A 328300-nucleotide genomic window follows, 5' to 3' on the forward strand; every position below is an offset into this window, starting at 1 on the left:
AGCCGCTGTTTCGCCGTCAGCAGAATCTCCCGAGCGAACGCGTTGATCGCTTCGTGGCACTCGATGCGCCCGAACTTCGCATTGCTAAACCTTGATAACCAAAGCAGGCGACCAGGGTCCACTTCAGCGCTCCCGACCGTCCGTCGAATTCCGCCAGTCGGTCCTCGTCGGGGTCGTCCCGTTCCTTCTCGCGACGGATGGCTGCCTTGATCTCGTCGCGGGCGTCGATGATCGGCTGGAGGACGTCGACGAGGTAGTCCCGGGCGTCGCAAATCGAGTATCCGAGGCCGGGGACGTCGTCGCGGTCGCTGTGACAGCTACACCGGATACCGTCCGGCGAGACGTTCCGGGTACAGATGATGTTCGGATACAACGAGGAGAAGTCGAGTTCGTGGACGTTCCCGTGGAGGCCGACCTCGGGCGCGGAAATGAAGCCGCCGGGGTCGGCGTCGTGGAGCGTCCCCATCGGCTTGTAGAACTCGTGACGCCAGGAGTTCCACGGCACGAGAACGCCGCGGTCGTTGGCCTCGCAGATTTGGATCGCCGTGAGCACGTTCCCGATCGACGCCCACGCAAGCTCCTGGATGGGCTTTTTCGAGCGCGACACGAGATCAAGGACGCCGTCGATTAGGAGTCTGCACGCCGCATCTTTCGGCGTCTCTGCGAAGCAGGCGATATCGATGTGGGGGGCGACCACGAGTACTTGAAGCCACACGGCGCTCGTCGTGGCGCCGGGGAAGTCCTCTATCGGTTGAAGGGGCTGGCCGCTGCCCAGCGTGCGCTCCGCCACCAGGACTCCACGACGACCTCGGAGATGTACAGCCACGGCCAGTGAGCCACCATCATGAGCGACGCCTTCGAGAGGTCGACAACTGATCCCTTGTGTTGTCTGGTCCAGACAACTAAACAACAGAGAATGGGGCGATCTACTAGGTATCTAGGAAATCCTATATTAATATACGAAATTCGACGGCGCGCCCCGAGTGTTCGGGGGAAACACTCACGGCGCTGGGCGTAGAGGCGACCGTATGGAGTCCTCCACGCAGGTGACGCGTGTCGCGGACACGCGCTGTGAGACGGGCGAAGGACCGATCTGGCATCCCGACGAGGGCGTGCTCTTCTGGTGTGACATCCCGAGCGGTCGACTCCTCCGGTACGACCCGAAGCGAGACCGACACGAATGCGTGCTCGACGGCGACGACGCGCTGAGCGGAGTCACGATACAGGAGGACGGCGCGTTGCTCTTGTTCCGTGCGGGCGGTCGCGTCGAGCGCTTCGACGGCGGCTCCCCCTCGACCGTCGCGACGGTCGGCGACGCCGCGGGCACCCGGTTCAACGACGTCGTCGCGGACCCGAAGGGCCGGGTGTTCGCGGGCACCATGCCGACCGGCGATCGCCTCGGGCGGCTGTACCGATTCGACACCGACGGTTCGATCGAGCGCGTCGAGGGGGCGTACGACATCCCGAACGGGATGGGGTACACCACGGCGCGTGACGCGATGTACGTGACCGAGTCGAACGCGAAGACCGTCTACCGGTTCGACTACGACCCGGAGACCGGGGCGCTCACGCGGCGTCGGACCTTCTTGGACGTGCGCGGCGAGGCGGGGATCCCGGACGGGATGGCCGTGGACGCGGACGGTGACGTCTGGTCCGCCCGGTGGAACGGGTCGGCGGTCGTCCGCTACGACGCGTCCGCGACCGAGCGCGAGCGCGTTCGGTTTCCCGCGGCGAAGGTCTCGAGCGTCGCCTTCGGCGGACCGGACTATCGAGACGTCTACGTCACGACCGCCGGCGGCGACGACCGCGCGAGCGAGGGCGACGGTGCGGGCGCGCTCTTCCGGTTCCCGGCGCCGTCTGGCGTTCGCGGGACGGCGCCGTTCCGATCGGCGTTCCCGACGGACTGACGCTGTCACCGAGAGCGCGCGGTCCCCGTGATTTATGCTGATCGTCCGTGATACGACAGACGATGGCGACGTATTCCCTCTTGGAGCGCGACAGTCGGGAGTGGCAGACCGTCCACGACGGCACCGTTCGCTTCGCCCTCGTCGGCGTCGGATGGTGGACGCAGGAGTTCGTCCTTCCCGCGATCGAGGCGTCCGAGCTATGCACGACGACGGCGGTCGTCACGAGTTCGGCGGCGAAAGCGGAGCGCGTCCGCGAGTCGTACGACTCGATCGATCACGGCCTGACGTACGACGAGTTCGCGGACGGGACGGCCGCCGAGGCCTACGACGCGGTGTACGTCTGCACGCCGAACGCGACGCACCTCGAACACGTCGGGTCGGCCGTCGACCTCGGGAAGGACGTTCTCTGCGAGAAGCCCATGGAGGCGACGCGGGAACGCGCGGAGGCCGTCGTTGAGGCCGCGTCGGGCACTGACGTGACGCTCATGGTCGCCTACCGGATGCACACCGAACCCGCGGTCCGCCACGCGCGGGACCTCATCCGAGACGGGGTCATCGGCGAGCCGACGGTGCTCAACGGTGAGAACTCGCAGCCGCTCTTGGACATGATTCCCGACGCCGATCAATGGCGTCTGGCCCCCGACCTCACCGGGTACGGAGCTTCGGTGATGGATCTCGGGATCTATCCGCTGAACACGGCACGCTTCCTCCTCGATGCCGATCCGGTCGCCGTGCAGTCGATGATGTGCTCGGCGCGCGAGGAGTTCGAGGACGTCCCCGATGAACACGCCGCGTTCTCCGTCGAGTACGACGACGGGACGCTCGGATCGTTCACGTCGAGTCAGAACGGGAGCGACGAGACCCGCCTCGAAGTCGTGGGGACCGAGGGACGCATCGAACTACACCCCGCGTTCCACATGGAAACCGGGCTGACAGTCGCTCGGGACGGAACGACCGTCAGCGTCGAGACCGAGCAGGTCGATCAGATGGAGTACGAGTTCGATTACTTCGCGAACCAGGTGCTCGCTGGCGAACCGGTCTACGCGGATGGCGAGCACGGTCTCGTCGACATGTACGCGCTCGAAGCGATCTACGAGGCCGCCGAGACGGGGCAAACGACGTCGGTTCGGCGTCCATAGTTCATCGACGTCGCAGAGCGCCGTCCCACCGTTTCACACCGGGACGTCGTCTTCTGCGTCGCTCGTCGATCCAGCCACCGAAACGGAATCCGGGTCCGACGAACGCACCTCACTCGGAACTTCGGAGACGTCGAAGACCGGGGTGGTCGTCCGAGCGTCGAGGTCCTCGGCGCGGACGAGTGGCGAGTCGTAGCGCGGGGACGGTCATCAGTCGTTCTGAAATCCAGAATGTTTATTCATGTGAGTACGTAGTCGAACGTATGGGAGCGAAACACACGGTTCGGACGACCGCGAAGACGCTCACCCTCGTGGAGGAGCTCCGCAACAGGGGCGCCTGTGGCGTGACCGAGCTGGCCGACGAACTCGACATGGGAAAGAGCGCGGTACACAACCACTTGACGACGCTCAAGGAACACGGCTACGTCCTCCAAGACGGCGACGAGTACCGACTCGGACTGAAATTTCTCGAGATCGGTGGCCACACCAGGAAGTCGATGGACTTCTACCGCATCGCCGAACCCGAAGTGAAGTCGCTCGCGGACGAGACCGGCGAGCTCGCTAACCTCCTCGTCGAGGAGCGCGGCGTCGGCGTCTACCTCATGCGCTCGAAGGGAGAGGACGCCGTCGATCTCGACACCTATGCGGGCCGCCGGACGTATCTTCACACGACCGGACTGGGAAAGGCGATCCTCGCACACCTCCCTGAGGCACGCGTCGACGAGATCGTCGAGCGCCACGGACTCGAACGCCGGACAGCGCGGAGCATCGGGACTCGAGGAGAACTCGACGAGGCGCTCGACGAGGTTCGCGAGCGCGGGTACGCGATCGACGACGGGGAACGCCTCGAAGGCCTCCGGTGTATCGCGGCCCCGGTCACGCAGTCCACCGGCGACGTCGTCGGGGCCATCAGCCTCTCCGCCCCCGCGAGCCGGGTCAGCGACGAGGAGTTGGAGGGGCGACTCGCCGAGCGCGTGCTGAGCGCGGCGAACGTGATCGAACTCAACCTCAACTACTAGCGTCGAAAATAGAGAACAGTTCGGACCCCGTTTCGCCGTCGCACAGATAGTGTTTACACTAGTATTATCGTAAACCATCGGTCCAGCGTCCGCGTGGGCCGTTCTCTCCTTCAGAACGGTCCGGTGGGTCGGCCGACATCGCGGAGTACACGCGTGTTATCGACGCCCTCCGCGGTGTGAACGCGATCGCGCGAGCGATCCGTCGTCGTCGGTCCCACGGCGTATCGACCCGCCGACCGAGCCGTTCCGCTCGCGGCGGTACTATTTTATCACCCTCGGTGTATCGTACCCGTATGCGATACTACCGCCTCCCACGCACAGCGCAGAGTACCGCAACGGCCTCTCTCGTTGCCGTCGACACGTCGGGCGACGCCCACGACCTCACGACGGCGTCGCCCGACCTGGGCTCGTTCACCGAGCTCGCTCGGGCGGCCAACGCGAGCGACCGATCGATCGACGCCATCGCGCGGGATCGACTCGGTGACGCCGACCCGCTCGATCCGACGACCCTCCGCGGTGAGTCCCTTCGGCCGGTCGTGCCGGACGAGGTGTGGGCGGCGGGCGTCACGTATCAGATCAGCGAGGAGGCGCGAAAGGCGGAGAGCGGAAAGCCGGAGGTCTACATCGACGTCTACGAGAGCGAGCGGCCGGAAGTCTTCTTCAAGGCGACGCCGTCGCGGACCGTCGGCCCGAACGACGCGATCGGCGTCCGCGCGGACTCCGCGTGGGACGTCCCCGAACCCGAACTCGGGGTCGTGCTCCACCGGGGAAGCGTCGTCGGATATACGGTCGGAAACGACGTTTCGAGCCGGGAGATCGAGGGTGAGAACCCGCTCTACCTCCCGCAGGCGAAGGTGTACGACCGGTGTTGTTCGATCGGCCCGTGCGTCGCGACCGGTGAAACTGTCGAGGACCCCCACGACCTCACGATGACGCTCGCGATCGAACGCGACGGCGATCGAGTGTACGAGGGGTCGACGTCGACGAGCGAGATGGCGACGACGTGTGAAACGCTCGTCGAGTACCTCAGCCGGCACAACGACCTCCCCGAGACCGTGGTGCTCCTCACGGGGACGGCGCTCGTGCCGCCGGACGGGTTCACACTCACAGAGGGCGACGAAGTGCGTATCGACATCGAGAACATCGGACAGTTGGTCAACCGAACGATCTCCGTCTGAACTCGCGGTTCCGACGGGCTCCACGGCCCGGCGAAAAGGCCGTGCTGAGACGCCCGAAGAGGGAGCGAAGCGAGACACCGATTTCAGCCCGCTGCCGGCGAGGTTTGAGAAGTGAGCAGGTCGATGCGTGTATCGTCCAAAGATGTGCGCAGACTCGTCCACTTCTCAAACTGACTCAACTAGGCAGTGTCCGTGAAGACTATCTGTCGGGAGTGGAATGTGTCGCGCATGGAAGTCGACCTCGACAGCTTCAGCGGACGTGACTGGGAGACGCCCACTGACGCCGCTCCGGTCCGGTTCGCCATGGTCGGGCTCGGGTGGTGGACGCGCGAGCAGTCGATCCCTGCCGTCGAAAACGCGGAGCACTGCACGACGACCGCTCTGGTCAGTTCCAGCACGGAGAAGGCCGAGGACGTCGCGGCCGACCTGGAGGGTATCGAAGCGACACTCACGTACGACGAGTACGCCGACGGCGTGGCGAGCGACGCGTACGATGCGGTGTATGTCTGCACGCCGAACGGCTTCCACCGCGAGCACGTCGAGGCCGCGGCCGCACACGGCAAGGCGGTCCTCTGCGAGAAACCCTTAGAGGCGACCGTCGAGGACGCGCAGGCGACCGTCGATGCTTGCCGCGAGGCAGGCGTCCCGTTGATGGTCGCGTACCGGCTCCAGACCGAGCCGGTGGCTCGCCGCGCCCGGGAGCTGATTCGGGACGGCGCCATCGGGGACGTCGTCTCGATAGTCGGGCACATGTCGGACACGATTCTCGACTCCGTCGACGAGACTAGTTGGCGGTTCGACCGCGACTTGGCGGGCGGGACGACGCTCAACGACATCGGGATCTACCCGCTGAACACGATCCGGTTCATCCTGGAGGAGGATCCACAGGCGGTGTACGCACGGACGGAGTCCGAGCAACCCGCCTACGATGGGACTGACGAACACGGGGCCTTCCAACTCGAGTTCCCCGACGGCAAGCTCGCCTCGTGTACGATCTCCCACAGCGCGACGGTGACGTCGAGCCTCCGGTTCGTCGGTACCGAGGGCGAGCTGAGCATCGAGGGACTGTTCTTCCCGAACACCCAGAAAGTGCTCCGGGTATCCGGGCCGGACATCGGGGGCGAGTTCCGTCCGGAACCGGTCGACCAGATGCGCGAGGAGTTCGACTACTTCGCCAATCGCCTCCAGCGCGGCCTCGACCCCGAACCCGACGGCGAACACGGTATGGTCGACATGCGCGCCATCCGTGCCCTTTACGAGTCCGCCGAGAGCGGGCGGCGCGTCGAACTCGACCCGTAACCGAGACGCCGGGCACTAGCTTTCGACACGGCCGCAGCGGGGTGCCGACGTACGGGCGGGATTCGAGACGAGTGAGCCGTGGTCTCGCTCAACGTCGCCGCTGCACTGGGGACACGTCCAACGCACGCCACGTTTTCTTTCGGCAATCAGCTAAATGCTCGTCGGTCGTCAGTCTAGGACGAGCGGGTCGTGGAACGACACCGACTCGTCGTATCCGACGGCCTCGTAGGTGGTGGTCGGCCACCGGCCGGTCGTTGTGGCGACCTCGATGCCGCGCTCGGTGACCAGCGCCGTATCCTCGCATTTCGCGCCCTGCACGGTCGGGTTCCACGCGAACGGCATCGGGAGCGCTACGCGGTTCTCGGCGTCCGGCGTCGCAATCCACTCCCGGGTCGCATACCCGATGGCGCCGCCCTGATGGTGGGCGCGCCACTCGCTTTCGAACCCGACCGCCGCGTACGCATCCGAGAGTGCGTCGAAGACCTCGCCGGCCGACCCGACGGACGAACCGACCTCCCGCGTCGCCGCGAACGCTGTCGCCGCGACCCGACCGGCGGCGTCGTGGCGCTCCTGGAGCCACGCCGGTGCGTCGAAGGCGACCGTCCGCGTCACGGCGACGTCGTGGCCGCCCCGTTCCGCTACGACCGTCAGGTGGGCGAAGTCGCCGAGGGGCGCGCCGCTGGGCGTGTAGTGGCGGTATCGCTGCGAGCGGTCGCCGCCGCCGACCAGCACGACCGGGGTGCGGAAGCCGCGTTCGAACAGCGCCTGCGAGAGCGCACCGGCGGCCGCCCGCTCGGTCGTCTCGCTGGTGAGGTCTCGGGCGACGGCCTCGACGGCTGCGGTCGTCTCTTCGCAGGCATCCCGGTACCGGTCGCGCTCCACGGGCGGCATCGGCGAACGTACGCGCGTCGGGTCGAGCTCCTCGACGCCCGCGATGGCCACGTCCGCGGCGGCCACGCCGTTGTGGTGTGAGGCGACGGCCTCCCGGAGCGAGGCGTCGTGCCACTCGAACTCCGTCACCTCGGGAGCGGTGTCCGCGGCGTCGAGTCCGGGAAGCTCCTCGTCGAGGAGGCGGCCGCGTTCGTTGTTCGGCGCGAGCACGCGCACGCCGTCGTGCCCGACGCCGACCGCCCCGACACCCACGTCGCTGGTCATGTCGACGACCGGGTCGCCACCGGTCAGCCACCCGTAGTTCGCTGGCCGACAGAGCCACAGCTCGTCAAGATCGCGCTCGGCGAGTACAGCTCGAAGTCGTTCGAGCTTCGTCGTGGTCGCGTACGCCATAGGTCACCATGCGCACGCTGGCGACTAAAACATACGGCCTTCTTCCAACGAACTACCCCGGTTCCGGTGTGTGCGCCGCACACATCGAAACCGGTGGCGGAGGACGCGTGACTCGACGGATGGTAGCGAGTGTTGCGCTCGTGTCGCTAGTCAGAGCTTGTTCAGTTTCAGTGGCCGCTCGGCGTACTGAATCTGGGTCAGCGTCTCGTTCATCGCGGTCGACGTCATTTCGAGGAGGTGTTTGCCATTTGGCGACGGGAGAATCGGAGTCGTCCACCCGACGAAGATTCGGCCGCCGAGTTCGCCCGATGTCCGGAACGACAGCGGCGCCTCGACGGCTGTCCAGTCCCCACTTCCGTCGAGGTTCGTGTTGGCAAGGACGACCTCGCCGTTCCCCTCTGCGGGTTGATGGTTCTCGTCAACCAACTGTTTGCCGGAGACCAGTACCGTCCCGTCCGGGCCGCCCCGCGGCGTCCACGTGACGTACGGACCGTTGACTAACCGTCGACCGTCGGCGGTAACGACCTGCTGGCCGAGGTCGGTCGGGTCACCCCAATCGCGGCCGTTCGGGGATGTCTTCACACGTATCTCACCGTTCACCTCGTTGGAGCCGACGACCTCGTAGGCAATCATATAGGTACCGTCCGGGAGTTCGACGACGACCGGCATGCCGGGCCGGTCGACCCCGTTCGGCACCGCGGCCACGAACTGCTCGTCGCCCCACGTCTGCCCGCCGTCCGCGGACGCCTTGAGTCCAACGAGCTGATTGTAGTCGTCGTCGCTGCCTTGCCGCTCGTCCGCGAAGTAACAGATGAGATGGCCGTCCGCGTCGAGCTGGAGCTCCGGTTCCCAGACTGGGCTGTTGCCAGCCTGTGGAACTGCCGTCCCGCTGGTGACGACAGTGCTGACGTACTCCCATGACTCGCCGTGATCAGTGCTGGCGTAGAGGTCGATACTGGAGTCGCCGAGCGTCCCGATTTCGCCCTCTGGGATGTCGCTAGGGTCGTCGAGAATCGGAATCGAATTCCCAGCGGCGAGTACGGTTCCCGCCGGCCACGGCCCGACCTCCTCGGGAAGTTCGTAGAGGGTGGGCTGATACCGCATCCCCCAGTCCTTTCCGCTCTGGTCGTAAATCTCGGAGAACTTCGACCACGTCTGGCCACCGTTCGTGCTCCGGTATACCGGGAAGAACGGCTCCGCGCCGCCGCTCATCGACGGGTAGTACTCGAAGGTCGCTAGCAGCGTGTCGTTGCCGCCGGGTGCGTGTTCAAGGCGCTCGACGCGGGGGTACATCGCGCCGGGCGCCGGTGCGCCCTCGGGCGGTGCGTACAGCGTCTCCCCACTGTGTTTGGTGCCGGGGTCGGTGGTCGCCGCATGAACGGATCCCGTCGCGCCGACGCTGGCAGCGCCGAGGAGCCCGAGTACCCGGAGGTAGTCTCTACGTGTCGCGCCGTCGCCGAGAGTGGGTTTATTCATGCATTCATCACCGCAACACTATCGTCGGCAGGAAATTGTAACAATCTTTCGCAAGTGTTATCGGTGTGATCGCCGCTCCGTGGGAAGCGTGCTCACGTCGATTCTCGGGCGCGGTTGACGACTAGCTGTCTGAGCACCTTAACGTGCAGGCTGACCGCGGCAATCTCGAACGAACCACGAAAAACGGAGTCGTCGCGTGGGAAGAGTCGTAGGACGACTCGTTACTCGACGGAGATGCCGGCGACCGTCGACGGCGCGAGGTCCACGGTCAGCACGTCGCCGTCCACGTCCACGCCGAGGTCGTCGGCCGCGAACTCGTCGGCGTTCGACGCGCCGGCTTCGAGGCCCGGGTCCTGCCCCTCGAACAGCACTTGTGCGGCCACGTCGGCGTCGCCGGCGTCCGCACCCTCGATGGCGACCTCGACGGTATGGCCGTCGCGGCAGTCCAGATTCGTGACTGTCACGTACGTCTCGCCGTCCTCGGCGACCGAGGCGGACGCGCCGACGAACGGCAGGTCGTCGTCCCCGTGCTCGACCTCGCGGGACGGCGTGTCCACGGTCGTCGTGAGCGCGTCGTTGCCCTTGTGGGGCGCGTAGAGGTCGAACACGCGGTAGGTCGGGCGCGCCCACGCCTCGTCGCCGTCGGTCTCCACGAGACACTGGAGGACGTTGACCGTCTGCGCGATGTTCGACATCGTCATCACGTCGCTGTGATGGTTGAAGATGTCGAGGACTGCGGCCGCCGACAGCGCGTCGATGACGGTGCCGGGCTGTTCGAGGCCGTTCTCCGCGACCGCCTCGGTGTGCCACGCGCCCCACTCGTCGATGATGACGCCGATGTCCCGCGTCGTCGCCACGGCGTTGATGGCCGAGGCGATGCGCTCGATGTGGTAGTCCATTTCGAGGGCCTCCACGAGGAACTGATCGTACTTCTCCTCGCCGGCCTCCGCGATGGACATCGTGCGGCCGTAGTAGTGGTGCAGCGTGAGGTGATCAAGCGGGAACTCGACGCCCCAGTTCGTGTTCCCGATCTCCTCCATGAAACGGTGGTTCCACTCGTGGTTCTCGAACCCGCAGGCGATGAGCTCGAGATCGTGGTCGAGCATCAGGTTGTCCATCGACCCGACGTAGGTAGCGAACCGGCGGTACTCGCGGGCGTACTGTTCGGGGGTCATCTGGCCGCCGCATCCCCAGTTCTCGTTTCCGAGCCCCCAGTACTTGACGCCGTAGGGTTCCTCGTGGCCGTTCGCGCGGCGGCGGTCGGCGAGCTCGGTGTCGCCGTCGTAGTTACAGTACTCGACCCAGTCGGCGGCCTCCTGCGGGTCGCCCGAGCCGACGTTCGCGGCGAGATACGGCTCGGTGCCGACGCGCTCGCAGAACTCCAAGAACTCGTCGGTTCCGAAGGCGTTCGACTCCTCGGGCACGTCCTCGCGGCCCTGCGCCCAGAAGAGATTGCGCCGACGGGGGCGGTCCTCCCGCGAGCCGACGCCGTCCTCCCAGTGGTAGTCGTCGGCGAAACAGCCGCCCGGCCACCGGAGAACGGGGATTTCGAGATCGGCGAGCAGTCCGAGGACGTCCTCGCGGAACCCGTCCTCGTCGGCGGTGTCGTCGGTCCACAGGCCGTCGTAGACGCAGCGGCCGAGGTGTTCGGAGAAGTGGCCGTGGAGTTCCGGTTCGATGCGGTCGATACGCGCCTCTGGGTGGACGGTAACGCGGGCGTTTGCCATGCAACTGCATGGTTGTAGTATCGATGATTATAAATCAATGGGTTGACCCGACAGCCGACGACACCCGCGGCACCGACGGCGCCGTCCGACGGTTAGGGGAGCCGAACGCTACCAGAACTTCACGTTGACCTCGACGACGTTGGCGGTCCGCAACACGAGGTCGGGAATCCCCGCTTTGAAGCGCTCGTCGAGAATATCGTGTATCTTCTCGTCGGAGAACTCCACGAGAATCGCCTTCCTCGCGGAGGTCGTCGAGAGGTTGACGTGCTCGCCGACCTGGTGGGCCATCTTCTAAATCTCGGGCTCGACCACGTCGTAGGTGGGATCTCGCTTCCGGGCGTACCCGCCGATTTCGAGAATCGTGTACCTACGCGGTAGCTGTCGTCGTCGCTAGTCACGAACTCCTCGTCTTCCAGCGTCCGGTGGTGGTCGAACACCGTACTCGTGGGCAGGTCCACGTGCTCGGTGAGCGCTGAGACGCCAGTTTGATGTGCTCTTGGAGCACCTCGACGACGCGCCGAACGTCGACCGCGAACCGTAACCGGACTGCCGAGCTCCCCCGTCGCTCCCTGCTGGGACAATGTTTATGGGTGACTGCGTTCAGGTGACGGTATGGCGTTCGATACCATACTGGTAGGCATCGGACCGGGCGACTGGGACCGAACGACCCGCGTCGCGGCCGAGACCATCACGGTCGCAGAACCGACCGACGCCACGGTCGTGTTGCTGCACGTGTTCTCCGAGGACGAGTTTGAGGACACCGCTCGGAAGTTGGAGTTCGACCCGTCGAGGGAGGACGTCGACCCGGGCACCGTTGCGCGCCGGGACATGGTGATTCACGATCTCGTGGACGCGTTTGAGGACGCCGGCGTCGAGTACGCGATTCGCGGCGCAATCGGCGACCCGGCGGAGGAGATCGTCCGAGTCGCGGAGGCGGAGGGCGCCGACCGGGTGTTCGTTGGCGGGCGGAGCCGTAGCCCCACCGGGAAGGCGGTCTTCGGGAGCATCGCCCAGTCGGTACTGCTGTCGTCGCCGTGTCCGGTCACGTTCGTCCGCCGCGAGACCGACACGTGACGACGCACTCTTCACGTGAGACTGCCGACACGCCGCTCATCGAGAACGCGTCGGTCACGTCGCGTGTCGGCCGACGACGGCGACGTGGAAGGTGAACAGCAGGAACGGGAAGACCAGACAGACGGTGACGGTGAGCAGGGCGCTGACGGCGAACAGTCCGAGGCTGACGAACCCGACGAGCACCGTGTCGAAGGGACGGGAGACGGTCCACGAGTACCCGCCGGTGACCGCCTCGTACACCGATGCGCCCTCGGAGAGGCGGACGAACGCGACGACGAGGACGACGGCGAGGTGCGCGGTCACGTAGCCCACGACGACGGCGAGCGCGCCGGCTTGAACGCCGCCAGTCTGGAAGTACTGGGTTGCGTAGGCGACGGTGACGACGGTGAACGCGACGAACACGCCGCTGAGGAGCGCCGCGTTGTGCCAGTTGGCGGCCAGCGCCTCGCGGACCTCGCTGCGGTCGACGCGGCCGTGCTCGCGCAGCGACTGGATGGCGGCGTACGCGGCGAGCGTCGCCGGACCGACGGTGACGACCGGGAGTGACGCCACGAACCACCCGAGACTGACGACGACCGCGGCGACGCTGTGGTGGTACGCCGACCGAAACGCGTCGCCGAGGCCGGCGTGGACCGATCGCACGTCGTCTGCCGTGTTCATCGCGTCACCCGCGTCGGCTGGTCGGTGCGCGGCGCACCGTCGGAGTCGCGTCGAGCGTGCATGTTGTCAACACGCGTGTTGGTCGTAATGAGTGTTGTCCCCGACGTGGGCGGCGGGAAGTGGGGATCGGGGGGTTACCCGGTGGTGCCGGTGCCCTGAATCTGGACGGCGCGGACGATCTCACCTTGGAAGAAGAGGTAAACGATGAACAGAGGCAGCGACGCCAGCACCGTCACGGCCATGTGGAGGCCGGGCGTCGTGATGTTGCCCTGATAGAGGTTCACGAGCCCGATGGGGAGCGTGTACGCCGCTTGGTCCGAGAGGACGATGAGCGGCCACAGGAACGCGTTCCAGTTGTAGACGAACATGAACAGCGCCAGCGACGCCAGAATCGGACGCGCGAGCGGCAGGACGATGCGCGAGTAAATCTGGAACGTCGAGAACCCGTCAAGGCGCGCGGCTTCCTCGTACTCGTCGGGGATGTCCCTGAAGAACTGGTAGAGGAGGAACACGCCAAGCGGGCTCGCCACCGCGGGCAGAATCACCCCCCAGTAGGAGTTCACCAGCCCGAGGTCCGAGACGACCGTGTACAGCGGGACGATGTTCATGTAGTACGGGACCATGAAGCTCGCGAGGATGACGCCCATCACGACGGACTGGCCGGGCCAGTCCAGCCGCGTCAGTGAGAACGCGATCATCGAGTCGATGACGAGAATGATGAGCGTCGCGCCGCCGGCGATGATGAACGTGTTTATCGTCCACTGCACGAACAGCGACTGCGTGAGGATGTGTCGGTAGTACTCGAAGGTGATCTCGGGCGGAATCCAGAACGGCTTCGGACTCGTCAGGAACCGCCGCGGCTGGAACGACCGCGAGATCGTGTACAGGTACGGGACCGCCATGAGGATGGCAGTGCCGTACAGCACCGCGTGGGTCCCCAGTGAGCGCAGCGACACGTCGTCGAGCAGGCCGGACCGCTCGTGTTCGGCGTCAGTCATTGGTTCCGATCACCTTGAAGTTGATGACCGCGATGAGCACCAGAATCATCACGAGCACGTACCCGATTGCCGCGCCGTAGCCGTACTGCTGTTGGGAGAACGCGCTCCGGTAGAGGTAGTACACCAGCGTGTCAGTCGAGTCTCGGGGGCCGCCACCCGTCAGGACGTACGGCTGGGCGAACACTTGGAACTGGAGGATGAACTGAATGATGACTACGAACAGGATGGAGTTGCGCATCTGCGGTAGCGTGACGTCCTTGAACGCGCGCCACGTGCTCGCGCCGTCGAGGCGTGCGGCCTCGTAGAGGCGCTCGGGAATGCCCTGTCGGGCCGCGAGGAAGATGACGAAGTTGAACCCCACGAGCCACCACACCGTCATGAACGCCAGCGCCGGCATCGCTAAGTCCGTCGACGTCAGCCAGCCGGGCGGACTGTCCATGACGTACCCGAGGTAGTAGTTGATGAGGCCGTATCCCTCGGAGTACACCTCCGACCAGATGAGCGTGACGACGGCGACGGTGAGGATGTACGGGCTGAAGTAGATGGCCCGCAAGATGCGCTTGCCCTTCACGTTCTTGTTGACGCCGAGCGCCAGTCCGAGCCCGACGAGTACGAGTAACGGGACCGAGAGCGCGACGAAGTACACCGTCCCCTGCATCGCGTTCCAGAACACGGGGTCGTGTAACAGCTGGACGTAGTTCTGGACGCCGATGAACTCCGACTGCGAGGGAACGAACGGGTCCCAGTCGAAGAGGCTCATGTACATCCCCTTCAGCGCCGGCCAGACGAGGAACACCGAGAACACCGCCAGATACGGGAGCGACCATGCCACGCCCTCGACGGTCTCCTTGCGGACGCCGAAGACGGTCTGGCGGGCGTGGTCAGATTCCTTGGTGAAGCGGTTTCGTAGTCCCATCTCTCACTCTTTGATGCCGTTACTGATGGTCGAGACGCCGTCTTCGAGAGCCGCCTGCGGATTCTCGTAGTTGTGGCCCCATAGGTCGCGCAGCCACTGGTACCAGTCTTGAGAGGTCGGGTCGCCGTTGGGTACCTTCGGTTGGTAGAAGTACACGTCGTTCTCGGCCATTTCGAGGTACTTCGAGAGGGTCTTGTCGTAGAACGGGGAGTTCTGGAACACCTCGGATTCGCGGATGTCGGCGGCGGCGGGCAGGTGGCCGGCGCGCGCTCCCCACTCGGGGTTTTCGGTGGTCATCCAGTGGGCGGCCTTCGCGGCGAGCTCAGATTTGCGCTGGCCGCGACTCTGACTCCGGGGGAGGACGACCGTGTGGCCGTCCGCCCAGACCGCCTCTTGGCTCCGGTTCGGCGCGACGTTCGGCTTGAAGAACCCCCAGTTGAGGTCCTCGACATCCGATAGCGAGGCGACGTACCACGTGCCGTTCATCGTCATCCCGAGGTTCCCGTTCGAGAATGCGTTGGTGCCCCAGTCGGCCTCGGTCGTTTGCGGCGACCAGCCCATGTCGCCGGTCATGTCCCAGAACAACTGAGAGGTGTTCTGGCCGGCCTGGTTGTTGAACGACGGGTTCCAGTCGCTGTCGAAGAGGGTACCACCCTGCTGTTTGACGAGGCTGCTCCACGTCCGCCACGAGCCGAACCCATCGTTGGCCGGGGATTGGCTGAATGCCGCGTTGTCAGTCTGGTCGACGATGGCGTTACCGGCGGTCTGGAACTCCTCCCAGTTGGTCGGCGGCGATTCGGGATCGAGACCCGCGGACTCGAAGACGTCCTTGTTGTAGTAGCCGCCGAGCGGGTGGAGATCCATCGGGAGGGCGCGCGTCTCGCCCTCGACGGTGACGAGGTCCCAGTGGTTGTCGAGGTAGTCACTCTCGATGTCGCTCGTCTCGAGATAGTCCCCGATGGGGTCGATGACGTTGTTCCACGAGCGCAGGTACGCCGCGTGCATGATGGCCATGTCGGGCCCGCTACCGCTGGTCAGCGCAGTGTAGAGTTTGTTGTAGTACTGAGCCCACGGCGTGCGTTGGCGGTTGATCGTTACCTCCTCCTCGACGTCGAGGGGCTGTTCGTCGTTGAACTTCTGGACGATGTCCTTCATCACGGGGCCCTCGCCGCCGCTGAACAGTTCCCAGAACGTGATCGTGTACGAGTCGGATCCGCCACCGCCGCCCGAGGACCCGCCACCGCCCATGCAGCCGGCGAGTGCGATGCTCCCGGTCACTCCGGTAGCGGCGATGAATCTACGGCGCGTACTCGTGGATAGTCGGTCGCCAGTCATGATTGTCCCGGTTAATCATGGCCGACTGCACCATGATAAATGTTAGGTAGGGAACTGCTCAAAACCGCGCCTGCGGATCGAACTCCGCGTTCGCGGTCTGGGCGTAGGTCTCCCGAGTGGACGACACGGCGACCGAGCAGCGTCGTCGGGGGCCACAGACCATCCGAAGAACTATTATACAGTGTTAATAATCACTTCCCATGAGTCGCGTTAGCATCGAGAACGTATCGAAGCTTTACGACGGCAGCGGTGACGGCGAGGGGAAAATCGTCGCCGTAGATGGGGTCACCCTCGACATCGAGGACGGCGAGTTCCTCACCATCGTCGGTCCCTCGGGGTCGGGGAAATCGACGCTCCTGCGGATGGTCGCGGGGTTGGAGGACATCAGCTCCGGGACGATTCGCATCGGCGACCGCGTCGTCAACGACATCCAGCCCCAAGATCGGGGCGTGGCGATGGTGTTCCAGAACTACGCGCTGTACCCTCACATGTCCACGCGGAAGAACATGGCCTACGGCCTGAAGCTGACCTCCGACCTCTCGGACGACGAGGTCCAACAGCGCGTCGAGGAGGCCGCCGAGATGATGGGCATCGAGGACCAACTCGGCAAGAAGCCGGGAAGCCTCTCGGGCGGCCAACAGCAGCGCGTGGCGACGGGTCGCGCCATCGTCCGCGACCCCGAGGTCTTCCTGATGGACGAGCCGCTCTCGAATCTCGACGCGAAGCTCCGAGCGCACATGCGCACGGAGATTCAACGCATCCACGAGGAACTCGGCACCACGTTCATCTACGTGACGCACGACCAAGAGGAGGCGATGACGATGTCCGACCGCGTCGCCATCCTCAACCACGGCGAAGTCCAACAGATCGGAACGCCCGACGAGATATACAACGAGCCGAAGAATCTCTTCGTCGCGGACTTCGTGGGCAGTCCGGCGATGAACACCTTCGACGTGACTTTCGACGGGACGACGCTGACGGCTACGGACTTCGAGTACGAGGTCTCGTCGACGCGCGCCGAGCGGGTGCGCGAGCGCGCCGGCGACGACGCGTCGCTCGTGCTCGGGATTCGACCGGAGGATATTCACATCGCCGAGGCGGACGCCGAGAACGCCATCGAGACGATACTCGACGTCCGGGAGCCCGTCGGGTCCGACAACTACCTCTACCTCGAAATGGAGGGCGTCGAGGAGTGTCGGGTGCGCGTCCCCGGTGACGTGAAGCCCCGCGAGGGCGAGGCCCTCACCGTCTCCTTCGACGAGGACGACATCCACCTCTTTCGGGCGTCCGACGGCGAGAACATCCTCGCCGAGGAACGCGGCCAGCACGAAGTCACCGCGTGAACGGCACTCGGCGGTAACGGGTCGTGAACGGATGCTCGCGCGGTCGACGCTGCGCCCTACATAGAAGTCGAACAGGCATGCGTTCGTTCGCGGACCACGACTTGCGGGAGACTACCGACGGCGCGCTGCGGCCCGCGCTCGTCTGTCTCGGGTGAGGGGCCATCGACGTCGGCGTCGCGGATCGCGCGTTCTACTCGGAGCGGTCGTCAGTCGTTCTGAAATATAGAATCTTTATTCATTCGGGTACGTAGACAAACGTAGGGGAGCGAAACACACGGTACGGACGACCGCGAAAGACGGGACCGGCGAACTCGCTACCCTCCTCGCCAAGGAGTGCGGCGAACATGATCGAGGTCGACCCCAACCAGTAGCGTCGAAAATAGAGAACAGCGTGGACCCCGTTTCGCCGTCGTACAGAGGTATTTTACATTAATATCTTTGTAAGCCTTCGGCCCAACATCCGTGTGATTTGTTCTGTATTTCAGAACGGATCGGTGAGTCGGCCGTCACCGCGGGTGCAGGCGTGCCATCGCCGCCCTGTACGGTGTGAACGCAATCGCACGATCGATCCGCCGTCGTCGGCCCCATAGCGTATCGGCCCGCCACCCGACCGTCCTGCCCGCGGTGATATTATCTTGTCATCCTCAGTGTATTATACGCACATGATACCACTACCGCCCACGAACGGCCTAGAGTACCGTAGCGACGTCTCCTGATGCCGTCGACGCGTCGGACGACGCCTATGACCTCACGACGACGCGCGACGGTAGACGGGTGTACGAGAGGACGGCGTCAACGAGTGAGATGACAACATGATTGGAGATACTCGTCGGGTGCCTCGACCAGCACAACGACCTCCAGAGAGTGGTGTTGCTCAGGGGGACGGGGGCTCGTACCGTCAGACAGTTTCACGCTCACCGGGGATGACGAGGTCAGAATCGACATCAAGAACATGGGACGCCTGGTCAGTTGGATGGTCGCAGTCTAACGCGGTCCGGACGCGACGCGCCAGCGGGCTGGCCAGCGACGTATCCCCCAAGATCGAGAGATATGACACCACAAGTACTATATGCGTCTACCGAGGCGAATGTAACGAACGATGGCGAACGACATCCCATCCACCGATTTCATTACGAACAGGCGCAAAGTTATGGCCAGTCTCGGTGCGCTCGGCGCGAGCGCGCTCGCCGGTTGCGGCGGGAGTTCCGGCGGCGGCGAAAACAATAGTGGCGGGTCCAGTAGTCAGAGTAGTGGATCAGAATCATCCGGCGGAACCCTCGAAGTTCTCCACGGGTGGACCGGGGGAGACGGTAGCAACGCGATCGAGGCGCTCAAGCAAGAATTCAAAAACACGCACCCCGAGGTCAAGACCAATATCAAGGCGGTCGGCGGGAGCGCGAACGTCAGCCTGAACGCAACGGTGACGCGCCGGCTCGCGAATAACAATCCGATGAGTTCCTTCGCCAACTGGCCGGGGAAGAACCTCCAGCGGTACGAGGGCGCACTCATGGACCTCGAAGAAGACGTCTGGGACGCAAACGGTCTGAAGGACAAGATATTCGACCCGGCGGTCGAGAAATGTAAGTTCAACGGGATAATGCCGACGGTTCCCATCGGCTCCCACCGGCTGAACAACCTCTTCTACAACGTCCACGTCTTCGAGGAGGCGGGCGTGAACGCCGAAGACCTCACAGACCCCTCATCGCTCGTTGACGCGCTCGAAAAGATCCAGAAGAACACGGACGCCGTCGGGATGGCACAGGCGATGAAGGCGCCATTCACGAACCTTCAGCTGTTCACGGAGATTCTCATGGGGCAGGCCGGCGTGAAGTCGTATATGAACTTCATCAACGGGAACCCCAACCGGAGCGATATCGCCGACGCCCTCGAGACTGAAAAGACCATCCTAGAGAACTACATCAACAACGACTCTTCCTCGATCAACTACACCACGGCGAACTCGAAGGTGATGTCCGGGAAGGCGGGCTGTATTCACGAGGGGAACTGGATGTACGGGATGTACCGCGCCGACGAGAGTTTCAAGTACAAAGAGGACTGGGACTGGATCCCTTTCCCCGGGACGGAGGGGTTGTACGTCTTCCACCTCGACTCCTTCATCGCGACGGCGAACAACCCGTCCCCGGACACGACGAAAACGTGGGAGAAGTTCGTCGGGTCGAAGAAGGCCCAAGTGACGTTCAACAACCCGAAGGGGTCGGTACCGCCGCGCAACGATATCGACCCGGAGAAGCTCACGCCGTTCCTGAAGATGACCTACAAGGACCTCCTCTCGGCGGACCAGCTCCCGCCGACGACGGCTCACGGACTCGCTGTCTCCCCGAAGACGCTCGGCGACCTCAAGAGCGCGTTCGGGAACGACTTCATGGGACCATTCCACGTCGACAAGACGGCGGACGCGCTCGTCTCCGCGGTGAGCAGCTGAGACCTTTCTCCCACGACAATACATGGTTACACAGAACCCGACCGATCACGCGGGCCGGACGGATGAGAGGCCGTTCTCGGAGCGGCTCCAGCACTTCGTCAACGGGACGTTCGTCCGATCACTCCCGTTCTGGGGGATCCCGTTCCTGCTCATGGGGAGCGCCGTCTACGCCGGAATCGGGTGGAACGTCCTCATCTCGCTGACCGACTACGAGGGGTTGGCGTCCGCGAGCTACTCCCAGCTCGACTTCGAGATGTACGCGCGGGCCTTCGGCAGCTCGACCTTCTGGACGGCCGCGCAGAACACGTTCGTCCTGCTCGTCGCGTTCACTGTCATCTGCCTTGTCCTCGGGCTAGCGCTGGCGGTGCTCCTCGACCGGAACATCCGGTACTCCGAGTCCGTCCAGACGATATACGTCCTCCCGATGGCGCTCTCGTTCGTCATCACCGCCCAGCTCTGGCTGTGGATGTACAACCCGGATAGCGGCCTCGTGAACCTCGCCATCAAGACGCTCGGGCTCTCTTCGATCGACTTCCTCGGAAATCCAAAGTTCGCCCTCGCTGCGGTGATCTTCGCCCTCGTCTGGCAGTTCAGCGGATACGCGATGGTCGTCTACCTCGCGGGACTCCGATCCATCCCTACGTCTCAGTTCGAGGCCGGGAAGATAGACGGCGCGAGCACCGCGCGGATCTATCTCCGGATCATCATCCCACAACTTCGCGCGTCCTCGGTCAGCGCCGCGGTAGTGCTGATGGTGTTCGCGCTGAAGGCGTTCACCTTCCTCTATTCGCTCACGGGCGTGTTCCGGCCACCGAACGGGACTGACATCCTCGCGACGCTGATGGTGCGACGTGCGTTCAAGTACACGGAGTGGGCGTACGGCGCGGCCATCGCCACGATGTTGCTGTTGTTGGCGCTCGGCGTCATCGCACCGTACCTCTACTACCAGCACAAACACGGGAGTCTCTGAGATGTCCGTTTCCACACCAACGACAGACGACCTCGCCGACTGGTACACCGATCTGACGTGGACACGCGCGGCGCTATACGCGCTCGTCCTGCTCGGGGTCGTGTTCTTCCTCGCACCGCTCGAGACGGGGCTGATGACGGCGTTCAAGTCGAACGCCGCAGTCATCCGCACGCTCCCGTTCCTGCCGCCGTTCGGGGATGGGTTCACGCTCGACAACGCGCAGTTCGCGTGGAACCATCTCAGCGGTCCACTCCTCAACTCGCTCGTGATGTCCATCCCGGCGACGCTGTTCACCGTGCTGTTCGCGAGTATGGCAGCGTACGGGCTGACGATGGTGGACTGGCGCGGCCAACTCGCCGTGCTCAGCCTGTTCTTGGTCGGCGTGTTCGTCCCCTATCAGGCCGTGCTCGTGCCGCTCGCGCGGTTCTGGAACAACATCTTGCCGCTCGGGAAAATGGTCGCGCCGTACGTCGCAGCGCTCCCGTACTTCACGGAGAACCATGCGGTGCTCGTGCCGCTGATCATCACGCACGTCGCGTACGGCATCCCGATCATCACGGTGCTGTTCCGGTCGTACATGCAGACGCTCCCGACATCGCTCGTTGAATCCGCGATGATAGACGGTGCGAGCGTGACGAAGATCTACTACCGCATTATCGTCCCGCTCTGCAAGCCGATGTTCGCCGTCGTCTTCATCTACCAGTTCACGCAGATTTACAACGAGTTCTTATTCTCTCTGACGCTTATCGGGAACGCGTCGAGTTCAGCGGCGACGGTGACGCTCGTCCTACCGAGTCTCGGGGCGTCCGTTAGCGGGATGGACTTCGGGGTTCGGATGTCGGCGTCGCTCCTCGCAGCGATTCCGACGCTCATCATCTACGTCGCGTTCGCCGAACAGTTCGCCAAAGGACTCGCAACGGAAGCCTGAAACCATGGGAGAGATCAACCTATCCAACCTGACGAAACGATTCGGCGACGTTGTCGCCGTGAACGACCTCGATCTGGAAATCGAGGACGGGGAGTTCCTCGTCCTCGTCGGCCCGTCCGGCTGCGGGAAGTCCACGACGCTCCGCTGTGTCGCAGGGCTGGAGACACCGTCCAGTGGCCAGATCCGATTCGACGAGACGGACGTCACCTACCGCGTCCCACAGAACCGGGACGTGGCGATGGTCTTCCAGGACTACGCGCTCTACCCGCACATGACTGTACGGGAGAACATGAAGTTCGGCTTGGAGGAGGAGCCCGATTACACGGACGAGGAGCGCGAGGAGCGCGTCGAGTCCGTCGCGGACTTACTCGACATTCCCGACCTGCTCGACCGGAAACCCGGCGAACTCTCGGGGGGCCAACAGCAACGGGTCGCACTCGGTCGTGCTATCGTCCGCGACCCCTCGGTGTTCCTGATGGACGAGCCGCTCTCGAATCTCGACGCGAAGCTCCGCGCGACAATGCGGATGGAGCTCCAACACCTGCAGGAGGACCTCGGTGTCACCACCGTCTACGTCACGCACGACCAGACCGAGGCGATGACGATGAGCGACCGGATGGCTGTGATGAACGACGGGGAACTCCAGCAGGTCGGCGAACCTCTGGATCTCTATCACGCCCCCGCGAACCTGTTCGTCGCCGAGTTTCTCGGCGAACCGAACATGAACCACCTCAACGGGACGGTCGACGACGGCCGGTTCGTCGCCGACAGCTTCACCTACCCGTTTGACGACTCGGTGCTCGACGACGTCGAGGACGCGGATGACGTCGTCCTCGGCGTCCGCCCGGAGTCGGTCGAGATCCTCGACGACGACCCGGAAGCGGTGTCACTCGGCGATCGCGAGTTCGAGATGACAGTGGATGTCGTCGAACCGATGGGGAATGAGCACGTCGTTCACCTCGATTTCGCCGCCGACGCGTCGGAGTCGCTCACCGCAATCGCCGACGGAATGCGTCGCATCGAGGAGGGCGAGTCCGTTATCGTCCACTTGCCACACGACGCCGCCCATGTGTTCGATGCGAGAACCGGCGTGGCCCTCCACAACCGGCGGGTCTCGTTCGATGGTTCGAGCGACCAGCTTGACGAGCCGCGCGTCTGAGTAGGCGATCGCCGCGGGACTCCGATGCGTCCCGGGATGCGATTTTAATTTCTCGCAGTCGCTACGACACGTATACGACGACTCGATCGGCCGGACACGTACCTTGACGTCCGCGGCCTCGCGACCGTCTGGTTCGCCCGGCCGAACGGGTTCGCCTGTCTGATCCGCGAAGAACTGTGCGTGCTGACGGCGAACATCAAGGCCGACCGGCTCGCGGAGGGGGAGATCCCAGCTGACGCCGTCGTCGATCACTATCCATGGCACGAGACGGACCTCGTGGACGCGCTCACTGATCGGGATCCGACGCCGACTCAGTGGACGCCGACGTGTCTCGGTTCGAGCGCGGCCGAAGCGGCGCTCACGGGCCAACTGGCCGAGCGCGACGTTCGTGGGCCGGTGGTCCTTGTCGGCGGTGCCGAGAGCGCGGTACGCCACCGCCACTTCACGCCAACAGACACCGAACTTGGCGCGTACGCGCTGGTGTCGGTGACGGCCTCCCGCGGCGGCTTCTTCAAGTGCGGAAATTAGAGTACTTTCGAGGGAGAAGGTCCGGACCTTTCGGACAGTTTCGATCGCGGGCGTCGAAATCGCGTACATGGTCCTCTGGATGCTCGGTCTGGTCGTCCTCTTCGGCCTTCTCCTCCAACGGACCCGATGCGGACACCACGTCTACGCGACGGGTGACGACGAGTCAGCCGCGAACCGGAGCGGGATCGACACCGACCGCATCAAGATCACGAACTTCGTCATCACCGGAGTCGTCACGGCCGTCGCTGGCGTCCCGTCGATCACGTACTTCGGGTCGATGTTCGGCTCCGCGGGACGAGGGTTCGAGCTGTTGATCATCGCCGCGGTCGTCATCGGCGGCACGAATCTCTTCGGCGGCGAGGGCAGTATCTCCGGCATGTTCCTCGGTTCGCTCGTCATCGCCGTCATCCCCGTTCTCCTGGTTCTGAACGGGATGTCGGTCGCGTTTCAGGAGACGTTGACCGGCGCGGTTATCATCGGTGCGGTCATGATCGATATCTTCCTCCGCGACTGAGCCATCCCTCCGCTTTCGATCCGCACCCCCGGAATCGACGGACTTCCCGTCGATCCATCGGACGGCGCGCTCCCGCTACGCAGACGGCGGCGAACGACTCGCCACGCGCCGATGCCGCCATCGGTATCGATAACGACTCCGCCACGCTCCCGGTCGATCGGGTGGGGCGATCGACGCGATGGTCGGAACGGGTGTCCCACTAGGGTGAACAGACATAAGTGGGTATGCGTAGAAGACCCGGAGCATGGGAACACAGAACTCGACGGTTCAGGCGACCCGGACGAGCATCGCGATCGTAGAGGCGCTCGTTCGACTGGACGGTGCGGGCGTTACCGAGCTCGCGACCGAACTCGACCTCCCGAAGAGCACGGTTCACAACCACCTCGATACGCTCCGTGACATCGAGTACGTCGTGAAGGCGGACGGGGAGTACAACGTGGGCCTGCGGTTCTTGAAGCTGGGCGAGTACTCCCGTAACCGCCTCAAGATCTACGACATCGTGCGGCCGGAGATCGACGCGCTCGCGGAGCAGACCGGCGAGTTGGTCAACCTCTCGGTCGAGGAGTACGGCCGCGGCGTCTATCTGTACCTCGCGCGGGGCGACGAGGCGGTTCATCTCGACACGCACGCCGGGATGCAGGTGCACCTCCACTGCACGGCGCTCGGGAAGGCGATCCTCGCACACACGCCGGAGGAGCGCGTCGAGCAGATCCTCGACATGATGGGGATGCCCTCGCGCACCGAGCAGACGGTCACGGACCGCGGGGAGCTGTACGAGGAACTCGAGACGATCCGAGAACGGGGGTACGCGTACGACCGACAGGAGCGACTAGACGGCCTCCGCTGCGTCGCGGCGCCGATCACGACGTCGGAGCAAGAGATCGTCGGCGCGATCAGCGTGTCCGGGCCGACCAGCCGGATGCAGGGTGAGCGCTTCGATACCGAGATCCCGGACGCGCTTCGCGACACCGCCAACGTGGTCGAGCTCAACATGACTTACTCGTAGACGCGGCCGACGCGCCCGCCGTCAACACGGTCGTTCAGACAGAGTGAACGGGAGTCGACGGCGAATTGCCCCCGGTTCGGAACACGCGCTCGCCCGCCTTCACTCACGGTGACGCGAAACGGCGTGGTGGGTCAGTCGTAGACGTGACGGCTGCCGGTACTGTTCGCTTCGATGTAGTCCCAGTCGTACGCGACGCCGAGCCCCGGCCCATCCGGGACGGGAACGGTTCCGTCGTCGTCGACCGTCTCGAACTGATCCTCGTAGCCGTCGGCGTAGATCGGCGGGGTCGTGTTCGCCGCGTCGGGGTGGACGAGCGCCATCTCGTAGTAGTTGGCGTTGCGGGTGGCCGCGATGCAGTGACGCTGTGCGGGGCCGGGCGCGTGGAACTCCGTGTCGATCCCGAACCCTTCGGCGACGCGTGCCACCTTCATCGCGCCCGTGATGCCGCCGTCGTACTCGGGATCCGCGCGAAGGAAGTCGGTCGACTCCGAGGCGGCGAAGTCGGACTTGATCTCGAGCCCGCGAATGTGTTCGGTCTGGAGGATCGGCGTGTCGAGCTTCTGCCGGAGCTTCCGATGGGCGTGTTGGCTGATCCCCGCGTCCCGGAAGGGATCTTCGTACCAGAAGAACCCCTCCTCGTCGAGCGCGCGCCCGAGTTTCAGCGCGTCCGCGAACGTCTCCAGTTCGCAGGCCGGGTCGTGCATCAAGTCCATCTCGTCGCCGACGGCGTCCCCGACCGCGTGGACCGCGTCGATCTCGCGCGAGAGGTCGCGCGCGGCGTCGCCGCCGCCCCAGCCGTGGATCTTGAACCCCGCGTACCCCTGTTCGCGCGCCTCCTCGGCGAACTCGGCGAACGCCGCGGGCGAGTCGAGGCCGCCGTGCTCGTCGCCGTGATACGTGGAGGCGTACGCGGGGATTCGCTCCCGATAGGTCCCGAGGAGTTCGTGAATCGGTGCGTCGTAATACTTCCCGGCGAAGTCCCACAGCGCGATGTCGACGGGACCGATTCCCATTCGATCGTACTTCCGGAGGGCGCGTTTGATCTCGCTCCAGTGTTTCTCCCGTTCGAGGGGGTTCTCGCCGATCAGATAGTCGGCGAACATGTTCACCTGCGCCGCTCCCGGGGAGTTCCCCCCGACGTACTCGCCGGTGATTCCGGTGTCCGTGTGCACACGGAGCGCGAACAGTTTGCGCGTCGTCGTCGACCCGGGTTCGTAGACGAGATTGAACCCGTGTTCGTCCGTCCCCACGTCCGCCAGCTCGTACGCGAATTCGGTGCTGTCGATTCGGGTGATCTCGGGTGCCATACGTGAGACACCCACGGCGGCGCGATAAAGCTTGGTGGCCGAGACCCGATCCGGCCCCAGCGCCCGGCCCGTAGTCCGATCGAACGGGCGACGGCAACTGGATCCGTATCCGAGACGTCTCTCAGCAACACAAGAGCTAAGACCGGGACCGAACATGTACCCAGCATGCGTTACCAGCAGCTAATGCGAGGTTCCGAGAGTCACCTCGTCGCCGAAACCGACGGGGCTTACTACGACCTCACAGCCGCCAAGCCCGAACTCGAGGGGTTCCGTGATCTCGCTCGCTCCGCGTCGGTCGCCGACGCCTCGATCGACGCCCTCGCGGCCGATGTGCTCGACGACGCACCCGAGATCGACGCCGGCGACGTCGCGTCCGATCGCGACCTCCCCGTCGTCCCCGAAGAGGTGTGGGCGGCGGGCGTCACGTACCAGATCAGCGAGCAGGCGCGGCAAGCGGAGAGCGACACGCCCGACATGTACGTCGACGTCTACGACGCCGAGCGGCCGGAGGTGTTCTTCAAAGCGACGCCGTCACGGACCGTCGGCCCGAACGAGGATGTCGGCGTCCGCGCGGACTCCGAGTGGAACGTCCCCGAACCCGAACTGGGGATCGTCCTCTACCGGGGCGACGTCGTCGGATACACGATCGGCAACGACGTCTCCAGCCGCGACATCGAGGGTGAGAACCCGCTCTACCTCCCGCAGGCGAAGGTATACGACCGGTGTTGTTCGATCGGTCCCTGTATCGTCAGCACCGGCGACATCCCCGATCCACACGATCTCTCGATGTCCATGTCGGTCACGCGCGACGGTGTGGAGATCTACGCGGACGAGACGTCGACGATCGAGATGGTCCGCACCTGCGAGGAGCTCGCCGACTACTACACGCGGCACAACGCGATTCCCGAACTCGCCGTCCTCCTCACCGGGACGTCGATCGTGCCGGACGAGGGCTTCGACCTCACCGCGGGCGACGTCGTGTCGATCGACATCGAGGGAATCGGCACGCTCACGAACGGCGTCCGCACGGTCTGAAGGTCCGTTCGAGCGGCCGTCGGGTCCCTCGGGGTTCGGGACGGCACGTGGTCTCTCTCACGACGCGCTTACGACGCGCGTCACGGGACGCGTCCACGGGCCAGCGCGTCCTTCGGCGGATTCAGTCGTAGAGCTCGGAGACGTCGAAGACGGGTTTGACCGTCTGGCCGTCGACGAACGCGTCGAAGGCCTCGTCGGCGTCGAGCAGCGAGAAGCGGTCGTCGATGAACGTCTGTGCATCCACCTCCCGACTCCTGATCATGCGTAGCGCGCGTTCGAAGTCCTCGTACATCGACGCGTACGAGCACTGGAGGTCGATCTCGGAGCGGACGAGCGGCGAGTACGGCATCGTCGTCTCGCCGGTCTGGCCGACGAGCACGATCTGGCCGCCCTTCCGGACTTGCTCGACGGCGGTCGTCAGGCCGGAGGGGTGCCCGGTCGTGTCGAAGACGACGTCGTAGCCGACGCCGTCGGTGACTTCTGCGCGCTTCTCGGCCATGTCCTCGCCGACGGTCACCGTCTCGAACCCGAGTTCGCACGCGAGCGGGAGTCGATAGTCGGTGTCCGGGCCGACGCCGGAGACGACGACGTCCCCGCCCTGCGCGCGCGCGACCTGCGCGGTCAACTGCCCGATGGGACCCGGGCCCTCGACGAGCACGCGGTCACCGGGGCCGACGCGCGAGTTCTCGATGACGGCGCGCGCGGCGATGCTCGTCGGTTCGACGACGGCGGCGTGTTTCGACCGCACGTCGTCCGGGACGGGGTGGAGGGCGTCTTCGGGGACGGCGATGTAGCGTTCGTACGCGCCGTCGTGGTCGACGCCGGTGATGACCGCGTCCTGGCAGACGTTCGACTCGCCGATGCGACACTGATAACACTCGCCACAGCCCCGGATCGGCCGCTCGACGACGCGGTCGCCGGCGGCGAACTCGGTGACGTCTTCACCGGTCTCGACGACGGTGCCGCAGTACTCGTGCCCGATGACGTTCGGGAGGTCCATGCGCTCGAACGCCGACTCGAACTCGTAAATACCGGCGTCGCTCCCGCAGAGACCGGCGTACTCCACCTCGACGAGCGCCTCGTCGGCGGCGGGCGTGGGACGCTCGCGGTCGATGAGCTCTAGCGCGCCAGCTGTCCGCTCTACTTTCGCCAATCCTCGCATACAGACAGGTCAGTAACCATCGACCATAACTCTATAGGATACGCGTCAATCTTCGGGATTCCACAACGATAATGTAGTACGTTTCCGCAGCACTGGTATGGTCGAGTACGAGCACACACCGGTGAGTGTCGCCGACAAGCGCGCGGTCGTCGTGGGCGGGACGAGCGGGATCGGACAGGCGATCGCGCTCGGCTTTGCGAGCGAGGGCGCGGACGTCGTCGCGACGAGTCGGAGCGAGGAGAAAGTCGCGGAGACGAGCGACGCGATCGAGGCGCGCGGAGCCGAGACGGTCCGCGTCACCTGTGACGTCACCGACTCGGAGTCGCTCGCCGACGTCCGCGAGGCCGCCGTCGAAGCCCTCGGCGGGATCGACATCGTCGTCGCCTCACAGGGCGCGATCTCTCGGGAGACCGTGCTCGGCATCGACGACGCGGACTGGGACTTCGTGACCGACGTCGCGCTCGACGGCGTCCGCCGCGTCACGCAGGCGTTCGCGCCCGCGATCGACGACGGCGGGAGCATCGTCAACATCTCGTCGCTGGCGGCTCGGCTCTCGATGGCGAACCTCCCGGCGTACGCGGCGGCGAAGGGCGGCGTCGAGGCGTTCACGCGTGCGGCCGCGAAGGAGCTCGGTCCCGACGTCCGCGTCAACGCCATCGCACCCGGGTTCGTCATCACGCCGCAGAACGCGGAGACGTACGCCGAGGGGACGGAGAAGCGCGAACGCATCGACGAACGCGCGATACTCGGTCGCGTCGCCCGCCGCGACGAGATCGTCGGTGCGGCGGTCTATCTCGCGAGCGACGCGTCGTCGTACGTCACCGGCGAAGTCATCACCGTCGACGGCGGCTTCGCGGACAGCGCGTTCTAACGGGGCGGCCTCGCGCGTTCGGCTCCGCGACGATCGGGACGACGAAACGTCGAGGCGACGCGCGAGGTCGGTCGTTCGGTAAAAATCGAGAGAAACGGACGATGGGGGCGTCGAGAGGGGCGCCTCAGTAGTTCTCGTAGACGGTCTTCGAGATCGTGTAGAAATCGAGCCCGGCGTCGCCCTGTTCGCGCCACGTCTCGCTCGAGGAGTTCTTGAAGCCACCGAAGGGCACGTGGAGTTCGAGACCGGTCGTCGCCTCGTTGATCTTCACGACGCCGGCCTCGACGTCGCGCGTGAAGCGGTTGATCTCGGAGTGGTCGTTCGATACGATGCTGGCGGCCAGCCCGTACTCGACGTCGTTACAGACCTCCAGGGCCTCCTCGTAGCTCGAAACGGAGATCACGGCGAGCACGGGACCGAAGACCTCCTCCTGGGCGATCCGCATGTCGCGATCGACGTCGGTGAAGACCGTCGGCTCGACGTAGTAGCCGTCGCCGAAGCGATCGCCGGTGGGCTGACTACCGCCCGCGGCGAGTTCGGCGCCCTCGTCGGCGGCGATGTCGATGTATTCGAGCGTCCCCTCGAGCTCGGACTCGGAGACCTGCGGGCCCATCTCGTACTCGTTGCCGGGGCCGATCTCGATGCTCTCGGCGCGCTCGACGATGGCGTCGACGAAGTCGTCGTAGACGTCCTCGTGGACGATGGCGCGCGACGTGGCCGTGCACGCCTGCCCGGTCACGCCGAACGCGCCGCCGGCGACGATGTCGGCGGCGTCGGCGACGTCGGCGCTGTCCATGACGAGGGTGGGGTTCTTGCCACCCATCTCCATCTGCACGCGCTTCTGGTCGTCCGTCGCCTGCTCGTAGACCGTGTTCCCGACCTGGCTACTCCCGGTGAAGGAGACGGCGTCGACGCGGTCGTGCGTGGCGAGCTCGGTCCCGACTTCGCTTCCGGGACCCGTGACGAGGTTGACCGCGCCGTCGGCGATGCCGGCCTCGTCGAGCGCCTCGACGATGGCGTGTGCCGGCCCGGGGGCGACGGACGCGGGCTTGATGACGACGGCGTTCCCGGCGGCGAGCGCGGGCGCCATCTTCCACGCGGGGATCGCGATAGGGTAGTTCCACGGCGTGATGAGGGAGACGACGCCGACCGGCTCGTCGACCGTGTACAGGTTCGTCCCCGTCCCGCTCGCGGACTTGACGTCGCCGCCCATGTCGCGCGTCTTGCCGGCGTAGTAGTGGAAGATGTCGATCGCCCGCTGGACCTCGCCGCCGGCCTCGGCGTGCGTCTTCCCCTCCTCGGCGGTGAGGAGTTCGGTCAGCTCTTCCTTGCGGTCGGCGAGGATGTCGCCGGCCCGTCGGAGGACGTCGCCGCGCTGGGGCGCGGGCGTAGCTTCCCACTCGTCCGCGGCGGCGGCCGCGGCGTCGACGGCGTCGGCGGCGTCGGCGGCGCTCGACTGCTGGTAGGTGTTGACGACGTCGCTCGGGTTCGCGGGATCGGTCACGTCGACGGTGTCTCCCGTGCTCGCTGCGACCCACTCCCCTCCGACGTAATTCTGGCGTGTATCTACCATACGATATCCCATTGGACGTCATTACAAAGGGGTCTTTCGGTCTCGGCATGCGTCGCCCTGCCACGAAAACCGTTCACTCAGTATGAACGAGATGTCGGTCAGACGGGATACGAGTGAGGATAGTGTCGAGTGGGGGTAGCGACGTGTTCGCGCCGTCGTGCGACGACGCGGCCAGTCCATCGCAGCGCCGGTGATCCGTAGACGGTGAACGCGCCGTCTCCCGAACGGGCGGAAATCGCCCGGTCTTACGTGTATACTCCCGTCAATAACTCAGCGGACGAGAGACGACGGGGTTCACTCCAGTCGAACGATCGAGCCGCAACGTGACGGGGCGCGGGAGAGGCGGTCCGCGCACGCGGTAACGGACGTGCGAGTACGATCGGCGTGCCGGGAGTGCGGGGACGCCCGCGATAGGCGATCGTCGGACGCTCGGAGACGACGCGGGATCGCCGGCACGCCACCGGCCGACGGACTCGTAGTGTAAAAGGCGGCGTCGGTGGAGGGACGAGCGGCGTCAGCAAAGAGGGGGCGAACGGCCGTCAGGCGAGCGGGAGAATCGTGGAGTAGACGAGGACGATGATCAGGGCGGCCACGGAGAGGATCGAGGTGACCGCGGTCCACGTCTTGAACGTCTCGGACTGCGTCAGACCGCCGATCTCCTTGACGATCCAGAAGCCGGAGTCGTTGTACCACGACGTCGTGATCCCGCCGGCGCCGATGGCCATGACGAGGTAGGCGGGGTGGACGGTGAGCTCGGGCACCAGCGGTGCCATGATCCCGCCGGTCGTGATCATCGCGACGGTGGCCGAACCCTGCGCGATGCGGACGATGGCGGCGATGAGCCACGCCGTAATGAGCAGGCCGATACCGAGGCCACTGAGCGCGTTCGCGATCACCATCCCGATGCCGGAGGCCGCGAGCATCGCACCGAACGCACCGCCGGCCGCGGTGATCGCGGCGATGTTCCCACCGTTCTGGAGCGCCTCGGTGAGCTCGTCCTGCCAGATCTGGCGCGGGAAGTCGTCCATGCGGAGGTAGGTGATGGCGGCGACCATCGCCGCGACGGTGAGTGCGAAGTTCGCGTCCCCGATGAAGTTCGTGAGCGGATCGAGGGCCTGAAGCGACGGGTAGCTACCGGAGAAGGTATCGACGAAGGTCCCGGCGGCGATGAAGAGGACGGCGACGAGGATCGGGAGCAGGGACTCGAAGAAGCCCGGCAGGCTCTCGATCGGTTTCTGGGCCTGGTTCTCGAGGTCCTCTGCGGTCGTGCCCATGGACTCTCGAAGCGGAATGTCCACGCGCTCGTTAATGAAGCGACCGTACGCGACGCCGGCGATGAGTGCAGCGGGGATGGCGGTCGCGAGACCGACCACGATCGTCATGCCGAGGATCGACTCTCCCGCGCCGAGCTTTTGTGCGACGGCGAGCGGGCCAGGAGTCGGGGGGATGAACGCGTGCGCGGCCGTGCCACCGCCGCCGACGACGGCGATGTAGAGGGCGTAGTTATCCCCGATGCGCGCACGCATCGAGCGTGCGAGCGGCGCCATGAGGTAGAACACGTTGTCGAAGAACACCGGGATGGCCAGCACGGTGCTGCTTCCCCAGAGGGCGAAGTCGGCGTTGTCATCGGAGACCAGCGACTGGAACGAGCGAACGACGCGGTTCGCCGCCCCGGATTCGGTCATCGATTTCCCGATGATCGCGGCCATCAGGATGGGGATACCGATTCCGGCCATGTTGTTCCCGAACGCGGTCGCGACGTCGCCGGGTATGGATCCGAACGCGACGTCGGGCATGAGGAGAGCGTTCACCAGTCCGACGGTGAACGCCGAGATGACGAGGCCGACGAACGCCGGGAGATCCAAGACGACGAGTAGCAATACGACGACTATGACACCAATAGCCAACGCCGTGAGGGCGGGGAGTGCTGCTGGCATGGGAGTTCTACATCATCCACAATAATGAGGGTGGTATAAAAACACTATGGATATGGTAGTACGTCTTCCCCCGGCGACGGGAACACACTTATCAACCACGAAAATGATGGTGAGGGTATGCAGCGAGGACTGATCGTCGTCGAAGAGACGCCCGCACACGCGGATCTCCTCCGCGAGGCCGAAGAGCACGCACGTGGTGCCGACGCACCGCTCACAGTGATGACGTTCGCCACCGAGCGGGACGTGGGCGAGGGTGTCGAGAAGTTCGAAGCCCTCGGCGGCGTCGAAGGCATCACCTACGACGACGAGGAGGAGTTCATCGACGCCGCGGAGGACGCCCTCTCCGAGTACGTCGAACGAGTCTTGGGTGACACCGAGATCTCGTACGACGTCGTCGTCGAAGTCATCGACGGCGGCTACGGGACGGCGACACTCGCCGCCGCCGACGACCACGGCGCCGACCACGTCTTCATCACCGGCCGGCGTCGCTCCCCGACGGGGAAGGCGATCTTCGGCGATTGGATCCAGCGCGTCCTCCTCGGCTTCGGCGGGTTCGTCACCGTTCAGACGCGCGAGAAGGAGGAAACGTAACGCCGCGATCGCCGAGCTCGTTTTCGATCGCGGACGCGAGTACAGCGATTCTGCCGGCCCCGCTCCCTGCGCCGACCCCGAGGACGAGGCGTGTCGGGTAGTCGATGAGGTACCGTTTCGCTACGCCTCGTCGAGTTGGGCGACGCGAGGCATCGCTTGCCCGGCGAGTCGGGTCACTCCTCGTCGAATAGCGTCTCACCGGCGACCATGTGCTCCTCGACGACGTCGAGGTCGAGGGTGAGGCCGAGTCCGGGTTCTTCGGGGACCTCCATGCGTCCCTCCTCGATGAGGTTCGACTCCTCGACGAGGTCCTCCCACCAGCCGAGTTCGTAGGAGTGGTACTCCAGAGCGAGCGAGTTCGGGATGGCGGCGGCGACCTGCGCGGACGCCATCGTCCCGATCGGCGAGGAGACGTTGTGCATCGCGACCGGGATGTAGTACATGTCCGCGATGTCCGCGATCTTGCGGGTCTCGCGCATCCCCCCGACGCGGGGCAGGTCGGGCGCGACGATGTCGACCGCCTGCGGTTCGAGAAGCGTCCGCTGGCCGAACTTCCGGTAGACGTTCTCGCCGACGGCGATCGGCGTCGACGTCGAATCCGTTACTTTCTGCTGGACGTCGTGGTTCTCCGGCGGGACGGGGTCTTCGAGCCACCAGACGTCGTACGGTTCGAGCTCGCGCGCGAGTCGCTTCGCGCTGCCCGCGGTGAACGACCAGTGACAGTCGAAGGCGACGTCCGCCCGGTCACCGACGGCCTCCGTCGTCGCCTCCACGATCTCGACTTTGTGGTCGATCTCGGGGTTGCGGAGGTGGCGGTTCGCGCGGTCCTTCCCGTGGCCGCTCGGGACGTCGAGATCGAACTTGATCGCGTCGTAGCCGAGGTCCTCGACGACGCGCTCGGCCTCCGCGGCGCAGGCCTGCGGGTCGGCTTCGTTCTCCGTGTGGAGGTCGCAGTAGACGCGGACCTCGTCGCGGTATTTCCCACCGACGAGCTGGTAGGCGGGGACGTCGAGGAGCTTCCCGGCGACGTCGTGGAGGGCGATCTCGATCCCGGAGATCGCCGAGATCACCTTTCCGGAGATGGATCCCTCGCCGCTCATCTTCTGGACGAGGTGTTCGTAGAGTCGGTCGATGTCGAGGGGGTTCTCACCCTCGAGGAAGGGCGCCATCCGTTCGATGATCTCGGCATCACCCCCACCCCAGTACGACTCGCCGGTCCCGACGACGCCCGCGTCCGTGTACACCCGAACGAGGATCCAAGGGTAGTTGCCGTCCACCATCGTCGTCTGCACGTCCGTGATCTCGACGTCCCGGACCCCACCTCGGTCGTTCGTCACGCCCATCGTCTCCGCGGAGAGATCCCGCATCGTGTACTCCGCGTTCGGGTCGCTTAGCTGGTTGTAGTCGACCATTGCATCTACCCAGTCAGTAACGGTCATGGTAAATCTTCTGCATTGGACACCGACGCCCCATCGGGCTCCCGACGGTCCGCGCGTAGACGGACGGACATCGATCGAACGCGAGGCCGCCGTGTCGCCACCCGCAACGAGCGGGCGCGGGACGTCAACCCACGAAACTCGCGTTCAGTATGAAGGGACGAATGACCGACTCCCCGTCGATCGCTGCCCCACAGTGGACGTGCCGAGGAGCCGAGTGAGCATCTGCTACACTCTCGAACCCATTCGATTACGAAGATATAGATGTAAACCAATAGTGTTCATCTTGGGTGAACGAAGCGTCGATCGAGCGTGGTCGGGGTCGGTGGCCCGGTCGGATCATGCGTGCTGCGACGCGGATCGATTTGTGAACCGAGACGGCTATCGGACGCCCCCATTCGTCCCGTACCGCCACCGATTCGTGTCGGTGCGTACTCGGGGAGCGGCTCTGGGCCAGCGACGGCTCGACATCCGACTCACCACGCCGGTTCAAACAGATTAAATATATGCTAGCTGTACTGTTGTTTATCGTAGATGAGCGCTCGACTGGAGTCGCGTGGGGCGAGTGAAACGACGGCCCACCACCAGGCGACTTCGGGCAGCCCCGTGGTCGGACCGGGAGTCTCGAGATCGACGACAATCGGTGCTAAACGACGCGTGCGGCCCCGTCAAACCGATCGTTCGTCAGCTTCGGGATCCGATCGACGGCGTCACTCGGTGGATCGACGCTGATCACGGTACAGGCGTCGATGCACTCGACCGATACAAAATCATAAATATAAGAATGAGTCGTCTAAACGGTTAGATGGAGAATTATGTGTGGTTGACAAAATCGGGCGACGGACTGTGGGACCTCGTCCGTCGCTTCGGCGTCGCGTGTGCGCGCCGCTCGCGTGCAATGCACGCTCGCTTCGCTTGATGCGGTCCGACGTCGCCCGTCGAGTCGACGCCGTCCCCCACCCCGTGCTGTCCGCTGTAGTGTCGTCCGCGAGGACCTCACCGTGGTCACGTGCATCCGAACGTCTCGCGTCCTGACGTGGACGTCTGTCGGGGCGTCACCGACTATCTCGTCGCACTCGGACGGTGACCGCCAGTTGGGTCGCGGCTACGACCGGACAGCGAATCGTGTATCTCACGGGCGACTCACCAGTGCGTCAGCGACCGCCAGATGCACTTGAATGGTTTCCCGCAGCTCTGGCAGATGATCGTCCGAGTGCGACTCGTCTTGACGAGATCGACGCTCCAGTCCTCGTCCGTCGGGATGCACTCGTCGACTTGGGTCTGCGGGATGTTTCCGGCCGCCTGGTCCTCCCTGTGGGCCCCGCAATGCGGACACCGTAACACACCCTTCACTCGCTTGTCGTCGCTACCTCGCTCGACTCCTCCCATGGGTAATGACTCTCCAGTGTTCGCAAAAAGCTTTGTGAATTTATAAATAGTGGATTGGGGAATCCTCCTGTTCAAGCCTCGAAACCCACGCTACCGTGGTTCTATCGACTCGACACCCCAGATACCTTTCATACGTTATTCCACAAATTGTGGTTGTGTCGGCCGGGTCCACTCCGGGGGTCGTAACGGTCGTCGAGACGGACGGGTACCATCAGGGCGGGGGCCGTGAGTCGCGGGCCGCGGATTCTATCGGAGCAGTTTCTCGCGCTCGGGGTCGAAGAGTGGGCCGGAGCGAACTGTGGCGTCGTAACGCTCGCCCTCGTACTCGATCTCGACGGACCGGCCGACATCGGTGTACTCGGTTGGGAGGTAGGCGTACGCGATGCCGGCGTCGATGCTGTAGCCGTAGTCGGCGCGGCAGGCGTACGCGACGACCTCGTCGTCGACGAGTATCGGGTGGCCGGCGTCGATGACCGTCCCTTCCTCGTCGAGCGTGATGGGGACGATCTGCTCCTCGATACCGTCCTCGCGGGCGTCGAGGAGTGCGTCCTTCCCGACGAAATCGGTGTCGAGGTCGACCGCGAAGCCGATGCCGGCCTCGTAGGGATTGTACTCGGGCGTGATGTCCGTCCCCCAGAGCCGGAAGCCCTTCTCCATGCTCGTCGAGTCGAGCGCTTCCCACCCGACCGGCGCGATGTCGTAGGCTTCGCCCGCGTCGGCGATGGCCTCCCAGAGCCGACCCCCGTACTCGGTCGGCGCGTAGATCTCCCAGCCGAGCTCGCCCGCGTACGAGAGGCGCAGCATCGTCACCGGGATGCTCCCGAGGTAGGTCTCCTGGGCGGAGTAGAACGGGAACGCGTCGTTCGAGAGGTCCGCTTCCACGAGGTCCACGAGCACGTTCCGCGAGTCGGGCCCGAAGACCCCGATGCCGGTCCGACTCGAGTCGTGGACGGTGACGTCGACCGAGCCGTCGTCGGGGGCGTGCTCGGTGATCCACCGCGAGTGGAGGGTGGCGGAGCTCCCGCCGCCGGTGAACAGCACGTAGCGGTCGTCCGCGAAGCGCGCGACCGTCAGGTCCGCGAGCACGCCGCCGTCCTCGTCGAGCATCGCGGAGTAGCGCATCCGCCCCGACGTGACGTCGACGTCGTTCGTCAGGAGGCCCTGGAGGAAGGCTTCGGCACCTGACCCCTCGACCTCGATGGGGGTGAACGTCGTCATGTCCACCATTCCGACCTTCTCGCGGAGGTGCTGGTGCTCGGCGCCGTGAGCCTTCGACCAGTTGCGTGCGAGCCACTCCGGGCGGTCCGGGACGTCGTACTCCCCGAGTAACCCCTCGTTCACTTCGTACCACTGCGGCACCTCCCAGCCGTCGCTGTCGTAGAACTCCGCCCCCAACTCCGCTTGCCGGTGGTAGAACGGGCCCCGGCGGAGGTCGCGCTGGCTCCGTGGCTGCTCGCGCGGGTGGATGAGCTGGTAGACCTCCTGGTACTGCTGGGCGCCACGGCCGTAGGTGTACTCGTGGCTCCCGGTGTGTGGCTGGAAGCGCGAGATGTGCGCGCCGGTCGCGTCGACGGCGTCGCCGTCGAGACGCGGGGTGCCGTGCTCCATCCATTCAGCGACGATGCTGCCGGCGCCGCCCGACTGGGTGACCCAGATGGCGAGCGCCCACCAGAGCCCGTCGGTGCCCTCGTCGGGCCCGAGGATGGGCATCCCGTCGGGCGTGAAGGAGAACATCCCGTTTATCTGCGAGGTCCACTCGCAGTCACCGAGCGCGGGGACGAGTTCGCTCGCGGCGTCGTACGCCGTCCGGTCGTGGTCGGGGTGGGTGTTCTCGTAGAAGTGCTCCTCGGTGAACTCCCGGAGGGAGGGGTACTCGAGGCCGAGGTCGTCGAGTCTCTCCGGGCCGTAGATGTCCTCGGGTTCGACGAGGAGCGGCGCGTGGTTGTACGAACCGATGCCGTAGCGTTCGCCGTGCTGGCGGAAGTAGAGCGAGTGGTCCTGGTGGCGCAGCAGGGGCTGTTCGACCTCGCGCTCGGCGCCTTCGAGCGCATCGATCTCGTCGGAGACGAGGTACTGGTGGGCGCAGGGGACGAGCGGGATGTCGGTGTCGACCACGTCGCCGAGGAGCGGCCCCCAGATGTTGGTGGCGACGAGCACGTCGTCGGCCTCGATGCGGCCGTTCTCGGTCGCGACCGCGTCCACGCTCCCGCCCGACGTCTCGATGTCCGTGACCTCGGTGTTGCCGTAGAACTCGACGCCCCGGTCCCGCGCGTACTCGGCCATGGAGGCGGAGGCGCTGATGGCGTCCGCCTTCCCGTCCGAGGGGAGGTAGTACCCGCCGAGGATCGCGTCCTCGTCGACCTGCGGGACTTCCGCGACGACCTCCTCGGCGGAGAGGAGCTCGCCGCCTTCGAGGCCGAAGGAGCGCCCCCACTCGCGCTTGCGCTTGAGGAATGCCCAGCGGTCCTCCGTATAGGCGACTTCGACGCCGCCGCAGGTGCGAAAGTCACCGAAGCTGTCGTAGAGGTCGCGCGTGTAGGACGCCATGTTCGCCATGAGCTTGTTCCCGGTGGTCTGGAAGACAAGCCCGGGCGCGTGCGAGGTCGACCCGCCGGTCTCGAAGAGCGGCCCGCGGTCGACGACGACGACGTCCTCGCGCCCCATCTCTGCGAGGTGGTAGGCGGCGCTACAGCCGACGCATCCGGCGCCGACGATGACCGTGTCGGCGCGCTCCGGGAGCGTAGACCCTGTGTTCATGTACCATGCAGACGAGGGTCGTCTCCGGGTATATCTTTCCGGGTGTATAATCTGTGCCCTATACGTACCCCGAGCAACATCCGGGGCCCGCGAGTGGTAGAACAGAATATTCGGTGAGGTATTGGGGCTCATTCGGATAGTCTTTCGGCACAATCGTTTTACGAATGCTGTCTGAAACGCCCACGTAGCCGAGTATGTACGACGAGATGCTAATTCCGTACGACGGGAGCGACGAGGGGGAGATGGGCGCGCGACACGGTATCGAGCTCGCCGCCGAGCTCGGCTCGACCGTCCACGCGCTCTACGTCGTCGACCTCCCCGGCGTCCCGCGTTCGCTCTCCCTCCGGGAGGACGAGGAGGCGCTCCGCGAGGAGTACCGCAAGCACGGCGCCGACACGCTCGCCGAGGTCGAGGCGTTGGCCGCCGAGCACGGCGTCGACTGCGTGACCGAGATGCGCAGCGGCTCGGTCAGCGACAAGATCATCTCCTATGCCGAGGACGAGGAGATGGACGTCATCGTGATGGGGTCGGCCTACCGCGGGAAACTCGGGAACGTCCTCGGCGGCACGACCGACAAGGTCGTGCGCTCGACGACGATTCCCGTCGTCTCGAAGCGGATGGACGCCGACGCGCGCTAGTGCACGCACCGAGCTGGACTGATGATGACGCCGTCTCCCGGAGTCGAGTCCGCGCTCAGAGGCGCGATTCGCGCAGGTAGATGAGGACGCTCGCGCCGAGGAAGCTGAGCCCGGCGAACGGGAACTGTTCTCGCGTCATCAGTACGAGTCCGGCGCCGAAGAGCGCGACGACGACGGCGAGCGCGCCGGCGCGGAGGACGGTTACTGTATCGGTCATGTCGGAGCGCGGAATGATAGGTACTGCGGTGATAGTCGAGTACGGGCGCCGCGTGGCGACCCGCGTCGATGCCTGTCTGGTGCGGTCAGTCGTCGCTGACGTCGGCGCCGGTGTCGCGGATGTCCGTCACCACCTCCGTGCCGGAGGTGTTGATGTCGAACTCCTCGTCGGTCATCTCGTCGATGCGCTCCTTGAACTCCTCGGAGGCGAGGACGTCGTACTCGTTCTTGAGGCCGAGGTAGACGGTGTAGCACATCACGACGAGGATGATGGCGAACGGGAAGCCGGTGGCGATGGCGGCGGTCTGGAGGGCGTTGAGGCTCGCCTCCCCGCCGCCGTAGAGCAGGAGCGCGGCGACGCCGCCCTCGGTCATCGCCCAGAAGATGCGCTGGGCGCGCGGGACGTCGTGCTTCCCGCCGGAGGTGAGGTGGTCGACGACGAGCGACCCCGAGTCCGAGGACGTCACGAAGAACGTCACGACGAGCAGGACCGCGACCAGTCCCGATATCGCGCCGATCGGGAACTGGTCCAGCATCGCGAACATCGCGACCGTCTGCCCGACGTCATTGTACGTCGCGAGCACGGAGCCGTTCCCCATCAGGGTGTTGAAGAGGCCGCTGCCGCCGAACGCGGCGAGCCAGATGGTGGAGAACAGCGATGGGAGGACGAGCACGCCGAGGACGAACTCGCGGATCGTCCGCCCCTTCGAGATGCGCGCGACGAACATCCCGACGAACGGCGACCACGCGATCCACCACGCCCAGTAGAACACCGTCCAGGCGTGGACGGTCGTTGCGCCCTCGCCGAGCGCGCCCGTGAAGAAGGAGAGCGTGAGGAGGTCTCCGAAGTACGCGCCGAGGCCCTGCACCCACGTGCTGAAGATGAAGATTGTCGGGCCGACGATGAGGAGGAAGCCGAGCAGCGTGAACATCAGGTAGACGTTCAGCGTGCTCAGACGTCTGACACCGGCGTCGAGACCGGCGGCGACGGACGCGGTGGCGATGAGCGTGATCGCGACGATGAGCAGTATCTGTGGGATGGTTCCGGTCGGGACGTTCGCGACCCCGAGCATGCTGCTCCCGAGGATGTAGGAGAGACCGGTGTTGATCTGGGCGACGCCGAGGCCGAGCGAGGTCGCGAGGCCGAACAGCGTCGCGAACACCGAGACGAGGTCGATGACGTGGCCGGGCCAGCCGTAGATGCGTTCGCCGAGGAGCGGCCAGAAGATCGAGCGGAACGTCAGCGGGAGCCCGCGGTTGAACGAGAAGAACGCGAGGCCGAGCCCGACGAGGCCGTATATCGCCCACGGGTGGAATCCCCAGTGGAAGAACGTCTGCGTCACCGCGGCGATGCCGGCTTCGCCGGTGCCGGCTTCGGCGCTGTAGAAGCCGGGGACGTTCGAGACGTAGTAGAGCGGTTCGGAGACGCTGTAGAACATCAGTCCGATACCCATGCCGGCGCTGAACAGCATGGCCATCCACGAAAACGTGCTGAACTCCGTCTCGGCTTCGACGCCGCCGAGTCGGATCTTCCCGTACTTGCTGACGGCGAAGAAGAGGAGCGTGACGATGAAGATGTTCACCGAGAGGAGGTAGAACCACCCGAAGTTCCCCTCGAAGAAGCCGCGAATGTCGGAGTAGACGGTCGCAGCTTGCTGTCCGAGCACGAGCGTCACGACGACGAACAGCCCGATGATGAGGAGCGCGGCCGGGAAAACGACGGGGTGAACATCGAAGCCCCACTTCTGGATGTTCCCGTCGCCGGGTTCGCGCTCGGTCTCCGGGTGGAAGAGGTCCACCTGTAGTCCCTTCGAGACGCCGTCGCTCGCGTCGTCGCTGTTCGACATCGTTACGCCCTCCGCTCTTGGTCGTCGCTGTCTGCTGACTGTATCATGGGTTCGTCCCTCGTCGTGTTCACTGAGTCGTCCGGCGTGTCTCGGCGGCACTCCGTCTCGATCGAATCGTACGTGTCGGTGTCACGCGTACGGAACGCAGGTCGGTAGCATGACACATAACCCTTTGGCAGAAGATGCGAGGGTGTTTATGACATAGTGGGACAGAAAGGGACCAAATTGGATTCTAGCGTCCTAGATTGGTTGGTATATGTGGTATCTATGGACGATCAGTCGAATCTGTCGAGCGAGAACATGTCGATGTCGTGGTCGCTCTCGCCGTCGACGGCGAGGTCGGCGAGCACCTCGCCGATGGCGCTCGCGAACTTGAAGCCGTGCCCGGAGAACCCCGCGCCGACCGCGACCTGCGGGTGGTCGGGGAGCGTATCGAGGATGAAGTGCTCGTCGGGCGAGTTCGTGAACATGCACGTCGAGAGGCGCATCGTCGGTCCCGCCGCGCTCGGGAAGTACTTCTCCGTGACGTCGCGGAGCACGGCCTCGTCCGCCCGATTCGGCTCCCGATCGAAGTCGTCCGGGTCCACGGTCTCCTCGCGGTGGTGGTACTTCCCGAGTTTGAACCCGGGGACGTCGTGGATGGGGAAGCCGTAGAAGCGCCCCTCGGGGACGCTGAGGTTCCACACCGGGAACGACTCCGGCCGGTAGTCATCGAGCGCGTCCCCGTCCGGCTGGAACCACGCGAGCGCCTGGCGCTCGGGCACCGCGAGCCCGTCGAGGGCGTCCGCGAGCGTGTGGGTCCACGCGCCCGCGGCGAGCACGAGCGAGTCCGCGACGTAGACGCCGCGGTCCGTCCGGACGCGGACGCCCCCGTCGTTCGTCTCCGCCCAATCCTCGACGCGCTCGCGGGCGCGTATCTCCGCGCCGCGCGCCTGGGCGGCCTCCGTGTGGCCGACGATCGCCTGCTCGGGGACGACGAACCCGCCGTCCGCCTGGTACACGGCTCGGTAGTCCTCCGGGAGGTCGTAGCCGGGGAAGCGCTCGTTCACCGCCGCGCCCGACAACACCTCGTGTGGGATGTCATGCTCCTCGCAGGAGCGCTTCGAGCCCGCGAACACCTGATCGTCCGCGGGTCCGGCGTCGATCGAGCCCGTCCGGTGGATGACGTCGCGGCCGGTCTCCGCCGCGAGCTCGTCCCAGAGGTCGTACGCGCGCTCGACGAGCGGCACGTACGAGGGGTGTTCGTAGTAGGCGCGCCGGATGATCCGCGTGATCCCGTGCGAGGAGCCCTTCGTGTGCGGGACATCGTAGCGTTCGAGGCCGAGGACATCGAGGCCGCGCTCGGCGAGGTGGTAGGCGCTCGCGCTCCCCATGCCGCCGACGCCGACGACGATCGCGTCGTATCGGTCTGTCGCAGTCATCGTCTCCCGCCTTTCGATGGCGTCCGACTTGATTGTTCACCCTGCACTCTGAACTCCTTATCCGTCCACCGAGAGAGGCGTCTCGGAGCCCGTTCGGTGGTCGTTCCGACCAATACTTATACGGGTGACGTATTCCCGGCGAACCATTTTTACGTCGTGTGTGCTCCATTCGCCCATGACACGGTGGAACGACGGCCACGACGAGATCGGCGCGGTCAGCGCTGACATCACCGAAGAGACGAACGCGCTCCCGGCGCAGTACTTCACCGACCCCGACGTCCACGAGATGGAGAAGGAGAAGGTCTTCGGGCGCTACTGGGTCTACGCGGGCCACGCGAACCGCATCCCCGAGCGCGGCGACTACTTCACGCGGACGATCGGCGACAGACAGATCATCGTCACGCGGGACGACGAGGGCGGCGTCCGGGCGTTCTACAACGTCTGTGCGCACCGCGGCTCGAAGATGCTCGACGACACCCCGATGACGGATCCGGGGAGTCTCAGCCGCATCACCTGCCCCTACCACCTGTGGGCGTACGAGCTCGACGGCGACCTCGCGAGCACGCCGAAGAGCTTCGAGGAGGCCAGCCTCAACCCCGACCTCGACGACGACGCCGTCCGCGAACTCGACCCCGCGGAGAACGGCCTCATGGAGGTGAACCTGGACTCGATCGGCCCGCTCGTCTTCGTCAACTTCCAGGACGACCCCGACCTCACGCTCGCCGAGCAGGCCGGCTCGATGAAGGACGAACTCGAAGCCCTCCCGCTCGGGGAGTACGAGCACGCGCGGCGCTACGTCTCCGAGGTCGAGTGCAACTGGAAGACCTTCAGCGGGAACTACTCCGAGTGCGATCACTGTCAGGCGAACCACCAGGATTGGGTGCGCGGCCTCGAACTCATGGAGTCCGAACTCGAAGTCAACGACTACCACTGGATCCTCCACTACCAGCATAAGGAGGACGTCGACGACGAAATGCGCATCCACGAGGAACACGAGGCGAAGTTCTACTACTTCTGGCCGAACTTCACTGTAAACATGTACGGCACCGCCGACGGGTACGGGACGTACATCATCGATCCGATCGATGAGGGTCGCTTCCAGCTCGTCGCCGACTACTACTTCCGTGACTCCGAACTCACCGACGAGGAGGAGAAGTTCGTCCAGACGAGCCGTCAGCTCCAAGAAGAGGACTTCGAGCTGGTCGAGCGCCAGTACGAGGGGCTGCGCTCGGGCGCGCTCGCGCAGGCCCAACTCGGCCCGAACGAGCACACCGTCCACAAGCTCCACCGGCTCGCGCAGGAAGCCTACGAGGCCTGACAATGGCGTCGACGACGGACGCCGAGCGGCCACACGCCGGCACGATCACGTGTGCGACCTGCGACTTCCACGCCGTCATCACGGAGCCGAACGACGCGATCGAGCGTTATCGACGCCACCGTAGCGTCACCGGGCACGACATCAAGTGGGAGCGGACGGCACTCGACGCCGGACTCGACACTGACGACGTCGAGAGCGCGCTCGACGCGCTCGGCGACGAGTATCCCGACGGCGTCCCCCTCGGCGTCCTCACGGCGGCGCTCTCCGAGCAGGAGGTCACCATTGAGGCGACGCTCGATGCGATCTACGACCTCCGGATGGCGGGTGCGATCTACGAGCCGCGGGACGACCACGTCCTCGTGGTCTAAGCGACACCGCTCCTATTCTTCGAGCAACGTCGATTCGACGAGCTGGGCGGTGCCGCGGCGGATCCGCCCGCTGACGGCGGTCGAGGAGATGTCGAGGACCGCCGCGAGGTCTGCGAGCGAGGCCTCGCGCGGCTCCTCGAAGTACCCCTCGTCGTACGCGGTGACGAGCGCGTCGCGCTGTGCGTCGGTGAGCGTGCTCGGCTCGCCGTGTTCCCAGCCGTCCTGTCGGAAGGTCCGCTTGAGCGTGAAGTCGATCCCCTCGGACTCGCAGTACTCCCAGAGCCCGGAGAGCGACTCGCGACCGGTGAGGAGGAGACGCACCGTCCAGCCGCGCTCGCTGCCCTTCGCCTCGAGCATCAGCCCGCCCAGGGAGGTGACCATCGGCGACAGGAGGATGGTGTCGTCCGTGTGGCCGATCCGATAGATGCGCGTGTTCTTCTCCTCGGCGATGCGCGTCCACTCGCTAACGGTGTGGTCGGCGTCGAGCGCTTCCTCAAAGTCGCCATTGATCCCCTTCACGAGGAAGAAGAACTGGCCCGTCTCGGGGTCGGTCGCGGACTGCGAGACGACCTTGAGCTCGTCGCTCGCGTGGGACTCGATGGTCGGCGTCAACGCCAGATCGTCGTGTCTGATGTCCGCAACGGTGACGAGGCTCACCGTTCCTCCCGACGGCCGCGGCGACGCGTCCCGCGCGACGGCGACCCGAGACGATCCGCGGGCTTCCGTTCAGAAATACCCCTCTTCTCCGAACAATATTGTCTATACCCACTCACTATAGGAACGAATCGGGCGGATATATTTATAATTTAGCCCTAACGTATTATTCTGTCGTATAAACCCTCTCACTATTCCACACCGCGTTTCAGGGACGCCGGATCCGTGGTCACGACCAGTATGTCTGTGGGAGACTCACTGCAACGGATTGGGTGTTTCCTTGAGAAATGCGAACAGCGGTCGAGCATCGACGTCCGTGGCGCGGACGTCACGATCACGGACGACGAAGCGCGCGTCGACGCCGACATCGCGCTCGCGACCGACGACGGGACGCCAACGGCCGCTGTCGACGTCCGAGACGCCTCCCTCGACGCCGACGGCTCGCTCGCGGTCACGCTCGCGTTGAGCGGTCCGCTCGTTCCCTCCCACGCCGACGCCATCGATGTCGCGGTGCGTGACGTCTCCCTCACCCCCACTCCGACCACCGTCGTCACGGCGCGAACGCCCGTCAGATCGGGATCGTCGGCGGGCAACGCACCGACGGCGACGACGCCCACGCCCGACGACGCACAGGGCGGTGGCGACGCCGACGTACCGCCGTTCCGGGACGCCGATCGGCTCGCCGAGATCTACGCGTCGTGCGAGACGTTCGCCGAGATGGCGGACGTCATCGAGATGGACGTCTCCGCGGAGACGGTCCGGCGCTACATGATCCGGAACGGGATCCACGAACCGGACAGCTACGACACGGGGAACGCGGACGACGCCACGACACCGGAGACCGCGCCCGCCGCGCAGTCGCCGTCCACGACACCGGACGCCCACGACGATACCGCGCCGCCGATCCGGACGGACGGGATGGGCCTCCCGGAGTCGGTGACGGTCGACGACCTCGTGGTGGCCGTGAACGATGCCGAGACGATCCGCGAGGTCGGGCGGTGTCTCGGCATCGAGCGCATGGACGCCTTCGAGTTGCTCACCGATCTCGACCTCCTCGAGTTCGTGATGGGGCGTCTCACCCGCGACGACGACGGCCAGGTCGGCCGAGAACAGATCCTCGCTCGCCTCCGGGAGACCGCGGTCCAGTCGTGATAGCCCCCTAGCCCCCGCAGCACAGTCGCAACCGTCGCGTAGCCCCCGCGATCCGGCACCGAACGCGTCACCGTCTTGGCGGCGGTCGATCGTCCGACCGGGGCCGCCTCCGGGCGTTCAGCCGGCGTCGGCGACGACCTCGATCTCGACGGCGGCGCCCTTCGGGACGTCGGCGACGCCGACCGCGCTCCGCGCCGGCGGCTCGTCGTCGAAGAAGTCGCTGTACGCCGCGTCGAACGCGTCGAAGTCGTCGATGTCGTCGAGGAACACCGTCGTCTTCAGGACGTCGCTTGCGTCGAGTCCCTCCGCGGCGAGGACGGCCTCGACGTTCCGGAGGCACTGTGCGGTCTGCTCGTCGACCGGCGCGTCGTCGAGGAGGTCGCCGTCCGCCGTCAACGGGAGTTGCCCGGCGGTGAAGAGGAGATCGCCGTTCGTCGTCGCCTGACTGTACGCTCCGACTGCCGCTGCCGCACCGTCTGTACTGATAATTCGCGTCACACGCATTCGGTCTACCCGATCGATAGTAAAACCGCTCGACGCGGGGGGAACCACGACCACTCGGATTACTTAGGTGCCCCGGGTGACGTCGTCGACGGTGTATCCGGCGCCTTCGATCGTGGTAACGATCGAGGCGGCGTGCTCGGCGCCGTTCGTCTCCACGCGGAAGAGGAGATACGCCTCCCCGACGTCGAGCGACTCGTCGGCGCGGACGTGCCGGACATCGTGGATGTTCGCGTCGCGCTCGGCGATGAGCCCAGCGAGACGCTCCATCTCGCCGGGACGGTCGTCGATTTGCACGCGCAACCGGAGCGTCTGCTGGCGGTCGGTGAGCGCGTGTACGAGCACGGTCTGGAGCATCGTCATGTCGAGGTTCCCTCCGCAGAGCAGCGGCATCACGGTCTCGCCCGCGACGTCGAGGTCGTCGCCGAGGAGCGCCGCGACGGACGCCGCGCCCGCGCCCTCGACGACCTGCTTCGCGCGTTCGAGAAGGAGGAGGATCGCGCGCGTGATCTCGTCGTCGGTGACGGTCACGACCTCGTCGACGTGGGCGTCGATGGTGCGCAGCGTCAGCTCAGAGATGCCGCCGGTCGCGATACCGTCGGCGATCGTGTCCGTCTCGTCGAGCGTCACGGGCGCGCCCTTATCGAGGCTCGCGTGGACAGTTTCGGCACCGCGGGCCTGCACCCCGACGACACGAACGCTCGGATCGTGGTGTTTGATCGCGGTCGCGATCCCCGAGATGAGCCCCCCGCCGCCGATCGGGACGACGACGGTGTCCATCTCGGGGAGGTCCTCGTACATGTCGATGCCGAGGGTCCCCTGGCCGGCGACGATGTCTGGATCGTCGTAGGCGTGGACAAACTCGGCGTCGGCGCCCTCGACGAGCGACTGCGCGTGTGCCATCGTCTCTTGGAAGTCCTCGCCGACGAGCTCGACACTCGCACCGTAGTCGCGCGTCGCGTCGACCTTCGCCTGCGGTGCGGTCTCGGGCATCACGACCGTAGAGTCCGCGCCGCACTCGGTCGCGGCGAGCGCGACGCCCTGGGCGTGGTTGCCGGCGCTCGCCGCCACGAACTCGTCGACGCCGTCGGCGACGTCCTGGCTGATCTTGTTGAACGCGCCCCGCGTCTTGAACGAGCCCGTCCACTGGAGGTGTTCCATCTTCAGGTGGACGTCCGCGTCGACGAGCTCGCCGATCGACGTGCTGCGCTCGACCGGCGTGCGTTTGACGACGTCGTCGCGGAGGCGCTCGCGCGCGCGCTCGATGTCGCTGTACTGGATCGGGTGGTGGGGTGCGTCGGTCATCGTGTTTTCCTCGTCGCCCGTGCGGGCGCGACTCGCCCGCGTCGTCGCGATAGGCGGCCATGACAGCGACGGAGTATATAGCTATCGTCGCCCCGCGATCGACGCGTCGCCACGAACCGCCGACTGGAACGACGAGGGAGACGAATAGCAGTGAGACAGCCGGTATCGATGCGCGTTGGCGGATCGGCGATCTGCTCGTCGAGCGACGTCCGCGACGCGAAACACACGTCAACTCTATTGGTACACTATCCGAAATATTGTGTTCTTGCGGTGCGGCGGGCGGGGGACGGCGAAGGCCTATACGGGAGTCCCGTGACGTGCGCACGATGACGTACGAGACGGTCCGACAGATCGACCCAGCAGTGGCGTCGGCACTGACGAGCGAACGCGAGCGGCAGAACGAGACGCTGGCGATGATCGCGAGCGAGAACCACGTCAGTCAGGCGGTCATGGAGGCACAGAGCTCCGAGCTGACGAACAACTACGCGGAGGGCTACCCCGGCGGGCGCTACTACGGCGGCTGCGAGTACGCCGACGACGTCGAGCAGCTCGCGATCGAGCGCGCGAAGGAGCTCTGGGGGGCCGAGCACGTCAACGTCCAGCCCCACTCCGGGTCGCAGGCGAACATGGCGGTCCTCATGTCCGTCCTCGATCCGGGCGATACGATCCTCTCGCTCGACCTGATGCACGGCGGGCACCTCTCGCACGGCCATCCCGCGAACGCCGCCGGCAAGCTCTACGACGTCGTGCAGTACGAGGTCGACAGCGAGACCGGACGCCTCGACTACGCGGGCCTCGACGAGCTCGCTCGCGACGTCGAACCCGACCTCGTCATCTCCGGCTTCTCCGCGTACCCCCGCGAGGTCGACTGGGAGGCGATCCAGGAGAGCGCCGATTCGGTGGGCGCCTACCACCTCGCCGACATCGCGCACATCACGGGGCTGGTCGCGGCGGGCGAGCATCCGAGTCCGGTCGGCATCGCGGACTTCGTCACCGGGAGCACGCACAAGACGATCCGCTCAGGTCGCGGCGGCCTCATCATGTGTCGCGAGGAGTACGCCGACGACGTCGACGCCGCCGTCTTCCCCGGGATACAGGGCGGTCCCCTCATGCACAACGTCGCGGGCAAGGCCGTCGGCTTCGGCGAGGCCCTTGACCCCGAGTTCGACGCGTACGCCGCGCAGGTCGTAAAGAACGCCGAGGCGCTCGCGGAGACCTTCGAACTGCGCGGGCTCTCGCTCGTCTCCGGCGGGACGGATACCCACCTCGTCCTCGCCGACCTCCGGCCGTCGCATCCGGAGACGGCCGGGAAGGACGTCGAAGCGGCCCTGGAGGAGGCGGGGATCGTCCTCAACGCCAACACGGTGCCGGGGGAGTCGCGCTCGGCGTTCAACCCCTCGGGTATCCGTGTGGGGACGCCCGCGCTCACGACGCGCGGCTTTGAGGAGGCGGAGATGCGCCAGGTCGGCAACCTCATCGCGGACGTCGTCGACGCCCCGAATGACGACGACGTGATCGAGGGCGTCAGCGCACAGGTCGACGAACTGACCGACGCGTACCCGCTCTACGACTGATCGGGCGAACGCTCGTGGTCGCGCACCGAGGCAGCGTCGTGCTCCCGGCACCCGTGGCCGACGGCGTCGGATCCCGCCGACCGAAACACATCAGTATGTGTATGTGTTGTGGTTGGATCCGTCTGTCCTCGGCACGTACTACTAAGTGCCGTACTCGACTATCAGCGTACGTCATGAGCGAGACGATCACGCTGACTGAAGCGACGGATCTGATCGAGAAAGCCGAGGCAGCCGCCGCTGAGATGGATCTGGAGATGGTGATCACAGTGGCGAACCCGGCGGGGAACCTCGTCGCCCAGCACCGAATGGACGACGCGTGGCTGGCGAGCGTCTCCATCTCGCGTAACAAGGCATATACCGCGGCGGCACTCCAGATGCCCACACACGACCTCGCGGAGGCGTCGACGCCCGGGGAGTCCCTCTGGGGGCTCCAGACCACCGACGAGAACCGGCTGGTCGTCTTCGGTGGCGGCTATCCGATCGTACGCGACGGCGACACCATCGGCACCATCGGTGTCAGCGGCGGCGAAGTCTCGCAGGACATGGCCGTCGCCGAAGCCGCGCTCGACGCGTTCGGGGAGCACACCGCGTAAAATGGCGTTCGCCGAGTCAGACGCCCGGATCGCCCAGCGCCGCACGTTCCACGCGTATCCGGAGCCGTCGTGGTGCGAGTTCCTGACGACGAGTCGGCTCGTCGACGCCGTCGAAGCGATCGGCGTCGATCGCCTGCACGTCGGCTCATCGGCGCTCGACGCGGACGAGCGCGTTGGGGTGCCGGACGTCGACACGCTCGACCGGTGGCGCGAGCGCGCGGCCGACCGGGGCGCGCGCGTGGACGTCCTCGACGCGACCGCGGGAGGGACGACCGGGCTCGTCGCGGTGCTCGATCGCGGACCCGGCCCCATCGTCGGCCTCCGGGTTGACATCGACGCGCTCCCCGTAACAGAGGCGGACGACGACGAGCACCAGCCCGCGGCAGAGAAGTTCCGTTCGGAGAACGCGGGCGTCATGCACGCCTGCGGGCACGACGCCCACATGACGATCGGCCTCGGCGTCCTCGAGGCCGTGAAGGCGAGCGACTTCGCGGGAACCTTCAAGCTCTTCTTCCAGCCGGCGGAGGAGGTACTCGGTGGCGGTCGTCCGATGGCCGAGAGCGGGCACGCCGACGACATCGATGCCCTCTTCGCGGTGCACGTCGGCTTCGATCACCCGACGGGCGAAATCGTCTCCGGCGTCGAGAAACCGCTCGCGATCCGCCAGACGCACGCCCGCTTCACCGGCGAGAGCGCACACGCCGGCGCGGCACCACACGAGGGGCGAAACGCCGTCCAGGCCATGGCCACGACGGTGCAGAACGTCTACGGGATCGCGCGGCACGCTGACGCGCTCACTCGCGTGAACGTCGGACGCGTCGAGGCCGGCACCGCGTCGAACGTCGTCGCGGACGACGCCGTCCTCGAACTCGAGGCACGTGCTGGGACGAACGATGTCCTCGACTACCTCACGGATCGCGTCGACCGCGTCCTCGAGCATGCGGGCGCGATGCACGACTGTACCCTCTCGACGGAGACCGTCGGACGGGCGCCGCGCGTCGACAGCGACGACGGCCTCGCGGACATCGTCGGCGCCGTCGCCACCAACGTTCCAGCCGTCGAGTCCGTTCGCCCGAGCGCGCCGTTCGGCGCGAGTGAGGACGCCACGTACCTGATGCGTCGGGTACAAGAGCGCGGCGGCGAAGCGACGTACGTCATCGTCGGCACCGACCACCCGACCGGTCACCACACGCCCACGTTCGACATCGACGAAGCCAGTATCGATATCGGAATAGACGTGCTCACGCGCGCTATCCGGCGGACTCTCGGCGACGACGCATAGATCGCGACCACCGTTCGCCCCGCGGTGGACCGCGGGCCGTCTCGATGGCTCCCGTCGACACCGGACCCGGAGCGTCGCGTGGCGCGTCCTCGGCACTCCGCGAATTCCTCGACGCCGTACGGGCCGACGGCTGGCACCGACTCGGGGAGCGCGGCGTCGTCGCAGCCCACCGCCGTCCGGGTGCCTCACACAACATATTACACTAATAGGTGTGTAAATGTAATGTTAGCCGATTTAGGACGCTGATCGGGGGGCGTACGCACCCGGGGTCGTTCTCCCGAATCCGGTCAGGGCAACACCAGAGTCGCGATACACACGACGGAAAAGACACAGACACACACATAATACATAGATAAGGTATATTCACTCTCGCCTCAACTGCTCCAGTTCGATACACACCGTCAGCGTGCGTCAGCAACCGCTTCTGACGAGCGCCTACCGTCCCTATATCCGGCATTAGTCTACGAATGTGGCCTCCATGTCGGCTTTCGCATCCGCAGGTGTCGTTGTCTCTTTAGACTTATTCTTGGATAATATCGTATCGAGTCACTGTATAATTAAGCTATTTTGAGGAATGAACAGGACATTGAGTAGCTGACCAGAGATGCTTGCATACCTGCTCAGCGAATGCTATGATGGGGATTTAGGCATCGTCTGGTGCTGCACCTCCTGCGCTGGCGTCTTTCCGTCAAGAGATTGATTCGGTCAATGGCAGTTGTAGTAGTACATGGATTGTTCAATCTATTTGCGTGTACTTGACCGACTTCCCACCCACGAATTATGAAAGCGGTCGATGCGCGTTTTAAGGGTATGAAATCACTTCTCGATGAAGTCTCGCTCGGTGTAGTTGACCCGACCGCCCATTCTAATCAAGCAATGGTAGTCCGACAGCCGAACTGATCCACGAGAAATACGGTGTCGGAGAGATCCTATTTCTCGTCGAGTCGATAGAGAAGCGCAACCGCTGGATCAGTACCATGCCGACCAAACAGCTCGACGTCGAGGATCAGTGTTGTCTCAATGTTTATTGCAGCGTACAACCAAGGTCACCTACTATGGGGTCTCGCCGTCGTCGGCAACGACTTCCCGCGAACAAGCGTCGTCACCATCTCGCCTGTCATCTCGCGCCCCTCGTACCATGGCGGCGATCGCGACCGGGGTGCCGTCGCTGTCGCGGCCGGTGATTGCGGGGCTCGTGAACACGCTCCCGCCGCGTGGGATCGGTACGGAGATGCTCGGGGCGTTGCTCGCGTACGCCGAGCACGGCCAGCCGGTGATCGTCTCCTCGTTCACGATGCCGGGCGCGTCGGGGCCGCGCTCGTTCGCCGCGTCGCTCGCGCAGGCGAACGCAGAGACGCTGTTCGGGATCACGCTCGCGCAGCTCTGCAATCCGGGGACGCCGGTGGTGTACGGCCTCCCGCTGGCGCGCGTGGACGACCGGCACGAATCCCTCTCGATCGGCGGCCCGGCGTCCGGGCTGTTCGCGTCTGTGACGGCCCAGCTCGGCCGCTACTACGGGGTGCCGACGCGCGCGGGCGGTGGAGTGACGGACGCGGTGACGGTCGGCCACCAGAGCGGCGCGGAGTCGGCGCTCGCGCAGGCGGTGACAGCGCTCGCCGGCGTCGACTTCGTCCTGCACGCGGCCGGTGTCTTGGACTCGTACGCGGCGGTTTCATGGGAGAAGTTCGTGCTGGACTGTGAGACACTGCGCGCCTTGGAATGGTTCCGTGAGGGTATCTCGGTCCCGGAGGAGGGGATCGACGTCGAACGGATCGCATCGGTCGACCCGGCCGGCCACTACTTGGGCGCGGCGGGGTCGGACGACGACACGGGGTTCCGGCCGCGGATCGCGGAGCGTCGGCCGCATCGCGCGTGGGCGGACGGGACGAGCGACTCGACGTTCGAGCGGGCACACGAGTACGTCGAGGACCGGTTGGCTGCGTACGAGCGCCCCCCGATGGACGACGCAGTCGAGCGCCGCCTGCGCTCGTACGTCGAGGCGAATCTGCCGTGACGCGTGCCCGCTCCGGCCACCAGTTATAAAAATGTTGTTTATACAACGCCATTGTTCATGATTTTTGTGTGTGTAGAGGACATGGATCATGACACGAGGGGGCGCGCTTCGTCGGCTGGGACGGTTCCTCGAGAAGTGCGAGCGACGGGACGACGCGGGCGTCGAGCTGTCCGACCCCCGTATCGAAGTGACGGAGACGGAAGCGCGCGCGACCGTCACGTACCATGTCGGCCCGAACGCTGAGGATATCGGGGAGATTGCGCTCGCCGACGCGACGCTCGACGACGAGTCGCTCACACTCACACTCGACGCGAACCTCCCCACCATCCCGACCGACGACCGACTCGACGTCACGCCGACGTTCCTCACCATCGAAGACGGCGCGCTCTCCGTCCTTCTCACCGTCACCGCCGACGATGTCGACACGACGAGCGACACCGCTGGCGCCGCCGAGCGCGACGCGACCGCGACGGGAACTGACCGATCGGAGCGCACCGACCGTGACGTCCCCCCGTTCGAGGACACTGAACTCCTCGCCGACATCTACGACTCCTGCGAGACGTTCGCCGAGATGGCGGACGTCATCGAGATGGACGTCACCGCGGAGACCGTGCGGCGCTACATGATCCAGCACGGGATTCACGAACCGAACTCCTACGACACGGCGCGGACGAACGCCGAAGAGACGGGCAATGATACCGGTACTCCCTCGCCTGCGCCCGACGCGGACGCCCCGACGTCCGAAGTCGTGACGGACGGGATGGGTCTCTCCGAGTCCGTCACGATTGACGACATCGTCGACGCCGTGGACGCCGCAAACACCATCCACGAGGTCGGCCGCGCCATCGGGGTCGAACGTATGGACGCCTTCGAGCTCCTCCAAGAGTTCGACCTGCTCGAGTGCGTCATGGGCAAACTCTCCACCGAGGCCGACCGCGAGGTCGACCGCGACGAGATACTTGACCGGATCCGCCGGGCCGCGAACGCGCGCTGACGGCGTCCGCGCCGTCTCACCCCACCTCGAACCGTCTCGGCCAATCTCGCCCTGAATCCGAGTTCAAGCGCCGCGGTCCCGGGCGCCTACTCGACCGTCGCGATCGCCTCGATTTCGACGGCGGGGCCCTTCGAGACGTCGCCCGCTCCGACCGCACTCCGAGCGGGCGGCGCCGTCTCGAAGAACCCGCTGTACGCCGCGTCGAAGTCGTCGATGTCGTCGAGGAAGACAGTCGTCTTGAGGACATCCTCGAGCGACCTGTCCTCCGATTTGAGGATCGCCTCGACGTTCCGGAGACACTGGCACGTCTGCTCGGCGACGAAGGCGTCGTCGAGCAACCCGCCGTCAGCCGTGAGCGGGAGTTGCCCGGCCGTGATAGTATCTCGCCGTTCGTTGTCGCCTGATTGTACGCGCCCACCGCCGCCGGTACGTCGTCCGTGCTGATGGCCCGCTTCATCGCTTGCCTAGAGCGACTCTCGGCGCTTAACTCTCGGCCGCGCGGCCGTCTGCCACGACCAGTCGGTGACCTTATCAGTCGTGGTGTGACGTCGAGCGCGTCACGTGAGCGCACCAGGGCGCGATGCGCGTGCGGTAGTGTTCTCCACGACTCGCCCCCCACATCGTGGCCTCGTCGACGAGCGGGAGTTTCTCCGCGACTTCCTCGGGCGAGAGGACCGTCCTCCTTGAACGGGTGCGGTATTCCGCGCCATCGACTATCCAGGTGTCCCGGGTCCCATGCGAACGACGGCACTGGGCGGCGAGCGACCCACGCGTACGGAGACAACTATGACTAGGACGATCGACTGGAACGCGATCGCGGACGGAATCAGGAGGGAACTCGAGTCGTGCGTCGGGACGTTGGCGGACGCGGGTGTGACGCCCCGGGCTCGCGACCGTCCTGATGAGTGAGGACGACACGAGTGAGACGTACGTCTCGATGAAGCAGCGCGCCTGCGCGGAGGTCGGGGGATTGAGGGATCCACGTCGAGATCGACCCCGAGTCACCCGCAGCGGCACTCTACGAGACGATCGACGAGCTGAACGCCGACCCGGACGTCCACGGCATCCTCGTCCAGCACCCCCTCGCGGAGCACGTCGAAGAGTCGACGGTGATTCGCCGGGTCGACCCGGCGAAGGACGTGGACGGCTTCCACCCGGAGAACGTCGGCCGCCTCGTCTCCGGCGACGCCCGCTTCAAGCCCTGCACCCCACACGGCGTCGAGAAGATACTCGAAGCGGAAGACATCGACCCCGCGGGGTCGGACGTGGTAGTGGTAGAGCGCTGGGAAATCGTCGGGAAGCCGCTCGCGAACCTCCTCTTGCAGCGCGATGACGGCGGAAACGCTACCATCACCATCTGCCACTCCCGTACCGACGACCTCGGAGCGCACACGCGACATGCGGACATCGTCGTCACCGCCGCCGGCGTCCCCGAACTCGTGGACAGCTCCATGCTCTCCGAGGGAACGACGGTGATCGACGTCGGCGTCAACCGCGTGGAGGCGGACACGGAGAAGGGCTACGAGCTCGTCGGGGACGTCGAGTTCGAGACGCATCGGCGAAGGCGGACGCCATCACGTCCGTTCCGGGCGGCGTCGGTCCGCTGACCATCGCGATGCTTCTCTACAACACTGTGAAGGCCGCCGGCGACCAGGCGGGCGTCGCCGTCGACCTCCCCTGAAACGCACCACCAATTAGCCATCTGCCCGTTTGCGGTTGCAGTTCCGAGACGCGTCGAACGCGGCGTCAGGACTGATCGACGGAGTTTTTGCGGCGATATACGCCACGCACATGTGCGAAGCGATACATGGCATTGAGACGCCGGATGAGTGCTTCGAAACGCTCGCTGACGGCGACACGAGCGGTTCCGCGACGGCCACCGTCACGGCCCCGACCGGCGTTGAGCAATCGTGCCGCGGCGCCCCGTATTAAAAGAAGACCACATCTACACATACACGCTTTTCAACTGAAGCGGCGTCGATTACGATGATCACACAATGAGTGGTTCTGTCAGCGAGAGGCGAGTCGTATGAGTGACGGACTAACCGAGATCACAGTCGTCGGAGAGGACGACTCGGGGATCGTTGCGGAGATCACCTCGGTCCTCTTCGAGCGCAACGTCAACATCGAGGACATCGATCAAGCCGTCCGCGAGGGGACGTTTCGGATGACGATGCGCGTGGACACCGACGACATGGTGACCACGCACGAGACGCTCCGTCACGACCTCGCCGAACTCGGTGAGAAGACCGGCGTCGACGTCGACATCCGGTATCCCGGGAGCGAGGACCGCTCGATCGCCGTCCTCGTGACGAAGGAGAGCCACTGCTTGGAGGCGCTCATCGACGCGTGGGAGAACGACGAACTCGGAACGGAAATCGCGGTCGTCGTCGGCAACCACAGCGACCTCGAACCGCTCGCCGCCGAGCACGACATTCCGTTCTACGACATCGGTGACGAGAACGGCGTCCCGGACGAGGACGAACTCCTCGACGTCCTCGACGACCACGACACCGACCTGATCGCGCTCGCGCGCTACATCCGCATCCTCTCCCCGAAGGTCGTCTTCCGCTATCAACACCGGATCATCAACGTCCATCCGAGCCTCCTTCCCGCCTTTCCCGGCGCGTCCGCCTACATGCAGGCCATCGAGGCCGGCGCGCGCGTCGCCGGCGTCACTGCACACTACGTCACCACGGACCTCGATCAGGGCCCGATCATCGCCCAACGAGCGTTCAACGTCCCCGACGACGCCACCGAGGACGAACTTCGAGCGGTGGGCCAACCCCTCGAAGCGGAAGTGCTCGTAGAGGCGATCCACCTCCATCTGAACGACGACCTCTACATCCACCGCGGTCGCACGCAACTCCGGAATCCGGACGCCTCGAACGCCCGACTCGGTCTCCCGAACGGTCTCAACCGACAGCTCCCCGACGACCCCGTGGACTCACACGACGAGATCGTAGAACGCGAGTCCGAACGCGAGACCGCGTCCGCCGAGAGCGACTGACGCTTCGCCCCCGTCTTACGTCTCCGGCGCGCCCCGGCCCGCGCGGCGCGCACGGGTGTTCGCACCCGTCGAGCGTTCGGCATCGCCCGGGATCGCTCTGAGATGGCTCGAAACGCTTCCCATCGGCCGATTCGGGGGAAATCGTTTTACGAGCACTGGGTGAATGGCCGATGGTGTCGAGCATGTACGATGAGATGTTGATTCCGTACGACGGGAGCGACGAGGGAGAGATGGGGGCGCGACACGGCGTAGAGCTCGCGGCCGAGCTCGGATCGGCTGTTCACGCGCTTTACGTGGTAGATCTACCGGGAGTACCGCGCGCGCTCTCCATCCGCGACAATGAGGAGAAAATACGCGAGGAGTACCGCGAGCACGGGACGCAGACCCTCGCCGATGTCGAGGAGATGGCGGCCGAGCACGGGGTCGACTGTGTCACCGCGTTGCGCAGCGGCTCGGTTAGCGAGAAAATACTCTCCTACGCGGAAGATGAGGAGATGGACGCAATCGTGCTCGGGTCGGCTTATTACGGCAAACTCGGCAACGTCCTCGGTGGTACGACGAACAAGATCATTCGATCGACGACGATTCCCGTCATCTCGAAGCGAATGGACGCCGACGCGCGGTGACGCCGCGCGTCGCGTCATTCAGAGTCGCGATTCGCGCAGATAGATGAGGATGCTCGCGCCGAGGAAGCTGAGTCCGGCGAACATCAGCTGGCCGCGCGACATCAGCACGAGGCCGACCCCGAAGAGCGCGACGACGATGGCGGCGGTACCGGCTCGGAACGGGGTGTTGATCATCTTGGGAGGGAGGTACGGGTCGCAGTCGCCGTCGCGGACGACCGATGCGGGACGGCGTGAGTGCGTCCGAACCACAGTGCGGCGGCGTCAGTCATCGCCGCCGGTGGTCCGTTCGCGGATGTCCGTCACCACCTCCGTTCCCGTCGTGTTGATGTTGAAGTCCTCGTCGGTTATCTCGTCGATACGTTCTTTGAACTCCTCGGACGCGAGGACTTGATACTCGTTCCTGAGTCCGAGATAGACGGTATAGCACATCACGAGCAGGACGATGGCGAACGGGAAGCCGGTGGCGATGGCGGCGGTCTGGAGGGCGTTGAGGCTCGCGCTCCCGCCGCCGTAGAGGAGGAGCGCGGCGACACCGCCCTCGGTGACCGCCCAGAAGATGCGCTGGACGCGCGGGACGTCGTGCTTCCCGCCGGAGGTAAGGTGATCGACGACGAGCGACCCGGAGTCGGAGGACGTCACGAAGAACGTCACGACGAGCAGCGTCGCGAGCAGACCCGAGACCGCGCCGAGCGGGAACTGATCGAGCATCGCGAACATCGCGACTGTCTGTCCGACCTCGTTGTACGTCGCGAGGACGGAGCCGTTCCCCATGAGGGTGTTGAAGAGACCGCTGCCACCGAAGGCCGCGAGCCAGACCGTAGAGAACAGCGACGGCAGGACGAGCACGCCGATGACGAACTCCCGGACGGTGCGGCCCTTCGAGATGCGCGCGACGAACATCCCGACGAACGGCGACCACGCGATCCACCACGCCCAGTAGAACACCGTCCAGGCGTGGACGGTCGACGAGCCGTCACCGAGCGCGCCCGTGAAGAAGGAGAGCGTGAGGAGGTCACCGAAGTACGCGCCGAGGCCCTGCACCCAAGCGCCGAAGATGAAGAGCGTCGGCCCAATGATGAGGAGGAAGACGAGCAGCGCGGACATGAGGTAGACGTTCAGCGTGCTGAGGCGCTTGATGCCGCCGTCGAGGCCGGCCGCGACGGAGAGCGTTGCGATCAGCGTGATCGTGGCGATGAGGATTATCTGCGGGACGGTCCCGGTCGGGACGTTCGCGACCCCGAGCATGCTGCTTCCGAGAATGTAGGAGAGGCCGGTGTTGATCTGGGCGACGCCAAGGCCCAGCGACGTTGCGAGGCCGAACAGCGTTGCGAACACTGACACGAGATCAATGACGTGGCCGGGCCAACCGTAGATGCGTTCGCCGAGGAGTGGCCAGAAGATCGAGCGGAACGTCAGCGGGAGCCCGCGGTTGAACGAGAAGAACGCGAGGCCCAATCCCACCAGGCCGTAGATCGCCCACGGGTGGAAGCCCCAGTGGAAGAACGTCTGTGTCAGCGCGGCGATGCCGGCTTCGCCGGTGCCGGCTTCGGCGCTGTAGAAGCCGGGAACGTTCGAGACGTAGTAGAGCGGTTCCGAGACGCTGTAGAACATCAGCCCGATGCCCATGCCGGCGCTGAACAGCATCGCCATCCACGAGAACGTGCTGAACTCTGTCTCGGCCTCGACGCCGCCGATCCGGATCTTCCCGTACTTGCTGATGGCGAAGAAGAGGAGGACGACGATGAAGACGTTCACCGAGAGGAGGTAGAACCAACCGAAGTTCCCCTCGAAGAAGCCGCGGACGCTGGAGTAGATGCTCGCGGCCTCCGGGCCGAGGATGAGCGTCGCGGCGACGAAGATGGCGATTATCAGGAGCGCGGCGGGAAAGACGACGGGGTGAATGTCGAAGCCCCACCGTTCGATGTTCCCGTCGCCCGGCTCGCGTTCGGTCTCCGGGTGGAAGAGGTCCACCTGGAGTCCGTGCGTCTCGCCGTCGTCGCCGTCACTGCTCGCCATACCACACCCCCGCAATCTGAGCGTGCCGAGTGTGTGCTGTCCGTCGGGGGTCGTCTCCGCCGTTCCCCGTCGACCGTTGTCTCCCTACGCGCCTCCACCAGCCTGGATCGTATAATGCCATCTCTTAGCACACCTCGTGGTGCGGAGAAGTAATAGGTGTTATTCATCATAATAGTTCGGCTTTGGTACGGACAGTCTTTATAGCGGTACTGGCCGACCGGCGAGGATACCGGAACCGCGACATCCGACCCGGCGTGCACACGACCCGTTCGATCGCTTAAAAAATGATCAGGTGTGCGTGGCCAGTTCGACCTCGTATCCCGCGCCCTCGATGCCGTCGAGGATGGACGCCGTGTGCTCCTCGCCGCTCGCCTCCACGGTGAACACGAGGTAGGCCTCCCCGACGTCTAAGTCCACCACGGACCGGTCGTGGCGGACGTCGTGGATGTTCGCGCCGTACTCCGCGATGATGCCCGACAGCTCTGACATCGTCCCGGGGCGGTCGTCGATGCGCACGCGCAGGCGGAGGATCTGCCGGCGCTCCGTGAGCGCGTGGATCAGGAGCGTCCGCAGCATCGTCATGTCGAGGTTTCCCCCGCAGAGCAGCGGCATTACCGTTTCTCCGGAGACGTCCAGGTCATCGCTCAATATCGCCGCGACGGACGCCGCGCCCGCGCCCTCGACCACCTGCTTCGCGCGCTCCAAGAGCAGGAGGAGCGCTTGTGCGATCTGCGCGTCCGAGACCGTCACCACCTCGTCGACGTTCTCTCGGATGATCGACAGCGTCGTCTCCGAGATGCCGCCCGTCGCGATGCCGTCCGCGATGGTGTCCACCTCGTCGAGCGTCACCGGCGCGCCCTTATCGAGGCTCTCGTGGACCGTCTCCGCGCCCGTCGCCTGCACGCCCACGACGCGGACGTCCGGCGAGAGGTGCTTCAGCGCCGTCGAGACGCCGCTGATGAGGCCGCCGCCGATGGGGACGACGACCGTGTCCAGGTTCGGGTGATCGTGGTACATCTCGATCCCGAGCGTCCCCTGTCCGGCGATGATGTCCGCGTCGTCGTACGCGTGGACGAACGAGGCGTCCTCGTCGTCCGCGGCGAGCGACTGGGCGTGCGCCATCGTCTCCTGGAAGTCGTCCCCGACCAGTTCGACCGTCGCGCCGTAGCCCCTGGTCGCGTCGATCTTCGCCTGCGGGGCGTTCGTCGGCATGCAGATGGTCGAGTCCGCCCCGCACTTCGTCGCCGCGAGCGCGACGCCCTGCGCGTGGTTGCCGGCGCTCGCGGCGATGAACTTCTGTGCGCCCGCCGCGACGTCCTGGCTGATCTTGTTGTACGCGCCGCGAGTCTTGAACGACCCCGTCCACTGGAGGTGCTCCATCTTCAGGTAGACGTCCGCGTCCACGAACTCGCCGAGGGACCGACTGTACTCGACCGGCGTCTGCTTGACCACCGTCTCGTCGTCGATCCGCTCGCGCGCCTGTTCGATGTCGCCGTACGTCACCGGGAGTTCGACTGCGTCGCTCATTCGTTGTCTGTCTCCTATCTGATGATCTTCTCTCGCCCGGGATCGAACAACGGTTCCTCGCGAACTGTCGCGTCGTACGTCTCGCCCTCGCACGCGACTCGGATGTCGGTGCCGGGGTCGGCGTGCTCGCTCGGGACGTACGTGTACGCGATCGACTCCCCGACGGAGTATCCGTAGTCGCCCGCCTGCACGTAGCCGAGCGTCTCCTCGCCCTCGGCGTCGAGCACGGGCCGGCCGCTCAGCGCGATGTCCGTCGAGTCGTCGAGCGTCACCGGGACGATATGGCTGTCGATGCCGTCCTCGCGCGCCCGTTCGAGGGCGTCGCGGCCGACGAAGTCGGTGTCCATGTCGACGGCGAACCCGAGGCCGGCCTCGAAGGGGTTGGCGTCCGTGTCGATGTCCGTCCCCCAGAGCCGGAACCCCTTCTCTAAGCGCATCGATTCGAGCGCGCCGCCGCCCATCGGCCGCACGTCCAGGTCCTCGCCGGCGTCCTCCAAGACCTCCCAGAGCCGCCGGCCGTACTCGGTCGGCGTCCACAGCTCCCAGCCGAGTTCGCCGACGTAGGAGACGCGCATCGCCATCACCGGGACCTCGCCGACGTAGATGCGCTTCGCGCTGAAGTACGGGAAGCCGTCGTTCGAGACGTCCGCGTCCGTGACGCGCTGGAGGAGCAACCGGGACTTCGGCCCCCAGAGGCCGATGGTCGACCGCCCGCCCTCATCGACGTTCACCGAGACCGTCTCGGGCGCGTGCTCGTCGAGCCACGACCCGTGGATGCCGGGGGAGTTCCCGCCGCCGGTCGTGACGACGTACTCCTCGTCGCCGAGGCGCGCGACGGTGACGTCCGCCAAAACGCCGCCGCCCTCGTTGCAGAGCAGCGAGTACGTCACGTCCCCGACGTCCATCTCGACGTCGTTCGTGCAGACGCGCTGCAGGAACGCCTCGGCGTCGGCGCCCGAGACGTCCACGGCGCTGAACGACGTCATGTCGAACATCGAGACGTGCTCGCGCGTGTGCAGGTGCTCCGCGCCCTCGATCGGCGAGCGGTTGATCCCTCGCCAGCCCTCCTGTTCGGGGATCTCGTCGGCGTAGCGCTCCGCGAGGTCCGCGTTCGACTCGTAGTACTGCGGGGACTCCCAGCCGCCGCCCTGGTAGAACTCCGCGCCGAGTTCGCGCTGGCGCTCGTGGAACGGGCTGGTGCGGAGGCCGCGGTGATCGTCCGGCTGCCAGCGCGGTTCGACGATACTGTACACCTGCCGGTAGCGCGTCGCGCCCCGATCCACGAAGTAGTCCTTCTCGCCGGCGTGCGGTTCGAAGCGCCGGACGTGGATGCCGCCGACGGGAACCGGGCCGGACGGGAGGCGCGGGACGCCGTTCTCCATCCACTCCGCGAGGATGCGCCCGTAGCCGCCCGAGTGCGTCCACCAGACGGCGAGCGCGGTCCAGAGGCCGTCCACCTGCGCCGTCTCGCCGACGGCGGGCATCCCGTCGGGCGTGAAGACGAAGATGCCGTTCTCCGTCGTCTCGTAGTCGGCGTCCGCGGTCGCGGGCAGGAGGCCGTCGAACGCCTCCTTCGCGGACGTGTCCCGGTCGGGGTGGGTCGCGCGCTCCCAGTGCTCGCGGGAGAACCCCCTGACCGAGGCCTGGTGCTCCTCTGTGTTCTTCCCCATCGCGTCCGGGTCGACGGAGAGCGTCTCGTGGTTGTACGATCCCATGCCGACGGCGTCGCCGTGCGTGCGGAAGTAGAGCGAGTGGTCCTGGTCGCGGCCGACCGGTCGGTTCGGCCCCTCGCTCATCTGCTCGGCGACGTCGCGCTGGCCGGGGACGTCGAGGCCGGTCGTGTTCTCGCCGACGTCGCTGTCCTCCTCCGCGAGTTCGTCGAGCGGTTCGGTGACGACGTACTGGTGTTCGACGGGCGCGATGGGGAGGTCGACGCCCGCCATCTGCCCGGTCTGGTAGCCCCAGTTGTTCGTCGCGACGACCGCGCGATCGCAGTCGATGCGGCCCCTGTCGGTCTCCACGGCGGTTATCTCGCCGCCCTCGACGTCGAGGTCGGTGACTTCGGTGTTCCCGACGAACGTCGCGGGCGTCTCCTCCATGTACCACTGGAGCGCGGCGATGCCGTCGACGCGGCCGTCGGTGGGCGAGTAGTAGCCGCCGAGGATCTCGTCCTCGTCCACGAGCGGCAGGTGTTCGCCGACCTCCTCGGGGGAGAGCAACTGCGGTTCGGGGAGCCCGTAGGAGGTCGCCCACTCGACGCGCCGCCGGAGGAAGTCCATGCGCTCCTCGGAGCGCGCGACCTCGATGCCGCCGACCTCGTCGTAGACGCCGGCGTCCTTCAGCAGTCTGGTCGTGTAGTGGGCGGCCTTCGTCTGCGTCTTCGACGGCGACGTCTGGAAGACGATGCCGGGCGCGTGGACGGACGATCCGCCGGTGACCGGGAGCGGTCCCTGGTCGACGACGACGATGTCCTCCGCGCCGAGTTCGGCGAGGTGGTAGGCGACGCTACAGCCGACCGCGCCGGCGCCGACGACGACGGTCTCCGCTTGCGAGGGTGGCTCCGTGCTCATGTGTCTCGTGGTAGAGTGCACGAGAGCGTCTGATAAGTGCAACGGTGGGTGCAGCGAGCGGAACGCGGAGATACGGCGTGGAGAAGATTTATAGCGGCTATTCAGGGGTTCTCGACGGACGCCCCGCGCGGCGGCGCGTTCGCCGCGAAACCACAAAACGTAAGAAATATTATGTCTCTCGTCACCGGCCTAGAGGAGCGGTTCCTCGCGAACCGTCGCGTCCACCAACTCCCCCTCGTAGCGCACCTGCACGTCCGTACCCGGTTCCGCGTACGCGGGCGGGAGGTAGGTGTAGGCGACCCGCACGTCGACCGTGTAGCCGTACTCAGCGCTGTGGACGTAGCCCAGCGACTCGCCCGTCTCCGGGTCGAGTACCGGCCGGTCCGCCATCACCATCGCCGCCGGGTCGTCCAGCGTCAGACACACGACGAGGTGCTCGCGCTCCGAATCGTCACGCGCGGCCGCCTCCGCGACGGCGACCCTCCCGACGAAGTCGGTGTCGAGGTCCACCGCCCACCCGAGCCCCGCTTCGTACGGATCGTGCTCGGTGTGCAGGTCCTCGCCCCACAGCCGGAACCCCTTCTCGATGCGGAGCGCGTCCAGCGCGCCGTTCCCGTACGGCCGGATGCCGTACTCCTCGCCCGCCTCCAGCAGGAGCTCCCAGAGGCGCTCGCCGTACTCGCTTGGCGTGTAGAGCTCCCAGCCGAGTTCGCCCGCGTAGGAGACACGGAGCGCCGTGACGGGGGACGTTCTTCACGAAGAACTGCTGGCTCGTGAAGAACGGGAACGCCGAATCACTGAGGTCGGCGTCGGCGACCTCGGAGAGGACGTCGCGGCGCGCGTGGACGCACTGACGGACGAGCACCAGCTCTACGGCTGACGTCGCGGCCGGTCGTCACCTCGGATCGACACCGATGACATAAACAGGGGGCGATATCAACACGTTCTTTTATTCGGGTTTGTCGGCTTGGTCCACAAGCATGTCCGGTGAGGAAGACCACCCCAACCATCCGAGTATAGATCAGTCAGACCGCACCCTCCCACGGAACCTCCGGCAGACCGGCGACCCCGGGATCGAGATGCTCGTCTCGACTCGCGTCCGCAAGTCCCCGTTCTTCGATAAGTCCTTCAACGAGAACGGCGCGTGGCGCGCGACTGTCTACAACCGCCTCTATCACCCGCGCGGCCTCGTCGAACCCGAGGACGGCGGTGCGATGGTGGAGTACGACGCCCTCGTCAACAAGGTGACGCTGTGGGATGTCGCCGTCGAGCGGCAGATCCGCGTGAAGGGCCCAGATGCCGAGGCACTCACGAACTACGTCATCACGCGCGACGCCACGGAGATCGAGTCGATGAAGGGCAAGTACGTCATCCTCTGCAACGAGGACGGTGGCATCCTGAACGACCCGATCCTGCTCCGGGTCGAGGACGACGAGTTCTGGTTCTCCATCTCCGACAGCACCCTGATGCAGTGGCTCCAGGGAATCAACGTCAACGGCGACTACGACGTCGAAATCGACGAGATCGACGTCGCGCCGATGCAGATCCAGGGCCCGCTCTCCGAGGACGTCATGGTCGACGTCGTCGGCGAAGAAGTCAGCAAGATCCCCTACTACGGCCTGATGGAGGCTGATATCGACGGATGTGAGGTCCTCGTCAGTCAGACCGGGTTCTCCGGCGAGAAAGGCTTCGAGATATACGTGAAGGAGGCCTCGAAGTACGGCGAGCGCGTCTGGGACCCCGTGATGGAGAGCGTCGAGGACCACGGCGGGATGCAGATCGCGCCCGGCCACCACCGCCGCATCGCGGCCGGCATCCTCTCCTGGGGCCAAGACATGGACCACGAGACATCGCCATTCCAGGTGAACCTCGGCTACCAGGTTCCTGACGACAAGGACGCCGACTACGTCGGGAAAGAAGCCCTCGAGACGCAGCAGGCACAGATCGAGGACGACGAATACCCGTTCAACCTGAAGATGGTCGGCCTGAAGATGGCCGGCGAGCCGATCCGCGATTACGCCTCCGACTTCTGGATCATCAGTGATCCAGAGACGGGCGAGGAATGTGGCTACGTCACATCGCCGTGGTGGAGTCCCGACCTCGAGACGAACATCGCGCTCGGCTTCGTCCCGGCGGAGAAACTCGAAGCCCCGCTCGACGACCGCGTCTACGACGCGGACCTCGACACCGAGTTCCAGGTCCACGTCCCCGACGAGTACACCGAGGACGGCGAGCCGGTGTTCGCGACTATCGCGGAGGTCCCGTTCAAGGAGTCGGTCAATCCGAGCGCGCGCGAGCAAGCAAAGCTCAACGCGAAAAAGGAAGTGCAGGACGACTGAGCGCGTTCCAGCGGACGCGAGGTAACTGAGAGCGCCCGCCTCGCTGTCGTAAACGCGCGTAAGCGCGTACTCGTCCGCACATCTCACTCGGCTCCGTCACGTCCGGCGGGCCGGCGGCGCGCGACCCCGGACGCGGACCATGACGGTGAGGTACCGCGTCGCGTTCGGGTTCTACGTATCGCTGCTCTCGGAGAGCGTCGCGGAGAGGAGGTTCCGCATCCCGCGACGGAGGCGGCCACTCGTCGCGGTCGAGGAGAGCCCGAGTTCGTCCGCGATCTCGGTGAGCGAGGCGTCGCGCGGCTCGTTGAAGTAGCCACGATCGTACGCGACCCGTAACGCGGTGAGCTGTGCGTCGGTCAGGCCGTAGGTCTGCTCGCCGCTCGCGTCGCTCCCGTAGATTTCGATGATGTCCACGTCCATCCCGTGCTCGTTCGCGTATGTCCAGACGGTGTCGAGCGCCTCACGATTGGGGAGGAGGAGACGGACAATCCAGCCGGAGTCGTTCGTCTCGGTATCGATTAGATAGCCGTTCACGTCCATTACTGCGGGACTGATTAGTTCGGTTTCGGGCGTGTGGGAAATGTAGTAGATGCCCGTCCCCTCGGAGTAGTCGACGATGTCGTAGCTCGCGACCGTCGTGTCGTCCGTGAGCGCGGCCTCGAGTTCTGCCCGGTCGTCGTACTCGATGAGATACGGGAAGGTATCCACCCCAGGTGCGGTGTTCCCGTGTGAGATGACGCGCATGTCGACGCCGTTGAGCCGCCGGAGCGTCGGTGTAAGGGCGAGGCGATCGTTCTCGATTCGGAGTTTCGTCGTGATGGACATGATGGGGACCGGCGTGACTGCTAGGGAATACCGCCGAAATGGCATAGCTGTTCGGGTGGTCGCGGACGAGCCGACGGGGTTCGCGGGGGGCTGGCGGGCACAACTGGTCGTGAAGGTGATCAGATGAAGTGCGCGACGGACCTCTGCGAGTCGATCGGGAGCGCGAGTGCAGACGGGGATCGACGTCTGACGGTTGCTCCGCCATCGTTTCGTCCGGTTCGACGGTTTCGTGGTTACGTTGGTCTACGGGAATTTTGAGGCGACGAACTTGAACGTAGGGGACGATAGCACTGCATGCTGGGAGCCGTCGCGGATACCGGGGTCGGCAGGGCCGGCACAACAATCGGTTCGTCGCCCAGTACTTGCGTGGAGAAGTGACCGCCCATAACGAACTGACAGGTAGACAATTGTTGACAACAATATTAGTGTCAAACACGTCAGGCGCGTCGGACGTCGCGAGACACACGTCAACCGCCTGATCGGGTTTCTGCGTAATACATACCAAGAGCTAGGTGCCAGTATAATAATTTGATCCGTTAGCTGTTTCAGCACGGGTCGCTCGCGTTCCCGTTCCACGCGCTATAAGCGTGAAACCGGTGGTACGGTTTGTCGATACCCGTGAGGGGCGGGGCACACAAATCCCCACCCCATACGATGACCAGCAGGTGGCGCCTGACGGTGGTTACAAGCATCTCCGTCGCGTTGACTACGAGAGTGAATACGGGCAAGTCCCCCGACCGAATGTCCGACTATCTGAGTAGGTGAACCGCTCTAACCAACGCACTTACGCAGAGAGCGAGTCGGTTGGTTAAAGGAGCGAACGGCGTATTCGGAGCCCACGCGGCCACGGACTCTCTCTTGAACAATTCATGCATTACTGCAACTGCCAAAGACTGCATCAAGCTCTCGATGGAAAGACGCCAACGCAGGAGGTCCAGAACTAGACAGTGTCTGATCGGAAGGCATATCTATACGGGACCAAGATGAAAGTTTTGTCTATTATATCGAAAGTTGAATGTATGTTTACTCTTGGAGTGCGTAAATGTTCGGTGACGGAAACACATCGAGGACGGTCAAGCGATCGATCTGACCGCGAAGCTTGTAGCCGCGTTTCTGCACTCTCCGAGTTAACGTGTTCAAAAATGATACTGATTGGGTAGGTAGTTTTTCTCATTCTCTCGTGTATACTTTCTAAATCAATGCAGTTTCTGTAGCGAGCAGTCTGAAATCGGAGCCCCAATTATTAGAGTGGGCGAGGGCTGGATTTCAGCGTTATTGGCGAGAAGCATGGCTTTGACGAGCGTGGTGTAGATCGGATTCACATCTCCAATAGACCGTAGATCTACCTTTGTGCCCAGCCGTACACGGCATTCTACAGCCGTATATTCTCAAAATATAAATTGCTATAACAGTTTAGTAAGTAAATAACATTGGTTCGTAAGGCCAAATGTTAAACACGACCCGGACTGGCGTGCGAAGACTGGTGAGTGCCTCGCCGGCCAGCGGAGTTTCCACGGCACCGCGATCGGGGTGGGAGTTCGGACGAGCCGACGGTGATCTCGCACTGACTCGTCGAGGTCGAACTCGACATCGGGAACGACCTCGACGGCGAGATTGCGGACAGGGACGGTGTCGAGCGGGACAACGTCATCAGAACACACTCGTCACGAAACAACCGCCGCCTTTCGAGAACGTGGACGAAATCGGAACGAGGTACGAGAGACAATAGAATCGCCACCACTGGGCGCGACGAGCCCACACACAGTAACGGGAACGACATCGAGCCGACCAGCCGCGTGGTTTTCAGAGTACGCCGGTGCGTCGGTCAGACGCCGAGATGCGACGCGCCTTGCGTGACGAGTCGTTCAGTCGAGGTCGTCGAGCGCGGCGCGGAAGAAGAGGCCGAGCGCGAGGTGTTGTTCCATCGCCGCCGTGATGCGTTCGACGAGCGCGTCGGTGTGTGCGACCTGGTACTCCTTGGTGCGGACGAGTTCCTGGACGTCGAGGTACCCGTCGGATTCGAGGTCGTGGAGACGCGGATAGACGGTCCCGGGACTGAGGTGCGTGTCGAAGACGGTGACGAGGTCCGTCATCAGCCCCTTCCCGTGGGTGTCGGCGGAGCGGTGGGCGACGAGGAGGAGGAGTATCTCGTCGAGGTTCTGTTTGACGAGGGACTCGCGGAACTGGAAGGCCTCGTCGTCGAACAGCACCGATTGGACCCGCGAGAGGAGCACTTCCGAGCGCTGTTCCGGCGTGAGTCGAACGTTCAACTCGGCGTCCGGGAGCGTGGCCTGTATCTCGGAGTATAGTTGATCTATTGTTACTCTATCAGTCCTGTTCTCTGATGGTTTTTCTGACGTGGCGGTACCTACACGCGTCGTAACGTCGCTAATCGTTCTCTCCCCCGTAGAGTTCGATTCTTTCGGTCTCATACGATAACAATATAGTCTCTTTGTCTTATAACCCCGTGTCGTTTTCCGCGTTGAATCGTCTTAGGTATCTATAATTGACTATCCTATCACTCCATCTCCTTATGTAAAATGTTGCCGCCCGACGGATCACCGACCTCCGGGGTCGACCGCGAGGTCGAGCGACGCGTTCGAGAGCAGAACGGCGAGCGCGACCTCCGGTGGCTCGTCGGGCGCGACGCGCCCCGCGTACCACCGGAGGAACGACTCGAACGCTCTCGACACGTCGTTCGTCTCCACCCGCAGCGCGTCCTCTCCCGTTTCCGTTCGGGCGTGCGCACACAGCGCGTGCGCGCCATCGAGGTCGTCGAGCGGGTTCGTTCCGTCGGACGTGGACTCGCGCGACTCGCGCACCGCGTCCGTCCCCGCGTCTGCGTCGTCGTCCACGCGGACGACGTAGCGGTCGTCGTCGAGGCGACGGACCCGGTCGTCGGCCAGTTCGAGGTCCGCGGGCCGGACCGGATCGCTAGCGGCGCGCCCGGCGTCGTCGCTCATAGCCGATCGCGTCGGGCAGTCGTTGTCGGTCGATGCGAGTCGCACGGATGGCTTCAGACCTTCACGTAGCTCCCGGTGAGGACGTCGGGGACGTTGACCCCGTACGTGGTGGTGGCGCCGGACTGATCGACGATGTCCAGCGACGCGCTCGACCCCTCGTCGAGGCCGTTCGTTTCGAGGGCCGACGTGCTGATCTCGATTTCGACGCGCTCGCTGGTGTTCGAGAGCACCGTCGTCGGGCCGCCCCCGACCTGGTTGGTGGTGAACGTGGTGTCGTCGGCACCGGACGAGCCGTACGACAGCGTCGCCGACGTGTTCGCGCTCGTGTACTGGATGGTGGCCTCCGAGAGATCGATGGCCTTGGAGCCCGGCGACTTCTTCGCGACCAGCGTCACGGTGTCGAGGGCGTCGTCGTCGTTCGTGTCCTCGCCCGTCGCGGAGACGACGTCGATCTGGTTCGAGACCTGCGCCTGGGCGTCAGTGCCCGTGTCGGAGGCGCGCGTCTGGAGCTGGTCGGCGGTGGTGACGAGGACGCCGGCGGCGACGGCGGCGACGAGCACCAACGCGATGAAGATGATGAGCGTACCGATCCCGACCTGTCCGCGGTCAGTCCGTTCGGGGAGTATGTCGTCGAACATGGTTCAGACCTTCACGTAGCTTCCGGTGAGGACGTCGGGGACGTTGACCCCGTACGTGGTGGTGGCACCGGACTGATCGACGATGTCCAGCGACGCACTCGCGCCCTCGGAGAGCGCAGTCGGTGGCGTGACGACGATCTGCTTGCGGTCGCTCGTGTCGTCGAGCACCGTATCGCTCGCCGACGTGCCGTCCGTGTTCTGTACGGTCAGATTGGTGAACGTCTGGGAGTCGCTGTCGCTCGTGTACTGGATGGTGGCTTCGGAGAGGTCGATGGACTCGGAGCCCGGCGACTTCTTCACGACGAGCGTCACGGTGTCGACCTCGTTCGAGTTCACCGCTCCGGTCGCGGAGACGACGTCGATCTGGTTCGAGACCTGCGCCTGGGCGTCGGTGCCCGTGTCGGAGGCGCGCGTCTGGAGCTGGTCGGCGGTGGTGACGAGGACGCCGGCGGCGACGGCGGCGACGAGCACCAACGCGATGAAGATGATGAGCGTGCCGATGCCGACCTGTCCGCGGTCGGCCTTCTCGGGTAGTTGGAGTTTCATGGTGTCGGGTACCCCCTCGTGGCGAGGGCGGGGGGCTTCCCACTCCGCTATCGGTGAGCCCCGTTCATAATACGAAAAACGGCTTCGAGGGCGGACTCGCCGCGCGAATCGGAGCCGGCGTCGCGTGCGGATTCGTCGCGCGAATCGAGCCTCGAAACTCCCCGTGAATCCGGGCGCCGACCTATGTGTCCGCCGCCGGTAGCGTGACGCGAACACTACGAATCGCTATGTTCCAGCGCATCAAACACCTGTTCGGGACATCGGACGCCGACACCGAGGCCGACGGTGACGCTGACGCTGACGACCCCTCGCCGTTCGCCGACCCGCCGCCGCTCGATGACCTGTCGGAGGGCGACGCTCGCGACGCGGACGGCGACGCGGCGGGATCGCCGGCGGGGAGCGACGCGGACGACCGGGAAACGCTCGCGACGCGCGTCGACGACCTCGAAGAGGACCTCGAATCGACGGCGGCGTCGCTGCGCGGCGTCGAGGGCGCCCAGTCCGACCTCGAGGACTCCGTGGACGAGATGCACCAGACCGTCCGCCGACTCGCCGGCGTCTACGACCGCGTCGCCGCCGCGGAGAACCCCTTCGTGGACGGCTCGCTCGAACGCACGCCCGGTGACACCGACGCCCCGGATGCCGTCGATACGGCCGCGGGCACGGGCGTGGACATCGCTTCCGACGCCGAACGCGGCGTCACGGCCGACGGCGCCGGCGACTCCGTCGTCTCCTTCGACGACCTCCGCGACGACGCCGGAGACGCCGACGACGGCACTGCGGACACCGACGTCGGTGACGGGGTCGCGTCTCCGTCGTTCGGCGGGCCGGACGATCCCGGTGCGGACGCGCACGCGGGCACGTCCAGAGGAGAGACGCGGACTCACGACGTCGCCGGGGGGGAGACGCGAGCCCGTGGCGTTGGCGAGGACGAGATGCCGGTGGTGTCGTCGCTCCCGGGCGGCTACGCGGGCGACGTCCTCGTGATGGAGTGGCTCTCCGTGCTCATGGAGCGCTCCGGGCCGGCGGGCGCGCTGCGCGCCATCAGCCACTACGAGGCGGTCGGCTGGATCTCCGCGGACGTCGAGGCGACGCTCCTCGATATCGTCGGTGGCCCCGGTCTCGACGTGTTCGTCGATCCGACGCGGCCGCGCGAGCCGTCCGCGGACGAGCACGCCCTCTCCTACGACTACCTCCGAGCGCTGCGCCACCTCCGGGAGAACTGATGGGGTTCAGTGTCAGCGGCGCGAGCGCGATCCTCCTCGTCGGCCTCCTGCTCAGCGCCGGCGCCCTCTATCCCGTGCTCGAACGCACCGCCGAGGAGCGCGCGGACGCGGTGACAGCGCGGGACGACCGGACGCTCCGCCAGCAGAACACGGCCGTCGGCGACCCCGGCGCGACGTACGACGCGGCGAGCGATCGCCTGACCGTCACCGTCCGCAACGCCGGGACGAGCACGCTCTCCGTGGCCGCGACCGACCTCGTCGTCGACGGCCGCTACGCGTCCGTCCCGCCCGCGAACACGAGCGTCGCGGGGCGCCCGGAGAGCGACGTCTGGGCGTCGAACGAGACGCTGACGCTGACCGTCTCCCGGGCGAGCGCACCCGAACGCGTCGTCGTCGTCACCGGGCCCGGCGTCGCCGCGAGCGCGCGGGTGGTGGTCTGAGTGGCGAGCGCGTCAGTCTCCGAGCTCGTCCTCTTCATCGCCGCGCTCAGCGTCGCCGCGGCCGTCGCGGGCACGATGGTGACGACGGTGGGCGGTATCGCGGCGTCGCTCGACGACCACGGCGCGGACGTCGCGGCGCAGATCGACACCGACGTCGAGATAATCAGCGACCCCGCGAGCGGCGCGATGTACGACGCCGACGCGGGCACCGTCCGCGTCCTCGTGAAGAACACGGGCGAGCGCACCCTCGCTACCGACGGCACCGGCGTCGAACTGCTCGTCGACGGTCGCTACGTCCCGCGCGACGACTACGACGTCACCGTCCTCGACGGATCGGAGTGGCGCGACGGCGCCGTCGTACGCGTCCTCGCGAACGACTCGCTCACCGCGGGCGACCACACCGTCACCGTCGTCGTCACCGGCGACCGGGACACCGAACGCTTCCACACGTGAACTACCGCTCCATCGGCCTCGAAGACCGCGATCGCGTCAACCACGCCATCGGCGGCGGCTTCCCCGAGGGGAGCCTCGTCCTCCTCGAAGGCGGGACGGGCGCCGGGAAGTCCGCCCTCGCCTCCCGCGTCGTCTACGGCCTCTGCGAGGAGGGATCGCGGGTCGCGCTCGCGTCCACTGAGGGGGACGTCGGGTCGTACCTCGAGCAGATGCACTCGCTCTCCTACGACGTCCTCGACCACCTGCTCGCCGGCCGCCTGCGCTACTTCCACGTCCCGCTGGAGCGCGAGCGCGCGCTCGTCGAGCGCTTCCTCCGGCCGGGCGCGCTCTGGGACGCGGACGTCGTCGTCGCCGACGGTTTCGGTGCGCTCTGTCGCAACGACCCGGCGTTCGCGGCCGCGCTCGGGACGCCCGCCGCCGACCGCGCGATGGAGCGCGTCGTCGCGCGCCTCGACGCGCCGCTCGACGCCGGACGCGTCGTCCTCCTCACCGTCGACCCGGCCGCGCTCTCCGAGGCCGCGCTCCGTCCGCTTCACGCGGCCGCGGACGTCTACCTCTCGCTTCAGACCGACGTCGTCGGCCAAGACGTCCGCAAGAAGGCGGTGGTGCGACGCTTCACGGGCATGCGACGGCCCGTCGACGACACCATCGGTTTCTCCGTCAAGCAGGGCCGCGGCCTCGTCATCGAATCCCGGACCATCGCCTGAGATACCATGCCCGACACGCCAGACTCCCTGCGCGCCGTCGCCGCAGAACACGACCACGTCGCCGCTCACCTCGACGCGTTCGTCGCGCGCACCGGGACGCGCCCGACGCTCGTCACAGACCCGAGCGACGAGCACGCCGACGGGAAGCCGAACGTCCTCTACCCGGCCGACCCGCCGATCTACGTCCACGTCCACGGCCGCCCGGGCGCGGACACGACCTACTACTGTCTGGAGCCGACGCTGCGCGACGGCGAGCACGACCTCTACGAGCGCGTGCGCACGGAGGTGCTCGATCGCTCGGTATCGAAGCCCGCGCCCGCGGAGGACGACGACTTCCTCGCGCACCTCGGCGATCTCCTCGACGAGATACTGACCGTTCGGAGCGGTCGCGGGTCGCTCGGCGCGCGCGTCCGCGAGTCGCTGCTCGGTGACCGCTTCGTCGTCTCCGCCGAGACGGCGGCGCGCATCCGCTACGTCCTCGAACGCGACGTCGTCGGTCTCGGCCCGCTCGAACCCGTGATGAGCGACCCGCACAACGAGGACGTCCACGTCATCGGCCCGCACGCCTGCTACGTCGACCACGGCGTCTTCGGGATGGTGGAGACGACGGTGGACTTCGGCGATCCAGACGAGTTCGGGAACTGGATCCGGAACATGGGCGAGCGGATGAACACGCCCGTCTCGGACTCCGATCCCGTCATCGACGCGACGCTCCCTGACGGCTCGCGCATCAACGTCATCTACTCGGACGACGTCTCGATCAAGGGCCCCTCGCTCACCATCCGGCAGGGCGAGGACGTCCCGCTCTCCGTCTTCCAGATCACGAAGTGGGGGACGCTCTCCCCGGAGCTCGCGGCGTACCTCTGGCTCTGCATGGAGAACGAACAGACGGTGTTCGTCGTCGGCGAGACGGCGTCAGGGAAGACGACGACGCTGAACTCGATGTTCTCGTTCATCCCGCGCGACCACAAGATCTACACCGCCGAAGACACCGCCGAAGTGAGACCGCCCCACGACAACTGGCAGCAGCTCCTCACCCGCGAGGGCGGCGACGCCGGCTCCGCCGTCGACATGTTCGACCTCGTCGCGGCCGCTCTGCGCTCGCGCCCGGACTACATCGTCGTCGGCGAGGTGCGCGGCGCCGAAGCGCAGATGGCGTTCCAGGCCGCCCAGACGGGCCACCCCGTCCTCCTCACCTTCCACGCGAGCGACATCGTCTCGATGATACAGCGTTTCACCTCCAACCCCATCAACGTCCCCGAGACGTTCATGGACAACTGTGACGTCGCGCTCTTCCAGAACCGCGTGAAGCGCGGCGACGACGTCCTGCGGCGCGTGACGAGCGTTCAAGAGATCGAGGGCTACTCGGAGCACGAGGGCGGCGTCGTCACCCGCGAGGCCTTCTCGTGGGACCCCCGCGAGGACGACGTGGCGTTCAAGGGGCGGAACAACAGCCACGTCCTCGAGAACCAGATCGCGACCCTGCTCGGCTACGACGACACCCGCCGCATCTACGACGAACTCGACCGCCGCGCCGAGCTCGTCCGCCGGTTCATCGACGCGGACGTCGTCGGCTACCACGAGGTGAACGACGCCATCCGGACCGTCCAGCGCGACGGCGTGGGCGCGCTCTCGATAGACGTCACCGGCCTCACCGAGGGGCGTCCGTAGATGGCGGGCGACGGCGACGCGGACGGCTTCGAGGTGGACGTGCGGGCGTTCGTCCGCTCGTTCGTGCGCGCGTATCGATACATGGACATCTCGGCGCGCCGCTACGCGCTCCTCGTCCTCCTGCCGAGCGCCGCGCTCACCCTCGGCGTCGCGGCCGCGGTCGTCGCGCTCGCGCCCCCGCTCTCCATCGCCCTCCCCGGCGTCCTGCTCGGCGTCCTGCCCGCGCTCGGCGCGCTCGCCTACCCGAAGATCGCCGCCGACCGCAAGCGACGCGAGGTCCGCGAGCAGTTCCACCTCTTCCTGACGCACATCACCGTCCTCTCGATGACGAACATCGACCGCGTCGAGATATTCCGCACGCTCGCGCAGGTCGAGGAGTACGGGGCGCTCGCCGAGGAGATGGGACGCATCACCGCGCTCGTGGACACGTGGAACCAGTCGCTCGACGACGCGTGCCGGCGCCGCGCGAAACGCGTCCCCTCAGACCTGCTCGCGGACTTCCTGGAGCGACTCGCCTACACGGTCGGCGCAGGGCAGGCGCTCGACGACTTCCTCCTCGACGAGCAGGAGTCCATCATCCGCGAGTTCGTCATCCGCTACGAGTCCGCGCTCGCCAAGCTCGACGTCCTGAAGGAACTCTACCTCTCGATGATGCTCTCGACGACGTTCATCCTCGTCTTCGCGACGGTCGTGCCCATCCTCCTCGACGTGCCTCCGACGCTCCTCATCACCGCCGTCATCGTGATGTTCGCGCTCGTCCAACTCGCCTTCGTCGTCGTCGTCCACACCGTCGCGCCCCGCGATCCCGTCTGGCTGACGCCGGAGACGCACCACTCCCCGGCACACCGGGTGCGACCCGCGCTCTACGCGGGCGTCGGTCTCTCGTTGCTCGCCGTCGTGGGCGTCCTCGTCGTCGGCCTCGACTACACGCCGCTCGATCCCGGGCGGATCCCCTATCCGATCTCGCTCGCGATCCCGACGACGCCGCTCCTCCTCCCCGGCCTCGCGATGCGCCGCGAGGAGCGCGCGGTGGGCGAGCGCGACGCGGGCTTCCCGTCGTTCATCCGCGCGCTTGGCGGCGTCGAATCCGTGAAGCAGACGTCGAGCGCGAACGTCCTCGAATCGCTTCGCCGTAAGGACTTCGGGGCGCTCACGGCGAACGTCGACGACCTCTACAAGCGCCTGCGAACCCGCATCGATACCGAGGAGGCGTGGGTGTTCTTCGCCGCCGAGACCGGGTCGTACCTCATCCACAAGTTCGGAAGCATGTACGTCGTCGGTCGCCGGATGGGCGGCGAACCGCGGCGTCTCGGCCAGGTCATCTCCGCCAACTTCAACGAGGTGCTCCGGGTACGCGAGCAGCGCCAGCAGGCGACGACGACGCTCATCGGCGTCATCTACGGCATCACGGCGGCCTCCATGTTCTCCTCGTTCCTCGGTCTGGGCATCGCCGAGCAGATGCTCGACATCACCTCGCGCATCGCCGGTCAGAACGACGCCTTCATCCAGTCGCTCTTCTCGACGGGGAGCTACGACATCGCGACGATGACCGTCCTCCTCCTGCTCGTCGTGCTGTTGAACGCGCTGCTCTCCGCGCTGATGATACGCATCACCGACCGCGGGCACTTCGTGAGCGCGCTCACGCACTTCACGCTGCTGACGTGGACGGGCGCCCTCGTCGCCGTCGCCACCCAGCGGGTCGTCAGCGGACTCATCGGCTGACTCGCGTCCCGATTCGAGCCCACGTTTTTAGCCGGGGAACGCCGTCGCCTGAGTCATGACGGACGCCTCGACCGAACGGCCGTACCTCGACACGCCGATCCCGGGCGACGCAACGCCGACGCTCCTCCAGTGGGCGAAATACCTCGGACGGACGTTCGGCGCGGGCGGCGCGCTCTGCGCGCTGCGCCATTACGAGCGCCTCTCGTGGCTTTCTCCGGGCGCGAGACGCGACGTCGAGCGACGCCTACAGGGCCTCTCAATCGAGGAGATCCACTCGAAGAAGTACGACGAGCCCACGAGTCTCACCGGACCGCTCGCGTCGCTCTCCGGAACGCCGTTCGGCGCGCACGCGAAGTCCCTCGAGTTCATCGCGCGCCTCACCGACGACGACCTCGAAAGCGAACTCCTCCGCGCGCGCCTCGCGAAGCACCGCGCCGGCGTCGCGGACGTCGATCCGAGCGACGACGCCACGTCCTCGCCGTCCTGACCGTATCGGAGATGGCGAGAGCGGGCGATGATCGAGGACGCCGCGCGAGCACCGCGAGGGGCGGACGGCTCCGTCTGGGCGGCGGCCGAAATGAGTGTATCTAACACTGTAACGCGAGCCGACAGGTAGTCAGATACCATCGAGCGTCGTAATCGGTCGCCCACCCGACTACCCGCGATGTACCGCACAGAGAATCGGATCTCAGAGACCAGACGGCACATCGTATACCTTCTAGGATGTGAAACTGACCGCGACTATCAATCGATCTATCATGTCTGGATACCGCGATCGAGCGTGCGCCGGAAGGGTATCTGTGGAGGACACGTACCGCCGAGCTGAGTCCGGCATCACGGTGTCTCTACTCACTGTCGCCGGCGTCGCGGTAGCCGTGTTCGTCGGGTTCAACATCGGTGGCTCGTCGACCGGCGTGACGGTCGGTCCGGCGGTCGGTTCGCGCCTCGTCCGCGAGGCGACTGCGGGGGTCCTCTTCGTCGGTTTCGGCTTCCTCGGGGCGTGGACCGCGGCCGGAACGTCATCGCGACGATGGGCAGTATCGTGCCGGTGATCCGGTTCACGCCGGCGACGAGCGGAGCCTCTTCGACCCGGGCGCGGCCAGACGGACCGTCGCGATGTGGGTGTTGACGCCGTCGTTGGCAGTCGCCGCCTCCTACCCGGTGTTCGTAGTGCTGCTGTGAGCAGGCGTCGGTCGGTGGCCCGCGGCCAAAGTGCGCCCTGCAGCGCACGCCGGCCACCGCGAGATCGGCTGACTCGTCGATTTCGGCACCGGAGTGAACGGTATCATACACGCCCCTCTCGTGTATGTGCGTGTTGAGGTGTCATGTCGAGACGGCGGACGGCACCGATCTGCGGGGCTGGAGGAGATCCGGCGAGCCGTACGGCGAGTACGGCGGCGACGCCCACGCCGACGTCGTGAACGCAGTGATCGAGGCGGACGTCCCGGGAGACCCGAGGCGAGATCGTTCGACCCGCCACCGGCGGCGGACCGCGCCGGGCGGTTCGCGGCCGGTCGCGTCAGTCGTCGGCGAGTTCGGGGTTCCGCGAGGCGTGCAGGCTGGCGCAAACGCCGCCCTGACCGCCCATATTCGTCTTTGCCAACCGGGACGCGCGGCGCGCTCGCGGGACATCCGCGGGAGAGAGCGTCTCCTCGTCTCGCGATGCGAAGAGCCGATCGTCGTCGTCCGTGACGAGGTCAACAGCGCGCGCCTTCTCGAGGTATCGTTCGAGGGGGCGCGCGTCGAGTTCGACGTAGAGACCGTCGAGATCGATCGTCACCCGGTCCTCCTCGACGGTAAGGTCGCCGCGGCGGAGACGTGCGAGCTGTCGGTCGTCGACTCCGGCGTCGTCGAGGGCTTCCATCGCGTCATACTGGCGAGCGAGTCGGGCCTTCCGGTCGAGGGTCGCACGGGTCGATGCCACCTCGCCGTCGGCGGTGTCAAAGGCCGTCTCGAAGGAGAGGTCCTCGTTCACGCCGCGCGTCACCTCCTCAGCGTGCATGTGGTCGCGGAGTTCGATCCGGACGTCGGCGACGCCGTCGAGCGCGCTGGCGGCGTCGCGGGCATCGGCGGCCATCATCCACGCGAATGTCGGGGAACACCACGCGGTCGGGAGCACAAACGCGAGGTGGACGTCGCCGTCATCACTCACGTCGAGCGTCTCGATGTAGTCAAGGTCGGTGATGGGCTGGTCAAGTTCAGGATCGGTAACGTCATCGAGGGCATCGCGGACCGCATCGGCAGTGACGGGCATTCTCAGTCGGCCGCCCCCTCGTACTGCGCGCCGGTGTCGAATTCGGCGGATAGGTCGTCGTCGCGAAGCGCGGCCTTGCGTTCCTCGATGTCGATGTCATAGAGGTCGGCAGCGTTCTCACCGAGGACTTTCTTCTTCGTCTCCATGTCGAACTCGAGGCCGTACTCCGCCTTTTCCTCCTCAGTGAACTCGGTGTTAACGACGGCATCGAGCACCCAGTCGGGCTCCCAGATGCCGTAGTCGCTCCCGAAAAGGATCTTATCGTCGCCGAGCCAGTAGAGGAGTTCGCCGAGGATCTCGCGGAACTTCTGGGGGCGATCGCGCGCCATCGGTGCGGCGACGGCGAGGCCGCCGTATACGTTGGGTTCCTGAGTGCCGATCCAGCAGAAGTCGTCGAGGCGGGGGAGCCCGACGTGTTCGACGACGAAGTTGAGTTCGGGGAAGCTACTGGCGGCGTCGTCGACGTCGGCGACGTCGAAGGCGTCGCGGTTGAGCGGCCGGATGGTCGGACCCTTGTGAGCGTGGACGTTCTCGATACCGAGGTCCGCGCACTTCTGGAGGAACTCGAAGGAGTCCTCGGAATCAAGTCGCCACCCCTTCGAGTCGCCGCGCCACTCAGCGGTGTACACCTTGACGCCCTGGATGTCGTACTCGCGGGCCTGTCGTTCGAGGTCCTCGAGGCCGGCCTCGCCCTCTCGTGGATCGAAGCGCCCGTTCGTGATGAGCCGGTCGCCATACTCGTCGGCCAGCGCGCCGCAGTCGTCGATCGTGTTGAATCCGTCCTCGTAAAACTCCTTGAGGTACGTCGGTTGGAAGATGCCAACGTCAACGTCACCGGTGCCGAAGACATCCGAGAGGAACTTCTCGTCGCTGTACGTTCGGAACTCTTCCAGAGTCCACTGACGCTCCTCGGGAGTGAATCCGGTGTGATAATCGTAGAAGCACTTGATGAACTGCTCACCGCCCTCATGGATGATGTTCTCTTTTGTCGCGTCCCACGCATGCAGGTGACCGTCGATGACGAAGATGTCCTCACCTTGATGCTGAAGCATTGCGACTCGACAAAGGAAATGTGTGATAATAATTGTTAGGGTTAGACCGAGTTCGTGGCGTAGTATGAGTGTTTAATTCACGATCGATCCCACATACCAAACGGTCTTTCGTGACAAATTTTGCCCGTATGGCGGTCTTTAGTATCGTTTCCTGTCCGCGTTGAATCGAACGATGCGCGCAGCACGACTCCACGAGTACACGGACGACATGAACGATGCTCTCACCGTCGAGGAGGTCGAGCGGCCGGAGATCGAGGCGTCGGACCAGATCGTCGTCGAGGTCGAAGGAGCGGGATGGTGCCAGACGGACAACCACATCATCGAGGGGATGTGGGAGTCCTACGCCGATCAGGACCTCCCGATGACGCTCGGCCACGAGAACGCCGGGACTGTCGTTGAGGTCGGCGAAGAAGTGACGACCGTCGACGTCGGCGACGCCGTGCTCTGTCACCCGCTTCGCACCTGTGGAAAGTGTCGTTCCTGCCGCCTCGGAAACGACATGTACTGCGAGAACGCCGCCTTCTCCGGGCTCGATACGGACGGCGGGTTCGCCGAGTATCTCCTCACTTCCGAGCGCGCCGCGATCAAACTCGACACGGTCGATCCCGTCGACATCGCGCCCCACGCGGACGCAGGGATCACGGCCTACCACGCCACGAAGAAAGCCGTCGATGTCCTCGTTCCCGGCGAGTACTGCGTGCTCTTCGGGATCGGGGGGCTCGGACACATCGGCCTGCAGGCCGTGGAGGCGATGAGCGCTGCACAGACGATCGCCGTCGACGTCAAGGACGACGCCCTCGCGCTCGCCGACCGCCTCGGTGCCGACTACACCGTCAACTCCGCCGACGAGGACGTCACGGACGCCATCGTTGGAATCACCGACGGCGCGGGCGCACGGGAGGTACTCGACTTCGTCGGCGCCGACGTCACAACCGACCTCGCACCCGAGATCGTCTCGCCCGGCGGTGATCACCACATCATCGGCTACGGTGGCCACATTCATCGCCCCGCACAGGACCTCGTCGACGGTGAGTTCGACTATCGCGGCAACCTCGTCGGCACCTACACCGAACTCCAAGAACTCGTCGCGCTCGTCGAACAGGGCGAGATCCACCTCACCACGAGTGAATACGGACTCGACGAGATCAACGAGGTCGCCGAGCGGCTCGAACACAACGAAATCGAGGGCCGAGCCGTCATCCGCCTGTAGCGCTCGTTCAACAGTAGTGAAGTGACGGTACGGCCGGTACCACCTACTTTTACGAAAATATAGTTGTCAAGTAGTGGGTCGGATTCGCTCGTCGCTGGCTCATGACCCCGTCCAACGCGGTCGACGACCGGGCACCGCTCAGTACCCTTGCATCTCCAGCTCAATGAGGTTCGCGGCGTCCGAAACTCGCGGCGCGAGCGCTTCCAGTCGCTCGTCACTCATACGACTCGTCGGGCCCGCGATGCTGATCGCGCCGACCCTCCGATCCGCCCCAGCATCGCCACGGTTCTCCACGGCGGCGGCGACGCAGCACAACCCCTCTAGTTGTTCCTCCCGATCGAACGCGACCCCCCGTTCGCGGATGGTGTCGATCTCCGCTTTGAGCGTGGAGCGGTCGGTGATCGTGTGCGGTGTCGTCTCCGGGAGGCCGCGCTCGTCCAAGATCTCGTTGACGCGTTCCGGCGGAAGTTGTGCGAGGACCGCCTTCCCGAGCGCGTTGTCGTGGAGATGCTTGCGTCGACCGACCGTGTCGAAACGGACGGCATCGTCGCCGTGAGCGTCGTAGACGTAGTATCCGTAGCCGTTCTCCTCGATCATCAGGATACTCAGCTCTCCCGTCTGCCGCGATAGCTCGTCGACTTTGGCCTTGCCGACTCGGTAGACGTCGAGGTTTTCGACCGCTCGGTGTCCCATGTTCAAAAGGCGCATCCCGAGGCGATACTGTCCATCTATCTCAACGACGTACGACTGATGTGCGAGCGTTTTGAGGTGGTAGTGCATCGTGTTCCTGGCAAGGTCGAGGTGGTCCGCGATTTCGGACGCCGTCGCCGGGCCGAGGACGGCGAGTGCGCCGAGGATGGTGAGCGATCGTTCGCTCGATTGAATCCGTTTTTGTTCGTCGACCATACATCGCTATCCATTCTCCAGGTTGATCAATGTTCATCACGATTGAACGAAGGGGCTGCTCCGGGTGATCAATGAGTGGATCGTGACGATCACCCGAGGGACGACTCGTCGTGGGGACCGTCCGACGATCGACCGGGTTCCGCGACGTCGGTCACGGCCGTCGAAGCGATTATCGAATTTACCTCACGTAGCTACCGTAGGTGGCTTAGCTGAGGTTTCTGACGTGGCTCTCCGTCATCGGTGTCGACGGTCTCCGTTCGAGTTTGACTAGGGTATATCGACAGTGAGACGATCGCGTCGATCCGTCGCGTACTATTAAGTATGGCCCGCTCGTATCTGTGAACGTCGTGAGCGAATCAATCACGCTGTCGACGGCGAAGGAACTGATCGATGCGGCGGAAGAGGCGGCCGAGGAGATCGGAGTATCGATGGTCATCACGGTGGCGAATCCGGCGGGGAACCTCGTCGCCCAACACCGGATGGACGACGCGTGGCTGGCGAGCGTCTCCATCTCGCGCAACAAGGCCTACACCGCGGCGGCCCTCCAGATGCCGACGCACGAGCTCGCGGACCCCACCCAGCCCGGCGAATCACTCTGGGGACTCCAGACCACCGACGAGAACCGGCTGGTCGTCTTCGGCGGCGGCTATCCGCTCGAAGTCGACGGCGAGATCGTCGGGACCATCGGCGTCAGCGGCGGCGAGGTCGCCCAGGACATGACCGTCGCCGAAGCCGGCGTCGAGCGCTTCGACGAGCTTACGGCGTAGCCCGGTACCCGGCACCGTACGACGGGCACACCGGCTATCGGTGCGGTACCTCCGTTCGACGTTTCGACGGGGACTCACGGTGCGCTCGCCGTGACGGTCGGCGCACCGCGGCTCACCGGTGGCCGCACGCGGCAGTCGATCCGGTGACCGCCGGTTCGACGCGAGACGCACGAGAGACGATGCGCGACCGAACGGCCGCGGGACGAAACGACTCGCCGACCGGGTGGTGATTCGCCGTCGCGCACCGATGCGCGCCGCGAACTGCCACCGTGTGCTTTACATACATATACTTGTAAACAAATCTGGGTCGAGCGCGAGTCGACGTCCGGAACCGGACAGGACACCGGCACCACTCCCGCGAGCACCGAACGCTCCCACCCGTCCACCGCATCGGCAGACCGACTGTTTCCGCACATCTCGATCGAGCCACGGCCGGGCCATACGACCCGAGGAGAGGCTTGAACGTTCTTCGTAGCGGAACAGTATGGAGAGTTCCACACTATCTTTCGGTATTCGCGCCTCTGCCTGCGAGATAGATAATCGCGGCGTCGCTCTTGTTCCGTGTGGACGAATGTTTTTGCGATGATCGTGTGCAGGGGAGCGGACAGTGTCCGGAGAAGTCTGAGGAGCACGACGTGTCGGACAATACCGATATATATGGTACACGATCACAACCACCGAACGCCTTATATGCGTTCACGGGAGAGGAACAGTCGCACATGACGTCCGAAGGTGAGACGAGCACGTCGGTGTTGACGACCGGTCACTTCCGGGGCGTGCGCGATCGGCGCCCGAGGCGGAAGCGTGATGCTTTACCGGACGGCGAGAAAGATGAACTATGACCGACCACGAGTCGTCCGGGGTGTTGCAGACGACGGCGATATCGCTCCGGCTCGTCGACGTCCTCTTGGAGCGAGAGGGAGCGAGCCTCACCGAGCTAGCCGAGGCGACCGGCCTCGCGAAGAGCACCGTCTACAGCCACCTCACCACGCTCGCCGAGTACGGGTACGTCGTCAGCGACGCGAACCGGTACCAACTCGGGGCGAAGTTCTGCCACCTCGGAGACTACGTCCGAACCCGAAAGGAGTACTACCAGATCGCCGAGGAGGTCGTCGGGTGGCTCGCCGACGAGTCGACGATGGAAGTGGACTTCGCCGTCGAGGAACACGGTCGCGTCATCTCGCTCTACGGGAACCTCGAGTTCGCCAACACGCCGAGGTTCCTCATCGACGGCAGCCCGTTTCACGTGCACACGACCGCGTCGGGAAAAGCGATCGTCGCGGAGTACCCGGAGAGCCGGATCCACGAGATCCTCGACCGCTGGGGGCTCCCGGCGGCGACCGACGAGTCGATCACGACGGAGGACGCATTCTTCGCGGAGCTCGAGCGCGTCCGCGAGCAGGGGTACGCCGAGAACCGCGGCGAGGCGGTCGAAGGGTTCTGGGCGGTCGGCAAGGCGGTGAAGTCCCCGCGCGGCGGCGTCTACGGATCGCTGAACCTGAGCGGGCCGGAGTACTTCGCCGACGCGGACACCAAGGCGACTCAGGTCGATCTCCTCGAACGCGCCGCGGCCGACTTCGAGCGGAAGATGGCCGACAGATATCGGTCGTCTCGACCGGACCGGGACGTCACGGAGGATTCGTAGCCGAGACGCCCGTTCGCGTCACGACCGCTCCTCGCGAGTACACAGGATCCGTTGACAGTACACTCAGTAACCGAAATAATTATTGTTGATGGTTCGCGATGTCGTGGCGTGCGGCACCACGAGGCTCGATACGGCCCACGGCAAAGAATATGATGCGTTCCACGACACTACACTCAGACGGCTTCCGTCGTAGCGCTCGGCACGAACGCCCGTTCCGGCCCGACCCCGGTATCGACTCGGCGATCGACGATCGCGTCCGGGACGCGGACAACCGGGTGAGCGGTCGGTGAGCGGCGCCGACGGACCGCTCTCGACGTTCCGCGACGAGATCGAGCCCGTCATCTTCACCTTCGGCGCGCTCATCACGTTGTTGTTCGTCGGCGCGTTCAGTCTCCGGCCGGACGCCGCCTACGACGTCGTCCTCGGGATCCGCAACTGGATCCTCTCGCAGTTCAACTGGTTCTTCCTCCTCGTCATGCTGGCCTTCGTGTTGTTCCTCGGGTTCGTCATCTTCGGGCCGTGGGGTCGCCTGACGCTCGGCGACGAGGACCCGGAGTACAGTTACCTCTCCTACTTCGCGATGATGTACTCCGCGGGACTCGCGGCGGGAATCGTCTTCTGGGGGCCGGCCGAAGCGCTGTTCCACTACTCGACGGTCCCGCCGCTCTTCGATGGCGTACAGGCGGAAACCGCCGCGGCCATGCCGACCGCCGTGCAGTACGCCATCTTCCACTGGAGTCTCACGCAGTGGTCGTGTTTCACCGTGATGGGGCTCGCCATCGGGTACTTCGTCTACAACTACGACGCGCCGCTTCGCGTCTCCGCGGTCCTCACGCCGTTCGTGGGAGCGGAGAACGTCGACGGTCCGCTCGGACAGGCGGTGGACGTCCTCGCGGTGTTCGCCACCCTCGGCGGCGTCGCGACCTCGCTCGGGTTCATCGGCCAGCAGTTCATCACGGGGCTGAACTTCCAGTGGGGGATCGAGCTCGGCGATCTGGGGACGATCGCGGTTATCACGGGGATGGTCGTCATCTTCACCGTCTCGTTGGTGCTCGGCGTCGACAAGGGGATCCGCCGTCTCTCGAACTTCAACATGACCCTGTTCGCGTTCCTCATGGTCGCCACGCTCGTGCTCGGACCGACGTTCCGGATCCTCGAACTCGGGACGCAGGCCGTCGGCGGGTTCGTCGGCGACTTCTTCCAGATGAGTCTGTACACGCAGGTCGCGGCGGACAGCGCCGAGAAGTGGGTGAACGTCTGGACCGTCTTCTACTGGCTCTGGCCGCTCGCGTGGTCGCCGTTCGCCGGCCTCTTCATCGCCCGTATCTCGCGCGGTCGGAGCGTACGGGAGGTCGCGTTCGCGGGGATCGGTGCGACGGCGATGGCGACGATCCCGTGGTTCGTCATCGTCGGTGGCACCGGCGTTCTGATGCAGTTCTCGGACATGGCGGACGTCCTCGGGCCGGTCTCGCAGTACGGCGAGGCGGTGTCGGGGTACGTGCTCTTCGGGAACCTCCCGGTCCTCGGATCGGTCCTCCTGTTCGCGTTCCTCGTCCTGGTGACGACGTTCTTCGTCACGTCGGCGGACTCCTCGACGCTCGCGGTGTCGATGATGACGACCGGCGGGAAAGAGGATCCGTCCGCCGTCAGCCGCATCTTCTGGGCCGTCCTGCAGGGGGTCGTCGCGTCCATCCTGATGGTCGTCGGTGGCGTTCGCGCCCTCCAGTCGGCGGCCATCATCACCGGCGCGCCGTTCGCGATCGTCTGCCTGTTCGCAATGATCGGGCTCGTCCGGACCTTCCGCGACGACTTCGGGCCGCTCCTCCTCAGGGAGGAGACGTCGCTCGTCGGGAGACCGGGCGCGAGCGACGGCTCGTCGGTGGACGCGGCCTCCGCCGTTGACGACGACTAACCCGCCGTCGTCCGCCCCTTTCGTCCACCCTCTCGTCCGCCGCTGACCGCTCTCCGTCGCGTTCGGGGACGCATCACCGAACCTATAACAAGTTTTAATGTACACTATCAACGTTTGCTGTGTATGGATAGGGATACCGCGGAGCCCGATACCGCAGCGTTTCCCGGGCCGAACGCCGAGCGGTGGATCGATTTTCACTCCCGGCACGCGGCGCCGAGCGAGTACTCCCACGAGTTCGTCTGGGACGTCACGGCGGAGGCTGACGGGCCGTTCGTGACCGACGTCGACGGGAACGTTCTCCTCGACTTCACGTGTCACATCGGCGCGGCACCGCTCGGCTACAACAACGAGAAGGTGCTCTCGAAGCTCCGCGAGTTCGACCTCGTCGAGCCGATGAAGATCGCGGGACAGGACATGTACTTCGGCGCCGGCCCCGATCCCGAGACGGCCGAATTCCCGGGAGCGAGTTACCTGATGGAGGCGCTCGTCGACGTCTCCGATCAGTACGGGATGGACACCGTTTTCCTCTCGAACTCGGGTGCCGAGGCGGTCGAGAACGCGATGAAGATCTGCCACGACTACAAACCGCCGGCGAAGTACGCCTACGCCTTCGAGAACAGCTTCCACGGGCGGACCGTCGGGACGCTCTCGCTCACGAAGTCCAAGGAGGTCTACACCCGCCACTACCCCGAGGTCGGCGGCGTGCAGACGATCCCGTTCTGCGACTGCGAGAGCCGGGCGGCCTGCGACTGTGGCTTCTTCGCCGGCGGGAGCTCGCGCCTCCGGGACGCGCTCGCCCCCGAGGGCGGCCACGTCAACCCCGAGGAGGTCGCGTTCCTCGTCCTCGAACCCGTGCAGGGCGTCGGCGGCTACCGGTTCCCGAACGAGGCGTTCATGGCCGAAGTCGGCGACGTCTGCGACGCGTACGACATCCCGCTCGTCGTCGACGAGATCCAGTCCGGCGTCGGGCGGACGGGCGAGATGTGGGCGGCGGATCACTACCCCGTCGAGCCGGACGTCATCGCCGCCGCGAAGGGGCTCCGCGTGGGCGCGACGATCTCCCGCTCCGAGGTCTTCCCCGCGGAGAAGAACCGCCTCGGGTCGACGTTCGGCGGCGGCGACCTCCTCGCGTCCATGCAGGGTGCGCTCACCCTGGAGGCGATCGACGAGCACGACCTCCTCGAGAACGCCACCGAACGCGGCCGGCAGGCGAGAGAGATCCTCCGCGACGGCGCGCCCGACCACGCCGTCGACGTGCGCGGCGAGGGGCTGATGCTCGCCGTCGAGTTCGACACCGGGGATCGCCGGGACGCCGTCGTCGCGGCGGCGCTCGATCGCGGTCTCCTCACCCTCGGGTGCGGGAAGAAGACGATCCGCCTCCTCCCGCCGCTCGATAGCACCGAGCGCGAGATCGAACTGGGCGCGGAGCTCTTCTGTGACGCCATGAACGCCGTCACGGCGGACGCCGTGGCGTAGCGCCGCGTCGGTGCCGTGCACGTCCGGCGGTCGGCGACGCGTGGTGGCGCCTCGCTCGACGGCGTACCGGCGCCGCCCGAAAGATCCGCACTGATCGAGACGCGGCGATCGTCAGGGCCAGAGTCCGCGCATCTCCTTCGCGTCGCCGATGCGCGAGAGCGCCACCGCGATTGCCGCGTCCCGCCACGTCATCTCCGATCCCTCGTACTCGGCGCGGACGGCGTTCCACGCCTTCAACATCTCCGCTTCGAGCTCCTCGTGGACGCGTTCGAGCGACCACTGCCGGCGGTTGATGTCCTGGAGCCACTCGAAGTAGCTCACCGTCACGCCGCCGGCGTTGGCGAGGATGTCCGGGATCACCGGCACGTCGCGCTCTTCGAGGATCGCGTCCGCCGCGAACGACGTCGGGCCGTTCGCGCCCTCGACGATCATGTCGGCGCGCACGTCGTCGACGTTCTCCGCCGTCACCACGTTGCCGACGGCCGAGGGGATCAGGACGTCGACGTCGAGTTCGAGCAGAGCGGCGTTGGACATCGACTCGGGGGCGTCGTATCCCGAGACCATGCCGGGTCGCTCGTCGTGCCCCTCGACGTTCGCCGTGTCGAGGCCGCTCGGATCGTAAATCGCGCCGTCGACGTCCGAGACCGCGACGACATCGGCACCCCACTCGTCGAGCAGGCGCGCGGCGTTCGCGCCGACGCTCCCGAAGCCCTGGACGGCGATCGTCGCGTCCTCCAGGTCCCGGTCGTAGTGGTCGATCGCCGCGCGCGTGACGATGGCGACGCTCCGGCCGGGCGCTTCCTCGCGGCCGTACGAGCCGCCGATGACGGTTGGCTTCCCGGTGACGACGCCGGGGGTCGTCTCGCCCTGTTGCATCGAGTAGGCGTCCATGAACCACGCCATCTCCCGCGGGCCGGTCCCCATGTCCGGCGCGGGGACGTCTCGTTTCGGCCCGACGACATCGCGGATTTCCTCCGCGAAGCGCCGCGTGAGCCGCTCGGTCTCGTCCTCGGAGAGCGTCTTGGGGTCCACGGCGATGCCGCCCTTTCCCCCGCCGAAAGGCAGGTCCATCACGGCGCACTTCCACGTCATCCACATCGAGAGGCCGATACACTCCTCAGCGTCGACGTCGGGGTGATAACGAATTCCGCCCTTGTACGGCCCGCGGACGTCGTCGTGCTGTGCGCGATATCCCGTGAACACGTCGAGCGTCCCGTCGTCGCGGCGGAGCGGCACCGACACCTGCTGGAGCTTCGTCGGGTGTCTCAAGCGTTCGACGACGCCGCGATCGACGTCGACGTGGGCCGCCGCTCGCCCCAACTGTCGGCGGGCCGTCGCCACCGCGGATTCGCCCGCGACATCCCCGGCGTCGGTGTTCGGTGACGATTCGGCTGCGCCGCTACTCGGCGTTCCGGTCGGGTCTGAGGCGGTCATCGGTCTCTGGATCGCGTCCGCGCGTCGGTCACGAGCGACGCGACGCCGAACGGAGCGACGTCCTCACCGCGGCGCCGGGCGCGGCGGCCGTCGAGGCCGCGGTCGTGACTCGCGTCGACTCGTCGGGTGTTCGTGCGTCCGGTGCGTCGGTCGCGTCCGTCGCCGCTGGGGGTGGTCCTGGCCATACGAGCGACGCGTGGAGGATCGGCGACGAACTGTAAATAACTTTCGTGAATGTCAGATACGGTATCTGTGTACACCGGTCACGAGCGGGTCGGCGACGAGTCAAGAGCGGACGCGACGGGACGTCACAGCGGGCCAGTGTCCGTCTTTCGAGGGGTCACACGGACCCGACGAAGAAGAAACGGATACTGTGTACACCATGCACGGAAACGTTATGTGGTCGGCCATGCAAGCGAGGATCACGTGTCATGCAGACGGTGAACCCGACGACAGAGGCGGAGTTGGAGACGTACGCACACCACGACGGGGAGGCGATCGAGGAGGCGCTCGACGCCGCGTCGACGGCCTTCGAGGAGTGGAGCGCGCGCGACGTCACGGAGCGACAGACGCTCGTCGGCTCGATCGCCGGCGGCCTCCGGGAGAACCTGGAGGAGTACGCCGCGTTGATGACCGACGAGATGGGAAAGCCGCTCGATCAGAGCCGCGGCGAACTCGAGAAGTGCGCGTGGGTCTGTGAGTACTACGCGGAGAACGCCGCGGAGTTCCTCCAAGACGAGCGCGTCGGCGTCCACCCCAAGGTGAAGACGAAGGTGTCCTACGAACCGCTGGGGCCGCTGGTCGCGGTCATGCCGTGGAACTACCCCTTCTGGCAGGTGCTTCGCGTCGCCGCGCCGACGCTCGCCGCCGGGAACACGATGCTCCTCAAACACGCCCCGAACGTCACGGGCTGTGCGACGGCCATCGAAGACCTCCTCCACGACGTCGGCATTCCCGAGGGGACCTTCCAGACGCTCGTCGTCGGACCCGACGCCGTCCACGACGCGATCGCCGACGACCGCGTCGCCGCCGTCACCCTCACCGGGAGCACTCGCGCCGGCAGCGCCGTCGCCGAGACCGCCGGAAAACACCTCAAACCCTCCGTCCTCGAACTCGGCGGGAGCGACCCCTTCGTCGTCCTCGACGACGCCCCGATCGAGCGCGCCGCGAGCGTCGGCGTCGACGCTCGCACCAAGAACAACGGCCAGGCCTGCATCGCCGCCAAGCGCTTCATCGTCGTCGACGACGTCTACGAGGCGTTCAAAGAGCGCTTCGTCGCCGAGATGAACGACCTCGTCGTGGGCGACCCGACGGAGTCCGAGACGGACGTCGGCCCGCTGGCGCGCGACGACCTCCGCGACACCCTCGACGAGCAGGTCCGGGCGACCGTCGACGCCGGCGCAGACGTCCTGCTCGGCGGCGAACCGCTCGATCGCGAGGGCTACTTCTACGCGCCGACGGTCCTGGAGAACGTCCCCGAGGGGACGCCGGCGGCCCGCGACGAGCTGTTCGGGCCGGTCGCCAGCCTCTTTCGCGTTCCCGACGAGGCGGCCGCAGTCGAGCTGGCCAACGACACCGACTACGGGCTCGGCGCGAGCGTGTGGACGAGCGATCTGGACCGGGCCGAGCGGCTCACCGGCGAGATCGAGGCCGGTGCGGTCTTCGCGAACGAGCTCGTCTCCTCCGATCCCAGACTCCCCTTCGGCGGCGTGAAGAGCTCCGGGTACGGCCGGGAGCTCTCCTCGCAGGGGATCCGGGAGTTCACCAACGAGAAGACCGTCTGGCTCTCCCCGCCCGACGGTCTCGAATAGGCTGTCAACGATTTCTGAGTACTCTCGGCCCCGAGACCCCGCGTCGTGAGCGACGGTCGCCCCGACGCGGGGATGGGAGCGCGTCGTTCGCCTCCGAGAGCGCCGTTTGCACAAACGTTAAACACGTCTGTATACGCAATCTGTGTATGGGAGAACACGACCCGACCGAAGACGAGAGCCGGCCGCGGGGTATTCTGACGCCGAGCGACCGGGAGTTCCTGCTCGGACACAAGACGGACTACACGGACCACTCGAAGAAGCAGAAGCGAAACCGGATCCGACGACGGCTCCGGAACGCGATCCTGGATTTCTCGATCCTCTTCGAGCACCTCGAAGAGCGCGACCGGGAGACGGTGTTCGACCCGGACGACGAGGCCCGCGAGGCGTACACGCGGGGCATCACGAACATGCTCGGCTTCCTCCATCTGGGGACGATCGGCTACTACGTGCCGTTCAAGCACATGCTCGCGGAAGGCGTGAACAAGGCCGAACAACAGCTCGCGGACTCCGATTATCGGATGGTGAACGTCGAGTTCAACGTCGATCCCGTCGGCCGGATCGACGTCGACGACGTCGTCGATAAGATCGAGAACGACGAGTTCGAACAGCTCACCGACGAGGAGCTCCGGGCGTTCGTCCGTCTGCTCACCGAGAGCGACGACTTCTCGCCGGACGCCGCCCGCGAGAACCTGCACGCACAGATGGAGGATTACGTCGGAAAGGTCGAGTCGGCGGCGCAGCGACGCGAGCAGAAGGTCGAAGAGCTGAGCGAGTAAGCGCCCATTTCCCGCCTCGCGCGGTGGGCCGTGTTTTCGACGCCCCGTAACGAGGCGAGGATCGACGAGCAAGTGCTCGGGGTCGACGATCGCGGGCGACGCCGAGCCGGGTCGCGGGCGTCGAATATCGACGACGCTGCGAACGGCATCGGACAGCGACGCGTGAAATACACGGAATTCGTAGACGATACCTACGGTATCCGTAAGACTTATGATATCGTCTAGCATGGTTCGCGCTGTGATTGAAGATGACAGCGAAGTGGCGGCGAATAGTATCGACACCGAACACAGTGACGCGAAATGAGTGACCAAAGACCGACTTCGACCGTGAGACGGCGGACGGTTCTCGGATCGATCGGTGCCGGTGCGATCGCCGGTCTCGCGGGGTGCGGTTCGAGTAGCGGTGACGGCGACGAGGGCGGCACGACCGGCGGGACGGCGTCGAGTTCGACCGGCACGGCGTCGGGCGTGAAGGACTTCGGCGGGACCGAGATATCCGTCCTCCTCAACGGCGGGCCGATCCAGGAGGGGTTCCGGCAGATCGTCATCCCGCACGTCGAGGAGAAGTACAACATGACGATCAACAGCTCGGTCGCGTTCACGAGCGAGCAGATGTCGCAGGCGCGTTCGAATCCGAACAACCCTCCGGACGCGTTCAACATGGACGTCATCGGCGTCGCCGCGGGGAACCGCGAGGGGTGGCTCGAAGACCTCTCGGCACACGCCGACGCGCTCGCGAACTGGGACAGCATCCACCCGAAGCTCCGCCACGAGGACTACGGGCACGCCGGCGTCTCGTGGCAGATCGGTGAAGTCGGCCCCGTGCTCAACACCGGCACGGGCGTCTGGGACGCGGGGTCGCTTCCCGCCACGCAGGACGCGATCTTCCGGAACTGTCGAGACGTCTCGATGACGCCGTTCTCGTGGACGAACGGACCGTACACGCTCCTGCTCGCGTCCACCATCGCCACGGACAACGGCAAGGAGTACTTCCAATCGAGCGACGTCGACGTCGAGGCGGGGTTCGAGTACCTCCGAGAGACGCTCGCGCGGAAGAACACGACGACCATCACCGGCGAGTCACAGCTCCGGAACATGATCGGCTCCGGGAACGCCGACACCATCCCCAGCATCTACATGTTCGGGATGATCGACGTCTGGCAGAACGTCGACGACGTCACCTTCGCGCGGAACCTCGACCCGCTCTCCATCCCCATCGCGGAGTCGCTCGGCGTCGCCGCCGAGAGCGACAACAAGGAGGCCGCGCTCGCGTACGTCAACGAGGCGTTCGATCCCGAGATCCAGCGCCGGCTCTCGCAGTTCATGGGCACCGGTACGGCCGTCGAGGGGGTCGAGAACCAGCCGAAGGCCCGGGAGTTCGGCGCGCCGACCCCGGACGAGTTCGACAACCTCGTCTGGCCGGACTTCGACTACGTCTCGGAGAACCGCTCGCAGTGGAGCAACCGCTGGTCACAGATCTTCGGGTGAACGCATGAGCACCGACAGCCAGGGCCGCGTCGAGTACGCGGACGTCGTGAAGGAGTACGGCGACGTCACCGCGGTGAAGGAGGCGAGTTTCACCGTCGAGCCCGGCGAGTTCGTCGCGCTCCTCGGGCCCTCGGGCGCGGGCAAGACGACGCTCCTGCGGATCCTCGCCGGCTTCGAGGAGACGAGCGGCGGTCGCCTCACGCTCGACGGGCGCGACGTCGACGCCGTCCCGCCACACGAGCGCAACACGGGAATGGTGTTCCAGTCGTACGCGCTCTTCCCGCACATGACGGTCCGAGAGAACATCGAGTTCGGCCTGAAGCGCAACGGCTTCGACGGCGACGAGATCGACGAGCGCGTCGAGACCGTGCTCTCGATGGTCGACCTAGCGGGGTACGGCGACCGGAAGCCCGCGAACCTCTCCGGCGGCCAGCAACAGCGCGTCGCGACGGCGCGCGCCGTCGCCATCGAGCCGAGGGTCCTACTGATGGACGAACCGCTCGGCGCGCTCGACAAGAAGCTCCGCGATCAGCTCCAAGTGGAGTTGACGGACCTCCAGAGCGACCTCGGCATCACGACCCTGTACGTCACGCACAACCAGTCCGAGGCGCTGACGATGGCGGATCGAATCGTCGTGATGAGTCAGGGGCGCATCGAGCAGATCGGCACGCCGACGGAGATCTACGACGCCCCCGCGACGCGGTTCGTCGCGGAGTTCATCGGCGACGCGAACTTCTTCGAGGGCGACCTCGACGCCGACGGCGAGTCGTTCACGACCGCCGGCGGGACGACGCTCGACGTGACGTACGATTCGGCACCGGCGGGGACGCCGTGCGCGTTCGTTCGTCCCGAGCGGATGGATCTCGCCCCTCGCGGGGAGGGGGACGGCGCGAACGTCGTCGCCGGCACCGTCGAGAACGTCCGCTTCGTCGGATCAACGACGCAGTACTACGTGTCGACGGTCGACGGCCGACTCCTCGTCGAGCGGCAGAACCAACGCGTCGACGCGGCGTTCGCCGAGGGCGACGCCGTCGACGTGACGTGGGCGCTCGCGGACACGCGTGTCGTCACGGACGATCCGGCGGACGGAGCGTGAGCGCGGATGTCGATCATGAGTAAACGGTTCCGCGAGGGCGTCTCGAAGCGCCTCACGACGATGCTCGGTACGTACGGGGGGTCGCGCCACGCGAAGTGGCTCCTCCTCGCCCCGGCGCTGCTCGTGCTCGTCGGCCTGCTCTACGCGCCGACCGCGTTCATCCTCCAGGAGAGCGTCCGCGTCGGTTCGCACCTCGGTCTCACGCACTACGCGAGCGTCGTCGTGAGCGGCTACTACCGGTCGGTCGCCCTCCGCACGCTCGGGATCGGACTGCTCGTCACGCTCCTCACGTTCGCCCTCGGTTTCCCGCTCGCGTACGCGGCGGTCCGCGGGGGCCGCCTCCTCGGCGGCGCCATCGTCGTCGCGACGCTCGCGCCGCTCTCCGTCGACCTCGTCATCCGCACGTACGGGTGGTACATCCTGCTGGGGCAGGGTGGACCCGTGCCGAAGCTCCTCGTCGCGCTCAGAGTTGGCACGGTCGAGAGCCCGCCGCAACTGCTCTTCAACACCGCCGGTATCGTCGTCGGCCTCACGCACGTCCTCCTCCCGTTCATGGTGTTCCCGATCATGACCGTCCTCCACACGATCCCGAGGGAGTACGAGGAGGCCGCGCGCAACCTCGGCGCGAACCGCCTCGGGGTGTTCGCGCACGTCCTCCTTCCGCTCGCGCTCCCGGGGATCGCCGCGGGGATGCTCCTCGTCTTCACGAACAGCATCGCCGCGTACGTCACCCCGGCCATCCTCGGCGGGAGCACGCAGACGCTGGCGACCGAGATCACGTCGATCTTCACGACGACGAACGACTGGGGGCTGGGCTCCGCGCTCGCGGTGTTGCTGGTCGTCGTTGCCGTCTGCATCATCGTCGGCTATCAGCGGGCGATGGAGGCCGCGGGCGGCGCGATCGGCGGGACCGGGGGTGAGCGCTGATGGCGACCGCGAGCGAGGAGAGCGACGGCAGTCGACTGTCGGCCGGCGTCGGCGCGGTCGCCGACTGGGCGTACCGGCTGCTCGTCTACGGCGTCCTCCTGTTCACGGTCGCACCGCTCGTCGTCGTCGTCCTGCTCTCTTTCCGACCGAACCCCTACGGGAACTCGGTCTTCTCGGCCGGGTGGCCGTCAACGACGTGGTACGCGAACCTCCCGGACCTCCTCGCCTCGCTCGGGTTCGCGAGCTCGCTGATCGCGAGCCTCAAGATCGCGGTCGTCACGACGATCCTGTCGCTCCTCATCGGCGGGCTGGCGGCGTACGCGATCGTACGCAAGGAGTTCAGCTACTCCTCGCTGCTCGAAACCGTGCTGATCTCGCCGCTCGTCTACCCGTGGCTCCTGATGTCGCTCGCCATCCTGATGACGGCGTCCTACCTGAGCGGGGCGTTCGACGTCCGGATCTCGATGTCGTTCTCGACGCTGCTCGCCGGACACGTCCTCTTCACGTTCCCCTATCCGATCCGCACCATCGGGGCGGGACTCCAGAACTACGACGACGAACTCGACGAGGCCGCGCGCAACCTCGGTGCGACGCGCCTCGACACCGTCTGGAACGTCACCCTCCCGCTACTCCGCCCCGGGATCATCAGCGGCGCGGCGTTCGTCTTCATCCTCTCGTTCAATCAGTACATCATCTCGCTGTTCCTCTCCGGGACGAGCATCCAGACGGTGCCGCTCCTCATGTTCAACCTCATCAAGGCACAGAGTCCGCCGCAGATAGCCGTACTCGGGACGATGCTCATGGCCGGCATGGTCGCGTTGACGATCGTCGTCGAGTACGTCGCCGGAATGAGCCGCTACATATGACAGAGAGACGCACACTCGCCACGGCTGACGCACCGGACACGGACACCCCCTACTCGCAGGGCGTGCGAGCCGGCGACTTCGCCTTCGTCTCCGGCTTCGGTCCCGTCGACCCGGAGACGATGGACGACGTCGAGGGCGACGTCGCCGCGCAGACGCACCGCTGTCTCGACAACGTCGAGGCGGTGCTCGCGGACGCGGGCGGGGGCCTCGCCGACGCGGTGAAACTCACCGTCTATCTCGACGACATGGGCGACTACGACGCGGTCAACGAGGCGTACGCGGCGCGCGTCCCGAACGACGTCCCGCCCGCGCGCGTCTGCGTCGAGACGGCCCGCCTGCCGGGCGACGTCGCGGTCGAGATCGACGCCGTCGCCTACCTCCCCGGGGGCGACGGCGAGTAAGCTCGCTCGCGGGGTCACCGCCGGCCGATACACGGACGGCGACGCGGTCTCTTTCGTTCGACGGGCGACGCGAACCGCCACGGAGGGTCCGGGGGGATGGGTGCGGTGCGGGACGAGCGGAGAGCGACGCAGGATAGAAAACGCCCGCCGGATGGGACTGACGGCGAGGGAGAGTGCAGATCAGGACGGCGGAGAGAGAAGGGGACGGCGAGAGCGGCCGAGAGGTCGGGGCGCTCAGGCGGTGGCGCCACGCTCGGCCGTGACGTGGTCGATGGCCTCGCAGATGACGTCGAGTGCGGTGTCGGCCTGCGCCTCGGTGAGCACGAGCGGCGGGAGGAGGCGGAGGACGTTCCCGTGCGGGCCGGCCTTCCAGACGAGGACGCCGCGCTCGTAGCAGTACCGTTGGACGGCCTTCACGGCGTCCGCGGCGGGCGTTCCGTCTGGATTCGTGAACTCGGCGCCGACGAACAGCCCCTTCCCGCGGACGTCGCCGACGAGCGGGGCGTTCACGTCGCGCAGGCGCTCGCGGACGTGGGCTCCGAGGTCGCGGGCGTGCGCGAGCAGGTCGTGTGCCTCGATGTACTCGATGGCGCGCGAGCCGGCGCGCATGGCGACGACGTGTCCCCGGTAGGTGCCGGCGTGATCGCCGGGGCCCCACGTGTCGAGGTCCTCGTGGTAGATCGTCGCGGAGAGGGGGAAGCCGACGCCGCCGAGCGCCTTCGCGGTGGTGACGATGTCGGGCGTCACGTCGTAGTGGTCGCTCGCCCACCACTGTCCCGTGCGGCCGAGGCCGGCCTGGATCTCGTCGACGACGAGCGGGAGGTCGTTGTCGTCGGCGATCTCGCGGAGGCCGGCGAGGAACCCCTCGGGGGGCGTGACGACGCCGCCCTCGCCCTGGATGGGCTCGACGAAGATGCCCGCGGGGTTCGTGAGGCCGCTGTACGGGTCCTCGACGATGGCGCGCACCTCTTCGAGCGAGCGCGCGACGGCCTCCTCGGGGGGCCGGTCCTGCGCGTAGGGATGGGGGTAGGGTGCGAACTCGACGTCACCGAGGAGCGGGGCGTAGGGCTCCTTGAAGTCCTTCTTGCCGGTGATGCTCATCGCGCCGCTGGTCGCGCCGTGGTAGGAGCCGCGGAAGGCGATGAGACCGTGGCCGCCGGTGTTGTACTTGGCGAGCTTGATCGCGGCCTCGATCGCGTCGCTCCCGGTGGGACCGCCGAAGACGACCTTGCTGTTGCCGGCGAGGTCGCCGGGCGCGCGCGCCTCGAGCTTCTCGATGAGGTCGAGACGCGGCTCGCTCGGGAAGTCGACGGTGTGGACGAGCTTGTCGGCCTGCTCGTGGACCGCCTCCATCACGTAGGGGTTGGCGTGGCCGACGTTCAGCACGCCGATACCGGCGAACATGTCGAGGAAGACGTTGCCGTCGACGTCCTTGATCGTCGCGCCCTTCGCCGCGTCGGGGACGAGCGGGATGTGGTCGGGGTAGGCGACCGCGTTCGAGTCGATCGCCTCCTGACGTTCGAGCAGGTCGCGTCCCTTCGGGCCGGGGAACTCCCCAACGTGCGGTGCGTCGTCGAAGTGGATGTCCTCGATCGGTGGTCCGACCATACGCGTTGTCACGCGGTACGACACCAAATAACTTATCCACAGATTCGAGAGACATCATACACAGATTCTGCGTACATACTTCGCACAGAGAGAGTCCCGTACACGAAAAGCGATTCGAAGAGACACGCAAAATGTTTAATAGCGGGATCGTCGAAGTGGAGACGAACGATACCGCATGGCACGAACCCCGTTCTCGCAGACAGAGTACGATCGGCGTCTCGAACGTACGCAGGAGCGACTCCGCGAGGAGGGCCTCGATGCGCTCGTCGTCGCCGATCCGGCGAACATGAACTACCTCTCAGGCTACGACGGATGGTCGTTCTACGTTCATCAGTGTCTCATCGTCACGCCGGAGCGCGATCCCGTCTGGATCGGCCGCGGACAGGACGCGAACGGCGCGCGGGCCACCGTCTGGCTCGACGACGACGACATCCTCGCGTACTCCGACGACCACGTCCACTCGCCGGTCGACAAGCACCCGATGGATTTCGTCGCGTCGGTGTTGGAGGAGATGGGACTCGCGGACGCGACGATCGGACTGGAGATGGACGCCTACTACTTCACCGCGAAGTCCTACACGCGCCTCCAGTCGAACCTCCCGGCGGCGACGTTCGAGGATCACACCCTCCTCGTCAACTGGGTGCGGGTGAGGAAGTCCGACGCCGAGATCGAGTACATCGAGCAGGCGACGGACATCTCGGCGGCCGCGATGGACGCCGCGATGGACACGATCGCCGAGGGCGTCCCCGAGTCCGAAGTCGCCGCCGAGATCTACGAGACGCTCGTCGCCGGGACCGAGGCCCACGGCGGCGACTACCCCGCGATCGTTCCGCTGATGCCCTCCGGCGATCACACCGATACGCCACACCTCACGTGGACGGACCGGGAGTTCGAGGACGGCGACCCGGTCATCGTCGAACTCTCGGGCTGTCGACACCGCTATCACTCGCCGCTCGCGCGAACCGCGTTCGTCGGCGACCCGCCCGAGATCCTCACCGAGACGGCGGACATCGTCGTCGAGGGGCTGAACGCCGCGCTCGACGCCGCCGAGCCCGGCGTGACCGCCGAGTCCGTGGAGAAGGCGTGGCGGGACGTCATCGAACGCCACGGGATCGAGAAGACGTCCCGGATCGGCTACTCGATGGGGCTGGGCTATCCGCCGGACTGGGGCGAGCACACCGCGAGCCTCCGTCCGAAGGACGAGACGGTGTTGGAGGCGGGCATGACGTTCCACCTCATTCCCGGCATCTGGACGTCCGACGTCGGCTTCGAGCTCTCCGAGACCTTTCACGTCACGAAGAACGGCGCCGAGCGCTTCTCGACGTACCCGCAGCGGCTCTTCGAGCGCTGAGGATCAGTCCGAACCGCGAACGAGGTTCGTCAGGTCGTCGACCGAGCCGCCTCGATCGAGGTGGCGGACGTTCTCGGCGACGATGTCGGCGAGACGCGTCCAGTGTTTCGGCGTGTGACCGCCGGTGTGGGGCGTGATGAGCGCGTTTTCGAGCGTCCAGAGCACGTGGTCCTCGGGGAGCGGCTCGGGGTCGGTGACGTCGAGGGCGACGCCGCGGAGCGCTTCGGTCTGGAGGGCGGAGACGAGCGCGTTCGTGTCGACGAGGCCGCCGCGCGCGGCGTTCACGATCACGGCGCTCGGGTCGAGCGTGGCGAGTTCCGCCTCGCCGATGAGGCCCCGAGTCGTCTCGGTGAGCGGACAGGCGAGCACGAGGTAGTCCGTGCGCGCGAGCGCGGCGTGGAAGTCGCGCTCGTCGAAGCCGATGACCTCGTCGGTCGGCCCGCCCTTCGCGGGCGTGTAGCGCACGCCGACGGTGTCGACGCCGAACCCCCGGAGGCGCTCGACGACGCACTGGCCGATCGCCCCGAGGCCGACGACGGTGACGGTCTTGTCGGTGAGTTCGTCCGATTGGAAGTGGCGCCACTCGCGCCGTGCCTTGCGCCGCCAGGCCTCGTGGAGGCGGCGGTCGAAGGTGAGGATGTGCCCGATGGCTTGCTCGGCGATCCCGGGCGCGTGGATGCCGCCGGCGTTCGTGACGGCGACACCCCGCGAGACGAGGTCGTCGACGGGGACGTGATCGGTGCCGGCGAAGGTGCACGCGAAGAGATCGAAGGAGCCCGCGGCGTCGAGGACGCCGTCGTCGACGGTGATACCGGTGATGACGTCCGCGTCGGCGGCGAGATCGCGTTCCTCGTGCGGGGTGCGGGCGTGCCCGATATCGTGGTCGGGGAGACGCTCGCGGAGTTCGTCGGCGTAGTCGGCCATCGAGAGCCCCTCGGTGCCTTCGCGGAGGACGAGTACGTCGCTCATCGTGTCGTCGGTACCGACTGTCACGAACGTCTTAAGCCTTTCTCGTAGATGGCGAATACGGTTTCCGTGTACATTTATTTGGGTCGACGCCGTTGGACACGCCGATGACGAGCGAGCACGTTCGCGGCCGGCTGAGCGAGGTCCGCCGGGCGTTCCACCGACACCCCGAGCCCGCGTGGTGTGAGTTCCGAACCACGTGTCGGCTCGTCGAGGAACTGCGGGGGATCGGCGTCGACGAACTGCACGTCGGGCGCGACGCGATCGCCGAGGACGAGCGCATGGCCGTCCCGGACGCCGACACGCTCGATCGGTGGTACGAGCGGGCGCGGGAGGCCGGTGTCGATCCGGGCGTCCTCGAACGACTCGTCGGCGGCTACACGGGCGCCGTCGCGGTGCTGGAGCGCGGCGAGGGACCGACGATCGGGCTCCGCGTCGATATCGACGGCCTCCACATCGAGGAAGCGGCGGGCGAGTCGCACGCGCCCGCGGCCGAGGGGTTCCGGTCGGAGACCGACGGAACGATGCACGCTTGCGGGCACGACGCCCACGTGACCGTCGGTCTCGGCGTCCTCGAAGCCGTGAAGGCGAGCGAGTTCGCGGGGACCTTCAAGGTGTTCTTCCAGCCCGCGGAGGAGGAGTCCGGCGGCGGGAAGGCGATGGCGGAGAGCGAGCACATGGACGACGTGGACTGCCTCTTCGCGGTCCACGTCGGTCTCGGACACCCGACGGGCGAGGTCGTCGCGGGCATCGTCGAACCGCTGGCGATGGCGCACATCACCGCGACGTTCCACGGCGAGGCCGCACACGCCGGCAACGCGCCACAGGAGGGGCGAAACACGATCCAGGCCGCGTCGCGCGCGGTGGGTGACCTCTACGGCATCCCGCGGCACGCCGACGGGGCGACGCGCGTGAACGTCGGGCGTATCGAGGGCGGGAGCGCGAGCAACGTCGTCGCGGACGAGACGACCGTCTGGGGCGAGGTGCGCGGCGAGACGACCGCGCTAATGCGCTACATGCAGGACGCCTTCACGCGGCGCGTCGAGGCGGCCGCCGCGGCCCACGGCTGTACGGTCGACGTCGACGTCGTGAGCGAGTCACCGCGCGCCGACAGCGACCCCGACCTGGCCGCGCTCGTCGGCGACGCCGCCCGCGGTCGCGCCGACGTCGACACCGTCCACGAGAGCGCGCCGTTCGGCGCGAGCGAGGACGCGACCTTCCTGATGCGACACGTGCAGGAGGCGGGCGGGCTCGCGACGTACGCCGTCGTCGGCACCGACCACCCGGGGGACCACCACACGCCCACCTTCGACGTGGACGAACGAACGCTCGATACGGGTGTCGGCGTGCTCAGCGACGCCGTCCTCGCGGCGGCGGAGGATCACCGATGAGCGAGCACGGGGACGGCGACCGCACCGCGGACGGCGTCGTCACGCTCGCGGACATCGAGGACGCACGCGAGCGCATCGACGACGTGATCAACGACACGCCGCTCGACACCTCGCGGACGCTCGCGGAGCGGTCGGGAGCCGCCGCGGTCGGCCTCAAGCTGGAGAACATGCAGCGTACGGGCTCGTTCAAGATCCGCGGCGCGTACAACACGATGGCCCAGCTCCCCGAGTCGGCGCGCGAACGCGGCGTCGTCACGTCGAGCGCGGGGAATCACGCACAGGGCGTCGCTCACGCCGGGGAGCACCTCGGGATCGACACGACCATCGTCGTCCCGGAGGTGACGCCCGCGGCGAAGATCGACGCCACGCGGGGATACGGTGCCGACGTCGTGGTCCACGGCGACATCTACGAGCGCTCCTACGAGCGCGCGCTCGCGCTCGCCGAAGAACACGGATACGCGTTCGTTCACCCGTTCGACGACGGCGACGTCATCGCTGGGCAGGGAACGATCGGCCTCGAACTCCGCGAGGAGTTCGGCGACATCGACACCGTCCTCGTCTCGATCGGCGGGGGCGGACTCATCGCCGGTATCGCCACCGCACTGACCGCCCACGACGACGACATCCGCGTCGTCGGCGTCCAACCCGAGGGCGCTGCCCACGTGCCTCCGTCACTCGAAGCCGGCGAGATCCGCGAACTCGGCGGCGTCGATACGGTCGCGGAGGGGATCGCCGACACCCGTCTCCTCGAACGTACGTGGGCGGTCGTCTCGGAGCGCGTCGACGACGTCGTCACGGTCAGCGACGCCGAGATCACGTGCGCGCTCGCGGTGCTCGCGGAGCGCGTGAAGACCGTCGCGGAAGCGGCGGGCGCCGCGCCCGTGGCGGCGCTCCTCGGCGACGACCTCGACATCACGGGAGAGCGCGTCGCCGCCGTCGTCTCGGGCGGGAACACCGACCTCACCGAACACGGCGAGCTCGTTCGGACGGGCCTGATGCGTCTCGGCCGCTACGCCGAGGCGCGCGTCGCCGTGGCCGACTGGCCGCACGGTCTCGACGCGCTCACCGACGTGATCGCCGACGCCGGCGCCGAGCTCGACGAAGTCGCCCGCCGGCGGCTGACGAGTGCGGACCACCCGAACCGGACTCCGGTCGCCGTCTCGCTCGCGGGGAGCGGACCCGCGCACCTCCGCGAGACCGTCGCGGCCGTCGATGCGACCGACGGGCTCGCAGTCGTCGAGCACTCGATCGGTGCCGGCGGCGAGACCGGAGCGGGCGACGGCGGATGAAAGGGCGGTCGTCTCGCGTGGGAGCTACTTGGCCTGCAATAGCCACTTTATCTACGTTATGTACCGTAACTACCGTGAGTATCGTAACTACCTTAGCTAACTTAGGTAGCTTAGTTATACTAGAGGCGGCAGCGAACCGTCTCCGGGCTCGCTACACAGAGCGGGAAACCCGTTCCCGGGCGCGGAGGTCGTCCCCGCGCCGTCGGACACCGGCGTCCCGAACGGCGAGTCCGTGGGCGAACCTTTTAGCGCGGCCGCCGTGTACGACGTTCGTGATGACGGGTCCCATTCCGGTGACGATCGTGAGCGGCACCCTCGGCGCGGGAAAGACGACGCTGGTCAATCACGTCCTCGCAAATCAGCAGGGGTACGAGGTGGCGGTGATCGTCAACGACATGGGCGACGTCAACGTCGACGCCGAGCTCGTCGCCGACCGCGACGAGGAACGCGGCGTCGTCGACCTCTCCAACGGCTGTATCTGCTGTCGACTCCAAGACGACCTGCTCACCGAGGCCCAACGGCTCGCCGACGAACGCGACTTCGACTACCTCCTCGTCGAGTCCTCGGGCATCAGCGAACCCGTCCCCGTCGCGCGGGTCTTCCTCGAGGGCACCGACGAGAGCGACGTCGATCCCGCCGAGCACTTCGAGCTCGACACGATGGTGACGGTGCTCGACAGCTACGGGTTCTGGAAGGAATTCGACGCCGGCGCGACTCTCCCCGCTGGCGCGGACGCCGGCGACGACGAGCGCCCGCTCAGCGAGGTGCTCGTCGAATCCGTGGAGTTCTGCGACGTCCTCCTGCTCAACAAGTGCGACATGGTGCCCGGCGATACCCTCGACGAGATCGAGGCGGTCGTCCGCGAGCTCCAACCGCGCGCCGAGGTCGTACGCACCACGCACTCGGAGATCGATCCGGGCCGAGTCCTCGACACGGGGCGTTTCGACTACGCCGAGGTGTCACGCTCGCAGGGGTGGAAACGACACGCCGCCGGTGAGGGCGGACACGCGCACGACGGCGAGAGCGCTGCCGAGCACCACGGCGTCTCCTCGTTCGTCTACCGGAGCGAGCGCCCGTTTCACCCCGATCGTCTCGCCGCCTGGCTCGACGATCCCGACCCCGAAGTGATTCGCGCGAAGGGATTCTGCCACGTCGCCGGCTCCGAGGACGTCCTCGGCGTTAGTCAGGCCGGCACCGCGGTACAGGCCGGCCCGCTCGGCGCGTGGGACGACGACGAGCGCGAGACGCGACTCGTCTTCATCGGCCGTGAGCTGGACGAACGTCGCCTCCGGGCAGAGCTCGATGAGGCGCTGTGCGCGGACGACGAATCCCCCGTGACGTATCCGTTCCCGTTGTAAGCGCTGGTACGACCCGCGTCGTGGACATCCCGTCGAGACGGCTCGTCTCTAAACGTCGAGTTCCTCGCGCAGGTCGTCCCAGGACTCCTGAAAGCCGTGCGTCGACGTCGACTCGCCGACCATCGCCTCCTGGTAGAGGTCGTCGTACTCGAGTAACTGTCCCCACCCCCCGTCGTAGACGGCGCCACAGTAGATGCACATGCCTCCGTATACGCGGCGTACTAACTTAAACTCTCGCGGCACGGCGGAACCCGCAGAAGGGTCGGGCGTGTCGAGGCGAGGAGATGGGCGTCGACCGGTCGGAGTCGAGTGATCAGTCGTCCTCGAACTTCCGGCGGCGCGCGTCGAGGATCTTCTCGACGATCAAGTCGGTGACGTCGGGAATAGTCCGGGCGATCGCGTCGTCGAGCTCGCGATCGGTGACGTCTTTCACGCCGTGGTCGCGGAGCTTCCGCTTGATGACGAGCCACGCCGCACACCGCGCGAGGACCGGACCGCGCCACGCTCGATCGGCGCCACTCGCGGACATGGGCTCGTCCTCGGCGACAGTCTTGTTAGGTAAAAGCATTTCTACCGCGAGCGATCGATCCAACGGACCGACGGCTACGGCTCGGCTCGATTCGACAAGCGAGTCGACGATCCCGTGCCGTATACGGCCGGCAAAGTCGGTATACTCGCCCGATCGTCGCCGTGTTCCGTCGATATATCGGCGTCCGGAATCGAGTCGGCCGAGACGAGCAGTTCGAGACCGAAATCGACGTATCTGGCTATTTAGGGCAATAATCGGTCGTCTGGGTGGTCGGTCGAGGACGGTGCAACTGCGCGACGGAGATCGATATCGGACCGATTAGTATTGTTTCATATTTGCAATTCTTTCTGGTGGGTGGTCATTCCGTCGGCGACATCTGCGACCGACCGGATCCGGGTCGAGACGGAGCCGGGAGATCGGCGTGTCGACCAGTCGCCCGGACTGCTCGACGCACGGACGTGACGAGCGACCCAAGCTGTCGGCATCCCGGACGTCATCGATCGAGGTCGGCGACTGTATCGACATCGGCGTGGATTCCGGGGTCGTCGACGGCCACCCGAGCGACGGTCGAGGAGTCGAAGAGGGACCGGCCGCCGACATCGCCGCTGAGCGCGTCGAACGAGCGGAGGGCGCGCGCGTCGAAGACGACCGGATTCCCGCGCCGTCCGTCGGTGACTGGGACGGTGATGGGCGCGTCGGTGTCCGTGGCGGCGTCGAGGAGACGGGCGTACGTCGGGGACTCGACCCACGGCATGTCGCCGAGCGCGAACAGGGCGCGTTCGCACTCGCGGTCGAGCGCGACGCGGGCACCGCGACGTGCGGAAGTGCTCTGGCCGACGTGGTACCGCTCGTTCCGGACGATCGTCACGTGATCGGTGACCGGCTCGAGCGCCGCACGCACTCGCTCGGCGTCGTGGCCGAGGACGACGACGGTCTCGTCGACCGGCGAGGCACGGAGACGGCGGGCGGCCCGTCGGACGATCGGCTCGCCGGCGACCGTCCGGCGGAGCTTGTTTCCGTCCTCGAAGCGTGAGCCGGTGCCGGCCGCGAGGAGGACGCCGATCGCGCTCACGTGATCTCGGGGCGCTCGTGGATCGGACCAGGGCGCTCGACGAGCCGGCCACCACTGCGGTCGTTGTGGACGGCGAGGAGTTCGCTGACGATGCTGAAGCCGATCGCAGTCGGCTCGTCGCCACCGAGATCGAGCCCACAGGGCGCGGCGATCCGCGCTTCGTCGGCCGCGGTAAGCGACCGATCCATCGCCTCACGGAGTTCACGGAAGCGCGAGCGCGGCCCGAGCACGCCGACGTAGGGGACGTCGGTGTCGAGGAGGGCGTCGAGTGCGAGTCGATCGTCAAGAGCGTTGTGTGACATGAGGACGGCGTACGTGTGTTCGGGCACGTCGACGACGGCATCGAGGTCGGCGGGCCGCGTCGAGACGACGTCGTCCGCGCTTGGGAATCGATCGGCGTCGGCCCACGCGCCGCGGGCGGTCGCGACTCGGACGCGGAAACCGGTGCGGGCGGCGAGCGACGTGACGGGGTTCACGTCTGGCTGGCCGCCGAAGACGAGCAGTTCGGGCGCGGGTAGCAGGCGGTTCGCGAAGACGCGAGCCGTGCCGGCTGCCGTCTCGACGTCGGTAGTGACCGCCACGTCCTCGGTCGCGTCGTCGAGACGTGACGCGACGGGTTCGACGACGGTGTCGGGAAGCGGGTCGCGGGCCGTCGATACGGTATCGTGGCCGACGATATGCCGGTCGCCGACGGCGAGTGCAGGATCGGAAGACGCGACCACGGTGAATACCGTCACGGGACGGTTGGCGTCGAGTGCGTCGAGTACGGGCGTGAAGCTCGTGTCGAGCGGCTCAACGAGGACGTCGACGACCCCGTTACAGCCGAGCCCGAGGCCCCAGATATCGGCATCGTCGTCGCGGAGGTCGTAGGTGTGGAGACGGGAGCGTCCGTCGTCGATCGTCCGGCGGGCGGCGTCGACGACGGAGTCCTCGAGGCAGCCGGCCGTGACGGCGCCGTGACTGTCGCCGTCCGGGTCGACGACCATCCGCGCGCCCGGGCGCCGGTATCCGGAGCCCTCGACGTGGACGACGGTCGCGACGGCGGCGTCCGCAGCCGCGTCGACGTGCTCGCGCATCGACGTCCGAATGGTGCGCTGCGTCGCACTCCACGGATCGGTCGCTGGTCCCGTCATCGCTCACGGACCCCCACCGCGTCTTCGAGTGCCCGACGACAGTACGAGCGGACGAGGCGGCGCCGATAGCGCCCGGCGGCCGCGTCGTCGACGACGAGCGACGCGGGATCGACGTCCGCAAGCGCGGCGTCAGCTGCATCCGCCGCGGGGAGATCGTGCAGGGGCGCACCGACGAGGCGCGCCTCGACCGCGGAGAGACGGATCGGATACGCTCTCGCACCGTTCGCCGCGACGCGGGCGGACATCACGGTGCCGTCCGCGACGTCGAGCGCGACGGCGACGCTCACGACCGCGTACCCGGAGTACTCGGAGGTGCGGATGTAGCCGCTCCGATCGGCGTCGGGGAGCACGACCTCGGTGGCGAGTTCGTCGTCGTCGAGCGCCGTGTGCCCCGAATCGCGGAACCAGTCGTCCGCGTCGATCGTCCGTGTCCCGTCGAGACTGCGGGCGGTGATGCGGCCGCCGAGCGCGAGGAACGCCGCGGGTGCGTCGTACTTCTGGTCGGCGAACACGAGGTTCCCGGCGATCGTCCCCTGGTGTTTCGCCTGGCGATCTCCGACCGAAGACGTGGCGAGCGCGAGCGCGCGAGCGTGTGTGCGGACCGCCGCCGAATCCGCGATTTCGGCATGCGTCGTCAGCGCGCCGACGCGCGTCTCGTCGTCGCCACGCGTGATCCCGGACAGTTCGTCGAGTCCCGCGATATCGACGAGCCGATCCGGCGACTCGACGCCGTCTTTCAACTCGGGGAGGAGGCTGTAGCCGCCCGCGATCACGCTCGCGTCGCGGGTAGCGGCGAGGAGGTCGAGCGCTTCCGCGACCGAGGTCGCGCGGACGCGTTCACCAGCGTAGCGTGCAGGCATCTAGGGCTCCCCCTCCATGCCGGCCCAGACCTTCGCGGGCGTGACTGGGAGGTCGTCGATTCGGACGCCGACGGCGTCGCGGACGGCGTTCGCGATCGCGGGTGCGGGTCCGAGGACGGAGACCTCGCCGACGCTCTTCGCGCCGAACGGCCCCGTGGGCTCGTGCGTCTCGACCAACTCGACGTCGAGATCGGGGAGGTCGGGCGCGTGAATCACCTCGTAGTCGCGGAGGCCGCGGTGCTCGGGGACGCCTTCCGCGTCGACCGAGAGCTCCTCGGAGACGGCTTGACCGAGCCCCATGACGGCGCCGCCGATCACCTGTCCGCGCGCGCCTTCGGGGTTGATCGCGGTGCCGCAGTCGACGGCGTTCGCGAGACGGACGACCTCGAATTCGCCGGTCTCGGTGTCGACGTCGACGACGGCGAGCTGCGCGGCGAACGGCTTCGGCGAGAGCGCGGTGAAGTGCCGGCCGCTCGCGGTGAGCCGACGCTTCGGACCCCCCTCCCCGATGAACGCTTCCTCTGCGAACTGGCCGAGCGACAGCGACTCACCACTCGGGAGTCGGAGGTCGCCCTCGACGAGCTCGATAGCGTCCGCGGGAACGTCGAAGCGCTCGGCGGCGAGGTCGCGGACCTGCACTGCGAGGTCGCGTGCGGCCTTCTCGGTGGCGTTCCCGCTCACGTACGTGGTGCTGCTCGCGTACGCACCGTTGTCCCACGGCGTCGCGTCGGTGTCGTCGGCCGTCACGTGGACGGAGTCGACATCGAGGCCGAAGACGCCGGCGGCGATCTGGGCCATCACGGTCTCCGAGCCCTGGCCGGTGTCGCCGATGCCGACGCGGACGGTGAGCGTGCCGTCCGTCTCGAGCGTGACGTGCGCGCGGGCGAACTCGCTGCTCGGCACGCCCGACTTCGCCATGGAGAGCGCGACGCCGTAGCCGCGCTGGTAGCGCTCATCGTCGGGCTCGTCGGGGCCGTCGTCCCAGTCGACGGCGTCGCAGACGCGATCGAGGCAATCGCCGACGCCGACGGACTCGAGGCGGCGTTTGCTCTCGCTGAACTCCGGCTCGAAGCTCTCGTCGCCCGCCTGAACGAGGTTGTGCCGCCTGAGCTCGACGGGGTCCATCCCGATCGCGTCGGCGACCTCGTCCACGTGGCTCTCGATGCCGAACGTCCCCTGGACGGCGCCGTAGCCGCGCATCGCACCGCCGGGCGTGACGTTCGTGTAGACCGCACGTCCGGTGAACAGCCGGTTCTCGCAGGGGTAGAGCGACATCGGCTCGTGCGCGGCGTTCGAGAGCACTGCGAAGCCGTGACAGCCGTACGCGCCCGTGTTCGAGGTGACGTCGACGTGCATCGCGGTGATCGTGCCGTCGTCGCGGACACCGGTCTTGACTGTGACGTCCTGGGCGTGGCGGGTCTGGGAGGCGTGGAGGTCCTCCGAACGCTCGTTTCGGAGGCGGACCTTCTCGCCGGTCTCGAGCGCGAGCGCGGCCGCGAGGAACTGGACCGGGAGGACGTCCTGTCTGACGCCGAACCCGCCGCCGACGCGGGGCTTGATGACGCGGACGTCCGTCCGGTTCAGGTCGAAGGCACGCGCGATGGTGTCTCGACAGATGTGCGAGACCTGCGTCGTCGTCCGAAGAGTGAGACGTTCGCGTTCGTCGATCCACGCGATCGCCGTGTTCACCTCGAGCGGGAGGTGTTGGACGACCTGCGTCTCGTACTCTCGTTCGACGACGGCGTCCGCCTCCTCGAAGCCGGCCTCGAGGTCCCCTTCCTCGTGGCGGGCCGCGCAGACGACGTTCCGCTCGGGGTCCGCGCCGTCCTGCTCGTTCTCGTACTCGTCAGGGTGAATCGTCGGTGCGTCCGGCTCCATCGCGGCGTCCGCGTCGAAGACGGCCTTACGGACGTCGTACTCGACGTCGATGGCGTCGACGGCGCGCTCGGCGGCTTCGGGGGTCCGCGCGGCCACGGCGGCGACGGGCTCACCGACGAAGCGCACCGTCTCGTTCAACACGCGTTCGTCGAACGGCGCGGGCGCCGGATAGGGGAAGCCGGTACGCGTGAATCGCCCCGCCGGGACGTCCTCGTGAGTGAGGACGGCCCGCACGCCCGGGATAGCTTCCGCGGTATCGGTGTCGATCGACTCGATACGGGCGTGGGCGTGCGGGCTACGGAGGACGTGTCCCGCGAGCGCGTTCTCGGTCGGGACGTCGTCGGTGTAGCGCGCGTTCCCGGTGACGAGCCCCCAGCCGTCGACCTTCTCGACGCTCTCGCCGACGGGAGCGTGGGCGTCGGCCGCGTTGTCGGGTGACGTCACCGTTCGACCTCCATCGGCTCCGCCCGGTCGAGTCGGGTGGCCGCATCACGGATCGCCTCGATCTGCTGGGCGTAGCCCGTGCAGCGACAGACGTTCCCGCTCAGGGCGTCAGCGATCTCGGCGTCGCTCGGATCGGTAGTCCGCTGGAGGAGGTGATAGGCGGCGACGAGGACGCCGGGAATACAGAAACCACACTGGGCCGCGCCGTGTTCGAGGAACTCCTCTTGGAGCGCGTGGAGGCCGTTATCGTCGTCGAGGAGCCCCTTCACCGTCGTGACGTCCGCGCCGTCGCAGCGCGACGCCGGTGTGAGACACGCACGCGTTAACTCCCCGTCGCAGAGGACGTTGCACGACCCGCAGACACCCTCGTCGCAGCCGTTCTTCACCTCGTAGTGGCCGGCGTTCCGCAGGCTCTCGATGAGCGTCTCACCGCGCTCGGCGGCGAGAGTCACCGGTTCACCGTTGACTCGAACCGAAACGGTGCCGGCCGAACCGTCGTTTCCATCCATGACTCCTCATGCGTGGAGCTAGATCGGATTAAAACTTTGGATAAAAGACAAGATATCGAATAGACGAAAACGTTCAGACAACGAATTACCGCAGAGCATTCGATATCGGTCACGGGACGGTTCGAGCAGTAGAAAAGGCGATGCCGAGGTATCGAGAGGCTAACGGTCGCGTTCCCCCGAGCGCGATCAGGTGTTCGCAATGCACGAACGCGACGCTGTCCCGCGTATTCGCGGCGAGCGTCGGTGGAGATATCGTCCGCTGTTGTGTCACTAGCTCTCACGGTCGGTGTGATACGGTGGGTTTACACAGATATATTTGTAATAGAGTCCGGACACCAGCCGCGTCGAGCCGTTCGGACATTGCAAACGGTTCTCAGGCGTGGCTATTCATGTTCAGACTGACCTCGATGACGTTCACGGCGCGGGTGATGCGCTCCGGGAGGTCCTCGTGAAAGCGCTCGTCGCGCATGAAGCTCGCTGGACCGGAGACACTGAGCGACCCGAGCACCTCCCCTTTCGGGTTGCGGATCGGCGCACCGATCGCGCGGAACCCCTCGATTTCTTCACCGTCGTTGTACGCGTAGCCGCGCTCGCGGATCGCCTCGAGTTCCGCGAACAGGTCGTCGGGGTTCGTAATAGTGTTGTCCGTGCGCGCGGGAAGGCCGTGGCTCTCGACGATCTCCTCGACACGATCGCGGGGGAGGTAGGCGAGGATCGCCTTCCCGGACGCCGTATAGTGGAGGTGGTCGCGGTGCTGGGGCTTCTCGGACTGGTAGTCGTCGCTGATGCTCGTCTCCCCCTTCACCTGATAGAGGTTGATCCCGAAGCCGTTCTCCTCGGTGACGATGTGCGTGTACTGGCCGGTTTCCTCGGCGAGTTCGTCTACCTCGGGCTTCCCGTAGCGGTAGAGCGGACTCCGGTGACGGGCGTACTCACCGATCACGAAGAACTTGAACGCGATCTCGTACTCGCCGTCGCGCTGGACGAGAAAGCCGTTCTTCTCGAGTGTCTTGAGGTGGATGTAGGCCGTGCTCTTCGAGAGATCGAGGAGATCAGCCAGTTCCGTGACGCCGACGCTCCCGTGCTCGCGCACGGCCTCGACGACGTCCGCTGCCACTGAGACGGTCTTCAGCGTTCGTGGGCTGTCATCCGTATCACCCGCGGTCATATTCCACTCGAACGCCTCTACCCACATCAATGTTCGGCTATTTCAACCGTATCTCAATGAGTTCGAAACAAACAGGCGGTTATCTGGAGTGTTAGAAAAACACCTCGAAGTAGAATGGGGTCCAGACGCAGAGTCATCAGCGGTCCGCTCTTCGGTCCGAGATATGTGAACGGTGACGTGTTCAGGGGGACAGTCGAGCGCGTGATCCGCAGTATACGAGAGACGGATTCTCCGATCGGGAACCGGGTGACTACACAGCCAGGAGAGTGGGGGGACAGACGCTGCGTAAGACTTTTCAACTATTGGTAGAAAGTGGTCTAATGTGTTCAGAACGAAGTCAATCGTCGAAGTATTTGGGCATAATGATGAACAATCCGCATCTGATACGCGGACAGCTGCACCGATCGGAATAGTGGGGACGGAGAGATGAGCGGCGGTAGAGACGGCGGCCGGATCGATCCGCGCGACCTGACGTCGCGGGGCTCGCGGCGTGACTTCCTCGCCGGGCTCGGTGCGGTCGGTGCCGCCGGCCTCGCGGGCTGTTCGAGCGACGCCGAGGACACGTCGTCCGACACCGCGACTGGCGACGGAACGACGACGTCGCAGAGCGGCTCGACGCTCACGGCGAACATCTCCCAGCGCCTCGGCACCATCGACCCCGCGAAGGGCACGGACTACGTGCAGGCGATGGCGCTCGTCAACCTCTACGACCCGCTCGTGTTCCCGGACAGCGAAGGGGAGATCCAGCCGCACCTCGCGAGCGACTGGTCGGTCTCAGAGGACGGCACGACGTACACGTTCACGCTCCGCGACGACGCCACCTTCCACAGCGGGAACCCGGTCAGCGCCGAGGACGTGAAGTTCACCGTCGAGCGCTTCATGGACCTCGGCCAGGGCTACTCCTCGCTCCTGACCGGCGTGCTCGCGCCGGAGAACATCACCGTCGAGGACGAGCGAACCATCACGTTCGAGCTCGACCGGCCGTACACGCCGTTCCTCTCCATCCTCGTCCTCGTCTTCGTTGTCGACGAGGAGCTCGTGATGAACAACCTCGAAGACGGTGACTACGGCGAGCGCGGCGACTACGGACAGGCGTTCATCAACGACAACGACGCCGGGTCCGGCGCGTACGCGCTCAAGGACTTCACGCGCGGCACTGGCATCACCTTCTCCAGGTACGACGACCACTTCGAGAGCTTCCCCGACGGGGCGTTCGAGACGGTGGACGTCGAGATCATCACCGAGAACTCGACCGTCCTCACCCGGATGAAGAACGGGACGCTGGACATGACCGGCCAGTATCAGAGCTCCCAGACGTACGGCGCCATCGAGGAGATGGACCACGCCCGCGTCGAGAAGATTCCGACGTTCGGCCTGCTCTACAACAAGATCAACACGCAGAAGCCGCCGACGGACGACCCGGCCGTCCGCGAGGCCATCGCGTGGGGCTTCGACTACGAGCAGGTCGTCAAGGATATCCGCCCCGACATGCAGAAAGCGCAGGGGCCGCTCCCACCGACGTGGGGCGCGCACAAGGAGGACGTCCTCCAGCCGTCCTACGACCCCGAGCGCGCGAAGCGGGTGCTCGAGGACGCCGGCTACACCGAGGGCGACATCACGATCACGAACACGTTCACGTCCTCCTACGCCTTCCAGGAGCGCATCGCGCTCCTCTTCAAGGACAACATGGCGGACATCGGCATCGACGTCGAGTTGAACCCGCAGACGTGGGGGACGATCACCGAGCTCGCGACGACGCCGGAGAAGACGCCCCACACCAGTCAGGTGTTCTACGTCCCGACGTACCCCTCGGCGGACTCGATGTTTTACAACCAGTTCCACTCGGAGGCCGCGAACACGTGGATGAGCATGGAGCACCTCGACAACGAGCAGGTGAATTCGCTCATCGAGGAGGCGCGCCGGACGCCGAACCGCGAGGAGCGCGTCGAGATCTACGGGGAGCTCCAGAGCGTTCTCGCCGAGCTCTACTGTGACATGCACCTCTACCACACGGTGAAGACCATCGGTTTCCAGAACGACGTCGAGGGGCTCACGCTCCGCCCGGCACAGGGCTTCGAGTACACCTTCCGTGACCTCCACGCGACCGAATGATCGACCCGAAGCAGGTCGCACAACGCCTCTCGGGGATGGTCGTCAGCCTGCTCGGGCTGTCCGTCCTCATCTTCGTCATCTCGCGCGTCTTACCGGGGAACCCCGCGCGGATGGCGCTCGGCGCGATGGCGAGCGAGGAGCAGGTCCAGCGCCTCGCCGCCGAGATGGGGCTGAACGAGCCCCTGCCCCTCCAGTACGCCGACTACATGCGCCGCCTGCTCGTCGGCGACCTCGGGCAGAGCCTCCAGACGAAGAACCCCGTCGTGCAGGACCTCATGTTCAAGCTCCCGGCGACGCTCGAACTCATCACCGTCGCGTTCGCGCTCATGGTGGGTCTCGGCGTGCCGCTCGGCGTGCTCGCCGCCGTCAACCACGGCGGACGCCTCGACAACCTCACGCGCGTGTTCGCGTTCTCGACGGTGAGCGTGCCGAGCTTCTTCATCGGCATCCTCTTCCAGCTCGCCTTCGGCTACTTCCTCCAGTGGTTCCCGATCACGGGCCGCGTCTCCTCGGCGGCCGCCGCCGAGTTCACGCGCGTCACGGGCTTCTACCTGCTCGACACCCTGCTCGCCGGCGCGTTCGCGGCACACGTCGACGTCTGGGGTCACCTGCTGCTACCCGCGCTCGCGCTGTCGTTCAGCGGGATGGGGCAGGTCATCCGCATCACGCGCTCGAGCATGATCGACGTCGAGGGCAAGGACTACATCGTGGCCTCGCGCGGCTTCGGACTGCCGTCGTGGATGGTGACGCACAAGTACACGCTGAAGAACGCGTTCGTGCCGACGCTGACGATCCTCGGACTCCAGTACGCGTGGCTCCTCAGCGGCGCGTTCATCATCGAAATCGTCTACTCGTGGCCGGGCGTCGCGAAGTACGGCGTCCAGTCCGTCCTCACCTCGGACGTGAACGCCGTCGTCGGCGTGACGATGCTCATCGGCGTCGCGTTCGTCACCGTGAACTTCCTCGTCGACGTCGTCATGGCTGTCCTCGACCCCCGCATCGACCTCACGGGTGATACGACATGAGCACTGACACCGACCACTCACACGCCCTCGACCGGCTTGTTTCCCCGGCGAGACGCGAACTCTGGTACCGGTCGTATCGCCGCTTCGCGAACCAGCCGATGAGCATGGTCGGGCTCGGCATCGTCACCGTCGTCGTGCTCGCCGCTGTCTTCGCGCCGTACGTCGCGCCCTACCCGGCACAGGTCGGCTCCTTCACCGACTTCGCGAACGCCTACCAGCCCCCGACGGTCGCTCACCCGTTCGGGACGGACAGCGCCGGCCGCGACATCCTCACGCGCGTCATCTACGGCTACCGCATCTCGCTGCTACTCGTCGCGGTCGTGCTCGGAATCGGCGTCCCCGTCGGCGTGCTGCTCGGCCTCGTCGCCGGCTACACCGGCGGCTGGGTCGACACGGTGATCATGCGCGTGACGGACACCTTCCTCGCGCTCCCGCCGCTCGTGCTCGCGCTCGCCATCGCGTCGGCGTTCGAGCCGACGCTCGAAGTCGCGATGTTCGCGGTCGCGTCGCTCTGGTGGACGTGGTACGCCCGCCTCGCGCGCGGACTCGCGGCTGGCCAACGCGACGAGGAGTACGTGCAGGCCGCGGAGCTCGCGGGCGCGGGCACGCCCCACGTGCTCTTTCGCGAGATACTCCCGAACTGCCTCTCGCCGATCCTCGTGAAGGTGACGCTGGACGCCGGCATCGTCATCCTCACGGGCGCGTCGCTCTCGTTCATCGGGCTCGGCGTCCAGCCGCCACAGCCCGGTCTCGGGACGATGGTCGCGAACGGGACGCAGTACCTGCCGGGCAAATGGTGGATCAGCGTCTTCCCCGGGTTCGCCATCTTCGTCCTCGTGATCGGGTTCAACATGCTCGGGGACGGCTTGCGTGACCTCTTCGACGTGGAGGTGGAACAGTGAGCGACGACGCCCTCCTCGACGTCAGCGGCCTCTCCGTGGGCTTCGAGGGGTTCGACGGCTACGCGGACGTCGTCGGCGACGTCGACCTCCACGTCGAGCGCGGCGAGGTCGTGACGATAGTCGGTGAGACCGGCTGCGGGAAGTCGGTGACGACGAAGGCCATCACCGGCCTGCTCGACGAGCCGCCCGCGCACGTCGAGGGCGACGTCGAGTTCGACGGAATGGACTTGCGCGAGCTCTCCGAGGCGGAGCGCGAGGACCTGAACGGCGACCGCCTCGGGATGGTCTCGCAGAACCCGCTCTCGAGTCTGAACCCCGTCTTCACCGTCGGTGAGCAGCTCACGGACACCGCGCAGTTCGGTGGGAGCGACGACGCGGGGCTGCTCTCCTACCTCCGCCGGCGGCACTCGGGCTCGGAGCGGGCGGCGGCGCGTGAGCGCGTTCTCGAGATGCTCCGCGAGGTGCAGATGCCCGACCCGGAGGCCGTCATCGACAGCTATCCGTCGGAGCTCTCCGGCGGGATGCGCCAGCGTGCGCTCATCGCGCAGGCGCTCCTCAACGAGCCGGACCTCCTCATCGCCGACGAGCCCGGTTCCGCGCTCGACGTCACCGTCCACGACAGAATCCTCTCGCTCCTCACGGACGTCATCGCCGAGCGCGACATGAGCGTCCTGATGATCACGCACAACCTCGGCGTCGCGCGCCAGATCAGCGACCGGATATACATCATGTACGGCGGCCGCATCGTCGAGTCGGCGCCGACAGAGGAGATATTCACCGAGGCCCGCCATCCGTACACGCAGGGCCTCATCGCGTCCATCCCCCGGCTCTCCGGCGAGCCGATGGCGGGCGGAATCGACGGCTCGGTGCCCGAGTACACCGACCCGCCCTCGGGGTGTCGCTTCCACCCGCGCTGTCCGTACGCGGACGACGACTGCCGGAGCGCGGCGCCGCCGCGTACCGACTTCGGTGAGGAAGCGCACGCGGTCTGCGTGCGCCACGTCGACGGCGGCCCGACGCCGACGATCGCGGAGACGAAGCGCCGACTGATGGCGGACGACGAGCGCGCGGAGTCGGAGGTGGAGCGATGAGCGCGCCCGTCCTCGAAGTGAAGAACCTGAAGAAGCACTTCGCGTCGGACGGCTGGCTCACGGACGAGCCGCCGGCGAAGGCGGTCGACGGCGTCTCGTTCAGCATCGACGAGGGCGAGACGCTCGCGCTCATCGGCGAGTCCGGGAGCGGGAAGTCGACGGTCGCGAAGACCATCATCGACATCCACGAGACCACGGACGGCCTCATCCGCTATCAGGGCGAGGACATCACGAACCCGATCCGCCGGCAGGTGGAGACGATTCGCTCGGAGATCCAGCTCGTCTTCCAGGACCCGACGTCGTGTCTGAACCCGCGGCGGACGATTCGGAAGACGCTGCTCGTCCCGCTGAAGGCGACGGGCGTCCCGCGCGAGGAGCGCGAGGCGCGCGTGAGCGAGATGCTCGAACGCGTCGGCCTCACGGACGAGTACCTCCGCAAGTACCCCCACGAGCTGAGCGGCGGCCAGAAGCAGCGCGTGAACATCGCGCGAGCGCTCGCCGTCGAGCCACAGCTCCTGTTGCTCGACGAGCCGACGAGCGCGCTCGACGTCTCGGTGCAGGCGAAGATCGTCGACCTGCTCGCGGACCTGCAAGAGGAACTCGGCCTCACCTACCTCTTCATCACGCACGACCTCTCGCTCGTCCGGAACTTCGCGGACGAGACGGCCGTGATGTACCTCGGGGAGATCCAAGAGCAAGGGCCGACCGAAGAACTCTTCGAGTCCCCCCGCCATCCCTATACGCGTGCGCTCCTCTCCTCGATTCCCGTGACGTCGGCGGCCGACGAAGCGTACAGACCGGAGAGCGAACCGCTGCGCGGCGAGGTGCCGAGCCCACGGGACGTCCCGTCGGGCTGTCGCCTCCACCCGCGCTGTCCACACGCCACCGAGGACTGCTCGATGCGCCAGCCAGACACACGACACGTGAACGACGTAGCGGTCAACTGCATCGCGTACGACGACGACACCGACGGCTTCGACGCGTTGCTCGACGCCGCGAACACCACGCCGGGGGACGCGTCGTGAGCGTCGACCTGACCGTCGTCGGCGGGACGCTCGCGACGGTGGATGGCCTCCGCGAGGCGGGGTTCGCGGTCGACGACGGAACCATCGTCGCGGTCGGTGACCCGGACCGACTCCCGGCGGCCGAGCGGACGCTCGACGTCGACGGCCGCCTCGTCATGCCGGGCGTCGTCGACCCGCACGTCCACGTCGACGGCTTCAACTCCATCGACAGCTACGAGACGGGGACGGCCGCCGCGGCGCGCGGTGGCGTCACCACCGTCATCAACTTCGCGTGGCAGACGTGGACGGGCGAGCGCGAGTACGGCGCGGACGGCTCCGTCTGGGCGGACGAGGGGTCGCTACTCGACGCCATCGAGCGCCAGAAGCGCAAGGCCGGCGGCGCGTACGTCGATTACGGCCTCCACGCGACCGTGACGGCCGAGGACGAGTCCGTGTTCGAGGAGTTCGATGCCCTCATCGAGGCCGGCGTCCCGACGGTCAAGTTCTTCACCGCCTACGACATCGGCGTCTCGAACGGCTTCCTCCGGCTCGCGTTCGAGGAGCTCGCCGACCGCGACGCGGTCGCCGTCCTCCACACCGAGGACGCCGCCGTCTGCGAGGCCCTCAGGGAAGAGCGGCGCCGCGAGGGGCGGGGCGACCCGGTGGACTACCCGGGCGCGCGCCCCGACTACGCGGAGGCGATGGCGCTCGCGGACGCGGTCACGCTCGCCGACGCGACCGGCTGCAAGTACTACGGCATCCACACGTCCTCGCGCGCGGCCGCGGCGGAGCTCGCGGCCGTCCGAGAGGACGGCAGTCAGTTCCGTGGGGAGACCTGCACGCACTACGCGACGCTCACCGAGGACGCGTACGCCGAGCGGGGGACGCTCGCGCTCCAGTCGCCGCCGCTTCGACGCGCCGACGACGTCGACGCGATGTTCGAGTACCTCCGCGAGGGGACGCTCGACGTCGTCTCGACGGACCACGTCGCCTCGACGCGCGAGGAGAAGACCGTCGATGACTGGTGGGAGTGCTCGTTCGGCGTGAACGGCCTCCAAGCGAGTCTCCCGGTCTTCCACGACGAGGCCGTCAACGAGCGCGGGCACTCCTACGGGTTTCTCGTGCGCGCGATGTGCGCGAAGCCGGCGGCGACGTTCGGCCTCCCGAAGAAGGGTCGGCTCGCCGTCGGCGCGGACGCGGACTTCGTCGTCTTCGACCCCGACGAGTCGTACACCATCACGGCCGAGGAGAACGCCTCGAAGGCAGATTACTCGATCTACGAGGGCCGCGAGGTCACCGGGCGCGTGACGGCGACGTACGTTCGGGGCGAACGCGTCGCCGACGAGTCCGGCGTCACGGTCGACCCCGGCTACGGCGAGTTCCGCGCACGGGACGTCCCGGAGTGGGGCGCGCGGGGAGGGAACACGTGAACGTCGAGAGCGCCGTCGACGGCGACGCGCTCCGGCGCGACGTGGAGCGAACCGCCGCGTTCGGTGCGGTCGAGTCCGAGGCGGGACGCGGCCGAACGGCGCTCCCCGCGGACGCGGCGAACGCGCAGGCGCGCGACTACTTCGTCGAGCGACTGGAGGCCGCCGGCCTCGACGTGCGCGTGGACGCCGTCGGGAACATCGCGGGGCGCTGGACACCGCCGAGCGCGGACCCGGACGCTGCGCCCGTCGCCGCCGGCAGCCACCTCGACTCGGTGCCGCGCGGCGGCGTCTTCGACGGCGTCCTCGGCGTCTACGCCGCCCTCGAGGCCGTGCGCTCGCTCCAGCGCCGCGCGGTCGCACCGTCGCGACCACTCGACGTCGTCTGCTTCACGGGCGAGGAGGGAACGCGCTTCGCGGACGGCGTCCTCGGCTCGACGGTCGCGAGCGGGAAGCGCGGCGTCGAGGAGACGCTCGCGCTCTCGGACGGTGACGTCACGCTCGACGCCGCGCTCTCGGAGGCCGGCTACCGGGGGACCGGCCGACTCGACGCGGGCGCGTGGGACTCGTGGCTCGAGCTCCACATCGAGCAGACCACGCGCCTCCGCGACGCGGGCGTGCCGCTCGGCGTCGTCACCGACATCACGGGGACGGCGCGCTGCCACGTCACCATCGAGGGCGAGGCCGACCACTCGGGGACGACGGGGATGGGCGAGCGCCGAGACGCGCTCGCGGCGGCGAGCGAGCTCGTACTCGCGGTCGAGGAGCGTGCGACGGACGCCGCCGCGGACGGGAGCGGCACCGCCGTCGGCACCGTCGGCCGCCTCGACGTCGAGCCGAACACCGTCAACGTCGTCCCCGGTGCGGTCTCGCTCCGCCTCGACCTCCGGTCGGTCGAGCGCCCGGAGATACGGACGCAGCTCGACGCCGTGAAGCGCGCACTCGAGGACATCGAAGCCGAGCGCGGCGTCGGGACGACGTTCGACTGCGACTACGACGTCCCGCCGACCACGCTCTCCGAACGCTGCCGGCGGACCGTCGCGGACGCGGCGCGCGCACGCGGCGTCGAGACGGCGGCCGTCCACTCCGGCGCCGGCCACGACACGATGCAGGTCGCCGACGTCACCGACGCGGCGCTCCTGTTCGTCGCGTCCGAGAACGGCCACTCGCACTCGCCGAAGGAGCGCGCGGACTGGGCGGACTGCACCACCGCGACGGCCGTGCTCGCGGACGCGCTCGCGGACCTCGCAACGAACACTGACCACTGAGAGAACACAATGTTAGAGATAGAGATAGACGACACGACGTTGACAGCCGAACTGCACGAAGACCGAGCCCCGGAGTCCGTCGCCGCGGTCCGGGAGTTCCTCCCGCTGGAGTCGGAGCTGATGCACGTCCGCTGGAGCGGAATTGCGACGTGGATCAACATCGACGAGATCGAGCTGCCAGAGATTCCACGGGAGAACCACACGGTCTACCCCTCGCGGGGCGACCTCCTGCTCTACCCGGGCTACCGGAACGAACAGGAGATCCTCGTCCCTTGCGGGCCGACCTGTTTCAAGAGCCCGGCCGGGGAACTCGCCGGCAACCACTTCGCGACCATCGACGCCACCCCCAAGGAGCTGAAGGCCATCGAGGAGCGTACCCTCCGCGACGGCATGCTCGAGGTCACAATTCGGGAGGTGGAGGGATGACGGACGTGGTCGTCCTGCGGCAGAAGATCCACGGGCTCGATCCGGCGGATTACGCCGAGGCGATCCGCGAGCGCCTCCCCGAGGCGGACGTTGCGCTCGCGGGCACGCCGAGCGAGGAGCGCGAGCTCCTGATGGAGGCGACGGTGGCGACCGGCTTCCGGATCGACCCGGAGGTCGTCGCGGCGTCCGACAGCCTCGACCTCTTCGTCTGCACGTTCGCCGGTACCGACCACCTCCCGCTCGACGCGCTGGAGGAGGCGGGCGTGACGGTCGCGAACGCCTCGGGCGTCCACGGGCCGAACATCGCCGAGCAGGTGCTCGGGTACGTCCTCGCGGACGTCCGGAACCTCCGTCGGGGGTGGGCTCAACACGAGCGCGGCGAGTGGAACCACTATCAGGGCGGCGAGCTCGCGGGCTCGACCGCGACGGTCGTCGGGATGGGCCCCATCGGCGAGACGATCATCGACCGCTTCGGGGCCTTCGACGTCGAGACGATCGGCGTGCGCTACACGCCCGCGAAGGGCGGGAACGCAGACGACGTCATCGGCTTCGAGGAGACGGCGCTCCTCGACGCCTTCGCGCGCAGCGACTACCTCGTGCTCGCCTGCCCGCTCACCGACACCACCGAGGGGCTCGTCGACGAGGAGGCCTTCCTCACGCTCCCCACGGACGCGATGGTCGTCAACGTCGCACGCGGGCCCGTCATCGACACGGACGCGCTCGTGAGCGCGCTGCGCGGCAACGACATCGGGAGCGCCGCCCTCGACGTCACCGACCCCGAACCCCTCCCCGCTGACCACCCCCTCTGGACGATGCGGAACTGCCTCGTCACGCCGCATAACGCCGGACACACCCCCGAGTACTGGAACCGCTGCGCCGACATCCTCCTCGACGCCGCGAGCGACACCGCGCTCGCGGACGACTGACCAGCCACGCGGGTGGCCTCGGCGTCAGTCTGACGGACAGGCGTGACAGACGTCACACGATCGCCAAGATGTCGGAGGTGATCTATGGTTCCGCTTATTCTACAGATTACTGGACGTACCCTCTCATAAGGGAAAATTTTATGCACTTCCTTTGAATTGTAGTCGATGAAGGTTGACACACAATGACTACGGAATCCGCACGGACCAAACCGCTGCTCGCGATCGTCGGGGCGGCGGTGGCGTTGCTTGCGCTCGGATACGCAGTGATCATGCTCCCGGTGAGCGGGATGAAGGTAGTCGACTCGACGACGGCGCTCGCGGTCGTCGGTGTCCTGTTCATCCTCAGCGGTATCTGGGTGTTCAGAAACGCCCGGAGCACGGAATGAACGAGCGTGTCGATAGCCCATGCCAGCAATAGAACTCGACGGCCTCACGTTCCAGTACCGGGGCGAGAGCGAACCCGCAATCGACGACGTCTCGCTCACCGTCGAGCGCGGGGAGTTCCTCGGTATCGCCGGTGAGACCGGAGTGGGAAAGACGACGCTGCTCAAGTCGATCTGTGGCATCATTCCCTTCCAGGAGGCTGGAACGCGTGAGGGGTCCGTCGTCGTCGACAGCAAGCGCGTCATCGACGCCGAGTCGGTCGATCAGCTCGCCCCGACGGTCTCGATGATCCTGCAGAACCCGGAGAGCCAGCTGTTCAACCTCCGCGTGTTCGACGAGATCATCTGGGGGCCCGAGAACCTCGAGATGGACCGCGAGGAGATCGTCCGCCGCGGTGAGGAGGCCATGGAGTTGTTCGGGTTGGAGGGGTTCGGTGACCGAATCACGTACAACCTCTCCGGGGGGGAGAAACAGAAGGTCGCGATTGCGTCAGTCTACGCGATGAACCCGGACATCATCCTGCTCGACGAGCCGACGAGTCAGCTCGACCCTATCGGGACCGAAATGGTCTTCGACGCGATCGACCGACTCGTCGATGAGGGTGTGACCATCGTCATGGTCGAGCACAAGATCGAGGAGCTCGCGGAGTACGCCGATCGCATCGCCCTGCTCGAGGACGGGTCGGTGACACGTCTCGACGAGACGCGCTCGTTCTTCACCGATACGACCGTCGAGCACGCCAGACCCCAGGTCACGCAGCTCGGAATGCAGTTGAACGAGACCGGCGTCGCGGACGTCGATGTCCCGCTGACGCAGGACGAAGCGGTCGTCGAGTACGACGCGCTACTCGGAGAGCCATGAGCGACTCACGACCGATAATCGAAATCGACAGTGTCGAGTTCGGATACGACCCCGGAACGACGGTCCTGCGAGGCGTCGACCTCACATTCGACCGCGGCGAGTTCGTCACGGTCATCGGGCAGAACGGCTCGGGGAAGTCGACGCTCGTGAAACACCTCACCGGACTGCTCGAACCGGATGAGGGGTCGGTGACGCTGTACGACGGGACGGGCGAGTCGTACGATACGCGGCGGGACTCGATAACCGATCTCTCCGCACACATCGGCTACGTCTTTCAGAATCCCGACGACCAGATCTTCCACACGCGAATCGACGAGGAGATCGAGTACGGACTGAAGAACATCGGCGTGCCACCCGACGAGCGCGAGGAGCGGATCGAATCGGTACTCGAAGCCACGCAGCTCGAGGAACACCGATACGGGAATCCGTTCAGTCTCAGTATCGGGGAACGCCAGCGCCTCGCGATCGCGTCGGTCTTGGCGATGGAACCCGACGTGATCTGCGTCGACGAGCCGACGACCGGACAGGACCACGCGGAAGCGCGGAAGATCATGGACATCCTCCAAGACTACAACGACCGCGGGCACACCGTCGTCGCGGTGACGCACGACATGGGTCTCGCCGCCGAATACACCGACCGCGTCGTCGTCGTGAAGGACGGTGATGTCATCGATGATGGTCCGCCCGAAGAAGTGTTCCTCCGCGGAGAGGTCTTAGAGGAGTCGAACATTCGCCCACCACAGATTACGCAGGTCGGCATTCAACTCGAGGAGGAATCACCGGCGGACGTCCTCGAGGAGATGTGGCTCACCGTGGAGGACGCCTACGACGATATCGAGTCGTTTCACCGCCGAGAGCCGGCACCGACGGGAGTAGCGGAGCGGGGACTCGGTTCGGTCGACGACTAGGCGACGACGCCCTCTCCACGATCGTATACAATCAACCATATCGACTCTAATTTAGACATTCATCGCTATATTCACCAGATCTGCTACCATATGAGGTTATCTAGATCGTATTAGTATCCAAAACCCTTAATTGACTCGCGTCGAAAAGGCGTGTTGTGAGACGGTTTCAATGAGCGAAATGAGCACCACGACTGACGCCGTACATCGAGAACAGAACACCGCGCCGGGACCGCTTCCAGATCGGCTGTTCGGCCAGATGCCGGACTGGAACTACATGCTTTGGCCGAAGTCGACTCAGGTCATCATGTCCTCGTTGTTCTTGGCACTGGGACTGATCGTCTCCCTCCAGGTCGCCGAGCGGCTCGACACGATCATGTTCGGCGGCGTCGCCCCGATATGGGGGACGATCCTCTTCACGCCATGGCTGATAGCAGCTGGTATCTTCTATGGACTGACCGGGGGGCTGATCGTCGCGAACATCAATCCGATCGTCTCGAACCTCACCGCGTCTAGCCCGCTCGCGCCGCTGTTCTTCCCGGCGAACACCCTCTACGCGGTGACGATCGCCCTCTTCGCGTGGTACTTCAAGACGCCCGGCGAGGGGCTGCGGTTCCGCGAGGTGTTCGTCGCGAACGCGATCGCCGGCCTCCTCAATGTCGTTCCGTACATCCTCTACCAGACGATCGTCCTCAAGCTCCCGCTCCGCGTGAGTCTCGGGATCGAGACCATCCAGTTCGTCGCGTTTATCTTGAGCCTCGGCATCGCGTACCCCTTCTGTAAGAAACTCCTCGAGGCCGGCGTAGTCCAAGTCAGGTAGTCGATCGATGAAATCGTTATTCCTCTTCTCGGATCAGGACTCGTTCCTGCATCGTCTCGATCCACGGCCGAAGTTCCTCGTCGTCATCGCTACCCTCACGTACGTCATGCTGTTCGAGCAGCCAGCCTACATGTTCGCGGCGCTCGGCATCATCGTCGCGCTCATCTGGGGGCTGGGTGGTCTCTCCCCGGCGAAGTACTGGCGTGTCCTCCTATTCCTCGTGCCGATGATCGTCGTCGTCTCGCTCATCCAATCGCTGACGTACCATCCGCCCGGGACGACCTATCTCGCCATGGTCGGCCCATTCCGGGTCGCGACGGACGGCCTCGTCCGCGGCGCAGGTGTCGGCGGCCGACTCGGGACCATGGCTCTGTCGTTCATGCTGTTCTCCATGACGACGACGCCGAAGGAAGTCGGGCTGGCACTCAACAGGACCGGCGTCCCGTACAAGTACGCGTATCTGGCGACGATGGGACTCCGTTTCCTCCCACTCATGCAGGAGGACCTGAGCCGACTGCAGAACGCGCGCGCGGCGCGCGGCGACCCGAACGTCGGGTCCCGGAACGTCTTCCGGCGGATAATAAGCCTCCAGAAGTCGCTCTTCCCGTTGGCCGCGACGTCGCTCCGGCAGAGCAACGAGATCGCGACCGCGCTCGAGCTTCGCGGATACGGCGCCAGTGAGAACCGGACGACTGTCGACCGTCTGACCATCGCGTCGTACGACTACGCCGTCACTGCCCTCGCGATCGTGAGTATCGCTGCGATCGTCTACGCACGGTTCGCTCTGCATCTCGGGACGCTGGCGAGCTGACACTCCCTCCCAGCAGCTTCGCCGCGGTAGGGCGCGGACGGGCGAAACCGGACTGTGGCGACGCGAGACGGCGCGCGACTCGCGGGCGCGTCGATTCTCTTAATCGAACATCGTCCACTTTTCCATGATTTCTATTTTCAACTTTCCCCTAACTACGCCAGACACGGACCATATGAATACATAATAGGTGCGTAAGGGGAAGATTGAAAAGGAATAATACACTCAGAGTGAGCGTGAGTGGATCAGAAGCCACCGGATCGGAGAGCGACTCCGTCGTGTTGTACGACATCGAAGACAAGCCACCACTGGGGGAGGCGATTCCGCTCGGCATCCAGCACGTGCTCGCGATGTTCCTCGGGAACGTCGCGCCACCGCTTATCCTCGCGGGCGCCGTCGGCGGCGTTACCGGCCAGACGACGTTCCTCGTGCAGATGGCTCTCATCGTCGCTGGCGTCGCGACGCTCGTGCAGGTGTTCCCCATCGGCCCCGTCGGCGCGAAACTCCCCATCGTCATGGGGACGAGCTTCGCGTTCCTCGGACCGCTCATCGGCATCGGGAACCAGTTCGGCATCGCCGCCGTCTTCGGCGCGTCACTGCTCGCCGCGCCCGTCGAGATGGCGATGGGGCTCACGCTCGATCGCTTCCGTAACTACTTCCCGCCGCTCGTCACCGGTATCGTCGTGATGCTCATCGGCCTCACGCTGATTCCGACCGGGATGAACTACGCCGCGGGGGCGTCCGCCGGTCCCGGCGCGGCGGGCTACGGCTCGCTCGCCAACCTCGGGCTCGCCGGCCTCGTCCTCGTCGTCACCGTCGTCCTCAATCAGTTCTTCGAGGGGTTCCTCCGCGTCATCAGTGTCTTCGTCGGCATCGTCGTCGGCTACGTCGTCGCGATCGCGATGGGGATGGTGGACTTCGCCGCCGTCGCGTCCGCCGGCTGGCTCACCGTCCCGACGCCCCTCCGGTACGGCCTCGCGTTCCCACCGAGCGCCGTCCTCACCGTCGCCTTCCTCTACGTCATCACGGGCATGGAGACCATCGGTGACATCTCCGGCACCGTCTCCGCGACCGGGCGCGACCCCTCGCGCGAGGAGCTCCGCGGCGGCCTCATCGCGGACGGCGTCATGAGCGCGTTCGGCGCGGTCTTCAACGCGCTCCCGAACACGTCCTTCTCGCAGAACGTCGGCCTCGTGAACTTCACGGGCGTCGCGAGCCGCTACGTCGTCGGCATCGGCGGCGTCGTCCTCATCCTCCTCGGGCTCGTGCCGAAGGTCGGCGCGGTCGTCTCCGCGATGCCGGACGCCGTCCTCGGCGGCGGCGCGCTCATTCTCTTCGCGATGATCTTCTCGTCGGGCGCGCGCATCATCACGCAGAACGTCACGCTCGACCACCGGAACTCGACGATCCTCGCGCTCTCGATGGCGCTCGGTCTCGGTGTCGCGTTCCGCCCGGAGATCCTCCAGAACCTCCCGACGGAGGTACAGACGCTCTTCGGGTCCGCGCTCGTGACCGGCGGCATCGCCGCGCTCGTCCTCAACGTCGTCATCCCCGGCGGCGGCGTCGGCACCGGCCCGACCGAGTACACGGACGGCCTCGCGCCCGAGACCCCGACGAACATGCAGGAGGACATCCCGGACTCTGGGACGTCACCGACGCCCATCGACGACGACTGAGATGCGCGCTCGCACGCATCCCAACGTATGAGCGGGGATGCCGACCCCGTCGACCTCCTCGTCCGCGGGACGGTCGTGAACGTCACGACGGGAACGCTACGCGACGGCGCGGTCGCGGTCGACGACGGCGAGATCGTCGCGCTCGCGGAGCGCCCCGCCGAGCGCGTCGTCGAGGGCGCGTACGTCGCGCCCGGCCTCATCGACGCGCACATGCACGTCGAGTCCTCGATGGTGACGCTCCCGCGCTACGGCGAGGCGGTCGTGCCGCGCGGCGTGACGAGCGTCGTCCACGACCCCCACGAGGTCGCGAACGTCCTCGGGGAAGCGGGGGTTCGCGGCGTCATCGCCGACGCCGCGCGCACGCCGCTGAAGGCGCGCTTCACCGTGCCGTCCTCGGTGCCCGCGTCCGACCTACAGGACGGCGGCGCGACCCTCGACGCGGACGCGGTCGCGGAACTGCTCGACGCCGAGCGCGTCGTCGCGCTCGGTGAGGTGATGAACGTCCCGGGCGTTCTCAACGGCGACGCGGAGGTGCACGCGAAGATCGAGGCGGCGCGCGAACGCGGCCTCCCCGTCGACGGCCACGCGCCGCGCCTCGGCGGCGACGACCTCCACGAGGTCGCGCGCCACCTCGACACCGACCACGAGAGCATCGCGCTCCCCGAGGCCCGCGAGAAGGCGCGAGCGGGACTGCGCGTCTACCTCCGCGAGGGCTCCTCGAGCCGGAACCTCGTGGACCTCGCGCCACTCGTCGACGCGGTGGACGCGCGCCGGCTCTCGCTCTGCACGGACGACCGCGAGGTGACGGACCTCCTCGCGGAGGGCGGCGTCGACAACGCGCTCCGCGAGCTCGTCGACTGCGGCGTCGACCCCGTGACCGCGGTGCAGATGGCGACGTGCAACACCGCGGACGCGTACGACCTCCCGTTCGGCCGCATCGAACCCGGCACGCCCGCGGACCTCGTCGTCCTCTCCGACCTCGCGTCGTGGGACGTCGAGCACGTCGTCGTTGACGGCGTCCTCGACCCGACCGCGGACGCGGCGGACCCGCCCCCGACACAGCTCGCGATCGACACGGTCGAGTTCCCCGCGCTCGACGCCGCCGACCTGGCGCTCGCGCATCCGGGCGAAGAGACGGCGACGGTCCGCGTCGTCGACGCCGTCGGCGGCTTACAGACGGGACGGATGACCGCGACGGTGCCGGTCGGCTCGCTCGCGGACGCCGACGATGCGGAGAGCGTCCTCCACGCTGACGTGTCGAGCGACGTCCTGCCGCTGGCGGTGATCGAGCGCCACGGCGGCGACGGGAGTGTCGGCCGCGGGTTCGTGCACGGTCTCGGCTTGGAGCGTGGCGCGGTCGGGTCGACGGTCGCGCACGACGCGCACAACTGCGTCGTCGCGGGCGCCTCCCACGACGCGATGGCGCGCGTCGCGAACCACCTCCGCGAGGTCGGGGGCGGCGTCGCCGCCTACGACCCCGAGAGCGAGTCGGTCGAGTCGCTCGCGCTCCCGGTCGCGGGACTGATGTCGGACGCGCCGCTGGCCGACGTCCGCGCGGGCTTCGAGGCCGTAGAGGCGGCGGCGCGCGACCTCGGCCTCCGGGGCGAGGCGGGACTGATGGAGCTCTCCTTCCTCGCGCTCGAAGTCATCCCCGAGTACCGCCTGACGAACAACGGCCTCGTAGACGTCGAGGCGTTCGACTACGTCAACGTGGTCGTCGACTGACGCACTCGTGCCGTCGAATTCGATATCCCGAACGCGTGTCCGCGTTTCGCTCGATTCGGTTGCGGGTACCAGAAGTTCTAACCCGATAGGGGCGACACGTGCACTCGAATGAGTGTTGATACGGTAATCGCGGGCGGGACGCTCGTCACCGCCTCCGGAACGCGCGAGGGCGCGCTCGCCATCGACGGCGGCGAGATCGTCGGCGTGGGCGACGAAGCGGCGCTCCCCGACGCCGACGAGCGCGTCGACGCGACCGACCGCCTCGTCATGCCGGGCGTCGTCGACCCGCACGTCCACATCGGTGACCACGTCTCCATCGACAGCTACGAGACCGCGACGCGCGCGGCCGCGCTCGGCGGCGTCACGACCGTCGTCGACTTCGCGTGGCAGGCGTACGCGGGCGCGGAGAGCCCGTGGGACGAGCCCGCGCCCCTGCTCGACGGCGTCGAGGAGAAGCGCGCGAACGCCGCGGAGGCGCTCGTCGACTTCGGCCTCCACGGCGGGATCCTCCGCGAGGACGACGACCTCTTCGCGGAGCTGGAGGACGTCGTCGAGGCGGGCGTGACGTCGTTCAAGATGTACACCGCGTACGACTACGGCCTCTCGCACGGCTTCATGGAGCGCGTGTTCGAGCGCCTCGCGGAGCACGGCGCGGTCGGCCTCGTCCACAGCGAGGACGACTCGGTCTGCGAGGCGCGCACGGAGCGCCTGCGTGCGGCCGGCCGGGACGAGCCCGAGGCGTACCCGGAGTCGCGCCCCGATTACGCGGAGGCGATGGCCGCCGAGGACGCGGTGCGTCTCGCCCGCGAGGCGGGCGCGAAGTACTACGGCATCCACACGACCGCGCGGGCGTCCGCGGAGGTGATGGAGCGCTTCCGCGAGGACGGCTCGCGGGTCCGCGCGGAGACGTGCGTCCACTACGCGACGCTCGACGACTCCGTCTACGCGGAGCTGGGGACCCTCCCGAAGATCGCGCCGCCGATCCGCGCGCCGGACGACGTCGAGGCGATGTTCGAGTACCTCCGGCGGGGCGTGCTGAGCGTCGTCTCGACGGACCACGTCGCCGCGGCGCGCGCCGACAAGGAGGACCGGCCGTGGTGGGAGGGGCCGTTCGGCGCGAACGGCGTCCAGCGCAGTCTCCCCGTCTTCCACGACGAGGCCGTGAACGAGCGAAGCTTCTCCTATCCCTTCCTCGTGCGCGTCATGTGCGCGAACCCTGCGGAGACGTTCGGGATGCCCGAGAAGGGGACGCTCGACCCCGGGACGGACGCCGACGTCGTCGTCTTCGACCCCGACGCGACGCACACCGTGACGGCCGAGGAGAACGCCTCGAAGGCGGACTACTCGATCTACGAGGGCCGCGAGGTGGCGGGTCGCGTGCGAAAGACGTTCGTGCGCGGCGAGCTCGTCGCGGACGACGGCGACGTCGTCGCGGAGCCCGGCCACGGCGAGTTCCTCGAGCGCGAGATACCGGAGTGGGGGACGTAGATGGCGGCGCGAGCGACGCGGACGACGCGAGCGAGTCCGAGCAGCGAGTCGACGACCACCGACGGATTCAGTACGCGATGAACGAACACACGACGACGCTGGCGGCGGTGAACGACGCGGACGAGGAGCGCTTCGTCGACCTGCTCGGTGGCGTCTACGAGGAGTCACCGTGGGTGGCCGCGCGGACGCACGCGAAGCGGCCGTTCGGCTCGGTCGAGGAGCTGGCGGCCGCGATGGCCGAGACGGTCGCGGACGCCTCGCGCGAGCGGAAGCTCGAGTTGCTCCGCGCGCACCCCGACCTCGGTGAGCAGACGGAGATGACGGACGCCTCCGAGCGCGAGCAGGCGTCGGCCGGCCTCGACGAGTTGAGCCGCGAGCAGTACGAGGCGTTCGAGGAACTGAATGCGCGCTACCGCGAGAAGTTCGGGTTCCCGTTCGTCATGGCGGTGACGGGCGCGTCGCCGGACGATATTCGGGCGGCGATGGAGGAGCGCGTCGAGCACGCCGAGGCCGAGGAGTTCCGGACCGCGCTCGAAGAAGTGCACGAGATCGCGCGCCTCCGCCTCGAGGAGCGCGTGCGCGCGAGCGAGTGAGTGTGTAGAGGCGTTCGTCCACTAAGTATCCACTTCGGCTCTCGTTGTGCAGTCCCGACGCGAAGTTTTTTGTACGTAGGTGAGAAGATATCGGATGAGCGATGACGACTCGCAAACCCCTAGCGGACAGTGACGACACGGGCGACTCGGAACGCGCGATGAACTACGGGAAGGAGCAGGTCGCGGTCTACCGGACGTACGCGACGCCGCTCGAGGGCGTCCGGACGATCCCGGAGTCGGACTTCGACGGCCGCGAGAACACGCTCTTCGGGCTGGACGTCCGCGTGCAGGTCGAGGGCGAGGAGTTCCTCCCGTCGTTCAGCGAGGGCGACAACAGCATGGTGGTGGCGACGGACTCGATGAAGAACTTCATCCTCCACCACGCGGGCGAGTACGACGGCGCGACGCTCGAGGGCTTCCTCGAGTACGTCGGGTCGCGCTTCCTCGACACCTACGACCAGATGGAGGCCGTCACGGTGTCCGCGGACGAGATCCCGTTCGACGAGCGCCCCGTGCCCGCGGAGGACAGCGAGGGCTTCGAGGCGAGCGACCTCGTCTTCGGGGTCTCCGACGACGAGTCCGGCTACGGCGAGATCGCGCTCGAGCGCGACGGCGACGACACCGCCATCACCGGCCAGACGAGCGGCGTCACCGACCTCGAGTTCGTGAAGGTGTCCGGGAGCTCGTTCACCGACTACGTGCAGGACGAGTACACGACGCTCCCGGAACGCGAGGATCGCACGCTCTACATCTCTCTCGACGTCTTCTGGACGTATGACGACGCGACGGACGCGCTCGGTGACGACCCCGAGCGCTACGTCCCGGCCGAGCAGGTGCGCGACATCGCGGGCGTCGTCTTCGACGAGTACGACTCGAACTCGATTCAGGACCTCATCTACCGGATCGGCCTGCGCGTCCTCGAGCGCTACCCGCAGCTCGAGTCGGTGAGCTTCGAGGCGAACAACCGCACGTGGATCGAGGTGCGCGACGACCCGGAGGGCGACGCGACGGTGCTGCGCGAGCCCGCGCGGCCGACCGGCTTCCAGCAGTTCTCGATGGACCGCGGCGACCTGGAGGGCGAGTGATGAGCGCCGGCCTCACCACGCACGTCCTCGACACGAGCCGCGAGGGGCCGGCGGAGGGCGTGGACGTGACTCTGGAACTCATCGACGACGCGGGCGACGCGACGATGCTCGCGGACGCGACGACGAACGCGGACGGCCGCGTCGACGACCCGCTCCTCTCCGCCGACGAGATGGAGACCGGCACCTATCGCCTCCGCTTCGAGGTGGGTGCGTACTACCGCGGCCTCGACGCCGAGCCCTCCTTCCTCGAGACGGTACCGGTGCGCTTCGTCATCGACGACGTCGAGGAGCACTACCACGTCCCCCTCCTCCTCTCACCCGGCGGCTACACGACGTACCGCGGGAGCTGATCCGCTCCCGGGCTCGCTGGCCGTGTGGCACTACTGACGCAGTCGGGTCCGTCGGGACACTCCGAGTCCGTTCGGTCGAGCGTCACCGCATCGGCCGACGAGGGAGAGCGGGGGTGTCGCGAGCGGGTTACTCGATGCCGACGCGCTCGACGACATCCGCGCCGACGGCGGCGGCGTCGCGCAGAATCGCGGCCGTGTCGTCGAACGTGGTGACCTCGCGCTCCTCCATCACGATATCGCCCGCACAGAGGACGGTCTCGACCTCGAAGCCCTGCGCGGCGTAGACGAGCGCGTGGACGGGGTCGGGGCACGGCGTGAGGTGGGGGTGGTCGAGGTCGACTATCGCGACGTCCGCGAGCTTCCCGGCTTCGAGCGACCCGAGGTCGTCCGCGCGGCCGATGGCGCGCGCACCGTCGATCGTCACCATGTCGAAGGCGGTCTGCGCGGGGATGACACCGGGGTCGCGGTGGTAACCCTTGTGCGCGCTCGCGACGGCGCGCAGGTCCGAGAGCGGATTGACGGTGTCGTTCAGGTTCGCGTTGTCGGTGCCGAGGCCGACGGTAACGCCGGCGTCGAGCAGCTCGACGACGGGCGCGAACCCGGTGGCGAGTCGCATGTTCGCCATGAAGTTGTGCGCGACGCTCGTCCCGCTCTTCGCGAGCAAGCGGACGTCCCCGGCGTCGATCTGGACGCAGTGCCCGAGGAGGGTGCGCTCGCCGAGGTAGCCGGCGTTCCGGAGGTACTCGATGCTGGAGAGGCCGGCGTCCGCCTCCTCGACCTCGGCCTCGGCGATGTGCATGGTCGTCCGGACATCGTGCTCCTCGGCGAGCCGAGAGGCCTCCCGAAGGCCGCGCGTAGAGGAGGATGCGAGGACGATCGGGGTCGGCCAGATCGACTGGCGGCCGTCGGCGCTCCCGTGGTGGCGCTCGATGAGGCGCTCGGTCTCGCGGACCGCCCGATCGGTGTCGATCGCGAAGTGGTCGGCGGGCGGGTGCTCGACCCCCGAATCGCGGAGCTGGTAGTCCGCCAGGAGCGCCTCGAACGCCTCGTCGGGCGGGCTGTCCGCGAAGCCCGCGCCGTAGACGTTCCGGACGCCCGCGGTGTCGTAGACGTCGAGTTTCGCCTCGATGGTCTCCGGGGCGTCCCAGACGACCTCGGTGTCGTTCTCGACGAACGTCGTGACACCCGCTCGAATCGCCTCGAGACAGTAGAGCGCGGCGGCGACGGCGTGCTCGTCGGGCGTCATCGCGACGGACGCGGGGCGCTTGACGTTGTAGAGCCAGTCGTAGAGCCCGCGGTCGGCAGCGAACGCGCCGCCGCGGAGGACGACGTCGGAGACGTGCGTGTGGGCGTTGATGAGCCCGGGAATCACCGCACCGCCGTCGGCGTCGACGACGCGATCGGCGTCGTAGTCGGCCACGATGTCCGCGGTGGGACCGACCGCCTCGATGCGCTCGTCGGTGATCGCGAGCGCGCCGTCCGCGACGACGTCCCGCTCGGCGTTCTGCGTGACGACGCGGCCGTTGGTGACGAGGAGGTCACTCACCAGTGCTCACCCGCGAGTAGTCGGCGAGACAGGAGTTGACGATATCGTACTCTGATTCGTCTAGTCACCATATTCCCTGTGAATATATGTAGATAAATAAGCGTTCGTCTACCGATAGTCGAGGATGTGGACAGCGAAGCGAGGCGGGTTCGAGACGTCAATTACAGACATACACATGTAAATTCACGTAGTTTACACAAGCGGGAGGTTGGGGAAGAAGTGTCGGAGGCGGCTGTGTGGCGAACAAGAACGATAAATTATCGTCAGTTTGGCTCTGACAGCCTTCGGTCTGGAATCCCCGGCGGCGCGCGACGCCTCACTCGACGGTGTACTTGTGGACGTCCGTCTCGCGGTCGGTCTCGAGGAAATAATCGACGCTCTCGACGTCATCGAGGCCGCGAACGGTGTTCAACAGGTCGGTAGCGTCCTCGACGCCGGCGGCGGTCGCGACTGCGTGGACGTCGATAGACCCGAAGCCACGACAGACCAGCCAGAAGTCGAGTTCGCTCAGTCGCTCGTAGACGGCGTCGGCCGCGGCGGTACCGCCACGGACCGTCACGTCGACACGGAGGACCTGCCAGTCGTGGCCCTGGGGGGCCGTGAGGAGGAGGATCGAGGACTCGTCGAGGAGGTCGGTGACGCGGTGTCGGACACCCTCGGCGCTCATCTCGTAGCCCGCTTCCTCGAGTCGGCTGGCGATCCGCGAGTACGGCATCCGTGGGTCCTCGCTGAGCGTCTGGAGGATCTCCCGATCGATCTCGTCTACGCTGTCACGTACCATACGGTGCCCGTCTCGACGAGCCGACTTAAATCCTCCACGGCGCCATGCGACCGGACGGGACACCGTGTCGTCGACGCTATCGGGGACACGTGAGGGGAGACGGAGCCTACGGGAGGTGAACGGTTCGACGAGGCGAAGCGCGGCGAACGGGGGTTCCGAGCGGGACGGTCGGAACGCGCGGCGTCGAGTCAAGGGAGGCGTGATGCGAGCGGGTCGTGTGCCCCCGAGAGCGGGCGACCGACCGTTCAGTCGTCCTCGAACTTCCGGCGTCGCGCCTCGAGGACGTTCTCGACGATCAGGTCGGTGACGTCGGGAATGGTCCGGGCGATCGCGTCGTCGAGCTCGCGGCCGGTGACGTCTTTCACGCCGTGGTCGCGGAGTTTCCGCTTGACCTCGAAGTCGAGGGCGGCCTCGCGTGCGTCCCACGAGTCGGGACGCGGATAGACGGCCTTCTGCCGGACGGCGTCGAACTCGAAGGCCGGCCCCGAGTCGGCGGGGTCGACGGTCGGGGCGACCGCGTCATCGGTCGCGGTGGTGTCGGCGTCGCCCGTCGACTCGGATGCCTCTTCCCCGGGAGCCTCGTCGTCCGCCGTCGGCTCGGCTACGTCTTCCGCGGAGGACGCGTCGGAGGGGTCGTCGCGGCCGTCGTCCGGTGCCGCGTCCCCGTCCGTGTCCGCGTCCGCGTCGTCCACGCCGATGTTGGCGAAGCGGTTGTCGTCAGGCATCGACGGCACCCCGCTCGACGATGTCGGCGAGCTCGTCCAACCGCGGGAGCTGGTCGTTCTCGGAGTCGTAGGCCGCGAGCGGCTTCCCCTCGCGGTACGCGCGACCGAACGCGACGCGCTTTCGGAGGCCGGGGCCGGGCGATGCGTCGAACTGCGCGGAGCGCGCGAACGCCGGGAGGCGATCCGCCCACGGGGAGTCCTCGATGTCCCGGATGATGCGTTTCTCCTCGCCGTCGCCTTCGAGGATGTTCGGGACGATCGCGAGGACGCGGACGTCGATCCCACCCTCGTCGCGCAGCGGGCGGAGCTGTTGTTCGACCATCCGCTGGAACCCGGAGATCGAGGCCTCGCGCATCTTCAGGGGGACGATGACGTTCTGCGTCCCGACGAGCGCCGAGTCGGAGAGCGGGCCGATGCTCGGCGGGCTATCGACGACGATGTAGTCGTACTCGTCGCCGAGCAGCGGATCGACGACGTAGTTGCGGATCCGCGTGACGCCGTACGCGCTCGTGCGGAGTTGGTTCTCGACCTCGTCGAGGTCGCGGTGGCTCGGCACGACGTCCATCCACTCGGTCTCGCGGATGAGATCGTGGATGTCGACGTCCGAGTCGGCGTCCCAGACGTCGCCGAGGGTGTGCTCGGCCTCGTAGCAGTGCGCGAGGCCGACGCCCTCGGTGGCGTTCCCCTGTTGGTCGAGGTCGACGAGGAGCACGTCGTGGCCGCGTGCGTCGAGTCGTTCCGCGACGTTGATTGCGACGGTGGTCTTCCCCACCCCGCCCTTCTGCAGGGCGACGGTCACCGCGCGCGGTTCCGGGTCGTCGGTCATGGGCTACCTACCGTGCCCACCATAGTAAAACTACCCACGGTGACAAAGTGGTGCAAGCTACCTACCGTAGCTACCTTAGCTAAGGTAGATATAGAGTGGCGGGTGAGCCCCGCACGGACCAGTCGCGTTCCCCCACCAGATTATAAGTGTTTTCCCGGTCATCGACACCTCAGGAGGGTGGTTTCGTCGGACGATCCGAAAACGAGTGCCGCGGTCCGCTCCGCGTCGGGTTCGTGTGCGAACGGGGTTACTCCTCGAACTGGTAGACGTCCGGGTACCCGCGGATGCGCTTCGGTTCCGGCGAGCGGTACGTCAACACCTTGCTCGTCGTCTTCCCGAGTTGCACGAGGCTCTCCGCGTGGACGGCGGCGGCGCCGACGCTGTCGATAACCGGCACGGGAAGCTCGGCCTCCAGTTCGACGTCGAGTTTCCCCATGCCCGCACAGCCCAGACAGATAACCTCCGCGCCGTCCTCCTCGATCGCGCGCTCGCTCGCCTCCAACAGCGCGCCCACCGCGGCGTCGCGGGCCGTCTCCGTCTCGACGACCGTGAGTTCCGTGCAGCGGACGGACGCGTACTTCTCGGCGAGTCCCGTCTTCCTGACCGTCTCCTCGAAAGTCCTTCGCGCGCGGGAGGATCGTCGCGACCGAGAAGGACGCGCCGAGGCTGTTCACGACGTACATCGACGCCTCCGCGATGCCGACGACCGGTTTCTCCGTGACTTCGCGGCACGCGTCGAGGCCGGGATCGCCCCAACACGCGTTGATGAACGCGTCGTACTCGTCCGCGTCCCGCCGGATCTCCTCTAGGAGGCCGGGAACCGCAAGGTAGTCGTCGTAGTAGGACTCGATGCTGATCGGGCCCTTCTCAGGGGAGACGGCGACGACATCGGTGTCGTCGCGCGTGTAGCGATCGGCGACGTCGCCGATGTTCTCCGTCATCTCAAGCGTCGTGTTCGGATTGATGGCTTTGATTCGCATGATCGTGTCGTATCGTCTCAGTCGTCGTCGAGCGCCTGGCGGCGCTCGCGCGTCGCGGCCTCGTCTACGGACCCGTCGTCGGTCAGGATGACACCGTAGATCTCGCGCGCACGCTCGCGACTCACGAGGTCGTCAAGGACGTCGGCGCGGACCTTCTCGGGGTCGCGTTCCGTCGGATCGCCCCACCCGCCGGCGCCCGGGCCGACGAGTCGGAGCCGCTGTCCGGCCGCCATCGGGCGGTTTTCGAGCTTCGAGGGGAGCGACTCCTCGTTCTCGTCGCCCGCGTTCCGGACGATCGCGCCCGTCGTCCCCTCGTTCCCCCCGGCGAACCCCCACGGCGGATACTCGTTGCCGTCGCCCTCGATGGAGACGCGGCCGGGCGAGGTGAACTCGATCTCTCGGATCGTCCCGGCCCCGCCGCGGTTTCGTCCCGCGCCCTCCGCGTCTTCGCGGAGTTCGTACGTGCTCACGCGGAGCGGGTAGTGACTCTCGATGTCCTCGATGGGGTTGTTCCGGGTGTTCGCGTACAGCGTGTCGACGGCGTCGATGCCGTCCTTCCCCGGCCGCCCGCCGTAGCTCCCGGACGTGATGTCCATGTAGACCCAGTACTCGTCGTCCGTCACGCCACTGAACGTGGAGATCTTGAGGTTCCCGGTGCCGGCGCAGGTCTGCTCGGGGACGACCTCCGCGAGCGCCTTCAGCGTCAGGTCGGCGATACGATTGCCGGGGCAAAAGCGGGCGATGGTCGGCGCCGGGAAGCGGGGGTTCACGATCGAGCCCTTCGGCGCGTGGACCGAGACCGGCCGCGTGATGCCGTGGTTCTGCGGGATCAGGTCGTGCTCCTCCGTGTCCAACAGCGTCGAGCGGAGCACTAACAGCACCGCGGGGACGACCGTCCCCTCGAACGGCATGTTGATCGGGCGGTTGTCGAGTTGATCGTCGCAGCGCGAAAGGTCGACGTCGACGGACGATCCCTCAACGGTGAGATCGACGGCGAGGAAGACGTCCTTCTCGTCCGGGTCGGTCGACTCCGGGAAGCCGTCGAGATAGCCCTCGGCCGAGTACGTCCCGTCGGGGAGGGACTCAATCCGCCGCCGGAGGTGTTCCTCGGAATAGTTCATCGCGTCCTGTCCGGCGTACTTCACCGTCTCGTGGCCGTGCTCCTCGAAGAGGTCGACCATCCGCTCGGCGCCGGCGCGGGCGGCCGAGATCTGGGCTTCGACGTCGCCCATCACCATGGCCGGCGTCCGGATGTTGTCGGCGATCAGTTGCCACGCGGTCTTGTTGCGCTCGCCCCCCTCGACGATCTTCAGCGCGTCCAGCCGGATCGACTCGCTGTACGCGTCGATCGTCTCGATGATACACGTCCCGGGCTTGTCCGCACCGACGTCCAAGTGGTGCGCCGTCGTGACTGAGAACCCGGTCAGCTCGTCCTCGTAGAACACCGGGACGACGACGGCGAAGTCGGGGGCGTGCGTCGCGCCGTGGTACGGGTCGTTGTGGAGGACGACGTCGCCGGGCTCGAAACGCTGGCCGCGCTCCGCGAAGAGGTCGATGACGCCCCGGACGTACGCGGGGATCGGCCCCATCTGGAGGGGCGTGCTGTCGGTCTCGCAGAGCTGTCGGGCGCGCTCGTCGAGCAGCGCGCAGCCGAAGTCCTCCGATTCGCGGATGATGCTCGAGTAGCTCGTCCGCATGAGCTTGTGCCCCATCTCGTCGCAGATGTTCGTGAGACTCCCGGCGACGACGCGGCTCGTCACCGGGTCGATCCGGTCGCCCGGGTCGTCCACGTCGAGCAGCGGCGCGGTCTGTTCTCTGACGGTCGCGGCGGTGTCGGCTGTGTCTGTCATGATGTTATCGGGTCAGTTCGATGTCGCCGTGCTGGAGGACGGAGACGTCGAAGTCGGGCGGGACGATGATGGTCGAATCCTTCTCGGCGATGATGGCGGGTCCGGAGAGCGAGTGGCCCGCGCGGAGGTCGGTGCGGTCGACGAACGGTGTCACGTACGCCTCGATCTCGCCGTCGACGTCGAAGTAGACGTCGTCCTTGAACAGGACGTGCTCCTCTACCATACTCGTCGCCTCGGGGATCGTGACGAGATCCGCGGTGGGGAGCCGGCCGTACGCGGTCACGCGCTCGTTGACGAGTTCGACTGCGTTCCCGTCGAAGCCGTGGCCGAACTCGGATTCGTGGGCGGCGTCGAACGCCGCGTCGATGCGCTCGATCGGGCGAACGCGGCGGCCGTCGCTGACGGGGACGGTGAGTTCGTACCCCTGTCCCTCGTAGCGACAGTCCGCGCTCAGTTCGAGATCGAGGCGTTCGTCGGCGACGCCGTCGCGGTGAAGGCGATCCTCGACGTCCGCGACGAGGGCGTCGTAGTCGGACTGGAGGCGCTCGCGGTCGAGGTCGCTCAGCGTCTCGAAGGTCGTGTGTATCTGATCGAACTGCAGATCGGTCGTCGAGAGCCCGACCGCAGAGAGGACGCCAGGGCTCGCCGGGATGAGCGTGCGCGATACGTCCAGTTCGCGTGCGACGTCCGCGGCGTGCATCGGACCGGCACCGCCGAACGCGACGAGCGTGAAGTTCTCCGGATCGCGGCCCTTCTGCACCGTCTTCGACCGGATGGCGTTCGCCATACCGTTGTTCACGATCCGGAGCACGCCGGCGGCCGCCTCCATCTCGTCCATGCCGAGCGGATCGGCGAGCCGCTCGCGGATAGTCTCGCGTGGCGCGTCGACGAGCAGGTCCATCTCGCCGCCGAGGAAAAACTCGGGGCGGATACGGCCGAGCGCGACGTGCGCGTCCGTGACCGTCGGGTCGGTGCCGCCCCGGTCGTACGCGATCGGCCCCGGCATTGCGCCCGCGGATTTCGGACCGACGCGGAACGCCCCCGTATCGTCGAGGTAGGCGATGCTCCCGCCGCCGGCCCCGATGGTCTCGATGTCGATCATCGGGATCATCACCGGATAGCCGCCGACCTGCGTCTCACGGACGTTCGCCTTGACGATCTCGTCATCGGCGACGATGCCGATGTCAGCGCTCGTCCCACCCATGTCGAGCGTGATCGCGTTCGTCGCCTCCGAGTCGGGCGTGTCGACGTCCGTCCGTCGTTTGCCGCCGAGGATGCCCGCGGCCGGCCCGGAGAGCAGCAGTGTCACCGCACGCTCGGTCACCATCTCCTCGGTCGCGATGCCGCCGTTCGACTGCATGACGTGGAGGTCGGCCGTCACACCGAGCGACCGGAGTTCCCGCTCGAACGTCTCGATGTATTCGACGACGGTCGGCCCGATGGCCGCGTTCATCGCGGTCGTCGTGAACCGCTCGAACTCGCGGAACTGCGGATACACCTCGCTCGACGTGGTGACGTACACGTCGGGGGAGACGTCCTCGATGATCTCTTTCGCCCGCGCCTCGTGTTCGTCGTTCAAGTAGGAGAAGAGAAAGGCGACGGCGATCGAATCGACGCCGGCGTCATCGAGGGCACGTGCCGCCTCAGCGACGGCGTCTTCGTCGAGCGGCGTGCGGACGGTCCCGTCCGCGTCGATCCGCTCCGGAACCGTCATGCGGTGGCGACGCTTCGTGAGCGGGTGCTGTTGCCACGGGACGTCCTGCTGGATAGAGTAGTTCTGTGGTCGCTTGTGACGGCCGATGTGGATGATATCGCGGTACCCCGCCGTCGTGATCATCCCGACCTCGACGCCCTCGTGTTTGAGGACGGCGTTCGTCGCGATGGTCGTCCCGTGGAAGACGTAGTCGAGTTCGCCCGGAGGGGTGTCGGTCATCTCGCAGACCTCGTGGACACCGCGGAGCGCGCCCTCCGAGGGATCGTCCGGCGTCGTGCTCACCTTGTGAACCGTCTGTTCGTTCACGTCGTCGTCGGTGAGATAGACATCGGTAAACGTCCCACCGATATCTATTCCCAATATTTTCATCTATAGGCCTACACTGAGCCAATCGGTCAAAAATATTGTGACGTGTTCGGCATGTGAACGAGATGTTCGAGATGCGATTTACTATCGACAGTGAGCGTCGGGGGTTCCACACGAGTGGCAGGTCGGGCGGAGTGCGGTAGGGGTCGTTCGAGCACGAGAGAGGGCAGATAGCGCGCGGACACGGATCTAGCATCTAGCCTTCCGAAAGAACCTAACGGGCGGGTTCGGTACCACATGACAATGTCTTCCAAAGTGGTGGTCCTCGGGACGGGCGGTACCATCGCGAGCACGGACGGTGACGACGGCGCGACACCGAGCCGGAGCGGCACCGAGCTCGTCGATGCCGTTCCGGGTATCGAGACCCACGCGGACCTCGACGTTCGGGAAGTCGTCCAGACGCCGAGTTTCGACATCGATCCGGACGACATCGCCGCGGTCGCACGCGGTGCCCGCGACGCCGCCGCCGAGGGAGCGACCGGTGTCGTCGTCACGCACGGGACGGACACGATGGAGGAGAGCGCCTACTACCTCGATCTGGTGCTCGATCTCCCCATCCCGGTCGTCCTCACCGGCGCACAGCGGCGTCCCGACGAGGTGAGCCCGGACGGCCCGAGCAACCTCCTCACTGCGGTTCGCGCCGCGACGAGCGAGCACCTCGCCGGGGCGGGCGGGGTCTACGTCGCGTTCGACGAGGAACTCCACGCCGCCCGCGACGTCACGAAAGCGCACACGAGCGCGCTCTCGACGTTCGTCTCGCCCGACGCGTGTCCGATCGTCCGCTTCACCCGCGAGGGGGAACGCGTCCTCCGCGCCCCCGGAAGTCGCTCCGTCACGCTCGACGTGACCGAAACGTCGGCGGACGTCGAGATGGTGAAAACGGGCGTCGGCGTCGGTGCGCGACAGCTCCGCGCCGCCCTCGACGCGGGTGTCGACGGGATCGTCGTCGAGGGGACCGGCCTCGGCAACACGACCGGCGCGCTCGGTGACGCGATCGCCGACGCCGTCGACGCCGGGACCCCCGTCGTTCTCACCTCGCGCTGTCACGCCGGCGCCGTCGCTCCGGTCTATGGGACGTCGGGCGGCGGGGAGACCCTCCACCGCCACGGCGTCATCAGCGGCGACGACCTCCCCGCGCACAAGGCGCGCGTGAAGCTCATGCTCGCGCTCGCGGCTTCGGACGGCGACGGTGGGACCGTCCGCGACGCGTTCGCGTAGGCGGCGCTCGTTCTCCGCCGGCGCTCTCTCTCACACGCCCTCGGCTTTCGCGGCCGCGACCGCGTCGATGACGTCCTCCATGTTGTCCGTCAGCGGATAGACGACCGGTTCGGTACAGCCGGCCTCGCAGTAGTCGCCGAGCCGCTCGATGACGTCCTCGCGCGTCCCCGTCGCAACGATGTTCCGCACGACCTCGTCGGGGACGTGCTCGGACGCGCGCTCGATGTCGGCAGCGGTCGCCGGCCAGTCGAGTTCCGCCTCGACGCGTTCGGCGTTCGCGTCCGAGATGCCCGACGCCTTCGTGATGTGTGGCTGCTGGCCGATGTACTGAGTGGCGAGTCCGCGTGCTTCGTCGAGTGCGACGTCCACGTCCTCGTCCATCGAGACGGCGATGAGTTGCGGACGATCGACGTCCGCCATCGATCCGCCCTGTTTCTCGACGCCGGCCTCGAGCCGCTCGAGACCGCGCTCGACGTGCTCCGGCGGGATGAAGTAGTTCATGAAGATCCCGTCGACGATCCCCTTGCCGACGAGCTCGCCGGTCATCTGGTGCATCGTCTCGCCCGTCGCACCGATATAGATGGGGACGTCGCGGGGCTCCGCGTCGGCGCGTACGAGGTCGAGCTCGATGTCCTCGACCTGTATCTCGTCGCCGTCGTAGGTGACGTTTTCGAGGTCGAGGAGTTTCCGCGTGACCGTGCAGTACTCCCACATGTGGCGTAGGGGGTTCCCGCGGTCGATCCCGACCTTGCTGGCGAGCGGATCCCACCACGCGCCGATACCGAGTTTCGTCCGGCCGCCCGAGAGCTCGTGAAGCGTCGAGAACGTCTGCGCCATCAGCGCCACGTTCCGCGTGTAGCAGTTCGTTACCCCGGGTGCGATGTCGATCTCGTCGGTGACTTGCGTGTACGCACCCATGACGGTCATGGCGTCGCGGACGAGCCGGGATTCGCCCTGCCAGACGGAGTCGAGTCCCGCCTCCTCGGCGTACTGCGCGTAGTGCAGTTCGTCGGTGATGTCGGGCTTCTCCCAGTTCCAGATACCGGCGCGGGTGAACTCGCGGTCGGAATCCATTAGGATGCCCCCGTCGGTGTCGTGGTCGTGACGCTATCGCGCTTCGGGAATGTCGTCCCACTCATACCTCACGATCTACTTCGAAGATAGGTAATAAATGTATGGGTGGTCAGTAGAGCGCGTTTCAGTAATTAGTACTGAGTATCGAACGCTGAAACGCGATCGTACGTCAAAATTCGAATTTTGTGGAACGGATCGCTCAGTGACCTCTCTCGCGACGGTTCACGCTAGACGTATTCACCCTCGGCCTCGTAGACCGTCGGGTCGTCGTCGTATTTCTCCGCGACCGTCTCCAACGAGGTGAACGAGGCGTTCTCGTGCTCTTTCACGTAGCCGATGAAGTCCTCGAGGTGCGTGATCATGTGCGGGAGTCCGTGGATGTCCGGGTGGATGGTGAGCGTGTAGACCCCGGCACCGCGACGGTTGTAGAGGAAATCGAACTGGCGCTTGTAGTACTGTTCGTACATCATCTTCGGGTCCTTGTAGCCCGCGTGGTAGTTCGGCTGCTTGATGAACTGCATCGCGGGAATGTCGTCGCGGAACCAACTGATCGGGATCTCGACGACGTCCGTCTCCTCGCCCTTCTCGTACGGCGTCATCCACGTCTCGGCGGGCTGGTCGTACTGGATCTTCTCCCAGCTGTCGCCCTTGCGCATGTAGCCGGGGTCGAACTCGCTCTCCATCAGGCTGCTGTCGTAGAGGAAGCCGTACTTCTCCACGAGATCCGGCGTGTTCTCGCTGTACTCCCACCAGCTCGCCCGGTGACCGACCGGCTTCTCGCCGGTGAGGTCCTGGATGAGGTCGATCGATTCGCCGATGATGAAGTCCTCCTGCTCGCGCGAGAGGTCGGTCGGGTTCTCGTGCGAGTAGCCGTGAACACCGATCTCGTGGCCGGCGTCGGCGACGGCCCCGACCTCCTCCTCGAACGTCTCGATGGTGTGGCCGGGAACGTACCACGACGTGTCGATGTCCTCGTCTTCGAAGAGTTGGAGCATCCGCGGGATCCCCTCCTCGCCCGCACACAGCCCGCGAGAGAGGTCGGCGAGCGAATCCTCGCCGCCGTACGATCCGAGCCAACCCGCGACACAGTCCGCGTCGACGCCGATTGCGATGTCTACATCTCCCATTGTTCGCGTTTACCGATCCACTACCGACTGTCTTATCGGTATTTTATCCGGCAATTATTCACTCTTCTGTCTTTATATTAGTCATGCGTTCTCCAGTCTGTGGTCAGAGGCCGTCAGTGCATCGCGTCACCACCGTCCGGACTCAGCGTCTGGCCGGTGTAGTACGCACCGGCGTCGGAAGCGAGAAAGACCGCCGTCGGCGCGACGTCCTCAACGCGGCCGAACCGCCGCATCGGGATCTCCGCCGCTTTATCGCTCTGCCACTCCTCGCTGATGTCGCCGAGGAGCGGTGTTTCGACGGGGCCGGGTGCGATGGCGTTCACCGTCACCGTCGGCGAGACCTCCCTCGCGAGCGCACGCGTCATCCCGATGACGCCGGCTTTGGCGGCCGAGTAGTGGACGAGCTCGGCGCCGCCCTTGATGCCGAGCTGCGAGGCGACGTTGACGATCGTCCCCGATCCCCGTTCGAGCATCCCCGGGAGAACGAAACGCGTCGTCAGGAAGACGCCGCGGAGATCGACGGCCATCGTCTCGTCCCACATCTCGACCGGCATCTCCGCCAGCGGCGACTGCGTGAGGATCCCGGCGTTGTTGATCAGCGCGTCCGGCGTCCCGTATGCCGATTCGATATCGTCTACCATGGCACGCACGCTCGCCTCGTCGCCCACGTCGGCGGCGAGCGCGACCGCGTCGCCGCCGTTGGCCTCGATATCGGCGACGACGGCGTCGGCCCGCTCGCGCTCGTCAGGCGTCGGCGGGTGGTTCACCGCGACGGTCGCGCCGGCTTCGGCGAGTGCGCGCGCGATACCGGCTCCGATACCGCTGCTCGCGCCCGTGACGAGCGCGAGGGTGTCGTCTAATCGAAACATCGGTTCCAACGAGGAAGGCGTGGTAGTAAAAGCTACCCCGAAACTGGCGTTCTATCCCACATTGTTTCTCTTATTTCGCCTATTAGCATATGTACATACACGTTTTAGATTCAGAAGACCCCAAACGTTATCCTCGTGTGTGTCCGACTCGGAACCGATGAGTACGGAAACGATTCGGGTAGAGTCCCTGTCAAAGCGCTTCTCGCGCGAACGGGTCTTGGACGGTATCGACCTCACCGTCGACGAGGGGGAGTTTTGCGTCGTCGTCGGACCGAGCGGCTGCGGGAAGAGCACGCTGTTGAAGTGCATCGCCGGGCTCGAGGAGTTCGAGGACGGCGACGTCTACCTACGCACTCGACCCGCGGCTGAACTCCCCGTCGAAGAGCGGGATATCGGATTCGTCTTCCAGGAGTTCGAGGAGACTTTGTTCCCGCACAAGACCGTCGCGGAGAACGTCGCCTTCGGCCTCGAACAGCAGGCGACCGACTACGACGACGCCGAGGTAGAAGGGCGCATCGACGATATGCTCGAACTGCTGTCCATCGAGGAAACGAGAGACAGCCGCCCGAGCGAACTCAGCGGCGGGCAACAACAGCGCGTCGAGGTCGCCCGACAGTTCGTCCGGGAGTGCGACATCATGCTCCTCGACGACCCGCTGGCGGACCTCGATTACAAGCTTCAAAAGCGCATGGAGCTGGAGATCCGCCGGCTCCACGAGCGTCTCGGGAGCACGTTCATATACGTGACCCACAACCAAGAGCAGGCGCTGACGCTCGCGGACACGCTCGTCGTGATGAACCGCGGCGTCATCGAGCAGGTCGGATCGCCGGCTGACGTGTACTCGAACCCCGAGACGGCGTTCGTCGGGCGCTTCGTCGGCGACTCGAACCCCTTCGTTGCGACGGTCGAATCGACCGGTGACGACGAACTCGACGTCGACACCGACGTCGGGACGATGCGCGCGACCGCCGTCGGTGACGCCGGCGTCGGCGACGAGTCGCTCGTTCTCGTCCGCCCGGAGGCCATCACCATCGACGACGAGCGCCGGGACAACACGTACACCGGGACGATCGTCGGGACGACCTACACGGGCGAGGAGACCGAGACCAGCGTCGCGATCGACGGCCTCGACCGGACCGTACAGGTCGTCCAGGCCGACCGCGCCGACGTCGGGGAAGAGGGAGACGACGTGCTCGTCGGGTGGGACGCCGACGACGCCCGCTTCTTCGATCGACTCAGCGAAGACGAGGAGGAGACCATCGAGGAACTCTTGGAGGTGTGACTCATGTCTAAAACCAACGCGACGACCGGCGACGCGAGACGGGACGCCGTACTCGACGTCTCGGAGCTGACGAAGATCTACCCCGACGGCACGCTCGCCGTCGACGGCATCAGCTTCGACGTACAGGCGGGCGACTTCTGCGTCATCATCGGGCCGAGCGGTTGTGGGAAGTCGACGACGCTCCACTCGCTGGTCGGAACGATCGAAGCCACCGATGGGACGATCACGCTCGACGGGGCGGATATCACGGACGCGCCGACGTACGAGCGCGACATCGGTTTGGTGTTTCAGGACTTCCAACTCTTCCCCCACCTCTCCGTCGCGGAGAACGCCGCGTACGGGCTCGAACGCATCGGCGCCGAGGACGACGAGATCGAGGAGCGCGTCGACGACGTCCTCGAGATGATGAACCTCGCGGATCTCGCCGACCGCCAGCCGACGGAGCTCTCGGCCGGGCAGAAGCAGCGCGTCGCGCTCTCGCGCTCGCTCGTCCTCGAACCCACGCTCCTGCTGCTCGACGAGCCGCTGGGGGACATGGATTACAAGCTCCAGAAACAGATGGAGCGCGAGCTCCTTCGGATCCACCACGAGCTCGACATTACGTTCGTGTACGTGACACACGATCAGGTGCAGGCGATGCGGCTGGCCGACCAGATCGTCGTGATGAACGACGGCCAGATCGAGCAGTCCGGGAGCGTCGACGAGGTGTATAACTCGCCCGCGACGGCGTTCGTCTCAACGTTCGTCGGGGACTCGAACACGTTCTACGGGACGATCACCGATATCTACGACGACGGCGCTCTCGTGACGCTCGATACGGTGTTCGGGGAGTTCCGTGCGAGCACGTCAAACCTCTACTCGTCGCCGGCCGATCTCCGCGGGGAGGAGATCCCGTTCGCGGTCCGTCCGCAGTCGGTGACGCTGGGCGACGGGAAACCGAACACCCTCGACTGCACCGTCATGGACGTCCTACACAACCCCGGGTCGGGCTCGCAGGTCATTCTCGAAGCGACGGGGCGCGACGGGCTGGCGAAGGAGGTCCAGGCGAAGACGCGGGACAGCGGCGTCGACGTCGCCGGCGAGACGACGGTCTCGTGGGACCCCGCGGACACGATCCTGCTGGAGAAGACGAGCGTCGTCGACGGCATCGACCTGAGCGAAGACATCCTCGGGGAGTAGTCGTCCCCGGACCCTCACTGCGCCGTCCAGCCGCCGTCGACGCTCAGCACGTGGCCGGTGATGAAGTCGCTCTCGCTGCTCGCGAGGAAGACGGCGGCGTCCGCGACGTCCTCCGGTTCGCCGAATCCCGGCCACGGAGTCAGCGTCTCCCACTCGCTGATGATCTCGGGGTTGTTCGCGCGCCACTCGGCGTTCTGCGCGGTCTTGATGATGCCGGGTGCGAGCGCGTTCACGTTGACGCGGTCGTCGGCGTAATCGATGGCCATCTGTCGCGTGAGGTTGGCGACACCGCCTTTGGAGGCGCAGTAGGCGGCGCTGTTCGATCCGCCGACGAGGCCGTAGATCGAGGCGAGGTTGATCACCTTGCCGTGCTCGCTGGCCGCGAGATGTGGCAATGCGGCCTTCGATCCGAGGTACACGCCGCGGAGGTTCACGTCGACGATGGCGTCCCACGCGTCCGTCGGCGTCTCGTGGACGGGGTACTGCTGGTAGATCCCGGCGTTGTTCACGAGGACGTCGAGTCCGCCGAACTCATCGATAGCCGTTTCGACGGCGGTCTCGACGGCCGCTTCGTCGCTGACGTCCGTCTCGACGTAGGCGTAGTCGGCGTCCACGTCGTCGAGTCGGTCGAAGACCGACCGTTCGTCGTCGAGCTTCGGCTCTCGGCGGACGTCGGCGATCACGACCGACGCCTCTTCACGTCCGAAGGCGGCCGCGATCGCGTTCCCGATGCCGGAGCTCGCGCCCGTGATGAGGGCGACACGATCTGCGAGTCGTTCCATGGAGGCGAGTCACGCTCCGACGCCATATACGCATCGACGAACGATCCACGATAACGGGGTTTCGTTAATCGTGTTTGGCACTAGGATCGTATTTTGGTAGACAAATATCTACCAATTGGCTACAGAATGCAATTTTTAGAAAGCTTTATGTTTCTATGTGGTTCGGTTGGTAGTGTAACGCATGACCACGGGTATGAAGAGACGGAACTTCGTGAAATACGCCGGCGTCGGCGCCGCCGCGGGATTGGCTGGCTGCTCCGGTGGCGGCGGTGGCGACGGCGGTGAATCGGACTCAGACGGGACGACGTCGGGATCGAGCGACACGCTCGACTCGGGCTCGCGGCCTCTGCAGTGGATCGGTCCGGCGTGGGCCGCCCGCAGCGGTCAGTCTGATAAGTTCACTGAGATGACTGGTATCGACCTCGAGATCACGACCGCGACCAACTCGACGACGCAACAACGCGTGTTGAGCGGCGGGCAGAGTAGCCTGGACGCGGTGAGTTGCGATACGAGCGCCATCGGCGCGATCGCGACCGACAACGACGCGACCTACGCGCTTCCGACCTCGGACTTCTCGAACTGGACGCCGGACGCGGTGGCGGACCTGTTCACCGACCCGGGCAGCGCGCTGGAGGGCCTCGGACAGCAGGTCGAGACGTACAACGAGATCCTGTGGGACGACCCCGGAGAGCAGACGGAGTTCAAGTTCCCGCCGACCATCTGTAACTTCGACGCCATCGGGTCGAACCCGAAGTACGTCGACGAGGTGTCGAAGTGGGGGGCTCTGTTCGACGACCAGTACGAGGGGCAGGTGGCGATGGGCGGGACCGCCGCCATCACCATCCCGGAGGCCATCATGTACCTCCTCGACAACGACATGATCGACGGTGATATCGGGACGCTGAACAACCCCACGGAGGGGCAGATAGACACCGCCGTCGACTTCCTCATCGACCAGAAACAGAGCGGGCAGTTCCGCTCGACGTGGACGGCGTACGGAAACTCGGTCAACCTCATGTCGAGCGAAGAGGCCGTCATCGGAGACATCTGGCAGCCGGCCTGCCTCGACGTCCGTCGCTCCGGGACGCCCTGTAACTACGCTACGATGAGCGAGGGCATCCAAGGCTACCGCTACTGGTACGGCGGGGTCGCCCCGCTCAAGCCGGGCGCGCAGGACCGCAACAACATGGCCGAAGTCCAGTCGCTCATCAACGACGTCCACTGGGGTGCGTGGTTCCCCGGCTACATCCAGAACTGGGGGTACTCGGTCCCGCACTACCCGAACACGGACCTCGTCCGCGACGGTTCGGACGACTCGGGACAGGGTATGGGCCCCGAGTACTACGACTGGGCGTACAACGGCACCGGGACCTACCAGTCCGTCGAGAACGACGCGCTGTTCGACCCGCAGTCGTACGAGTGGTCCATGGAGGAGGGCGAACCCGCCGACGACGGCTGCGTCCGCGACAGCGGCCCGATCTCCGAGCGCATCGATCGCATCGGCTTCTTCCAGATCTGGCCGGACAACTCCTCGCACATGCTCGAGCGCTGGCGTGAGTTCACGAGCGCCTGAGCACAGTACACATGGCAACAGAACCAACACAGTCGTCTCGCGTTCGCCGCTGGCTGCCCACACGCTGGGAGTTCGGCGAAGTCCACGTCCTCGCCGGTCCGTCGATCGCGTGGTTCCTGGCCTTCCTCGCCGTCCCGCTGGCCATAATCCTCTACTACAGTTTCCTCACCTACGGGAGTTTCAGCGTCGTCCACGAGATCACGCTCGACGCGTGGCAGAACACGGTGTTCACGCAGAACGCCCTCGAAGTGTTCGCGCGGACGCTCGTCATCGGCGTCGTCGTGACGGCGATAACGCTCGTCTTCGGCTACCCGCTCGCCTACTTCCTCCGGTTCTACACGTCGACCGTCGGGGGGACGCTCCTCCTGCTGTTCTTCGTCATCCCGTTCTGGACGTCGGGCGTCATCCGGACGATCGGTTGGCTCCCCATCCTCGGGAAGACCGGCGTCATCAACCAACTGCTCGTCATGGCCGGCTTCATCGACCAGCCGATAGCGTGGCTGTTGTACTCGCCGTTCTCACAGATCGTCGGCTACCTCCAGAACTACGTCGTGTTCATGGCGGCACCGATCTACATCTCGCTCTCGCAGATCGACGAGGGGCTCCTCGACGCCTCCGAGACGCTTCGGGGCGACCACATCGCGACGTTCCGTAACGTCACGTGGCCGCTGAGCCTCCCCGGCGTCGCCATCGGGTCGATCTTCGTCTTCGTCCTTTCCATCGGGAACTTCACCGTCCCGCAGTTCCTCAGCGGGGGCGAAGCCACCATCACGACGCTCATCTACCTCACCGTCAACAACGGTTTGAACTACCCGGCGGCGTCGGCGCTCTCCATCGCGCTCCTCCTCGTCATCTTCGCCGTCGTCCTCCTCCTGCTCCGGCGGGTGGACATCAGCGAGATCGCGCAGAGCTAACACGCACCGCGATCTCCGCGGTTTCTTCGACGCACGATTCCGTGAACTCGTTCCGGCGTCACGGGAGCGGAGCAATCGGAGACGGCGGTGAGCCGCGTGTGCTCACGCGTCCGTGAGGGAGTCCATGTGCTGTTCTGCGGCCTCGTCGTAGATGGCGTCCCCGGGGTCGGGCGCGTCCTCGTCCACCTCGGCGTCGATGGCATCGTCGACGCGGAGGATGAGCGACGAGACCGCGGTCGCCGTCCGGTAGCTCTCCGTGCGCCGCGTGACGGGATCGAGGACGCCGGCCTTGGCGGTGTCGCCGATCTCCGCGGCCGGGAGAACGAACCCCTGCCACGGGTCCGTCCGGTTCGCGGCGCGCAGGTCCGCCACCGTCTCGACCGGGTCGACACCGGCGTTGCGCGCGAGCGTGAACGGGAGCCGTTCGAGCGCGTCGGCGAACGCGGTCGTGGCGAGTGCGGCCCGCGATCCGTCGGCGCGTGCGGCGTCCCGGACGGCGGCGGCGGCGTGCGCTTCGGCCGCACCGCCACCGGGAACGACGCCGGGGTGCGAACCGCGTTCGCCGCGCGCGAGCGCGACCGCGGCGGCGGCCTGTCGAATCGACGTCGCCGCACGCTCGCCGAGATCGGCCGGGACGCCCTGCACGAGGACGCAGACGGAGTCCGGGGTCGCACAGTCCTCGAAGACGGTCATGCGGCGGGGGCGCGCGCGTGACTCGGCGCGCTCGATGCGGCGTTCCGCGACGACGCCGGCGTGGCCGAGGTCGTCGGCGGAGACGTCGTGGAGGTCCTTGACGACGGTCGCACCGGTCGCGCGCGCGACGTGCGAGAGCTTGAGGCGGTTGACGGCGCGGATGCCGACGACGTCGTGTTCGGCGAGGCGTTCGAGGAAGCCGTCGTCGATACCGAGTTCGGCGACGACGACGTCGACGCCGGCGCCGTGGATGGTCTCCCAGACGTCCGTGCGCCACGCGTCGAAGACCGCGTCGAGGTCGGCAACGTCGGTCTCCTCGTCGACGCTGGCGGTGTAGTCGTCCGGGAGGTCGGGCGTCCGGAGGCCACCGCGGTCGTGGCCGCCGAGGACGAGCACGGAGGCGTCCTCGACGCGGTCGGGCATCGAGTCGAGGACGCGCGCGCTCCGATCGAGGACGGTCCCGCGGACGAGGCGCGAGTCACCGAGGGAACCGTCGCGGATCGTGCGGACGGGGAGCGTCTTCGCGGTCGGATAGCCGACGCGTCCAGCGGCGTCACAGGCCAGCTTTGCCCACGTCTCGGCGAGTCCGCCGACGTCGTTTCCGGTCATGGCCGTGCGTGCGACGGACCGTGCGGCGGCGTCGGGATCGTCGAAGTCGTCGAGCGGGCGGGCGAGGTCGGCGAGCGCCTCGGTCGCCACGTCGTTCGCGCGCCGGTATCCGCGGATCAGGTCGATCGGATGAACGCCGTCATCGACGAGCGATTCGGCCTCGCGCAGGAGAGCGGCGGCCAACGAGACGCTGGTAGTGACACCGTCGAAGACGTCCTCGCCCTCGACGTCGGTGTCACCGGGCCGTTCGGGGCCGACCATCCGGCGGACGACCGGCGCGACGGGGTGTTCGAGCGGGAGCGATTCGAGGATCGTCGCGCCGTCGCTGGTCGTGACGTAGTCGTCGACGGCGACCTGCCCCGGAGCGGGGTCTTGGCGCGATTCGAGAGCGTTGATCACGAGCTTGTCGCGGGACGCGGGCCCGTAGGTGGTGTCGAGCACGTCGGCGATGGCGCGGACCGCGACGACGTTCGCGTGTGGGAAGATCGGTGGGTCGACCCGCACGTCCTCGGCGTCGCTCTGACGTCCGGCGATTTCGGTCGGCGGAGACATCTACGGGATACACTCTGTCGCACGGGTAAAAGCCTATTCCCGAGAGCGGGACAAAATATCCGATACGACCACCGGTACGTTTATAGTATATTCTCATGTAACACAGTCTGAATGGCTACGAGTCAACAGTCGTCCAGTAAATATGGTAATAATACGACGGTAGTGTCGCAGTGGATTCAACGGATCCACATCGGAACGGTACTGAAGGTATACGCGTTCCTCATCGGAGTGTACGTCTTCCTCCCGCTCCTCTCGGTCATCGGGTTCTCGTTCAACTCCGGAGGGTTGACGTTCCCGTTCTTGGAGTTCACGACGCGGTGGTACACGGAGCTGTTGAACAGCCCGGAGATGATCGCCGCCATCGTCCGATCGCTCCAGCTCGCGCTCGTCGTGACCGTTATCACGACCGTCATCAGCACCGCGACGGCGCTCGCCTACCGGCGCGACTTCTGGGGGCAGAAAGCCCTCCTCTACGTGCTCCTCGTCGGTATCATCACTCCGGGAATCACGTACGGCGTCGGGGCGACGCTCCTGTTCAATCAGACGCTCGGGCTCTCGAAACAACTCTGGCTCGCCGTCCCCGTTCACGTCGTCTGGACGGTCCCGTTCGCGGTCATCGTGCTCCTCGCCGGCTTCCCGCCGCACCTCGCGCAGAACGAGCGCGCCGCGAAGATGATGGGCGCGAGTCGCCTCACCCGTTTCCGCGAGGTGACGCTCCCGCAAATCATGCCGACCGTGCTCGGGGCGGCCGTCTTCGCCTTCACTCTCTCGTACAACGAGGCGACCCGCGGGCTCTTGCTCATCGGGCAGGATATGACCATGCCGATCCGCATCTTCTCCATCGCGTCCTCACGGCGCGCGACGCCGGAGCTCTTCGCACTCGGGAGTCTCACGACCATCGTGTCCGTCCTGCTTCTCGTCGGCGCGGGCGCGCTCGTCGTCTACGGCTCGAAGCGCTAAGTACAGATGATCGTCTGCGGTTCTTCGCGCTATTCCAATCACGTGAGCGTGTTTTTCCGACGCAAACATTCATGTGGTCACTTATCGACAGAGCGTACGTATGAGTTTCACCCTCGATAGGGATCGACTAGTCGAGACGATGCGGGAGCAGGCGGACATCGGTGGCACGGAGAACGGCGGCCTCCATCGCCTCGCGCTCTCCGATGCCGACAAGGCGGTCCGGGACTGGTTCGACGAACGCCTCACGGAACTCGGCCTCGACGTTCGGGTCGACGAGTTCGGCAACATGTTCGCGCGCCGCGAGGGCGCCGACCCGGACGCGGATCCGCTCCTGCTCGGCTCGCACCTCGACTCACAACCGTACGGTGGCATTTACGACGGCGCGCTCGGCGTCGTCGCGGCCATGGAGTTCGTCCACGAGCTCGAAGCGCGCGACATCGAAACCGAACGCCCGGTCGAGGTCGTGAACTGGACGAACGAGGAGGGGTCGCGCTTCCAGCCCGCGATGCAGGGAAGCGGCGTCTGGGCCGGCGAACTCGACCTCGAAGAGGAGTACGCGAAGACCGGCGCGGACGGTAATACGGTCGAGGAGGAACTCGAACGCATCGGCTACAAAGGCGACGAACCGGCGGCGCCGCGAGGCGACTACGACGCCTACCTCGAACTGCACATAGAGCAGGGGCCGTTCCTCGAGGAGAACGACAGCGACGTCGGCGTCGTCACCGGTATCGTCGGCTTCACCTGGGGTGCGACGACGTACTACGGCGAGGCCGACCACACCGGATCGACACCGATGCAGTATCGCTCGGACGCGCTCGTCGCCGCGGCAGACGTCGTGACACAGGTCCGTCGGATCCCGAGCACGCTCGGCGACCGGACGGTCGGGACGGTCGGTTCGATCGAGGCGGAGCCGGACTCGATCAACATCATCCCCGGCGAGGTGACGTTCACGTGGGGGTTCCGCGATCCGAAACGCGAGGTCATCGACGAGGCGAAAGAGCGCGTCCTCGACGAGATCGATGCCGCGGCCGAACGCGAGGGCGTCGACTACGAGTGGGAAGAGCGCATGGACGTCGATCCCGTGCATTTCGCCGAGCGCTGTACGAGCGCGGTCGCCGACGCGGCCGACGCGCTCGGCTACGACGCGATGGAGGTGTTCAGCGGCGCCGGCCACGACGCGACGTACGCGAATCAGGTCTGCGATACCGCGATGGTGTTCGCCGTGAGCGAGGGCGGAAAGAGCCACACCGAGGAGGAGTACACGAGCTGGGACGACTGTTACGCGGCCGCGAACACGTACGCGCGCGCCGCCCTGACGCTCGCGGGACGAGCGAACTGAAAACGAACGAAGCGGTGCGCTTTCGCGGCGAACCGGGACGCGGCGATCGTGTCAGGGCGACCAGTCAGGGATGTCGCGTTCGAGGAAGGCACCGTGGCCGGGATCGCCGACGACGTCGCCGTCGTCGGCGACGAGTTCACCGCGGACGTAGGTCCGTTTCACGCGGCCGGTGACTTCGCGGCCCTCGTAGATGGAGAAGTCGGCGACCGACTCGTTGTCGTCGGCGGTGATCGTGTACGACTCCTCGGGATCGAAGACGACGATATCGGCGTCCGTACCGGGATCGAGGGTCCCCTTCCCGGACAGCCCGAACGTCTCCGCCGGTCGGGTGCACATCGCGCGGACGAGGAATGGGTAGGAGAAGCCGCGTTCGTTGATGGCCTCGTCATGGAAGACCGGGAGACTGGTCTGGAGGGCGTTCGCGCCGAAGGTGCTGTCCCACCAGTTCTCGACGGTCTTGCTTTCGAGCGTGTAGCCGCAGTGATCGGTGGAGACGACGTCGATCGTGGCCTCGGAGAGGTGCTCGAACATCGCCTCGATATCGTCGGGCGTGCGGATGGGCGGGGCGATCATGGCCTGGTTCCCGACTTCCTCGTAGACGGTGTCGTCGAGGGTCGTGTAGTGCGTGCACGTCTCCGTACGGACCATGCTCCCGTCGTCGCGGAACGCCGCGAGCACCTCGGCGGACTTCCGACAGGAGGTGTGGACGCCGTAGTACTTCGCGCCGGCCTCGGTGGCCATTCGAACGGCGTCCTCGGCGGCCATCGCTTCCGCATAGTCCGGCCGGGATTGCGGGTAGTCCTCGGGGTCGCCGCGCCCAGCTTCCCGGAAGCGCTCGGTGAGCATCTGACAGACGGAATCGTCCTCGGTGTGGACGGCGGCGACCGCGTCGAGCTCCGCGAGCCGTTCCAGAACGCGCTGCATGAAGCCGTTCTGGAGTCCGTGGTCGTACGTGCTGAACATCTTGATCGAGGTGACGCCGTCCGCGACGACGTCATCGAGGTCGTCGAGCACCGCTGGGTCGTCCGCCGTGATCGCGCCGTGGAGCGAGAAGTCGATGAGCGCGTCCTCGCCCCGTTCCTTCGCGGCGTCGATCGCCTCCGGAAGCGTGTCATCGCCGTCGATGACGCCCATCTCCCCCGCCCAGCGCTGGAAGGCGAACCCGATCAGAGTGGTCGTGCCGCCGACGGCGGCGGCGCGCGATGCGGTCTCGTAGCTATCGGCGGAGAAGGGGTCGTCGACGTGGACGTGCGGGTCGACGATCCCGGGAAGGACGAGTCGGCCGGTCGCGTCAACGACGTCGTCGGCGTCCGGGAACGAGTCCCGTTCTCCGACAGCGTGGATCTTCTCGCCATCGATGGCGACGTCGGCATCGTAGGTGCCGTTCGCCGTCACGACAGTGCCACCTCGAATAACGGTATCGATTGTCACAACCATTCGGTTGCACCGCGAGTAGATAAAAATTCGGTGAGGTATGATGAATTTGAGTCTGTATACAACGCATATATCGAGGTATAGTGGCTGTATAGGCAGTAGAGTGGGACGGTCGTATCTGCCCCGATCGCCGCGCCAGTAAGTATTCAGTGTTTGTCCCGGAATGACTACGTATCGAAGAACAATGATCTACGCTCTGCTCACTCACTGAACGTGTTTCTGACTTTTTCGGGTTTACAGATACATAGTTGCATCTGATCCTATTACGTCCTTATGGATTTTATTACACCGATATTGCCGTAAACCATTCGGGTCGTCGGCAGGCCGTCGGGGCTCAGCCGAGCGACGTAGACGCGGCCAATCGGTCGGCGGGGGATTTATCTACTGACCCGACGAGTCTCCGGTACTGTGTTCGATACGGTGTTGATCGCGAACCGCGGCGAAGTCGCAGTGCGCGTCATGCAGGCGTGTGGGGAACTGGGGATCGAGACGGCGGCCGTGTACAGCGACGCGGACGAGAACGCCAAACACGTTCGGTTCGCCGACGAGGCGTATCACGTCGGCGCGTCGAAAGCGAAGGCGAGCTATCTCGATCAAGACGCCCTCCTCGACGCCGCTCGGGACGCCGACGCCGACGCCATCCACCCGGGTTACGGCTTCCTCGCGGAGAACGTCTCCTTCGCGGCCAACGTGGAGGACAGCGAGTTCGTCTGGATCGGTCCACCGAGCGACGTGATGGCCGATTTCGGCGAGAAGACGACGGCGCGTGCGATCATGGCGGACGCCGATGTCCCGGTTGTTCCGGGAACGGCAGAGCCCGTCGACGACGCCGACGCGGTGCGCGCGTTCGGTGAGGAGCACGGCTACCCCGTCGCGATCAAGGCCGACGGTGGCGGCGGTGGACGCGGCTTCCGTGTCGTCCACGGACCCGACGAGGCGGCCTCGCAGTTCGACGACGCGGTCCGCGAGGCGGACGCGTATTTCGACAACCCGAACGTCTACCTCGAACGGTTTCTGGAGGACCCGAAACACATCGAGGTGCAGATCATCGCGGACGAACACGGGAACGTCCGCCACCTCGGGGAGCGCGACTGCAGTATTCAACGCCGACAGCAGAAACTCGTCGAGGAGTCCCCCTCACCCGTTCTCGACGAAGCGACCCGTGAGCGACTGTGCGCGGCCGCCTGTCGTGGGGCCGCCGCCGCCGGCTACGTCAACGCCGGGACCGTCGAGTTCCTCTACGAGGGCGGCGAGATCTACTTCATCGAGACGAACGCCCGGATTCAGGTCGAACACCCCGTCTCGGAGAGCAGGACGGGTATCGACCTCGTCAAGTGGCAACTCCGCGTCGCGGCCGGCGAAGAACTCGACTTCGCGCAGGCCGACGTCGATCCGCGTGGGACGGCGATGGAGTTTCGCATCAACGCCGAGGACCCGTCGAACGACTTCACGCCGCTCCCCGGGACGCTCTCGACGTACCGGCCGCCGCGCGGTATCGGCGTCCGCGTCGACGACGGCGTCGACGAGGGCGACGCAATCGCGCCGTTCTATGACTCCATGTTCGCCAAGGTCGTCGTCTCCGGGACCGACCGCGAGGAGGTGCTGGCGCGCGCCCGCCGCGTGCTCACGGAGATCGAGATCGAGGGCGTGCCGACGACCGTCCCGTTCCACCGTGAGCTCCTCGAAGACGAGACGTTCATCGAGAACGAACACACGACCAAATACGTCGACCGGGCGTACGGCGGCGACTGAGCGCTCAGGCGATCTCGTCGAGGGACGCGAGCTCGATGTCGTGTTCCTCGATGCGGGCGTGGATCGCGCGGAGCAACTCGACGGCCTCCGGGTTGTCGCCGTGGATGCAGATGCTCTCCGCGGGCACGTCGATCTCCTCGCCGTTCGCGGTCTCCACGACGCCGTCGGTAGCGATGGAGACGAAGCGGTCGGCGACGAGTTCGGGGTCCTTGTCCGCGACGGACTGCTCGACGATGAGCGAGCGATCCGCTCGGTAGTCGATATCGACGTACCCCTCGAAGACCGCGCGGAGCCCCTCGACATCCCGTGCGACCTCGTAGATGTGCATGTCGGTCGCGAGGTAGATGAGGTCCTCGTCGACGTCGAGGATCCCCTCCATCGCGGCGCGCGCGTGCTCCGAACTCTCCGAGAGCATCGAATACATCGCTCCGTGTGGCTTGACGTGCTGGAGTCGCACGCCGCGCTGGCGGGCGAACGCGTCGAGCGCACCGAGCTGGTAGGTGACGTAGTCACGGACTTCCGCGGGCGTCGCGTCCATCCGCCGGCGTCCGAACCCCATCTTGTCCGGCAGTCCGGGATGGACGCCGATGCCGACGTCGTGATCGGTGGCCATCTCGACGGTGTCGCGCATCACGTGCGGGTCGCCCGCGTGGTAGCCGGCGGCGATGTTCGCCGACGTAATGTACGGCATCACGTCCTCGTCGCGCCCCATCCGCCAGTTCCCGAAGCTCTCGCCCATGTCACAGTTTATGTCAATTTGTACCATGTCGTGTGGTTACGGACGGCCTCGCATATAGCTTGGGTCGCGAAGGTGGCAGGCGTCGCGCCGCGTGACGGACGGCGGACGCCCCGGCCGTCACTCCAGTTCGACCAGCGGCTGGTCGGCCGTGATTTCGTCCTCGTTCTCCACGAGGAACGCCGCGACGGTTCCGGCGTGATCGGCTTCGATTTCGTGGAAGTTCTTCATCACTTCGACGAGGCCAACGGGGTCGCCTACGTCGACGCTGTCACCGACCTCGACGAACGGTGGGTCCTCGGGGTCGGGGCGACGGTAGAAGACGCCCGGCATCGGTGCGTTGATGGTCGTTTTCTCGGACATGCGTGGGCTATCTCTCGAATTTCGTGCCGGTCATATATCCTTTCGGGTGTCCTCGACGGCGCTCCGGAGACCGCTCACTCGACGGCGGCGCGCGCCGCATCGAGTCGCTCGGCTCTCGTCTCGCGTGCGTCGAGCGCGGTATCGACGTCGACCTCCTCGAAGTAGACCGAATCGTGCGTCTGGCGCTGGGCGAGGCGCTCACGGTCAGCGCTGATGACCGTCCCGACGGTCGCGTAGCCGCCGCCCGTGACCGCGTCCTGCATGAGGACGATCGGTTTCTGCGGGACCTGAATCGACCCGACCGGATAGCCGAGGTCGACGACGTTCGACGGATCCGTCCCCGCACCGAAGGGCTGATCGCGCTCCTCGAACTCGACGTCCGGCCCGTCGAGTCGGTAGCCGACGCGGTCGGCCTCGGGGGTGACGGTCCACTCGGCGGAGCAGAGTTCCGCACGGCTCTCGGCGGTCAGTCGGTGATCGTTCATTCCGAGGACGACGCGAACGGTCTCCTCGTCGGCGTATTCGGGGACGTACTCGTCGGGCACCGTCGCGCCGACGGCCGGACGCTCTGTCGGTGTCGCCCCGACCGGCAGTTCGTCGCCCGCTTCGAGTCCACGACCCTCGTGGCCGCCGATTCCGACGAGCGTGTACGTCGAGCGACTGTCCATCACTTCGGGGACGTCGAGACCGCCGGCCACGGCGAGATACGCGCGCGCGCCGCTCGTCGCGAACCCCATATCGAGTTCGTCGCCGGCCTCGACGGCCACGCTCTCCCAAGTGCCGATCGGTTCGCCCTCGATCGTCGGGGACATATTGGCCCCCGTGACCGCGATGACCGCGTCCTCGGTGAACGTCGCCGTGATCCCCTGGTACGTCATCTCTATCGTCGCCGCGCTCTCCTCGTTGCCGACGAGGTGGTTCGCGAGCGCGTGCGCGTAGGAATCCATCGCCCCCGAAGGGGGCACGCCGATGTGGTAGTGGCCGGTCCGCCCGTCGTCCTGTACCGTGCTCGCCACGCCGCCGGCTTCGATCTCGATCATGCGACCGCCTCCAAGAGCTGCGCGTTATACTCGTTCGGTGCCTCGAAGAACTCCTCGGGTGAGAACGTCACGTCGGCCATATCGTACTCGTACGTTCCGGCTTCGACCTCGTCTCGAATCGCGTCGTATTCGTCCCGGTCGATCCGCCGGTAGTTGATGATGTCGCCCGGGTTCGGAAGCACCATCGAGTCCTCGAAGGCGGGCAGTTCCTGATCGACGTCGAGCACCTCGACCGGCGTGCGCCCGTAGAGCTGGTAGCCCCCGGCGCCCGCGACGGGGTAGACGACGGAGAACGCGCCGCCGAAGCCGACGGCGCGGCTCGGCGTCGCGGTTCGCGGCTCGACGTATTTCGGGACCTCCAGCTGGCGTTCGCGGGGCACCATCTGGAAGCACCACGGGAGACCCGGGACGAACCCGACCATCGTCACCATGTGCGGGGCGCCGACGAAGGCGTCGATGAACGACTCGACGTCGTCGTAGCCGTTGAGCTCCGCCGAATATTCGAGGTCGGTCGCGTCCGGGTCCTGGTGGCGGTCCCGGAAGTCCATCAACGTCTCGTGCGTCCATGGGTCCTCGAAGAGGACGGGAACGTCGATAACGCGGGACTCCCACGCGTATTCCGCGACGTCGATCGACGCTTCGATGTCCTTCAGCTCGGCGATGACATCGTCGGGATGGACGACGTCGGGGTCGATCCGGAGCATGTACGATGCGTTCCCCGGGCAGTTCTCGACGACACCGTCGATGTCGCGCTCGGCGACCCGCTGGGTGATCGCCATCGCTTTGAAATTGGCGGTGAAGCTCATCTCCTCCGCGAGATCGACGAACACGTGATCGTCCCCGCCGTACTCGTATCGTGGATCGGGGAGATCGACCGGTGTGATCCGTTCGCTTGCCATGCTATGAGGTAGCAACGTCGGTTCGGTATGTATAGATATGGGTCGGGCCCCGAACCGTTCGGAGGCGAGGCGGTCGATACCGGGTCACGACCGCGGGCCGGTCGATGCGCATGCCCGTTTGAGGGGACGGGGAGTACCGGGATCGCCGTCATCCACGTCCGACGTGGTTACGCGTCCGGCCAGCGCTCGATGTACACCGTCTCGTCCGTGTAGAAGCGAACGACGTCCTCGGACTGCGCGTGCAGGTCGCCGAAGAACGAGTCCTTCTGGCCGCCGAAGTGGAAGAACGCCATCGGTGCGGCCGTACCCGCGTTGACCGCGAGATTGCCCGCCTCCGCGCGGTGACGGAACGTGCGCGCGTCAGCCCCGCTGTCGGTGAAGAGGCTGGCCGCGTTCCCGAAGTCGGACTCGTTGAGGACGTCGATGGCCGCGTCGACATCGGGGGCGGGCATGAGGCCGAGGACGGGGCCGAAGATCTCCTCACGCGCGATGGACATGTCCGGCGTCACGTCGCGGAAGACGCAGGGGCCGAGGAAGTTGCCGTCCTCGTAGCCCGCGACCTCGACGTCGCGGCCATCGGCGACGAGTTCCGCGCCCTCGTCGATCCCCGCTTCGACGTAGTCACGGACGCGCCGCTCGTGTTCGGCCGTGATGAGCGCGCCGATGGTCGTCTCCTCGTCGAGGCCGTCGCCGACGACTTGCGCCTCGGCCTCCGCGACGACGCGATCGACGAACTCCTCGTAGACCGATTCCTCGACGAGGACGACGTCGTTGGCGAGACAGCGCTCGCCCCCGCACGCGAACGCCGAGGAGACCGTCTTCTCGGCCGCGAACGCCAAGTCCGCCGACTCGGCGACGATAACGTGGTTCTTCGCACCGCCCTGCGCCTGGACGCGCTTCCCGTTCGCTGCGGCCTTCTCGTAGATGGTCTCCGCGACGGGCGTGCTCCCGACGAAGGAGACGCCCTCGATGCCGTCGTGTTCGAGGACGGCGTTCACGGTGTCGGCGCCGCCGTGGACGAGGTTGACGACGCCGTCCGGAAAGCCGGCCTCGTCGACGAGTTCGAAGAGCTTCACGGCGGTGAGCGGATCGCGCTCGCTCGGCTTCAGGATGAAGGCGTTACCGGAGGCGACGGCGTACGGGAGGAACCAGAGCGGGATCATCCCGGGGAAGTTGAACGGCGTGATCGCGGCGAACACCCCGAGGGGCTGACGGACCGCGGTCTCGTCGATGTCCGGGGCGGCGTTCGAAACGTGGCCGGCCTGCATGAGCCGCGGCATCCCGCAGGCGACCTCAACGTTCTCGATGCCGCGGCGGAGTTCGCCCTTCGCCTCAGCGAACGTCTTCCCGTGTTCTTCGACCAGCGTCTCCGCGATGTCGTCGAGGTTCGCCTCGAGGAGTTCCTTGAACCTGAAGAGTGGCTGGATTCGCTCCTCGACGGGTGCCGCCCGCCACGTCTCGAACGCCGCCTGCCCCGCGGCGACGGTCTCGTCGACGTCGTCCGCGGAGCTGAACGCGACGTGTGAGAGGGGGTCCCCCGTCGCCGGGTTCAGGACGTCTTGACTCTCGTCACCGGTTGGCTCGGTCCACTCGCCGTTCACGTAGTTCCGGACCGCGTCGTAATCGCTCACGGCACTGTGTGACGACCCCACCGATATAAGCGTTCCGAGAATCTGAACAATGTATGGATAGTATGGCGTTTTCAAAATTTTCTTTGCCCGATGATCGGATAGAGCAGAGTATTGTATTCCTACACTCCGTATCGGTAGAAAGTTTAATGTTGTCATGATGGAGAGATGGAGACACCGATGTCGGATAGACGAGCGCTCAACGATATCGAACAGCTCGACAAGAGACACGTGTTCGGAACGTGGGCATATCAGAGTCAGGTCCAGCCGCGTCAGATCACCGAGAGCGACGGGGTCCGCTTCACCGACGCGAGCGGACACGAGTTCCTCGATTTTTCCGGCCAGCTCATGTGTTCGAATCTCGGTCACTCGGCATCGGGCGTCGCGGACGCGATCGCCGAGCAGGCCGCCGAGGGCGCGTACTTCGCCCCCGGATTCACGACGGAGGTGCGCGCGAAGCTCGGCGCGAAGCTCGCAGAGGTCACTCCGGGTGATCTCTCGAAGACCTTCTTTTCGACCAGCGGGACGGAGGCCGTCGAGGCCGCCATCAAGATCGCGAAGTTCTACACCGGGAAGGACAAGATCGTCTCGCGCTACCGCTCCTACCACGGCGCGACCGCCGGATCGATCAGCGTCACGGGCGATCCGAGGCGTCTCGCCGCCGAGCCCGGCGTTCCGGGGGCGATAAAGGCACCCGACCCGTACGCGTACGGATCGACGCTCGATCCGATGCAGAGCCTCGACTACATCGACGAGATGCTGATGCTCGAGGGCGACACCGTCGCGGCGGTGCTCGTCGAGCCCATCGTCGGCTCGAACGGCATCCTCGTGCCGCCCGACGAGTACCTCCCGCGGCTCAAGGAGATCGCACACGAGCACGGCGCACTGCTCATCTGCGACGAGGTCATGGCCGGCTTCGGCCGTACCGGCGAGTGGTTCGGCTGCGACGTCTTCGACGTCACGCCCGACATCATGACGATGGCGAAGGGGCTCACGGGCGCCTACCAGCCCCTCGGCGCGACCATCGTCACCCCGGAGATCGCCGACTACTTCGAGGACACCATGCTCACGCACGGGCACACGTACGCCGGCCACCCCGTGGCGTGCGCGGCCGGCCTCGCGGCTATCGAGACTTACCAGGAAGAGGGGCTCATCGAGCGCGCCGGTGCGATCGGTGACTACCTCGAAGCACGAATCGATGACCTCGCCGAGGCCCACCCGAGCGTGGGTGACACGCGTGGTGTCGGGCTCTTCCGCGGGATCGAGCTGACGCGAGATGCGGAGCGGCGCGTTCCGTTCGGTGACCGTGAGGACAAGCTCTCGAAGGACTCGAACGTCGTCGACGAGGTGGCCGACGCCGCCTTCGCGGAGGGAACGTACGTGGCGAACATGATCAACACCCTCATCGTCGCGCCCCCGCTCACGATAACCGAGGACGAGATCGACGAGGCGATTACCGCCCTCGACGTCGCACTCGATATCTCCGACGACGCGATGGACTGATCTCTCGACAGATCCATGTACGCCCGTTCAGTTAATTCCTGTACTACCGGCCTACATTTAGAATGGCGAGGCTGTGTTGAAATCCTATTGGTTCGACACCTTTCCAGCTGAAACAGCCGTTAGTTAGAATTGCGCATCTCATAGTATTCATCCCCACCCCTTGCAGAGGAATCGCGTATCACGGGGGGGGACGTTCTGCTGGGACGCACTGAAGCATTGTTTTGTATCTCGAGTAGAAATACGTCGCTCATGGTCCCCAATATCAGCGAAGTGTTATTCAACGAGCCACAAGGCCGTCGAATCGGACTTTTCCAGTTCGGCCTGTCGCTTACCTTCTTGTGTATGTTCGCGTATGCCTGGAGTGTCGGCGACGCTGGCGAAACCCGATGGTTACTATTTATGATCGTCGGAACTGCGCTGTCGGGAATCGCCGAATCTCTCCCAGAGACCCAGCTACAGGCGGTAGGCGTACTCCGTTTTACGGCGGGTCTCGTATTGCTGTGCGTCGTCGCTGCCCCGTTCCTCGGTCTCGGATTTATTATCGGAGGATAACCGCTGGTGTTGACGTTCTCTATATCTAATGTTCAGAGTGCCTTGTCGATGTTGTGAGTGAGACAGACGACAACGAGTTCCCGGAACTGCTTCCACCAGTGACGTGAATGGACGAATGCGCCGTATTTCCGTTTGAGGCGAGAGTTCACCGTTTCGTTCTGACTGCGCTGACCGTAGAGATCGGCATCCAACCGAGCATTCCACGCTTCGTGAAGAGACGAGAACTCGCGGTGCTTGATAAGCGGACGTGTCGTCGTTACGTGTACGTCGAAAATCGCGTTTGACCTTGTGTCCACGAGGAGCGTGACTTTCAACTGCTGAATCGTCAACTTCGTTCGCTTCATGTAGTGCTTCGAGGCGTGACTTCGGTCGAACACAGCGGCATCGATCTCGACGACACCGTTAGTCGGAAGAAGCGTGACTGAGAGATTGAGAAGAACCCGCCAAACAGCCATGTCAAGGCGGTTGAACGCCTTACACAACGTCGAAGGAGACGGAATTTCCTGAAGATTGAGGGCGCTCCGAACCCGAGGCATCTCAATAAGTTCGTCAAGGAGCGTCCTGTACGTCGTATTCTTCCGCACCTTGAGACAGAGGAGGACGATGTGTTGATGAAGTGTGTATCGCCGTTTCGAGAATTTCGATGAGTAGCGAGCGACAGTTCGCTGAGCCAAGTGATATGCTCGCTCAACAAACCGGAGTAACTGTGACTTCGGGAGGGCTTCCATCCGGTCAGACTACCGGACGAACCTGTAACCCTCTGAGGATTTCAACAGAGCCAATGGCGACGGAATTATAAGTAGAATGAGTGAGACGGAGGGGTGTGTCCAAACAGACGACGGGTGACGTCGATCTCGACGAGACGGATCTCGAACTCCTCGAGTACATCGAATCCGACTTCGACGTGAGCCTCGAGACGCTCTCCGATCACCTCGAGTTATCGAAGTCCGCGATCCACTATCGACTCAATAAGCTTCGGGAGGACGGCGTCGTCACCGGAACGACCGCCGACCTCGACCCGCTCGCCTTCGGTCTCGACATGGTCGCGCTCACGCAGGTGACGGTCGTCCACGAGAGCGGCTACTCGGATGCCTTGGGAGCGCGGCTCAGCGCGGTCAGCGGAGTCGAGCAAGTCTACTATACGATGGGAGACGTCGATTTCGTGCTCGTGGTTCGCGTACAGGACCGCGAGCAGATGAACGACGTCATCGAGGAAGTCATCGCCATCGACGGCGTCAATCAGACGTCCTCGCGCTTCGTTATGGACGAGATCCGCGGCGACGAGGGAACCGTCGAGAATCTCCGCGAAGACGCACTCGAGGCTCTACGGGGTGGGGACTGAACGGCGGCCGCGGCGTCGAGACGCGTGGCCCCTTCGAACTGAGTCAGGCTGGACGGCGCCGGACGGGGAGACGGACACGACACGAGACGGGTGCGGACGCGATCGCGAAACGCGCGACGATCACAGAGCTCCGAGACACCACACATCATGCTAGAGATCGAAATCGACGACACGACGTTCACGGCCGAACTGCACGAGGACGACGCCCCGGCGTCCGTCGCCGCGGTCCGGGAGTTCCTCCCCCTCGAATCGGAGTTGATGCACGTCCGTTGGAGCGGAATCGCGACGTGAATCAACATCGACGAGATCGATCTGCCCGAAGTCCCCCGGGAGAATCACACCGTCTACCCGTCGCGGGGCGACCTCCTGCTGTATCCGGGATATCGGAACGAACAGGAGATCCTCGTCCCCTGCGGGCCGACCTGTTTCAAGAGCCCGGCCGGGGAACTCGCCGGAAACCACTTCGCGTCCGTGGACGCGAGTGCCGAGGAGCTCAAGGCGATCGAGGAACGGACGCTGCGCGACGGCGTCCTCGGTGTGACGGTCCGGGAGAGAGACGAATAACGACGGCACCGATTTCTGCGACGCTGCGCGACGGCGTCGATCACGCAGACCGCGCGGCGACGATCGAGACTCGTCGGAATCCGCTGGGTGGCGGTCGCCGCACGGGGTTTCGGTGAGGCAGTGACCGACGTACCGTATCCACTGGAGTGGACCTGCCCCCGATCGCAAATTGAGCTACGCCACCTAAGGTAGGTGACGTAGCTACGGTATTCGAGGAGGGCGTTCCGGGAGAACCGAGACGTGTCACGCGGCGTCTATCGGGGACGGAATCGGACCCACCGCGCTTTCGTCGATTCGATCCACTCTCGTGTCTCCGTCGCCCGCATCCACTCGGTAGAAGGGGGTCCGACGCTCCGACGTCGCTCGTCGAGGGAGGAGACGTACCCTCGTAATTCCGGGTGAACGAGTTCGACGCCGAGGCCACGGAGGAGCACCACCCTCGACGAACCGAGCAGGGTGAGCACAGTATATCGAGAGAGGAGATAGTGACGACTCACTCACAACATACCCACACCCCACGTTGTAAGTGTTTCTCCGCGAGAGCGGGCGTGACGGGGGGGACGGTGGAACACCGAAGCGACGATCCACCGGCACCCGACCATGACCCCCCGTGTTGTAAGTGTTTTCGGGACCGTCAGACGCTGAACTCGCTTTGCACGTGGGATCGAGTGGAGTCCTCGAACGACCCGAGGAGGCTGTCAACGGAGGAGGGAAATCCCTGTTCGAGACGCTCGTCCTCGCGGAACGTCTCGACGATGATCCGGGGTTCATCGACGAGCGAGTAGATGTACGATCGGCCGCCACGCCGACCGAGGTTGTGCTCGCCCTTCTCGAGGAGGCCGAACATCTCGAGCGTGTCGAGGTGATCACGCACGCGGCTCTCCGAGAGCGTGTCCGCGTCGACGCGATCGCAGAGGTCTTTGTACAGCGAGTAGATCGTCTTCACCTTCGCCTCGCCGTCGGGATCGATCACCAAGAGCGTCGTCGCCATCAGGACGAGTTGCATCTGACTGGTCAACCGTTCGGTGATGATGTCGCGCGTGTTCGCGCGGTCGACCTCACTGCGAGCGATGCGGACGTGGTCCTCGAGGACGCGGGTATCGCCCTCGTGGCGCGCGATATCCCCCGCGGTTTCGAGGAGGTCGAGTGCCATCCGGGCGTCGCCCGAGTCCTGTGCGGTGAGCGCCGCCGTGAGCGGGATGACGTCCTCCGAGAGGACGCCGTCGCGGAACGTCAGATCGGCGTAGTAGGAGAGGATCGAGCGGAGTTCGTTCGCGTCGTACGGCGAGAACTGGATCTCTTTCTCACAGAGCGTGGATTTGACTCGCTGAGAGAGGTTCTCGCGGAACTTGAAGTTGTTACTGATCCCGACGATACCGACCTCGGCGTTCTCGAGTTCGCCGATGGCCTTCGCACGCGGGAAGTCGTAAAGGAGCTCTTCGTCCTCGCCGAGCTTGTCGATCTCGTCGAGGATCACGATGACGTAGCCGCCGATCTCGTCGAGCGCGTCGTAAATCCGATCCCAGAGGGTGTCGGGATGCGTTCCCTGTTTGAAGTGTTCCTCGGGGTAGAGTTCGTTGGCGAGATACTGGAGTACCTTGTACGTGGACGTGCGCTTGTTACAGTTGACGGTGAGCGTCGTGAGCGCGACGTCGGCGTCGTCGGCTTCCGCTTCGAGGAACTCGATGACCTTCTGTGTCGTCGCGGTCTTCCCCACACCGGTCTGTCCGTAGATGAAGACGTTGGGCGCGCCGAATCCGTCGGGAATGTCCTGGAGCGCGGCCGCGTACTCCTGGATCTCCTCCCCGCGTTCGAGGATTTCGTCCGGAGTGTACCCCTCCTTGAATGGTTCCTTATCACGAAAGACGTGATTCGATCCCTTGAACGGCGAATCCATACCCAACCCGTTACGCTCCATCCATATCAACCCTACCCTGCAAGTGTTCTAACTGTTCTAAGTGTTCCCAAAAACCCGGGAACACACCCCCTCCAGATTGTAAGTGTTCTCCCACTCAGGAAGGCGTGGGGGAGAGACGGGCGGAGATAGTACACGAGACGAGGGCGCACGTGATGAGTAACGAACAGTAGAAGCGACCGGTCCTACGACACTACTACTAGCTAGCCTAGTTGCTAGTATAGTAGTATTAATCCTTGTGGTGCAGTCAAATATCTCTAAAGGCGTTTATCCTACTATACAGCGTCTTAGACGCGTTTAAACACTTACAATCTGGGGTGTCTGGTCGTATCTAATCGTCCTTCTTTATATTCTATCGAGGATTCTACCCACCCACCCCCTCCTCGCTGTCCACCCGAGAACACTTACAATCCGGGGGGAGGGTGTGATCACCTGCCGCCGAAACTCAAGCTGCAGAGGTTCGGATTTTGACCGATCTACAAACGAGTGAGCGAGATTATCAGGGTGATTCGGGCGAGAGTTCTTAGGGCATGACCCGGCTATGGAGTGGGATCTGCTCTCGGAAACAACTTTGAGGAACCCGCGAGAAGAAATAGCCGATAGTCGCTGCTGTAGGGTTTTCGGCACTGTCTAGTTTAGCACCTCCTCAATCGGCGTGTTTCCGTCGAGAGCTTGATGCGGTCTCTGATGATTGTAGTAATGCACAAACTATCAACCGAGACATAAATTAGAGTTCTGCCGTATAGTCGGAGATTACGGTCTCGAAGAGATTGCTACAGCACTCCCAGAGGAGTTTCGGAGGAGACTCTGCTTCGAACACGGCCCCTTCGTAGCGTGGCGTCTCCATTGAGGCCGTCTGGTACTGAAAGTGCGCTACGCCGAGATCGTCGTGATCTTCATCTTGGTGCCAGCCGCAATGGAACTCCAAGTTTGGATCGGCGTAGTCGATTCTGAATTCGTCGTGGGGCGGCGTCAGTTTCCAGTGGACCTCGAGCTGTGGTGACTCAGGCCCGGTCGGTGGAACGACTCGCTGTGGGTCGATCTCAGCGGCGAGGTACCGTTTCTGGATCGCGTCTGGCTCGAACCTGACGGAGATGACTTCGACTTGTCGTTCCAGTACGTCCTTGAGCGTCCGATAGAGAGCCGGGTTTTCCGCTCCAGGATTCATGCGGAGGCGGAGCGCCGCTCACCGGGGAAGCGGTCGTAGAGCCGGAGCGCGTCTTCGACGAGACGACGGCGCGTTTTGAGGTGGTCCCACTCGCGGGCCGCCTGACGACGTTCACGCTCGTCCGTAACGTCTTCTGTCCTCCCGAGGCTCGCGCGTAATTCGTTGGGGGTTTCGACGTCGTATTTGGCCTTCCATGCTCGAATCTGTTCGTTCATCTCTTCGAGACTCGCGGCGAGGTCGTCAGGCGAGTGTTCTTCGTAGAGCTCGCGCATCTCGATGAGGTACTGACCGACGGGGTCAGGCTCATACGTGGTCTGCTGGCCGCGTGTATCCGCGTTCAGCTTGCCGTCGTCTGTGAGACGTTTGAGGTACTTGGTCGCCGTCTCGTGGGCTACCTCGGCCTCTGCGGCGATCCAGTTGGCCGTTCGGGGTTCACTGACGGCGAGTGCGATTGCTTCGACGCGCTCGGCCGCCGACAGACCGTCAGTCCAGCTTTGGTTCGGTTCGTCGTTCATGACTCCGTCTACGTCCTCAATGAAGAAATAATTTGATGTGGTTCAGAATATATCGAAGGGTAAGTCCCGCTTAGAAATCGTTGAGGACCTCCTAGATTCGGCTGAGGAGATGGTCTACGTTGATAACGTGCTGATGGACCGGGAGTTCGATAGTCAGATGTTCTGGAGATGATCAGCCAGCGTGGGCTCTCCTACGTCGTGCCAAAGGGGATGCAGACGAGTGAGAAAGCACAAGCCAAACGCCTGCTCCAGCAGGATCAAGACCGTTACGAAACCGACCGGAAAATCTATCTCGGGAAGAACGAATGGCACGAGACAACCCTGATATACCGACGGAAAGAAGACGCTGAGCATGATGATCACCGGCAGTACTCGGTGTTCATGACGAATCGAGGGAGCGGACACCTCGTGGAGTACGGCTAGCGCTGGGAGATCGAGAGCGCCTACAGGTCTATCAAGCGGTTTAAGGCCGCCACCACGTCGGAGGATTTCGGGTTGCGATTCTTATATTTCGCGTTCGCCTGCCTGCTGTACTCGATTTGGCGAGCAGTGGACCTGCTCGTGCAGGTCGAATTGAGGGGTGGATATGAACATTCACCGATCGTGATGGCAGACAATACGCCCACGCTGCTGAAGAAGGAAACCGGAATTGGGGAGAGAGACACTCGGCCTGAGTTAGCGCGGTGGCTGAGTGGCTACACTACCAGACGTCTTCGAAAGTTGACGATATAGTTGGTAATACAACACGAAAGCACGATTGAGAGCCAATCTGGAGCCGTACTCGATTACTTATTTGGCCGAAACCACACACCACAAACCGCTAAACCCGCTGTAGTCTCAACCTCCAAACTACACGAATATGTATAGCTATCAGTGATTTACTAGCAACACGATTGAACCGTATTAGCGTTTGTCCAAAACGTGTGGATGATCGTACTGTGGCATCCACACCCCCGTCGGAACTTTCGGACGGACGGTGGTATCGACTCGGTTAGTGAGTCGACGTACGAGACGCTGATGCCTTTCTTTGTCCGGGATGTTGTGTGGACACGTGATCGACGTCGTCGTCGGGCGGTCGCCGAATGGTCGCTACTCCCCTTTTCGGAGGCGTTCGTCTAAGAGCTCGCCGCGTGCGTGCCACGTCCGGGGACGGTAGGCGACGACGAGCGCGGCGGCGAAGAACGCCGCGACGAGGCCGACGACGACGGGGCCGGGGACCATCCCGACGGCCGCCGTCCGGAGCCAGTACTCGGGTGAAAAGGCGGTGATCCGGACGAACCACGCGACGTGTAGGACCGCGAGGAGCGGGAGGTAGATGCGCCGGAGTCGATGTGCGAGGGCCTCTTCGGTGGTGATCTTGAGCACGGGCTTTCGGTAGTCGGTACCGAGCTTCTCGCGCCACGCGGGGTCGCTGACGTCCCGCGTGGGGTCGAGGCCGACGGACCAGACGTTCTCTTGGAGGACGCGGACGCGCGAGCGCCAGATGTCGTAGCCGCGATAGCGTCGCGCCTCGATACCGAGGAAGACGCCGAGCGTCGCGATACCGACGAGGACGATGTAGTGGGGGTTGCTCGGACTGGAGAACGCCCACGTGAGGATGGCGGCCATGACGACGACCGCCCAATCCGTGGTCTTATCGAGGCGTTCGCGCCAGTACGTCATCCGGTGGACTTCGCCGCGGTAGAGGTGCGCGAGCGCGCCGCTCGGCCCCATGTCTTCGTCGAGGAGGCCCTTCCCGACGTCGCGGAACGCCTCGTCCGTCGGATCGTCCGGGTGCTCGTCGGTCATCGGTGGCCCCGGTTCACACGAGGAGTTGGATGTCGGCCTCGGCCATGTCCTGGATGGCGGTGGCGGCGCCGACGCCGGTCGTGACGCCGTCGTAGAAGTCGGCCTCGTCGTACCCCATGAGGTCGATCGTCATCTGACAGGCCTGGAACTCGACGCCCATGTCGAGGCCGGTGCCGAGGAGTTCCTCGACAGTCGCGGTGTCGTTGTCCGCGATGCGTTTCTCCATCATGCGCGTCGTGAGGCGGTCCATTCCGGGGAGCGCGCCGAGCAGGTTCGGGAGGGGCATGTTCGGGTTACCGACGGCGCTCAGCTTCAGGTCCTTCGAGCGCTCCTCGTGGAGGATGTCGAGCCCCCAGAAGGTGTGAAAGACGGTCACCTCGTAGCCGAACGCCGCGGCCGTCGAGGCGAGGATGAGCGGCGGGTAGGCCATGTCGAGCGTGCCCTTCGTGGCGATGATCGACATCTTCGGCGGCCCGTCGTCCTCGTCCGTCGCGGCGTCGAGCTCCGCGACGTGGGCTTCGAGCTCCGCGACCCGTGCCTCCAGTTCCGCGCGACTCGGCGCCGCGCCGTCGTCCGCGGATGGGGTATCGGTGCTCATTCGGTCTTACGGACGTAGTGCGTGTAGCGCCCGTCGGCCTCGTCTGCATCCTGATCGAGGAGCTCGACGCCGTCGGTGGTCTCGGCCCAACCGCCGAGGTCGCTCACGCTCCCCGGGTCCGTCGCGAGCACTTCGAGGACCGCGCCCGCATCCAGCTCGTCGACGGCCTGCTTCGTCTTCACGACCGGCATCGGGCAGTTCTGTCCCGTCACGTCGAGCGTCTCGGTGATCTCGTAGTCTTCCATGGTATTGACCTCACAACCCAATACCGTATCAGATATGAAAAGCGTATCGGTAGGCGTGGACGAACGGGGCAATACCGATGGCGGTATAGCCACACTTACTACCGCGTTCGAATCTCAATAGGGGAAAGTGAGATTCAGTATTGTGTATATAGTGTATTTCTATGCAAAGCCTTATTTTCGACTGGACGGTAGTGCGGGGTGTGATGAGCGACGACGCGACCGCGGCGACGGACGACACGGTCGGGACGGTCACGGCCGAGCGGCTGAAAGAACGCGTAGACGCCGGGGAGGCGGTCTTCCTCCTCGACGTCCGGAGTGAGGACGACTACGCGGAGTGGCACATCGACGGCGCGACCGTCGAGAGCGTCAACTACCCGTACTTCGAGCTCCTCGATGGCGTTCCCGACGACCTCCGCGACGCCCTCCCGGACGGTCGGCGAGTCACGGTCGTCTGCGCGAAGGGCGGCTCCAGCGAGATGGTCGCCGAGACGCTCGCCAACGAGGGGTACGACGTCGACCACCTCGAACGCGGGATGAAGGGGTGGGCGCGCCTCTACGAGTACGACGAGCTCGACGTCCGCGCGACGATCCCCGAGAGTCGCGGAACGGCGAGCGGCCACCGCGGAGCCGCGAGCGACGTCACGATCGCGCAGTACCGGCGCCCCTCCTCGGGCTGTCTCGCGTACCTCGTCGTCTCGGACGGCGAAGCCGCCGTGATCGACCCGCTGCGCGCGTTCGCCGAGGCGTACGTCCAAGACGCCCGCGCGCTCGGTGCCGACCTCGTCTACGCGATAGACACGCACGTCCACGCCGACCACGTCTCCGGGATCCGCACGCTCGCCAACCGCGGAACCGCGGGCGGTGCCGACGGGACCCGGAACGGCGCGACGCCCGTCCTCCCCGCGGCCGCCGCCGCGCGCGGCGTCGACTACGATGTCGACTACGAGACGGTCGCGGACGGCGACACCCTGACAGTCGGTGACGTCGAGATCGAGGCGATCCACACGCCCGGCCACACGACCGGCATGACGACCTATCGCGTCGGGCGTGTGCTCTTCACCGGCGACGGCCTCTTCACGGAGAGCGTCGCGCGTCCGGACCTCGAAGACCCCGAGGCCGCCCGGAACGCCGCGCGCACCCTCCACGCGAGCCTCCGCGCCCTGATCGAGCGCTTCGGCGACGACGTGAACGTGATCGTCGCGCCCGCGCACTACTCGGACGCCGCGACGCCGAACGCCGACGGCACCTACACCGCCGCCCTCGGCGATCTCGTCGCGTCGATGGACGCGCTCTCCATGGACGAGGACGCGTTCGTCGACTACGTCGTGCGCGACATGCCGCCTCGTCCGGCGAACCACGAGTCGATCATCGCGACGAACCTCGGCCGCGAGTCCCACGACGACGAGTCGGCGTTCGAACTCGAACTCGGGCCGAACAACTGCGCCGCGAGCGAGGACGCGATGACGGGTGAGTGACGTGTCGGCGCTCGCATCGCCCCTCGGCGTCTTCGAGCCGATCTCTCGACTCGTAGCGGCGTCGCCCGTGTTCCCGTCGGTCCTCGGTGCTTTCGAGTCGACGCCGTTCCCCGACGGCGTCACGCACTACGCCGTCGGCGGCACGCTCGTCGGCTTGGGCGTGGCGATCGTCTATCTCGCCACCGCCATCACCGCCGGGAACTCGACGTTCTTGGAGACGACGCTCTCCTACGTCTCCGACCTCCCGCGGTTCAACCAGGCGAAGTACGTCGCGTCGCGTGACTGGCGCGTCGTCCTCGCGCTCAGCACGGTCGCGGGGGCGGGGCTCTACACGTTCCTCCTTGGGAGCGCGTGGACGACCGACGTCGGGCTGTGGCGCCTCGCCATCGGCGGCTTCCTCGTCGGCGTCGGTACGCGCGTCGGGAAGGGCTGTACGATGGGCCACGGCGTCTGCGGCCTCGGGTCGGGGTCGCGCGTCTCGGTGGTGAACGTCGCCGTCTTCGTCGGCGTCGCCACCGTCACCGCGCTCGCCGTCGCCGCCGCGGGGGTGAGTCCGTGATGGCGGATCGCCACCCCCTCTTCTACCCCGTGATCGTCCTCGGCGGCCTCGTCGAGGGGTTCGGCCTCGCGTACAGCCAGATGGCGAAGCCCGAGGTCGTCCTCGGCTTCCTCCAACTCGACGACTTCGGTCTCCTGCTCGTGATGGTCGCCGCCGCCGTCGTCATCGGCGCCGCGATCTTCGCGGGCGTCGCATTCCTCGGCGAGGCGCCCCTCACGGGGACGCCCTACCGTCGTCGCCTGACGTCCATGGATCGGAACGTCCTCGTCGGCGGCGCGATCTTCGGCGTCGGCTGGGGGCTCTCCGGCATCTGTCCCGGCGCGGGCTACGCGAGCGTCGGCATCGGGAACTATCCGATCCTCGTCGCCATCGCCGCGATGTTCCTCGGCGCGTACGCCCAGGGGTACTGGCGCGCGCGCACCGCGGACGACGCCGCCGGCGCGCCGGACGCGGTGGAGTGACCCTCGACGCCGCGATCCCGGCGGTTCAATATTGCATCCTCCACGCAAATACTTTTGAGCGTACGGCGCGTATCGGACACGATGCCTGATTCGATGAGCGAGATGCTCCAACAGGACATGGAGTGCGAGGGCCTCTTGGAGTGTTTCCACGGGCTGAAAGCGCTCGACGAGGACATCTTCCGCGTGCTGTGTGAGCGCGAGGAACCGCTCACGGTCGACGAGATCGCCGACGCGGTCGACCGGGAGCGCTCGACCGCCTACCGGTCGGTGCAGCGCCTCCTCCAAGCGGGGTTCATTCAGAAGGAGCAGGTGAATTACGAGCAGGGCGGCTACTACCACGTCTATCGGCCGCGTGACGGCGAGGCAATCGCCCAGGAGCTCCAGCGGACGCTCAACGACTGGTACGCGAAGATGGGCCAGCTCATCGGCGAGTTCGAGCGAAAGTACGGCGACGAACCGGAGCCCGCGGCCGCCGAGAGCTGACGGCCCGGTCGGCTAGCGCCCACTCACGCCGTCGCCGCGGAGAGCGAGCTGAGGACGCGCTCGAAGCGCTCGCGAACCTCGGTGGCGATCCCGCCGAGTGCCGGATCGTTGACGGGTTCGAGGAGTGCCTCGGGATCGGCGGCGCGCACGGCGACGCTCCCGTTGTCGGCCTCGTAGACGATGTTTCACGGGAGGAGCGAACCGAAGCCGGGCTCTGCCGTCGGCCCTCGTATGCGAGCGGCGGGTCGCAGGCGCCGAGGATACGGTACTTCCGGAAATCGACGTCGAGATTCGCTGCGAACGTCGCTTCCACGTCGGTATCGCAGAGGACACCACCCCCCTCGGCGAGCGCGTCTTCGGTCCGCGCGACGACGTCCTCGAACGATCCGTCGACCTCCGCGTCCAGAGTATAGGACACAACTCACAATACTACTCTGCTCGACTTAATCTTCGTGTCGCGCCGCTGTAGAGCGGCGTCGCGCCCACTTCGAGCCGTCGGTAGTGACCGTTCCCGATCCGACGGCCGCCATGAACAGCCCTGTGTCGTTTTATCGGTGGACCGCGAACGAGGTGACGTGCACTCAGGCGTCTCGGTAGCGTCGGACGAAGGCGAGCGCGACGCGTTCCTCGACGACATCGGTACTGAATCGACGTACAGTGGGGAAAGCAACGGTGCGTGACCTCTCGGGGCTGTTCGAACCGGATCGCGTCGCCGTCGTCGGTGCGACCGAGCGGCCGGGGTCGGTCGGTCGAGCGCTCTTCGAGAACCTCGCGGATTTCGACGGCGACGTCGTGCCCGTCAACCCGAGCCGTGACTCGGTGTTCGGCCACGCGTGTTACGCGTCGATCGGTGACGTCCCACGTCCGGCGACGGTCGATCTCGCGGTCGTCGCGGTCCCGGCCGCGACCGTGGTCGACGCCGTCGGACAGCTCGGCGAGGCGGGCGTCGAAAACGTCGTCGTCGTCACCGCCGGGTTCCGCGAGGCGGGCGAACGCGGCGGCCGCTTGGAGCGCGACCTCCGCGAGACGGCGCTGACCCACGACATCAACCTCGTCGGCCCGAACTGCGTCGGAATCATCAGCACGCCCGCGGGACTGAACGCGACGTTCCTCAGGGGTACGCCGCCGGCGGGATCGATCTCGCTGCTCAGTCAGTCCGGCGCGTTCATCGCCGCCGCCATCGGTTGGGCCGCGCGTAACGACGTCGGGCTGAAGGACGTCGTCTCGCTCGGGAACGAGGCGGTGCTCGACGAGACCGATTTTATCGCGGAGTGGGCCGCGGACCCGGAGACGGACGTCGTCCTCGCGTACCTCGAGGACGTCGACGACGGCCGACGCTTCATCGAGACGGCGCGCTCGGTCTCGGCAGAGACGCCCATCGTCGCGCTCAAGGCCGGTCGAACGGACGCGGGCGGTGCCGCCGCGGCCTCGCACACGGGGGCGATGGCCGGGAGCGACGAGGCGTATCAGGCGGCCTTCGCGCAGTCGGGCGTCGTCCGCGCGATGGACGTCGAGTCCGCCTTCGATTTCGCCCGCGCGCTCACGGGGCTCCCGGTCCCCGACCACGACGATGTCGCCATCGTCACGAACGGCGGCGGGCCGGGCGTCTTAGCGACCGATGCCGTGGGCGACTCTCGGCTCTCACTCGCCGACTTCGACGCGTCGACCCGCGAGGCGCTGGCGGACGTCCTCCCTACGCCGATCGCGGCGGCGAACCCGCTCGACGTCCGTGGCGACGCCGACGTCGATCGGTTCCGCGAGGCGCTCGACGTCGTCGCGGCCGCCGACGAGGTCGGTGGGGTGATCGTCCTCTGCGTTCCGACGGGCCCGCTCGCGTTCGACGATCTCGGTGCGGTCATCGGCGGTGTGCGCTCGCGCGTCGACAAACCCGTCGTCACCGCGCTCATGGGCGGCGCGGAGGTCGCGGCCGCCGAGTCCGTCCTCGGATCCCACGGCGTCCCGAACTACTTCGACCCGGCGCGTGCGGTCGAGAGCCTCGCGGTGCTCGCCGACTACCGGGACGGTGCAGTCCGCGAGCACGCGGCGACGACCGCGTTCGACGTCGATACCGAGCGCGCCGAGCGGATCGTCATACGCGCGCTCGATCGCGGCGTCGATCACCTCGGCGTCGAGGCGATGGAGCTCCTCGACGCGTACGGGATTCCGACGCCAGCGGGCGGTCTCGCGGAGAGCGAGGAGGGCGCCGCTCGGATCGCGGCGTCGATCGAGGGGCCGGTCGTGCTGAAACTCGCCAGTCCCGACGTCGTTCACAAATCCGATGTCGGCGGGGTCGAAGTCGGAGTTCCGACCGAGGACGTCCGCGAGACGTACCGCGCGATCGTCGAGCGTGCGCGCGATCACGACCCGGACGCGACCGTCCTCGGCGTTCGCGTCGAGGCGACGGTCACGCCCGCAGCGGGCGTCGAGACGATCGTCGGAGCGAAACGTGATCCGCAGTTCGGTCACCTCGTGATGTTCGGCCTCGGCGGGATCTTCGTGCAGGTCTTCGAGGACGCCGCCTTCCGCGTCGCGCCCGTGAGCGAGCGCGACGCGCGCGAGATGACGCGCGAGATCCAGGCGGCCCCGATGCTCCGCGGCGCGCGCGGCCGAGAGCCGGCCGACGTCGACGCCGTGGTCGAGACGATCCGGCGCGTCTCACAGCTGGTCTCGGACCTCCCCGCGATCACCGAGCTCGACATCAACCCGCTCGTGGTCTCACCCGAGGGGGTCTGCGCGCTCGACTTCCGCGCGCGCCTCGACGCCGCGGCCCGTCCGGGGGACGACTGCCCGAACTCCGACCCGCCCGAGTACTACTCGGACAGCTCCTCCGGGTCGAACATGTCCTCGATCGCGCAATCGAAATAGGCCGTGAGTTTGAACGCGAGTTCCAGTGAGGGGTCGTAGCGCTCTCGTTCGATAGCGTTGATGGTCTGGCGGGTAACGCCGACGGCTTCGGCGAGATCTCCCTGACTCAACTCCGCCGCTCGTCGTCGTTTCGGGAGGTCGTTCTGCATTCTCGTTACGCGCTCCGCTGGACGATCGCGAAGCAGACGCCGTACAGGAGGAAGAGCGCCGAGAGGACCGCGATCGCCCCACCGATCGCCCCCGATATCTCGACGTAGCCGCCGGCGTCGAGAACGTACAGAGCCGGAATGATGCTGATGCCCAGAATCGTCGCGATGCCCATCGTTAGACCGCTCGCGCGGTTATGGAGGTCGTAGTCGCGTTCGTCTTGTAGTGTCGTGTCGCTCCACCACGGTGCGAGGAAGGCGATACCGGCCCCGAGCCAGGCACCACACAGGTAGACGACCGTTCCGAGGAGTCGTTCGTCGAGTACGATTCCGGCGAGCAATCCGATGACACCGACGGCGATGATTCCGTAGACGAGCCGTCTGTACGTTCGCCGCGTGAGGGCCGGTCCGCTTCGTTTCGATCCCATGGTGGAAAGCTCACTTTACAGTAAAGTTATCTTTACACCACATATTAAATCTTGTCAAATACATCTGATACTTGTCGCACCCCCTTCCGATGGTGACGTCCTTTCACTCTCGATCCCCTCTCTCGGGAGATCCTGATCAAATCGCTCTCACGGTCGGCCGGCTCGCGTCGGTCACCCTCGCCCTCCGTCTCTCCTTCCTTCTCCCGATCGCCTACGCGCTCCCGTCGGTCACCGGCGCCGCCGGACGGGTCCACGCGAGCGACTATCCGTCCGGGTGGTACGACGCCGCGGCGCTCGTCGAGAGCGGCGGCGAGAGCCGATCACCCCCGTCTGATCGACTGAGACGTCTTCGGTGCCGATCTCGGTCCTCGTCTCCGGTGTCGGCGCAACAAACCACCGTATCTACCTCAGCTACCTCAGCTACCTCAGCTACCGTATCCGATGTGGGTAGCGAAGCCGTCGTACGTCTCGCGGATCGGTTGGTTACGCTCAGCGGACGGTGCGGTCCCGTCGCCGCTACGCCTTTGCGTCGGCGGACCGAACCGTAACGTCTGTTCACGACGCCGTGTTCGGCGTCTTCGGGGCGCTCGAAGTGCTCGTGCCGCGACGCGTGGTCGACTTCTGGTTCGCGCTCGCCACGGCGGAGAGCGAGGACGGCGACGTCGAGCTCGCCGACCGGGTGTACACGGCCGCTCGCATCGAGGAGGTCGTCATCCTCGCGTGGCTGCTCGCTCGCCGCCGCAATCGAGCGGCCGCCGAATGAATCGTCGCGCGTCGTCGTGTTCCGACGGGTCACGGGCCGGGGAGTCTGCGATGGTTCGATCCGGGTGACGTCCGCTTCCGGCCGAGCGTGCGGACGGCCTCCGCTCGACTACGTCGTCCGCCCGCCGGCGTCGATTGCGCCGCTGTCGAGGTCGTTCTCGACGTTCCGTGCCGCACGAACCATGTTCTCTATCTTGCTTCGGGCGACCTCGCGTGGGAGGAGCTTGACGCCGCAGTCGGGACTGACGGTGAGATTCTCGGGGGGGACGACTCGCAGGCCCTCGCGGATGTTCGCCTCGATCTCGGTGACGGACTCGACGTCGGTCGTGTGGACGTCGACGACGCCGAGACCGAGGTCGGGTTCGAAGTCGTCGCCGGTGAAGACGTCGAGTTGGTCGTAGTCGCCGTTGGCGAGTTCGACGTCGAACTCGTCGATGGGGTAGTCGTTGAGCTCGGGGTAGATCCGCGAGTAGTCGCCGTAGCAGACGTGGAGGCCGATCCGGACGCCGTCGGGGAGTCCGGTGACGATCCGTTCGAGACACTCGCCGACGACGGCGTGGTCGTCGGGGGTCGTGGCGAGCGCGGGCTCGTCGATCTGGATGTAGCGCGCACCGGCCGCGACGAGGCCGGCGATCTCCTCGTTGACGAGGTCGGCGAGCTCGTAGGCGAGCGTCTCATCGCTCCCGTACGCCTCGTCGAAGCTCCACGACGCGAGGGTGTAGGGGCCGGTGATCGGGACTTTGACCGGGCGCTCGGCGACGTCGGCGGTGAACTCGTACTCCTCGCGGAGCCACGGTTCGTCGTACGTGACCTCGGAGACGACGCTGGGCTTGTCGAAGTAGTTGTGCCCCCATACCTTCACGGGACCGTTGAACTCGTAGCCGCCGATGCGTCGAGCGAAGAACTCGACCATCTCCTCGCGGCGCATCTCGCCGTCGCAGACGACGTCGAGGCCGGCGCGCTCGTGTTCGCCCGTGATGAGCCGGCTCGCGTCGTCGACGGCTTCGTCCCACGCCTCGTCGTCGAACGCGGACGAGTCGTCGTGCAGGTCGCGCGCGCGATTCAGCCACGTGGGCTTCGGGTAGGAGCCGACGACCGTGGTGAGGAGGAAGTGGTCGTTCGGGTGGTCGGCGGGCCGGAACCGCTCACGGTCGCCCGTCATCGCGCACCCTCCGTGGCCGCGGCGAGCGCGTCGAGCTTCGCCTCGAACTTGCCGACGGGTAAATGGAACAGCCCCGTGTTCGGAGTTAGGTACGCGGCGTCGACGTCCGTCGTCGCGCACTTCGCGAAGCGGTCGGCTCGATCGTTGATCGTCTGCCGCGACTCGACGCGCGTGTTCTGCCCGTCGACGACGCCGAGGAGTACTCGCGGTGGCGTGCCGTGCTCTGCGGCGAGGGTCGTCGCGGCCTCCGGGTCGGTGACGAGGTCGTAGCCGAGTCCGTCCGTGTCGGTGTCGAGGAGGCGACGGTAGAGGCCGTCGTCGGGCGCGCCCCAGTACGTGTGGACGAGCACGTCCGCGTCGGTCGCGGCCGCGACGGTGTCGATCGCGTCACCGATCCGTTCGGACGCCTCTGCGTCCGGTGGCTCCGTTGCAAATCCCGGTTCGAGGAGCGTGAGCGTCTCGACGGCGTCCGGGAAGGCGGCGACTTCGCCCGCGAGGAACTCCGCGACCCCGTCGAGGAACGCCGCGGACGAGCCGTAGTGTTCGTCGCGTGCGAGGCCGGCGAGCGAGTACGGTCCCGGGAGCACCGCCCCGAGGTCGTCACAGCGCTCCGCCGCGGCCGACAACTCCGACGGGACGTCCCCGCTCGGCGTCAGCTCGTCGGTCACGATTGGCTCGCGATAGAAGTTATTGTTGTCGTAGTAGCGGACGATTCCGCCGGTCCGGACGTTCTCGTGGACGCAGAGCGGATGAGCGAGGAGGTCGTCCCACCGTCCCTGTCCTTCGACGAGCCGATCGAGGCCTGCCTCGCGCTGTCGGTCGATGTAGTGACGACGAGTCGCTGCGTACGCGTCGCGCGTCGCCCGTGCCTCGTTGCCATCGATGAGATCTGATTTCTGGTGGCCCTTCAGCTCGGCGAGCCGCTCGCGCTGCCCGTCGGGAAGCGGAAAGAGGCCGACCGTCGTCGCAAGTCTATCCATGTACATCTACCGATGGGACGCCATTTGATAATAATTTCTCCGTTGCCTATGCCTAGCAGTTATTTATATCTCGAGCCAGCTAGCCGAGGACGTGAACCGACGCAGACAACGGAGCGGCGCGATACCGATCGCCGACGCGATCGGTCCACAGGCCGTCCGGAGGTGGCGCGGGTGAGCGACGCCACCGGATCGATCGGCGTGGAACTGACGCCAGACGTCCCGGCCGACGCCGTCGGCTCGCTCGCGGCCGACACCGAACGCGCCGGCTTCGACCGCGTCTTCGTCTCCGCGCACTACAACAACCGCGACCCCTTCCTCGCGCTCTCGCGCGCCGCGGCCGCGACGGAGACGATTCGCCTCGGGCCGGGGATCGTCAACCCGTACGAAACGCACCCCGTGACGCTGGCGTCGCGGATGGCGACGCTCGCGGAGCGAAGCGACGGACGTGCGCTCTTCGGACTCGGTGCCGGTGACGCGTCCACGCTCTCGGCCCTCGGTATCGAACGCGAGCGCCCCCTCCGACGCGTTCTCGAAACCACGCGTGTCGCACGCGCGCTCTGGAACGGCGAGCGCGTCGATCACGACGGAACGTTTCGCGCCGTCGACGCGGCGCTCGACTACGACGTCAGCCCGCCGCCGGTCTACGTCGGGGCGCAGGGTCCGGACATGCTCCGGATGAGCGCCGCGCACGCCGACGGGGTGTTGGTAAACGCCGCCCACCCCGACGACCTCGCCGCCGCGGCAGCGCGGATCGACGAGGGACGCACCGATCGCGCGTCGGCGCGCGGTCCCCTCGATACCGTCGCGTTCGCCGGCGTCAGCGTCGCCCGCGATGCCGACGCCGCGCGCCGCGCCGCCCGGCCACCCGTCGCGTTCGTCACCGCGGGTGCGCCCCGAGACATCCTCGATCGACACGGCCTCGACCCCGAGCGGGCGGCGGCCATCGGCGACGCGCTCAGCGCCGGGGCGTACGACGACGCCTTCGCGGCCGTGTCGCCCGCGATGATCGACGCGTTCTGCATCGCCGGCGATCCCGCGGACGTCGAGGCCCGCCTCCGCTCGGCGTTCGAGCACGTCGATAGCGTCGTCGCCGCCGCCCCCCTCGGCCCGGACCGCTCGACGGCGATCGATCTCCTGGGAACCGTCTTCGAGCGGGTGCGTGCGCCGTGACGCACGGGATCGCAGACGACGCCCAACTCGCCCTCCTCCTCGAACTGGCCGCCACACCGAAACCGGGCAACGTCGACCGCGAACGCGACCATCCCGATCTCCGCTTCGAGCAGTTCCTCGCCGGCGCCGTCGGCGCTCGCCCCGGTCTCGACGCCGCGGCCGCTGGCGCCCCGGTCGGTACCGCGTTCGAGACCGCCGTCGCCGGCATGGCGGCGCGGGCGCGGGACAACACGCAGTTCGGCGCGCTCCTCCTGCTCACGCCGCTCGTCAGCGCGGTCGCGGTCGCCGGCGAGGCGACGCGTGCGGCCGCCGCGGACGTACTCGAGGCGACGACCGTCGACGACGCCGCTCGGTTCTACCGCGCGTTCGAACACACCGACGTTCGCGTCGCCGATCCCCCCGACGACTTCGCCGGACTCGACGTCAGACGGGGGGCCGACGCGATCCCGACCCTCCGATCACGGGGGCTCACCCTCTCGGAGGTCGTCGTGGCGAGCGCCCCCGCCGACGGCGTCGCCCGCGAGTGGGCCACCGATTTCGAGCGGACGTTCGACGCCGCCGACTCGCTGCGGACGGGGACGGCGCCGCTCCCGGCGCGCATCTCGGAGACCTTCCTCCGACTGCTCGCGGACACTCCTGACGCACTCGTCGCCGCACGACACGGACATGACGTCGCGGAACGCGTCAGCGACCGCGCCGCGGAGCTCGTGGACGCCGATCGCGCGGACGTCGAGGCGTGGGCCGACCGCCTCGTCGAGGCGGGGATCAATCCGGGCACGACCGCCGACGTCGTCGCCGCGGCGCTGTTCGTCGCGCTCTCTCGGGGGCTCCGTCGATGACCGAGTGGCCCGTTTCCCTCCGCGGCGTGACGGAGAGCGTCGTCGCCACGGAGGGCCCGAACGATCGGTGGAACGTCGCCGCGCTCGGACTCCACGCGGGCGACGTCGTCACCGCGGAGACGTGGGGACGCACGCGCACGCGTCGCAACTTCGAGCGGACCGGCGTCGGCAACGTGTGTTTCACCCGGGACCCCCGCTTCTTCGTCGAGGCCGCACTCGCCGTCTGCGAGACCGACGAACCGACGTTCCCGGAAGCCGATGCCCGGGTCCGCGTCGACGTGACGCGCCGCGAGGCCGCCGAGCGCGACGGGACGCCGTGGGCGTCGTGGGCGCTCGAACCGACCGCCGTCACGGTCAGCGAGGAGCGCGTCCCGCTCACGAACCGCGGGTTCGCGGCCGTGATCGAGGCGACGGTCGCCGCCTCGCGCCTCGGCGTCGACGCCTACGACGACGCCGTCCTCCGCCGCCGGCTGGAACACGCGACCGCGGTCGCTCGCCGGTGTGGGGGGCCGGCGGAACGCGACGCGATCGACCGCGTGCACGACCTCGTGGAGCGCCCGTGATGGCCGACACCGAGCGCGCGTCCGTCTCCGCCGGGGCGCGCCTCCACTTCGGGTTCACGACCCTCTCGACCGAACACGACCGCCTATACGGCAGTCTCGGCGTCGCACTCGCCGATCCCCGCGTGACGGTGACGGCGACGCCCGCCGACGCGGTCGTCTGCCCCGACGTCGTCGCCGACTCCGTTCGCCGCACCGTCGACGCCCTCGGCGTGTCTGGCGCACGCGTCGAACTGACCGAGACCCTCCCCCGACACGTCGGGCTCGGGAGCGGCACCGCGACCGCCCTCGCGACGACGGCGGCCATCGCTCGCGTGTACGACCGGCGTCCGCGCGTCCGCGAGCGCGCCCCGGTCCTCGACCGCGGCCGCCGAAGCGGTATCGGCGTCGCGGCCTTCGAGGGCGGCGGCTTCGTCCTCGACGCCGGCCGGTCGACCGATACCTGTGGGACCCCCTCTCGGACGCCACCGTCGGACGGGTCGTGGACGGTCCCGCCGGTCGTCGCCCGCTACCCCGTCCCGCCGGCGTGGCGGTTCGTGCTCGTCGTCCCGGACGCCGACCCCGGCCGCTGCGGCGACGCGGAGGCGACGAGCATGCAGACGGCGATCGCCGATGCCGACCCGGAGACGGGTGAGCGGATCGCCGGGCTCGTCACCAGTCGCGTCCTCCCGGCGATCGTCGCGGGCGACGCCGCCGCGTTCGGCGCCGCCGTGACCGAGATCGGTCGGCTCAACGGAACGTGGTACGCCGACGAGCAGGACGGCGTCTATCGCCCGCCGGTCGACGCGCTCGTTGACACCCTCCTCGCCGACGACGCGATCACCGGGGCCGGACAGTCCTCCTGGGGACCGGTCGCGTACGGCGTGACGACCACTGCCGAGCGCGATGCGGCCCGGGCGGCCGGCGAGCGCGCGCTCGATCGTGCCGGCGTCACCGGCGACGTCCAACTCGTCGCGCCACAGAACTGTGGCGCTCTCCGGTGACGGGAGTCCACCGCCCGATCCTGACCGGGGTACAGGCGTCCTCGCCCCGATTCTCTCAGTGTCTCGTCGGGTCGCGTACGACTCAAATGCGTGGAGGCCGTACGATCAGCCGTGACTGCACGACTCGCGCTCCCGACGGGCGAAACGGTGACGCCCGAGGACGTCTTCTGCTACGGCGGCTATCCCTATCGGTTCCGGCCGCTCCCCGGCGACGAGTACGCCTTCGCGCTCTCCCCGCTCTACTGGGGGGAGAGCGATATGGACGTGCCGTTCCCGGACGAAGCGGCACTCGAAGCGCGGTGGGAGGGCTCCCGCGGCGTCCTCTCCGACGACGAGTGGCGTGCGTGGCTCGCCGACGCGCGCGACGACGAGCGCTTCGGCGACGACGAACTCGACGCGATCGCCGTCGAACTCGGTCTCGCGGACGACTCCGACGCGGCCCCCGCGAGCCCCGCCTCGCTCACCGATCGCGTGCGGGACACGCTCGGGCTCTAGACCTGCCCGCCGCACGCTGTCGAGGGCGCCACTCTCCTCGCGCCATTCGGGCGATCACCGGAGAACCGCGCGGACGTCAGTCCCGCCGCCCGTCCACGTCGAAGGCGAACCGCGCGCCACCGTCGTCCCCGTCCGCCACGGAGACCGCCCAGTCGTGCGCGTCCGCGATCTCCTTCACGATCGTGAGTCCGAGGCCGGAGCCGGACGCGTCCGTCGTGTACCCGGAGTCGAAGATCCGATCTCGCTCCGCCGGCTCGATCCCGTCTCCGGTGTCCTCGACCGCGAACCCCTCGTCGGTCGGCGTGACGATGACGGTGAGGTCCGCTCCGCCGTGCGTGATCGCGTTCGTGAAGAGGTTTTCGAGGAGCTGCTGGAGCCGGTTTCGGTCCGCCTGGAGCTCGCGCGACCCGTCCACGCGCAGGTCGGCGTCGCCCGTGGCGACCTGTTCCCAGGCCGCTCTCGCGGTCTCCCCGAGGTCGACCGTCGTGAGCGCGCCGATCTCCTCGCCCTGTCGCGCGAGCGTCGACAGCTCGTCCAACAGCTGCTCCATTCGGTCGAGCGCGCTCTCGACGCGCTCGAACGCGTCCTCGTCGCCGCCGCGGCCGAGGTCGAGATAGCCCTGTGCGACCGCGAGCGGGTTGCGGAGGTCGTGGGAGATGACGCTGGCGAACCGCTCTAGACGTTCGTTCTTCTCCTCGAGTTGCGCCTCGCGCTCCGCGCGCTCCAGCGCCGCTTCGACGTTCGCCGCCAAGATCTTCGCCAGCGAGTAGTCCGCGTCGTCGAACGCGTCGGTCGCCGTCGATCCGATCACCAACACGCCCCACTCGTCGATCGCTAAGAGCAACTCGCTCCCGATCGGCGACGTCGGATCGGACGCCGTCGAGCGGATTTCGAGGTCCCGAACGAGCTCGGACTTTCCCGTCTCGAAGACGGTCCACGCGACCGCCTCCCCGCGCGGGATCGGTCGCGGGTCGGACAACGCCTCCTCGTCCGTCGCGTACGATTCGGGGACGAGGCGATCGGCCGCCTCGTCGTACCGGTAGACACCGACGAAATCGAAGCGGAAGATCTCCGTCGTCGCGTCGACGGCCATCTCGACAACCTCGCTCGTCGAATCGGCACCCATGAGGTCGCGTGTCGTCTCGTGTAGCAAGGTAAGCTGCTCACTATACCGGTGTTCCTCGGAGATATCGGTGTAGACGGCGTAGCCGTCGGTCACCGTCGTCTCCGCCGTCAACGGGATCGACTGCACGCGGAACACCCGCAGCTCGCCGGTCGCCGTCCGGCGAAACACCTCCGACTCCTCGAACTGTTCGGCGGCGCGGGCCCGCTGGCTGATCTCGGCCGCACGCGCCCGAGCGGCGGGCGGCGCGATCAGCTCGTCGATCGACTCGCCCGTCACCGCCTCCTCGTCGTACCCGAACGTCCGCTCGAACGCCGGATTGACCGACTTGATGATCGGGCTCCGATCGACGAACTCGATCTCGGCGATGCAGTCGGAGGTGTTCGTGAACAGGGCGGATATCTTGGTGTTCTCGACTTGCACCTGTCGGCGGTGATGGCGACGCCGGCTATCGTAGACGCCGACGCCGAGGCCGACCAGAGTGGCCACCGTGACCGTGTGTGCGAAGAGGAGCGACGGCTTGAAGACGCCTTCGAGGAGTTGTAGCGTGTACACCCAGCCGAGGAGAACAGAGACGGAGACCGCGCTGAGAACGCTCCAGCGGGCGATCACGTACGTGGATTGTGCCGAGAGTCGACGGCACGTGATGAGCACGACGCCCGCGCCGACGAGCGCGAGGTTCAAGACGATCGGAAGCGAGTTCTCGAGGAGGGTCAGATACAGCGGGACGCCCTCGTCGATCACGTCGGCGGGGATGTCGTAGATCGCGAGCGCGAGAAAAGTGAGACCCAACAGCAAGACCGACCCGCCACAGGAGAGACGTTTCCAGCGACTCCGATACACGAAGCATAGATGCGCCTACCTGACTCAAAAAGTTTCGATCGGCCGCCGACGTCGTGCTCAGACGCCTCGGGTGTCTCGCGGTCCCGGTGTTCCTCGAAGGCGATCGTTCGGCTCGGCGGACGAACGCACGGCGCGTGCACCGGAATGGAGACGGCCGGAAGCGGATCTGCGGTCCGTAACTCGATGGCTCTCGTGTAAGTCCTATCGGTCTCCGAGACGCGTGCCGACGCCCGGAGCTACAACTCGGGCGGTATCGAAACGTGGCGTATGGAGTACACGACGCTCGGGTCGACCGGGACGGAAGTCAGTCAGATCTGTCTGGGCTGTATGAGCTTCGGGTCGGGCCGCGAGTGGATGATCGACCGCGACGCCGGTGAGGACCTCATCGAACGCGCTATCGAGCTCGGCGTGAACTTCTTCGATACGGCGAACACGTACTCGAACGGGGAGAGCGAGGAGATCCTCGGCGACGTCCTCGCGGAGTACGACCGCGACGAGCAGGTCGTCGCGACGAAGGTGTTCTTCCCGCCCGAGGACGACCCGCATCCGAACGCCACGGGTCTCTCCCGGAAGACGATCGAGCAGGAACTGGAGAACTCCCTCGATCGACTCGGGATGGAGACGATCGATCTCTACCAGATCCACCGCTGGGACCCCGAGACGCCCATCGAGCAGACGCTCCGGGCGCTCGACGACGCCGTTCGCCGCGGGCAGGTCCGCCACTTGGGCGCCTCCTCGATGTGGGCTCATCAGTTCGCGGACGCCCTCCACACCAGCGATCGCCTCGGACTGGAGCGCTTCGCGACGATGCAGAACCACTACAACCCGCTCTACCGGGAGGAAGAACGCGAGATGCTCCCCCTCTGCGAACGAGAGGGCGTCGGCGTGATACCGTGGTCGCCCCTCGCCCGCGGCGTCGCCGCGCGTCCCCACGAGGAGTTCGGTGCGACGACGCGCGGGGAGACGGACTCGTACCTCCACGACATGCCCTACCTCCGGGGCGGCGGCGAGGAGGTCAACGAACGCATCGAGGAGCTCGCCGACGAGAAGGGCGTGAAGATGGCCCAGATCAGCCTCGCCTGGCTCCTCCACCAGGACGCCGTCGACGCGCCGATCGTCGGCACGACGAGCGTCGAACACCTCGAAGACGCCGTCGAGGCCACCGAAATCGACCTTTCCGACTCCGACGTCGAGTACATCGAGGAGCCCTACGAGCCGCTCCCGATCGCCGGCCACGAGTGACCGACAGCGCGTGCAGATCGCGCCGCTCCGACGTGTCGTCGCCTCGAAAACGGAAGAATATCGATCGTCGCTGCGTGCGACGGGTGCGTCGTCTTACTGTCGGACGACGTTCGACGCGCGAGGCCCCTTGGGGGAGGACTCGATGTCGAACTCGACCTCGGTACCCTCGGTGAGGTCTTCGCCGCCGACGTCCTCCATGTGGAAGAAGACGTCTTCGTCGTCGTCGAGGTCGCCGTCGTCAGTCGAGATGAAACCGTAACCGCCAGTGTCGTTGAAGAAATCAACCTTACCGTGTGCCATTACGACCAAACGAAGGGCCACGTAAGGGATAACACTTCCGAGGGGCGAGGTACCACGCCCCTCTACGCTACGCCCGCCGAGGAACCACCGTGACGCCCCCTCCCCGACCTGCCGTCTCAGGAGTAGGCGACGGCGACCCTGTGCGACCCTCGACCGTTCCGGCGCGCGCCGACGCGACGTGCTGGTCGGGAACGCGGGTCTGACTCGTCGGACGGCGGTTCGCAGGGAGTCGTGCTAGCGTCTCTGGATCTCTCCATAGCGATTCGGGCGGCTATAATGCACTCATAGCAACCGCTTTCTTCGGAGACGCGTCCCCTCCACGTGATGGTGTCGACACGACGGAAGTTCATCGGGACCGCTTCCGCCGCCGCCCTGGCGAGCCTCGCCGGTTGTAACACGACCGCCTCCACTGACCAGTCCGCCGCTGGAACCGGGAGCGGCGGATCGGAGACGTACGACGTCGGCTACGGGGACTCACGGACGACGGTCGAGGCCTCGGCGTTCCCCGACACGCTGTACTTCTACTGCGTGCAGTCGGGGTGGATGAACTGGCCGTCGCTGATGCAGTCCTTCGAGGACTCCTACGGCGTCGCGGTCCACGACGACGACCGCTCGTCGGGCGAAGCCCTCCAGCACATGCGTTCGCACGCGAACAACACGACGCACTCGGGCTACAACGGCGGCTACACGTACGGCATCGTCGCCCACAACGACGGCTTCACGCAGGCGTACAAGCCGACGGGCTGGGACAAAGTGCCGGAGTCGCTGAAGACGAGCGACGGGCACGTGACCGCGACGCGGCGGGTGACGACGGCCGTCACGTATCGGAAGGACCTCTACGAGGAGCGCGGCCTCGAGAAGCCGACGACGTGGGCGGACCTGCTGCAGCCCGAGATCACGCAGGACCTCGCGCTCCAGACACCGCAGGCCGCCGTCGGGCTCGCGGCGGCGCTCTCTATCAACAACGCCCGCGGCGGGACGATGGACGACTTCCAGCCGGTCATCGACTACTACAACCGGATACAGGAGGGCGGCGCGGAGTTCACCGACAACTTCCTCGCGCAGTTCTCCCGCGGCGAGTACGCGACGTTCATCCGCTACGACTACTCCGGCCTCGACCTGAAGTACAACAACTCGGAAGTGCCGGAGGAGGACGTCGGCGTCGCCCTCCTCGGCGGCGAAAACGGGAACAAGGGCGCGCTCAACATGCCCTACGGCTACGCGCTCCTGAAGAACGCCCCGAACCCGGGTGCGGCGAAGCTCTTCATGGACTACGTGCTCTCCCTCGAGGGCCAGCGGCAGTTCCTCGACGCGTACGTCCGGCCGATTCGCTCCTCGGAGCTCGAGCTCCCCGACGAGTTCATCGCCCCCGAGGAGTACGAGCGCACCGAGTTCCAAGTGGACTACGGCCAGCTCGTCGAGCGACAGGAGTCGATCATCCAGGAGATCACGCGCGGCGCGAACATCTGAGGATGACGGACGGACACGCCAGCACAGACGCCCCCTCGGCGGGACGCAGGCTGGGTGCCGGCGTCGCCGACGTCCTCGGCGCGCTCTACGACCCCGTCACCGAGCGCGACCGGGAGTATCGACGTATCGCGGCGCTCTGCGCGCCGTTCGCCGTTCTGGTGCTCCTCGCCGGACTCTACCCGCTCGCGGAGGTCGTGCGGATCAGCGTCTCCACCGCCCAGTATCGGTCGCTCGGCGTCTCGTTCGAGGCGTACGCGACGCTGTTCGGCGACCCCTACTATCGGTCGGTCGCGTTCAACTCCCTCTGGCTCGCCGCCGGGACGACCGCCGTCTCGGTCGCGCTCGCGGTTCCCATCGCGCACGCGCTGGAGAAGTACGACCTCCCGGGCGAGGACCTGCTCGTGACGCTCGTCTCCTTCCCCATCAGCCTCCCCGGCATCGTCGCCGCGTTCATGATCCTCGTGCTCTTCGGGAACAACGGCCTCGTCACGGCCGTCGTCGCCGCGATCACGGGTGGCCGGCCGCTCGACGTCGCGTTCGCCGTGAGCGTGCCCGGGCTGTTCGTCGCGTTCGTCTACTCGATGGTGCCGCGCGCGACGCTCATCCTGCGCGGGACGTACGCGGAAGTCGACGAGGCCGCCGAGGAGGCCGCCCAGTCGCTGGGCGCGACGCCGTTCGAGACCTTCCGCCACGTGACCCTCCCGCAGATCCGCCCGGGGATCACCGGCGCGATCATCCTCACGTTCCGGACCGCGCTCGCGATATTCGGGACGCTTATCGTCATCCAGACGCTCGTCGTCTGGACGCTCCAGATCTCGCGCGAACTCGGGAACGGCTGGAACATCCAGGTCGCGGGCGCGATGGCGACCGTCTACTTCCTCTTCACGTTCCTGTTCACGGTACTGGGACTGCGGTACACGAGCGCGGAGGTCGGTCTCTGATGGTCGCGGTCTCCCGGCGCGTCGGCCGGCCGGTCGTGACGGCGCTCCTCCTCGCGACGGTCGCGTTCCTCATCGGCCCCATCGTCCTCACGGTCATCGCGTCGTTCGCCAGCAGTTGGACGGGCGTCCTCCCCTCGGGGTTCGTCACGCTCCAGAACTGGCGGGAGGTGCTCGGGCTCGCGGAGACCTTCGGCTCGCAGCGGAGCATGGGCTGGGACCCGCTCGTCACCCTCCCGATCGGCGGTGGAACGACGGTGATGGTCCCCGCCGAGCTGGCGTTCAGCGTCGGCCTCGCGCTCGGTGGCGTGCTGATCAATCTCGTCGTCGGGGTGCCCATCGCATACGCGGTCTCGCGATATGACTTCCGCGGGCGGGAGTGGGTGAACGCGGTGTCGATCCTCCCCCTCGTCCCGGGCGTGATCCTCGGCGTCGCGTTCCTCCGCGCGTATCCCGAGCTGTCAGGGACGAGCGTCGGCCTCATCGTCGGCTATTCGCTGCTGAAAGCGCCGTTCATGGTGATGGCCGTGCAGAGCGAGTTCGAGTCGATGCCGCTGCGCCGACTCGAGGAGTCCGCGCGCTCGCTGGGCGCGTCGTGGCCGCGCACGTTCCTGACGGTGATCGTCCCGAACGCGAGCTCCGGGATCATCTCGGGCTTGATCATCTGCTGGGCGCTCGCCGCGGCGGAGTTCAACTTCTCCTACATCGTCTGGGCGAAGGGCACACAGCCGCTCGCGCTCTTCCTCCAGCGCCACATCTCGAACAGCTCGTTCACGAAGGCCGCCGCAGCGGTCTCGATGTTCTTCTGCATCATCGCCGCAGTGACGCTCCTCCTCCAGCAGCTGGGGCGGCGGGGCTTCGAGACGAGAGGACACTGACATCATGGCACGCGTCACACTTGACTCGGTACGCAAGGAGTACGGCGACACGACCGCGATGGACGGCGTCTCGTTCACCGTCGACGACGGCGAAGTGGTGGGCGTGCTCGGCCCGTCCGGGTGCGGGAAGACGACGACGCTGCGAAGCATCGCGGGGTTCGAGACGCCGACCGCGGGCGCGGTGCGTTTCGACGACGCCGACGTCACGAACGTCCCCCCGGAGAACCGGAACGTCGGCCTCGTCTTTCAGGAGTACGCCCTCTTCGACAACATGACGGTCGCGGAGAACGTCGCGTTCGGCCTGAAGATGCGGGGCGTCGAGAAGGCGACCCGGCGCGAGCGCGCGGCCGACCTCCTCGAGATGCTCGGCATCGGCGGGTTCGAGGACCGGGACCCGACGACGCTCTCCGGCGGTCAACAACAGCGCGTCGGCCTCGCGCGCGCGCTCGCCATCGAGCCGAGCATTCTGCTCTTGGACGAGCCGATGACCGGATTGGACGCGAAGCTGAAGACGCGCCTCCAGACCGAAGTCGGGGACCTCCTCGCCGAGTTGGACGTCACCGGCCTCTACGTGACGCACGATCAAGAGGAGGCGATGGTGATGTGCGATCGGGTCGCGGTCATGAACGACGGCCGCGTCGAACAGATCGGCACCCCGCGCGAGATCTACGAGAACCCCGTGAGCGACTTCGTCGCCGAGTTCGTCTCCCTCGATCCCCCGGCTCTCCCGTTCGTCGAGTGGTGATCTCCGGACGCCGGCGGCGACGGCGACGCGTCCACACTGCGCGCGTCTCCGCACGCGAACCCGGGTCGTCGAGCAGTGCGCGAACACGCCGGAGCGACCGTTCGCCCCGGCTTCGCACGGCACGCACCGCGTCCGCTCACTCGAACGTCGTCTCGGTCACGCGGAGCGTGCCGTTCGCTTCGTAGAGGTACCCGCGGCTCAGCAGTCGCTCGACGGCGTACTCGCTGTCGCTGTGCTCCGGCGAGAACGTCTCGGCCGCATCGAGGAGCGCGTACGCCTCCCCGTAGGTGAACTCCGCCCGTGGCCCGTCGGCGGCGTCGACGAGGATCCGGTAGGCCTCCTGCACCCACTCCGGGAGTGGCGGTCGTGGATCAGTTGGATCAGAGAATGGCGACATTGGGACTCGAAGGTCGTGTACGGGTGTACGGCCTGTGCGCTTGTGAACCTTCCCACCGACACGGACCGCGGTCGTCGCCTCCCCCTTCGTTCTCCCCCGAACCGGTGCGTCGCGCGACGGGGGACGACGCTCGCGACGGCGACCGACGCGTCGGCGTTTAATCCCCGGCGGCCGATGGGCGTGTATGAACACGAGCGCGGAGAGCGCGGCGTTCCGATTCGACTATCGACCGGCGGCGATCCGTGGGCTGTGCTCCGCCCGTACACCGGAGTCTGTTGGGGATGACGGATACAGTAGCCCGCGAGGGAACTACTGCGAGTTGGTCACTGTCTCGACGAGTTCCCGCAAGTCCGAGAACTCGTAGGTCGGTTCGACGTCAAGAGCGGCATCCCGCACGTGCTCACGGCGGAGGAACGCCGAGTCAAGACCGGCACGATGGGCCGCGATGACGTCCGTTTCCGAATCACCGACGTACAGCGCGGTAGCGGCGCCGAGGTCCGCAAGCGCGTTCTTGAGGTAGTGCGCTTCCGGTTTGCGACGAGCAGCCCCGGCGAGCGTCGGCTGTCGACCGTACACGGTTTCGAAGTAATCAAGACCGTGATGGGCGAGCAGGAATTCGACGGTCGCATGCTGATTGTTGCTCACTAATCCCAGCGGAACGTCCAGCGCAGCGAGTGCGTCGACGTCCTCGTAGACGGCTTTTCCGCCATCACGGGTATGTGCCTGCTGGAACAGGCTCGCAGTGAGCTCACGCTGGTGCCAGAACGCCTCCGGATCTAGGTCGTGTTTCTGCAGGAGCTCACGTGGAACCGGGTCGTCACCGATCGAGGCCTCGACCTCGTTCGGATCAACTGTCACGTCGAACGCCGCAAACGCGTCTACGACGGCGTCGAGGAGCACGTCGGAGTCGCTGGGTTCGACGATCACGCCGTCGTTGTCGAAGACGACGGCGTCGTACTCAGTCATCGCCCACCACGTCCGGCCGGGGTGGTGTTGCTTCGACGCCGACGCAGGTCGCGACGTCCGCGACGGCCTTCATCTCGAAGACGAAACACTCCGCGGGGATTGCTTCGACCAGCGAGCGATACTCTGAGAGGGGCCCGTGCTGGTCGGCCGTCCCGTCGTTGTCGTGGAGGTGACAGACGCGGATGCGGTCGCCGAACCGGTCGACGAACGTCCGCCAGTCCCCCCCGTTGACCTTCGCGTGCCCCACGTCCAGCGTGACGCCGAGATACTTCTCGGGAACGTCGACGGCGTCGAGCATCTCCGCGAGCGCCGTCGGCGTCGTCGTATGTCGCCGTTTCTCCGTATCGAGCGGCTGGTTCTCCAAGCAGAGCGGCACGTCGACGAGTTGGGCGTACTCCGCGCATTCGGCGAGCGACACCACGGCGTTCTCGCGGGCGCGTTCGCGGACCCACTCGGGGTAGCGTTCGGGAACCGACCCCCCGTGGACGACGACGGCTTCCGCGCCAGCAGTAGCGGCGTCGTCAAGCGTTCGTTTCACGCGTTCGACGGAGTCCTGTCGAACCGTCTCGTCGTAACTCCCGACGTTCCAGTCACGGAACGGCGCGTGATAGGTGACGCTCACGTCGAATCGCTCGGCTAGCTCGCGGACTGCGTCCGGATCCGGCGTGTTCGGATGGCCGGCGAGATACTCGCGTTTGAACTCCACGTGGTCCAGCCCGACGTCGGTGACGTACCGCATGAACTCCTCGACGGTCACCCCGAACCGGACGTCCATCGCCGCTCCGAGCCGTGGACTCATCGCTCCCCCCGTTCGGCACGGTAGACGGGCTGGCCCGCGATGATCGCGCGAGCGACCGTCGGTGTCGGCTCCCGGTCGACGACGATGAGGTCCGCGCGCACCCCCGGTTCGATGCGCCCCCGGTCCTTGAGACCGACGGCGTTAGCGGGATTCGCGGTGACACGGTTCACACGCGTCGGGAGGGGTTCGCCGGTATCGACGAAGGCACCCGCCAGCAGGGAGGGCGGATGGTAGTCGGCGACGAGCGCGTCGACGACACCCGCGTCGATTGCCTGCGCCGTCGCGAGGTTCCCCCACTGGCTCTCACCCCGGACCAGATTCGGCGCGCCCATCACCGTCGTCATCTCGACTTCCGCGGCACGCGCCGCTGTCTCCAGCGTGATCGGGTACTCTGAGATGTCCACACCGGTCGCGGCGAGGCGTTCGACCTCCGTGGGATCCTCGTCGTCGTGGGAGGCAGTCACCGCGTCGGCGGTGTGAGCGGCCTCGACGACACGGTCGATACGCTCGCGGAGCGTCGCCATCGAGATGTCGGTCCGGTGTTCGATCATCTCCTCGGCCTCGTCGGCGGTGTGGTCGGAGGCGTTCTCGTAGTACTCTTTGAACGCCTCAACGTCCCGGAACTGGCCCTTCCCGGGAACGTGACTCATCACCGAGACGAGGTCAGCGTCCCCGCGTTCGACGACATCTAGGACGGCCTCGACACAGCGCTCTTGGGTGACCTCACAGCGCGCGTGCAGACGGTGGTCAGCGAGTAACTCGCGGGTTCCCGTGATCGCGTCGGTGAGATCGGCGGCGAGTTCCGGCGACCGGTTTGCCTCCTCGTCGATCTCGAAAGAGATGGCGTGGAACTTCGTCGTGACCCCCGCTGCGACGTTCGCGCGGTCGGCGGACGCGAGCGCCATCGGCAACGCCATCTGCGCCCCCGAACGCGGATGGAGGTGGTGTTCGATGTCGTCGCCGTGGAGGTCGATCAGGCCCGGCAGCACGAGGCGGCCGTCGGCGTCGATGACGACCTCGGCGTCGGTGTCGACGGTCCCGATTTCGACGATTCGATCCTCCTCGATACGGACGCCGCCGTCGACGACCGAGTCGGGAGTGACGACGCGCCCGCCGACGATGGCGACGGATTCGTCGGCCGTCTGGGCCGTCGAACTCATTCGACGACCACCTCGCCATCGTACTCGTCGACGGGCACGACCCGGTCGAGGCGGCCGTCGTCCAGCACGACGACACGATCCGCGACGGCCTCGACGACGTTCGTATCATGGAAGACGCCGATCACGGTGGTCTCGCCGTCGAGGTACGTCGAGAGCAAGTCGATCGCTGCGCGGCGGGTTTCGGGGTCGAGTGCGCTCGTCGGTTCGTCCAGGAGGAGTACCGCCGGTCGCGGTGCGATCGCTTGCGCGAGGTTGACGCGCTGGCGCTCCCCGCCCGAGAACGTCGCGGGATACGCCTCCCAGAGTTCTCGGGGAACGGAGAGCGCAGTGAGGAGGTCACGGGCCGTTTCACGGGCATCGTCGCGACTGTGGCCCTGCTCGACGAGGGGGCGGGCGACGACGTCGACCGCCGGGACACGCGGGATCTCGTCGAGGAACTGGGACGTGTAGCCGATCACGTCCCGCCGCAAGCCGATGACCGTTCGGGCGGGACACGACGCCAGGTCCACGTCCCGCGTCGGCCCGTGGTAGACGACGCGGCCCGAATTCGGCTCGTACGTCCGGTAGAGGCATTTCAACAGCGAGGATTTCCCGCTCCCGGATTCACCGACGATGGCGAGGAACTCGCCCGTCTGGACGTCGAACGATACGTCGTCGAGCCCGACGACCTGGGTGTCGCCGAGCACGTGCATGTCGAACGTCTTCGAGAGACCGTCGATCGACAGGATCGTCATATGGCTGAGTTGATGAGGGTCTGCGTGTATTCGTGGTGCGGGTCCTCGAGAACGCGGTCGGTGAGGCCGGACTCGATAACGCGGCCGTGACGCATCACGAGCGTCCGATCGGCGAGTAAGCGGACGACGCCGAGGTCGTGGGACACGACGATTGCCGCCACGTCCTCCTCTCGTTGGATCCGTCGGAACATATCGAGCACGCGGGCTTGCACGCTCACGTCGAGACCTGTCGTCGGTTCGTCGAGCACGACGATCTCGGGGTTGATCGCGAGCGCGCGAGCGATCTGGACGCGGCGCTGCATCCCGCCCGAGTACGTGTGGGTGGGGTCGTCCATGCGCTCGACCGGGATCTCGGTTTCCTCGAAGAGACTAGCGACGCGCTCGCGGACGTCCTCGTAGTTCCGCCAGCCGGACGCGAGGAGTTTCTCCGCGACGTTCCCGCCGCCGCTGAAGTCGAGATCGAGGCCGTCCCGGATGTGCTGGTGAACGAGGCTGATGTGGCCGTTCCGAAGCGCGTGTCTGGTTTCGTAGTCGACGTCGAGGAGATTGCCAGGGTGGTTGGCGTACTCGACGCTCCCGTGGACGTGGCCGTCCTGATTCGGTTCGAGGGCGAGCAGTTCGGCGAGGCTCGACTTCCCGCTGCCGGACTCTCCGACGATCCCGAGGACCTCCCTTGGCTGGAGGTCGAGATCGACGTCCGCGCACGCGACAACGCTTCCGCAGGCCGGACACTGGTTCGTGCCGGCCGCATCGCCCGTTCGGTCACGGCACGCCTCACAGCCCGATCCGTAGATGCGGGTCACACCGTCCGCGCTGAGAAGGCTCACGTGCCGTCACCTCCCGTCGCGTCGGCGCCCTCGGACGGTGTCCCCGGGCCCCACGAGACGTCGCGCTCGCGGTGATGGTCTTTCGCGAGTTCCGGGTCGTCTTGGCGTTTCTCGCAGAACGAGGTGTCGTTACACACGTACCGGGTCTCGCCGTCGTCGCCCTCGATCTCCACGAGGTACGTGTCGTCTGAGCCACAGAACTGACAGGTGGCGTCGCCGAAGCGCTCGACTTGGAACTCGCGATCCTCGAACGCGAGCGGCTCGACGTCCGTATTTGGCGGGACGGCGTAGAGACGAGCTTCTCGACCAGCGGCGAACACGAACAGGTTGTCGGCGTCGTCGAGTTTCGGGACGTCCCACCGCGGAATCGGCGAGGGATCCATCAGGTAGCGGCCCGCCACCATCGTCGGATACCGCGACGCGATGTTGATCTCCCCCCACTCGACGACGTTCTCGTAGAGGTGCACCCACATCTTCCCGTAGTTCTTGTGTGCGTGCCGACGCCGGTTGGCCGCGTCACTCGGGTCGACCTTCCGGAGCGCGTCAGTCACGGGGACCTGCAAGACGAGAATCTGGTCCTCGCTGAGTGCCTCTTCGGGAATCCGATGGCGGGTCTGGATGACGTCCGAGTCCGTCGTGTCCGTCGTCGTCTCGACGGCCGCCGTGTCCCGAGCGAGCCGTCGGATGTTCGCCGCGTTCACCGACTCGTCCGACCCCTGGTCGATGACCTTGAACGTGTCCGTGGGCCCGAGGATGGAGAGCGACGCCTGGATGCCGCCGGTTCCCCACCCCCGCGCGAGCGGCATGGGTCGGGACGCGTACGGCACCTGGTGGCCGGGAATCGCGACCGCCTTCAAGATAGAGCGGCGGACCTCGCGTTTCGTGTGTTCGTCCAAGTAGGCGTAGCTGTACCCGTCGAGTCCCTCGTCGTCGAGCGAGTCGAGGACCGCGTCGACCGACTCGTACGACGTCTCCGCTCGTGGTGTTTCCGTATCAGTCATCAGAGGCCTCCGCGAGTTGCTCGTCCGCGTCGCGACTCGATTCGTCAGCCGTCCCCGCCCCGACACTCTCGTTCTCGCGGATCGCACGAATGCGGTCCAGAATCGACTGGAACGTGACGTAATGCGGGAGTTTGAGGTGTTCGATGAACCCGAACGAGTCCAGCCCGTCGACCGTGTTGAGGACGAACTCGGGGTTCTCTGCGGGTTCGTCTTCGGTGTCGAGTTGGATCGAGGCGTCGAGGATCGTCATGGCGATCACTTTCCGCTCGTTCCGACCGAACGTCAACCCGTATCCGAAGGCGAACTGGGGGTCGTCGCGTTTCGCGTACACGGGGACGACCGCCTCGCTCTCGCTGACCTCGACCGACGTGACGGTCGCCTCCACACCCGTGTACGGGTGTTCGATCTTCACCGGGAGTCGGCCCACTCGGACTTCGGCGAGCGTCGGGTGTACCTGCCCGTACCCGCGGAGCGCCGAGTAGCCGAGCGCGGTCACTGCGCCGGTCTCACCGCGCGCGAGCGCCTGTAGAACGGCATCCCTGCCGGCCGGATACGTCACGGGATCACGTGTGATGTCGGCTGGGTCGTCGTCAGTCGGTCCGTCGGGCTCGTGAACGAGACCCTGATCACGCAGGACGTCCATCACGTTGTCGAGCGTGTCGGGCGGTTCTTCTCCCCCGATGTCCCACTCCTGCGTCGGGTCTTCGGGGTCGTCCTCGCCGTCCAAGTCGAAATCGAGGAGTCGCTGGGTGTAGTCCTTCGTCGGCCCGAGGATCTGCCCGCCCGGGATGTCCTTGTACGCGGGCGAGACGCGGCGTGTCGTGACCATCTCCGCGGGATCGACGACGGTGGTTTCGTCCCACCGTTCGAGCGTCGACCGGTACGCTCGGAGCAGGAAGGACGCCTCGACGGTGTCGCCCTGGGCTTGTTTAACCGCAAGCGCGGCGAGTCGCGGGGCGTACAGGCCCCCTTCGCTCATCGCCTGTGCGCTCAATCGGCCGAGCTGCTCGTCGAGCTGATCGACGCTCACCGGGTCGGTCTCTCCCTCAAGGCGCTGCTTCTCGAAGAGCTCCTCGGCGCGCTCGATCAGTTCTTCGCCGGCTTTGACGGCGACGTACCCCACGTCACACCACCTCCACGGTGACCGACCGCGGGAGTGCACTGATCCGGTCCGCGGCGGCGAACACGACGTCGACCCCACGCGGGTACACCGACTGTGCGTCGGCGATCGCATCGACCTCAGTTGGCGGAAGGGAGACCCGAAGCGTGCGTTCGTCCGGGACGCCGGGACCCGTGAGTCGGAGGGTCGTCGCGGTGGCGTCCGGTCCGAGTGCGTCGACGCGGTAGATGACGGTCGCGCCGGCGCTCGGTTCGACGAGCGTCCCGCTGCGGACGTCACGAACGTCCCACGTGGGGCTCCCGTTTGTGTGGACGATATCCGCCGTCTCCGGGGTCGCCGAATCGAAGCGGCCGTGGGACTCCAGTGCGCGCCGCACCGCCTCGTCGAACGTATGCGTCGTGACCTCGTGATCGACGAGAGTCGTGACGACGGCGTGATCACTTCGTTCGGCCGGAGTTTGCTGGACGGTCCCGGGGCGACTCATCGCGTCTACGAGCGCGCGAAACGTTTCTCTCGTGTCGTGAATCGGATCGACACTGAGGGCCCTCACAGGTCGTCCTCCATGGTCTCGAAGTCGACCGCTGTGTACTGGCTTTCCGCCCACTCGTGGTTTCGATCCGACCGGCGGCGTTCGGCGGCGGCCGCGAGTTCCTCGCGGATACGGCCCGTGACTGGATGCCCGGCGTCGACGGCTGCGTCCACGATGGCGCCGGAGAGCGCCGCCCGTTCGGCCTTTCCGGGATACATCGCAAATCCGCGACCACCGTTGACTTCGACTTCGGCGGGTGTGACGACGACTTCGCCGAGGTTGAACGGTCGGTGCTCGACCGGTTCGCGGACGCGCTGCATGAGTAGCTGTGGGTTCGGTTCTTGGAGTACCGTGAACGACGGGTCGCTCGCGAGCACGTCGTCGGCGAGATCGCCGAGCACGTCCGCCTCCGTCGAGGCGATTCGCTCGAAGCGTTCCGTCCGGTCGTCAGCCGTGTCCATACGCTCTTCAAATGCGAGAACACGCGCATAAGGCTGAGCTGGGTACTCTCTATGCCACGTTCGAGTGTGCGGCCCGACACCGCGCCCGCGCGTTCCCGTCCGGACTAGTCTATACCCGTCCGGACGCTGCTCGATCGGGCACCACTTCCCCCGGGCCCGAGATTTCGGTTGTTGACCTACTGTACTCTACGGAGAGAAGGATTATTCTCTCATCCGGGAACATCTGTAACGATGTCAGACGCACCTGTCGACGGTCGAACTGCCGCCATCGAAACGTCGACTCGTATGCTTTCCACGACGAGTCGCCGCGGCTTCCTCGCTGCTGGGGGCGCGGCGACCCTCACCGGGCTCGCCGGCTGTTCGGGCGTCCTCGGTTCGAGTAGTGGCGGTGCTGAGGAGATCACGATGCTCCTCACACCCGGGACGCCCGCCGACGCCCGACGCCGGTACAAACCGGTGCAGAACCTCCTCAACGGCGAGGTCGACGGCGTGGACGTGAAGATGAAGGTCCCGCAGGACTACTCGGCGATCCGCCCCGCGCTCAAGAGCGAGCAGGCGGAGATCGGGATGGACGACGTCACCCTGCTCTCCGACCCGAGCCTCATGGACGTCTACGGGACGACCGTGACCGGCGGGTCCGCGTTCTACTTCTCCGTGATGCTCGTCCCGCTCGACTCGGACATCGACGAGCGCACGGACGTGAAGGGGAAGACGTGGGCGTTCGCGGACCGGCTCTCGACGAGCGGGTCGATCTTCGCGCTCTACACGCTCCAGCAGGCCGGTCTCGACATCGGGGACGCGCCGAAGGGCGACCCCGTGGACTTCGACGGGAGCTGGACGAACCACGACGTCGCGCTGGAGAAACTCGGGAACGGCGAGGCGGATGGCGCGACGACGTGGGGCGGGAACGGTATCCCGCACATCCCGGAGAAGTACGAGTCCGACTTCCCGGACCGCGTGCAGAACAAGAGCTCCTTCCTCGACACGCTCGGGACCGAGGAGCCCCACTTCAAGCCGATCTGGTGGTCGTTCCCCATCCCGAAGCAGCCGATGTACGCCCGGAAGAGCTGGGACTCCGAGAAGAAGTCGGAGATCGGCGACGCGCTCCTGAACTCCGACGAGGAGACGATCCAGCAGTACTATCCGGACGACTACAACGAGGACGAGCTCCCGTTCACGACGCTGGTCGACACCTCCGTCGAGGACTATCAGCCGGTGATCAAGCGCATGAACGCGGTCGGTATCGATCCCGGCGCGTAAGCCACCATCGTCTCTTCTCACTATGAGCACACTCAAAGTAGACGGTCTGTCGAAGACGTACGGCGATGTCGTCGCGCTCCGGGACGTCTCGTTCGAGATCGAGGACGAGTTCGTCGTGTTACTCGGCGAGTCCGGCGCCGGGAAGTCGACGATGCTGCGCTGTATCAACGGCCTCACAGAGCCGACGAGCGGATCCGTCACGCTCAACGGCGAGCCGCTCGCCGGGACGCGCTCAGAGGTGGGGATGATCTTCCAGCAGCACAACCTCGTGGAGGGCGTCTCGGCGTACCTAAACGCGCTCAACGGCTCGCTCAACCGGACCTCAACCCTTCGGAGTCTGCTGCAGTGGCAGGATCGCAGCGAGAAGCGCCGCGCTCTCGAGTCCCTCGAGACGGTCGGATTGCTCGACGAGGCCCACCAGCGCGCCTCGCAGATGAGCGGCGGCCAGCAACAGCGCGTCGGCATCGCTCGGGCGCTCGTCCAAGATCCGTCGCTGCTACTTGCCGATGAACCGGTCGCGAGCCTCGATCCGTCGAGCGCCGAGACGGTGATGGCGTATCTGAAGAAGGCCGCGCAGACGCACGACATCACCGGGCTCGTCAGCCTCCACCAGGTCAACATCGCCGCGCACTTCGGCGACCGATTTATCGGCCTGCGCGACGGCGAACTGTACTTCGACGTCGAGAACGGCGAACTGACGCCCGATCTCATTGACGGCCTCTACGGGAACGTCGAGACGGTCGGGCTCGCGGAACGAACCGACGAGCAACCCGACGAATCGAACGACGAAACGGTCCCCCCTCTCGCGGCGAACGAACAGGTGTCGGTATGAGTTCGGACTCCACACGCAAGGGCGTTCGCGAGTACTTCGGGCTCACTGAGCTCGGGGATACGCCGGTCGATCAGAAGCTGACCGACATCAAGCGCCGGAAGACGATCCGACGCATCTACACGCTCGTCGGGGTCGTCGTCGCGGGTGCTCTCTTCTACGCGAGCCTCGTCGTCATCGGGTTCTCGATCACCGAACTGATCAACCAGATTCCGCAGTTCCTCGAGGCACTCACGGAGTACTTCCCGCCGACTACCTACTACGGCATCCCGTTCATCGACGTGATGCAGTACTGGGAGTTCATGGTCGCAGAGAACCTCTTCGCGGCGTCGGCGACGACGATGGCCATCGCGTTCGCCGGGACCGTCCTCGGCCTCCCCGCCGCACTCTTCTTCGGTGTGATGGCGAGCGAGCGTGTCGTCCCGTACCCGTTCAATTTCGCCTTCCGGGGGACGATGAGCTTCATCCGCGCGATCCCCGCGCTCGTATGGGTGCTCATCCTGATCCCGCTCGGCGGCGTCGGACCGTTCACCGCTGCGCTCGCGATCATGATCGACACCACGGGCTACCTCGGTCGTCTCTTCACCGACGAACTCGAGGAGATCGGCGACGGGCCCATCGAGGGAATCGAGAGCACTGGCGCGAACAAGACACAGACCATCTCCTTTGGGATGTTGAGCCAGGTCTTCCGCCAGTTCATCGCGTGGATCGCGTTCGACCTCGAACACAACGTCCGATCCGCCATCGGACTCGGCCTCATCGGTGCCGGCGGACTCGGCCTCGAGTTGAACATCCAACGCAAGACGTTCCACTACACGGAGATGATGGCCTGCATCATCCTCGTCATCCTCATGGCCGGGTCGGTCGAACTCCTGAGCCAACGCGTCCGGGCCTACCTCCGCGACGAGGACGAGGTCGAACAAACCGGCTTTATCGAGGCGTTCCTCACTGCTCCGAGGAAAATCATCGAGTCGACCGCGGGGCGACGCTAGATGTACTACGAGTCCTACGGCGATGACAACGACGTCACTCTGGACGAAGAACCAACGATCCATGATCCGGTCGTTATCACGGAGAGTGAACTCGGCCCGTGGACGGAGGTCGGTTCGCAGTGTCGGCTCAACGACTCCGAGGTCGGCGCGTACTCCTATCTAATGCGGCGCGTCCAGCTCGATCACGCCGGTGTCGGGAAGTTTTCAAGTATCGCGTCCGACGTACGACTCGGCCCGCCCAATCACACGATTGAGCGTCCGACCGCCCATCACGTGACGTACCGTGCGGCGCAGTATGGGCTCGGTGACGACGACGAACGGGTATTTGAGTGGCGCGCCGGCCAACCAGTTACTGTCGGCCACGACGTCTGGATCGGGCACGGGGCGACTGTTCTCCCCGGAGTCACCATCGGGAACGGAGCCGTCGTTGGCGCGGGCGCCGTCGTCACCCATGATGTCGACCCCTACACCGTTGTCGGCGGCACACCTGCGACACCGATTCGCCGGCGTTTCGATACGGAGACCGCGGCGCGCATCGAAGCGACCGAGTGGTGGGACTGGAGCCACGAGACGCTCCGCGAACGTCTGCCTACGCTACGGGACACCGACACATTCCTCGCTGAGCACGCGCCCGAACGAGCCTAAGACTGGTTACCGCTCGATTTTCTCCGCGCCACCGAGCGACCGACGGCCGTCCCCCGCGTCGCTCCCATCCCAAATGCGGGAGGAGTCTGCTTCCAACTAGACAATCACGTGGTCAGGCTGCAGTCCCGTGTGAAGGCGAACAGCGATTTCCGCTGAGTGCACCCAGTAGTAGATAGCTCGCTCGAGCGCTCGTGTGACGGAGACGAGATAGCCGTACGTGCTGTGATCGTAGGCGCTGATGAGTTCGAACAACTCGTTGAGGTCGCGGTGGACGCGTTCTTCCTGCGTCAACAGGGTCTCGTACGCATCGGCATCGCCCTCGAACACGATACGCTCGAAGAGGTCGTCGATCTCCGCACCGGTAGTGAAGATGTCCGCGACGCGGTCTTCGACGATGCCGGTCGTCGTGACGTCGTTGCTCTCGACGACGTCGGCGACGAAGCACGCCCGATCGCCGATGATCTCGAGGTTCGTCGCGATGGTTGCCAGATCGGATGCGATTCGATTCCCTGGCCATCCGGTCGTGAGCGTGTATGATTTGAGTTCGTTGAGGACGTGGGAGTACCGCTCGTTCGCAAGCGATTCGAAGGCGCTCGCGGGGCGCTCCGGGGTGTTACCGAGAAACACACTTTGTGCTGCCGCGTACTGCTCCGTCGTGACGTCGCTCAATCGCTGTAACGGCTCGCGGATCGAGGCGTCCCGATCCGTCTCGTCGCCCGGGGATGCAGCGAGAGCATTCGGACCGTCGACCTGACCGACGACAGGAGAGATCTTGGTCGCCTGGGCGTACGCCGTGTCTTCATCGACCACGTACGCTTTTTTCACCACGCCACTTCGCTTGAGGTGTTGGAGAAGCTCGGAAAGATACTGCTCTGAGATACCGATCTCATCGGCGAGGTCGGCTTTCGTCTCCGGCGCGCTGTGGTCGATCACCTCGATTAGTTGTACGAGCGTCGCGTTTCGGCCCTGTGGTGTGAAGTCGTGAGGCCGGTACCAGCGGCGCTTGGACATACTTGTGGATGCCGTGATGAGAAAATAACCGTACCGTCCTTACTATCCGGACGGGTACGGAGAGTCCGGACTCGAGGTGGATGGTGGGCGAGAGAGCGAAGTCGCCGTCGATCCATATACCTGTATAGCTCTCAATACTAGGTTAGTATCCACATACCAATAATCAGGTGGAGTGCGTCCCCACCGTCGCGTATATGGAGACACGGAAAGTCCAGTTGTCCGGAGGGACTACGTACACCGTCTCGTTACCCAAAACGTGGGCGGAAGAGCACGGTATCGAGGCGGGGTCGGTGCTCCGGATGCATACTGGCGACGATGGGTCATTGCTCGTTGAGGCTTCCGGTAACGCGGGCCAGTCGGAACGCGCCGTCGAACTCACCGTGTCGAACGACGACGATACGATCCGACGACAACTCCCGGCCGCATATAGCGTCGGGGTCGACGCCGTCACACTTATCGATCAGTCACGGAACCCGAGCGAACGCCGTCCGGTCGTCGAAGATTCTGTCCGGGGGCTCTCCGGGTTCGAAGTCCTCGAAACGACCGAGAGCCGAATTCGCCTCACAAACCTCATCGACGCCGAGAACGTCGACGTCCGAAAGAGCACCCTTCGCCTCCGTCTCGTCGTCCTCGCGATGCATCGGGACGCATTGACCGCGGTCTGTAAGGGCGACGAGGCACTCGCCCGCCAAGTGATCCACCGCGACGACGAGGCGGATAAGCTGTTCTCGATGATCACGCGCCACTTCCGGCGCTCGCTCACGAACCTTCGCGAAGTCCGGAAGCTCGGATACAGCCGAGACGAACTCTTCGAGTATTACTACGCTGCCCGGCAGTTCGAGCGGATCGGGGACCACGCGGAGAAGATCGCAACTCTCTCTCTCGAACCCGACCTTTCACTCTCTGCGGCATACATCGATCGCCTCTCCACAGTCGGTGACGCCGTGCGCGATGTCGTCGACGATACGGCGACACTCCTCCTCGAAAGCACCGACCTCGACGAGATCCTCGCGGTCACTCACGATGCCGATCGCGTCCTTGACGACGTGGACGCATTTGACCGCGAACTATACGACACCGACAACCCGGGCGAAGCCTATATGCTCGGATTGTTACTCGACAGTCTTCGACGAACCGTCGAGTACGGTGGGAACATCGCCGATATCGCCCTCCAACAGCGGATCCGAACCGCGGTCGAGTAACGGTCGTTTCTGCCCCGTAGCTCTCGTCACCGCGGCCACAACGGCTATCGATGCTCTCCGTTCACCCGTTTTCCAGTGGCGTCTCGTGTGCTGCGTGGACGACGCTCGCGACGGCGACCGACGCGTCGGCGTTTAATCCCCGGCGGTCGATGGGCGTGTATGAACACGAGCGCGGAGAGCGCGGCGTTCCGATTCGACTATCGACCGGCGGCGATCCGATACGGCGCGGGCGAGATAGCCCACTTGGGCGCGGAGCTCGCCGCGTGCGGCGTCGAGCGCGCGCTCGTCGTCGCGGGAACGACGACCGGGACGACGCCGGCCGTGATCGACCCGGTGACGGACGGGGCGGGCGGGCGCTCGGCGGACGTGTTCGCGGAGACGACGTCGGAGAAGCGACTCGACACGGCACTCGCCGGCGCCGAGCGGTACGAGGCGCTCGACGCGGACGGCGTCGTCGCGCTCGGCGGGGGATCGAGCCTCGACGTGGCGAGGGCGATCCGGGCGCTCGTCGCTCACGACGAACGCGACGCCGCGGTCGCGTCGTTCGCGGAGACGGGCGCGCTCCCGGTTCCGGACGACCTCCCGCCGTTCGTCGTGGTGCCGACGACGCTCGCGGGCGCGGATCTCTCGCTCGTCGGCGGTCTGATGGCGACGCCGGCGAACGGGCACGTCGACGAGGCCGTCGCGGGCGGGGTCTCTGCACCGGCGCTCATGCCCGACGCGGCGGTCTACGACCCCGACCTCGTGGCGACGACGCCGAGCGACGTCCTCCGCGCGTCCGCGATGAACGGCTTCGATAAGGGCGTCGAGTCGCTGTACGCGCGGACGGCGACGCCCGTGACGGACGGGACGGCGGCGCGCGGCCTCCGCGTCCTGCGCGAGTCGCTCCCCACCCTCGGCGGCGACGACCCGGCGTACGGCGCGGCGGTGCGGGGGACGATCCTCGTCCAGTACGGGATCGCGCGCCCGGACGCGACGACGCTCGCGCTGATCCACGCGTTCGGCCACGGCCTGACCACGCACTCGGCGGTCCAGCAGGGCGCGGCGCACGCGATCGTCGCCCCGCACGTCCTCGACTACCTCTTCGAGCGCGGCGACTGCCGGCGGGACCTGCTCGCGGACGCGCTCGCCGTCCCGTCGGACGCGGACCCCGCCGCGGGCGTCGTCGAGGCCGTGACTGCCGTCCGCGATGGCCTCGACCTCCCGACGCGACTCCGCGACCTCGATGACGTCGCGGAGGCGGACCTCCCGGCGATCGCGGCGACGACCGCGGCGGACGATCTGATCGAGAACGTCCCCGCGGGGATCGACGTCACTGACGACGCGCTGACGGCGGTGCTCCGGGCTGCGTGGTGAGGGTGGACGCGGTACATGGCGGGTACAGTGACGACTCGGCGTCCGATCCCTATCATGTAGAACTATCTGACTTATATATAGTATATAAGAGAGAACAAATCCTAAGGTAACGGAGCGGGCCCGATCGTGAACTACGTCTGTAGGATTGTTAGTGGCACGCCGCGAACGGATCAGTGTGCGGGTCACATCTCCCATGTACTGCTTCTAAGCAAGAAGCGCGGGGGGGATTATAGTGCTCTCTCTGTATACTCGACATATGGACGAGGATGCTGACGAGTTCCTCGCGCTGCTCGACGACGAGTACGCGCGGGCCATCCTCAGCGAACTCACCACCGAACCGATGTCCGTCTCCGAGCTCTGCACGGCCTGCGAGATGCCCGAACCGATCGCCGATCGGCTCCTCAACCGAATAGAGGCGGTTGATCGCGTGACCGAAACGTAGGTTCTCGATCCGGACGGCCATCACTACAAGCGCTATCAGGACCACCGTCGAAGAAGTGTCCGCCTACTTTGAGGATGGTGAGTATATCATCTCAGTTATTCGTATTAGTACGAACCCGTCCGATCGGTTCACGGATCTCTTCGAGGGGTTATCCTGAGATGTTCATCGTGCTCCTCCAACTCCGCACTACCGGTGCCGAGCCTGCGTCGGGATCGCCGTGCTGGCTCTTTCACTGCTCTCTATCACCCTCCTGACGACCGGCGTCGTGTTACTCGCGCGCGGTGTCATCACGGTCCTCGGCCTCTGCACCGTCCTCTACGCCCTCGTCTACGACCGATGAATCGGCGTCAGTCTCTCGCCGCGAGCGGCGACGGATGGCGGATCGTTCGACGGCCCACTCGTTTCGGACAACACTTATCACGCCCCGCGGCCCAGATCCGGGCGTGAATCGCTCGCGCCGCGCCCTCCTCGGGAGTCTCGCCGCGGTCACGCTCGGCGGCTGTCTCGACGACGTGACCAGCCGATCGACCACGACGACGATGTCCGATCGGGACGGCGACGGCGTGCCGGATCGCGGCGACGACTACCCCGACGACCCGGACCGGGCGTTTCGGTCGTTCCACGCCGACAGCGGTGGAGCGACGACGCTCGAACCGGGTGACTTCCGGGCGTTCGCGCTCACGAACTCGCCGGAGGCGAGCGGCGACGTCCTCCACTACGAGGCGTCCGTCGCCGGCGACACGCCGATCGACTGCCTCGTCTTCGAGCGCGACGCCTACGACCGCTACGAACGCGGGGCTCGCGACGTCCCGATCGCCGAGTCGTATAGCCGCACTGCGGTCACGGAGACGTCCCTCACGGCACGACTCGACCGGGGAGCGTACGTCTTCGCCGTGGATTACACCGATCAGACGACGCCCACCGGGACCGGTCCCGTCGACGTGACGTACACGCTCGACCTCGCGGAACCACGGGCCGAACCGACCTCGACTGGACGCTCGACCGCCCCCGAGTGAGGCGAGACGTGACGGTCGGGACGGACCGGGACGCGACGACCCCGGCTGACGGGGCAACACTCCGCTGTCCGTTCGGAGAGAGACCGTCGAGCGGCGTGCGACCGTCCCGGTCTCTGATCACGCGGTGCGTCCCGAGCGCCGTCTCGCCGACCGACGGTACAACCGGCGTTTGAGCGAGGCCTATTACTACACGTCCGTCTCCCGTCAGTGTCACGCGGAGCCGCGGGTACGCGACAGTGGTTTACACGGATACTGTTGTAACCCTCCCCAGGTCGGCCGAGCTGTCGGCGCTCTCGTCCGGTGCGGCCGATCGACAACTACGCGCTGGCGCGTCAGCGGCCGTCCTCCGCCACCCGCTCGCGGCTCACTCTCCCGTCGTCGCGTCACTTGACCGCCACCGAGTGAGTCGTTCGTCGACGCGCAGTCGGCCGTCACGCACGCGTGCGTACCCCACCAGTAACAGCCCGCCCACGACGGCGAAGACGACCTGTAGGACCCCGGTCTCTCCGATCCAGAACGAGCGCCCGGAGCGGGCGAGGTGGACGAGCTCGGGCGTCCGCTGGGAGACCCCGAGGCCGAACACCACGCTCATCGTGAAGTCGTAGAACGCGTGAAAGCCGACGGAGAGCGCCAGCTCGCCGGTCACGACGTACGCGCCGCCGAGGACGAGGCCGGCGACGAGATAGTAGCCGTACTGGCCGACGTGCGCGACCTTCCCGCTGTGCATGTACGCGAAGACGAGCGAGCTACAGACGACCGCGACGCCGACCGCGGCTCGCCGCGGGAGGTAGCCGCCCGCGCCCTCCGCGAGGTTCGTCAACATCGCACCGCGGAAGGCGAACTCCTCGAAGGCTCCGTTGACGATCACGATATAGGTGAACACGACGAGTGCGGCGGTCGGGAAGGAAAGCGCGTCGCCGGAGTTCACGGCGAACCCGCTGACGCGCACCCAGCCGGCGGCGAGGGAGACGAGCAGCGTCCCCCCGTTGACGACGGTGGCAGCGAGCGCGCCGGCCGCGAACGACCGCCACCACTCGCGATCGAACGACAGACCGTAATCGCGCACGGGCCGCCGGTCGAGCAGTCGCGCACTGGCGGGGACGACGACCGCGAGGACGAGCGCGAAGCCGAGCGCAGTGGCGACGATCCCGGTCGGGCCGTCGAACCGGCGTTGCGCGAGCGACTGGACGAGCGCGAACCCGAGGAACGTCACGACGAGCGGGAGCAGGGCCCGGATCGGCGCGCGGACGCGTCCGGTGTCGAGGTTCCAGACCGGCCAGGCGACGATGCGTGCGATGCGTCGGAGTGACTCGAAACCGTCTCGGATCGGTCGGGATTCGGTGTCCACGGTGGACGGTGAGGCCGTACGACCGTAACCGCCGAAGACGGGCTTCTCGACCGGAAGCGTGACCCACCCGTCCGACTTCCTCGATGTCGCGGTTCCGTCCACACAGAACGACGGGCGTGCTGACACCGAGGGGCGGCCCCCACCGTGGGCTCGTTCGCCACAGACACAAACGCTTTAGTCGTCGGTTTGCACACCATCGAGTAGTCCCCGATGGTACCTCGTACACGGCGACGCGTCCTCCACGTAGCCGCCGCCGCTCTCGGCGGATTGGCCGGCTGCAACGAATTGACTGCGGGATCCGCACGGACCTCGGGCTCGGCCTCCGAGGGGGAGCGATCGAGCGGCGATATGGCCGACACCGCGACGGATCCGCCGATGGTGTTGCGCCGGACCGAGTCGGCGGTCCCACCGATCCGCCCGCCCGGTTTCGAGCGGGAGCAGTCGGCTTCGCTCGACCGCGACTCGCTCTCGTTCAGGGCGGAACACGCCGTCCTCGACTCGGCGTCGGAGGCGACGGGGCTCACCGCCGACGACGGGGCGGCGGTCTCCGCGTTCGTCTCGGGGACGGACTTCGATCGGGAGACGCTCTTCTTGGAGACGGCGCTGGTCGGGGAGTGCTACCGCCTTCGGCTCTGCTCGGTCTCCTGGGGGCCCGAGGAGATCGAGACGGAGTACGCCCGCCTGCTGCGGCCGTACGACGAACGGTGCGAGGCCGATCGCTCGGTGTTCGAGTCCCGGCTGATCCGACTCCCGGTCTCGCTCGACGCCGATGCGGTCAACGCCTTCGGATCGAGCATCGGGAGCGGGACGTGCGACTCGCGCGTGGCTCGCGCCGAAGCGACCAGTAAGGGCGATACGTCGACGAACGCGACGAGCGACGGGGAGGGAGGGGCCCGAGAATGACCGAGCAGTCCACCCCGACGCGACGGGGGTTCCTCGCGGCGGTCGGTGTGAGCGCGCTCGCCGGCTGTAGCGGTCTCGACGGCTCACGCGACGGCTCCGAGACGACCGTCCCGATGTACCACCTCCGCGACGTGACCGAGGACGGCGAGTCCGACCCGATCGTCGTCGAGTCCGTCCCCGTCCCGATCGAGCAGTCCCTGCTCGACGAACGACTGCGCCGTGTGAGCGCCCTCCTCCAGCGCGTTCCCACGCCCCTCGACCGGGAGCGAATCCCGAACGGCGTGATCCGCGAGCGCCTCCTTCGCGCCGCCGACGACGCGTCGACGTCCAGCCAACGCGCGCGTTCGGCACGGACGCGGCTCTCGGCCCTCCAAGCGCTCTCGCGAGCCCGCGAGCGGGCCCGATACGCCGCCGCCGGCTGGGCGTACGCCGCGGGGAACCGACGCGTCTCGGAACTGCAGGCGGCACGTCGCCGCGCGGTCGACGACGCTCGCGCGCTCCGGTCGACGCTCGCGTACCGCGGCGACGATCCGATCCGCGCGGCGCTCGTCTACGCCCGCCTCGAACGGAACCTCGACGTCGCACTCGACGACCCGACACCCCACGCCAACGAGTCGAGTCCGCTGTTGACCGTCGCCGCGTGGGGCGAACACGCCGAAACAGCGCGTGCGCTCGCCGACGATACCCGCTATCTGCACGACCGGTACACCGACTCCCTCTCGGGCGACGCGCCCGACGTCGAGGACACGCTCGCCGCGGCGGCCGAAACGCTGGCGACGCGACTCCGAGACCGGCGTGCGGAACTCCCGCCCGAACCGACCGAGTCCGGCGACGGACTCGGGGGGCGATTGCGCTATCGGCTCCGGGACGACGCGGAGTCGAGCGTGCAACGAGTCAGCGAGCCGGACGGTCCAGCTCGGGCCGTCGTCGCCGCCGTCGCCGCCATCTCGAACTTCGAAGCGTACGACCAGGTCCGCACCCGACTGGCGGAGGACGGCGCGGACGCCTATCGCATCGCCGACGCGTCCGAGGTCCGCGAACGGCGTGCCCGGGCACTGCGCGCGATTCGACGCGCCCTCGACGAGAGCCCGCGTCCGGCGCTCGTCCGGCCGGCGCTCGCGGACGCCGCGATGGCCGTCTCGCTCGCCGACGAATCGCTCGCCCGACACAGCGGCGACGTGCGCGCGTCGCGCCTCGACGACCCCGTTCGCCGCTACGTCGCCGCGGCCGCACGAGCCCGGAACGCTCCGGCCGCGTGTCGAGCGGTCATCGAGGCGGTAGGGGCGTGACCCGCGACTCGCTCGGCCCGCCCCCGCTCCGTCGCCCGTTCGACATCGGACTCGGCACGGGCTCACGCCGATCAGTTCCGGAAGTGCGCGCGTCGCGCCTCGACGACCCCGTTCGCCGCTAGCGTGATGCGGCGCGATCAGCGGTGCGGACGGCGGCGGTCGCGCCCTCGACTGTGGTCCGCCCTCGGGGGTACGACGACCGCACGCTCGCGGCCGTCCGCACCGTCGTCGAGCGGGGCACCCGACTGCCGAGCGTGAGACCGGTCGTTCCCGACGGCTCGGAACGAGCAGTGGGCTTTTCAGACGAGACCGACGAGCCTCGCACATGGAGATCCCGGTGAACCGTCTCGGCGCGCTCGGCGTGCTCGGCGTGCTCGGCGTGTGGACGAACGAGCCCGCGCTCTACGCGCTGTTCGCCCTCTTCGGACTGTTCGCCAGTGACCGAACGCTCTCCTTCGGTGAGGAAGACTCTCGGTCGGGGCGCTCGTAGCGCAGTGCACGCGCTCGCCGCGTGGCCCGCACACCGGTAGACACGGATGAGCGGGGAACCGTCGGCCGCGCTCAGTCCCCGGATGCTGTGCGCCGTCGATCCGCAGGCTCTCCGGCCTCGCGCTGTGCGTCCAGCGTCGAGGGTGTCGCGCGTGATCGAAACCGACGGACGGGGCGAGCGACGGCGCTCACGACGGTCGATCGACGTAGAGGCCGTAGCGGAAGAGCCCGCCGTCGTACCAGAGCAGTCGGCCGTTTTCGGACTCGCGTTCGAGACCGAGCGCCGTCAACAGCGCCTCGAACGCGTCCGGGAGCGGTTCGGTGGCATCGCTGGTCTCCGTCCTGATGGTTCGTTCGAGGAGCTGACGTGCGTCCGACGAGAGGTCGCTCGGGGAGAGCTCGGCGTCGATGCGGGCGCCGAAGACGACGTCGCGGAAGCTCGCACGCGAGTCCGCGACCTCGACGGCGAAGGCCGTATAGCGGGTTTCGAGGATCCGCGTCCGCGTGACGTCGAGTCGATACGCCCAGGACCCGTCCGGGGTCATCGTCACGACGCGCCCGTCGAGGTCACCGTCGACGAGGCGGCTCTCCAGTTCCGCGGGCCGTCGCAGGACGTACGCATCGCCGCGGAGGAGGTCCGAGGTACTGCCGCTCTGTTCGTGCGTGTGGAGGATCTTGACGACGCGCGCACTCGGTCGATCGAGTGCGTCGACGACCACGGCATCGTCGGGCACGTCCTCTCTCGGGACGGGCGTGGCGCGGACGAGCGGTCGATCCACCCGTTCGCGACCGGTGACGACGTACTTCGTCTGATAGTAGGTACCGTCGCGTTCGACGTACGCATCGCGCGGGAGCGGGCGATAGCCGTACGTCGTGTGTCTCCCGTCCGGCAGGACGTCGGCGAGCGCGGTTCGCTCCGGGTCGCCGAAGAGCGAGTCCGCGTCGGGTTCGTAGAGCGCGTGCTCGACGGGGGACTGATCGATCCGCTGGATCGAGAGCGCGTAGGTCCGCTCGGCGGGCGTGCTCGCGCACCCGGCGAACGCGGCGGCCGTCGCCGCGCCCGCCGCGTGCAGCAGGCGGCGTCTGGAGGGCATCGTGGTGATCACTCTCCTCGCGGCACTTGGGCGTGCTGGAAACGCGAGTCGAACGGATCGCCCCCTGCGCGATCGGGACGCGTCGTCTGGCGGGACTGCCGAGACGCCGAGCTAAGGGCCCCCGAGAGCGCGGCGGTCGCTAGTCGACGCACGCGGTGTCCCGTCATCACGGGAACGGGCGCGTTCCGACTGCGGACCGGTCGCCCCGGAAATTGGCGTCGCATCTGAATGTTCCCATCGAAGTATAAATTATCGACTATCGATATTCAGTGATTTTGACGAGGGGTATTGAAAGGCCATAGAGTCGCTTCAGTATGATGTTTAATCTGGTATCGGTTTGTACTTTCCAACGCCATATTTAACTAAGTATATGCATTCACATGTGGCCGGTCTGTGGTGAGAGATCGACTCACTCGAAGGCCCGACACCAACGGCGAAGTCTCGACCCTGATCGTTACAGACTCCCCTCCGCTCGCGCGGAGAAACTCCGGGACCCGAGCGGTTACGCACGGGCGTTCCGACTGGCTGGTGACGACGTGGACGGCATAGCCGTCCGATACCCGACTCGCACCGATTCCGTCGACGGCTCCGCCCTCCCGCTTAGCTGAACTCGACGCCGGTGACTTCGAATCGTGCTCCACCCTCGGAGCCATCGGTCACGCGAACGTCCCAGCCGTGGGCGTCGGCCACCTGTTTGACGATGCTCATCCCGAAGCCGGTCCCCCCTTCGTTCGTCGAATACCCCATCTCGAACAACCGCTCGTGCTTCTCCGTCGGGATGCCCGGGCCGTCGTCTTCGACGTAGAAGCCGTCGTCGAGTCCGCCGACGGTGATGGTCACGTCGTCGCCGCCGTGTTCGACCGCGTTGCCGAGCAGGTTCTCGAGGAGCTGGGACAGCCGATCGGAATCGGCTCGGATCGTCCGCAGTCCGCCCTCGTCGTCCGCGTATCGTAGCTCGGCGCCGTCCGCGGACTCCGAGACGAGGTTCCACGCCGACTCGACGGCGCTCCGAAGCGCCACGGGCTCCGTCGAACCGATGTCGCGGCCCTCGCGCGCCAACCAGAGCACGTCCTCGAGGATGCGGGTCATCCGGTCGAGCGCGGTATCGATCTGGTCGAGGTGCTCGCTATCGCACTCCTCGCGGGCCAGTTCCACGCGCCCCTCGACGACGTTCAGCGGCGTTTGGAGGTCGTGGCTGACGATGCTGGCGAACTCGTTGAGCCGCTCGTTTCGCTCTTGGAGCTCCCGCTCGCGCTCTTTTCGCGCTTGGATGTCCCGGCCGATTCCGGTCACGCCGACGAGCTCGCCGTTCGCGTCCTTCAGCGGCCCGCCGGTGAACTCGTAGGGGAGTCGCTCACCGTCCTTCGTCCGGATCGCGGATTCGAACGTGACCGACGCCTCGTCTTCGAGCACCCGCTGGAACTTCTCCGCCACCGTCTCCGCTTCGTCCGCGGGTACGAAGTCGGTCACGGACATCCCGCGGATGTCGTCGCCGGTGTAGCCGGTGATCTCCTCCAGTCGCACGTTCCACCGAATCGGATCGCCCTCCGTGTCGAACGCGTAGAGGGGGTCGGGGAGCGCGTTATAGATGCTCTGAACGAACTGCTGTTCGTCACGAAGCTCCTGTTCGCGGTGCTTTTGCTCGGTGATGTCTTGGACGGCACCCCGAAGCGCCACGACCTCGCCGCCGTCCAGCGTCGGCTCGCCGCGAATCCTGAACCGACGGACGCCCCCGTCACGTCGCTGAAACCGCGCCTCGACGTCGACCGAATCCCCCGCCTCGATGGCGTCCCGGACGGCGTTCTCGACGCGCGCTCGATCGTCCTCGACGTAGACGTCGAGGGCTTCCCCCAGCGGGGGCTCCTCGTCGTCGTCCCATCCCAGCATCTCGAAGAGGTGGTCGGACCAGAACACGTCTTCCGTTTCGGGGTCGATTTCCCAGCCGCCGACGTCGGCGATCTGCTCGGTGTGATCGAGCAGGTCGAGGAGGCGGTCGTACTCCTGTTCGCGTTCCTTCCGGTCGGTGATGTCCGACGTGATACCGACGATCCGATAGACCTCCCCCGCGTCGTTCTCGATCGGGACGGCTCGATCGTTGACCCAGCGGACCTCCCCGTCCGGGCGCCTGACCCGATACTCCTCCTCATAGGTGCCGGTCGCTTGCGTATCGAGTGCGTCCTTGATACGGTCGCGGTCGTCGGGGTGGACGGCGTCGAGAAACGACCGCGGGCTCTCGTACAGCCCTTCGGCCGATCGCCCCCAGATCTCCTCGTAGGCGCGATTCACGTAGATCAGTTCTTCTTTCTCGGGGTCGGTCATCCAGACGATCTCCTGGAGGTTCTCGGCCATCTGTCGGAAGCGCCGTTCGCGCTCGCGGAGGTCCTCCTCCATGCGAACCCGATCCGAGATGTCCCGAAGCACGCCGACGAACCGGCGCTCGTCGTCCTCCTCGAACTCGTTGAACGAGACCGAGAGCGGGATCTCGTGCCCGTCTCGATGCCGACCGGGGAACTCGACCGCTTTCCAATCGATCGTCCGCTCGCCGGTTTCCAGATACCGCTCCATGGCGTCGAGGTGGGCCTCACGGTGACGCGGTGGGACGAGCGTGGTCAGCGGCTCACCGACGATGGAGTCCCGCTCGTAGCCGAACAGCTCCTCCGCGGCTCGATTCACGAACTGGATGGTGCTCTCGGCGTCGATGGTGAGGATGGCGTCGTTCGAGTTCGCGGTGATCGCCTCGAGGCGAGTCCTGATTCGCTCGGCCTCTCGTTCCGTGTGCCACTTCTCGACGACGTTTCGAATCCGGTTCGCCAGGACGGTGTACTGGTGGGTGCCACCCCCCTTCTGGAGGTAGTCCGTGACGCCGGCGGAGATCGCCTCGCTGGCCACCTCCTCGCTTCCCTTCCCGGTGAACAGGATGAACGGCAGGTCGGGATGGTCGTCGCGGACGGCTTCGAGGAACTCGATCCCGTTCTGCCCCGGCATGTCGTGGTCGGAGACGATACAGTCGAACTCGGCGTCGGCGAGTCGATCGAGGCCGTCGCTGGCGTTCGCCGCTAACTCGACCTCGAACCGGTCGTCCTCTCGCTGGAGATAGGTCGCGACTAAATCCGCAAACCCCGGTTCGTCATCCACGTGGAGGATGCGGATCGGGGACGGTTGCTCACTCATTACTGGGTCTTACCAGCTACTACGGATGCCGAGCCGAATAAGTGCCAGCATAGGGCTGAGCGGTCCGCGTGCGCCGGCCGCTTGTAGTGTCAGCCGAGCCCACTCTCAGGGCGCCGACGGACTTCGCGTTTGCGCCCGGTAGACGTTCGATGCTCAGTCCTCGCTCGCGGGGGTGAGACGGGAGAGGCGCATCGCGTTCCCGGTGACGCCGAGCGTCATACCGGCGTCGCCGACGAGGACGGCCGCCCAGATCGAGACGAGGCCGAACGGGACGGCGAGCGCGAGGGCGGCCTTCGCGCCGAGGCTCACCCAGATGTTCTGCCGGATGACGCCGTTCGCGCCGTGCGAGAGCTCGTAGAGGTAGGGGAGCCGCGAGAGGTCGTCGCTCATCAGCGCGATGTCCGCGGTTTCGAGGGCGGTGTCGGTACCCGCGGCGCCCATCGCGACGCCGACCGTGGCGGTGGCGAGCGCGGGGGCGTCGTTCACGCCGTCGCCGACCATCGCCACGCTCCCGTAGGCCTCGTCGAGCTCGCGGATGGCCGCGACCTTCTCGTCGGGGAGGAGCTCGGCGCGGAAGTCGTCCACGCCGACCGTCTCGGCGATGGCGCGCGCGGTGCGTTCGTTGTCCCCGGTGAGCATCACGACGTGCTCGACGCCGAGGTCGTGGAGGCGCGCCACGGCGCGCGCCGCCTCGGGGCGCACGTCGTCCGCGACGGCGATGAGACCCTCGAGCTCGTCCTCGGTCCCGACGAGGACGACCGTCTTCCCCTCCGACTGGAGGGCGGGAATGGTGTCGTCGAGGAGGTCGAGACAGTCGTTTCGCTCACAGAGCCGCCGCGACGTCCGCGTCACGACGCCCCCATCGGTGACGGCGTGGACGTGCGAGAGGTCGAAACCGAGGTCCTGGAAGAACGCGGGCTTCCCGGCGTAATGCGCCTCGCCGCCGAGGTCCGCGCGCACGCCCTTCCCGGTGATGCTCTCGAAGTCGGCGACCGATCGCGTCCCGACGTCCCGGTCGGCGGCGTGCTCGACGATGGCCTCGCCGATCGGGTGTTCCGAGCGGGATTCGAGGCCGCGCGCGCACCGCAGGACGTCCGCCTCGGTGTTCCCGTTGAGCGCGATCACGTCGGTGACGGTGAGTTCGCCCTTCGTGAGCGTCCCGGTCTTATCGACGGCGATGGCGTCGACCGCGCCCATCGCTTCGAGGTGGTTCCCGCCCTTGATCAGGACGCCGTTCTTCGCGGCGCTCGTGATGCCCGACACCACGGAGACGGGCGTGGAGATGACGAACGCACAGGGACAGGCGAGCACGAGCAGCGTCAGGCCGTAGACGATGGCCCGCTCCCACGCGACGCCGAGCGCGAACGGGGTTCCGAGCGTGACGAGCACGGCGAACGCGACGACGGCGGGCGTGTAGTAGCCGGCGAAGCGCTCGACGAACTGCTCGCGCTCGGTCTTGTTCGCCTGGGCGTCCTCGACCATCTCGACGATCCGCGAGAGCGTGTCGTCGCCCGCCGCCGAGGTGACCCGCACTTCGAGGTATCCCTCCTCGTTGATCGTCCCGGCGTACACCTCGTCGCCCGTCGTCTTGTCCACGGGGACGGATTCGCCCGTGATGGGCGCCTGATTGACCGCGCTCTTGCCGGCCGTGACCGCGCCGTCCATCGGGATCTTCTCGCCGGGCGTGACGACGACGATGTCGCCGACGCGCACGTCCTCGACGGGTACGGTGATCGCCTCGCCGTCGCGTTTGACGGTCGCCTCGTCCGGCGAGAGGTCCATCAGCTCTCGGAGGGAGTTCCGGGCCTTGTCCATCGAGTAGCGCTCTAAGAGCTCGGCGACGCTGAAGAGGACGGCGAGCGTCGCGGCCTCCATGTAGAGGCCTTCGCCGAAGACGAGGCTCACGACGATCGCCCCCGAGATGGCGATGGTCATCAGGAGATCGATGTCGAGGTTCCGGTTCCGCAGCGAGTAGTAGCCGTTCCGGACGATCTCCTGACCGCCGACCGCGACCGCGAGCAAGAAGAGCGCGTCCGCGAGCGTGATCGTGATCGGCCCCGTGAGGACGCGCGCGTTCAGGCCATTGAGGGGGAACTCGACGAGGAGGCCGAGCGCGGCGATCCCGCCGCTGAGTAGCGTCTTCTTCGCGCGCGCGCTCCGCCAGACGCTCTGCGCTTCCGCGACGTCGGGCCCGCCCGAGTCGCCCGACGCCGTGGCGTCGGCGACCTCGTAGCCGGCGTTCTCGACGGCCCGCGTGACCTCGTCGGTCGTGACGCGGGATTGGTCGTAGGTGACGGTCACCGTTCCCGTCGTCGGCCGCGTCTGGTACGTGACGACGCCGTCGACGGCGTCGAGGGCGTTCTCGACCTTTCCCGCACACGACGCGCAGTCCATCTCCGGCACGCCGAACGTCTCCGTCGTCTCCTCGACGCCGGACGCGACGGTATAGCCGGCGCTCTCGACGCGTTCGGCGACGTCCGCCGGGGTCGCACCGTCCGGGTCGTAGGTGACCGTGAGCGTCCCCGTCGTCACCTGCGGGTCCACCGTCTCCACGGCGCCGAGCGACTGCACGCTGTTTCGGACCGTTCTTGCACACGACGCGCAGTCCATCTCCGGCACCGACAGTTGGAGCGTCGTCTCCGAACCGAGATCGGTCGCGGGTGCGCCCGACCGATCGTGGTCGTGATCGTGACCGTGGTCGTCGCTGTGGGCGTGACCGTGGTCGCCGTCCGGGGGGTGCGACCGATTCGTCATTAGCTCATCGAAGGATCCGCAGAGTTATTAATTCGACTGTTACGACACGCCGTCGAAATGCCGTCTATTGCCAAATATTGGTATGTAGTTATTAAAACGAGCGTCTGGCGCGGGCGGGCCGGTCCGTAACTCGCGTCGTGGCCGGTATCCCCGTCGGCGTGCGTCAGAGCGGGAGTCTTCGCCCCGCCGCTCGCCGGGCGTGCGGTGGGGCGGGGGCCGACGGGCTCTTTATCGAGCCACCGAAACGATCGCATATGGAGACTGTGACCGTCGCCCGTGACGTCTCGGCGTCGCCCGAGCGAGTCCGCGACGCCATCTCCGACGTCGAGTCGTTCATGTTGGCCGCCGGGTTCGACGAGGTGGACGTCGAGGGGGACGCCCTCCGGATCGCCAACCACGTCGGCCTGTTCGAAATCGAACTCGACCTCGTCGTCGAGGATCGCGCGGACGCCGCGCTCGCGTACCACCAGCGCGACGGCATCTTCCGCGAGATGGAGACCGTCTACACGGTCGAGGAAACGGCGGACGGCACCCACGTCGAGGCGACGACCGAGTACGCGCTCGCCGCGAAGATCGTCGGTCCGGTCTTCGACGGCACCGTGGTGAAACGCCAGCGTCGCAAGGAGCTGAACGCCCAGTTCGACTTCCTCGATGCGCTCTGACGGAGAGCCGGCCCGTCTCGGGGCGACGCGCCCCGCTCTCGACGGCGCGCTCAGTCCGCGAGCAGGTCGGCGCGCTCCGCGAACTCGGTGATCACCGCCGCTTCCGCGCGGTGGAGCGTCTCGCTGCACGTCGATTTCGCGATCCCCAGCTCGTCGGCGACGTCGGTGAGCGTCGCGTCGCGCGGCGTCTCGTAGTAGCCGACGGCGACCGCGGTCGCGAGGACGTCGCGCTGGCGCTCGGTGAGCGGGGCGTCGCGCTCGTATCGCTCGTCGCCGATGCGTTCGAGCGTGAAGTCGATGCCGAACGCGCTGAACTGATCGCGGAGCGCGCCGAGGCGCTCGCTCGGTGCACGTAGCGTCCACGTCGCCGCGCCGTCCCGTATCTCGAAGGGGAATTCGAGGGGGACGCCGGACTCCCGGAGCGGGAGCAAGAGCACCGGATCCGCGGTCTCGAACTGCAACAACACGTCCTCGTCGCCGTCGTAGAGCGTCGTCACGCCTCGGATCGTCTCGTGGGCGGTCATCGCGTCGCGGATCGCGTCCGGGTCGCCGCCCTCGTCGAGTTCGAGGAGGCCGACGCCCGTCTCCTCGTCCGCGAACGCGGTGAGCACGCGGAACGTGTCCGCGGCGAATCGACGCGAGACGTCGCCGATCCAGATGCCCTCGGGAACGGTGACGGTGAGTTCGGCGCGCGGCATATCGCTCGGTTTGCGTGCGGGCCCTAAGTGGCTAGCGCTCGTTCCAGCGTGCCGGGAGCGCTCACGGTCCGCGAGCCATCGTGAGGCTCTCCACGGTCTTCGCGGTGAAGAACACGATCGTCCCCCCGACGACACCGGCGTCGAGGTCCGCGAACACGCAGGCGGCCGCGAACGCGACGACGCCGACGGCGACGGGGAGGCGGTTGCGAGCGACGCGGCGGACCCGAGCGGCAGTAGCGGTCATCGGTTCTTATTCGGCGCGCCGCGCCGAGAGGCGTTTTCCCGAACGCGTTCGGGACGGCGCGTAGGTGCCGGGCGCTCGAAGACGTGCGCATGCTCCCCGGGAACCCCGACGTCGACACCGACGTCCAACCGCCGATGCGGCTGCCGCTCGGCCACTTCGTCGTCGCGCTCGGCGCGCTCTGCGTCGCGGTACTCGTCGGCCTGCTGCGCGGTGATACGCTGTTCGCGCCCGCCGCCGGCCTCGCGCACGTCCACCTCGTGCTCGTCGGCTGGGTCTGCCTCACCATCGCCGGCGCGATGACGCAGTTCGTCCCGGTCTGGTCGGGCGTCCGCCTCCACTCGACGCGTCTCGCCGGCGTCCAGCTCGCCCTGCTCGCGGGCGGTCTCGCGGGCTTCGCGGCCGCGCTCCTCGCCGGCGCGTTCGCGCCCCTCCCGGCGTTCGCGGCGGCGATGCTCCTCGGGTTCTGGATCTTCGTCTACAACATCGCACGGACGCTCGCCCGCGCCCGCCCGTTCGACGTCACCGAACGCCACTTCGCGTACGCGCTCGCGTCCTTCCTCGCCGTCTCCGCGCTCGGCGTCTCGCTCGCCGCCGGCTTCACTCGTCCCGATTTCCTCCCCGTGAGCCGCGTGGCGCTCCGGGGTTCGCACGTCGCGCTCGCGCTCTTCGGCGCCGTCCTCTGCACCGTGTTCGGCGCGCTCTACCAGCTCGTCCCGATGTTCGCCCAGTCGGACCTCGACGCGTTCGACCGGCGCCTCCAGCGCCTCGAAGAGACCGTCTACCCGCTCGGCGTCGCCCTGCTCGCGATGGGGCGCCTCGTCGGGATCGCACCGCTCGCCCGCCTCGGCGGCCTGCTCGTCGTCGGTGGCGTGCTCGCCGTCGCCGTCGTGCTCGCGCGTCGCCTCGCGGACGCCACCGTCTCGTGGGGGCCGATGCTCCGCCGATACGCCGTCCTCCCGGTCGCGATGGGCGCGTGGGCGGCGTGGACGCTCCCCGTCTGGCTCGCCCGCCCGCTCGCCTACGACGCCGCCGTCGGCGCGCCGGGGTCGTTCTCCCTGCTCGTCCTCGGCGTCGTCGGCTTCGTCGTCCTCGGCACGCTCTACCACGTCGTCCCGTTCATCGTCTGGGTGCACCGCTACAGCGACCGCCTCGGCTTCGAGGCCGTGCCGACCATCGACGACCTCTACGTCGCGCGCGTCGCCCACGTCGACTTCGCGCTCCTCCTCGCCGGCACGGCGCTCCTCGTCCTCGTCACGGGCGGCGTCGCGCTCCCCGCACCCCTCAGCCGTGCGGGCGACGCGCTCGTCGCGGGCGGCGTCGCACTCGCCGCCGCGAACCTCTTGCTCGTCGTCTGCCGACACGCCGTCGCGCCCGCCGTGAGCGCTCGATTCGGGTCGCTCGCGAGCGAGTAATGGCCGCACTCCATCGAAACGACCGCTCGCTCTCGTCTCATTCAGTGCTCTCGCACCTATCGTACCAGCGGCCGTCGTCGCGCGTACACGCTGTCCGCCCGCGGTGCCGACGTCGTGCTCACCGTCCGTCCGCCGCTCCCGACGCCGGCAGTGCGACTCTGTCACTGACTGGAAGGGGAGGGGAACGGGTTCTCAGCAGGTTGGAACCGGGGGAAATAATTTGTTAACTGAACAAAAACAACTCCCTATGACGGACGACTCACCGATCGATCGCGTCGCACTCGGCGGCGCAATCGCGCTCGTCTGGGCCGGCTACGTCGGCCTCGTGGGGGTGTTGGCCCGTCTCGGATGGGGGGAACGATGGCGCTCGCTCCTCTCGGACGTCTACGTCGGATTCGACGAGACGACCAGCGGTATCGCGGTCGGGATCGGGTGGGCCGCGATCGACGGGTTCCTCGCGGGCTGGACGGTCGCGAGCGCCTACGACGCCCTCACCCCCGACAGCACACCCCCCGACGGGGCGGAGAGTTGACAGCCGGAACACCACCGAGTGCCCCCGACTCGCCGGTGGGACGGCGTGGGAGACGCGGCGGGCACTTGACCCCGGGTTCGCCACCGCGGGTGCCGTCGAAACCCCGACGGATCCCCCCGCCAGTGGCCATCACGCGCATGACGAGTGAACCGTCGACGGCCCACGGGACCACACTGACGAGCGGTGCCGGAACGCGTTCGACAGCGACAGCATGACCGAATCCAAACTCGGCGTTCGGGAGGCGGTCTCGTTCGCGCTCGGGGGCATCATCGGCGGGGGTATCTTCGCCGTTCTCGGCGTCGTCGCCGCCGTCGCCGGGACGACAGCGTGGATCGCCTATCTGCTCGCCGGAATCGTCGTGATGGCGACCGGCTATTCCTACGTCGAACTCAACGCTCTCAGCTCGCGAACCGACGGATCGGGCGGAGCGGTCACCTTCATCGACGAATTTCTCGACCGGCCGAAGATCGCGGGAATGGTCGGCTGGACGTTGCTCGTCGGATACGTCGGCACGCTCGCGATGTACGCCTACGCCTTTGGCACCTACTTCGGCGCCATCTTCGGGGTCTCCGAACTGCCCGTCGTCGGGCTGCCGGCGCGCCCCGTGATTTCGGCGCTCGTCGTCGTCGGGTTCATCGCGCTCAATCTCGTCGGCGTCCGCGAATCCGGCCTCGTCGAAGACGCGCTGGTCGGCCTCAAGCTCCTCGTCATCGTCCTGTTCAGCGCGATCGGCATCTGGTATGGACACTCACACGACACGCTCTCCTTCGGCATCGCACAGTCGCTCGCACATCCCGTCGGGCCGTTCATCGCCGCGGGGGTCGCGTTCGTCTCCTTCGAGGGCTGGCAGCTCCTCTTCTACGACCAAGAGAGCATCACGAACCCTGAGCGAACGCTTCGAAAGGCGGTCTCCGTGTCGATTCCGGTGTCGACGCTCGCCTACGTGCTGGTCGCGTTCGTCACGCTCAGCCTGGTCAGCCAGCAGGAGGTCGCCGCTCACCCCGATCTCGCGCTCGCCATCGCGGCCGATCAGTTCGCCGGTACGGTCGGGTACGTCGCTATCGGCGTGGCGGCCGTCGCGTCGACCGCGAGCGCGATCAACGCGACGCTGTTCAGCGCGGCCCTGTTCGCGAAGGGGTTGCGCTCCGATGCGTTGATCCCCGACCAGATCGCCTCAGCCCGCGAACGGGGCGTGCCCACGAACGCCCTGCTCCTGATCGGTGGCTTCACCGTCGTGTTCACCGTCTACGGCGATCTGGAAGCGATCACGGAGTTCGCCTCGATGTCGTTCATCGTCGTGTTCGGAACGGTCAACGCAGTCGCGCTCGTGCAAGACTCCGTCCCGAACCGGTGGATCTCGCTCGTCGGATTCGTCGGAACGCTCCTGTTTCTCCCGCTCTTCGCGTGGCACCTCTACACGGTGGAGTTCCACGTGTTCGTGCTCGTCGTCGTGATCGCCGCCGCGCTGCTCCTCGTCGAGGGAGTGTACTTCGAGCGGACGGAGATCGAATCGGGGTTCAGATCGGTGGAGAAACGCCTCTGACGGCGGGCTGTGCGTCTCCGAGTAGCGTCGAAGAGAACGCGTTAACTCCGCGTACCAACGTGACGGATCATCCTGTCCGCCCCCTCTCGCGAGCGGGCGCGTCGCTGCTCGAAGACACCCGAATCCCGCGTCGGCGCCTACTCTTCGGCTTCGAGGAAGGCGCGCATCCGCTCGATGTCGGCGTCGTCGGCCTCCTCGACGGCGCGCTCGGGCGCTTCGAGCAAGCCCTCGACGAGGCGGTCGGCGAGGTCGTCGAGGACGCGCGCCCGCTCGGGCGTGAGGGCGTCCCGGGCCTCCAGTCGCGAGTAGGCGCGCTCGAGTTGTTCGCTCCGCACCGCCTCGGCGCGCGCTTCGAGGGCGCGCCGCGTCGCCTCGCGGGCGTCGGTCGTCCCCGCGTCACCGACGTCGCTCGACGCCGCCTCGCTCATAGCTCCACCTCCGCCGGCGACTGATCCGGCATCGGGCCGTCGTACCCCTCGGGCTCGTACGCGCAGAGCGGATCGCTCGCGAGCGGGTCGCCCGCCGTCGCGTAAGCGCGAGAGCGACTGCCGCCGCAGACGTGGCGGAACTCGCAGGCCCCGCACTTCCCCGTGAGCGCGTCGGGGTCGCGCAGCGACTCGAAGAGATCCGAGTCCCGGTAGACGTCGACGAGCGACTCCTCGCGGACGTTCCCCGCCGATTCGGGGAGGAAGCCCGAGGGGTAGACGTCGCCGACGTGGCTGACGAACGCGAAGCCGTCGCCCGCCGTGACGCCGCTCCGCCGGCCGATACCGTCGCGGGCGGGCGACGCGGTGCCGCCCTCGGCGCGTTTCTGCTGGAGGGCGACGCGCCGATAGTGCGGCGCTTCGGTCGTCTTCACGCCGAACGGCGCGTCGTCGGCCACCTCGACGAGCCACTCCATGACGCCCTCGGCGCGCTCGGGGTCGATGGGGTCGAGGACGTGCCCCCGGCCCACGGGAACGAGGAAGAAGACCGACCAGAGCACCGCGCCGAGGTCGGCGACGAGGTCGCGGATGGCGGGGAGGTCCCCGATCGTCTGCGCGCAGACGGTCGTGTTGATCTGAAGCGGGAGGCTGGCGTCGCGGGCGGCGCGCGCGGCCTCGACGGTGGAGTCGAAGCTCCCCGCTTCGCCGCGAAACGCGTCGTGAGTCGCCGCGCTCGCGCCGTCGAGGCTGAGCGCCATCCGCCGGAGGCCGGCGTCCGCGAGGTCGTCGATCCGCTCGCGGGTGAGCGACCCGGTACCGCTCGGCGTCATCGTCATCTGCAGGCCGTTCTCGACGCCGTACTCGACGAGGTCGACGGTGTCGTCGCGCGCGAGCGGGTCGCCCCCGGAGAGCACGACGAGTTGGCCGTCGCCGAACGCGCGGGCGTCGTCGAGGAGCGCCTTCCCCTCGGCGGTGGTGAGCTCGTCCGGGTGACGCGCCGGTTGGGCGTCCGCCCGACAGTGCTCGCAGGCGAGCTCGCACGCCTGCGTGACCTCCCAGATGCAGACGAACGGCCGCTGGCTCGTGTCGACGTCGCTCGGTCGCATACTCGTGGGATGGGCGTCCGTCCCCGAGTAGCCCGTCCCGAACGCGTTCGGGGATACGGTTTGCCCTCCGGAGTCGGTTATCGTAGATATGGTCGACGCGACCGCAGTCGACGACGCCGTCAGCGAGACCGACGCGCCCGCGGACCGGCCGCGTGAACGCCTCGACGCCCGCGAGCTCCCGCCGCCCGAGCCGCTCACGGAGACGCTCGAACGACTCGCCGACTTCGACGACGAGCGCGTCCTCGTGCAGGTGAACGACCGCGCGCCCCAACACCTCTACCCGAAACTCGACGACCGCGGGTGGGCGTACGAGACCGTCGAGACCGACGACGCCGTCGTGACGGTCGTCTGGCGGTCCTGACGCCGATCGGTGGAGCGTCCCCACCCTGCGCCACTCGGGACCGTCCCCCGTACGCGAACACATTCGGGGAGACGGTGAACGGGTTGGGGCGCGTTCGCCGACGTATGTCCGACGTCCAAACCGAAACGCTCGCAGATCTGAGCGGGGAACCGCACGCCACCGTCTTCGCGGACGGCCCCCGGACCGTTCGGCTCTCGCTCGCCGCCGGCGAGTCGCTCCCCGAGCACGACCACCCGGGCGTGGACGTCCTGCTCGTCGGCCTCGGCGGCCACCTCACCGTCGAACTTGACGGGGAGCCCCACGACCTCCGGGACGGCGACGTCCTCCGCGTCGCGGGCGAGCACCGGATCGAACCGCGCGCCCGCGAAGACAGCACCGCGCTCGTGGTCCTCGCGCCGCGGGAGGGCGACGATGCGTAGTTTCTTCGGTAGCGGGGGCGCGGACGAGGCCTTCGACGACCGCGGGTCGTTCGTCCCCGCGCACCTCCCCGAGCCCGGACCGTTCCTCGCCGACGCCGAGGTGCTGACGGGCGACGATCACGCCGCCGTCCACGAGACCGCGCGCGAGTGCTTCGAGGAGCGCGGCGTCTACGACGTGACGTTCGGCTACAACCTCGCGCGCCTCAACCTCGATCAGCGCCACCCGAACGCGGGGTTCCGGTACGGCGTGGACGGCGACGACCTGCGCGCGGAGTTCACGCCGACGACCGAGTTCTGCCCGCAGAGCGACACCCTCACCGTCGGCGCGTTCCGCGCGTGGAACGGCCTCGAAGAGCGCCACGACTACGAGCTCGTTCGCGTCCGCGTCGCGCCCAGCCACCAGCGCGCCGACGCCGTCAACGACCGCCTCGCCGCCCTCGAAGAGGCGTACGTCGAGACGGGCGAACTCCCCGACGCCGAGACCCCGGACCCGAACGGGGGCGCGGGCGACGACGCGCTCCCGTTCTGAGCCGCGCTGCTGAGAGCTTCGTCAGGAGATCGGGTCTGTTCCCGGTTGCGGTCGATACGGTCAATTCACTGCACGATGTCCGGGTCAATCTCGCGGACGAATCGGTCGAAGAACGCTTCCATCACGTCCCAGCGCGACTCTCCGAGATGTCGACCTGGGTCTGTATACAACGCATTGAGGCGTTCACGCGCCCACTCGCGCAGGAGATCGATATCCGGCAACTCGGAGGCGTCATCAGTAAGTGTCGCTGCGTCATCGATGACGGCGTACTGTTCGCCGATACGTCCGGAGCGTTCACCGACGATACAAGCGAGGCGAACAAACCCGACCGCGCCGGCTGCGTCGAGTTTGTCGGCATCGAAGAGCAACTGTGCCTCGGTCGTTTCGGGCTCGGGCGAATTTGCCCGGATGCTGTGCGTACGCAGGCAGTGTTCGACCGCCGCGATCCGGTCCGACGCTACGCCTTCTGCTGCGAGGAGGCTCGTGGCTTCGTCGGCTGCCCAGTCGCCGTGGTCATCGATGTCCCCGACGCGTTCAAGTGGCCGCCCGATATCGTGAAACCAGGCCGCCGCGGCTAGAACGTCTCGGTCGACGCTGTCTGGATGTTGGGTTGCGAGCTGGAGCGCGACGTCATGCACGCGTTTCGCGTGGAAGATATCGTGTGCAGGGAAGGCGTCCTCGTAGTACGGACGAGACAGATCGCGGGACAGAGAGTCTACGTTGGAGGGCATCACTGCGGGAACGTCGTCGAGAGACTTTTATCTATCGTGAGACGAGCACGCGCTACCTGACGGCTGTTCCAGCGGCGGGGGTATCGAACAAATCGGGGTTTTCAACAGAGCCTTCTGAGCGGGACGCGCGTCGCACTCCGCTCACTCGACGCGCACGCGGACGACGTGCCCGCCGCAGCCGCACTGCTCGACGTACTCGTAGTCGACGGCGTCGCCGAACGCCTCCTCGAGCGCGTCGTAGAGGTACGTCTCCGGGTGGCCCTGTTCGGCGTGCGTCACGAGGTTCACGTGGTAGCCCAAGGCGGTCTGCCGGACGGCGTCGCGGGCGTCGGCGAGGAGATGCTCGCGGTCCGACTCGTACTCGGGGTGTTCGAGGTTCGCCGACCACGAGTTCCGATGCGTCTCGTCGGTGACGGCCTCGGCGTCGTGCGAGTGGCTCATGCGTGTCGTGGGAGGCACGCAGGAGAGAAGAGCGGCGTCCCGAACGGGTTCGGGACGGTTAGTCGTCGTCGGATTCGGCGCCGGCGCTCTCGTCGAAGATGCGCCGCGAGATGACCGTGCCGTCGGACGAGGCGGCCGTCGGGTCGCGGCGGACGAAGCGCTTCTTCAGGACGTCGTAGGAGAAGAGCGCGGTCCCGAGGATGAGGAGGACGTCACCGGGGAGGCGCGCCCAGAAGAGCGTCTGGACGAAGTCGCGGCTGTAGAAGGCGAGCGAGCGCGCGGCGTCGTAGTTCCCCGTGAAGACGGTCTCGAGCTGGAGGAAGCCGACGGGGACGTCGCCGACGAACACCATCCACGCGAGGCCGATGTTCCACAGCCAGAACGCGCGCCGGAGGTTCGTGCCGTCCCACTTGCCGCGCTTCGTGGTGAACTGCAGGACGTAGACGGCGAGGCCGAGCGCGAGGAAGCCGAACGCGCCGAACATCGACGCGTGGGCGTGCCCGACCGTGAGGAAGGTGCCGTGCTCGTAGTAGTTGACGAGCGGGAGGTTGATGAAGAAGCCGAGGACGCCCGCGCCGACGAAGTTCCAGACGCCCGAGGCGACGATGAACATGAACGGGAGCGTGTAGGGGAAGGACTCGCCGGCGTCGCGCATCGCGCGGTACTCGCCGATGGCCTCGAAGAGGATGAAGACGAGCGGGACGAATTCGAGCGTGGAGAAGACGCTCCCGATGGGCACCCAGTAGTCGGGGAGGCCGATCCACCAGTAGTGGTGGGAGACGCCGATGACGCCCGCGCCCATCACGAGGAGGGCTTCGAGCATGACGGCCTTCTCGGCGCTCCGGCGCGAGAGGAGGTTCATCGCGACGAGCGCGACGGCGACGACGGCGACGACGAAGAACTCGAAGGCGCCCTCGACCCACATGTGGACGACCCACCAGCGCCAGAACTCCGTCACGACCATCGTCGTCTGCGGCGTGTAGAACATGCTCGCCGCGAACAGCAGGCCGATGGAGCCGCCGGCGTAGATGATCATGTGCGCGAGGCCGAAGCGCGATTCCCGCTTCAGGAGGGGCTTGAAGCCGCGCGCGACGAGCGCCGTCCAGAGCGCGAAGCCGACGAGGAGGCCGACCTGCCAGAGGCGCCCGACCTCCAGGTACTCGAGGCCCTCGTTCCCGAGGATCCACCAGAGCGCGCCCTCGATGTAGCCCTGCGCGCCGAGCCAGATGCCGAGGAGGCCGCCGACCACGACGACGAAGAGCGCGCCCAGCAGGACGTGGACGTAGCGCTTCTGGTTCGCGGGTTCGCGGCCGGTGAGCAGCGGCGGGAGGAAGAGCCCGATGCCGAGCCAGAGCGTCGCGATCCAGAGGATCGCGAGGTCGATGTGCCACGCCTTCGTGAGGGCGAACGGGAGCGCCGAGAGCGCGTCGATCCCGAGCGCGTTCGCGAGCCCGTAGAAGCCGCCGCGCTCGATGTAGTAGTGCGCCATCAACCCTCCGAGGAGCGTCTGCGCGAGGAAGAGGACGGCGGCGACCGGGACGAAGCGCGCGGCCGCGAACTGACTCGGCGTGAGCGTGACGTCGGCGGGGTCGGGGACGTCGACGCCCGCCGCGTCCGGCTCGGGGAGCTCGACGGCGCTGTAGAGCCAGATGCCGAGGCCGCCCCCGCCGACGAGGAGCACCATCGCGACGACGCTCCACGTCAGCGCGCTCACGGGCGCGTCGTTACCCGCGCCGGGGGCGTACGGCCAGTCGTTCGTGTAGGAGTGCGCGGTCCCGGGGCGGTCGATCGAGGAGAACATCGCCGTCCAGAGCGCGAAGTCCGCGAAGCGCCGGGCGTCCTCGGGCGTCGAGACGAAGTTGGCGGGGATGCCGGCCTCGCGATCGCCGCCGTTGTAGCGCTCGACGTACGCCTCGCGGACCTCACCGTAGGCGTACGCCTCGGCGGGAGTGAGTTCGAGCGTCTTGCCGAACTCGCCCGCCGAGAGCTGGCGCTCGACGACGTCGTTCACGGCCGCCTGCTCGGACTCGTCGAGCGCGTCGTACGACGACGCGCCGTAGCGTTCGCGCGCGACGTACTCACGCATGTTCGTGGTGAGCCTGTCGAGCGCGTCGGCGGTGTAGTCCGAGCCGAAGTACGCCCCGTTCCCGAGGATCGAGCCGTGATTCATGAGGCTGTTCTGCTGGAAGACCGCCTTCCCGGCGGCGATGTCGTCGTTCGTCGCGAGGACGTCACCGTCGGGGCCGACGACTTCCGCGGGCCGCTGTGGCGACTGTTCGTACGCGAGGTACGCCCCCGCGCCCATCACGACCAAGTTGAAGACGAACGCCACCACGAGGGCCTTCGCCAACGTCTCTCTGCGTATGCGCATCTCGTTCGGCGGTTCGTCGCCCCCGCATTACTTCGTGGTGACGAACACGTTCGGGAGAAGCGACACGCCCCACGTGTCCGTAGCACACGACGATGCCCCCGACGGAACGCGTCCTCGACGTCCGCGAGCACGACGGCGAACCGTTCGACACGATCACCGCGGCGCTCGACGACCTCTCCGACGAGGACTCGCTCCGCCTCGTCAACAGCTTCGAGCCGGTGCCGCTCTACGGCGTCCTCGAGTCGCGCGGGTTCACGCACGAGACGGAGCAAGTGGGCGAGGACGAGTGGCACGTGCGTATCGAGCACGAGGTGTGAGGCGAACACGTTCGGGAGAAGGGCAACCTCGGTGCCGGGCCGAGTACGACACGCATGAGCGAGACGACACTCGACGTCCGGGACGTTCCGCCGTCCGAGCGCCACCCGAAGATCCACGACGCCTTCGAGGAGCTGGACGCCGGCGACGTCCTGACTATCGTCAACGACCACGAGCCGAAACCGCTTTTCTACGAGTTCCAGGCGGAAGTCGAGTCCTTCGACGCCGACGGCTACGCCGTCGAGGAGCGCGGGCCGGGCGAGTTCGCCGCGCACTTCCCGAAGGAGTAGCCGCCACACACCCCACCCGTTCTTTTCGTCCCCGATAGCGACGTGGAGCGCCGCGTCAGTGCTCCAGCACCGCGTCGAGGACCTTGCGCTGTGCCGCCGCGAGGTGCTCGGTGAACGTCGAGGGGCTGATGTCGAGCGCGTCCGCGACGTCGTTCGCGTTCGCGCCCTTCGGGTGCTCGAAGTACCCCAGCTCGTGCGCCGTCCGCAGGACCTCGCGCTGGCGCTCGGTCAGCCGGCTCCGGTCGACGAAGACGGGATCGCTCGACTCGCCGCCCTCCGAGCGCACGAGCTTGCGGAGGCGCACGCCGCCGAACTCGTCACGCAACTCCGCGACGACGTTCTGGACGGTGTCGAGCGACGCCGTGTGAAAGGAGAGCGAGAGCGTCCCCGCCGCCGCGCGCACGTCCACGACCGGGGTGCCGAACGACTCGACGCGGTCGCAGACACAGCCCCGGTCGCGCGCACGGCGGATGCGATAGACGTGGCCGGTGTCGTGTTCGGCGACCTCGGTCGCGTCCCCCGGTTCGGGGAGGGCGTGCTCGGCGGTGAACTCCTCGGCGATGCGGCCCTCGTCGTCCGTCACGGACGCGCGCGTCACGGACGAGATGGCGGTGGCGTCCGTGGAGGCGTCCGCGACCGGGCACGCGCCCGGATCGCCGACGTCGAGTTCGACCCAGAGTTCCGCGCTCATACGTGGGCCTTCTGCGTCGCCCGGGATGGGCCCAGTCCCGAACGTGTTCGCCTCCGGGCGCTACGGGTGGACGGTGCGCGCGAGCCACGTCTCGGGGTTCTGCCGGCGCACCTCGAAGCGCTCGGGCGCGTCGCCGTCCGCGAGGTCGCCGAGGAACGCCCGGACGGGCGTCGGGTCGCGGTCGCTCGCGACGACGAACTCCTCGCCGGCCTCGAGGGCCCCGAACGCGTCCGCGACCGCGTCGCGGCGCTCGTCGGCCGGAACGCCGCGAAGGTCGACGCCGCTCTCGGGGAGGTCGACCGACCAGACCGCGTCGTAGCGCTCCTCGACGGCGGCCGCGAGGTCGGCGACGGGGTCCGGTATCGCGGTCGGCGTCGGCGTCTCCTGGAGCGCGGGCGTGAACGGGAGGCGCGCGAGCGCCGTCGTGTCGAGGCGCTCGGCGGGCGGGGTGTCGCCCGCGAAGAGGTCGTGGTCGTGGTCGCAGCGCTCGCAGGTGAACCCCGCCATGTTGACGGCCGTCCCGAGCACCGGAACGTCGTTCTCGCGGAGGAGCTCGACCGTCTTCTCGGTGTCCGAGAGCGCGGAGTGGAACGGCGTCGTGACGACGACGGCGCCGTCGAGCGACACCTCCTGTAGCGTCGTGAGCACCACGTCGCCCGTCCCCGGCGGGAGATCGACGACGAGCGTGTCGGTGTTCGTCCACGCGGTGTCCGCGAAGAGGTCGCTGACCGCGTCGTGCGCCATCGCGCCGCGCCACGCGAGCGGCGCCCCGTCTGAGAGCAGGCCGACACTCATCACCTCCAGGCCCTCGGAGCGGACGGGGCGCGGGGCGCCGTCCTCGGTGGCGTGGACCGGCCCGGAGACGTCGAGCAGCGCGGGGACGTTCGGCCCGTGGATGTCCGCGTCGAAGAGCGCGACGTCATCGCCGTTGGCGGCGAGCGCGCAGGCGAGCTGCGTCGCGACGGTCGACTTCCCGACGCCGCCCTTCGCGCTCGCGACGGCGATGACGCGCTCGAACGCGTCGGTCCCCGTCGCCCCCGGGTCGCTCGTCGGCGCCGCCCGGCGGACGGTGACCGAGTCGACAGCGGGGACGTCGCGGACGGCGCTATCGACGGCGGTCGTGACCTCCCTGATGGTTCCCGCGTCGAGCGTCGCGGCGTCAAGGCCGACGCACGCGACGCCGCCGTCGAGCGTGGCGCGCTGGACGAGGCCGGCGTCGATGACGTCCACGTCGGCGTTCGGTTCGCGCACCTGCCGGAGTGCGGGTTCGAGGCGGTCGTCGACGGCGGTCGCGTCGTCGCGCGTGGTGTCGTCTGGGGTCATAGGTTCGGGCGTCGGTTGAGTCGGTCGTCGCTGGTCGTATCGTCGGTGTCGCGCTCGCTCGACTGGACGAACTGCCGGCGGAACCGGCCGGCGTCGACGTCGAGCGCGTTCGCGGCGGTCTTCGCGACGACGCCGACGTCGTCGCGGGCGAGGTCCTCGAGCGCGTCGGTGGCGCGCTCGTCGTCGATGCCGCCGAGGAGGTGGGCGACCCACTCGCGGACGCGCTCGCTGTCGTCGGCGGCGGCGTCGAGGAGCGCGGGGAGCGCGGCCTCGCCGCGGAGCTTGAACAGCGAGACGAGCGCGTTGCGCCGGACGGCGTGGTGGGGGTCGTCGAGCGCGGCCTCGAGGCGCTCCGCGTTCGCCGCGCGGTCCACGTGGTCGAGCGCGACGAGCGCCTCGGCGCGGACCCACGGGTCGTCGTCGTCGGCCGCGTCCCGCGCGACGGCGTGCGCCGTCTCGCCGCCGAGTTCGCCGAGCGCTTCGACGGCGAACTGCCGGACGTCGGCGTCCGAGTCGTCGCGGGCGGCGTCGGCCAGCGCCGCGACCGCAGCGGCATCGAACGACCGGTCGGCGAGCGCGAGCGCGGCGCGACGCCGCTCCGTCTTCGTGCCCTCGCGGAGGTCCGCGACGAGTCCGTCGTGGCCGGCGTCGGCGACCGGGTCGGTGTCGGCGGCCGTGAGCTCCCCGGGGTCGGCCGTGCCGATGGTGACGTCGTCGCGGCTGACCTCGATGTCCTCGAGCGCCTCGATCTCGGTGTCGAGGCCGGGGCTCCGCTCGGGGTCGAGCTGCGGGTCGGCGGGGCCGTCCGGGTTCGGGTCGGCGAGCCCGGCGTCGTGCTCGTGGTCGTGGCCGCCGCAGCCACAGTCCCCGCCGCAGTCGTCGCTCATGTCGCCTCACCTCCGAGGAGGAGGGCGACCCCGAGCGCGGCGGCGAGCGCGCGCGACACCGTCACGGGGACGGCGGCGACGCAGAGCAGGAGCGCGCCGCACGCGGGGACGAGCGCGCGATGGCGGGCGGTGGCGACGGTCGCCGCCGCGAGGCCGCCGAGCCCCGCCGAGAGCGTGCCGAGGGAGGCACCGACCGCGCCGCCGCCGACGAGCGCGATTGCGCCGGCGACGTAGGGCATGCTCGCGCCGGCGGCGTGAACGACGCCCGCGAGCGCGATGCCGAGCGCCCAGTCGAGCGCGCGGGCGTCCGCTGCGAGGCCGGCCGCGACCGCCGCCGCGAGCGTGAGGAGCGTCCCGACCTGTCGGCCGGCGGGCGACGCGACGCCGACGCTCGCGGCGAGCGCGACGATGAGCGCGGCGACGGCGAGGGCCGCGAGGAGCGGGCGGCCGAGGAGCGGGACGACGCGCGTCGGGCGAGCGCGAGCGAGGCGGCGCCACGCGACGATGGCACCGGAGAGCACGACGCCGGCGGCCGCCGGAGCGTACGTGGCGTCCGCGACGAGCGCGAGCGGCGCGAACACCGCGAGACCGAGGAAGGCGACGCGCTCGACGCGGTCCGTCGCCGCGAGCGCGAACCCGAGCGCGGCGAGCGCGGGGCCGAGCGTGCCGACGACGACGGCCGCCTCGTGGCCGCCGGCGAGCGACGCGAGCGGCGACCCGGGGATGTTGCGCGCGACGCGGAGAGCGAACGGGACGGCGGCCGCGAGGAGCGCGACGACCGCGAGCGCGGGCCGCCACGCCTCGTGCGTGCCGTCCGTCCGCTCCAGCGCGGCGGCGAACCGCGTGGGCACGGCGGCGCGACTCACGGGACCTCACCCCGCTCGCGGCGCTCGCCCAGTTCGGCGGCGTCGGCGGCGACGAGCGCGTCGAGGAAGCGCCCGAGCGTCCCGTAGACGCCGGTGTCGTACTCCGCGTCGAGCGCGTCCGCGACCCCTTCGGCGAGGACGCCGAGGTGGCGGTCGAGGAAGTCGAGGCGGGCGCCCGCCGCGCCCTCGTCGGGGTCGAGCGCCGCGCGTCGCGCGAGGTAGCCCGCGAACGCGAGTTCGAGGCGGAGGTTGTCGTGGTTGTCGCGCGCGTCCTCGTCGACGGAGAGCCCGTAGTAGTCGTAGGCGCGCGCGAGGTCGACGTTCACGTCGCCCCACGAGACGTCCGAGCGGTACTCGACCTCGTAGAGGGGGACGGGCGGGCCGCTCGTGGCGAGCGAGCCGTCCGTGCGGTCCTCGTACTCGGCGAACCCGACGGCGAAGAGGTCGTTGTAGCGCGCGGCGAGCGCCTCGTAGTCCTCGTTCGTCGTGAGCTCGGGGACGTCGACGTCGAGCGCCGTCCGGTCGAGGAGGCGGCGACACGTCACCTCGAACGTCCCGTCGCGGAGGTCGCGGTGGAGGGGTTCGTCCGGGTGCTCGAACGCCCGCGCGAGCAGGCGGTAGAGCTCGCCGCGCGCGGCGGCGTCCGCGTCGAGGTCGGCGGGGTCGATACGGTCGGCTGCGTCCGTCGTGGTGGTGGCGTCGGTGGATGTCATCGGTCTCAGTTTCCTCCGTCGTCGTCTCTGGCTCGCCGGACGCCCTCGATCGTCGTCGCGACGACGAGGACGACCGCGAGACCCGCGATTCCCCACAGGATGGCCTCGTAGGGCGGACCGCCGTCGTCGGGCGCGAACGGCAGGTAGTACCACTCGCTGACGGCCTTGTGGCCGCCGCGCTCCATGTTCGCGCCGTCCCAGGCGGCGAACGCGACGTTCAGGTCGTTCTCGAGCGCGACGTCGGTCCGGTTCTCGTTACTCGCGTGCAGGTCGCGGTGGAAGACGACGGCCCAGTGGCCGTCCTCGTGGGTCGCGTTCGCCGCGACCGTCGCGTTCGCGAAGCGCGTCGTTGTTCCGGGGCCGCCCGCGAGCAGTTCTTCCGTCCCCCCGGTCGCGCTCCACACCCAGACGTTCACGGGCGTGCCCGTCGACCCCATCGAGATGGGCGGGCGAGCGCTCGCGTTCACCGGGAGCTCGATCGCGGCCTTGTCGGGGAACTGCCGCGGGCCGGCGGCCGAGCGGTTCGCCGTCGGGTCCGCCCACTCGAGGCGGACGTAGAGTTCGCTCTCGGTGCGGACGACGCGGACGTTCGCGCGCTCGGCGGTGACGTCCGAGGCGTTCGGCGCGCCGCTCGGCGCGCTCGCCAGCGGCACCTCGACGCTGGAGGTGTTCAGCCACGCGTCCGCCCCGGGGTCGGCGAAGCGCGCGCCGTCGTCGGCCTCGCGCACCGGGATCTCGTAGGCCGGGCGGCTCGCGACCACGGCCGGCCCGACCGCCATCGCGACGAGCAGGGCGGCGACGACCACCGCGACCGCCTGACGGCGGCGCTCAGTCGGCACGGCCCTCCCCCCCCTCGAAGACGTCGAGGCGGTACTGTCGCGCCGGGTTCTGGTCCTGGAGTATCTCCATGAGCTCGCTCTCTCCACCGTTCTCGACGCGCGTGCGGTGGCGCTCGATGGTGTCGAGGGCGTCGTGGACCTGCTCGCCGAAGAGGTCCTCGAGGTAGTTGCGCGGGATGCGCTCGACGTCTATCGTCTCGCCGTCCTCGGAGTGCTGGGGCGGCGCGAACGGCGGGATGTAGTAGACGTTCGGCTGCGTCCGGAACTCCGGGTGGAGGCGGAGCGCGACGCCGTACTCCTCGACGAGCTTGTAGATGGGCCCCTTCGGGTCGTCGAGGAAGCCGACGAGGCGGAGCTGGGTCGGACACTGCTCCGCACACGCCGGCGCGTGCGTCTCGCCGTCCGGACCCTCGCCCTCGACGCGCGGGTAGCAGAAGAGGCACTTCTCCGACTTCTTGCGCTGGGCGTTGTAGTAGATCTTCTTGTACGGACAGCCCTCGACGCAGTAGCGATAGCCCCGACAGCGGTCCTGGTCGACGAGGACGATGCCGTCCTCGGCGCGCTTGTACACCGCGCTGCGCGGGCACGCCTCGACGCAGGAGGGGTGCGTGCAGTGGTTGCAGATGCGCGGGAGGTAGAAGTGATAGGAGTTCGGGTACTCGCCGGCGCCCTGGTCCTCCTCCCAGTTCGGCCCCCACTGCGGGTCCTGCTCTGGTTCGACGTGCTCGCTCTCGCCGGTGAAGAGCGTGCTCTCGTAGTCGAACTCCCACGGCTCGCCGTAGTCCTCGCCGCCGGGAATCTCGCCGACCTGCCGGTCGGTGTGGTCGTCGGACTGCCAGCCGCCGCCGAGCTCCTCCCAGCCGCGCGGGTAGCCCTCGCCGGGCTTCGTCTCGACGTTGTTCCAGTACATGTACTCGCGGCCGCCGGAGTCCGTCCAGAGGTTCTTGCAGGCGATGGTGCAGGTCTGACAGCCGACGCACTTGTTCAGGTCCATCACCATCGCGACCTGGTGGTCGATGCCGTCCGCGATGTCGACGCCGTCGGGCGTCTCCGAAGCCTCCTCGGCGCTCACTGGCCCTCACCTCCCTTCTTGCGGACGTCGATGCGGACGTCGCTGTTCACGCCCGTCGGTCCCCAGTAGTTCGGGGAGAAGGAGAGGTGTTCGCCCGAGTCCGCCGGATACTGGACGAGTTGGGTGGGCTTCATGTACATCGGAACGAGCGCGTTGAAGTTCTGGTGGTCGGGGAACTGGTACATCTCCCACGCGTGGTACATCGTCGCCGACCCCTCCGGGCTCGCCGGGTAGATCTTCGCGACGGCCTCGACCTCCGCGAGGTCGTTGAAGAGGACGACGTCGTCGCCGTCCTCGATGCCGCGCTCCTCGGCGTCGCTCGGGTTGAGGTAGACGACGGGTTCGCCCCGGTTGAGCCGGAGCATCTGCGGGTGGTCGCGCCACGTCGAGTGGATCGACCACCGGCCGTGGGGCGTGTTGTACTGGAGCGGGTAGTCGTCCTGCATCGTCTCCGGGGACTTGTGCGTCGGGAGCTCCTCGCCGAGGTCGAGGAACCAGTCGTGGTCGATGTAGTACTGCTGGCGCCCGGAGAAGGTCGGCCACGGCTCCTTGTCCTGCACGAAGTCCTGCCACGGCGCGTACGCCTCGCCCTCGTCGAGGTCCGACGTCCAGTGGCCGCCGGCCGCCTCGAAGCGCTGGGGCTGCTCGACGATGTCGTCCACCGTGACGTGGTTCTCGCTCTCCTCGGGGTTCGTCTCCTCGGAGTGCTCAAGGACGAAGTCCACGGCCGCGCGGTCCTCGGCGAGCGCGCCGGGCTCGCCGCTGATCCAGTCGCGGACGTAGTCGTCGTGGACGGACTGGAGGTCGATCTCGCGGTCGAACTCGCGGTCGTCGATGGGCTCGACACCGCGCTCGGTGGCGACCTCCTGTATCTTCGCGGCGAGCTCGCGGAAGATCTGCCAGTCCGTCTTCGCCTCGCCGAGCGGCTCGATGGCGGGCGTGAACGGGTGCACGTAGGAGTGCATGTCCGTCATCGAGAGGTCGTACTTCTCGTAGTGGCTCGCCGCCGGGAGGACGATGTCCGAGTAGAGCGCCGTCGAGTCCATGCGGAAGTTGATGTCGACGACGAGGTCGAGCTTCGGCCAGAGCGTCTCCTCGACGGCGACGTTCCCCTTGGACTGGTTGAAGTAGTTCCCCCGCCAGACGAACATCGTCGAGGGGTCGGGGCGCGTGCCGTCCGGGCGCTCGGCGGGGTACATCGGCATCCAGTCCTTCTCGAGGGCCTCCTCGACGCGCGCGACCGTCTCCGGGTCGGTGTTGTCGAGGACGCCAGCGTGGTAGTACGTCCAGAGCGTCGTCGGGACGCCGCGAACGTCGCCGGTGGGGAAGGAGAGGCTCTTCCAGCCGTGCGTCGTCCAGATCTTCTCCTGGCCGACGTAGTGGTCGAAGCCGGTGCCGTTCTCGCCGATGTTCCCGGTGAGCGTGCAGAGGAGCTGGATGGCGCGGTTCCCGAGGTCGTTGTGGTACCAGTCGTTGACGCCCTTGCCGTGGATGATCTTCGCCTTCTCGGCGTCCGCGAACTCGCGGGCGATGCGCTGGAGCGTCTCCGTGCCGACGCGCGTCTCCTCGTGGACCGCCTCGGGGGTGTACTCGGCGAGGCGGTCGGTGAGCTTGTTCCACACCGTCGTCACGGGGATGCCCTCGACGCTGAACTCGGCGTCGAGGCGCGGGTCGAAGTCGAGCGTGATGCTCGAGTCGGCGTCGTACTTGCCGTCGCGGTCGCCGAGCGACCCGGGCGCGACCCGGACGTCGCCCCCCTGATCGCACATGAGGAGCGTCTTGTCGTTCCCCATCCCGACGTCGCTCGCGCGGAGGTACTTCCCGGTGTCCTCGCGGACGAGCAGCGGCATGTCCGACTGCTCTTTCAGGTGCGCCTCGTCGTAGCGGCCCTCCGAGACGATGGTGTGTGCCATCCCGAGCGCGAGCGCGGCGTCCGTCCCCGCCTTCGGACTGAGCCACTCGTCGGTGTGGATGGCGGTCTGGGAGTAGTCCGTGAAGATCCCGACGCGCTTCGTGCCGTCGTAGCCGGCGTCGAGGAAGTACTTCGCGTCCGGGATGCGCGTGACGTTCACGTTCGACCCCCACGCGATGAGGTAGTCGGCGTTGTACCAGTCGGCGGCCTCCGCGTTGTCCGTCTGGTGGCCGTACGTGAGCGGCTCTCCCGGCGGCAGGTCCGAGTACCAGTCGTAGAAGGAGTGACTGACGCCGCCGAGGAGGTTGACGAGCCGACTCCCCGAGGCGAAGGAGACCGGGCTCATCGCCGGGATGGGCGTGAAGCCGCTGATGCAGTCGTAGCGCCCGGCCTCGACCTCGTCGACGACGTGCTCGGCGATCTCCGTGAGCGCCTCCTCCCACGTGATGCGCTTCCACTTCCCCTCGCCGCGCGCGCCGGTGCGCTTTAGCGGGTGCTTGATGCGCTGCTCGGCGTTCACGTAGTCCGAGTAGCACGCGCCCTTGTTGCACCCGCGCGGGTTCGGGTCCGGGAGGTCCTCGTCGAACGTCGGGTAGTCGGCGGCCTGCTCCTCGCGCCAGACCTGCCCGTTCTTCACGTAGACGTCCCACGAGCAACTGCCCGTGCAGTTGACGCTGTGCGTCGAGCGCGAGATCGAGTCCCAGTCCCACTTCTCCCGGTAGAAGTCCTCCCAGTCCCGATAGGGGTAGTCCCCGATGGGGTCGGAGACGACTTCGAGGCCGGTCAGTCCCTCCTCGCGAGCGGCGGAGAGGCCGCTGATGCCGAGCGCGGCGGCCGTCCCCGCGCCGGTGAGGAAGCTCCGGCGCGAGAGGCCGCCGCCGTCGTCGGTCGTGTCACGATCCGTCCGTGGTGCGTCGTTGGTCTCACTCATTGTCGTATCAGTCGTCGGCAGGTCGTTCGTCGACGGTTCGGTCGGCGGGGTCGTCGCCGCGGAGCGCGTAGTAGGTCGCGAGCGCGCCCGCGGTCGGCCAGACGAAGATGGCGATGGTCAGCGCGGTGTTGACGGGGCCGGTGCCAACCCCGAGCAGGTTCGCGAGCAGGTTGTTCATCCCCGCGATGGAGGCGATCATGACCATGAGGACGCCCGCGACGCCGACCGCCGTCGCGACCGGGCGCGCGAGCGGGTCCGCAGTGAAGTGGACGCTCCGCTCCTGGGGCCGGACGAACGGCCACGCGAACACCGCGAGGAACACCAGCCCCGAGAGGCCGACGCCGGCGAGGAACTCCGGGGAGAAGTGGAGGCCGGCGACGCTGAAGTTCAGCCACGTCGGCCAGAGCTTCAGGAAGCCGTAGACCCACATGAGGAACCAGTCCGGCATGATGACCGCCGGGGTGCTCGCGGGGTCGTGCGGGCCGTACTCGGCGACGTTGTGCACGGGGAGGAACCCCGCGAGGAGCGACGTCGTCGCGACGGTGAGGAAGAAGACGACCGCGCTCACCGCCGTCTGGTTCGGGACCGCAGGGAGGCCGATGACGACGTCGCCGTCGTCGCGCTCGACCGTCCCGCGGCTCGTCTCGACGTCGTCCTCGCGCGCCGCCTCGGTGTGCTTCTGGTGGACGAGGATCGCCATGTGGAGCGCGATGAAGCCCGCGATGAGCAGCGGGACGACGAAGACGTGCAGGAAGTAGAGGCGCGGAATCGAGGTGTTCGTCGGGTAGTCCCCACCGAAGACGAGCTGCGCGAGGAAGTCCCCGAGGAGCGGGATGGAGCTCGCGAGGTTGAACCCGATGGACGTCGCGGTGGTCGCGAACTCGTCGAAGGGCAGCGAGTAGCCCGTGTAGGCGGCGAGCATCGCGAGCGCCGCGAGCACGACGCCGACCGCCCAGTTCGCCTCCCGGGGCTTCCGGTACGCGCCCGTGAAGAAGACGCGGAGCATGTGGAGCGCGATGGAGGCGACGAAGATGTGGGCGGCCCAGTGGTGGAAGCGCCGCACGAACATCCCGAACGGGACGTCGTAGGTGAGTTGCAGGACGGAGGCGAACGCCCCGGGGAGCTCCTGTCCCTGGTACCGGACGACGCTCCCGTGGTAGGTGACGGACTCGATCGACGGGATGTAGAAGAGCCCGAGGTACGTCCCCGTGAGGACGAGGACGACGAAGCTGAAGAGCGCGACTTCGCCGAGGAGGAAGGAGTCCTCCGCCGGGAACGACTTCCCGAGGTAGGGCTCGAACACCTCCGTCTCGAAGCGCTCGCCGACCCACGCGGTGAGGCGGTCCATCGTCACTCACCCCCGGCGCCGACCGGCGCCTCGAAGTCGCCGATCGCGATGAGTTCGCCGTTCTCCGTCTGCGTGATGGGGAGCTGGGGGAGCGGACGCGGCGGCGGCCCGCCGACGACAGCCGCCCCCTGCGTCGGGTCGTACTTCCCGAAGTGGCAGGGACAGACGAGCGGGTTCTCGTCCTCGCCCCCGACCATACAGCCGGCGTGCGTGCAGACCTTCGAGTAGGCGGCGTAGCCCTCGACGACGGAGTCCATCCGCGTCTCGCCGCCGTACTCGCTCTCCTCGTAGCGCACGAGCACCGTCGGTGCCTTCGCGATCCCGGGGTGCGTCGCGGGGTAGACCGTCATCCCCTCGCCGTAGTCGAGCGCCTCGGTCGTCACGCGGTTCCCGTCGCCGTCGACGAGGTGGACGCCCTCCGAGTAGATCGGCCCCGTGTACTCCTGCTCGAAGACCTCCGTGAGGCTCGCGACCGGCGCCGCGAGGCTCCCGACGGCCGTGAGGCCGCCGACGGTCGCGAGCGCCTGCGCGTAGCGCCGCCGCGGGAGCGATCGCCACGCCGCCGTGAAGATGCTCGGCGACACGCTCTCGCCCCCGTCGTCGTGCGGGCACGACTCGCAGGCGTCCGATTCGTCGTGGTCGTCGTGGTCATGGTCGTGATCTGATCGGGTCATGCGCGATGGCTCCGTTCCTCCGCGACCTCGACGTGCGGCATGAACCACGCGTAGTAGGCGATCGTCGACCCCGCGAGCGAGAGGAACATCCCCGCGAGGTAGACGCCGAAGAACTGCGTTCGCGCGATCGTGAGGTACTCGCTCGTGAACAGCGCCGCGAAGACGATCGCGAGGACGGTCAGCCCGCCCATCGCGACGAGTCCGGTGACGTCCTCGCTCGGCGCGTGGTACGCCGCGATCCATCGGTTCTCCGTCTCGATCCAGGGGAACGTCGTCCCCTCGTCCGGCGGCGTCGACGACTCGCCGTCGGCCGGCCGGACGAGCCGGTCCATGAACCGGTGGGTGGCGACGAGCGCGACGACCAATCCGAACAGCGCGATCCAGACGACGACGCCGACCTCGCTCGGCATGAGCTCGTTCGGCGTCGCGACGAACCCCGAGAGGGGGCGGATGCGGGAGACGGACTGGTCGATGGCGATCTCCTCGACGTGGCCGTAGTCGTTGAGCGCGACCACCCACATCGGGACGAGGACCGAGGCGACGAACCCCGATACGATCCCGAGCCGTGTCTTTCGTCTCATGTATTGCTCTCGTTCATCTGCCGCAGTCGCGTCTCGACACAGGAGGAAGTCGACGCGAAACGAGGATAGAGAGGGTCCCCGTATGCGATGGTGTTTTAAGTACCGGGGTGGGGTGATCCGGGGGTCACGATGTCGATGAGGACCCAGACAGCCGGGCGAAATCCGCCTCCGAGAGCGACGCCCCGCAGAGGACGCACCCGGCGGCGAGGAGGTCGTCGCGCATGGCCGCGTCGACCGCGAACGACTCCGCGCACGACGGACAGCGGACCCGGTATTCGGCCTCGGCCATCGGTGCAGGCGGGTACCGGCGTCCGACGCATAGTCGCTCGCCCCCGATATGGCGGGCCACTTTACGGGCCGTGAAAGCCCCCGATACCGTGGTCGGGTCGTGAAGGGCGGACGACGCGTCGATACGCGTGATGTCCATCGCAGACAGCGTCACCGACCTCGTCGGAGAGACGCCGCTCGTCCGCCTCGACTCCGTCCCCGGGACGGTCGTCGGGAAGCTCGAGTCGACGAACCCGACGCACTCCGTGAAGGACCGCATCGCCGTCGCGATGCTCGAGGCCGCCGAGGAGCGCGGGCGCCTCGACGACGGGACGACGATCATCGAGCCGACGAGCGGCAACACCGGCGTCGGCCTCGCGGCCGCCGCCGCGGCGAAGGGGTACGACCTCGTGCTCACGATGCCCGAGTCGATGAGCGAGGAGCGACGCCGCCTCCTCGCCGCGTTCGGCGCGGACCTCGTGCTCACGCCGAGCGCGGGCGGCATGGACGGCGCCGTCGAGCGCGCGCACGACCTCGCGGCCGACGCCGAGGACGCGTTCGTCCCCCAGCAGTTCGAGAACCCCGCGAACCCGCGCGTCCACCGCGAGACGACCGGCCCCGAGATCTGGGAGGCGACCGACGGCGACGTCGACGTCGTCGTCGCGGGCGTCGGGACCGGCGGCACGATCACCGGCGTCGCCGAGCACCTCGTCGAGGAGCGCGGGGCGGACGTCACGGTCGTCGGCGTCGAGCCCGCCGGCTCCCCGGTCCTCTCCGGCGGTGACCCCGGGTCGCACGGCATTCAGGGGATCGGCGCCGGCTTCGTCCCGGACGTCCTCCGCACGGACCTCCTCGACGACGTCGTCACCGTCGAGGGGGCGGCGGCCGAGGAGCGAACCCGCCAGCTCGCGACCGAGGAGGGGATCCTCGCCGGCGTCTCCTCGGGCGCCGCGCTCGACGCGGTCGCACGCGTCGCCGCGCGCCCCGAGCACGAGGACGACCTCGTCGTCGTCGTGCTCCCGGACACCGGCGAGCGCTACCTCTCGACGGACCTCTTCGTCCGCGAGTGACCGAGCGTGACGACGGGACGGATGGCGTCGATCGAGCGGTCCGGACGACCGAACGCGAGGCGATGGCCGCGGCCCTCGACGAGTAGCGCCACGGCCTCGGCCGTTCGGCGGCGGAGCTGACACACGACGCGACCGGCGTCCCAAAGACCCATGCGGCGATGCGTCGAATCGGGAGACGATGAACGCGTGGCAGGACGCGGACGGGCACGTCGCCTACGTGAGTATGGAGGTCGCGATCGAGAACGACGCGAACACGTACGCGGGCGGTCTCGGGGTGCTCGCGGGCGACACGCTCCGCGCGTTCGCCGACGCCGACGTCCCCGCGGTGGGCGTCACGCCGCTGAACGACGCCGGCCTTGGCGAACAACACCTCGAAGACGGTACGCAGACCTACGAGGCCGCCGACTGGGACCCCTCCGCGTTCTTCGACCCCCTCGACGTGAGCGCGACCGTCCGCCTCGGCGACGATACCGTGACCGTCGGCGCGTGGCGGTACGAGGTCGAGACGGCGGACGGATCGGTGCCGCTCGTCGCGCTCGACACCGACCGCCCCGAGAACCCCGGGTGGGCGCGCTCGCTCACCCGATCCGTCTACGGCGTCGGCCTCGACCGCGACGACGCGCTCGCACAGGAGGCCGTCCTCGGTATCGGCGCCGTGCGCGTCCTCGACGCCCTCGACTACGACGTCCACACCTATCACCTCAACGAGGGCCACGCCAGTCCGCTCGTCCTCGAACTCCTGCGACGAACCGGGATCGATCCCGACGCCGTGCGCGAGCGCTGCGTCTTCACCACGCACACGCCGGTCGCGGCCGCCCACGAGGCGTACGACTACGACCGCCTCGACGCGCTCCTCGATCTCTCCGAGGCGCTCGCATGCGTCCGCGAGCGGACGAGCGCGGAGGCCTACCACACCACGCGCGTCGCGCTCGCCTTCTCCCGGTACGCGAACGCGGTCTCGAAACGCCACCAGTGGGTGACGCATGACCTCTTCCCCGACTACCGCGAGCACATCGACGCCGTCACGAACGGCGTCCACGTCCCGACGTGGCTCGGGGAACACGTCGCGGACTGCCTCGACGCCTACATCGACGGCTACCGACGGGCGCCCTCGCGGCTCCGACACGCCACGCTCGTCGGCGACGACGACCTCTGGGCGGCCCACCAGGCGCAAAAGCGCGATCTCCTCGAACTCGTCGCCGAGCGCACCGGCGTCGACCTCGACCCGGACGTCCTCACGCTCGGGTTCGCGCGCCGCGCCGTCCCCTACAAGCGCCCGACGCTCCTCTTCGAGGACACCGACCGACTCCGCCGGATCGCCGCGCACGTCAACGGCCTCCAAATCGTCTTCGCCGGGAAGGGCTTCCCCGGCGACGACGCGGGCGACGCGCTCGTCAGTGAGATCCATGATCACATCGACGCCCTCGCCGGCGACGTGCCGATGGCGTACCTCCCCGACTACGACCTCGAGATCGGCCGGCGAATGACGGCCGGCGCGGACGTCTGGCTCAACACGCCGCGCCGCCCCCGCGAGGCCTGCGGGACGTCCGGGATGAAGGCCGCGCTCAACGGTGTCCCCCACCTCAGCACGCTCGACGGCTGGTGGGTCGAGGGACACGTCGCGGACGCCACCGGCTGGCGCATCGGTCCCCCGCCCTTCGACCCGGAGACGCAGGCGCTCTCCGACGACGAGGAGGACGCCGTCGACGCGACCGCGCTCTACGATCGCCTCGCCGACGACGTCCTTCCGGCCTACTACGCGGACCGCGACCGCTGGCTCGACGTCATGCGGAACTGCATCGCGCTCAACGGCGCTCACTACCACGCGCGGCGCATGGTCGGTGAGTACTGCGCGAGCGCCTACGCGAGTTCGTCATCGGCGTGACCCGCAATGTCGTCCGACGAAGCGCTCGGAGAGCGACGGGGTGCTATCGGGGGGAGGAGCCGTCGAGCGGAGCGCTCGCCGCCTCCGATCACAGCCACGAGAGACCGGCGTTGAGTTGGTCGAGGAACGCGTCTCGGACGCGCGCATCCGCGGGGAGTGCGACGCGTTCGCCCGCTCGTTCGCCGATGGTCTCCACGAGGAAGGGGTGTGCGGGGTCGAACGAGGGACTCGTCCGGATCCGATAGTCGCTGGCGATGGTGAAGAGCGCGGCGTCGAACGCGCGGTGGTGGAGCGCGTTCAACACGCGGACGTTCTCGGGGTGTTCGGCGAGGGCGGGGCGTTGGCCCCGCGGGAGGACGTGTGCGAGATCGAGGAGCGACGCCTCGCGGATCCCGGTGATCGCACACGCGCCACCGTACCGTTCGAACGTCGCGTCGCGGAACGCGTCGCTCACCACGGTGTCCCTCGTCTCGTAGCGACGGACCCGCCCCTGCGCGTCGAGGGGGTCGCCGGTCGGCCACTGTGCGAGTTCGCCGGTCTGGACCCAGCGTCGCCAGACGTCCGGTGCGCGGCTGTCGTCGTTCTGCCGGGCGCGCTCGTGCAGCCACGTGACCGGGACGGATGCCGGTGTGGTCGTCGCGGACGACGGTCACGTAGTCGGCCACCGGATAGATATTCTATCGATATTACTTTGGGTGCCCTCAGAGAACACGACATCGTGTCTCTCGAACAGCAACCCGCGTCATCACTCGCCGACGCCGGGGAACGAACCCTCCACATCGGCGGCGAGCGGCCCATCCGGATCAGCACCGGCCATCGACTCCTCCATCACGACGGGAAGTGCAGTCGGCCCCACGGCCACAACTACGAGCTCTCCGTCGAAGTGACCGGCAGGCTCTCCTCGGACGGCTGGGTCGTCGACAAGGGCGACGTCACGGACGTCATCGACGAGTGGGATCATCGCTTCCTCGTCGAGGCCGGCGACCCGCTCGTCGAGGCCTTCGAGGCCAGCGACGACGCCGACGGTCTCGTCGTCCTCGAACACCCCCCGACGGCCGAAGTGATGGGCATTCTGTTGGAGGAGAAGCTCTACGACGCCCTCCCGGATCGCGTCTCCGATATTTCTGTTTCCGTCCGGGAAACGGCTGAGCTCTGCGCCGGGGGGTACTGATGCCGGTCAACTCGACCGCCGACTCCGAACCGTCGAGCGCGGAGACGTCTGACGGCGCGACGCTCCCGATCAACGAGTGCTTCTACTCGCTCCAGGGGGAAGGCACACTCGCGGGCGTTCCGAGCGTCTTCGTGCGCACGAGCGGGTGCAACCTCCGGTGTTGGTTCTGCGACTCCTACCACACCTCGTGGGAGCCCACGCATGGCCAGTTGGGCATCGACGACGTCGTCGCGGAAGTCGAGTCTCACGAGGAGGCCGACCACGTCGTTCTCACCGGTGGTGAGCCGCTCATCCACGAGCAGTCGGTCGACCTCCTCGAACGCCTCGACGAGTTGGGCTACCACACGACCGTCGAGACGAACGGCACCGTCTATCGCGATGCACCCATCGACCTCGCGAGCATCAGCCCGAAGCTCGCCTCCAGCACGCCTACCGAGACGCGGGATCCGAAGGGCGACGGCGAGTGGGCCGAGCGCCACGACGAACGTCGGATCGATATCGATACGCTCGCGGATCTCGTCGACGCCTACGACTCACAGTTGAAGTTCGTCGTCACCGGCGAAGACGACCTCCCGGAGATCGAGAATCTGCTCGATCGCGTCCGGAACGCCACTTCGACGACGGTTCGCGACTCGGCCGTCCTCCTGATGCCCGAGGGAGTGACGCGCGAGCAGTTAGACGTCTCGCGGAACGCGGTCGCCGAGCTCGCGATGGAGTACGGCTACCGCTACACGCCCCGCCTCCACGTCGACCTCTGGAACGACGCCCCCGGTACCTGAGACGATGACCGACCACTCACAGCTCACGCAGTCCGACCACGAGAGTATCGACCGGGAGAAGGCCCGGCGCGCGACGCGCCTCCTCCTCGAAGCGCTCGGCGAGGACCCCGACCGGCCCGGCCTCGAAGACACCTGGGAGCGTCGCGTTCCCGACGCCTTTGCGACGCTCACCGACGGCAATCGCGCCGAGGCGAAACCGACGATGCGCACCTTCGACGCCGACTCCGAGGACCTCGTCGTGAAGACCGGCATCCCGTTCTACTCGCTCTGCGAGCACCACCTCCTCCCTTTCCACGGGACGGCCCACATCGCCTATCGGCCCGGCGAGGAAGTCGTCGGCCTCTCGAAACTCGCGCGGTACGTCCGCTGGCAGTCTCGCCAACTCACCATGCAGGAGCGCCTCACCAACGACATCGCGTCCGGCCTCGCAGACGAACTGGATGCGCCCACGGTACTTGTCGAAATGAACGCCACTCACCTCTGCGAAGCGATGCGCGGTATCGAGACTGAGAGCACGACCACGACACGGACGACGGTCGGCGACCCGACCGACGTCGAGCGCGAGCAGTTCCACGCAGCGGTTGCTCGCGCGGAGGGCCAGCAATGAGCGACGCGACACGCGCCGTCGTCCTCGCCTCCGGGGGGATGGACTCGGCGACGGCCGCCGCTGTCGCCCAAGAACGGGGGTACGACCTCTACCTGCTTCACACGAGCTACGGCCAACGTACCGAGAACAAGGAGTACGAGTGCGCGAAGGCGCAGGCTGAGCACTTCGACGCGGCGGACTTCCTCCACCTCACCACCGACCATCTCTCGAAGATCGGTGGCTCCTCGCTCACGGACGCGGAGATGGACGTCGAGGAAGCGGACTTGGAGAGCGACGAAGTTCCGACCTCGTACGTGCCGTTCCGGAACGCGAACCTCCTCTCGATGGCGACTTCCTACGCCGAAGCGAACGACTGCGACGCCGTCTTCATGGGCGCGCACTCCGAGGACTTCTCGGGGTATCCGGACTGCCGCCCCGAATTCTTCGACGCCTTCCAGCAGGTCGTCGACGTCGGCACCAAGGACGACACCCAGATCAACGTCGAGGCTCCCTTTACCGAGTGGTCGAAGACCGATATCGCCCGGAAGGGAACCGAACTCGACGTCCCCTACGAACTCACGTGGAGTTGCTACCGCGACGACGAACCCGCGTGTGGCACCTGCGATGCCTGCGCCTTCCGCCTCCAGGCCTTCCAGAATATCGGCGTCCGTGACCCAATCGAGTACGCCGAGAGACCTGATTATACTGAGGGGTAACGGTAACGCCCTTGACGGCCGGTGTGACCGGCGAGGGAGTACTTACAGGCCGTACTGCTCGCGCACGAGCCCATCGATCCCGCGGTCGGCGAGGAGTTCCATCGGGACGAGCATGTCGAGTTGGACGACGCCGGGGAGGCGGCCGATCTGAACGCCGCCGGTGAACGTACATCGGGCGCGGATCTCGCCCTCTCTCATGTCGAGCAGCGTGGACGCGCGGTCGAAGGCGTTCTGCGTGGCGGCGTTCACCGTCGCGCCGGAGCCGACCACCTGAAGCGGCCCCATCTCGGTCGTCACGTCGACATCGTGCTCGGCGCCGAGATCGAGTCCCGCCTCGCGCTCCGCGTCGCCGTACGGCTTACTGATGAAGGGGAGGTCCGCCTCGTTGGGGAGGACGATCGGCCCGTCGAGTTCGAGCCCCTCGATTACCTCCACGTCCATCGTGACGGTCCCGCTGACGTCGGTCGTGTGCAACGAGAGCTCGCCGTCACCCTGGTTCGCGTGCAGGTCGCCGACGTAGAGCCCCGCACCGTCGACGTCCACCGGGCAGATGAGCGTCGCTCCCGCACGGACTTCCGGGATGTCCATGTGACCATCGGTGCGCTCCTCGAGATCCGCCTCGGTGTTCACGCCGTAGTCGTGCTCCGCCCCGATGAGGTTCTGTCCGAAGTCGCCAGCGTTGTGCGAGTCGGGCATCGTGACCGACGGCGTCGTACCGATGTTGCCGATAAACGGTCGGAGGCGCCCTAGCGTCCCCGGCATCCCGTCCGGTTCGTACAACAGGATCGGATGCTGTCGGGCGTTCTCGGGGATGTCCATCACCTCCGCGGCGTTCAACGCGAGCTCGTGAGCCCCGTCCGCGTCGAGCGTGATGCCGACGGCGTTCTCGTGGTCGAACGCGACGGTGTAGCCGTACTCGAAGCCGAACGAGGAGGCGTTGGCGCCGCACTCCGCACACCGGATCGCGTCCTCACCCGTCCCCTCGACGATCGAGTCGGGCCACGCGGTGCCACACTCCGGACAGCGGTGGTCGACGAACGGGTCGTCCTGGAACGCGCCCGCGCGCTCGGCCATCGAACCCGTGCTCGTCGCCATGCTCGTCACCTCGACGTCGCGGACGTGGACCGCGACGGCGTCGCCGACTTCGGCACCCTCGACGCGGATCGGACGCGTCACCTCGTGGCCGCCGCGAAAGGAGGGCGTGATCATCGGGCCCCAACAGCCCGGCGGCGTGTACGTGGTGATCGTCCCGCCGTCGGTGACCGTCCCCGCCCACTCCTGATCCGGTCCGACGAGACCCAGCGTGTACTGATCGACGTAGAGCTCTTCGCGCGGCTCGTGCTGAGACATCTCATACCAACCTTCGTCGCAGTTTCGCATAAAGACGCCGCCCGCCGTGAGCGAGAACTCGCCCTCCGCGACGTCCGTCACACGCCCGTAGCGGCGTCGGCGAGCGCCGTACCGGCACCGAACGCCGAGAGGACGGCGAGGAGGCCGAGGCTGAGGAGCGCGTAGTTCGCGATCGGGTTCGCGGCCGTCACGATATCGTACGTGTAGCGCCGACCGTTCCACGGGGCGAAGGGGCGAACGCCGGCGGGCGTGAGCGCGTCGGCGGCGATGTGTGCGAAGATCGAACTCGCGGCGACGACGAACCCGAAGCTCCCGAGGCCGACCGCGGCCGGCACACTCCACCGGGCTCCGACGACGACCCCGACGAGGAGGCCGACGCTCCCGACGACGGCGGCAAACCAGACGGTGTGCGTCGGCCCACGATGCGTGACGGTGGGGATCCGCTGATCGTAATCCGGGACCGTCGTCAGGGCGAGCGTGGCGAGCGCGCCGACGAACACGAGCGTCTCGAACCCGAGCGCCGCCACGGCGAACGCGATCGGCGCGTACGCGAGGAGCGCGGCGCCGTAGTGACCGTACCGGTACACGGTGGTTCGATCAACGCGCCACCGCCGGATAACGGTCCGGGCCGGGCCGCTCGCCGAGGACGCGACGGCGGTGTGCGATCGATGACTCCGCACCCGACGCACCCGGTGCTCTCGGCGTCGATTCGACCCGCCGGTGCTCGAAGCACCCCGATCCGGCCGCCAGCGCCCCTGTCACGACACGACGGGGCGGGAGACGATCCAGAGCGAGAGGACGGTGTAGGCGACCATCAGCGCGACGAGCGGACCGTGTGCCCGCCACGCTCGCGTTCGGTCGTCGTACCGCCGCAGCGTCGCGTAGTGGGCGGCGACGACCGCGACGACGTGACCGACGACGATGATGACGACCTCGAACCCCCAGTAGGTCGGGACGGAGAGCCACGCGAGCGGCGCGAAGGCGACATCGAGGCCGATCCCGGCGAGCGCCAACTCGGCGACGCGTGCCGCCGACGTGACGACGGCCGTGCTGTAGTGTGCGACCTCGTAGACGACGACGATCGGGAGGACGCTGGGCGCGATGCGCCGCGCGGTCGCGACGACGTCGTGACCGCCGCCGAGTCGGTCGACGAGGACGGCGGTGAGCGCGAACGCCGCGAGGAAGCCAGTGAAGCCGGCGAGGTAGAGTGCGATCTCGGTGGCCGTGTACGAGATGCCGAGCAGTCCGTGCGCTCCGACGAGCAGCGCTTGGAACTGCGGGGTGCTGGTGAAGCCGTCGAAGCTGATCGTGTAGACGGTGGCGACGACGAACGCGACGCGGCCGAGCGATGCCACCGGCCGCGCGCAGGCCGCCCACGGCGCGCGGAGCGTCGCCCCGAGTCGGGAGTCGCGTCGGTGCACGGCGATCGGTGCGACGCGACCGAGGAGGGCGAGGAAGACCCCGACCGGGTCGGCGTGCTCGCGCCACGTCGGACCGACGACGAGGAGGCCGGCGAGCATCCAGAGGGTGTAGGCCGCGAGGAGCGCCGCCGTCTTCGACGGCGACTCCGGGACCACGGTGAGGTTCTCCAGCACGCCGACGAGCAGGAGGAATCCGGCGAGCGCGGGCCAGCCGCCGAGCCACGCGACGTCCCGCTCACGGAGCGCCACCGCTCGCCCTTCGAGCCGGCAGAGCCAGTCGTAGAGGGCGTTCCACGGCGCGAGGACGCGCCACGGCGAGCCGACGAGCGCCGCGACGAGCGCGAGCCCGTGGACGGCGAGCACCCACGTCACGAGCGTGGCGACGTTCGCGGCGCGGATCTGGCGGCCGACGAACCCCCGATAGAGCACGACCGCGAACCCCGCGACCGCGAGCAGTTGGACGCCCGCGACGAGCGCACGCGTCGCCCGCCGCCCGAGCACGGCGTGCGTCCGCTCGTCCGCGGTCGGATCCGAGACGAGGCGCGCGGACGCCGCGGCGGTCACGAGGACCGTCACGCCCGCACCCGCGTAGAGATAGCCGAGCGGGATCGGCGCTGCGAACCGCGACGCCTGGATCTGGTGCGCGCTCACCGTCCCGGCAGTCACGAGGAGGGACACGACCGCCCAGACGGCCCGGCGGAGTGCGCGTCCCCTCATACGTCGAAGGCGTCCTCGGCGAGTCGGGCGAAGCGGCCGCCGCGTCGGTCGGCGACGCGCGACGTGATCCGGGCGCGTTGGTCAGTCATCGCGGATCCCCCCAGAGTGTGCACCGTCATCTCACTCCCCCGTTCGGGGATCGTCTACTAATGTGGTCTCATCATCGACCGTGGTCCGCCCGACCGTCCGTGTGCCGTCGACGGCGGCGTGCTCGCGGCGCTCGTCGTGCGGGCGAGCTACGAGGTGTCGGTGTCGTCGGAGAGCGCGACGACGCGACCGTCACCGTACATCACGAGGATCTCGTCGCGGCCGTCGCCGTCGATGTCGAAGAGCGTCGGCTCCGCCCAGACGGCGACGTCCCGGCTGTACGACGCTTGTACGTCCCCCGTTCGCGGGGACAGCACGTAGACGGTGCCGCCGTTGGTGACGGCGACGATCTCCGATGCGCCGTCGCCGTCCACGTCGCCCGCGACGGGCGGCGGCAGCACGTCCGCGTCCGTCGAGAGCGTCGTTCGCCACTCGGTCGCACCCGTGCTGACGTTCAACGCGGCGACGACGTCGCCGCCGCCGCCGACGTAGACTTCGGGCGTTCCGTCGCCGTCCCCGTCCTCGACGTGACCGAGTGACGGCCGCGTCCAGTTCGTGCGCTGCCAGCGTCGAGCGCCGTCCGCGTCGAACGCGGTGATCGTCGACCCGCCGGACGCGACGACGACGCTCTGTCCGTCGAGGCGGCCGGCGGCGAGCCACGTCCCGCGGGTCGGTCGCTGCCAGACGACGCGACCGGTCGCGTCGAAGACGGTGAGGTTCTCGTTCGATCCGACGGCGATAGTCGGCCCGGAGACGCTCGGGACGTCGATCCGCTTCGGCGTGGCGAGAACGGTCTCGTCGATGTCGTATCGCCACGCGACGCTCCCGTTCGCGGTGGTCGCGAACACCGACCCCCGGAAGTCGGGCTGGACGACGAGACGCCGCGGTTCGGTGAGGACGACGGGGCCGGCGTACCCGAACGACGTGAGGTTCTGCGTCCACTGGGTCTCCCCGGTGTCGGCGTCGTAGACGTACAGGCGTTCCTCGGTCGTCGGCACGAGCACGTCCGCGCGCCCGTCGCCGGTCGCGTCGGCGACCACCGGATCGCCGATCCCGTGGATCGCGCACCGATCCGGATCGATCGCGCGCTGCCAGCGGATCCCGCCGCTCGCGTTCAGCATCGTCACCGCACAGCGCGCGTCCTCCCCCGCGACGGAACTCACCGGTGCGACGACGTCGACGCGGTCGTCGGCCGCGGCGGCGGTGACCGGATGGTGGTTCACCTGATTCGACCGCGGCGTATCCGAGACCCAGTCGACGGACAGCCCGCCGGAAGAGCCCGTGAAGAGGCCGACGCCGACGACGCCACCGAGGGCGAGTAACACCACGACGGCGGCGACGGCCGTCCGAGTTCGCATCACTGGCACTTCGATCGAACACCGTTAAACGCTGTCGGGAGCGCGGCGCGTTCGATCCGCGGACCACGTCACGTGTCCGCCCCGACGACCGCCGCACGGGGCGATCGAGCGCGCGGTTCGACTTAGAGGAGGTCGTCGAGTATCTTCGACTGCGCCGCGACGAGATGCTCGCTGAACGTCGTCGGTCCGATTCCGAGCGCCGCCGCGACCTCGGTCGCGTTCGCGCGCCGCGGCCGCTCGAAATACCCCATCTCGTAGGCGGTTTCGAGGACTTCGAGTTGCCGGTCGGTCAGCCGACCCGCGTCGACGAAGACGTCGTCGCCGGACGTGCTCTCGGCGGGCGAGCGGACGAACCGCTCGATGTCCATGCTGGGGAACCGCTCGCGGAGGTCGGCGACGACGTCCCGGAGCCGGTCGTAATCCTCGGCGTAGAACGTGAGTCTCGGCACGCCCGCGCGGACCTCGTGGCGGACGACCGGGCAGCCGAGTTCGCAGAGCCGCCGCCGGGGACAGTCCACGTCGGCGTCGACGTCGAGCCGGTAGCGAATCGTCTCACCGTGTTCGAAGATCGGCACCGGCACCGGGTCCGGGTCCGCGTTTGGGGCGTCAGCGAGCGAGTCCGGCGCCGTTCCCGTAGAGAACTCGAGCACGCGTACGCGAGACGGGGGATCGGTGTCGGCTCGCCGCTCGGCCACCGCGATCGAGGAGAGGGTCGCCGCGGCTCGATTCGAGAGCGTGCCGAGCGGACAGACGTCCGCGTCGAGGAACGAGACGGTAGTCCGGATCCCGGACGGCATAGCCGTGGGCGACCCTTCGACGCGGGGGTACTTGAACGTGAAGCACCCGACCCGGCGCGGGCGGGGTCGACGGCGCTCAGTGATCGCGCTCGACGATGATCTCGCGGCCGGAGAGGGTCTCCGCGACGAGTCGGTAGAGGTTGATGTCGAGATCGCGCTTCTCCTCGCCCCAGATCTCGAAGAGCGGGCGTTTGGCCTCGCCGTACTGTTCGATGTGCTCGACGGAGAGGTCGTCTCGATCGATCTCCTGAAGCTGGCCCTGTGCGACGACGCTCCGGTACGTATCCGCCTCCTCCTCGTAGACGACGAGGCGTGCCGCCGGGGCGGACGCGAGGAACTGACGCTTCTCGCTCTCCGGAGAGGAGACCAAGCGGAGGTAGAAGGTTCGCTCGTCCGGGTCGTAGCCGTACGAGATCGGGATCGCGTAGGGATCGTCGTCGCGGGCGAGGGAGATCACGCCGGTCTCGTGACGCCCCAATATCGCGTCCGTCTCGTCGGGTGATAGTTCGGTCTGCGTGTTCAGGGCCATCGGCTCGTATCCGGTCAAAGCACGAGGTGCAATGAATATTACTCTGTCCATCCGTCTCGGCACGCGCCGAACGGTGACAGGGCGCGTCCCGACGGTACAGGGGAGACTATGCGAACGCCGAGCGAGAGACGGACGCACCGCAGATAACACACCCTCTGTCGAGGAGCGCGTCCTTCATCGAGGCGTTCACGTCGAGCGACTCGCCGCACTCGGGACAGACGAAGGTGTATTCGGCTTCCTCTTCGCTACCCATCGTAGAGAGTGGATCGTCGTATCACAATAAATATCCCCCTCTTATTTCGACAGCGCGAGAACGGCGCGCGACGGGGCGGGTCCGGCGCCGTATATAAACCACCCCACTATTGGGACTGTCAATTGTTTCTCCTCCCGTCGATACGTCTGAGTATGATTCAGCTCTCGGAGACGGTGTCGCGCGCGGGTGGGGAATCCGACGACGGCGCGACGGTCGTCGACTGCCCGGAGACGGTGCAATCACTCCTCGCGGCGCTCAACGCCGACGACGGGCACGCGATCCTCGACGCGACCGACGAGCGCGCTCGCTCGGCGAGCGAGATCTCGGAGGCGTGCGACATCCCGCTCTCGACGACCTATCGGAAGCTCAGTCTCTTCACGGAGGCCGGACTGCTGGAGGAGCGGACTCGGGCGCGATGCGGACGCAAGCCGGTCAACGAATACCGACGGTTAGTGGACGACATCGAACTCGACATCGAAGCGGACGGGGAGATCCGAGTTCGCGTCTCACACCGTGAGCGCTCGGAGGGCGGGGCGCCCGTCGAACCGGTGCCGCGCTGACGCGCGTCGGATACGGCGGGCTCAGGCGTGGCCGGTCGAAGCGCGCTTCTCGGGGATGAAACACCGGTAGAGGAGCCCCGCGATGAGGGCGACGTTGAGGAACGTGAGCACGACGACCGGATCGGGGTTTTTCGCGAGATAGACCGCGGTGGGGACGAACGCCAACAGCACCAGTGCGGTCAGCCAGTGGAGCGGAACGTCGGCCATAGACGTCAGTCCCTCGCCGATCGGGTAAGGGCTGTCGGGTGTTCCAATCAGGATAGAAACTCCCGATGGGATAAGTGGGCGGTCATCTGACTCGCACACATGGGAGCGTCACGACCGCTCGCCGCGACGGCGACGTCACCGAGACAGGGGTCGCCACCGACCCGTGAGCACGGTGTCTGACCGACGGTACAGCCGGCGGCGGTTCCTCCGCGACACGACCGCCGTCGCCGCGGCCCTGAGCGCGAGCACCGGGGTTTCGGCGGCCGCGTCCAGCCCGAGCTACGACGGATGGTTCACGGGCGACGCGAGAGGCGCCGAAACGAAAAACTACGACGGAACGACGGTCGACAAGACCGGTCAGGATTCGGTCACGATCGAGGTCGGCGCACAGGGCAACGGCGGCTCCTACGCCTACGCCCCGCCCGCCGTCCGGATCTCGCCGGGCACTGAAGTGACCTTCGAGTGGGTGTCGAACACCCACGACATCCAGATCGAGTCGGCCCCCTCGGGGGCGAGCTGGGAGGGCGTCGACTCCATCGAGAACGAGGGGTACACCCACTCGCACACCTTCGAGACCGCCGGCGTCTACAAGTACTACTGCACGCCTCACCTCTCGCTCGGGATGAAGGGTGCCATCGTCGTCGGTGGGAGCGGCGGCGGTGGCAGTAGCGGCGGTCGCAACGCGAGCGCGGATTGGGGCGACTGGTTCACCGACTCCGCGAGGGGCGGCGCCGTCGGGAACTACGACGGGACGACGGTCGACAAGACCGGTCAGGATTCGGTTACGGTCGAAGTCGGCGCACAGGGCAACGGGGGCTCCTACGCTTACGCCCCGCCGGCGCTGAAGATATCGCCGGGCACCGAGGTAACCTTCGAGTGGGTGTCGAACACCCACGACATCCAGATCGAGTCGGCCCCCTCGGGGGCGAGCTGGGAGGGCGTCGACTCCATCAAGAACGAGGGGTACACTCACTCGCACACCTTCGAGACGAGCGGGACGTACACGTACTACTGTACGCCCCACCTCTCGATGGGGATGAAGGGTGGGATCTTCGTCACCGGCAACAGCGGTGGCGGCGGTGGCGGTGGTGGCGGCGGCGTCATCCCGGACCTCAACTGGTGGAACATCGCGTGGATCGCCGGTCCCTCGGCCGTCGCGATCCCGTCCATCGTCGCGTACCTCCTCTGGGACTACCACCGCGCCGGCGCGTTCGACGGCGTCCTCGATCGCGGACCGTCGGAAGCGCCCCCGGAGACCACGGAGGCACCGCCGGCGTCGCCCGAGCGCGAGCTCGATCACGACGAGTACGATCCGTGGGGGACGGCGACGTTGCTCGGCGTCTACTTCGTCATCATCTCGGTCGCGTGGGCGCTGATGTACTTCGTCGAATTCCTCGGAAACGGCCCACACATCTTCGGCTAACACAATGGAGATACACCGCCTCGAAAAGATCTGGCTCGCCGTATCGCTCGTGTTCATCGTCGCGCTCGTCGCCTCTATCGTCTACGGCGTCGCCGGCATGGGCGTCGGCACCGTCGGCGACACCGGACAGCAACTCGACCCGAACGGGCTCGATCAGACGCGGTTCGCCGACCCCGGCGGCCACTGGGTGGACGACGATCACTACGTCGTGAACGTCGTCGCCCGCCAGTTCCTCTTCCAGCCGGGCACCCAGGAGCCGATCATGGTGCCCGCGAACACCACCGTGACGTTCTACGTCACGAGCCCCGACGTCGTCCACGGGTTCGACGTCGTCGGCACGCATCTGAACGCCATGGTCATCCCCGGACAGGAAACCAAACTCACCACCGAGTTCGACGAGCCGAAGTCGTACGGGATCGTCTGTCACGAGTACTGCGGCGCCGGCCACCAGAGCATGGCCGGCCAGCTCATCGTCGTCCCGGCCGACGAGCTCCCGAAGAACGGGAGCGCCGCGTCGGGGAACGCCACGGCGACCAACGCGACCGCCGACGCGGCGAACGCGAGCGCGGCCGTCGCGGCACCGGAGGTGTCGGCATGAACGCCGTCCGCGCCGCCCGGCAGAGTCGCGTGCGCTCGGGGGGTGAGCGCGCGTGACGTACATCGACGACTTCCCCGGTGAGGCGCGCGTCGTCCGCGCGGCGTTCGCCATCGCCTTCGCCTCCATCGGGCTCGGCGGGGCGCTCGGCGTCCTGCAGGCGCTCTTCCGCACGGGCTACAGTCGCTCGCTCTTCTCGGCGGTCGACTACTACTCCATCCTCACCGCACACGGGGTGTTGATGGCTCTCGTCTTCACGACGTTCTTCATCGTCGGACTCTTCACGTGGGGCGTCACGCGCAGCCTCGATACGGGCTTTCGCGATCTGCGCTTCACGTGGGGCTGGCTCGGCCTCATGACGCTCGGCACCGTGCTGGCGTTCGTCTCGGTCCTCGGCGGGATCGTCGGCTGGATCCCGACGCACGCCGCCGTCCTCTACACGTTCTACGCGCCCCTGGAGGCGAGCCCGACGTTCTACCTCGGCCTCGCGCTCCTCATCGTCGGCTCGTGGGGCGCGGGCGTCGACTACGTCCTCGCACTCCGCGAGTGGCGCGCGGACAACCCCGACGAGCGCATCCCCTTACAGACGTTCATGGCTGTGGCGACGATGCTGCTCTGGTTCGTCTGCACGCTCGGCGTCGCCGTCGAGGTCGTCGTCTTCCTCCTGCCGTGGTCGCTCGGGCTCATCCCCCGCGTCGACCCGCTCCTGACGCGGACGCTCTTCTGGTACTTCGGGCACGCCGTCGTCTACTTCTGGCTGCTGCCCGCGTACTTCGTCTGGTACACCATCTTCCCGAAGCTCTCGGGCGGCCGGCTCTTCAGTGACCCGCTCGCGCGCGTCGTCTTCGTGCTCTTCCTCGTGTTGAGCACGCCGGTCGGCGTCCACCACCAGTACGGTGACCCCGGCCTCTCGCAGGGCCTGAAGTTCGTGCAGATGACGAGCACGTACTTCATCCTCCTGCCGAGCCTCCTCACCGCGTTCACGGTCGTCGCGAGCATGGAGCACGGCGCCCGCCAGCGCGGCGGCAAAGGCCTCGTCAAGTGGCTGCGCGCGCTCCCGTGGGAGAAGCCGTCCTTCTCGGGCATCGCGCTCGCCGGCCTCGCGTTCGCCGCGAGCGGGTTCGGGGGGATGGTGAACGCCGGGCTGAACGTGAACGCCCTCGTCCACAACACGATGTGGGTGCCCGGCCACTTCCACCTCACCGTCGGGACCGCCGTCGCGCTGACGTTCATGGCGATCACCTACTGGCTGCTCCCGCAGCTCAGCGGCAAGCGTCTGCGGCTGCGGACGCTCGCCGCCGTCCAGCCCTACCTCTGGTTCGTCGGCATGGTGTTCATGTCGAACGCGATGCACCGCGTCGGCCTCGCGGGCGTCCCGCGGCGCACCTCCGAACCACAGTACGAGCAGGTGATCTTCAACACGCCGATCGCGACCATCGGCGAGCTCCACTTGCAGACCGTCGGCGGGGCCTTCCTCCTGTTCGCCTCGCTGCTGTGTTTCCTCGCGGTCGTCGTCTCGACGTGGCTCGGCGACCGCGGCGCCGAACCCCTCGCCGTCAACGGGCACATTCCCGAGGCCCTCTCCGGCCCGGAGCACGGCCCGAGCATCCTCGATAACTTCCGCGTCTGGGTCGTCCTCACGTTCCTGCTGTTGCTCATCGCGTACGGCCCGCCGCTCGCGGCGATGGTACAGAACGGCCTGTTCGCACCCGGAAGCGCCCCCATCCCAGCCTAACCCATGACGGAACACGCATCCACCCCGAGCGACGACGCGGACGACGCCGAGACGGAGAGCGACGTCTGGAGTCGCCGCTCGTTCGTCCGCTACTTCGCACCGATCAGCATCGCCATCCCGATCGTCGTCGAGACGGAGACCCTCGTCGGTCTCCTGCAGAACGACTTCGGCGAGGACAGCTCGTGGACGCAACCGACCGGCGTCTCGGTGGGTATCGGCGGCGACCTCCGCCCCGACCTCGACACGCGGCAGAAGCTGCAGAACGCGGTGCTCGAATCGGTCGAAGACGGCCGCCGCCTCCGGCTCGTGGTCGCCGTCCGCAACACCGCCGACGCGCCCTACCGCCTCGAACTCGGCGCCGTCACCACCGAGGGCGGCGACACCGTCGAGGGCGGCTACACCACCGACCCCGTCGCACCGGACGAGACGGCGACCTTCACCGCAGAGTACGCCCTCCCGGCGGACGCGTCGCCCGCGAGCGTCGAGACCACCGTCACGATCGGCAACCAGCCCTCGCGGAAGACCGTCCAGCTCGCGCCCGTCCCGACCCAGTAATCCCCGATGTCCGACCAGACGCACTGCACGCTCTGCGACCTCCCGACGCCCGACCCCCCCGTCACCGCCGACGGCGTCGAGGGTGCGTTCTGTTGTCGGGGCTGCCTCGAAGTCGCGCGCACTCTCGACGACGCGGCCGTCGCGGACGCGGATCCCGAGGACGTCCGCGCGGCGGTCCGCGAGAGCGCGAACGACGACGACGCGGCGAGCGAGGTCCCCGACGGCGCCGAGACGGCCTATTTCTCGGTTGAGGGCATGCACTGCGCGACGTGCGAGGCGTTCCTCGAAAGCCGCGCGGCCGACGCCGACGGCGTCCACGAGGCCGCCGCGAGCTACGCGAACGACGCGCTGAAGGTCGTCTACGACCCCGAGGCGAGCGAGCGCGAGGAGATCGCGGACGCGTTCTCGGGTTACGGGTACCGGGTCGCCGATCCCGACGCCGACGCCGAGCGGACGGAGACGCTCACCACGGGCGTGCGCCTGCTCGCCGGCGGCTTCTTCGGCATGATGGTGATGCTCTGGTACGTCGTCTTCCTCTACCCGCTCTACCTCGGCGGCGACCCGCTCGTTCCATTCTTCGACCCGCGCGGCGTCGGCGGCCAGTACCTCTTCTGGAACGTCGCCGTCCTCTCGGGTGCCGCGACGGCGTTCGCGGGCTATCCCATCTTCCGCGGGGCGCTCGTCAGCCTGCGCGCACGCCGTCCGAACATGGACCTCCTCGTCGCCCTCGCCGCGGGCGCCGCCTTCGTCTACAGCCTCGCGGTGCTCGTCCTCGGCGGCGTCGAGGTGTACTTCGACATCCCGGTGGTCATCACCCTCGCCGTCACCGCGGGCGAACACTGGGAGACGAAGGTGAAATCGCGGGCGAGCGCGGGCCTCGCCGAGCTGACGGCCGACAGCGTCGACACCGCCACGGTCGTCACCGCGGACGGGACCGAGGAGCGCGCGCTCGACGACGTCGAAGTCGGCGACCGCGTCGTCGTGTCGACGGGCGAGCGAGTGCCGCTCGACGGGACGATCGCGGACGGCGACGGCGCGGTCGACGAGTCGCTCCTCACCGGGGAGTCGAACCCCCGCGAGGTCGACCCCGGTGACGACGTCGTCGGCGGGAGCGTCCTCGTCGCCGGTGGGGTGACCGTCGCGGTCACGGAGACGGAGAGCACGATGGACCGCATCGTCGCGACCCTCTGGGAGGCACAGAGCACGCACGGCGGCGTTCAACACCTCGCCGACCGAATCGCGGGCGTCTTCGTGCCCGCGGTCCTCGCGCTCGCCGGCCTCGCGTTCGTCGCGTACCTCGTCCTCGGCTCCGCCGTCGACACCGCCGTCCTCACCGCGCTCACCGTCCTCGTCGTCTCCTGTCCGTGCGCGCTCGGGCTCGCGACGCCGCTCGCCGTCTCCAACGGGATCCGAAGCGCCCTCGCGCGCGGCGTGGTCGTCACGGGCCCCACGGTGTTCGAGCGGGGCGGCGACGTCGACGTCGTCGCCTTCGACAAGACGGGGACGCTCACTACCGGGGACATGCGCGTTCGCGACGTCGTCGGTGACGAGGAGGCCCTCGACGCGGCGGCGGCGCTCGAACGGTACGCCGACCACCCGGTCGCCGGCGCCGTCTGCGCGTACGCGGACACGGCGGACGACCACACCGTCGCGGACGTCGAACGCCACGCAACGGGGGTCAGCGGGACGGTCGACGGCGAGCGCGTCCTCGTCGGCCGACCGGCGCTCTTCGAGTCCGAGGGGTGGACGCTTCCGAACGCCCTCGCCGCCCGCGCGACCCGCGGTGACGCGAACGGACTCGTGCCGATCGTCGTCGGGACGGGGGGCGTCGCACGCGCCATCGCCGTCGCGGGCGACGAGCCCCGAACGGAGTGGACGGCGGTCGTCGACGACCTCGCGGCGACGCACCGCGTCATCGTCCTCACGGGCGACGAGAGCGCCGCCGCGGATCGGTTCCGCGACCATCCGGGAGTCGACGAGGTGTTCGCTGGCGTCCCCCCGGAGGGGAAGACCTCGGTCGTCGATCGCCTGCGAACGGACGGGACGGTGGCGATGGTCGGCGACGGGACGAACGACGCGCCCGCGCTCGCCGCCGCCGACCTCGGCGTGGCGATCGGGGACGGCACCGCGATGGCCGTCGACGCCGCGGACGCCGTCATCACGAGCGACAGCCTCGACGCCCTCCCCGCCCTCTTCGGCGTGGCGCGCGCGACGCGCCGGCGGACCCGCGAAAACCTCGCGTGGGCGTTCTGCTACAACGCGCTCGCGGTGCCGCTCGCGCTCGTCGGACTGCTCAATCCGCTCGTCGCCGCGGCCGCGATGGGAACGAGCAGCCTCCTCGTCGTCGCAAACAGCGCGCGCGCCCTCTCCACGGAGTCCAGGAGCGTGGGCGACACGCTGCGCGGCCGCGTGAAGGCGGCACTCGCCCGCGTCGGCGGGGCGACGACGCCCCCGTCCTGACGCTTCGTCTCGCTCGCGGCTACGGACGGTACACTCGCCTCGCCCGCTGCTCCCGTCACCCGCATCGTGGCGAATCGAACTGTGCCGTCTGGAGCGTCGGAAACACGCCCGAGTCATCCTGAGAAGGTTTATACGGCAGGGAGTGGTACAGTGTGTCATGAATCTGGATGGGTTCGCTCTCGCTGCAACAACGAACGACCTCAGTCGGGAGGCCGACGCGCGGGCGGTAGCGGACGTACTCGAGTTCCGAATGGACAGCGCCGAGGACCCGATCGGCCAACTGTCCGATTACGACGGCGACCTCCCGATCCTCGCGACGAACCGGGCGAAGTGGTTCGGCGGCGAAGCGACCGACACGGGCCGACTCGATCGGCTGTCGGCGGCGTCCCGATTCGAGTCCGTCGAGCTCGTCGACATCGAGTTGGAGACCGCGCGCGGAACGGGCTGGGTCCTCGACGAGTTCAGGGAGAACGACGTCGACCTCGTCGTCTCACACCACGACTTCGATGCGACGCCGGAGCAGGACGTCCTCGACGCGATCATCGAACAGTGCGCGCAGTACGGGGACATCGCCAAGGTCGCGACGTACCCGCAGCGTAACGACGACGTCCTGCGTCTCCTGAAGGCGATCAACGACGCGTCGAACGACGGGCGAGACGTCGCTGGCATCTCGATGGGCGGACTGGGCAGTCACAGTCGCGTCGTCGCCCCGCTCTACGGCTCGAAACTCGGCTACGCGCCGCTCGCGGAGGACACGAGCGAGTACGCACCGGGACAGATCCCCGTTCGGAAACTCGCGGCCCTCATCGAGGCGCTCCAGATCGCACGCGAGGACGTCACGGAACTGGACTCGCTCACCGAGAAGCTCGCCGAACGGGAGACGCCCGCGTGACCGCTCTCCCGAAGCGGTAACCGCTCGGCGTCAGGAAACGCCGCGAGCCGGCCTGTCGACGCCGATAGATCCGCATCGGACACCGGGGCGCTTAAGCCAGTCCCTCCGTATCAGCCCACAATGCCTGATCGCCTCTGCCAGACGGTGAGCGCCGATGAGTGAGACCCGCGAGCCGACCACGTACACGATCCGGCTCGAACTGGTCGACGAACCCGGCGAGCTCCTCCGGGCGCTCCGGCCCATCGGCGAGAAGGGTGGGAACCTCCTCTCGATCTTCCACGAGCGCGGCGACAAGACCCCGCGCGGGCACATCCCCGTCGAGGTCGACCTCGAAGCCACGCCCGAGCGCTACGAGGCGATCGTCGACGAACTCCGAACCGAGGGCATCAACGTCATCCAGGCCGGGACGGAACGCTACAGCGAGTCCCTCACCGTTCTCCTCTCCGGCGACTTGGTCGACACCGGTCTCTCGGAGACGCTCACGCGGATCCGCGAGAACACGAACAGCACCATCTCCGACTTCGAACTCTCCGCCCCGCAGGGATCGAGCGACATCTCCAGCGGCCGCCTCCGCCTCGGGATCGAGGAGGGCGAGACGGGGCACACGCTCTCGGTGATCCGGGAGATCGCGGACGAGAAGGACCTGCAAGTCGTCGAGCCGCTCTACGAGGGCGGCGTATGAGGCTCGCGATCGTCGGCACCGGCGCGGTCGGTGCGTCGGTCGCGGAGCTGGCCGCCGAGTACGGCCACACCGTCACCGCGCTGGCGGATTCGCGCAGCGCGGTCACGGACGCCGCCGGTATCGACGTCGAGTCCGCCCTCGCCCGCAAGCGCGACGAGGGACGCGTCGGGAGCGGCGATCCGGAGGACGCCCTGAACGGAGCGTACGACTGTCTCGTGGAGGCGACGCCGACGACGCTCGGCGACGCGCGACCCGCGTACGACCACGTTCGCGCCGCCTTCGAGCGCGACCGGGACGTCGTCCTCGCGAACAAGGGACCGGTCGCGGAACGCTACGCGGACGTCCGGGCGCTGGAGCGCGAGAGCGAGGGGCGCCTCCGCTTCGAGGCCACGGTCGGCGGTGCGATGCCGGTCCTCTCGACGATCGAGGACTGCGGCCCGGCGCACGTGACCGGCATCCGGGGCGTGCTGAACGGGACGGCGAACTTCGTGCTCTCGCGGATGGCCGTCGAGGGCCTCGACTACGAGCACGTCCTCGCGGAGGCGCAGGACCTCGGCGTCGCGGAGGCAGACCCGTCCTTCGACGTGGAGGGGACCGACGCGGCGCTGAAGTGCGTCATCGTCGCGAACGTACTCGCGCGGGGCGAACGCGAGTACACGCTCGCGGACGCGGACGTGGAGGGAATCGTCGACGTATCGAGTAACGCGCTTCGGCTGGCGAGCGGAGACGGTCGGACGGTGCGCCTCATCGGCGAGGTCGTGGACGGGTCGGTCCGCGTCGCCCCGCGGACCGTCCCGACGAACTCCCCGCTCGCCGTCTCGGGCACCGAGAACGTCGTCCAGATCGGGACGACGGACGCCGGCCGACTGAACGTCTCGGGTCGCGGCACCGGCGGCCCGGAGACCGCGTCCGCAGTGCTCGCCGACGTTCGCCGACTCGAGTCGACCGCCCGCGACTGACGCTCCACGCGAGGGGCGTCGACGCCACGTCGAGCCCGCAGCGGAGGGTTTTCGCTACTCAGCTGGGAGCCGTGATAGACGTCCGTTGCGGACGGGGCGCCAACCGGCACCATGGACTAGTCATCGAAATAAACACTTTTTACTGATTAATTCACACGTAGACACATGGCAGTTCATAACAATCGAGGAAAGAGCGGATGTTCCGCCACGCTTCCCGATGTCGTCCCATTTGAACTGTCTCATCTGACCCGACAGAGTTGGGAGTTGGGCACGTCCTCCATTCGAGATGAGCAAGCGACGCGTCTCGGCAGATGGCGCTCTCAAGATGAGCAGTGGCGGTTGTCGATCTTCGAGGTTACGAGCGAGACCTCACTGATCCGCGTCCAGACACCGGTCGGCCGCGAACAATTTTACGGTGCACTTCAGTCGGAGCTCCAATCCGCCGTTCGAACCCTCGATACACACCCCTCTTGGGAACGGATTAAGTGAGCATACATATAGGCATTCGACAGAGCTGCCCTCTACCCGCCATTGATCTTGATAACGGTCTCGTCAACCGCGATCTTTGACGGCTTCGCCTAGACATCAAAACTAACGACCTGCTCATTTCTCAAATTGGCTTAGCCAGACAGTGCCGTTTGGCGCCGTTGACAGAATCTTAACAGTGATGAATATTGTGAGAATACAACAATATACTTTGGTGTGTAGCTGAGTCGTATCGGTGTGTTGTCCAGACACGATGGCACCGATCTGACGGCTTGATTCCGTGAGATACGGCGATAAACGCGATTACGGGGCAACTGGGGGGGCGGTGTTTAGTTAAGGCTGAAAAGTGAGGCGTGGTGATTTTGTGCTGGTCTATGGCAGAAATCACCCGCCTCAGCGGTCGTAGCGACTGGATCGAGTTGGATTTTGTGGAGCGAGAGCGGACACCGAGTGAGCTGATGGAGCTCAGTATTCGACTCCATCTGTCGGGACTCTCACTTTCGAATACCGTCTCAGAACTTGAGAAGTTCGGTGTCGAACGGTCACGGAAGGCCGTGCACGACTGGGTGCAGAAGGCCGATCTACAGCCCGCCAGCGACGCGAGTCCGGATCACGTCGCGCTCGACGAGACGGTGATCCGAATCAACGGCCAGCAGTTCTGGCTGTACGCCGCTGTCGATCCCGAAACAAACAGATTCCTGCATATACGGCTGTTTACGACGACTACGACGGCATTAACGCAGCAGTTCCTTCGGGAGGTTCGTGAGAAACACGACGTCTCCGACACCGTATTTCTCGTCGATCACGCCCAGCATCTAGCGGCTGCACTGCATCGAGCTGAACTCCGATTTCAAACCGTTCGTCATGGAAATCGGAACGCCATCGAACGTATATTTCGAGAAATAAAACGACGTACTTCATCGTTTAGCAATAGTTTCAGCCACGTCGATCCGGAGACCGCCGAAACGTGGTTGCAAGCCTTCGCCGTCTGGTGGAATTCGCTTAACTAAACACGATGCCAACAATATTGAATAGCTTTAACATTACTATAATAACCGAACATCTGACCAATAGATTGATAAAACCACACTCATCAAGGAGACGCTAAACGAGTAGTCCCCGGAATAGCTATGTTCTACGCTCCGAGCATAGCGATGTGTCATGGTGATACGGACGATAAGGCGGCTACGCCACGGAAGACAGGGTATCTGCACTGGCGGAACGGCTTTGTAGTATCGCACCAAGATAGAGCACTTAAGCGGTCTATGGTCAGCCGCCGTCGATAGTTAGGACCAACACTGAGAACTACACTATGTCTGTCTCGAACCCTATATGACTACATAGTACCATAATTCCCCAGAAATATATTAAAGCTCCCATTTATGACTTTTTCTTGATTTCGTTATTATACCACACTATCAGGTCTTTCGGTCGCCGACGTAGACCGTCCCATCCTCAACAACGGTGTTCCACGTGGGGAGGATGATGTCACTATCCGCGAGGTGCTCACCGCTGTCGAGGTCGTACGACCATCCGTGCCACGGGCACGAGACGATGCACTCCTCATCGGTATAGGATTTGTCAACGCGCTTGCCGGGTTCCTCGAACTCACCGACGAGTTTACGTTGCGTCTCGCCTTCGCAGACCGGTCCGCCGTCGTGCATGCAGTAGTTCCGGAGCGCGTAGTACTCGCCCTCGACGTGGAGCACACCGACCTCGACACCGTCCACATCGACGAACGCTCGGTCTCCGTCCTCGAACTCGTCTGCGGAGCCGACTTCCACCAAGTCGCTGCTCACAGGCCGAACACCTCCACCGCGTTCCCGGAGAGGATCTGCTTTTTCTCGTCCTCGTCCAGGAACGGCAGGTCGAGCACGGTGGTCGGTCGGTCGTAGTCCCAGTGCGGGTAGTCCGAGGCGAACATCAGGCTGTCCGCGCCCACCATCTCCACGCACTTCCCGAGGTATTCGGGATCAGCCGAGACCTCGAGGGGCTGGGTGCCGTAGTAGAAGTCCGTGATGTACTCGCCAGGCTTCTTCTCGAGGAGTGGCGCCTCCTCCGGGCGCTTGAGGTACTCCTCGTCGAGGCGAGTGATGAGCCCCGGGAGGTAGGTGACGCCGGATTCCATAAACGTGATATCGAGGTCGGGAAACTTTTCGGGAACACCCTGACAGACGAGGCTGACGATCTGGGACATATTCGATTCGAGGAAGCCGAGCGTGTGCGTTTCGATCATCTCCTCGTAGCCTCCACGCACGTACTCGTCGAGGCCGGCGCCGCCCGTGTGGAAGACGGCGGCGAGATCCATGTCCTCGCAGCGCTCGTAGAGCGGATCGTACTTGCGGTTGCCGAGCGGCGGGGTCGCGCCCGCGGTGACGAAGCACGCGCCGACGTACTCCTCGCGGTCCTCGATCATGTCGAAGATTTCGAGCGAGGCGTCGACGTCGTAGTACGGAATGGGGGCGAGGCCGTGAATCCCGTCGTCAGGGTCGAGGACTTCCTCGCTCATGTACTCGACGTACGCCTTCGCGAAGGCGGCCTGTCGCTCGTCGTCGGCGGTGGTGCCGGCGCCGGCGAGGATGAGGTGGGAGATGAGGAGGGTGTCGTCGACGCCGATGGACGCCATCCCCTCGCGGATGCGCTCCGGCGTCTCCGGGTCGTCGGGGTAGGAGGAGTGTTCGCGCGTGATCTTCCCGTAGGCTTGCCGGTCGCCCGTGGAGAACGGGAAGAAGGAGCTGAGGTTCTGCTTCGCGCCCTTCTCGTCGAAGTTCGAGCCCTCGAAGCGCGTCTTCCACGGCTCTTCGAAGTACTCGGCGACGTTCTCGAAGGACTCCATGTAGTGACAGTCGCAGTCGACCACGTGGTACTCCGCGAGTTCGTCCAGGCGCCTCGACTCGCTGTCTACCTGTGACATACCCAGTCATCTATCATTGTAGATAATAAAACCTCGTATTACCGGCCGAAAGAGCATATACCGGCCGATTAGCCGGGACGTTCGCCATCACGGGATAGACGATAGCGGGCCGGATTCGGACCTCAGCTGTCGTTTTACGTCGATATGTCCGTAAATACGGAGACGGCTGCCACCCGTCCATCCCGCTACGCGGAACGAAGTTCGGGAGTCGTCTTATCCGTCGTCTTGATCGGTGAGCGCGCGTTCGACTCGCCTGACCGCCGCCGCGAGCGCGTCAACGAGTTCGTCATGCTCCGCGTTCAGAATAGACGGGGACGCGCTCGCGAGCGACAGCCCCCCGCGAACGCTCCTGTCCACGATAACCGGCATCCCGAGCGCGTAGATTCCCGAGATATGGCCCTCGCGATTGACCGCGTACCCGCGGTCGCGAGTGGTCGTGACGCTCGCGCGTATCGTCTTCCGAACCGCGTCGCCGCTCTCTGCTGCCCGCGTCTCGACGAATCGCTCGATTCGCGGCTCCGGGAGGTGCGCGAGTATCGCCTTCCCGGCTGCCGTCTCGTCGAGGTCAGCCCAGTCACCCACGAGCAACTCCGGGCTCGGCGTCGGATTCGACCCCGCGCCGTCTACGAACATCAGCCGCCCGTCCTCCTCGATCGCGCTCCACGTGGTGTGGCCGGTCTCCGCCGAGAGCGTGCGGATCTCGTCTCGCGCCGCCCGATAGAACGCCCCCCGAAAGCGAACGCGCGTCCCGAGTCGGAACCACGCGTGCGAGAGGCGATACCGGCCGTCCTCGTTCACCGCGAACCCGCACGCGGCGAGCGTCTGGAGGTGCCGATGCACCGTGCTCTTGCTCAGGGATAGCTGCTCCGCCAACTCGGTCACGCCCGCGTCACCGGCTGCGTCCAGCCCCTCCACGATTCGAAAGAGCGTCTCGTCCGACCCCACGCGCCGTTCGCTCATACGCCACACCTCGCACTCCTGGGTTAAAAATTCGTGCCGCACGGGCGCGTCGGCGCCCATGCGAATCGTCTCCCGCGGTTAGAACGGGAAGTCGCGGGGCTCGTGCTGGAGAGAGAGCCACTGCTTCTCGGTTATCTCACGGAGGAACGCCTCGCCGTTGTACGTCCCGACGCCGGACGCCCCGATGCCACCGAACGGGACGTGCGCCTCGTCGTTCACCGGCTGGTCGTTCACGTGGACGTGCCCCGTCTCCATCCGCCGCGCGATGCGCGCACCGGCCCCCACGTCGCCGGCGTGGACGCTCCCGGAGAGCCCGTACTCGGTGTCGTTCGCCATCTCGATCGCTTCGTCGACGTCGGAGAACGGTATGACGGGCGCGATCGGGCCGAAGTGCTCGTTACACGCCGTCGGCATCTCGTTCGTCACCCCGGAGAGGATGGTCGGCTCCACGACCAGCGAATCCTCGACGCCGTCGAGTTCGTGGATGCCGCCGCCGGTTTCGAGGGTCGCGCCAGCGTCGACCGTGTCCTCGACGTAGGAGAGCATCTTCCCGCGCTGGCGCTCGTCGATGATCGGCCCGACCACCGTCGAGGGGTCGTGCGCGCTCCCCCGCGGGAGGTCCTCGGCGCGCTCGGTAAGGCGTTCGACGTACTCGTCGTAGACGGCCTCGTGGACGATGTGGCGGTTGATGCTGATACAGACCTGTCCCTGATGGACGAACGACCCGAAGACGCCCGCGTCGATCGCTGCGTCGAGGTCGGCGCCGTCAGTGACGACGTGCGCGTTGTTCCCGCCGAGTTCGAGGGCGGCCTCCGCGAGGTTCTTACCCGCGGCCGCACCCACCCGCCGACCGACCTCGGTGGAGCCGGTGAACGCGACGACGTCGCTCTCGGGATGGCCGGCGACGCGGTCACCGATCTCGGACCCGCGCCCGGTGACGACGTTGAGGACGCCCGGCGGCAGGTCGGTTTCCTCGAAGAGCTTCGCGAACAACAGTCCGCCCGTGATCGGCGTGTTGGTGGCGGGTTTGAGGACGACGCTGTTGCCGGCGGCGATGGCGGGGGCGACGGCGCGCATTGAGAGGTTCAGCGGGAAGTTCCACGGCGAAATCACCGTCACCACGCCCGCGGGCGTTCGTCGGACCAGGTGTTCCTTGTCGGGGATGTTCGACTCGGCATGCTCGCCCTTCATGCGACGGGGGAGCGTCGCTGCCTCGCTCGCCTGATCCGAGGCGAGTTGGACGGACGTCTCCGCCATCACGCGCGTCCCGCCCGCCTCCGCGACGAGCAGGTCGATGACATCCTCGCGATAGTCCTGGAGTGTCCGGAGGACCTGCTGGACGACCTGCTCGCGCGCGGCGGGTGGGTGGGCGGCCCACGCCTGCCGGGCGTCGGCGGCGGCCTCGTAGGCGGCGTTGACGTCGGCCTCGGTCCCGGCGGGGACCTGCGTGATCACCTCGCGCGTCGAGGGGTCCTCGACGTCGATCGTCTCTCCGCTCTCGCTCTCCCGCCACTCCCCGTCCACGTAGAGCGCGTTCCAGTCCGCGCTTGGTGAGAGGTCTGCTGTCATACACCATCCTCACTCGGCTCGTGAAATATAAAATGATAGGAGATAATATGAAGGTGACATATCTCGACGCGTCGCTGTTCACGAGCAAACGCCGCTGTCCGACCTGGCCCGTTCAGCCGAGGTTGACGTTGATGGCTTTCATCTGCGTGTACTCGTCGAGTGCCTCCCGGCCGTTCTCTCGGCCGAGGCCGGACTGCTTGTAGCCGCCGAACGGCTGGCCGGCCGACACGTCGTTGTAGTGGTTGATCCAGACGACGCCCGCGTCCAGGTCGCGCGCCGTGCGCAGCGCGCGCGTGATGTCGTCCGTGATGATGCCCGCCGCGAGCCCGTACTCGACGTCGTTCGCCCGCGCGACGACCTTGTCCTCGTCGCTCCACGAGAACGTCTCCTCAACCGGGCCGAAGATCTCCTCCTGGACCGAACGGTGATCGTGGTCGAGGCCGTCGATGATCGTCGGCTCGTAGAACGCGCCGTCCGCAAGTGCGTCCTCGTCGGGACGTTCCCCGCCAGCGAGGACCGTCGCGCCGCTCTCGCGCGCCGCTTCAACGTACGACGCCGTCCGCTCTACCTGCCCCTGCGAGACCTTCGGCCCGAGATCCGTCTCCTCCAGAAGCGGGTCGCCGATCTGCATCCCGCTCGCGGCCTCCGCGAACGCGCCGAGGAACTCCTCCTCGATGTCCTCGTGGACGAAGAGCCGCGAGCCGGCCGCACAGCACTCGCCCTTGTTGAAGAAGATCGCCATCATCGCCGTTTCGACGGCCATCTCGACGTCCGCGTCCGGATAGACGATGAGCGGGCTCTTCCCGCCGAGCTCCAGCGTCGTCTTCTTCACGTCCTCGACGGCCGTCCGCATGATCTCCTTGCCGACGTCGGTCGAGCCCGTGAACGAGATCTTGTCCACGTCGTCGTGGCTGGACAGCGGTGCGCCCGCGTCCTCGCCGTAGCCCGTGACGACGTTGACGACGCCGTCCGGCACCACGTCGTCCACGAGTTCCATGAGCTTCAGAATGGAGAGCGGGGTCTCCTCGGAGGGTTTGAGGACGATGGTGTTGCCGGCGGCGAGCGCGGGTCCGAGCTTCCAGATGGCGATGAGGAGGGGGAAGTTCCACGGGACGATACCGCCAACGACGCCGTACGGTTCGCGGAGCGTGAACACCTGCTTGTCGCGGTCGAAGAGGTCGTCGGTCGGGACTGTCTCGCCGGTCACGGACCGCGCCAACGCTGCGTTGTACGTGAGGTGGTCGACGACGAGGCCCATGTCGCCCATCGCCTCCGTGACGGTCTTGCCGGTGTCGAGCGTCTCCAGTTTCGCGAGCGTCTCCTGGTTCTCCTCCACCCGGCGCGCGATATCGGCGAGTACGCGCTGGCGATCACCCGGCGAGTAGCCCGACCACACCTCCTCATAGGCGTTCCGGGCGGCCTTGACGGCGCGGTCGATGTCGGCGGCCGTGCCGGCGGGGACGTCCGCTAGCACCTCGCCCGTGGTCGGGTCCCGCGTCGCGAACGTCTCGCCCGACGCGCTCTCCACCCACTCACCGCCGACGTAGAGCCGATGGTGTTCGGGAAGGACGTCCGCGGCGACGTCGCGGTGGCGTCGCTTGATCTCGTCACTCTCTCCACTGGTCGGTTCCGATCCTGCGCTCATAGTTCGAACGAAGCTATCGAACCCTACTGATTTAAAATTATTGATTATTGCGCTCTGCCGGATCGGTGCGCGTGCGGTCGTGGACCGCTGACGCGTCGCCGACGGTCAGGCCGACTCGTCCGCGGGGTTCGCGTGGTTTCGTGCACCACAGGGGGACCGAGACGGTGAGGAGTCGCGCGTGGGTGACCGCCAACAACGCGGAATAGCCGCCCCTGGTCCCACGGATCACGCCGCGGACACTCGGACTCCTCCGTCTGGGACGACTGTCCGACTATCGCGCCCATTCCTCCAGGAGATAGCTTTATCATCCGATGTTCCGCAATGGACCTATGCTAGCATGACTGGAAGCTCCGAGTGGGTGCCGATGGGCGACATCGCCGACGAGTACGAGAAGAACCAGATGCCGGCGACCGACTCGCTGTCCGGGTCGTCGTACACGCTCAACTTCAAGGACGGGCGCGTCGTGGAGTACGAGCTCCGCGATCCCGAAACGCTCGAGTGGACGGTAACGGCCGGATCGGACGAGGGCGTGGGCGGTCAAGCGGCCTACACTGCGACGAAGCCACGCGACGACATCTACTTCGTGGATCACATGCGAGACGACGCGCCTCGAACCTCCACGTCGCTGGTCCTCGACCTCAACCGGGGAATCGCCACGTCCGTCACCGCAAGCATTCCCGCGTCCAAATCGGAGATGCCCCAGTTGCTACTCGAGAACGCGAACGAGGGCAAATCGCTGTCCGCCGGTGACGTGGCGTTCGACTGCGCGACGATTGGTCAGCCGTTTACCGAAGGGTCGGCGGTACACGAACGCACGGACGACCTTACGGGAAAGCGTATGCGGTACACCTACAGCGATAACAGCGTCTACGAGCACATCTACCTGAACGAAGAGCGCTACGTCTGGCACTGCTTGCGTGGCGAAGAACGCGGCCTCGCGGAAGCGTCTCCGTGCAGTTACTACGAAATCGCGGATGGTCTCTACATGATCGTCTGGGAGGAGGTCGTCCTTCCCGTCATCGGCGTCGTCCTGATCGACTTCCACGCGATGAAGACCACCGGGAAGATGCTTTGCGACGACAAGAACGACTTCGAGGGCGTCGTTAACATCCCGATGGGCGCCCACGCGGAGCAACTCAACGTAACCCCTACCCTCGACTGACCACCACGCGACAACCGTCGAAGCCGCCCGACACGCTACTGGCCCATGAACGGGCATACGATGTCCGCACGCCCCACCGGGACGACGCAGCCGACGCACTGCCGTCCAGCGATCCCGCAGAGTAGCACGACCGATGGTCAGATCAGTGTCACTCTTCCGGCGTCATCGCGCATCCTCGATAAAGGACGCGGCGCGCTCCGCTATCGCGATCGTGGGGGCGTTCGTGTTCCCGCCGACGATCTCGGGCATGATCGAGGCATCAGTGACGCGTAGCCCTTCGACGCCGTGGACGCGAAGTCGGTCGTCGACGACGCCGTCGCCCTCGGCCCCCATCCGGCACGTTCCCACTGGGTGGTAGACGGTCGTCGCGTGCTCCCGGACGAACGCCTCGATCTCCTCGTCGGACGTGACCGACTCACCCGGATGCACCTCCGCGCCGCGATAGTCGTCGAGCGGCGAGGTCTCGACGATCTCTCGGACCAGTTTGACCCCTTCGACGAGGGGCTCGATGTCGCCGTCCTCGGTGAGGTACTGCGGGTCGATGACGGGGGACTCGTGCGGGTCGTTTGACGCGAGGCGCACGGTCCCAGTGCTCTCCGGACGGATCTGGGTCGGCATCATCGTGAAGTACTTCCGACCGTCGTCCGGGGCATCGAGGCCGTGCTCGAGGAGGTAGACCGGGGCGTTGTGCAACTGCAAGTCGGGTGCCGGGGCGTCGGGGTCGGTCCGAACGAACGCGCCGGTCTCGATCACGTTCGAGGAGGGCGCGGGGTTCGCCGGCCCGGCGGTCCGCTCGTACACGACGCCGAGTTTGAGGTGGTCCTGGAGGTTCCGACCGACCTGCGGGAGGTCGACGCGTACATCGATTCCGTGCTTGGAGAGGTGCTCGGCCGGCCCGATGCCGGAGAGCATCAGGAGCTGTGGCGAGTTGATCGCGCCCGCCGACAGCAGCACCTCGCGCTCGGCGCGAGCCTCGTGAGCGGTCCCGTCGCGCTCGTACGCGACGCCGGTCGCGCGGTCGCCGTCGAAGGTGACGCGGGTCGCCTGCGCGTTCGTTTCGACGGCGAGAGTCGACCGGTCGAGCGCCGGCTTCACGAACGCCGCCGCGGAGCTACAGCGTTCGCCGTCCGACTGCGTGAGGTCGTAGAATCCGGATCCAGCCTGCGTCGGGCCGTTGAAGTCCGGGTTGTGTTTGACACCGGCCGCGTCCATCGCGTCGACGAACGCCTCGGAGACCGGGTGCGGGTCCAGCGGTTCCGCGACGTTCAGCGGGCCGCCGGTGGCGTGGTAGTCGTCCGCGCCGCGCTCGTGGTTCTCGGAGCACTTGAACTGTTCGAGCATCGCGTCGTAGCTCCAGGCGTCGCCGCCGCGCTCCGCCCACCGGTCGTAGTCGTACGGGTGGCCGCGGACGTAGATCATGGCGTTCATGGAACTCGACCCGCCGAGCGTGCGGCCGCGCGGGTGGTAGAGCTGTCGGTCGTTCAGCTCCGGTTGTGGGACGCTCCGATAGTTCCAGTCGGCGTCCGTCTCGAAGAGCTCCGGGAACCGCGCGGGCGTGTGAATCGCGTCGTCGTCGTCGGGCGCGCCGGCCTCCAAGAGGAGGACGTCAGCGTCTCCGCTCGACAGGCGGTTCGCGAGCACGCAGCCCGCCGAACCAGCGCCGACGACGACGTAGTCGTAGGTGGAGTCACCCATATCCCTATTATTACGATAAAATATTATAAATCTATCTCCCGACAATATGCGGCGTCTCTCGAAAACCGAGTGAGAGGAGGTTTCGCCGGCTCAAATAGCGGTTTCGAATCGAATAGCCGACGCGCTGGACGCGCCACCCCCACCCGAATAGTTTTTTGACGTTTTCCAGCGGGGGGCGGCCATGGTGATTCGATGCGAGGCCGGGACGCGTCCGGAGTTCGTTCGCTCTCGCGGGACTCCGACTCGCGGCCAGGTGACGGCGCGGCTGTCCCCGGGGAATCGGGTGCGCGCCATGTCGGCACGCGGAACGTCTGTTCCGCCAGTCGGGACGGCGTGGCGGACGTCGACGCTGAACCGCGGCCCGCCGCGACGAAACGCCCCGGGAACCGGTAGAATGTCTGTTCCGTTGATTCTTGTTTCGGGCGGCGAGTCGACTCGGAGTTCAGTCGCTCGGCGTGGCCTTCGCGTCCCGTCTCGCCTTGAGTTGCGTGAGGCCCACGGCGACCACGGAGAGCGCGACCAGGATTCCGAGCGTCGTCACCAGGACCGAGTTCCCCGAGTAGAACAACGCGATCAAGAGACCGACGATGCCGACCACCGCGACGATCGGCGTCGAGTCGGGGCCGCCCGCGTAGAACGGGCGCTCGGCGTCCGGATACTTGTAGCGGAGCGCGATGACGCTCGCCAGAATCGTGATGTAGACCACGATGAACAGGTCGGCCGCGGCGTTGACAAGGACAGTCGGGACGGACACGACCCACAGGAGGACGAGAATAATACCGCCCGTGAGTACGAGTGCAGCATCCGGCGTCTGGAAGCGAGGGTTGATGTGGCCGAGGACCGCCGGTAGGTAGCCCTCGCGGCCGAGGTTCCAGAGCTGCCGGGATGTCCCGGCGAGTACGGCGTTGAACGTCGCGCCCGTCGCAACGAAGCTGATGATCGCCATGATCCACTTGCCGGTGGCGCCGAAGAACACCTCGAACGCGGTCACCTGCGGGAACGGCGAGGAGGCGAGCGCCTGCGAGGCGACCGATCCGTCCATTGCGATGATGAACGGGATGCGAACGACGAAGACGAGCGCGAGCACGGTGAACATCGCCTTCGGGAGGACGTTCTTCGCGTCTTCGACCTCCTCGGCGAGCGGCCCGAGGACCTCCCAGCCGACGAGCAACCAGATAGCGAACGGAATGTACGCCAGGATGGGCGTCCACCCACCGGGCGACCACGAGAGCTGCGACGGTTCAAACGGCGAGACACCGAACCCGCCGATCTGGAGCAGCGACATGACTACGATGGCACCCGCGAGTGCGATCAAGAGAACGGCGGCGGTTTTGCCGACCCAGTCGATGCCGAGGATGTTGATTCCGACGAACCCGACCACCAGTATCGTTCCCCAAATCTGCCACGAGAGTACGTTTGGGAACACGAAGTTTAAAATGTGGCCGACGATGTTCGCCTCCGAGGCCAGCGCAATGAACACCAGCCAGTAGACGAGCCCGATAACGACGCCCGCGCTCGATCCGAAACTCCGTTTCGCGTACGTCGTGAAGCTTCCCGCGACGGGAAACATCGTGGCGACCTCGGAGAGTCCAAATGCCGTGAGAATCATCAGTACGAACGCGATGGCCATGCTGATAATCAACCCAGAGCCGATCTGGCTGACTGCGCTCCCTGCGACGTACAGCGTCGTCGAAGAGGTGACGAGACCGAAGCCGATCGCGACCGCGGTCCAATACCCTAGCTGGCCGGTTTTAAGCTCCGTATTCTTGCCTCCCATAGGTATGACAATAGCCACCAGCCACCAGGCAAGCATAAAATTTTGGATGAAGTCAACCTTTTCGGCGAACATGTTACCCCGTGTTGGCAGTTCGACCGATGGACGTCGTCATCCCGGTGATTTCGAGAACCCGGTCGCCGGCGGAGGACTGTTATCTCAGTGACTTCTCTCGCCGGTCACCGTGCCGTCGAGACTCCCCCCCGAGGTGCGTCCTCCGTCAGCACCCGAGGACTACTCAGATTCCGACGGGCGGATCGCCGACACCGGCTATCCGATGTCGGAGGAGATCACGACCTATCGGCCGGTAGCAGCGTTGTGGGGGACCGATCGCGACACCGGCGACGGAACTCGTCCACCGATACCGGTGCCCGCCCGCTAGCTCCCCCCCAAGAGGCGGTACGCTTCCAGACATCCCCGGCAGCAGAACGTTCCCTCGACGTCCGATGCCGTCACAGGCGACCCCGATAGCGACGCACCGCAGTGCGTGCAGCCGCTCATGGCAAAAGAAGGGGATGGTAGAACGGTAGATGGACGGTTGGAACGGCGATACCGAGCATCGAGAGGCCGTGCGAGAGCGGGATGTAGCCCATTACGAGAAACACCGCCCCGAGCGCGCGTCTCGAAAGCATGCCGTGGCGACCGTTGAGTGACCCGGCCGTCGTGCCGACCGCGAGCATCGTCGGCGTCGTCGAGATCCCGAGCACGCCGAGCGCGACGGCTCCTGACACCGGATCTGCTTGCGTGAACGCGTAGAGGTACGCGGGGAAGAGCAGCGGACACGGGAGCACGCTGTGCGTCGCGCCGAGCACGAGCACGCGCGGCGGGACGACCCAACCGTCCAGCGCCGACGAGACCGACCGATGGAGCCGACCGAACGCTCGTCCGCCGAGCCGTCCACCGGGAACGCGGTCCAGTACGCTCCCCATCCGACCGGACAGCCGATAGAGACCAACGCTAACGATGAACGTGCCGACGACGACACCGAATAGGGCCCGAACGAGCGTCCCATATCGACTCACGGCCGCTGCGCCGTAGAGGACCGTCCCTAACAGACCGAACGTGAAGCCGAGCGCGATGTATCCGGCCGTTCGTCCGAGATTGAACGTGAGCTGCTGGCGGACGAGTGTCGAGCGTTCGATGCCGCCCCGCCGGTCGTCGTAGCGCTCCGCGTAGAGCGACGCGAGCGGCCCGCACATCCCGATGCAGTGCGCGCCGCCGAGGAGTCCGACGAGCGCAAACACTCCCAGTTCGACCGTTGTCTTTTCGACGACAGCGCTCACGCACCACCACCTCGCCCGATCCGTTTCGGCGCGGTCAGCCGCCGGTCCTCGCGCGAACACGCCCCGAGTCGAGAGCGTGACGGGCGATCGGGCAGTAGTCGTAACGCGGTCCGTTCGAGTCTGTGTACGTACTGGGGCATCGATCGCTATCGTCCGCTGTCGCGTGCAGTCGTCAGTCGTCAGTCTGGCTCACCGCGTCGGGATCATCGTACTTCTCCGCCCGGCGCTGCTGGACGTCCTTGATGGCGTGTTCGGGAGGGACGTCTATCGAGGGATTCTCGTCGAAGAAGTTCACCGGTTCGAGCTTGAAGCTCGCGATATGTACTGGGAGGATCGGCCAGTCCTCCGGGCGCGTGATGTGGTTAACGCCGAGCGTATACCAGAGCACGATGTCCTCGCCGTCGAGCGAGCGGTCAGCCTCGGTCCACTCGGGAAGACCCTCACTGCCGGGGTTCTGGTTCGGGTACTCGCCGGCGGGGAACCGCTCGTCGTCGCGGTGTGGAGTCGCCCAGATGTGGTTATCGATGAATGACGCGCGCGCTTGCACGCTTGAGCCGGGCTGCGCGCACGCTTCGACGTTCTCGCCGGGCGCGAGCTTGTATCCGGCCGGCTCGTCGACGCAGTTCGTCTTGTTCGGATTGACGACCTGCCAGTAGCGGCCCTTGTGCGGGTCGGTGAGTTCCTGGGCTTCCTGTTCGGATTCGAGCTGGGTTTTCTCAGCGTAGAACGCCTGCCCAGCCGGATTCATCTGTTCGGGGTCGCCAGGCCAGTCGTTCTGCACGCCGTTCGGTCCCGCAGGGACAGCCTGGTTCTGGACGCGGTAGAGCTCGTTCTCTGCGCCATCGATGTCGACATCGAGGCGGAAATTGAAGAAGTGTTGGTGGATCATCCCCTTCACCTGTGGGGCGAGTTCCTCGGCGAACCCACCAGGGTCCTCGTCGGGAGCCATGAGGCCGACGCTGTCGATACCGGTGAGTCGCACCTGCCCCTCAATGGAGCCGTCCTGGTAGAGGTACCAGTTGAACTGGTAGTCGTAATTCCCAACGGTGGCGACGAAGGAGATGACGAGTCGGCGGTTTCGGCGCACTTCGGTGTTCTCGGTGCGCCAGTCGGTGTGCTTCCAGAGGGTACCGTAGTCCTCCTCGTGGAGGCAGATGGCGTTCGGAATGACGTTGACATCGCCACTGCTATCGCACATGACGCCGTCGAAGTAGTGCATGTAGCCGAGACAGTCACAGCCTTCTGTGAGCGGATTGGCGAGACTGCCGATGTTGTACTCACCGACGTCGAAGGCGTTCTTCCAGTTTTCGTTGGGGTCGCGGCTCCCGTACGGGACGGACATCTCGGCGCAGGACGCGCGATTGAGGACGGAGCGAATCTCACCGTCGTCCTCGTAGCCGACATTGTGGAGGACGAGTCCCTCGCGCTGCGTCCAGCCGACGCGCAAGTGCCAGTTCTGCCACTCAACTTTCCGGCCGTCGATGTCCCAGCTCGGCCCCTCGGGCTGATCGACGTTGTACGGCTTCAGGTCGGTGCGAAGGTCTCGGTGCTCCTCGCGGTACTGCGCGTCTTCGAGTTCGTCGATGACGTTCGACTCGCTGACGCCGGTGTCGAGTACCTTGACCACCTCCATGTCGTCCAGATCGACCCAGGCGTGGACGCCGTCGAGCGGGCGGGCGTATCCGTTGTCGTCTTCGCTGGTCCGGATGAAGGACATCGCGTGCGAGAGGCGACGGTCGGTGTCGATGTCGTCGGGGACGAGGTGGTGGCCGGCGGACCAGGGGTCAACAATAGCGAGGTCGAAGTTCTCGACGCCGCGTTTCGCGACGGCCTGCCGCCACTCTTCGTTCGCTTTTACGGTCTCTTCGCAACGATCGAACTCCTCGAGTGTGATGGACGGCTGGACCCCTTCGATGTGTTCCCAAGACGTGAGTTCGCCGTCGGTGAGGGAGATGTACGCCTCGTACGTCGCCTTCTCGATCGGGTCACGGAGTATGACGAACGCCTTGCGGGATGGCACGGTGCCGTTCTTTTCGTAGTCGCGGAGAGCGTCCTTCGAAGGCTCGTCGAGGACGATTTTCACGTAGCGAGTCGCGGAGTCAATGTCCCGTTCGCTTTCGAGGATGTCGCGTGCAGCCTCGATCTCGCTCCGTGTGAGGGGATCGACTGGATGATCGATAGTCTGATCGACCGCCGATTCTGGCTCTGTCGCCATGACAGGCAATGTCTTTCGAATCAAGCCTAATAAATGCTTCTGTGATCAAGGTCTGATGCTGTTCGATGCGTCCGCTGGTCGAACGGTTTCGTTCGATAGTCCCTGTATACAGGGTTGACGACCATATTTTTACACCAATATCGTCGTAATAGGTTGCTGGATACACTCTACTATTTATGCAGAAATTCCCGCTTCGCCCGACTGGAACAGCGAAACATAGCGTGATAATACACACTATGGTATATTTTCTCTTCTGACAAAAGTATGATGCACATTTTGAGATGAAAATTGAATGATCTATATGCCCTGAACTATATCAATTCCACCATATTGAGAGTTGCCACTCGGCACCTGAGGAGGATAGAGATGATACTCCATATATACGTATTCAAATTCGATACGTCTCTCTCAGCGACCGGTGTGGCACATCACTGGGGTACTAGTCCACGCGGGGTAACGGTTATGTTCCCATGCTAGTATTGTAACCGCATGCCAGACAGAACTGATCGAATTGTACAGACGACAGCGAGATCTTTGGATATCATCAACGTCGTGGAGGCTATGAATGGTGCGACGATGTCCGAACTCCGCGAGCAGATCGACATGGCGGAAAGCACGCTCTACAAGCACCTAAACGTGCTACTGGAGCACGGCTACCTGATGAAACGAGACGGCCAATACGAGCTCGGCTTCGAGCTGTTCCATCTCGGTGAGTACGTCAAGAAGACTGTCGAACCCTACCAGCTCATCAACCGCACGATCACGGAACTGCGAGAAGAGATCCCGGAGCAAGTCGAGTACGGCGTCGAATCGAACGGACTGCTCGTTGGATACATCCCCTCCACTGACTATAATTCGAGCTTATTCTACGACCTAACAGAAGATCCGAGGTGCGACGTCGTAGACTACGCTGGGAGCAAGGCGCATCTCCACACGAACGCGATCGGAAAAGCGATGCTCGCTGAAATGTCCGATCGGCGAGTCAGAGAGATAGCGGATCGATACGGTCTGGCGAAGCAAGCGAAAAACACGATAACATCCATCGACGCGCTGCTCGATGAGCTCACGACGATCCGCAGGAACGGGTACGCGACGACGGACGAAGAGTGGGACGACGGCCTTCGAGAGATCGGAATGGTCGTCGCGCCGTACGACGATGCTATCGGCGGATTCAACGCTTTCGGGCCGTTATATCAGGTCAGTGATGAGCGACTCTACGAGGAGCTGCCCGAGATACTAGCCGACACCGTCGAGAGCTTGGAGGCGGAGATCCGCGCCAGAGACAAGGACGAGAACACCGGCTGAGTCGGGTCAGGAGAGGGGTGGATAGTTGTCCGCCCACGGACGCCGGCGTTCGACCGCGCCGCTCGCCGCCAGCACGGTGTCCTCTGCGAACCGGGACCCGACGAGTTGTGCCCCGATCGGAAGCCCCTCACTGGAGAGTCCCGCGGGGAGGGACGCGGCTGGATGTCCAGTGAGGTTGAACGGCCACGTGAGGAAGGCCTCCTTGTCCGTCGACACCGGCGTGCCGTCGATCGCACCTGGGGCTCGCTCCCCCTTCTCGAACGGCGGTGTGGCGAGCGTTGGTGTGAGCAAGAGGTCGTACTCATCGAGAACGTCCGCAATGGATTCGTACGCGCGAGATCGAAGCACGTTCGCCTGGTGGTACTCCACCGCGCTGTACTCGCGCCCCCGCTCGACGTATTCGACGATATGGGGCGAGAGTTCGTCGCGGTGGTCGGCCATCAGATCGATGTTCATTCCTCGTTTGAGGCTCTCGAAACTCGACGCCATGCTGGACTCAATGAGCGTGTCATAGCTGCGCAAGAGTACTTCGAGCGAGAGCCCCAACTCGACGTCGATCGGCTCGACGGTCGCTCCAGCGGCTGTGAGTGTGTCTGCGACACCTTCGACGATGTCCACAACCGCAGACTCGACCTCGAAGACACCGAGGTCGCTGCTGAACGCGATAGAGAGCTCATCGATCGGGCGTTCGACTGCGTTCAGGTAGTCGATCCCGCCGTCGGGGACGCTGAGCGGATCGCGGGAGTGTTCGCCGGCTATCGTCGCCAGGAGGAGGGCGGTATCCTCGACCGTCCGCGTCAGGCCGCCGTACGAGACGAACGGAGCGACGTCGCGGAACAGGTCCGGCAGCGAGGCGTTCGGGACGGTTCCCGGCGTCGGTTTCAACCCGTACACACCGCACGCGCTCGCGGGAATCCGAAGCGAGCCCGCGACGTCTGAACCGAGCGCAATCGGGATCATCTGGGATCCCACGGCTGACGCGCTGCCGCCGGACGAGCCTCCGGCCGTCTTGCTGGAATCGAACGGATTGCCCGTCGAACCGAACATCGGGTTCGTTGTGTCGCCGGACGCCCCGAACTCGGGGCTGTTCGTCGAGCCCACCACAATCGCGCCCGCGTCTTGGAGTCGCTGGACGATGACTGATGTCGCATCGGGCAGAAGTTCACCGATCGGAGCCACCCCGCCGAGTGTGTACGGCATCCCTTCGACGTGTGAGTCGAGGTCTTTGAGCGCGACGGGGACCCCGTGGAGCGGTCCGACCGGCTCTCCATCGTCAAGCGCGCGTTCCGCATCGGCGGCCTCCTCGCGCGCAGCGTCTTCGCGGAGGTGGACGAACGCGTTGAGTTCGTCGTTGCGTTGCCCGATTCGATCGAACGTTTTATCAGTTTCCTCAACGGGTGAACGACGACCGTGGCGGATGTCGAACGCCAGTTCTACCGCGGACCGCGTCACATTTGCCATGCGTCGCCTGTGTGATGGTATAATATTAACGTTTCGCCGGTGTGGGTATCGGTGTTCGATGTGCCCAGTCGCCGCGCCGGATAGTGGCAGAAGGCGCTCGATCCACATATGAGAGAGCTTTCTAGCGTTCACCGGATTCATGGATGGTAGATACAACGGTACGCTCGCTCCGGTCCGGGGATCTCTCTCTCGTTTTCGGGCGGGCACCCCACCGCTTAGCGTTTGAACCTCCCTCACGAGGGAGCACCCCTCCTATAATGGAGATAACCACAAGAAGAATTACATATATATTGTCGTAATATTAAAAATGGTCTCCACTATTGAGGGAGCGAAGCGGCTCACTGTGCAGTCGCGCGCGTAATCGGGGGGGGGGAGGTTCGTCGGATCCTGACCGTACCAACGTGTTACGGCGAAAGAACTATATTACCACGGTTGAGATTACCACCCATGGTTCGGATGCTGCCAGATAGAGGAGGAGACGGCGCATGAACCGTAACGAAATGCTCGGTGAGGTCGTATTCTCGGGTATCATGTCGTTCTTCATAGGAATGGTTGCATCCACTGTGTTAGTGATCGTCTTCAGCGGTCTCGGCCCGGGGTTCGTGATGCGATGGCTCACGTCCGTCGTGCTCGCGTTTATCATTGCGTGGCCGACGGCCGTCGTTTGTACGCCGCTCGCCGTCCGAATCCAGAACCGCCTCCCGGTACCCAACAATCAGGCCGTATCGTAGGTTCTGGTCGTGTTTAGTTAAGGCTGAAAAGTGAGGCGGGATTGATTCTCGCTATCAATGGCTGAAATCACCCACCTCAGCGGTCGTAGCGACTGGATCAACTTGGAGTTTGTGGAGCGAGAGCGGACACCGAGCGAGCTGATGGAACTGGGTATTCGACTTCATTTGTCGGGACTCTCACTTTCGAATACCATCTTGGAACTTGAGAAGTTCGGTGTCGAACGGTCGCGGAAAGCGGTTCACGACTGGGTACAGAAAGCCGATCTACAGCCAGCCAGCGATGCGAGTCCAGATCACATCGCGCTCGACGAAACGGTGATCCGAATCAACGGACAGCAGTTCTGGCTGTACGCCGCCGTCGATCCCGGAACGAACAAATTCCTCCATGTTCGGCTGTTTACGATGGCTACGATAGCATTGACGCAGTAGTTTCTGCGGGAGCTTCGTGAGAAGCACGACGTCTCCGACGCTGTGTTTTTCGTCGATCACGCCCAGCACCTAGCGGCTGCACTCCATCGAGCAGGACTCCGATTTCAAACCGTTCGTCATGGGAATCGGAACGCTGTCGAATATATCTTCCAAGAAATAAAGCGACGCACTTCATCGTTCAGAAATAGTTTCAGCCACGTTGATCCCGAGACCACAGAAACGTGGTTACAAGCCTTCGCTGTCTGGTGGAACTCGCTTATCTAAACACGATGGATTGACTGACGGGTAGGCTTATTATACCTCGTTGCATATGATCGGACAGTGTCCGAGAAATCGAAACAAGGAATAAACGTTTGCATCAGTCTGCATCCTGATAGCGATGAGCGTGTCTTCCGGTTGGAAGCAGCGGACGACATCGCCCGGATTCTCGTTGACGCACACGACTCGGAATTCACGATTCGCGACCTCGTCAACGAGACGGGGTACAGCCGATCCACGGTTTGGCGTGCCGTCGACTTCTTAGCGAACATTGGCATCGCACACGTTCGTGAGACACCACAGCGAAACTACGTCAAAATCGATCCCGAACACCTCCAGAAGGACGACCCAATCCTCGCGATTGCGCAGTCTGAGTACCGCGAGCCGATCCGAGCGTTCATTCGACGCGTTCGGTCCACACTTGCGGATGAACCTGCCGTCGACGATCTCCTCGGAATTCTCGTCTTCGGGAGCGTCGCACGCGGTGAGGCTGACCGGAAGAGTGACATCGACATCTTCGTTATCATTGATGGCGACCGCACCACTGCTCGACGCCGTATCTCCCAAGTTGCGGCTAATCTCGAGGAGCAACCATTTGACGGGGACCGATATACGTTCGAACCGTTCGTTGAAACGCCCGAGAGCGCCACACGTGCCGGTGAAAAGCTCTATGAGATATTCCGTGGCGGAATCACGGTGTACGGCACGGAGCGGTTCCACGAGGTCCGAAAGAAGGTGATGGCGAGTGAGCGGTAGTCGAATCGAGTCACTCGTCGATGAAGTGCAGGCCGCGTTCGATCGACGACCGGAGGACGTTGAGGCTGGTCTTGAGACGAATGAAGCGGACGTCCTTCAGCTGCGGAAATCGTGTCGCCTTCTTCGCGGTGCGGACCTCCTTCTCGAGGAAGGATTCTACACGCTCGTAATCGAGGCATCGTTCGTCGCGATAGAGCGTGTGATCGAGTTTCGATTGCTCGAGAGTGGAGTCGAGCCACGAGACCTCCCCGGCACGCATCCTGGTGCCTACACCGAAGCAGCCCAGCGTGGCATCCTCTCAGAATACAGCGCGATGGACATCCAAGAGCTGTGGCGCGATCACCGCGCGAAAACCTACTATCAGGACGGTCTTGCAGCCCGTCAACGAGCTGAAATCCTCTATGAGCTTGCGACCGAGACACACGAGTTCATCGTGAATCAGTCGTCCAAACGTCACGAGTGTCTCTGCACGTAGTCCTACAACTCGTGTTACATCTCCTCAGAGGTGCTCCTCGAAGATGTCTGCCAACTCCTCTTGGACGAGTTCTCGCATTGCGTCGGCGCGGGCTTGGCGACGCGTCTGCTCGTCGAGGTAGTTGCGTTCCGACACCGACGCGTCCCGCGACCCCTGTGAGGCGGCGACGGCGGCGGTCCCCGCTTCGATGGTCGGGCGCTGTTGACGGTAGAGGCGGTACCACGTCCGCCGTCCCATCTTCGGGAGGGGACGCTCGCCGTCGATCGTGACGTCGGCGCGCTCGCCGAGGTCACGGAGCCAGCGCCGTGCTGTCTGCGTGGAGATCGGCTGCTCGATCGACTGACCGGGGAGGAGGTAGCCGGTCCACTCCCCATCTTCGGCGAGCACGTCGATGCGTTCGGTGATGGCGTCGACACCGACGAGGATCTCGACCGTATTGCGCGTGCGGCGGGCGTTCTTGCGTTGGCCGGCCTCGAAGGCGATGTAGGGGACGTCGCCCTCACCGGGGTCGAGTTCGAGTTGGTCGACGTGCAACTCGCAGGCTTCGATGGGTCGGAGACCCCAGCCGGCGAGCGCCAGCAGCAGGAAGCGCTCCTCGTCGGTCGCGACGTCGAGGAGCGCGACAAGGTCGTTCCGAGAGAGGGCGGGATGGTCGTAGACGGGGTCTTCGTCCCAGCCGAAGCGATTCAGCAGACTCTCGGCGGGGTTGTAGAGGCCGCGTCCCATCTCGACGAGGAACGTGTACCAGTTTTTGACGGCGGAGACGTACTTCTTCTTCGAGGCGAGCGTCCCGAGCTCGTCGTCGAGGACGCGGAAGGTGTCCCGGACGCGGGCGATCTCGTCCGGCTTCTCGGTCTCGTCGAGGAGCGGCGAGAGCAGGTCACTCGTGTCGTTCACTTCCCGGTAGGTCGTGACGTACGTCTTCAGTCGGGAGCGACGCGGCCCCACCGTCGTCGGGGCGCGCCCGCGGTCGCGCTCAAGCTCCTCAAGGTAGTCCTCCAGGCCGTGCACCGTGGGCTCGTGGTCGATTCCCCACTCGTCGTTCTTCTCGGGGTTCGGCGGGAGTCCGACTTCGTCGTAGAACTCGCCCGGCGAGAGGTCGTAGTCGCGTCGCAGGCGTTCGACGAACCCCGAATAGTTGCCCTTCAGCCACGCGTAGGTCGGCGTCCCCCGGTCGGGGTCGATATCGACGTCCGGGTCGGCGCGGAGCGCGGGCGCGATCTCCGCCTCGTAGAACTGGGCGAAGTCGTCGAGGTCGTCGAAGCGGGCGTACGTCGCTTCCATGGCTATTCCGGCCGGGAGGGGTCGCTCGCAGCATCCGGTCGGTAGACGTCGGCAGCGGCGTCGATGTCGAGTTCGCGGCAGGTACGGGTGGGAATGCTCGCTCGCTTCCCCGAAACCGTGCGTTCCGAACCGCCGCTCTCACTCACGCTCGCGACGAGGAGCGCGACGCGCATAAGCCTAGTGTGTGACCACACGACTAGCGCCGCCGTCGAGGTGATGGCGCGCCGTACGACGGTTCTGTCCCCGGACTGGTGGCGGGAGTCAGTGCCGCGGCGCCACGAGCCAGCCGACTGCCCGACGTGGGTCGTGGTTCAGTTAGCGACGCTCGTCTCCTCCAGTTCCTGTACGTACTCACGCAAGCGCTCGTCGTCGAGAACGTCGAGGAGGAGCTCGTCGTCCAGACGCTCCGCCCACCGCCGTTTAGCGCGCTCCTCCCGTCGTTGGGCTTCCTCGCGATCCATGTACGACGACTTCATCCGTTCGACGTCCTGCTCCTGGATCTCCCTGAGGTGTTCCGGGTCGATGTCGTGGTCTTCGGGCACACGGTGGGTTCGGAACCGTTCGTTCCACGCCTCCTCATCGTCCCACTCGTGATCCACGGTCGACCGGGGCCAGTTCCAAGACCGGTAGGCCGCGACCTTCTCCCAGTACCCCTGATCGCGGCGAACGTCGACGACGACAGCCATTCCGACTTCCATCCCGTTCCCCGCCGCAGTGAGCGCCTGCGTCCCTCGACCCACTTGTGCGCCGGCAACGTACAGCCCGTCGACAGGTGCCCGTCCCTCCTCGTCAACGTAGTCCAGTGATACGTGTTCGTGCACGTCCCCGTCTCCGTGCTGGTGGGACTCGAACATCTCGTCCTCGTCGTCCAGTCCCTCGAGGTAGTCGCGGTCGTACGTCGTCGCCGCGACGACGCGGTCCGTATCGACGGTCCGACCCTCCTGTGTCTCGACGCGGAACCCACCCGTTTCGCGCTCGTCGACCGAGAGAACCATATCCGAGACGACGGCGCCGCCCGCTTCCTCGACGTGTTCATGTATCAACTCGTAGAACGTCTGGATGTCGACGCCCCACGGGAACCCGAGGTAGTTCTCTAGGTATGCACACTGGCTGAGTGCCGACCTCCCGCGGTCGAACACGACGGTATCGAGGCCGTACTGGGCGGTGTATAGGGCAGCGGCGGATCCCGCCGGACCGCCACCGACGACGACGACGTCGACGTTGTCGTTACTCATACTCGTTTCACCCTCCTCATTATTCTCTCCTGCCATACTTTTAGGCTAGCCTAAAAAATAATAAGCGTATCGGTTCAGGTGACCAAATCACGTGAGTGTCGCGTTAGGCGGCGGGGCGCCCGAACGTCCTCTTCTCGAATCGGAATCTCGAACACGAGACGCACGAAGCGCGATACCGTCCGGGTCTATCACCCGTCGAAACCCGTCTCCGCGACACGGGCTCCGGCGACGGCACGCGACGATTACCGCTCCGTGATCACGCTCGCGAGTCTATCGCGGTCGAATATTTGCTCATCCGCAAACCGGTCCGGATAGTAGAGGCCGGCGTACCGTTCGAGCATGAACAGATTGTGGAGCGGGCCGCAGAAGATCGGCCCGCCACGGAAGATCTGATCGTTCTGCACCGCGGATAGCTGGCCGCCGACCTCGTGCTCGCGGATGTGTGATACGATCGACTCCTCGAACGCCTCACGGGTTCGCGCTTTGCCGCGATACCGAAGCAGGAGCGAGTCAGGATCGATTTCGAGAAGCGTCTCGTAGTCAATACTACCGCTATCGCTGGTCGAGAATCCGCTGACGTCGGTGTCAGCGAACGCATCGGCGATGCCCAGCGTGTGGAAGTGTTCCTTGTTCGCGCCCTCCCCCGAGAGGCGGTACGGGTAGAACTCCTCGGGGTCGTCTGGGGCATAGAGGAGCAGTGCGTCGGGCCGCTGGTCCGCCGCCGGGAGTTCCGCTTCGATAGTCGCGACCGTCTCCTCGTGTATCGATCGGATGGCCTCGAACCGCTCGCGCTCCCGGACCACCGCCGCGACCTTCTCGAACGCCTCGTACAGCGTGTAGTATCGGTAGTCGTGCCACGGGTCGGTCCGTCGGAAGATGACGTTCCCGAGGAAGGGCGCAACTCCCTCCGCGATCTCCTCGACGTCTGCGTTCGACCAGCTGTCGAGAATCCGCGTCAGCCAGTGTGGGTCCATGAGGTGAAAGTCCGCGTCCATCTCGTAGAAGACCTCCTTCGAAACACCGCCGTTCTTGCTTGCGAGCTGAGTCAGGCTGCTCGAATCGATCGACACGCCGTCGAGTTCGTCGTAGTGGGTCGTTAGGTACTGGCGGCGGGTTCGGATGGACTCGACCGCATCGCCGTGACCCAGCGCGACCAGCATGTCGATGTACGTGGGATCACACCCCGCGATCGTCTCGGGGACGCGATCGAACGCGACGGTACCGGTCGGTTCCATGGTGACCGCGTACGCCCCGTCCGATGTGGCGTTCGTCGCGGGCTCAGTCGCCGTGCGCCTCGGATCCGACCCGTGGTCCACACAGCCGGCCAGAAGCGACCCAGCGACGACTGCACTTCCGTACTTCATGTACTCTCGTCGAGTCGATGCTTCTGCCGCACTCGCGTTGGTGTTCTCGTTGCTCATTTTAGATTTCCCCGCTAACGATGTCGACGACGGCTTGTCGGTCGAACAGCTGTTCACTCTCCGAAATCTCGGGATACAGCTTACCGGAGCCGTATCCCGGCCACTCTCCGAACTGATCGGGGTAGAGCTGCTTGGCCGTCATCTCCAGATTGAAGAGGCTCATGATCGGACCCTGCATCCCGTACCCGGACGGGTAGTAGCGCTCGTCTCGAAGCGCCGGAATGTCGTCCGCGAGTGGGTTGTCGAGGACCGCTTCGCGACCCTGAATGAACGTCTCGCCGAGGGCGACCCCCCAATACCGAAGCATCACGTCCGGTTGTGCCTCGACGAGCGCCTCGAAGTCGTAGGATCCGTCGGCCTCCGGACCGCCCTCGATCGTCTCGAACGCGTTCTTGATACCCATCGGACGAACATGCGCCCAGATGTAGCCGTCCTGCGTGAAGTCGTACGGCCAGAATGTGCCACCGCTGTAGGCGACGATAGCGACTGACGGCCGTTCGGATTCCGGCGGGAGGTTCGCCTGAATCCGAGCGACGAGGTCATCACGGATCGATTTGAACGCCTGGTAGCGTTCCTCTTCCCGGAGAACGGCGGCGATCTTTTCGATGTACTCCCAGAGCGTGTAGTACTCGTAGCCATCGCGGTAGGCGTCGGGCGGATCGGCGTTTGTTCGGCTGTAGTAGTTCCCGAACCACGGCCCGACGTCCTCCGCAATCGCATCGATGTCCTCCTCGCTCCACCCGAACGATGAACTTCGCAGGAGCGCGGGATCGAGGAAGTGAACGTCGCTATCGAGCTCGTAGAACGCTTCCATATCCAACGCCCCCGGGTCGTCAGCCGACGTGACTCGGCCGAGGTCTTCCCACTCGAAGGTGACCGATTCGAGGCGGTCGTAGTAGTAGGAGACCGTGTTGCCGAACAGCTGTTTGTCGTATCCGATGGCGTTGATCGACTCACCGTGGCCGAGCGCGACGGCAGTACCCGCCGACAGCGGGTAGTACGTCAGGAAATCGGATGGAACGCTGTCGAACTCCACGTCCCCGACCGGCGATAGCGTAACCGCGTAGGACCCGGTTGCCGTCGTGGCGGTGTCGGTACTCGCGTCGCTCGTCGCGGCTGTGTTAGTCGGTTCGTTACTCGTTGTACCGACACACCCGGCGAGCAGTCCCCCACCGACGATCGCGCCGCCGCCCTTGAGGACGTCTCTGCGCGTCGACACCTCCTCCGTCGTCGTATCACGTGAGGTCATGCTTCGAACTCCCCGTTGATGATGTCCGCGACGCGTCGTCGATCGAAGAGCTGCTCGTCCGCCGGGAACTCGGGGTACGGACCGCCAGTATAGTCGGGCCACGCGCCGAACCGGTCGGGGTAGAGCTCCTTGGCGACCATCTCCAGCTGGAAGAAGTTCATAATCGGGCCGCCGTACCGGGCGCTAAGGGGATAGACGCGGTTGTTCTTCACCGCGGAAATCTCGCTGGCGACCGGGTCGTCGCGGAGGTTCTGCTTCTGCGCCCGCCAATCGTTCGCCCGAGCGAACGCGTTCTCGATGAGGATGACCTCCGGGTCGGCCTCGACGAGCGCCTCCAAGCCGATCGTATCGCTCTCCGGGATGTCCGCGAGCACGTCGTCGACGCCGAACGGACGCGTGTGCGAACGGATGAACCCGGGACCGTCCATGTGGAAGACCCAGATCGAGTCCAGGTCCGGAGACATCATCACACGGGCTGTTCGCGGACGCTCGTCGTTCGACGGAACGTTCGCCGCGATCGTCGCGTCGAGGTCGGCTTTGACTTCCGAGAGCGCGTCGTACCGCGCCCGCTCCTGAAACACCTCCGCGACCTGCTCGAATATCTCCCAGAGCGTGTAGTACTGGTACTGGTCCGCCCAGTCCGCCGGCGGTTCGCTGTGGTTCCGACTCAGCGCGTTTCCGAACCACGGCGCGACCCCCGTTCGGACTTCCTCGACGTCCGCGGTATCCCACGCGTCCATCGTTGAGACGTACGCCGGATCGGCCAGGTGAACGTCGCTGTCGAGCTCGTAGACGATCTCTTTGTCCGGATTCCACGAGTTGTAGAGGTCCGCCCAATCGACAGACACCCCGTCGAGACGTTCGAGGATCTTGTCGTAGTTGCCCTCGAAGTTGGCGGGACTGTACATCGCGTTGAGCGCGTCGCCGTGACCGAGTGCGACGACCATATCGGTGTGATGGACGAGGATCGTGAACACGCTCTCCGGCGGCTGGTCGAACTCGACGGTGCCTGCCGGCGCCAGCGTCACCGAGTATGGTTCGTCCTCCTGCGTCGTCGTGGTCGTCGAATCAGGCGCTGGGGTCGTCGTCGACTCGCCGGCGCTGCCGGTACACCCGGCGAGCAAGCCGCCACCCGCGACCGCGCCGCCGTACGTCAGGTAGTCACGCCGCGTTGGTGCCTCGTATCGAGTGGTGTCGTGGTTCATTGTTAGATGTCTCCGTTGATGATGTCCGCCACGCGCTGGCGGTCGAACAACTGCTCCCCCTCGGGAATGTCCGGGTACGGCTCACCGTCGACGTAGCCCGGCCACTCGCCGAACGCGTCGGGAAAGAGCTGTTTCGCCGTCATCTCCAGCTGAAAGAGGTTCATGATCGGCCCCTGCCCGCCGACTCCAGAGGCGTAGACGCGGTCGTTTCGAACGGCGGTCAACTCTTGACCAACGGGGTGGGATTCCAGTGCTGCCTGCATCTTTGCCATGTTGGTGTCAGGGGTGATTCCCCAGAACTGGAGGATCACATCAGGGTCGAGATCCAGCATCCCTTCGAAATCGAGCCAACCGGAGTTCTCCTCGAGGCCACCCGCCTCGGCGAACACGTCTGTGGCCCCGAACGGTCGGGTGAACGAACGCGCGTACCCGGGATCGTTGAGGAAGTACACGCGGAACTCCTCCTCGTTGTGCATGGTGAGCGCGACGCTCGGTCGCTCCCCCGGTAGCTTCGAGGCGATCTCACTCATCAAATCGGCGTGGACCGCCGCGAGCGCGTCGTAGCGCGCCCCCTCTCGAAGCACCTGCGCGACCTTCTCGACGATCTCCCAGAGCTCGTAGTACTCGTACGACCCCGCGTAGGCGTCCGGCGGGGAGCCGTTGAGCCTGCTGTAGTAATTTCCGAACCACGGACCGACGTTTTCGATGATCTCGTCCACGTCCGCCTGACTCCACCCGAACGACGAACTCTGAGCCCACGTCGGATCCATGAAATGGACGTCCGAGTCGAGTTCGTAGAGGATCTCCTTGTCGAGGCCGTCGTTGTAGATCTGCGGGAGCGACTCCCAGTCGGGCGAGACGACGTCGAGGGAGTCGAGGTAGAAGTCGAGGATGTCGCCGTACCACGAGAAGCCGAGGGAGTTGACGGCGTCGCCGTGGCCGAGCGCGACCGCGGCGTCCGCGTACAGTTGACTGTACACCATGGCGCTCTCCGGAACGCTTTCGAAAGAGACCTCGCCCACCGGCGACATCGTTACCGAGTACGATTCACCGTCGGGCGTCTCTGTTTGCCCCCGCGTCAATTCTCCGTTCGACGGTGCGTCATTTTGACGCCCGAAACAGCCCGCGAGGAGTCCGCCACCGACTACCGCCCCGCCGTACGTCACGTACTCCCTACGTGTCGGTGCCTCCGTCGTACCCGTCTCGTCGTTGTTACTCATGTTTAAATGCCTCCGTTGATGACGTTCGCAACCCGCTGTCGGTCAAATAACTGCTCGCTCTCGGCGATCTCGGGATACGATCCACCCGTGTAGGTCGGCCAGTCGCCGAAGATATCGGGATAGAGTTGTTTCGCGGTCATCTCTAGCTGGAAGAGGTTCATGACTGGCCCCTGAAGTGGGTTCCCGCCAGCGTAGACGCAGCCGTTCCGAATGGCCGAGAGCTGTTGGCCGACCGCGTGGTTCGACAGTTCCTTGCGGAGGGACTCGACGTCGTAGTAGGAGTATCCGTAGCGATGCAGAATGACGTCCGGGTCGATTTCGACCATCGTCTCGAAATCGTAGGACGACTCGTAGCTGATGTCACCTCCGGCGAACGCGTCCGTCGCGCCCAACGGCCGAGTGTGTGCGTTCGCGAACCCGGGCGTGTTGATTTTCGCGGGGTAAAACGTCTCATCCATGTAGATCACCGACCCGACGGTCGGCCGCTCACCCTCCGGGGGATGGTTTGACCGGATCGTTGCGAGCAGATCGTCGTGTATTGACGCGAGCGCTTGGTATCGCTGCTGTGCCCGGAAGACCTTCGCTACCTTCTCCGAGATTTCCCAGAGTGTGTAGTACTCGTAGTCATCTCGGTAGGGTTTGGGTGGTTCGGCGTTCCGGCGGCTATAGTTGTTCCCGAAGAACGGTGCGATGTTCTCCGTGATCTCCTCGACGTCGTCGACGCTCCAGCCGTCAAAGGAAGCGACGAGCGAGGGATCGACGAGGTGGAGGTCGGAGTCCAATTCGTAAAACACCTCCATATCGACGGTGAGATTCCCCGATCCAGTGTTGAGCTGCGTGAGGCTCTCGTAATCGAAGGAGACACCATCGAGGTGCGCGTAGAACGCATCGAGCGCGCTCCCGACATCCGTGCTGAATCCGAGGGAGTTCACCGCGTCCCCGTAGCCGTATGCGACGGCCATGTCCGCGTACAGGAGGTTGTACACCATTACGCTCGTCGGCGGCTCTTCGAGCTTGACGGTTCCCGCCGGTGCCATCGTCACCGAATACCTCTCGCCCTCCTGCGTCGACGTGTCTGTCTCGTTCTCATCTCTTTCGTTCGGTGTCGCCCCGGACTCGGACTGGCCTGCACATCCGGCGAGCAGGCCGCCGCCGATGACCGCGCCGCCGTACTTCAGGTAGTCGCGCCGCGTCGGTGCCGCTGTCGTGTTCGCGTCGTCGTCGGTCATCGTCAGATGTCACCGTTGGTGATGTTCGCGACCCGCTCGTGATCGAACAACTGCTCGTCGGGACCGAACGCCGGATAGGAGTCGCCGTTCTCGTAGTCAGGCCACGCACCGAACTGCTCGGGGCAGAGCTGCTTGGCGGTCATCTCGAGCTGGAAGAGGTTCATCAGTGGCCCCTGCCAGCGCGTCCCCTGCACGTACACCCGGTCGTTCTGCACGGCGGCCAACTCGCTTCCCACGGGGTCGTCTCGCAGATTCTGCTCCATCTGTTCGAAATCGACCTCTTCCGTGACCGTCCAGAGTGTGAGAATCGCGTCCGGGTCGGCGTCCAGCAGCGCCTCCGTGTCGAGTCGCTTGAACGGACCCTCCAACTCCGCACCGCCGAACACGTCGATCGCGCCGAGCGGCCGGGTGTGGGCGTTCCAGTAGCCGGGCGCGTTCAGTCGGAGCCGGTAGATGTCGGCCAGGTCCTCCCTGAGGGAAAGGTACGCGACGGTCGGCCGTTCCGACTCCGGCGGCAGCCTGTCTTCGATGGTCCCGAGCAGGTCGTCGTGGACGGACGCGAGCGCTTCGTACCGTTCTCGCTCCCCGTACAGCGTCGCGACGCGATCGAACAACTCCCACAGCGAGTAGTACTCGTACCCGTCGGCCCACTCCTCCGGCGGCGTGGCGTGGTAGTTGCTGTAGTAGTTGCCGAGCCACGGCCCGACGTTGTTCGACACTTCGTCGATGTCGCTTCGGTTCCAATTGTCCTCCGTCGTTACCCACGCGGGGTCCACGAGGTGGAGATCGCTGTCGAGTTCGTACAGCTGCTCCTTCGCGAAGCCGTACTCCCCCGCCTTGTCCGCCCACTCGATCTCGAAGTCGTCGAATCCGGCGGTGAAGTACTCGAGACCCGCGACGGTCCCGTCCCACCAGAGGTAGTTGATGGTCTCACCCCGACCGAGCGCACTGGCCATGTCCGGGAACCACGGGAAGTGGGTGAACACGTTCGTCGGGGGTTCCTCCAGCGAGACCGTGCCGACGGGCGATAGGTCGACCGTGTAATCAGACTCCGTCGTCGAGGTCGTCTCGCTCCCCTGCTCGGTCGCCTGAGTCGTCTCCGCTGTCTGCGTCGATTCACCCGTCGGTTGGCTGGAACATCCCGCGAACAGTCCCCCACCTACGACCGCGCCGCCGTATTTCACGTACTCCCGTCGAGTCCGTTCGATTCGCCCACTTCCTCGACGACGTCCCGCTCGCTGGCGCTCGCTCGAAGCACGCCGCATCGGCGTTTCAGTCGTCTTCTCGTCGTCGTCACCCACGGTCAGATCTCTCCGTTAACGATGTCCGCGACCCGCTCGCGGTCGAATAGCTGCTCACTCTCGGGAATCTCGGGGTAGTCTTCACCGTCGACGTACCCGGGCCACTCGCCGAGTTGTTCGGGGTAGAGCTGCTTGGCAGTCATCTCCGTCTGGAAGAGGTTCACTATTGGTCCCTGGTATCTGACGCCCTGTGCGTAGATGCGGTCGTTCTTCGCGGCCGAAATCGTCTGCCCGACCGGGTCGTCCCGGAACCGCTCTTTCGTCTCCGCGATACTGTAGCTTGAGGAGAGTCGGAACAGCGCGAGGACGACGTCCGGGTCCGCTTCTGCCATCGCCTCCATATCGACCTGGGCGTTCCGCTCGAAGTCCATGTCGGCGAATGCATCGACCGCACCGAGCGGACGGGTGTTTGCGGCGAGGAACCCGGGCGCGTTCAGATGGAAGACGCCGACGTGGTCTTCGACTGGGAAGGTGAGCGCGACGGTCGGTTGCTCGTCCTTCGGCGGGCGTTTTTCTTCCACCGTCGAAAGCAGCTGCTGGCGTTCCTCGTAGAGGGCCTGATAGTGCTCTTTCGCCTGAAAAACTTCGGCCACCTTCTCGAAGATCTCCCACAACGAGTAGTACTGGTACCCGTCTGCCCACTGCGTCGGTGGCGTCGAATGCGTGTTGCTGTAGTAGTTCCCGAACCACGGCGCGATCTGTTCGCGGATCTCTTCGATGTCCGCCTGATCGAGAGAGTCCAACGTCGTGGCGTAGGCCGGGTCGGTCAAGTGAACGTCGCTGTCGAGCTCGTAGAATCCCTCCTTCCCGAGCCCCCACGTGTCTTCGAGGTTCTTCCAGTCGAGCGAGACGCCGTCCAGCCGCTCGTAGAAGTGGTTCAGTAACGTGCCGTGGTACTCGGGGAAGTAGATTGAGTTGATGGCGTCCGCTTTCCCGGCCGCGATCGCCATGTCAGCCGTGTTCGGCAGCCCGGTGTACACGGCCTCTGGAACAGAGTCGAAGCTGACCTCGCCCATCGGCGCCATCGCCACCGAGTAAGACTGCCCGCTCTGCGAACTCGTTTCGGATGTCGTCGTGGATTCTGTCTCGTCCGCCGTCGTTGCCCCTGAGGTCGTTGAACTGGGGTCACCGCCGGAACAGCCAGCGAGCAGCCCCCCGCCGATGACCGCCCCACCGTACGTCACATAATCTCGTCGCGTCGGTGCTTCTGTTGTATTCGTGTCGGTGTTGTCACTCATATTCAGAACTCTCCCTTGATGATGTCCGCGACGCGTTGGTGGTCGAACAGCTGGTCCTCCTTGGAAAAGTCGGGGTATGCTCCACCGTCGTACGCCGGCCATTCGCCGAACTGCTCGGGATAGAGCTCCTTGGCGCCCATCTCGAGCTGGAAGAGGTTCATAATGGGGCCACCGAACCGAACGCCGAGTGGATAGATGCGGTCGTTCTTGACGGCCGGTATCTGTTGGGCGACCGAGTCGGTACGGAGTTCGGTCTTGACCTGTGTCCAGTTCGCCCCCGGTGAGACGCCACCCGTTCGCAGAATGACGTCCGGGTCGGCTTCGACGAGTGCTTCGAGGTCGATTTGCGCGCCGACCCGCATATCGGCGAACGCGTCTTCGACACCCAGGGCCCGCGTGTGCGCCCGATAGAATCCCGGGCCGTTCATACTGTACGCCCAGATTCCCTCACTCACACCGGACGGGGAGATGAGCACCCGTCCCGTTCGGGGTCGTTCGTCCGCGGGCGGGAGGTTCGACCGAATCGTCGATAGCAGGTCCTCGTGGACCGCTGCGAGGGCTTGATATCGCTCTTCCTCCTGGAAGACCCGGGCGACGCGCTCGAAGATCTCCCAGAGGTCGTAGTACTCGTAGTCATCCGCCCATTCAGCGGGGGGCTCACCGTGCTGGCCACTGAACGAATTTCCGAACCACGGTGCGACGTTCTCGTGGACTTCGTCGATGTCTGCGGTAGTCCAGCTGTCCATCGTCGCGACCTTCGCAGGATCGGCGAGATGAACGTCGCTGTCCAGTTCGTAGAGTTGCTCCTTTCCCGGATTCCACGATCCGTACAGGTCCGCCCACTGGACGGAAACGCCATCGAGCCCGTTCAGGAACCGATTGTAGAGTCCCTCGAACAGGCTGGGATTGAAGATGGCGTTAACGTCATCACCGTGCCCGAGCGCGAGCGCCATGTCGGCGTGATGAGCGAGGATGGTGAATGCCGCCTGCGGCGATTCAGTGAACTCGACGTCACCCATCGGCGCCATCGTCACCGAGTACGACGAATCGCTCGGAGTCGTCGCCTCTGTGGTCGTGTCTCCACCCACAGTCGTGGTCGTCTCGTCCATCCCGCCGCCGCCCGAACAGCCGGCGAGCAGGCCGCCGCCGACGACCGCCCCGCCGTACGTCACGTACTCCCTCCGCGTCGGTGCTTCGTGTTCCGCGTCGTCGTCTGCCATGCGTTTTAGGCTCGCCTAAAGAACTATATTTGCTTCGGTTCTTAGGTCAGCCAAAACCTACCTCGGCCGGTGGACTTCACTCGTCTCGAAGAGTCACTCTATCCGCCCTCCGAAGACGCTTACAGACCAGCTACTGCCATCTCTCGTCGTGCCTACTGCGTCCGACGAATCCACCGTCGTCGCTGACGAGCGCCGTATCCGCGGCCCGACCCGTCGAGAGAGGACGGGCACCCACCCGTCACGAGCCTAAGGCGATGAGTAGCGCGAACGCGCCGGCGAGGAGCGCCGCGAGCGCCCACACGGACCCCTGACCGAGTGTCCGCACGAACACGGCGTAGCCGATCGTCGCTCCGGCGGTGAAGACGACGATACTACTAACCGCGTGGACGAGTTCGATCCGGATGGTAGCAGAGGGGTCACTGACCTCGGCGGCGATCCCCAGTGCGGTCCGTCCGACGTCCCACGCGATCACCGTGAGGACCGCCGCGATCAGTACGAGACTCGGGGCCATCCCCGCGAGACCCGCGAACATGAGTCCGCCGACGAACGCCGCTCCTCCGCCATCGACGAGCAGTCGTGACTGCCGAAAGAAGCCGGCCGCGAGGAGACAGACGCCGAGGACGCCACCGACGAGCGTCGGAATCGAGACCGCGATCACGACGAGAGCACCGAGTCCGGTGATCAGGGAGACCCCAGCGCTCACCCGCGGCACTCGCCCCCATCGACGCCGGGTCACGATGATTCTCCCCTCCGCGTTGGTTCGAGCGTGTCCGCCGTCCGGACGTGAATCCCGGCGCTTCGAAGGGTCTTGATACGGACCCCCCGCATCAACACCGCGTATCCCTCTCCAGCCGACAGCGACGCGGACTCCTCGGCCGGGAAGGGGGAGTGTACGGAGACGGCGTAGCCGTGCGCGTCGAGCGACCGGACGAGCTGAACGGCCTGATCGTCGAGGAGCGGAGAGACGACCACGATCTGCGTCGCGGTCTGCGTCTGCCGCGTGATCACTCTCAGCGCGTGCTCCGCGTCGAAGTCGGCCGTGGGCGGCGTCCAGTCGAAGGCGTCGTCCTCCGTGAGCAGCGTCCGGATCCGAGCGCGGTGGGTCGCCCCTGCTTGCGGCGCGAGCCAGCACGAGCGCGGGGACACCGCCACTAGTCCGACCGGGATCTGCTCGTCGAGGAGCGCCATCGAGACGTCGTGCGCTGCCGCGATGCTCGCGCGAGCGAGGGGCGTATCTGCGTCACGCCCCACCGTCCGATACGTCTCACGACGGGTATCGACGGCGACGAGCACGCGCGTGAGCCGGGATTCGTCGAAATCGATCGTGGTGAACTCGCCCGTCTTTGCTCGCTGCTTCCAGTGCACGCGCGAGAGCGGGTCGCCCCGTCGGTACTCGCGGACGGAGTGGAATTCGACGCCCGCACCCGCGGCATTCGAGCGCGACGCACCCGGGAGCGGCGTCGTGCGACGGCGATGGCCCGCTATCGCGGCGGGCCGGCGAGGCCGGTGGCAGGTGAGTGTCGTCGGGGCGGGTTCGACGAGGGACTCGCGGCGGTGGAGTCCGGTGACGTCGCGCGTGATGGCGAGCATCGGCTCGAACGCGTGGTGCCCGGGCACGGCCTCGACGCAGTAGGTGAACGTGGCCTTCTTTCCGGGGCGTAAGGCGGTCGTGAATCGCGGCGACCCCTCGGTGACGCGAAGTCCGGGCGGGACGCCGTCGATGACGCGGAGGTCAGCGAGCGTCTCCGAACCCGTGTTCTCGATACCGATCGTGACTGTGACTTCCGTCCCCGGGGCGGGTGTCTCGATGTCGAGCGCGCGGGAGACGCTGACCGATTCCGTTGGCGGGGTGGCGACGCGGGCGTAGCCGGCGACGATCACGCCGAAGGTCGTGAGCAAGAGCAGCGAGGGCGTCAGCGTGAGGATGCCGAGGCCGCCGAGCGCCAGCGCGGCGACGACGACGTCGCTCGCCCGACTCGCCCGCCGCTCTCGCGCCGTCTCATCGTTCGGCCCCCAGTACTCTCGTACCGAAACCGGTGGTGGCGACTGCCCAGGCGTCGTTCCTTCACGGAGGGCGGGGACAACGGGTGTGTTCGTGGTGCGGTTCGCGAGGGCGGCGACGGCGTGTCGCGCGCGACGCGCGAACACCGCCTCCGGCGACCACAGGGAGCGAAGCCGCTGCCGGATGGAGAGTTCCGGGACGATGTCGCCGGTGAAGAAGGCCGCCGCATCCGAGTCTGCGGTCCAGGTACCCGTATCGAGGCGGGATTCGATCTCGTTGCGCGATCGGTGGTCGCTGTCGGTGAGCGCCCGTCTCGCCATCTCTCGCAGATCGTCACGAAGACGGATACGGGCCGTGGGCGCCGCTTCGCGGCGGTCCGTCCAAGAGATGCCGTCGAGGCGGCGGGCGAAGGACTCGCCGAGCGATTCGTAGTGGGGACGGCGCTCGGGTGTCGGCGTCTCCGGGGGCTGCGTCTCCGCGTCGTCTCCCTGGTCAGTGGACGACGAGAGAACGTCTGTGAGGAAGTAGACGCCGGCGAGGAGGAGGACGACGACGCCACCGAGTGCGAACGGTGCTGTGCGGCCGACCCCGGTCGGAGTGAATCCGCTCCCGAGTGTGGGTGCGACGAGGAGGCAGACGCCGAGAAGGCTCGCGACGAGCCCGACGACGAGGAGTGGGCGGCGTGACCCCGTCATTTGCCCGGTCGTTCGGGGTCGTCGTCGGTCTCGCCCCGGTTGTCGGCGTGTCGTATCGTGTGGAGGGCGCGCCGGGCGTCGCGTTCTCGGTCTGGAGTCGGGGGCGCGTCGCCGTAGCGGACGGTTCGGAAGAGGCGTGTGATGGTTCGAACGGCGGACGCGGGGAGGCCAGCGTCGACGGCGGCGTCCGCGAGTTCGCGCGGCGTCTTGTGGCGGCTGTCATCCGGGCGGGCGATCGCGACCATCGTCTGCCACGCTCGATAGACGTCGTTATCTGCGGGGACGTGCGTCGCCTCGGGCGACCGGGTGTGCTCGGTCGGGTCGTCGGAGTAGTCGGTGGGCGTCGCGGTCGGTTCGACGGGCGCGGACCCATCGTCACCGGTGAGCCACCAGAGGACGAGGGCCCCACCGACGAGGAGGAGAAGCGCGGCGATTGCGAGACGGGCGAACGCACTCGTTGCGTGGGTCGAACCGGTCGCGAGCCCGGACGGGACGCTGAGGTCCGGAAGGAGGTAGTGGCCTGCTGACTGCGTGCCGGTCGGAGTCTCCGCGTTCGAGGGCGTCCCGTTCGAGCCACTCGTCCCCGGCGATCCAGAAGGGCTCGAAGCGGCGGTCTGGGCGGGGTGCGCCGCGTGCAGCGTACCGGCTGCGGCTCCGAGGACGGCGAGCCCGAACACGGTAACGAGGAGGGCTGCGAGGTGGGAACGATTCATGTCTGGCGGCGTACGTGGACTCGTTTAGTGACGCGCCGTAATAAGGGTTGGACCGTTCCGGGTTCGCCGCCACTCGTACCCGATGTGGGGATGCATCAGTCGTGGGCGATTCGGAGAGCGTGTTCGCCATCTCTTTCGCGCAGTCACGTTCCACGATCAGAGTAGCCCGGGGATCTGGAGTAGGAGAAACCCCACGACACCCGAAACCACGGCCCAGAACCCGACGTCGCCGATCTCGAAGTCGGACGGGGAGCCGGTGAACAGCTCGTATATGGACGCAAGTACCATCCCGACACCGGCGATGCTACCCGAGATGAGTGGGAGGCTCGCGCTTCCATTGACGAGAGTGAGGATTGCCCCCGTTGCGAAGACTGTACCGTAGATCGCCATGCATGTGTAAAATACGTAGAACCGTTCCATGGCGTCGTAGTCGCACAGGACCACCATAAACGTGGGGAGCCGGTCCCGCGACTGAGGGGATACACCTATCTTCTGTGAGAGGGAAGACGCGTCCATGGCCCTCCCGGACTGATTCGAGCAGGCGGGGATCGTCGTCGGCTCTACGATACTGCTTTCACTCCCGATGAGTGAGCTGAGCGCCGCGCTCGTCGGGTACAGCGTCCAGCCGACGTGGCTGTTCGTCGTCTCGCTCGTCCCCGGAGCCATCGTCGGGCTGTTACTCGCCACCGGCCATCTCCCCGTCTCGTACTCGCAGGTGTGGGCCTTCTCACTCACCGGGTGGCTCCTCGCGTACGTCGGTTGGGCTCTCGCAGGACTTCCCGTCCCACCGACCGATCAGACCCTCGGAGTTCTCATCTGGGTCGTCGCACTCTGTCTCGCCGGCGGCCTCGTCTGGCTGCGCCCCATTTCGCTCGCCCGAAAACGACTTGGCCACACCTGAGACGGATATCCCCCTCTCGATGGCGTACACGTCACGCCATCAGTCGGACATCTTCGCTCAGTTCGCTGCCCACCCTCCCAACCGTCTCCTCGACTGCACCGCCGCGACTGGAGCACGAAACCGCGCGGTAGCGGTTACCGCGGTCGTTTCCTCACGCGGGCTCTTCGATAGTCGGGACGACGAGTCCATCTACGATGTCGGCGATGATGCGGTGTCTATCGACGTTTTCGACGGTGGCCTGCGAGGTGAGGACGAGACGGTGCGCGAGAACCGACTGAGCGACGCGTTTGACGTCGGTGGGCGTCACGAAGTCGTGTCCCCCGATGATGGCACGCGCGCGACTGACCTCGAGAAGCCGCTGGGTTCCACGGGGAGACACGCCAGCGTGGACGCGGTGGTCGTCGCGGGTCGCGCGGGCGAGGTCCGCGATGTACTCGACGACGTCGTCACCGACGCGGACGGTCTCACAGGCTGCTCGGAGAGCACGGACCCCGTCGGGTGAGAGGAGCGCGTCGAGGTCGGGAGTCTGTGCCGTGCGCCCGAGCCGCCGGTCGAGAATCTCGACCTCCCCGTCGCGATCGGGGTAGCCGAGAGCGGTTTTGATCGTGAAGCGGTCCACCTGCGCTTCCGGGAGCTCGAACGTGCCCTCCTGTTCGACCGGGTTCTGGGTGGCGAGCACGAAGAACGGTTCAGGGAGGGGGTGGGTATCGCCCTCGACGGTCACCTGCTCTTCCTCCATCGCCTCTAAGAGGGCGGCTTGCGTTTTGGGCGGTGCGCGATTGATCTCGTCGGCGAGCACGACGTTCGCGAAGATCGGGCCTCGGCGGAAGTCGAAGGACTGCTCGTGTTCGTCGTAGACGTAAGTGCCGGTGATGTCGCTGGGAAGGAGGTCCGGGGTGAACTGGATGCGGGCGAAGTCGAGACCGAGCGTCGTGGCGAGGCTGCGGGCGGTCAGAGTCTTTCCGGTCCCGGGGACGTCTTCGAGTAGGACGTGCCCTCCGGCGAGCACGCCGACGAGGACGTCTTCGAGGACCGCTTCGTCGGCGACGACCGACTGTTGAAGGTGTGAGAGCACAGCGTTACACCGCTTACTCGCCTCACCGATGTCCATAGAGAAGTGTCTCCGCCCGTATGTATGAAATTTGGGTCCTGTCTAGTTACGCCGACGCTGCTGGGTTCGACTGTTTGCGGTGATCAGTGAGAACCAGGTACGGCTGGCATGGTGAGTCCACGGTTCGGTGCCTCACAGAGCCCTCGTCGGCAGTGCCCTCCGCGGCGTGGTTGAGGGCTGGGAAGTCACGACGTCGGTCAGGGCGTGATGTGGCGCCGAACAATCAGCCAGTACGCGACCGGCAGGCACGCGACGAACGCGACCGGCCAGAACAGCATCTGCGAGACAGGATCGGGTGGAAGCACTACGGCGGAGACCAGAAAGCCCCCCACGCCAGCGACGGCGACGACTGCCGCATACTGCTCTCGTCGGGACGGCGACCGTTCCCGGTCGTGTTTGCGGCGCCACCAGCCGACGTAGTAGAGGAGGAGGACGCCGGAGAGTGGTGCGAAGACGGCCCAGAAGAGCGGGTGTGGATTTCCGCGAGCGCGGGCATCGAGGGCGACCCACACGCTGACGGCGATGAACACGATCAAGAGGAGTATCGTACCGAGGGTGGTGATGAGAGGGAACGCGGGGAACATGGGTTACCGAGGGATCGTGTCGATTGTAGGTCTTTCCGGTCCGGATACACAGACGATGACGTCGGTCATCGACGGCGGTCGAACACCCCGGAGTAGAGCGGGTAGACTACGCGTCGTTTCCGCTCGGCATACGATCGGCGGTGCCATCCGTGGCGCCAGTTCGTCGCAACCGATAGCCGAGTGGCAGTACGAAACCGACTACCGTGAGGACCTTCTTCGGGGTCACCCCCATTCGGAACGACCGTGTGCGCGTTCAATACGTGTGCCGACTTTGCCGTCTTGGGACGGTGAGATGGTCGCGTTCTGAACGCCTCTTGAACCGACCGCTGGCGAGTTTGCGCGAATCGCTTCCCAGTCCGTAACCATCGTCACAGTGCCGTTCGCCAAATCGACCCGCACTGAGTACGCGAGTTCGTGTCGCTGTGGTGCGTTGGGCTGTCGGATTTGGACGACTGCTCGGTCCGTTACATACGCTGGCTCACGGTGGACGACAACTGTCCCATCCCCGTCGTCGCTAGTGACAGTTGCGATCGTGAAGACATCGCCCGTATCCGCAGACTCGTCGGTCTCGGTCGCGTTATATCTGCCCGCCTGCTCCGATGGAAGAGTGAGCTCGTGAATCGGCTTCACGGTGACGGTGTAGTTCTCCAGTGCCGCGAGCCCTGTTCGTACGGTCTGATTACGTAGCGCGATCTGTCGTGCCCGCCGGCGTTCAGTCGCCGTCAACGGCGACTCCGTTTCGGTCCGCACCCTGAACCGGGTGGAACCGACTTTCTCGACCCGAATGGTCCGCGCGTTCGAGACGTCTCCGAGGAGTGTGACGTCGTTACCGGCGTTCGACAGGGTGACGCTCTCATCGGAGATCCGGCGTGGAGCGCGGAGCTCGACGGCGTGTACGACCGCGTCTCAGGAACGATCCCGGTACACGAGTCCGGCTCGGATGAGCGGTGCGGCGAGGGCGACGAGTGCGACGACCCACGCCAGCCGCGAGTACGGTGGTGCGGAGAGGTGGCGATAGAGCGCGACGAGCGCGAGCGTCCCCGCGGACGCCCCGGCCCAGACGCCCCATTCGAGTCGACCGGTCACGTATCCCGAGTCGACGCTCGACTGCGCCGTCGTGTCCGCCGGCTCGCGGAGGCCGTCGGGGTCGTTCCACTCGTCGTCGCGTCGACGCCGGCGGCTCCCGGACCGATCGGTGAGGAAGCGCCAGGTGGCACGGAGCCACCGGCTTCCCGGCGTGAGGAAGTCCGCCGCGAGGAAGAGCGCGAGGGCCATCGCGAGGAATCCCGGGACGAAGCCGTAGCGCGCGACGACGAACGAACTCGACGGGTCGTTCGGCGCGTAGTGGACGGTGACGGAGCCGCCCTCTCGGTATCGATTCACGATGCTCGCGGTGTGCCTGCCGTTTCCCAGCGACGTGTAGGGCCCCGCGAAGACCGCGTGGCTCACGAAGCGCTCGCCGCCGACGGTGTACGCGTAGGTGAGGTTCGCGTCGTACGCGGTGTTCCCAGTGAGGTGGATGCCGCCGACGCGCGTGTACTCATCGACCTGCGCCGTCAGGACGGTCCCCTGTGTCGTCTCCGTCGCGTCGACGTACTGGTACTGGTGGACGACGTAGCCGGCGCCGCCGACGAAGAGGGCGAGGAGGAGCGCGGCGACGAGGAGTGGTCGCTCGAACTGCATCGTACCGTACTCCGCGGCTTCGCTCAATAGTGATTCCGATCGATGTCGCGTACCGTCCGGTCGACGTGGCTTCTCGGAGCTGTAGACCGACTGCGTCACGGTCGCCACTGACGTGGCCGTAAACCGTCTGTCCGCTCCGGGAGTGGCGCTCGGGTCGAGCAGTCTGCCGACCACAGAGTCATGCACGACGTGGCGAATCAGCGTACTGGAACGCCGAACGACGGTACAATAGCCGTTTGAGCTAGACCCATCACTACATGTATCCCTCGCACTAGTGGAACGCAGAGCCGCTGGTACGCGAGAGGGTTTACGTACATAACATTGTAATCGTGTGCGTCGCCCGTGCGCTTACACGTCCACCGCACCGAACCGTCTCACGGCTACGTGAGTCCGATTCGGGTCGCACCCGGGGCGTTTCAGCCCGGCGCTGGGTTTATATCCCGAAGCGCGATATCTGGAGACGATCCATGGCGACCAGTCGCTCCGGCACCAGTCAGCTTCTCTCGGACGAAACGTCGGCGGCCGCGAACGAGGCGTTGCCGTCACCCGGGTCGGACGACGCCGCGATACACGTCGACGGACTCACGAAGACGTTCGGCGACGGCGAGGACGCCGTGACCGCCGTCGACGACGTCTCTTTCACCGTCGCGCCCGGCGAGGTTGTGGGGTTGCTCGGCCCGAACGGCGCGGGGAAGACCACGACGATCAAGTCGATTCTCGGCCTCGTGCTCCCCGACGAGGGCGAGGTGCGCGTCCACGGTGTCGACGTCCACGCCGATCCACGCGCGGCCTACGAGCACGTCGACGCCATGCTGGAGGGCGCGCGTAACGACTACTGGCGGCTGACCGTTCGGGAGAACCTCCGGTACTTCGCCGCGATTCGGGGACAGGACCCCGACGCCGTCACCGACCGCCACGAGGCGTTACTCGACCACCTCGACCTCGCGGACAAAGCGGACACGGCGGTCCGCGACCTCTCGCGCGGGATGAAGCAGAAGGTGTCGCTCGCGAGCGTGCTCGCCGGCGACGTCTCCGTCGCCTTCCTCGACGAACCCACGCTCGGCCTGGACGTCGAGAGCTCGCTGAAACTCCGCACCGAGCTCCGCCGACTCGCCGACGAACGCGGCCTGACGCTCGTCCTCTCCAGTCACGACATGGACGTCATCGAGGACGTCTGCGACCGCGTCGTCATCATGAACGACGGCCACGTGATCGTCGACGACACCGTCGAAGACCTGCTCGCGGGCTTCGAGACGAGAGGCTACCGCATCACCGCTCGCGGCGTCGACGACGGGACGCTCGCCGACTTGCGAGCGCGCTTCCAGCTGTCCGACGTCCGGCGCACCGGCGATCGGGTACGCTTCGAGGTTGCCGCGAACACGGAGACGTTCTACCGGCTGACCGACGCGATGGAGGCCCACGACCTCGACGTCGCGAGCGTCGAAACGGTCCAACCGGACCTCGCGGAGGTGTTCGTCGAGATGACGACCGCGGCCTCGGACGGCGAGCGTGCGAGCAGTGGGGACCCGCTGAGTACCCACTCTCCGTCGGCGGAGTCGCCCGACGGTAAGGGGGGTGGACGGCAGTGACGGACGCCGAGGAGCGAGCGGTGACAGAGCGGGATGAACGCGGTGGCGCTGGCCGGAGCGCGCGCGTCCGTGCACCCGAGCGAACCGGTAGCTACTACCACCTGCTGAAAGCCGTCATCTACCGCGACCTCCTCATTTGGGTTCGGTATCCGCTGAACGCGGCGCTCGGGCTCTTCATGGGCGTCTTCTTCTTCGCGTTGATGTTCTACGGCGGGACGCTCGTCGCGGGACAGGCCTTCTCGGACTCCATCGAGGGGTTGATCGTCGGCTACTTCCTGTGGACGCTCTCGCTGGGCGCGTATTCGGGGATCATGAACGACATCCAGTCAGAAGCGAGCTGGGGCACGCTGGAGCGACACTTCATGACGCCGTTCGGCTTCGGCCCGGTGGTGGTCGCGAAGTCCATCGCCATCGTCTTCCGGACGTTCGCTACCTCTATGGTGGTCCTCGCCGTCATGCTCCTCCTCACCGGGACGACCCTCAATTTGAACCTCGTGACGGTACTCCCGGTCGCGGCGCTCACCCTCGCCGGCGCGCTCGGCCTCGGCCTCGTGATGGGCGGACTGAGCGTTCTCTACAAGCGCATCTCGAACGTCGCCAACCTCCTTCAGTTCGCGTTCGTCGGCCTCATCTCCGCGCCCGTCTTCGATCTCCCGTGGACGCGGCTGCTCCCGCTGGTGCAGGGAAGCGCGATGCTCCAACGCGCGATGGTCGATGGTACCCGCCTCTGGGAGTTCGACCCACTCACCCTCGCGGTTCTCGTCGGAACGTCCGGCTGCTACCTCGCGCTCGGATACGTCGCGTTCAGTCTCGCGACGCGGCGCGCGCGCCGGCTGGGCGTGCTCGGCGACTACTGAGAATCGGGGGGAGCATCCCGATCAGCGTGAAGTCCGGTTCGTTCAGACTCCGTGTAACCGATCAGTACGCTTATCATGCCTGAGTGGCACATCCGACGTATGTTCGAACGGTTCAGTCGTGGGCTCGACGTCGTTGACGGGAGTCTCAACGTGTTCCGGGCGAACCCCCGCCTCGCAGTCCTCCCGCTGTGCAGTCTCCTGCTCGTCGGGAGCGGCTTCGCAGTCGCGGCCGGCATCGCCCTCCACTACGGCCTCGTCGAATCGCTGTTCACGAACGACCTCATCAAGTACGCCGCGATCTTCGTTGGACTCGCGCTCACGTCGAGTCTGGGTGCGTTCTTCAACGTCGCGGTCGCACACTGCGCGTTCCAGTATTTCGACGGCGAAGCTCCGACTGTTCGCGACGGCCTGCAGTCCGCGTGGCGCTCGCGCCGTGCCATCGCCATCTGGGCGCTCACCTCCGCCACCCTCGGGACCGTCCTCTACGTCCTCGACGAGAAGTTCGGATTCCTCGGGAGCGCCGCTCGCCTCGTCTTCGACCTCGCGTGGGGGCTCCTCACCTTCTTCGTCGTCCCCGTCATCGCCGTCGAGGACACCGCCGACCTCCGCACGATCCTCCGTGAGAGCGGGCACGCGTTCAAACAGACGTGGGGCGAGAGCGTGAGTGCCTCACTCGGCGTCTCACTCGTCGTCCTACCGATTGCAGTCGTCGGCATCGTCCTGCTCGGGGCGGGCTACCTCGGTCTCCACGGCGCTGCTGCGTGGCTCCTCGGCGGCCTCGGTCTTCTCGTCGTCGTCGCCGCGATCGTTGCGGGGCAGGTCCTCGGGATGGTCGCGCGCACCGCTCTCTACGAGTATGCGACTGACGGCCGCCGCGTCGGTCCGTTCGCTACTCGCGACCCCGACAGCGTCTTCCCCGACTCGTGACGTAGATGAAGGACACGGAGACAGCCTCACGGCGGCGTGTCCTCCGAACGGGCGCGCTCACCGGTGCGCTCGCGCTCTCCGGATGTCTCGGATCGTTCACCGTCACCCGAGGCACGGCAGCGCGCCAGATCCCGCTGGCGACTACAGCACCAGACACGTGGCCACGGAACGGATACGACGTCCAGAACACCGGCCAAAACCGGACCGCTACTCCACCACGGTCCTCGCCGACGACAGCGTGGTCCGTCCCCGTCTCGGGAACGGTGTCGTCGGTCGCTGTCGGCCCGACGCTGGTGTATGCGAGCTCTGACGAAGAGACGCGGGCGATCACACGCGCTGGGACCGGGGAGTGGTGCGCTGACGTCGGTGGCGCGCCCACCTACGTCGAGGGACGCCTCTACGTGAGTACCGACCGGGGAGTGATCGCACTCGACGCGACGACGGGCGAAGAGATCTGGCGCGCGACCGACGCGGAACGATCGGCGGCGCAAGTCATCGAAGCGGCGGGCACGGTCTACGTCGCCGGCCACAAGCACGTCGTCGGCCTGCATGCCGACACGGGTGCCCGCCGCTGGCAGCTTGAAACAGCCCGGCATCCGGCGCTGGTCGCTGACGATGAACGGGTCGTCATCGTCACCCGCGACCGCGTTCAGAGCCTCGTCCCCGGTGCGCAGACGGACGGCCTCCTCGAGGAACCAGCACCACAGACACGGCAGACGATGTCGCCGGGGTGGCATCCGGACGTCGTCTCAGCGACTCTCGTCGGGAATACGGTGTTCGCTGCGCAGTACGGTAGCAGGACGGGTAACACGCCGGGGATGGTCCGCTGTTACGATCTCACGTTCGCTGATGAAGAGTGGCTCACGCAGTTCTCGTGGGACGGGCTCGGTGTGATCTCGGTCACTGATGACCGTGTCTATGCGACGCCCTATCGGGCGACGACTGATCCACCGGACGGGTCGCTCGTCGTGCTCGATCGGGCGAGCGGCGAGGTGCAGTGGCGCTACGACGGTGCGATGCTCGGACGCCCGGTCATCGGTGGGGACGTCGTCGTCACCGGCGGTGCCGATCCGGGCTCTCCGACCGTCTGTCTCTCCTCCGATTCGCAGGCGACGGCAGACTGTTCCGATGGACGGAACCCAGCGACCTTCGGCGTGCTTCACGCCTTCGATACGACCACCGGTGAACGGCTCTGGACGCGCTCTCCGGGTGGCTCATTCGGTGGGTATCCGGTCGCCCTCGTCGGCGACGCGGTGTACTACGGCGATAGTACTGGTATACACTCGCTACAGTAGTCTCGTTCCCTACCCAAGCGACCGTTCGGCCAGCACGCCCGATACGCGTCGTCAGTGGTGCTAAAGGTCAGTCCACCCGTTCTGAATACGCCTCATTGGCGCCTACCCAAGTGCCGTAGTTGCTGGACTGTACCATCGGCGGCCGTCTATGGGATTTGATGAGGGATCCCGCATCTGAGGTTGACGAACCCAGCTATTAGCTGAGCACTGAAAGTGAATATGATTTATCGCCAAATAGATGGGGAACGGTACAAGGGGAAGGGCAGTAGTGAATTCGGGGCTGAAAGGCGGTATATATTGGAGCCACAGTACTATGCAATAGGATTGCTTGAAGTACGGTAGATGTCGAGTGAAGAATCGGAGTTGCGGTCCGACTCCGCGTTAGAAAAGCCGGAATATGACCGGCTTGGATACGGCGACTTCGCAGAGGATCTTGCTGAGACAGTGCATACGCGAATCCCCTCAAACGAGTTCATCATCGGAATATATGGCCAGTGGGGGTCTGGTAAGAGCACGATTCTCAACTTCGTGGAGTATGAGCTACGGCAAAAAGAGAATCCACCGGTCATCACAAAGTTCAATCCGTGGTGGTTTTCTGGTCAATCAGATCTCATCGAGAAGTTCTTCTCCCAGCTTAGCGCAGGCTTAGACACGGGTGGAGAGTACGACGAAATCCGCGATAAGCTTTCGAAGCTCGCTGATGGACTCTCCTGAGTCCCACTTTCTACGATAACAGGGATACCGTCCGGAAAATTCCTTGCCTGGCTTTCAGATACACTCCAATCAGAAAATCCAGACCTAGAGGGGCTCAAAGAAGAGATATCGGAGGGCCTTAGAGAATTAGATCAACAGATCGTCGTGTTTATCGACGACATCGACCGCCTGACTGAATCTGAGATACGGCAGATGTTTCGCCTCGTAAAGGCGGTGGCAGATTTCCCAAACATCACCTACGTACTAGCGTTTGACCAAGAAGTGGTCGTCGAGGCATTAGACGGAGAACAGGGTGTTGGAAACGGACGGGCGTATCTAAACAAGATTATCCAGCTGCAACGGCGCGTTCCCCCTCCTGCGGAAGGCTCGCTTAACCACTTCTTCACCGAGCGACTAGAGGAGATCGTTCAGGACGACGCTGTTATTTTCGACGACACCACGTGGCAGTCAGTCTATCCGAGAGGGGTTCAGCCATTGATTCAGACGCCGAGGGACGTCATCAGGCTAATCAACGCCATAGATACCTCGTATCAAGCATTGGGGCGCGATGCGAACTTCATTGATATCGTCGGATTAGAAGCACTCCAGGTCTTCCACAACCCAGCTTATGAGAAGATTCGTGACAACCCATCTCGGTATACAGTCAGTACGCGGTCGAGCAGGTCGTCAGAGGACGAGGATTACTCCGAGCTGTGGGAGCACCTCGATGAAGAGGAACAAACGATAGAGCCGCTGCAAATCCTTCTCAGGTATCTGTTTCCGAAGGTCAAAACCGGGAGGCTGGCGATAGGACTCAGCTTTTCCAGAGACACTGCCACATATCGAAAGCAAAGGCGAGTGTGCCATCCCGATGTCTTCCCCTACTATTTCAGACAAACAGTTCCCAGAGGAGAGCTACCAATCGGAGAAATCGAAGCCATACTCAAACTCACCGACGACGCAAACAAGTTTGCCACCCAACTCCGGGACCTTGCCTCCCAAGAGACGCAATCCGATCGGTCACTAGCTCATACGTTCTTGAGCCAACTTCCCAACTATATGGAGGATATCGAAGATGGCGACGAGGTAGTCAAGGGGTTGTTCTTGGCGGGAGACAAGCTTATTGAAACGGACCCCGCTCGGAATACGTTTGACGACGGTAATCGTGGGTATCTTCTTCAAGCGATATTCCAGATTCTGGATGGACGATCTAAAGACGAGAGCTTCGAGCTATTGCATAGATCGATTCAGCAGGGAGAGGCCCCCTACTTTGCCACGTATTTGCTCGGAGTGCTGCTTCAGGAGCACGGAGAGTACAATAGTGACGAGATCAAGCAGGAAGACAGGAAGCTAGCCAGAGAACACGTAGAGAACTTAAAAGAGGATGTAGTCGGCTTGATTGAAGAGCGGGTGTCAAACGACGCTCTTCTGGAAACGCCCAATGTATACATGGTTCTCACTCGATGGGCAGAGTGGGCAGATTCGGACAAACCGACCCAGTGGGCCCAGGAGCTCGCTGAAGATAGAGAGGGGCTATTCACTTTGGTTCGGGCCTTTGTCAAAGAAGGACAGCATGGGGCACTTGGAGCACCTAAACAAACCGTAGAATACCTCGATCCGAGGGATCTTGACGTTTTCATCGACAGCGCAGAAATACAGAGACGTCTCGAAGATTTCGACCAAGATGAGTTAGAGGAGGACGAACGAAAGCTGCGACAGCTCTTCGAGAAGGGGCAAGAGCTTCGTGAGGACGGGAAAGATCCAGGTTCACTTGAAGCGTGGCTTTTCGAGAGCCGAGGAGCAGATTAGCCGGCTACCAGAAGTCGAATCTCCCCCAGCCACGGGATCCGAAATTCTGCCGTGCCCTTCACCCAAGATGGTTTTACTGGAGAGCTGATTCCGCCGACCTGATCGTAATACGAATTGTGGTCGCCTTTCGTGATGAAGCCGCTGTGTGGAGCCGGACAATATTCGAGCTGACGGCAACTTTGTGCGCCTTCTGTGTAGTCGTGATCTGTTTTACTGTACCAGTTTTCGCTTTTATTGACCCAGAACCGGGCGCGGTGAATAACGGGAGTCCGATTCGGGTTTCCAAATCGGTTATAGATGAGCACGTCTCCTGGCTTGTCGAATTTGCTGTAGCCAGACTGCTTGCCGGCCTGGTACGTGACGATTCCGGTACCGTTGATCGCCTGCGACGATGAGAATCGGTGTTCTTCCATAACGAAGACGAGATCACCGCGCTCCAGGTGTGGCTGCATGCTCCCAGATTCAACAGCAACTAGGGAAGGCCAGAGGCCACTAACTGCAAAAAGAACTAGCCCGACGAATGCGACGATAAGAGCGGTGCTGAGTAGCTCTCGGATGAATATGAGAGGTCCCGAATTACTTGTCCAGAACGCCGTAGCGGATTGAATGAACCTTTCTTTGAGATTCGGGCCACGACGATCAGCCATTAGGCTGTGAGATTATCCTACTCGATAATAGTACTTCTCGACTGGATTTTGATATTAGACCATTTGATTTAAAATCAATATTTGAGTGATCTATCATAGTGCCAGAATTGGGAGAAGGTTGAGCACACCGGTGATGATTAGGGTAACATATGAACTGGTCAATTTGTTTTCTGTGCTCGTCACGTATGAAAGAGAAAAGCAACAATGTGCAGAGTAAGCGCATACAACAGTCGGTACTAAGTGAGAAGCAGTATAAGTGCCAGGCCTCCCGTCGTGGTATCCTCCGGGGGGTTGGAGGCGTAGTCGCTACCGGGACGACAGGTGCCTGGTTCACGGGTCTCGCTACCGCGACAGAGGATTCTCACTCCCCTGTAGTTGTAGAGGAAGTCAAGAAGGTCAACCAGACTGTGTCTAACGACGTCAAGGAGATCAGGTACATCGTTAAGGTAGTCGAATACGATGGGGAAGGGAATGTTGAAGATACGACTTACTTCAAAGGGAGTGTGAACAAGAAAACCAAAACCAGGTCAAAGACGATCGACACTACGAGTACTAACACCAGCGAAACCGAGGGGCTGTCAATTCAAGAAGTGAATAAGGCAACCTACGAGAGTTTGGAAAGCGGAAACGATGGGGCTTCGTTAGCAGGGCCGGTCCAACCTATGGATAGCGAGGGTGTTGTTGAGCGTCACAAACAAGTGAGTGAAACGACAGGGAACTGCTCGGTATACCGCGACTACTCTCATCAGTTCAAGGGAGTTACTGTTGAGTTCACGCAGCGAGTCAACGATATCGGAATTACGACCGCAGCCGCAGCCATCGCCATCTATATCGAGTCGGCGGGTATCGGGATCGCTGTGACAGTTATCGGTGCGGTTATCGCACTGATATCCGATACCGACTCGGTTACAGTCGGTGTGAACGAGGTTGACACCGTCTTCGGAACAGTCCCAAATCAGAAGATAGTGGGTGCTGTTGGCTACGGCGTCACAGACGAAAGTAAATTTGTCTCACCATCAGACGTATCGGGAGTCGTCTCTGCGGGCCATCCATTCCACTAATCTGGCACGCCCCACAGAACGTGACCAATTAATGGTAAACGGGTGAAATAAACTGTTATGAAAACGTCAAGAAGTAACGGCAGTGGACTACGAAGTCGAATTGGAATCATCGGTGAAAGCATCTTAATCGGGACGGTACTATTAGCCGCTCTTACAGCCGTTTTATACATAAACGGTAACACCCTCCAGTTCAGTAGCATGGCTGGTATCGTCCTCGGAACGATGAGCGGCCTCTGTCGGTATCTCATCCAGAGTTATCGGTCGTAGTCGTACGCAGACAGTAGCCCAACGATGACATCAGAGAAGACAGGCCGAGAGGGATCCACGTGGTATCGAAGCAGCTGTTATGGCTCGTACGTGCTTGCGATCTGTATATTGATAGTAGCTGCACTCGTCGTCGGACTACTCGACCCACCCCCAGCCGTCGCGACAGCGGTCCGCGTACTCATCACTGAACTCACACTGAACAATCAGGCGGTGACGACAGTCCTGTTCGTCGGACTCCCGCTCGTACTCGCAGGTACAGTCTATCTTCGCGCCGTTAGCGTGCGCACACCCACAATCATCCTCGCTGCGTTCGCCACTCCCTGCCTCCTCGTCGCTGGCTGGGCCACATACAGCCGGGTCGCGACCACTCCCGGCGTCGCGTGGAGCGGCGTCCTCACGCTCGCTGTCGGGACGCTCCTCGCAGTCATCGTCCTCACAGACGCCGTCCTTGAACGTCTCGCGGCCCCAAGTCGGTGGCACTAACTAAACCAGTCCCTGTTTGGAAGTCTCAGCAACGGTCCAGCGTCATCGTACTGACCGTGAACGCTTTTGCATACCAGCCTAGTAACAAGTCGCATGGCCCTCCAGATCAACAGCTTCGAGACTCCACGAGTCACTTCGAACTCCAGCGGTGAGCACCAATGAGTGCCATTGAGACAGCTGGGCTCACCAAGCGTTACGATGGCACCCCCGCGGTCTCCGATCTCGATCTCACCGTTCACACTGGAGAAGTGTACGGGTTCCTCGGCCCAAACGGCGCCGGGAAGTCCACCACCATCGACATGCTGATGGACTACACACGTCCGAGCGCGGGCCAGGCGACGATCTTCGGGCAGGACGTTCGCGACGACGCGAGCGCGATTCACGCCCGCACAGGCATCCTTCCGGACCGCTTTGGCGTCTACGGATCGCTCACCGGGCGCGAGCACCTCGACTATATCCTCGACGCCAACGACGCCACCGGCGACCCCGAAACCATCCTCGGTCGCGTCGGGCTCAGTGACGCAATCGACCAACGGGCGGGTGGCTACTCGAAGGGGATGCAACAGCGGCTTGGGCTCGCGATGGCGATCGCCGGCGACCCCGACCTCCTGATCCTCGATGAGCCGTTCTCCGGTCTCGACCCTTATGGAGTTCGGCTCGTTCGCGACGTGGTGGCCGCCGAACGCGACCGTGGCGCAACGGTCTTTTTCTCCAGTCACGTCCTCGATCAGGTCGAACGCATCTGTGACCGCGTCGGCCTCCTCGCTGACGGGGAGCTCGTCGCCGAGGGCACCCCCGCAGAACTCCGTGCAACCGCCGGTGTCGAGAGCCGCCTCCACGTCGATACCGACGTCGACGACACCGCACTCACGGCCGTTCGAAACGTCGACGGGGTCACATACGTCACGCGAACGGACGCCGGCGTCGAGATCGCGTGCGGTGCAGAGAGTCGCTATCACGCGCTCAACACACTCGCCGACGCGGGCGCACCGATCCGGACGTTCAATGTCGACACGGGCACTATCGAGGATGCGTTCGTCGCGATGGCTGACGCCCAGCGGGAAGCGACACGTGGCCGCGACGACGCGTAATCAGTCGAGGGGACGTCGCTGATAGACGACCATCGCGACGGCCACCGGAAGCGCGAACCAGAGGAGGAGTTCCCCGAACGCGACAGCCGGATGCAGATACCACGCGGGGACGTCCGCGCCATAGGCCGTCTTCACGACGACCGTGTTGGTGAAGACGTCCGGTTGGAGATCGGTAATGACGCCCATCGCGTTCCCGGCGGAGTTCGGGACATCGAGGATCGCGTTCGTCACGACGCGATAGAGTGAGATTGGCGGGAGCCATCGAAGCAGGAGATAGGTCGGGCTTGCGGGTGGGGCAAAGCCACTCACTGCCGTCCCAGTGAGTGCCTGATAGAGTGCGTTCGAGAGTTGGAACCAGGCCAGATACAGGCCGCCCGAGACGAGGATGATGATGCCTGCGAGCGACTGCCGACGCGTCAGTGTCGAGAGGGCGACGCCGAGGCCGGTCAGACAGAAGAAGAATACGACCGTCGCCGCGAGAAACGCAAGGAGCGTGCCCGGTGCCACGAAACCGTAGCGGGGTGCAGCGACGAGACACGTTCCAATCACTGCGAGCACGAGCGGAAGTGTGATCGCGCTCGCTCGGCCGATAATGAGTCCGATGAGGGTCTCTCCGCGAGAGATTGCGGTTCCAGCAGTCACACGGAGGCTTCCAGAGTCGCGTTCAGCGACGACAACACGGAAGGTCAGCAGAAGGGTCCCAACCCCGCCAAGGAATCCGAGCGGCGTCTGCAGGCCAGCGAGTGGCACGCGTGGCCCGAGCGCGTCACGAATCAGTGCCGAGGGGGAAAGGCTGAGCACGCCGGCAACAAGGACCATCGCACCGAGCACCCAGATACCAGGACGATGGGTGAGCCGCCGAAATTCACGGCGCGCGAGCGGTTGCCATCGTCCAGGAAGCACATCGACCCAGCCCCCACGGCCGGTTACGGCACTGAGCGGGATCGCACCGAATCGGCGAACTGACGGGCGTTTCGTCCAGAGCCGTCGAAGGAGACCAGTGTTGCCGCCCGGGGTGAGATCGCCGCGCCGGATCCCGACAACGCCGCCGAGCAGTGCGATCGTGGGCCACGCGAGAAGAATAGGGATACCAACCCACGCTGGAAGCGGTGGGGTCGCCGCTGCGAGTGTCCCGTGCTCGTGGAGCGCGTCGCTAACCTGAAGCGCAGCGCTTCCGGGCCCGACCGGGACGCCCAAAAGCCAGTCGGTAACGACGTAATAGGCGCTCGGAAGGGAGATCCATTTGAGAGCCTGAAACAGCTCCGGCTTCGCCATTTCGTTCCCCGGTGACGAGCCCGTGATGAGACCCCAGAGGAGGGCGGTCGTCAGATCGCTCCAGAAGACACTGAGAAAGAGCGTTAGGCCGAACGTGATGGCGGCCGCACGCGTCGTTGAGGACTCGACGGCCGATATCGCGACGGTGACGGCTGTCCAGGCGAAGACATAGATACTCGAGAGAGCGAGCAGTCCGACGAACATCGGGAGTGAAAAGCGGCCGTAGGCGAACACACTATACCCAACGAGTAGCGGGGTGGTGGCGAGGACGGGGCCGGCGAGAGCAGCGCTGCGACCGATCGTCTTCCCGAGAACGAGATCAGCGCGGGAGAGTTCGGTGCCGAGGAGGACGCGAGCGGTGCCGGTCTCGCGTTCGCCGATGATTGAGCGGAAGCCGAGCGCGGCAGCAGCAAAGGGAACGACGATTGCGACGGCGGCTTGCGCACGCGGGAACGCGACGGCAGTCCCGAGCCCCTGGACGACGTTCGAGTCGAAGGCTGTCGGGAGGCGGCTGACGAGGACGAGACACAGGCCAATCAGCCATGGTGTCTTCCCACGAATACACCGTCGAAATTCGGCTCGTGCGACTGGCATGGAGGGCATAGAGGCGGGTGTGCGCCCGAGAATAATAATGCCTCCTGGTATCAGAAGGTCAACTAGAAATTGACATCCTTCCCGCCCTGAACGGCGGGGTTTTACCTTGTAACATCCATAAACTTCGACTCTTTGAAGACGTACTTGTTACTGCTCTATCTAAAAGACTCGTTAGTGCATATGTGTATTGAACTGTTATCCGGGGTGAACACGCTTCATCGCCGAGGTGGACGACGCCATCGAGGTGTGTATTGAACTGTTATCCGGGGTGAATATACTCTCTGAGAGAAACTATGCGGGTGTAGATGAGCGTTTTAAACCGGATTCGAGCAGCAAAAGGTGCTGAGGATGATTCAACACCCCCGTATTTTGGAGTGAAGGTAATGCTCTTGGGTACGAATTTCACCGTATTCAGTCTCGTTTTCGGAGTTGATCTGGTAGCGTATCTCGGGTTGGCAATTACTCTTCTTGGTTTTTTATTGAGTAGTTTAATCGCCTCCTTCGATATCTAATAGTTTACCTCCCCGTTAGCGGCTGAAGACTTCGACAAACTCGGAGGCAGAAAAAGAGATATGACGCTCTATCTGATTAGCTGTAGATTACGGGATATGATTGAGGCAGCGGCATACTTGATAGTAGCAGGATCACTTAGTGCTGTTTTCCTCCGTGGCAAATGGTCATTAGGAAACCGAGTTACGCTGGGTTCGATAGTATTTGCTCTGCTAGTGGCTGCATTTGATGATGTCACTAACCTAATCGCATCGGATATAGTCGTATTTGTCCTCGTCGCTAGTCTAGGCGTCACTATTTTTGGACATATATACTCTCGATAACTACAATGCGAATTGAGCGAGGACAGTCCGAGAGACGAACTGATCACCCTCAATGCCGAGGCGTACATCGTCAACGCCGAGGAGTGGTCCACAGGGAGACAGAGAGAATCTATAAGTCTCGTAAATCGGATTAACGAAGTCAACGGGTTCTCCAAACGAGCTTACTGAACCTCTCAAGGAGAACACGGTCAAGGGTTGTGAGCACTTGAACGATACCGAACTACGGCAGTTCTTCGGCTGCGTCAACGAGATCCTCTTCGGTCGTCCATCGGTGGAGTCGCTCCTCCTGCTCAAAGAGTTCAAAGACGCCGTCCTGCATCCAACCGAATGGGTGCGCTTCGTCGTCGTACTCCTGGTTGAGGACGTGACTCTTCGAGAAGTATTCGACCGTCCCGACGAGGAGTCCCTGTCCGACGAGGAAGTCACTCGGGTTCTTCTCGGCGACGTTGACGAGAGCCGTAGCTCTCGTCTGCCAACCAGAACGCTTCGCGTTCTGGTGACGCCGACGAGCGTCGTGACGATATCCGCGATCAGGCAGAACTTCTAGATGCTGTTGTCCCACTCGCCACGAATATCAACCATCCGGAAGGCGTAGGCATCCTCCCGCCGGTTCAGTCGATCGACAACGAGGTTGAGCCGCCGAATCGGCTCCCGGTCGTAGTTTCCGAGGACGAAATACGATTCTGTGATCATCATCCTCGACGAGATCAACTTGATGAACGACGACAGCGTGCTGATGAAGCTCTCGCGCGCTGAGGAGGCGGGGAAAATCGACTGTAGCGTCGGCGTCATCGCGATCAGCAACAAGATCCAGTACGTCGACAACGTGAACGAGCGCGTGAAAAGCAGCTTCCAGCACAAGGAGCTGTTCTTCAAGCCATACGACGCCAACCAGCTCCGGGAGATCATGTTCAACCGCGAGGACGCCTTCCAGGACGGCGTCCTTTCCGAGGACGTGATTCCGCTCTCGGCGGCCTTCGCCGCGCAGGAACACGGCGATGCTCGGAAGGCGATCGACATTCTTCGCCACGCCGGGGAGGTCGCCTACGAGGCCGGGGCAGAGCAAGTGACGGAGGAATACGTCCGCCAGGCACAGCAACACGCCGAAAAGGACCGGTTCAGAGAACTCGTGAACGGCGCACCCACCCAGGCGAAGGCGGCGTTGCTGGCGCTCACGGAACTGAGTGTCAACAGCAACGACGATGCGTTCCTCACGAGCCGGGTGTACGGCCAGTACGAACGCATCTGCAACCATCTCGATATGGATATCCTCTCCGTCCGTCGCTTCCGCGACATCCTGAAAGAGCAGGCCTTCCTCGGGGTTGTCGAAATCGAGAAGATCAACAAGGGGAGTGCGGGCGGCATCCACCTCCAGAACCGCCTCATCGAAGATGCCCAGGTCGTCCGCGAAACGATCCTCGAGGACAGCCGGATGCAGGACTGGACTCGCGAGTAGTGACCCCCTACTACTGAGTGGGTACGGACGACGGAAATCCGGGGTGGGGCGTGAGGAAACGACGGAAACGAGGGGGGTCGAAAATTACGTCGGAAACGTGGGGTTAGATCGAAACGACGGAAACCAGGGGTGGGGTCCACTACGACAGTTCGTTGACGGCTCCGAACGAGCTCAAAACGGCGTCCCTCTCATCGGAGATCTCTCGACGAATATTGGTTCGGTCCCACCCGAGCGGTGAGAGCACGCTCTCGACCGCTCTGACCAGCTGCGTTTCGTAGTACGAGGCGTCGTAGGTCTCGATCGCTTCGTGGGCGAGGGCGACACGGTCTCGCGAGGATTTCTCGTCGTCGACGACCACATATTCGATATCCTGGCCGGGTGGACTGCCAGTTCCTGCTCACGGGCTCGCTTCAAGGCGGCCACGTTCTGGGTATTCTGTGAATAGCCTTCCAGCGGCTTGGAAACACGATTCCGTTCGACGAGCCGCTCCACTGCTACGTTGCCCGCCTGCAGTTCATCGATTGCTCGTTCGAGACGCCCGAGCACCGCGTCCGGAGATCGAGTCGCGTCAAGCCGTTCGAGACAGTCCCGCTGGATGTCCTCGATGAACGGCGGGGTCGATCGCTGCCGGGCTTCGATGCCTCTGATCTTGAAGTCGTCGTCGCCGGCGACCTTCCCGAAGTACTTCGTCAACGCGCCGGCGTCGCTCTCGCGCTGCGGCACGAACGCCACCCAGTCGTAGTGGGCTTCGTGTTCGAGGCGAATCTCGACGCG

At 66.0% G+C, this 328300-nt stretch carries 296 protein-coding genes and 16 pseudogenes; 156 read left to right on the plus strand and 156 right to left on the minus strand.

Going from position 1 to position 328300, the window contains the following annotated elements:
- A pseudogene (locus tag IEX91_RS10900) lies at positions 1-628 on the minus strand (DNA polymerase domain-containing protein); the annotation flags it as partial.
- A 400-nt stretch (positions 629-1028) separates the two neighbouring features.
- Here IEX91_RS10900 and IEX91_RS10905 point away from each other — a divergent pair.
- The 5 genes from IEX91_RS10905 (at position 1029) to gfo6 (IEX91_RS10925) (ending at position 6539) form a co-directional block, all read left to right on the plus strand.
- Positions 1029-1907, plus strand: a complete 879-nt coding sequence (locus tag IEX91_RS10905) for an SMP-30/gluconolactonase/LRE family protein (protein WP_188878960.1) — start codon at positions 1029-1031, stop codon at positions 1905-1907.
- A gap of 62 nt (positions 1908-1969) precedes the next feature.
- Complete coding sequence (gfo6, locus tag IEX91_RS10910; RefSeq protein ID WP_188878961.1) at positions 1970-3046, plus strand: D-xylose 1-dehydrogenase Gfo6; 1077 nt, start codon at positions 1970-1972, stop codon at positions 3044-3046.
- 260 nt (positions 3047-3306) lie between these two features.
- Positions 3307-4062 (plus strand): IclR family transcriptional regulator, encoded by a 756-nt coding sequence (locus IEX91_RS10915; RefSeq protein WP_188878963.1) that lies wholly within the window; start codon positions 3307-3309, stop codon positions 4060-4062.
- 293 nt (positions 4063-4355) lie between these two features.
- The gene (locus IEX91_RS10920) at positions 4356-5240 is read left to right on the plus strand and encodes a fumarylacetoacetate hydrolase family protein (RefSeq protein ID WP_188878964.1); all 885 of its coding nucleotides are present in this window, start codon (positions 4356-4358) and stop codon (positions 5238-5240) included.
- Between the two features lie 228 nt (positions 5241-5468).
- Positions 5469-6539: a D-xylose 1-dehydrogenase Gfo6 gene (gfo6, locus tag IEX91_RS10925; RefSeq protein WP_188878966.1), complete on the plus strand. Its 1071-nt coding sequence runs from the start codon at positions 5469-5471 to the stop codon at positions 6537-6539.
- Positions 6540-6707: 168 nt separating this feature from the next.
- On the opposite strand, the gene IEX91_RS10930 is transcribed toward gfo6 (IEX91_RS10925), so the two are convergent.
- The 4 genes from IEX91_RS10930 to IEX91_RS10945 all read right to left on the minus strand — a co-directional run bounded on the left by IEX91_RS10930 (position 6708) and on the right by IEX91_RS10945 (position 11314).
- Entirely contained in the window at positions 6708-7823 is a 1116-nt protein-coding gene (locus IEX91_RS10930) for a M24 family metallopeptidase (protein WP_188878967.1), read from the minus strand.
- Between the two features lie 150 nt (positions 7824-7973).
- Positions 7974-9299, minus strand: a complete 1326-nt coding sequence (locus tag IEX91_RS10935) for a sialidase family protein (protein ID WP_188878968.1) — start codon at positions 9297-9299, stop codon at positions 7974-7976.
- 221 nt (positions 9300-9520) lie between these two features.
- A complete protein-coding gene (locus IEX91_RS10940; protein ID WP_188878969.1) occupies positions 9521-11026 on the minus strand; it encodes an alpha-N-arabinofuranosidase in 1506 nt (501 codons plus the stop codon).
- Between the two features lie 108 nt (positions 11027-11134).
- Positions 11135-11314: a hypothetical protein gene (locus IEX91_RS10945; protein WP_188878971.1), complete on the minus strand. Its 180-nt coding sequence runs from the start codon at positions 11312-11314 to the stop codon at positions 11135-11137.
- Positions 11315-11638: 324 nt separating this feature from the next.
- Between IEX91_RS10945 and IEX91_RS10950 the strand changes: the two genes are divergently transcribed.
- Positions 11639-12100 (plus strand): universal stress protein, encoded by a 462-nt coding sequence (locus IEX91_RS10950; protein WP_188878972.1) that lies wholly within the window; start codon positions 11639-11641, stop codon positions 12098-12100.
- 54 nt (positions 12101-12154) lie between these two features.
- Here IEX91_RS10950 and IEX91_RS10955 read toward each other — a convergent pair whose 3' ends face one another.
- The 4 genes from IEX91_RS10955 to IEX91_RS10970 all read right to left on the minus strand — a co-directional run bounded on the left by IEX91_RS10955 (position 12155) and on the right by IEX91_RS10970 (position 16009).
- A complete protein-coding gene (locus tag IEX91_RS10955; protein WP_188878974.1) occupies positions 12155-12760 on the minus strand; it encodes a hypothetical protein in 606 nt (201 codons plus the stop codon).
- 134 nt (positions 12761-12894) lie between these two features.
- Positions 12895-13758, minus strand: a complete 864-nt coding sequence (locus IEX91_RS10960; RefSeq protein ID WP_188878975.1) for a carbohydrate ABC transporter permease — start codon at positions 13756-13758, stop codon at positions 12895-12897.
- Positions 13751-14674: a carbohydrate ABC transporter permease gene (locus tag IEX91_RS10965; protein ID WP_188878976.1), complete on the minus strand. Its 924-nt coding sequence runs from the start codon at positions 14672-14674 to the stop codon at positions 13751-13753. Before IEX91_RS10965 ends, IEX91_RS10960 begins: the two co-directional genes overlap by 8 nt.
- Before the next feature lie 3 nt (positions 14675-14677).
- Complete coding sequence (locus IEX91_RS10970; protein WP_188878977.1) at positions 14678-16009, minus strand: ABC transporter substrate-binding protein; 1332 nt, start codon at positions 16007-16009, stop codon at positions 14678-14680.
- A gap of 200 nt (positions 16010-16209) precedes the next feature.
- On the opposite strand from IEX91_RS10970, the gene IEX91_RS10975 reads away from it, so the two are divergent.
- The 8 genes from IEX91_RS10975 to IEX91_RS11010 all read left to right on the plus strand — a co-directional run bounded on the left by IEX91_RS10975 (position 16210) and on the right by IEX91_RS11010 (position 24900).
- Positions 16210-17352, plus strand: coding sequence for an ABC transporter ATP-binding protein (locus IEX91_RS10975; RefSeq protein WP_188878979.1), 1143 nt, complete (start codon positions 16210-16212; stop codon positions 17350-17352).
- Between the two features lie 1150 nt (positions 17353-18502).
- A complete protein-coding gene (locus IEX91_RS10980; RefSeq protein ID WP_188878980.1) occupies positions 18503-19795 on the plus strand; it encodes an ABC transporter substrate-binding protein in 1293 nt (430 codons plus the stop codon).
- Between the two features lie 22 nt (positions 19796-19817).
- Positions 19818-20765: a carbohydrate ABC transporter permease gene (locus IEX91_RS10985; protein WP_188878981.1), complete on the plus strand. Its 948-nt coding sequence runs from the start codon at positions 19818-19820 to the stop codon at positions 20763-20765.
- Position 20766: 1 nt separating this feature from the next.
- The gene (locus IEX91_RS10990; protein ID WP_188878982.1) at positions 20767-21693 is read left to right on the plus strand and encodes a carbohydrate ABC transporter permease; all 927 of its coding nucleotides are present in this window, start codon (positions 20767-20769) and stop codon (positions 21691-21693) included.
- Between the two features lie 4 nt (positions 21694-21697).
- Positions 21698-22852 (plus strand): ABC transporter ATP-binding protein, encoded by a 1155-nt coding sequence (locus tag IEX91_RS10995; RefSeq protein ID WP_188878983.1) that lies wholly within the window; start codon positions 21698-21700, stop codon positions 22850-22852.
- Positions 22853-23032: 180 nt separating this feature from the next.
- A complete protein-coding gene (locus IEX91_RS11000; protein ID WP_188878984.1) occupies positions 23033-23380 on the plus strand; it encodes a hypothetical protein in 348 nt (115 codons plus the stop codon).
- 43 nt (positions 23381-23423) lie between these two features.
- Positions 23424-23894: an ABC transporter permease gene (locus IEX91_RS11005; RefSeq protein WP_268238706.1), complete on the plus strand. Its 471-nt coding sequence runs from the start codon at positions 23424-23426 to the stop codon at positions 23892-23894.
- Positions 23895-24138: 244 nt separating this feature from the next.
- Positions 24139-24900, plus strand: coding sequence for an IclR family transcriptional regulator (locus IEX91_RS11010; protein ID WP_188878985.1), 762 nt, complete (start codon positions 24139-24141; stop codon positions 24898-24900).
- 131 nt (positions 24901-25031) lie between these two features.
- Here IEX91_RS11010 and IEX91_RS11015 read toward each other — a convergent pair whose 3' ends face one another.
- A complete protein-coding gene (locus IEX91_RS11015; protein WP_188878987.1) occupies positions 25032-26207 on the minus strand; it encodes an enolase C-terminal domain-like protein in 1176 nt (391 codons plus the stop codon).
- Positions 26208-26372: 165 nt separating this feature from the next.
- Here IEX91_RS11015 and IEX91_RS11020 point away from each other — a divergent pair, with 165 nt between their 5' ends.
- Positions 26373-27242 carry a fumarylacetoacetate hydrolase family protein gene (locus IEX91_RS11020; protein WP_188878989.1) on the plus strand — a complete coding sequence of 290 codons (870 nt, stop codon included), beginning with the start codon at positions 26373-26375 and terminating at the stop codon, positions 27240-27242.
- Between the two features lie 121 nt (positions 27243-27363).
- Here the strand turns inward: IEX91_RS11020 and IEX91_RS11025 are convergent, their stop codons facing one another.
- The gene (locus IEX91_RS11025; protein WP_188878990.1) at positions 27364-28404 is read right to left on the minus strand and encodes a zinc-dependent alcohol dehydrogenase; all 1041 of its coding nucleotides are present in this window, start codon (positions 28402-28404) and stop codon (positions 27364-27366) included.
- A gap of 97 nt (positions 28405-28501) precedes the next feature.
- Between IEX91_RS11025 and IEX91_RS11030 the strand changes: the two genes are divergently transcribed.
- Positions 28502-29275, plus strand: a complete 774-nt coding sequence (locus IEX91_RS11030; RefSeq protein ID WP_188878991.1) for an SDR family NAD(P)-dependent oxidoreductase — start codon at positions 28502-28504, stop codon at positions 29273-29275.
- A gap of 124 nt (positions 29276-29399) precedes the next feature.
- On the opposite strand, the gene xacF is transcribed toward IEX91_RS11030, so the two are convergent.
- Together xacF and IEX91_RS11040 are read right to left on the minus strand one after the other, a co-directional pair.
- Positions 29400-30848, minus strand: coding sequence for a 2,5-dioxovalerate dehydrogenase (xacF, locus tag IEX91_RS11035; protein ID WP_188878992.1), 1449 nt, complete (start codon positions 30846-30848; stop codon positions 29400-29402).
- A gap of 539 nt (positions 30849-31387) precedes the next feature.
- Positions 31388-32785 carry a GntP family permease gene (locus IEX91_RS11040; protein ID WP_188878994.1) on the minus strand — a complete coding sequence of 466 codons (1398 nt, stop codon included), beginning with the start codon at positions 32783-32785 and terminating at the stop codon, positions 31388-31390.
- Between the two features lie 117 nt (positions 32786-32902).
- Between IEX91_RS11040 and IEX91_RS11045 the strand changes: the two genes are divergently transcribed.
- The gene (locus IEX91_RS11045; RefSeq protein ID WP_188878996.1) at positions 32903-33376 is read left to right on the plus strand and encodes a universal stress protein; all 474 of its coding nucleotides are present in this window, start codon (positions 32903-32905) and stop codon (positions 33374-33376) included.
- Between the two features lie 173 nt (positions 33377-33549).
- Here IEX91_RS11045 and IEX91_RS11050 read toward each other — a convergent pair whose 3' ends face one another.
- From IEX91_RS11050 to IEX91_RS11060, 3 genes are all read right to left on the minus strand, one after another.
- Positions 33550-34788: a mandelate racemase/muconate lactonizing enzyme family protein gene (locus IEX91_RS11050; protein ID WP_188878998.1), complete on the minus strand. Its 1239-nt coding sequence runs from the start codon at positions 34786-34788 to the stop codon at positions 33550-33552.
- Positions 34789-35955: 1167 nt separating this feature from the next.
- On the minus strand, positions 35956-36201 hold the full coding sequence (locus IEX91_RS11055) for a hypothetical protein (RefSeq protein ID WP_188879000.1): 246 nt from the start codon (positions 36199-36201) through the stop codon (positions 35956-35958).
- A 246-nt stretch (positions 36202-36447) separates the two neighbouring features.
- Positions 36448-38958: a GcvT family protein gene (locus tag IEX91_RS11060; RefSeq protein WP_188879001.1), complete on the minus strand. Its 2511-nt coding sequence runs from the start codon at positions 38956-38958 to the stop codon at positions 36448-36450.
- A gap of 194 nt (positions 38959-39152) precedes the next feature.
- Between IEX91_RS11060 and IEX91_RS11065 the strand changes: the two genes are divergently transcribed.
- The gene (locus tag IEX91_RS11065; protein WP_188879002.1) at positions 39153-39596 is read left to right on the plus strand and encodes a universal stress protein; all 444 of its coding nucleotides are present in this window, start codon (positions 39153-39155) and stop codon (positions 39594-39596) included.
- Positions 39597-39651: 55 nt separating this feature from the next.
- Here IEX91_RS11065 and IEX91_RS11070 read toward each other — a convergent pair whose 3' ends face one another.
- The 3 genes from IEX91_RS11070 to solA form a co-directional block, all read right to left on the minus strand.
- The gene (locus IEX91_RS11070; RefSeq protein WP_176969903.1) at positions 39652-39813 is read right to left on the minus strand and encodes a hypothetical protein; all 162 of its coding nucleotides are present in this window, start codon (positions 39811-39813) and stop codon (positions 39652-39654) included.
- An 85-nt stretch (positions 39814-39898) separates the two neighbouring features.
- Positions 39899-41659, minus strand: coding sequence for a BCCT family transporter (locus tag IEX91_RS11075; RefSeq protein WP_188879003.1), 1761 nt, complete (start codon positions 41657-41659; stop codon positions 39899-39901).
- Positions 41660-41934: 275 nt separating this feature from the next.
- Positions 41935-43080 (minus strand): N-methyl-L-tryptophan oxidase, encoded by a 1146-nt coding sequence (solA, locus tag IEX91_RS11080; RefSeq protein ID WP_188879004.1) that lies wholly within the window; start codon positions 43078-43080, stop codon positions 41935-41937.
- 175 nt (positions 43081-43255) lie between these two features.
- On the opposite strand from solA, the gene IEX91_RS11085 reads away from it, so the two are divergent.
- Entirely contained in the window at positions 43256-44398 is a 1143-nt protein-coding gene (locus IEX91_RS11085; protein WP_188879006.1) for an aromatic ring-hydroxylating oxygenase subunit alpha, read from the plus strand.
- A 2-nt stretch (positions 44399-44400) separates the two neighbouring features.
- Positions 44401-44766 (plus strand): hypothetical protein, encoded by a 366-nt coding sequence (locus tag IEX91_RS11090; RefSeq protein ID WP_188879007.1) that lies wholly within the window; start codon positions 44401-44403, stop codon positions 44764-44766.
- A 12-nt stretch (positions 44767-44778) separates the two neighbouring features.
- Here the strand turns inward: IEX91_RS11090 and IEX91_RS11095 are convergent, their stop codons facing one another.
- The gene (locus IEX91_RS11095) at positions 44779-45423 is read right to left on the minus strand and encodes a helix-turn-helix domain-containing protein (RefSeq protein WP_188879008.1); all 645 of its coding nucleotides are present in this window, start codon (positions 45421-45423) and stop codon (positions 44779-44781) included.
- Between the two features lie 237 nt (positions 45424-45660).
- On the opposite strand from IEX91_RS11095, the gene IEX91_RS11100 reads away from it, so the two are divergent.
- Positions 45661-46572, plus strand: coding sequence for a hypothetical protein (locus tag IEX91_RS11100; protein WP_188879010.1), 912 nt, complete (start codon positions 45661-45663; stop codon positions 46570-46572).
- Between the two features lie 117 nt (positions 46573-46689).
- Here IEX91_RS11100 and IEX91_RS11105 read toward each other — a convergent pair whose 3' ends face one another.
- Positions 46690-47070, minus strand: coding sequence for a Rid family detoxifying hydrolase (locus IEX91_RS11105; RefSeq protein WP_188879012.1), 381 nt, complete (start codon positions 47068-47070; stop codon positions 46690-46692).
- A gap of 69 nt (positions 47071-47139) precedes the next feature.
- Positions 47140-48378 (minus strand): threonine ammonia-lyase, encoded by a 1239-nt coding sequence (gene ilvA / locus IEX91_RS11110; protein WP_188879013.1) that lies wholly within the window; start codon positions 48376-48378, stop codon positions 47140-47142.
- A 326-nt stretch (positions 48379-48704) separates the two neighbouring features.
- Between ilvA (IEX91_RS11110) and glyA the strand changes: the two genes are divergently transcribed.
- From glyA to IEX91_RS11125, 3 genes are all read left to right on the plus strand, one after another.
- A complete protein-coding gene (gene glyA, locus IEX91_RS11115; protein WP_188879015.1) occupies positions 48705-49952 on the plus strand; it encodes a serine hydroxymethyltransferase in 1248 nt (415 codons plus the stop codon).
- A gap of 173 nt (positions 49953-50125) precedes the next feature.
- The gene (locus tag IEX91_RS11120) at positions 50126-50545 is read left to right on the plus strand and encodes a GlcG/HbpS family heme-binding protein (protein ID WP_188879017.1); all 420 of its coding nucleotides are present in this window, start codon (positions 50126-50128) and stop codon (positions 50543-50545) included.
- Position 50546: 1 nt separating this feature from the next.
- Positions 50547-51827 carry an amidohydrolase gene (locus tag IEX91_RS11125; protein ID WP_188879019.1) on the plus strand — a complete coding sequence of 427 codons (1281 nt, stop codon included), beginning with the start codon at positions 50547-50549 and terminating at the stop codon, positions 51825-51827.
- Positions 51828-52532: 705 nt separating this feature from the next.
- Here the strand turns inward: IEX91_RS11125 and IEX91_RS16295 are convergent.
- A pseudogene (locus IEX91_RS16295) lies at positions 52533-52870 on the minus strand (IS6 family transposase); the annotation flags it as partial.
- Between the two features lie 95 nt (positions 52871-52965).
- Between IEX91_RS16295 and IEX91_RS11130 the strand changes: the two are divergent.
- Both IEX91_RS11130 and IEX91_RS11135 read left to right on the plus strand, forming a co-directional pair.
- Positions 52966-53841, plus strand: a complete 876-nt coding sequence (locus IEX91_RS11130; protein WP_188879021.1) for a trimethylamine methyltransferase family protein — start codon at positions 52966-52968, stop codon at positions 53839-53841.
- 88 nt (positions 53842-53929) lie between these two features.
- Positions 53930-54835: a hypothetical protein gene (locus IEX91_RS11135; RefSeq protein WP_188879023.1), complete on the plus strand. Its 906-nt coding sequence runs from the start codon at positions 53930-53932 to the stop codon at positions 54833-54835.
- Positions 54836-54921: 86 nt separating this feature from the next.
- Here IEX91_RS11135 and IEX91_RS11140 read toward each other — a convergent pair.
- Positions 54922-55292 (minus strand): annotated as a pseudogene (locus IEX91_RS11140) (Rid family detoxifying hydrolase).
- Positions 55293-55621: 329 nt separating this feature from the next.
- On the opposite strand from IEX91_RS11140, the pseudogene IEX91_RS11145 reads away from it, so the two are divergent.
- The 3 genes and pseudogenes from IEX91_RS11145 to IEX91_RS11155 all read left to right on the plus strand — a co-directional run bounded on the left by IEX91_RS11145 (position 55622) and on the right by IEX91_RS11155 (position 58471).
- Positions 55622-56516, plus strand: a pseudogene (locus IEX91_RS11145) (tetrahydrofolate dehydrogenase/cyclohydrolase catalytic domain-containing protein).
- 348 nt (positions 56517-56864) lie between these two features.
- Positions 56865-57845, plus strand: coding sequence for a formyltetrahydrofolate deformylase (locus tag IEX91_RS11150; RefSeq protein ID WP_188879024.1), 981 nt, complete (start codon positions 56865-56867; stop codon positions 57843-57845).
- Between the two features lie 182 nt (positions 57846-58027).
- Positions 58028-58471: a universal stress protein gene (locus IEX91_RS11155; protein ID WP_188879026.1), complete on the plus strand. Its 444-nt coding sequence runs from the start codon at positions 58028-58030 to the stop codon at positions 58469-58471.
- 18 nt (positions 58472-58489) lie between these two features.
- Here the strand turns inward: IEX91_RS11155 and IEX91_RS11160 are convergent, their stop codons facing one another.
- The 5 genes and pseudogenes from IEX91_RS11160 to IEX91_RS16635 all read right to left on the minus strand — a co-directional run.
- Complete coding sequence (locus IEX91_RS11160) at positions 58490-58720, minus strand: hypothetical protein (RefSeq protein WP_188879337.1); 231 nt, start codon at positions 58718-58720, stop codon at positions 58490-58492.
- A 12-nt stretch (positions 58721-58732) separates the two neighbouring features.
- Positions 58733-60487, minus strand: a complete 1755-nt coding sequence (locus IEX91_RS11165) for a BCCT family transporter (protein WP_188879028.1) — start codon at positions 60485-60487, stop codon at positions 58733-58735.
- A gap of 288 nt (positions 60488-60775) precedes the next feature.
- On the minus strand, positions 60776-62014 hold the full coding sequence (gene ilvA / locus IEX91_RS11170; RefSeq protein ID WP_188879029.1) for a threonine ammonia-lyase: 1239 nt from the start codon (positions 62012-62014) through the stop codon (positions 60776-60778).
- 14 nt (positions 62015-62028) lie between these two features.
- On the minus strand, positions 62029-64584 hold the full coding sequence (locus IEX91_RS11175; protein ID WP_188879030.1) for a GcvT family protein: 2556 nt from the start codon (positions 64582-64584) through the stop codon (positions 62029-62031).
- Positions 64585-64773: 189 nt separating this feature from the next.
- Positions 64774-65419, minus strand: a pseudogene (locus IEX91_RS16635) (glycine cleavage T C-terminal barrel domain-containing protein); the annotation flags it as partial.
- Between the two features lie 145 nt (positions 65420-65564).
- On the opposite strand from IEX91_RS16635, the gene IEX91_RS11185 reads away from it, so the two are divergent.
- Entirely contained in the window at positions 65565-66923 is a 1359-nt protein-coding gene (locus IEX91_RS11185; RefSeq protein ID WP_188879031.1) for a glycine cleavage T C-terminal barrel domain-containing protein, read from the plus strand.
- A gap of 171 nt (positions 66924-67094) precedes the next feature.
- On the opposite strand, the gene IEX91_RS11190 is transcribed toward IEX91_RS11185, so the two are convergent.
- The gene (locus IEX91_RS11190) at positions 67095-67748 is read right to left on the minus strand and encodes a helix-turn-helix domain-containing protein (RefSeq protein ID WP_188879032.1); all 654 of its coding nucleotides are present in this window, start codon (positions 67746-67748) and stop codon (positions 67095-67097) included.
- On the opposite strand from IEX91_RS11190, the gene IEX91_RS16540 reads away from it, so the two are divergent.
- Positions 67741-67875, plus strand: coding sequence for a hypothetical protein (locus IEX91_RS16540; protein ID WP_268238703.1), 135 nt, complete (start codon positions 67741-67743; stop codon positions 67873-67875). The genes IEX91_RS11190 and IEX91_RS16540 overlap by 8 nt on opposite strands.
- Positions 67876-69613: 1738 nt before the next feature.
- Here IEX91_RS16540 and IEX91_RS11200 read toward each other — a convergent pair.
- The 4 genes from IEX91_RS11200 to IEX91_RS11215 form a co-directional block, all read right to left on the minus strand.
- On the minus strand, positions 69614-70018 hold the full coding sequence (locus IEX91_RS11200) for a PadR family transcriptional regulator (protein WP_188879033.1): 405 nt from the start codon (positions 70016-70018) through the stop codon (positions 69614-69616).
- A 288-nt stretch (positions 70019-70306) separates the two neighbouring features.
- A complete protein-coding gene (locus tag IEX91_RS11205; RefSeq protein WP_188879034.1) occupies positions 70307-70711 on the minus strand; it encodes a DUF7500 family protein in 405 nt (134 codons plus the stop codon).
- A gap of 53 nt (positions 70712-70764) precedes the next feature.
- Positions 70765-71349: an archaellin/type IV pilin N-terminal domain-containing protein gene (locus IEX91_RS11210; protein ID WP_188879036.1), complete on the minus strand. Its 585-nt coding sequence runs from the start codon at positions 71347-71349 to the stop codon at positions 70765-70767.
- Between the two features lie 3 nt (positions 71350-71352).
- Positions 71353-71895 (minus strand): archaellin/type IV pilin N-terminal domain-containing protein, encoded by a 543-nt coding sequence (locus IEX91_RS11215; RefSeq protein ID WP_188879038.1) that lies wholly within the window; start codon positions 71893-71895, stop codon positions 71353-71355.
- A gap of 227 nt (positions 71896-72122) precedes the next feature.
- Here IEX91_RS11215 and IEX91_RS11220 point away from each other — a divergent pair, with 227 nt between their 5' ends.
- From IEX91_RS11220 to IEX91_RS11255, 8 genes and pseudogenes are all read left to right on the plus strand, one after another.
- Positions 72123-73121 (plus strand): FlaD/FlaE family flagellar protein, encoded by a 999-nt coding sequence (locus IEX91_RS11220; protein ID WP_188879040.1) that lies wholly within the window; start codon positions 72123-72125, stop codon positions 73119-73121.
- Entirely contained in the window at positions 73121-73561 is a 441-nt protein-coding gene (locus tag IEX91_RS11225) for a fla cluster protein FlaF (RefSeq protein ID WP_188879042.1), read from the plus strand. The genes IEX91_RS11220 and IEX91_RS11225 overlap by 1 nt, the downstream gene beginning before the upstream one ends.
- Entirely contained in the window at positions 73562-74014 is a 453-nt protein-coding gene (locus IEX91_RS11230) for a CARDB domain-containing protein (protein WP_188879044.1), read from the plus strand.
- Positions 74011-74721, plus strand: a complete 711-nt coding sequence (locus tag IEX91_RS11235; RefSeq protein ID WP_188879046.1) for an ATPase domain-containing protein — start codon at positions 74011-74013, stop codon at positions 74719-74721. Before IEX91_RS11230 ends, IEX91_RS11235 begins: the two co-directional genes overlap by 4 nt.
- Before the next feature lie 6 nt (positions 74722-74727).
- Positions 74728-76392 (plus strand): type II/IV secretion system ATPase subunit, encoded by a 1665-nt coding sequence (locus IEX91_RS11240; protein ID WP_188879047.1) that lies wholly within the window; start codon positions 74728-74730, stop codon positions 76390-76392.
- The gene (gene flaJ / locus IEX91_RS11245; protein ID WP_188879048.1) at positions 76393-78114 is read left to right on the plus strand and encodes an archaellar assembly protein FlaJ; all 1722 of its coding nucleotides are present in this window, start codon (positions 76393-76395) and stop codon (positions 78112-78114) included.
- 55 nt (positions 78115-78169) lie between these two features.
- The gene (locus IEX91_RS11250; RefSeq protein ID WP_188879050.1) at positions 78170-78601 is read left to right on the plus strand and encodes a FlaD/FlaE family flagellar protein; all 432 of its coding nucleotides are present in this window, start codon (positions 78170-78172) and stop codon (positions 78599-78601) included.
- Positions 78602-78947: 346 nt separating this feature from the next.
- A pseudogene (locus tag IEX91_RS11255) lies at positions 78948-79195 on the plus strand (inorganic phosphate transporter); the annotation flags it as partial.
- Between the two features lie 438 nt (positions 79196-79633).
- On the opposite strand, the gene IEX91_RS11260 reads toward IEX91_RS11255, so the two are convergent.
- Positions 79634-80368: an iron-sulfur cluster assembly protein gene (locus IEX91_RS11260; RefSeq protein ID WP_188879052.1), complete on the minus strand. Its 735-nt coding sequence runs from the start codon at positions 80366-80368 to the stop codon at positions 79634-79636.
- Between the two features lie 2 nt (positions 80369-80370).
- On the minus strand, positions 80371-81420 hold the full coding sequence (locus IEX91_RS11265; protein WP_188879054.1) for an amidohydrolase family protein: 1050 nt from the start codon (positions 81418-81420) through the stop codon (positions 80371-80373).
- 172 nt (positions 81421-81592) lie between these two features.
- On the opposite strand from IEX91_RS11265, the gene IEX91_RS11270 reads away from it, so the two are divergent.
- Positions 81593-82630 carry an NAD(P)-dependent alcohol dehydrogenase gene (locus IEX91_RS11270; RefSeq protein ID WP_188879055.1) on the plus strand — a complete coding sequence of 346 codons (1038 nt, stop codon included), beginning with the start codon at positions 81593-81595 and terminating at the stop codon, positions 82628-82630.
- 138 nt (positions 82631-82768) lie between these two features.
- Here the strand turns inward: IEX91_RS11270 and IEX91_RS11275 are convergent, their stop codons facing one another.
- On the minus strand, positions 82769-83536 hold the full coding sequence (locus IEX91_RS11275) for an IclR family transcriptional regulator (RefSeq protein ID WP_188879056.1): 768 nt from the start codon (positions 83534-83536) through the stop codon (positions 82769-82771).
- Positions 83537-83883: 347 nt separating this feature from the next.
- Between IEX91_RS11275 and IEX91_RS11280 the strand changes: the two genes are divergently transcribed.
- The 4 genes from IEX91_RS11280 (at position 83884) to IEX91_RS11295 (ending at position 89336) form a co-directional block, all read left to right on the plus strand.
- Complete coding sequence (locus IEX91_RS11280; protein ID WP_188879057.1) at positions 83884-84303, plus strand: GlcG/HbpS family heme-binding protein; 420 nt, start codon at positions 83884-83886, stop codon at positions 84301-84303.
- An 838-nt stretch (positions 84304-85141) separates the two neighbouring features.
- Positions 85142-85948, plus strand: a complete 807-nt coding sequence (locus IEX91_RS11285; RefSeq protein ID WP_188879058.1) for an IclR family transcriptional regulator — start codon at positions 85142-85144, stop codon at positions 85946-85948.
- Positions 85949-86234: 286 nt separating this feature from the next.
- Positions 86235-87860 carry a BCCT family transporter gene (locus IEX91_RS11290; RefSeq protein WP_188879059.1) on the plus strand — a complete coding sequence of 542 codons (1626 nt, stop codon included), beginning with the start codon at positions 86235-86237 and terminating at the stop codon, positions 87858-87860.
- A 123-nt stretch (positions 87861-87983) separates the two neighbouring features.
- Positions 87984-89336, plus strand: coding sequence for an aminotransferase class III-fold pyridoxal phosphate-dependent enzyme (locus IEX91_RS11295; RefSeq protein ID WP_188879061.1), 1353 nt, complete (start codon positions 87984-87986; stop codon positions 89334-89336).
- A 111-nt stretch (positions 89337-89447) separates the two neighbouring features.
- Here the strand turns inward: IEX91_RS11295 and gdhB are convergent, their stop codons facing one another.
- Positions 89448-90770: a glutamate dehydrogenase GdhB gene (gene gdhB, locus IEX91_RS11300; RefSeq protein WP_188879062.1), complete on the minus strand. Its 1323-nt coding sequence runs from the start codon at positions 90768-90770 to the stop codon at positions 89448-89450.
- 431 nt (positions 90771-91201) lie between these two features.
- Here gdhB and IEX91_RS11305 point away from each other — a divergent pair, with 431 nt between their 5' ends.
- The 7 genes from IEX91_RS11305 to IEX91_RS11335 all read left to right on the plus strand — a co-directional run bounded on the left by IEX91_RS11305 (position 91202) and on the right by IEX91_RS11335 (position 98135).
- Positions 91202-92581, plus strand: a complete 1380-nt coding sequence (locus IEX91_RS11305; RefSeq protein ID WP_188879063.1) for an NAD-dependent succinate-semialdehyde dehydrogenase — start codon at positions 91202-91204, stop codon at positions 92579-92581.
- A gap of 146 nt (positions 92582-92727) precedes the next feature.
- Positions 92728-93357 (plus strand): hypothetical protein, encoded by a 630-nt coding sequence (locus IEX91_RS11310; protein WP_188879064.1) that lies wholly within the window; start codon positions 92728-92730, stop codon positions 93355-93357.
- A 327-nt stretch (positions 93358-93684) separates the two neighbouring features.
- Complete coding sequence (locus IEX91_RS11315) at positions 93685-94845, plus strand: extracellular solute-binding protein (RefSeq protein ID WP_188879065.1); 1161 nt, start codon at positions 93685-93687, stop codon at positions 94843-94845.
- Positions 94846-94849: 4 nt separating this feature from the next.
- Positions 94850-95941: an ABC transporter ATP-binding protein gene (locus tag IEX91_RS11320; protein ID WP_188879067.1), complete on the plus strand. Its 1092-nt coding sequence runs from the start codon at positions 94850-94852 to the stop codon at positions 95939-95941.
- A gap of 15 nt (positions 95942-95956) precedes the next feature.
- Entirely contained in the window at positions 95957-96868 is a 912-nt protein-coding gene (locus tag IEX91_RS11325) for an ABC transporter permease (RefSeq protein ID WP_188879068.1), read from the plus strand.
- The gene (locus IEX91_RS11330) at positions 96868-97734 is read left to right on the plus strand and encodes an ABC transporter permease (RefSeq protein WP_188879070.1); all 867 of its coding nucleotides are present in this window, start codon (positions 96868-96870) and stop codon (positions 97732-97734) included. The genes IEX91_RS11325 and IEX91_RS11330 overlap by 1 nt, the downstream gene beginning before the upstream one ends.
- Positions 97731-98135: a RidA family protein gene (locus IEX91_RS11335; RefSeq protein ID WP_188879072.1), complete on the plus strand. Its 405-nt coding sequence runs from the start codon at positions 97731-97733 to the stop codon at positions 98133-98135. The genes IEX91_RS11330 and IEX91_RS11335 overlap by 4 nt, the downstream gene beginning before the upstream one ends.
- A gap of 234 nt (positions 98136-98369) precedes the next feature.
- On the opposite strand, the gene IEX91_RS11340 is transcribed toward IEX91_RS11335, so the two are convergent.
- Positions 98370-99743: an aspartate aminotransferase family protein gene (locus IEX91_RS11340; protein WP_188879073.1), complete on the minus strand. Its 1374-nt coding sequence runs from the start codon at positions 99741-99743 to the stop codon at positions 98370-98372.
- Positions 99744-99918: 175 nt separating this feature from the next.
- Between IEX91_RS11340 and IEX91_RS11345 the strand changes: the two genes are divergently transcribed.
- Entirely contained in the window at positions 99919-101094 is a 1176-nt protein-coding gene (locus tag IEX91_RS11345; RefSeq protein ID WP_188879074.1) for a M24 family metallopeptidase, read from the plus strand.
- Positions 101095-101097: 3 nt separating this feature from the next.
- Here IEX91_RS11345 and IEX91_RS11350 read toward each other — a convergent pair whose 3' ends face one another.
- The gene (locus IEX91_RS11350) at positions 101098-102063 is read right to left on the minus strand and encodes a D-2-hydroxyacid dehydrogenase (RefSeq protein WP_188879075.1); all 966 of its coding nucleotides are present in this window, start codon (positions 102061-102063) and stop codon (positions 101098-101100) included.
- Between the two features lie 104 nt (positions 102064-102167).
- On the opposite strand from IEX91_RS11350, the gene IEX91_RS11355 reads away from it, so the two are divergent.
- The 3 genes from IEX91_RS11355 (at position 102168) to IEX91_RS11365 (ending at position 106098) form a co-directional block, all read left to right on the plus strand.
- Positions 102168-103451, plus strand: a complete 1284-nt coding sequence (locus IEX91_RS11355; RefSeq protein ID WP_188879076.1) for an amidohydrolase — start codon at positions 102168-102170, stop codon at positions 103449-103451.
- Complete coding sequence (gene ilvA / locus IEX91_RS11360; RefSeq protein WP_188879077.1) at positions 103448-104740, plus strand: threonine ammonia-lyase; 1293 nt, start codon at positions 103448-103450, stop codon at positions 104738-104740. The genes IEX91_RS11355 and ilvA (IEX91_RS11360) overlap by 4 nt, the downstream gene beginning before the upstream one ends.
- Before the next feature lie 275 nt (positions 104741-105015).
- Positions 105016-106098, plus strand: a complete 1083-nt coding sequence (locus tag IEX91_RS11365) for a CobW family GTP-binding protein (RefSeq protein WP_188879078.1) — start codon at positions 105016-105018, stop codon at positions 106096-106098.
- 48 nt (positions 106099-106146) lie between these two features.
- Here the strand turns inward: IEX91_RS11365 and IEX91_RS11370 are convergent, their stop codons facing one another.
- The 8 genes from IEX91_RS11370 to IEX91_RS11405 form a co-directional block, all read right to left on the minus strand.
- A complete protein-coding gene (locus IEX91_RS11370; RefSeq protein WP_188879079.1) occupies positions 106147-106299 on the minus strand; it encodes a hypothetical protein in 153 nt (50 codons plus the stop codon).
- A 112-nt stretch (positions 106300-106411) separates the two neighbouring features.
- Complete coding sequence (locus tag IEX91_RS11375; protein ID WP_188879080.1) at positions 106412-106627, minus strand: hypothetical protein; 216 nt, start codon at positions 106625-106627, stop codon at positions 106412-106414.
- 493 nt (positions 106628-107120) lie between these two features.
- On the minus strand, positions 107121-107699 hold the full coding sequence (locus IEX91_RS11380) for a nucleotidyltransferase family protein (protein WP_188879081.1): 579 nt from the start codon (positions 107697-107699) through the stop codon (positions 107121-107123).
- Positions 107696-108832, minus strand: a complete 1137-nt coding sequence (locus IEX91_RS11385; RefSeq protein WP_188879082.1) for an XdhC family protein — start codon at positions 108830-108832, stop codon at positions 107696-107698. The genes IEX91_RS11380 and IEX91_RS11385 overlap by 4 nt, the downstream gene beginning before the upstream one ends.
- Positions 108829-109692: an FAD binding domain-containing protein gene (locus tag IEX91_RS11390; protein WP_188879083.1), complete on the minus strand. Its 864-nt coding sequence runs from the start codon at positions 109690-109692 to the stop codon at positions 108829-108831. Before IEX91_RS11390 ends, IEX91_RS11385 begins: the two co-directional genes overlap by 4 nt.
- A complete protein-coding gene (locus IEX91_RS11395; protein WP_188879085.1) occupies positions 109693-112014 on the minus strand; it encodes a xanthine dehydrogenase family protein molybdopterin-binding subunit in 2322 nt (773 codons plus the stop codon).
- On the minus strand, positions 112011-112523 hold the full coding sequence (locus tag IEX91_RS11400; protein WP_188879087.1) for a (2Fe-2S)-binding protein: 513 nt from the start codon (positions 112521-112523) through the stop codon (positions 112011-112013). The genes IEX91_RS11395 and IEX91_RS11400 overlap by 4 nt, the downstream gene beginning before the upstream one ends.
- 373 nt (positions 112524-112896) lie before the next feature.
- Positions 112897-113691 carry an IclR family transcriptional regulator gene (locus IEX91_RS11405; RefSeq protein ID WP_188879088.1) on the minus strand — a complete coding sequence of 265 codons (795 nt, stop codon included), beginning with the start codon at positions 113689-113691 and terminating at the stop codon, positions 112897-112899.
- A 426-nt stretch (positions 113692-114117) separates the two neighbouring features.
- Here IEX91_RS11405 and IEX91_RS11410 point away from each other — a divergent pair, with 426 nt between their 5' ends.
- The 20 genes from IEX91_RS11410 to uraH all read left to right on the plus strand — a co-directional run bounded on the left by IEX91_RS11410 (position 114118) and on the right by uraH (position 134567).
- Positions 114118-115803, plus strand: coding sequence for an ABC transporter substrate-binding protein (locus IEX91_RS11410; RefSeq protein ID WP_188879090.1), 1686 nt, complete (start codon positions 114118-114120; stop codon positions 115801-115803).
- Entirely contained in the window at positions 115800-116828 is a 1029-nt protein-coding gene (locus IEX91_RS11415) for an ABC transporter permease (RefSeq protein WP_229772850.1), read from the plus strand. Before IEX91_RS11410 ends, IEX91_RS11415 begins: the two co-directional genes overlap by 4 nt.
- Positions 116825-117730 (plus strand): ABC transporter permease, encoded by a 906-nt coding sequence (locus IEX91_RS11420; protein WP_188879091.1) that lies wholly within the window; start codon positions 116825-116827, stop codon positions 117728-117730. Before IEX91_RS11415 ends, IEX91_RS11420 begins: the two co-directional genes overlap by 4 nt.
- Positions 117727-118821, plus strand: coding sequence for an ABC transporter ATP-binding protein (locus IEX91_RS11425; RefSeq protein ID WP_188879092.1), 1095 nt, complete (start codon positions 117727-117729; stop codon positions 118819-118821). The genes IEX91_RS11420 and IEX91_RS11425 overlap by 4 nt, the downstream gene beginning before the upstream one ends.
- Positions 118818-119846, plus strand: coding sequence for an ABC transporter ATP-binding protein (locus IEX91_RS11430; RefSeq protein ID WP_188879093.1), 1029 nt, complete (start codon positions 118818-118820; stop codon positions 119844-119846). The genes IEX91_RS11425 and IEX91_RS11430 overlap by 4 nt, the downstream gene beginning before the upstream one ends.
- A complete protein-coding gene (locus IEX91_RS11435) occupies positions 119843-121255 on the plus strand; it encodes a dihydroorotase (RefSeq protein WP_188879095.1) in 1413 nt (470 codons plus the stop codon). Before IEX91_RS11430 ends, IEX91_RS11435 begins: the two co-directional genes overlap by 4 nt.
- Positions 121252-122520: a M20 family metallo-hydrolase gene (locus IEX91_RS11440; RefSeq protein ID WP_188879097.1), complete on the plus strand. Its 1269-nt coding sequence runs from the start codon at positions 121252-121254 to the stop codon at positions 122518-122520. Before IEX91_RS11435 ends, IEX91_RS11440 begins: the two co-directional genes overlap by 4 nt.
- A gap of 9 nt (positions 122521-122529) precedes the next feature.
- Complete coding sequence (locus IEX91_RS11445; protein WP_188879099.1) at positions 122530-122946, plus strand: DUF3830 family protein; 417 nt, start codon at positions 122530-122532, stop codon at positions 122944-122946.
- Positions 122943-123872, plus strand: coding sequence for a D-2-hydroxyacid dehydrogenase (locus IEX91_RS11450; protein ID WP_188879101.1), 930 nt, complete (start codon positions 122943-122945; stop codon positions 123870-123872). The genes IEX91_RS11445 and IEX91_RS11450 overlap by 4 nt, the downstream gene beginning before the upstream one ends.
- 182 nt (positions 123873-124054) lie before the next feature.
- On the plus strand, positions 124055-124258 hold the full coding sequence (locus IEX91_RS11455; protein WP_188879102.1) for a hypothetical protein: 204 nt from the start codon (positions 124055-124057) through the stop codon (positions 124256-124258).
- Between the two features lie 19 nt (positions 124259-124277).
- A complete protein-coding gene (locus IEX91_RS11460; protein ID WP_188879103.1) occupies positions 124278-125117 on the plus strand; it encodes an energy-coupling factor ABC transporter ATP-binding protein in 840 nt (279 codons plus the stop codon).
- Positions 125114-126025 (plus strand): energy-coupling factor ABC transporter ATP-binding protein, encoded by a 912-nt coding sequence (locus IEX91_RS11465; protein ID WP_188879105.1) that lies wholly within the window; start codon positions 125114-125116, stop codon positions 126023-126025. The genes IEX91_RS11460 and IEX91_RS11465 overlap by 4 nt, the downstream gene beginning before the upstream one ends.
- A gap of 169 nt (positions 126026-126194) precedes the next feature.
- Positions 126195-126842, plus strand: coding sequence for a hypothetical protein (locus IEX91_RS11470; RefSeq protein ID WP_188879107.1), 648 nt, complete (start codon positions 126195-126197; stop codon positions 126840-126842).
- Positions 126843-126849: 7 nt separating this feature from the next.
- Positions 126850-127653, plus strand: a complete 804-nt coding sequence (locus tag IEX91_RS11475) for an energy-coupling factor transporter transmembrane component T family protein (RefSeq protein ID WP_188879108.1) — start codon at positions 126850-126852, stop codon at positions 127651-127653.
- Positions 127654-127886: 233 nt separating this feature from the next.
- Positions 127887-129326: a uracil-xanthine permease family protein gene (locus IEX91_RS11480; protein WP_188879109.1), complete on the plus strand. Its 1440-nt coding sequence runs from the start codon at positions 127887-127889 to the stop codon at positions 129324-129326.
- A gap of 27 nt (positions 129327-129353) precedes the next feature.
- Positions 129354-131051, plus strand: a complete 1698-nt coding sequence (locus IEX91_RS11485) for an adenine deaminase (RefSeq protein WP_188879110.1) — start codon at positions 129354-129356, stop codon at positions 131049-131051.
- A gap of 108 nt (positions 131052-131159) precedes the next feature.
- Positions 131160-132539: a dihydroorotase gene (locus tag IEX91_RS11490; protein WP_188879112.1), complete on the plus strand. Its 1380-nt coding sequence runs from the start codon at positions 131160-131162 to the stop codon at positions 132537-132539.
- 77 nt (positions 132540-132616) lie between these two features.
- Positions 132617-133132, plus strand: coding sequence for a 2-oxo-4-hydroxy-4-carboxy-5-ureidoimidazoline decarboxylase (gene uraD / locus IEX91_RS11495; protein ID WP_188879316.1), 516 nt, complete (start codon positions 132617-132619; stop codon positions 133130-133132).
- Between the two features lie 101 nt (positions 133133-133233).
- Entirely contained in the window at positions 133234-134217 is a 984-nt protein-coding gene (gene pucL / locus IEX91_RS11500) for a factor-independent urate hydroxylase (protein ID WP_229772853.1), read from the plus strand.
- The gene (uraH, locus tag IEX91_RS11505) at positions 134217-134567 is read left to right on the plus strand and encodes a hydroxyisourate hydrolase (RefSeq protein WP_188879114.1); all 351 of its coding nucleotides are present in this window, start codon (positions 134217-134219) and stop codon (positions 134565-134567) included. Before pucL ends, uraH begins: the two co-directional genes overlap by 1 nt.
- A gap of 127 nt (positions 134568-134694) precedes the next feature.
- On the opposite strand, the gene IEX91_RS11510 is transcribed toward uraH, so the two are convergent.
- The 7 genes and pseudogenes from IEX91_RS11510 to IEX91_RS11540 all read right to left on the minus strand — a co-directional run bounded on the left by IEX91_RS11510 (position 134695) and on the right by IEX91_RS11540 (position 143358).
- Positions 134695-136113, minus strand: a complete 1419-nt coding sequence (locus IEX91_RS11510; protein WP_188879115.1) for an amidohydrolase family protein — start codon at positions 136111-136113, stop codon at positions 134695-134697.
- 316 nt (positions 136114-136429) lie between these two features.
- The gene (locus tag IEX91_RS11515; protein ID WP_188879117.1) at positions 136430-136894 is read right to left on the minus strand and encodes an Lrp/AsnC family transcriptional regulator; all 465 of its coding nucleotides are present in this window, start codon (positions 136892-136894) and stop codon (positions 136430-136432) included.
- 245 nt (positions 136895-137139) lie between these two features.
- A complete protein-coding gene (locus IEX91_RS11520) occupies positions 137140-137619 on the minus strand; it encodes a hypothetical protein (RefSeq protein WP_188879119.1) in 480 nt (159 codons plus the stop codon).
- A complete protein-coding gene (locus IEX91_RS11525; RefSeq protein WP_188879120.1) occupies positions 137612-138445 on the minus strand; it encodes a ParA family protein in 834 nt (277 codons plus the stop codon). The genes IEX91_RS11520 and IEX91_RS11525 overlap by 8 nt, the downstream gene beginning before the upstream one ends.
- A 247-nt stretch (positions 138446-138692) precedes the next feature.
- Positions 138693-139425 (minus strand): annotated as a pseudogene (locus tag IEX91_RS16750) (aspartate/glutamate racemase family protein).
- Positions 139426-139442: 17 nt separating this feature from the next.
- Positions 139443-141275, minus strand: coding sequence for a hydantoinase B/oxoprolinase family protein (locus tag IEX91_RS11535; protein WP_188879122.1), 1833 nt, complete (start codon positions 141273-141275; stop codon positions 139443-139445).
- A gap of 4 nt (positions 141276-141279) precedes the next feature.
- A complete protein-coding gene (locus tag IEX91_RS11540; protein WP_188879123.1) occupies positions 141280-143358 on the minus strand; it encodes a hydantoinase/oxoprolinase family protein in 2079 nt (692 codons plus the stop codon).
- A 240-nt stretch (positions 143359-143598) separates the two neighbouring features.
- On the opposite strand from IEX91_RS11540, the gene IEX91_RS11545 reads away from it, so the two are divergent.
- Positions 143599-144573: an asparaginase gene (locus IEX91_RS11545; RefSeq protein ID WP_188879124.1), complete on the plus strand. Its 975-nt coding sequence runs from the start codon at positions 143599-143601 to the stop codon at positions 144571-144573.
- Positions 144574-144603: 30 nt separating this feature from the next.
- Here IEX91_RS11545 and IEX91_RS11550 read toward each other — a convergent pair whose 3' ends face one another.
- The 3 genes from IEX91_RS11550 to IEX91_RS11560 form a co-directional block, all read right to left on the minus strand.
- Positions 144604-145647: an LLM class flavin-dependent oxidoreductase gene (locus tag IEX91_RS11550; RefSeq protein ID WP_188879125.1), complete on the minus strand. Its 1044-nt coding sequence runs from the start codon at positions 145645-145647 to the stop codon at positions 144604-144606.
- Positions 145648-145874: 227 nt separating this feature from the next.
- Positions 145875-146774: a polysaccharide deacetylase family protein gene (locus tag IEX91_RS11555; protein WP_188879126.1), complete on the minus strand. Its 900-nt coding sequence runs from the start codon at positions 146772-146774 to the stop codon at positions 145875-145877.
- Between the two features lie 113 nt (positions 146775-146887).
- On the minus strand, positions 146888-147643 hold the full coding sequence (locus IEX91_RS11560) for an SDR family NAD(P)-dependent oxidoreductase (protein ID WP_188879129.1): 756 nt from the start codon (positions 147641-147643) through the stop codon (positions 146888-146890).
- 157 nt (positions 147644-147800) lie between these two features.
- On the opposite strand from IEX91_RS11560, the gene IEX91_RS11565 reads away from it, so the two are divergent.
- Both IEX91_RS11565 and IEX91_RS11570 read left to right on the plus strand, forming a co-directional pair.
- On the plus strand, positions 147801-148925 hold the full coding sequence (locus tag IEX91_RS11565) for an ABC transporter ATP-binding protein (RefSeq protein WP_188879130.1): 1125 nt from the start codon (positions 147801-147803) through the stop codon (positions 148923-148925).
- A gap of 3 nt (positions 148926-148928) precedes the next feature.
- Positions 148929-150104 carry an ABC transporter ATP-binding protein gene (locus IEX91_RS11570; protein ID WP_188879131.1) on the plus strand — a complete coding sequence of 392 codons (1176 nt, stop codon included), beginning with the start codon at positions 148929-148931 and terminating at the stop codon, positions 150102-150104.
- 14 nt (positions 150105-150118) lie between these two features.
- Here IEX91_RS11570 and IEX91_RS11575 read toward each other — a convergent pair whose 3' ends face one another.
- Positions 150119-150886 (minus strand): SDR family NAD(P)-dependent oxidoreductase, encoded by a 768-nt coding sequence (locus IEX91_RS11575; RefSeq protein WP_188879132.1) that lies wholly within the window; start codon positions 150884-150886, stop codon positions 150119-150121.
- Between the two features lie 181 nt (positions 150887-151067).
- Between IEX91_RS11575 and IEX91_RS11580 the strand changes: the two genes are divergently transcribed.
- A complete protein-coding gene (locus IEX91_RS11580) occupies positions 151068-152459 on the plus strand; it encodes an extracellular solute-binding protein (RefSeq protein ID WP_229772855.1) in 1392 nt (463 codons plus the stop codon).
- A gap of 11 nt (positions 152460-152470) precedes the next feature.
- Positions 152471-153373, plus strand: a complete 903-nt coding sequence (locus tag IEX91_RS11585; RefSeq protein WP_188879133.1) for an ABC transporter permease — start codon at positions 152471-152473, stop codon at positions 153371-153373.
- 102 nt (positions 153374-153475) lie between these two features.
- Here the strand turns inward: IEX91_RS11585 and IEX91_RS11590 are convergent, their stop codons facing one another.
- Positions 153476-155227: a TCP-1/cpn60 chaperonin family protein gene (locus tag IEX91_RS11590; protein WP_188879135.1), complete on the minus strand. Its 1752-nt coding sequence runs from the start codon at positions 155225-155227 to the stop codon at positions 153476-153478.
- A gap of 111 nt (positions 155228-155338) precedes the next feature.
- On the opposite strand from IEX91_RS11590, the gene IEX91_RS11595 reads away from it, so the two are divergent.
- Both IEX91_RS11595 and IEX91_RS11600 read left to right on the plus strand, forming a co-directional pair.
- A complete protein-coding gene (locus IEX91_RS11595; RefSeq protein WP_188879136.1) occupies positions 155339-156187 on the plus strand; it encodes an ABC transporter permease in 849 nt (282 codons plus the stop codon).
- 100 nt (positions 156188-156287) lie between these two features.
- Positions 156288-157526, plus strand: a complete 1239-nt coding sequence (locus tag IEX91_RS11600) for a Zn-dependent hydrolase (protein ID WP_188879137.1) — start codon at positions 156288-156290, stop codon at positions 157524-157526.
- A gap of 51 nt (positions 157527-157577) precedes the next feature.
- On the opposite strand, the gene IEX91_RS11605 is transcribed toward IEX91_RS11600, so the two are convergent.
- Positions 157578-158957 carry a dihydroorotase gene (locus IEX91_RS11605; protein WP_188879138.1) on the minus strand — a complete coding sequence of 460 codons (1380 nt, stop codon included), beginning with the start codon at positions 158955-158957 and terminating at the stop codon, positions 157578-157580.
- 411 nt (positions 158958-159368) lie between these two features.
- Here IEX91_RS11605 and IEX91_RS11610 point away from each other — a divergent pair, with 411 nt between their 5' ends.
- On the plus strand, positions 159369-160712 hold the full coding sequence (locus IEX91_RS11610; protein WP_188879139.1) for an acetyl-CoA carboxylase biotin carboxylase subunit: 1344 nt from the start codon (positions 159369-159371) through the stop codon (positions 160710-160712).
- A gap of 4 nt (positions 160713-160716) precedes the next feature.
- On the opposite strand, the gene IEX91_RS11615 is transcribed toward IEX91_RS11610, so the two are convergent.
- The 5 genes from IEX91_RS11615 to IEX91_RS11635 form a co-directional block, all read right to left on the minus strand.
- Positions 160717-161478, minus strand: coding sequence for a LamB/YcsF family protein (locus IEX91_RS11615; RefSeq protein WP_188879140.1), 762 nt, complete (start codon positions 161476-161478; stop codon positions 160717-160719).
- A 90-nt stretch (positions 161479-161568) separates the two neighbouring features.
- On the minus strand, positions 161569-161811 hold the full coding sequence (locus IEX91_RS11620; protein WP_188879142.1) for an acetyl-CoA carboxylase: 243 nt from the start codon (positions 161809-161811) through the stop codon (positions 161569-161571).
- A gap of 74 nt (positions 161812-161885) precedes the next feature.
- Positions 161886-162851: a 5-oxoprolinase subunit C family protein gene (locus tag IEX91_RS11625; RefSeq protein ID WP_188879144.1), complete on the minus strand. Its 966-nt coding sequence runs from the start codon at positions 162849-162851 to the stop codon at positions 161886-161888.
- Positions 162848-163750 (minus strand): 5-oxoprolinase subunit B family protein, encoded by a 903-nt coding sequence (locus IEX91_RS11630; RefSeq protein WP_188879145.1) that lies wholly within the window; start codon positions 163748-163750, stop codon positions 162848-162850. The genes IEX91_RS11625 and IEX91_RS11630 overlap by 4 nt, the downstream gene beginning before the upstream one ends.
- 167 nt (positions 163751-163917) lie before the next feature.
- Positions 163918-165381 (minus strand): CoA-acylating methylmalonate-semialdehyde dehydrogenase, encoded by a 1464-nt coding sequence (locus tag IEX91_RS11635; protein ID WP_229772856.1) that lies wholly within the window; start codon positions 165379-165381, stop codon positions 163918-163920.
- A gap of 177 nt (positions 165382-165558) precedes the next feature.
- Between IEX91_RS11635 and IEX91_RS11640 the strand changes: the two genes are divergently transcribed.
- Positions 165559-166881 carry an aminotransferase family protein gene (locus IEX91_RS11640; protein ID WP_229772857.1) on the plus strand — a complete coding sequence of 441 codons (1323 nt, stop codon included), beginning with the start codon at positions 165559-165561 and terminating at the stop codon, positions 166879-166881.
- A 584-nt stretch (positions 166882-167465) separates the two neighbouring features.
- Here IEX91_RS11640 and IEX91_RS11645 read toward each other — a convergent pair.
- On the minus strand, positions 167466-168161 hold the full coding sequence (locus tag IEX91_RS11645) for an IS5/IS1182 family transposase (protein ID WP_188879148.1): 696 nt from the start codon (positions 168159-168161) through the stop codon (positions 167466-167468).
- 95 nt (positions 168162-168256) lie between these two features.
- Here IEX91_RS11645 and IEX91_RS11650 point away from each other — a divergent pair, with 95 nt between their 5' ends.
- Together IEX91_RS11650 and IEX91_RS11655 are read left to right on the plus strand one after the other, a co-directional pair.
- On the plus strand, positions 168257-168775 hold the full coding sequence (locus tag IEX91_RS11650; RefSeq protein ID WP_188879149.1) for an Lrp/AsnC family transcriptional regulator: 519 nt from the start codon (positions 168257-168259) through the stop codon (positions 168773-168775).
- A gap of 147 nt (positions 168776-168922) precedes the next feature.
- Positions 168923-169339: pseudogene (locus tag IEX91_RS11655) on the plus strand (DUF3830 family protein).
- 634 nt (positions 169340-169973) lie between these two features.
- On the opposite strand, the gene IEX91_RS11660 reads toward IEX91_RS11655, so the two are convergent.
- The 4 genes and pseudogenes from IEX91_RS11660 to IEX91_RS11675 form a co-directional block, all read right to left on the minus strand.
- Positions 169974-171236 carry a Cdc6/Cdc18 family protein gene (locus tag IEX91_RS11660; protein ID WP_188879150.1) on the minus strand — a complete coding sequence of 421 codons (1263 nt, stop codon included), beginning with the start codon at positions 171234-171236 and terminating at the stop codon, positions 169974-169976.
- Between the two features lie 648 nt (positions 171237-171884).
- Positions 171885-171962 (minus strand): annotated as a pseudogene (locus tag IEX91_RS11665) (integrase core domain-containing protein); the annotation flags it as partial.
- Between the two features lie 19 nt (positions 171963-171981).
- Positions 171982-172422: a hypothetical protein gene (locus tag IEX91_RS11670; RefSeq protein ID WP_188879151.1), complete on the minus strand. Its 441-nt coding sequence runs from the start codon at positions 172420-172422 to the stop codon at positions 171982-171984.
- Positions 172419-172937, minus strand: a complete 519-nt coding sequence (locus IEX91_RS11675; protein WP_188879152.1) for a DUF7342 family protein — start codon at positions 172935-172937, stop codon at positions 172419-172421. Before IEX91_RS11675 ends, IEX91_RS11670 begins: the two co-directional genes overlap by 4 nt.
- A 49-nt stretch (positions 172938-172986) precedes the next feature.
- On the opposite strand from IEX91_RS11675, the pseudogene IEX91_RS11680 reads away from it, so the two are divergent.
- Positions 172987-173591: pseudogene (locus IEX91_RS11680) on the plus strand (transposase); the annotation flags it as partial.
- Positions 173592-174026: 435 nt separating this feature from the next.
- Here IEX91_RS11680 and IEX91_RS11685 read toward each other — a convergent pair.
- From IEX91_RS11685 to IEX91_RS11695, 3 genes are read right to left on the minus strand one after another with little or no spacing between them, the layout of a single operon-like run.
- The gene (locus IEX91_RS11685) at positions 174027-174725 is read right to left on the minus strand and encodes a DUF2270 domain-containing protein (RefSeq protein ID WP_188879153.1); all 699 of its coding nucleotides are present in this window, start codon (positions 174723-174725) and stop codon (positions 174027-174029) included.
- A gap of 13 nt (positions 174726-174738) precedes the next feature.
- On the minus strand, positions 174739-175323 hold the full coding sequence (locus IEX91_RS11690) for a DsrE/DsrF/DrsH-like family protein (RefSeq protein WP_188879154.1): 585 nt from the start codon (positions 175321-175323) through the stop codon (positions 174739-174741).
- Positions 175320-175568, minus strand: a complete 249-nt coding sequence (locus IEX91_RS11695) for a sulfurtransferase TusA family protein (RefSeq protein WP_188879156.1) — start codon at positions 175566-175568, stop codon at positions 175320-175322. The genes IEX91_RS11690 and IEX91_RS11695 overlap by 4 nt, the downstream gene beginning before the upstream one ends.
- Before the next feature lie 203 nt (positions 175569-175771).
- Here IEX91_RS11695 and IEX91_RS11700 point away from each other — a divergent pair, with 203 nt between their 5' ends.
- From IEX91_RS11700 to IEX91_RS11715, 4 genes are all read left to right on the plus strand, one after another.
- Entirely contained in the window at positions 175772-177043 is a 1272-nt protein-coding gene (locus IEX91_RS11700) for an MBL fold metallo-hydrolase (protein ID WP_188879157.1), read from the plus strand.
- A 67-nt stretch (positions 177044-177110) separates the two neighbouring features.
- On the plus strand, positions 177111-177602 hold the full coding sequence (locus IEX91_RS11705) for a YeeE/YedE family protein (RefSeq protein WP_188879319.1): 492 nt from the start codon (positions 177111-177113) through the stop codon (positions 177600-177602).
- On the plus strand, positions 177602-178063 hold the full coding sequence (locus tag IEX91_RS11710) for a DUF6691 family protein (protein WP_188879158.1): 462 nt from the start codon (positions 177602-177604) through the stop codon (positions 178061-178063). The genes IEX91_RS11705 and IEX91_RS11710 overlap by 1 nt, the downstream gene beginning before the upstream one ends.
- Positions 178064-178144: 81 nt before the next feature.
- Complete coding sequence (locus IEX91_RS11715) at positions 178145-178546, plus strand: helix-turn-helix domain-containing protein (protein ID WP_188879159.1); 402 nt, start codon at positions 178145-178147, stop codon at positions 178544-178546.
- 23 nt (positions 178547-178569) lie between these two features.
- Here IEX91_RS11715 and IEX91_RS16755 read toward each other — a convergent pair.
- A pseudogene (locus IEX91_RS16755) lies at positions 178570-178964 on the minus strand (DUF302 domain-containing protein).
- A gap of 254 nt (positions 178965-179218) precedes the next feature.
- Between IEX91_RS16755 and IEX91_RS11725 the strand changes: the two are divergent.
- Positions 179219-181411, plus strand: a complete 2193-nt coding sequence (locus tag IEX91_RS11725) for an acetate--CoA ligase family protein (protein ID WP_188879321.1) — start codon at positions 179219-179221, stop codon at positions 181409-181411.
- Here the strand turns inward: IEX91_RS11725 and IEX91_RS11730 are convergent.
- Positions 181357-181560 carry a helix-turn-helix transcriptional regulator gene (locus tag IEX91_RS11730; RefSeq protein WP_188879160.1) on the minus strand — a complete coding sequence of 68 codons (204 nt, stop codon included), beginning with the start codon at positions 181558-181560 and terminating at the stop codon, positions 181357-181359. The genes IEX91_RS11725 and IEX91_RS11730 overlap by 55 nt on opposite strands.
- Before the next feature lie 5 nt (positions 181561-181565).
- Positions 181566-181985, minus strand: coding sequence for a DUF2178 domain-containing protein (locus IEX91_RS11735; protein WP_188879161.1), 420 nt, complete (start codon positions 181983-181985; stop codon positions 181566-181568).
- Between the two features lie 565 nt (positions 181986-182550).
- Between IEX91_RS11735 and IEX91_RS11740 the strand changes: the two genes are divergently transcribed.
- On the plus strand, positions 182551-182748 hold the full coding sequence (locus IEX91_RS11740) for a hypothetical protein (protein WP_188879162.1): 198 nt from the start codon (positions 182551-182553) through the stop codon (positions 182746-182748).
- A gap of 108 nt (positions 182749-182856) precedes the next feature.
- On the opposite strand, the gene IEX91_RS11745 is transcribed toward IEX91_RS11740, so the two are convergent.
- A complete protein-coding gene (locus tag IEX91_RS11745) occupies positions 182857-183909 on the minus strand; it encodes a methionine synthase (protein WP_188879163.1) in 1053 nt (350 codons plus the stop codon).
- A complete protein-coding gene (locus IEX91_RS11750) occupies positions 183906-184889 on the minus strand; it encodes a 5-methyltetrahydropteroyltriglutamate--homocysteine methyltransferase (RefSeq protein ID WP_188879322.1) in 984 nt (327 codons plus the stop codon). The genes IEX91_RS11745 and IEX91_RS11750 overlap by 4 nt, the downstream gene beginning before the upstream one ends.
- Positions 184890-185060: 171 nt before the next feature.
- On the opposite strand from IEX91_RS11750, the gene IEX91_RS11755 reads away from it, so the two are divergent.
- From IEX91_RS11755 to IEX91_RS11775, 5 genes are all read left to right on the plus strand, one after another.
- Positions 185061-186059 (plus strand): 5,10-methylenetetrahydromethanopterin reductase, encoded by a 999-nt coding sequence (locus IEX91_RS11755; RefSeq protein WP_229772858.1) that lies wholly within the window; start codon positions 185061-185063, stop codon positions 186057-186059.
- Positions 186056-186898 (plus strand): triphosphoribosyl-dephospho-CoA synthase, encoded by an 843-nt coding sequence (locus tag IEX91_RS11760; protein WP_188879165.1) that lies wholly within the window; start codon positions 186056-186058, stop codon positions 186896-186898. Before IEX91_RS11755 ends, IEX91_RS11760 begins: the two co-directional genes overlap by 4 nt.
- Complete coding sequence (locus IEX91_RS11765) at positions 186895-187461, plus strand: DUF447 domain-containing protein (protein WP_188879166.1); 567 nt, start codon at positions 186895-186897, stop codon at positions 187459-187461. Before IEX91_RS11760 ends, IEX91_RS11765 begins: the two co-directional genes overlap by 4 nt.
- Complete coding sequence (locus IEX91_RS11770; protein ID WP_188879168.1) at positions 187461-188441, plus strand: beta-ribofuranosylaminobenzene 5'-phosphate synthase family protein; 981 nt, start codon at positions 187461-187463, stop codon at positions 188439-188441. Before IEX91_RS11765 ends, IEX91_RS11770 begins: the two co-directional genes overlap by 1 nt.
- A gap of 111 nt (positions 188442-188552) precedes the next feature.
- Entirely contained in the window at positions 188553-188936 is a 384-nt protein-coding gene (locus IEX91_RS11775) for a hypothetical protein (protein WP_188879170.1), read from the plus strand.
- Between the two features lie 76 nt (positions 188937-189012).
- Here IEX91_RS11775 and IEX91_RS11780 read toward each other — a convergent pair whose 3' ends face one another.
- Positions 189013-190902: a sensor histidine kinase gene (locus tag IEX91_RS11780; RefSeq protein WP_188879171.1), complete on the minus strand. Its 1890-nt coding sequence runs from the start codon at positions 190900-190902 to the stop codon at positions 189013-189015.
- A 267-nt stretch (positions 190903-191169) separates the two neighbouring features.
- Here IEX91_RS11780 and IEX91_RS11785 point away from each other — a divergent pair, with 267 nt between their 5' ends.
- Positions 191170-192144: an aldo/keto reductase gene (locus IEX91_RS11785; protein WP_188879172.1), complete on the plus strand. Its 975-nt coding sequence runs from the start codon at positions 191170-191172 to the stop codon at positions 192142-192144.
- A gap of 93 nt (positions 192145-192237) precedes the next feature.
- On the opposite strand, the gene IEX91_RS11790 is transcribed toward IEX91_RS11785, so the two are convergent.
- Entirely contained in the window at positions 192238-192444 is a 207-nt protein-coding gene (locus tag IEX91_RS11790) for a cold-shock protein (RefSeq protein ID WP_188879173.1), read from the minus strand.
- A gap of 372 nt (positions 192445-192816) precedes the next feature.
- Here IEX91_RS11790 and IEX91_RS11795 point away from each other — a divergent pair, with 372 nt between their 5' ends.
- Genes IEX91_RS11795 through IEX91_RS11810 form a run of 4 tightly spaced genes read left to right on the plus strand, consistent with a single transcriptional unit; the run spans position 192817 to position 196475 of the window.
- Entirely contained in the window at positions 192817-193914 is a 1098-nt protein-coding gene (locus IEX91_RS11795; protein WP_188879323.1) for an extracellular solute-binding protein, read from the plus strand.
- A gap of 2 nt (positions 193915-193916) precedes the next feature.
- Positions 193917-194855, plus strand: coding sequence for an ABC transporter permease (locus tag IEX91_RS11800; RefSeq protein WP_188879174.1), 939 nt, complete (start codon positions 193917-193919; stop codon positions 194853-194855).
- Positions 194855-195730 (plus strand): ABC transporter permease, encoded by an 876-nt coding sequence (locus IEX91_RS11805; RefSeq protein ID WP_188879175.1) that lies wholly within the window; start codon positions 194855-194857, stop codon positions 195728-195730. Before IEX91_RS11800 ends, IEX91_RS11805 begins: the two co-directional genes overlap by 1 nt.
- Positions 195731-195734: 4 nt before the next feature.
- Positions 195735-196475 carry an ABC transporter ATP-binding protein gene (locus tag IEX91_RS11810; RefSeq protein WP_188879176.1) on the plus strand — a complete coding sequence of 247 codons (741 nt, stop codon included), beginning with the start codon at positions 195735-195737 and terminating at the stop codon, positions 196473-196475.
- A 136-nt stretch (positions 196476-196611) separates the two neighbouring features.
- Here IEX91_RS11810 and IEX91_RS11815 read toward each other — a convergent pair whose 3' ends face one another.
- From IEX91_RS11815 to phnG, 10 genes are all read right to left on the minus strand, one after another.
- Positions 196612-196872, minus strand: a complete 261-nt coding sequence (locus IEX91_RS11815; RefSeq protein WP_188879178.1) for a hypothetical protein — start codon at positions 196870-196872, stop codon at positions 196612-196614.
- Positions 196873-197181: 309 nt separating this feature from the next.
- The gene (locus IEX91_RS11820; RefSeq protein ID WP_188879179.1) at positions 197182-197838 is read right to left on the minus strand and encodes an HAD family hydrolase; all 657 of its coding nucleotides are present in this window, start codon (positions 197836-197838) and stop codon (positions 197182-197184) included.
- Entirely contained in the window at positions 197831-198637 is an 807-nt protein-coding gene (locus tag IEX91_RS11825) for a sugar phosphate isomerase/epimerase family protein (RefSeq protein WP_188879180.1), read from the minus strand. The genes IEX91_RS11820 and IEX91_RS11825 overlap by 8 nt, the downstream gene beginning before the upstream one ends.
- On the minus strand, positions 198634-199797 hold the full coding sequence (locus tag IEX91_RS11830) for an alpha-D-ribose 1-methylphosphonate 5-triphosphate diphosphatase (RefSeq protein WP_188879182.1): 1164 nt from the start codon (positions 199795-199797) through the stop codon (positions 198634-198636). The genes IEX91_RS11825 and IEX91_RS11830 overlap by 4 nt, the downstream gene beginning before the upstream one ends.
- Positions 199794-200531, minus strand: a complete 738-nt coding sequence (locus IEX91_RS11835) for a phosphonate C-P lyase system protein PhnL (protein WP_188879183.1) — start codon at positions 200529-200531, stop codon at positions 199794-199796. Before IEX91_RS11835 ends, IEX91_RS11830 begins: the two co-directional genes overlap by 4 nt.
- Positions 200528-201358 carry an ATP-binding cassette domain-containing protein gene (locus IEX91_RS11840; protein ID WP_188879184.1) on the minus strand — a complete coding sequence of 277 codons (831 nt, stop codon included), beginning with the start codon at positions 201356-201358 and terminating at the stop codon, positions 200528-200530. The genes IEX91_RS11835 and IEX91_RS11840 overlap by 4 nt, the downstream gene beginning before the upstream one ends.
- Positions 201355-202359, minus strand: a complete 1005-nt coding sequence (locus IEX91_RS11845) for an alpha-D-ribose 1-methylphosphonate 5-phosphate C-P-lyase PhnJ (protein ID WP_188879185.1) — start codon at positions 202357-202359, stop codon at positions 201355-201357. Before IEX91_RS11845 ends, IEX91_RS11840 begins: the two co-directional genes overlap by 4 nt.
- The gene (locus IEX91_RS11850; RefSeq protein WP_188879187.1) at positions 202352-203482 is read right to left on the minus strand and encodes a carbon-phosphorus lyase complex subunit PhnI; all 1131 of its coding nucleotides are present in this window, start codon (positions 203480-203482) and stop codon (positions 202352-202354) included. The genes IEX91_RS11845 and IEX91_RS11850 overlap by 8 nt, the downstream gene beginning before the upstream one ends.
- A gap of 1 nt (position 203483) precedes the next feature.
- A complete protein-coding gene (phnH, locus tag IEX91_RS11855) occupies positions 203484-204083 on the minus strand; it encodes a phosphonate C-P lyase system protein PhnH (protein WP_326838240.1) in 600 nt (199 codons plus the stop codon).
- On the minus strand, positions 204026-204469 hold the full coding sequence (phnG, locus tag IEX91_RS11860) for a phosphonate C-P lyase system protein PhnG (protein ID WP_188879189.1): 444 nt from the start codon (positions 204467-204469) through the stop codon (positions 204026-204028). Before phnG ends, phnH begins: the two co-directional genes overlap by 58 nt.
- A gap of 285 nt (positions 204470-204754) precedes the next feature.
- On the opposite strand from phnG, the gene IEX91_RS11865 reads away from it, so the two are divergent.
- Genes IEX91_RS11865 through IEX91_RS11880 form a run of 4 tightly spaced genes read left to right on the plus strand, consistent with a single transcriptional unit; the run spans position 204755 to position 208195 of the window.
- A complete protein-coding gene (locus tag IEX91_RS11865; protein ID WP_229772860.1) occupies positions 204755-205729 on the plus strand; it encodes a PhnD/SsuA/transferrin family substrate-binding protein in 975 nt (324 codons plus the stop codon).
- 22 nt (positions 205730-205751) lie between these two features.
- Complete coding sequence (locus IEX91_RS11870) at positions 205752-206561, plus strand: phosphonate ABC transporter ATP-binding protein (RefSeq protein ID WP_188879191.1); 810 nt, start codon at positions 205752-205754, stop codon at positions 206559-206561.
- Entirely contained in the window at positions 206558-207550 is a 993-nt protein-coding gene (phnE, locus tag IEX91_RS11875; protein ID WP_188879192.1) for a phosphonate ABC transporter, permease protein PhnE, read from the plus strand. Before IEX91_RS11870 ends, phnE begins: the two co-directional genes overlap by 4 nt.
- The gene (locus tag IEX91_RS11880; RefSeq protein WP_188879193.1) at positions 207551-208195 is read left to right on the plus strand and encodes a DapH/DapD/GlmU-related protein; all 645 of its coding nucleotides are present in this window, start codon (positions 207551-207553) and stop codon (positions 208193-208195) included. It abuts the gene before it with no gap.
- A 96-nt stretch (positions 208196-208291) separates the two neighbouring features.
- Here the strand turns inward: IEX91_RS11880 and IEX91_RS11885 are convergent, their stop codons facing one another.
- Positions 208292-209206 carry a MarR family transcriptional regulator gene (locus tag IEX91_RS11885; RefSeq protein WP_188879195.1) on the minus strand — a complete coding sequence of 305 codons (915 nt, stop codon included), beginning with the start codon at positions 209204-209206 and terminating at the stop codon, positions 208292-208294.
- 194 nt (positions 209207-209400) lie between these two features.
- On the opposite strand from IEX91_RS11885, the gene IEX91_RS11890 reads away from it, so the two are divergent.
- From IEX91_RS11890 to IEX91_RS11905, 5 genes are all read left to right on the plus strand, one after another.
- Entirely contained in the window at positions 209401-210408 is a 1008-nt protein-coding gene (locus tag IEX91_RS11890) for a phosphate uptake regulator PhoU (RefSeq protein ID WP_188879196.1), read from the plus strand.
- 159 nt (positions 210409-210567) lie between these two features.
- On the plus strand, positions 210568-211764 hold the full coding sequence (locus tag IEX91_RS11895) for an iron-containing alcohol dehydrogenase (RefSeq protein WP_188879197.1): 1197 nt from the start codon (positions 210568-210570) through the stop codon (positions 211762-211764).
- Positions 211765-212020: 256 nt separating this feature from the next.
- Positions 212021-212206 carry a hypothetical protein gene (locus IEX91_RS16325; protein ID WP_229772861.1) on the plus strand — a complete coding sequence of 62 codons (186 nt, stop codon included), beginning with the start codon at positions 212021-212023 and terminating at the stop codon, positions 212204-212206.
- 217 nt (positions 212207-212423) lie between these two features.
- Positions 212424-212546, plus strand: coding sequence for a hypothetical protein (locus IEX91_RS16545; RefSeq protein ID WP_268238705.1), 123 nt, complete (start codon positions 212424-212426; stop codon positions 212544-212546).
- A 103-nt stretch (positions 212547-212649) separates the two neighbouring features.
- Positions 212650-213222, plus strand: a complete 573-nt coding sequence (locus IEX91_RS11905; protein ID WP_188879199.1) for a hypothetical protein — start codon at positions 212650-212652, stop codon at positions 213220-213222.
- 364 nt (positions 213223-213586) lie between these two features.
- On the opposite strand, the gene IEX91_RS11910 is transcribed toward IEX91_RS11905, so the two are convergent.
- Entirely contained in the window at positions 213587-214570 is a 984-nt protein-coding gene (locus IEX91_RS11910; RefSeq protein ID WP_229772862.1) for a CPBP family intramembrane glutamic endopeptidase, read from the minus strand.
- Between the two features lie 348 nt (positions 214571-214918).
- Here IEX91_RS11910 and IEX91_RS11915 point away from each other — a divergent pair, with 348 nt between their 5' ends.
- The 3 genes from IEX91_RS11915 to IEX91_RS11925 all read left to right on the plus strand — a co-directional run bounded on the left by IEX91_RS11915 (position 214919) and on the right by IEX91_RS11925 (position 217252).
- A complete protein-coding gene (locus IEX91_RS11915; protein WP_188879200.1) occupies positions 214919-215473 on the plus strand; it encodes a hypothetical protein in 555 nt (184 codons plus the stop codon).
- Positions 215470-216762: a hypothetical protein gene (locus IEX91_RS11920; protein ID WP_188879202.1), complete on the plus strand. Its 1293-nt coding sequence runs from the start codon at positions 215470-215472 to the stop codon at positions 216760-216762. The genes IEX91_RS11915 and IEX91_RS11920 overlap by 4 nt, the downstream gene beginning before the upstream one ends.
- A 325-nt stretch (positions 216763-217087) precedes the next feature.
- Positions 217088-217252 (plus strand): hypothetical protein, encoded by a 165-nt coding sequence (locus tag IEX91_RS11925; RefSeq protein WP_188879204.1) that lies wholly within the window; start codon positions 217088-217090, stop codon positions 217250-217252.
- A 187-nt stretch (positions 217253-217439) separates the two neighbouring features.
- Here the strand turns inward: IEX91_RS11925 and IEX91_RS11930 are convergent, their stop codons facing one another.
- The 3 genes from IEX91_RS11930 to IEX91_RS11940 form a co-directional block, all read right to left on the minus strand.
- Positions 217440-218345 carry a hypothetical protein gene (locus IEX91_RS11930; RefSeq protein ID WP_188879205.1) on the minus strand — a complete coding sequence of 302 codons (906 nt, stop codon included), beginning with the start codon at positions 218343-218345 and terminating at the stop codon, positions 217440-217442.
- 600 nt (positions 218346-218945) lie between these two features.
- A complete protein-coding gene (locus IEX91_RS11935; protein WP_188879206.1) occupies positions 218946-221516 on the minus strand; it encodes a PAS domain S-box protein in 2571 nt (856 codons plus the stop codon).
- Positions 221517-221669: 153 nt separating this feature from the next.
- Complete coding sequence (locus IEX91_RS11940; RefSeq protein ID WP_188879207.1) at positions 221670-224270, minus strand: heavy metal translocating P-type ATPase; 2601 nt, start codon at positions 224268-224270, stop codon at positions 221670-221672.
- Positions 224271-224524: 254 nt separating this feature from the next.
- On the opposite strand from IEX91_RS11940, the gene IEX91_RS11945 reads away from it, so the two are divergent.
- Positions 224525-224932 carry an SRPBCC family protein gene (locus IEX91_RS11945; RefSeq protein WP_188879208.1) on the plus strand — a complete coding sequence of 136 codons (408 nt, stop codon included), beginning with the start codon at positions 224525-224527 and terminating at the stop codon, positions 224930-224932.
- Positions 224933-224982: 50 nt separating this feature from the next.
- Here IEX91_RS11945 and IEX91_RS11950 read toward each other — a convergent pair whose 3' ends face one another.
- The gene (locus tag IEX91_RS11950) at positions 224983-225630 is read right to left on the minus strand and encodes a helix-turn-helix domain-containing protein (protein ID WP_188879209.1); all 648 of its coding nucleotides are present in this window, start codon (positions 225628-225630) and stop codon (positions 224983-224985) included.
- Between the two features lie 61 nt (positions 225631-225691).
- Complete coding sequence (locus IEX91_RS11955) at positions 225692-225874, minus strand: hypothetical protein (RefSeq protein ID WP_188879210.1); 183 nt, start codon at positions 225872-225874, stop codon at positions 225692-225694.
- Between the two features lie 89 nt (positions 225875-225963).
- On the opposite strand from IEX91_RS11955, the gene IEX91_RS11960 reads away from it, so the two are divergent.
- From IEX91_RS11960 to IEX91_RS11970, 3 genes are all read left to right on the plus strand, one after another.
- Positions 225964-227286, plus strand: a complete 1323-nt coding sequence (locus tag IEX91_RS11960; RefSeq protein ID WP_188879325.1) for a hypothetical protein — start codon at positions 225964-225966, stop codon at positions 227284-227286.
- 247 nt (positions 227287-227533) lie between these two features.
- A complete protein-coding gene (locus IEX91_RS11965; RefSeq protein ID WP_188879211.1) occupies positions 227534-227818 on the plus strand; it encodes a hypothetical protein in 285 nt (94 codons plus the stop codon).
- A gap of 211 nt (positions 227819-228029) precedes the next feature.
- The gene (locus IEX91_RS11970) at positions 228030-229361 is read left to right on the plus strand and encodes an APC family permease (RefSeq protein ID WP_188879212.1); all 1332 of its coding nucleotides are present in this window, start codon (positions 228030-228032) and stop codon (positions 229359-229361) included.
- Between the two features lie 137 nt (positions 229362-229498).
- On the opposite strand, the gene IEX91_RS11975 is transcribed toward IEX91_RS11970, so the two are convergent.
- Both IEX91_RS11975 and IEX91_RS11980 read right to left on the minus strand, forming a co-directional pair.
- On the minus strand, positions 229499-229789 hold the full coding sequence (locus IEX91_RS11975; RefSeq protein WP_188879214.1) for a hypothetical protein: 291 nt from the start codon (positions 229787-229789) through the stop codon (positions 229499-229501).
- Complete coding sequence (locus IEX91_RS11980; protein ID WP_188879216.1) at positions 229786-230892, minus strand: TIGR04053 family radical SAM/SPASM domain-containing protein; 1107 nt, start codon at positions 230890-230892, stop codon at positions 229786-229788. Before IEX91_RS11980 ends, IEX91_RS11975 begins: the two co-directional genes overlap by 4 nt.
- Positions 230893-230980: 88 nt before the next feature.
- On the opposite strand from IEX91_RS11980, the gene IEX91_RS11985 reads away from it, so the two are divergent.
- From IEX91_RS11985 to IEX91_RS11995, 3 genes are all read left to right on the plus strand, one after another.
- Complete coding sequence (locus IEX91_RS11985) at positions 230981-231253, plus strand: DUF2249 domain-containing protein (protein ID WP_188879218.1); 273 nt, start codon at positions 230981-230983, stop codon at positions 231251-231253.
- Positions 231254-231357: 104 nt separating this feature from the next.
- Complete coding sequence (locus IEX91_RS11990) at positions 231358-231672, plus strand: cupin domain-containing protein (RefSeq protein WP_188879219.1); 315 nt, start codon at positions 231358-231360, stop codon at positions 231670-231672.
- On the plus strand, positions 231665-232201 hold the full coding sequence (locus IEX91_RS11995) for a hypothetical protein (protein ID WP_188879220.1): 537 nt from the start codon (positions 231665-231667) through the stop codon (positions 232199-232201). The genes IEX91_RS11990 and IEX91_RS11995 overlap by 8 nt, the downstream gene beginning before the upstream one ends.
- 65 nt (positions 232202-232266) lie before the next feature.
- Here IEX91_RS11995 and IEX91_RS12000 read toward each other — a convergent pair whose 3' ends face one another.
- The 3 genes from IEX91_RS12000 to IEX91_RS12010 all read right to left on the minus strand — a co-directional run bounded on the left by IEX91_RS12000 (position 232267) and on the right by IEX91_RS12010 (position 235744).
- Positions 232267-232932, minus strand: coding sequence for an HD domain-containing protein (locus tag IEX91_RS12000; RefSeq protein WP_188879221.1), 666 nt, complete (start codon positions 232930-232932; stop codon positions 232267-232269).
- A gap of 141 nt (positions 232933-233073) precedes the next feature.
- Positions 233074-233373, minus strand: coding sequence for a CGCGG family putative rSAM-modified RiPP protein (locus IEX91_RS12005; protein WP_188879222.1), 300 nt, complete (start codon positions 233371-233373; stop codon positions 233074-233076).
- Positions 233374-233431: 58 nt separating this feature from the next.
- Positions 233432-235744, minus strand: a complete 2313-nt coding sequence (locus IEX91_RS12010) for a nitric-oxide reductase large subunit (protein WP_188879223.1) — start codon at positions 235742-235744, stop codon at positions 233432-233434.
- Between the two features lie 92 nt (positions 235745-235836).
- Between IEX91_RS12010 and IEX91_RS12015 the strand changes: the two genes are divergently transcribed.
- Entirely contained in the window at positions 235837-236061 is a 225-nt protein-coding gene (locus IEX91_RS12015; protein WP_188879224.1) for a DUF2249 domain-containing protein, read from the plus strand.
- A 54-nt stretch (positions 236062-236115) separates the two neighbouring features.
- Positions 236116-236349, plus strand: coding sequence for a DUF2249 domain-containing protein (locus IEX91_RS12020; protein WP_188879225.1), 234 nt, complete (start codon positions 236116-236118; stop codon positions 236347-236349).
- A gap of 55 nt (positions 236350-236404) precedes the next feature.
- On the opposite strand, the gene IEX91_RS12025 is transcribed toward IEX91_RS12020, so the two are convergent.
- The 12 genes from IEX91_RS12025 to IEX91_RS12080 form a co-directional block, all read right to left on the minus strand.
- Entirely contained in the window at positions 236405-237040 is a 636-nt protein-coding gene (locus IEX91_RS12025) for a helix-turn-helix domain-containing protein (protein WP_188879226.1), read from the minus strand.
- A gap of 60 nt (positions 237041-237100) precedes the next feature.
- Positions 237101-238363, minus strand: coding sequence for a P-loop NTPase (locus IEX91_RS12030; protein ID WP_188879227.1), 1263 nt, complete (start codon positions 238361-238363; stop codon positions 237101-237103).
- Positions 238360-239250, minus strand: coding sequence for a HEAT repeat domain-containing protein (locus tag IEX91_RS12035; protein WP_188879228.1), 891 nt, complete (start codon positions 239248-239250; stop codon positions 238360-238362). Before IEX91_RS12035 ends, IEX91_RS12030 begins: the two co-directional genes overlap by 4 nt.
- Complete coding sequence (locus IEX91_RS12040) at positions 239247-240116, minus strand: hypothetical protein (RefSeq protein ID WP_188879229.1); 870 nt, start codon at positions 240114-240116, stop codon at positions 239247-239249. Before IEX91_RS12040 ends, IEX91_RS12035 begins: the two co-directional genes overlap by 4 nt.
- Positions 240113-240829, minus strand: coding sequence for a molecular chaperone TorD family protein (locus tag IEX91_RS12045; protein ID WP_188879230.1), 717 nt, complete (start codon positions 240827-240829; stop codon positions 240113-240115). Before IEX91_RS12045 ends, IEX91_RS12040 begins: the two co-directional genes overlap by 4 nt.
- 5 nt (positions 240830-240834) lie before the next feature.
- Positions 240835-241608 carry an ethylbenzene dehydrogenase-related protein gene (locus tag IEX91_RS12050; protein WP_188879327.1) on the minus strand — a complete coding sequence of 258 codons (774 nt, stop codon included), beginning with the start codon at positions 241606-241608 and terminating at the stop codon, positions 240835-240837.
- Between the two features lie 49 nt (positions 241609-241657).
- Positions 241658-242740 (minus strand): nitrate reductase subunit beta, encoded by a 1083-nt coding sequence (gene narH, locus IEX91_RS12055; protein ID WP_188879231.1) that lies wholly within the window; start codon positions 242738-242740, stop codon positions 241658-241660.
- Positions 242737-245583: a nitrate reductase subunit alpha gene (narG, locus tag IEX91_RS12060; protein WP_188879232.1), complete on the minus strand. Its 2847-nt coding sequence runs from the start codon at positions 245581-245583 to the stop codon at positions 242737-242739. The genes narH and narG overlap by 4 nt, the downstream gene beginning before the upstream one ends.
- A gap of 7 nt (positions 245584-245590) precedes the next feature.
- Complete coding sequence (locus tag IEX91_RS12065) at positions 245591-246931, minus strand: cytochrome b (protein WP_188879234.1); 1341 nt, start codon at positions 246929-246931, stop codon at positions 245591-245593.
- Between the two features lie 2 nt (positions 246932-246933).
- Positions 246934-247605 (minus strand): QcrA and Rieske domain-containing protein, encoded by a 672-nt coding sequence (locus IEX91_RS12070; protein WP_188879235.1) that lies wholly within the window; start codon positions 247603-247605, stop codon positions 246934-246936.
- Entirely contained in the window at positions 247602-248186 is a 585-nt protein-coding gene (locus IEX91_RS12075; protein WP_188879236.1) for a hypothetical protein, read from the minus strand. Before IEX91_RS12075 ends, IEX91_RS12070 begins: the two co-directional genes overlap by 4 nt.
- 124 nt (positions 248187-248310) lie before the next feature.
- The gene (locus IEX91_RS12080; RefSeq protein ID WP_188879237.1) at positions 248311-248475 is read right to left on the minus strand and encodes a DUF7560 family zinc ribbon protein; all 165 of its coding nucleotides are present in this window, start codon (positions 248473-248475) and stop codon (positions 248311-248313) included.
- Positions 248476-248605: 130 nt separating this feature from the next.
- On the opposite strand from IEX91_RS12080, the gene cysK reads away from it, so the two are divergent.
- Together cysK and glgP are read left to right on the plus strand one after the other, a co-directional pair.
- The gene (gene cysK / locus IEX91_RS12085; protein WP_188879238.1) at positions 248606-249523 is read left to right on the plus strand and encodes a cysteine synthase A; all 918 of its coding nucleotides are present in this window, start codon (positions 248606-248608) and stop codon (positions 249521-249523) included.
- 178 nt (positions 249524-249701) lie between these two features.
- Positions 249702-251408 (plus strand): alpha-glucan family phosphorylase, encoded by a 1707-nt coding sequence (gene glgP / locus IEX91_RS12090; protein WP_188879239.1) that lies wholly within the window; start codon positions 249702-249704, stop codon positions 251406-251408.
- Between the two features lie 88 nt (positions 251409-251496).
- On the opposite strand, the gene IEX91_RS12095 is transcribed toward glgP, so the two are convergent.
- Positions 251497-251862, minus strand: coding sequence for an HNH endonuclease (locus IEX91_RS12095; RefSeq protein WP_229772864.1), 366 nt, complete (start codon positions 251860-251862; stop codon positions 251497-251499).
- Between the two features lie 264 nt (positions 251863-252126).
- Between IEX91_RS12095 and IEX91_RS12100 the strand changes: the two genes are divergently transcribed.
- From IEX91_RS12100 to queC, 4 genes are read left to right on the plus strand one after another with little or no spacing between them, the layout of a single operon-like run.
- The gene (locus IEX91_RS12100) at positions 252127-252579 is read left to right on the plus strand and encodes a 6-pyruvoyl trahydropterin synthase family protein (RefSeq protein ID WP_188879240.1); all 453 of its coding nucleotides are present in this window, start codon (positions 252127-252129) and stop codon (positions 252577-252579) included.
- Entirely contained in the window at positions 252579-253358 is a 780-nt protein-coding gene (locus IEX91_RS12105; RefSeq protein WP_188879241.1) for a 7-carboxy-7-deazaguanine synthase QueE, read from the plus strand. The genes IEX91_RS12100 and IEX91_RS12105 overlap by 1 nt, the downstream gene beginning before the upstream one ends.
- Positions 253359-253362: 4 nt before the next feature.
- A complete protein-coding gene (gene folE / locus IEX91_RS12110; RefSeq protein ID WP_188879242.1) occupies positions 253363-253965 on the plus strand; it encodes a GTP cyclohydrolase I in 603 nt (200 codons plus the stop codon).
- A complete protein-coding gene (gene queC / locus IEX91_RS12115) occupies positions 253962-254660 on the plus strand; it encodes a 7-cyano-7-deazaguanine synthase QueC (protein WP_188879243.1) in 699 nt (232 codons plus the stop codon). The genes folE and queC overlap by 4 nt, the downstream gene beginning before the upstream one ends.
- Before the next feature lie 42 nt (positions 254661-254702).
- On the opposite strand, the gene IEX91_RS12120 is transcribed toward queC, so the two are convergent.
- From IEX91_RS12120 to IEX91_RS12150, 7 genes are all read right to left on the minus strand, one after another.
- Positions 254703-256010, minus strand: a complete 1308-nt coding sequence (locus IEX91_RS12120; protein WP_188879244.1) for an acetamidase/formamidase family protein — start codon at positions 256008-256010, stop codon at positions 254703-254705.
- A gap of 77 nt (positions 256011-256087) precedes the next feature.
- Positions 256088-256597 (minus strand): metal-dependent hydrolase, encoded by a 510-nt coding sequence (locus IEX91_RS12125; RefSeq protein ID WP_188879245.1) that lies wholly within the window; start codon positions 256595-256597, stop codon positions 256088-256090.
- Between the two features lie 171 nt (positions 256598-256768).
- Positions 256769-258148, minus strand: a complete 1380-nt coding sequence (locus IEX91_RS12130) for a hypothetical protein (RefSeq protein ID WP_188879246.1) — start codon at positions 258146-258148, stop codon at positions 256769-256771.
- A 236-nt stretch (positions 258149-258384) separates the two neighbouring features.
- Entirely contained in the window at positions 258385-259593 is a 1209-nt protein-coding gene (locus tag IEX91_RS12135; RefSeq protein WP_188879247.1) for an outer membrane protein assembly factor BamB family protein, read from the minus strand.
- A gap of 122 nt (positions 259594-259715) precedes the next feature.
- Positions 259716-260390: a helix-turn-helix domain-containing protein gene (locus IEX91_RS12140; protein ID WP_188879248.1), complete on the minus strand. Its 675-nt coding sequence runs from the start codon at positions 260388-260390 to the stop codon at positions 259716-259718.
- A 76-nt stretch (positions 260391-260466) separates the two neighbouring features.
- A complete protein-coding gene (locus IEX91_RS12145; protein ID WP_188879249.1) occupies positions 260467-260919 on the minus strand; it encodes a pyridoxamine 5'-phosphate oxidase family protein in 453 nt (150 codons plus the stop codon).
- Positions 260920-261025: 106 nt separating this feature from the next.
- The gene (locus tag IEX91_RS12150; protein WP_188879250.1) at positions 261026-261172 is read right to left on the minus strand and encodes a DUF7560 family zinc ribbon protein; all 147 of its coding nucleotides are present in this window, start codon (positions 261170-261172) and stop codon (positions 261026-261028) included.
- A 152-nt stretch (positions 261173-261324) separates the two neighbouring features.
- Between IEX91_RS12150 and IEX91_RS12155 the strand changes: the two genes are divergently transcribed.
- Positions 261325-261732, plus strand: coding sequence for a winged helix-turn-helix domain-containing protein (locus IEX91_RS12155; protein ID WP_188879252.1), 408 nt, complete (start codon positions 261325-261327; stop codon positions 261730-261732).
- Positions 261733-261753: 21 nt separating this feature from the next.
- Here IEX91_RS12155 and IEX91_RS12160 read toward each other — a convergent pair whose 3' ends face one another.
- Entirely contained in the window at positions 261754-261939 is a 186-nt protein-coding gene (locus IEX91_RS12160) for a hypothetical protein (RefSeq protein WP_188879253.1), read from the minus strand.
- A gap of 163 nt (positions 261940-262102) precedes the next feature.
- Here IEX91_RS12160 and IEX91_RS12165 point away from each other — a divergent pair, with 163 nt between their 5' ends.
- From IEX91_RS12165 to IEX91_RS12205, 9 genes are all read left to right on the plus strand, one after another.
- A complete protein-coding gene (locus IEX91_RS12165) occupies positions 262103-263362 on the plus strand; it encodes a halocyanin domain-containing protein (protein ID WP_188879254.1) in 1260 nt (419 codons plus the stop codon).
- A gap of 4 nt (positions 263363-263366) precedes the next feature.
- A complete protein-coding gene (locus tag IEX91_RS12170; RefSeq protein ID WP_188879255.1) occupies positions 263367-263960 on the plus strand; it encodes a cytochrome c oxidase subunit II in 594 nt (197 codons plus the stop codon).
- Between the two features lie 52 nt (positions 263961-264012).
- Positions 264013-265692, plus strand: coding sequence for a b(o/a)3-type cytochrome-c oxidase subunit 1 (locus IEX91_RS12175; RefSeq protein ID WP_188879256.1), 1680 nt, complete (start codon positions 264013-264015; stop codon positions 265690-265692).
- Positions 265693-265695: 3 nt separating this feature from the next.
- Entirely contained in the window at positions 265696-266247 is a 552-nt protein-coding gene (locus IEX91_RS12180) for a hypothetical protein (protein ID WP_188879257.1), read from the plus strand.
- A 6-nt stretch (positions 266248-266253) separates the two neighbouring features.
- Positions 266254-268707 (plus strand): heavy metal translocating P-type ATPase, encoded by a 2454-nt coding sequence (locus IEX91_RS12185; RefSeq protein ID WP_188879258.1) that lies wholly within the window; start codon positions 266254-266256, stop codon positions 268705-268707.
- Positions 268708-268864: 157 nt separating this feature from the next.
- Positions 268865-269599: a type I 3-dehydroquinate dehydratase gene (locus IEX91_RS12190; protein ID WP_188879259.1), complete on the plus strand. Its 735-nt coding sequence runs from the start codon at positions 268865-268867 to the stop codon at positions 269597-269599.
- A 154-nt stretch (positions 269600-269753) separates the two neighbouring features.
- Positions 269754-270281, plus strand: a complete 528-nt coding sequence (locus tag IEX91_RS12195; protein WP_188879260.1) for an amino acid-binding protein — start codon at positions 269754-269756, stop codon at positions 270279-270281.
- A complete protein-coding gene (locus tag IEX91_RS12200) occupies positions 270278-271240 on the plus strand; it encodes a homoserine dehydrogenase (protein ID WP_188879261.1) in 963 nt (320 codons plus the stop codon). The genes IEX91_RS12195 and IEX91_RS12200 overlap by 4 nt, the downstream gene beginning before the upstream one ends.
- Positions 271241-272100: 860 nt before the next feature.
- Positions 272101-272736, plus strand: coding sequence for an IS6 family transposase (locus tag IEX91_RS12205; RefSeq protein WP_188879262.1), 636 nt, complete (start codon positions 272101-272103; stop codon positions 272734-272736).
- A gap of 408 nt (positions 272737-273144) precedes the next feature.
- Here the strand turns inward: IEX91_RS12205 and IEX91_RS12210 are convergent, their stop codons facing one another.
- The 5 genes from IEX91_RS12210 to IEX91_RS12230 all read right to left on the minus strand — a co-directional run bounded on the left by IEX91_RS12210 (position 273145) and on the right by IEX91_RS12230 (position 278814).
- Positions 273145-273525 (minus strand): Rieske (2Fe-2S) protein, encoded by a 381-nt coding sequence (locus tag IEX91_RS12210; RefSeq protein WP_188879263.1) that lies wholly within the window; start codon positions 273523-273525, stop codon positions 273145-273147.
- Positions 273522-274640 carry an amidohydrolase family protein gene (locus IEX91_RS12215; RefSeq protein WP_188879264.1) on the minus strand — a complete coding sequence of 373 codons (1119 nt, stop codon included), beginning with the start codon at positions 274638-274640 and terminating at the stop codon, positions 273522-273524. Before IEX91_RS12215 ends, IEX91_RS12210 begins: the two co-directional genes overlap by 4 nt.
- A gap of 213 nt (positions 274641-274853) precedes the next feature.
- Complete coding sequence (locus tag IEX91_RS12220) at positions 274854-275600, minus strand: IclR family transcriptional regulator (RefSeq protein ID WP_188879265.1); 747 nt, start codon at positions 275598-275600, stop codon at positions 274854-274856.
- A gap of 78 nt (positions 275601-275678) precedes the next feature.
- Positions 275679-277169, minus strand: coding sequence for an aldehyde dehydrogenase family protein (locus tag IEX91_RS12225; RefSeq protein WP_188879266.1), 1491 nt, complete (start codon positions 277167-277169; stop codon positions 275679-275681).
- A 112-nt stretch (positions 277170-277281) separates the two neighbouring features.
- A complete protein-coding gene (locus IEX91_RS12230; protein ID WP_188879267.1) occupies positions 277282-278814 on the minus strand; it encodes an aldehyde dehydrogenase family protein in 1533 nt (510 codons plus the stop codon).
- A 337-nt stretch (positions 278815-279151) separates the two neighbouring features.
- On the opposite strand from IEX91_RS12230, the gene IEX91_RS12235 reads away from it, so the two are divergent.
- Complete coding sequence (locus IEX91_RS12235; protein ID WP_229772865.1) at positions 279152-279976, plus strand: MoaF C-terminal domain-containing protein; 825 nt, start codon at positions 279152-279154, stop codon at positions 279974-279976.
- A gap of 162 nt (positions 279977-280138) precedes the next feature.
- On the opposite strand, the gene IEX91_RS12240 is transcribed toward IEX91_RS12235, so the two are convergent.
- From IEX91_RS12240 to IEX91_RS12255, 4 genes are all read right to left on the minus strand, one after another.
- Complete coding sequence (locus IEX91_RS12240) at positions 280139-281671, minus strand: GMC family oxidoreductase (RefSeq protein ID WP_188879268.1); 1533 nt, start codon at positions 281669-281671, stop codon at positions 280139-280141.
- A gap of 442 nt (positions 281672-282113) precedes the next feature.
- The gene (locus IEX91_RS12245; protein ID WP_229772866.1) at positions 282114-283520 is read right to left on the minus strand and encodes an APC family permease; all 1407 of its coding nucleotides are present in this window, start codon (positions 283518-283520) and stop codon (positions 282114-282116) included.
- Between the two features lie 422 nt (positions 283521-283942).
- Positions 283943-284728 carry a sulfite exporter TauE/SafE family protein gene (locus IEX91_RS12250; RefSeq protein ID WP_229772867.1) on the minus strand — a complete coding sequence of 262 codons (786 nt, stop codon included), beginning with the start codon at positions 284726-284728 and terminating at the stop codon, positions 283943-283945.
- Positions 284729-284900: 172 nt separating this feature from the next.
- Positions 284901-286943, minus strand: coding sequence for a primary-amine oxidase (locus IEX91_RS12255; RefSeq protein WP_188879270.1), 2043 nt, complete (start codon positions 286941-286943; stop codon positions 284901-284903).
- Positions 286944-287432: 489 nt separating this feature from the next.
- On the opposite strand from IEX91_RS12255, the gene IEX91_RS12260 reads away from it, so the two are divergent.
- Positions 287433-288248 (plus strand): IclR family transcriptional regulator, encoded by an 816-nt coding sequence (locus IEX91_RS12260; RefSeq protein ID WP_188879271.1) that lies wholly within the window; start codon positions 287433-287435, stop codon positions 288246-288248.
- A 6-nt stretch (positions 288249-288254) separates the two neighbouring features.
- On the opposite strand, the gene IEX91_RS12265 is transcribed toward IEX91_RS12260, so the two are convergent.
- Positions 288255-289946, minus strand: a complete 1692-nt coding sequence (locus IEX91_RS12265) for an amidase (RefSeq protein ID WP_211086999.1) — start codon at positions 289944-289946, stop codon at positions 288255-288257.
- 248 nt (positions 289947-290194) lie between these two features.
- Between IEX91_RS12265 and IEX91_RS12270 the strand changes: the two genes are divergently transcribed.
- From IEX91_RS12270 to IEX91_RS16760, 4 genes and pseudogenes are all read left to right on the plus strand, one after another.
- Positions 290195-290440, plus strand: coding sequence for a DUF2798 domain-containing protein (locus IEX91_RS12270; protein ID WP_188879273.1), 246 nt, complete (start codon positions 290195-290197; stop codon positions 290438-290440).
- A gap of 57 nt (positions 290441-290497) precedes the next feature.
- Positions 290498-291133, plus strand: a pseudogene (locus IEX91_RS12275) (IS6 family transposase).
- A gap of 57 nt (positions 291134-291190) precedes the next feature.
- The gene (locus tag IEX91_RS12280; RefSeq protein ID WP_188879274.1) at positions 291191-291883 is read left to right on the plus strand and encodes a nucleotidyltransferase domain-containing protein; all 693 of its coding nucleotides are present in this window, start codon (positions 291191-291193) and stop codon (positions 291881-291883) included.
- The gene (locus tag IEX91_RS16760; RefSeq protein ID WP_407647965.1) at positions 291873-292358 is read left to right on the plus strand and encodes a hypothetical protein; all 486 of its coding nucleotides are present in this window, start codon (positions 291873-291875) and stop codon (positions 292356-292358) included. Before IEX91_RS12280 ends, IEX91_RS16760 begins: the two co-directional genes overlap by 11 nt.
- 24 nt (positions 292359-292382) lie before the next feature.
- Here the strand turns inward: IEX91_RS16760 and IEX91_RS12290 are convergent, their stop codons facing one another.
- The 15 genes from IEX91_RS12290 to IEX91_RS12360 form a co-directional block, all read right to left on the minus strand.
- A complete protein-coding gene (locus IEX91_RS12290; RefSeq protein WP_188879277.1) occupies positions 292383-293642 on the minus strand; it encodes a tyrosine-type recombinase/integrase in 1260 nt (419 codons plus the stop codon).
- A gap of 2 nt (positions 293643-293644) precedes the next feature.
- A complete protein-coding gene (locus IEX91_RS12295; protein ID WP_188879278.1) occupies positions 293645-293788 on the minus strand; it encodes a hypothetical protein in 144 nt (47 codons plus the stop codon).
- A 165-nt stretch (positions 293789-293953) separates the two neighbouring features.
- Positions 293954-294877, minus strand: a complete 924-nt coding sequence (locus tag IEX91_RS12300) for an FAD-dependent oxidoreductase (protein ID WP_188879279.1) — start codon at positions 294875-294877, stop codon at positions 293954-293956.
- Positions 294878-295119: 242 nt separating this feature from the next.
- On the minus strand, positions 295120-296298 hold the full coding sequence (locus tag IEX91_RS12305; RefSeq protein WP_188879280.1) for an ABC transporter substrate-binding protein: 1179 nt from the start codon (positions 296296-296298) through the stop codon (positions 295120-295122).
- A gap of 1 nt (position 296299) precedes the next feature.
- The gene (locus IEX91_RS12310) at positions 296300-297547 is read right to left on the minus strand and encodes an ABC transporter substrate-binding protein (RefSeq protein WP_188879282.1); all 1248 of its coding nucleotides are present in this window, start codon (positions 297545-297547) and stop codon (positions 296300-296302) included.
- Positions 297544-298752 (minus strand): ABC transporter substrate-binding protein, encoded by a 1209-nt coding sequence (locus IEX91_RS12315; protein WP_188879284.1) that lies wholly within the window; start codon positions 298750-298752, stop codon positions 297544-297546. The genes IEX91_RS12310 and IEX91_RS12315 overlap by 4 nt, the downstream gene beginning before the upstream one ends.
- Positions 298753-298754: 2 nt before the next feature.
- Positions 298755-299972 (minus strand): ABC transporter substrate-binding protein, encoded by a 1218-nt coding sequence (locus IEX91_RS12320; protein WP_188879286.1) that lies wholly within the window; start codon positions 299970-299972, stop codon positions 298755-298757.
- 2 nt (positions 299973-299974) lie between these two features.
- Complete coding sequence (locus tag IEX91_RS12325; protein WP_188879287.1) at positions 299975-301201, minus strand: ABC transporter substrate-binding protein; 1227 nt, start codon at positions 301199-301201, stop codon at positions 299975-299977.
- Between the two features lie 2 nt (positions 301202-301203).
- Entirely contained in the window at positions 301204-302466 is a 1263-nt protein-coding gene (locus IEX91_RS12330) for an ABC transporter substrate-binding protein (RefSeq protein ID WP_188879334.1), read from the minus strand.
- Between the two features lie 38 nt (positions 302467-302504).
- Positions 302505-303740: an ABC transporter substrate-binding protein gene (locus IEX91_RS12335; RefSeq protein ID WP_188879288.1), complete on the minus strand. Its 1236-nt coding sequence runs from the start codon at positions 303738-303740 to the stop codon at positions 302505-302507.
- 2 nt (positions 303741-303742) lie between these two features.
- Positions 303743-304960 carry an ABC transporter substrate-binding protein gene (locus IEX91_RS12340; RefSeq protein ID WP_188879290.1) on the minus strand — a complete coding sequence of 406 codons (1218 nt, stop codon included), beginning with the start codon at positions 304958-304960 and terminating at the stop codon, positions 303743-303745.
- Positions 304961-305198: 238 nt separating this feature from the next.
- Positions 305199-305663, minus strand: coding sequence for a DUF7519 family protein (locus IEX91_RS12345; RefSeq protein WP_188879292.1), 465 nt, complete (start codon positions 305661-305663; stop codon positions 305199-305201).
- A gap of 29 nt (positions 305664-305692) precedes the next feature.
- A complete protein-coding gene (locus tag IEX91_RS12350) occupies positions 305693-307657 on the minus strand; it encodes a DUF58 domain-containing protein (protein WP_188879294.1) in 1965 nt (654 codons plus the stop codon).
- Positions 307654-308370, minus strand: coding sequence for a DUF4129 domain-containing protein (locus tag IEX91_RS12355; RefSeq protein ID WP_188879296.1), 717 nt, complete (start codon positions 308368-308370; stop codon positions 307654-307656). Before IEX91_RS12355 ends, IEX91_RS12350 begins: the two co-directional genes overlap by 4 nt.
- A 156-nt stretch (positions 308371-308526) precedes the next feature.
- The gene (locus tag IEX91_RS12360; protein WP_188879298.1) at positions 308527-308790 is read right to left on the minus strand and encodes a hypothetical protein; all 264 of its coding nucleotides are present in this window, start codon (positions 308788-308790) and stop codon (positions 308527-308529) included.
- Positions 308791-308953: 163 nt separating this feature from the next.
- Between IEX91_RS12360 and IEX91_RS12365 the strand changes: the two genes are divergently transcribed.
- The gene (locus IEX91_RS12365) at positions 308954-309271 is read left to right on the plus strand and encodes a hypothetical protein (protein ID WP_188879300.1); all 318 of its coding nucleotides are present in this window, start codon (positions 308954-308956) and stop codon (positions 309269-309271) included.
- 151 nt (positions 309272-309422) lie between these two features.
- Here IEX91_RS12365 and IEX91_RS12370 read toward each other — a convergent pair whose 3' ends face one another.
- The 3 genes from IEX91_RS12370 to IEX91_RS12380 all read right to left on the minus strand — a co-directional run bounded on the left by IEX91_RS12370 (position 309423) and on the right by IEX91_RS12380 (position 312649).
- Positions 309423-310382, minus strand: a complete 960-nt coding sequence (locus tag IEX91_RS12370; RefSeq protein ID WP_188879301.1) for an AAA family ATPase — start codon at positions 310380-310382, stop codon at positions 309423-309425.
- 197 nt (positions 310383-310579) lie between these two features.
- Complete coding sequence (locus IEX91_RS12375; protein ID WP_188879302.1) at positions 310580-310966, minus strand: hypothetical protein; 387 nt, start codon at positions 310964-310966, stop codon at positions 310580-310582.
- Between the two features lie 906 nt (positions 310967-311872).
- On the minus strand, positions 311873-312649 hold the full coding sequence (locus IEX91_RS12380) for a DUF3592 domain-containing protein (protein WP_188879304.1): 777 nt from the start codon (positions 312647-312649) through the stop codon (positions 311873-311875).
- Between the two features lie 467 nt (positions 312650-313116).
- On the opposite strand from IEX91_RS12380, the gene IEX91_RS12385 reads away from it, so the two are divergent.
- The 5 genes and pseudogenes from IEX91_RS12385 (at position 313117) to IEX91_RS12410 (ending at position 319819) form a co-directional block, all read left to right on the plus strand.
- Positions 313117-314238, plus strand: coding sequence for an ABC transporter ATP-binding protein (locus IEX91_RS12385; protein WP_188879305.1), 1122 nt, complete (start codon positions 313117-313119; stop codon positions 314236-314238).
- A gap of 20 nt (positions 314239-314258) precedes the next feature.
- Positions 314259-315095 carry an ABC transporter permease gene (locus IEX91_RS12390; RefSeq protein ID WP_188879306.1) on the plus strand — a complete coding sequence of 279 codons (837 nt, stop codon included), beginning with the start codon at positions 314259-314261 and terminating at the stop codon, positions 315093-315095.
- 99 nt (positions 315096-315194) lie between these two features.
- The gene (locus IEX91_RS12395; RefSeq protein WP_188879307.1) at positions 315195-316022 is read left to right on the plus strand and encodes a DUF6159 family protein; all 828 of its coding nucleotides are present in this window, start codon (positions 315195-315197) and stop codon (positions 316020-316022) included.
- 5 nt (positions 316023-316027) lie between these two features.
- Positions 316028-317317, plus strand: coding sequence for an outer membrane protein assembly factor BamB family protein (locus IEX91_RS12400; RefSeq protein WP_188879308.1), 1290 nt, complete (start codon positions 316028-316030; stop codon positions 317315-317317).
- Positions 317318-317659: 342 nt separating this feature from the next.
- A pseudogene (locus IEX91_RS12410) lies at positions 317660-319819 on the plus strand (KAP family P-loop NTPase fold protein).
- Here IEX91_RS12410 and IEX91_RS12415 read toward each other — a convergent pair.
- Positions 319816-320466, minus strand: a complete 651-nt coding sequence (locus IEX91_RS12415; protein ID WP_188879310.1) for a S26 family signal peptidase — start codon at positions 320464-320466, stop codon at positions 319816-319818. The pseudogene IEX91_RS12410 and the gene IEX91_RS12415 overlap by 4 nt on opposite strands.
- 185 nt (positions 320467-320651) lie before the next feature.
- Here IEX91_RS12415 and IEX91_RS12420 point away from each other — a divergent pair, with 185 nt between their 5' ends.
- From IEX91_RS12420 to IEX91_RS12430, 3 genes are all read left to right on the plus strand, one after another.
- A complete protein-coding gene (locus IEX91_RS12420; RefSeq protein ID WP_188879311.1) occupies positions 320652-321527 on the plus strand; it encodes a hypothetical protein in 876 nt (291 codons plus the stop codon).
- Positions 321528-321818: 291 nt separating this feature from the next.
- On the plus strand, positions 321819-322277 hold the full coding sequence (locus IEX91_RS12425) for a hypothetical protein (protein WP_188879312.1): 459 nt from the start codon (positions 321819-321821) through the stop codon (positions 322275-322277).
- Positions 322278-322435: 158 nt separating this feature from the next.
- Positions 322436-323368 (plus strand): ABC transporter ATP-binding protein, encoded by a 933-nt coding sequence (locus IEX91_RS12430; RefSeq protein WP_188879313.1) that lies wholly within the window; start codon positions 322436-322438, stop codon positions 323366-323368.
- On the opposite strand, the gene IEX91_RS12435 is transcribed toward IEX91_RS12430, so the two are convergent.
- A complete protein-coding gene (locus IEX91_RS12435) occupies positions 323369-325246 on the minus strand; it encodes an ABC transporter permease (protein ID WP_188879314.1) in 1878 nt (625 codons plus the stop codon).
- Positions 325247-326290: 1044 nt separating this feature from the next.
- Positions 326291-326862 (minus strand): annotated as a pseudogene (locus tag IEX91_RS12440) (hypothetical protein).
- On the opposite strand from IEX91_RS12440, the pseudogene orc4 reads away from it, so the two are divergent.
- Positions 326744-327526: pseudogene (gene orc4, locus IEX91_RS12445) on the plus strand (DNA replication protein Orc4); the annotation flags it as partial. The pseudogenes IEX91_RS12440 and orc4 sit on opposite strands and share 119 nt — an antisense overlap.
- A gap of 139 nt (positions 327527-327665) precedes the next feature.
- Here orc4 and IEX91_RS12450 read toward each other — a convergent pair.
- Positions 327666-328300 (minus strand): annotated as a pseudogene (locus tag IEX91_RS12450) (DNA polymerase domain-containing protein); the annotation flags it as partial.

Origin of the sequence: Halarchaeum nitratireducens (genome assembly GCF_014647155.1) — an archaeon.
Lineage (GTDB): Archaea > Halobacteriota > Halobacteria > Halobacteriales > Halobacteriaceae > Halarchaeum > Halarchaeum nitratireducens.

Bases quoted from the DNA above. Each gene is read 5' to 3' on its own strand.
- IEX91_RS10905 (WP_188878960.1), top strand. From the start codon at position 1,029: ATGGAGTCCTCCACGCAGGTGACGCGTGTCGCGGACACGCGCTGTGAG.
- gfo6 (WP_188878961.1), top strand. From the start codon at position 1,970: ATGGCGACGTATTCCCTCTTGGAGCGCGACAGTCGGGAGTGGCAGACC.
- IEX91_RS10915 (WP_188878963.1), top strand. From the start codon at position 3,307: ATGGGAGCGAAACACACGGTTCGGACGACCGCGAAGACGCTCACCCTC.
- IEX91_RS10920 (WP_188878964.1), top strand. From the start codon at position 4,356: ATGCGATACTACCGCCTCCCACGCACAGCGCAGAGTACCGCAACGGCC.
- gfo6 (WP_188878966.1), top strand. From the start codon at position 5,469: ATGGAAGTCGACCTCGACAGCTTCAGCGGACGTGACTGGGAGACGCCC.
- IEX91_RS10930 (WP_188878967.1), bottom strand. From the start codon at position 7,823: ATGGCGTACGCGACCACGACGAAGCTCGAACGACTTCGAGCTGTACTC.
- IEX91_RS10935 (WP_188878968.1), bottom strand. From the start codon at position 9,299: ATGAATAAACCCACTCTCGGCGACGGCGCGACACGTAGAGACTACCTC.
- IEX91_RS10940 (WP_188878969.1), bottom strand. From the start codon at position 11,026: ATGGCAAACGCCCGCGTTACCGTCCACCCAGAGGCGCGTATCGACCGC.
- IEX91_RS10945 (WP_188878971.1), bottom strand. From the start codon at position 11,314: ATGGCCCACCAGGTCGGCGAGCACGTCAACCTCTCGACGACCTCCGCG.
- IEX91_RS10950 (WP_188878972.1), top strand. From the start codon at position 11,639: ATGGCGTTCGATACCATACTGGTAGGCATCGGACCGGGCGACTGGGAC.
- IEX91_RS10955 (WP_188878974.1), bottom strand. From the start codon at position 12,760: ATGAACACGGCAGACGACGTGCGATCGGTCCACGCCGGCCTCGGCGAC.
- IEX91_RS10960 (WP_188878975.1), bottom strand. From the start codon at position 13,758: ATGACTGACGCCGAACACGAGCGGTCCGGCCTGCTCGACGACGTGTCG.
- IEX91_RS10965 (WP_188878976.1), bottom strand. From the start codon at position 14,674: ATGGGACTACGAAACCGCTTCACCAAGGAATCTGACCACGCCCGCCAG.
- IEX91_RS10970 (WP_188878977.1), bottom strand. From the start codon at position 16,009: ATGACTGGCGACCGACTATCCACGAGTACGCGCCGTAGATTCATCGCC.
- IEX91_RS10975 (WP_188878979.1), top strand. From the start codon at position 16,210: ATGAGTCGCGTTAGCATCGAGAACGTATCGAAGCTTTACGACGGCAGC.
- IEX91_RS10980 (WP_188878980.1), top strand. From the start codon at position 18,503: ATGGCCAGTCTCGGTGCGCTCGGCGCGAGCGCGCTCGCCGGTTGCGGC.
- IEX91_RS10985 (WP_188878981.1), top strand. From the start codon at position 19,818: ATGGTTACACAGAACCCGACCGATCACGCGGGCCGGACGGATGAGAGG.
- IEX91_RS10990 (WP_188878982.1), top strand. From the start codon at position 20,767: ATGTCCGTTTCCACACCAACGACAGACGACCTCGCCGACTGGTACACC.
- IEX91_RS10995 (WP_188878983.1), top strand. From the start codon at position 21,698: ATGGGAGAGATCAACCTATCCAACCTGACGAAACGATTCGGCGACGTT.
- IEX91_RS11010 (WP_188878985.1), top strand. From the start codon at position 24,139: ATGGGAACACAGAACTCGACGGTTCAGGCGACCCGGACGAGCATCGCG.
- IEX91_RS11015 (WP_188878987.1), bottom strand. From the start codon at position 26,207: ATGGCACCCGAGATCACCCGAATCGACAGCACCGAATTCGCGTACGAG.
- IEX91_RS11020 (WP_188878989.1), top strand. From the start codon at position 26,373: ATGCGTTACCAGCAGCTAATGCGAGGTTCCGAGAGTCACCTCGTCGCC.
- IEX91_RS11025 (WP_188878990.1), bottom strand. From the start codon at position 28,404: ATGCGAGGATTGGCGAAAGTAGAGCGGACAGCTGGCGCGCTAGAGCTC.
- IEX91_RS11030 (WP_188878991.1), top strand. From the start codon at position 28,502: ATGGTCGAGTACGAGCACACACCGGTGAGTGTCGCCGACAAGCGCGCG.
- xacF (WP_188878992.1), bottom strand. From the start codon at position 30,848: ATGGTAGATACACGCCAGAATTACGTCGGAGGGGAGTGGGTCGCAGCG.
- IEX91_RS11040 (WP_188878994.1), bottom strand. From the start codon at position 32,785: ATGCCAGCAGCACTCCCCGCCCTCACGGCGTTGGCTATTGGTGTCATA.
- IEX91_RS11045 (WP_188878996.1), top strand. From the start codon at position 32,903: ATGCAGCGAGGACTGATCGTCGTCGAAGAGACGCCCGCACACGCGGAT.
- IEX91_RS11050 (WP_188878998.1), bottom strand. From the start codon at position 34,788: ATGGTCGACTACAACCAGCTAAGCGACCCGAACGCGGAGTACACGATG.
- IEX91_RS11055 (WP_188879000.1), bottom strand. From the start codon at position 36,201: ATGGGAGGAGTCGAGCGAGGTAGCGACGACAAGCGAGTGAAGGGTGTG.
- IEX91_RS11060 (WP_188879001.1), bottom strand. From the start codon at position 38,958: ATGAACACAGGGTCTACGCTCCCGGAGCGCGCCGACACGGTCATCGTC.
- IEX91_RS11065 (WP_188879002.1), top strand. From the start codon at position 39,153: ATGTACGACGAGATGCTAATTCCGTACGACGGGAGCGACGAGGGGGAG.
- IEX91_RS11070 (WP_176969903.1), bottom strand. From the start codon at position 39,813: ATGACCGATACAGTAACCGTCCTCCGCGCCGGCGCGCTCGCCGTCGTC.
- IEX91_RS11075 (WP_188879003.1), bottom strand. From the start codon at position 41,659: ATGTCGAACAGCGACGACGCGAGCGACGGCGTCTCGAAGGGACTACAG.
- solA (WP_188879004.1), bottom strand. From the start codon at position 43,080: ATGACTGCGACAGACCGATACGACGCGATCGTCGTCGGCGTCGGCGGC.
- IEX91_RS11085 (WP_188879006.1), top strand. From the start codon at position 43,256: ATGACACGGTGGAACGACGGCCACGACGAGATCGGCGCGGTCAGCGCT.
- IEX91_RS11090 (WP_188879007.1), top strand. From the start codon at position 44,401: ATGGCGTCGACGACGGACGCCGAGCGGCCACACGCCGGCACGATCACG.
- IEX91_RS11100 (WP_188879010.1), top strand. From the start codon at position 45,661: ATGTCTGTGGGAGACTCACTGCAACGGATTGGGTGTTTCCTTGAGAAA.
- ilvA (WP_188879013.1), bottom strand. From the start codon at position 48,378: ATGACCGACGCACCCCACCACCCGATCCAGTACAGCGACATCGAGCGC.
- glyA (WP_188879015.1), top strand. From the start codon at position 48,705: ATGACGTACGAGACGGTCCGACAGATCGACCCAGCAGTGGCGTCGGCA.
- IEX91_RS11120 (WP_188879017.1), top strand. From the start codon at position 50,126: ATGAGCGAGACGATCACGCTGACTGAAGCGACGGATCTGATCGAGAAA.
- IEX91_RS11125 (WP_188879019.1), top strand. From the start codon at position 50,547: ATGGCGTTCGCCGAGTCAGACGCCCGGATCGCCCAGCGCCGCACGTTC.
- IEX91_RS11130 (WP_188879021.1), top strand. From the start codon at position 52,966: ATGGCGGCGATCGCGACCGGGGTGCCGTCGCTGTCGCGGCCGGTGATT.
- IEX91_RS11135 (WP_188879023.1), top strand. From the start codon at position 53,930: ATGACACGAGGGGGCGCGCTTCGTCGGCTGGGACGGTTCCTCGAGAAG.
- IEX91_RS11150 (WP_188879024.1), top strand. From the start codon at position 56,865: ATGAGTGACGGACTAACCGAGATCACAGTCGTCGGAGAGGACGACTCG.
- IEX91_RS11155 (WP_188879026.1), top strand. From the start codon at position 58,028: ATGTACGATGAGATGTTGATTCCGTACGACGGGAGCGACGAGGGAGAG.
- IEX91_RS11165 (WP_188879028.1), bottom strand. From the start codon at position 60,487: ATGGCGAGCAGTGACGGCGACGACGGCGAGACGCACGGACTCCAGGTG.
- ilvA (WP_188879029.1), bottom strand. From the start codon at position 62,014: ATGAGCGACGCAGTCGAACTCCCGGTGACGTACGGCGACATCGAACAG.
- IEX91_RS11175 (WP_188879030.1), bottom strand. From the start codon at position 64,584: ATGAGCACGGAGCCACCCTCGCAAGCGGAGACCGTCGTCGTCGGCGCC.
- IEX91_RS11185 (WP_188879031.1), top strand. From the start codon at position 65,565: ATGTCCGGTGAGGAAGACCACCCCAACCATCCGAGTATAGATCAGTCA.
- IEX91_RS16540 (WP_268238703.1), top strand. From the start codon at position 67,741: ATGGACATGATGGGGACCGGCGTGACTGCTAGGGAATACCGCCGAAAT.
- IEX91_RS11190 (WP_188879032.1), bottom strand. From the start codon at position 67,748: ATGTCCATCACGACGAAACTCCGAATCGAGAACGATCGCCTCGCCCTT.
- IEX91_RS11205 (WP_188879034.1), bottom strand. From the start codon at position 70,711: ATGAGCGACGACGCCGGGCGCGCCGCTAGCGATCCGGTCCGGCCCGCG.
- IEX91_RS11210 (WP_188879036.1), bottom strand. From the start codon at position 71,349: ATGTTCGACGACATACTCCCCGAACGGACTGACCGCGGACAGGTCGGG.
- IEX91_RS11215 (WP_188879038.1), bottom strand. From the start codon at position 71,895: ATGAAACTCCAACTACCCGAGAAGGCCGACCGCGGACAGGTCGGCATC.
- IEX91_RS11220 (WP_188879040.1), top strand. From the start codon at position 72,123: ATGTTCCAGCGCATCAAACACCTGTTCGGGACATCGGACGCCGACACC.
- IEX91_RS11225 (WP_188879042.1), top strand. From the start codon at position 73,121: ATGGGGTTCAGTGTCAGCGGCGCGAGCGCGATCCTCCTCGTCGGCCTC.
- IEX91_RS11240 (WP_188879047.1), top strand. From the start codon at position 74,728: ATGCCCGACACGCCAGACTCCCTGCGCGCCGTCGCCGCAGAACACGAC.
- flaJ (WP_188879048.1), top strand. From the start codon at position 76,393: ATGGCGGGCGACGGCGACGCGGACGGCTTCGAGGTGGACGTGCGGGCG.
- IEX91_RS11250 (WP_188879050.1), top strand. From the start codon at position 78,170: ATGACGGACGCCTCGACCGAACGGCCGTACCTCGACACGCCGATCCCG.
- IEX91_RS11260 (WP_188879052.1), bottom strand. From the start codon at position 80,368: ATGCCCGTCACTGCCGATGCGGTCCGCGATGCCCTCGATGACGTTACC.
- IEX91_RS11265 (WP_188879054.1), bottom strand. From the start codon at position 81,420: ATGCTTCAGCATCAAGGTGAGGACATCTTCGTCATCGACGGTCACCTG.
- IEX91_RS11270 (WP_188879055.1), top strand. From the start codon at position 81,593: ATGCGCGCAGCACGACTCCACGAGTACACGGACGACATGAACGATGCT.
- IEX91_RS11275 (WP_188879056.1), bottom strand. From the start codon at position 83,536: ATGGTCGACGAACAAAAACGGATTCAATCGAGCGAACGATCGCTCACC.
- IEX91_RS11285 (WP_188879058.1), top strand. From the start codon at position 85,142: ATGACCGACCACGAGTCGTCCGGGGTGTTGCAGACGACGGCGATATCG.
- IEX91_RS11295 (WP_188879061.1), top strand. From the start codon at position 87,984: ATGGATAGGGATACCGCGGAGCCCGATACCGCAGCGTTTCCCGGGCCG.
- gdhB (WP_188879062.1), bottom strand. From the start codon at position 90,770: ATGACCGCCTCAGACCCGACCGGAACGCCGAGTAGCGGCGCAGCCGAA.
- IEX91_RS11305 (WP_188879063.1), top strand. From the start codon at position 91,202: ATGCAGACGGTGAACCCGACGACAGAGGCGGAGTTGGAGACGTACGCA.
- IEX91_RS11310 (WP_188879064.1), top strand. From the start codon at position 92,728: ATGGGAGAACACGACCCGACCGAAGACGAGAGCCGGCCGCGGGGTATT.
- IEX91_RS11320 (WP_188879067.1), top strand. From the start codon at position 94,850: ATGAGCACCGACAGCCAGGGCCGCGTCGAGTACGCGGACGTCGTGAAG.
- IEX91_RS11325 (WP_188879068.1), top strand. From the start codon at position 95,957: ATGAGTAAACGGTTCCGCGAGGGCGTCTCGAAGCGCCTCACGACGATG.
- IEX91_RS11330 (WP_188879070.1), top strand. From the start codon at position 96,868: ATGGCGACCGCGAGCGAGGAGAGCGACGGCAGTCGACTGTCGGCCGGC.
- IEX91_RS11335 (WP_188879072.1), top strand. From the start codon at position 97,731: ATGACAGAGAGACGCACACTCGCCACGGCTGACGCACCGGACACGGAC.
- IEX91_RS11340 (WP_188879073.1), bottom strand. From the start codon at position 99,743: ATGGTCGGACCACCGATCGAGGACATCCACTTCGACGACGCACCGCAC.
- IEX91_RS11345 (WP_188879074.1), top strand. From the start codon at position 99,919: ATGGCACGAACCCCGTTCTCGCAGACAGAGTACGATCGGCGTCTCGAA.
- IEX91_RS11350 (WP_188879075.1), bottom strand. From the start codon at position 102,063: ATGAGCGACGTACTCGTCCTCCGCGAAGGCACCGAGGGGCTCTCGATG.
- IEX91_RS11355 (WP_188879076.1), top strand. From the start codon at position 102,168: ATGACGAGCGAGCACGTTCGCGGCCGGCTGAGCGAGGTCCGCCGGGCG.
- ilvA (WP_188879077.1), top strand. From the start codon at position 103,448: ATGAGCGAGCACGGGGACGGCGACCGCACCGCGGACGGCGTCGTCACG.
- IEX91_RS11365 (WP_188879078.1), top strand. From the start codon at position 105,016: ATGACGGGTCCCATTCCGGTGACGATCGTGAGCGGCACCCTCGGCGCG.
- IEX91_RS11370 (WP_188879079.1), bottom strand. From the start codon at position 106,299: ATGTGCATCTACTGTGGCGCCGTCTACGACGGGGGGTGGGGACAGTTA.
- IEX91_RS11375 (WP_188879080.1), bottom strand. From the start codon at position 106,627: ATGTCCGCGAGTGGCGCCGATCGAGCGTGGCGCGGTCCGGTCCTCGCG.
- IEX91_RS11385 (WP_188879082.1), bottom strand. From the start codon at position 108,832: ATGACGGGACCAGCGACCGATCCGTGGAGTGCGACGCAGCGCACCATT.
- IEX91_RS11390 (WP_188879083.1), bottom strand. From the start codon at position 109,692: ATGCCTGCACGCTACGCTGGTGAACGCGTCCGCGCGACCTCGGTCGCG.
- IEX91_RS11400 (WP_188879087.1), bottom strand. From the start codon at position 112,523: ATGGATGGAAACGACGGTTCGGCCGGCACCGTTTCGGTTCGAGTCAAC.
- IEX91_RS11405 (WP_188879088.1), bottom strand. From the start codon at position 113,691: ATGACCGCGGGTGATACGGATGACAGCCCACGAACGCTGAAGACCGTC.
- IEX91_RS11410 (WP_188879090.1), top strand. From the start codon at position 114,118: ATGAGCGGCGGTAGAGACGGCGGCCGGATCGATCCGCGCGACCTGACG.
- IEX91_RS11415 (WP_229772850.1), top strand. From the start codon at position 115,800: ATGATCGACCCGAAGCAGGTCGCACAACGCCTCTCGGGGATGGTCGTC.
- IEX91_RS11420 (WP_188879091.1), top strand. From the start codon at position 116,825: ATGAGCACTGACACCGACCACTCACACGCCCTCGACCGGCTTGTTTCC.
- IEX91_RS11430 (WP_188879093.1), top strand. From the start codon at position 118,818: ATGAGCGCGCCCGTCCTCGAAGTGAAGAACCTGAAGAAGCACTTCGCG.
- IEX91_RS11445 (WP_188879099.1), top strand. From the start codon at position 122,530: ATGTTAGAGATAGAGATAGACGACACGACGTTGACAGCCGAACTGCAC.
- IEX91_RS11450 (WP_188879101.1), top strand. From the start codon at position 122,943: ATGACGGACGTGGTCGTCCTGCGGCAGAAGATCCACGGGCTCGATCCG.
- IEX91_RS11455 (WP_188879102.1), top strand. From the start codon at position 124,055: ATGACTACGGAATCCGCACGGACCAAACCGCTGCTCGCGATCGTCGGG.
- IEX91_RS11460 (WP_188879103.1), top strand. From the start codon at position 124,278: ATGCCAGCAATAGAACTCGACGGCCTCACGTTCCAGTACCGGGGCGAG.
- IEX91_RS11465 (WP_188879105.1), top strand. From the start codon at position 125,114: ATGAGCGACTCACGACCGATAATCGAAATCGACAGTGTCGAGTTCGGA.
- IEX91_RS11470 (WP_188879107.1), top strand. From the start codon at position 126,195: ATGAGCGAAATGAGCACCACGACTGACGCCGTACATCGAGAACAGAAC.
- IEX91_RS11475 (WP_188879108.1), top strand. From the start codon at position 126,850: ATGAAATCGTTATTCCTCTTCTCGGATCAGGACTCGTTCCTGCATCGT.
- IEX91_RS11485 (WP_188879110.1), top strand. From the start codon at position 129,354: ATGAGCGGGGATGCCGACCCCGTCGACCTCCTCGTCCGCGGGACGGTC.
- IEX91_RS11490 (WP_188879112.1), top strand. From the start codon at position 131,160: ATGAGTGTTGATACGGTAATCGCGGGCGGGACGCTCGTCACCGCCTCC.
- uraD (WP_188879316.1), top strand. From the start codon at position 132,617: ATGAACGAACACACGACGACGCTGGCGGCGGTGAACGACGCGGACGAG.
- pucL (WP_229772853.1), top strand. From the start codon at position 133,234: ATGACGACTCGCAAACCCCTAGCGGACAGTGACGACACGGGCGACTCG.
- uraH (WP_188879114.1), top strand. From the start codon at position 134,217: ATGAGCGCCGGCCTCACCACGCACGTCCTCGACACGAGCCGCGAGGGG.
- IEX91_RS11515 (WP_188879117.1), bottom strand. From the start codon at position 136,894: ATGGTACGTGACAGCGTAGACGAGATCGATCGGGAGATCCTCCAGACG.
- IEX91_RS11520 (WP_188879119.1), bottom strand. From the start codon at position 137,619: ATGCCTGACGACAACCGCTTCGCCAACATCGGCGTGGACGACGCGGAC.
- IEX91_RS11525 (WP_188879120.1), bottom strand. From the start codon at position 138,445: ATGACCGACGACCCGGAACCGCGCGCGGTGACCGTCGCCCTGCAGAAG.
- IEX91_RS11535 (WP_188879122.1), bottom strand. From the start codon at position 141,275: ATGACAGACACAGCCGACACCGCCGCGACCGTCAGAGAACAGACCGCG.
- IEX91_RS11540 (WP_188879123.1), bottom strand. From the start codon at position 143,358: ATGAAAATATTGGGAATAGATATCGGTGGGACGTTTACCGATGTCTAT.
- IEX91_RS11545 (WP_188879124.1), top strand. From the start codon at position 143,599: ATGTCTTCCAAAGTGGTGGTCCTCGGGACGGGCGGTACCATCGCGAGC.
- IEX91_RS11550 (WP_188879125.1), bottom strand. From the start codon at position 145,647: ATGGATTCCGACCGCGAGTTCACCCGCGCCGGTATCTGGAACTGGGAG.
- IEX91_RS11555 (WP_188879126.1), bottom strand. From the start codon at position 146,774: ATGGGAGATGTAGACATCGCAATCGGCGTCGACGCGGACTGTGTCGCG.
- IEX91_RS11560 (WP_188879129.1), bottom strand. From the start codon at position 147,643: ATGTTTCGATTAGACGACACCCTCGCGCTCGTCACGGGCGCGAGCAGC.
- IEX91_RS11565 (WP_188879130.1), top strand. From the start codon at position 147,801: ATGAGTACGGAAACGATTCGGGTAGAGTCCCTGTCAAAGCGCTTCTCG.
- IEX91_RS11570 (WP_188879131.1), top strand. From the start codon at position 148,929: ATGTCTAAAACCAACGCGACGACCGGCGACGCGAGACGGGACGCCGTA.
- IEX91_RS11575 (WP_188879132.1), bottom strand. From the start codon at position 150,886: ATGGAACGACTCGCAGATCGTGTCGCCCTCATCACGGGCGCGAGCTCC.
- IEX91_RS11580 (WP_229772855.1), top strand. From the start codon at position 151,068: ATGACCACGGGTATGAAGAGACGGAACTTCGTGAAATACGCCGGCGTC.
- IEX91_RS11585 (WP_188879133.1), top strand. From the start codon at position 152,471: ATGGCAACAGAACCAACACAGTCGTCTCGCGTTCGCCGCTGGCTGCCC.
- IEX91_RS11590 (WP_188879135.1), bottom strand. From the start codon at position 155,227: ATGTCTCCGCCGACCGAAATCGCCGGACGTCAGAGCGACGCCGAGGAC.
- IEX91_RS11595 (WP_188879136.1), top strand. From the start codon at position 155,339: ATGGCTACGAGTCAACAGTCGTCCAGTAAATATGGTAATAATACGACG.
- IEX91_RS11600 (WP_188879137.1), top strand. From the start codon at position 156,288: ATGAGTTTCACCCTCGATAGGGATCGACTAGTCGAGACGATGCGGGAG.
- IEX91_RS11615 (WP_188879140.1), bottom strand. From the start codon at position 161,478: ATGGTACAAATTGACATAAACTGTGACATGGGCGAGAGCTTCGGGAAC.
- IEX91_RS11620 (WP_188879142.1), bottom strand. From the start codon at position 161,811: ATGTCCGAGAAAACGACCATCAACGCACCGATGCCGGGCGTCTTCTAC.
- IEX91_RS11625 (WP_188879144.1), bottom strand. From the start codon at position 162,851: ATGATCGAGATCGAAGCCGGCGGCGTGGCGAGCACGGTACAGGACGAC.
- IEX91_RS11630 (WP_188879145.1), bottom strand. From the start codon at position 163,750: ATGGCAAGCGAACGGATCACACCGGTCGATCTCCCCGATCCACGATAC.
- IEX91_RS11640 (WP_229772857.1), top strand. From the start codon at position 165,559: ATGTCGGATAGACGAGCGCTCAACGATATCGAACAGCTCGACAAGAGA.
- IEX91_RS11645 (WP_188879148.1), bottom strand. From the start codon at position 168,161: ATGGAAGCCCTCCCGAAGTCACAGTTACTCCGGTTTGTTGAGCGAGCA.
- IEX91_RS11660 (WP_188879150.1), bottom strand. From the start codon at position 171,236: ATGGATTCGCCGTTCAAGGGATCGAATCACGTCTTTCGTGATAAGGAA.
- IEX91_RS11670 (WP_188879151.1), bottom strand. From the start codon at position 172,422: ATGAATCCTGGAGCGGAAAACCCGGCTCTCTATCGGACGCTCAAGGAC.
- IEX91_RS11675 (WP_188879152.1), bottom strand. From the start codon at position 172,937: ATGAACGACGAACCGAACCAAAGCTGGACTGACGGTCTGTCGGCGGCC.
- IEX91_RS11685 (WP_188879153.1), bottom strand. From the start codon at position 174,725: ATGACCGACGAGCACCCGGACGATCCGACGGACGAGGCGTTCCGCGAC.
- IEX91_RS11690 (WP_188879154.1), bottom strand. From the start codon at position 175,323: ATGAGCACCGATACCCCATCCGCGGACGACGGCGCGGCGCCGAGTCGC.
- IEX91_RS11695 (WP_188879156.1), bottom strand. From the start codon at position 175,568: ATGGAAGACTACGAGATCACCGAGACGCTCGACGTGACGGGACAGAAC.
- IEX91_RS11700 (WP_188879157.1), top strand. From the start codon at position 175,772: ATGAGCGACGACGCGACCGCGGCGACGGACGACACGGTCGGGACGGTC.
- IEX91_RS11710 (WP_188879158.1), top strand. From the start codon at position 177,602: ATGGCGGATCGCCACCCCCTCTTCTACCCCGTGATCGTCCTCGGCGGC.
- IEX91_RS11715 (WP_188879159.1), top strand. From the start codon at position 178,145: ATGCCTGATTCGATGAGCGAGATGCTCCAACAGGACATGGAGTGCGAG.
- IEX91_RS11730 (WP_188879160.1), bottom strand. From the start codon at position 181,560: ATGCAGAACGACCTCCCGAAACGACGACGAGCGGCGGAGTTGAGTCAG.
- IEX91_RS11735 (WP_188879161.1), bottom strand. From the start codon at position 181,985: ATGGGATCGAAACGAAGCGGACCGGCCCTCACGCGGCGAACGTACAGA.
- IEX91_RS11745 (WP_188879163.1), bottom strand. From the start codon at position 183,909: ATGACGGGCGACCGTGAGCGGTTCCGGCCCGCCGACCACCCGAACGAC.
- IEX91_RS11750 (WP_188879322.1), bottom strand. From the start codon at position 184,889: ATGGATAGACTTGCGACGACGGTCGGCCTCTTTCCGCTTCCCGACGGG.
- IEX91_RS11765 (WP_188879166.1), top strand. From the start codon at position 186,895: ATGACCGAGTGGCCCGTTTCCCTCCGCGGCGTGACGGAGAGCGTCGTC.
- IEX91_RS11770 (WP_188879168.1), top strand. From the start codon at position 187,461: ATGGCCGACACCGAGCGCGCGTCCGTCTCCGCCGGGGCGCGCCTCCAC.
- IEX91_RS11785 (WP_188879172.1), top strand. From the start codon at position 191,170: ATGGAGTACACGACGCTCGGGTCGACCGGGACGGAAGTCAGTCAGATC.
- IEX91_RS11790 (WP_188879173.1), bottom strand. From the start codon at position 192,444: ATGGCACACGGTAAGGTTGATTTCTTCAACGACACTGGCGGTTACGGT.
- IEX91_RS11800 (WP_188879174.1), top strand. From the start codon at position 193,917: ATGACGGACGGACACGCCAGCACAGACGCCCCCTCGGCGGGACGCAGG.
- IEX91_RS11805 (WP_188879175.1), top strand. From the start codon at position 194,855: ATGGTCGCGGTCTCCCGGCGCGTCGGCCGGCCGGTCGTGACGGCGCTC.
- IEX91_RS11810 (WP_188879176.1), top strand. From the start codon at position 195,735: ATGGCACGCGTCACACTTGACTCGGTACGCAAGGAGTACGGCGACACG.
- IEX91_RS11815 (WP_188879178.1), bottom strand. From the start codon at position 196,872: ATGTCGCCATTCTCTGATCCAACTGATCCACGACCGCCACTCCCGGAG.
- IEX91_RS11820 (WP_188879179.1), bottom strand. From the start codon at position 197,838: ATGACTGAGTACGACGCCGTCGTCTTCGACAACGACGGCGTGATCGTC.
- IEX91_RS11825 (WP_188879180.1), bottom strand. From the start codon at position 198,637: ATGAGTCCACGGCTCGGAGCGGCGATGGACGTCCGGTTCGGGGTGACC.
- IEX91_RS11830 (WP_188879182.1), bottom strand. From the start codon at position 199,797: ATGAGTTCGACGGCCCAGACGGCCGACGAATCCGTCGCCATCGTCGGC.
- IEX91_RS11835 (WP_188879183.1), bottom strand. From the start codon at position 200,531: ATGACGATCCTGTCGATCGACGGTCTCTCGAAGACGTTCGACATGCAC.
- IEX91_RS11845 (WP_188879185.1), bottom strand. From the start codon at position 202,359: ATGACTGATACGGAAACACCACGAGCGGAGACGTCGTACGAGTCGGTC.
- phnG (WP_188879189.1), bottom strand. From the start codon at position 204,469: ATGGACACGGCTGACGACCGGACGGAACGCTTCGAGCGAATCGCCTCG.
- IEX91_RS11865 (WP_229772860.1), top strand. From the start codon at position 204,755: ATGCTTTCCACGACGAGTCGCCGCGGCTTCCTCGCTGCTGGGGGCGCG.
- IEX91_RS11870 (WP_188879191.1), top strand. From the start codon at position 205,752: ATGAGCACACTCAAAGTAGACGGTCTGTCGAAGACGTACGGCGATGTC.
- phnE (WP_188879192.1), top strand. From the start codon at position 206,558: ATGAGTTCGGACTCCACACGCAAGGGCGTTCGCGAGTACTTCGGGCTC.
- IEX91_RS11880 (WP_188879193.1), top strand. From the start codon at position 207,551: ATGTACTACGAGTCCTACGGCGATGACAACGACGTCACTCTGGACGAA.
- IEX91_RS11885 (WP_188879195.1), bottom strand. From the start codon at position 209,206: ATGTCCAAGCGCCGCTGGTACCGGCCTCACGACTTCACACCACAGGGC.
- IEX91_RS11890 (WP_188879196.1), top strand. From the start codon at position 209,401: ATGGAGACACGGAAAGTCCAGTTGTCCGGAGGGACTACGTACACCGTC.
- IEX91_RS11895 (WP_188879197.1), top strand. From the start codon at position 210,568: ATGAACACGAGCGCGGAGAGCGCGGCGTTCCGATTCGACTATCGACCG.
- IEX91_RS16325 (WP_229772861.1), top strand. From the start codon at position 212,021: ATGGACGAGGATGCTGACGAGTTCCTCGCGCTGCTCGACGACGAGTAC.
- IEX91_RS11915 (WP_188879200.1), top strand. From the start codon at position 214,919: ATGGCCGACACCGCGACGGATCCGCCGATGGTGTTGCGCCGGACCGAG.
- IEX91_RS11920 (WP_188879202.1), top strand. From the start codon at position 215,470: ATGACCGAGCAGTCCACCCCGACGCGACGGGGGTTCCTCGCGGCGGTC.
- IEX91_RS11925 (WP_188879204.1), top strand. From the start codon at position 217,088: ATGGAGATCCCGGTGAACCGTCTCGGCGCGCTCGGCGTGCTCGGCGTG.
- IEX91_RS11930 (WP_188879205.1), bottom strand. From the start codon at position 218,345: ATGCCCTCCAGACGCCGCCTGCTGCACGCGGCGGGCGCGGCGACGGCC.
- IEX91_RS11935 (WP_188879206.1), bottom strand. From the start codon at position 221,516: ATGAGTGAGCAACCGTCCCCGATCCGCATCCTCCACGTGGATGACGAA.
- IEX91_RS11940 (WP_188879207.1), bottom strand. From the start codon at position 224,270: ATGACGAATCGGTCGCACCCCCCGGACGGCGACCACGGTCACGCCCAC.
- IEX91_RS11945 (WP_188879208.1), top strand. From the start codon at position 224,525: ATGGAGACTGTGACCGTCGCCCGTGACGTCTCGGCGTCGCCCGAGCGA.
- IEX91_RS11950 (WP_188879209.1), bottom strand. From the start codon at position 225,630: ATGCCGCGCGCCGAACTCACCGTCACCGTTCCCGAGGGCATCTGGATC.
- IEX91_RS11955 (WP_188879210.1), bottom strand. From the start codon at position 225,874: ATGACCGCTACTGCCGCTCGGGTCCGCCGCGTCGCTCGCAACCGCCTC.
- IEX91_RS11960 (WP_188879325.1), top strand. From the start codon at position 225,964: ATGCTCCCCGGGAACCCCGACGTCGACACCGACGTCCAACCGCCGATG.
- IEX91_RS11965 (WP_188879211.1), top strand. From the start codon at position 227,534: ATGACGGACGACTCACCGATCGATCGCGTCGCACTCGGCGGCGCAATC.
- IEX91_RS11970 (WP_188879212.1), top strand. From the start codon at position 228,030: ATGACCGAATCCAAACTCGGCGTTCGGGAGGCGGTCTCGTTCGCGCTC.
- IEX91_RS11975 (WP_188879214.1), bottom strand. From the start codon at position 229,789: ATGAGCGAGGCGGCGTCGAGCGACGTCGGTGACGCGGGGACGACCGAC.
- IEX91_RS11980 (WP_188879216.1), bottom strand. From the start codon at position 230,892: ATGCGACCGAGCGACGTCGACACGAGCCAGCGGCCGTTCGTCTGCATC.
- IEX91_RS11985 (WP_188879218.1), top strand. From the start codon at position 230,981: ATGGTCGACGCGACCGCAGTCGACGACGCCGTCAGCGAGACCGACGCG.
- IEX91_RS11990 (WP_188879219.1), top strand. From the start codon at position 231,358: ATGTCCGACGTCCAAACCGAAACGCTCGCAGATCTGAGCGGGGAACCG.
- IEX91_RS11995 (WP_188879220.1), top strand. From the start codon at position 231,665: ATGCGTAGTTTCTTCGGTAGCGGGGGCGCGGACGAGGCCTTCGACGAC.
- IEX91_RS12000 (WP_188879221.1), bottom strand. From the start codon at position 232,932: ATGCCCTCCAACGTAGACTCTCTGTCCCGCGATCTGTCTCGTCCGTAC.
- IEX91_RS12005 (WP_188879222.1), bottom strand. From the start codon at position 233,373: ATGAGCCACTCGCACGACGCCGAGGCCGTCACCGACGAGACGCATCGG.
- IEX91_RS12010 (WP_188879223.1), bottom strand. From the start codon at position 235,744: ATGCGCATACGCAGAGAGACGTTGGCGAAGGCCCTCGTGGTGGCGTTC.
- IEX91_RS12015 (WP_188879224.1), top strand. From the start codon at position 235,837: ATGCCCCCGACGGAACGCGTCCTCGACGTCCGCGAGCACGACGGCGAA.
- IEX91_RS12020 (WP_188879225.1), top strand. From the start codon at position 236,116: ATGAGCGAGACGACACTCGACGTCCGGGACGTTCCGCCGTCCGAGCGC.
- IEX91_RS12025 (WP_188879226.1), bottom strand. From the start codon at position 237,040: ATGAGCGCGGAACTCTGGGTCGAACTCGACGTCGGCGATCCGGGCGCG.
- IEX91_RS12030 (WP_188879227.1), bottom strand. From the start codon at position 238,363: ATGACCCCAGACGACACCACGCGCGACGACGCGACCGCCGTCGACGAC.
- IEX91_RS12035 (WP_188879228.1), bottom strand. From the start codon at position 239,250: ATGAGCGACGACTGCGGCGGGGACTGTGGCTGCGGCGGCCACGACCAC.
- IEX91_RS12045 (WP_188879230.1), bottom strand. From the start codon at position 240,829: ATGACATCCACCGACGCCACCACCACGACGGACGCAGCCGACCGTATC.
- IEX91_RS12050 (WP_188879327.1), bottom strand. From the start codon at position 241,608: ATGGCGGTCGGGCCGGCCGTGGTCGCGAGCCGCCCGGCCTACGAGATC.
- narG (WP_188879232.1), bottom strand. From the start codon at position 245,583: ATGAGTGAGACCAACGACGCACCACGGACGGATCGTGACACGACCGAC.
- IEX91_RS12065 (WP_188879234.1), bottom strand. From the start codon at position 246,931: ATGGACCGCCTCACCGCGTGGGTCGGCGAGCGCTTCGAGACGGAGGTG.
- IEX91_RS12070 (WP_188879235.1), bottom strand. From the start codon at position 247,605: ATGACCCGATCAGATCACGACCATGACCACGACGACCACGACGAATCG.
- IEX91_RS12075 (WP_188879236.1), bottom strand. From the start codon at position 248,186: ATGAGACGAAAGACACGGCTCGGGATCGTATCGGGGTTCGTCGCCTCG.
- IEX91_RS12080 (WP_188879237.1), bottom strand. From the start codon at position 248,475: ATGGCCGAGGCCGAATACCGGGTCCGCTGTCCGTCGTGCGCGGAGTCG.
- cysK (WP_188879238.1), top strand. From the start codon at position 248,606: ATGTCCATCGCAGACAGCGTCACCGACCTCGTCGGAGAGACGCCGCTC.
- glgP (WP_188879239.1), top strand. From the start codon at position 249,702: ATGAACGCGTGGCAGGACGCGGACGGGCACGTCGCCTACGTGAGTATG.
- IEX91_RS12105 (WP_188879241.1), top strand. From the start codon at position 252,579: ATGCCGGTCAACTCGACCGCCGACTCCGAACCGTCGAGCGCGGAGACG.
- folE (WP_188879242.1), top strand. From the start codon at position 253,363: ATGACCGACCACTCACAGCTCACGCAGTCCGACCACGAGAGTATCGAC.
- queC (WP_188879243.1), top strand. From the start codon at position 253,962: ATGAGCGACGCGACACGCGCCGTCGTCCTCGCCTCCGGGGGGATGGAC.
- IEX91_RS12120 (WP_188879244.1), bottom strand. From the start codon at position 256,010: ATGTCTCAGCACGAGCCGCGCGAAGAGCTCTACGTCGATCAGTACACG.
- IEX91_RS12130 (WP_188879246.1), bottom strand. From the start codon at position 258,148: ATGAGGGGACGCGCACTCCGCCGGGCCGTCTGGGCGGTCGTGTCCCTC.
- IEX91_RS12135 (WP_188879247.1), bottom strand. From the start codon at position 259,593: ATGCGAACTCGGACGGCCGTCGCCGCCGTCGTGGTGTTACTCGCCCTC.
- IEX91_RS12140 (WP_188879248.1), bottom strand. From the start codon at position 260,390: ATGCCGTCCGGGATCCGGACTACCGTCTCGTTCCTCGACGCGGACGTC.
- IEX91_RS12145 (WP_188879249.1), bottom strand. From the start codon at position 260,919: ATGGCCCTGAACACGCAGACCGAACTATCACCCGACGAGACGGACGCG.
- IEX91_RS12150 (WP_188879250.1), bottom strand. From the start codon at position 261,172: ATGGGTAGCGAAGAGGAAGCCGAATACACCTTCGTCTGTCCCGAGTGC.
- IEX91_RS12155 (WP_188879252.1), top strand. From the start codon at position 261,325: ATGATTCAGCTCTCGGAGACGGTGTCGCGCGCGGGTGGGGAATCCGAC.
- IEX91_RS12160 (WP_188879253.1), bottom strand. From the start codon at position 261,939: ATGGCCGACGTTCCGCTCCACTGGCTGACCGCACTGGTGCTGTTGGCG.
- IEX91_RS12170 (WP_188879255.1), top strand. From the start codon at position 263,367: ATGGAGATACACCGCCTCGAAAAGATCTGGCTCGCCGTATCGCTCGTG.
- IEX91_RS12180 (WP_188879257.1), top strand. From the start codon at position 265,696: ATGACGGAACACGCATCCACCCCGAGCGACGACGCGGACGACGCCGAG.
- IEX91_RS12185 (WP_188879258.1), top strand. From the start codon at position 266,254: ATGTCCGACCAGACGCACTGCACGCTCTGCGACCTCCCGACGCCCGAC.
- IEX91_RS12190 (WP_188879259.1), top strand. From the start codon at position 268,865: ATGAATCTGGATGGGTTCGCTCTCGCTGCAACAACGAACGACCTCAGT.
- IEX91_RS12195 (WP_188879260.1), top strand. From the start codon at position 269,754: ATGAGTGAGACCCGCGAGCCGACCACGTACACGATCCGGCTCGAACTG.
- IEX91_RS12200 (WP_188879261.1), top strand. From the start codon at position 270,278: ATGAGGCTCGCGATCGTCGGCACCGGCGCGGTCGGTGCGTCGGTCGCG.
- IEX91_RS12205 (WP_188879262.1), top strand. From the start codon at position 272,101: ATGGCAGAAATCACCCGCCTCAGCGGTCGTAGCGACTGGATCGAGTTG.
- IEX91_RS12215 (WP_188879264.1), bottom strand. From the start codon at position 274,640: ATGTCACAGGTAGACAGCGAGTCGAGGCGCCTGGACGAACTCGCGGAG.
- IEX91_RS12220 (WP_188879265.1), bottom strand. From the start codon at position 275,600: ATGAGCGAACGGCGCGTGGGGTCGGACGAGACGCTCTTTCGAATCGTG.
- IEX91_RS12225 (WP_188879266.1), bottom strand. From the start codon at position 277,169: ATGACAGCAGACCTCTCACCAAGCGCGGACTGGAACGCGCTCTACGTG.
- IEX91_RS12230 (WP_188879267.1), bottom strand. From the start codon at position 278,814: ATGAGCGCAGGATCGGAACCGACCAGTGGAGAGAGTGACGAGATCAAG.
- IEX91_RS12235 (WP_229772865.1), top strand. From the start codon at position 279,152: ATGACTGGAAGCTCCGAGTGGGTGCCGATGGGCGACATCGCCGACGAG.
- IEX91_RS12240 (WP_188879268.1), bottom strand. From the start codon at position 281,671: ATGGGTGACTCCACCTACGACTACGTCGTCGTCGGCGCTGGTTCGGCG.
- IEX91_RS12245 (WP_229772866.1), bottom strand. From the start codon at position 283,520: ATGTTCGCCGAAAAGGTTGACTTCATCCAAAATTTTATGCTTGCCTGG.
- IEX91_RS12255 (WP_188879270.1), bottom strand. From the start codon at position 286,943: ATGGCGACAGAGCCAGAATCGGCGGTCGATCAGACTATCGATCATCCA.
- IEX91_RS12260 (WP_188879271.1), top strand. From the start codon at position 287,433: ATGCCAGACAGAACTGATCGAATTGTACAGACGACAGCGAGATCTTTG.
- IEX91_RS12270 (WP_188879273.1), top strand. From the start codon at position 290,195: ATGAACCGTAACGAAATGCTCGGTGAGGTCGTATTCTCGGGTATCATG.
- IEX91_RS12290 (WP_188879277.1), bottom strand. From the start codon at position 293,642: ATGGAAGCGACGTACGCCCGCTTCGACGACCTCGACGACTTCGCCCAG.
- IEX91_RS12300 (WP_188879279.1), bottom strand. From the start codon at position 294,877: ATGAGTAACGACAACGTCGACGTCGTCGTCGTCGGTGGCGGTCCGGCG.
- IEX91_RS12305 (WP_188879280.1), bottom strand. From the start codon at position 296,298: ATGAGCAACGAGAACACCAACGCGAGTGCGGCAGAAGCATCGACTCGA.
- IEX91_RS12310 (WP_188879282.1), bottom strand. From the start codon at position 297,547: ATGACCTCACGTGATACGACGACGGAGGAGGTGTCGACGCGCAGAGAC.
- IEX91_RS12315 (WP_188879284.1), bottom strand. From the start codon at position 298,752: ATGAACCACGACACCACTCGATACGAGGCACCAACGCGGCGTGACTAC.
- IEX91_RS12320 (WP_188879286.1), bottom strand. From the start codon at position 299,972: ATGAGTAACAACGACGAGACGGGTACGACGGAGGCACCGACACGTAGG.
- IEX91_RS12325 (WP_188879287.1), bottom strand. From the start codon at position 301,201: ATGACCGACGACGACGCGAACACGACAGCGGCACCGACGCGGCGCGAC.
- IEX91_RS12330 (WP_188879334.1), bottom strand. From the start codon at position 302,466: ATGCGGCGTGCTTCGAGCGAGCGCCAGCGAGCGGGACGTCGTCGAGGA.
- IEX91_RS12335 (WP_188879288.1), bottom strand. From the start codon at position 303,740: ATGAGTGACAACACCGACACGAATACAACAGAAGCACCGACGCGACGA.
- IEX91_RS12340 (WP_188879290.1), bottom strand. From the start codon at position 304,960: ATGGCAGACGACGACGCGGAACACGAAGCACCGACGCGGAGGGAGTAC.
- IEX91_RS12350 (WP_188879294.1), bottom strand. From the start codon at position 307,657: ATGACGGGGTCACGCCGCCCACTCCTCGTCGTCGGGCTCGTCGCGAGC.
- IEX91_RS12355 (WP_188879296.1), bottom strand. From the start codon at position 308,370: ATGAATCGTTCCCACCTCGCAGCCCTCCTCGTTACCGTGTTCGGGCTC.
- IEX91_RS12360 (WP_188879298.1), bottom strand. From the start codon at position 308,790: ATGGAACGGTTCTACGTATTTTACACATGCATGGCGATCTACGGTACA.
- IEX91_RS12365 (WP_188879300.1), top strand. From the start codon at position 308,954: ATGAGTGAGCTGAGCGCCGCGCTCGTCGGGTACAGCGTCCAGCCGACG.
- IEX91_RS12370 (WP_188879301.1), bottom strand. From the start codon at position 310,382: ATGGACATCGGTGAGGCGAGTAAGCGGTGTAACGCTGTGCTCTCACAC.
- IEX91_RS12375 (WP_188879302.1), bottom strand. From the start codon at position 310,966: ATGTTCCCCGCGTTCCCTCTCATCACCACCCTCGGTACGATACTCCTC.
- IEX91_RS12380 (WP_188879304.1), bottom strand. From the start codon at position 312,649: ATGCAGTTCGAGCGACCACTCCTCGTCGCCGCGCTCCTCCTCGCCCTC.
- IEX91_RS12385 (WP_188879305.1), top strand. From the start codon at position 313,117: ATGGCGACCAGTCGCTCCGGCACCAGTCAGCTTCTCTCGGACGAAACG.
- IEX91_RS12395 (WP_188879307.1), top strand. From the start codon at position 315,195: ATGTTCGAACGGTTCAGTCGTGGGCTCGACGTCGTTGACGGGAGTCTC.
- IEX91_RS12400 (WP_188879308.1), top strand. From the start codon at position 316,028: ATGAAGGACACGGAGACAGCCTCACGGCGGCGTGTCCTCCGAACGGGC.
- IEX91_RS12415 (WP_188879310.1), bottom strand. From the start codon at position 320,466: ATGGCTGATCGTCGTGGCCCGAATCTCAAAGAAAGGTTCATTCAATCC.
- IEX91_RS12420 (WP_188879311.1), top strand. From the start codon at position 320,652: ATGAAAGAGAAAAGCAACAATGTGCAGAGTAAGCGCATACAACAGTCG.
- IEX91_RS12425 (WP_188879312.1), top strand. From the start codon at position 321,819: ATGACATCAGAGAAGACAGGCCGAGAGGGATCCACGTGGTATCGAAGC.
- IEX91_RS12430 (WP_188879313.1), top strand. From the start codon at position 322,436: ATGAGTGCCATTGAGACAGCTGGGCTCACCAAGCGTTACGATGGCACC.
- IEX91_RS12435 (WP_188879314.1), bottom strand. From the start codon at position 325,246: ATGCCCTCCATGCCAGTCGCACGAGCCGAATTTCGACGGTGTATTCGT.